Origin of the sequence: Paenibacillus woosongensis, assembly GCF_009725165.1 — a bacterium.
Taxonomy (GTDB): domain Bacteria; phylum Bacillota; class Bacilli; order Paenibacillales; family Paenibacillaceae; genus Fontibacillus; species Fontibacillus woosongensis.
The window spans coordinates 56,367-517,739 of the sequence record NZ_WNZW01000001.1 but is presented as its reverse complement, the minus strand read 5'-3'; the positions used below and the strand labels follow the sequence as shown (position 1 = coordinate 517,739).

The window sequence follows — 461,373 nt, the reverse complement described above, 5'->3', positions numbered from 1 at the left end:
GGCCGCGCTGGAGTGGCGGGAGCGCTGGGACAAACCGATCGTTATCGACGAGTGCGCCTATGAGGGCGATATCGACCAGGGCTGGGGGAACATTACCGGCGAGGAAATGGTGAGGAGGTTCTGGGAAGGAACGATCCGCGGTGGATATGTCGGCCATGGGGAAACTTATTTGAACGACGAGGAAGTGTTGTGGTGGTCCAAAGGCGGCAAACTGGTTGGGGGTAGCCCCGCGCGGATCGGTTTCTTGCGCAGCCTGGTCGAGGAAGCTCCGGGACAATGCTGGGAGCCGCTGCGCTCGGACTGGGATCTTCCTTGCGCGGGCATCCGCGATGAATATTATGTCTATTATTTCGGCTTCAACCAGCCCAAATTTCGGATATTCCATATGAGGCCGGGCATCAGGTATAAAGTCGATATCATAGACACATGGGGCATGACGATCGATGAGAGCGCTGGCGTTCACGAAGGCTCGTTCCGCATTGAGCTCCCCGGCAGGCCGTATATGGCCGTACGCCTCACAAGAGCAGAATAGGCTGCTAACTAAGGCGAGGATAAGCTGCAAACCAGTTAGATGAGGTTTGCGGCTTTTGCCGTTTTGCTGGATGTAATACTTGACGACGTGAGCGGATTCGGTTATAGTTACTTTAGTGGTTAAAAGCTTCAAAGCGAACAAGCGTTTAAGCGACAAACTAAGGTTGAATAAGTATAGATAGGGCCACCGGGCCGAAACGATGAAAGGATGATGAACCGTGATCGTAATTACTTCTAACCAAACGCCGGAAGAGCGTATTCAGGAAATTATCGCCGTCATTGAGAAGGAAGGCTTGCAGGCGCATGTCTCGCGGGGCAGCGACCGTACGGTAATCGGGCTGATCGGCGCGATCGAGCCGCAGCTCGCCGAGCATTTGCGTCAGATGAAGGGCGTAGAAAATGTCATTAAAATTTCTAAATCCTACAAGCTGGCCAGCCGCGATTTCCATCCGGAGAATACGGTGATCGAGATCGGCGACGTGAAGATTGGCGGCGGGGATCTCGTCGTAATGGGCGGCCCATGCGCCGTGGAATCCCCGGAGCAGATCGATGAAATCGCCCGGTTGGTTAAAGCGGCAGGCGGCCAGGTGCTGCGCGGCGGAGCGTTCAAGCCGCGGACGGGCCCATACAGCTTCCAGGGTGTTGGGGTAGAGGGGCTGGTCATGATGGCCGAGGCTGGGAAAAAGCATGGCCTGCTTACGATTACGGAAGTGATGACGCCGGAATACGTTGATGTATGCGCAGAGTATGCGGATATTCTGCAGGTTGGTACGCGCAACATGCAGAACTTCGATCTGCTGCGCAAGCTAGGAGCCTGCGGCAAACCAGTGCTGCTGAAACGCGGCTTCAGCGCGACCTACGACGAGTTTCTGAATGCGGCGGAGTACATTTTGGCAGGCGGAAATCCGAATGTGATGCTATGCGAACGCGGTATCCGCACTTTTGAAACCTACACGAGAAATACGCTGGACCTGTCGGCGATTCCGGTGTTGCAGGGCTTGAGCCATCTGCCGGTCATCTCCGACCCGAGCCATGGCACGGGCCGCCGCGAGCTGGTAGAACCGATGACGAAAGCGTCGGTTGCCGCAGGCGCAGACGGACTCATTATCGAAATGCATACTGATCCGGACAATTCGATGACAGGCGACGGTGTACAATCCTTGTTCCCTGATCAATTCGCCGCATTGCTCCGCGATCTGGAGAAGCTCGCCCCATTGGTCGGCAAACGTTTCGATACACCGAAAGCGGCTGTTCAAGTATAAGAGAAGCTTCTATCGACGAATTGAATTTTCTATATAAATACCAACAACACCCCTCTAGCCTTCATGAGAACGGCTAGAGGGGTGTTGTTGGTATGGACGCTGTATTTTGTGGGAGCCCTTTGTCTATTTCAGCTCCAGATCGGTTTATTTAAAATTATCGAATCTGCTGCCGCAGGATTCGCGGATAACGAGCTCGGGCTCTACAACGATGCTGCTTGTCTCGGACTGGCTATTCATCAGGTCGTACAGCATTAAGCCGGCCAGCCTGCCGATCTTCTCCTTATTTTGCCGGATTGTTGTAAGCGCCGGATTCGTATATTTGCAGGCTTCAATATCGTCGCAGCCGATAATCGCCACATCCTGCGGCACCCGCAGCTTGTGCTCCTTCAGGGCGCGCATGGCGCCGATCGCAATCAGGTCGGAGGCGGCAAAGATTGCGCGCGGCAGGGAGCCGGATCGAATCATCCGATTCATTGCTTCATATCCGCTCGTCTCAAAAAAATGCTCTCCGTTTACGAACCAATCCTCGTTCAGAGGCAGGCCGAAGCTGTCAATCGCGTCCTTGTAGCCGGCCTCGCGCATATTGGAGATATCTGATTCCTGCGTACTTCCGATATAGCCAAGCTCCCGATAGCCTTGCAGGTAAAAGTGCTCTACCACTTTGTATGACATTTTGTAATTATCAGACATAATATACCCGGAGTTTTTGCCCTTGAGCTCGATATCGACGCCAATGCAAGGAATGTCGCTCAAATCCAGCTCGTTGATGGAGGGTTCCAGCTGCTGGCCTGTGACAATGATGCAGCCATCTACTTGGAAGTGCTTACAACGAGCGAGATACTCACCATCGACGGCATAGAACTTTTCGTTGGAGAAGAAAAGAAGATCGTAGCCGAGCAGGCCAACCTGCTTCTTGAAGGAGTTTAGCACCTCAACAAAAAAGGGATGGGTGAAATCGATATTGAGTTTACCAGCAAAAATAACGCCGATCAGGTTCGACTTTTTTGTTGCCAAGGTTTTAGCCGAGTTGGAAGGAACGTAACCCGTCTGCTTCATAATTTCCAGAACTTTATTTTTCGTATCTTCAGAAATATCGCTATAATTGTTAATGATCTTGGATACGGTCGATACCGAAACCCCGGCCATTTCCGCGATCGTTCTAATGTTGATGGACAAGAGACATAACCCCCTTCTTGATAAAGCAAGCACATGGACTTCGGATGGCAAGCCGTTAGTCCTTGGCACATAGAAGCAAGCTTCGCTGCGAATCATGGAGCTTTAGACATAGCTTGATATGCTTTATTTACGAAAATTTCATTACAGAAAAGCGTTAAAACTCATGTTTCGCGAAAATCACGAAAGCACTTTCGTAAAATATCTTACCTCTTTTTTTTGCCTCGGTCAATGCGGAAAAAGTCAGAAGGACATAATTAACCCTTGATTTATAAGGGATCTCTCAGCAATATGAGAAGAAATCCCAGGATACGACAAGAAAAACGAATTTATTTAAAATAGGACTTTACAAAAAAAATAAATGATGTAATAATGATTTTGACGAAACCGCTTTCGGAAATTCTGTCGTTAGAGCATTGGAACTACGAAAATACGAAACGGCGAAATGCTTGAATTAGCTAGGGCTATTTTCATAGTTTAAATGTTTCAATGGGGAAAGCAGCCGATGAGGTTTCGAATAATCAATGACTATAAATAGGGGGAAATATCATGGTCAAGAAAATTTCTGCGATCGTTCTTGCGGGCGCATTGACGCTAAGCCTGGCGGCATGCGGCAGCGGAAACAAAGAAGCTACCGGAACTAACGGCGATGCCAGCAAGGCTTCCGGACAGAAACAAGTGATCAAGATTCTTCACTGGAAGCAAGAGAACATTAATAAGGCAATGAAAGAAATCAATGAAGCGTTCGAAGCGAAATATCCGGAGTATAAAATCGAGTACACGACGACAGGACCGGATGATGAGTATAAGCAAGCGCAAAGAGCAAGACTCACAGCGAACGACGTTGACATTCTTGCCGATTTGTCCGGCATGAGACTGTCTCCGCAGGAGTGGACGCCTGGCGCAAAGGTGCCTGACTGGGAGCAGTGGATCAACTCCGGTCTGATCGCGGATCTGTCAGATCAAGCTTTCGTGAGCAAATGGAACGCCAACGATATTGAAAAAGCCGGTACATATAAAGGCAAAGTATACGCCATTCCTACTGGCAAAGTAGCGATGTCCGGCTTGTTCTACAATAAAGAGATCTTCGAAGAGCATGGACTTGAAGTACCGAAGACGTGGAGCGAGTTCATCCAATTGAACGAAACACTGAAGTCCAAAGGCATTACGCCAATCGGCGTAGCGGGCAAAGACGTATGGCCGTTGAAGCTGCCAGTGTTCGCGCTGCAAGCGAAAATTCTGGGTGGCGGCAATCAGCAAAAATGGATCGAAGGCGTATGGAAAGGCGAAACGGCGTTCAATGATGCCGAAGCGGTTGAAGTGCTTGAGAAAATGAAGACTCTTCAAGACAATTACATGATCGAAGGCTTCATGGGTATCGACTATGCATCCGCTCCTGCAATTTTTGCAACGGGCAAAGTAGCTATGCTGGCTGACGGTTCTTGGGATGCTCCGACGATCGCTACGGCGAATCCAGACCTGAAGTTCGGTTACTTCCCAGTGCCGGCTACCGAGGATGCTGCGAAAAACGCTTCTTTCGTAGGTAAATACGATGTAACCTGGTATGTTGCCGAGAAAGGCCCGAACAAAGAAGGCGCCCTGAAATGGCTGGAGTTCTTCTCCGAGCCTGAGAACTACACGACATTTGTTAAAGCTGCCGGATTCATCCCTACAATGGATGGAATCTCGACGGACAGCGACTTCATCGATAATGAGTTGACGCCTTATCTTGGCGATTTCGAACTGGCTTATGAAATCATGATGATCAACCGCGAAAATGTAGGTGAGCATCTTGCTGCTGAAGGCGTGCATACGGAATACCTTGCACCAGGCGGAGAGTTCAAGACAGCGAAAGAGCTTGCTGACGTACAACAGAAAGAATGGGAAGCTGCGGCTCCTAAATAAGTTTCAAAGCGATAACCATACTGTACTGTCTCGGGGTCTGATTGTTCAGGCCCCGATCATTTATTGATTCGTAACCCGCGAGGTGAGAGAGATGTACCCATTTGGAAAAGGCATGGCCCGCTACGTACCCCTGTTGCTTTTATTAATACCTTTTGCATTGTACGTAGTTTTTTATTTTGGACCTTCTGTGATGACTGTGATTTATTCCTTTACAGATGTTAAAAATCTTCCCGGCAGTACGATGAAATTCGTCGGGCTGGAAAATTATCATGATTTATTTTACTCCGGAAACTCTGGAGAACGTTGGCGCTCCATTACGAATACACTGATTTTCATGTTTATAGTAACGATTGTGCAGAACGGGGTCGCCCTGTTCGTAGCGGTTCTGCTGAATCAGCGGCTGCGCGGCGATTATTTCTATCGCGCCGTATTTTTCCTCCCGGTTGTGCTTGGGGTTGCTGTTGTTGCCTTGATCTGGGGGATGATGTTCGATCCGATGAGCGGTCCGGTAAACATGCTGTATGACTGGCTGTTCGGTTATAAGGACATGTTCTTTGCTAGCTTCACGCATGCTTTTGGCTACATTATATTCGTGCAAATATGGATGTACATGGGTTATTCCATGCTCATCTTTCTCGCTGGCCTGCAATCCGTTCCCAAGGATTTGTATGAGGCTGGCTATATCGACGGAACGAGCAAATGGCAGTCCTTCCGTCATATTACATTCCCGCTTATCGCTCCATCCTTTACAGTAAACATGCTGCTATCGATCATCGGCGCTATGTCGACCTTCGATATTATTCTGGCAACTACGGATGGCCGCTTTAATACGAGAACAATGGCATATGACGTCTATAAGGAGACCTTCCGCGGCAGCCTTGACATGGGACTTCCGTCCGCGCTGTCCGTCGTGCAGTTCCTGATCATTTTGGTCTTTGTTGTTGTGGCCGTAAGACAGACGCGCAAGAGAGAGGTGGAATATTAATTATGAAAAATTCCAGATCATTTGCAATCCTTTCTTACGCCGTTGTTGCCGTGCTGCTAGTTCTGTATCTAGTACCGCTAATTCTAGTACTGAACGTATCTTTGAAGTCGTATCCTGAATATTTGATCAACCCGATTGGTTTCGTTAAGGAAATCCAGTGGAGCAACTATATCACCGCATGGACGGAAGGGAACTTCGCCAACTACTTCATCAACAGTTTGATTTATACCGGCGTCGCTACTGTGCTGACGATTATTGTGTCGGTTATGGGCGCGTTTCCGGTTGCGCGCAAATACGTGAAGTGGAGCGGGTTCATCTACATGTTCTTCCTGCTGTCGCAGTTCCTGCCGAACCCGATGGTTGCCCAGTACAAGCTGATGCTTGGCTTCAAGGAATCCCTTGGCATCTTCGGATATGACACGAAACTTGGTTATATCGTTCTGAAAACGACGGGCACCGGCGTAGTATTCATGATGTTCGTCGGCTATATCAAATCGATCAGCCGCGAGCTGGATGAAGCCGCAGGGATCGATGGATCCGGATACATCCGTTATTTGTTCCAAATGGTAACTCCGCTGATGAAGCCGGTTATCGCGACCGGGGTTATTTTGACGGCAATCGGCATCTGGAATGACTTTGTCGGACCGATTATGTACTTGCCGAGTCAGGCAAACTATCCGATAACATTCGGATTGAAAGAGTTTAAAGGCCAGTACGGCAATAACTGGCCGCTGCTTGCCTGCGGAATTACCATCGTGGCGGCTCCGCTCATCATACTGTATACATTTATCCAGAAATATCTTGTAGACGGAGCTCTTGCAGGCGCCGTTAAATCGTAACCTGGTGAATCCCGCGCCTGCCTCACATGGAGCGGGATTCGTTATGAATAAAGCAATTTAGGAGAGGGAGAAGAGACGATATGACAAAGTCCGGTTGGCAGTTTCAAGGAGAACAGGGCGTATTTAAACTCAAGCATCCAGAGAAAAACAGCTATTTGTATTTTCCCTTAGTCAATGAAGCGGGAATGATGTCGGCCATTACGCCAAATTTACATGGGGGGATTACGTCAGGACATAATACATTTCTGATGGAGCCGGTATCGGTGGATGATTTACATAATTCCAAGGCTTCACGGAATTTCTGGCTTTATATTGCGGGCTACGGCGCTTGGTCCGTCAGCGGCAATTCGGCGAAGCAGAATGCGGCTCAGTTCGTGTCTGATCAAGAGGAAAGCGAAATGGAAGCGGGTTTCTTGTGGCACAAGCTTACCCGTCATTATGCTAAGCTTGGCGTAAAGGCGGAAACGACCAGCTTTGTACCTGCTAAGGATGATAAGATCGAGCTGATGAAGGTGAAAATAACCAACACCGGAACCGCTCCGCTGGAATTCACTCCCACGGCGGCGATTCCATTGTATGGGCGTTCTGCGGATGACCTCCGGGATCACCGTCATGTCACTTCTTTGCTGCATCGCATTTACGTGGCTGAATATGGCATGGAAGTCCAGCCTGCGTTGTCCTTTGACGAACGGGGACATCGTGTAAATAAAGTGACTTACAGCGTACTCGGGGCGGAAGGCAGCGGCAAGGCGCCTATCGGCATGTTCCCGATCAACGAGGAATTCATAGGGGAAGGCGGGGCGCTCGATTGGCCGGAGGCCGTCGTTCGCAACCGCGAACCGCTGGCGACTGCTGGCACTGAGCTTGAAGGTTATGAGGCGGTCGGCGCACTGCGATTCGCCCCTGTACAATTATTGCCCGGGCAATCGGTGAGTTATGTTGTAGCCATGGTTATTTCGGACGACCGGCTCGAGCAAGGGAAATATGCGGCCCAATACTTGTCCGAAGCGCAGTTCGACGCTTTGCTGCAGGAGAATGAAGCGTACTGGCGGGATAAGCTGGATACGATCAAATTCAAGTCCGGCGATGCTGAGCAGGATCTTTGGATGAAGTGGGTTACCCTGCAGCCGATATTGCGCCGCCTGTACGGCAACTCATTCCTGCCATACCATGACTACGGCCGCGGCGGCAGAGGCTGGCGCGATCTGTGGCAGGACTGCCTGGCGCTGATGGTGATGGAGCCGAACGAAGTAAGACATTTGCTGGTGAACAACTATGCAGGGGTCCGCATCGACGGCAGCAATGCCACGATTATCGGTTCCAAGCCGGGCGAGTTCATCGCAGACCGTAACAACATTCCGAGAGTATGGATGGATCACGGTGCTTGGCCTCTTCTGACGACACTGCTGTATGTACATCAAAGCGGCGACCTGGATATTCTCCTGCAGCCGCAGACGTATTTCCGGGATATCTTTGTGAAGCGCTGCGGCGAACGGGATTTAAGCTGGAGCGCGGACAACGGAAACAAGCTGACCACTGTGGATGGCAGCATCTATGAAGGCACCATTCTGGAGCATATTTTGCTGCAAAATATCGTTCCGTTCTTCCATGTCGGCGAGCATAACAATATCAAGCTGGAGGGCGCGGATTGGAACGACGGGCTTGACCTTGCACCAAATCGCGGCGAGAGCGTGGCGTTTACGGCATTCTATGCCAGCAACTTGCTGGAACTGGCCGAGCTTTTAACCCATCTCAAGGACAATGCGGGCATCGAAACGATCGAGCTGGCCGAGGAAATGGGCATTCTGCTGGATTCGCTCACAGGGCCTGTGGATTACGAGAGCGTGGATGCGAAGCTTGCATTGCTGAATCGCTACTATGACGCCGTTACTCCTGCCGTAAGCGGCAAGAAGCTCAAGCTGGATATCGCGAAGGTGGCAAGCGATTTAAGAAGCAAGGCAGAATGGGCCATCAGTCATCTGCGCAGCAATGAGTGGATCTCCAGCAAGGAAGGCTACGAATGGTTTAACGGTTACTACAATGACGATGCCCAGCGGGTTGAGGGAGATTTCCCGCAAGGTGTACGCATGACGCTGACCGGCCAGGTGTTCAGCATTATGGGAGGCGTGGCTACGGATGAGCAGGTCGGCAAAATTTCCGAGGCTGTAGACCGCTATCTGAAGGATGCGAAAATCGGCTACCGCCTGAACTCGAACTTTGGGGGCATCCAGCAGAACCTGGGCCGTGCCTTTGGGTTTGCGTTCGGTCATAAAGAAAACGGCGCGATGTTCAGCCATATGACGGTTATGTACGCCAACGCTCTCTATAAGCGCGGTTTCGTCAAGGAAGGCTACGAGGTGCTGAACTCCATTTATAACCTTTCTACCGATTTTGAGCTGAGCCGAATGTACCCGGGCGTGCCTGAATATATCAATGAAAAGGGCCGCGGCATGTATACTTTCCTGACAGGTTCGGCCAGCTGGCTGCTGCTGACAGAACTGACGGAGGTTTATGGGGTGAAGGGAAGCTACGGTCATCTGCATCTTGAGCCTAAGCTGGTCAAAGAGCAGTTCGACGGTCAGGGCGAGGCTGCGGTGGAGACGTTGTTTGCGGATCGCATGCTGCAAATCGTATACCGCAACGCCGCCCTTCTCGATTACGGACAATACCGGATCGGTTCGATTGCCGTAAACGGCCAAAGCGTGCAATTCGACGTTTCGGGCTCTGGCGCTCTGATCCAGCGTTCCTTGCTCGATGCGCTGCCGAAAGAGGGCGCGCAGCGGATCGAAATCGTACTGGAACAAAAATAATTATAGAAAACCCTGTTGCTCCGAAGGTGTGAGCCGGGGTTTTCTGGCTTAACGGAGTTATTCAGCTAGAGAGAAAAAGCGATAGATCGCTTGAATACTAGAGGGGACAAGTATGGGATTTCAATTAAGCAATGAACATTTAATCGTAGACATCGCGGCAGTGGGCGATTACAAGGGCACACGCTTCGACTGGAGCGGCTTCATTACGGGCATTACTATGCGCGAAGGAAATCATTCCTTTTGCGTGCCAGAGAGCTTGAAGAGCGGAGAGGGCACTGGCGGATCGGGGCTATGCAACGAGTTTTCCTTAAAGGAAGCCATCGGGTATGAGGATGCCACGGTCGGGGGGCAGTTTCCGAAGCTCGGCGTAGGGCTGCTCACGCGAACGGATGCCGCGCCTTATCAATTTTACCGGAATTATCCGCTGCAGCCTTACCGGATCGATGCTGAAATAAGAAATGAGCAGAACATCGTATTTACGGTTCATCCTATGAGTTGTGGCGGGTACGCTGCGCAGCTGGAGAAGTCCATCTCCCTTGACCGGAACAGGCTGCGAATCGAATATCAACTAACCAATACGGGCACACGCGAAATCCGTACGGAGGAATACAACCATAATTTCTTGGGTATTGATGGGCAGCCAATCGGGCCTGATTATGATTTGCAATTTCCTTTTGCGATTGAAGCATGGACCGATGAACCTGGAACGATGGATGGTTTAAGGATTGATGGAGGAGCGGTTGCCTGGGAGCGCGTGCCGGATAAGCCTTTTTATTTTCATATCGGCGGTTATTCAACCTGTGCGTCCCCTTGGCTGTGGAATTTAAAGCATCGGCCAAGCGGGGCCGGTGTTCGGGAAATAAGCTCCTTCCCGGTCTATTCCGCCGCGGTATGGGGAATGGGGCATGTCGTATCCCCGGAGATGTTTATCCGTATCGAGCTTCAGCCTGGAGAAAGCCAAAAATGGTCGCGAATATATGAATTTTACCGTGAGCCTTGATCATTTCTTCGCCCGGATGAAGCGTTAATGTGTCAATTCTGCAAAATATCAAAATCCAATGAAATATCAGCTTGCTGGAAAAAAGAATAGTTGCTATGATAAACCTTATCAAAACTTCGAAAGCCTATAAACAAGTGTTAAGAGAGGACGGGGGAGAAATGAGTAAGAGAGCTTATAATTTTAACGCAGGACCTGCAGCGCTTCCGTTGGAAGTACTGGAACGGGCTCAGGCGGAATTTGTAGATTATCGCGGCACGGGAATGTCAATTATGGAAATGTCGCACCGCGGAGCGGTTTATGAGGAGACTCACAATGAAGCGGCAAGCCGTCTCCTGAAGCTGTTCGGCAATCCTGAGGGATACAAGGTGTTGTTCCTGCAGGGCGGCGCTTCTACACAATTTTCGATGATTCCGATGAACTTCCTCACGGAGGGCAAGACAGCTGGCTATGTCATGACGGGTAGCTGGGCCGGCAAGGCAATTAAAGAAGCGAAGCTGATCGGCGAAGTGTTCGAGGCCGCTTCCTCCAAAGAGAGCAAGTTCATGAACCTGCCGGATCTAAGCAATCTGAAATTGCCGGACAATGCCGCATATCTGCATGTGACTTCCAATGAGACGATTGAAGGAACCCAGTTCAAGAGCTTCCCGGACACAGGCAGCGTTCCGCTGATCGCGGATATGTCCAGCGACATTCTGTCCCGTCCATTCGATCTTACGCAATTCGGCATGGTATATGCCGGCGCGCAGAAGAATTTGGGGCCATCCGGCGTAACTGTAGTCATCGCCCGCGAGGAGCTGCTTCAGGATTCGCCGAAGCACCTGCCGACGATGCTGCGTTACGACACACATGCAGGCAACAACTCCCTGTACAACACACCGCCTTCTTTCTCGATTTACATGGTAAACCAAGTGTTGAAATGGATTGAAGAGCAAGGCTCGCTTGAAGGCATCGAGAAGAAGAACCAGGAGAAAGCAGCGCTTCTGTATAACGCGATCGATAATAGCGGCGGATTCTATCGCGGATGTGCAGACACAGGCAGCCGCTCGTTGATGAACGTGACCTTCCGCCTGGCTTCGGAGGAACTGGAGAAGCAGTTCGTGAAGGAATCCGAGAAAGAAGGCTTCGTCGGCCTGAAGGGACACCGCAGCGTCGGCGGGCTGCGCGCATCAATCTACAATGCGGTGCCTTACGACAGCATCAAAGCACTGGTTGATTTTATGGCAGAATTCCAGAAGTCGAACGGATAAGCAGCCAAAGACGTTTAGCCGCTATTTACAATAAGGGATCGTGAGGTCCCGGAGCGGGTTCAGCGGAGCGGGCTTCCCGGCTGAAGATAGATAAAGCCTCTCGCCATGGTCGATGGCGGGAGGCTTTTTTATTTTTAGGAAGCTGTATTCATTGTTATAATAAAGAAATGAGAGAAATTCAAAACTGAAACAAGTGAGGAAATGGATGTATGACTTTGCATATTGTACTTGTTGAACCGGAAATACCAGCAAACACGGGAAATATCGCGCGCACCTGTGCGGCAACGGGAATTCATCTGCATTTGGTGCGCCCGCTTGGCTTCCGCACGGATGATGCCACATTAAAGCGTGCCGGGCTTGATTACTGGTATGCGGTAAATATCGAATATCACGATTCATTTCGAGAGGTCGAAGAGAAATACAGCGGCAGCCGCTTCTTCTTTGCGACGACGAAGGCGCAGAAGCGCTATACTGATTTCGAATACCAAGACGGCGATTTCTTTGTGTTCGGTAAAGAAACGAAGGGCCTTCCGGATGAAATTCTGCAGGCTCATCCAGATCAGCTGATCCGGATGCCGATGACGGATAAGGTACGTTCCTTGAATTTATCCAATTCAGCGGCGATCATTGTGTTTGAAGCGCTGCGGCAGTTGGATTTTCCGGGGATGCAATAAGAGCGGTGGACATCAAGAACGAGGAGAGGAATTGACCATGTCTAGAACAGAACGAGAGAAAATGTTGGCCGGAGAAATGTATGATGCTTCGGACTCGCAGCTGGTAGAGGACAGGCTGCGGGCCAGAAGATTAACCCGATTGTTTAATAATACGCAGGAGGATGAACTGCCTCGCAGAACAGAGCTGCTGGGAGAACTGCTGGGATCGGCAGGGGAAAATGCTTATATCGAGCCGACTTTTCGCTGTGATTACGGCTACAACATTCACGTAGGTCGTCAATTTTATGCAAATTTCGACTGCGTTATTTTGGATATTTGCGAAGTGAGAATCGGGGATTATTGCTTCATGGCTCCTGGCGTGCATATCTACACGGCAACCCATCCGCTTGACCCGCAAGAGCGGAATTCCGGATTGGAATACGGCAAGCCGGTAACCATCGGCAACAATGTATGGATTGGAGGCCGTGCTGTCATCGTTCCCGGGGTAACAATCGGTGACAACGTAGTCATTGCAGCCGGGGCCGTTGTGACTAGAGACGTTCCTCCCGGTGCTGTCGTAGGAGGAAATCCAGCAAAAATATTAAAATATGTCGAATTAAAGCAGGAATTCTCGGGAAAATAGCGAAAGATATAGAGAGGGAAGTAGTATTTTCGTTCAACAATGTACATACCATTTTTAGGAGAGGTGTAAGTAAATATGAAACCTGCTGGTGTGGTCCGTAAAGTGGATCAGTTGGGAAGAATCGTTTTGCCCAAGTCGCTGCGTAAGAGGTATCAAATGAATGAGGGAGATCCTGTTGAAATTTTAGTGCAGGGAGACCATATCATTTTGGAGCGCTATCGTCCAAAATGCGTGTTCTGCGGCTCTATGGAGAGCGTCAGCGACTTCAAGGAACGCTGCATCTGCAATCAATGCCTCGTTGAGATGAACCGCCTCACATAAGTCACATAGTCAAGGAATATAGGCGTCTGCGTAATGCAGATGTCTATTTTTCGTTGTTCTCTCCGTTTAAATAAGCTTCCCTTGCGGGAAGCTCATTTAAGGTCTTGCTTACAATCCTTTTGTTTTATCGTTATTATACGACGAGGTCAAAATACCGCAAAGATACAAAGCAAACACCAAAGTCACGATCCAAAATGTCATCGAAAATGAAAACAAAGGTGACACCTCCACATTTAACTGCCTCTTATTATACCCGCCTCTGCCTAAAAAATAAATGCTTATATGATATATTTCATAGATAATGGCTGGAATGGCCTTTTATTTAAAGAACAGGAAATGGGTAGGCACGGGACGCAGCTGGCCATCCGAAGGATTGTTGATCACTTTGCCATTCCATACGAGTGATGAGGATCCCCCGCCGTCCAGATTATAAGCGTTCACTACCCCCATATTATACAGCTTGTCCTGTAATTCCTGCAGCGTGGCTCCCGAGTTGCCATTCTCGTTGTACCCGTCAATAACTAGTATGATCAACTGGTCGTCCTTATAGTTGCCTATGACGGTTCGCGGTGCTCGCAGGGGAGAGGTTTGCCATTTTAATGGTATTGCCGTTTTTTGTCCGTCCTTCAGCAGAATCGGCACGAAGGATGCTCCAAAGGAGGGCTCGAGCCTGTCCAGCTGCGCCTTGTCCTTGAATTTCCCGCCGATCAGTTTGCCGTTCTTATCCATTCCGACGAAGAACAAATCCTTATAGGAGGGCTCAAAGCCGTTCAGATATTTCCCGTTGAGCATAGTCGTGCTCAGCGGGTAGCGCTTGCCCTTGGAATCCGCAAAACCGCCGGCATTGATTCCCGCCACGGCTCCGTACCGTGAAACGGCTTGCTTTGTCGTCTCCGAGCCGCCGAGCTTGTCGCCGCCGAGCGTCATCTTCATAGCTTCCGGAGACTTCAGCTTCACCTTCACTGCATATCCTTTATAGTTGCCGGGGTTCACTTTATATAGCTCAAGGATGATCCGCTCGCTCTTGATCGTTTCCTTCGGGCTGCCGAGCTTTGCGGTAATGCGCTTGTTATAAATGATTTCCGGTTTTGCTGCTGTATTCTGGGCCGTTTGCACGATCGTTGTCATCGTATTTGTCGTTTTGTGATAAAGCTCAGCCGTCTCGCGAATGGTGGAGATGGTATATTTGGCTGTCTCATCGGCTTGTTCGAGACCGGACGAAATGGAGCCGAAGGCCTGATCCATTTGCTGAGCATCGGCAGTAATTAATTCTGGCTCGGTCGTCCAGCTGATCTTGGGCCCGCTCAGAATCAACGCGATAAGCAGACCGAACAGAGGGGCGGTCGCAAGCAGAAAGAACCGGTTTATTCCTTTGATCTCGGCCATTATTTCAACAATTCCATCTGTTTCTGCAGCTTGGCCAGCTGGTTCTTCACTTCGCTGAGCTGAGAATACAATTTATTGCTGTTATCGGTCTTATCGCTTGCGTTGTCCTTGGTGAAGGTAAGCAGTTCATTGAATGTCTCCACTTTGCTGTTCAACTGCTCCACTTGCTCGGATAAAGCCGTCAGCTGGGTCGTATAATCGGCTTTCATGATTTTCGTGTGAGCCTGTATGCGGGCATCAAGCTGATCCAGCATCGATTGCTTCAAATGATTGCTATACATATAAGCGGCGGTGACACCTGCGCCAATGAGTAGAATCCAAATAAGCAGAACGGTTTTTACGGAAGGCCTTCGCGTTCTCCTGCTGGGGAGTGGTTCGGAAGTGGTCATAGGCTCCGTAGAATAAGACAATTTCATCACCTCAACTTAGTAGTTCAAGTTTACATTCTATCACGAGCACTTTTTAATGGCAAAAAACGATAGATTGCTGTATTTGCTTCCTGTTGAATGGGAAATTTGTCCTGCTGTACAATGGCTGAAACGACGAGTCATGGAGGCGGATACATTGGAACGCTGGTTGGATTTGGGGCAAAGAAAGCAGCTATTGCCTTTTGGACAGCAGTTCGGCAGATGGAGCGACGGGACGGAGATGATATCCCTTGCGCTTTGTGGAGGCGACGGAGGGGAAGGCATCGAGGAGCTGGATGCAGTGCTGCGAAGGGCAAGGATGAAGCCGGAGCTTCCCGATGCCGAAAGCGGAGGCGATCCCCAAGGCTGCCAGCCGCTGCGGGATTGGCTGTCGGCCGCCTACACAGAGGAAGAGGGCTGCCGTACGGATTCAAGCCAGCTGCTGCTGACTGGCGGCAGCGCTGAAGCGATGGATATTATCCTGCGCTGGTGCCTGAACATCGGCGGCACAGTGCTGCTGGAGACGCCGGCGTCGCCGGAGATGCTGGAAGCGGTTCGCCAGCAGGGGGGGCAGGCTATTCTCATACCGTGCGATAAGGAAGGGATGCTGCTAGAAGCACTGGCGCGTGAAATTGAGAGAGAGCGGCCGTCGCTTATTTATGTCGCGCCCCGGTACTCCAATCCTTCGGGCCGGGTGTGGAGCGAGCACAGGCTAGAGGAACTGCTGCGATTGGCAGCACGTCATGCCCTGCTGGTGGTTGAAGATGACTGTGCGGGAGCCATTCCGTTTAGAAGCAAGTCTGCCGGGGATAAAGCCGCAGAGGAAAGGGCAGGGGATATAGCTGAACCACAAACGCTGTATCGGCTGCGACAGAAGGAGGCTCCCTTATACTTCGGGGCTGAAGTGGTGGGCATGGGATCATTCCAGGCTACGGCGTTCCCGTCTTTGCCTGTTGCCTGGATCCGGGGCAGCGAGCGCTCGATCCAGGCATTAGCCCATATCCGGACCGCTATGCGAAAACGCTTGAAGGCTCCGGCTCTGGAGAAGGCGGCCTATGAGCAGCGTCTCTATGCGCTGCTCAGTGCTCCGGCGTTCTCTTGGCCGGAGCATGCTGCGCGGCTGGCGGCGGAGTATGCCGCCCGGCGCGCAGCTATGCTGGAGCAGCTTCGGGAGCAGCCCGCGTGGCATGGCGCCAGCTTTGAAGAGCCGCGGGGCGGGCTCTTCCTCTGGCTGCGCCTGCCGCCGGGCCTATGCTCCGAAGCGCTGCTCCGCGCGGCGCTGCCGAAGGGCGCCGCGTTCATGCCCGGCGCGCGCTGTTACGCCGCCGGGGCCGTGGCGCCGCCGGATGGGGACGCCATCCGGCTGACGTACGCCGCGCACAGCGCGGTGCGGCTGCGCCGGGGCCTGGCGCGGATCGCGGAGGCGATCGCGGAGTTCACGGCGCGCGGCCTGGGCTGAGTGCAGGCGAAGCTCCGGCGCTGCTTGGCCGTGCTCGGCTGCGGTGCAGGCAAGGCTTAGGCAGCGGCCCGGGTAGTGCACGGGCAAGGCGCAGTCAAATCATGCGCTCGTCTCATGTGCGCATGAATCGCTGCTTAATCGTCCGCCGGCTCCAAGGCTTCCGCCGCTGCCGCTGCCGCCGCTGCGCCCGCTGGCATGCCCTCAATGACGGCGGCATACTCGTGCAGCGCCTTAACGCCCGCCGGTGTCAACGTGTAGCGTCCCCGCGCTACACGGTCGAACCAGCCGTAGTAATTGCGCTGCAGGATGTCCGCCGCCGTGCCAACGCCGCTGCTGGCGCGAACCTCGCGCGGGGCCATGATGCCGCCGTCCCGCAGCGCGCTGGCGACCCGCAGGGCCCTTTCACGGTAAGCTGTCACCAGCTTCTTCCCATGGCTTCCGCCGACATTGTAGTCCCCGCTTCGCTCATGGAACTCATGCAGCAGGCGCGCTGCACGTGTCTTGACAACTTTTGGGGCGGGGACAAATACTTTATCGCCAGGCGAACATAACACCTCGATAAACGGGCTTTTTGTTTTATAGCGGGTCACCGTGATCAGGCCGAGCCCAAGCTTGCGGCACAGAAGGGTGATCTCGTTCCACTTCTGATTATGCGCTCCCTTTTTAGGGCGATTCCGCTCTACGGCCAAATATACCTCGCTGCTAAGCTTCTGTCTCTCCAGACCTTGAAGCAGCAGCGAAAGATTGAACGTCTTCTTCAATTCGACGATTAGCGGCTCCTCCTGGTCCGGATGGATGCCGACGAGATCGCAGTGGCGAACCTCGCTGCGAATGACGTAACCCCGCGCCTCGAAAAAGGCTTTCAGCGGGGCGTACAATTCGGTCTCATGCTGAACGGCCATGATCCGATCTTCCTTTCTGCAGATTGCTGGGTGCTAGGATTAAATTATATCATAACCCAGCTTTTGCTATAGAAGGTAATCCGGCGCGTATTTTAACAATTCCAATTTTTCCGATAAGAATATTTTTTGGCGCTGAAAATGGTCAACTTCTTCCTTCGATCCGCATAGGTATGTAATACGCTTTTTCTAAAAACATAGATTGATCCATCTCCAGTCTGATCTGCTGCTTTACGCAAGCAAAAGCAGTTGAACGCGGTCTGTCCACGGAGTAAACGCGTTGAGATAGACATTTCATTTTACATGGAGGCTCCAGTTAGTTCAGCAAGGATCACCGGTCGGGAAGGCATTTTGCCCCAAGCGGAAGTACAGGAGGTACCGAACATGGACATTTTCAAACGTATTGCAGCTTACCGTGCGGAAAGCGATTCTCTGGCATGGAGCGGCACTTTTAAGGATTATATCGAGCTGTTGGCCAAGGATCCCTCCCCTGCTATGACTGCCCATGCCCGAGTATATGAAATGATTGAGTCATACGGGATTGAGGAGGTAAACGGGCGCAAGCGGTATAAATTTTTTGAACAGGAAATCTTTGGCCTCGATCAGGCGATCGAAAAGCTGGTGGAGGAGTATTTTCATTCGGCGGCCCGGCGTCTTGATGTGCGCAAGCGGATTCTATTGCTGATGGGACCGGTAAGCGGCGGGAAATCTACACTGGTGACCTTGTTAAAAAGAGGGCTGGAGAAGTTCTCCCGAACCGACAAAGGTGCGGTTTACGCGATTTCGGGCTGCCCTATGCATGAGGACCCGCTGCATCTTGTCCCGCATGAGCTGCGCCCCGAGGTGGAGCAGGCGCTGAACGTTCGGATTGAAGGCAATTTATGCCCCGTCTGCCAGATGAAGCTGAAGACGGAGTACGGCGGAGATATCGAGCGGGTTGCCGTAGAGAGGGTGCTGCTTACGGAAGAAGGGCGTGTCGGCATAGGCACCTTCAGCCCCTCCGATCCGAAGTCGCAGGACATCGCCGACCTGACGGGGAGCATTGATTTTTCTACCATTACGGAATACGGCTCAGAATCCGACCCGCGGGCCTATCGCTTTGATGGGGAGCTAAACAAGGCTAATCGCGGCATTATGGAGTTTCAGGAGATGCTGAAATGCGACGAGAAGTTTCTCTGGAATCTGCTGTCCCTGACACAGGAAGGGAATTTCAAGGCTGGCCGGTTTGCGCTGATTAGCGCTGATGAAATGATTATTGCTCACACGAACGAATCGGAATACAGGGCCTTTATCGCGAATAAGAAAAATGAAGCGCTGCAGTCGCGGATGATTGTCATGCCGATCCCTTACAATCTCAAGGTGTCGCAGGAGGAGAAGATTTACGCGAAGCTTATCGGCCAAAGCGATATGAGGCACGTGCATATTGCTCCCCATGCGCTCCGTTCGGCGGCCATATTCTCGGTCTTGACCCGGCTGAAGGAGACGAAAAAACAGGGCGTCGATCTCGTGAAGAAGATGCGCCTGTACGACGGGGAAGAGGTCGAGGGCTATAAGGATGCCGATTTGAAGGAGCTGCAGAATGAATATTTGGAGGAAGGCATGTCCGGAGTCGATCCGCGGTACGTCATCAATCGCATATCCAGCGCGCTTATCAAGCAGGATTTACACTGCATGGGAGCGTTGGATATCCTCAGAGCGATTAAGGATGGACTTGATCAGCATGCTTCAATTACGAAGGAGGAGCGCGAGCGTTACCTCAATTTTATCAGCATCGCCCGCAAGGAATTCGACGAACTGGCCAAGAAGGAAGTGCAGAAGGCGTTTGTCTACTCCTTTGAAGAGTCGGCAAAAACACTGTTCGAGAACTATCTTGATAATATAGAGGCATTCTGCAACTGGAGCAAAATCCGCGACCCGCTGACCGATGAGGAGCTGGATCCCGACGAGCGGCTGATGCGGTCCATCGAGGAGCAGATCGGCATCTCCGAAAATGCGAAAAAAGCATTTCGCGAGGAAATCCTGATCCGGATTTCGGCCTATTCACGGAAAGGGCGTAAATTTCAATACAATCACCATGACCGGCTGAGGGAAGCGATCGAGAAGAAGCTATTCGCTGACCTGAAGGATATCGTCAAAATTACGACGTCCACAAAAACCCCGGACGAAAATCAGCTCAAACGGATCAACGAGGTCAGTAAGCGGCTGATCGATGAGCACGGCTATTGCCCGGTTTGCGCGAATGAACTGCTGCGTTATGTAGGCAGCCTGCTGAACCGTTGATTTCAGCAAATAGACTGATGAATTCGCAACGCTCTGCTAGAATTGGATGGGGCTCAATTCTAGCAGAGTTTTTTGTGCTGGGCATTTCATTGTTAAATTATTTAATATTGGTCTTTCATTATCAGGGAGTAGAGGGTTATACTAGTAAAAAAGTCGCTGTTAGAAATGTCACAAATAAAAAACATTTACTAGAAGGAGTATATTTTAACATGATTGATCTTTCTCCAGCAAGAGCTAAACAGGTTGCATTCATTGGCATAACCGAAAGTGATCTCGACTTATTAAGGGACTACAGACCTATATTTGAAAAAGTAGTCGAAGAAATAGTGACTCGTTTCTATGAGCATTTGCAGCGGGATCCGGATTTGCTAGACCTGATTAATCGCCACAGCACGATTGAGCGGTTAAAGCAGACACAGCGCCAATACTGGCTGTCCCTTGCTGAAGGAATATTGACGGAGCCGTTTATCGACCAGCGTATCCGCATCGGTAAGATCCATTCCCATATCGGCTTGTCCACGGATTATTACCTGGGAAGCTATATGGTCTATCTTGATTTGGCCATCGAGCTTTTGAAGCCGCTTGCAGGAGAGCGCTGGACAGCTGTAACGCACGCATTGTCCAAAATGTTCAATCTGGACTCTCAGCTCGTGCTGGAAGCTTATGAGAAGCAGGAGAAGAACAAGCTGGAGGTCGTCGCAGCCGAGAAGGACAACCTGCTTAAGGCGGTAACGGAAGTAACGCAGGAGCTTACGGGAATGATCGCCGAGCTTAGCGAAAATTCGCGAATCATCGCTGCGGCAGCAGAGGCTACGGCAGCTTCGCAAGAGACAGCACATGGGCTGGTGGAGCAGCTTCACCAAGAAATCGGAGAAATCGATGAAATGAGCTCTTCGATCCGCGAAATATCCGATCGCACGCATTTGCTGGGGCTTAACGCTGCGATCGAAGCAGCTCATGCCGGAGAGAACGGCCGGGGGTTTGAAGTTGTGGCCGGAGAGGTCCGCAAGCTGGCTCAAAGCTCGAAGCAGACGCTGACGCACATTCAAGGCCTGGTAGAAGGCATCAAGAGCAAGCTTGACCACATCCAGCAGGAATCCGAGGGAATGGCAGTCAGCGCCAAGCAGCAGGCGATGAACTCGGGCGAGCTCTCCATGTTCGTGCAAATGATCGAGAAGGTGGCAGATGATTTAACCCGGCTTCAGAAGGGGGAACAGGCCGAGGCTTGAATTCCCGCTTATGGCCATGAGATGACCCGTCCCTTGAAAGGGACGGGTCATTTGGTTATATCAGCTTGCGGTAATGCTTCTCGCCATCGTAGCTGAATATCGCCTTTTTGCCTTCGACAACTGTTTCCAGATGTACCGTGCGGCCCCAGAGCCGCTGGACGTACGGCAGCGTCCGCTCCAAGTATTTTAGGTCCAGCTCGATGCCCTCATATTGATGCTTGAGCACGAGCTCGCCGGCCCGGTTGAAATTACCGTCCTGGACGACGATGTAAGGCGCTCCCCCGTTGATTCTGGACTCCACCAGCTGGTCCCGGACGTTCTCCCAGGACTTATCGGTAATCTTCCATTCCGGTCCCTGCTTCTCAAAAATATACAAGTCGAGGTCCTGAACGAGTTGTTTGGTCAAATAGCTGCGAAGAAAGGAGGAATCAGAATCCAGCTCGCGAACCTCGAAAATTTTCTCGCGGCCTTTGCCGCCCTCGCGGCCAAACCGCCGCCGCTCCTCCTCGGTCGGCTGGTCCCAGCGCCGTTCGATATCTTCGAATATTTTCAGACCCAAATAATAGGGGTTCAGGCTGTGCCTCGACGGCTGTACGACCGAGGCGTTAAGCTTCGCGTATTCCACCGTCTCCTCGCTGGTCAGGTTCAGCTCGCGCAGAATGCGTTGATGCCAATAGGAGGCCCAGCCTTCATTCATGATTTTCGTTTCCATTTGCGGCCAGAAGTACAGCATTTCTTCCCTAAGCATGCTCATGATGTCCCGCTGCCAATCCTCCAATGATTCAGCATATTCCTGGATGAACCACACAACGTCCTTCTCCGGCTCTGGCGGAAAGTTGGCCTGGCAGCCTTCAGCTTTCCCGGCATTGCCGCCCTCCTCCAGACCCCAGAGATCCTCGTAAGGGCCTTGAGGCTCCATCTGCTGGCCAGCTTCTCTGGCTCTGCGGATTTTCTCCTCCGTCTGCTGCCGTTTATCGTAGCGGAAAGGGCGGATGAGCTGCGGATCGACATGCTCCTGAATGGCGAGCACGGCGTCAATGAACGATTCTACTGTCTGGGCGCCATGTATGAGCTCATATTTGCTGATGCGTTCTGCAGTCGCCGACATGCTCTCCACCATATCCCGGTTCGTCGCCGAGAAACGCATATTGTTCTTAAAGAAATCGCAATGAGCGAGCACGTGAGCCACGATCAGCTTGTTCTGGATCAGGGAATTTCCCTCCAACAGGAATGCGTAGCAGGGGTTCGAGTTGATGACCAGCTCGTAGATTTTGCTCAGGCCGAAGTCATATTGCATCTTCATTTTGTTGAAAATCTTGCCGAAGCTCCAATGACTGAATCGCGTCGGCATGCCGTACGCGCCGAAGGTGTAAATGATATCCGCCGGGCAGATTTCGTAGCGCATCGGGTAGTAGTCCAGTCCGAATCCGTCCGCGATCTCCATGATTTCGGCAATAGCATGCTCCAGTTGCTTCATATCCTCACTCAACTGGCTTTGCCTCCTTCCCGGCGATGGAAAAACCGCTTCAACGCGCTGTAGACCTCGCCCTTATCTTTGATGACGTAATGCATGAACTTCTCCTGCTTAATGTGGCGATAGGCCGACATCAAAGTGCTTCCACGGTTATACTGATTGACCTCACCATAGCCGAACATGTTGCAGCGCTCCAGCAACTCGCCGATGAGCTTGAGGCAGCGGTCGTTGTCCGAGGTAAGGTTGTCGCCGTCGGAGAAGTGGAAGGGATAAATATTGTAGCTGGAATTAGGGTAGCGGGAATCGATGATCTCCAGCGCCTTCTGGTATACAGATGAGCATATGGTGCCCCCGCTTTCGCCCCGGGTGAAAAATTCTTCTTCGGTAACTTCCTTTGCTTCGGTATGATGGGCTAGAAAAACGATTTCGACCTTCTCATACTGCCGTCTGAGAAACCGGGTCATCCAGAAGAAAAAGCTGCGGGCGCAGTATTTCTCAAACGTTCCCATCGATCCCGAGGTATCCATCATCGCGATGATGACGGCGCTTGATCTTGGCACGATGACGTCCTCCCAGGTTTTGTAACGCAAATCGTCCGGAGAAATGCCATGAATTCCGGGTGTCCCTGAGGTAGCGTTGCGCTTAAGGTTCTCGAGAATGGTGCGTTTTTTATCAATATTGGACATGAGCCCTTTTTTACGGATATCGTTGAAGCGGACGGCGACACTATCCAGCTCCTCCTTGTCTTTCTCCTCCATAAACGGCAGCTCCAGCTCGTCGAACAGCAGTTCCTCCAAATCCTCGATGCTGATTTCGGCTTCGACAACGTCTTGCCCGGCCTTATCGCCCGCTTTGCCTCCCTTGCCGCCATCCTTCGGACTGTCCTCAGCGAGTATGTCTCCTACTTGGCTATCACCGTTACCCTGTCCAACGTGCTTATGTTTTTGATAGTTATGGATAAATCGGTATTCCTCCAAGTTGCGGAGCGGGATTTTGACGATCCCTTTACCGTCGGACATAATTATGCTCTCCTCGGTGACTAGATCGGGGAGATTCTGTCTGATGACTTCCCGTACCTTTTCCTGATGGCGCTGCTGATCCTGGTAGCCTTTGCGGTGAAGCGACCAGTCTTCTTTGGAGACAATGAATGAGTACGGGCCAGGTGCATGTGACATGATGAACACCTCCCAATAAAATGGTTGGAAACAGTGAGAGTGGATGTAACTAAAGTATATTCAGGAGAGGGAACGATATGTGAGGGAGAAAGTTTAGTTTGCGTGAATCGACAGGTGGATCATACCTGCGGGCGGGATAGGTGCTGGGACCCTGTTCATCCTCTAATACAATGGGTTAAAATTGGTATATCGACAAAATGTGAGAAAAGGAGCCCTCACTGTGATCAACGATAAAAATGGACTACTTCGTCAATTGCTATCAGAAGGGGGGACGTACAAATCCTTGTATGTCAATCACCCGGATGCCATTTGTGTCATTGATGTGGAAGGGAATTACGTGGATGCCAATCCAGCAACAGAACAGGCTACAGGTTATCCGTCTGAGCAATTTCTGCGGCAGCCGATCGGATGGCTGCTTTGCGGGCAAGAAAGGCAGAAAAAGGATGAATACTTTAAGCAGGCACTTGAAGGCAAGTCCGGGAGTTTTCAGGCCTCCTTCAAGCACAAGGACGGTCATATTTGCGATGCCTACATCACTTATGTTCCGATCGTTCATGAAGACGAGGTGGTCGGGGTATTTTTGATTTCGAAGGATATAACGGAAGTCAAAGCTGTTCAGGAAAGCCTGGAGCAGTCGCGGCAGCTGTATGAGCTGGTATCAAACTATGCGGAGGATGTCATAGCCTCTACCGATCTGGAGGGCAATTGCCTGTCGATCTCCCCGGCGATCCGGAATTTGCTAGGCTACGAGCCTCATGAGCTGATAGGAAAGAATCTACGGCATCTTATTATACAGAATGAAAGCAAATCAGCAGAAGAGAATGGGGGCTGGGATAATGACCGCTCTGTAATAATTGATTTGGTCCAACATAAGAATGGCGGGGAAGTATGGGTCGAAACAAGAATAAGAATCATTTACGATGAACATGGGGTCCCTACGAAGGCGCTTGCAATAGCGCGGGATGTCACGGCCCGGCAAGAGGCTGAAATCAAGCTCCGTAAAAGCGAAGAGACTTTGGCGCAAGCTCAAAGGCTTGCCGTGATAGGTTCGTGGGATTTAGATATGCTGACCGGGCGATTCTCAACCTCTAATGAATTCAACCGAATCTTCCGGCAGAAATTCCGCACCATGCCTGAAATGAATGAGGCGCTGCGCAAACGGCTTCATCCCGTAGATGTTCCACTCTATGAACAAGCGATGAGCGATATATTGCAGGGTGTTCCATACGAAATTACGTACCGTGTCGTGCTTGAATCGGATGAGCTGCAGATAATTCGTTCCCAAGCGACGATAGAATGCGATTCAAGCGGCGCACCTGCCCGAATAATCGGGGTAGTGCAGGACATTACCGACCGCCAAAAGATCGAGGCGGCGCTCAGGGAGAGCGAGCGCCAGTTCAGGCTCATATCCGAATATTCCATGGACTTGATTTCCCGTCATACGGCGGATGAAGAAGCCGTATACTTATTCGCTTCGCAGTCCTCGGTAAGCCTGCTGGGCTACGAGCCGGAGGAAATGACAGGCCGCAGCGCTTATGAATTCTACCATCCGGAGGACGTGCCGATGGTGAAGGAATACCTGGAGACACAGATGAAGTCCCGCAAAGTATACACAGTCACCTACCGGATACGCTGCAAAGACGGCTGCTATATCTGGTTTGAAAGCACGGGGAGGTACAGGTATGACCAGCTTACCGGCGAAATCGACGAGATGATTGTCATCTCCCGCGACGTAACGGAGCGTAAAGAAAGCGAGCGGCGTCTGCAGGAAAGTCAACAGCGTTACAAATCGCTGTTTGAATACAGTCCGGCCAGCGTATATTCCATGGATCTGCACGGGCGGTACCTCACGCTGAATTTCAATTTTGAGCTGCTTACAGGCTACAGCCAGGAAGAGCTTACTACCATGTGTTTCCATGATCTCATCGATCCGGCCGATCTGGTCAAGACTGTTCACCATTTCGAGCTGGCGAAGGAAGGGAAGCCGCAAACCTATGAGACCGCAGTCATTCACAAGGACGGAACCCATATAGCGATCGCTGTCACAAACGTGCCGATCATGGTCGATAAGCGCGTTGTCGGAGTGTACGGTTTAGCCAGTGACATTACGGAAAGAAAGCGTTATGTGGAACAGATCGAGAAGCTCAGCTATCTGCATTCGCTGATTTTGGCATCAGTATCCGAAGGGATATACGGTCTCGATGAGAGCGGCAGGACGGTCTTTATCAACAAAGCAGCAGCCGATATGCTTGGATATGAACAGAAGGATTTTATCGGAAAGTCCAACCATTCCTTGATTCATCATACGACCAGCGATGGGTCGGATTATCCGGCAGAGCTATGTCCGATCTTTCAGACCATGCAGGACGGTGTGTCGCGGGCGGTTAAAGAGGATGTGTTCTGGCGAAGAGACGGCTCCAGCTTCCTGGTGGAGTATACGGTAAATCCGATGATTGAAAGAGGACAGATCGTGGGTTCTGTCGTGGTCTTTCAAGACATTACGGGGGAGAGGGAGATTCTGCGGGCCAAAGAGTCCGCTGAGCGAACAGCGCTCGCGAAATCAGAATTTCTTGCCACGATGAGCCATGAAATCCGCACTCCGATGAACGGTGTTATCGGCATGACGGACCTGCTTCTGGAAACGGAGCTTAACGATGAGCAGCGTTATTACGCCGACATTATCTCCAGCAGCAGCCATGCGTTATTGACTATTCTGGACGATGTGCTCGATTTCAGCAAAATCGAAGCCGGAAAGATGGCGCTTGACTATGAGCCGTTTGATCTAAACGCCTGCGTATTGAATGTTGTCGAGCTGTTTCTGCCCAGTGCGGATAAGAAGGGAATTCAGCTTGCCTATCATATCGCTCCGGATGTGCCCGAACATATCGTAAGCGATCCCGTAAGACTTCGGCAAATTCTCGTGAATTTGATTGGGAATGCTTTGAAATTTACGGAGCAGGGCGAAATAAACATCAGTATTGTCAGGAAAGAGACATTGACGCCCCCTGCGGTGTTACTGGAAGTCAGCGTGAGCGATACGGGGATCGGCATACCGGAGGATCAGCGGCATAAACTGTTTCAATCCTTCTCCCAAGTCCACCCCACCATTAACCGTAAATATGGAGGAACTGGGCTGGGATTGGCTATTTGCAAAAAAATGGTCGAGTTGATGGGCGGATCTATAACTGTGGAGAGCAAGGAAGGGCATGGTTCGACGTTTCGCTTTACACTCATCAGCGGAGAGCGGGAAGAAGAGCGGGAATGCGAGGGGCTTGCGCTGGGACAGGGAATCTCCGCGACCGTGGCTGTGGACGAAACGGCTGCTGCCGCTGCAGCGCATGAAGCGGGCATGGAGCGAGCGGCCTTTCCCTTGAAGCAGGAAGATCTTCTCTCGGTGCTCGTTGTCGAAGATCACCCGGTGAACTGCCAAATTTTCGTCCACATGCTTGAGAAGCTTGGGCTTGCGCCTGATGTGGCCCATAACGGGGTTGAAGCCATGGAGGCTTTATCCTTAAGGCCTTATGATCTCATATTTATGGACATCGAAATGCCGGTGATGGACGGGATCAAGGCGGCCCGTCTGATCAGGCAGTGGCTGCCGGTGGATCAAATGCCGGTCATCGTGGGCATGAGCAGCAGTGAAATCTTTGAGCAGCAGCGCGAGCGTTGTCTGGCCAGCGGTATGGCGACTCTCTTGCAGAAGCCGCTCTGCGATCATGAAGTTGCCCTTCTGCTCCTGGAATGGAGCAGAAGGCTTGGTAAAGCAAGCCCTGAAATAAAGTAATAAAGGAACAAGCCGGCGGATCGGATAATGGATCGCCGGCTTGTTTGCTGTTGGTTATTGTAACGATTTCGTATATAAAATGCCAATCGTCTTGGCGCCACAGTGGCTGGAAATAACACAGCCTGCATCCGAAATAGCCACTTCCCGGGCCTTCGTCTTCGTCTTTAATATTTGCTGCAGGTGAATGGCGTCATCCTCGGCCAAAGAATGAGTAATGAAAATAAGGTCGTTATCCATGTCATCGACTTGTGCCAGCGCATTGTTCAGCAACTGATCGAGCACCTTCTCCCGGCTGCCGCGGATTTTGGAGACAGGAGTCATCTTACCATCGATGACCTTGATAACCGGCCGGATTTTCAACAGGCTTCCCACAAGGTTCTGCATGCCCGAGCATCGCCCGCCCTTATATAAGTAGTCCAGCGAGTCGATGACGAATTCCGTTTCCACCAGGGGTCTTGTTTTCTCCAGCAGGTCTATGATTTCAGCTACGCTGCGCCCTTCGGCAGCGGCTTTCACCGCCTTCATGACAAGCAGACCGATTCCGGTCGACAGGTTGCGCGAGTCGAATACAGTGACCTGATCCTCTGCGAATTCTGCGGCAGCAATTAAGGCGTTCTGGTAAGTGGAAGATAATTCGGACGACAGGCTTATGTATATAATTTGCTGGCCCTCCTGAACCGCAGGAGTGAAAGCCTGAATAAAGTCGGCTGGAGATGGAGCCGCCGTCTTCGGCAAGCGCCCGCTTTTGGCAACTTTGTTATATAGCTCAGGGGTCGTCAGGTCAAGCCCGTCCTTGTACATCTCGTCGTCAAACGTAACATATAGCGGGACGATCCCGATCCCGTACTCTTGGACCCATGCTGCAGGCAGATCGCAGGTGCTGTCCGCAAATATTCTAATGGTTCGCAAAGTGATCCCTCCAAATGAATTTCGGATTATCCGATCCGGTCTTCGGAGCCCTTGTGCATATACATGATCGCCACAGTATGAGGACCGCAGTGGCTGGAAATGACGCAGCCTGCTTCGGCAATCGCTACTTCCCGCACCGGGGTCTGTTCCCTGAGAATGGCGGCGAGCCGGCGAGCCTCTTCCTCGGCAAGGGTATGGGCCACGATAATTAAATCATCGTCCATCTGCTCCTTTTTGGCAAGGGCGTTATCGAGCATTTGCTGAACAGCCTTCTCTTTTCTGCCGCGGACTTTGTAAGCTGGAATAATGCTCCCGTCGACGACTCTCAGCACGGGACGAATCTGGAGCAGGCTGCCGATAAAGTTCTGCATGCCCGAGCACCGGCCGCCTTTGTACAGGTACTCCAGCGTATCGATGACGAACTCCGTGTTGACCAACGTTCTGGATCTTTCAAGCAAAGCTACAATTTCTGGACCGCTCTGGCCCTGCTGGGCAGCCCTGACCGCTTTCATCACGAGCAGGCCAATCCCGCTGCACAAATTAAGCGAGTCAACGACATGGATCCGTCCTTCAGGAAGTTCGCCTGCGGCAATAAGCGCGTTCTGATACGTTGATGACAGGCTGGAGGAAATGCTGATATAGACAATATCCTGCCCTTGCTCGACATATGGAGCAAACGCATCCATAAAGTCTTTGGGAGAGGGAGCCGTCGTCTTCGGCAGATTCCCTGCGGCTGCGACTCTTTCGTAAATGCCGACCGGTGTAATGTCGATGCCGTCGCGGTACGTCTTGTCATTAAAAACGACATATAGCGGAATAATGCCGATGCCGTATTCATCGATCCAAGACGCCGGCAGGTCGGACGTGCTGTCCGCAAAAATTTTAACTTGTGCCATAAGTATCCCCTTATTTCAGATAGTCCAGCTTTATTTTAACAAAAAGCTTGCACGTTTAACATCTCCAATAAATTGCCCCCGCGATAACTTGGATAGATTACCGTGGGGGCAAGCTGTGTTATAACTTAAACCTGCTGCATAGTACCGACGATATAAAAGTAGATGATCATCACCACGGATAGTGAGGATAGCACTGTTCCGATGATGGCGAATACTTTTTTGCGGTTTTTGAGGACGAGTCCTACGATACCAAGAATGAGGGCGATTAAATTAATGATTCCTGCCCCGAAAATGGCAATGACGCCAAGAATCGCTGCCGAGCTATGCTTCAAGGCCTCCTCGATGTTAGCCGGATTATCAATAGCCTGGCCAATGGCCGCAATAATTAGAAAGAAAGCTGCGAAATAACCGATCAGTGCAAGAATGCTCATAATGAATGAGGCGATGCCGAGCCCGGAATGCTTCAGAGGGGCCAGGGGCTGAGCCGCCGCCGCATGCTCATAATTAGGGCCAGGTTGTGCCCCAGGTTGATAGTTCATTAATAATCAAGCTCCTTTGTAGAATTTTGGTTATGTTAACGTATAATCTTCCATAGATTCGGCCAAAAATCAAGAAAAAAATTCATGATCGTCCCAGTTCTGGCAATCGGGCAGCGGACTGGGTTATGATAGGTAAGCGAGTACTGAATCGCTTATTTTTATGTGGGGAGGGGTGAGGATATGCAGCGAAGAATGGCTGGAACCGGGGCGATCATCATGTTACTTGCAGTAGCCCTCGGTGCCTTTGGCGCTCATGTGCTGGAGCCGATCATTGCAGATTCGATGGATACGTACAAGACAGGGGTCCAATATCATATGATTCATGGATTGGGAATGATCCTCGCTGCTCTGGCGGCCGGTTTGTGGGGCGACAGCCGCAAGCTGCGCTGGTCTGCGCGATTATTTCTGATCGGGATTATCTTATTTTCAGGCAGTCTCTATTTGCTGGCGGTGACGGGATGGAAATGGCTTGGTCCGATTACTCCGCTTGGAGGGGTATCTTTTATTGCAGGGTGGCTTATGCTTGCGTTGTCCGCCTGGGAACAATCCAGTGCTCAAATCAGCAGATAGGCATGAATGCAAAATGCTGCGCCGTCGTTAGGACGGCGCAGCATTCATTATGCCTGTGCATATTATTTAGAAATGGCCTATATTCTATGTTTCCATGAAATCAATGACTTCGCTGAGCATAAACGTATACACTTGCTTCTCGTCCACATGATATACGTTGATGGCATAGTTCTCTGACTGGAAATTCAGTATGCGGCAGGGGATGCTCATCCGTTCCCCATTGCGATTGACCAATATGCGCACCAGCCGATTCTCGGAAATATATTTCTGGATCCAATCCCCAAAATCCCCGCTCAAAGCCACGGCTGCGAAGCTGTCTTTGACGGTCGGTGCTATTTTTGGTTTATCTGCAGTTTTTGATTTCTCGGCAGGCTTCGCCTTATCAGGTTGTTGACCGGATGATTTGTTGCCGGCCGCATCTTGCTTGTCTGGCGTATTCGTTCCAAGCCGTTTGTATGTTTTGGAGATGAAGGACTGCTTCTTGGCAGCGAGCAGGGACTCGATGATTTCCCCAAGCTCTATCCCCGAATTGATCCGATAATCGATAATTTCTTCCCCGCTGTTAAGGATCTGCAGCAGCGATTGGAGTGCAACGGCATTGGATTTACTTTTCACTAGGATTTCCACATTGAATAAATATCCCAATTGTTCATGATCATTGTTATTATTGTCCATAGTTCCCCCAGATAGACATGTTAAGTCTCGTTCACTCCTAGTTACAAGATAATAAAAATTACCCATTAATCATAGCATCGCTCGCAGGACAATAATAGTCCTAAAGAATCAAAATGAAACTTTTTTTATGAAAATATCAGAAAGATAAAAAAACAGAAGTGAGTTCTGCTTACGGATAAGGCAAGAAAAACCACTATGAATAGTGGTTTTCCCCGCTAGAGAACATGTGTTTTCTGAAAAACTATGAAAATCCTTAATCCGCTTTTTTGAAAAGGGCGGCTAAATTGTCTTTAAAAGGCGGTTTGACGATTCCCTTTTCCGTTATGATCGCTGTGATCAAATGATGCGGAGTAACGTCAAATGAAGGATTAAACACTTTGACGCCAGATGGAGCTGTGCGTTTGCCGAATCCTTCCGTCACCTCGCGCTCAGGCCGTTCCTCAATCGGAATCAGTTGGCCGCTTTCCGTTTCAAGGTCAATCGTTGACAACGGTGATGCGACATAGAAAGGAATATTGTGTGCTTTGGCCAGGACGGCAAGGCTGTATGTTCCGATTTTGTTGGCAACGTCTCCGTTGGCGGCGATTCTGTCGGTTCCGACGATGACGGCATCAATCCAGCCTTTGGACATCACGAGTCCAGCCATGTTGTCGCAGAGCAGGGTAACATCGATTCCCGCCTGCTGCAGCTCGAATGCGGTCAGTCTAGCGCCTTGAAGAACAGGTCTAGTCTCGTCGGCATAGATTTTCAGATCAATCCCCTGCTCCTGGGCGAGGTAGAACGGGGCAAGAGCCGTACCGTATTTGGCTGTCGCCAGTCCTCCGGCATTGCAGTGGGTGAGGACGCCCATTCCTGATGCAAAAAGCGGCAGCGCATGCTCTCCGATTTTCCGGCATACTTCCTCATCTTCCTGGTGGATCGCTATCGCCTCGGCCAGCAACCCTTCATTGCGCTTGGCCTGATCGGCATATTCGGCTGCGAGCTGCGCTGCCCGCGCCTTCATCCGGTCAAGCGCCCAGAACAGGTTGACTGCGGTTGGCCGCGAGGTGGCCAAATGTTCAGCTACTGCCGTTACATGCCCGAGCCAATTGTCGCTGTCTCCCTGGCAGGCATTTGCTCCTAAGACTACGCCATAAGCCGCTGCAATGCCGATCGCCGGTGCTCCACGCACCTTCATGGCATGGATGCCGTCCCATACCTCTTCTGGCGTCGTCAGCTCCAGGAATACGATTTCTTCAGGAAGCAGCCGCTGGTCAAGCATCAGGAGCTTGCCGTCTGTCCAGCGGAGACTAAGCAGCGGCTCTCGGCTTTGCCGGGCTGCCGGGCTGGAGTTCAATATTCCGCTATGTTGTCCGGTGGTCATACGTTAGCGCCCTCCTTGGCTGCGGCTGCTTTAGCCCATTCGATCACTTCGGCGATGGATGCTGCTGATCTGCCGCCTTTGATTAGCCGTTTGCCGATTTCCAAGGCTGTTATTTTGGCCTGGCGGCGGGAGAGTTCGTCTTCGATCGTGTCAATGTCCGCCACATGGGATAATCCAACGATTCTGCGGATTACCTTGCAGCCCGCAAATCCGATAGCGTCCTTGCGGATTTGGTCGATGTAGAGATCCTGATAGCCAGGTGTCTTGGACATGATATCTATGCCGTCCGTATCCCAAAACTTGCGGAAGTTAAGTTCGAAATGATTCCACACGCCGACAATCGTCGTGAGAAGCCAAGAACGGCGCTCCTGCAGTACCTCGTCACTGCTGCTCCAGCCGGGCTGTGCTGCATAATTCAGCAATAGGTTGGCGATGACTGCGCCGATATCGAAGCCAATTGGACCGTAATAGGCGAATTCAGGATCAATGACCTTGGTTGATTCGGGCGTTATGAAGATGCTGCCGGTATGGAGATCGCCATGCAGCAGCGCTTGACCCTGCGTAAGAAACTTCTCTCTAAGCAGGGCAACTTCAAGGTGCAGAGCATGATCCTGCCACAGCATCTCGGCTTCTGCCCGAATATCCTCGGTAAAGCTGTTATTTGCGGCGTCTCTGTATGGATCCTCGAAGATCAAGTCCTCGGTAATTTTGCATAAATCCGGATTGATGAACTTTGCGGATTGAAGCTTCTTCTCCTGTTGGTTCATACCGAGGTCGGAGGTATAAAACAGGGTTGTGGCGATAAATCGGCCGATATGCTCCGCAAAATGGTCATAGGTGTTTCCGGCGATCAGACCTTGACGCATAATCGTATAACCGGACAAGTCTTCCATAACCGTGATGGCCAGCTCGTCATCGCCTCCATATATTGCCGGAACGAGATCCGGGCACAGCCGGTGCTGAATTTCCAGCGCATTGCGTTCGATGCGGGCTCGATCAAGACTGAGCGGCCATGATTCGCCAACCACCTTGGCATAAGGCAGGGCTTGTTTTATAATCAGGCTCTTATTTTGCTGCGGGTCGGCAACTCTGAATACCAGATTCAAGTTGCCGTCACCGATTTCCTCGCAGGACAGCGCGGCATCAGCTGCGAAAAAGTCAGGAATCGACTTGGCATAGGCAGTGGCATCCTCTAGGGAAAAGGGACGGTATGAGGACATGGTAAAGCACCTCCAGATGATAAAAATATGTTTTTAAATTGTTTCTAGCTTAATTATAGAAAACATCATTAAAAATAGTTTAAAGTTAGTATATCGGAAAAGTGTGATATTATCATTCTTTTTTTCAAAGAGGTGTGATTTAAATTGTTTCGCCTAAGCCAGGGTCGGGTATGATACTTATATGGTACCTGGAAGCCTGGTATGTAACTTTCATTCGCTTCAGGCATGATTTGCATGCTCTAGGGTGAATATATAAACAATCACGAAAGAAATGAGGGACTGTATTATGGCTAAAGCTGATTCCAAGTCTGCAAGCAAGGCGAGCAAAACAAGTTTGGAGCAGGTTTTAAACGAGCAGGTTGCTAACCTGAACGTGCTGTATGTTAAGATACACAACTACCATTGGTATGTGAAGGGGGAAAACTTCTTCACGCTGCATGTCAAATTCGAGGAGCTCTACAATGACGTTACGGAAAAAATGGACGCCATAGCCGAGCGCCTGCTAACGATTAAAGGGAGCCCGGCTGCAACAATGAAGGAGTATTTGGAAATTGCCACGATTCAAGAGGCTACCGGCAAGGAAGACGAACGCGCCATGGTTCAGGCACTGGTTGAGGATTTCGCTACCTTGTCCGAGTCGTTCCAGGAAGGCATTGAACTGGCGGACAAAGAAGGCGATGAAGCGACTGCTGATTTGCTGACCGGCTTCAAGGGCGATTTAGAGAAGCATATGTGGATGCTTCGCACGTATTTAGGATAATTGCACATTAGGGTACAAAGCAGGGCTGGATCGTTAATCGATCCAGCCCTGTTTGTTTTGATCGTCCAGCGACATTTACCTGCGAATACATAGCCCATAATGATCTAAAAATTGAAAAATAAGGTTGACAGATTATGAAGAGAAGGTAGTATTGAACTACGATTGTTTGTTAGGTCAAAGGAGAGGGCGGATTGATATGGCGCAGGATATCCATACATACAAGGTATTTACTGATGATACCAGCCAGGGAAATGCGGCTGCCGTTATCGAGTACGGCGGCTGGTCGGATGCACAACTGCTTGAATTAGCGAGGCGTTCCGGTGCGCCTGTTACGGTGTTCGTGCAGTTTGGCAGCGCTCAGGAGCGGGATGCTGTCTTGCGATATTTCTCCACTGAGAAGGAAATGACGTTTTGCGGACACGGGACACTGGCAGCCGGCGCCTATATGATACAGCAATGCCAACTTGATCGTTTGCAAGTCATTGCCGGGTCGGGGACGCCTATTGTCATAACAAAATCCCCCCAGGGCCATTATTATTTTAAGACTGAACGGGCCCGCCGTCTGGATATGATACCGGACCGGATCGAAATAGCTCATATGCTTGGAGTGGAACCTGGCGATATTTCTGAGCATGCGCCTTTTGGTGCCGCCAGCATCGGCTCTCCCAAATTGCTGGTTCCTCTTTGTCATTTAACGCATCTGGATGCAATGGCTCCTAAGTTCGAGGATATCGAGGAATGGAGCCGGAAGCACCGTGTAAACGGAGTATATGCATATGCCATTCAGCAAACGAAAGAGGAGGCGAAGGACGCGGGGGCTCTGTATGTCCACGCCCGCGGTTTTAATCCGTTGTTTGGCATTCTGGAGGATGCTGCCACTGGCGTAGCGGCCGGGGCGCTTGGCGATCTTTTGTTTCAGGAGGGAGGGCCGGCAAAATATGTTTTCGTACAGGGCAAGCATGTTGGCGCCGAAAGCGAAATCCGCGTCATGGTCACGGCCGAAGGTGTGGAAATTGGCGGCTCTGTGCTGCATTTATAGTATAACGGCTTACTAGGCGATAGTTAGGCGATATATGAAAACAGTGCTTTTGAGAGAATAATCTTTATTCTTCCAAAAGCACTGTTTTTCTTTGTTCAATCCTATTTTTACCAATAAAATATATAAAATAGATTTTAAATAATTCAAAAAATAACAACATTTTACATTAAAATATGATATATTAATAACAAGTAATAGATAATATGGCTAAAAATGGATCGGAGGAAACTGATGAATACGATTCTTCCAACTTCAAATGAAGTAGACGATATGTTTAGCCAAGCAGGACAAGTTCTACCCGCCAAGTCAAGAATTATCGTTTCGCCGCAAGTCCGGAGCGCAGCAAAGATGAAGCAGGACGCCGCTGCGACGGAGAAGCTGCTGGATCTGATTGAGTTAACGATCGAGCGATTGTTCGGCGGGGATATGGTGCGGGTAGCCCGTTGGCTGGGCTATTCAGACACAGTACTGCGCTGGATTCAAGCCAGCCCGCGCCTGGATAGACAGCATGTGCTTGTCCGCAGTGACATTTATGACGATCAGGGTCAGCCCAAAATGCTGGAATTAAACTTGGGAAGCAGCGTAGGCGGGTTGCTGGAAGCTTCCTTTCATTCAATCCTGCTTAAGCTGCCATCGGTCCGTGAGGCCGTTCGCAAGCAGGAGGCTGAATGGTTGGAGCCGCTAAGCGAATGGGCTTGGCTTGTGGTCAGCTCGTTTCTCTCGCATTACACAAATCCGCTGATGGCTTTTGTCGAAAGCGACTTTTCGATGCCCGCCATGCAGGCGACGCTGAACGACATCGCCGACCGGTTTCATGAAATCACCAAGACACGGGTAACGGTATGCACGCCGAAGGAGCTTGAGCGCCGGAAGGATGGACTTTATGTCAGGGGCGAGAAGGTAGATGTGATTTACCGCCTATTTGATCTGGAGGATTTGCAGCGGTCCCCCTCTGAGTTTGAACATATACTTGACGCGCTGGAGGATCGCCTCGTAGAAATGCCGATGGGTTTCTCCAGCCGGATTGCCGGCAGCAAGGTGTTGTTTGCCCTTCTATCTGATCCTGCATATCAGACAGGCCTTTCAGCGGAAGACACCGAATGGGTCAGACGGCATATACCCGAAACCAGACTGCTAACCACTAGGAATAGAGCTTACGCTCTGCGCGAGAGGGAACGATTGCTCATCAAACCTGCGGACGGATACGGCGGGGCAGGCATCATCTGCGGCTGGGAGGCGTCTGAAGCCGAGTGGGGCACCCGTATTGATTCCTATTTGTCTTCGGCATCCCAGGTAGCGAGGGCTGTCGTCCAGGAAAGAATTGCGCCTTCTACCGGGCCCGTTGTTATAGCGAAGCCGGGAGGTGCCGTTTATCAGGAACAGGCTAGTTTTTTATGGGGATGCTATCTGTTTGGAAACCGGCATATCGGGCATGTTTTACGGACAAAAGAGATCACGGAGAGTTCCGTAATCAATTATGCGAACGGAGCGGCGATAGGTCCAGTCTTTTACAGTGAAGAGAGAGAAAGGACGGATACCCGTGCAATCGATACTGATTTTATGCCGTGAAGAAACGCCGGATGTCACTGAACTGGCCGCCGCCTTGAATGGAAGGGGACTTGATACAATTTGCGCAAGGCCCTATGAAATTACGATAGACATGGATATGTCAGGTACCCGCTTTAAATTCAATGACCGAACGCTGAACCTGGCTTGCGTGCTAGGCTGGGTATCGCTGTCTCAGCGCGAGTACGGGCTGTGGCTGCTCAAAGCTTTTGAAATATGCGGGATCCCGGTAATTAACGGCTCAGATGTTCTCGGCAGCGGCCAAAATAAGTTCCTGAACTCGGTTTTGCTTACAGTGCATCAAATTCCGCATATCCCCACCCGGTTTATCGGCTCTTGTGAGCAGTTGGAGGAAACAGCGGAAATATTAGGATTTCCCCTCGTACTGAAACCTGTAATTGGTGCAAAAGGCGAGCAGGTGGTGCGAGTTGATGATATAAACAGTCTGAGAAACCTTGCCCCTTATTACTTGCGGGATCATAAGGCACTATACGTTCAGGCGTGCCTGGACAAGCCGGGCAGGGATATCCGTGTCAGAGTTGTGGACTATAGAGCAGAATTTGCTTTTTTTCGATATGCAGTCGATGGGGGCTTTTTGACGAATTTGTCCAGCGGGGGAACCTGGGAAGCTTGTCCTCTTGCACCTAGGATGATCGAACTGGCCGAACTGTGCTCCCGCATATTTCAGGCACCCGTGGCAGGTGTCGATTTACTGGAAGTGGACGATGACGATTATGTTGTCATTGAAGTGAACACCACGCCCGCGATTACTTGGCCGCACATGGAAACCGTCAGACATGTGGCTGATTTAATCGAACAGAGGGTGCACTTATCATTCGGGCGCTAGGCCCGGGATGGTAGTTCATCATAAATTTCAAAATTTCGTGATGAGGAGTGATTGAAGTGGTACTAAGTCCAGATCAGTTTGTGGAGAAGCTCAAAACTATTGTCGAGGAAAACAAGAAAATTACCCACCCGCTTTATCAGATTATTATGAAAGGGGAAGCAACACCGGAGCTTTTGAAAAACTTTGTGTTGCACCGCTATCATATCAAAAGCTTCTGGACTCGCAATATTTCGGCGATTCATTCAAAAACTCCGGATGTCGAAGTGCGCAAGGAGCTCGCCGAGAACATTTATGAGGAGGAGACCGGCCAGCTTACTGGAACGATGCGGCATCTTGAACTGTTCTTCAAAATCGGCGAGCAATTTGGCCTGACATGGGAGGACATTGAAAACTGCGATATTCTCCCCGAATCCGAGGCAGTCATTGAATGGAACAATAAGGTTTGCGGGCCGGATCATCATCTGGTAGAGGCTGTAGCTGCGTTGATCGTTTATATGGAAGGGCAGCCGCCAGTTACTTGGGATGGACGGACGATGAATGAAGCGATGAAGCATTTTTATAATCTGAACCAGGAAGGCGTGCAGTATTTTACGATCCATAGCTCCAATGATATGGAAGTGGAGGAGGATCATGCGGAAGCCGGATACAATATTCTCCGCAAATATGCAATAACCGAGGAGCTGCAGGAGAAGGCAATCGCCGCCCTGTATAAGTCGATTGAAGTACGTATGAAGCATTTTAGTGCGATCCTTCGCGTAACCGGAATTGAAGCGGAAGCAGAGCCCGTTCTTGGATAGACCGTTCCAGACAGTTAATAGGAAGTCCTTGCGATAAGGGTTTCCTATTAACTGATTTATCTAAGAAATCCCTCATATACGAAGGAGGATTTTATGGCCCAGCTGATAGATGTAACCTTGCGAGACGGCGGATACGTTAACGGTTTTGATTTTTCGTTAGAGGCTGCAAAACACATTGTAAGCGGGCTGCAAAAGGCGGGTGTGGACTGGATCGAGATCGGCTACAGGAACGGCCCGGCCAAGGGAACGGCGGGACTGGGCATGACGGCAGCTACGAATGATGATTATATAGCGGCATTAAAGGAGTTTGCGCCGCTCGCCAACCTGGTCGTCATGCTTCATCCGCACAACATTCAAGCTGAAGATCTTCAGTCCCTGAAATCGCTGGGCGTGTCGCTCGTGCGCGTATGCATCAGGCAAGACCTCTTAGAGGAGGGGCTGGATACAATTCGGGAATGCACAAGAATAGGGCTGTTTACCTCGGCGAATTTTGTGCGGATCACTTATTTTACGAGCCAAGAAATAAAGCAACTGACGCTGAAAGCGGAGGCAGCCGGAGCAGACATCGTCTATTTTGCCGATTCCAACGGGCACTTGGTCCCAGATCAGGTGAAATCGATTGCCAGTGTCCTGAAGTCGACGTTGACCATTCCGGTTGGCTTCCATGCGCACAACAACCTGTCCATGGGTCTGGCCAATACGGTAGCAGCGCTGGAGTGTGGCGTGGATTGGGTAGACAGCTCCTTGCGCGGCATGGGGCGAAGCGGCGGGAACCTGGCTACAGAAGTGTTTGCCGCCTATATGGAGCGCTGCTTCGGAGCCGCCCGCTATAAGCTGATTGAACTGATGGACACCGCGGAATATGTACAGGAAGAAATCCTTCTGTCTGAACAATATATGACACCGATGACCAAAGATATTTTGTTTGGCATGATGAACTTCTCGACAGATTTGAAACAGTTGATTATGGATGCATCTCTACAGCACAACGTGTACTGGAAGGAGCTTGCATATGGGCTCGGCACATACCCCCCGGATAAAATCACCGGTGAGGATATTGCTTTTATTGCTTCCCGAATCAAAAGAAACAATCGGGAGCTGCAGCATCTGTGAGGTGACTTCCCGGTGAATAGCCTCTTGAAGCATATAGTTATCAGCGGCCAGCCGTTCGAGCGGGGAGCGCAATACGGGGAGGAGTTCCGGCGAGAAATCAAAGATTTTTTGAATGATAATATCGCACGGATCAATAGCGTCAGACGCCAGCCATTAACTCTGAACGAAGCGTTAAGTATGACCGACAGCTACATTCCGCATATTGAAGTTTTCACCCCCGAACTCGCCGATGAGATCAAAGGATTGGCGCAAGGTGCTGGAATCAGCTACCGGGAGGGCATGCTGCTTCAGCTTCGGCGTGAGATTATCGCTGCTGGGCTTGAATGCACCGCATTTGCCTGCTTTAACCAAGAAGGCCGTGCCGTCATTGCGCAAAATATCGATTTGGCGGGCCAGTTAACGGACTTGGGAATTATACTGGAAGTCCGCACGCCTGAGAATGCTCCTGATTTACTGATGTATACGCATGTAGGACTAATCGGATATTTGGGCATCAACAGCTATGGACTTGGCGTTGGGCTGAATATGGTGCTTAGTTCAGGATGGCGTGCTGGTGTCCCCCCGTACTTGCTAATCCGCCACCTGCTGCATCAGCGAACACTGGAGCGATGCTTGCTTGAAATTGGGCGAATTCGGCGAGCATCCTCCAGAAATTTGCTGATGACGGACGGCATTCGGCTGATCAATGTAGAAATGACCGTGGATAAAACGCGTTTAATCGAAAATGACCTTCTGGTGCATACCAACCATTATTTGCATAAGGATTTCATAAACTGTGATCTGGTTGAGCCTGGCACCTCAACGTATCCCCGTCTTGAGCGGGCTCATGAAAGGCTGTGTCACTACGGCAAAAGCCCTTCGGTGAAGCAGATGGAGGAACTGCTCGGCTACCACGAAAATGGTGCGGGAAGCCTCTGTGTTCATCAAGACGGCAACCCGCGCAAAGTTGCCACCGTCGCTTCTGTAATTATGGAGCCGTCTGAAGGGAGACTGAGGGCCTGCAAAGGCTATCCTTGCACAGAGCCATTCCATGACTACCGGATGGAAAGGAGTTGTATGGCATGAAGGAATGTTTCATTCAATTAAATGATAGGGTCGTCCCCTATGAAGAGGCGACGATCCATGTAGGATCGGCAGCGATGAAATACGGAGCGTCCGTATTTGAAGGGATCCGCGGCTATTGGGATGCTGACCGGCATCGAATGCACTTATTCTCCTTGTCCGAGCATGTAGACCGTCTTTTGGATTCCATGAAAATTATGGGGATGGAGCATTCCTGGAATAAAAAGCGGGTGATCGGAAATATCCGCAATATTATCCTCGTCAATCATTTGCAGGAGGACTGTTATGTCCGCGTCGCCGCTTCCGTGGAAGCTGACGGTTCATTGGAGGCTAAAGGGCCCGTTTTGCTCAGCGTGGCTGTTTTCCCGCAGCAGCGCAAGCCGCATTCTGACCGGGGCATTCATATATCGGTCTCTTCCTGGCAGCGTATTTCCGACCAGATGATGCCTCCAAGGATCAAGTGCATTGCCAACTACCAGAATGGCCGCTTGGCGATGCTGCAGGCCAAATCGGACGGCTATGACAATACTCTTCTGCTGAATCAGCACGGCAAAATCGCGGAAGCTCCGACAGCGGCTTTTTTTATCGTAAAAAACGGCAGGCTGATCACCCCTTCCGTCACTTCCGGCATACTGGAGAGCATCACTCGCAGGCATATTCTGAACTGGGCCAAGGAAATGGGCCTGACTGCCGAAGAGCGAGAGCTCGATCGCACGGAGTGTTATTTGGCCGATGAAGCATTCCTCTGCGGTACGGGGGCGGAGATACTCCCTGTAATTAGTGTTGACCGCTACGAGCTTGGCGGCGGGAGTATCGGGCCGGTCACGGCGCTGCTGATGAATAAATACTTCAATACGGCATATGTCAAAGAGGAAGGCCTGGAACCCAATTTGGAGGATATTGTCACTTATCCGAAGGAGGAGATCGAAAATGCAGCGCTTTCTATATGAACAGGATTATAGCCGGATGGTTGCCAGCTCAGGGAATCGACTGGACGAGGAGATCAAGGAGCTGGAAGGCCGGCTGGAGAACGATGGTTATGTGTACCGGAACAAGCCGTTTCAGCTTTACCCGAGAGTCGTCATTCTTTCCTCCTCCGACCGCGAATGGATCCGAAGAGAAGCCGAGCAGCTGATCGACATACTGGAGAAGGTGATCCGCCTTTATGAAGAAGATCAGGCTACCAGGCAGTATTTTATGCTGGATGAAGCCGCTTCCCGCCTGGTACGGATAGATCCTGGATATCAGCGCAAAATCCGTATTTCCCGGTTCGATACCTATCTTGTGCCGGGTAATGAGAGCTTTAAGGTTTTGGAAAACAATACGGATTGCCCGGCGGGTGTCATTTTTACTGGGCGCGTCAATAAAGTGCTCAGGCAAATTCCGTCACTCTCCACTTATTTGCAGAATATCCCTCCGCTATACGAAGAAGGTATCCACAAGCCCGATGCGTTTATCAATGAATTGGTCTCCGTCTTCGCTGAGTTCTCTCCCGGTTCAAGGCTTCGCAGCATGGCGATCCTTCAATTGGAAAACCGTATCAGCTTAGAGGTGAAGGAGATGGTTGAACTTCTCCGCAAAGCAGGAGTCGAAGCCGTCGTCACGGATCCCCGGCAGCTTTCTTATCGGGAAGGCAAGCTTTATGCCGGAAATCAGCGCATAGAGCTCATCTGGAATAAAATAAACACCGCCGATTTTATTCCTCTTCTTGACGATTCCGCAGCGCTGTCCGACCTGATATGGGCATGCGACGACCTGGCTGTCTGCCATGTCAATTCTTTTCAAGCCCGCTTCATTACAGAGAGCAAGCTATGCTTGGCCTATCTTTCGGATCCAGCCTTTCGCAAGCATTTCACGGATGAAGAATGCAAAATACTCGATAAGCATATTCCCTGGGCACGCAAGCTATCGGCCGTGTCCCCAGAAGATCATGAAGGGCAGGGTATGCGCAAGCTGTTCAAGCTTCGCCGGGAAAAGCTGGTGTTGAAGACCGCCTATGACATTAGAGGTGAAGGGGTCGTCATTGGTCTGTCCACTTCACAGGAGCAATGGGAAGAACTGATCGATCAATGCTGGAACAAACCTTTTATCGTACAGGAACTGGTAGCCGCCCCGGAAATCCCGGTTCCTGCCGGCCCGGATCACTCCCTGGTCCACAAAAAGTTCAGCGCGGACCTGTTTATGTTTGGCGGATCATTTCAAGGCTTTGGCTCGAAATTGAGCGATGAGCTGAAGGTGAACGTCTTTCAGGGAGGGAGCAAGCAGGCGATCTTCTCCGTGGATAACAGCGCTGCTGAATTGCGAGGAAGCGAGCAGACAGCCTGCACTTCCTGCGGCAACTGCACAAATACCGGCGAACGGTGCTCTTGATGGTTATAAATTTAGTCTTTGGGCTGCAAAAAATCATTAGGAGGGATTGTTGATGAGTGCATTCTATTATCCGGGATCTGAAGCCTTCAAAGGAATACCCACGGCATGTATTTCCGATGCCCTGGATACCTTCGGGATCAACGGGGGGCTGGAAGGACTGAGAGCTTTGGGCTCCGGCATGGCTCTTGCGGGACCTGCGTATACGCTGCAGTATGAACCGGTCCCGGAAGGAGAGACGGCTTCGGCGGGCGAGTTTATTGACGAGGTGCCGGAGGGGCACGTCGTTGTGATTGCCAATGGCGGCAGGCAGTACTGTACTGTCTGGGGAGATCTGCTGACACATGCTGCGAAGATCAGGGGGCTAAGAGGAACTGTCATCGACGGCTGCTGCCGGGATGCAACAGCGATACTGCAAACGGGCTATCCTTTATTTTCGCTCGGAAGCTATATGAAATCAGGGAAAAACAGGGTCAGACTTGCAGCCAGGCAGGTACCGGTAACAATTGGAAGTACTGTCGTCCGCCCTGGTGATATTGTAGCTGCGGATGACTCTGGCGTGATTGTGATTCCTAAGGATGTGTCGGAGCAGGCATACCGCCGGGTCAAGGAAATTGAAGTGATGGAGGAGCGGATTCTTCTTGATTTGCAAAACGGCATGCCGATGAAAGAGGCGAGAATTAAGCATCGCTATAATCAGTACGCGCTGCGGGTCAACGTTTAACTTTAGGTCGGGGGGGAACTGCGCCATGGGACAAATCGTATTTCTGAACCGGAGCAAATCATTTCCGTTCAAAAGCTGGATTCCTGAAATCACTGAGAAACTGACGCTGTTTACACAGCTTGATATACCCGGAGCGGACGGATATGATTTTGTATTCAAAAAAGAAGCTTTGGACAAGGATGCGCTCATGGAATGGGAATTGATCGAGCTAAGCGAACGGCACCCTGTAAAAGCTGTCGTATGTCACTCGGAATATGACCTCCTCCGTGCCGCCAAATTGCGCGAGTACTTCTGTTTGCCCGGACAAAATGCAGAAAGCGCCCTCGCTTACCGCAATAAGGTGATCATGAAGGACTGGGCCAGGAAGGCGGGCATCGAAGTTGCCCATTACCAGGAGATTACGACCCCTGCCGACATTGCCGCGTTTATTCGCCAATATGGATATCCGGTGGTTATCAAGCCGGTCGACGGGGGCGGCTCCCGCCATACCGCCGTACTGCGGGACAGCGGGGAATGCCGGTCATTTCTGGAAAAGGGCGTACCTCAAGGAATGATGATCGAATCGTTTGTTGAAGGCGAAATGTATCATGTCGACGGATTAATGCACCAGGGGGAAATGCTGTTCTCCAGTGTCTCCCGTTATATGAACGGATGTCTTTCCTTTCATTCGGGCACGAGCCTTGGCAGCGTCATATTGAACTCGGATTCCTCCCGCATCCAAAGGCTGCGGCGTGAAGCGGAACGTACGCTGCATGCGCTGCCTGCCTCTCCGGTGATCGCTTTTCATGCGGAGTACTTCTTAACGGAGGACAATCGCATTCTGCTATGCGAGATTGCGAGCCGGACAGGCGGCGCTCGCGTAGTTGACGCCAACGAAGCGGCTTTCGGCATCCATTTGAACCGGGAATGGATACGTATGCAATGCGGTTTGGACGCCAATATAGGAATTGCTAGCAGAAATACCGGACGCACGGCAGGTTGGCTGATCGTTCCGCCGGGACAGGGGATCCTTCGCTCGATTCCGGAAACTACGCCGTTTGAATGGGTGGTCAGTTATGTACCTGCTTTGCAGAAGGGCGAGCAAATGAGAGGAGCAGTTTCGAGTGTAGACCATATGGCAAGCTTCGTCGTGGAAGGCGCTGACGAACGGGAAGTTGAGGCGCGCATCACGGAACTGGATCAATGGTTCAGAGATCGAATTCAGGTTGAAGCATGAAGGGTGTGCACGTATGAGTCAGAATAAGCCATTATTCTCCGCACCGTTTGTTATTTACTTGGCAGTGAATACCATGTTTTTCATGGGGATAGGAATTCAGGGAATTGCTATTCCTTGGCTGCTCCTCGAACAGTCCGGAGGACCCCTCTCGGTGGGAATCATGCTCTGTATCCGGGCGCTGCCCGGTATTTTTCTTGTAGGGCTGGCCGGAAACTGGGCGGACCGTTACGACCGGCGCAGGATCTGTTTTTATATGAATCTGCTGCAAGCTGTGCCGATGCTGATTATATCCTATTTGATCGGACAAGCTGCTGTGGGATATGCGTTCGTATATGCCATTACATTGTTCCTATCGGTCGGAAACACGTTTTTTGTACCTGCCGTCCGGGCGCATATGCAGGGAATGATTGAAGCCCCTTATTTAATGAAGGCAAATTCCCTTCATGAAACTACATCCCAGGCGGGGAATATAATTGGCACAGGACTGGGCGGCATCCTGGTTGCTCTTGTGAACGCGGCCAATACGCTGGCTATCGGGGCAGGCGCCTTCTTGTTGTCCGCTGTGTTAGTTATTTGCATGAAAGGGCAGCGGCATGCTGACCAGCATGCTTCGCATGAACGCCCGGGCCAAAGGAATCTGTCCATGACAGCTAAGTATATCCGGGAGCGCAGAGCCCTGCTAACAGCTATTTTGTTTATTTTGATTCCTTCACTCGTGGTACAGGTCAATAATATTCTTATTGGGGCATATGTTAAAGATATCCTTCATCTTGGCGCGGATAGCTTCAGCCTGGTCAGCATCATGTATTCAGCAGGAGCGATGCTGTCCGGGGTACTCCTGGTATCGGCAAAAAAGACCGGTACGGGACGCAAAACAATTTTTGCCGCCTTGCTGCTGCTGTCCGCCGCGCAAGGATGGTTTGGGAATACATATCATATTTCGGCTTCGGCTTCGGCCATATTTTTAGTAGGTTTCTTTGTGGTGATGTCGCGAAGCTGGATCAACACCAAGATTATGGAGGAAACGGAGGACGTGTTCGGCGGGCGAATTCAGAGCGTTGTAAATATGATGAATTCCCTCATGATTTTATTGGCTGGCCTCCTCATAGGCGTATCCGCAAGTGTATTAAGCTACCAGGCTATATATCTTACGATTGCGGGAATCGGCGCAGCGGCCGCGCTGTTGTCCTGGCATAGTTTCAAGGATGCGAATCAAGCCAAGGCACAAAGTCAATCAGGGTTTCACTGAATTTATATACCCGAATGATAAATAAGAACCTCTTACTTGCGGGCAGGCTATAGTTAAGGCGCCTTGGTAAGAGGTTTTTTAGTCTTCATTTTTGTCGAAAATGAATCACAGTGTTGGGGTTATGTCGAATTATGAATGTTCCATTGGATTTGGCAGGCTGAGGATTTGGGCAGGAGATTAGCCTTCTATCCAGCCGTGGCACGTTGCTTAAGCATCCGAAGTAGGTTAGAATAAAATGAGAATCAGTGAGAATCACTTAGAATAATTCTAAAGTGAGAATTATTGTGCTATAATGCAGGGGAGCAAAGGGAGACGTCCCTTTATAATACACGTTATGATTCTAACGACTTAATGGAGGGAGCAGTAAACATGGCTACACATTTCGTTATTGAAGGACTTAAAGCGACAATCGAGGACAAAGAGATTCTCAAGGGAATCGACATTGAAATAAAGGGTGGGGAAGTCCACGCCATCATGGGACCGAACGGTACGGGGAAAAGTACGCTCGCTTCCGCGCTGATGGGTCATCCCAAGTATGAAGTTACCGACGGCAAAGTGCTGCTTGACGGAGAAGATGTGCTGGAAATGGAAGTGGATGAGCGCGCTCGCGCAGGCCTGTTCCTTGCCATGCAATATCCGAGTGAGATCAGCGGTGTGACCAACTCGGACTTCTTGCGGAGCGCGATCAACGCCCGCCGTGGTGAAGGCAATGAGGTATCCCTTATTAAGTTTATTCGTCAAATGGAGAGCAAAATGAAGGAGCTTGAAATGAATCCTGAATTTGCGCACCGTTACTTGAATGAAGGCTTCTCCGGCGGTGAGAAGAAGCGGAACGAAATTTTGCAAATGATGCTGCTTGACCCGAAAATCGTTATTCTTGACGAGGTCGACTCCGGACTTGACATTGACGCATTGCGCATTGTTGCCGAGGGCGTAAACTCCATGCGCAGCGAAGATCGCGGATTCTTGATCATCACTCACTACCAGCGTCTTCTGGATTACATCAAGCCAGATTTCGTCCATGTCATGATGCAAGGGCGCATCGTGAAATCCGGCGGCCCTGAGCTGGCAGAGCGTCTGGAGAAGGACGGATACGATTGGATTAAAGAAGAGCTTGGCATCGTTGACGAGACAGTGGGAGAGCAAGTTTAACGGAAGGAGGAAGGAGGAGCTAAGATGACTACACAAACCGTTCTACCGGTAGAACCGGATGTATTGAAGACCGCTTCCGTGAGCAACGGAGAACCGGCTTGGTTGACGGAAAGTCGCATGAATGCATTGAAGCTTGCGGCAGAGCTTGAACTGCCGAAGCTGGAGAAGACGAGAATCGACCGTTGGAATTTGCAAAACTATGGAACGCTGCGCCAAGGGCAAGCCAGTGCAGCCCAGGAAATTCCTGAGACTGTGTCCGGTCTGGTCGATTTGAATGATCAGAGCAATTTGATCGTTCAGCGGAACTCGGCGAGCGTATTTACGAAACTCTCCGCGGATTTGGCTGCGAAGGGCGTTATTTTTACGGATCTGGAAACGGCAGCCCGCGAGCATGGCGACCTGGTGCAGAAATATCTGCATAATGCCGTGAAAAGTGATGAGAACCTGCTTACATCGCTTCATTCCGCACTGTGGAGCGGCGGCATTTTCCTCTATGTTCCGAAGAACGTAGAAATCGAGGTTCCGCTGCAAAGCATCTATCTTGTGGATGACAGCAAGACGGTATTTGCGCCGCACGTGCTGATCGTTGCTGAAGCCAACAGCCGCGTTACCTACGTGGATAATTATATCTCCGGCGACCTCGCTGACCCTATCGTGCATAACGGGGTGGCTGAAGTGTTCGTTCAAGCGGGGGCAAAGGTTCAATTTGCGTCCGTGCATAATTTGGGCGAGAAGACGACGGACTTGACGTACCGGCGCGCTGTGATCGAAAATGACGGGCGGATCGAGTGGATCGTCGGCGAGATGAGCTCTGGCGATACGATGAGCGATACCTTATCCGTGCTGAAAGGCAACGGGTCTACATCGGATGCCAAAGTCATCGCCATCGGTTCCGGCTCCCAGAAAATGAACTATACGACGAAAGCCGTTCATTTCGGAAAGAACTCGGACAGCCAAATGATTACGCGTGCGGTTATGCGTGAGCAGGCTACGGCGATCATTAACGGCGTAACCAAGATCGAGCATGGCGCTACGAAGGCGAACGGCGAGCAAACTGAGAAGGTGCTTATGCTCAGCCCGAAAGCTCGTGGAGACGCAAACCCTATCCTTCTCATCGATGAGGACGATGTTACAGCGGGTCACGCGGCTTCTGTAGGCCAAGTGAATCCTGAGCATATTTACTACCTGACTTCACGCGGCATTCGTAAAGAGGATGCAGAACGCCTTATTATTTACGGCTTCCTTGCTCCTGTCGTTGCGGATATTCCACTGGAGCAGCTGCAGCAGCAACTGCAGGCACTGGTTGAAAGGAAGCTAGGACAATGAACCCGGCGCTGATCAAAGAGCAGTTCCCGATTCTGAATCAGGAGATCAACGGGCATCCGCTCGTCTATCTTGATAGTGCCGCCAGCTCCCAGAAGCCCCGTAAGGTGCTGGATGCGCTGAGGCATTATTACGAATGGGATAATGCCAACGTGCATCGCGGCGTTCATACGCTGGGCAGCCGTGCAACGGATGATTATGAATCCGCACGCGAAAGGGTAGCCCGTTTTATCAATGCGCAGCATACGGAAGAAATTATTTTTACCCGGGGGACGACGACGGCATTGAATCTCGTCGCCTCCTCCTACGGGCATTCCGTGCTAGGCGAAGGCGATGAAATCGTCATTACGCCGATGGAGCATCACAGCAATCTCATACCCTGGCAGCAGCTGGCCTTGAAGACCGGGGCTGTCTTGAAATATATCCCGCTACAGCCCGACGGCAGCGTGTTGTTGGATGATGTGGAGAAGACTGTAACTCCTAAGACCAAGATTGTTGCTATGGCGTACGTTTCGAATGTGTTGGGCGTGGTGAATCCCGTAAAACAGATCGCCGAAATCGCTCATCGCCATGGAGCCGTCATGGTCGTTGACGGAGCTCAGAGCACGCCGCATATGAAGATCGATGTCCAGGACCTGGACTGCGATTTCTACGCTTTCTCCGGTCATAAAATGTGCGCTCCGACGGGGATTGGGGTACTATATGGTAAGAAGCGTTTGCTTGAAGCCATGGAACCGGTCGAATACGGCGGAGAAATGATCGATGATGTAGGGATGTTCGAGTCCACCTGGAAGGAGCTTCCTTATAAATTCGAAGGCGGCACACCGATTATTGCCGGGGCGGTAGGATTGGCGGCAGCTATTGATTTCCTTGAGGAGATCGGCTTGGATGAAATCCATCGCCATGAGACGAAGCTCGCGGCATACTCGATTCAGCGCCTGTCGGAAATTGATGGGATAACGATCTACGGACCGCGGGAAAGAGAAGTCGGATTGATCACGTTCAATCTGGATGATGTGCATCCTCATGACGTAGCCACGGTGCTTGATGCATCGGGGATTGCAATCCGAGCGGGACATCATTGCTGCCAACCGCTCATGCGCTGGCTTGAAGCGAGTGCAACGGCGAGAGCTAGCTTCTACTTGTACAATACGGAAGAAGACATCGACCGTTTGGCCGACGCTTTAATCCAAGCAAAGGAGTATTTCAAGTAATGCAACTTGACGACTTATATCGGCGCGTTATTATGGATCATTATAAAAACCCGCGCAACCGCGGGAAGTTTGACAATGACGTCTTGACAGTGGATCTGAACAATCCGACATGCGGGGATCGCATATCTCTTCAGCTTATCGTCGAGGACGGGATCGTGAAGGATGCGCGGTTTACGGGGGAAGGCTGCTCGATCAGCATGTCATCGGCATCGATGATGACGGAGGCCGTTAAAGGCCTTACCTTCGAGCATGCCCTCCAGCTGGCCGACCGTTTTTCTTCACTGATGAAGGGCGAGGACGTCCAATTTGACGAACTGGAAGATATCGAAGCTCTATCCGGGGTCAATAAATTCCCTGCCCGGATCAAATGCGCGACACTGGCTTGGAACGCATTGAAGAAAGGGATTCAAGAGTCATAAATTACAAGGAGGTAATCCACCATGGCTAAGAAGGCTCCCGATATAGGGGAATACAAATATGGTTTCCGCGACGAGCATAAATCTATTTTCCAGTCAGGTAAAGGCTTGACTCGCGAAATCGTAGAGGAAATTTCGAAAATTAAGAACGAACCGCAGTGGATGCTTGATTTCCGCCTGAAATCGCTCGAGCAGTTTGAGAAAATGCCGATGCCGCGTTGGGGCGGCGACCTGGATGAGCTTGATTTCGACGATATCCAGTACTACGTAAGACCGTCGGAGAAGCAAGGAAAGACATGGGAAGAGGTTCCGGCAGAAATCAAAGAAACCTTCGATAAGCTCGGCATTCCGGAAGCGGAACAGAAGTTCCTGGCCGGCGTATCCGCCCAGTACGAATCTGAGGTTGTATACCACAGCATGCAGAAGGAATTGGAAGAGCAGGGCGTTATTTTTAGCGATACGGATACGGCTCTGCGCGAGCATCCGGAGATTTTCCGCGAGTATTTCGGTACGATCGTTCCGCCGACGGATAACAAGTTTGCAGCATTGAACAGTGCGGTGTGGTCGGGAGGAAGCTTCATTTACGTACCTAAGGGCGTTAAATGTGAAATTCCTCTGCAGGCATACTTCCGGATCAACTCCGAAAACATGGGGCAGTTCGAAAGAACGCTGATCATAGCGGATGAAGACAGCTTCGTGCACTATGTAGAGGGCTGTACCGCTCCGGTTTACAGCACGAACTCCCTGCACAGCGCGGTTGTTGAAATCATTTGTAAGAAGAATGCACGCGTTCGCTATACGACGATTCAGAACTGGGCACCAAACATCTACAACCTGGTAACTAAGCGGGCTGTAGCTGAAGAGAATGCGAACATGGAGTGGGTTGACGGCAATATCGGTTCGAAACTGACGATGAAATATCCTGCCGTTGTACTGAAAGGCCGCGGAGCGAAAGGCAGCGTGCTGTCAATCGCTGTAGCCGGCAAGAATCAGCACCAGGACTCCGGCGCGAAGATGATCCATTTGGCTCCAGACACAACGTCTACGATCGTTTCCAAGTCGATCAGTAAGCACGGCGGAAAAGTAACCTACCGCGGTCTGGCATCCTTTGGCCGTCAGGCAGAGGGCGCTAAATCGAACGTCAAATGCGATACGCTTATTTTGGATAACGAGTCGACCTCCGATACGATTCCTTATAACGAAATTATGAACGATAACATCGTTCTGGAGCATGAGGCAACAGTATCGAAGGTATCCGAGGATCAGCTCTTCTATCTGATGAGCCGCGGCTTGACCGAGGATGAAGCGACGCAAATGATCGTTATGGGCTTCATCGAGCCGTTCACGAAGGAGCTGCCGATGGAATATGCAGTTGAGATGAATAGATTGATCAAATTCGAGATGGAAGGCTCGATCGGTTAATCGTAGAATTTGGTCCACATGGAATAACCTTTACAAACATCGCGGGTGATAAGCCCGCGGTGTTTTTTTGTCTAGAGATTGCTCCTGTGTTGGCGTCACTCTTTGGGCGGCTGCTGAATAGGCTATAGCATACCGCCTAGGAGGGATTTCGAATTGTCTAAAAATAACCAAATGTATCAACACCCGCATTTAGCGTGGCATGAGACTATGGAGCTGCATGAATTAACGGCGTTTCAAACCAACCAGCTCGAGAATTTCAAGATGGTGGTGAACGATGTTTCCAACCCCCAGCTTAGAGCCCTATACCTAGAAGCCATCAAGAGCCTTGAGCACAATTTGAAGGAGCTGCTGCAATTTTACCCGAAAGCGCCGCAATGGCCGCAGGGAACGAGACAGAGTAAAAATCCGGGCATGGATTTAACGCCATTTTATGCGGGGCAGCTGCTCGGGTTCGCCAAAATAGCGGTGCGTACTTATGCGGCTGCGATTACGGAAACAGCAACACCTCAGCTGAGAGAGACCTTTACGAAGCAGTTGAATGCCGCAATCCAACTGCATGCGAAGACATTCAACTTCATGTATGAAAAAGGGTATTATCCAGCCTATGATTTGCCGAAGCTGCTGGCGAACGATGTTGCCAATGCCAACCGGGTGTTAGCTCTGTAAAGGGATTCGTTTCATGCAAATGAGATATGTCTTTATAAAACAAATGTGCATGCCTGAGAGGTATTCATCTACCTGCTTAGGCATGTTTTATTTATATTTTCCTTGTACGGGCGCTTAACTAAGCTGATCCTATGCCGGAGTCATATAGTGGATATCAAAACTGCAAAAACTCCTTACGAAAAACCCTCCCGCAGCACAGGCGCGGAAGGGTTTTGGTTATGTATGATCCAAATATAAGTTCAGTCCTAAATATAAACCTCAGTAATCGACAGCTCCCGTTCTTTGGACAAGTCTACGAACCTGTCGTCTGTCTGAACGAGCGGGCGGAAGAAATCTGTCTGGTTCGTCATTACGATTGAACCAACTTCCCCGGAATTCAGCAGCACCTTCTTGCCGATAAAGTTCGGCAGCAGGTGACTGATAAGGGCTTGGGTCGGCTCAGGACTCAATTTGCCAAAGCTAAGGGAATTCAATTCCCGCAAAACAGTAAGCAGCTCCTGCTTGGATTGGTAGACGCGGTTGGAGGTCATGGCGGTATAGACATCCGCTACTGCTGCTATTTTGGCATAAGGATGAATCTCATCCTTGCGCAGCCCCTTAGGGTATCCGCTTCCATCTTCCCGTTCATGATGCTGCAGGGCAACCATTGCAGAGATTTCGTCTCCCGTAGAATTCAGAATGATTTCGGAGCCGTACAATGTATGACGTTTGACCTCATCAAATTCCTCCGGCGTCAGCTTGCCGGGCTTGCCGAGAATGTCTTGGGAAATCATGCATTTGCCGATATCGATCAAATAGCCGGCCTTGCCGACTTGATAAGCCTTTTCTTTAGGATAACCAAGCCAAGTTGCGATATAATAAGATAGCATTCCGACTTGCATGGAATGATTATATGTATAATTATCACCGTTATTCAGCAGCAGTAAGAGGGATACGACATCCTTCTGGCCGACTAGTTCATCTACCAGGGGCTGCAGCAGCTCATCGACTTTGGATTCATCAAAGGTACCGCTGGATAGCGCTTCCAGAAAAATGTCTTCGTAACCGTCAACAGCTTCGTTGAATAGCGGTGCAACTTTCATGACGGGATCTTGGTGGGCGTTGTTTGCAGCACGTTCGATGTCTATGGTGCGAGGTTCAATGTCGATGTAGTCGATTCCGTGCTGCATTAGCTTCACGATCGCATCATTGGTCAGTTCTGTTCCTTTATGCAGAATTAATACGCCGAATTGATTGAAAATATCATGCTTAAGACGGTCGCCGGGGCTGATTTCGATCACATGTAATTTCAAGAACGATGACACCTCATAATCCGCAGTTTTTCTTAATGATAGCAGGGAATAACTGGATTGGCAATGAAATTATAGGTCTTTGGATGCTATTGCTGTGATATTTGTCCTGGCGCAGCTGGATTCCATGGTCCCTGTCCATGCCCCTTCCATTCCGTGCCGTCCTCCCAGACTTCCTTCTTCCAAATAGGAACGATTTGTTTCAGTCTTTCGATGGCATAACGGCTTGCAGCATAGCTATCACTGCGGTGAGGTGTGGAAACGGCGATGATGACGCTGATTTCGGCGATATCGACTTTCCCGACCCGATGGCTGATGGCGCAAAGGGTGCCTGGCCATTTTGCAGCGATTTCTTCGCCGATCTGCTTCATTTTGGACAGGGCCATAGGAATATAAGCTTCGTATTCCAGATGGATCGTTCGCTGATCGCCGGTCATTTCCCGCGTCGTTCCGACAAAGACTAGCGATGCGCCATGGTTGGCCGTGTTAACTTTTTGGGTCACTGCGCTAACCGAGAGGGGCTGCGAACTGATCTCGTACATCTGGTCTTCGGGATCGAGCAAGTCCTGCTCCTGATCCTCTAGGCCTCCGGACACGGGAGGGATGAGAGCAATTTCGTCCTGCTCGGTAATGAGGAGCCCGCCAGCCGCATATTCTTGATTGACGGCTAGAAAAGACAGGCTCACCAAAGACGCTGCCTCCGGATATTGATTGGCGATTTCCTGTTTTAACCGGTCAGCGGTTATGGCGTTCTGAGGATATGTGATTTCGATTTGCGAAGCGCCGATACGGTCAGCCAGCCCCGCGAATAGAAAAATTGTCAGCATCATTTCTAACTCACCCCGTAATACTTAATAAACCCCTATAATATATCATATTTAGGGAGACAATGATTAAATTTGAGGTATATAATATTTTACATCTAAACGTTTTACCAGAACGGCTGAACAGGTAGAAACCGAGGGGGGACAATCATGCTGCCGGATACGAACCAGGATATGTTAACGATACTGTATACCAACGATTTGCACAGCCATTTCGGCGCCATGAAGCGGATTGCCTCGATGGTGAACGGCTTTCGCGAGCAGGAGAATGGGGCCTTGCTGCTGCTGGATATCGGCGATCATATGGACCGGGCCGCTCCCGAGACAGAAGGCACGATGGGACAAGCCAACGTGGATGTTCTGAACCTGATGAGGTATGACGCCATCACGATAGGCAATAACGAGGGACTGACCTTTACACCGGATCAACTGGGGCAGGCTTATGCAGGATTAGCGTGCGAGGTTGTCTGTGCGAACATGCTGGATGCCGTGACCGGCAAACCGCCTGTATGGATGAAGAAGCAAACTGTGCTTGAGCGGGGAGGCTTCAAAATCGGTTTGGTCGGCGCAACGGCAGCCTATGCCGAGTTTTACAAGCTGCTCGGCTTGACTGTGCTCGATCCGCTAGATTCGATAGCGAAATCGGTTAATGAATTGCGCAGCGAAGCTGATCTCGTCGTAGTGATGTCCCATCTAGGCCTGTCCTTCGATCGCCAGCTTGCAGAGCAGGTTCCCGGGATCGACCTGATTCTTGGCGGCCATACCCATCATCTGCTGGAGGAGCCGTTGTGGATCAGACAGACGGCCATTGCGGCTGCCGGGAAATTTGGACGGCATCTCGGGCAAATTACAATTGGACGGGACGAACTTACCGGGGCAGCGAAGGTCATCTCTGGCATCTGCCTGCCTGCCGAGAGCGGACCGGAAGATCCTATGGTAGCTAAAGCGCTGGAAATACATAAGCACCGGGCTGTAGAGCGGATGGCTCGAACGGTAGCGGTAATCGAAGAGGAATTGCCAATCCGCTACGATGCCGAATCTCCGTTTGGCAATTTGCTGGCGCAGGCGGTAAGGCGATTTACGGGAAGCGACTTGTCGATCATCAATAGCGGCCAACTGCTCACAGGACTGCCTGCCGGAGAAATTAGCGAAGGCATGCTTCATGAGCGCTGTCCCTCGCCTATCAATCCTTGCCGCATGAATTTGCTGGGCAAGCATATATTGTACAGCCTGGAGGAATCGCTGCTAGCTGATTTTACGGACAAGGCGATCTTCGGGTTTGGCTTTCGCGGCAAGCAGCTCGGCGGCATCTGTGTTGATGGCATGGAAATCATTTATGACCCGGAAGGCGCGCCATTTCATAAAGTCATCGAAGCGAGCGTAAAGGGCGTTCCGATTGTTCCAGAGGGCATTTATTCGGTGGGCACGCTTGACATGTTTACGTTTGGCATCGGCTATGAATGCCTGAAGCAGGGCAGCGAGCAGGAATTTCTGCTGCCGGAGTTCTTAAGGGATCTGCTGCGGATGGAGCTTCAGACGGCAGGCGCCGTTGAGAGCTGCTTCTATCGCCGCTGGAAAAGCCGAACCGTGGGCTGAATTGAAAAGCGGCCTGGCCGCTTAATGAAGAGGAGGGGGCCATGAATTTTATTGTCGCGGTTATTTTGGGGATTGTAGAGGGTTTGACCGAATTTATCCCGGTATCTTCGACAGGCCACATGATATTGACAGCCAAGTTGTTGGGTTATGACGACTCTACTCCCGAGATGAAAACTTTCATGATTGTGATTCAGCTAGGGGCAATTTTGGCTATTTCATGGGTATACAGGGAACGGATTATTCGTTTACTAGGGTTAAGCAAGGAACCTGTGCCTGTATTTCGGAACCAAATACCAGCAAGACGTCTTGATCTCCTGCATGTCATTTTGGGCATTGCACCGGCTCTTGCAGTCGGTTTCTTCTTCAGGGATTTCATCAAAAGTCTGTTCAGTCCCCAGACCGTCCTCTGGGCGCTGCTCGCCGGCGGTATATTTATGATCGCAGCCGAATGGTTCTCCAAGAACAAGGCCCAGGTAACTGCCAAAGATATGGATCAGCTTACCCATAAGCAGGCGCTAATGATCGGACTGTATCAATGCATATCCGTCTTGTGGCCAGGCTTCTCCCGTTCCGGCTCAACCATCGCGGGCGGCATGTTTAGCGGGGCAAGCTATAAGGCTTCCGCTGACTTCTCTTTCCTGATCGCAATACCGATCATGTTTGCTGTATCGGGTTATGAAATGCTGGATTCCTACCGATATTTTACTATAGATACTATAGGATTATTTGCAGTCGGTTTTATCATTTCGTTTATTGTGGCTTATATCGTGGTCATGGCCTTCTTAAAATCCATTCAGAAAATTCAGCTCAGGCATTTCGCTTATTATCGTTTCCTTCTTGCTGCTTTATTTTGGACTTTCATCATGCGATAGTTTCGGGCGACAAGCCAGTCATATCACATTATAAAGCCGCTTTTCGCAATGACATACATTACTAACCTAACCATAGAGACGGAAGTGGATTTATCATGCGATTAATACCAATCAACTCACTCCAGCCCGGGATGAAATTGGGAAAGAAAATATATAACGAGGACGGCATCATCCTTTTATCCGAAAATGCAGAGCTTACCGAGGCCGTCATCCGGCGTCTGCGCCGTCATGGCCTGAATTTCGTGTATGTGGCCGATCCGCGAACAGAGGACGTCGTTCCCGTCGATATGATCGAGGAGGAGACACGGCGCAGGGCGCTGAAGGAGATTCGAACGAACTTCCGGAAAATGACTGGCCCAGCGGTTAAAGGTCTGGTCTATCCTTATCTGGGCAAGACGTTCTCCGGCCTCGTTGAGGAAATTATGGATGATCTTAGCGCCAGGGAAGACGCCATGATTATGATGATGAATGTCAACAGCATGGATCATTATTTGTACAGGCATTCCCTCAATGTTTGCATTTATACGATTCTGTTAGGGCAAATCCACGGATATTCCAAGAGCGATCTGACTCTCCTTGGCCTTGGCGCCCTGCTGCATGATATTGGAAAAACGAAGCTCCCGCTACCGCTGCTGACCAAGGCAGGCAAGCTGACGGATGCGGAGTACGAGCAGGTCAAGCAGCATGCCGAGCTCGGGTTTAAGATGCTTAAGGATGAGCCTGGCATTCCGTTAGTTTCCGCGCACTGTGCTTACCAGCATCATGAGCGTTTGAACGGCAGCGGCTACCCACGGGGACTCAAGGGAGAGGAAATCAGTGAGTTTGCCCGCTGGATCGCCATTACGGACTCATACGATGCTATGACGACACACCGGGTATATCGCTCTGCGATGCTGCCTCATCAGGCGCTTGAGGTATTATATACAGGCTGCGGCCATTTATACGAGAAGTCCAAGCTGGAGGTATTTCGCGACCGGGTCGCCATCTATCCGCTAGGCATGGCGGTCAGGCTCAGCACGGGAGAAAAAGGCATCGTCGCCAAAATTCACGGCATCTTCCCGCAGCGCCCCGTCGTTCGCGTATTGACCGACCCGGACGGGGAGGATCTGAAGGTGCCTTACGATGTGGACTTATCGCAGCAATTATCCGTGGTGATTACAGAAGTAGACGGAATGAACCAAATTGGTTAACATTATTGAGGTAGAATCTTTAGGCGTAATAAGGTTTTTTGAGGGAAGATGTGCCGGAATAGAGCACTCTTTTCTTTTTTAGGTTAATAAAAGAAATAAGGTGGGCCAATAATGAAAATACTTAAGCATAACTCTGCGATGACAGCAACGGTGAATCCAAAGGATGATCCCTGGGATCCGATCGTTTCCCTGCGTGAGTTCGGACGCCATGTGCTGACCAGCGTGGAAATGACGGTTACGAACTTGTGCAACATGCGCTGCGAGCACTGTGCCGTCGGGGACAGCCTGGTGCTGAAGGAACCAGAGCAAATACCGCTGGATTTGATGCTGCGTCGCCTGGATGAAGTGGAGCATTTGCGGACGATCAGCATTACCGGAGGTGAGCCGACCTTCCGCAAGCAGATGGTGGACGAGAAGATTCTGCCGATTTTGAAATACGCGAAGGAGCGCGGGATCCGCTCGCAGATCAATTCTAACCTGACCCTCGATTATGAGCGGTACGAGAAACTGATCCCCTATCTGGATGTGATGCATATCTCGTTCAACTATACGAATGAACAGGATTTCTATGAGATAGGCTTTGCGAATAGCGGGCATCCTGTGAAGAAGGAAATCGCCTACAAGCTGTATCACACGATGATGGAGAATTCGCGGAAATTGAGCGAGGCGGGGATGTACATATCGGCCGAATCGATGATCAATTACCGCACTCACGATAAGCTGCCGGCAATTCATAAGCTGATTACGGAAATGGGCTGCCGCCGGCATGAGGTTCATCCGATGTATGCATCCAATTTCGCCAAAGGGCTGCCGGTGTTATCGCTCGATGAAATGCGCCAGGCGATTCATTCTTTGCTCGATGAGCGTAATAAAGAGATATGGATGTTGTTTGGGACCCTCCCATTTTATGCTTGCAATAACAGCGAGGCCGATGCCGCTTTGCTGAAGCGGCTGCGCGAGGAACCGATGGTCACGGTACGGAATGATCCGGACGGCAGAAACCGGGTAAACGTGAATATGTTTACGGGGGAAGTGTTCGTAACGGATTTTGCAGACATACCTTCTTTCGGCAGCGTGCATGAGGAACGGTTGGATGTTATTTTTGCCAAATGGCTGAACGAACATCCGCTCAATCAGAAAGTAAATTGTTATTGCGAGGCGGCCAGCTGCTGCGGTCCAAACCTGCTCGTTGCAGACATGTATTATAAGGACACCGACTTCAAATCCCGCAAAGCAATCACATTTTAGAAAAGAGGCGCTGTACCTATGCCCGATGGACATACGGAGTTTGAGATTGGCAAGCTGATATTCAATTTGTTTCTAGTCATTATTTTAGTGCTTTTGAATGGGTTTTTCGTTGCAGCGGAGTTTTCACTCGTTAAGGTGCGTCAGTCCAGGCTGACCCAACTCGTCAGCGAAGGCAACAAGCGTGCAACCTATGCGCTCAAAGTAAATAAAAAACTGGATGCCTATCTATCAGCTACACAATTGGGAATTACGTTGGCCTCACTTGGGCTGGGCTGGGTCGGTGAGCCGGCCATATCTGAATTGCTGATCGAACCTTTGATGCATAAAATCGGCGTAACGGATTCGACGCTGATTGCTACCGTTTCGGTTGCGGTAGGGTTTGCGATCATTACATTTTTGCATATCGTTATCGGGGAGCTCGCTCCGAAATCGCTTGCGATCCAGAAATCGGAGTCGACTTCGTTATGGCTTTCTGCTCCGCTCCTATTCTTTTATCGAGTATTCCTGCCAGTCATCTGGCTGTTGAATTCGGCGGCGAATGGTTTGCTCAGGCTGATCGGCATCGAGCCGGCAGGCGAGGGAGAGGCTGCCCATTCGGAGGAGGAAATCCGCATTTTGATGGATCAGAGCGCGAAGAGCGGTGTCATCGACCAAGACGAGATGAAGCTGATGGACAATCTGTTTGATTTCTCTGACTTGCTGGCACGGGAGGTCATGCTGCCGAGAACTGATATGGACTGCCTGTACACGAATCTCACTTGGGAAGAAAATATGAGGATTGTGGAGGAAACGAAACATTCCCGATATCCGGTTGCCGTAGATGACAAGGATCAGATCATCGGATTTGTTCATCTGGCCGATCTGTTCCTGCCAGACGGAGGCAGCTCTAAGAATATTGCTGCCATCGTGCGGCCGATCCTGAATGTGCCTGAATCCATGGAAGTCAGCCATGTCCTGCGTCTTATGCAGAAGAAACATTCCCAACTGACCGTTGTGGTAGATGAATATGGGGGCACGGCTGGATTGCTCACAGCTGAGCGAATTATGGAGGAAATCGTCGGCGATCTTTATGATGAGTTCGACATAGATCGCCCTGAAGTTGAGAAGCTCAGCGACGGCACCTTTTCAGTTGACGGGCGGATGCTCATCGAAGACGTAAATGATTTGACAGGGGTCACGATCGAACACGATAAAGTGGACTCCATCGGGGGATGGCTGTTTAAAGAACTGGACGGGGCCCCTGCCGTAGGGAGAAGCGTTCAGGTCGAGAATATGCTTATTGAAGTGGCCGAAGCCGAACCGCTTCGCATCATGCGGGTGAATATCAAGCAGCTCGTAGATCAGGACGGAACGCAAGAATCAGCTGACGATACGACGGATGCGGAATCGAATGAGAAATCCCAAGAATACGAGCCCGGTGTTTAAAGAAGAAAACTCCTATATCAAGGCGAGGGAATCGCTTTGATAGGAGTTTTTTTTTGTTTTTTGCTGTATTGCTGCGATTGGTGGTTCATATTCTGGGCGAACGTCATATGTTAATGGTGAGGATCGGGAGTGGTGTCTTGTCTCCCTATATAGCCGAACAATTAATGACAGAAGGAGGAACGATCATTGAATCATTCGTTAAGTCATCCCCAAGAGGTAGCCTGGGCCCCCTTTGTCGGCCCTTTTGACCCCTGTCCGCCGATATTATGCAAGACGTACAGTACGCCGCCGCAGCTGTTTATGCACTTTCAACCGCTGAATCTTCCCCAGTTCAGTCCGGAGGAAGCGTTAAGGCATGGAACGTTGTGGCCTGCACTCTACAGTCCCTATGAATCCAAGTGGGGAAAAGGAAGGTGAGATAATGTCACACAAAGGCAATTTGGACCCGCAATTTTATGAGATGCTCGAAAAGCTGCAGGCGCTCGATTTCGTGCTTGTCGAATTAAACCTCTTCCTCGATACACACCCCGATGATTTAGCCTCGATTCAGCAATACAATCAGCTTGTCCAGGAACGCACTCAGCTTGCCAACCATTTTCAGCAGCTCTATGGTCCCCTGATGAACTTCGGCCATTCTTATTCGAAATTTCCATGGGAATGGTCGAAGGTACCGTGGCCTTGGCAGGTATAATGCCTGCCCCACGGCCGTCTGTTGAAAATGATTAAGGAGGGAAATGCAGAATATGTGGGTCTATGAGAAAAAGCTCCAGTATCCCGTACGGGTAGGAAAATGTGATATTCGAATGGCGAAGCTGCTGATCGAGCAGTACGGGGGAGCGGATGGGGAACTGGCCGCAGCCCTGAGATACTTGAATCAGCGGTATACGATACCCGATAAGGTTATCGGTCTTCTCAATGATATCGGGACCGAAGAATTCGCGCATCTCGAGATGATTGCTACCATGGTATATAAGCTGACCAAGGATGCCACGGTAGAGGAGCTGAAGGCTGCGGGAATGGATCCTTACTATGTCAATCATGATAAGGCCTTGTTCTATGAGAATGCTGCCGGCGTGCCGTGGACGGCAACCTATATTCAAGCCAAGGGCGACCCCATCGCCGATCTGTACGAGGACATCGCGGCAGAGGAGAAGGCTCGGGCTACATATCAGTGGCTCATCGACATGACCGATGACGTCGACTTGCAGGACGGTCTTAAGTTCCTGAGGGAGCGGGAGATCGTGCATTCGCTGCGATTCCGCGAAGCGGTGGAGATATTGAAGGATGACCGGGATAAGAAGAAGTTTTTTTGAGTGACGCTCTAATATTGATATAAAAGGTGGTAACCGATGTCCAAGTCAAAACGCGGAAAAGCGTTGTGGACGCTTCCTTCCAGAGGCCGCGGCACCTGCCCGGTATGCAGAAGCACGCGCATCAAATTGCTGTATGCGAGAAAAAGCGGCTCTGAGCAGGTCTTGAAAGTGTGCAAACGCTGCTTTCATGCTTCTCAGGAAAAAATCGACGCTGCCGCTGGGGCGCTTAGCGTGTAGTAGGGGAGCGCAAAATTTATTCTAACGAGCAAATTGGCATTGTTTTTACCCTCAAGAAACGATTTAAAGACAGTCTTTTGGCTGTCTTTTTATCATTATACGCCTAGCATGGGTGTTATCTCTTAGGTGAGAGTCATCAAAAGGGGCATGAGGTGTAGCGATATGAGAAAGCTTCGCCTGCCGTAGCAATTTGTGCTGAAATTAAGAAAAACTTAAGCATTTGCGTTCAACCTTCTTAAGATCTGACGATTATAATAAGGTCACCCGCAGGAGATACCGGGCAGGGATCTCTAGAGATATGGTATATTTACAACAGGGTTAGTTGTAACAATGACACAGAACAAAGCAGGGGTGCCGATCATGTCCAGAGAGTCGATTCTACTCGTTGATGATGAGAAGGAAATTATTGAATTGATGGAGATCTATCTGAAGAATGAAGGATATAATCTTTACAAAGCTTCCAACGGCTTGGAGGCTCTTCGTATTGTGCAAATTCACGATATAGATCTTATCATTCTAGATATTATGATGCCTGAGATGGACGGCATAGAGGCCTGCATGAAGATCAGAGAGCAAAGGAACACGCCGATTATTATGCTGTCTGCAAAAAGCCAGGATATTGATAAGATCACAGGGCTCAGCATCGGAGCGGACGATTACGTGACCAAGCCGTTCAATCCGTTGGTGCTGATTGCCCGCGTCAAATCTCAGCTCCGCAGATATAAGCATTTGAACCGCCAGGATTCAAAAAAGAGTGAACACGAAATCGTCATTGATGAGCTGGTGATCAATACCGCGACCCATACCGTAACCGTGGACGATCAGGAAGTGAAGCTGACGCCCCGTGAATTTGCCATTCTGGAAATGCTCGCTCTGAATCAGGGGATCGTGCTCAGCATGGACAAGATCTATCAGGAGGTATGGAACGAACCGTTCATGGATTCTAAAAACACAATTATGGTTCATATTCGGAAAATTCGTGAAAAAATCGAAAAGGATAAGCAAAATCCACAATTTATAAAGACCGTGTGGGGCATCGGTTATAAAATGAAGTCGTCAAAGGAGTTGTAACATGACCCGCATGAAGCTGTTCAATTCCATCCGATGGAGATTCTTGCTGATCCACATTGTAAGCAGTCTGCTAACCGCCCTAGTTTTGCTTCTAGGCAACTTGCTTGCGAATTATATTTTGCAATTCAATAAGATCAATGCGGCGCTCGTATGGGTGATTAACCATATTGGCTCCATGCCTGTCATGGTCGTGTCTGGAGCTGCTCTTTACTTATTTTTCTATTACATGTTAAGCAGACCCCTGGTTCGATACGCCAGCGAAATCGCAGATACCCTGCAGCTCATGGAGAATGGCAAGTTCCATGCACCCGTGCCGGTGCAATCTCCCCACGAGCTTGGCCTGATTGCTTCCCGGGCAAATCGCGTCGCCGAAGAGCTGAACGAGTATTTGCGGGAAATCAACCATGGGCTTCAGGAAATTGCCAAAGGACATTTTCAGTACGATATCCCGGTCAAGCCTGATCATGATTTGGGTGAGATTGCAAAGAGCATAAATGAAATGAGCGCGCAATTGCACCATTCCATACAGGAGGAGCGGAAAGCGGAGAAGACAAAAAATGACCTGATCACCGGGGTGTCGCACGACCTGAGAACACCGCTCACTTCAATTCTGGGATTTCTGGAGCTGATCGAAAAAGACCGCTATTTCGATGAGGTCGAGCTTCGCTACTATATTGGCATTGCCTATGAAAAGTCCGTGACGTTAAAAAAACTCATCGATGATCTATTTGAATATACGCGGATTAATAACGATATGCCGCTAGATCTGAAGCAGATCGACATGAATGATTTTTTCCGGCAGCTTGCCGAGGAATTTGTGCCTAACCTGGAGAGCGCGGGCGTATCCTGCCGTGTCCATGCGCCTGATCATCCTGTCATCATTAAAGCCGATGGAGATCATCTCGTTCGAGCTTATGAGAATTTAATCTCCAACGCGATTCGATATGGCAGTGCCGGCAAACGTATCGATATTTACATTCAGGAACGAGAAGACAAGGCCATCATTCAGGTCGTGAACTATGGCGATCCGATCCCTGAACGTGATTTGCCGTTTATATTTGACCGATTTTATCGGGCCGATAAATCCAGATCCAAGCAGACAGGGGGAGGCACGGGACTTGGGCTTGCCATTACCAAAAGCATCATCGAGGTTCATGGCGGCACCATATCCGCGAGCAGCAGCGAACGGCAAACCTGTTTTGAAACGATCCTCCCTGCAACCGAATAAATGCGTCGACTTCAGCCTTTCACGATTGTGAAAGGTTTTTTGTTGTCTGTTCCTCTGAAACATAAGCAGTTGCACTGTTTTATTTAAGAATTTGTTAAGCAATCCGAAGCCATTTATTAAGAAGTCTATTATACGGTTATAGATGTGTAATTGACGCATCAAGACCGCCTGACATGAAAGGAGTAACCACCATGCTGAATAGAGCAATTCGTTGTCATCCGCCTAAACCGAGGCTCGCCATTGTACTCGTGATACTTATTTTCGCCTTGGCTGCCTTTCTGAGAATAGACTTTCTCACCTCTGTCCATCACAAGGTATCCCATGACTCCATTTATTACGACGAAATGGTAAGGCAGCTGCTGGAGACGGGGGTTTATGCCTATAAAGATACGGAGCCGAACGCGCAGGTTACGCCGGGATACCCTTTATTCATGGCTGCAGTCTACAAGCTGGCCGATTATGAGCGCCAGGATCCTTTTCCGGCAATCCGGTACACCCAGGTGGCGATGAGTCTCCTGACGTTATGGCTGATCTATGCTATTGCCAAAAGGCTTGGAGGACGTACCGCCGGTATCGTGGCCTTATTGATTGGAGCCGTATATCCGCCGTTTGTCTGGAGCAATGCGAGCATTCTCACCGAGACCTTGGCGACATTGTTCTTCGCGGCCTACGTCTATCTGCAGCTCCTTGTATTCGAAAGGAAGACGCCTGCCTCTGCTTTACTGGGCGGGGCCGCTATGGGACTCCTTGTCCTGACCCGGCCTGAATTTTTGATCCTCCTGTTTCCGATCTATATTTTTCATTATTTTTGGAAAAAGGAGGCACGTAAGACCTTAAAGCTGTTTTTGTTTACCGTGATCGGGACGGCCGCGGTGCTGTCTCCATGGGTAGTACGGAATATGATTACGCTGAATGAAGTCGTGGTGGCGTCCACCCAGGTGAATCCTTTTCAAGCAGGAACCTACCCGGACAAAAACTATGATGACGGATTGGTCGACCGCCGGGGGAAGACGCAAATGGAAATTGCCAAGGAGCGCTTGAAGATCGGCTTTACGGAGCATACCTGGGAATTCGCCAAATGGTATACGTACGGCAAGCTAAAACATACGTACTCCAAAATGTACTTTGGCAGCGGTCATGAGCCGCTATATCCGGTGATACCGATTGTCCCGTGGAGCTGGCTGAACTGGCTGCATCGCGGGCTGGTCTTCTCCGCTCTCGCCTCGCTTTTCGTATTTGCGAGAAAGTGGAGACAGCCTGCTGCAATACTTGTGATTATCCTTGTGACGATGTCGCTGGTCAGGCTCGTTTTCGTGCCGGAATACCGGTACAACTATACGGTCATGCCGTTCATAATCATCACAGTCAGCATCGTTGGCGTCGCCCTGATTCGCAAATGGCTGCCTGCCAAGCAAACGGTCTTAACTGCTGAAAGGAGTGTAAACGATGTTTCACCATCGCCATCATCATCTCAATCATGACAAGGTTCTCGCCATCGTACCTGCCTACAACGAGGAGGAAGGCATTGAACAAGTGATCGCTTCACTGCAGAAATATGCACCCTATGCAGACATTCTGGTGGTCAATGACGGTTCAACGGATGATACGGGACTGCTCGCAGAGAATGCGGGAGCTGCGGTACTCCATCTCTGCAGCAACCTGGGCATCGGCGGCGCCGTACAGACCGGTTATCGGTATGCTGCAGAGAACGGTTACGATTATGCCGTCCAGATTGACGGCGATGGCCAGCATGATCCCGCTGATCTTGCCAAGCTGCTCTGCTGTATGCGCAAGACAGGTGCAGATATGGTCGTAGGCTCCCGTTTTATCGAAAAAGAGGGCTTCCAATCCACGTTTGCTAGAAAGCTAGGCATTGATCTGCTTGGGGGTCTGGTTACACGATTGACCGGAAAACGAATCACCGACCCTACCTCGGGCTACCGTTTATGCAACCGCAGGGCAATTACTTTGTTTGCACAGCAGTATCCTACAGATTATCCAGAGGTCGAAGCTCTCGTGATGCTCGATAACTGCCAGCTGTCCTTTCAAGAAATTCCTGTAGTGATGAAAGAGCGGCAAGGCGGCGTGTCCAGCATCTCGCCTCTCCAATCCATTTATTATATGTGCAAGGTGATCTTAGCTATTCTCATGATGAAGACAAGGAAAAAGAAAGTGTGGGAGATGAGTCATGAAACCTGATATCTATTTGTTCAGCTTCTTCATCAGCCTCAGCTTCGCCGCGACGATTCTTTATCTTATCCGCAATCAAAAACTGAAGGAGCAGTACGCATTGCTCTGGCTGACACTCAGCGTCATGATGATGGTTCTGACCTTATTTCCATCCGTCTTGGACGATGTGGCCAGACGGATCCGCATTGAGTATGCCCCATCGCTGCTTTATCTGCTTAGTGTGGTAGGGATTTTATTTATTCTGCTTCACCTTACGATGGCCGTATCCTCACTTGCCCAGCGCAATGTGGAATTGATCCAGACCCTTGCCCTGCATGAGCGTAAAATCCATGCCTTGATGAAGCAGAACGGGCAGTCCGGGAAGGAGGAGGGAACCTGAGGTCAGCATGGAATGATTGATTGAACATTGAAAAGGAGTTTTAGGATTATGATGAAGATTAAGAAAGTAATTCTAGCTGTATGCATTGCCGCCTCGCAAGCGGCAATTGTTATGCCTGCGTATGCGGAGTCCGCGAATGAGGTGCAGGACAAGCAAGTGCAGCTGGATGGATTCACAAATCGACTGGTCCTATATCTAAATAGCCGCAAAATGGAGCAAAACGGCTTAGAATATACTGCCATTCGCGAAGCAACAGTGAAGCAAGGCATAACTTACGTCAGTTTGCGTTCGATAACGGATCGCTTGGGCTACAAAGTTGAGTATGACGCAAATACGAATGAAGCGCTGGTTAGCGGCGGCGAAGTATTTGGAGCAAGATTCAAAGCAAATCGAAATACGTATATTCTAAACGGCGCATCATATCCGATGAATGGCACGCCATATATGGATGATGGGGTTCTCATGCTTCCGCTGCGATCCTTATCCGCTGCTTACGGCCTCAAAATTACATTGGAGGGAAGCCAAGCCGTCCTGGAGTTCCCCGCCGGTACTACAACTGATCCGGAACCTGAGCCACAGCGCAATGAACCTCCGGTTGCCTTATTTGCAACGGATAAACATAAATATCGCATAGGGGAATTCATTCGCTATGACGATCAGAGCACAGATGATGAGGATGCTATCGTGGAGCGTAAATGGGACAATAATGAGCCTGCCTTCTTCCAGCCTGGCATTGTCGAGGTGACTCTGCAAGTGACCGACAAGCATGGCTTGTCCTCTACCTACAAGCAGCAGATTGAGATTACTTCAGAGCTGCTCTATACGAAAGAAGAGTTTGATCGTTTATTCACGCCTGTGGGCAGTAATTTTGAAATTGCGGGAGGCTCCGTGCTGTCCTTTGATGCCTTACCCTATACCTATCGGACAGAGCCGTATACCTTATTTCGGGCTAGCGGCCCCGAGACTGTAAATTATGAGGGCATCCTATATCAAGACACGATCGAAGGGACTACGCTATTTATGATTCACCATAAAAACGACCTGGGTGAAAAGGCGAAATTTTATGTCGTTGCCGAGAACCAAGGCGAAGCTCCTGCGAGTGTCAAAATAGGCGGTCTGGGCTTCGCCGGCCCAAGCATTCATCCCGAAGTGGCGGGAAGGTTGGCTGCGGCAAGATATTTCGAATCGATGATTAGCGGCAGTGCCGGCAGGAGCATGACATTGGTGCCGGGAGAGAAGAAATTGATATTTACCGAACTCAGCGCAGCCGCCGTGCCAAACGGCGATGTCGTTACCCTGAATGGCGATCTTGTGAGCGATGGCCCTATTCAATATACCGTGCTGATCGTCAAGGCAAACCACGATCCCTTGGAGATGATTGCTGCGCTGCCTTACCTTGATCCGAAGGAATCGATCATTCGAGGTACTTTCCAGGATTCGGCCCGCGTATTTGAGTATAACGGGCTGGTAGGTACGAAGCCGGAGCGGCTGCCGCTAACCGACAATACCACCGATCCTTTTCAAAAAGGCATCGATGGTATCAAGCTCACCGAAGCCACGAACTCCGGCAATTACGGAGTCCTCTATTATATCGTTCTCAATCGTGTCGCGCCTAATACGCTGATCACCTTCAACCCGCGCGGCGGTCTTTATTCCGGTGCGGCGAGAGTGAATAACGATGTCATTCATATTAAGCATATTGGATCTACCAAGGACAGCACCAGTGTCCTCTATCGAACGGGTGACCAAGAAGAAAAAGTAGAGCTGTGGATTACCCCGGCCGCAGGCAGCAACTTGCCGTTTACGTTTCTGTTCTTGCCGCTGCCTGAGGCGAGGAATTGATAGAGTAGGATGGATTTCTGAAGAACAACGAACCTTCGTAAATTTGCGGAGAGCTGCTTTGTTTTTTTGAAGCGGGTATTGAAAATGTAAAGAGATTTTAGTTCATGTTCGAATGAGCTAAAATCTCTTATTTTAACCAATAACCATCTTATGGGATGATTTGCGCATGACTCCATTCGGAATAAAGCTCTGGATGATGGTGACTAACGTACGCGAGGAAAGGCTGCAGGCGGCCGATGTTGAGTAGGCTTTTCAGCATACGTTGAGGATACGGTTGCACTGTTCGATATGAATTCACATGATCGATGACCTTTAGTATATTTTCAGGAGTCACATAGACGTGCCGCAATGCGGTATCGACACGAGTGAACCCTACCCGTTTCATCTCCTTGATTACCAATACTAACTGTTCGGCGATAAAGTCTGGAAAGTCAACTCTGCTGGAGAGAAATGCTTTTAACCCAGGCCCGCTGATATATTCCATCACGATGTAATTCCTGCCGACCTCATAGACCAGCGGAATAAAAGAAGCGGAAGCAGCCGCAAGAAGAGCCTTGGCTTCGGTCTCCGCATCTGATTCATTCACAAAAATTTTAACGCATTGGTGGGCAGAAATTCGAAATACTGCTCCTTGAGCACCTGCACCAATATAAGGAAACTCAGTCGGGTTATGATAGCCAATTTGATATGGGACACCTGGCATATGAGTACCTGGAAAAACAGTAATCCTATCATAGTTATTCATATTGTCCCCCCATGATATTTGTAATGTTTATACCAGATAGGGAAATTATATATTATGGATCGAATTAAGGAATTCATAGCATTTCGCCGCTGCTCCATATAATTTACCAAGGTAATTACATCCTGTTCGGATACGCCCCACTCCACTGGGATATTGCTGGCCGCATGAAACAAATCGTTCCTTGTTAAGGAATGCAGCTTGGCTAGCGATTCGCGAAAAGGGTGGGTACCATCAATAAAAGGGACGAAGCGTTGATAAAGCGTTCCCCAAAAAGCCTTGTAATTGTTCATTTTATTTAGTAGAGTTTCAGCGCTCCAATGGGGTCCGTTAAACACATTGGCCTGATCGATCATCCATAACTTCGGCTCAGGCCCTCCTGCGATGATTAAATTTTGCTTATCCTGCGTCCAAATATGCCGATCATTATTATCCCAGTAATCAAACAAAATCATATCAGCGGCCTGACTGATATTTGTGCATCTAGCAAGGTCAAGGTCGCTCGGATGGAGTATGCCATGGGGGATGAACAGGCTACCGAAATGCGGACCTGATTGTGAGGAAGGACAGCCAGTTACTCCTTCAGGTATGAAAATGACCTTGCCGTCAGGAATAGGGAGGTTCATCCTTTTTGCTAATTGACTGCAGATTAATTCGTTGACTAGAACCCTGACTCCCTGAGGATTGGATAACAATTTAATCACATAATAGTTTCCGTCACTGCAAAGCACTAGGTGGGGCATGCTCCAGCCTGGTAATGGTTGAATATACCGGGTGACTTGTAGCATAATTATCACCCCTCTCTTTTATTACATTTAGCTTATTCTGAAATACGATAAAAGATTGTTCCAATGAACTAGTAGGTTCGTTGATTTTAAGATTTTTTGAGGAGTGCATCGGGTTAATTTCATGAGTCACTCGCAATTCAAGCGGAATCAGCTCCAAACGAGGATGAACGAGATGAAATGACGCTGGACCGTCTCGATATCAAAATTGTAAGATACGGGTAGACCGTATTTAAAAAGTAGAATGCTGAGAGTACCGGCTGAATAGTTTTTACTAGGGAGGGATGAAGCGTGGAGCGCCTTTGGACAAAGTCGTTTATTCTTATGACGGCAGGAACGCTGCTGCTGTTCACTGGATTTTATTTGCTGCTTCCAACACTGCCGCTGTTCATCAAAAAATTGGGCGGCAATGAAGCGCAGGTTGGCATGGTGACAGGGGCGTTTATGTTGTCTGCCGTCATTTTCCGCCCGGTTGTCGGCGTGCTGCTTGATCGGTTCGGCAGGCGTCCTTTTATCGTTTGGGGATTGATTCTCTTTGCCTTGGCGATATATATGTACGACTGGGCCGGCGGCATTGCCGTTTTGATATGGATCCGCATCGCGCATGGGATGAGTTGGGCCGTGTCTACAACGGCCCTCTTTACGGCTGCTACGGATATGATTCCCTCTACACGCCGCGGGGAAGGCATGGGATGGTTTGGAACGGCTACGACCCTGGCAATGGCGGTCGGTCCAATTTTCGGCATCTGGATTATACAACATCTCTCATACAGCGCTTTGTTTCTATCCGCCGCGGTTTTCTCCGTCGTAGCGCTGCTCCTTACATTTGGCGCGAAAATCCCGTATCAGCCGCTTAAGAGAACTGCAAGGATCGAGCTTTTCGAGAAATCCGTTTTCCCTGTCACGGCTGCCGTCTTTTTCCTGACGATTGCTTATGGGGGCATCACGACCTTTGTTCCGCTGCTTGCCAGCTCAGTCAACGTTAACTCTGGCACATTCTTTCTGGTGTATGCGGCAACGCTGTTTTTATTTCGTCCTATCGCGGGAAAACTATCGGACCGATATGGCGAAGCGTTTGTCATTATCCCGTCTCTTATAATTACGATGCTGGCATTGATCGTCCTCAGCTTCTCAACCGGGCTATTCGGCATGCTTGCCTCCGCTGTTCTGTACGGTATCGGTTTTGGCTCTGCGCAGCCCACACTTCAAGCCGCAACGATTCGTCTGGCCCATCCCGAACGGAGAGGGGGGGCCAATGCGTCGTTATTGACGGCTACTGACCTGGGCATCGGGCTGGGCGCAATCGTGCTAGGCTGGGTCTCCCAGCATACCAGCTACCAGGTATTGTTTACGGTTAGCGCGGCTTCGGTCGCATTCTCTCTGCTGCTGTTCATTTTCTTTGTAAAACATTTGTTGAAAAATAAGGGGCTGCATTCGCAGAAAGACACCGCTCTTCCGTCTGAACCGAATTGACCCAGCGTTGTTGTACGTGTACCGCTGCATGCGTGCAAGCTCAGTCAACTGGAGGCTTTGGATCGCCAAAGCCTCCGGTTCTTTTGCTTTCCAGAACATGTCATTATTTTTCGAAAAACTATTGACCAATACGATATATCGCTATAATATAACGATATATCGTATTGAGGGGTGAATATTGGATGAGGATTCACGAGTACGGTGCTTGGCGGGCTAAACAGCCCGAGCGTAGAGGACATTCCAAGGAAGGGGTTTACCAGGATATATTTGTAAGGCATCGCCACGGTGGCGGACGAGGAGGCTTTGGTGGGCGGGGAGAAGGCAAACGTTTTTTTGAGCGGGGGAAGTTCAAGTTTGCTCTCCTTGAGCTGCTGGCGTTGGAACCGATGCACGGATACCAGTTGATTAAGACGATGGAAGAGAAAACGGGCGGCCTGTATTCGCCAAGCCCGGGCTCCGTATATCCGAATTTGCAGTGGCTTGAAGATATGCAGCTTATAGGCTCGACCGAAAAGGACGGCAAGAAACTGTACCATATCACGGATGAAGGACTAGCCTATCTTCGCGAACAAAGAGAGGGACAGGCGGAACGGCCGGAGAACCCTTGGGAGCATGCTGGATGGCATCGGCCCCATGGCGGAGGGCATGGCAAGCATCTACTGCGCGGTCTGATGAAGGACTGGTCCGAGGTTGTTCATTTGATGGCCAGGGCGTCGGAAGCAGCAAAGGTGGATCCCGGCTCCAAGCAAGCGCAGGAGTTTCAAGAAATCATGTCCAAGCTGAGGGTCAGCTTGTCAGAAAACCTGGCGGCTTTTCAGGGCGCTAACAAGGGCGGAAATGTGCCGCCTCCACCCCCAAATGGCCCGTTTACGGCCGATGACCGGGACGGTGAATAAGCCTGATCCTGTGTCCAGACAAACTAAAGAAGAGCAGTTGGCTCTGGAAATACAGGGCGTGATATTCATTGAGTGCTAACAGCGTATTGAGGCCGTTTTTTAAGCAATCCTGGTGCATTTATCTTGCATCGTTTACGCATGCGGTCGCTAGTACCGTTCTTCGCCCGTTTCCGTCCGCAAATTTTGATTCTGGACGAGGCGACCGCCAACCTGGACTCCCAGACCGAGCTGCTTATCCAGCAGGCGCTGCAAGTCGTATCCGAGGGATGGACGACGCTTGTTATTGCACATCGCTGACCGGATTATCGTCATGCGTCATGGTATGATCGTCGAGGAAGGGACGCATACTGAACTGCTCTCGGCCCGGGGTTATTAGGAAGAGTTGTATTGTCATTCGCAAGGCCTTCATTTTTTAAAATAGAATCATAAAGGAGGAAATGTCATGTTAATTCAAACAAGAACGATCGTTGTGCAAAAAGATAAGGTGGATCTCGTCATTGAACGGTTTACCAAAGATAGCCCGGTAGATACGATGGAGGGCTTTATCGACAAAACCGTTATGGTTAACCGAAAGAAACAAGAACACGAAGAGGTCGTTATTATGATCCGCTGGAGATCGGTTGAGGACTGGAAAAACTGGGAGAAAAGCGATGTTCACATTCAAGGGCATCGGCAGAATAAAGGGAAACCGGCGCCGGACTACATTATAAGCACGACCGTCAATATGTATGAAGTGAAAGCCGTGAAGGAAGGCTTGAAACAAGAATAGGCTGATTCGGTAAAAAAGGCATTCATATCTCTTGATCTACAGGGATTTGAATGCCTGGTTTGCTGTTTTCACCTTTAATGGTCATATTTTGAATGATAAATTTCCGTTTACGCTGGGGATACTGAGGGATGAGCCATTTCCAGTCTCCCGTTATGGAACATACATATTTACTATCGCGTTTCTAATGAGCGCTCGTTATTCAAGAAGATTCATTGTGTCGGTAACAAGAAAAAACCTTGATGCCTAGTCTGGCACCAAGGTTTAGGGATGAATACAAGTAAATATCTCTTATTTTCCGATGAACTCTTGAACCCAGTAGCCGTTGTCATAAGCTACGCCGATGGCCGTAAAGTTAGGGTTCATAATATTTTGGCGATGGCCTTCGCTGTTCATCCAGGCATTCATGACTTCAGCAGGCGTGCGCTGGCCTTTGGCGATATTTTCACCGGCATAACTATAGGAAACTCCAAACTGCTTCATCATATCGAACGGAGAACCATAGGTTGGCGACTGGTGGTCAAAATATCCATTTTGGCGCATATCGGCTGCTTTTGCGGCAGCTACTTTAGTCAAATCGGCTTGCGTCGTCAGCGGCTTTAGGCCTGCTTTGGCGCGTTCCTGGTTAACCAGATCAACGACTTGTGCGGCAAAAGAAGAGGCGTCTGATTGACCAGCGTTCGCATTGTTGTCCTTGCTAGGCGCTGTTGGCGCCGTAGGTTTAGTTGTCGTTCCATTGCCGGCATTAGCATCAGAACCGGTTGAAGGCTTCTGGCTAGGCGCCGTCGGTTTTGTGCTTGGTGCTGTTGGTTTTTGAACAGGCGCGGATGGCGTGGCCGGTTTCTGATCAGGTACAGACGGTGTTGGTATAGCTGGTGTTTCCTTCTGCGGCTGCTCTGTTCCTACAGTCGGCCAATTAGGAATCACCCATTTCAGATCGTCCAAAGAGCCATTCCAGTTCCATTTTGACAAGATTTGTTGAATTTGTTGATATTGTTGATTGCAATCTACGCTAGGAGTTGAAGCGGCTTCTGCCTTTGCTCCTTGCGGCAGAACAAGTCCTGCAGCGAGTACGGCCGTGGCCATGCTTGTTGTTACCAATGTTTTAAAGTGCTTATTTTTCATAACGTTATTCCTCCAAATCATTCTATTAGTCTTGAAAACATGATAGATAGACTGATCCGACAATAGTTACAATTTTGTAATTTTGTGCAACCCCATTCTAGCATGCATTCAGGCAAAAAGGGGGAGGTAAGTTATGGATAGAAGCATGAGCATATTAGTAGGTTAGCTGATGGAAGAATTGCAGATAGAGGTTGAATAGATCTGTAGACAATAGCTGACTCTAGTAGGAGCTTTGGGAAGTGTACTGTTAAGCGAACGGACCGTGGTTCCGTTATTTTCGGCAAAAGAGGCGAAATGCAGTGCCAAAGGACTCACGTTCCGCTAATTTAGCTAATTTGCTTAATTGGAGTTAGATTTTGGGTAATAGCTGCTTCTGTGTCCGTAATTTTTTGGGACATATCGTAGTTTAGCAGCAGATAATGATTTGTCGGGCCCGGTGCTGACGAATCTGTTGAAATAAACATTATAACGTTATATTTACTTTCTGGCATAAGCATGTTAACTTAAACATTATAATGTTTTAAATGGAATGGGTGATAGTTTTGAGCGATCGAATAGCTGTTCGCGGTAGAGCACAACCTTCAAGTGGCAGATTCGTGCTCCGCGAGGTAAAAAGGGTGAACGGCGAGAAAATCGACATTGTTATCGAGGATGGTAAAATCGCTGAGATTACCGCCGCCGGAAAAGGAAGCGGACAGCCGCTGAATGACGTCTCGGGCACATACGTGTCGAGCGGTTGGATCGATATGCATGTCCATGCCTTTCCCGAACTCGACCCCTATGGGGATGAAATCGATGAGATCGGCGTAAAGCAGGGAGTGACAACGATTGTCGATGCCGGCAGCTGCGGCGCGGACCGGATTGCCGACCTGATCGCCGACAGCAAGCGGGCCAAGACGAGGATGTATGCTTTTTTGAACATTTCACGGATCGGGCTGTCTAGAATTGACGAATTGTCCCGGCTGGAGTGGATCGATAAGGAGCAGGTCAAGCTGGCAATCGTGGCATACGAAGATTTCATTGTCGGACTCAAAGCGCGGATCAGCAGGAGCGTGGTCGGTGATAGCGGCCTGGAGCCGCTTCGCCTCGCCCGGGAACTATCCGGCGACACGGGCCTGCCGCTTATGGTGCATATCGGTTCAGGACCTCCGGATATTCAAGAGGTAATTCCTCTTTTGCAGCGAAAAGATATCATTACGCACTATCTTAATGGGAAGACGAACAATTTATTTGATGCGGGAGGCCATCCGCTGCAAGTATTGACCGATGCGTTAGCGAGGGGCGTTCATTTGGATGTTGGCCATGGGACGGCAAGCTTTTCCTTTCGAGTGGCTGAAGCGGCCAAGCGGTACGGTGTTGGGCTGCATACGATCAGCACTGACATTTACCGGGGCAATCGGCTGAACGGTCCGGTCTACAGCATGGCTAACGTGCTGACCAAGTTTCTCAGCTTGGGATATTCGCTGGGAGAGACGATCGATGCGGTTACAAGCCATGCTGCTGACTGGCTGGGCAAGCCGGAGCTGGGCCGGATTCAGGTAGGAGATGCCGCCAACTTGACGCTGTTTACATTAGATGACGAACGGGTGGAGCTGGTAGATTCCGAAGGAGAGCGAAGAATGGCGAACCGACTTATTAAAGCAAAAGGAGTGGTTACAGGTGGGGAATACATTAAATGTGAAGTACGGGCTTAAGCGGGTCATTAATGCCAGCGGAAGGATGAGCATCCTGGGCGTATCCGCGCCAAGCGATACGGTCATGGAGGCGATGAAGCAGGGCGGGCAAAGTTACGTCGAGATCGCCGATCTTGTCGATAAAGCAGGGGATCATATCGCCCGGATTCTCGGGTCGGAAGCGGCAGTGATCGTCAACTCGGCATCCAGCGGGATCGCTCTCTCGGTAGCGGCTATAGTGACCCAAGGCAACCGCCGGCGCAGCGAGCGTCTGCATCAGGAGATCAACCCCAAGAATGAAATCATTATTTTGAAAGGTCATAATGTGCAGTACGGAGCTCCCGTGGAGACGATGGTATATTTAGGCGGCGGCAGGCTGCTGGAGGTAGGCTACGCTAATGAAGGGCGGGCCGAGCATATCGAGGATGCGATCTCTGATAAGACCGCAGCTATTCTTTATGTCAAATCGCATCATGCCGTACAAAAAAATATGATTTCCGTGGAAGAAGCCTGGGATGTTGCTCAGCGCCGCGGAGTTCCGCTTATCGTGGATGCGGCAGCAGAGGAGGATCTTCAAAAATATGTGAAGTATTCCGACCTGGCGATTTACAGCGGCTCCAAAGCCATTGAGGGCCCAACATCAGGCATCGTCGCCGGAAAAAGAACCTTCATCGAGTGGGTCAAAGTTCAATTGCATGGGATTGGCCGCAGCATGAAAGTAGGCAAGGAGACGTCTTTCGGATTGCTGCAGGCCCTAGATGAATACATGAACAAGGAAGATAAGAGCGAGCAGGAGAAGGCGCTGCTGGAAGTATTAATGCCATTAAATGATATCGCCGGGGTTCAGGTGTCGGTTGTGCAGGATGAAGCAGGGCGGGCGATTTACCGCGGCCGTATTCAGATCGATGCTCAGCAGACAGGCATTACCGCCAAAGAAGTCGCGGAACGGCTGCAGAACGGCGAGATTGCTATATATACACGGGACTACGGTGTTCGCCAAGGGTATTTCGATATCGACCCGCGGCCGCTGCTTGGCGATGACATTACCGTTATCGAGGCTAAAATACGCGAATTAACAGGGGGGCGTTAATATGTCACAGATCGCCAAACGCTTTTATAAAGGCAGAGTCGCATTAAATGTGCTGGCCAAGGACGTGGAGAATGCCAAGGAAATATTCGAGGCTGCGGAAGGATACGTGCTGGTCGGTGTTCTATCCAAGGACTACGCAACGGTCAATGAGGCTGTAGCGGCCATGAAGCAATACGGCCGGGAAATCGATGAAGCGGTATCGATCGGACTCGGCGCTGGCGATAATCGTCAAGCGGCAGTGGTGGCGGAAATCGCCAGGCATTATCCCGGCAGTCATATCAATCAGGTATTTCCTGCCGTCGGGGCTACCCGGGCCAATCTCAGAGAGAAGGATAGCTGGATCAACAGTCTGGTATCGCCAGCGGGCCAGGCGGGATACGTGAATATTTCTACTGGGCCGATCAGTGCGGCAGGCAGCGAGCCGGCTATCGTCCCGGTTTGCTCAGCGATTTCCCTCGTCCGCGATATGGGCGGCAATGCCCTGAAATATTTCCCGATGGCGGGGCTGAGCCGTGAAGATGAATTTCGTGCCGTCGCCAGAGGCTGTGCTGCGGAAGGCTTCGCCCTCGAACCGACGGGGGGCATCGATATGGATAACTTCGAGGCTATTCTGCGGATCGCGTTGGAAGCAGGGGTTCAGCAGGTGATCCCTCACGTATATACCTCGATCATTGACCAGGCATCGGGAAAAACCAATGTCCAGGATGTACGCGATTTACTCAAGATTATGAAAAGGCTGGCTGATCAGTATGCCTAAACGGATCGCCGCCTTTGGCGAGGTCATGATGCGTCTGCAGGTGCCGGGGTATGATCTGCTGTCGCAGGGCAACACGCTGCACTATACATTTTCCGGTACCGGCGTAAATGTCGTTTCGGCGCTGGCGAGATTCGGACACGCGGGGAGCCTGATCTCCCGCTTACCTGCCAATCCGCTGGGCGATGCGGCGAGAGCCTATTTGCGCAAGCTGGGAGTTGCCACGTCTTACATTCTAGAAGGCGGAAATTATATCGGCATGTATTTCCTCGAGAATGGCTTTGGCGCCAGGCCCAGCCGCGTTACCTACAGCAATCGCTTGGACAGCAGCTTTAATACGGCCCCTGAGGATGTTTATGATTATGACAGTATTGCCCGGGGAATTGACGCAATTCACTTTTGCGGCATTACTCTCGCGATGAATGATAGCGTCAGACGGCATATGAAAGCATTGGCTTGTGCGGTGAAACAGCAGGGAGGCCTCGTTATTTTCGATTGCAATTACCGGCCGTCCCTGTGGGGCGGAGGCGGATATGCCAAAGCGAAGCCGCATTATGAGGAAATGCTGCGTTTGGCGGACATCGTAATGATGAATGAGCAAGACGTAATGAACACGCTGGGCATGGGCACGCTGCAGGAGCAGCGTGAAGATCAGCTTAAGGAGTTGATCCCGCTAGTTGCTGCGCAATATCATATCCCGGTTATCGCTGGAACTCATCGCTCCATCCATGGCGACAATTCACACTCCTTACGGGGGTTTTTGTACAAAAATCAGCGCTTCGCTTTTTCAGATATGCTGACGTTTTCCGTCTATGATAGAATAGGAGCTGGGGATGCCTTTGCGAGCGGGATTATTCATGGCGAACTGGCGGAATTCATGCCAGAGAAGACGGTCGCGTTCGCGGCGGCGGCAGGCATGCTGGCGCACACGGTATCGGGCGATACCCCTATGTCGACGGAAGAGGAAATACTGCGGGCGATGGCACGGTCCGCTGGCGATATAGAAAGGTAGTGGAGATAAGTGAGCTTGTCCAGAAAGGATAAACCGCTATATTTGCAAATCAGGGATATTTTGAAAGACCGGATCCTGCACGGCGTTTATCCCTTGGGGCAGAACATCCCCTCGGAGCCGCAATTGGAGCAGGAATTTTCCGTGAGTAAAATTACCGTCCGGGGTGCGATTCAGGAGCTTGTCCAGGAGGGCTACCTAGAAAGAGGCAGCGGAAAAGGAACCAAAGTGATTCGCAACAAAGCGGCCTCCAAACTGTCCAAATGGAAGCACTTTACCGAAATTTTGGTGGAGGAGGGGCATCGCATTCAAAAGCAGTGGCTTCGGGCCGGGACGATTCAGACAGAGGCGGATGCCGAGCTGAGCCGTTTATTCGGTGAACACTGCTTAAGGCTCGAGCGGGTGTACTTTCTTGATGACAGGCCTTATATATACTATACCCATTATTTGACCATGACTGTAGGCGAGCTGGAGCTTGCCGATTTAAATGCCCGGTCCTTGTACGAGCTGCTGGAGGAGCACAGTATTTCGTTGGACCGGCTGCGCGACGAGTTCTCGGTTGCCGTTCCGCCGCCGGAGGCGGAAGCGATTCTGCAGCTCGGGGGCAATGGAAAGCCGCTGCTCAAGAGATCCCGTTATTCTTATGACGAGCACGGCAAGATCAGAGAATACAGTATCGGATACTACAATACAGAGCTGCAAAATTATATCGTCAATTACGATGTGTAATTTGATGCGATACCAATCAGGAAGGCAGCTGTCCAATCATGATGAATGTCTCCGCATATGATGTTAGTGGATATTATTTGAAAGGAGAAGACATTATGGGATTGTATGCGCACCATCACAAGGGAGGACATTGCTGTCCTCCGGGAGAGGCGATTATCGATCCTCCGCAGTATGTAGTGAACGATTATTTCCATCCCCAAATCGTCCCGGTGATTCATCCGATTCAAATCATCAATAAACATCATTGCGTCCCGGTTCCTCATCATCAGTATACGGTTCAAACCAAGGATGTTTTTTGTCCCACAGATTATCGTGCGAAAAAGGGCAAAAGATAGCTTGATACTTCCGAAGCAGGAGCAGCTCTCAAGCAGAGCTGCTTTTTTCTGTGTCTGCTGAATATGGAGAAATATTAGATTGTCATAGAAATGACATAAAAAGAAGCTGTATTCGGCTAAAAGCGACTCTAATGGGCTATATTAGTGAGAAATGTAATAGATTATCATTTTAATCAAATAGTTTTATGCGTTATCCAAGAAAAAGGGGGCAATAGAAGTTAAGCTTATGAGGAGTAAAGGAGTTGGGCTATTTCTTGTTCTTGCGGGGCTGCTCCTGTTGAATCTAGCATTTGCCGGCACAGCTTCTCCTATAATGGCGGAGTCTTCGGCGAAGGATGAAGCCTCCGGGCAACCGCTGCCATCCCTTCAGCAACTGGTGGATGAAGCAAGGCCCGGAGATACCGTCATGCTGAACGAAGAGAAATATGCAGGCCCTGTCGTCATATCCAAGAGACTGACTATCGAAGGCGGCAAGACGGCGATCCTCTACAACAGCACTTCAGAGGCGGCGATTCGCATTGAGGCGCCCGGAGTTATCGTACGGGGAGTCAATATTCTGCAGGAGAACGCCGGCGAAGAAACTGCGGCCGTATTAGTTCATGCCGATCGGGCTGTTCTTGAGGAGCTCAGAATCAAAACCGCCGGCTTCGGCATCATGCTCCGTGACGCGAACCAAGTTCTGCTTCAGAGCAACGAAATCTCCTGGCTGCGCACAGAGAATGAAGCCGATGCGAAAATGGGCCAGAAGGGAAACGGCATCGATCTGTACAATTCGCATGACAACCGGATCGAGCAGAATACGATTGCCGGCATGAGGGACGGTATCTACCTGGAGAACAGCAATAGGCAAAAAATCGAAAACAATCGGCTGTATGGCTCGCGTTACGGCATCCATTGCATGTATGTGAAGGATACGCAGATCGTTAACAACCTGGGGGAATTCAACGTAACGGGCGCTATGATCATGGGTGTTAGAGAGGCTCGCGTAGCGGATAATTCCTTCGCGAAGCAAAGCCAGAACGTGAATTCGCAAGGCATTTTATTGTTTGATGTGCAGAACTCGGTCATTGAGCGGAATCTCGTCGAAGGCAACCGGGTCGGATTATACATCGAATTGTCCAAGGATAATCAAGTGATCGAAAATTCGATCGTCCGAAACTTCATCGGGATTCAATTCAAGCAGGCAGAGGGCAACAAAATACAGGACAACGATTTCGTGGCCAATGTCATCGAAGCGGAAGCGACCGACAGCAGAGACAATGAATTGGCAGGGAATTATTGGGATTCAGCGACCGGCCTGGATATGGATAATGACGGTATTAGTGATATCCCGTATAAAATAAATCCTTTTTATCAAGAGCTGATCGCTAAGACGCCCGCTTTTCAGCTGTTCTTCCAATCGCCGGGCATGACGTTTCTGAACGGCATGTACACCGATCACCAGGAACGCTGGACGACGGACAGTGCGCCGAAAATGAAGCTGACTTCGGCTATGCTGCCGGTGCAAGCGGAAGATATTCAGGCTGTTTCGGATCCGGTCATTTCCGATCAAACATTAATTTTGATTATCGCTTCGATGCTGCTGGCGACAGCGGTTATAACCATACTATATTCGGGGGTATCCAAATCATGAAAAAATGGTCATTAGCCATAGTAATTATGGTTGCATTTACTTTGCTTGTCGGTTGCGGCCAGAACAAATATGCCGCACAGGCAATCAATGAAGATGTCGATGTGTGCGTGGTTTGCAATATGCAAGTAAAAGACGACGCTTTTGCCACGCAAATCGTAACGAAGGACGGCAAAAGCTTGAAATTCGACGATTTGGGCTGCATGAATACTTGGAAGCAGGAGAACGGAACGGACAATATCGGCATGGACTATGTTCGCGACTATAATGACAAGGAATGGGTCGAGTTCAGCAAAGCGACCTATGTGTATGATGCCTCCATCCGCACGCCGATGGCCTATGGAATCGTCAGCTTCAAGGATAAATCCGCTGCGGAAGCCTTTATCAAAGAGCAAGGCGTGGGACAAGTTCTGAGCGCTAATGAGCTGGCAAACCATACATGGCAGCAGAGTCAAGACATGATGCATGATCATGACCACGACGAGGCACACGGGCAGGATGAAAGCCATAGCGATGAGCATACTGACGACCATAGCGCCGGGCATGGACCAGAGCACAGCGACAGCCATGACGACAGCAGTCATCAGTAGAAGACGAGGATAGAACGATGACTGATATGCTTCAAGTGGCAAAAAGAGAAATCAAAATTGGGCTCCGCAATCCGTGGGCCTATTCTTTTCTCATTTTATTTTCCGTATTCAGCGTAAGTCTATTGCTCGTCAATTCTCAGAACACTGTCAGCGGCTATTCCGCAATTACCGGCTCGATGCTCAGTCTGATTCTGTATTTGCTTCCGCTTATGACTCTGTTTCTCGGCTCCTTCTCCCTAACGGGGGAGAAGGAGGAGGGAAGCTGGCAGCTGCTGTCGACATATCCACTGGGTACCATGCCTTTCATTATCGGCAAATATGTAGGGTTGTCCGTCGTTCTGCTGACGATCGTCTCATTCGGCTATGGCTTGATGGGCATCATTTCGGTTGCAGCGGGAAAATCGTTCGAGCTTACTACCTACTTGTTGTTTCTAGCGTTCTCCTGCGGTTTGGTGCTGCTTTTCTTGGCGGTTGCCTTATTGATCGGTTCCCTATCTAAAAACCGCTGGCAGGCGTTGACCTTTTCCGTCATGATCTGGTTTTTTACCGTCATCGGCTGGACAACAATACTGATTTCCGTGCTGGGCCTGCTGCCATACCTCTGGATCAAGCCAGTGCTGATCGCCTTAACGTTTCTCAATCCTGCTGAACTGGTGCGCCTGTTTGTCGTCATCAAGCTGGGCGGCGGTTCCGTACTCGGCCCGGAGTACTATGAGTGGGTAACCTGGATTCATCAGCCCGGCGGCAGCCTCCTGTTTTTAACAGTATGTCTGGCGTGGATTGGTATCTCCATTGCGGGGATATATTGGATTTGGGAAAGGGGAAGATCTCGTGGCTGATTCATTTGTACAGGTTGTCGGCGTCGACAAAGTGATCAAGAAGCAGAAACTTGTAGAGAATATCAACCTTCGTATCGAGGCGGGCAGCATCGTTGGGCTGTGCGGCGGAAACGGCGCGGGCAAGAGTACGGTTCTGCGGATGATTGCCGGAATTATGCAGCCGTCGGCTGGTGAAATTACCGTAAATAAGCATCAGTGGAAAAAAGACAGGAAGCAATTTTCGCAGCAGATTGGCTATATGCCGGATGATTTTCAGTTTTCTCCTGGCCTGACGGCGGCGGAGGCGCTGTCCTTCTGGGCCGCCCTTCGTAAAGTTCCGGCGAGCCGGGTTGATGAAGTGCTGGAGATCGTGGGACTGCAGGACAAGCGCGGCAAGCAGGTGCATACCTTCTCCAAAGGCATGAGGCAGCGCGTCCTGTTTGCCCAGGCGATGCTGGGCAAGCCGCCGCTGCTAATTATGGATGAGCCGACGAACGGGCTTGATCCGTACTGGATGAGTGAATTCGTCCGGTTGTTGCAAATGATCCGAAGTGAAGGCCATACCGTGCTGTTTTCCACGCATCAGCTGGAAATTGCCGAGGAGGTTGCGGATTATGTGGTCTTCTTGAACAGCGGCCGAAATTACGGTGAGGGCACGGTGGAGCATTTTCGCCAGCAATACGGCGCTTACCCGCTGCATGCAGCGTTTCAACAGAGCCTGGGAATAACCTCTACGGCAGGTGAGTCGAAATGAGCATAAAGGAAAGCAAAGGATTGCGTCTAAGTTCCGTAATTACCCTATTGTTAGGTTTGTTTGCTATAGGAGCGATTATATGGATTATCGTATCGCCAACGAAGGACGACGCCAAGCCGCAGAAGGCAAGACTGGCTATCGGTGAAAGCGCCCCGGACTTTGAAGTAACGAATACGCACGGAGACAAGGTATCATTGGCTGATTATAAAGGCAAAGTGGTTGTGCTCAACTTCTGGGCCTCCTGGTGCGAGCCCTGCGTTAAAGAGATGCCGCTGATCAATGAGGTATATCAATCGAACCGCTCCGATGTGGCAACCTTATTCGTCAATGCCGGCGAATCCAAAGGCACGGTTAATGAGTTTTTGGCTGCGCACCATTTTGAGTTTCCGGTTATGATTGACGTTACGGGCAAAGTGTCCGGTTTATACGGGATCATTGGTTTGCCGGTCACCTACATTATTGACAAGAACGGTAATCTTCACCAGTCCATCGTTGGCGAAATTTCAAGTCGTGAACAACTTCAAACCTATATTCAGTCCGCAGCAAGTGATTAAAGGAGTGGGTATTTTCCGTGACTTATAAACAAATCAAATGGATGATTTTGTTCATTCCGACGATCACTGTGGGAATTTGGGAGTATGTCCGTCATCAATTTCTGCTTCCATATATCTCGATGGATTTGGGCAACTGGCTGACTCCGGTTCTGGTATACCTTGTGAGCGTGACATTTCTGAACAGGCTGTTTCATATGCTGGAGAAAATCCAACAGGAGCTTCAGGCGGAACGGGCCGTCAAGGCGGCGCTGGAAGCGAGAGAGCACCTGGCCAAGGAACTGCATGACGGCATTGCCCAGTCCGTTTTCTTGTTGTCTGTAAAGGTCGATCGCCTGGAAATTGCCTCGGAACAGGCCAAATACGACAAGGAAATCTTCCAAATCCGCAAGACGGTGCATGAGGTGAACCGGTACGTGCGCCAGGCGATTGCCAATCTTAGGTATGCGGCTACGCCGGAGACTCTGAATCTCCAAAGGGAAACTTTAAGCGAGAAGGTCAAGCAAGTTGCCGAGGAAGTGCTGGTTCCGATCGAGGTCGAGTGGAGCATTCCAGATGAGCTGCTGAGTCCCAAAGAAAAGGTAGAGCTTCTGGCCAGCATCCGAGAAGCGGTTGTGAATATCCAGAAGCACGCCCAGGCCTCAAAGGGCTGGATCAAGGGAAAACCTGCCGCCAACCGGCCCGGATGGAGCGTGGTGATCCAGGATAACGGCATAGGCTTTAAGAGAGATCCAAATCAATTTGGGGACAGCTACGGCCTGCTCATCATGCAGGAAAGAGCAAAAGAAATGAACTGGAGCTTCCGAATTTCATCAGAGAAAGGCTATACGGTCGTAGAGCTTCAGAATCCATAATCTACAGTTCATATAAATCGCTGTCTGTCCGATAATGTACATTGGTGTAGGTAAAATATCATCAAGACTGCTAAACTAGAAACATCTCCATAGATATATACTAGGAGGAAACCAATGCCCAGGGTTGGAGTATTTGCAAAATTTAAAACGGGAAAACCGGTTTAAGCAGACGGATTATTCGTCCATCGAGGCGTTTCGGGAGAGCATACTGGGAATGCTGAACAATGCTGCAGTAGGTACAGGAGATTTTTATGTTAGTAATATGCAGTATTTTGCTTCACTATTGGCTGACTAACCATTGTGGTTAAAGGAGACCATCGGGCATTTCAAATATTTAAAAGCAGCGAGGATCATACTGGCATGCCGGCTGTGATCCTTGCTTTATTTTTCAGATGCCTGCCGCTACAATGATATTTGTTACATATCGTGGGCTCGCGGTTCGTATATTCGGATAGTTCACAAATTGTTAACAAATCGAAGAGCATAAATTGCCCCAAATGATCATTTCAGCCTCATAATTATGAGATATACTGCCTGTAAGGGAGGGAATAGCCATAAAAAAGACAAGCATTGCCTTGACGCTAATTGCGCTGATCTTGTTAAGCCTGTTCTTTATCCCGATCAACGTCAAGCCATCGGGGCAGACGCGAGTGATTCTGGATCATACTCTGCATGTGTACGTATCGCCGCCTTGCTTCGACGTTGCCCAAGTGACGAATAATATAGCAGAGTCTACGCTTAACAAGGCCAGAGAGCTGCAATATGATGCGGATGCTCAATGCACGACGGATTCGCTAATGAGCAAGAAGATGAGTGTGATGGATGCTTTACTAAGCAGTCTCGGCATCATAAAAGGACCATGGAATTGGTAATAATTATGTTAAGAAGGGGTTCAGAACAATATGAAAAGATGGACGACCGGATGTCTCGTGCTTATGTTCGTTATTATCGCTGGATGCTCCTCTGCGGGCAGCCAGACAGGAATGACGGACGGGATTCCCGAAATTATTGAAGTGCAAATCCAAAGTGAGCCTGAGAAGCTGAATCCGGGGGAGCCGGCTAGAATTCAAGCCAAGGTTACTCAGGGCGGCGAAGAAGTGACCGATGCCAAATCCGTAATTTTCGAAGTGTGGCTTAGCGGAAGCGATGCTCACGAAATGCTGGAGGGCACGCACGCTGGAAATGGAGTTTACAGTATTGATAAAACTTTTGAGCAGGATGGAGTTTACAATGTCATCGCGCACGTGACGGCTCGGGATATGCATAATATGCCGCGGAAGCAGTTCATTGTCGGCGAGGTGACGGAAGATGAAATCGAACAAGCGAAGGATTCGCTCTACGATAAGAGCTCTCATATGGACTAATTATCGATAAGGAGAAAACGCGAATGAGAACGGGAAAAGGACCGTTACTGCTGCTTGTAATGGCATTTTTTTTACTGGCTGTAACCGCTTGCGGTCAATCTGCTTCGAAGGATAGCGGTTCGGCCTCCTCGCCAGCCGGAAGTAAGGCCGATGCCAAGCCGACGCTAATCTACAAGCAGAGCTGTGCCAGCTGCCACGCCGTTGACCTTAGCGGAAAAGTAGGGCCAAGCCTGCAGGAAATCGGCTCCCAACTGAGCGAGGGAGAGATTTACGAGGCGATCAGTTCGGGAAGGCCGGGGATGCCGCCTTTCGAGAAGAGGCTGAAGACTGAGGAAATCCAGGCATTGGCTGCTTGGCTCGCCACTTATACGGCTGCAGATGAAGGGGCGGACCAATGAAGCGTACGAAGCGGATCATTGATATTGGAATTATTGCCTTGCTCGTTGTTGCTGCAATCGGATTGCTTGCTTTCTCCTGGGGAGGAGGCAAGCCGAATGATTTCAGCATACCGGTGGAGGCGTTCGAGTTCACCAACCAGGACGGCGGCCAGGTAGGTCTGGACGATTTAAAGGGCAAGGTCTGGGTCGCCCATTTCATGTTTACGAATTGCTCTACTGTATGTCCGGCCCTTACTGCGAACATGGCAAAGCTGCAAAGCGAGATTAAGTCGGCCGGTCTTAAAGCGGATCTTGTATCCTTTTCCGTCGATCCCGAGAAGGACACACCGGAAGCCTTGAAGACGTACATCGGCAAGTTTACGGATGATCTGAGCAACTGGCATGCCTTGACGGGCTATTCGTTTGAGGACATTCAGGCTTTTGGCCAACAGAGCTTTAAGACCGCCATCCAGAAGGATGCCATTGGGGATCAGGTCATTCACGGCATTTCGTTTTATCTTGTGAACGCTTCGGGAACCATTGTAACGAAATACGACGGTCAGGACCCGCCTTACAGCCAAATTATTAAAGATATCAAAGCGTTATCCCGTTGATAATTTTCCTTTAAACCGAATGAATAAGAAGACGCCGGCAACCGAAAAGAACAGCACAGTATGCAGCATGAAGCCAGATAAGCTGTCAGAGCCGCTCCCCCAGTGCTTTGAGATCAATTGAACCAGGAGCATGCAACCGATTAATATCAAAGCGTCTGTGAAGAGGGCTGGGAGCAGCCGGACTATGCGGGCCAGCTTGAACTTTAAGGCGTATAAATTAAAGAGTGCGGAAATCATCTCCATGGCTAGAATGCCGATCGCTGCCCCGATATAACCCCAGCCAGGGATCGCTATAAGCACATATTGAATGACGATGGAGCAGCTTATTCCGGCAAACAAACCAAAGAAGGTTATTTTCTTGATGTCCTGCGACCATAAAATGCTCGTGGATAGTTCGCGAAAGCCGACGATGACGGGAAGAAGGGCTAAATAACGAATGGGCTCTGCCGCCTCGGAAGTATTGAAAATAAACGTCGCCAGCTCAGGAGCGTATACATATATGTATATGGCCGCGGTTAATCCCCATAGCCAGGCAGCCTCCAGGGATAAGGAGAGCAGCCTGCGGAAGTTGGTCCAGAGTTTCTGTTGGGAGTAGCTGGCCAAGCGCATGGTGACGGTATGGCTTAGAGCCTGGGTGACTAGCGTAGGCGTGTAGGCCATGATGGCAGCCATCCCGGTAATTACACCGTACATAGCGGTTGCCCGGGAGGTGTCGTAGCCGGCAACCATCAGACGGCCTGGGATCAGTATCGCGTCGATAAAATCGGAGGCTGGAATGAGAAGGCGCGTCAGCGAAATAATGAAGGAAGCTTTAAATAGCCAGACGAACGGCAGCTGGCGGACAGATACCGATGCTGCCGGGTTCTTTCGCTGATCAGTGGACACATACAACGTCAGCAGCGTGTAAGAGACGAGGACGCCGATGAATGCAGCCAGCACCCCTCCGCCAACTGCAATATGTATGCCTTGGGGCAATAGGCAGCCGACGATGATCAGCATGAAGAGAATTCGGCTTCCTTGCTCTGTCAATTCGGACAAGGCAATGATGTTAAACCGTTCCAGCCCCTGCAAATATCCTCTTAGCAAACCCAATAATGGAGCCGCGAAAATAGCCGGCGCCAGGTTCCGCAAAGCATATTGCAGATCCGGATTCCCCAGCATGCCAGAAAGCGCGGGGGAATTCCAGAAGACGATCATGCTCAAAATCCCCCCGAATAGAACAAGAAAGAGAGAAACCCACTTAAAAAAATGCCAACCGAACCATGGCTTTTTTGCGGTAATAATAGCCAGGGCAGTTGGCAATCCTCCGGAAATCATAAGCAGCAGCCCGTATAAGGAATAAGCGATTTGGTACAATCCGATACCTTCAGCACCTACGAGTCTCGTCAAGACGACACGCCCGATAAGGCCGATTAATTTTACGACGGCCATTGCCCCGGCTCTTATCGCCGATTGCTTTAACAGGCGGGATAGTTTCATAAGTCCTCCAGTTTAGCGTCGATATCTTCAATTTCCATTGTATGACGTTAAACTGCAGTTATGCTGACAAGCCCGCATGTACATTAGTCTCTAATGTGTACCAGTAAGTATTTGGTATACTGATCCCACCCCAGGTCAAAGGGAACGCGGTAACGGTCGGCCGAATGCGAATTGACGAGGGGATACCCGTAATCGTCGAATCCTACCACGATCGAGAAGTGATCCACATCGCTGCCGCTAATGATATATCCGATCAAATCGCCTGGCTGAATATGTGAAATTGCTCCATCCGGATATTTGGCCGAAGGAGCGATAATATCCCGGAATTGTCCCCTGGCAAGCAGTTTTCCGTATCCGGAATATATCAGGAAATTATAGAAGGAATCCGTCCGGATCCACGCTTCGCTTCCGCCCTTGTTGGCAAAATATCGCCATGATCCGGTCATCGGCAGCCCTCCACCTTCTTTTTCGTCGCCAACAGCCTGGGAAGCGAAATTGGTACAATCGCCGCCCTTGCCGGAGTAATCGGCATATTTGCGGTTATACCTGTGATTATTGCCGGCGCCCCAAGCTGTTCCCGCATATTTATTCGCATACTCCACGGCACGGGCCCGGCGGTATTTTTTGCCGTCCACGGGTTGCTGCCGATAATTGACAGAAGGGGAGGTTCCGTCATCCGTCACCGCAATTTTGTTCGGATTCTCGTCCAGAGGGTCCAGATACCATTCCTTATGGACCTTCCAGTCGTCATCCAGCTTCTTTAATGTAAGATAATGTTCAGTTCCGATTCCGAACGACTGAACGGGCACATTTTTGTTGGTATAGGTGTAATCCACCTTCAAGGAATGAACCAGGGATATTTTTGCTGTATCCTTTGAGGTTCTCAGACGCACGATTCGTATTTCGCTATTGGCCTTAACGAGCTTGATTGCCCTCTTGATCGCCCACTCGTTAAGATAATTCGTTCGGTTAACTTCATTGCGGAGAGCGTGCTTGCTCACTTTGTTGTCATGAAGATAAAGTTCTTTTAATCTATCCGTCTCCCGGCTGACAAGAATGTCAGCTCTCTGCTTGTACAGCTTATCCAAAAAGGCGCGCACCTCTTGCTCCTCTTGATCGCCCGAAGCCGCATAAACCTCCGCTTTGCAGGAAAGTAAAGTCAGGCAGAGGATAAGGATGGCTGCTACAAATTTATTGGTCAAGTTCATCATCACCGTCCAGCTTGGCAAAAACGATCAGTCTTTGCTCATGCTCCTTTTTTTTTCTGCTGTATTTACCACTGCATGTCACCAGATTCAATCTGTGCTCTGCCGTATCCCCGAAAACCCGCTCGACGGGTGCTTCCGATGTAGGGTAGGATTCAACGGCCTCCACAATATAGGTCAATTTCTGTTTGGCATGATCCCGTACAATGATGGAATCGCCGGGTTGTAACTTTTTCAAATTAAAAAAAATAGCCGGGCCGGTATAGCTATCGACATGGCCGTCCATCACCATATTTCCAGGTTCCCCTGCAAGTACGCCCGGATGCAGGACGCCGACGATATCCGTATGTTTCGGAACATCCATTTGCCCGTCCTCAAGCACCCCCACCGGCTCAACACTAGCCTTTACCTTAATGGCAGGAATTATGAGCTCTGTTGGCATAAACGGTTTGGGTAGCGGCCTGCGGATGTTCTCCGCCGGCTGCATTTCTGTGTCATTCACCATTGGGGGGGACGGCGGGGAGGGCAGGAATTGGGAATGCGGCTGCGGCTGTGGCTTGACGTTCTCCTTCGCCTCCTTGGCAGGACCGCAACCTGCGCAACTGACGGCTAAAACAATGGTAAACAGAATAACTAATCGTTTCATCATGATTGTATAAGAGAGAAAGAGGGAGTAAGCCCTCTTTCATCCTCCTTCTTATTCTGTTTGCTCGCTAGCTCCGCCAAAACCAGTCTTCGGCATTTTGGTAGCCTTTGTTTTAATGCTCTTGGTTTTGATGCTTTTCGCTTTAATGCCTTTGTGTTGAGTTGACTTCGCTTTCATTTTGTGAGTTTTATGAGTCTTCTGCGTCGACTTCGTGTGCATTCCTTTCTGCCCCTGCTGATTAGCCGGAGCTGCACTTACAGCTGAAGCTAAAGAGAATAGCAAACACGCCGATAGTAGGGCTGCAGACAATTTTTTCACAAGTATTTCCTCCTTGAGTATTATTTTTCCCCAGAGATAGGATATCCGCTGTACGTTTTTTCTAAGCAGGAAACTTATAGATAAACGGGGTTTACAAGGTTTGCTCTTTCGAATATCATGGGGCTAACACAATGACAGGAAGGAACGCTGACATGGAAACCACTCGACTTACGAAACCCGAAGCCATGATCTTTGATATGGATGGTACGCTGTTCAAAACGGAAACGCTTCTGATCCCTGTATATCATCGCTTGTTTGATCAGCTTCGCGCAGAGAACTTGTATGAAGGGGAGACGCCCCCCGAGGAAAGAATACTTGGCGGATTAGGCATGCTGCTGGATGACATTTGGAAAAGGGTGCTGCCAGACCATGATGAAATCGTGCACCGGCGTGCGGACGAATTGCTGCTGGAGCTGGAGCTAATCGGACTGAAGGAATATGTTACAGAGCTGTATCCGCAGGTGGCCGAAACGCTGAAGCAGCTTCACGAGCGCGGAATCAGGCTCTTCGTAGCCAGCAACGGGCTGGAGCATTATGTAAAAGAGGTAGCGGATGCACATGGCATCTTCTCGCTGTTCGAGGGAATCTACAGCGCAGGCGAGCATCAGACGGCGACCAAAGTCGATTTGGTCAGGCTTCTGCTCGATAATCATGGCGTAAGCAGCGCCTGGATGATCGGGGACCGATCCTCTGATGTGGAGGCGGGCAAGGAGAACGGCCAGACCGTCATTGGCTGTGCTTATGCGGGCTTTGGCCAAGGACAGGAATTAATCGGCGCCGATCGGCTGATCTCCTCCTTCTCCGAACTGATCGCCCTATACGATCAAGCCGAGGAAGCGCACGAAGCGAAGTGATCCGCCCAATCCTAGAAGCAAGCCGCTCTTCCGGTTAGGAAGAAGCGGCTTTTTGTTTGTGCAGCCACATGGCGTACTCAAGCGGTCTTGCAATGGCTGCCCGGTATGCCTCGGGATCGCCGGACTGATTGAACACCTCTCGTGCGGGCTTGGGATTGACCTCCAGCAAATAGACTTTTCCGCTGGGATCGATCGCAAGATCAAGAGCCAGCTCGCAGAGCGCGCCATAATTCGCCTCCAGCGTTGCTGCGACATCAATGCTCAGCTTCTCGGCTGTACGGCGTATTTCCACGCGCTTCTCCTCGCTATGGGAGGCATGCTTCAGCAGCGTGTTCATAGGCACGGCATGCCCGCCGCCGTGCAGATTGGAGGTCACGCTTCTCGGAGGGCCGACCCTTCCGGCACATCCGGTCACCGCCCATTTTCCGGCGCCGTTCTTCTGAACGAGCATGCGGAAATCATGTACCCGGCCGTTTGGCAGCTTTATTTCAATTCCCTGCTGAATGAGATAGTTTTTTTTCGCTTTCCAGCGGATTAAATATGGAGCCAGCCTCGCCTTATGCATCTTTTGTGCCGGGATAATTTTCCTGGTCAACGCTCTGCCCTGAATCAGGTAAAGCTCCTTCCCCAATCGGTCGACCCGCAAGATTCCCCTCCCGCCGGTTCCCTGCATGGGCTTAATATAAACGCACGAATAATTCCGCATGAATCGATATACATCGCTCATATTCTGAAATATGGCCGTTTCCGGTAAATGGGGCCTGAATCTTGGCTTGCTGGATAGAAGTTGATAAATCGCCCATTTATCGCGAATCGGCCGGTTCAGGAATGTGAAGCTGTTGTTATAGCGATTGCGAAATTTGACCAGCTGCTCGAATCGCTTGTTTTTCTGAATGCGTCCCCTGTCGAAGATGAGATTCGGGAAGCTGCGCCACTTGCGTGACCATTTCTTTGATTTTGGATCAAATTGCAGGGAATGAACTAGTTTCTTCTCATGATGGACATCCATCGGAGTGAATACGAAGACATCCAGACCCATCTTTTGGCCTTCGACGATCATCTTCTGATAGATATGACGTTCCTCCAGCTGCTTCTTATCATTCATATACAGCGTCAATATGCCAAGAACAGGTTGCGACAATACGTTCACCTTCTTTATACGGTAGTCGGTTCACAATATTCCGGCTTAAGCGGATGGGTTCTTGGGTTGACTGGCCAAATGCTGACTGTATTGAAAAATTCGTTCGAGCGATTTTTTGCGGATTTGCGGTTCATCGAATTTCATCGGTTTGCTGTTCGCCTCAAAGAACCACATGTTTCCTCCTGTATCAATGCCGAGATCCATGGACATTTCACCAAGCATATGCCCGCATGCTTTTTCAATTTGCTTGGCGATGAGCACGGCGTTGGATCTAAGGCGATTAATGATTGCGTTGGTCATCTCGCTGCCGAAAGTAGGAGTTAACAGCTTTTCGGGCGATTCGATGCTGCCGCCTTGAGGCACATGGGTGGTAATTCTCTTAATGCCAGCGAGCCGCGCGCCAACGCCAGTGACCATCCATGCCCCTTTACCCGTTTTTTGCACGAGTATGCGCAGGTCAAAATTGCGGTCCCGGTACGTGGTGAGTTTGATGGCTTCCTGCATGATATAGGGAGCCTTTCTCATTTCTTTTTTTATTCGTTTCCAGAGCAGGTCTAGCTTGTCGGTCCGGTAAACGATATTTCTGTATCTTTGGCCCTGGATCGTTAAACGAAAAGGTTTTTCATGCTCCTCCTCATATTGCAGGAGCATGATTCCTTTGCCGGCCTTGCCGGATTCCGGCTTTAAATAGAGGCGCCCGTAGATTAGGAGCATGGCCTCAAGCGTTCTGGGACCAAGAAGCCTCCTGGTATTTGGAACAAACGCTTTAGTAGAACGGTTCCTCTTCAGCCATTCGAACAGCTTGCGTTTATTGAAAAAATAGGGGTTGTAGATATGAATCGTTCGATGCTGGATGCATTCATCGATTTTTTTGCGGACATTACGTTTTTGCTCGTCTTCCCGGTGCGGAATCCGATTATACACGACATCGGGAAGAGGAAACCATTGCTTCGACCAGGTTTTACTCTCGGAGTTGTAGTGGTACCCCCGGATCCGTTTGGCTGACAGCTTCAAATCCTTTGCAGTCACGACGTAGACGGGAAAGTCTAGATCCTTGCCGGTATTGATAATATCTCTGAAGTTGGCTTTATTACCGCGGAACAGGGATTCCGGGTCTTCTACGGTTAGAACGGCAACCACGGGTTTTTTTTCAGCGATGTGCTGGATCATCAGCCTTCCCTCCTACGGAATTTACTAAGATAGAGGCAGTGCTCCAAAATATGTTCAACGGATGCTTTACCCTCGGCTCTTAGAGACGGATGCTGGAATATAGATCTTCCCGGCTTGGCATTGGCCTCGAACATCCATATTTTTTCGTCCTTGTCTATTCCAATATCGAAGCCGATCTCACCAATCAAATGCTGGTGGTGATACTCTATGGCTTGGGCCAGCGTAATGGCGACATTCTTGGCATGACGCAGCACCTCATCGGCTCTTGAGCCGAAGGCGCGGCCAAGCGCCTGTTCGGGAGTCAACAGCGAACCTCCGTTCTTAAGATGGGTTGTTACGCTGCCTTTTCCTGCTTTCTTGGCTCCGATGCCGACAACAACCCAGTTGTTCCTGCCGTTCTTATGCATATGAAACCGGAAGTCGATGGGGCAGCCGTCAATTTCGATAAGGCGGATACCCTGCTGTGCTACGTAGCTGCGGAGCGAACGGCCATGCCTTGCTTGGAGGGTGCGCATCAGGCTGCCGAAGGAGCTAAAGCGCAGCAGCGCATTTTTCCCCCGCAGACGGTAACGGGCATAATAACCGTTTTTTGGAACGTGAGAAAGTCTGTAAATGCCATTTCCCAGGCTTCCGTTATTCGGTTTGTAATAAATGAGCGAGTGGCGGTCGAGCAAATCTTTAATTTGCTCGGGTGTAGGGTTCATAACCGATTCCGGCACGTAACGGTTGACTGTGGGATCTCGTTCCAGCAGCTTATATATATCCGATTTGTTAAAGAAGCTCCAGTTGAAGAACGGAATTTTCTTGCGAATGAACCGCTCCCGAAGCAGACCGATGGATGAGGTCGTCTCCGCCCGGCGGCTGGGCAGGCGGTTATAGACGACATCTGGCAGCGGAACTATTTTGCGGTAGAAATGCCCGGATTCGTTCAGAAAATAGCCGTTGACGGTTTCCTGTTCCCAGTTGATATCGCGCGGGGTAAAGGCAAATATATAGGACTGTTTGCTTCCCAGCTTCAGAAGCTGCTTGATGAAGGTTGTTCTGGAACCGAACCGATTTTGGGTGGAGCCTGCGGGGCCGTCTGATAACACGCCGATTAGCGGGCCCAGATGTACCTCGCCCTCTTGATTACTGCGAAGGTATATGGCTCCTGATTTCGGAACTTTGATTCCTTTACGAACGCTCGATGCAAGGTAGATATGGTTGCCTGGTTTGTTAATCGGTTTGACTGTTGCAGGAATGCGGTCTTGGCCCAGTCTGAGATGAACGGACTTCTTGCCTGATAATTTCAGGTTCTTCATTAATGATCCCGACACGTAGACGACCCTTTGGGGCTGCTGCGTGAAATGGACATTGCAGTAAGTCAAACTCATGAATTTATCCTCCTAATCGTTTTGCGAAGCAAAACAGCTTCCAATGCCAGACTCAAAGCATAATACTGCATCAGGCTAAGCTAGAGTTTTGCGAAGCAACAAGTAACGTGCATACTGTATCGGGTTTTCCACGGATTTTCGGGCGCCTTGCATATCGCCGATACGGAAGAAGGATGATCTGCCCGGCTTGGAATTGACCTCGAGAATCCATACATGCCCGCCCGGTTCTACGCCAAAGTCGATTCCGAGCTCTGCGAGCCGGCCGAAATGGGATTCCAAATGTTCAGGAATGGCTTCTGCGAGACGCTGAATAATTCTTACGGTCTGAATGCCGCGGTGTTCGCCGAACTCTTTGGTCAGATAAGGAACGGCTTTATGCGCAGTTCCGCCGCCATGCAGATTAGAGGTGAGGGAGTGCTTGCGTCCGGCTCGTACTGCCATACCTGTCATGCTCCACATGCCATTTTCGTTTTTTTGCATTAGTACTCTGACATCGAAAGGTTCATCTTTGCTATTGTTCAGCCGCAAGTAAGGTTGCATCAGGTATGCCCTGTTCGCGATGAACCGGTGTATCCAATCCAGTCCATCTTCCTTGGAGCGGAATTTTTTGCGGAACAATTGATTGCTGCCGCTTCTGCCTGTAATCATTAGCCCGTCACCTAAACTCCCTTTGATATTTTGGACATGCAACGTCCGCTTTCCGTGCGTACCGTTTTGCGGCTTCAGGAAGGCTCCCCCTTCCTGTGCGAGCAGCCACTGGTTCAATTGTTCAGGGCTTTCGTATCGAAGCGTATCGGGAAGGTAGGGGGCTATGAAGCGATTTTTTTTGAGTGCCTGATAGACGGACCATTTGCCGGTAAGAGCCCGTGCTAGATAAAGAAAGGGCTGCAGCTCGGAAAGGGACGCCAAACATCGCTGCTTGCGCCGCTGCTGTCTTTTGTCGTGGGAAATGCAGCGATCGTAAATGATTTCCGGGGCCGGAAACGGCTTTCGTATCCATTTGCCGTTCTCAAACGTATATCCAGGGATGCTCCTGCTGCCTGGGGTAACCCACCCCGGACAAAAAACATATATCGTCATTTTCTGCCGGCGGCCGATATGACATAATTGACGGCAAAATGCCGCTTCCGCAAAAGGAAGGGGGCCTGCGCATTCGCTTACCATGATGCCTACAATGCCTTGTGAAGAGGGATTCATCGGATTCCTCCTTGCTTAGAAGCCGGACAAAAAGCGCGAATATTCGATTACTTGCTTGACGGAAGGGCGTATTTTGCTCCCGCCAAGCGGCGTATTATCGTTCTTTGAAGGTTTGGAATTCACTTCAAGCAGCCAAATACGGCCATGCTGGTCGACTGCTAGATCAATGCCGAGTTCCCCGAAATGAGCCGGAATTTGTTGGTCAATGCCAAGCGCGATATCGAGAGCCGCCTTCTTGAGCCTGACATTTAACTTCTTCTTGGCTGCCGGCGGAAGTGAGCTGCGCGATATCGCATTCCTCAGCGTGCAGAGCGAGCCGCCTCGTGCCAGATTGGATACGAAATGCTGATCATTTGCAATCCGGGCGACAACGGAAGTAACGCTCCATTTGCCGAACCTGTTCTTCTGTACCAATGCTCTGAAATCTACTGGCCGCCGGTCCATAAGTATCAGGTGGAGTCCTTGCTGGATCTGGTACCGCGTCGATTTCATTTTCCCGGAAAGGGCAGTGAACAATTTGGAAAGACTGGCGTAATTGTGCTTCTGGGTGCCGCCAACTTGAGCGGTCAGCGTCTGATATCCGCCGCCGTCCAGCCGGGATATGCGGATAATCCCTTTGCCGAGGCTTCCTTTGATTGGCTTGAGGAACACGGTAGGGTGCCTGCTGCACATTGACTTCAGCATGGCGTAATTGCGGAACAAGTGCGATTCTGGCATATATCCCGCCACCGAAGGAGCCTTGCCAAGCGCGTCGAAAACTTCGGTTTTATCCAGGAACTTTTCATTGAAGTAATGGCTGCCGTAGAGGGATTTTACTTCTTTCATGAAATGCTGTACGCTAGGTTTATTCTCCAATTTGCGCGATGTCAGGCGATTATAGAACACGTTTGCGGCCGGAAGCTCGGTTTTCTTCCAGCCATCTGCATAAAGCCATCCCGTCACCTTCGAGCTGCTGCTTCCGATATGGGACGGGGTAAAGAAATAAACAAAGACACCTTGTCGTTGACAAGCATTAGCGAGTTCCCGGCAGAATTGGGTGATGGGGCCAAAAGGCCTTTCCGTTACATTAGGGTAATCCTGGCTGATTAGGACACCGATAATCGGACCAAGCTGAATGGTGGAGGATTGGGGGCGATAAAAGATCCGAAGCGTCGACCTCGCTGGAAGAGCCATGCTTTTGGCAAGTCCTTGGCTGATCCGGATCCCGTCTAACCGGGATAAGGGAATGACTTTGACATTGTGCCGGAATGAACCGAAGGATAGCTGAAGCGGCTGATTGGTCGGAATTTTCAGCTGCTTAATCAGCAGCTCTCCGAGCACGAGACAGTCATCCTCCAGCAAACCCGGTTTCATGATCTGTACCTTAATTTTTTTGGAGTGCATGAAGCGGATCTCCTTCCAAGCTTAGGCTTGATGTCTTGGATGCGTCTTCGTAAATACATGTAATGCATCATATGAGGACATAGAATCCTTGGTGATTAACCTATCCTTGAAATAACTTTGCACAGTTCAAGATGCATATCGGACATATTTTTAAGGGACATACAGGGAGGATTTGAAGGTTGGCAGACTGGTTATACATTGTAGTTAGCGTCGCCATAGCTGCGTTTGTTGGCGGAGTCACGAATCATTTTGCAATAAAAATGCTTTTTCATCCGAGAAGCCCGGTTATGATCGGCAAATGGCGCGTCCCGTTTACACCGGGGCTAATTCCAAAGCGAAGGGAAGACATTGCAGAGTCTTTAGGCAATGTGGTCTCCGATTATCTCGTTACGGCGGAAGGGCTGCAGGATATGGTAATGCGGCCGGAGTTTCGTCTTCAGGCAGAGGAGAAAATGGGCCAATTATTAAACCGCTGGGTTAGCAGCAGTCTGACGGTAAAGGAAGCAGCCTTGCGAATCTGGTCGGAAGAGGAGTGGGAAGCCGTTAAAGGCAGATCAGCCTCAGCCCTCACGGCAATTCTTCAGTACGGTTTCCGGCATGCATGGCATAAATACGGCTGGGAACAGAAGCCGCTAAAAAGCTTGGTCCCAGGCTGGTCAGAGGATAATCGTCAAGTGTGGAGCGAAGCGGCAGCCGATGTGATTCTAGATGCCGTAGCGGAGGAGCTGCTCTCCTCGCAAGGGCAGCGGCTGCTCGCCAAAATGGCCGCCGGACTTGCGGACAATGCAGGCGGATTTCTCGGTACGATGGCCGCGATCTTTTTGGATGAGGAGAAGCTGGTCCAGAAGCTTACGCCTACCCTTGTCCGCGCTTTGCAGGGCGAAGAAGCCCGCGCAAAGGTCGCTTCCGCGATCCGAGCGCGCATGGAAATTTACGGCGAGAAGCCGGTCGGCGAGGTGCTGCGCTCTTTGGCGGGGAGCGAGCCAGAAGCCTGGATCGGGGAGAAGCTGGACGAGCTTCCGCTGGAGGCATGGATGGCCAAGGCTGAGGGCGTAAAGCTAGCTTCACTGCTTGAGCCGTGGTACGGTCAAGCTGCAGCCGCGGTACCCAGCCTTGCGAACCGCATGCTGCGCCTGATCGCTCGCGTCATACCGCCAGCGATGAAGGCGGTCCGGCTGCCGCAGCTCGTGAAGGAACAGGTTCAGAAGTTTCCTGTTGAACGGCTGGAGGAGGTAATACTCAGCGTCTCCGGCAAGGAATTTAGAGCCATTACCTGGCTCGGTGTACTGCTAGGCGGCATGATTGGGCTGATCCAGTCCTTGTTGCTGCTGTGGGTTGGGCGTTAATGATTTATTACATTTTAGGAGGATATAACAATGAACATTTATGACAAAGCACATGATCTGGCAAAGGCGCTTAAAGAAAGCCAGGAGGTGTCCGATATCACTTCGGCGATGAAGCTGGTGGACGCTGACCCGGAAAGCAAACGGATGCTGGATGATTTTCGCCAGAAGCAAAATGAAGTACAACAGCGGATGATGAGCGGGGATATGCCATCTCCCGAGGAAATGGAGCAAATGGAAAAACTGTTCGAGGTGTTGAGCTTGAATTTGAACATTCGCCGCCTGTTCGATGCCGAGCGCCGTCTTAGCGTCATCATTCAGGATGTAAACAAAATCATTACGGACAGTCTGCAGCACCTGTACGGTTCGGAGCTTTCTTAATCTGGCAACGCAATACTATTTTTTGGCCAAGTCTCATATTAGCCGCATCTCCTTCATAGACTAGAAATATAGATTTGTTTATAGATTCGGATGAAGGAGCTGCGGATGATGAAAACAATGAGAACACTGCAACTAATCAAGAAGGAAAAAAAGCGGACCAAATGGAAGCACGCCATCTATTTGATTTTAGCCCTAGGGATGCTTGTATATGCTCTTCCGCTGATCTCATTTGGTCCAGGCGCAGGCTGGATATCGATTTTTGGCATCGCTTGGGCGGCCTTTGCCTTTATGGTTGTTGGCGCGCACCTGCATTTTCTGCTGGGCGTGAACGAGGAGAAGCAGCGGTCCCTCGAAGCCGTTCGCCGCGCCAAACTGCGCGAATGGCAAAACAAGCTGCAGAAAAAGGAATGGCCGGCGGAGAGCAAGCAGGGATAGAGCAGCAAGCAGCAAGTTTGAAAATGACGTAAGAACCGCACTTCATTGCCGCAAATGCCGGCAGCGGGGTGTGGTTTTTTTGTGGTACAATTGTGTATAATAGATACAGATTGGTACAGATTTGAACGGGAGGTGTAACAGTTGCAAGGGCATGAAGAGAGCATTACAAAGCACGAACAACTGCTACAGTATATCGAAGGGCTGAAGATCGGTACGAAAATTTCAGTCCGCAAGTTGGCGCGAAGCATGGGCGTCAGCGAGGGAACGGCATACCGCGCGGTTAAGGAAGCGGAGAATCTCGGCATCGTCATTACGAAAGAGCGGATTGGCACGGTTCGGGTCGAGAAGAAGCCGCGCAACATTTCCGATCAGCTGACCTTCGGGGATGTCGTAGACATCGTCGAAGGGCATGTGCTAGGGGGCGGGGAAGGCCTGGATAAGACGCTGCACAAATACGTGATCGGCGCGATGAAGATCGACGCCATGGCCCGGTACATCGACGCCGGGAGCCTCCTGATCGTCGGGAACCGGGAAGATGCGCATTCCTTGGCGCTGGAGCAGGGCTCAGGCGTGCTCATTACCGGGGGATTCGGGACGAGCCGTGAAGTGAAGGCGCTCGCTGACAGGCTGAGCCTGCCGATCATTTCATCAAGGCATGATACGTTTACCGTCGCTTCAATGATCAACCGGGCGTTGTTCGACCGGCTGATCAAGAAGAAGATTATGCTGGTCGAGGACATCGTTGCAGCTAAGCCAAGGCCTAATATGCTGAAGGTGAACAGCAATATTTCGGATTTTGACCAGCTGTCCCTCGAAACGGGCATGCAGCATTTTCCGGTCGTCGATGAGTGGAACCGGGTCATCGGCATCGTCAGCCGCAAAAATGTCGAGGACATTGGGGGCGGAGACCACTATATCGAGAAATGCATGGTCCGCCATCCGATTACAGTGGGGCTGCAAACCTCGCTGGCTTCGGCGGCGCAGATCATGGTATGGGAGGGGATCGATTTCCTGCCCGTCATCGACCGCAACCGGAAGCTCGTGTCCTCCGTTACCCGCAAGGAGGTGCTGCAGGCGATGCGGGATGCCCGCAATGAGCCGCAGCTCGGCGAGACGTTTGAGCATTTGATGTGGAATGGCTTCGTCGAGGAGCGGGACGAGGAGGGGCGGCTGTTCTTTCACGGCATCATCACACCGCAAATGTCGACGGATATCGGGACGATCTCCCATGGCGTGCTGACCTCGATCATGACTCAGGCCGGCCTGATTGCCGCCAAGGATGCGGGCGGCGGGGATTATGTCGTGGATCATCTGACGACCTATTTTGTCCGGCCTGTGCAGATTGAGAATGCGGTCGTCATTACGCCGGTCGTTCTGGAGACAAGCCGCCGGGCCTGCAAGCTGGAAATCGTTATCACCCACCAGGACTTGCTGGTCTCCAAGGCAGTCATGGCTTTGCAGTCGATCGACCATGCCTGATTTGCATATGGTCCGGCGGCGAATTTAACGACAGCCTGCTTGAAAACTGAAGAGTTTCTGGATAACGGCAAAGGACAATGCCTGACATGCTTGGTTAAGCGCAGGATTGTCCTTTTTTTTGGTACGGAAAAAGCATAGGTCTGTTAGGATTGGTTGGATTCAGCGTTATAACGCGACCAGAGCCCGTGATTGCGGATGCCGGCGAATATATTAAAAGCGCCCAATACCATGAAAATGGCTCCGATCACGACGCGGATAGATGAACCGCTGAAAATAAACATTTGGATCAACGCAAGAATGATAAGCATGAAGCCCATGCTGATATTCATTTTAGCGGCTGACAGGCCGCGAATCTTGCCATCTATGGAACGTCGGGACTTGATGCTGAAGAAGACGGAGAACACGCATGAAATCAATAGTCCGGCATACAGCACGTATTGAATACTTTCGATCATGGAACGGAAACAGCTCCTTTTTATTTGCAAGTGGCTTTGAAATGATTGCGCAAACTACGCAATATTATTGTAATCGCATACGGACAAAAAGTCAGCCCCTGATATACGGCCGCATGTCTATCCACACCTGCAGCACACCTTCGCTGACAAGCATCGTTTTGATCTGAATGCTGTACTCTTTGTCGCGAACAGCGTATATTTTGCGGTCAAGCAGGGTCCGCGCCATCTTACCGTCCGAGTCGATTTCGAAAATGCTTCGGCCGCGCAGGACGTCAAGCTCTTCATGCAGCTGCTGTACGACCTCCTTGACAGCAAGCGAATCAAGCGGAGGGTCGCGATCTTCGACACGGATTTTGACTTCTTTAATGACCGTCGCCCGCTTGTTGTATTTTTTCAGCGTCTTGTTATCTTCTTCCGCTTGGTACAGCTGGATTTGCAGGTCTTTGTTCTGGATCCAGAGCGTGTTGTAGCTCGTCTGGTAAATGACATTATACACGACGCTTCCCGTAACCATGCCTAGGATGAAAACCGCCGTCAATTGCATAAACCTTCGGAAATCCTCCATCGTCGGCCGACGAAACGGACTCATCCCCGACTGCCTCCGCATACCCACCGGACAAGCTCCGATCCCATATGCGCGCCAAGGAATGCAAATAACAGGTATAGTATTTGCTTGATCGCCGGCGATAAGTTCCCGTCAAAGAAATTGCTTTCGATGACACGCATCGGATCGATCGTCCCTCCTACCGCGGCAGCCAGTGCCCAGATTTTGATCCGATCCGCCACATCCAGCATCGTCTGGGTTGGCGGCTGCAGGGATATGACGGCACCAATCCCCCCAACCAACGCCCCTCCCAGCACGATACCGAAGGCGATAAAGAAGTCCATTACCGCTTTGGTCAGAAACGTGCTCATGCTTCAAACTCTCCTTTCTATCGGCGAACTCATTCCGAAGGGCCACACGGCCTTGCTTCGCTTGTCCTCTTTACCATTGTATGGGCGCTTTTCAGCCCGATATGATAAAATATTTTGAGAGGTTGTTTAAACTTGATCTGAATCAGGATGTTTAACTTGATTTGTTAATCATAGGGATTGACTTGGAAAGGAAGGAGACGCATGAACGAATTTGTTCATTTGCACGTGCATAGCGAGTACAGTCTGCTGGATGGCGCCGCCAGACTTCAGGATTTGGTAGCGAAAGCGGCAAGCTTCGGGATGAAGGCGCTGGCGCTGACCGATCACGGAGTCATGTACGGGGCGGTTCCTTTTTATAAATATTGCAAGGCAAACGGCATTAAGCCAATCATAGGCTGCGAGGTGTATTTTACGGCCGGATCGCGCAAGGAACGGGGCACGCGGAAGGAACAGCCGATCCACCATTTAATTCTGCTGGCCAAAAATGAGACGGGCTACCGGAATCTGATGAAATTGTCCTCAATTGGTCATCTGGAGGGCTTTCATTACAAGCCGCGGATCGATTGGGAGGCGCTGGAGCGGCACAGCGAGGGACTTGTCTGCCTAAGCGCCTGTCTTGGCGGGGAGGTGCCGCACCATCTGCTGCACGGCAGGTACAATGAGGCGCGAAAGGCCGCACAGCGCTATCAGGCGGTATTTGGCGAGGATTTCTATATCGAGCTTCAGGATCACGGGATTCCGGAGCAGAAGAAAGTGCTCCCTGAGCTGATTAAGCTCGCCGAGGAGCTGAATGTGCAATTGGTGGCAACCAACGATGTGCACTACTTGAATCAGGAGGATGCCGAGGTACAGGATGTGCTGATCTGCATCGGTACGGGCAAGACGATACAGGATGAAGAGCGGCTGCAAATCCCGACAGATCAGCTGTATCTCAAAAGCGGCGCCGAGATGGCGGCGCTGTTCCCGTATGTCGCCGAGGCGGTCGCCAATACGAAAGCCATTGCCGACAAGTGCAATCTGGAGCTCCAGTTCGGGCGGCATATTCTGCCGGCCTACCAGCCGATACCGGACGGGATGACCTCTGAAGCTTATTTGGCCTCCCTATGCGGGCAAGGGCTTGAGGAGAGATACGGCCATCTTGACATGTGGCGGCAGGAGCATACGAGAGAACAGCTTCATCAGCGGCTGCATTATGAATTAAGCGTTATCGGCAGCATGGGCTTCTCGGACTACTTCCTGATCGTCTGGGACTTTATCGCCTATGCCCACAGGCAGGGCATCGCCACCGGTCCAGGGCGCGGGTCCTCGGCGGGCAGTCTTGTGGCATACGTACTGAAAATTACCGATGTCGATCCAATCAAATACAATCTTCTGTTCGAGCGGTTTCTTAATCCTGAAAGGGTGACGATGCCGGATATCGATATCGATTTCAGCGATGAGCGGAGGGACGAAGTTATCGCTTATGTGGCAGACAAATACGGCGCCGAGCATGTGGCGCAGATTATTACGTTCGGCACGATGGCCGCGCGGGCTGCGGTGCGGGACGTCGGCCGCGCGCTGAACATCCCATTCGGCGAAGTAGATAAAGTTGCGAAGCTGATTCCCGGCAGCCTTGGCATGACGATCGAGCGTGCGATCCGGGAGAGCTCTGAGCTGAAGGGACTCTATGAGTCGCAGCAGCGCATTCAGGGCCTGCTGGACATGGCTCGGAAGGTGGAGGGAATGCCGCGCCACGCTTCCACTCATGCTGCCGGCGTCGTCATCTCTCGGGATCCGCTGACGGATACGGTGCCGCTGCAGGCTGGAGGCGAAGGAACGCCGCTTACCCAGTACTCCATGGAGCATCTGGAAGCGATCGGGCTGCTCAAGATGGATTTCCTGGGATTACGGACGCTGTCGATTATCGAGCGCTGTATGAACTGGATCCGCGAGCAGGAAGGAGAGGTGCCCGATTTTCGCCGGGTTTCCGATGACGACCCGCAGACGTATGAAATGCTCGGCCGGGGAGAGACGACGGGCGTGTTCCAGCTGGAGTCTGCGGGGATGAGGCGGGTGCTCAAGGATTTGAAGCCCTCCACATTCGAGGATATCATTTCTGTTCTCGCCTTGTATCGGCCGGGTCCGATGGAGTTCATTCCGAAATTTATCGCAGGCAAGCACGGGCAGACCGCCGTGGAATATCCGCATTCCGACCTGGTCCCGATTTTGAAGGACACGTATGGCATTATCGTTTATCAGGAGCAAATTATGCAGATCGCTTCGAAGATGGCCGGTTTTTCACTCGGCGAAGCTGATTTGCTGCGCCGGGCCGTCTCGAAGAAGAAACGCGAGGTGCTGGATGAAGAGCGGGGCCATTTTGTGTCGGGAAGCCTGTCCCAGGGATACCAGGCAGAGGATGCGAATGCGGTCTACGACATGATCGTACGTTTCGCTGACTATGGATTTCCTCGCGCGCATGCTGCAGCCTACGGGGTTCTGGCCTTCCAGACGGCATATTTGAAGGCGCATTATCCGGTTTATTTCATGGCATCGATGCTGACAGCAGTCATGGGCAGCCACCGCAAGGTGGCCGAGTACATTATCGAATGCCGCCGGATGGGAATCACGGTGCTTCCTCCAGACGTAAATGAGAGCGGTATTTTATTTACGCCGCGGTTAGCCGCCGCAGCCGCTGACGGGGAGGCCGTACGGCGGCAAACGGCTCTGGCGGGTGCGCCGGCAGACAAGCCTTTGAAGGCCGCGGAAACGGCCGCTGCTTATGATCTGGAGGAATCTGGGGCTGCAGAAACGTCCGCTCCTGCTGCCGAAGAAGGTGTGCAGGGAGTGATCCGCTTTGGCCTGGCGGCGATCAAAAATGTCGGGACTCAGGCGATGGAGAGTATTTTGCGGGAGCGCCAGGTGCGGCCTTTCGACAGCCTGCTCGATTTTTGCCGGCGGGTCGATCTTCGCACCTGCAACAAGCGCGTGATTGAGTCCTTGATCCAGGGCGGCGCTTTCGATTCGCTGCCGGGTCACCGGGCCCAACTGCTCGCCATGCTGGACGAGACGGTGGAAGCGGCGCTGAAATGGCGGAAGGAGCGGGAGGATTTACAAATTCAGCTGTTTGATTTTGTGGAGACGCCAAATTGGAACATTGAATACCCCGACATTCCTCCGTTTAGCGCGGGACAGCAGCTGGACCTGGAGCGGGAGCTGTTAGGCTTGTATTTGTCCGGCCATCCGCTTGACGATTATGACGAGCTGCTTGACGGCGAAGGAATCGACCGGCTGATGGATCTTGCGGAGAGTCCTGACGGCAGCAGGATAATTGTCGCCGGCATGGTCGTATCAGTGAAGGCGATCACGACCAAGCAGGGCAAGGCGATGGCCTTCATGGAGCTGGAGGATCAGGTCGAGCGCTGCGAGGTCGTGCTCTTTCCCGAGGTGTGGCGGCGCAGCGGGGAATTGGTCGCCAAAGGCGCCCTGCTGGCGCTGCGTGCCACCGTCCAGCAGCAGGACGAAGGCTTCAAGCTGCTAGCCGACGAGCTCGCGCCGCTTAGCGCCGCGAGCCTGGCGCAGCTTCGGCGCAGCCGCGGGGGGGCACCCCGCGGCGCGGGCGGGGCCAACGCGCAGCCGCAGCCTGCAGCCCGGCGCGGGTCTGACGCCGCATTGGCGGCGTCGTCCCGCACGGCTGCAGCGCAGCGCAGCGAGGCCCCGGGGGCTGCGGCCGGAGGCGCCCGCGATGCGAAGACGCCGGGGCAGCGCGTCTTCATCAAGATTTCGGCGGCGGCGGAGAACGCCCGCCTGCTGGAGAAGCTGAAGGCGCTGCTTCAGCTTCATTCAGGGCCCGTGGCCACGGTGCTCTATTATGAGAGCACCGGGAAGCTGCTTGCGCTGAGCGAGCGCTACAGCATCAAGCCATCGCCTGAGCTGTTTCAGGAGATGGAGCACATGCTCGGCCCCGGAACGGTCAGAATCAAGTAGCAGCGCTTGCCGTACGGGGCCTTCCGTCGATCGGAATCTATTATCTTCTGATAGGATGCTTGACCTGCAACCGTCTGTTAGCCAGTGCCTGTCAGAACCGCACAGACGCTTCAAACGTCCAGCCTCTTCATAAGGAGTAGTTTTATGCCCGAGTCCTGACTGAAGCTGCCAGAAGCACCTTCTGGAGCCTTATAGGCCGCAGTGGACAGGGAAGTGGGGAGAATCGTTTTGAATTAAAGTTGGAAGAGCATTATGTTGGAAGAGCCTTATTCTGTATTTCAGGATAAGGCTCTTTTTAATTTTTATTTACGGATGACCCGCTTTAACTCAGCCAGACATTAAATTACGGCGGTGCATGGCGGGCTGCAATTCTCCTGCCTGCGCTCTATTAACATATTTTTACGACAGTTTTTACGAACATTCTGAGCAGTCCCTGCATACACTTATGAACACAGCATCTGTGTTGTCCCCTATCATCTTTGGCTGAACTCCATCCGCTATTTATCAATCTCAGGTCATCTTCTAGCAATGATAGATGCGGAGCCGGCGGGAGGTTCGAAAGTTGTTGGGAAGATGGCGAAAGACAGACGGAGACATAAGTACGCGAACATTGGGAAATGCGGGAGGAATGACGGATGTCGTATGAAATTGCCAAGGCCCAGCTGCACCGCAGAGGGGTTGCTTTGGAGGATATTGCTGAAATCGTATATTCGCTGCAGGCGGTTTATCATGCCGATCTGACGATGGATAAATGCCTGGACAGCGTGAAGGCCGTCTTGCAGAAACGGGAAGTTCAATATACCTTATATACAGGGATTGCGCTGGATGAACTGGCGGAGAAAAAGCTTTTGCCGGAGCCGCTGCAGGCGATCATGGAGGCCGATGAGCCGCTCTATGGCGTCGATGAGACGATGGCGCTGGGCATTACCAGCGTGTTCGGCATGATCGGGCTGACGAGCTTTGGCTACCTGGACAAGGTTAAGCCCAAAATTATAGGCCAGCTGAATAACAAAAAAGGGGAAAGGATTCACGTTTTTCTTGATGACTTGGTTGCAGGGCTGGCGGCTGCGGCGTCGGCGCGGATCGCCCATAAGAGCGATTCGGCGAATGATTATTCCGCGCCTTGAAGCTCCTTTTAGCATAGTCCACTTGTTCATTGTAAATTAGCTTTTGCCCCTTTGTTGCGGGATTTTTGAAAATTATGTTATCATTACTCTATTATACGGGCTCAAAACGAAAGGTTAGGGGGCTTTGGTAAGGACATGTGGACTGTAATGTATATTGCGCCTACCGCCAAAATTGCGGATATGATTAAATCGAGGCTTACGGAAGAAGGCTTTCTCGTCCAAACACGTCCTGTCAATTTATCGAAACAGCAGTTTGAAATTTTGGTTCCTTCGGGTGAGCTCGAAGAGGTTCAAGAAGTGCTGAATTCCATTTTGCATCCTTGAGTACAAGGTGAGGGCAAATCAGTAAAGCGATGTATCCTTGACTGTAGGTGCGGCCTAATAAATTAACGGCTGAAGAGGTGTAGTTGTGTTTAAAGATTTGTTCCATAAAAAAAGAAAATACGCGACCATTCCTTCAGGAAGTTTAGGGAATGAAGACAGTGTACAGCCGGAGGAAAGGCCCAAGCGCGAAATTCCGGAAGGCCTGATGAATAAATGCGGCAAGTGCGGGAGTATTCAGTACAGCAAAGAGCTGGAAAAGAACTTGAAGGTGTGTCCTTCATGCGGTTACCACATGCGGCTGAATGCGCTTGACCGGATTCGCATTACACTGGATGAGGGCAGCTTCGTTGAATATGATGCTGACCTGATTTCCGTGGATCCTTTGGAGTTCCCGGGCTATGCCACGAAGCTGGAGCAGCAGACGCTGAAATCGGGCCTCCGCGAGGCGGTGGTCACCGGACAAGGAACGATCGGAGGCTTGCCTGCGGTCGTAGCCGTCATGAGCTTCGATTTCTTTACGGGGAGCATGGGCTCCGTCGTCGGGGAGAAGATTACCCGGGCGATTGAGGCTGCTATAGAGAAACGGCTTCCGCTTATTATTTTCTCCACATCGGGCGGCGCCCGCATGCAGGAGAGTATTCTGAGCCTGATGCAAATGGCCAAGACCAGCGCGGCTCTGGCGCGGCTGAATGAACAAGGCGGACTTTACATTTCGGTCATTACGGACCCGACCACAGGGGGCGTATCGGCTAGTTTTGCCATGCTTGGAGATATTATTATCGCTGAGCCGGGAGCGGTCTTTGGCTTTGCAGGCCGGATCGTCATTGAGCAGACGATTCGCCAGAAGCTGCCGGACGATTTCCAAACTGCGGAATTTAATTTGCAGCATGGGCAGCTGGACATGGTCGTCCATCGCAAAGAGATCAAAGCGACGCTATGCAAACTGCTTGACCTGCACGGCGTGAAGGGAGGAGTTTAAGTGGCTGGAGAATTGCCTTTTGAAACGTCCCTGGTGAAGCTTCGCGAGAAGATTCAGGAGCTTGAGCAGTTTGGAAATGAGAAGGGAATTGATTTCACAGAAGAAATCGCCAGACTGGAGGAACGCTACAAGCAGCTTGAGGACGAGATTTACAGCAATATTTCACCTTCCCAGAAGATGCATTTGGCGCGTCATCATCAGCGCCCTACGTCGCTTGATTTGATAAATCTCATCTTTACCGATTTCATCGAATTGCATGGTGACCGCGTATTTGGCGATGATCTGGCCATTGTTGGCGGACTGGCCAAATTGAACGGTATGCCGGTAACGGTCATCGGGCAGCAGCGGGGCAAGGACACGAAGGATAACATAGCCCGTTTCTTCGGGAGTCCGCATCCGGAAGGGTTCCGCAAGGCGCTGCGATTAATGCAGCAGGCGGACAAGTTCAAACGCCCGATCATTACGTTCATCGATACGAAGGGAGCTTACCCTGGCATTACTGCTGAGGAGCGTGGCCAATCCGAAGCGATTGCCCGCAATCTTCGCGATATGGCGATGCTGCGCGTGCCCGTTGTATGCGTAGTCATTGGCGAAGGCGGCAGCGGAGGCGCTCTGGCGTTGGGCGTTGGAAACCGGGTCGTCATGCTGGAGAACGCGATCTACTCCGTTATTTCTCCGAACGGAGCAGCCTCCATCTTGTGGAAAGACGCCTCCAAAGCGGATCAGGCCGCAGAAGCGATGAAAATTACGGCACAGGACCTGCTGTCGATGGAGGTCATTGAAGAAATCGTGCCGGAGCCCCGCGGGGGAGCCCATCGGGATTACGAGTCTACGGCGGAATCGATCAAGAATGCTCTCGTGCGCCAGCTTGAGGAATTGTCTGTGTTGAATGCGGACGAGCTTCTGGAGGACCGGTACCGTAAATTCCGGAAGATCGGCCGTTTTGCCGAGGCGCGCAAATCCGGCAAGCCTATGGAAGATTCTGCAGCGGATGACCTGCCAAACACAGGCGACACCGCCCCCGAATCTGCAGCTGAAAGCGAAAAAGACGCAGAAAAGAGCGCCGTAGCAGACGCTGCAACAGTGGGTAAGGAGTAGTATAAAATGCTTCAGATCTTGACGATATGACAAACTTCCTATACAAAATGGGAAAACTGTAGTAAATTTAGATGTTGGAAAAGACGATATAGAGAGAACAAAACAAAACGGAGGAAACCCAAATGCGCAAAACAAAAATCGTATGTACTATCGGTCCTTCAAGCGAATCGTTAGAGAACACCAAGAAATTGATCATGGCCGGAATGAATGTCGCTCGCCTGAACTTCTCCCATGGAGATTTTGAGGAGCATGGCAATCGGATTAAAGTGATTCGCCAAGCGAGCGAAGAGCTGGGGAAATCAGTCGCCATACTGCTAGATACGAAAGGTCCGGAAATCCGCACCGGCAAACTGAAGGAAGAACCGATTGAGCTTGTTCAGGATGAGTTCATTACCTTGACGACAGAGGAGATCCTCGGTGACAAGGACCGCATCTCGATCACTTATCAAAATCTTCCGCATGACGTGGAAGTTGGTTCGACCATTCTAATCGATGACGGATTGATTGGCCTAACCGTAGTTGATATCCAAGGTACGGAAATCAAGTGCCGCGTAATCAACGGCGGTCCGATCAAGAGCAAGAAAGGCGTTAACGTTCCTGGAGTTGACATTTCCCTTCCGGGCATCACAGAGAAAGACGCTAACGATATTCTATTCGGGATTGAACAGGGCATCGATTTCATTGCCGCATCCTTCGTACGTAAAGCTAGCGACGTTCTTGAGATCCGTCAATTGCTTGAGCGTCACAATGCATCCCACATTCAAATCATCTCCAAAATTGAGAACCAGCAAGGGATCGACAATTTGGATGAAATTTTGGAGGTTTCGGACGGCTTGATGGTTGCCCGCGGAGACCTTGGGGTTGAAATTCCAGCGGAGGACGTACCTCTTGCTCAGAAGAAAATGATCGAGAAATGTAACCGGGTAGGCAAGCCGGTTATTACAGCCACGCAAATGCTGGATTCCATGCAGCGCAACCCAAGACCGACACGCGCGGAAGCTAGTGACGTTGCGAATGCTATTTTCGACGGTACCGATGCAATCATGCTGTCTGGCGAGACTGCGGCAGGTAAATACCCGGTTGAGTCTGTCTTGACGATGTCCCGCATCGCGGAGAAAGCGGAATCTGCGCTGGAGTATCGCGAAATTTTCATTAAACAGAGCAATGCGCAGCAAACCACGGTTACAGAAGCGATCAGCCAGGCTGTTGCCAACTCTGCGCTTGAGTTGAACGCCAAGGCGATCATCACTTCGACGGAAACCGGTTATACGGCCCGTATGGTGTCCAAATATCGTCCGAAAGCTCCGATCATCGCGGTGACGACACAGGACAACACCATGCGCCGTCTCGCTTTGAACTGGGGAGTGACGCCTGTTAAAGGCGACGTGGCTTCTTCCACGGATGAGATGTTCGATAATGCAATGAAGGGCGGACTGGACAGCGGAGTAGTCAAAGAAGGCGATCTTGTCGTAATTACGGCAGGAGTACCGCTAGGACGTTCCGGTTCCACGAACCTGGTTAAAATCGGCCAAGTTCGCAAATAGTTTGCGATAGCTTATATACGATTAAGGATAAATGGACAAAGGCAATGGGCATCCGGAGTTACACCGGATACCATTGCTTTTTGTTTCCTGACCAGAAGGAGGAGAAGGCATATGTATGTCAGCGAGCAGGTGATTGTTCCGAAATATTTTGAATTCGATATGATGGGCATTATTTATCACGCCCATTATTTGGGATGGTTTGAGCTTGGGCGAACCAAGCTGTGCGAGGATCTGGGATTCAAATATATCGATATGGAGCGGGCAGGCTATATTTCTCCGGTTCACGAGATGAATGTGAAATATCATAAGGGCATTACGTATGGAGATGAGGTCATCCTTCAGACCCGGATTTTGGATAACGGGGGCGTCAAGACGGTTTACGGCTACGAGCTCTTCAACGGGGAAGGGACGCTGTGCGTTGAAGGAAAGTCTTCGCATTATGTCGTGAGACGTGAGGATTTCAAGCCGGTAGCCTTTAAAAAGGTATTTCCAGAATGGTATGCGGCATTTGACCGGGCAAGCAAACTTTGAAAAAGCGGGCATGAAGCGGTAAAATACTCTTATTGACTATTCTCATCCCACCGGATGTTTTATTGTAAAGGAGTTTTTACATGCGCAAATGGATCGCTGTCATTATTGCTCTGGCGTTTGTCGCTGAGTTTTGGGCTTACGTCGAAGTGGGTGAGCGGCTCGGAGTTGGTAAAACGATATTTCTTACCCTAGCTACCTCGATCATCGGGGGATTGATGATGCAGTTCGAAGGACGTAAGGTCATGGCTGACGCAAAGGCGCAAATGACCGGAGGACAGGTTCCCGGCCGAATGATGCTGGATGGCATTTGCGTGTTCGCCGGAGGCATCATGCTGCTTGCCCCGGGCTTTATTACGGATCTCATCGGTTTTACCATGGTATTTCCGTTGACCAGACCGCTTTATCGCCTGCTGCTCATGAAATGGATCGGAAAGAAGATCAAGGAAGGAAAAATTACATTTTTTCGCCGTTAAACCGTACGCAGCCGGACTCCCGAGAGTCCGGCTCTTTCTGTTAATGAAGAGATATTTAAATTTTAGCGGAGCCGCCCGCTGACGATATAATTTCGGAGGTCACGAACCACTCCTGCACGAATGATTGCTCCGATGATGACCAGAGATACAGGGCCGATAATCAAGCCAAGCACGCCGAATAATTTCAATCCGGCAAACGTGGCGATTAATACGGGCAATGGTTCAAGCCCTACGCTAGTGGCTAGCACCTTGGGCTCGATAAGCTGGCGCGAGACGAGAAGCAGGCCGTACAGAATTGACAATCCAATGCCAAGCGACAGGTCGCCGCTTACGTAAGCATAAACGAGCCAGGGGATCATGATTGTCCCGACGCCAAGATAGGGCAGAAGGTCTACGAAACCGATTAAAAGGGCGTAGGTAAAGGCCGACTCGACCCCTAGAATCAATAGTCCGATCAATACGATGACAGCTGTAATTGAAATCATAATAAACTGAGTCTGCAGGTAACCGAATAAGGCTTTTTGCAGGTCGTTCCAAATCTCCCGGGCTGTTTGCTGAAAAGGCTCCGGGATGAAACGGGTGAGCAGCTGCAAATTTTGATTCCAGTTTTTGCTCATAAAGAACGCGGCAAGCAAAATAACGAGCACGATAATGCCAAGGCTGGGAAGGGAGGTCAGTAAATTGACGACACCGTTTAATAGGCTTGCTACCGCACGGGAAATGGCGCTGCTGATGTTCACGGCTGTGGAATCAAAGTTCTTATGCAGGGTGTTGGAATAACCGGGATGGCTTGCGATAAAGCGGTTGATCTCGTTAAGAATGTTTTGAAGCTTTTCGTTCTGGCTCCACTCCAAGAAGGCGTTTTTCCATTTCTCGATGCTTAGGTCCAGAGACTCTGTAACATGGATTAATTCTTTGACGAGCCGGGTTACTGCGGCAGAGAAGACGATGATTGCGCTCCCGAAATAGACCAGCAGCGCCAGGATGACGGATAACCAGCGAGGAAGGCGGAAATGCCGGTCAAGCCATGAAACAAATGGATTCATCATATAGGCAACAAACCAGGCGATCAGGAAGGGGTACAGCAGAGGAATCAGCCAGTAAGCAAGCAGCAGCAGGGCCACAAGCAATGAGCACACCCAGGCGCCCCGCAGCACGCGTTTGACAAATACGTTGTTCACACGTTCTCCTCCTTCCTAAGATAAATCTATTAATGCGTATGGACGAGTATGAGTATGTCTGTAAAATTTCACTCCTTGTGATCAATGTCATTGCAATCTGCAATCGTTTACAAAAAAACTTTTATCACTGTAATAAAACATTTTGATAAACGTGTTTCTCTCAGATTGTTCCCTTGCTTCCGTAAATCCAGTATGATGATTTAGGAGGCATTTTAGAGTAGTGCTGTATCATAAATGGCGTCCTCCGGCCATATTTTGAAAATTTTAATCTTTTAAAATGTAAATGTTTTCATCCGCTAGTTTTATCATAATTCGTTACAAAGGAGAGATACACTATGACAGCTACTAAAGGCCTCGAAGGTATTGTCGCAGCTACATCCTCGATTAGCTCCATTCATGACGGCGTCCTCGCTTACCGCGGGATCAATATCGACGAACTGGCAGAACGTGCAAGTTACGAAGAGACCGCTTATTTACTTTGGTACGGCAAATTGCCTACGAAATCCCAATTGTTGACCCTGCAGCAGCAGCTCAGCGAATACGCAGCAGTACCTCAAGCGGTACTGGAGCAAATGAAGCTTTATCCAAAGGATGCCAATACGATGGCCGTGCTGCGGACCGGCGTGTCGGCTCTTGCTTTGTATGATGAGAATGCAAATGATATCTCCCGGGAGAGCAATCAGCTGAAGGCGATCAAGCTGCAAGCCCAGCTGCCGACGCTGATCGCCGCTTATGCGCGCATCCGCGACGGCAAGGAGCCGATTGCGCCATTAAAGGATGTATCTCTTGCTTACAATTTCCTTTATATGCTGTCCGGCGAGAAACCGGATGAGGTTGCGGTTCGCGCCTTGGACCAGGCTCTTGTCCTGCATGCCGATCATGAGCTGAATGCTTCGACGTTCTCGGCACGCGTAACCATTGCTACGCTGTCTGATATTTATTCCGGGATTACCTCGGCTATTGGGACGTTGAAAGGGCCTTTGCATGGAGGCGCTAACGAAGCCGTAATGAACATGCTTAGCGAAATCGGAACGCTGGATAAGGCGGAAGGATATATTCAGAATAAGCTGAACAACCGGGAGAAAATTATGGGCTTCGGCCACCGCGTTTATAAAAACGGGGATCCGCGCGCCAAGCATCTGCAGAAGATGTCCCGCGAGCTTAGCGTTCTGAAGGGCGATTCTACGCTGTATGATATTTCCGTGAAGGTCGAAGAGCTTGTTACCGGACAAAAGGGATTGAAGCCGAACGTAGACTTCTATTCGGCGTCCGTATACACGCTGCTTGGCATCCCTAGCGACCTCTTTACGCCGATCTTTGCAATCAGCCGCCTCTCGGGCTGGACGGCTCATATTTTGGAGCAGCTCGATGACAATCGGATCATTCGTCCGCGCGCTGATTATGTTGGCCCGACGAATCAACGTTATATTCCGATCGATATGAGGTAAATTGAATGAAGCATCCGGTCTTCAATCTATGATAGAATGGAGACCGGACAAGTATTACTAATTCACTTGAGGAGGAAACCATCAACATGTTGAAATTAGAAAAGTTTGCTCTGCCTACAGAAGGGCAAAAAATTGAAATTCAGGACGGCAAACTGCAGGTTCCTAACAATCCGATCATTCCGTTCATCGAGGGCGATGGCACAGGCCGCGATATCTGGAGAGCTTCCAAGCGTGTGCTGGACTCCGCAGTTGAGAAAGCATACGGCGGCGAGAAGAAAATTGCCTGGTATGAAGTTTTTGCTGGCGAGAAAGCCTACAATACATACGGAGAGTGGCTGCCAGCCGATACGCTGACGGCGATCCGCGAGTATATTGTAGCCATCAAAGGCCCGCTTACGACGCCAATCGGCGGCGGAATCCGTTCCCTGAACGTAGCATTGCGCCAGGAGCTTGACTTGTATGTATGTCTGCGTCCTGTACGTTACTTCGACGGTGTGCCGTCTCCGGTCAAGCATCCTGAACTGGTAGATATGGTTATCTTCCGTGAGAACACAGAAGACATCTACGCGGGCATCGAATATAAAGAAGGTTCTGAAGAAGTGAAGAAGGTGCTTGCGTTCCTGCAAAAGGAAATGGGCGTTAACAAAATCCGCTTCCCGGAAACGTCCGGTATCGGGATCAAGCCGGTATCGGCTGAAGGCTCCAAGCGCCTCGTTCGCGCTGCGGTTGAATATGCGATCAAGCATGGCCGCAAGAGCGTAACCCTAGTTCATAAAGGCAACATCATGAAATTTACGGAAGGCGCCTTCAAGAACTGGGGCTATGAAGTAGCGGAAGAGGAATTCGGCGATAAGGTGTTCACTTGGGCTCAATATGACCGGATTAAAGAAGAGTCCGGCACGGAAGCTGCCAACAAGGCGCAGAAGGATGCTCAGGACAGCGGCAAGATCATTATCAAGGACGCCATCGCGGACATCGCTTTGCAGCAGGTCTTGACTCGTCCGACAGATTTCGACGTCATTGCGACGCTGAACCTGAACGGCGACTATCTGTCCGATGCACTCGCAGCTCAAGTAGGCGGCATTGGTATTGCGCCAGGCGCGAACATCAACTATGTGACAGGACACGCGATTTTTGAAGCTACCCATGGTACGGCTCCAAAATATGCGGATCTGGACGTGGTTAACCCTGGTTCTGTTATCTTGTCTGGCGTCATGCTCCTCGAGCATTTGGGCTGGCAGGAAGCAGCTGACCTCATCTACAAAGGGCTTGAAGCATCGATTAATAATAAGACCGTTACCTATGATTTTGCACGTTTGATGGAAGGCGCAACAGAAGTGAAATGCTCTGAGTTTGCAGATCAAGTCATCAAAAACATGTAATGTAGGAGGTCTTGACTATCGTGGCCATTCATCGTAAGAAAATCACAGTCGTCGGCGCCGGATTTACCGGCGCAACGACTGCGCTGATGCTGGCACAGAAAGAACTCGGCGATATCGTTCTGCTGGATATTCCTCAATTGGAGAATCCAACAAAGGGGAAGGCGCTCGATATGCTGGAAGCAAGCCCGGTGCAGGGCTTCGACAGCAGCATCACAGGCACTTCTTCCTATGAGGATGCCGCGAATTCCGACATCGTGATCATTACGGCGGGAATCGCCCGCAAGCCGGGAATGAGCAGGGATGACCTTGTAAGCACAAATGCAGGTATCGTTCGCACGGTGTGCGAGAACGTGAAGAAGTATTGCCCGGACTCGACTGTCATCATTTTGAGCAACCCGGTCGATGCTATGACTTATGCCGCTTATCAAGCACTAGGATTCCCTAAGAACCGCGTCATCGGCCAATCCGGCGTACTTGACACGGCCCGCTATTGCACGTTTATCGCGCAGGAGCTTAACGTATCCGTCGAGGATGTCCGCGGCTTCGTGCTTGGCGGCCATGGCGACGACATGGTGCCGCTTGTGCGGTATTCCAGTGTTGGAGGCATTCCAATCGATACGCTGCTTTCCAAAGAGCGCATCGAGGCGATTGTTCAGCGGACCCGCGTAGGCGGCGGGGAAATCGTTAACCTGCTCGGCAGCGGCAGTGCTTATTATGCACCCGCAGCTTCGCTTGTCCAAATGACGGAAGCGATCCTGAAGGACAAGAAACGTGTCCTTCCGGTTATCGCTTTGCTGGAAGGCGAATATGGCTACGATCAATTGTTCATGGGCGTCCCCGTCATCCTAGGCGGCAATGGCATCGAGAGAATTTTCGAGCTGGAGCTGACGGCCGATGAGAAGGCTGCGCTGGATAAATCCGCAGACTCGGTACGCAATGTCATCAAGATCGTTCAAGGCTGAAGTATATTACCCGCTGACGGGTATCAAAAAGCAAACCTCTCTTCGGAGCAGGTTTGTTTTTCTGTAAATGAAGAGAAGGAGACTATAAACGTTGTTCTTCTTTTTATAGACGGCTATAATAGGTTTTATATAGTAATCAATCTAATTGACGAATGGAAGGCGGTTTAAGTATGTTTCAAGTTATGCTGTTTCTTCACATTATCGGGGCACTGGCGCTAGGCTTTTATTTGGTTTTGCCGTTTGTATTCGGAGCTATCGGCAAGCTTTCGCTGGCGGCCCAAGAGGGAACCCTCTCGGCGGTTAATTCTTTAAATCGCTTTGCTCAGTTCGGACTTGTGATTCAGTTGTTGACCGGGGGATATTTGGTCGGTCAAGGCGGCTATTCCGTACCATGGATGATTGTGGTGGTCCTCCTGTTTCTTGCAATCGGCGCGCTTGGCGGAGTTATGGCCAAACCACTGAAGCTGGCGATTGGAAGCATTCGCGAAAATAAGAATATTACGGCCCAAGCCGGCAAGCTTCGCACACTAAGCGTACTGCTGTCGGTCAGCGTTATCCTCATTTCCTTCCTGATGGTATTTTCGACGATTATTTGAATGAACTATAAAAACCTCCGCTTTCGAATTTCGAAAAGCGGAGGTTTTTTTCATGCAGTGGCGAAATAATTAGTATTGGGGAATTTTAGAGGTTGCTGTCATTTTGCATATCGTCCAAGTGAGTAAAAATCATCTTGATGGTGTCCAAAGCTAACTGTTTCTCCTTCGGCGAGCGGTGAATCATAATCTGATTGATTTGGTTCAGGAAATGGTCGTCATTGATTTCGATGGAATCGTGAAGCAAGTAGTCGACGGTTACACCTAATTGATTCGCTAGTTTGACCAGAGTTTCTAACGATAAGCTCCTTTCGCCTCGTTCAATTTGACCTATGTACGCATCGGAAACTTCTATCTTCTCGGCAAGCTTTTCCTGGGTCAAATGCATCTTATGACGTTCTTGGCGCAGCCTTTTGCCCAATGATCTATAATCCATAACACCCCTCCTGTAATTAACCATAGTGAGTATGAGAGGTAAAGATAATATACTATTAGTTTTGTTTGTATTTACTCCAAGCATTAAATGGGTTAATATGTAATCAATGATTAATTTTTTCTATATTTCCATTCAATATTCTATTATTGCCATTTATAAGGAGAGAAACCATGTCTGCTCAACCTATTCTTGTATCCGTCATTATTTCGGTGCAGAACGAAGGAATTGATTTACAGACAACACTGGAGTCCATGAAGGTATCCCGTGTCGCTCCCCGTTACGAAATTATTATCGTGGACGAGGGTTCCGTGGACGGTTGTTGTGATTTCCTGATGCACTTCAAATTCGATATGCCGCTTCGCAAATTGAAGGCGCAGCGCGGAATTTCTTCCCGGCAGCTGGGCGCTTCCCACGCTCTGGGGGAATATTTGATTTTTTGCAGTCCGAGGCTTTATTTCGAGGATGGATGGATGGAGGCTCTGCTGGAGCCGATTCAGCAAGGCAGGGCGGATTGTTCAACGCCTTCGTTTACATCACAGGGTCGTCCGGTAAATATCCCGCAATGCAGCAGTCCACCGGGGGGATTATGCGCTTCGATTTACAGTTATCCGGCCGTTACAGAGGAAGGCGACATTCCTTGGCTGTCTTGGGATTGCTTTGCCATAAGACGCCAGACACTAGAGGAATTGGGGGGGCTTGCGGACGGATTCTATACGAAGGAAATTGAGACTGCTGAGTTTTCCCTGAGGACCTGGTTATCTGGACGGGTATGTTATTACGTTCCTCATATAACCCTGACGATTGTTTTTAGGCATAATTATCCGCCGGATCATCGGCTTGCTTACTGGGGCAGCGATCTCATTGCCTTTACACGAATCCATTTCGAGAAGGAGACCGTTGCCAAGATACGGGAGCTTGTTATAGCCTGTGATGGGGAGCAGCCTGGAGCTCCTGACCGGGAAGGACTTGAAGAAGCAAGGGAGAAGTATTTAGGGCTTCGCCAGCATGATCCGCTTTGGTTCGCGAACCGCTTTGACATTACGCTGTAAATGCAGCCAACTTGTTTAAGCCTTTGCTCGTTGTGGTAATTTCCAATTGACCCGACCTTGAGCTGCACGTATTTGCAGATACCGGCATAAGCCGTCTGCCAAAGGTTATTCTAACAAGGGAAGGGAATGAAATACACAAGCGAGGAAGGAGAATGCAGCATGTCAGGAAGCGGACAAACCAAGCAAACCATGCCTCCGCAGCATCAGAACCAGCGGCCCGGAATCGAAGAAGAAATGAATCCGCGCCCGAAATACGAAGGGAACTATAAAGCAGCGGGCAAGCTCCAGGGCAAAGTTGCGCTAATTACGGGGGGAGACAGCGGAATCGGAAGAGCCGTAGCTTTAGCATATGCCAAAGAGGGCGCCGACGTAGCTATCGTATATTTGAACGAAAATGAGGATGCGAAGCTGACGAAGCAGGAGGTCGAGCAGGAGGGCAGGAAATGCCTGCTTATTTCCGGGGATTTAGGAGACGAATCGTTCGCCAAACAGGCAGTAGAGCAAACGGTCAACGAACTGGGCGGTCTCGATATCCTGATCAACAATGCTGCCGAGCAGCATCCGCAGGAGGACATTACGGACATAACGGCCGAGCAGCTCGAGAGAACATTCCGGACGAATATTTTTGCGATGTTCTTTGTGACGAAGGCAGCGATGGCTCATCTAAAGAAAGGCAGTGCGATCATCAATACGGCCTCCGTAACAGCCTATCGCGGGAATCCGCAGCTGATTGATTATTCCGCAACTAAAGGGGCGATCGTCAGCTTCACGCGGGCCCTGTCCATGAACATCGTCGGCAAGAAAGGAATCCGTGTTAACGCGGTTGCACCCGGTCCGATCTGGACGCCTCTCATACCATCCACATTTGATAAGGAACAAGTGGCCCAATTCGGAGCGAATACACCGATGCAGCGCCCTGGCCAGCCGGAAGAACTGGCTCCAGCCTACGTGTTCTTAGGCTCGGATGATTCATCCTACATTAGCGGGCAGGTATTGCATATCAACGGCGGAGAGATCGTGAACGGATAATTGGCCTTATACAGCGGCACGGGTTCGTCTTATAAGCAACCCATGGATAATCGCTCTTAAGGAGAGGGGTAGCCCGATCCTTAGAGCGATTTATTTTTTTACAGATAACTCAGCTTTGCTCGGACAGTTCGTCAAGCGTCATGTCAAAGCTTGGCGCCAAATGCTCAAGGAAATAATCGATCTCCTGCAGGCCCAGCCGCTGCAGCTTATCCAGCAGCTGCTCCTTGGCTACAGCAAATTCTCGATTGCCCGATGTAAGCTCCCAGGCACATTTCAAGTACGCATCCAGGCTGTCGGCAGCTTTGACATATTTGAGAAGCTCGTCATCCCCGGTTTTCCGGTTAGCATGGTGATTCGGAGATAACAATGCTCCGTACGTCGGCTTCAGCTCTGGAGGGACCATGGAGAGAAGACGTTCTGCGGCTATTTCTTCCATCTCGCGAAAGCTTGAGAGCAAGCGAGGGTTATGATGCTTTACGGGGGTCGGGATGTCGCCGGTGAATACCTCTGTTGCATCATGGAATAGGGCGAGCGTCGCCGCGCGATCCGAATTCAGACTGCGCCCGTACAAGCTGTTGCCTATTTCGCAGAGGAGGTGGGTCAGTAAGGCGACATGGAAGGAATGCTCGGCAACATTCTCGGTGGCCGTGCTGCGCATAAGGCTCCAGCGTTTGATGGAGCGCAGGCGGTACATGTAGGCAGAAAAATGAAAATGATAGTTCATCAGTGAGATACCTCTCTTCTTGACCGGCAAATTTGAACAGAATATGTCAACGAGTCACTTTGTTTATGTTATTATAAGACTAAAGAACAGGTTAATCCAACAGTAAGATTCACGGCAATTTTATGTCCATTAGTCACACGAAGACAAGAGAGGGGATCTTGGATTATGCTGCAGTTTGAACAGAGCGTTTATGAACTCATTGTGGAGACTTCAACGAATTTGCCAGGAGATGTGCGCCGGGCTGTAAAACGTGGGGCACTGGCGGAAAATCGGGAGACGAGAGCAGGGCTGGCTCTTTCCACGATCACCACAAATATCAAAATGGCGGAGGATCAAATATCACCAATTTGCCAGGATACGGGGATGCCTACCTTTATCATTCATACTCCTGTAGGCGTGAATCAAATTGAGTTGAAGAAGGGAATCCTCGCCGCAATCAAGCGTGCGACCAAGGAAGGCAAGCTGCGGCCTAACTCGGTTGATTCGTTAACCGGGGAGAACAGCGGGGACAATCTCGGTGCGGGAACGCCTGTGATCCATTTTGAGCAGTGGGAAGAGGATTTCATAGATATTCGCCTAATACTCAAAGGCGGCGGCTGCGAGAACAAGAATATCCAGTACAGCCTTCCAGCCGAGCTTGAAGGACTCGGGCGTGCTGGACGGGATTTGGACGGTATTCGAAAGTGTATCCTGCATGCGGTGTATCAAGCCCAGGGCCAAGGCTGCAGCGCCGGGTTTATAGGCGTAGGCATCGGCGGTGACCGGACGACAGGGTATGAGCTGGCAAAGCAGCAGCTGTTCCGTTCCGCGGATGATGTGAATCCGGTAAATGAGCTTAGACAGCTGGAAGAATATATTATGGACAATGCGAACAAGCTGGGGATTGGAACAATGGGCTTCGGTGGTGAAGTGACGCTGCTTGGCTGCAAAGTCGGAGCCGCAAACCGCCTGCCGGCAAGCTTCTTCGTATCGGTAGCGTATAACTGCTGGGCTTTCCGCCGGCAAGGGATTGCCATAGATCCCGCTAACGGCGAAATCAAGAGCTGGCTCTACGAGCGGGGATCCGAGGTGGCGATGGATAACGAGCCCGACGCTTCGGTGAAAGCGGATGCAGCTCCGCAGGCTAGCCGCGAAGTCGTTCTGCAAACCCCGATTACGGAGGAGCAGATTCGCAGCCTGCGGGTTGGAGATGTTGTTGTTATCAAAGGCGAAATCCACACGGGCCGCGACGCCCTTCATAAATATTTGATGGATCATGATGCTCCGGTCGATTTGAACGGCGCCGTCATTTATCACTGCGGACCGGTTATGTTGAAGGACGAGGAAGGCTGGCATGTAAAGGCTGCTGGGCCAACCACAAGTATCCGCGAGGAGCCTTATCAAGGCGACATTATTAAGAAATTCGGCATTCGCGCCGTAATCGGCAAGGGCGGCATGGGCCAGAAGACGCTTGCGGCGCTGAAAGAGCATGGCGGCGTTTATCTGAATGCTATTGGCGGCGCGGCGCAGTATTACGCCGAGTGCATTAAGAAGGTCAACGGGGTGGATTACATGGAGTTTGGCATCCCTGAGGCGATGTGGCATCTGGAGGTCGATGGCTTTGCGGCGATCGTTACGATGGATTCGCATGGAGAGAGCCTGCATGCGGATGTCGAGAAGTCTTCGCTAGAGAAGCTGGCGGCTTTCAAAGAGCCAGTATTCAAATAAGGCATGAAGACGTTTCGAACACGACTGACGCTCATTTTGATGAGCTTGATCGGTATTTCCATGCTTGCCGCCGGGCTATCTATGGTTCGGGTATTCAAAGATTCGCATATTCGTGCCCTGGAGGAGAATCTGGTCCGGGAAATCAGTTTGCTCGAGTATACCTTCTCATTTCGGCCGCTTGATAATAGTCCGCTGATGGTGGAATATTATACCCGGGAAGCGAAGGAACTGGAGCAGCGCATTAATTCCCGGGTTACCTTTATCGCCTTGGATGGCCAAGTTGTTGGAGATTCGGAGAAAAATGCCGCTGACATGGACAATCACTTGAACCGTGAGGAAATCGTCTCCGCTTCCCAAGGGGAATTCGGAAGCGTAATCCGGCATAGTGAGACGCTTCATGAAGATATGCTCTATGTCGCTCATAAGGTATACTCGGAAGAAGGCTTCGATGGATATATTCGTCTGTCGATGAGCCTGAATGCCATTGACGAAGGATTGAATCGGGGCTGGGCCTGGATGGCCGGGGGCCTCGTCATCCTGTTCCTGGCGGCTGGGCTGCTCAGCTACCGGATCGCCGGTGGGCTGACGAAGCCGCTGGAGCATATTACGCGCGTAGCCAACCGAATTTCCCGCCTGGACTATGACGCCCGAGTCAAATTGCATCGCAAGGATGAGATCGGACAGTTGGGTTTTGCGATTAACGGCATGGCGGATAGCCTGCAGCAGCAGCTCAAGTGGATCAGGGACAACGAGGATTTGATGCAGAGCGTGCTTGCGAACATGACCGGGGGAATCGTGATGGTGGACGCTGCAAGCCAGATCGCCTTGGTAAACCGAGAGGCAGAGCGGATTCTGCATATGAGAGCGGATCAGCTCTTAGGCAAGCCATTCACCGTCCTGAAGCGGAATTACGAATTCATGAAATTCATGGAGGAGGGCATACAGCGCAAGGAGTATTTGCAGGAGGAGCGCAACGTGTATGATCCGGAGGAGAGAATGCTTCATTTCGATGGCGTACCGATGAGTGAAGATGACGGAAGCTATCGGGGCATGCTGTTCCTGCTTCAAGATGTGACCGATATTCGCAGGTTGGAAAGAATGCGCAGTGAATTCGTTGCCAATGTATCCCACGAGCTCAAAACACCGATTGCAGCCGTTAAAGGCTTCGCCGAGACCCTGCTCGCCGGTGGAGTCAAGGATACGGAGACGATGCGCTCCTTCCTGCAAATCATTTACGATGAAGCAGACCGATTGAATCGCCTGATTGGAGACATCCTGGAACTGTCGAAGATCGAATCCAAGCGCGCTCCTCTAGAATATGCTCCGATTCATCTGAAGGAATTACTCGACAGCGTCGTCGAAGTGCTGCTTCCAGCGGCGAACAAAAAATCGATCGTACTGTTGCAGGATGTTCCGGAACATCTATTTATCGAGGCGGACGAGGATCGGCTGCGGCAAATATTCCTCAATCTCATTTCTAACGCAATTAGCTATACCCTTGAAGGCGGAAGAGTGAGAATTGCTGCTGAAGTGTTGAACGAGGGCGGGGAGCATGAGGCAATTCGCTTTACGGTCAGCGATACAGGGATCGGCATTCCGAAGAAGGATTTGCCGCGCATTTTTGAGCGTTTCTATAGAGTGGACAAGGCCCGTTCCCGCGGGTCGGGCGGTACGGGGCTCGGACTGTCGATCGTCAAGCACTTGGTGGATTTGCATCGGGGGACGATTCGGGTAGAAAGCAAAGTGGGTGAAGGCACATCGTTCATTCTGGAACTGCCGTTGATGCATCCCATAGAATAATGGTTTGATATACAGAAGGAATGAAGTATGCAGAGAATGAAAAGCGGCTATTAATTATTTAAAACCAATGTGAAATTTCCTGAAAATTTTACACTACGTTAACAATGCCATGATATGCTGGGCTTGTCATGATTTCGTCGACATCCATTATGCCGGACAAGAAAATGGGGGGTACTATGACGCAACGGCTGTTAGTAATTGAGGATGAGCCAACGCTCTCGCGGCTTCTGTCTTATAACTTGTCACGCGAAGGCTATGAAGTTGTGGTTGAAGAGCATGGACAGTCTGGGTTGGACACGGCATTGAAGAACGATTTTAATTTAATATTGCTGGATTTAATGCTGCCGGGCATGAATGGGTTTGAGATCATGTCCCGGCTTCGAAATGAGGGCGTGAAGACACCTGTTATTATGCTAACGGCAAAAAATGCGGAGGAAGATGTAGTTCAAGGCTTGAAATCGGGTGCAGACGATTATATTACCAAGCCGTTCGGCGTAGCCGAGCTGCTTGCCCGAGTAACGGCCGTGCTAAGAAGATCCTCGGGTGTTGAAGAGCCGGAGAATAGACCGCAGCCCCAAGAGACAAGTTCGCAAATTACGCTAGGCGATCTCGTCATTTACCCGGAGAAATATGAGGTAACTTTAGGGAGCGAGCCGATTACGCTGCGGCCGAAGGAATTCGAAGTGCTGCTATATTTGGCACGAAAGCCCGGGGTAGTCATGACGCGGGACGACTTGATGAATGCAGTATGGGGATTTGATTATATCGGCGGGCAAAGAACCGTGGATGTGCACGTCAGCTCTCTTCGCAAGAAACTAGAGCTGGATCCCGGATCGGTGTATATTGATTCTATTCGCGGGGTTGGTTATAAGCTCGTCGTGAACAAGAAAAAGGCTTCAATCATTTCGGAGTGAATAACAGGCAAAAAATAAAGCTAGAGTGACTTCTGATCAATCAGGGGTCTTTTTTTTATGGAAAGCACCGAATACGGTGCTTTTTTTGATCTTGGTCAAAGCGTTGATGGTGCGCCTAAATTATAATGAAGCCAATCAGATTAATCCATCCAAGTTGGAGGTTATAGGAATGACGACGAAACTATATCAACTGAAGACGTTCTCCTGTCCAAGCTGTATTGCTAAAATTGAAAAAATGCTCATGAAAACAAAAGGGATTCGATCGGCGGAGGTACTGTTCAATAGCTCGCGGGTACGCGTATCTTTCGAGGAAAAGGAAGTAGGATCACAAGAGATCAAGAACCTGATCGAAAAGCTAGGATATCAGGTCATCGGGGAAAAGTAGATAGGACATTAATTCATAAAAGGGGGGTTAGTCATGCAACCGCACAAATTGAAACAGAACCACCGCATAATTGGGGCAAGTATCCTTGTAACGGTATCTTTTATATTGAATAAAACATTAGGATATACTTGGTTAACCATAATGGTGATGGCAGCCTCAACGCTCATTGCCGGGATTCCCATTTTCGTGAATGCAGTCAGGGCTATAAGGTACTGGATTGTCGGCATCGACGCCCTGGTGACTATAGCCGTCATTGGGGCATGGTTCATCGGGGAATATTGGGAAGCAGCAGCCGTAACCTATTTGTTTATGATCGGCAACTATTTAGAATCGAGAACTATCGAAAGAACAAAATCCGCGATCCAGGCTCTGCTTAAATTGGCTCCTGATACAGCAACCGTCCGCAGGTCCGGTAAGGAAGTTACTATAAACCCGGAGGAGGTGCTCCCGGGAGAATTGGTCATCGTGAAGCCTGGCGAGAAAATTTCCATAGATGGTACGATTGTAGAGGGCTCGGCTTACATTAATCAGTCAGCAATCACGGGAGAATCGCTTTCGGTCAACAAAGCCGCCAGTGATACCGTGTACTCGGGGACGATCATCGAGTCTGGCTATCTTCTGATTCGAGCCGATAAAGTAGGTGAAGACACGACATTTGCCAAAATATTGGAGTTAGTTGAGGAAGCCCAGGATAAAAAAGCCCGTACGCAAAAGTTCCTGGAGAAGTTTTCCCGATATTATACTCCGCTCGTCATCTTGCTAGCGGTTGTATTATTTGCGATGACCCGTGATATCGTCATGGCTTTAACGCTGCTTGTGATCGCCTGCCCCGGTGCACTGGTTATATCAGCACCCGTATCCATCGTAGCGGGTATCGGCAATGGGGCCAGGCAGGGCGTGCTTTTTAAGGGCGGGGAAATGTTAGAGATATTAAGCTCGGTTAAAGTCGTTGCCTTCGATAAGACTGGGACATTGACCAGAGGCCAGCCTGAGGTTACGCGGATTCAAACTTACGGAATGCCAAAGGAGGAACTTTTGAAAATAGTGGCTGTGGGAGAAGCCTACTCCGAGCATCCGCTTGCCAGGGCAATTCTCAGTTATGCCGATAAGGAACTTGGCAAGCTCGATGATATGCCGACAGAAGTTAACTATATTCCTGGACAAGGCATATCGTTTATTTTTGATGATAAATTGTTTCTTGTAGGGAACCGAAAGCTACTTGCATCCCGGAATATTCAGCTCGATGTCTGTGAATCTGATTTGGCCGAGGAGGAAATATTGGGACAAACTACGGTAATTATCGGAAATGAACAAAGGGTGTTAGGGATGATCTCCATCGCAGATCCGGTTCGAAAGGAGGCTAAGCAAGTTATCCAACGCTTAAAATCGTCAGGAATTCAACGCGTAGTCATGCTGACCGGAGATAATCCAAGAGCAGCCAAGGCGATTTCAGGCCAATTGGACATCGACGAAGCCTATAGTGAATTATTGCCTCAGGATAAAGTCCGAATCCTGAAGGAACTGCAGAACAAATATGGAAGCGTAGCTATGGTGGGAGACGGGGTTAATGATGCACCGGCATTGGCTGCTGCTGATATAGGCATTGCCATTGGAGGGACGGGCAGTGACATAGCTATGGAAACTGGGGACGTGGTACTTATGTCGGGGAATGTCAGCGGGTTAGTTTATGGGCTGAACCTAAGCCGGGTTACGGTAAGGAATATGAAGCAGAATATCTATTTCGCTATTCTAGTAGCTATTCTCTTGCTGGGGGGAGTGCTTGTTAAATCGGTGAATTTGTCATATGGCATGCTTATTCATGAAGTGTCCGTACTGCTGGTCGTTCTCAATGCTATTAGATTAAGAGGTTATAATACAAGCTTGGAGGGGATTAAGTGAGTTGTCATTGCCAGCTGTCGGATGTCGGTTATTGTGTAGAGAAGGTCCCTATATTCAACGGCTTGTCTGGGGAAGAACTCAGGGAAATTGCCGCTATCACGACGGCGAAGTTTTATGATAAAGGCGAAATGATCTATTCAGCCGGGGATCCGGGGAATAGACTGTTCGTCATCCATAGCGGGCAGGTCAAAATCGTTCGGTTTAGCCCCGCTGGAAGAGAACAGGTTATTCGCATATTGGAGCCCGGGCAATTTATGGGAGAGTTGTCCTTATTTAATGCTGTGCCCAGGTCGGATTATGCGGAAGCGGTTAAGGCTTCCACTCTGTGTATGATTCAAGGCGATAAACTGAAGGAACTGGTAACTGCTTATCCGTCCGTTGCTATTAAAATTATGGAAGAGCTGAGCAGGCGGCTGCAGCAGGCCGAGCAATTAATTGAAGAAATTAATCTGCATTCTGTGGAACAGCGTCTGGCTCAGGCTTTACTGGAAATGGCTGATGATAAGCATGAAGTGCTGCTAAAAATGACCAAGGGCGATTTCGCTTCACAGTTGGGCATGAGTCAGGAAACATTAAGCCGGAAGCTCTCATCCTTTCAGGAGGAGCAGTTGATTCAGCTGAAGGGGCATCGGAAGATCATCATAGCAGACCTGGAACGGCTAGCCGCGCTAATGCGGTGAGAGCTTCTATATGGCTTGAATTAAATTTGCTGTTTTGTAAGACATTTAACATAGGTCCAAAGTACCGTTAACACTCCCTTAACAAAATTCTTCTATGATGCAGTCAGAGAGAGACATGAGAGACATAAGCAAAAGAAGAGAAAGTATGGGTCAGGAGTGGTGTGAGTGGTTAATCAGGCCGTCGTTGAGCGGGATGTCCCTTTGTCTTCCCGTAGTGCTGTTAAAGTCTTTGCAAAGCAAGACAAAATAGGCAAGAAAGAAATGCCGTCTGAGGACTTGGGTGAACAGGGCAGTACGGTGAGGACGGAAGCTTACTGTCGGTTTGTTCCGACGACAGGCCCTGAAGAGTCGTGCCTGAGCGTTCTCAAGCGGTTCCAGGCCGATGTGAAACTTCCATGCGTCATTGTTTGCGATCATGCGAATAGGCCGCTGGGACTGCTCATGAGGGACACTTTCTATCGTAGATTGGCAGGGCGATTTGCTGCTGATTTGTTCTACGAAAGGCCGGCTTTGATGTTTGCGGAGAAATCGCCCCTGATCACGGAGATCACCACTTCGCCCCGGCAGTTGATCGATGCCGCGTTGAATCGGGAGGCGGCAGTATTCTATGACAGCTTGATCTTAACGGAGCAAGGTGAGTTCAAAGGTGTGATGACCGTCCAGGATCTGATGCTGATGTCGAGGGAGCTGCAGCGGGAAGCGGATCAAATCCGCGAGAAAATCGTCAGGGAAAGTCATGCGAAAGTGCTGGAAATCGACCAGTCTGTTAAAGAAGTGTCTGCCACCTCAGAGCGCAGTCTAAGGCAAACCGAGGAGATGAGCGGATTGGCGACGGCTGGGCGGGCCGAACTTGAGGCGGTACAGGCTTCGTTCAACCGCGTTCTGAAGATGACAAAGTCCCAGGAAGAGCAAGTTGCGGCTTTACTGGGGCATGCTAGTAGTATCTCGTCGATCGCGGCTTCGATTCGGGAGCTTGCGGATCAGAGCGGCCTGCTTGCGATGAATGCCTCAATTGAAGCAGCCCACGCCGGAGAGCATGGCAGAGGTTTTGCGGTCGTGGCGAGCGAAATCAGAAAGCTTGCGCTGCAAACGAAAATGTTCTCGGATGATATCGGCACCACCCTGGATATCGTTAGCGGGCTGGTCAAACAAACGGCGGACGCATCCTCTCTGACTACGATAGAAATGCAGCATAGTCACGACAGGGTGAACAGCGCAGACCATACTTTCCAAATGCTCGTCGAATCAGTGCGGACCGTAGAAGCCAGGGGAAGGGACATGTTCCAGACCGCCGGAAATGCAGCAAAGCAGACAGAGATCGTGATGCAGGAGCTTGAGCAACTTTCATCAAAGAAATAAAGCTGGCGCAAATTAGGGAACTAAATGTTAATGTCCGGAAAACATTTTACACTGCGTTAACATTCCTGCGTAATATCTTTTACATAGGGAAGGTAAAATGGTTTTATGTCTAAAGTTCGACACACACTAACACTGACCTACAGGTTATGTCAGGATGCTGCTGAGATATGAAGGAGAAATGACATGGAACCGATCATCCATATTGATAAATTGAATTTATATTACGACCAGTTTCAAGCGCTGAAGAACATGTCCCTCGATATTCCCGAGAAGGCGATCACCGCATTCATCGGTCCTTCGGGCTGCGGCAAATCCACATTGCTGCGAACCCTGAACCGGATGAACGATATGATCCCTGGCACACGGATCGAAGGCTCCGTGCGAATCGGAGGAAAGGATATATACAGCGACGGCGTCGAGGTAGAAACGCTACGCAAGCAGGTGGGGATGGTGTTCCAACAGCCGAACCCTTTTCCGAAATCAATTTATGATAATGTTGCATACGGGCCGAGGCTCCACGGCATAAAAGATAAAGCCACGCTGGATCAAATCGTGGAGCAGAGCCTGCGCCAGGCTGTATTGTGGGATGAGGTCAAGGATTTCCTGAGGCGTTCGGCGCTCAGCCTATCCGGCGGCCAGCAGCAGCGGCTTTGCATCGCCCGGGCGATTGCTGTCCAGCCAGACATCCTGCTCATGGATGAAGCGACGTCTGCACTGGACCCGATATCGACGTTAAAGATCGAGGAACTGGCCCAGGAATTAAAAGATAGGTATACCATCGTGATGGTTACTCATAACATGCATCAAGCGGCTCGTATTTCGGACCGCACTGTATTTTTCCTGAATGGTGAAATTGTAGAAGCAGACGATACTAACAAACTGTTCTCAACACCGCAGGATTCGCGTACCGAAGATTATATTTCAGGACGTTTTGGTTAACAGAAGGGAGCAGTGAGGTATGATCCAAAGAAGAGAGTTCGATCAAAATTTGGAGGAGCTGCGGCAGTTGCTGAGGGAAATGGGCGAGCATGTGGAGCGTGCCCTCAAAGAATCCATTGTATCGCTGCAGAACTTGGACGTCAGCAGAGCCAAAGGGGTTATTGCCCAGGATTTGAAGCTGAACGAAATGGAAGAAGAAGTAATGGATATCGGCTCCAGATTGATCGTTACGCAGCAGCCTGTTGCCAAGGATCTTCGCCGGATTATCGTCGCCTTTAAAATCTCCAGTGATTTGGAGCGCATGGGCGACCTTGCGGTCGACATCGCCAAGGTGACGCTTCGTTTGGAGGGGCAGACGCTGCTAAAGCCGCTTATTGACATTCCAAAAATGGCGGAGCTGGTCGAGGTCATGGTGGAGGAATCTCTCCAATCCTATTTGGATGAAAATACAGATCTGGCCTATAAGATGGCAAAGGATGACGATGAGGTCGACCATCTTTACAGTCAAACGATCAGCGAGCTGTATTCAATCGTCATTAATCACCCCGACTCCCTACAGCAGGTGATGCTGCTTACGCTGGTGGGAAGATACATTGAGCGTATCGCCGACCATGCTACGAATATCGGGGAAAGCGCCGTTTATCTTGTTACCGGACATCGGCCGGATCTTAATCAATAATTAATAAAATATCGTTATTTAGAACAGTCAAAGCGCCGGAATGCTCCGGCGCTTTGCTGTTTGTGCGGCTGCCTGTTTTGAATATCGTCAAATCGCGATTGTTTTTTATATATCGGTGGAGCATGTGTTAGAATAATAATCAGGAGTATGTTCAGGGAACGAGGTGCTGTATGGAAAAATTAATTCTTATTGACGGAAACAGTATTATTTACCGGGCGTTCTTCGCCATGCCGCCGCTGAACAATTCAAGCGGCCTGCATACGAACGCTGTGTACGGATTCACGAATATGCTGCTAAGACTCATTCAGGATGAGAAGCCGACTCATATTATGGTAGCGTTTGATGCGGGCAAGGTGACGTTCCGCCACGAAGGTTACGAAGATTATAAAGGGGGACGGGAGAAGACGCCCCCCGAATTGAGCGAGCAGTTTCCGCTTACCCGCGAATTGCTGGAGAGCTTCGGAATATGCTGGTTCGAATTGCCTGGCTACGAGGCTGACGATATTATCGGAACGATCAGCAAACAGGCCGAAGCTGCCGGCAAGGACGTGCTTGTCGTCACCGGGGACAAGGACATGCTGCAGGTGGTCAGCGATAAGGTCAAGGTGGCCTTGACGCGGAAGGGAATCAGCGAAGTGGAGCCTTACGGGCCGAAGGAGATCCAAGAGAGATATGGGCTTACCCCGGATCAGATCATTGACCTGAAGGGTCTGATGGGCGATGCTTCGGATAATATTCCCGGCGTCCCGGGGATCGGCGAGAAGACGGCGTTAAAGCTGCTGCACCAGTTCGGCTCCGTGGAGGAAGTGCTTGCCCGGACGGACGAGCTGAAGGGCAAGATGAAGGAGAATCTCATTCAGCATGCTGAGGATGCAAGGCTGAGTAAAAAGCTTGCAACGATTCACCGCGAGGTGCCGGTCGACCGCTCTTTTGACGATATGGTTTTTCGGGGACTGCAAGAAGAGAAGGCAGGGCCCGTGCTTCGCAAGCTAGAGTTCAAATCTATGCTTGAACGCTTGTCATTCGGTGAAGGGGCTGGAACGGCCGAAGCAGGGGAAGAGACCGCCAGGGCGCAGGATGAAGTTGAGGTAACAATCGTGGATGAAACCTCTCTGCAAGAACTTGTGCACGAGCTTCCGGGGATCGAGGTAATGTATGTGGAATCTCGCGGCGATAATCCGCATCAGTCCGAGGTTATGGGGCTGATCTTCTCTTCGAAGGAGCGTCATTTCTTTGTGTCCTGCGAATTTTTGCTAAGCGCGGCGGCGAAGCCCGTCAAGGATTGGCTTGCGGACCCGCAAATACCAAAATGCGGTTATGATCTTCATCGGGCTGATTTGGCGTTGTACTGGCAAGGAATTACGTTTGCGGGAGCTGAATTTGACATCGAGTTAGCTGCGTATTTGCTGGATCCAACGGATAATAACCAGACGATCAGCGGGCTTGCTGCCAAATATCATTTGCCGCAATTGCCTTCGGATGATGAGGTATACGGGAAAGGGGCCAAATTTAAGGCGCCTGATCCGGAAACGCTCAGCCGTCATCTGGCCCGCAAGGCGCTGGCGATGCTGCGCCTGATTCCGCTGCAGAGGGAAGAGCTTGAGAAAAATGAAATGAATCGGTTGTTCTATGAGCTGGAAATGCCGCTGTCCCGCATTTTGGCGGATATGGAGAAGCAGGGGATCTCGGTCAACCGCGACGCGCTGACGGAGCTAGGCAAAGAGTTCGAGGCGCAGATCAGCAAACTGGAGAAGCGGATTTATGAAATTGCCGGTCTGGAATTCAATTTGAATTCGCCAAAGCAGCTCGGTGAGGTTCTGTTCGATAAATTGGAGCTGCCAGTGGTCAAGAAAACGAAGACGGGGTATTCCACCGATGCAGAGGTACTGGAAAAGCTGGCGCCGTATAATGAAATTGTCCAGTTCATTCTGGAATACCGCCAGCTGGCGAAGCTGCAATCGACTTATGTGGAAGGTTTGCTGAAGGAGATTCGCCAGGATACTGGCAAGGTTCATACGTTTTACCGGCAGACGATTGCCGCAACGGGCAGACTTAGCAGCCAATATCCGAATTTGCAGAACATTCCAATCCGTTTGGAGGAAGGGCGCAAAATCCGCCAAGTGTTCGTGCCTTCTGAAGAAGGCTGGTCCATTCTTGCCGCGGACTATTCACAGATTGAACTGCGGGTGCTTGCGCATATTTCAGATGATAAGGGGTTGCAGGAAGCCTTCCTGCATGATATGGATATTCATACGAAAACGGCTATGGATGTCTTCGGTGTATCCCAAGATCAGGTGGACGCCAATATGCGCCGTTCAGCCAAGGCTGTGAACTTCGGAATCGTCTATGGAATTAGCGATTATGGATTATCACAGAACCTGCACATTACCCGAAAGGAAGCCGCGCAGTTCATTGAGCAGTATTTCGAGGCCTTTAAGGGCGTACGCCGGTATATGGATGAGATCGTTCAGGAGGCAAAGCGTAACGGCTACGTTACCACGCTGCTTGAGCGAAGACGATATCTTCCGGAAATCAACGCATCCAACTTCAACCTGCGCTCCTTCGCCGAGCGAACGGCGATGAATACGCCGATCCAAGGCACCGCTGCGGATATCATTAAGCTGGCGATGGTGATGATGGACGAGACGCTGCGCAAGCATGGGCTGAAGAGCCGGATGCTGCTTCAGGTCCATGATGAGCTGGTGTTTGAGGTGCCGCCGGAGGAATTGGAGACGATGAGCAAGCTTGTGCCTGAGACGATGGAAAAGGCCTTGCAGCTGTCGGTTCCATTGAAGGCGGAGGTAAGCAGCGGCTCCAACTGGTACGAAGCCAAATAATTTAGAGGTAGTTCAAAAAGATCGCTTTTGATCACGAAGTATTTCGGGTAGTGATTTCAGCGTCGAATCTTGCACTCACCCTTGAAGTCCGGTGCTCATGTAGGCTTCTCCTACACTCCGCTCCTCCTTCTTCGGGTTCGTGCAACCTTCTCGGTGCTAAAAAGCGACTTTTTGAACCTTTATTGAAGAGGTAGTTCAAAAAGATCGCTTTTGAAGATATAAAATTGATTAGACGACCGGGGATGACTACTTTATATCGCAGAAAAACATCAGCTTAAGCGGTCTATCTACTGTGAGGTTACATCGATTGAAGTTTTTCTTATCACGAAGTATTTCGGGTAGGGAATTCGGCGTCGAATCTTGCACTCACCCACGAAAGCTTATGCTTACGATGCATGTTTCTTGCAGAAACATTGCAGGTGCTCATGTAGGCTTCTCCAAATTATGCTATCGAAGAACGTTTGCTTTGAAAACGTGGAACTCCGCTCCTCCTGAAAGTTTTGCAGGGCAAAACTCGCATCGGAAGCATATGCAGAGGGTTCGTGCAACCTGAAGCGTTTCGAAGAAACGCACATCGGAAGGATATGTTTTGGTGCTGAAAAGCGACTTTTTGAACCCTAATTGAAGAGGAAGCTCAAAAAGGTCGTTAATCACGAAATGAAGCAGGGATAAATTTAAAGTTTGAGGTGAAAGAACATGCCGGAGCTACCGGAAGTGGAGACCGTTCGGCGGACATTGTCGGCGCTAATCGTCGGGAAGACGATCGAGTCGGTGAAGGTGCTGCTGCCGCGAATTATTCAGCGTCCCGACGATATTAAGCGGTTTGAGACGGAGCTGGCGGGTCATACTATTGTTGATGTTGGCCGGCGCGGCAAATTTTTGAGGATAATTATGGATCAGCTTGTTCTGGTCTCCCATCTGCGAATGGAAGGCCGGTATGGCGTGTACGATCAAAATGAGGAAGTAGAGAAGCACACCCATGTCATTTTCCGGTTTACTGATGGCACGGAGCTTAGATATAAGGATGTACGGCAATTCGGCACGATGCACCTATTTCTTCCTGGCGAGGAATTCAAAGAGAAGCCGCTCATGAAGCTTGGGCTTGAACCGCTGGAAGATACTTTTACAGCAGAAGTTCTTCGGGAGCTACTGTTCAAGCGATCGACAAAGATCAAGGTTGCTCTGTTAAATCAGGAATATGTAGTGGGGCTCGGCAATATTTATGTGGATGAAGCACTATTCCGGGCCGGGATTCATCCGGAGCGTGCGGCGAACACCTTGTCTGCCCAAGAGTGGACAACACTTCATGAAGCGATCGTCTTTACCTTAACCGATGCAGTAGAAGCTGGGGGTTCCTCCATTAAATCGTATGTTAACGGCCAAGGCGAGATGGGGATGTTCCAGCACTCGCTGCAAATTTACGGGCGCAAAGGCGAATTGTGTGTAAAATGCGGACACCCGATCGAGAAGAGCGTCGTTGGCGGCCGGGGGACGCATTATTGCCCGATATGCCAGGTTCGCGTTTTGGACAAGCAGTCCCTGGAGAGAATCGGATCGTAATTTCCTCCGTGGTTGACCCAGAGCAGGAATTTGGTTCCGAAGCTGAAGCCCGAAGCGCAAAGTTAATAAAGATAGCGAGGTGAATCCATGAATATCGGGCTGACGGGCGGAATCGCCACGGGCAAAAGCACGGTCTCCCAAATGCTGGTTAAGCGGGGGGCCCTATTAATTGATGCCGATGTCATCGCCAGAGAGGTGATGGAGCCGGGGCATCCGGTGCTGCAGGCGGTACGGGAGCGGTTCGGTCCAGACGTTATCTATGATGACGGTACATTAAACCGCAAAAGGCTGGGCGAAATCGTCTTTTCCGATCCAGAGAAGCTTAAAGCGCTGAATGGCCTTACCCATCCCGCTATTCGCGCCGAAATGAGGAAACGGATGGCGGCTTATGAGGCTGCGGACCCTGGACGGCTTGTCGTCGTGGATATACCGCTGCTGTATGAATCCGGTTTGGAAACGATGTTTGAACAAGTGATGGTGGTCTATGTGCCTCGTGAATTGCAGCTTAAGAGGCTGATGCAGAGAGACGAACTGACCTTAGAGCAGGCAGAGGCGAGAATACGAGCCCAAATGGATATCGAGAAAAAGAAGGAGAGGGCGGATATTTTGATTGATAACAGCCTCGGAATGGACAAGACGGAATTGCAGATCGCGGAATTTTGGCGGAACAAGGTTTTGCTATGAAATGGCTGCGTAAAAAAAGAGTGCTGCTTTTGTTGTTTCTCGGTTTTACTGTTATTTTATTTTTTAACTCCAAATGGTTAGCCTTATTTTATCCGATTCATTTCAAAGAGGAAATTAAAGTTCATGCCCAGAAATACGATCTCGATCCTTTGATGGTGGCAGCGATCATTCGGGTGGAGAGCAATTACAAGACAGGGTCCGAATCCAAGAAGGGCGCGCTTGGCATCATGCAGATCATGCCGGATACCGCGAAATGGGTTATCGAACAGTCGAAACTGCCGGACGTGTCTTTAGATAAGGTAAAGGAAGAGAGCGATACGAATATCGCGATCGGAACCTGGTATTTGAAATCGCTGCACGAACAATTCGACGGTAATGAGATCGCTATGATCGCGGCATATAACGCAGGGCCGACGAATGTCCGAAATTGGTTGCGCAGCGGCAGGTGGGATGGAAGGCTCGAATCGGTCAAAAATATCCCTTTTGGCGAAACGAGGCATTATGTACAAAGAGTTACTCATTACTACGATCAATACTCTGACATTTACGAGCATTTGTAAATTACCGGGCCCATTCCCGTATGATAGAGAAGCATTGGACAGGCTGGGGCCTGCGCCAATGCTTCCTGAGCTTGGTTGGTCAAATTATTGGAATTGACCTGCCAGCTGCTGCTCGGCAATTGTTACCAGACGTTTGGTGATGAAACCACCAATCGAACCGTTTTCGTAAGAAGTCAGGTTACCAGCATATCCGTCTTGTGGGAAAGAGATGCCAAGCTCCTGAGCTACTTCATATTTCATTTGCTCCAGAGCGCCGGAAGCTTGTCTAACCACCAGGTCGTTCGAAGAATTATTATTTTGAGCCATGATATGTTCACCTCCTTGTGGTAAAAGTATTATGTGCTGAAATAGACGACTTCATTACGAATATTTTAGTTATTTATTGGCATTCGTTGATGCATCCGACAAGAGCGATAATAGTTCAATCAAAATTCATAATAAAAAGGGGGTAAAAGCACTTTGAAATGTCCATATTGTGACTATTCCGGAACGAAGGTGCTGGACTCCAGACCGGCAAACGAGAATCGTTCTATCCGCCGCAGGCGGGAGTGCGAGAAATGCAGCCGCCGGTTCACTACCTTTGAGATGGTGGAGGAAATGCCGCTGATCGTCATCAAGAAGGACGGCAGCCGAGAGGAATTCAACCGGGAGAAGTTGCTCCGGGGTTTGATTCGCGCTTGCGAGAAACGGCCGGTGTCCGTTGAACAGCTGGAATCGATCGTATCGGCAGCGGAAAGATCGCTGCGTCATACCGCTAACGCGGAAGTCGAGAGCCGGGAAATCGGAGAGCTTATTATGGAACAATTGTATCCTGTAGATGAGGTCGCATACGTAAGGTTTGCTTCGGTCTATCGCCAATTCAAGGACATCAATATGTTCATGAAGGAGTTAAAGGGACTGCTCTCGAAGAGCAGCGGCCCGTCGGATTCGATGTAATCCGCAGGTATACTTTGAATACGCTGGAGGCTTGCATTTATGAAATGGAACAGCCAGGCCGGGATGGCGCTTGGATTTCTAGCCGGCACGACATTTGGCAGCGGTATTGGCTTTCTGCTTCATTGGCATTCTTATGATCTGGTTGCGATCGTGAGCGCCTGCGGCGTTATCGGCACAACCGCAGGGGCGTGGACGGTGCGTAGAGTTGTTCGAGGCACCCCAAATGCTAACAAGTTGTGAAGAGCGAAAGAAAAATTTAAGGAAATTGGAATAATAAATACCCGTTTCATTCACGTTAAGTGATAGAAACGGGTATTTATTATTATTTTTTACACAGAGTTTACAAAACTCATACATGGGTTTGATATTCGGTTTCTATAATCAGACTATACAAACAAATGAGGGGGAAACCTTAACAATGAAAAAGAGTTTGATGTTAATTCTAACTTTGGTACTGACTTTCACGTTGGCCGCATGCGGACCAAATAACGCGGCAAAGTCCAATAATTCAGCAGAAGCTCCAGGCGCTTCTAACGAAACTCCGGCAAATGAAACGCCAGCATCCGAGCTGTCCGGTTCGATCCTTGCTGTTGGCTCTTCTGCACTTCAACCTCTCGTGGATCAAGCATCCAAAAAATTCATGGATCAGCATCCGAAGGTTTCTATCCAAGTACAAGGCGGCGGCAGCGGCACGGGCTTAACTCAAGTCTCCGGCGGACAAGCTGACATCGGTAACTCCGACGTATTCGCTGAAGAGAAGCTGGATGCAGCTCAAGCTGGCGAACTGGTCGACCATCAAGTGGCGGTCGTAGCTATGGCAGCAGTTATTAACCCTGAGATCACAGTTGATAACCTGACGAAAGATCAATTGGTAGGCATTTTTACAGGTAAAATCACCAACTGGAACGAAGTTGGCGGACAGGATCAAAAAATTCAAATCGTAAACAGACCGTCCAGCTCGGGTACGCGCGCGACGTTCGAGAAATATGCACTAGGCACGAAAACGGATGATCTTCAAGGCTCCATTCAAGAGGATTCCTCAGGTACAGTTAAGAAGCTGGTAAAAGAAACGCCTGGCGCGATCGGCTACCTGGCTCTGTCCTACCTGGATGATTCCATCAAAGTTGTGAAATACGACGGTGTTGAAGCAAACGAAGAGAATGTTGCTAACGGCAGCTACCCTGTATGGGCGTATGAGCACATGTACACAAAAGGCGAACCAAACGAAGTTGTGAAAGCATTCCTCGAATATATGGTTTCCGATGATGTGCAAAATAACGATGTCGTTGAGCTTGGCTACATTCCAGCCGGAAAAATGCAAGTGAAACGCGACGCTGACGGCAATATTACGAAATAATATACGACATCAATTCGGCAAGACGAGAGGCGGATTCTTCTGCCTCTCTCTGTGCTGTGTAAAGGGAGAGGTCTTATGGCTCATGCCGGCAGAAGACAAAAACCAAAACAACACGTAATCGAAGAATGGACCGGTAAAATATTTACATCGCTATGTATCGTCCTTCTGGTCGTCACTATTTTCTCTATGGTGTATTTTGTGGCGACCAAAGGATTGAGCTCGTTTTTTAGGGACGGAATCAGCGTAGCCGAAATATTTGGCAGCACACAGTGGAAGCCGGAAGGGGAGCCCCCGTTCTTCGGCGCTTTGCCATTTATTATCGGATCATTCAGCACATCCCTGCTCGCTGCTCTGATTTCCGCACCATTAGGTATTTGCGCGGCTCTCTTCATGATTGAAATCATGCCGAAAATCGGCAGAAAGTATTTGCAGCCCGTCATCGAGCTTCTGGCGGGAATTCCCTCCGTTGTCTACGGATTTGTGGGCCTAAGTGTCATCGTGCCCTTTTATCGCGACGTCTTTCCGGGTCAGGGGCTTGGGATCGCGGCCGGTGCTACCGTGCTGTCGATCATGATTCTCCCGACGATCACGTCTATTGCTACCGATGCGCTGGCTGCACTTCCTTCAGGCCTGAAGGAAGGATCTTATGCGCTTGGGGCTACGAGATGGCAAACGCTGTACCGTACGGTGCTGCCTACGACGCTGCCTGCTTTGATGACAGGCGTTGTACTTGGCATGGCACGGGCCTTCGGGGAAGCGCTGGCCGTTCAGATGGTCATCGGGAATGCTCCGCATATCCCCGGTTCGCTGTTCGAATCTACATCGACTTTGACAAGCGTCATTACACTGAGCATGGGCAATACCGTTATGGGCACGATGCAGAACAATGTTCTGTGGACACTGGCTCTCATCCTGATGATGATGACCTTTGTTTTCGTCTTCGTAGTACGGTGGCTGGAAAGGAGAGCTAATCGATGAGCGCAAAAACAGCAGATAAAATCGCAACCGCGGTCATTGTAACCTTGGCTGGCTTTATCGTCCTCATCTTGGCAGGACTGCTAGGCTTCATTCTTGTCAGAGGACTTGGACATATCAGCTTCGACTTCCTGACTTCCCCTCCGGAAACGATTAAGGAAGGCGGCGGGATTGGGCCGCAGCTGTTCAATTCCCTGTTTCTGCTCGTCCTGACCCTGCTGATCACAGTTCCGCTGGGACTTGGCGCAGGAATCTATATGAGCGAGTACGCCAAGCCGGGAAAAGTGACGGATTTTATACGCTTGATCGTTGAGGTGCTGTCCTCCTTTCCTTCCATTGTGGTCGGTTTGTTCGGCTTGCTGGTTATCGTTAACGTCTTCGGCTTCGGCTTCTCACTGTTCTCCGGCGCCCTCGCATTGACCGTGTTCAACCTTCCGCTAATGGTGCGGATTACGGAGCAGGGTATGAAAAGTGTTCCGGTAGCACAGAAGGAGGCGAGTCTGGCTCTAGGTCTGTCAAAATGGAAGACGATTCGTTCAATTATGCTGCCGATCGCGATGCCGATTATTTTGACGGGGACGATTCTTGCTGCGGGCCGCGTGTTTGGCGAAGCGGCGGCCCTATTGTTTACCGCGGGGATGAGCAGTCCGAGACTTGACTTCACGGATTGGAATCCGTTCAGCCCGATGTCTCCCTTGAATCCGTTCCGCCCTGCCGAGACGCTGGCCGTTCATATCTGGAAGATCAATTCGGAAGGATTGGCTCCGGATGCTCCGGAAATTGCTGCTGGAGCCTCAGCCGTACTCATACTAACCGTGCTGGCGTTTAATCTTCTGGCCCGCTGGCTGGGGCGTGTCATGCACAAGAAATTTACAGCAACGAAATAGGGAGGAGCCTCTATGAGCAATATCGAACTGTCCGTCAAGGATTTGAGCGTATACTATGGGGAGAAGCAAGCGGTAAAAAGTGTCTCTCTAGACTTTGAAGCTAAACAAGTAACGGCGTTAATCGGCCCGTCCGGCTGCGGTAAATCGACATTTCTCCGCAGTTTGAACCGGATGAACGACCTCATCAGCGGTGCGAGAATTACCGGGGAAATATGGATTGGCGACGAGAATATCAATGATCCCAAAACCGACGTGGTGCTGCTGCGCCAAAGAATTGGGATGGTCTGGCAAAAACCGAACCCATTCCATAAATCGATCTACGAGAATATTGCTTTTGGTCCGCGCTATCATGGGATCAAGGATAAGAAGAAGCTGGATCAGATCGTCGAGGAATCATTGACAAAAGCTGCTCTATGGGACGAGACGAAGGACAGGCTGCACCGTTCTGCCCTTTCGTTGTCCGGTGGGCAGCAGCAGCGGCTGTGTATCGCCAGATCGATTGCGGTCAGCCCGAGCATCATTCTGATGGATGAGCCGGCCTCCGCGCTTGACCCGGTATCCAGCTCCAAGATTGAAGAGCTAATCGCCGATTTGAAGCAGGAGTATTGCATTATTATCGTAACCCATAACATGCACCAAGCGGCACGGGTCTCGGAGAAGACGGCATTTTTCCTCATGGGGGAAGTCGTCGAGTTTGATGATACGGATAAAATTTTTACAAATCCGAAGGAAAAGAGAACAGACGACTACATTTCCGGAAGATTCGGATAATGACCGAAAAAACAGATATAACATAAAGGCAGGCGGGAAAAGTATTCCGGCCTGCCTTTTTTGAAGCAAACGATTCATGTTTAATTTCCTTGCCTGCCCGGTGTTCATTAACATAAATTGGCGGATCCCGAGTTGTTTGAGTACAATAGATATAAGGTCTAATATTCATCAATTTGTAGGATAGACTAAATAACGGAGATATTCTTATGAGCGAGAACCGGACAGGCCGTCTCATTTCTGTCCGGTTCTTTTCTGGATCGTTATTTCGGTGCTATGCGAGCAGGCTAATCACGAGCAGTTCATACAGTACTAATGGAAGTATGACATTGTTGTAGTAAGAGGAGCCGAACAATCCGCGGCTATATGGTGTATAGCCGTATTCTCCAGATCCATAAGGAGTTGGGGGCGGATATCCAGGTGAACCATAAGGGGTTGGGACAGGAGGACCTGGATAGCCTGGTTGCTGGCCATAATTCCAATATTGTTCTGGATACCCCTGCTGGGAGTAGCCTCCGTACTGGCCTTGGCCGTAGTTATACGGTCCGTATGGCGGCGGATCCGGGTCTTTTCCGGTCTGCTGGCCAGGAATGACGAGGAATAACAGGCCGCCGTCCGTGTGGGACAATACGCCTTCGTATGTGATCCCTTCAACCGTTTGGACGCGAACGGGTCGATTTGCATGCTGCTTGCAGATTTTATGCAGATGATCCTTCATGCTTTTAATCGTTTGGACGGCACCCGGATTGGCTTGATAGACCACTTGCTTCGTTTCACTTGATGACATCGCTTTAACCTCCACTAATCATGCAAAGTGTTTTCTGCTGACATCCTATGCTATAGCCCAAAGGGAGGTGCCTGATATTTTTCTTGAAACGGATGCAATGGCTTGGTAACATATTTATCGTTCGATATTGATTGGAAGCATTGGTTTGAATTGAGGAGACTTTCTAATGAATGTGTTAGAGTGGATTGAGTTCATGTTCAAGCAGTACGGATATTTGGTATTGCTGATTGGACTTCCTATAGATTTTATCGCCTTGCCGCTGCCGCCGGGTCAGACGACGCTAACCTTTACGGGGTATTTAGCCTATAAAGGTGTGTTCGGTTGGATTCCAGCGATGGCGGTGGCTTTTACCGGAGCGGCTATCGGAATCACGATTACATATTGGATTGGATACAAGGTAGGGGCACCGCTGGTAGAGCGCTACGGAAAATGGATATTTCTTAAGCCCTCTCAAATTGAGAAAACGAGACGTACTTACGACCGGTATGGCAATAAAATGCTGCTGATTAGCTTTTTTGTCCCTGGGGTCCGGCAATTTTTCGGTTATTTCGTGGGAATTATCCGGGTTCCCTTTCCGACATTCGCGATATACGCTTACACTGGGGCAGCGATCTGGGTATTTGTCTTCGTAAGCATCGGTTATGTATTCGGCGAGCAGTGGCAGCATATATTTACTCTGGTGGAAAATTACTTGAAGTACATATGCACGGGCGCTGGGGCTTTGCTCATTTTTTGGTTCATTTGGAAGTGGCGGAGGCTGCGTTTAAGGGAGACCAAGCCCGAGAAAGAAACAGGGTAAGTTCCGTCTGCCGGAATTCGGGGAACGGATATAAGCAGGCTAATGTCATCTGGCCTAGTCAATAAAGGTGCAAGGTAAATTTACTTTGGCACCTTTTTTTACTTGTGGACAAGTTTCTTTGATTCCAAGCCTGGCACTCTGTTATCATATATAGATATTCGTAGTTGGCCGGAATGAAATCTAACTTGATTTAATAGGAAGGAACAGGGGAATGAGCTTTCAGTTGACGACTAGGGTCATCAAATTGCTTTGCGGCAAGGCTGGTTTTGAGCAAGGGAATATCTACGTTCAAGCTGGACGGGTGTATTTAAACCATACCGATCCTGAAGCTGCAGCGTATACAGCGACGGTACGGGGCAACGAGAGCTATAGCGTCAGTATCGCCATCGATAGCGACGGTGATGTGAAGGCTGACTGTTCATGTCCTATGTACGGGAATAGCGATCATTATTGCGGCCATGTTGCCGCGGTATTAATTGCAGTTCACGATCTTAAGCATGATGGGGCAAAGCCCGTCCGTACCTACAGCTTAACCACGGAAATGGACGAGGCCGGCGGACGCGGACTGCGAGCAGGAAAACCTGCTGGCGCGAGAATTTCAGGGATGGCAAATATGACGCCAAGATTCCGACGTGATTCGATGGCTGCGCGCGATACGGGTATGACCAAGGGCATATTGAAGATATTTGATGACAGGCAGCAGGGACGATTTGTCCGTACTAATCATTTGGCGGATCTGAAGACACCGCTTGAGGTTGAAATTATCTGTAAACTGCATCCTTACCGCTCTCAGAAGCATTTATTCGGCATAGAGCTCAAGGTTGGTACGAAACGGTTATATATCGTGCAAAAAATCCGCGAGTTCCTCGATTGCGTCGAACGCGGAGAGCCCTATGAATTTTCCAAGCATTTCACTTATGTGCCGGAGCTTCATTACTTTCAGCCACAGGACGATGTCGTCATCCGCCAGCTGCAGCAAATCTGCCGCAACGAGCGGATGTATCAGGAGACGAATTCCAAGCTGGGCTCCTATTCGGCGTATGACAGGCTGATCAGCGATGATCGGCTGCTGCTTGTTCCGCCATTCGCCTGGGATGCGCTGCAGCCCTTGCTGTCGGGGAATTCCGCGGTATACATTATGCGAGAGCAGCAAAGGACGCATCCGTTCGAAATTTCAAGTGACAGGATTCCGCTTCATTTCGAGTTCGATGCTTATGAACCGGGAGGATACCAGCTGCGGATCGAAGGGCTGGATGAGCTAGTCGTCTTGGAGGCGTATGGGCTTGTGCTGGCCGGCGATAAGCTGATCCCGCTGCCTGCCGAGCAATGCAGCCGTTTGTCCGAGCTGAAGCATATGCTGTATTACTCGCGAAGCCAGGAAATATATATTGCGGCAGAGCAGATGGAGCCATTTATCGAGAAGGTCGTTCCCGGCCTCAGGAAGCTGGGCACCGTTCAGATGAGCGATGCGATTTCGGGACAAATCGTCCATGCAGCGCTGACGGCCCGGCTTTATTTGGACCGGGTGAGAGATCGGCTGCTGGCTGGACTCGAGTTCCAATACGGAGACATCGTCTTTAATCCGTTAGCGCCCCATGATGAGCGGCGCGGCGAGAGCCGCATCATTATGCGCGATGGCGACAAGGAAGCGCAGATTTTAAGTCTGATGGAGACCGGCTTGTTTGCGCAAACGGAGAGCGGCTATTTTCTGGACGATGAGGATGACGAATACGAATTCCTGTACCGTGTCCTGCCGGAGCTGGAGAAGCTGGTCCATGTGTATGCGACCTCGGCGGTTAAGGCCAGGCTGTATACGGAGCATGAGCCGCCGCAAATTCGCATCGATGTGGATGAGCGAACAGACTGGCTCGAATTCAAGTTCGAGATGCAGGGCATTCCTGAGGCGGAAATCAAAAATATTCTCAGTGCTCTCGAGGAGAAACGCAAATATTACCGGATGCCGGACGGCGCCCTGCTGCCGTTAGAGAGCAGTGAGTTCCAGGAAATGGTTAAGCTCATGAACGAGGTAGGTATCCGCCGATTCGATTTAAATGGTACAGAAATCCAGTTGCCAGCTGTCCGGGGACTGCATTTCATGAATTATGCGGGGACGGGCAGTAACGTGAAGCTGGGCAAGTCGCTCCGGCGCCTGCTGGATCATATGCGGAATCCTGATCATTTGGATTTCCCCGTGCCAGAACAGCTCGATGCCGTCTTGCGGGATTATCAGAAATACGGCTACCAATGGATGAAGACGCTGGCGCATTACCGGTTCGGCGGGATATTGGCCGATGATATGGGGCTGGGCAAAACGCTGCAAAGTATCGCTTTCATCGTCTCGGTGCTCCCGGAAATCCGCCAGCAGGATATCCCGGCTCTGATCGTTGCGCCGGCTTCCCTAATGTACAATTGGGAGAATGAGCTCAGAAAATTCGCTCCGGACATCAAGTCAGTCATCGTGGACGGCAGCCGGACGGAACGGGGACGGGCGATGCGAAATTCCTCTGATATCGACGTTATCATTACGTCCTATCCGCTATTGCGGAGAGACGTTGATCTGTACGAGGGAAGGTCGTTCCATACACTTATACTGGATGAGGCGCAGGCCTTTAAAAACCACACAACCCAGACGGCGCAGGCCGTAAAGTCGATTTACGCCAAATACCGGTTTGCGCTGACCGGAACCCCAATTGAGAATTCGCTGGAGGAGCTATGGTCGATTTTTGAGGCGGTGTTTCCGGATCTATTCCCAGGGCGGAAGGAGTTTAATGAATTGTCCCGGGAGACGATTGCCCGCCGGATTCGTCCGTTTCTGCTCCGCCGGTTAAAAAGCGATGTGTTGAAAGAGCTGCCGGAGAAAATCGAGACGCTGCAGGCCTCCGAGCTGCTTCCCGAGCAGAAGAAGCTGTACCTGGCCTATTTGGCCAAGCTGCAGCAGGAGACACTGAAGCATCTGGATCAGGATGATTTTAAGCGGAACCGGATTAAAATTCTGGCCGGCCTGACCCGGCTGCGCCAACTCTGCTGCCATCCCGGGTTGTTCGTAGAGGACTATAACGGGAGCTCAGCGAAATTTGAGCAGCTGTTGGAAATCGTAGAGGAGTGCCGGAGCGCAGGTAAACGGATGCTGATTTTCTCGCAGTTCACGGAAATGCTGGGCATGATCGGCCGGGAGCTGGGATATGAAGGCGTGCCGTTCTTCTACCTGGATGGCAGTACGCCGGCAGCAGAACGCGTGGAGCTCTGCAACCGGTTCAACGACGGGGAGAAGGACGTGTTCCTGATTTCCCTAAAGGCCGGCGGGACAGGGCTTAATCTGACCGGGGCGGACACTGTTATTTTGTACGATCTGTGGTGGAATCCGGCGGTAGAGGAGCAGGCTGCCGACCGGGCGCACCGGATGGGGCAGAAGAAAGTGGTTCACGTCATTCGCCTGGTCACGCAGGGGACCGTTGAGGATAAAATGTACGAGCTGCAGCAGAAGAAGAAAAATCTGATCGACGAGGTCATTCAGCCGGGGCAGGAGACGCTGTCCTCGTTGACGGAGGAAGAAATTCGCGAGATTCTGATGATCTAGCAAAAATCAAACAACCATGCACCCGCGAGGGAGCATGGTTGTTTGATTAGTTCACGTTATTTCTTGGATATGGCTTCACTGGCAGCGACCAGCTCGCTTTGCTCCTGGGTCATATTGTTCACGGCGCTGAATAGCGCTTTGACCGAGGAAGTCATAATATCGACATCGATGCCGCAGCCCCAATGGACTTTACCGTCCGGCGCCGTAATGCCAACATAGGATACCGCTTGGGAGCTGGAGCCTACTTCAAGCGCATGCTCCTTGTAGACCAGATTGCTGTAGCTGACGCCAAGCTTCGATTGCAGGGCGTTGCTGATCGCGTCGAGCCGCCCGTTGCCGGCACCGTTGATTTCCTGGACTTCACCATTTTGCTTGACTGTAACCGTCGTTTCGTAATCATCGTGCTGCGAGAAGCGGTAATTCAGGAATTCGACAGGCGACTGGATGTTGACGTAGACCTCTTTAAAAATATCGTAAATTTCGTTCGCCACCAGTTCCTTCGCCAGCCGGTCGGAGACGTTCTTGACCCGGTAGCCGAAATCCTCGCGCATTTTCGGCGGGAGATCCAGGCCGTAATGCTGCTCCAGCAGATAACCGATGCCGCCCTTGCCGGACTGGCTGTTGATGCGGATGACGTCTCCTTCGTATTCGCGACCGATATCCTTCGGATCGATCGGCAGATAAGGAACCGTCCAATGCTCGCAGTCATGCTCCTCGCGCCATTTCATGCCTTTGGCGATCGCGTCCTGGTGGGATCCGGAGAAAGCGGCGAACACGAGCTTGCCCGCATACGGCTGTCTTTCGTTCACTTTCATTTTGGTCATGCGCTCGTAAACTTCGATGATTTCCGGGATATTCTCGAAATTCAGCTTCGGATCAACTCCGTGGGAATACATGTTCAAAGCCAGGGTTACAATATCCACGTTCCCTGTCCGCTCCCCGTTGCCGAACAGCGTTCCTTCAACGCGCTGGCCGCCAGCGAGCAGGGCCAGCTCCGTATCGGCAATTCCGGTTCCACGGTCGTTATGGGGATGTAAGGACAGGATGACGTTATCCCGGTATTTCAAATGATCGCTCATGTATTCAATTTGGCTGGCATAGACGTGCGACATCGACATGGAGACCGTCGCCGGCAGGTTGATGATGACTTTATTGTCCGCGGTCGGCTGCCATACGTCTAGCACGGCATTACAGATCTCAAGCGCAAAATCGATCTCGGTGCCGGTGAAGCTCTCCGGCGAGTACTGGAATTTGAAATTGCCTTCGGTTTCTGACGCATATTTTTTCAGAAGCTCGGCTCCGGTCACCGCGATATCGATGATTTCCTGCTTGGATTTCCGGAATACCTGCTCGCGCTGGGCTACGGAGGTGGAATTGTACAGATGTACGACCGCTTGTTTTGCGCCTTTCAGTGACTCGAACGTTTTCTGAATGATATGCTCTCTGGACTGGGTCAGCACTTGAATTGTTACGTCGTCGGGAATGAGATCCTGCTCGATCAGCGTACGCAGGAAGGTGTATTCCGTCTCGGAGGCTGCAGGGAAGCCAACCTCGATTTCTTTAAAGCCCAGCTTGACGAGCACTTGGAAAAACTCCAGCTTCTCCTCCAGATTCATCGGTACGACCAGAGCTTGGTTTCCGTCGCGCAGGTCGACGCTGCACCAGGTAGGGGCTTCAGTAATGTACTCTTTTTGTGTCCATTTCAGGCTCGTTTGCGGAGGCATAAAATAACCTCTGGTGTATTTTTTGAAATTTTTCATAGCAATGACCACCTTTCCCTCGTATTGGATCTTCATTAATTTACAACTTATTTGTATTTGGAATATAAAAAAGCCTTCCATCTCCATAAATACTTAGAGACGAAAGGCTGTTGTCAGCTTACGCGGTACCACTCTGATTCATACCTTGCGGTATGCACTCTGCCGGATACGGGCTGCGTACTCGAATGAGACACTGCCTTATATCCTCCTACTGTAACGGTTAGGCTCCGGCTCCACCTACTTTAATACAATTTCAGCGAGCTACTTCAAGGTGAGTTCGGATTTGGCTTGCGACTGTTTTGCACCGGCCAACAGCTCTCTGGGCGCCTGCGTCAATCCTACTATTCCTCTTCAACGTATTTGAATATTGACGTTAGTTTACTACAACGCTGCGAGGGAATCAAGATATTTTTTTACATGGCTTGGCAATTTTTTTAGTATAGGCTGTTTGGCCCTTCTAACTTATGGAACGAAGGAGCGTACGACTTGAACGGTTGCGGATCTATAGCTCCCTTTGTAATAAGCGTAAATTTTGGTCGTTCCGGCTTTGAGTCCAACGAGATCGCCATTCTCGTCGTAGTCGGCAATTTCCGGGTTATCGCTTCTGAACGTGGTCAGATGGGTGATGTCTGTTCTCTTGGAGGTCGAATAGTCGTAAATATACGTCCTTGTGTCCAGTTTGTCTCCGATAGACAGCGAATATTCGGTGGAATCCAGATTGAAGCCAGCCGGTTCGAGTTCATCTGAATCCTCGGGCAGTACGATCACCGAGAGGGTCGCTTGAAGGCCTTGATAGCTTGCAACAAGACGCGTACTGCCCGGCTCGATTCCCGTAACCCGGCCCAGGCCGTCAACCGACGCAATCGACGGATCTTCGATTTGATATTGCGCAGCAGCCGAGAGAGTGTTCGAATATCCATCCGAATAGACCGCCTGAATGACGGTAGGGGCGGTATGGCCTTTGAGCACTTTTTTCTCGAATTCCACAAAAGAGATCTTTGTCAGCGTCCGCTCTTCGGGCGAAGCGGTTTCTTGCGGCTTAGGCAGCTTGCTCAACTGGGCTTTGTAAATGTCGCCGCGTTTGATCGTGCCTGTTACGATAAACCCGCCGTCCAGAGCTGCTGCTCCTTCGCCATGACTAGAGAGCGTTGCTCCCTCGTATAAATAATCGCCCAGCACCTGGCCTTCATGGTCAACGGTTAGTATGGCATATTGCCTCCTAACGTTGGGGTAGTCCCCTTTTGTATTAGCTCCGAGCAGGGCGTAGCCGTACTCGGCGGGAACCAGCTTGCTGTACGTCCTGATCCCCGAGGAATATTCTGAGGGATAAGCTTTCTCCCATAACATGCTGCCATTAGCGTCGATTTTGGCCAGCATATTTGCGGCCTTACCGAATGAGGTTTTGCGATACCCGATCAGATAACCGCCGTCTTTGGCGGGGATAAGGGTATGGGCGAGAAAGGTTGCCGTCTTATCCTGGTACTGCTTGTTCCATTCCATATTTCCTTTGGGATCCAGCTTGATGATGAGCAGCGCATTTTGGACATCCCCGGTTTCATAGCTCTGTCTTGTTAAGCTGCCTACCGCAAGAAAGCCCCCGTCCGAAGTCTGAACGAGATCATATAAATCCTGGTCGTCCCCGAACCAATATTTCTTATACCACAGCTGCTCGCCCTCGGCAGTGGTTCTAAGGACAAAGGCGGAATAAATGCCGGCACTGGTCGCGCCAAACCCGGTAACTGCATACCCGTCGTCCGCTGTCTCTATGAGCGAGAGCGGGTTGTTATAGTAGTAAGAGTCGTCATAGGTGTTCTCCCATTGAATGGTGCCATGGGCATCCAGCTTTACTAAGTAAATTACGCTGTAAGGCTTGCCGCTGTAATCCGTGATCGTTCCTGCTACCAAGTAACCGCCGTCCTGTGTTTCTATGGCATTTCTTGCTTGATCATTCGAGGAGTAGTTAATTTTCGTCTCCCATTCCGTGCTGCCTTCCGAATCGGTCTTCACAATGTAAGCCATAGTTTCCAGATACCCCCATGAGCCAGGCTCCGAAATATCGCCCAACAACAAATATCCCCCGTCTGATGTGGCGATGACCCCTTTGCCGGAAGACTGGGCTCCGTAGTCCATGGACCACTCCATAACGGTCTGTTCCTTATCGGATGCTGCATAACTATGCTGTGTGAAGCCGGGGAGCCCGCATACGACGGACATTAACATGACCAGGACAGTAAAACATAAGCTTGAGCTGCGGATCAGAGATTTCAACAATTCTTCCACTCCTCTCATTTTAAAAAACAAGGTATGTACATTATGATGATAAAACAGAATACAATTAATCCCACAAAGAGCATATATTCCTATGAATATGTGATTATTTTTCTTTTATGGTAGATCGTTAGGTTATGAAACTTTGGGAGGAGAATGAAATGGGACGGAGGAAGAGGGATTACTTCAGGCATGAGCATAAGGTCATGTTTAAAATTATTTTTTTATCGTTTTATGTCGAAAGGAGTAATCTAATAAAAAGAGCTTGACTTCTAACTAGTAATTTAATATACTGAAATAGTCGTTTGCGGGGTCTTAGCTCAGCTGGGAGAGCGCTTCGCTGGCAGCGAAGAGGTCAGGGGTTCGATCCCCCTAGACTCCATACGGAGAAGAAGGTTAGCCATTTTGGCTAGCCTTTTTTGTTTGTATGGAGTTCTTTCGATTCGGCCGAACCCATGGGTTCAGACTGCGCGCAGGGAGTGGATGAGTTGCTCCGAATGAAAACCCCGAACGGACGAGCACGGCATTGCAATCTACCGCTAAGGTTGTCTTCATCGAATGGTCATCGTGAGCAAGTTGAATCAAGATTGGAAGATCCCATGATGGATCATCGTATCAAAAACCTCCACCGTATCGGAACAGAGCGACCTTATCTCTATGAACAAGAGCCAAATTACAAAGTAACGGAACTCAGCGCCGCTATACGAGCAATTTTAGGTGAGAAACAAGTAGTTTGCATTAATAACGCAATTGAGTTCCGTTAGAATTTATTCTCGTCCATTTTGCTCCGCATAACGCCTTCTAGTTCCGTTAGCCTCAATCCAAGTTCCGCAGACTCTCACCAACATTCAACTGATATGTCCGATATCTTATATTTCCGCCCACAACTACTAAATGATTTGCATCTACCAGACTACGTAATACGCTTCGAGCGTATCTATCTGTAACTCGAAGATGTGCAGCAAGTTCATTCGGCGTAAAAGGCTTGAGTAGTCTGCGTGCATATCGAACCGCTTCTGCTTCCATCCAATTCAATCGGGCATCCACATCGAACGACAGAAACTTTCCCATGAACGATAAGATCAGTTGCTTGCAAAATTCCGGTTCTTCACGAATCGACAAGTACGCTATGGCAAAAATACCCAATCATCAAGAGACAATAAACTTTGTCTGCGGCACAGATCCTTAAACCTGCGTGTGTCCAAATCTCGGGCATGCGACCGGTAATCATGAATTTCAATATCTCCCTTCATATTTCCGGTAAAAAAGCCAAGTCAAGATACCTGTACCCGTTATTAAAATCACGGACCTCCCATTCGGGATATAAATAATCGAAGTTACCGACGACTGGATACCAGATGGAACGTAACATTTCCACGGTCCCGTGGCTCAACCCTTTTTGCAACAATTCGCGTCTTCGATGATTCTTTTCCTGCTCGATTTGCTTGTGCATCCACAACTCATATTTATTCTTAAATATGTACAATCCCCTCCTTGTAACCTAAAAAATGAAAAAGCCGCTTCGATACATCTAAGTATCAAAGCGGCAAGTGCTTCATGTCCGTTGGTTCGAGTATAGCATTGAAGTATCTTCTATTTCAAGGTGAATGGAATAAGGCGTTACGTCTAGGCAAGAACCCAGACAAGTGCATCCACATATATTGATCATCAAGTAATAAATAACAGGTGGATATAACTTTAAGAATGAGGTGTACTATGCCCTATACAGATAATTACGAGAGAGATGTTTACGGGATCCTTGCCTTTTGGTTGCGCAACGATTATGACCATGGCCGATTTTTGGATCGTGAAATTAGTCATTATGAGTTAGAATTGGCCCGCGCAAACCAGCATATGATTCAGCGCTTAGGGGAAGTTTGGAAGAAAGCCGAATTAAAAAATACCGAAATCGGCAGTTTATTGCATGAGGCACAGCATGTTACCCACGAATTCCATAGTTTATTAACTCACACAATGGATCGGTCTTTGAATTGTAGTGTAATCATTTCAACTCCTGTATCTTTGCTTGATCATATGGTGCGCGAGGCGGAGGAGTCGCAAAGAGTATTTCAATTAATCGAGAGCGGCGCCCAAGTATCACCCGCTGACGCAACCATTCATGAAAATGTCTTTTGGTTGAGGCAAATGGCGGATCATCTTGGCTATATAAGACATTATTTAGATATATCTAATTACGACCTGAATTTCAAAGTGACGAATATGATGCAAAAATTTGAACGTTTACTCATGCAAGCAACTGCTCATCAAACCATGTTTCGCCGCCCTCGCCACGAAAATTCACCCATATTAAATGCCTTCAACCAAACCATCATTAAAGAAGCTAAGGAACTAGAAGCATTTAAATTGGAATTGGATGCTTTAATTAAAGAATGTGCGGCTGCGACGACTTCCCCGCCCGACTTGTTGGAACATATCGCTAGGGAAGCGCATCATCTATGGAGAAATTTAGAAGACGCTGTTGTGCGTTAAGGCTGATCCACTTGAAAAATATGAGACGCAATATAAAGTTCACGTTATCGTCGTGGACTTTTTTATTTCTGGTTCAATATAAATGGACGATTGACTGAACTTGGGTTTTTGGAACAGTGAAACTATCTATCTTGGGAGAGTGCAACAATTAAAGAATCGGACATCGTCCCCACGTTGGGGCACATAGATTGAGAAAAAAGTCAAAAGCGACTTGACATTGGAGTCAACTCCAATGCTATTCTGTATTCATGGGAAAAATTTATTCTATACAAGAGGTTTCACAGATGCTTCGATTGCGATCATAATCTATGTCGCCCTGATCATACTGGGCGGTTTCATCTAACTTTGTAGACTTGCTCAAAGCAAGTAAGTATAATTTTCGACTATTCTTGATCTAGCATAAAAATCAAACATAGGAGAATATCATGTCCTGGAGCAAATTAAAGCAGCAATTAGAGAGTTTTCTCAGTCCTTCGTTACAGGGGAAAGTGGAATACCGTGCAACTGGTTATCGTTATTTGCCCGATAAAGCAGGGATTTGTTATATCGCGGTTAATAAGAAAAATATACTGAATATGAACGATGCGACTACCTTAATCAAATGGTATCAATCGGAGCAGGACATTAAAAATGATGCGAGTATCGATATTCCGATCAGCCATGAACAAATAGAAGCTGTCAGAAATGATAGTCATGGCAAGATTCCGGAAGATCGTTTAGTCGTCATTGCGCGAGGCAGAAAAATATCCGAATTGGCAAAAGAGCTTATGGCAGCACAATCCTCACTTAGTAAGTCTAATTTTATAGCTGTAGCTAATCAATTTTTGTCCACGTCTATTGAGGAGAGCATCGAAAGCAAGGATATATTATTAAATATCTTGGCATTGGTGGACAGGCGAGTCGGGAAAAAGCGAATTATAAACATGTCCGAAAAAATCAAGCTGAAGCATCCGGTTGTGCAATATTTTTATAATTTAAGGCTCAGTACGTTCTAATGGGAAGATGAGGAAAACCGCCCCACAAGGGGACGGTTAGATTACGGATAGAATCTGGTTCTTATGATGAATGTCATGTTCTATAAATTCGTGGATGATATAAAGCAATGAGTAGGGAGTGCCTGTATGTGGACAATTTTCTACGCCGTTTGCGGTCACATTTTTAGAGGCGACATCCGGCTCAGTTAGCATGATCTCAATCAATTGAAGACGGGTTTGCTTGAATTCGCCAAGTAACCTATTTTTGGGAATGCCTGAACGGGCATATTCATAAGCTTGTTGATTGAACGAATCGAAATTTGGAAAGATCATTCCTTCACCATTTTTAATCGCAGGGATAATCGTATTAATGAGGTAATTATCCCAATTCATAAGGTGCGAAACAATTTCCGCGACTGTTGCCTTCCCTTCAGCGATTGGAGCTAACCAAATGTTATCGTCCAATTCATGTAATGTATCCGTCCATTCTATAAAATCTTTATACCGATGAATCGTTTCTTTGCCTAAACTAATCATATCAGGAACCTCCAGGTTATAAAGCGTGGTAGGAACTTATGTTCTCATCTTATTCCATAACATCCCAGAAAGCAACAATATTTTACGATAATAGATGTTATGGGATGCTGGCCTGAGCTACCGTTATTTCCCCTTTACCTGTGCATGATCATAATTGAATCCGAGCTCGTATGCTTGCATGAGCAACTGTTTGTGTACTTCCGTGTTTGTATCCAAGGTGTTGTACAAAATTTCAACCCTGCTGTTTTTAATCCCGCAGTAACCAGCTATGGCGACGTTCAATTGATGGTTCATCATTGTATCATATTGTCTCCTTGCCATGCTTTCTTTCGAATCGGCTGCGAGACCAATCCACAACACCTGTCGATGGTGCAGCTTATTGGAGCCATACGCAAAACCATTATTCCATACCCGATCAATATACCCTTTGAGCATAGCGGGCAAATTGTACCACCATACGGGAAAGATATAGGCAAGAGCATCATGTTTTCGCATGCGTTCCATTTCTGCCTCTACTTCAAGTGAATAGCTCTTTTGATCCGATGACCAATCAGGTTCATCTGTTTCCCATAGCACAGGATTAAATCCAATGCGGTGCAAGTCCAGAAGCTCTGTCTGATGACCTGCATCAATAAGGCCTTGAGTAAATCTGTCTGCAACAGCAAACGTAAGAGATTGCAACCTCGGGTGTGATACAACAGTTAAAACGTTCACATTTTGTCACCTTCCTTTTTCGATATGTTACAATTGCATTATGCATGCTATTGTTAAATTTAGGAAGAACGCACTTTTTTGTTCTTATAGAACCGAAAAGTGCCTTAGATACGGGAAAGTAACTAAAACACGATTAAGAAGGTGAATATATGGGAAATCAGCCGATTCAGTTCTATAATATCCCTGCAGAAGCGACTTTGGATGTAATAGGGGGAAAATGGAAGCTATTGATCCTGTGCTATCTAAATTGCGGGCCTATGAGATCGAGCCAGTTCAGAAAAGTGATTCCTAATCTATCCCAAAAAATGCTGACGCAGCAGCTTCGGGAATTGGAGGAAGCCGGAATCATTAACCGAACAATTTATAATGAGGTGCCGCCGAAAGTTTTTTACGAAATCAGTGAATTAGGGAAGTCGCTGAAGCCGATATTAGACCAATTGGGCGAATGGGGAGTGCAATATATTAATGTTAGTAAAAGCAACAATCCGCACGCTAAAATTCAGTTGGGGGAGTGTAACTGACAACGGTCATTCAGATTCTTCTATTATGATATAATCGCCTCAGACGTTGAAGTATTCTAGTTATCTCCCAGGAATAGGTGAGCATGATGGTACCACCCCTAATTACAACGAAGCTCTATATCCCGAAACCTCGACCTGGCGCAGTAGTACGTCAGCGGTTGAAGGAGCGGCTCGACCAAGGTATGCATCGGAAATTATCCTTGATCTTAGGTTCTGCCGGTTATGGGAAAACTACACTAGTAAGTGAATGGCTCTCCAGTAGTGATCGTCCCGTGGCATGGCTGTCGCTGGATGAAGGGGATAATGACATAAGTCGCTTCCTAGCTTATTTTATCGCAGCATTGCGAACAATTGCAGCGCATCAGGAATTGAATGTTTCTGACCTGCTCCAATCTCCACAGTCACCTTCAATCTCTTCCATAATAACTGTTCTGATCAATGATCTTACGAGGCTAGCTGAACCCATTATATTTGTATTCGACGATTATCATGTGATCCACTCCAAGTCTGTGCATGACGCAGTTTCCATGCTGCTCGAGCATATGCCTCCGAATTTACATATGGTTATTCTGACGCGGCAAGAGCCGGAATTGTATTTAACCGAATTACGGGTAAGGGATGAAATCACCGAAGTGGGCGTCAAGGACTTGCGATTCAGCGATGAGGAGTCAGCATTATTTTTGAACCAAACGATGAATTTAGGGCTGTCACTGGAGGTAGCGTCCATGCTTGCGGAACGTACAGAAGGATGGATTGCCGGTCTGCAGATAGCTGCCTTATCTATGCAAGGACAACAAGCTGATGCACTATTCCCCTCAATATTCTCAGGCAATCAACGCGTATTGTTTGATTATTTAGTTCATGAAGTTTTACTTAAACTTCCAGAATCTGTTCAGAAATTCTTATGCTATACTTCGATCCTTGATCGACTATGCGGCTCGCTTTGCAATGCCGTCCTATTTGACGATCCCTCCATTCCTGGAGATCAAGTTCTTCAAACTCTCGAGCGCGCCAATCTATTTATCGTCTCCTTGGACCATGAACAACGCTGGTATCGCTATCACCATTTATTTGCAGAATTTCTGCGACATCAATTACAGCAACGGATCATCCATACTGGCGAGATAGAGGACATGACTGTATTACATCATCGTGCAAGCGTGTGGTATGAGAAACAGGGCTTAAGTTTAGAGGCTTTTCGTCATGCCGTTGCTGCTAATGATATTGAGATCGCCTCCCGGCAGGTCGAAGGCAACGACATCCCTCTGCATCTTCAAGGCGAAGTTGCTCCTGTGTTGAACTGGTTGGAGTCCCTGCCGAGAGCCGAATTGGATGAACGACCCTCGTTATGGGTGATGTATGCTTCGGCATTGTTGATGTCTGGCAGACCAACGGATGTTGAATCCAAGCTGCTGGCTGCAGAGGCTGCTCTACCGGAGACCGCATGGGAAGCCACACCGAATAACCTGCTCGGTATGATCGCGACTACACGTGCTGCAGTAGCTGCATTTACAGTTTCAGGTCCATCAGAATCCGCTGAATTGAGGCTGCAAGCCATAGAAGACGCACTGCAAACGACGAATACAATGGATAAAACGAATGAACTAGTTGGCCAGATTGCTCCAGCGCATGCGCGGAGTGAACTGGACACACATCAAGCAGACATCGTGATTGCGCAGTGCAGCCTTGCACTTAAGTACCTTGATCCTGAGCTTCTCCCTGTACGCATTACTGCTCTATGGATGCTGGGAGTGGCGTATCAGCTCCGCGACAAACGTTCAAAGGCACACAGGGCTTACATCGAGGTTTTGACGCTTAGTCGGAAGATGGGCGGGAATATCATTGAAGTCATGGCGAATGTTGGGCTAGGCAGCCTTAAGGAAAAAGAAAATCGGTTATACGAAGCAGAGGAGTTTTATCGGAGAGCGGTGTTGTCAAACGGTGATTTACCTTTGCCTGCTATATGTGAAGCGTATTTGGGCTTGGCTCGTATATACTATATGTGGAATGATCTTGAGAATTCAATGCAGCATGTGCAGAAGAGTGTACAATTAGCGAAGCTAGTTGATAGCAAAGATACCATTTTGTCATGTAATATCATGATTGCCCGCATTAAGCTATCTCAGCATCATTGGAAAGAGGCGTCTGCAATGCTTGCTGATGCAAAGAAGTATGCTCGTGACCTTCGACTCTTGAATCGATTGCCTGAAATTGAAGAAGTGCAAGCGATGGGGAAGCAGTTTCAGGTAGTATCAACTGCGCATGTAGAGCCTCTGACACAGCGTGAGTTGGAGGTTTTACAATTAATCGCTCATGGGTACTCGAATCAAGAGATTGGGAAAAAGCTTTTTCTAGCTGTGGATACAGTGAAAGGGCATAACCGACGTATATTTGCTAAGCTTCAGGTAGGAAGACGTACAGAGGCGGTTGCTATCGCACGCAAGCTGGGCTGGATTGAATCATGATCAACTCATGATCAACTCATGATCAACTCAACACTTAAGTGTCTATTCATCCATCTCCACTCCGGATATGCTTAGAGCAAATCCATAGTAGAGAAGGAGATTAGCATCATGATAACTAGAACTAATGAAAAAATAATCGGTACATTATTTCTGCTGGCAACAGCAGTCTTCATGATCGGCAGTGCGCTTATCGAATCTAATCTAGCTCAAACGAATTATCTTGCGCATATTTTTCCGAATCGCATGCAAGTAGTAACTGGCCTATTTCTAGAGCTCGCCAATTCTGCTGCGGTAGTTGGTATTTCCGTGCTGTTATTCCCGCTTTTGAAGCATCACAGTGAATTTACCGCTCTTGGATACTTCAGCTCGAGGATCATCGAATCCGTACTGCTTGTCTTGGGCACGATTAGCCCGCTTGTTCTAATCACATTAAGCGAAGCCTATATCGCCGGAGGCGGCATTAGCCATGCCTCTCACACCGAGTTAGGAAATCTGATCATTAAAGGACAAGAGATGACCTTTGAACTGGCGATGCTCATGCTCGGTATTGGCAGTGTGATGTTCTGCTGCTTGTTGTATCGCAAGAAGCTGATTCCAAAATCGCTTTCCTTGCTGGGGATTGCCGGTTATATTGCGCTCATGGCGAGCAGTTGCTTAACGATAATAGGATTCGAGCCGGGGTTCGTTCTGTTTATTCCTGGGGGGATATTTGAAATTATTTTTCCTGTATGGCTGATCATTAAAGGGTTTTATAGAACGGAGTGATGGTAGTTATATCTCATCATGTCCTCGTCCGAATGGCCATCGTGAACTTGATTCATCTAGGCAAATGAACATCAAATTCTGCCCCTCCATGCATATGGTTCCGTACCTCAATCCTTCCGCCGTGCGCGACAACGATTTGCCGTGCGATCGCCAGCCCAAGACCTGATCCTCCGCTGCGCTCTGACTTATCGACCTTGTAAAAGCGATCGAACAAATACGGCATCGTGTCTGCCGGAATCCCCCGTCCCGTATCCTGCACGGTCACGACAACAAATGCCGGATCTTCCGCTAGAGAAACACGAATCGAAATATCACCTCCCGAAGGAGTATGCCGCAGCGCGTTGGCCAACAGGTTCAGGATCACTTGTTTGACCCGCTTAGCGTCGATATCCGCTTCGATGGGGACGGGGCGGTTTGGATTGATTAACCGAATGCCTCGAGCTTCGGCTTCAGGACGGACAAGTTCCGCCAAGTCAGCCAGCAGTCCAGACAGATCGGTCACTTTCCGCTGTAAATGCAGCTCGCCAGCCCCCCGTGACGGGGAATCCGTCACACTTACACCAACGGAATTTCAACTTCTACTGACGTTAGCAACCCGGCCAGGCGTTGTCTACAGCAGATTGCAACTGATGAGAGCAGCGATGGGTGAAGAGCTGATGAACTACGAAAGGACGCTGGATTCGCACATCAGCAAGCTTAGAAAGAAACTGGAACCGGACTCGAGCAATCCAAGATACATCCAGACCGTCTACGGGTTCGGCTATCGGTTTGGTGATCCGTCATGACGCTTCGTTCCAAAATATTCGACGGGATGGCCTTGTTGGTGTTGCTGGTAGGCGCCGCTTACGTCGGGACGACGCAAGGATATCTGGGCAGTCTGTTCGCACAATACTTTACAGAAAATGTGCCGAGTGATATTGAACCGGATCAATTAGAGGGAATTCGGGACTATATCATGAGTCGAATGGGAATGAAAGCAGTCACAGTCACCTTGTTCACAGCCGGAATTGCGCTGCTGATTGGCTATTGGTTGTCGGGCATAATGACCCGCCCTTTGAGAAGATTGATTACCGAAATGGATAAAGTAGCCGATCGGCAACTGGATACGGCAATCCCCGTTCAAGGGCCGGATGAATACGGACAGGTAAGCAGGGCTTTTAACAAAATGACACATCAGCTGCGCGACTCTGAAAACAGGCGTAAACGATTGGTTGAGGATGTAGCGCATGAGCTTCGGACTCCGCTATCGATCGTACTGACCAAATTGGAGTTGGTGCAGCAATCTGCCGTGGATGTTAAACCAGAGACACTGCTTCCGCTTCACGATGAGGTGCTTCGTGTCATTCACTTGGTGGATGAGCTGCAATTTTTAACTTCGGCAACAGCTCGCGTAAGCTGAACGGTTTCGTGATATAATCGTCGGCTCCGAGCTCCAGTCCGATGATTTTATCGGTTTCTTCCGTTTTGGCTGTAACCATGATGATCCCGCAGGAGGAGTTCTGTCTCAATTCACGGCATACGTCGATACCGCTTTTGCCTGGCAGCATCCAGTCGAGCAAGACAATGGCCGGTTTCGCCGTCTGAGCGAGGCGAATTGCTTCAAGTCCGTCCATTGCGGTAAGGACATGATAGCCTTCCTGTTCCAAATACTGCGTCATTGATGCCAGCAATTGATGTTCGTCTTCCACGATCAGCAATGTGTTTCCATACAATGTGTCCTTTCGTATGTTTATTGGCTTCATTATACCATCCTGATTTGCGTATCGGACAAATCCACAGCATATACGGAAGTCCTCCACAAGTTCTACACATTGTTTCTATACAATGATGAAGAACAAAAAATGTATGACGGAGGTCAGACAATATGAGAAAAACACATTTGCTCGGCTATGCAGGTTTTTCGGGTATCTTCATTTTTGCGATTTCCATTTTACTGCTGCACGGATGGCAACCAGAAATTTCAATTCGTTATGATGCCATGAGTTATTATGTATACGGACAACTGGGGTGGCTGCTCTGGGCGGGTCTTCTCGGTCTTGGACTCGGATCGTTGGCGCTGGCTGCGGGTTTTTGGCGTATACAGCAAGGAGCATATGCGAGAGTTGGCATACTATGTGCGGGTATATGGGGCACGGGTTTATTGATTGCGGCTATTTTTCCGACGGATCCCAAAGGAAGCTGGAATCAGCCACCATCGACGAGGGGTATGATCCATTTTGCAGCAGCCATCCTTGCTTTTATCGGCTATCACGTTGGCCGCCCTGTTTATTGCCCATGCCTTCATAAAAGACGGGCGCTGGAAGCCGGTTCAAAAATGGATTGTCCCGGTTACGGCCCTGACGGCTATTTCCTTTATCCTAATCATGATCTCCATTGTGTCCATTTTTGTCTCCCACGGGTCGCCGCTCTATTTTGGACTGACGGAAAGATTGTTTTTCTTCATGAGCCTCTGCTGGATCGGCATCGCTTCAGTCGGGCTGTTGCGCTCGGAACGATGAAGTCCAGATTGACAAAATGATTGGCGTCTAGTAGTGTATCAGCAAATATGGAATTTATGCCCAACAAGTCTGGTCAGATGAAAATGCTGATCCTGATAGCACTACCTATAGACTTCTGGAGGAGGATTCTATGAATATTGTAAAAATCGAGGCGGGTGGAACAACTATCGCCGTAGTAAACGGCGTCGCGCCAGTTATCAACGATGTACAATCCGCATTGGATTTTATGGCAACCGTAAGATATGAAACGGACTGTGATCGTATTGTTATCGAAAAGTCGCTAATCAGCGAGAGTTTTTTTGACCTTAAAACGCGTCTTGCGGGCGAAATTTTGCAAAAATTCATTAATTATCAAGTGCAGATGGCGATTGTAGGAGACTTTTCGATGTATTCGAGTCAGAGTCTGAAGGATTTTATATATGAATGCAACAATGGAAACGATATTTTCTTCGTTTCTACGGAGCAGCAAGCGATCGAAAAGCTAAGCAATATAAAACCGGGTCATTTCAGGTGAAGATGTCAGGCTATGGTGATATGTTTGCAGATTATCGCATGAACACTATTCCTGCGGGCGTTGTTGCTTTAAGGGATGATCGAATAAAGGAGACTTGGACGGCATCGGTAGAGTCATTTTTGCTCGCGCCCGTGCCAGTAACACAATCGCTATATGCTGCGATCATGCAAGGGACATTGGAACCGAAGGCATTGCCTGAAATACCTAAGGTCAATGTCTCATGGTTTGATGGGATTGCCTGGTATCGTGACAATTCGGATGGACGATTGCACGGAGTCGCACAAAAATTGCCGAACGATTGGAAACTCTATGATATGTTGGGCAATGTCTGGGAATGGTGCTGGGATCTGTATGATATCGAGGTATACGGATCTTACCGGGTATTTCGCGGTGGCAGTTGGGCTGAAGAAGCACCGGGATGTGGAGCAACTTGCCGTCGGAGTCATCCCTCTTTTCGTATCGATGATCTTGGTTTCCGTCTTGCCAAAACACTGTAACTGGAGAGGTTAGAGATGAAGAAAAGCGAAAACGTCAAAATAGTTGGTCAAACCGCATCTGCCGGCTTTCAAGTTGGGGTTCGGAGGACGCTGCCGATTTCACCGGAACAGTCATGGGCGTTTCTTACCTCCTCTGAAGGATTGAAGCTATGGCTTGGAACTACTCCGACCCTTTCATTGAAAGAAGGGGAGACCTTTAAATCCGATGAGGGAATTACAGGGCAATTCAGGGTGGTTAAACCTTTGAAACAGATCCGCTTAAAGTGGGGAAAGACGGGGTGGGACAAACCATCCACACTGCAAATCCGGCTGATATCCGATAAACCAGACAGAACAACGATTAGCTTTCATCAAGAGAACTTGGATCATGCAAATACACGCGAACAAATGAAGATTTATTGGGAAGAGGTGCTAGCCGCGATAAAGGAAAAGACAAGTCATTAATCATGATAAAAGAGATGAGGTCAGGGGATTGATCCCTTAGGTAACATACGAAAAAAAGGTTAGCCCTATTGGCTAACCTTTTTTTGTTCTGTTGTAAAAATGGGGCCGGTCGAACCCCTGGGTTCAGACTTTGCATAGGGAACGAAGGCGGGCGAGTACACCACCCACGCCTTAGGAGACATCCGTCTGTTAGCCCGAGTCTAACGAATCTCATCCACGTTATTTGTACATATTAGCTATGATTTTAAATCTAACGAATCTCAGACACTCTATTTGCCGTTTATGTTCTGTCTGGAGCAGAAAAGAAGGAAATAACGTTACCCAGCTTCGTTACATTTTGCCCGAGGTTGTTTTTGTACAAATAGCGATTGTGAGATTCGTTAAAAAAAATTTTGAAAAATTTTGATCACGTTCTCGGTCACATTTTCGCTCCTAAGTCGTAGTCTTGGTCACGTTATCGTTCCTTCTCGCTCCAGGTCCCGTCTCGGTCAAAGCCTCGCTCTAAACCTCGGTCTCGGGGAGCCGGTAGGTTCGGTACCGTAGTTTGCCGCTTGCGATCAACAGCAATTGTTTGCTAGCGAGTTGACGGAGGATTTTGCGCGAATGTTGCTCCGAAAGCTGTAGATGAGCAGAAATTTCACCGGGTGTAAAAGGGCGCAGCAGTCTACGAGCAAACCGTAAGGTTTCTGCCTCCGCCCAATGGAGCCCGGAAGGTACCGAACTTGAGAGAAACTTTCCTATAAAGGAAAGGGTAAGCTGCTTGCAGACGCCCGGATCGTCGCGGATAGATAAGTAGGCGATCGGGAGGAACAGCCAATCATCAAGAGCCAGTAAAGACTGCTTCATGCACAAATCCTTAAATCGATTGACTTCAATGTCCCTGGTGTGGCTCCGATAATCTTGAATTTCAATACAGCCCTTGGCATTTCCCGGTAAATAAGCGAGGTCGAGATAACGATAGCCGTTATTATAGTCCCTAATCTCATATTCAGGGTATAAGTAATCAAAGTTGCCTATGGCGGGATACCAAATCCTGCGCAAAAAATCGACCGTTCCCCAGCTTAGTCCCTTTCGAAGCAGCTCTCTTCTTCGCGGACTTATCTCCTCAGCCATTTGCTGATCCAGCCATTTCGCATAAACATCTTCAAACATGCTCATTTTAGTTCACTTCCATCCCCAATAAAACAAAAACCGCCCCAACACTCCATGTTCGAGAACATGAGCATCAAAGCGGTATATGCTTTACACCGATTAATTAATATTCACTATAACAAAATATGGTAATTTGTTCAAGTCAGTCGCTTATGTCAAATCTATACGAAGGTGATAATGGGAAATAGCTATCTACATCATAAAGTGGATGAAGCGGACAAATAACATTCATATATTCGAATTTTTGGAAGTGTGTAGGATAAATATGGGACCCCCATGTGGATGATTCTGGCAAACGTATACACGAGAAGCTTTTGTCTATAGAATAGAGTAGTTGATCTTAGATTAGGAGCGGATGGTATTATGTTCAAGGCTTATTCATGGCTCATTTTTTGTGTCATCGTATGGGGGAGCAATTTTGTGTTTGGAAAGATGCTAATTCAACATTTCTCGCCAACGGTGCTGACCGAATTGAGACTATTGTTTATTGTGATGTTATTAGTTGGACTAGCTGCTTTTAAAAAAGCTTTTGTGCGTATCAATAAGGCAGATTTTATATTGCTGTTTGTTCTTGGTGTGATCGGCGTGTTTATTAATCAATGGTCCTTTTTTGCAGGCCTGCAAACCGCCGACCCTACAACGTCGGCATTAATTTTAGCAATGACGCCTATTTTGGCAGGGGTATTGGCAGCGGTATTTTTAAAGGAGAAACTAACGGTTCGCATGCTGCTGGGATCCATAATTGCAATATTAGGGATTTTTTTTGTAGTGACGAAAGGGAACTTTTCAACAATACATGTGGATCAAGGGCTGTTATGGATCGTGGTCACCATGGTGACATTTGCCATAATGATTATAATGACGAGAGTACTTTCTCAAAGAATCAATCCTCTGACAATCACTCTCTATTCAAATATCGTCGGCTTTATCGTTGGGCTGCCTTTCATATCTGCATTAGATCATCCCATTCGGATAAGTCTCCAAATCCATGATTGGGCTTTTTTAATTGGGACAGCCGTGGTTGTGCATGGGATAGCCACGCTGATTTGGAATCAAAACATCCGGCATGTGGATGCGTCAAAAGCGTCGATTTTGTCTAATTTAGAGCCATTTGTTGCTATGGTGATGGGATTTGTTCTGCTGTACAAGCCAATCACGGAAGTTGAGATATTAGGATCTCTCCTGATTGTCGGGGGAGTAGTGTTATCCACTCTTCAACGAAAGAAAAAGGTTAGCCATTCTGGCTAGCCTTTTTTAATGGATGTTGGGATTGGCTGGCTTCTATATATGAAAAAGTTAGGAAGGATCAGCAGCAGCACCAGAGAGGCATAGACGCCAATGGAGTAGCTGGCAGCGTAATCGAAACCGAAGCCCTGTTGAACAAGGGAGGTCGTAAGATGAATCAGCATATTCGTAAAACAAAAAGCGTAGCTTCGCATCATCCAGCTCCGGTGCTGGGCGATCCGTTTCCTTTTGATTTGGACAAGCGCGGTGATGGTGAAAGCCATCCATATCATATTCATCGCATTGAATCCCATGCTGCTGATTTTTCCGCCGGTAGCGTAGGGGGCCATATAGCCGGAAGTCAGCACGACAATTAATACCGACACGACATAAACGTAGCCGTTAATGCGGTGGAATTTGCGGTTTTTGGCCAGGATCCGTTTCGAAAAATTGAGCAGCCCCCCAGCCGTGGCGATACAGGCAAAGGCAACATGCACGTACATTACGTTTAACCAGGTTCGAAGTTTTAACTCGCGGCGCAATCCGGTTTTGTGGCTCAAAAATTGCGTCGCTTCCGGATCAATCATATAATTTTTCACCAAGGCATACAGGATGACAATCATGCTTATCACGGTCAAAACGGCAAAAAGCGTATTACGTTTCTTCATATTCTTTATATCTCTCCCATCGGGTCAGGAAACCCGGATTCCCGTTAATTTAGACCCTGGCAGTACGCCAGCTTTGGCGAATCCGGTCATTAGATTTCCTTCGGCAGCCACTTCAAATCTCAGGTTCAATCTCATCGGTTTGGAGATTTGGAGTGACCAGGCAAGCTTGTCGCCCTGAAGCAAGGGATTCATAAACGCTACCGTTTCATCTCCCTGTGTGGCAGTCCCCTGAATGATCCCATTCTGTGTTGAAATCGAAAGCCTGACCTGCATTTTCCCGACAGGCGTTGCGATTGTTGTATCCCAATCTCCGTCAAAAGCAGATGCCTGGGTAGTATTTTGCCGGTTCTCCAATGCCGCTGTCTCTGTAGGTGTCCCCGGCGTTGTCAGCGTGGCCGAAGCATCTGGATCGTTGCTGCTTAATTCCTTTTCAGTCCTTAGCGCAATGCCTTTCTTTCGCCAAACGGTTCCTCTCCGTTCGAATTCAAACAGCTCCTCTACTGCATGGGCGATACGCGGTCCAAGCTCGCGTTCTACCAGATGCAGAGCAACATCGAGACCGGATGTTACGCCTCCGCCTGTAACCAGATTGCCGTCATCGACAACGCGTGCCTGGATGGGAATAGCGCCGGTCGATCCGAGCAGATCCATGCCCAAACGATGGGTAACAGCCGATCTGCCTTCCAGCAAGCCTCCCATGGCTAACAGCAGGGAGCCGCCGCATACGGTAGCAACTATGACATCTTGCTGCAAAAACGCCTCCCGGATCAGTCCGGTTAATGCCGTATTCATTGCCCGGACCAAAATAGCCGGCACGGAATCGGGCCTATCTTCGTCCACATCTCCAGATGCGCCAGGGACGAGAAGGATTCCCGCCCTATCCGGCTTCAGCCGGCCGCTTGCCTCAATAATTAACCCGTTCGTGCCGCTAGGCACGGGCCTTGGCCCTTCGGCCGTGACGAACTCCACGCTTAGTGCTCCGCCTGCAAACATTTCGGCAGCGCAAAACACCTCGTAAGGCGCAATGGCATCTAAAAGGTCGAAGCCATCAAATAATACAATTTGAACGGATAGCATGAACATTTCTCCTTTTACCGCATCAGTTTAGTTTGTATCGGCCGTAACATAACAGGATCATACCAAACAGATATCTCGGACCCGGCTATGAAAAAGTCACAAAACAATAAACAATTCATCACAAAACGTAAGGTTTGGTTTTTTGAACAGAAAAAATGATAAACTTATTTCGAATTCCATGGGAACGATCTCTATTTTTATCTTCAATAGCTAGATCACAAGCTTAAAGGTGGAATATTGAATGAATGAAATGAAAACGATTTTAGTCGTGGATGACGATGAGAGCATTGTCGAGCTTTTGAAGGATTTTTTGGAGCATGATAACTTTCGAGTAGAAACCGCCTGCGATGCGGTACAAGCGCTTGCTGAATTCCGGCGGAGTACGATTGATTGCATGATTGTTGACATCATGATGCCGGGACTGGATGGTTTTGAATTATGCAGGCGAATACGTGCGGAAAGCAGCGTTCCTATCCTGTTCTTGAGCGCGCGCAGTGATGATGTGGACAAGATCCGGGGATTGACGCTGGGCGGCGACGATTATATTGTCAAAACGGCCTCCGTTGGGGAGATTGTTGCCAGGGTGAAAGCCGTATTGCGGCGTACCGGCCCTCAGCAGGAGGTCAGCAGAGCGATTCTGGACTATGGACGCCTTGCAGTAAATCTATCCACGCGGGAAGTATCAGTAGAGGGGCAGAGCATCTCGCTGACCCCTAAGGAATTTGAGCTGTTGAGACTGTTTGTAGAGCATCCGCGGCATGTTTTCTCGTATGATCAATTGCTTCAGAAATTCTGGGACGGAGTGGGCGATAAGCACACCATTCGCGTTCATCTTAGCCGGCTCCGGGAGAAGATCGAGGCTGATCCGAATCACCCTAAATACTTGATTAATGTGTGGGGCGTGGGCTACCGGTTCGAGGGAGGATGATATGAGGACTGTTCACATTCGTACATTCACAATGCTTGGCTTGTTATTTATACTTTTACTGCCCTGGATCTTTTTCTTAACGGCACATTTCTTGCAAACAAACACTTTGAGTTTGGGCGACAATCAGCTTCAAAAACAGAGGATTCAAAAAAGAGTGTCTGAGATAATCCATCTGATCGGAACTAATGCGGACAACTGGACGGATCCTATATGGCAAAACGAGCTGCAAACTCTTTTACGGGAAGCGAAATTAGATGCGGTCATTCTGAATGCCTCTGATCAGGAAATTTACCGATCCAAGCCGGGACGAGAAAGGGCATGGCAATCGTCCGAACAGTTCTCCATGATCGGAGATGGTCAAGTGATTGGCCGAGCCGTCATTTATCTGCCCAGTTCAAAAGCGGTTTCGATGATTGCGGTTGTTTCGGGGCTGTTGCTGGCTGTTATTATAGTCGCTGTCGCAATGCGGAGGCTGATTCTCAAACCCCTCGACAGAATGAGCAGTGCTGCCCGGCAACTGGCCTCCGGAGATTGGGATGTTCAGCAGCTGCCCTCATTCAGAATTACGGAAATTGCCGAAGTACGCAATGGTTTCGAAGTGATGGTCGAGGGACTGCAGCAATCTTTTCAGAAACAACTGGATATGGAAGAAGAACGCCGATTCGTAATTGCTGCCGTCGCACATGATTTAAGGACACCGTTGTTTGCTTTGCGGGGTTATTTAGACGGCATAGAACAAGGCATTGCAGATTCCCCGGATAAATTGGCTAAGTACTTGGCGGCTTGCAAGGAAAAATCAGCACAATTGGACAGGCTGGTAGAGGACTTGTTCACATTTACGAAGGTTGAGTATTTGGAAGCGGAGCTGAACAGAAGCACGCTTGATATTGAATTTATATTGGAAAAAGCGGTTAATAACCTAAGGCCGCTAACCGTGCAAAAGGATATCTCTGTAATCATGAACTTTTCTGGGGCTGATTGCCGTGTTATAGGCGATGCGCATTTATTGGAGAGAGCCATGAACAATATTATGGATAATGCGGTTAGGCATACACCATCCCATGGTAAGATTCTCGTCCAATGCGGGAAGGATGAGCATAAAGTAATCTTTACGATTCAGGATACAGGTCCAGGTTTTCCTTCAGATGAATTGGGGCATGTATTTGAACCGCTATATCGTGGAGAAGCTTCAAGAAATCGTTCAACAGGAGGAGCCGGATTAGGGTTATCCATCTCGCAGAGAATTATTAGGCAGCACGGAGGCGAGCTTACCGCAGGCAACCATCCCGATCAGGGAGCCCTTCTGTCAGGCTGGATCCCTTCAGCGACCGCTTAATAGGATAAAGCCTATTAAGCGGTTTACAATAGGGGACGCCCTTGCGGGCGGCAAGACGTTAATCCGGGTCGTCAAATCTTCATCCGTGCTGCTTCCAAGCTTCCAGATTCAGCTCATTGTTCATGGCTGCAGCGGCAAATGCGCCCATAGAAGCGGCAGCAATGGCCTGATGAAGCCGAGATGCGGCATCTCCGACGCTATAGATGCCCGGAATATTCGTTTTTCCGAACTCATCGACGACAATCATTCCTGTTTCCGTGAGATGGCAGCCTATGGCTCGTGGCAGATCCGAACCTGTGACGAGCTCCGGTTTGAAAAAAATCCCCGCACATGGAATGGCCGTCCCGTCTTCGAGAACAACCTGCCTAACCGCCCCATCGATAGAGTCGATGGATCGAATCGGCGAATCGAATAGGGGAACCCGGTGCCGCCGGAGTTCCTCGCGCTGATCATCACTCAGTTCATCGGGGCCGTTCGTACAGATGGTAAATTGGCTCGTCCATCCGGATATCAATGGCGCGAAGTGCATGAGCTCAGCCCCTTTGTTAATGATGACAAGCGGCTGATCCCGTAATTCCCAGCCATCGCAGTACGGGCAGACGAAGGCGCTTTTCCCATAGACTTCGGCTAGTCCTGGGATGTCCAGCGGCCGATCTTTCATGCCGACAGCAAACAGAATTTTTTTGCTTGCAAAGATGGTTCCTTGCGCTGTCGTAATTTGAAACTGAGCGTCCGTTCCCGCAATCGATACCGCTGTATCATTTATAAAAGATACGGAAGGATAGGCGCTGATCTCTTCCCGTGCAATTTTCCGGAATTCGCCCGGTTGTATCCCGTCGCGGGTAAGAAACCCGTGAGATTCGCGAGTTACTGCATTCCGAGGACGACCCTCATCGATCAATACTACATTTTTCCTTGCTCTTCCTAATACGAGGGCAGCATTCAAACCCGCCGGACCTCCGCCGATAATCGCTACATCGAGCATGTATTTCGACACCTCCATAGATCTATAATATCCATAATTGGAATGCAAGAAGTGCATCACTTCTTGTCTTTAGCATAGCTGCAGTCCTTATTTGCCGCGTTCAGCACGGACTGGATCGTATGCTCCCGCAAGTATTGATAGAGATGCTGTTCCGCACCATCCATCACCCTTTTTACCAAGCATTCGCTATGTTTCTGCTCATCATGATCGTGCCGGACAGTGCTCTCTTCCGTTAACAACCGATGCTGCTGCGAATTCAAATTCGAGCATTCAAACAGCTGCTGCCTGCCTTCGATCACGTGGATGACATCAAGAAACGTAATTTCTCCCGCCGGTCTTGCGAGCTCGTAACCGCCATTGACTCCCGGTACGGCGCGTACAATGCCATCCTGCCGCAGCTTGGACATGATTTTGGATAAATAGCTCTCTGAAACACCGAGCATGGCGGATAATTCCTTGATCCCCACATGGTTCTGACGTTCCGAGTGAGCTAAATGAATTAGAGCATGCAGGGCGTAATCGGTGCTTTTGGAAAACTGCATGTTGATTCCCCTCCTTTCTTAACAATTATCAATTGTGGATCTATGATATCCATAATAATTGATTCTGCTTCATTTTGCAATTATCGAAATAGTCGAATAAAAAACTCAAAAATTGAATTAAATGTAATTAATTAGTAATATTTGAATATATCAAAATGGTACGAATTTTTCCTTGATTCATCATCTAAGGGGAAAATTCTGAAACATTCTATTATTAAGGAGGAGAAAGAATGTTTAAACGGATCAAAATAGGTATTTCAGTTATTCTATGTCTCTCTATTGTAGTGTGTTTATCGATAGGCACTCATATTTCAGAGGGAGTCAGCGCTGCAGCAGCTATAACGATACCTCCTTTTTCATCTCTCCAGGAAAATCCGAAGCTTCCCGATCCTTTTATGTTTTTGGATGGTACACGTATGACCCATAAAGATCAATGGTCGTCCCGCCGTGATGAAATCAAAGCTTTGGCCGAGAACTTCCAGTACGGCGTCAAACCTCCGAAACCAGATTCTGTTACAGGATCGTACGGTAATAACAACATTACAGTAACCAGCAGGCTTGGCTCCAAATCCGTCTCCTTCACGGCTACCATACAGTATCCGAGCACAGGGAGCGCGCCTTATCCTGCGGTCATCGGAATAGGCATGTCTAATCTGAATAATGCGGAATTATCCAGGCTAGGCGTTGCTGTCATTAATTTGCCTAATGATGATATCGCTAATCAGGCCAATGCAAGCTCCCGCGGAAAAGGAAAGTTCTATGATCTATATGGCAGTAATCATTCTGCTGGCTCGATTATGGCATGGGCTTGGGGCGTCAGCCGCCTGATTGATGCCCTTGAGACCACTTCAGCAACCCGTATTGACGCTCAAAGGCTAGGTGTAACAGGTTGTTCGCGTAATGGAAAAGGCGCTCTCGCAGCAGGTGCGTGGGATGAGCGAATTGCTTTGACTATCCCCCAAGAACCTGGCGCAGGGGGATCATCTAGCTGGCGGATAAACGACAGCCTGCTAGCTTCAGGCCAAAACGTACAGACATTGTCACAGATTGTGACGGAAAATACCTGGTTCACTTCTTCATTTTCCCAATTTGGCAATGCTGTCAATAAACTTCCTTTCGATATGCATTCGATTGCAGCATTAGTTGCACCTCGTGCACTAATGATCATTGAGAATCCCGACTACGATTGGCTAGGTCCATCCAGTGCTTATCAGTCGGCAATGACTTCGCGAATGGTATGGGATGCGCTCGGTGTATCTGATCGAATGGGTTTTTCGCAAGTAGGCGGTCATGCACACTGTTCATTTCCAGCATCTCAGCAACCAGAGGTAACCGCTTACATTCAGAAGTTCCTAATTGGCGGGGGCACTGGCAACACCAACATTACAAAGACGGATCGAGGATATACCTTCGATAAAGCAAGGTGGGTAGACTGGTCAATTCCCTCGCTAACGCCGACACCGACGCCAACACCAACACCGACACCAACACCGACACCAACACCGACACCAACACCGACACCAACACCAACACCAACACCAACACCAACACCGACACCGACACCGACACCGACACCGACACCGACACCAAGCGGAAGCCTGGTTGTACAGTATAAAGCTGGTGATACGAATGCAAGCGACAATCAGATCAAACCGCATTTCAATATTAAGAATAACGGCACCAGTGCCGTCAATTTGAGCGATCTCAAGCTCCGCTACTATTTTAGCAAGGATGGCAGCGCGGAGGTGAATGCCTGGATCGACTGGGCACAGATCGGCAGTGCCAATATTACTACTGCCTTTGCGGATGCTTATGTTGAATTAGGTTTTGGCCCGGGGGCTGAAGCCATTCCAGCAGGAGGGCAGACGGGGGATATTCAACTGCGAATGTCGAAATCGGATTGGTCTAAATTCGATGAGACAAATGATTACTCGTATGATGCAGCTAAAACCTCTTATACGGATTGGGATCACGTTACCCTCTATCAGAATGGAACGCTTGTATGGGGAATAGAACCCTAGAATTTAACCGCTGTTATTTTCGTATTCATATGGTTAACCATGATCTGGTTAGCCTTTTTTCGTTTAATATTGAATTTTTGCCGCGACGACTGGTGACGTAGTCATAGAAAAAAAGGCGGCGACATATCTTGAAGTAATTTTGTCGTTCGGGAAAGCAATCATGTCGGTTTTTTTTAAATGCTGCAAATTCAAAAAATCTACGGAAGGAGGTTCTGCTGAATGCCTCTTCAGGAAGAAGATACGCTCGCGGTTGGGTTCGGTCCCATGCTCCTCGCATTTGCCGAATCATGGTACGAATCCGGTTTATCTAAGCTCTCCGTATTCATAAGCGACATAGAGGCCACAGACACGGCAAAATTGACACAACTCCGGGACAGCGCGCGTCGCGTTAACCTGGAGGTTTCACTAAAAATCCTTGCAGCTGCGGAAAACGAGGAACCCGACTGGAAGAGGATCGTAGAGCCGTTTCAATTTATTATTTATGCTGCGGAGACGGATGATTGGGGGGAGCTTCGGCAGCTTCAGGAGGCTTGTATAGCAGAGAGGAGGCCGATGCTTCCCGCCGTTGCCGCTCATGGATTGGGATGGATAGGACCTCTGGCTGAACCCGGCGGGGGCGGAGGATGGGAATCAGCTTGGCGGCGTATCCATGCCACGGTTGTTCCCAAGAGCCGTGATCAGGAGCGGATTTCATCAACGGCTGCCGCCGTATTAACGAATGTTGTCGTGCATCAATGGCAAAAAGCAGGAAGAGAAGATGAGGAGCTCGATTGCAGGAAGCAATGCTTTATTCTGGAGCCGGAGACGCTAACCGGATGCTGGCATGAGATAGTTCCACATCCTCTTGTAACCGGGTATGAATTCGCACGGCAGATCCAAGCTCCGGAGCTTGGCCGAATCCTTGAAATTAGCGCAGAGCCTGTGGCTCCGGACGATTGGTTCGCCTATTTCAATAATTTGACTTCAGAGGTGACAGGCATATTCCATAACTGGGGGGAAGGCGACTTAATTCAAATTCCGCTGGCGCAATGCCTTGTTCAACCTGTCGATCCGTTAACGGCAGGTCCCGCGCAGCTTCTCCCTGCGATCGTCCGCAGCGGGCTGACGCATGATGAAGCGCGGCGAGCGTCGGCACTGGCGGGCTTGGAAGCTCACGCTGCCCGGCTGCTGCCCCTTCAGCTCGCAGGCTTGCCCCAGTATTTGCAGGAGAGCGTGTCCGTCGGAGCGGGGAGCACGGCTGCGGAAGCGGTAGGGCGTGCCCTTAGGTTGTGCCTGGAGCAGAAGCTGGCCGAACGGCTGCAATCTCGGAGACAATATGTAAGGCGTATAGCATGGACGGAAGCGGAAGATGTCCGCTGCCGTTATTACTTGGAAGCTTTAAATATTACGGGAGGAGAGGTGTTTATTGCTGCGGGCGAACCGCTGCTTGGTTTTTCTGTAGTCTGGGTTTGCTCGGGCACTTCATGGTACGTTAGCGCAGACCTTAGCTTTACGCTGGCACTTCGCAGTTCCCTCCAGAAAGCATTGGATAAGGCGGAGTCTGCGAAGATAGCGCCTGTGATTGAGGAGGATCAGGGGGCCCGGGCGGCCATGATTCCTAACGGCGAACCTATGGATTATCCGTCATTGACGCAGGAGGCGGTTCAAAATTTGAAGCAGTCCTCTGCTGCTTTAGCTGTATTCGATCTGCGAAGCGAGTCATTCCTTGGAGAAGGACCCTTTGTATTATATGGAGTTATCCTCAAAGAGGAGGAGGAGGTTCTGTGAGTTCCGTGTTCATCGTTGGGGAGGGAAGGCTTGCGGACACGGTGTGTCAGTATTTACCCGGTTATTCGATCATTCGGAGGCCGGATTTTAGCGAAGGCGTACCGGAAGCAAAGCTCGTTTTGGTGCTGCAGGAAGAGGAGCAGGCGGATTCCTCCCTGTCACGCCAAGCGGAGGGAATTCTACAGTCACTGGGAATCCCTTGGTTATGTGCGTTTATATCTTTGGGAGAAGGCGTAATTGGCCCGCTGGTTCGTCCGGGGGAAACCGGCTGTTTTCAATGTGCGGAGGCAAGGTTGTCTTTAGCAGGAAGCCATCGGGAAGAAGTAGAGGAAATGCTGATGAAGCTGGTCGATCCCGATTATATTCCTTCCTTCCAGGGCAGGCCGCTAGCGGCCGGATTGACATACATGGCACACATCGTTGCGGCGGAAGCAGTAAAGATTATGCGGGGTGACAGGACAAATTGCGAGGACCACGTCTATCTTGTTCATCTCGGCACGCTGGAATGCACCACTCATTATATTCTCCCTCGCGGAGCATGTCCGGCCTGCGGCCATATGCCGGATGACACGCCGGAATCGGCCGAAATACTGCTGAAGCCCTGCCGCAAGCTGGGGCAAAGCTACCGCTGCCGATCGATGGATGATTTGCAGGAAATTTTAGCTAAGAATTATTGGGATCGCCGTACCGGTTTTTTTAATGACAAGTACTGGGATATGGCGTCTCCATTTGCCAGCGTCGCCTTTAACCTGCCGGTTGGCTACTATGATGAAGTGACGGGGGGGCGTTCTGAATCCTATAAGAGCAGCGAGCTTGCAGCCCTGCTGGAGGGGCTGGAACGGTATTGCGGCATCGAACCCCGGGGTAAACGAACGGTCGTGTTCGACAGCTATGCTCGCTTGCAGGATGTCGCAATCGACCCTGCCAGGGTGGGCTTACATGCCGAGGAGCAATATGAGCAGGCGGATTTTTCCTTCAAACGGTTTGATCCGGAATCTCCCATGGAATGGGTTTGGGGCTACTCGTTCCTGGAGCAGCGACCCATTCTGGTTCCTAGGCTGCTCGCTTATTACAGCATGGGCGACGGAGGGGGATTCGTTTACGAAACCTCAAACGGTTGCGCCGTGGGGGGGAGTCTGGAGGAAGCGATTTTGTACGGGATTCTCGAGGTCGTTGAGCGTGACTCCTTCCTGATGACTTGGTATGCGAGGCTTCCGGTGCCGCGGCTGCAGCATAGCTCGTCGGGTGACGCCGAGCTCTCTCTAATGATCAGCCGTGTACAGGCGGTCATGGGATACGAAGTACATTTGTACAATACGACGATGGATAACGGAATCCCGAGCATATGGGCTCTGGCCAAAGGAAGCAGCGAACAGGGCGTACACCTGCTATGTGCCGCGGGTGCTCATCTGGACCCGGTCAGGGCAGCCAAGAGCGCTGTCCACGAGCTCGCCAGCCTGCTTCCGTTTGCTGAGAAGAGGCGGCGAGAGCGCGAGGAAGAGGCAGGGGCAATGCTGGATGATTCGTACCTTGTCGAGCATATGGAAGATCATTCTCTGCTGTACAGCTTGCCGCAAGCAGAGGAAAGGCTGTGGTTTCTGCTGGATGAGCAGCGCCCTCTACGGACCTTTGCTGAAGAATTCCGCCCCTTCCCGGCTAACGAAGATTTAACGGAGGACTTAAAATTAGTTCTTCAAGTGTTCCGTGATTTACAATTGGATGTTATTGTTGTCGATCAATCGTCGAAGGAGACGCTTCGTCATGGACTGCACTGTGTGAAAGTACTGATTCCAGGAATGCTGCCGATGACCTTCGGCCATCATCTTACCCGGCTGAACGGTCTGGATCGGGTTCTGGATCTTCCCATGAAGCTAGGATACGCAAGCCGCAGGCTTGCTCCCCAAGATCTCAATCCTTTTCCCCATCCATTCCCGTAGTGTTTATAACGGAAGCCTTCTTTTAGGCAAATTGCAAGTTTTTTTTAATCTTAGATACCAGTCCAATCCCTGAACGGTACTTCATCATAAAATTAAGAAGAAACCTGGAAGGGAGGATGAACTATGGGAGAACTGGGTGGAATCGGCAGCTGTGGCGGCGGCCTGTTTACTAGCACAGGCGTAATCCTTGTGCTCTTCATTCTGTTGGTTATTGTTTCCCGTGCGTTTGTTATCTAATGATTGCGCTGTGTTCATCTTCATAGTTAATGCCCAAGCCGAACCGGCTTGGGCATTTTTCTTGCCTGGTCATCCCTTGTTTATAAATTGACCATATATGAACGTACATACAAAGTTATTTCCGAGTTAGATAAATAACCTCTTCTTGCGCGCTAACACCACCGATGGCAAAATAAGCAGCAGCGTGATTGAGCCGTACACCCCGAGGATGTAGCTAATCTTATAAGCGAGGCCAAATGCATGATGGCACAGCAAGGAAATCAGATGGATGAACAGATTTGTAAAACAGAAGGCATAGCTGCGGAACATCCAGTTACGATGGCGAATCATGTCCCGTTTTTTGATATGATACAGCGCGATCACCGTCATGCCGGGCCAGATGATATTCAGCAGATTGAAGGGAATGCTGGTCAGCTTTCCGCCCGTGGCGTATGGAGCCATATAGCCGGACGTCAAAGAGACGATAAATACGGATACGAAATAGAGGTAACCGTTGATCTTATGAAATTTGCGGGAGCGCTCGAATATGCTCCTTGAAAAATTGACGATGCCCGAACCCATGGCTAGACAGGCAAAAATGACATGAATATACATGACATTAAGCCAAACGGGAATTTGGAGAGGCCGTTTAAGATTTGATTTGTGGCCTAGAAAGCCCGCCGCTTGCGGGTCGTAAACAAAGTTATGATAGACGACATAAATGATAAAGGCTAGTGAAACGACCGAGAGAAGATAGAGCGCTTTCTTGTTCAGCATTGTGATGTAACCCCATAAAATTGTGATGGAGCCCCGCCGCCAAGAACGCGACTCGGGACGGCTACATGATAACCCACCCAGCAGAATTTAACAATAACAAAATGCGGGACCGTGCTCCCCAATGACAGCTTGGCCGCACGATCCCGTCACATTGTCTTATTTATATGGATCGATCGTCTGGATTGTCCCGTCTTCGTTGTATTTCAGTTCCGTGAACTTCACACTGCGCTTGTTGTCGGCTCCTCCGGACAAGGAGCTGTCGTGGTAGAACAAATACCATTTGTCCTTGAATTGCACGATAGAATGGTGGGTGGTCCAGCCGAGCACAGGCGTTAGAATCGTCCCTTTGTAAACGTAAGGACCCATTGGATTTTTGCTCATCGCATAGACGATTTTGTGTGTAGAACCAGTTGAATAGGACAGGTAGTAGTACCCGTTATGTTTATGAACCCATGGTCCTTCGAAAAATCTGCGATCCTCATCGCCGGCAAGCAGCGGATTGCCGTCCTCGTCCACGATGGATATTTCTACAGGCGTGTCTTTGAAGGTCAGCATATCCTCGCTGAGCTCGGCCACTCTTGGCCCAAGCGCAGGCGCGTCTGCAGCAGGCCCCTCTGCGTCAGGCTTGAAGGTGCCGGTTTGCCATTTCTCCAGCTGTCCGCCCCACAGGCCGCCGAAATAAATATATGCTTTGTCGTCCTCATCGACGAGAACGGCAGGATCAATGCTGAAGCTTCCCGGAATATAGTCCGGCTGCGGGGTAAACGGTCCGGCTGGGGAAGAACTGGTTGCTACGCCGAGTCTGAAGATGCCGTCATGATCCCGGGCTGGGAAGAACAAGTAATATGTATTGTTCTTGTAGGCGGCATCGGGAGCCCACAGCTGCTGCTTGGCCCATGGAATGTCGCGAAGATGCAGAACCTCGCCGTGGTCGACGCAAGGGGACTCAGTATCTTCCATGGATAGGACGTGGTAATCCTCCATATCGTATTGGTCGCCGTTGTCATTGGATTCCATTTCATGATCAAGGTCATGCGAAGGGTAGATGTACAGCTTGCCCTCAAATACGTGGGCAGAAGGGTCTGCGGTATAAATATGAGTAACTAAAGGCTCGTTTTGCTTTACTGGTTTGCTCATTGGAATTCCTCCTTGGTAGCGTCCTAGAAAAATAGGCTGACTATTTTTATTTTAGCAAAAATACAGCGAAGATAGACCCAAAGAATGTTTTGTTTTTCACCAAAAAACTATATTTAATTCCGAAGATGACTGTAGTCCGCCTGAGGTTAAGGCGTCGAATTCAAGTTTGCTTGGAATACGAGGTGCATAGCTGCTCAAAGCATTCTCGATTAACCGTCTGCTGAAGCTGTACAAAGCTGTTTTAAGCTTCAAATGATGCAAAAGCGGCCCAACCCCTCTATATCTGGAGTCTGTCCCAGAAAAAATGCGGTTTTTGTATCGCAGGGCACCATTCATTGATCATTTAAAAGTGAAATGTATTTTATACAGCTAGTTAAGCTCTTTTATCAAAAAACCATGCGCTAAATGGAAAACATGCAGTTAGTTTACGTGAATGGAGCGAATTCGTCGAAATAGCTTAAAACTAAATGCAGGTTCTGCAGTTAGTTCCCGCGAATACGGTATAAACCGATGAACTAACTGCATGAAATACATTTAGTTACCTTATTAGTACCTGATCCTGACATGTTCATTCCCGCTGTAATTCTGTAACATCCTCATAAAATGCGTGTACAAATTGCCAAAATCTACTTAAATGAGAGTCGTTCCAACAATTTCAACATAGCAGAGGAGCGTAACTCGGTGCCCCGAAGGACATTGGTTGTAGCGTTGATCAGCTTTTATCCTCGTTATTCTTATTCCGTTGTCGATCATGAACGATCATGATCAAACACAAAATCCCAACTTTCATTCCCGTTGAAGTTGGGATTTTGTATTTCAGCCGAAATGCCGTTTTATTCATCAATTGTTCATAATTCCCTGCTATCCTCCCTTACATATCGAAAGGGGAGATTTCAATTGAAGTGGTTGGAGATGGGGATGGCTCTGGTCATCATGTTGATTATTTTAGGATATGTGTCAGGCGTTCTAGTGAAGGGAAAAAGAATGTTTGCCGTGGCTGGCACCGGCATCTTGATCTTTGGAGGACATATGCTGCTGGAAGGTTATAGGGTGCAAATGATATTGTTCTATGCTCTCTTTGCTGTGATATTGTTATGCTTCATATTTGGCGCGTTGTTCAGAAAGACGATTGAAATGAATGAAAGACCGAAGTTATGGAAAAGGATTACCGCACTGAGTGTGGGAACCGTGACGGTGGCAGCTGCGTTTGCTGTCCCTCTATATGCATTGCCGCTCATTGTTTTGCCAAGTCCAACGGGACCCCATCATGTGGGTACGGTCAGCTACCATTGGATCGATGACAGTCGTGCGGAGGTGTGGACTGCTGCGGAAGACGACAACCGGGAGGTTATGGTCCGGGTCTGGTACCCGGCAAAATTAGTGGATAACATGCGGCCCGCTCCCTATGCTCATCCTGCCAGGCAGCTGAAATTATTAGGCAAAGGTCAACCACTGTATGTAAATGCAATCATAGATTCTCTTACAAACGTCAAGACACATTCCTATCTGCATTTGCCGGTCTCATCAGCCCTGTCCGGGTACCCTGTTCTTCTCTTCTCTCCGGGTTTTGGAGCCTCTAATTTCATGTACACAAGTATGACTGAAAATTTGGCGAGCCATGGTTACATCGTAGTAGCGGTAGAGCATCCGTATTATACGGAAATCCCGACTTTGTTTCCAGATGGACGAGTAACGAAAGAAAAAGTAGTTATAGCGGAAGATTCGCTGGTCTGGGATAATATGGATGAACATATGCAGCTATGGGTGGATGATATCAAGTTTGTTCTCCATAGATTGCATGAATTAGATAAAAAAGATCCGCAAAATATTTTAGCCGGAAGGCTGGACCTCCATCGGATCGGCATGCTCGGCCACTCTTTTGGCGGGGCAGCTGCAGCCCAGGTTATGCACCAGGATTCCCGGGTATTGTCTGGTGTAAATATGGATGGCTTCCCATTTGGCGCAAAGATTGAAGACGGACTGCCCCATCCGTTCTTATACATTCAAACAAGCTATAGTGATGACTTTGCCAATTTAGAGCTGTCTGAGGAGGAGTGGTCAGGTTCTAACGAATACTCAGGACTCGACCTTAATAATGAATATGCCAGAGAGGCGGCCGAGCTGGTCCAACGAAAGGAAGGAATATTAAAAAATGGCGGGATGGAGTGGGTGGTTCCCGGGGCTGATCATATGAGCTTTTCCGATATCGTGCTGTACTCGCCTTTGTTTGGCAACCGCGACCTATCTTTGCTTGAAGAGGTTAATGAAAAGCTGGTGCGGTTTTTCGATGATCATGTGAAAGCTGAACATGTTCATTCAGCGGAATAACGATGAAGTGGCAGAGGAGAACCTGGATGATAAGAATATTGGTAGTGGATGACGATCCTTTTATTCGCGAACTGGTCAGACTTGCATTGCGGTCAGATCATTACGGCATTCTGGAAGCGGCTAATGGTGCAGAGGCGATTGCCATGATCCATGATGAAAGACTGGAGCTGGTGATCGTGGACATCATGATGCCTGGCCCGGACGGACTCGAAGTGTGCCGCGAAATCAAACGGTATCTGGATATCCCGGTGCTCATGCTGACGGCCAAGGGGACGAACCTCGATAAGGTAACCGGCTTTCAGGCAGGTACGGATGACTATGTGGTGAAGCCGTTTGATCCGAAGGAACTGAGCTACAGGGTAAAAGCACTTTTGCGGAGATACCGGCTGGACCGGGGATACTCTCTACAAGTGGGTCAGTTATACATGAATGCCGAGAGACAGGTTTCTATTGGCCAGCAAGTCATATCCTTGCCTCCTAAAGAGTTTGAGTTGTTGTATCGTCTAGCCTCGCAGCCCAATCGGACTTTAACCCGTGAGCAAATTATTGAACGTGTTTGGGGGGATGATTTTGAAGGGGGCGAACGAACTGTAGATGTACACGTGAAGCGGCTAAGAGAAAGGTTCTCCGGACTGACGGACAGCTTTGAAATCGTAACTGTCAGGGGGCTTGGATACAGGCTGGAGGTTAAGCATGTTTAAGACGCTCTATGTACGCATCGTTGTCTATTATCTTGCTGCCGTGCTCCTCGGTGTGGTAACCGCTTGGGCTGCGTCTATCTTTTTGTTTCAGGATTCCACCGAAGGCTACACAGAACAGGAGCTTGCTCTAAAAGGCCAGCAGCTTATTCAATTGTACAGTCAAACGCAGCCGGAGGATCAGCGGACATTCCTTGAAAGCGCGGCTCAGCTCTCATCCGTCAAAATGAAGATAACTGCTCCGAACTCGCAGGAGATTCAATTTTATAACTGGGCTGCTGCCGACCATTTCTGCGACTGCGATATATCAGTCGCACTGCCGTGGCCATTAGACGGGGGGACGTACCAGATGGAGCTTGCGCAAGCGGCTTCCAGTGAATCCTCGGGCTTCACGGAAATCGGACTCATCTTATTGATTGTCCTGCTCGTGGGCGGGTTCATTATTTTATTTTTTGCGAGGCGTTTAGTTACTCCCATTCAGACGGTAACGGCTGCGGCTAAGCAGCTGGCAACCGGTGATTTCGATGTGAGGCTGCCTGCGAATCAGCGCGATGAGATGGGGACGCTCTCCCAAGCTATAAATCATATGGCTGCGGAGCTGGGGCAGTTGGACCGGGAACGGCAGGAGTTTGTCGCTAACGTGTCCCATGAATTCCAGTCCCCGCTCACCTTAATGAAAGGCTTCTCCGCCATGCTTCTTGAAGGGTCGCTTCAAGACTCGGAGCGCTCGCGGGCCCTCCAAATTATCATACAGGAGAGTGAACGCTTATCGCGGTTAAGCGATAATTTACTCCGCTTGGCTGCGTTGGACTCGGAAAGGTATGCGATTAATCCGGCATACTTCGACTTAGCTGAGCAGATCCGGAGAACGGTGCTCACCTTTGAGCCGCTTTGGTCGGATAAACAGCTGGAGGTGGAGATGATAGGGGCTCGAACGATGGTTTATGCAGATGAGGAGCTTCTGAACCAGGTATGGATCAATCTTATGTCAAATGCAATTAAGTTCGCTCCTGCCGGTGGAAGGATTATTATCGAGCTGCTGGCGGACAAGGAACAGGCGGAAATCCGTTTTTATGATAATGGCCCTCCCGTGCCGCCTGAAGACAGAGAGCGAATATTTAAGCGATTTTTCAAAGCGGATCGGGCTAGAGACCGAAATATAGATGGCAATGGCTTAGGTTTGTCCATCGTCAAGAAAATCGTGGATTTTCATGAAGGGATCATTTCTATAGATTCAGAATACGTGAGCGGCAAAGCGTTTGTCGTTCAAATTCCTGTCATGCCAAGCTATGCAGCGTAGCGAATTACATAGAAGGCCCTGCCGTTCTATCCGGATGTTTTCTTGCTGTCCGCTGGAGCTGAGCTGGATTCGCCAGACTAAGTTATAGGAGTACGAACGAGCATAGATTACACACGAATAAGTACGCGTGAGCACATAGCGCCCAAGCCAATCTGGCTTGAGCGTTATGACTGTGCGCCACTGTGTGAAGGGCCATTAGCTCACCAGCTTCAAACCGATAATGGTGAAGATAATGCCTAGAATACACATGATTCTTAACGTATTTCGCGGCTCCTTAAAAAACAATATTCCGATCAAAGTAGAGCCAAGCGTGCCAATTCCGGTCCAAACTGCATATGCCGTCGAAAGAGGGATATCCTTCATGGCATAGGTTAGAAAAGTAAAGCTGATGATAAATCCGGCGATTAGTATCAAGTTATTTAGGAAATTGCTCCGTTCAGCAACCCTCTTCACGCCGATGACACCGATAACTTCAAATAGCCCCGCGATAATCAAGTAGCCCCACGCCATTTATGCCCCCTCCTTTTTCACGCCGCCATCGGAAATTTTCAAACCAATGATAAATGCCGCCAATAGAAGAATCAACAGAATTTTGACCCATCTAAAGGGCTCTTGAAAATAGAACATGTCAACGACTATCGTCCCGATCGTACCGATTCCGGTAAAAATGGCATATCCCGTTCCGATCGGAATCATCTTCGTGGCTCTTATCAATAACTCGAAGCTAAGAAGAATGGCGATTAAGGTAAGAATCCCTAGCGAATTGCTTTTAAGAGCTGAAGCCCAATAAATTTCTATGACTCCCGCAGCGATCAAAAAAAGCCACGCCATCCGCCCTGTTAATGGCTTGCCTTTGTTTAGAATGTTGGTTTCTTTATTTTGATCTGAAATCACAGTTTTCTCCCCCTCTTTTTAATACATTTGTATTATTTAGAACCATACTACCACAATAAGTTTATTTAATACAAGTGTATTGTTTAATTGCTTATGTTCTCTATTTTGATTACACTGGATTTATGCCAAAAATCGTAGATCATGAAGAACGACGGGAGCGCATTGCTAAGGCGATGTGGCAGGTCATTCTGGATAAAGGGATGGAAGGGGCGACGGTGCGTAATATTGCACAAGAGGCGGGGCTCTCGCTTGGAGCGTTACGCCATTATTTTCAAAACCAGGATGATTTGCTTGTCTATGCGATGACGCTGGTCAAAGATAGAGCTACTGCGCGCGTTAAGGCCATTATAAGGCGGGGTTTGCCGCCGAAGGAAATGGTCATGGCGATGCTTCTTGAAATCGTGCCGATTAATGAGGAAACACGAATTGAAATGGACGTCTGGTTTGCCTTTGTTGCCCATGTGAAGCATCGGAAGGATACGGTCGGACTTATTGATGACGGGCTATATGAAGCGTTCCAGAAAATGGTCGGCTACTTGCATTCCACAGGGTGGTTGAAGGAAGGTTTGAACCTTGAGTTCGAAATTGAAAGGCTGTACGCTTTGATAGATGGATTAGCCATGCATGCACTTCTCGACCCTGAGCGGGTGGACCGAAGTCGTATCATCAATGTGCTTCAGTATCATCTCGATTCGATTTGCAGGGAATGAGGAAGGTAGTACAGGAGGAGATTCAATTTGCTGTTAAATGAAAAAGTAATCGTAACAGGCGCGGCTTCGGGGATCGGAAAAGAAATTGTACAGCTTTGCCTGCGTGAAGGGGCTTCGATTATTGCCTGTGACATCAACGAGCATAAGCTCCATGAACTGGAGTCTTCCATAGATGCACAAGGAACTCTCACAACCTATCAGCTGGATGTCAGCAATTACAGCCAGGTTGCTGCTTTTTTTGCGTATGTTGCAGAGAAGCATTGTGATGTAAACGGCTTAGTCAATAATGCGGGCATTTATTTGGCCAAAAGCATTATGGATTACCAGGAGCATGAGATCAGCACGGTGATGGACGTGAATATTAAGGGGGCGGTTTATTTCTCTCAGATGTTCGGCAAGCTGCTGATCGGAAATGAGTCCAACAGGCGAAAGGGAACGATTGTGAATATTTCTTCCGTATCTGGGATCGAAGGTAGCTCAGATGCTGTCTATGGGCTATCTAAAGCGGCTTTGCTCGGATTAACGAAAAGCTGTGCAATGAATTTTTCGCCATACATACGTGTTAATGCCGTTGCACCGACGATGGTTAACACGTCCATGATGGACGTCATCCCCGACTGGAGAAAGCAGGAATATCTCAGCCACCAATTAATCGATTCCCCCGTACTTCCTGAGGATGTAGCTGAAACGGTAATATTCCTATTATCGGAAAAATCCAGACACTATACAGGAGCTACCTTTGATTTAAATAATGGCTCCTATTTGAGGTGACGGGAAATTTTGATCGGAGAACAATCCAAGTCTGGATTATTGGTATGCCATGGATATGGTGCAGGCGCTGGGTGGCTGGCAGGAATGCGTTCCAGTTAAAGAATACAACCGTAAGGAACCATGTTTTCTCCACGGATACCTAGCGGAGGATGAATTTTCCGGTGAAACACCGTCCATGATGCCTGCATGCCGGCGTTTTGCCAATCTATATTGTTATGTCGCATCTTAGAATCCATGGAAGAGTAGCGGCCACGAGCCCGACTTGCTCATCCAAATACGCGCAAACTTAACCAATCACCTGCAGGAACGCTCGTCTGGTTTTGGGCGGGAGCTGCAGCGAGTAGAGAAGAGGTGTACCTGATGCATAGAGAGATACCTGATGCAAGGACATGGACGAGAATAAAACAGATTCATGCAGGATGGTCGGATGATAAGAAGTATTATATTCAGACGAACGACGGCAGGGAATTACTGCTTAGATTGGCGGACATGTCTCAGTATGAACGTAAGAAATGGGAATATGAATCTGTTCGTCGGCTAATACATATGGATATCTCTATGTCTCGACCGGTGGATTTTGGCATTTGCAATGAAGGCAGGTCAGTCTATACCCTGTTTACTTGGGTTGAAGGTGAGGATGCAAGAGAAGTTATTCATAGGCTTGGTCCCTCAGAACAATATCGGCTTGGCATGAAGTCGGGAGAAATATTAAGATCTCTGCATGAAATTCCGGCGCAGATTCAGTCTTTATCTTGGGCTGAGCGCTATAATCTGAAAATAGATAAATATATCGCCAATTACCGGACGTGCGGGACTCATCTTAAGGGAGCGGAGCAAGTTCTAAAATATATAGAAGCCCATCGTTATTTATTGGGGAGCAGGCCGGTGACCTTTCAGCATGGCGATTATCATCTCGGAAATATGGTTGTTTCAGGCTCCGGGGAGCTGGGTATCATTGACTTTAATCGCCTAGATGATGGAGACCCTTGGGAGGAGTTCAATCGTATTACTTGGTGCGCCAAGGAGAGCGCAGAATTCGCCTCAGGCCGGATTCATGGGTATTTTCATGATCAGGTGCCTGAACTGTTTTTTAAGTTAATGGCGTTATATATAGCGTGCAATCAGATAGCGTCTGTTCCGTGGGCGGTTTCCTATGGTGAAGCAGAAGTGAAAAACATGCTGGAACAGGCGGAACAGGTGCTAGAGTGGTATAATGGCTTCGAAACTTCGGTCCCAAGCTGGTATTTGCCAAGTTAGGACATTGAAAAAGTGCCCGTTCAATAGTACAGTTAACAGAAGCGCATTTTGAGGTGATTTATTAAATAGAGATAGCATGGTACGAGTGAGGAGGAAATGTACGCAATGGTTAAAGTGTTATTTGTATGTCTGGGTAATATTTGCAGATCTCCGATGGCAGAAGCGGTATTTCGCAGCCAGGTGAATGAGGCCGGTTTAGCGGATCGCATCGTCGTTGACTCTGCGGGAACGGGGGACTGGCATATCGGCAAGCCGCCGCATGAAGGGACCCGCAAAATTTTAAAGCAATACGGTATCGACGATGCCGGAATGTTCGCCAGACAGGTCAGCAAAAGTGACTTCCATGACTTCCAATATATCATTGCTATGGATGATATGAACGTTAAGGATTTGGCGCAGTGGTTTCCGGATGACCGCAAGGTGGAAGTCAAGAAGATGCTTGATTTCGTGCCGAAGCATGCTGGAGGGAATGTTCCCGATCCTTACTATACAGGCAATTTCCAAGAGGTATACGAGATGATAGACGAAGGCTGCCAGCGTCTGCTGCAGGTTATTCGGGAAGAGCAGGGATTGAATTAATATCCGCTATAACATAAAACGGCATGTCTTTCTGTGAGGAAGGACATGCCGTTTATTGATGCTGCTGATTGGGTTTAGTCTTTTGTAGGGGGAGGGAAACATACAATTTATTATAAGGTTATTAAGGCATTCATAAATAAGGTTAAACCATATCAAAGTTACTGTCATTCCGTAAGGGCAGTTGAATACTTAAGCACTTAACTTTCGCAGCGTGTAATCTGTAAATAAGCCTTGGTGTAACTGGGCAGAGTTGAGATATGATGATGGAGCTGACGATGTAAGCATGTCGTGGGCTGAACACCTACTTTTGTTGTGAGGATTTCGTTCATCCGATCGAGCAGTTACTGTTAAGTACTTGTTGTGCACCAGGTAGCAATCCGATGCTGCGATAGCAGTCCGATGCTGCGATTGTATATGAAAAATCATACAGAAGCATACGTGCAGCGATCGGACGCTGTGATTGTGTATGAAATATCATACAGAGGCCCTCGTGCAGCGGCCTGCTGCTGCGATTGTGTATGAAATATCATACAGAAGCATACGTGCAGCGATCGGACGCTGTGATTGTGTATGAAATATCATACAGAGGCCCTCGTGCAGCGGCCTGCTGCTGCGATTGTGTATGAAATATCATACAGAAGCATACGTGCAGCGATCCGATGCTGTGATTGTGTATGAAATATCATACAGAGACCCTCGTGCAGCGGTCGGACGCTGTGATTGTTTATGAAAAATCATACAGAGGCCCTCGTGCAGCGGCTTGCTGCTGCGATTGTATATGAAATATCATACAGAAGCATACGTGCAGCGATCGGACGCTGTGATTGTGTATGAAATATCATACAGAGGCCCTCGTGCAGCGGCCTGCTGCTGCGATTGTGTATGAAATATCATACAGAAGCATACGTGCAGCGATCCGATGCTGTGATTGTGTATGAAATATCATACAGAGACCCTCGTGCAGCGATCGGACGCTGTGATTGTGTATGAAATATCATACAGAGGCCCTCGTGCAGCGGTCCGATGCTATGATTGTATCTGAAAAATCATACACAAGCATACGTGCAGCGGTCGGACGCTGTGATTGTGTATGAAAAATCAAACACAATCCCTCGTGCATCAGCCTAATCCAAGCTTGAACTGAACTGTTGCCCGTTGGTCTACGTGCGTCCGTATTAACGAGGACAGTTCTTTGTCTGGCCAACTTCGTAGTCAAGCCGTTCACCTTCCCACCTTGAAACTAATGATACACTTAGGTTCAGGGTATATTTTATCTGCGAAAGTAAAAATAAAATGACCCCGGATCGAACATCATCCAGAGGTCATTTGTTGTTACCGCATAAAGATTAGTCTCAGCTAAACCCAATATAGCTATCCTAACCCCGGTTCCACTCAAACCCGACTTCCTTCAAAAATGCCCGGGCCAGTACCATATGCCCTGTATAGGAAGGATGGACGCGATCCCAGGCCAGCGTTGCCGGGTACAGCTCCTCAAGCACTACATTAAACGCCGCTTGGGTATCGACGAATACCGCACCAGTATCAGCAGCGACCTTCTTCACGATCGCCCCGTATTCATCCATCGTCTTGCGCATTTTATCCTCGGGATTGGGCTCCAAATAAAATGGAGTCATTAATACAAGCCCTTCCAATTGCGGCTTCGTCTTGGCTACGAGATCACGCAGTGTCTTTTCATATTCCTCGGCATAGACATGCCACTCGGTAATTAGCGGCGTATCATATTGGCGCCATACATCGTTAATTCCGATCATGATGGACAACCAGTCCGGCTTTTGATCGAGCACATCCTCCTGCCATCTCTCCTGCAAGTCGCGTACGGTGTTGCCACTGTTCCCTTTGTTCACTACACGTATACCCAGCTCCGGATAGACCGACTGCAGCAGGGCGTCAACCAGAGCGACATATCCTTTGCCTAAAGCGGAAAACAATCCTTCTCCATCTGGCCGTTGACGCTCGCAATCCGTAATCGAGTCTCCAATGAACAGCAGTTTTTGTCCTTTTTCCAACAGCATTCCTGTCTCAATCTCCCTTCGGGTGTTTTACTTAACATCACATTTCTACCTGGGCTTCTTTATTTCCTGCTTAACCTTTATGTTATCATTTAGATTAGGCAGCATGACTTCATAACAAGAAAGGTCGGAGACGATGAACAATTCACCAAATAATATCGTGGCAAAATTAAATCTGAATAAATACGAATCGAAGCTGATCCTGAATCAGCCGGAGGATATAGCGTACTTTAACGAGCTGCAATTCGATACCGAAATGACGAAGGAGAAGTATGATCTTATTTTTGTATTCATATTTAATATGGATCAGTTTAAGGAGTATTTGGATCTCATTATTCGTAAGCAAGCCATTCAAGAGAATGGATATTTGTTTTTTGCCTACCCAAAGAAAAGCAACCGCAAATACAAGGAGTATATCGACCGGGACAGCTTCTTTGAACAAAACGTAGTGAATGAGGAAGGCTATGTATCCGGCAGCACATTGAAGTTTTCGCGGATGGTCAGCATGGATGATGTCTTTACTGTTATAGGCTTGAAATCGCAAGCTCAAAGGAAGAGTAAACGGACTAACACAAAGAGCAGCCAGCGGGTTGACGATTACGTGGATTATATCTCCAGCATTCGCGAGTATTTGAGCAGCGATAAGGAACTGCTGGAACAATACGATCATTTAGCGGCTGGTTATCAGAAAGACTGGGCACGTTATGTATACAGCGCAAAAAGAAGCGAGACACAGGAGAAGCGACTGTTGCAGATGAAAGATATTTTGGCTCAGGGCTATAAGTCACTGGATTTATACAGAAGAAGAGAGCAGTAGGAAATACTATCTTTATAAAAAAGGTTGACAGGCGGGGAAAAACAAGATATATTTAATTCAAGATATTTGAACACAAGATAAATGGGGGTGACCGATATGCCGGATCAAGAACATACTGCTTCGCTGAAATTGTTTGTTGTGCTCTCCAAAGCTTACAAGACGATCATGGATCAAGCGATCAAGGATATGAAGCAGCGGGGCTTATCCCCTTCGGAATTTACAATTCTGGAGGTGCTGTATAACAAAGGGCGGATTCCTTTGCAGCAGATCGGGGATAAAATTCTGATCACCAGCGGTAGCGTGACCTACAATATCGATAAGCTCGTTCAGAAAGGACTTATTCGGCGGGTACCCTGCGAGCAGGACCGAAGAGTGATCTACGCCGAAATTACGGCGGAAGGAAACGAGTTGTTCGAGCGGATTTTCCCGGATCATTCCGAATTTGTTCATTCGAAGCTGGGCGGACTTAACTACGAAGAGAAGCTGCAGGCGATCGAACTCCTCAAACGTCTGGGCAAAGGAGCGGAGAGCTCCTAGCAAACGGGTTTGCAGCCGCTTCTTCTTTTTTTCACAAATATCTTGAATTAAAGATAATGAAGTTCAAAATAAATTTGGAGGATGAGAAACCATGTTGGATGTAGGACTATTGTTGATTCGTTTAGTTGTAGGGCTATTGTTTATTGGTCATGGGGCACAGAAACTGTTCGGGATGTTCGGAGGCTACGGGCCCAAGGGCACCGGCGGTTGGATGGAATCGATCGGCATCAAACCGGGGGTACTGATGGCGGTGCTGGCAGGGCTCATGGAATTTGTCGGAGGACTGCTCTTCACGTTAGGATTTCTTATGCCGCTGGCAGCCGCCCTCATTGCGCTGGCTATGCTGGGAGCGATCGTCAAGGTGCACTTCAAGAACGGTTTGTGGTCGACGGCAAACGGCTATGAATACCCGCTGGTTCTGCTCGTTGTTGCGATTGCCATGGCATTGACGGGCGCAGGTCATATTTCGCTGGATGCTCTGTTGTAATAGAACATAATACGTTAAATGGACGGAGGTTTTTACCATGAGCGAACTTATGAATGTGTTAAAAGAGAGAAGGTCTGCAACGAAGTTTCACCCGGAGGCAAAAATCTCCGAGCAAGAGCTGGAGGAAATATTCAGTCTTGTGAAGTATGCGCCGTCTGCATTTAATTTGCAGCATGCCCACTACGTTGTCGTGCATGATCCGGAGAAGAAAAACAAAGTGTACGAGGCCGCGAACAAGCAATACAAGATTAAGACCGCCTCGGCTGCCATTCTCGTTCTTGGCGATTTGAATGCTTACCAAAATGTGAGACAGCTTAACGAGGGAATGCTGCATTTGGGTATTATAAATAAGCAGGAGCTCGATATGACGGTGGAATCGGTAACTCGGTTCTATGAGGAGCGGGGCGATTCATTTAAACGGGATGAGGCCATTCGCAATGCGAGCCTGTCGGCAATGCTATTTATGCTGATTGCGAAGGACAAAGGCTGGGATACTTGCCCGATGATCGGCTTTGATCCTGAGCAAATGCGGAAGGAACTGAACATTCCGGATCAATACGTCCCTGTCATGCTGATCGCGCTGGGCAAAGAGGATTTATCTGGACAGCGGCTGCGCGGGTATCGCAAGCCAGTCGGCGAGTTCGTTACGTATAACGGCTTCTAATTTTGAATTCATACAAAGGAGTGTATAACTATGAAATTACAAACAGCAGGCATTCATCATATTACAGCATTCGCGCGGAGTCCGCAGGAGAACGTCGATTTCTACGCCGGTATTCTCGGATTAAGATTAGTAAAAAGAACGATCAATTTTGATGCTCCGGAAGTATACCATTTGTATTTTGGTGATGAGAACGGCAGTCCGGGGACGATCATTACTTTCTTTCCTTGGCCGGATTCCCGGCGCGGGAAGGTCGGAGGCGGCCAGGTAGGAATCACGACATACATCGTACCGCCAGGAGCGCTAGGGTTCTGGGAAAATCGGCTGAAAGGCTTCGGCATTTCGCTAACGAGAACATCGCGATTTGGTGAAGATTACCTGCATTTCCGGGATAACGAAGGGTTGTGGATTGAACTCGTAGAACGGGGGTCAGGTGCCAACAGCACTTGGTCATTCGGAGGAATTCCTGCAGACAAGGCGATCAAAGGTTTTGGCGGGGCTGTTTTATTTAGCGTGCATGCTAAGCAAACGATGCGGGTTCTCGAGGAAGTTCTCGGATTTAGCAAAGTGGCGGAGAACGATTCCTACGCCCGGTTCCAAGCCTCGGGAGAGATCGGCAACATCATCGATGTGCCATTGAAGGATATGGAATGGGGCAGCGGCGGAGCCGGCACCGTTCACCATATCGCCTGGCGGGCAAAGGACTTCGACGAACACGAGGAGTGGCAGCAAAAGGTCGGCCAAAGCGGCTTTAACCCGACGCAAATCATCGACCGCCAGTACTTCAATGCCATCTACTTCCGGGAAGAAGGCGGAATACTCTTTGAAATAGCTACCGATCCTCCGGGTTTTGCCCATGATGAGGAGCCGGAGGCGCTGGGCGAGAAACTGATGCTTCCATCATGGTTCGAACCAGTGCGGGCGCAGATCGAGGCTAATCTTGAGCCAATTGAAGTTAGGGTGTTAAAGGAGGGGCAAAAGTGATGAGACATCTTTTTGAAAAAGGGATCGATACGAAAGCGCCAACGCTGGTGCTGTTCCACGGGACGGGCGGAACGGAGCGGGATTTGCTGCCGCTGGCCAAGCTGGTATCGCCGAACTCCTCTGTTCTTGCAGTAAGAGGGAACGTACTAGAGAACGGAATGCCGCGGTTCTTCAGACGGCTCGCGGAAGGGGTCTTTGACGAAGAGGATTTGATCTTCCGCACAAAGGAACTGCATGATTTTCTGGATCAATCTGCCAAGGAATACGAATTCGACCGGGGGAACCTGGTGGCGATTGGTTACTCGAATGGAGCGAACATTGCCGGCAGTCTGCTGTTCCATTATGAACATGCCTTCAAAGGGGCGATTCTCCATCATCCGATGGTTCCTCTGCGAGGCATCCAGCTTCCGAATCTAGCCGGGGTTCCCGTCTTTATCGGGGCGGGGACCAATGATCCGATTTGTTCTCCTGGCGAGACGGAAGAGCTTGAGAAGCTGTTAAGCGGAGCGGGGGCCGACGTAACCGTGCATTGGGAGAATTTCGGGCACCAGCTCACAAGCAGCGAAGTCAATGCCGCGGCAGCCTGGTTTCGTGAAAAGACGGGGAATGCCTGATGATATCGATTGATCCGTCATTGCAGAGCGAGCGGGACAATTACAAGCTGCTCATCGGCAGCATCATTCCAAGACCTATTGCTTTCGTAACGACCTTGTCCGAGAGCGGAGTGCTCAACGCGGCGCCCTTCAGTTATTTCTCGATCGTCTCGAGCTCGCCTCCGATGCTGTCCATAGCTGTCCAGCGCAAAAACGGAGTGGCGAAGGATACGGCCAGAAATGCGGCCGCACGCGGGGAACTTGTCGTTCACATCGTCGATGAAAGCATGGCCGCAGCCGTCAATGAGACCGCGGCGAATCTGGCGCCGGAGGAAAGCGAGATTGCCTTGACAAGTCTGACGACGGTTGCAAGCGAGGTCATTGCTGTACCGGGCATCCGGGAAGCGAAGGTTCGGATGGAATGCGTGCTTGAAAAGCTTGTGGCGCTGGGCGGAACGGAGGATGCGCCGCCGACTACGGATCTGCTCATTGCCCGCGTCGTGCGATTTATCGTGGAGGAGGAAATTTATGAAGAGGGCCGTATTGACCCCGTGAAGCTGAATCCGGTCAGCCGGCTCGCCGGCAGTTCCTACGCTGGCCTCGGCAAGATGTTTGAAATTGAGCGGCCGCAATAATAAATTTATGACGTAATTAACCCCTGGCATTTGATGCTAGGGGTCTTTGTATTATTAAAGATGGATATGGAGGGATATTCCTTTAAAATGTAGAAATAGATTATTTAAATCAAATTAAGAAGGGGGATAATCAGCATGAATAAAACTAGAATGTTGTTTCTCTGCCTTATTACTGTACTCAGTGTGGTGATTACAGCTAGTGGATGCAGTTTTCATAAGAAATCAGCTCAAAGCGAGATATATACATATTCAGATGAAACCTTGGGGCAGTTACTGGCCGCAACCTATCAGGAGGGTACTTTTATTTTCGAAGGACTACCTTGGCTGATCTCCAAGCAGGAGGTCATTGACAAGCAAAAGCTGATTCAGTCGGATGATGATGACTGGCTCATTGTAGAAGGAACATTCCCTCTAAATGCTTCCATAAAGCAGACGGTTATTTACAATTTCCAAGATGATCAATTGGTCTCTGGAGAATACCGGTTTGCCACTTCAGATAACAATCATTTTGCACAATGGGGAAAAGAGCTTGGAGTTCTCTTGTCCAAGTGGCTTCCCAAACCGCGAACAGAAAATATAGAAATATTGGATCAAGCGGATATCTCGGCACAGCAAGGAAATAATCTATTATGGCAAGGTGTGGATCGCAGCAGTATGAAGGTAAGCTTGTCTGTAACTGGGCAAGAAGACTATTTACTGCTAATGCACGTAGCATCTCCTCTACCTGAGCGGGAGGGGTTGAAAAAATAAGCTGCGCAATGAGCCCAGGAGCCGACCGGTTACGGTGTACGTACCGTTATTTCAGATCCTCGGAGTCCGCAGGGTATTTTACGACAGGCCACTTCTCTGCGCGCAGGGCATCCAACAGCTCAGGTCCGACCTGCAGGTTGCTGGCGACAAGGCTTCGGGGTGTCAGAGCCATCCACTGGTTTAAGGAAATATCGGCGAAGCGGTCGCTTTTGAATATTTCCAGAAACCATAGTGATTCCGTTCCGGTATTTTGAATATAGTGGCCATATGCAAACGGAACGTAGCCGACATCGCCCGCCCTGTAATTGAAGGTGCGGGCAATTCCGCTTCCGGCAAACACAGTCATGCGTCCTTGACCCGTGAGGTAATATTGCCACTCGTCAATATTGGGATGCCAGTGAAGCTCCCGCATGGCTCCGGGTTTGATCTCAACCAAGGCGGCAGCGACGGTCTTCGAGATAGGAAAGTTCGAGGAGTCCACAATTCTCACGCTTCCGCCTGGAGTTATGACTGGCTGCTGGGCCAGAAGACGGTGCTTGAAGCTGAGCGGTACGGAGCCGTAAGGGGACTCGGCCTTCTGGTTTTCTAGGGAACCCGGGACTTCGTCCTGATAAATATATACCTGTCCGGAAGGAATCGAGGCAAAGACGTTTTCCGAAACGCCGAAGTTGGCGGCCAGTACATCCCTGGGCGTGTGGGCAAAACAGTCTGAAAGGGACAGCGTGTTCAGGTCAGAGAATTTACCATCATCGAACACGAGCAAAAATTCGCAGCCTGTCTCCAGGCCCTGGATCGAATGCGGAATTCCGGCAGGAAAATACCATAAATCGCCTTCGCCGACGTCAGCGATGAAATTGTGTCCGTTCTGATCCACTGCGGTAATCCGTGCTTTTCCCCATATCATATACGCCCACTCCGCCTGCTGATGCTAGTGCAGTTCCCTTACTCCGCCCGGAATCAGGCTCATGTTTACACCAGCCAGCGTTGTGGCGACCGGTAAATCGCGGACGGTAATTTCACGAGACCAGCCTCCGTGGTTTAACTGCATATGGGTATCGGAAAATGACATTTTCAGATTAGGCACCAAGCCGGCGTCTGTAGGAGGGGGAACGAGGAGATCCGGGTTTTCAAGATCTCTCCATACATCCCGCGGGCCATAGTCCGGCCCTCCCGCGCCGTCGCTTCGGATTGGCTGAGGCACGATAAGAGGCTTGGCATGCCCAGAATTAGTCTCTTTCATGCAGTTGTCCCTCCATTACATCGGATTACAAGTCCTCCAATTATTTATATGGGAGAATACTTGGTTATTATGAAACCAAAAAATAGCTGCCAGGTTTATTAGTGGAGACTCTCTATGATATAATTTCGCTAAAAGGGGACAAGGCGGTGATCGAACATGGTTTATATTGCTCTGCTGCGAGGGATCAACGTAGGAGGCAGAAATATCTTAAAAATGGCGGAGCTCAGGCGCGTATTGAAAGAGGATGCAGGCCTCGCCCGAGTACAAACGTATATCCAGAGCGGAAATGTCCTGTTCGAATCGAGCGAAGAGAAATCCGTACTGTGCATACGGATCGAGCAGGTGATCGAGTCTGCCTTCGGAATGTCAGTTAGCGTCATAGTGAGAACGGCTTCGGAACTGCGCAGCATTGCAGAGCGATGCCCCTTCACTGAAGAGGAGCTTGCCAAAGCAGCCGAATCATCAGTTGGGGAGAGCCTGTACGTCTCTATTTTGCAGAAGGAACTGCCTATTGAGCAGGTAGAGAAGCTGCACTCTGCTGATTTTGGTGAAGATAAATACGTCATACTAGGCAAGGAAATCTATCTGCTGTACGGCAATAGTTCGCGCAATTCAAAGCTGTCCGGCAGACTTGATAAATTAGGTGTTCCTGCAACGGTCCGCAACTTCAAAACGTTGAACAAACTCATTGATCTAGCTGCAGAAATGGAGCAGAATATACCATGAATACGGTTAAGTTAATGAAGAGCAGGCCAACAAAGCCTGTTTTTATTTGGAAAAATACTATAATTTTGAATATATTTCCTTTAATTTTAAGTATATCATTTGTTTTAAAATTCCAATAATATGGAAAATGTAAGCGCTTAATAAACCTGCCTTTCTGCAGCTGGAGGTGATGCAGTTTCTAGAATTAAGGAACCGCGCAAAAGAAAGCTGAAAAGGAGGTAAATCAATGTTAAAGTCAAAATCGAAGTTAACTGTCTGGCTGACATCAATTGTAATCATGGCTTCCTTGTTCTCTCCAGCATTGGTGAATGATGCCCACGCCGGCATAGCTAACGGCAGCAAGTTTTTGGGCAATATCATTGCGAACAGCGTTCCTTCCAATTTTGCTACGTATTGGGATCAGGTTACGCCTGAGAATTCAACGAAATGGGGTGCGGTAGAGGGGACGCGCAACAGTATGAACTGGAGTGCGGCGGATACAGCGTACAACTATGCGAAAAGCCGAGGAATGCCTTTCAAATTCCATACTCTGGTCTGGGGCAGCCAAGAGCCCTCCTGGATTAGCGGCCTCTCCGCCTCCGAGCAAAAGGCAGAGGTGACCCAGTGGATTCAAGCCGCCGGCCAGAGATATGGAAATTCAGAATTTGTCGATGTCGTAAACGAACCGCTGCATGCGAAGCCCTCATATAGAAACGCCATCGGCGGGGATGGAGCTACAGGCTGGGATTGGGTTATCTGGTCTTTTCAGCAGGCAAGACAAGCCTTCCCTAACTCTAAATTGCTGATCAATGATTACGGAATTATCAGCGACCCTAACGCGGCGGCTCAATATGTGCAGATCATCAATCTGCTCAAGGCCAGAGGGCTGGTTGACGGCATTGGGATCCAGTGTCACTATTTTAATATGGATAATGTATCGGTAAGTACGATGAACAGCGTTCTGAATACGCTGGCGGCGACAGGGCTTCCGATTTATGTATCCGAGCTGGATATAACGGGCGATGACAATACCCAATTGCAGCGGTACCAACAGAAGTTTCCTGTACTTTGGGAGCACCCATCCGTTAAAGGCATCACTTTGTGGGGATATATCCAAGGACAGACCTGGGCGTCGAATACGCATCTGGTAACCAGCTCCGGTGCCGAGCGGCCAGCCATGCAATGGCTGAAGCAATATTTAGGCGGAGGAGGAGGCCAGCCGGGAACAGGCACGGGTTCGGGCGCCTATGCAAACTTTGAATCGGGTACGGATGGATGGTCCGCCAGCAACGTCGTATCCGGACCATCATCCTCGGCCGATTGGAGCTCGAAGGATACAAGATCGCTGAAGTCGACGATTAACATGTCCAGCGGCAGCGGGCATTACATGTTCAAGAGCGGAAACGCAGACTTCACCGGCTACAACCAGCTTAGAGCAACAGTAAAAGGCGCTAATTCCGGTAATTACGGCTCCGGATTAGGCGTGAAGCTGTATGTGAAATATGGCAACAACTATGCCTGGGCAGACAGCGGCTGGAAGACAATCAGCGCCGGCGGCCAAACCGATCTGACCTTGAATTTATCCGGCGTAGACAAGGCCAATATTAAGGAATATGGCGTTCAATTCATCGGCGCAAGCAATGCGTCCGGCCAAACCTCCGTATATGTGGATAACGTATATTTGTGGAATTAATGGTTCGAGTTACTCCGAGCGATTGGTGAAGCAAGTTTTTCACGTTCGGGCTGGTTGACAATGAGAAAGTCCGGGCATATAATATCCAATAACTTCAAACTTAAATGTGATGAATAGAAATAGTAGAAGTGAAATGACCTTGCAGAGAGCCGTTGGGTGGTGGGAAACGGCAGTGTCTTTCAATTCGAACTCGTCTATGAACAGCTGCCTGACAAGTAGGGCCAGCCGGAATTCCACCGTTACAGGGATAGATGGTGTTAGCCATCGAATGAGCTCATTTCACGGGAAATGAATTAGAGTGGTACCGCGGGTTAAACCTCGTCTCTATACGTAGAGACGGGGTTTTTTTGTTGGTTAAATTCCGGGTTTAACCAACCCCGCTTCACATATATATTTTTATTATGGTCTGGGAGGTAACGTGCATGAATCGAAAAATCATCGTGCTGGATACGACTCTGCGGGACGGGGAGCAGGTTCCAGGCGCAAAGCTCAATATGCAGCAAAAAATAGAGACGGCGCAGCAGCTAAGGCGGCTGAATGTCGATATTATCGAAGCCGGTTTTCCAGCATCGTCAGAGGGAGATTTTCGCGCTGTACAGGAAATTGTCAAAAGCGTCGGCGATAGCGTATCAATCACAGCACTGGCTCGGGCGGTTAAGAGCGATATAGACGCCGTATATGAAAGTATAAAATTGGCGCAGGACCCGCTGATCCACATTGTGCTGGGTACGTCGAACATTCATGTGGAGAAGAAATTCAGCCGTTCGAAGGAAGCGGTTCTGCAAATGGGAGTTGATGCGGTGAAATATGCCAAAACCCTGCTTCCCCACGTACAGTATTCCACCGAGGATGCGTCGAGATCGGATTTCGAGTACTTATGGAAGACGATCGAAGCGGTTGTAAAGGCAGGCGCCACCATGATCAATGTGCCTGATACGGTTGGCTACGCCGTACCCGAGGAATTTGGCGAACTTATTCGCCGAATCCATGAGCGGCTTAAAAATCTGGATGACCGAGTCATCTTAAGTGTACACTGTCATAACGATCTCGGACTGGCCACGGCCAATACCCTCAGCGCCATTAAAAATGGAGCCGAAAAAATCGAATGTACGATCAATGGGCTTGGAGAACGCGCGGGAAATGCTTCGCTGGAGGAAGTGGTTATGGCACTTAAGGTCAGAGAGAACTACTATCAGTGTCATACCCATGTCCAAACGAAGGAGCTGCTTCGCACCTCCAGGCTGGTCAGCCATTTGACAGGACTGGATGTACAGGTGAATAAGGCCATTACGGGTGAAAATGCATTTGCCCATTCCTCCGGAATTCATCAGGACGGCTTGCTGAAGGATAAGCAGGTCTACGAGATTATGTCGCCGGAGGAGGTCGGAGCGGATAGTATGGAGCTGATTCTGACGGCCCGTTCCGGCAGGCATGCCTTTAAGAATACGGTAGAGAAGCTGGGTTTCGACACGGGAGAAGAGATGGATTTCGAACAGCTTTTCGAGGAGTTTTTACAGTTGGCCGATGCCAAAAAGGAGGTATATGATCACGACGTATTTTACCTGGTCACAAATCACCGGGCAGTTGACGGTCATAGCAAGCAGCTTTATGAGCTCGTCTCATTTCAGGTGATCACGAATGATGTGTATCCCACGGCTATCGTAGAGCTGAAGAAAGGCTCGGAAACGCTAAAAGGCAGCGCTGTTGGAGACGGTCCGATCGACGCGCTGTATAGTGTTATCCGATCTCTGGCCGGCCTGGATGTCCAGCTTGAGGATTACAAGATCAACAGCTTGTCTCGCGGCAAGGAAGCCGTCGGCCGGGTGAATATTCGAATTCAGTATGAAGGCAAAGTATACTCGGGCCGTGCGATGGATACCGATATCATTAAAGCCAGTGCACTTGCTTTCCTGAATGGCATCAACGCCGTTCTGCTCGAGCAGGCAATTCCGTGAAACTAAATCGCTAAAATGAATAGAGGTGGAAGCTCATGATGGCTTCCGCCTCTTTGTTATTCGCGTCGTGCCTCCGAAATCAGCATCGTGGCCGAAGCGGAATATGCGCGGTCCAAACTACTGGAATTACAGCGAATATTAGGATAAAGTAGGATTAGTTGTGGGTTTAATACATAAGGGTTTACTCTGCAATACAGCTCTTGCATGCAAAGTGAAAAGGGTTGGAAATTTGATGGAATGAGCGTGTAGAATCAGAAATGAAGTATATAGTATTAATGTATCTGGTATCAAGTGATCTGGTATCAAGCGATCTGGTACCAAGTGATCGATGGATCTATCTAAGCATAGAAACATCAAGATACCGTGGTATCCAGCTATTCGGGCATTGGTACTAAGGTGATACATTTTGAGGGGTGTAAGCTATGGCAGCAAGCAAAATTTTAGTAATAGGCAGCATTAACATGGATTTGGTGTTACGAGTGCCATATATTCCGCAGGTGGGCGAAACCTTGCTTGGCAGCTCTGTCGAACGGGTGCCAGGCGGCAAGGGGGCCAACCAGGCGGTAACCGCAGCAAAATTAGGGGCTGACGTCTCCATGTTGGGCAAGGTTGGTGGGGATGAATTCGGCGGCCCGCTTATGGATAATCTGAGACAGGCAGGCGTAAACACAGATTATATCGATCTTGTATCTGCGGCATCCTCGGGGCTCGCTGTCATTCAAGTCAATGATGAGGGAGATAACAGCATCGTTGTAATGCCGGGCGCCAATGACCTTTGTCATCGAGATTACGTGGCGGCGCATGAGAGCTTAATCAAGGAAGCCGACATCGTTATTTTACAAATGGAAATTCCCTATGAGGCGGTTTACGAGGCTGTAGATCTGGCAAGCAAGCATAGTAAAACGATCATATTAAATCCGGCCCCTGCACCGGACTCCATTCCTGATGAGGTGCTTGGCAAACTGGATTATTTGATTCCCAACGAGACCGAACTGGAGAAGCTTAGCGGACAGACCGTCAATTCTATCGCTTCCGCAGAGAACGCGGCTAAAGTGCTGCTAGCCAAAGGAGTGAGCAGCCTCATCGTTACGCTCGGCATCAACGGATCCCTGTACGTGGATGTGAATGAGACGTTTCATGTCCCGGCAAGAGTGGTGAAAGCCGTGGATACAACGGCGGCCGGCGACTCGTTTGTGGCAGCCTTTGCCGTCAGCTTGTCCGAGGGGAAGAGCGTGCAGGAGGCCATTTCCTTCGCTACGAAAGTATCGTCGATCGTCGTAACCAAGGCCGGCGCGCAGACATCGATTCCAGAGCGGAGCGAGGTTGACCATTTACTGTAGGTGAAGCAGGTAAGCTGCTTATTTAGAGCCATATATATGTTGTTGTTGTTGTTGTTTTGCAGCCCTGCTCGTAGGAGCGGGGTTTAGGTTTTCTATATGTGGAGATTGTAGTGAGCGTGTAACTTAATGAGCCGTGTTTGGACTTTTATGCGGGTAAAGACTCTGAAATGCAGTGAGCATGGGATGTTAAGCATTGTAGGCGTTGTGATGAAGCGATGTGAAGTGAAGTGAAGCTCAACTTTACCGGACCCTAGTTCCTCTATTTCGGCAAAAAGCCGTAAAATCTGATGCTATCGGACCGTAGTTCTGCTATTAAGCGTGTTTCGGCGAGAATTACCTCACAATTAAGCCAATAGCTGATCCTGTGTCCGTTAATCTCTAAAAAACGGTTAAAAATGTGAAATAGAGGATCTGTTGTCCGTTGGCCTTAACTAGAATCACTTCAACATTGCGCAAGTTCCCCACACTCGTCAGTTCCCCGGGCTACCACCACATCATGCACTTCTTCACTAAACGCTCTACGTATAGCTTTCTCACCCAACCCATCACATATATCCTCACCCACCGAACCCGGCACACTCTATCTGCTATGCACTTCATCAAACGCCCTATGCACATAGCTTAGGCATACACCCCACACCCCACACCCCAGATGCACCAACCCTACTTTCTTTAATCCTTATAATTCCCTACATCTATCCTAGAGCAGCATCTCAAACTCACAGTTACTTGATGACTTCTCACCAAACCCCATCAAACCTCATCAACCTTATCAACATCAAACCTCGCCAAAATTTAACCAAAGCTCATTTTTACTTCATCCTCCCTAGCTTCCTAGTTCCCAACTAACACCTATAACCTCAGTTTATAGCTCCGTCCCCGCTGCTTTCCACTAGCAATGCACAGGATACTCATGTCAAGTAGACGATGCAGAATCCGTCTGGCGTGCCGGTCGCTAATTCGCAAATGATGGGCAAGTTCGGAAGGAGTAAAAGGGCGCAGCGCACGGCGGGCAAAACGTATCGTTTCAGCTTCAAGCCAGGACAATTGGGAAGGTGTATCCATGGAAATAAACCTGCCTATGAAGGATAGAACTAGCTGCTGGCATTCCTCGGGTTCGTCTTGAATGGACAAATAGGCGATCGGCAGAAAAACCCATCCGTCCAGAGCAAGCAAACAATGCCTCCGGCATAAATCCTTGAATCTTCTAACATCCAAATCCCTCGCGTGAGGCCCGTATCCCTGAATTTCAATTCCGCCTTTCGCATCCCCAGGCATGTAGGCCAAATCCAAATAACGATATCCGCTATGGAAATCGCGTACCTCCCACTCGGGATACAGGTTGTTAAAATTACCGACCGCAGGAAACCAAACTGACCGCAAAAACGCCACTGTCCCATGTCCGAGTCCCTTTTCAAGCAGCTCCAGTCGCCGATGGTTCTTTTCCTCCGATATATGTTTCTGCATCCAGTTGTCATATTCTTCTTTAAAACGCTGCATTGGCTGCACACCCTCTCATTATTATGAATCGGCAGCAACTGGAACCAAAAATGCCGCTCCGATTCAGCATCGCCTTCCTTTAATTAAGAAAGGGATGCTTGTATCAAAGCGGCATGTGCTCCATGACCGATTCCATGTTGAAATGAATGACATATAAGGTAAGTATAGAATGAAACTGTCTTAGTCAGCAAGCTTTCAAGTGTCCTCATCTGGATTTGAAAAATTAACTTTTTATCCGATAAAAGGAATATACGATTTCTCGACGTGAATTTCAAAAAGTCTATTTGAGAGGCGGATCTACTTCATCATGACAATCTGGGAGAGACTGGACATTGAGCCGACCCATGACCTGAAAACCATAAAACGCGCCTATGCGAAAATGCTGCAAGTGTACCATCCGGAAGAGGATGCCGAAGGCTATCAAGCTCTACGCGAGGCTTATGACAGAGCGCTGAAATTCGTCAAGGAGCAGCAGGTAAGGAGAGACGCTGAGGCGGAAGCGTCAGTGTCAGCGTCAGCATCAGTGTTAGGGGCAGAAGTGTCTATAGATGTTTCGTTAGCTTCAACAGGGCCAGCAGCGGTACCATATGAAGACAGCTCCGATCATGCCGATAACTGGGGCAACCCGGAAGTCGATACATATGATGATGAGCTAATAATCAGCACCGTTCAGCAGTTTATAGAGAAAGCGGCAGAGCTATATCAACATTTTCCCTCACGAATTAACCCCGAGCTATGGATGCAGCTGTTGAACTCGGATGTTGCCTGGGACACCACGTACAGACGGAGTCTAAACACGGCAATGCTCGATTTTGTACAAAGCCATAGGTTTTTTCCTTCAGCGATATGGAGACTGCTGGAAGACTTTTTCCATTGGAAAGAGGAGATGAGGGAATCTCTGGAGCCTCATATCGTGAAGATTCCGGTTTCTTTTAAAAAATATTATCTGGAACAGCTCAACGAAGACGGATTAAATTATGAATACCTGCTTCGAGCGGAAAATATCAATATAGATGAATTTCTGCAGTATCGAGAGCAAGCTAATCAATCGCTTAAAGAGAGCAAGCTGGAGGAAGCTGGACAAGCCCTGAAGCTTGCTCTTCAATTATTTAACGATGATCCTGATTTGCTTCGTCTGCTTGGTGAGTATTACTCTAGAACATCGCAATATGGTCTTGCGGTGGATGTGCTGAGAAGGACATTGCAGCTACAGCCGGATGATATCGCCAGCTATTACAATCTGGCCCAGAGTTACTACTACAGCAAACAATTTGAACTAGCCATACTGGAATGTGAATCCATCCTAGAGAAGTGGCCTGAATATCTGGAGGTAAGAATTTTACTGGGTCAGTGCTATGATGCCCGCGGACAACTCGGGCAAGCTCTAACCATCTTTAGATCTGTCCTCAAAATGACCGATCGAAGTGACAAAGCATATTTTAAAATCCGCAAACAAGCATTGCGTGGTATTTTTGAAATTGAATTTCCAGCAAAACGTAACGAAGCTGAGAAGCACACATTCGAAGATGGTCAAAATAATGACAAAGATCCGGAAGGAAGCCGCGATCAGAGAAGTTCAGTCAACTATGGGCTTCTTATATTTGCTATCTTGTTGATATTGAAATTCATCCTCACAAGATAAGTTTGCTTAGCTACATAAATAAAATTTGTTCTCACCCGTATAGTATGCTGTACTAGTTAATGGGAATAAATGGACATGACGCATGAATTTCACGTATACGGGGGGCACCGCATGCATATTGATTGGTCACAAACCCAGGTCTACAACACCATCATGTCCGTTGCAACAGGGATCGCGCTGCTGATGCTGGTCCGCTTCAGCCAGCATGTTACCCGCGGAGATAAAATCAGCCTCGAAGGCTGGTCTATTGGCTTTGCCATTCCCGGTTTTATTTTAACCTTGACGGGCGGAGCGATGACGCTTACCTGGCCTTTGTCAAAAATCGGGTTTCCGTTCGATGACATCATATTTGGCGAACCTACACTGGCTTTTGGCGTCATGCTGCTGGGCGGAGCTATCCTGATTTGGCGCAGATCGAACCTCCATCATAAGGCGGAGCTAAGCGACAAGGAAGCCAAGCAGCAATCTGGAGTGATGACTTCACAGCTAATCGACATGATTCGGCCCCTGTCCTATTTTGCTGCCGCCATGGGGCTGGCGCTGATATCTATTGCTATCGCCGGCGTATATTATCAGTTATTCGCCGCGCCGCCCGAAGAGCCGATATCCGGACGGTTTGCGGATTATCCGCTGCTGGAGGCTTCTTTTATATCTGGTCTTTACGCCGTTACCGGCATCGGGGCGATTCTCCTGCCATTTTCCCTGGCCACAAGAAATCCAATAGTCACCCGCATTATGGGGTTATGCTGGAGAGTCACGGGGATCCTCTTCGTCCTGTTCGGGGCGATGAATTACTTTACGCATATCGGGCTCATCATTAACACGATGTGAGCCGAACTAAGCGAATACGGAGAGGCTGCAACCGACTAAGGCTGCAGCCTTAGTTATGTACCTCGGGCCTAACGCCATAACATGCCGGATGGTATAATTGCAGAGTCAGGAGGGTTGTACAGATGAATACTCAACAATTTCTGCAGCTGGCGATCGATTTAGCCCGCACCAACGTGAAGGAGAAGGGCGGCCGGCCGTTCGGAGCCGTCATTGTGAGGAACGGCGAGGTTGTGGCGACAGGCGTCAATACCGTGCTGGAAACGAAGGATCCGACGGATCACGCCGAGATGAGAGCTATTCGGGAGGCCAGCCGCGTATTGGGAAGCGAGCTGCTGTCCGACTGCGAAATTTACGCTAGCGGGGAGCCGTGTCCCATGTGCCAGGGCGCGATCCAGCGGGCTGATCTGAAGGCTGTCTATTACGCATCCCTCAAGGAGCTTGCCATGGAGGCGAAGGTCGTCCCGGCGGGGAGCAATCCGAATATTCCTTTTCAATACATTGAGATGGTGAATGGATCTGAGCCTTTTGAATTATGGACCAAGCGCAAGGAAAATATGGAGTAGGGCAAAACGGAACGCCATGCGTTTCGTCATAACGCTGCGGGGGCAGCAAGAACAGGCCATTCCCAGCAGTTGGGGTGGCCTTTACTTTTATTTTGGAGAAATTAAAGTAAATTGTGCATTGTTCTTATACAAATCAGCTATTGGAGTTGCTAATATATAAGGAGAATTTTCGAAGCGCTCGCCAGTAATTACTTGGAAGCGCTATCTTATTGTCATCGGAGAGTGAACCGTCATAATACGCGTAGCTATTATCGGTACAGGGTCTATTGCACATTCTCATGCGGCTGCTTATGCCTCTTTTTCAGAGCGCTGTAAGGTGGTTGCTTTAGTTAATCGTCATGAAGACAAAGCCATTTTGCTTCGGGACAAATTTCAATTCGACTGCAAAGTCGTGCAGGATTATAAAGAGCTGCTTCATGAGGAGGAGATCGACTTGGTGTCGATTTGTACTCCGCCTCAAACGCATGCCGAGATTGCTAGTGATTTACTGCGTGCAGGGAAGCATGTGCTCGTCGAGAAGCCGATGGCGATGTCGCTTGAGGAATGCGATCAAATGCTGGCGGCTGCCGCTGAATCTGGATGCATTCTGTCCGTCGTGGGCCAGAACCGCTTTCATGGACCCAATTGGAATTTGAAGCATATCCTAGATTCCGGCTTACCGGGGAAAATCGTCCATGCCCAGGTCGATTCGTATCATTGGCGCGGTGAGAGTTATTACGATCTATGGTGGCGCGGAACCTGGGAGCAGGAGGGGGGCGGCTGCACGCTCAACCATGGCGTTCACCACATGGACATGCTGTTGTGGATGATGGGGATGCCGCAAAGCGTGCAGGCTGTCATGAGCAACACGTCGCACCGGAATTCGGAGGTCGAAGATATCTCGATTGCGATCCTTTCTTATGCGGATGGGGGCTTGGCGCAAATTACAAGTTCCGTCATCCATCATGGGGAGGAGCGGCAGATGGTATTTCAGGGTGAGCACGCCCGTATTTCTTCTCCCTGGAAAGTGTACGCCTCGACGGCGAAAGACAATGGGTTTCCTGAGCGGAATCTTGCTTTGGAGACGGAAATCGAAGCTTACAGGGGTGGGATTGAACCGCTGCTGTATAGCGGGTTTGAAGGGCAGGTTGATAATATTTTGACAGCCATCGAGAATGGATCGCATCAGGTACTTATCGACGGACAGGACGGAAGAAATGTGCTGGAGTTGATAACGGCCGTTTACGAGGCATCCATAACGAAGCAGCCCGTCAGCCTTCCATTGGCCAAAGACAATCCCTTTTATACGCGGGAAGGCTTATTGGCCCGTGCTCCCCGTTATAACGCCAAAACGACAGAATTAAATGCGAGTGAAAAGCAATAAGTCGGGAGGAAGACGAGATGAAGCCAGTAAAATTCAGCATTATCGGCGGGGCAGGCTTTCGGGCCCAATATTTTTTGCGTATTGCGGAGGCTCTGCCGGAGTCTTTCCAGGTCAGCGGTATAGTCGTCAGGAATGAGTCCAAAGCAAGAGAAATGGAGAAGCGGTGGGGTGTGACCACATATCGTTCGCTTGAGCAGCTTCTGAAGAGCGAAAGTCCTAATTTTATCGTCGTTTCGGTCAGCGGAGCAGCAGGGATGGAATATTTGTTCCAGCTGGCTGAGGCGGGCATACCGGCATTGATGGAGACGCCGCCGGCACCGGATCTGGAGGGCCTGGAGCTGCTGCATGATCGGCTAACGGCAATAGGCGCTCGCGTTCAAGTCGCGGAGCAATATCATTTTCACCCTATCCAAGAAGCGCGTCTCGCTCTCATTCGCTCGGGAAGACTCGGAAGAATTACGGAAACGACCGTTTCTATCTCCCATCTTTACCATGGTGTAAGCTTGATCCGCAAAATGCTGGGCATCACTTTCGAGGAAGTTAAAATCAGAGGCATGCGTTTCCAGTCCGAATGGGTGCAAGGCCCGACGCGCCAAGGCCCGCCAGCCGAAGATGCGATGATTCCTTTGCAGCGGGATTTAGCTTGGCTAGATTTTGGAGACCGGCTCGGGATCTATGATTTTACGAAGGATCAGCATCGTTCCTGGGTGCGCTCGAACCATCTTTCCGTTCGCGGGGAACGCGGAGAAATATTCGACAGCCGGGTTTTAATCCAGCAAGAATCGACGATACCGCTGCAAATGGAGCTAAAACGGATAAACAAAGGGGAGCTCGAAAATCAGGAGGGTTACTTCCTGCAGGGCATTTTGTGCGGCGACCAATGGCTCTATGACAATCCGTTTGCTCCGGCGAGGCTGTACGATGATGAAATCGCCATTGCCCGCTGCCTGCAGCGCATGGCTGAGTATGTCCAAGGCGGACCCGAGTTCTATAGTCTTGCGGAAGCGTCGCAGGATCATTATTTGGGGATGCTGATCGAGAAGGCGATCCTGACCGGGGAGACCGTTGCATCAACAAGACAGCGCTGGGCGCTGGATCGGCCATAACAAAATACAGCCCGACGCCATGGATTGAAGGCGTTTGGGCTGTTTTTTTCTTAGAACTCGAGCATCCCGAACTCCCTGCCCTCCGGGTCGCTGAAAGCAAAGGCTTTCAAGCCGTCTTCCTGTTCTGTTAGAGCGGTAACGCTCACGCCTTTGCTTTGCAGGTAGCGATGATCCTCCGCCGCGCTGCTCGTGCGAAATTCGCATACTCTGTACTGAATGACGCTGACAGGCGACTCCACCACATTTACCGGGATATCCTTGAAGCAGCGGAAGCGGGCGTTCTCCAGCGAGTCGGTAGGGTGATTAAACGAATATTCGATTTCTGCGTCAAATATGTCCTGATACCACTCAAAGGAGCGGTCAAAATCGGTCAGACTGATAAAAATGCCATCGATCCGAAAATAATTGTTTGGCGTATCAGGCCAGGAAGGATCGCTGATGATGTTAAACGGATTGCCGTCCGGATCATGCACGTCAAAGTCGACATAGTGGAGCCAGTTCTCCGGCCGATTGGCCCGTACCTGCGACTTGTCCAGCATGTCGTAAGCTTTTCGCGCATCATGCGCTTTGAAGTTAATAGGTACCGTATCGTATTTGTTCAGTTTGCCGCACTCCACGAGCGTTAAAGTGGTTCCTTCGGCCAGGCGCAGTTTTGCCCGATCTGAATTTAGCTCCTGAAGCTGCAAACCGAAGTGCTGCTGGTACCAGCGGGAAGAAGCTGAAGCGTTGGTGACGGGAAAATAAAATTCATGCAATCCGGTAATATGCAGGGCAGAGATGCGGTTAGGCTTGGACATTCAGAATCATCCTTTCTAAATATCTTGATAAACAAGGCTTCCAGTTACCGGAAGGTCAATCTTTTTTTAGAATAACATAAAACTTGCAGCTTCATATTCGAACAATTAGGCCAAATTGGACAAAGAGACATAATTCGACAAAATAAATTTAAATAATTCATAATTCGACAATATCTCGTTCCGTTTTTATACTCAGCATGATAAAATACCTAATAACAAAGGCCTAAATACCCATTATTCCATACATATGAGATAGAAGGTGATCGTTCCGCATGACAGACTATTCGTCAATCGATACGCTTCTGGAGATGTTCATCTTCGAAACATCGACTTTGCTGGAGCAGCTTGAGCAGACCATTCTCGATTGCGAGCAAACAAAGGATTACGGCTTGGGCGTAGTTAATGAGATTTTCCGGATCATGCACACGATTAAAGGCTCATCCACCATGATGGAGTTTCACAACATTTCCACCTTGGCGCATGTAACGGAGGATCTTTTTTCGTTTATTCGGGAAAGGCAGCTTCAGCTTGCCGATGATTCGGCCGTCTCTGAGCTGATGCTGGGCAGCATCGATTTCATGAAGGTGGAGATGCTGAAAATCAAAAACGGCGATCCGGCGGACGGTGATGCTTCATTTTTAATTGAACAGTTAAGGTCGCTGCTGGCGGAAATGAAGAAGTCGCACGGGACAGGCAATGCAGCAAGCGGTACGACAATAAGTGTTCCTGACCGGCAGTCCCCCATGGAGCCAAAGGAATCAGGGACATCGCTTGAAAGCGGGCATTTCAGATATATGGCCGTTCTCCGCTACGATGAAGGGTGCGAGATGGAGAACCTTCGCGCCTATCAAGCTGTCATGAACTTGCAGAGTGAGCTGCAATCGATCGCCCATGTTCCAGAGGATTTGCTGGAAGATGAGAAGGCAGTGGCGGATATCCGCCGCGAAGGTCTGCGTTTGTCGTTCCAGACGGACAAGACGTATGACCAAATTTACCAGCTTCTGCAGCAGATCAGCTATGTACGGAGCATCGTGCTTGAGAAACAACCGGATACGGGTGCTCCGTCCGTAGGCGAATTCACGCCCGAACTGGTCAAGGAGCAGCATAAGCTCGATTCTCCTGTGATTCCGCTGAGAGAAGCAACGCCGAGGGCGCAGGAGGAAACAAAGCGGGGCGCCTCATCCCAGCAGTCCAACTTTATAAGCGTACATATAGCAAAGCTCGATGAGCTTATGGATTTAGTTGGCGAGCTTGTCATCGCCGAAGCGATGGTCACGCAAAATCCCGATTTGCAGGGACTCGGCCTGGAGCTGGAGCAATTTCAGAAGGCTTCGCGCCATCTTCGTAAAATAACGACAGAAATGCAGGATATGGTGATGTCGATTCGCATGATCCCTTTATCCGGCACGTTTCAGCGCATGCACCGCATCGTCCGTGACATGGGCAAGAAGCTGGGGAAGGATGTGCGGCTGCAGCTGGTAGGAGAGGACACCGAGGTAGACAAGAACATTATTGACCATATTGCCGACCCGATTATGCACATGGTGCGGAATGCCATCGATCATGGGTTAGAGAGCGGTGAAGAACGGATACTGAGAGGGAAGCCGGCGTATGGAACGCTTACGCTGGAAGCGAGCCACGCCGGCGGCGAGGTGCTGATCCGGATCAGGGATGACGGGCGGGGCTTGGATAAAGAGAAGCTGCTGCAGCGGGCCAGGCAGAATGATTTACTCGTGAAGAACGAAAGCGAAATGACGGATAAAGAAATATACAGCCTCATTTTTTTGCCCGGATTCTCGACGAAAGACCAAATTACGGAGTTTAGCGGCCGCGGAGTCGGGATGGACGTGGTCACCAAGAATATCGAATCCGTTGGCGGTGTCGTGACCGTTGACAGCGCCCTGCATGAAGGTACCGTGATTACGATCAGAATACCTCTGACTATGGCGATTATCGATGGTATGAACGTTAGGGTAGGAGAGTCTCGTTATACACTGCCGACAACAGCGATCAAGGAGTCCTTCCGTCCAGAGGCCGGCGATATTATCACCGATCCGGATGGTGGCGAAATGATTATGGTGCGCGGACAATGCTATTCTATCGAAAGGCTGCATAGGCGGTTTGGGGTTCAGACCGATGTTACCAGATTGACGCAGGGGATACTCATCATGGTCGAGCAGAATGACCGGCAGATTTGCATATTTGCGGACGAGCTGATTGGCCAGCAGCAGGTGGTAGTAAAGGCGCTGCCTCCATATATCCATAATTTGACCAGCATTGCAGGCGTCTCCGGATGTACGCTGCTGGGCGATGGGAGCATCAGCCTGATCCTGGACGTCCAGGGCTTGCTGAACGGCAAGTAGTCCAGGCGGCGAAGCATGTTGTTTTTTTTGCTGCTGCTGAATAAGGAAGTGATCCAAGAAAGGAGGAAGGCATAACATGTCGAGTCAGATGCAGCAAGAGGATATCGAAATCGAGGACACGCAAACAGGTAAATTTCTGACCTTTCAACTGGAGGAGGAATTCTACGGTATTGAAATCAGGTATGTCACGGAAATTATCGGCATTCAGAAGATTACCGAAGTTCCGGAAATGCCTGACTATTTACGGGGAATTATTAATTTGCGCGGGAAGATCATTCCGGTGATGGACGTGAGGCTTCGCTTCAAGAAAAGCTTTCGCGACTACACGGACCGTACCTGCGTCATTGTGGTCGACATTAAGGATATCTCTATCGGACTTATTGTGGACAGCGTGTCTGAGGTGCTGTTCATTCCGGAGGAGGAGATGATACCGCCGCCAGAATTTCATAAATCGACGTCTAAATTCATTAAGGCCATCGGCAAGGTCGGGCAGGATGTCAAGCTGATTCTAGACTGCGAGAAGCTGCTTCACGAGCAAGAGGTTGAGGATTTGGGCGAGATCGTCCGGCCATAAACTGGCAGGGTTCTGGATATATTCCGGAAAATAATACTGGCAACGAAGGTTCAAATCATAAGACAACGGAGAGGAAGTGGTTCCCCTGGCTAGAGCATTTCGCAATTTAAGCATTGGCAAAAAGTTGAATATCGGATTCATGGCTGTCCTGGTCATTTTGGTGACATTATCCGTGATCAGCTACCAGAACTTCAGCAGAACCAGCAAAGCAATGGATTGGAACGAACATACATATGAAGTGCTGATGGGATTGCAAACCGTCCTGGACAGTATGGTCAATATGGAGACCGGGCAGCGCGGATTTGCGCTAACAGGGAATGAAAGTTCTCTTGAACCTTATGTAAGCGGCAAAGCCAGCTTTGAGCAGAGCTTTAATCATGTAAAGGAGCTGACCGCGGACAATCCATATCAGCAGGAATTGATGAATAAAATTCTATCCTTGCATCAGGAATGGGTGCAAGTCGCCGAGAATAGCATTCAGCAAAGACGGAATGTTGCTAACGGCATAGGTTCCATGGACGATATCGTTAAAGATGAGCAGGCAGCAAAGGGCAAAGCTACCTTTGACGAATTCAGGGCTATTATTGCGGAGAGCTCGGGCATAGAGTCAAAACTCTTGCTAGAGCGCAGCCAGGAAGTCGATAGAATAGAGTCGATGACCAAAACGTCGATCATCGCGGGTTCTGCTGCAGCCGTTGTGCTGTCGCTGTTGATTGCTCTCATCATTACAAGATTGATCACGCGCCCGATTTTTGAAGTGAAGCAGGCAGCTGAACAGGTTGCGGACGGAAACCTGGATGTTATGGTACAGGTACATTCGAAGGATGAGCTCGGAGCCCTGTCCGAAGCGTTCAGAATTATGGTGCATAACATGAACGACGTCCTGGCGAATATTAATACGGCAGCAGAGCAAGTCTCCTCCGGCTCGCGCCAGGTATCTGAGACGAGCATGTCTCTGTCTCAAGGGGCTACGGAACAGGCGAGCTCTGTGGAACAACTGACCGCCTCGTTAGAGGAAATTGCCGCGCAGACGAAGCAGAATGCCGATAATGCGACAGAGGCCAATGTATTAGTTGAGACAGCTAGAGAGAATGCTGTCCAGGGCAATACGCAGATGAAGGAAATGCTGGGCGCCATGGACGATATCAACAAAGCTTCGGAGAGCATTTCCAAAATCATTAAGGTCATCGATGAGATTGCCTTCCAAACGAACATTCTGGCGCTAAATGCCGCGGTTGAGGCAGCAAGAGCAGGACAGCACGGCAAAGGTTTTGCCGTGGTTGCTGAGGAGGTACGGAACTTGGCGGCCCGCTCGGCAAACGCAGCGAAGGAGACGACGGAAATGATCGAGGGCTCCATCCGCAAAGTGCAGGACGGCACGAAAATCGCCAACGAAACGGCATCTGCCCTCCAGCATATCGTGGAGGACGTGGCAAAGGTGGCCGAGCTGGTGAACGAGATTGCTATAGCCTCTAACGAGCAGGCCTCCGGCGTAAACCAGATCAATTTAGGGTTGATGCAGGTATCGCAGGTGGTGCAGGCGAACTCGGCGACCTCGGAAGAGAGCGCGGCAGCGAGCGAAGAGCTGTCGGATCAGGCAGAGCTGTTGAGAGAGCAGGTTGGCAGATTCAAGATCAAAAGCCAATCTCCGCCAGCTTACCGGGAGCATGGGCAGTTGAATCCGGAAGTGATGAGGCTGCTCGATTCGATGTCGGAGAAGAAAAGAATGCAGGCATTTGCAGAAGACGGCGACCCTGCAGCGGCCGGAACCGCGCCGCGTAAAATTATGCTGTCGGATCACGACTTTGGCAAATATTGAGGATCATGACAACCGATGTTTACGATAACGGATAGAGAATTTGCGCAGCTCGCCTCTTATATTCATTCGAACAGCGGCATTTATCTGAAGCCGGAGAAAAAAATGCTAGTGCTCGGCAGGCTGCATCAGGTTCTCCTGCAGCTCGGCCTTGATAATTTTACCGATTATTACGAGTATCTGGTCTCGGATCAAAGCGGAGCCGCGATGGGTACGCTGATCAATAAAATTACGACCAACCACACGTTTTTCATGCGGGAAGCGAATCATTTTCATTATTTTAAAAACCATGTATTGCCGTATTTAAAGCAGACTGTGGCGAGCAGGGATTTGCGCATATGGAGCGCCGGATGCTCAACGGGAGAGGAGCCATACTGCCTCGCTATGCTGATGGACGAATATTTCGGCATAAGTAAGAAGGAGTGGGATACAAAGCTGTTGGCCACAGATATATCGGACAAGGTGCTTAGTCTGGCGAGACAGGGAATATACGAGAAGGGAACGATCGGGAATCTCCCCAAGCATTGGAGGAACACATATTTTACAAAGCTGGACGAGGACCGGGTCCAAATTGCCGAGGGCATCCGCAGGGAGATTATTTTCAGGCGGTTTAATCTGATGTCGCTGAGGTTTCCTTTCCGCAGGAAGTTTCACGTTATCTTTTGTAGAAATGTCATGATCTATTTCGATAACCGCACAAAAGCGGAGCTTATTCAGCGTTTCTATGATTGGCTCGAGCCGGGCGGGTACCTGTTTATCGGGCATTCGGAGACGATTGACAAGACGCAGAGCCGATTCCATTATGTTATGCCTGCGGTGTTCCGCAAGAATTGAGGGAAGGCAGTAGGAGGCGTATGAAAAGCAGGATAAAAGTACTGGTCGTCGATGATTCTTTGTTGTTTCGGACTTTTATAAGCAAAGGAATATCCACTGACCCCGCGCTGGAAGTGGTGGCGACCGCAAACGATCCCTTTGACGCTAGGGATAAAATCATCAGGTACAATCCGGATGTGATGGTCTGTGATGTGGAAATGCCGAGGATGAACGGCATTGAATTTCTGCGCCGCCTCCTGCCTCAGCATCCGCTGCCCGTCGTTATTGTCAGCGCGGTGAGCCAAGCAGTGTTTGAGGCCATGAGCGTGGGGGCGGTGGATTTCATGACCAAGCCCGATATGAGCGCTCTCGGCAGGATTGAGCCGTTCGTGGAGGAATTGATTCAGAAAATCCATATCGCTGCCAAGGCAACGGTTGTCAGTCCTGCCATGACGGTCATCGAACCTGTTCCTCATGCAGAGAGGATGAGCACGGACAAGAAGCTGATTGCCATAGGCGCCTCAACAGGAGGCACGGAAGCCATTTATAATCTGTTGAAGCTGATGCATCCACAGCGTTACCCAGGGCTTGTCATTGTCCAGCATATCCCGCCGGTGTTCTCCACGATGTTTGCGGAGCGGTTGAACCGGTTCACCGCATGGATGGTCAAGGAGGCGGAAACAGGCGATATCATCGAGCCCGGCAAGGTATTGATGGCACCTGGCGACCGCCATATCAGGATCAGGAAATTTGGCAGCGGTTATAAAGTCGTTTGTTCTCAGGGGGAAAAGGTAAGCGGGCATTGTCCCTCAGTTGACGTATTGTTCGAATCTGTCGCCAAGGAAGCCGGCAAAGAGGCGCTTGGTGTGATTCTGACTGGCATGGGTTATGACGGAGCGAGAGGCATGCTCGCCATGCGCAGAAGAGGAGCAAGGACGATCGGGCAGAACGAGGAATCGTCAGTTGTTTACGGAATGCCCAGGGCTGCCTATGAACTGGGCGCCGTGGAGAAGCAGGCTGCGCTGCAGAACATTCCCCGCCTGATCAACGCCATGCTATAATCGGTTGGAGTGAAGGATCGAGCGATGTAATGAAGGAGGACTCCATTTGGCGATTACGATACAGCAGGTTTTGGATCAATTGACGGCGCCTGCACCCGCTCTAGAGAATACGGTGGACAGGCTTCTAACGGGAGATCCGGGCGACTCCGTAACTGGAATTGGCATTACATTTATGCCGACGCAGCAGGTGATTCAGCATGCCGCTGACTTGGGCGTCAATTTATTGATTACTCATGAAGGCCCTTATTACAGCCATCATAGCCAGACGGATTGGCTGCAGGGGGATTCGGTCTACGCACAGAAGCAGGGATTGATCGAGGCTTCGGGGCTCGCGATGTTCAGGCTCCATGACTACATTCACAAATACGAGCCGGACGGAATTACGGCTGGCTTAGTGCAGGCATTGGACTGGGAGGATTATATTGATCGCATTCACCCGGCCTCGACGATCCTTGATCTGCCGGATATGACTGTAGCCGAGATTGCGGATCATTTGAAGCTGAAGCTTAATGTCCCATACGTCCGTGTTGCCGGGGATATGACGATGCGCTGCAGACGGACAGGATTGCTGGTCGGGTATCGCGGCGGCGGCGCAAATGCGATTCCTTTATTTGCCCAAGAGAATCTGGATTTGATTATTGCCGGAGAGGGGCCGGAGTGGGAGACGCCCGAGTATGTGCGAGACAGCTGGCAGCAAGGACGGTCTCGTGCCTTAATCATGCTCGGCCATGCCGAGAGCGAGGCGCCTGGCATGAGAGCTTTAGCGAAGCGGCTGGAAACGTGGTTCCCGGCAGTTCCGGTTCATTTCCTGGAGGAACAGCCGCTATATCAAATTGTGTGATCATCAATACGCCTTAATAGCAAAGACGGTGCCCGAGGTTCCTCGCGGCAGCCGTCTTTGCTTTTGTTTGCTGCAAAAATAAATCCGCATGAGTTGACTTACTTGGATTCTACGTATGATTCTCCGACAATTTGTGAAAGTGAATACTTGTCCACAGGGAGGGACTTTTCTAGAAATGTTGCCACTTCTTGCTGCTCAAGATCGTACATGATTTCAATTTCTTTGGAGAATAAGCGCTTCTCTCTCATTAGAAGGGCTGCCATTTCCGGAACGGCGCGTACCTGCAGGGATTCTGCTTCCAATACTTGGGACAGTGCCTTCACATAGTCTGCTAATGATCTGGCCCCGACGATTTTCACGCCTTTATTGTCACTATTGACCATAATGATCGTCGGGAAGCCCCGTACTCCAAGCGACCGGGACAGCTCGAAATCCTCCTCCAGCAAACTCTGTGCAGCAGGCATGGCGGCTTGGTCAACGATATCGGCTCCATTCAGGCCCACTTGGCTGACGATATCGGCGAGCACTTCGTCGGTACCGATGTTTCGATTGAAGGCAAAAACCGCTTCCCTCGCCCGCCGCAAAAACGTATCTGCCAGCTGCACATTCTGCTGCTGAATGATTTTATATACTCGAGAGGGAATGTATGAGGATTGCACGGGATTATCCAGCCACAGTGAGCCGTCGATCGGCATGCGGGAATGTTCGCCGACTTCGCGCCAGTGGCCGGCTACATCTGCCGGACTTTGAATGCCGTTGCTGACATCGGCAAAGCCGTTCCAGCTCTCCAGCAAACCGCCCATTACCGTATGGAACTGGAAATAATGTCCGTATTGCTCCTGAAAGCGTCTTAGTACGGGCTCAAGCGCCCAGCAGTGGGAGCAGATGGGATCGGTGACATAATAAAGCTTCACTTTCTTCTCAGGCTCGTTCAGATCGATAAGCTCCACCGTATCGTCGCCCGCTTCACCGCATACTCCTGTTTGTAAATCACACATCATATTCTGGGTTGTCATATGTTTTCTTCCTCTTTTCCGTGTAGATTCTCATATTGCTGAGCCCATTTCTGGATAGGCGTTAACGCTGCCGTTAAAGACCGGCCCTTCTCCGTCAATTCATATGAAATGGTAACCGCGGGGTTTGCCGTAATCTTCTTCTCGATTAAACCGTATTCGATCAGCTCGGCCAGCTTCAAGGACAAGGCCCTTGATGTGATGTCCGCTAAATCCCGCTTGATATCCGAGAAATGAGCGGAACCATTTGCGCATAGGGACAGATAATGAAGGATCAATCCATTCCACTTCTTCCCAAGGATGCTGAAGGAATACTCTAGGTACGGGCAAACTTGAATAATTATCGCCTCCCTATGTAACATGAGATATATTAATTATATCCGCTATAAAAAATAAAGCAAGTATAAAAATTATACATAAAATTAATGCAGAATTGTGCTCGCTCCGATAAAATAAGGGGGATGTCCGAAAAATTTACATATTCATAGGGAGAGCGTTATGACGGGATTTTTTATGACGATTTGGCAGCGGCTTGGCATTGAGCCTACAAATGATATCAAGGAAATTAAGCGGGCATATGCCAAGCAGCTTCAGGTTTATCATCCAGAGGAAGACGCCGAGGGGTATCAGGAGCTCCGCGAGGCATATGACCGGGCAATAAAGCTAGTTAAGCAGCGGATAGATCGTTCAGATGATCACATCCCTGTTCAAACCATAGAGCGACACGAGCCAGAAGACCAAGAAGACCAAGAAGACCAGGAAGGCGAAGAGAACGCGGCCGTTTTCATTTCTAGGCTCCCGCGTGATGCCGGGGTTGTTTTTTCGGAAACAGAGCTTCATGAACTTGGGGATTCCTCCGAAAGTGTCGATGAGTTCATAGCGCAAGCAATCGCCATATATGACCATTTCCCAACCCGGATTTCAAGAGACGCATGGATTGAGCTGCTCAATTCCAAGATAGCTTGGGACATCTATAGTAAAGATGAAATTAACTGGCGGATGTTCGAGGTACTAAAAAGCCGCCGCTATTTGCCTCAAGAAGTGTGGCAGCTGCTGGAGGGCTTCTTTGGATGGAGACACGAGTTTACGGCGCAATGGAGAGAGCAAGAATTTGCCGGAGCCGATCCCTTCCTAGAGTACTATGATAAGCAGTTGGCCGAACCTGGGCTAAATTATGAGTTTCTGTTAAGTGCGGGCAATATCGACTATGACCGATTTTTAAGCTGCCGGTATAAGGGCTTTCAAGCCCTGTTCGTCAATGATTTGAAGGAAGCAGGGAGATTTCTTGAAGAAGCCTATGGTCTCTTTGCCGAAGATCCCGATCTGCTCCGTCTGCTGGGTGAATATTACTTGCGAAAGGGGAACGAGGAACAAGCCCTGCAGGCTTATGGAAGGCAGATCAGAGTCGTGCCGGATGAGATGGAGGGCTACCTTGCTCGGGCTCGCATCTTCTTCCGGCAAGGACAGTATGCTCAAGCTGTAGAGGACTATCAATGGGTGCTGTCTCGGATACCGCATCTGATGGAGGCCAAGCTGTCGCTGGGCCATTGCTGGCTGAAGCTAGGCCAAGAAGACAGGGCCAGAACATGTTATCTGGAGGTAGGAGAGCAGGCAGATCCCGCTTCTCTGGAAGCGGTACAGGCGCTGCAAGGATTGGCTCATGCTCACCCTGAGCATGTAAGGAAGTTGTACAACGAACGGAGAGCAGCCCGACGACAGAAGTTCGAACTGAAATCATCTTGGCTGCAGATCTGTGTGTTTGTACTCACGCTGCTCAGCTTAGGCTGGTATGTGCATTCTGTGATGATGGAGACAAACATCAAGAAGACCGCTACGGTTACAAGCCTTGATCAACTGGAGAATGCCCCAAAAAACAGCTATGTGACCATAACTCTTACGGACGTATTGGACGTTGGTTTAGGCCTGTATGAACTGCAAATGGGCGAAATGAAAGGAACTACAATGATTCAGGGGAGATCCGCATCTGAGAAGAATTTGCAGTATTACGGCTTTGCCAAGCACTATATTTACATTGGAAGCTTGGAAGGGCAGCACATCGTATTTCTATCGGAAAAATGGCTTGGGGACAGCGCTTCGCTGCTGATGCGCCCCGTGACCATCACCGGGTATGCACGTATGCTGGAATCCACGGATGTTGAGTCTGCAGTCTCTTTTTCACTTCGCGGTCTGCCCGCCGAAACCCAGAAGACGTCTAAGCTTTATCCGAAATATATCGAAGAAGGTCCGCAGCTTCAGAACAAGTCTATGGTCGGCCGGGGAAATTCGTTGGCTTTTTATTTATTCCTATGTTGTGTAACCTGGGGTCTTCGTTTGCATATGAAGAAGAAAAAAGCGTGGAAAGCTGCTTATTCGGAAAGGACAAGCCTATGATTAGAGCATTGAGAAGTCGGATTTTTTATTGTGCGATGACTGAAGCACTGTTTTTGAATGACCCGCTGAACGATCACAGTGTCGCGGGGTTGAATCGGCTCAGCGTGCTGTCCAGTCAATTGCTCGACAATTGGATGTATCATCACTATGGAATAAAAAGTTCAATAACTTGCGACAGAAAACTGAAATGGCTGCTGTATGAGGGATACAGATCAGAGTTCAAACAGTTGAGGGATAGTCTGGCTGCCTTGCCAATGACGGAGCGCGACCTGTACATTGCCAGTCTTCCAGACTCCGATGAGCGGAAGAGCAAATTGAGGCGGGTTAACCAGCTCATGCCTAATTTGGGCCGGCCGGGGATTGCGGCTTATGATTATGCGTTATATCTGGCCGTCGCTCAATCTGGCGTCAGATTGGGTTATTTGGCTTTCAATGAAGCGCGGTTCTTTTCACGAGAAATTGCCAAGCTGGCTCAGAGCCAGTATGAGAGCTGGGACGAATATCATTTGGCCTGCATCGCCGGTATGCATTATCTTAGCGGCAACGATAAATCTCAAAAAGAGGATTACAGCACGTATATGCACGCGCGAATGCTGTCCCGAAGGCTCAGTCCCAGCAAGCGGATCAGTTGGCGAGCCAAATTGTAGGGCTCAGCATGAACAAAAGGCCATTAGAGAAGGCTTGATCCAGTGATCAAGCCTTCTTACAAATTATGCTTCCCCCTAATTCCACTTGCTTAATGGAACAGTTTGCGGATGTCTTTCATATGCTCCATCGCCAGATCATAGCCATGCTGGCATGTATCGCGCAGCTTGCCGACATTCTTCTCAAAGCTGTCCAGCGGCACCTTCGGACGGATAATGACCGCTTGGCCCTCTTGCTCCAATCGCTCGCAATAGGCGACAGTCTCATTATAACGTTCATGCCTCGTCAGCAATATTTCCTCCAGCAGCGGGTATTTTCGTCTTAATAATCTGGCTACCGCTGCATTTTGCTTGCTGAATGTTTTAACGTACCCCTCCGGCTGGGTCAAAATAATTAAATGCTTCTCATTGCCGTCCTCAACGGCCTTGCGGATCGGAATCGGGTCGGTTAACCCGCCGTCATAGTATTTGGCGCCGTCCATTTCGATTGCCGGAAAAAACATGGGAATGGCACAGGTAGCCCTGAGCATGGTCATTGCTTCGTCAATTTGCAGACCATCCATATATTCCGGCCGGCCGGTCAACGCGTTGGTAACGCCGACAAGCAGCTTGCCTTCATAGCTGTTGAACGTTTCCATATCGAAAGGGATCAGTTGGCCTGGAATTTCACCAAAGATGAAATCCAGCCCGAACAGGCTGCGATGGCGCAGAAAATTCCGGTATCCAATGTAGCGGGGATCGTTGCGGTACTGCTCCACGATATCCAGGTTCCTTCGTTTCTGCTTGGATATATAAGAAAATCCATTACTGATTCCCGCGGATACTCCAATGCAATAAGGGAACATAATTTCCTCGTCCAGCAGCGCATCCATGACGCCCGCGCTGAAAATCGGGCGCAGAGTTCCCCCTTCCAATATTAAGCTTGGCACTTCAACTCACCTCATTAGGTACATATAGGATGAAATAACAGGAATAAACACTTCTATATTATAGTTTAATGTCGGAGCTATTTATTATCAAACGTAACAGATATGATTTTTGCGGCGGGAATAAAGACAAGCCTTCTGTTTGTATCGCGGATTTCAAAATTATCACTATGAACAGCGACCAGTGTTCCAGGAATGGTTAAGCTCATTGTCTGAATGGCAAGAGACTCGCCGGCGAATTTGCTGAGCCGTTCCACCGTCTCGGAATCGGGGAATGTAGCTGCGGCGAGCAGGCTTTCCAAATGCTCAACCCGCTGCTTCAGCAGCTCTAGCCCAGCATGCAGCAGGCGGAGCTCCAGCTTGCGCCGTTTGAACAAGCGGCTGAAGATGCCCATCATAGATTCCTCCTTTCTGAATATGATGTGAATCGCAATATATCGTATGCTCGATAGATTCATAGAGTTTGGACAAGTGTGCTGCCAGCAGCGTAAAGTTATTTTAAGATATTAGTACGTGTAAAAATGCGGTATGATAGGTATATTGATAGTTATTAATTTTTAAGGAGAGAGCAGGCTATGATTAAACATATTGTATTGTTCAAGCTAAAGGATTCTTCGCCGGAGAGCATTGAGAGAACGGCTGGCGTTCTTCGCGATATGGAAGGAAAGATCGAGCAGCTTCGCAGCATCGAGGTAGGGATCGACGTCGTCAAGTCTTCGCGTTCTTACGATATAGCGCTGGTTACCACATTTGATTCCCTTGAGGATCTGCAGGGCTATCAAGTGCACCCTGTGCATAAGAAAGTGATCGAGCATATGGCGGAAGCCAGAGAGAGCCAGGTTGCTGTTGATTTTGAATTCTAATACGGCACGTGGAAGGAGGAGACTTTCGTGTATTACGTTAATCGGGAACAAATCGAGCGCAGATTACATATGCTGCCGGAAATTGTACAGGTTCTGAATTCACCGGATACGTTAGAGGCTCAGAATTCAAGGCTCTTGGAACGTTACGCCATAGAGAGAGCGCTTCATCTGGCGCTGGAAATCGTTACGGATGTAGGGAGCTATTTAATCGATGGCTTTATTATGCGGGATGCAAGCAGTTATGAGGACATCATCGATATTATGCTGGACGAGAAAGTGGTGGACGCGGGCCTGCATGCTGTTTTGATCGAGCTGGTACGTCTGCGCAAGCCGCTGGTGCAGGAGTATTTTGCCGTCGACCGCGGGGCAGTTGCAGCTCTCTTGAAGCAATTGAAGGAAGCAGGGGCGCTTACTGTCTTTGCTGAGCGCGTTCGTGCATATTTGGATCAGGAAGGAATCGAGAGCTGACCGGCTTGCAGGAAATTATCCCAAAATGTCCTCTTCACGTTGTGTCGAAACAAGCATCTGCTGCTTATAATGAATTAACTATATAGGCATTAGCCCTGATGTACGGGCGTGCCGCATAAGGAGAGATGTATCGTGAGCAAAGGAAACAAAGGGTGGATATGGGGCGCAGCCATCGGTACGATTGTCGGTTCGGTTACGGCGCTGCTGTTTGCTCCTAAACCGGGAAAAGAGCTCCGCAAGGATATTGCTGACGGGGCGCGTCAGGTCGGAGAGAAAACAGGCGAGATTGCCGGCAAGGTTACTGAACAGAGCGTTCATTTGGCCGAGATTGTAAAGGAAACCGCTGGAAATATCATTCATGACATTCAGGCCTGGCGTGAGAGCAAGGGCGAGGAAGAAAACCCGGATGAAGGCAAGGAAGTGCAGATCTCCGCATTCCCTGGGGAGAACGAAACCGAAGAAGCGGAAGCGTTCGCAGCTGCAGCCATCGAAGCCGACGCTGACGAAGCTGCTGAAATAGCCGAAGCTACCGAGCAGACGGCCCTGGCTGAGAATGAGGATAAGGATACAATCCAAGCATAATCGAATCGCCGAATATGATGAAGAAAAGGACCCTGCAGGGTCTTTTTTCTCGCATTTAGCAGGACAGGCTCCCGTGTTCGTTCCTTGTCACGTTCTCGTGGCATGGGGTAATATTAATTAGTACACTTTAGGATGAACGGTCATAAAGTAACGTAAAGCATCTAAACTATAATAAAAGGAAGCGGTATGTTCGTGCAGCAAGCCATCGCAATATTAGACTCGGGAGTGGGCGGTCTTACCGTGGCCAAAGAAGTCATGAGACAGCTCCCCAGAGAGAAAATCATCTATTTCGGGGATACCGCCCGATCTCCATACGGGCCCCGGTCTCCGGAAGAGGTCACTTTGTTTACCGAGCAAATCGTGGACTATTTGATTCAATTCAATCCGAAAATGATTGTCATCGCGTGCAACACTGCAACAGCAGCTGCACTCGAGCACATTAAGAAGAAGGTAAGCATCCCGGTCATCGGGGTAATACATCCTGGGGCAAGGGCTGCGATCAGCGCCACAAAGACGGGCCGGGTCGGGGTGATCGGTACGGTCGGCACGATTAATAGCGGAGCGTATATTACGGCTTTGAAGGAGCTCAATCCCGCGATCGACGTGGAGAGCGAAGCGTGCCCGGATTTTGCTCCCCTGGTGGAGAAGGGGCAGTTCGAGACACCGGAGGCACAACTGGTCGTGGAGCATTCGCTGCAGGAAATGAAGCAGCATCCGATCGATTGCCTGATCCTCGGGTGCACGCACTATCCATTCCTGAAGCGTTCGATTCAGGCAGTCATGGGGCCGAAGGTGAAGCTGATCAGTTCCGCAGACGAGACCGCGCGCGAGATCAGCACCGTGCTGTATCAGAAAGGGCAGCTGGCCCGGGGCAATGAAAGTCCGATTCATCAGTTTTTTTGCAGCGGGGATTCGGAAATGTTCAACAAAATCGCCCGCCAGTGGCTGGGGGAGCAGATCGAGCTTACCCCCATCGTATGGCAGGTTTCCACGCCTTCCTAAGCTGGAAAATGCGAACAACCTTTGCCGGCAGGAGTTATCCGGCAAAGGTTGTTTTTGTGTCAGCTCGCTAATAAGCCAAGCGTAGTGTAAGCAATATTACAATAAAAAATAACGCTAAAATGGATGAAGGAGGATAATGATGCAGCTGCTCGCCATGTTGACGATGCTGATCGATCATGTAGGATTGCTCTTTTTTCCCGATCAGCCCCTCTGGAGAATCATAGGCCGAATCGCATTTCCCCTATATGCTTACGCTTTGGCGCTAGGGCATCGGCATACATCCTCGCGCGGCAAATACGTGCTCCGGCTGCTCGGTATCGCGGCGTTGTCGCAAATTCCGTATCAACTGGCTTTTGATACGAATGAATTGAATGTCGTCTTCTCGCTTTGCGCAGCGGCGATCCTGCTTCGTGTGCTCGATGGGCTATCTCCAAGCTGGATCTCCTACGCGCTGATTGCCCTGGTTTGTGCGCTGTTCGAGGTGTTTCCCTTCGAATATGGAGCATATGGACTGCTTCTCATGCTTATATTCAATTATATGAAGCCCGGTCCGATGCTCGTCGGAATGCATTTATTATTGAACTTGGCTGCGCTGTTTGCTTACGGCTGGGTCATCCAGCTCTTTAGCATCATTCCGACGATGATCATTGCGTACGGGCCGAATTTATGGAGAAGGCTGGAGTCGTGGCGGATGCCTCGCTGGCTCTGGAGAACGTTCTACCCGGCGCATTTGGCCGTGCTTGCCGTGATCGTTCACCTTATTGGCGAGTAGCTGCTGGCCGACCCGGCGCTCAATAAAGGAGGAATAGAGGTGTTGGCGTCAGTAAGCAATGGCCTGGAGCCTATCGTGCGCATCCATAAAGGATACCGCTATGAGGACGGGATAGCCGATATTAGACAGCTGCAAGGACGTTACGGCTGTCTAAGGCGCGTGGAGGTTGGCAAAAGCGTGCTCGGCAAATCCATCGATGCACTCGTGCTAGGAAGCGGGGAGGAGTGCGTTCATGTGAACGCCTCGGTTCATGCCAATGAGTGGATTACGACGCCGCTGCTGCTTCGCTTCATCGAAGAGCTGGCGGCTGAGCTGGAATCCTCGTCCGGCAGGGGAGAGGCCGGCAGGCTGACCGAGGGTCTGCTGGACCGGATAACGCTATGGGCGGTGCCGATGGCCAATCCAGACGGTATAAATTTGTCGCAGGATGGCTTATGGCCGGAATGTCCCTATAGGGAGCACCTCTTATCGTGGAACAGCGGTGTGGAAGATTTCAGCCGCTGGAAGGCAAATATCCGCGGCGTCGATCTTAACGATCAATTTCCCGCGGGCTGGGAGGAGGAGCGAGCCCGGCGCAGTACGGGCGGCCCAGCCCCTCAGGACTACGGGGGAAGCGCGCCGCTAAGCGAGCCGGAAGCCGCCGCGCTCGCCAGCCTGACGCGAAGGTTGGGGTTCAGCAGAGTAGCGTCGCTGCATACCCAGGGGCGTGAAATTTATTGGAATTACCGGGACCTGGAGCCGGATGGCTCCGAAGCTTTAGCCGATAGGCTAGCCCAGGCCAGCGGATATAGGGCGGTGAAGCTTACAGGCAGCGATGCAGGTTACAAGGACTGGTTCATTAGCGAATTTCGCCGTCCCGGCTTTACGATCGAAGCGGGGGTTGGCGTCAACCCGCTGCCGGCAGGGCAATTTGAGGCAATTTATGGAGAAATCAAGCCGCTGTTGACCGAGTTTATCCGGGGGTAACCCCCGGATTTGCTTTTTTAAATGGCCTAAATTAGGGTATTGTAATGAATAAGCCATACCGGCCATAATGAATGATAAGGCGATGGCGCAAAGAGGAGGGGGAAGCAGTTGTGAAATGGAGAAGATTGTGGTCGCTCCGGCATTGGTCGCATATATTCCGCCGCGTTCCAAGGCTGCTTGCCTCATCGCGGGTTCCTGTATGGGACAAGCTGCTGCTGATCGTTCCAGCCCTGGCCTATTGGGTGCTGCCGGACGTATTGCCGTTTATTCCGATAGACGATATGGCCGTGACAATGCTGCTGATGGACTGGTTCGTGGGGAGAGCCGAGCGCAAGCATCCGTTAACCTAATCAGGCAGAGGGGAGACATGCTTGCGTGAACCGTTGACATTCTTTACAATAGGAATGTTAGGTAGTCATAAGAAGATAGGAGCGATCATATGAGCGTAAAAATTACCCGCAATGCGGCGAAGGTGATAAAGAGGGAATTGGATAAAGAAGAGAACAAGGGTCTTGTGCTGAAAGTGTTCATCACTCATGCTCATGGGGATCACGCCCATTACGGACTCGATTTGGTCAAGCCTGCCGAGACGGACCAAATCGTAGCTACGGATAAGGACATCGACGTCGTTATTGATCTGAACGAACCGCTTCTTGAAGGCGTGAAGATCGACTATCTATATTTTCCGGAGGAAGGCTTCGTTATTACGAATCCATCCAAAGGAAATCACGGTGATCACTAGCACTTTGAAAGAAGAAGGGATTCAGCATGGCTAATGACATTCGCATATGCGATAAATGCAATCATATACGGATGAAGACGTTCGTGCCCAAGCTGCAGAAGCTGGCGCCGGACGCGGAGATTAAGGTTGGCTGCAAATCTTATTGCGGCCCATGCGGGAAGCGGGCGTTCGTATACATTAACGGACGCTACATCAGCGCTCCGACCGAAGACGAGGTACTGACCAAGGCGGCTCCTTTCGTGAAGAAGCCCAAATAAAGCGTTGAAAGAAGCATCCGAACCAAGAAGAGCTGCTTATTTCTCTTGCGAGATAAGCAGCTCTTCTTTGCGTTGCGGGCAGGGAGCAGGATGTAAGGATCAACAAAGATCAATTTAGCGATACTCCCGGAGCAGATTGTACTGGATGACCCGGTCCGATATGGACAGGCGCAGTTTCGCTTCTTCATAACCTCGACGGCACTGCTCTATATCTGTCAGCTCTCTTGTGTCGAGGCTGTAGCAATCCCCGTGCTCGAAGAGGCCATCGGCGGAAGGAGTGTAGTACACGCGCCCATCGGTAAATGCCCCCGAGCGCAGCGCGACGAAGCGGTCTCCGCTTCCAAATAAATCGTTGCCCATCATGTAATAGGAATCGGTCTTAATTCCGAGCAGATGAAGAATAGAGGGCGCCATGTCCAGCTGTCCCGCTGGCTCCTGGTACACGCCGGCTTGTCCGTTGTCCGGCAGATGAATTATAAGGGGCACCTGATTCATAATTTGATGCATGTCGAGCTCTGACAATGATCTGCCCAGGAACTGCTCATAAGGCCCTTTATCCTTAAGCGAATTATCATGATCCCCGTATACATACAGAATCGTATGATCCCATATCCCTTTCTGCTTCATTCCTTCGATGAGCTGTCCTAAGGCTTCATCGGCATAGTGAACGGATTCTAGATAGCTGCCGAAGAGGGTTCCCTGGAATTCGCCGACATCTAGCTTGCGTTCTGAGGCCGGCAGCTGATAGGGGTGATGGCTTGTCAGAGTTACTAGAAAGGCATAGAAGGGCTGCCCGCTGTCCCGCGTCATGAAGTCGAGCGACTGGCGGAAGAAGGATTTGTCCCCAAGCGACCAGCCGAGCGGTTCATCCATCATGTAGTGCTTTTTGTGATAAAAATGATCATAGCCCATCGCCTTGTACATGGCATTGCGGTTCCAGAAGCTGCCTTCGTACGCATGGTAAGCCCCTGTCTCATAGCCGTGTTCGCCTAGTATTTGCGGGAGCATATCGTAATTGTGATTCGGAAAGCGGACGAAGACTGAGCCCGTAGGCAGCGGGTGCAGGGAGCTGTTCGAGGAAAAATCAGCATCTGAGGTACGCCCTTGCCCTGTCTGATGATAATAGCCCGCAAAGTACATGCTGTCCTTCATGAGCTGGTTGAGATGAGGTGTGATTTCCTCTCCGCCGATCTGTTTCCCAATTACAAAATTCATCAGGGCTTCCACCTGAACGACGATGACATTGCTATCCTTATAAGCGGCAAAAGTATCGTTATGTGCCTTGCGCTTCTCTGCGGCTTCGCGGAACCAGCGCTTGATTTCCTCGTGTTCTTCTGCGGTTAGTGCTGGCTTGCTGCTCAAATGCTCCTTGGCGTAGCGGTAAGCATCGTAATAATGGAACCCGAACAGCCCGGTGATATTATATAGGGACAAATTCCACCAGTTGCCCGTAAATAACTCGCCGGCCCAGGTGTTCTTGTAATGCTGGATCGGCCCGATCGTCAGGACATATCCAAGCACAAAGGCCAGCAGTCCCATAAGCAGGCGGGCCATCGGCCGTTTTCCGCCTTTTGCATAGGAGGCGCCAGTATTGCCGTTGCTGTCCTGCTGTAGACGCTGAGAATTGAGCCGCCGGCGAAGAAGCCAGGCGCCAAGAATGACAGCCGCGATCAACCAGTCGGCGGCAAGCCATATGTCGCTAGGCATGATCAGGGAGGAGATGCTCTCGCCAAGTTCTCCGACCTGGCCCGCTTGAAGGAGGACAGGCACCGTAATAAAATCCCTGAAATACCGGTAGTACACAAGGTCGGCGAAAATAACGCCCGTAAGCAGGACATTCAGCAGCGCGAGGGCTGTCGAACGGGCGCGGGTGCTCAGCCATAGCGTCCAGAAGGAGGCAAGGATCAGCGATCCGATCGCGATGAGGTTATCCAGCCGGTTCATATCTATATTGTTCGCATTTAAGTTGTGATGCAGATAGCGGAGCTTCCAGAACAAGGCGAAGACGAATAAAGGATACTCGAGATGGCGATAGCGCAAAATGCCCGGAATCAGCCGCCATAGACGCATGCAGCCGAATTTCGATGAACGGCCTGGATGCTTCGGCACAGGTCCTCAACTCCTTTCAAAGGGAAACCCCTTCCCGGGCATTAATGCCGCGGAGGAAGGGGACCCAGAAATTGCAGATATTGGCACTCGATTCGGCCGTTGAACAGCTTGCGGCGTTTGTCTGCCTTGCGCTGAAAATCATGCTCGAATTGCTTGGTAGGCGTGAGTGCAAAGAACGACCAGGTCGGAAGCCCGGCTGCCACCCGGCCAAGCTGGGAAATCAGCTTGCGGACTTCCTTCTCCTCACCGATCCGCTCGCCGTACGGCGGGTTCGTGATCAGGCAGCCGTAGTCGCCCTGGGGCTGTATTCTGGCTGCTGGCAGAACCTCAAAAGCGATCTCCTTGCCGAGCCCGGCGCTCTTGGCGGAAGCCGTGGCTATCTCGATCGCATTCGGATCAATGTCGCTGCCGGCGATGTTCAGCGGGATATCATCCTGTACCGCGTCGAACGCTTCTTCGCGCGCTTGCTGCCACAGTTCCTCAGGAAGGACTGGCCACCCCTCGGCGTTGAAGGAACGGCGCAGCCCAGGGGCGATATTCCAGCCGATCATCGCGGCTTCAATCGGCAGTGTCCCTGATCCGCAGCAAGGGTCATAGAAAGGGCGCGACGGATTCTGATTCCAGCGGCTGAGCAAAATCATGGCGGCAGCCATGGTCTCCTTCAGAGGAGCTTCAGTCGCCAGCTTGCGGTAGCCGCGTTTATGCAATGCCGGTCCGGTCGTATCGAGCGTCAGCAGCGCTATGTCATTCAGCAGATTGATTTCAATGACGTAGCGCGGTCCGGTTTCCTCGAACCATTCGGTGCGGTAGGATTCCTTGAGCTTCTCGACAATCGCTTTTTTGACAATTCCCTGGCATGCGGGAACGCTGCTTAACTGGGATTTGTGGGAACGGCCTTCGACGGGGAACTCGCCATGGGCCGGAATCCAGTCCTGCCAAGGGAGCGCCTTTGTTCCTTCGAACAGCTCATCGAACGTGACCGCAGAGAATTCACCCATTTTGATTAGCACGCGATCTGACGTGCGCAGCCATAAGTTGCAGCGGCAAATGTCAATGAAATCTCCGGTGAAATTCACCCGCCCGTTCTCAACCTTCGTATCTTCGTACCCCAGTTCTTTAAGTTCCCTAGCCACGACGGCTTCAAGTCCCATAGGGGAGGTCGCGATTAATTGCAGTGGACCTGGCATATGAATATATCAACTCCGTTTTGTCAGTTGTAGTCATCGTCTAAAAACCATACAATTCAGTATAGGACAATGTCAATGAAGATACAAACGAATTCGGCAAGAATTCAGGCTGAGAGGAGCATCCGATTTTATGTTAACCCCTGAACAATACAGCGAGGAATTATACGCTGAGGATGAACAGTTGAATAAAGTGAAGCAATCGATTGAAGACAGCGGAATCAGGGACGTATCGGTCGTCCCGGGCTACGGCAGGCTGCTGACTTTGCTGGTCAAGTCCTCCGGGGCCAAGTCGGCTCTGGAAATCGGCGCGCTGGGCGGATACAGCGGAATTTGCCTGGCGAGAGGACTTTCCGAGGGCGGGAAGCTCGTCTCATTGGAGCTGAAGGAAGAGAATGCAGCTTTGGCCCGCAGCAATATGGCGGCAGCCGGTTACGGAGAGATTGTGGACTATCGGGTCGGTCCGGCCCTGGACAGCCTGATCGAGCTGGAGCGGCAGGAGCGGCGGTTCGACTTCTTCTTTATCGATGCAGACAAAGAGAATTACCCGGTATATTTGGAATATGCGATCAAATTGGCACTACCCGGGGCGATCATCGCCGGGGACAACACGCTGCTGCGCGGCCGAACCCTGAACCCGGACAAAAACGGCCCTGCCGTACTTGCCATGCGCAAGTTCAATGAAATGATTGCCCGGGACGAACGTCTCCTAAGCACCTTTTTACCGGCCTTTGACGGTCTAGCTCTAGCGCTCGTTAAATAATGTTTATTTTGCATACTGCATACATGTGAGTTTGCAATGTAAAAGAAATAACCTCGCCGCTTTGGCGAGGTTATTTTGCAGGTAAAGACGAACATCAAGCGGCTGAAAGAATGCGAATGTTGTTGTGCTTCCACACAGGTGAAACACCGCCTTCAGCCTTGCTTCAAAGAGCCCAGCTTCGGCTTCGAATACAGCTTCAAGCGGACCCAGACGGTGTTGCATAAGAGAAGCACGCCGGAAATGATGAAGATGCCCTCAATGCCAATATAGCCGGACAAAAAGCCTCCGATCAAAGCGCCAAGCATGTTCCCCAGCGCGAGCGTGCTGCTGTTGAAGCCGAAAGCCCGGCTCTCCATGCCGTCGGGCGTATAATGCCGGATAAGTGCGTTAACGCTGGGCAGAAGGCCGCCCATGAATATACCCAACAGGAAGCGGACGATGATCAGCTGCCAGACGCTCTGCACGAAGGCCTGAGGAATCAGCGTTGCGGCGGCTCCGATCAGGCAGTACGTCAAAATGCGGTGCGCCCCGATTTTGTCGCTGACTCTCCCCAGCACGGGCGAGGTAATCATATTCGATATGCCGGTAGCGGCGGTGACCATGCCCGCCCAGAACGGCACGTTAGCGGCGATGCCGTGTAAATGCTCCACATATATCGGCAGGAGCGACATCGGGCTTAACATGGCGAATTGCAGCAGAAAGGTTACTGCGAACAGCGATGTGAGCTGAGGCGTTTTATTCAGCTCCATGAACCCCTGCAAAATGGAGATTTGCGGGACATGAGCCGCTTCCTCGCGATCGAAGCTCTCGCGAACAAACAGCATGGCGAGGACCGAGGCAACGAACAGCAGGATGCCCGTAATATAGAATATTGGCCGGAATCCGACCCATTCGGCCAGCAGTCCGCCGATCAGCGGACCGAGAATCGTCCCGGCGACGATGCCGGATTGCACCACGCCCATGGCAAAGCCCATCCGCTCCTTGGGCGCGGTTCCTGAGACGAGTGCGACCGCGGCGGGATTGAATCCCGAAATCGTTCCGTTCAGCATGCGCAGAGCCAGTAAATGCCAGGGCTGTGTCGCGAAGCCCATCAATGTGATGACGATCGCCATCCCGAAGCCGGAGCGCAGCAGCATGATTTTGCGGCCGTAGCGATCGGCGAGCTTGCCCCAAATCGGCTGGAAAATAAATGCCGTGGCAAAATTCGCAGCAAAAATCGATCCTGCCCAGAAACCGATGGCTTGCTCGCCCTGCACATTCAAATCCCTTGCGAGGTATAGAGACAGAAACGGAGTGATCATGGTCATGCCTGCGTTGACGAGGAACTGACCGAACCAAAGCACAAGGACGTTCACTTTCCAGGTATTGTCCTTCACTTGTTCTCACATCCTTTCTCTTTCCGTACGGTCTAGTTGCACCTCATTTGCACCTCATTATTGTGTTCAAACTTATCCAATTATATCATAATGACGGCATCGGCCTGATTAAGGATGTCATAGTATTGTCATCGGATGCTGAAGTGTGACAGTTGTTACTTACTTTTAAAAAGGGCATAATGTAATTTAGGGAAATTTTAAATATTGGGGGCTTGCTTACATGAGTTACAATGACCGGTTTATTCGTGCCTGTTACAGGCAGGAAGTTGATCGTGCTCCTGTTTGGTATATGCGACAGGCGGGAAGATACGATCCGGAGTACCGCAAGATCAAGGAAAAGTACAGCTTGCTTGAAATTTGCCTTCAGCCTGAGCTAGCCGCTGAAGTAACGCTTATGCCTGTCAAAAAGCTAGGCGTTGACGCCGCCATTTTATATTCAGATATTATGAATCCAGTTGCTTCTATTGGTATTGATTTTGATATCGTCAAGGATGTCGGTCCGGTTATCCATAATCCGATTCGGACGAAAGCCGATATTGACCGGCTGAAGCCGATTGATGTCGAGAACGATTTGTCCCACATTTTGAAGACGATTTCGATCCTGGACAAAGAGCTGGACGTTCCGCTGATTACGTTTGCCGGAGCGCCGTTTACGCTCGCCAGCTACTTGATCGAAGGCCGTCCATCCAAAAATTACATCCGTACAAAAAGCCTGATGTACGGTGAGCCGCAGCTTTGGCATAATCTGATGGAGAAGCTCGGCGATATGGTGATCACCTATTTGCGCGCCCATATCAAGAACGGAGGCAAGGCATTCCAGGTGTTCGACAGCTGGGTTGGCGCATTATCGGCCAAGGATTTTGAAATCTATGTCCTGCCGACGGTTAAACGTATTTTTGCCGAGCTTCGGGATCTGGATGTTCCGAAAATTTATTTTCCAGGCGTAAGCTCCGGAGAACTGCTGCCGACATTACCGGGCCTTGAGGCTGATGTCATCGGCGTGGACTGGCGTGTTCCGCTTCGCGAAGGCCGCCTTCGGACGGGTGGGAAGTATGCCATCCAAGGCAATTTAGATCCTTTAGTATTAACCGCGCCTATGGAAGTTATTAAGGATTATGCCCGGGAAATCATCGATCAGGGCGTCGAGTCGCCAGGGTTCATTTTCAATCTGGGTCATGGGCTGTTCCCCGAAGCATCGCTGGACAAGCTCCGCGAGCTGACAGAGTACGTTCATGAATACTCTGCCGAAGCAATCGCCCGTCAGAAACAGCAGACGGTATAATTCCAATTTAGAACATTAAGTCAGAGGTGAAGAGAGTCATGAACAAAATTGGTGTATTGGTAATGTCCTACGGAACGCCGGAGAGCCTGGATCAGGTAGAAGCCTATTATACGCATATCCGACGCGGTAATCCGCCTACGGAGGAACAGCTGAAAGAGCTTAAAGACCGCTACGAAGCGATCGTGGGAGGCGTGTTCCCTCTTCGGGCCAACACGGACAGCCAGGTTGCAGCCCTGCAGGAGACGCTGGATCGGCTCAATCCGGACAAAGAGCAACAATTCGTATGCTATCAGGGCTTGAAGCATGCGCGCCCATTTATCGAGGATGGTGTAGCCAAAATGGCTGAAGACGGAATTACGGAAGCGGTCGGCATCGTCCTGGCGCCCCATTATTCCGTGATGAGCGTTGGCGGCTATATCAAGCGCGCCCAGGCCAAGGCCGAGGAATGCGGCCTGAAAATGAAGTTCATCGAGAGCTATCACCTTCATCCGAAGCTGATTCAGGCCTTCGCCGAACGCGTATCCGCCAAGCTGGATTTGTTCGAAGAGGCGGGAGCCGAGCGCGGCAAGGTCAAAGTATTGTTCAGCGCGCACAGCCTGCCGGAGAAAATCCTGGCTATGGGCGATCCTTACCAGGATCAGCTTTTGGCCACCTCCGCCGCTGTTGCGGAGAAGGCAGGAGCAGGCTCCTGGCAGTTTACTTGGCAAAGCGCGGGTCGTACCGCTGTGCCTTGGCTGGGTCCGGATATTCTCGATACACTCCGCACCCTTAGCCAGGAGCAGGTTGAGGATGTGCTCGTAGCGCCGGTCGGCTTCGTATCCGACCACCTCGAGATATTGTACGATCTGGATATCGAAGCGAAGGCCATCGCCAAGGAGCTCGACATCCGGCTGGAACGGATCGATTCTTTAAACACTGATCCGTTATACATGGAGACATTAAGTGAGGTCATCCTTAACACTCAGGCAAAGGAATGAGGAGTATATGAGCGATGCGTCCCGCAAGGTAGTCATTGTCGGCGGGGGCTTGACCGGACTTAGCGCGGCTTTCTATATCCGCAAATATTATAAGGAAAAGGGATGCAAGCCGGAAATAACGATCATCGAAAAGGATAAAGTCCTTGGCGGCAAGATCGAAACTTTGCATCGCGACGGCTTCGTCATCGAGAAAGGGCCGGACTCGTTCCTGGCCCGCAAGACGGCGATGGTCGAACTGGCCAAGGAGCTTGAAATCGATCACGAGCTGGTCACGACAAATCCCGAAGCAAAGAAGACGTATATCGTCAATCAGGGCCGGCTGCACCCGATGCCGCCCGGTCTAGTGCTCGGAGTTCCGACAGAAATCGGCCCCTTTCTGAGATCCGGGCTCGTCAGCTGGAGCGGAAAGCTTCGGGCGCTGATGGATCTCGTGCGAGCGCCACGAAAGAGCACGGAAGACGAGTCGCTAGGGAACTTTATTGAACGCCGCCTTGGAGCTGAAGTGTTAAGCAATATGACGGAGCCGCTGCTTGCGGGCATTTATGCAGGGGATACATATCGTCTTAGCCTGCAATCGACGTTCCCGCAGTTCGGTGAAATGGAGCGTAAGTACGGCAGCCTGATCAAGGGAATGATGACGGGCAAAAAGCCTGTAGAGACGCATACCGGAACGAAGAAAAGCGCCTTCCTGACCTTCCGTCAAGGACTGCAAAGCCTGGTGCATGCTCTTGTCCATGACTTGGACGATGTGGAGCAGCGGCTGGACTCTGCGGTTAGCGCGATTGAGCAACACAGCGGCGAGCAGCCAGGCTATGAGGTCGTTCTCGCTTCTGGCGAAAGGATTGCTGCCGACGACGTGGTTGTGACGACGCCGGCGTTTGCTGCCGCCGATTTGCTGCGGCCGCTCGTTGACGTCACCGAGCTGGACGCCATTAACTATGTTTCTGTAGCAAACGTAGTGCTTGCTTTCGAGCGGGAGGACGTCAGCGGATCGTTTGACGGTTCGGGCTTCCTGGTTCCCCGCAAGGAGGGACGCAATATTACGGCCTGTACGTGGACGGGCGTGAAGTGGCTGCACACCAGCCCCGAGGACAAGATGCTCCTCCGCTGCTATGTCGGACGCTTCGGCGATGAGGAGAAAGTGTCTTATCCGGACGAGGAGCTGATCGCGCTGGTCAGGAAAGACTTGCGGGAGCTGATGAATATTACGGCAGAGCCGCTGTTCGCAGAAATTACCCGCCTGCCGAAGTCCATGCCGCAGTATCCTGTGAATCATTTGCGGCATATTGCCGAGTTCAGGTCCCGGCTGAACAGGATGTTGCCCGGCATTTACGCTACGGGCGCTGCTTTTGAAGGCGTCGGCCTGCCGGATTGCATCCGCCAAGCTAAAGAATTGGCCGGACAAATGGCCGACCGGCTTGCCCGCTAGAAACCACTGAGTAGGAATAACCGCTGAAACAAGAACCCCTCCGCTTGAAAATAGGCGAGGGGTTCTATTTATTTAAGGTTACCTGATATAATAAAATCAATGGTGCAATGAATTTGCTCCTCATTTTTTTTGGCAAGATAAGAATGAGCATTCAGGCCACCCGGGCTCTGAGCGAGAAATAAAGGAGTTTGCGATGTACCCACCAAGATCAGATAAATACCGCAAGCGAAAACAGGAGAGGCAGCGCAGGTACAGCCGGTTCTGGCTTACAATCAATGTGTCGCTGATCATTGCGATCATTGCTCTGGGCGCCTATTACTACGTCGGAGAGATCATTGCTCCGAACAAGGAGGGCAGCCAGGATCCGGCTTCGGTTCAGCATCCTGCCGATCACACAGCGGATCCGCCGAACGAGGGCGGTGGCCTGTCCAGGACGGACGAAACCAATTCTGGCCATGATACGGATCCTGCGCAAAGCGTCGATCCGACTAGCGGCAAGGCTGGAGAGGGGATGGATTCAGGCCAGTCTCCACCGCCTTCAGATGAGGATGACGGCGGGTTACTTGTGCCAGGCGAACAGGAGCCTGAGGAGATGCTGCACCTACATTTCGCCGGAGACACGATTTTCTCGGGAAGCATTGCATCGAAGCTGGAGAAGGAAGGCTATCATTATCCTTATGAATATATTCGTGACTTGTTCGAAAGCGACGACTTAAGCGTGCTGAACCTGGAGACTCCGGTTACGGATCGCGGAACGCCGGCGGAGGATAAATCCTTCGTGTTCAAGGCGCCGCCCAAAGTGCTGTCCCCGATGCGTGATGCGGGGGTGGATGCCGTCAACCTGGCCAATAACCATACGCTGGACCAAGGCGTCGAAGGATTGCTCGATACGACAAAGCATTTGCATGATCATAACATCCATTACTTCGGAGCAGGGAAAAATAAACAGGAAGCCTATGCCCCTTTGTATCTAGAACGAAAAGGAATTACAATTGCGCTTTGCGGGTTTAGCCGCGTCATCCCCCATTCAGATTGGGCGGCAGGGAAGAACAAGCCGGGCCTGGCCGTTGCCTATGATTCGGCGGAGGCCGTTAAGGCGGTGCAGAGCGCCAGGCAAAATGCTGACCTAGTTATCGTTGTGGCCCACTGGGGGAAGGAACGGACGACGAAACTGGAGAAGCATCAGAGCTCGCTGGCTCACGCATTTATCGATGCCGGGGCGGATCTGATTATCGGCGGCCATCCTCACGTGCTTCAAGGCATGGAGCGTTATAAAGGCAAATGGATCGTTTACAGCACCGGTAATTTTATTTTCACCAAAAAATCATCGGCTCCCGATACTTGGGATACTGCCATATTTGAAGCCAAATGTTCGAAGAAGGGCGATTGCCAGATGAAGCTGCTGCCTTTCCGTACGGAAGTCGGCCAGCCGGTTCCGCTGCAGGGCGAGGAAGGGGCGGAGGTTCTCAGAAAGGTGGAGAGCCTGTCTAAAAATATCGCTATTGACGCCAGCGGCGCCGTGCACAGTTTGATTGACGGTTAACGAATGGCTGAAGGAGGCCTCAGGAATGAACAACTTATGCGTGGCACACCGGGGCTTCTCGGGCAAAGCACCGGAGAATACGATGGCTGCAATGCAAATGGCAATGCAGTTTCCTTTTGTGCAATGGGTTGAAGTTGACGTGCAGCTAAGCAAGGATGGCATTCCGGTACTCATTCATGATTTCACGTTGAATCGGACAACTAACGGACGCGGCCCCGTCAGAGAGAAGACGCTAGCAGAGCTGAAGCAGCTGGACGCCGGCAGCTGGAAATCCAGGGTGTTCAGGGAGGAGCGTCTGATAACGCTCGAAGAGTTCTTGAAAGCGGCATGCGGGAGGCTGCGGGCGAATATCGAAATCAAGACCCAGGGGAATATGTACCCGGGGATTGAAGAGAAGGTGGTTGCGGAGATCAAGCGCCACCAAATGGAGCATGATGTGGTGCTCACTTCTTTCGAACCGCGGATTTTGGCCAGGATCAAAGAAACTGCGCGCGGCATCCGCACCGGACTCATCATCGAAGGAAGGCCTAAGGATTTGCTGCTGAGGCTGCAATTGCTGCGCTGCTCCTTTCTATCGATCAGCCACCGCCACTTAACCGCCGAGCTTGCTTCCCGTGCGGCAAAGCTGGGAATCACGGTCATGGCTTGGACGATCGATGATGCGCGGACAATGCAGCGGGTTGCCGCGCTGCATAAGGACATTCTTATATGTACGAACCGGCCTGACATCTGGCAAGAGGCCATGCTCTAGTTTAATCAGAAATGAACAATTAGGAGGCGCTTCTTTAGATGAAACAACTAATCGGAAACATATACTGCGTTGGACGCAATTACAGGCTGCATATCGAGGAGCTGGGGAATGACGTTCCGTCCGAACCGATGATTTTCATGAAGCCGTCGCACGCGGCAGTTCCGATGGATGGCAGTGCGATTGAGCTGCCGGAGGGACGAGGTGAGGTTCATTATGAGGCAGAGCTCGTCCTGCGCATCGGCCGGGATTACACGCCGGGCGTTACCGTTGATGAACTGGTTGACGTCATCGCATTTGGCATCGACTTTACGCTGCGCGACGTTCAGAACAAGCTGAAGGACAAAGGGCATCCTTGGACAGCGGCCAAAGCATTCCTGAATTCGGCGCCAATGACGCCTTACATGGCTTTTCCTGGAGTCGAGGACACCGCGGGGCAGGATTTCGTACTTCGGAAGAACGGAGAGGTCGTTCAGCGAGGAAATATTAGCAACATGATTTTTCCGCTGCAGCAAATCGTTGATTATATCGCGAACCATTATGGGCTCGGCGAAGGCGATCTGATCTTCACAGGCACCCCCGAGGGAGTCGGACCTGTCGCGAGCGGGGACAAGCTGGAGCTGGCTTACGGCGGCCAGATTCTTGGCAGTTGCACTGTTCTGCTTGGCTCAGGCTCGAATTCATAAAATGAACTGGATCATTGGAGCGGTATGCGCGCTGGCTGTGTCAGCGGCGGCTTATTGGAAACGGTCTCTCAGCCTGTCAGGGATGGCTGCTGCGGCCGTCATGGGCACGGTGTACTTCGGGGCCGGGAATGTGTTCTGGTTCGGAATATTGCTATTGTTCTTTATTTCGTCAAGCGCATTCTCCAAGCTGAAGGCGAGCCGGAAGTCGGAGGCGGAGAAGAGCTACGCCAAAACGGGCACAAGAGACGCTGGACAAGTGATGGCCAACGGGGGGCTGGGAATGGCTGCCTGTATAGGCCATGCGCTCTGGCCTAACCCCGGATGGGCCTTGTTTTTTGTCGGGACGATGGCTTCGGTAACAGCGGATACCTGGGCTACGGAATGGGGCAGTCTCAGCAAGAAGCCTCCAAGATCGATTATGGACGGCCAGCCGATAGCCCCGGGCACGTCGGGAGGAGTATCGCTGCTTGGCAGCTCGGCGGCGCTGGCAGGCGCGCTGTTTATCGGCGGGGCGGCCGGCCTGCTTGGACTATGGAGCGGTCAGACGGCTTACGTCCATCCGCCGCTGCTTGGTTTTATCGTCATCGGCGGCTTGTCGGGTTTTGCCGGAGCCATGCTTGATTCATATTTAGGGGCAACGCTGCAGAGCATGTACCGCTGCCGGGTATGCGGCCGCAGCGTCGAAACGGCCAGGCACTGCGGGGAGGATACAGTGCCCCAGCGTGGCTGGGGCTGGATGAATAATGATATGGTGAACATGATTAGCTCGCTTGCGGCGGGCGGTCTTGCTGTAGTTATGGGAAGCTGGCTGTACTGAAGGTTTAGAAGCTACGTATTTCATGCAAAGTAGGGAACGAAATGAATATTTTAACGGTTGAACAAATTTCAAAGAGCTACGGGGAAAAGGTGCTTTTTCAGGACGCGTCATTTGGAATGGAGGAGCATGACAAAATTGGCGTCATTGGCGTCAATGGGACAGGGAAGTCCACCTTCCTGCGCATTGTGGCCGGACTGGAGCAGCCGGATACTGGCCGGGTGGCGGTAAACAACGATATACGGATTGCCTGTCTACCCCAGAATCCTGATTTTGACCCGGAGACGACGGTTCTGCGGCAGGTATTCCAGGGCGGCGACCCGATGCTGCAGATTGTATCCGCATATATCGAAGCGGTGGAGCGGCTGGAGCTGCACCCGGCGGATGAACGGCTGCAGGCCGAGGTAACAAGGCTAAGTCAGGAAATGGACAGGCTGCAGGCCTGGAGCCTGGAAAGTGAAGCAAAGAGTGTGCTGTCCAAGCTCGGAATCACGGACTTCGGCGCGAAGGTTGGGGAACTATCGGGCGGGCAGCGTAAGCGGATCGCCTTGGCTTCGGCGCTGATCGTGCCCTCTGAGCTGCTGATTCTTGACGAGCCGACGAACCATATCGATAATGATTCGGTGGCCTGGCTGGAGTCTTACCTGCAAAGACGGCGCGGCGCACTGCTTCTCATTACGCATGACCGGTATTTCCTCGATCGGGTATGCAATGTCATGCTAGAGCTGGATCACGGGCGATTGTTCCGCTATGAAGCGAACTACAGCCGCTTCCTGGAGCTAAAGAGCGAGAGGGAGGAACGGGAGGCATCGGCGGAGCAGAAGCGGCAGAATCTGCTGCGCACGGAGCTGGCCTGGATTCGCCGAGGTGCTAAGGCAAGGACGACAAAGCAGAAGGCGAGAATTGAACGGTTTGAGAAACTGCAGCAGGAGAGAACCGAATATAAGAGCGAACAGCTCGATATTTCGGTGGCCTCGACGCGGCTGGGGCGCAAAATCGTGGAAATCTTCGAACTAAGCAAGTCGGCCGGGGAACGCGCTCTGATCCGGGAGCTGACCTATACGGCGGTACCCGGCGACCGCGTCGGTATTGTTGGCCCGAACGGCAGCGGCAAATCGACGCTGCTCAACATGATCGCAGGGTTAATTGAGCCGGATCAGGGCTATGTCGAGCTGGGGCAGACGGTGAAGCTGGGCTTCTTCACACAGGAGCATCAGGAGATGGATAACAAGCAGAGGGTCATCGAATACATTAAGGAGGAAGCCGAGGTCGTCACGACGGCAGACGGATCGCGGATTACCGCGGCGCAGATGCTGGAGAGGTTTCTGTTCCCGCCGGCGATGCAGTGGACGCCGATCGGGAAGCTGTCGGGCGGCGAGAAGCGCCGGCTGTATTTGCTTCGCGTCTTGATGGGCGCGCCAAATGTGCTGCTGCTGGACGAGCCGACGAACGATCTTGACATTCAGACGCTGACCGTCCTGGAAGCTTATTTAGACGAGTTTCCGGGCGCTGTGTTCGTCGTATCCCATGACCGCTATTTCCTCGACCGTACCGTGGATAAAATTATGGCGTTTGAGGGTGAGGGCGTTGTAGCGGTTCATGTCGGCGATTACAGCGATTATGCCGAGCGGGTACAGCAGCTTGGCAAGTCCTCTGATACGGGAATCGATTCTGCTGGCGGGAAAGGCAAAGGGGCCTCTACGGCGGCTCCAGGAGCAGGAAGCTCCGAAGGCGGGACGACGGGAGGTTCGGGCAGTCAAAGAGATCAATCCCGCATCGAGCGAGTGAAGTTCAGTTATAATGAGCAGCGGGAGTATGAAGCGATCGATGGTCTCGTTGAAGCGGCGGAGCAGCGGCTTGCCGGCATCGCCTCGGCTATGGAGCAGGCGGTCAGCGATGCCTCTAGGCTGCAGGAGCTGATGAAGGAGCAGCAGGAAGCGGAGGCCGAGCTGGAGCGGCTGATGGACCGCTGGACCTATTTGAACGAGCTGGCGGAGAAAATTGAGCAGCAGAAAAGTTAAGACCAGAAGAGCTAAGCAAAATTTAAGAGCACCCGTTTAGGAGATATCAGTTCCTGATCGGGTGCTCTTTTTAAGTTGTTTAGCGGATGTTTCAGCGTCGTCAGCTCATCACATAAGCGGCCAGCAGCCGGGCCGTGTTCAAGACCGCTTGCTTATGTGTCCGTTCCATGGCATGCGAAGCATGGACTCCCGGACCAATCAAAGCGGCGCGAATGTTGCTGCCCCCCCGCAGTGCCGCAGACGCGTCGGAGCCGTAGTGCGGATAGATGTCGACCGCAAAAGGAATGTTAAGGTTCTGGGCGAGCTGGATCAGTTTGCCCGTCATATCGTAGTCATAGGGCCCGGTCGAATCTTTGGCGCAGATCGACACATCCGTTTCCTTGCAGCTTAGGTCATCGCCGATCGTCCCCATGTCCACGGCAATCATTTCATGGATGCCGCCAGGAATCCAGGAGGCGCCGTGACCGACTTCCTCGTAGTTGGAGATCAGCAGCACCACATCGTGCGCCGGCTGCCATCCTTCGCGCCGGCTTGATTCCAGCAGTCCGAACAGAGCCGCAACGCTAGCCTTATCGTCAAGATGGCGGGATTTCACGTAGCCGCTTGGCGTAATGACTGGACGGGCATCAAACGCTATAAAGTCGCCGGGCATGATGCCCAGCTTCATTACGTCTTCTTTGCTGTTTACCAGTTCATCGATGCGAATTTCCATATGCTTCTCCTCGCGCATGAAATCACGGGCATCACTATAGACATGGACAGAGGGGCGTGATGTCAGGATTGTTCCTGTGTAGGTCTTGCCGCTCCGTGTATAGATCGTGCAGTATTCGTTCTCAATGCTCTGCATCATGAACCCGCCGACGGAGGTGATCGCCAGCGATCCCTGGGAGGTAATAGAACGAACCATAGCTCCCAGTGTGTCGACATGCGCGCTGAGGGCAATGCGCCGCGAGGAATCTTTCCCTTTCATCGTGATGATGGCCCCGCCTTTTTCGTTCTGTGTAACGGCAAAGCCAAGCGCTTTAGCTTCGGCTTCAATCACTTTCATGATGCGATGGGTGAAGCCGCTGGGGCTTGGTGTGTTAAGAAGCTTAGTCAGCAATTCCAGCATATATGTTTCATTGGGTTGGATGTTCATGATCAGCCTCCTCTGGTGCGGATTTTTCGTTGTCAAGAAATTCGTAGCCGGTAGCTTCTTGGATTTGCGCTAGTTTGGCGCTGAGTATTTTGACTTCCTTCTGCAGCCGGTATCCTCGGTAGATCCCGAAGGAGCCTACGATAATTCCGCCGAGCAGGGTCGAGCCTAGAATAAGTAGAATGAGCGGAATATGTACGGAATTGAACAGCAGGTTGACTTGAACCGGCTCCACGTTGATGACGGCAAATAATGCCGTGATGAGTGCGAAGACGAGAGCAAGAATGAGAGACCATTGTAGCTTCATGTTTGTGCACCTTCCTTCTTGTATACAGTGTAAAATCCCTTACCCCAAAAGGGCAAGGGATTTCTCAATGATCTAGTTATTTCGTCAAGTTCTCCATCTGCTCGACCAACTCACCAAATACGCTCATCGCTTCGCGAATCGGCTCCGGCGAAGACATATCGACGCCGGCCTTTTTCAGGATGTTGATCGAATAGTCGCTGCCCCCGCTCTTGAGGAAGCCAAGATAGCGGTCAACGGCAGGCTGGCCTTCCTCCAGAATCTGTTTGGAGAAGCTCGTCGCCGCGCTGAAGCCGGTCGCGTATTTGTACACGTAGAAGCTGGTGTAGAAATGCGGAATCCGCGCCCACTCCATCTCGATGTCCTGATCGACGGCCATCTCCTTGCCATGATACTTCACATTGAGGTCATAGTAGATCTTGGACAATTCCTGCGGCGTCAAGGACTCGCCGGATTCCGCACGTTCATGAATCAGCTTCTCAAATTCTGCAAACATCGTTTGACGGAACACCGTGGTCCGGAATTGATCGGCATAGTAGGTGAGCAGGTACAGCTTTTGCTTTGGATCGGTCGATTTATTCAATAAATAATCCATGAGCAGCGCTTCATTTGTCGTTGAGGCTACTTCAGCCAGGAAGATTGTATATTGGGCATCCCGGTATTTCAGATTCTCATCCGAGAAATAGGAGTGCAGGGCATGACCCATTTCATGCGCCAGCGTGAACATGCTGTTCAAATTATTCTTATGGTTCAGGAGAACGTATGGATGCGTGCCGTAGGCCCCCCAGCTGTAAGCTCCCGTACGTTTGCCTTCATTCTCGTACACGTCAATCCAACGATTGTCGAGGCCCTCGCGCAGCACATTTAGATAATTCTCGCCAAGCGGCTTCAAGCCGTCGAGCAGCATATCCTTGGCTTCCTCATACGAGATATCCCATTTGTATTCCTCTACAAGCGGCGCGAATAGGTCGTACATATGCAGCTCATCGACGCCGAGCAGCTTCTTCCGCAGCTGCAAATAACGGTGAAGCAGCGGGAGGCTCTCGTGAATCGTATCGATCAGATTCGTGTAAACCTCTTTTGGAATGTTATCGCCGTATAGGGACATCTCCAAAACGGAAGGATATTTGCGAACCCGGGAGTAGAACATGTTCTTGTTAATGTTGGCGCTAAGCGTAGCGGCAATTGTATTCTTCTGTTTGCCGTAGGTTTCGTATATGGCCTTAAAAGCCCGCTCCCGGACCTCCCGATTCGGATTTTCAAGAAATTGAATATAGCTGCCATGGGTCAGCTCCACTTCTTTGCCGTGCTCGTCTTTAATTTTTGGGAACTTCATGTCGGCATTGTTGATCATTCCGAAAATTTGCTGCGGCGCCTGCGACAGATTGCCGACCTGGGCCAGCAGAGCCTCCTCGGTTTTGCTGAGGACGTGCGCCTTCTCGCGCTTGATTTCCTGCAAAGTAAATTTGTAGTCGGCAAGCTGCGGATCGCTAATATAGCTGTCCAACTGCTCCTCAGGCAGAGCCAGAATTTCCGGCGTAATGAACGACAGGGCTTCGCTGACTTCGACGCTAAGCTTTTTGGCTTTCTGGACAAGAGCTTGGTATGTAGGGTTTGTCGTGTCCTGATCATGGCTCAAATGGGCGTATACGTACAGGCGTTCAATGCGCAGGGAGAGATCGTCCTCCAAAGCGAATACCGCTTTGACGTTATCAGGCGTACTCAGCTTGCCTTCGAATTCGGCCGCCTTATTCTTCAACTGCTTCAATTCTTCAAAAGCGGCGTCCCAGTCTTTCTGGCTCGGGAACAAATCTTCTAATTGCCAGCTGTTCTCTGGCTGAACTTCAGAACGTTTCGGTAATGTGGTCATGGGTATCCTCCTTTGAATTGGATAAGCCTTCGGCCGGGTATTTGCGCCGGCCATATCGCCGGGTATAGCCGCTATCAGCAGAGAGGAGGACAGCAGGAGGGGGAGCAGGGAAATGCTTTTTATTTTCATAGGAACCTCCCTCGGAATCACTTATGGAGATTGCTCTAGTATGTCCTTCTGTCCCGGAATCTACTCCGCAAAGAGCGAATAAGGAATAGATGGTCCCGTCACATCCTCCTCCAGAGTAGGCGCGCTATACCAGAAAACTGTAAATGATAAGACCGAATGCAAAGGCAATCATCAGGCTGGCAAAAATGGCAAGCCAGCGCCGGATTTTGGGCTGGACTTGATTCTTGCTCAGAATTAGCACGATACCAAGAGCGAACGCGGAAATGATAAAGATCAAATGGTTTGAACTGTCCATATCTTGATAGGTTCTCCTTTATATAAGGTAATCAGGCGGTCTAAACTTGCTTGAAGGCGTTCATGATGTCGTTCCATTCCTCTTCCCTGCCAGCGAACTCCTCTTTGGGGAAGCGGCTTTCGGCCCAGTTCATCAGTGCAGGCCGGCTAAGAAACGTATGGCATTCCTCGCCCCATTGATCGGAAATTTCCCGAAGGACGATATACTTGCCTTGAACTTCTACCGTCATCATATTCCATTTGTCTCTTTTGTATATTTCGTGTTTTTTGATCATCTTTGTCGTTCTCCGATCATCGTTTATTGGCGGTTGTATTTTTTATGTAAAATGATAACTCACGCCCGGTACGAAAGCAAATAAAAACACCGGAAGCGATTCATTAAAAAAATGCTTGTCTGCGTGGCAAATGATACGTTGCATTGTATCAAACCATGGAGTATAATATGGATATTCGTCAATGATGGCGATTATTTTTAGGAGGTTGTTCATTTGAAAGGTACAGTTAAATGGTTTAACGCAGAAAAAGGCTATGGCTTCATCCAAGTTGAAGGCGGCGAAGACGTATTCGTGCATTTCTCCGCGATTCAAGGCGAAGGATTCAAAACACTAGAAGAAGGCCAAGCCGTTGAGTTCGAAATCACCGACGGTAACCGTGGTCCTCAAGCCGCTAACGTAATCAAATTATAAGATCTCTTCCGCACTAGCGGATCACTTATAAGGTTTGGTTTCAAGAAGGCTTAAATATGAAAGACACAGCTCTTAACGGGCTGTGTTTTTTTGTTGTCTTTATTAATTCTTATTTCAAGGGAGGATAAAATGGCTGAAATGAACATCAACTCCGAACAAGGGACTTTGAGAGGTATTGTGCCCTATAGATGAACAAGAATATTGACAAGCTTCCCGAACGGATCTCTTACAAAAAAACGCCGGACCTGCCACGGTTCATCAACTGGTCCATATTCAATTGGAATCCCTGCCTTTGTTATGCGAGTATAAGCATCTTCAAGGTCGTCAACTTCAATCGACAAATCAGGCACAGGCGTCCCCGAACCTCCCTCTGAAAGAAAACTGATTTGAGTATCCATTTTTTCGTGTGAACCGTAGGTCGCAATAAATCCCATATCCATCAATTGATCAAGTTCAAGTATTTCCCCATAAAATTGCTTAGCTTTAGCAGTATCCTGTGTCTCAATGTTGGCAATAATTCTCTTGACTTTCATTTTCACATCCTCCTAAAATTTTATCCAGGTGACCAGGCATTCTTTCAATTTGTGTTAACTCTTCCTAAATATATTATATAACGAATCCGGTGGGCTGCCGAATCTGTTTTCTAATAAATACAACAAAGGAATAAATTTATTTAAAATTATAGTGGAATGGACTTCCCGGCGGTTATCATGACGGAGAGCAGTGGAGCATGTTTTTGGCTAACGCACCGGATGCTGATCGGGCAGCCAGGTATTATGGCGTGCTTGATGAATGGCTGGACTCTTCTCGTGTTATTGAGCGCGATCCGTTGGCCGAGGGGGTTGTCCAGAAGGAGCTTGAATATGCTCCTACACCAGCAAGTTATGCCCATCGTTTTGTTACGACGGACGAGGTAAACCGGTATTTGGATGAGCTTCGGCGCCAGCAGCAGTCTGACGGCGGGTGGCCGATTTCCTGGCAGGCCGTAAGTACTGCTTCAGAGCATAAGTGGCGGGGATACGTGACGATAAACCATCTCATGACGCTTCGCACATATGGGCGATTGTAGAAAAGACGGGTTGGGGAATAAAAACGGACTGGTCAAAGGATGCATCCCTGATCAGTCCGTCGTTATTTCTCTTATTCCACAATGCGCAGGATTTCCGCGACTTCCTTGCGCGGCGTCGCTTTCGGCGAGATAGCGGGATGGCCTAGCGCAATGACCATGTTCACTCCGCGGTCTTCCGGAATTTCGAGGTATTCACGAAGCTTGTCCTCTGCCAGCAGAACAGGCCCTGTCATCGGGCAGGTTGCCAGTCCCTTCGCGTGGGCTGCGAGCATTAAGTTCTGGGTAGCCAGGCAGCTGCTTTTCAAGCCTTCCTCCGTCCAAACCTCCGGTTCTACGAATGCGATAGGATCAAAGATCCGCTCCCTGAACTTAGACGTATACGGGGTAGATAGGCAGACGATCAGCACAGGGGCTCCCGCGAAAGCGGTGGCGTACGGTCCAAAGGATTTAACGAGCAGCTTGGCTTCCCTTGCCAATCCATTTCCTTCGGCACGCGCGGCAATTTCATGCAGCTTCTCCCAAGTGAAGTCCTCAATATGCTTGATTTTTTCCTTATTGACTACGGCGATAAATTCCCAAGTCTGCGAGTTCGTATCGCTAGGGGCATAGCGGGCACAATCGATGATTTCTTCGATATCCGAAATGGCAACAGGCTCCTCCGTAAAGTCCCGTATGCTTCGGCGGGTCGTGATGATGTCCCGGAATTGATAAAAATCCATAATATCCCACCTTCGTTTCATTTAACACTAGGTACTATAATCTGCTCTTAATTATAACGCATGAGGCAGGCTTTGAACAGAAGACGGTTTTATGGCGTATTCATTATAGGTCATGATGAGCCGCCGAGTGACTGCTGTGCACCTTTGCCTTGGGTCTGTAAAAATAACGGCTGGCAAAGCCGATAAAAGCCAGTAAAGAGGTGCCCATGGCCGCAAAATAGAAATTCTCCCTGCCAAAATGCTCAAATACCATGCCGCCGAATGCCCCGCTGCATAGTCCGGACAAGCTTGACCACATGACCGTAAACAGGGCAAGTCCGGTAGCCTGAAATTGGGCCGGAATGAGGCGGGAGAGCATGCGTATGGCCGTAACATAGAAAATGCCGAAGGAGACTCCATGCATTAATTGAATAAGCAGTATGCTGGTTGCCGAATCTGAGATTCCTACCAGCATAAATCTTAAGGCGAACATCAGGCTTGCCAAAAGTAACAGAGGAAGCTCCTTGAATTTCGCGCCATATTTGGTGAGCAGCAAAAAAATCGGAATTTCCGAGAAGGCCGACAGGAGCATGGCCCAGCCGACTAGTTCCTGTCCGGCACCGAGGTCATGCAGCGAGATGGACAGGAAAGCATCGTTCATTCGCATGCCTAGTGCTAGGCAAAATACGCAGCCCAGGAACCAGAGCAGCTCTTTCTGCTTAAGGATCGATAAGACGCCGGAGAAATTAACCCTCGCTACGCTGGTTGCCTGATCTTTGACGAATAGCGTCAGGAACAACGCCGTACCTGCTATAATCATCGATACCCCCATAGTTGTGACAGAAGGTATGGTTGACAGTACATAACCGATCAGCAGTGCAAAAATCGCAAAGCCGATCGAACCGAAAATGCGGATCGACACAAAGTTCTTCTTGTGGCGGTTTGCTGTCGAGATCGCGATCGAGTCGGATAGCGGAAGCACGGGGTAGAAGAAGGAATAGTACAATGTAATAATGATCATAATGACCGCAAATTTCGTCGTCATAGAAAGGAAAAAGGACATTAGCAATTGGCCCGTCAGCAGGATGAGGAGTATTTTCTTAATGGTGCGGAAGCGATCGCTTGCATAGCTCCACAGCAGATTGGATATTAACGAGATCATCGGGCCGACGGCGTAGATGTAGCCGATCTGTGTTCTGGAAAACCCCAGGTCTGCATAAAACAAAGGGAAATAAGAAGCTACCAGCGCACTGGTTCCATAAATCGTAAAAATAAGGGCTCTGAGCCAGGATACTTCCGAGCGGGCCAAGTGTTGTGATTTCATCTTTAGATCCGTACTCCGTTCCGGTAATTTAAGTCATACATCTCTTGGGTTGACATGCAACATGGTTAGTATATCATAACCGTAACTAAATAAGTTTTGTAAACCTATTAAATTCGTTATAATATAGTTTAGCAATATACAACACTCGGGTAGGGGAGGATCAGCGTGTATCAATCCTGCTTTGTGTACGACGAAAGATTGGATATTCATGTACCGTCTCTTGATCGGCCTTTTGAAGATTACGGCGTTGAGGAAAGGCTGGCGATGATCGAAAGCTGGGAGAACATTCGGGGACGGATACCGACCAAGGTCATGGCGCTGGAGCGTCTGATCGAACGGAAACTGTCTGAGATGGGGAATGAGAACGATTTTGAGAAGAGCTGTCAAATCAATGGAGAAATCGCGGAATTAGCCAGCCAGATTCACGATCTCCAGATATGGTACCGGGTCTCTCAGGATGAGCCGACGGCCAGAACTCATCTGTGATTTAGTTAATTTGTACAAAGAGAGGGATCATATTATAATATAGACTGGTTTAAAACTCGCTATATCTAAACAACCTAGTGGAGGCAGGCCATTGATTGAACTTAAGCAAAGTCGAAACCAGTTTCCTAGAGAGCCGATCAGGCTGATGAGCCGGGTATACAAGTTCATTTTGCCCGATGTTCGCAAGGAGCTTAACGGCTGGAGGAAGGAAGCGGGAATGATCCCCGACCCTGAGCTAAGAAGACAAGCGCTTGCTAGTATTGAGACGAAGGAGTTCCACTGCCAGGGGGGCGCGGTTTATGCGGCTGCCAATTTGCCGAAGCGCCATATACTGATCCCCTTAATCGTAGCCTTTCAGACGATCAGTGATTATTTGGATAATCTTTGTGACCGCAGTACATCGATGGATGAGGGGGACTTTCGCCTGCTCCATCAAAGCATGCTGGACGCCATTGACCCGCAGGCAGAGCTAACCGATTATTACGCACTTCGGGAGGAACGCGAGGACGGGGGGTATTTGCGCCGTCTTGTCTTAACCTGCCAAGACCGGATTAGGGAACTGCCCGGATATCATGCAGCCCAGCCATTCGTTGCCGAGCTGGTACAGCTGTACACGGACTTACAGGTGTACAAGCATATTGATCCCAACCTCCGCGAGGCTGCACTCCTTTCATGGTGGGAGCTTCACCAATCGCGGGCGCCCCAGTTGAAATGGAACGAGTTTGCGGCGGCAACGGGCTCAACCCTAGGCGTATTTATGCTGTTTCTGTCGGCAAGCGACGAGCAACTCAGCGAGACGAGCGCACAGAAGATCCAGGATGCTTATTTTCCTTATGTATGCGGAGTACATATAATGCTTGACTATTTGATAGACCAGGCAGAGGATGAAATTGGCGGAGATTTGAATTTCTGCAGCTATTACGATAATAAAGAAACTATGCTTCAACGCATTGTATTTATGGTCGATGAGGCCCGGAGGGATGTCGCCGTTCTGCCGGCTTCGTCGTTTCACGTGATGATTATCGAAGGACTGCTGGCTTTGTATCTATCCGACCCCAAAGTCAGTGAGCAGCAAGAAATTCGAGGGGTTTCCAGGCAATTGATGAGACGAAGCTCGCTCATGCGATTGTTCTTCTTCGTGAACAGCCGCTGGATCCGCAAACGTTTGAAATAGCTTGTTTTTACATTGCAGAACTAAGCAGATGCTTACGAGGCAAAGTTTTGCTTCACAATAACTTAGCGGATGCTTACGAGGCAGTTTTGCTTCACAAAACTTTTAGGAGGAATCATTATGTCAGCAGTAAAAAAAATCGCAGTTCTCACCAGTGGCGGTGACTCCCAAGGCATGAACGCCGCCGTACGCGCAGTCGTACGCAGCGGATTATACTACGGGCTTGAGGTATTCGGAGTGCAACGGGGGTATCAGGGGCTGCTCAATAATGACATCTTCTCCATGGATCTAAGAAGCGTAGGCGATATTATCCAGCGCGGAGGTACGATTCTTCAATCGGCGCGCTGCGTGGAATTCAAAACGCCCGAAGGCCAGCAGAAGGGTGCTCAAATTTTGCGGGATCGCGGCATTGACGGCCTGGTCGTCATTGGCGGTGACGGCTCTTACCATGGCGCTGCGAAGCTTAGCCAACTGGGAATCAAAACGATGGGCCTTCCAGGCACGATAGACAACGATATTTCCTTTACCGATTACACCATTGGTTTCGATACTGCGGTAGGCATCGTAGTTGACGCCGTTAATAAGCTGCGGGATACGATGTCTTCCCATGAACGGGCATCGGTCGTTGAAGTGATGGGACGCCACTCCGGAGACATTGCCCTGCATGCGGGATTGGCCGCTGGCGCGGAGACGATTCTTGTTCCAGAGGTACCGTTTGATTTGAACGAGGTTGCGGACCGGATGAGATCGAATTTTGATAACGGCAAGAGACATAGCATCGTTATCGTAGCAGAAGGCGTAGGAACGGGAGAGGAAGTCGTCAAGGCTATCAAGGAGCGCCAGCCGTCCCTGGAGCCTCGCGCTACGGTTCTCGGCCATATTCAGCGCGGCGGGTCTCCGACTCCGTTCGACCGTAATCTGGCGAGCCGCCTTGGAGACTTTGCTGTTCGCAAGCTGATTGAAGGCGAATCGAACAAGGCCTGCGGCATGATCGGCGGCGAAATGATTCTGACCGATATTGAGAAGGTCGTATCGACCAAGAAATCGTTTGATATGAGCCTGTATGAGCTGGCATCCCGTCTGTCCCAGTAATGGGCTGGCGGTTGCGTGCTGATTGCATAACCGAGAAATGCAAAAGGGAAATCCATGTGAGTCAAGTCACTCACTGGATTTCCCTTTTTGTATTTCTCACCATGCGATTCATGCAAAAGCCTGGCGACTGTTCCCAGCCGGTCAGGATCAGGTGATAACTAGATGTATTTCATACAGTTAGTTCATCGGCTTTGGCCGTGTTAATGAGAACTAACTGCAAACCCTACATTTAGTTTTAAGCTATTTCGACGAACTAGCTCCATTCAGGAAAACTAACTGCATGTTTTACATTTAGCGCAAGTATTTTTTAAAAAAGAGCTTAACTAGATGTATAACATACATTTCGAACTAAAATACGTTACGAATATAAACTTTCATGGCCTAGAAAGCTGCATTATTGGGGTCTGTCAAGATTTTTGTGTAAACTCATTTCAAGTAATTCCCCGAGGGGGATTTAGCCTGCTTAACGTAAATGGTTACCGATGCGTTCCGGGAAAAAGATGGAGAACTCCAGCCCAGCGCATCTGTCCCCAGTTTTGGACTCGACCTAGTAATTGTCATACGATGAGAAACTAGTATTCAAGCAGTCAGTAATACGACCGATGATCTGCCCTTCGGTCCGGGGAACATCCTAACATCGCACGGCCACTCCGAATATAGATGGTATGGAACACTTAGTGACCAGCGTGTTAGCCTCGTACGAGCGACCTGTTTGGAAGAGGCTGAAGAGGCTACGCTAACGGTTGTCATCGCGCTTAATCGTCCCTAAAAGAGGGGGGGCTTTTCTAACGGTTGTCTGAGCGCTTATTTGGACGAAATAGCCCCTCTGCCTACGAAAAACCGTAAATAGGCTCGATGGCAACCGTTACATTTTGTTAAACCCCACTTTTACCCAAATAACGTCACTCACAACCGTTAGAATTTGCAGCTCACGACCATCAGGATTTCCGATCACTTCCAACCACAACCTCCCGGGCAGTAACCAGCTGATTTACCTTAATGAAAGCCCGCAGTTGTTCTTTGACCAAAGTCCCACGTGTTCTCCCTATCTTTCTGTTACTTCCACTTTAATGGGCTTAGGAGTTTACACAAACTATTTTACAGACTACATTATTTCAGTATTCTGTATGAATGACCTAACCTACCTAATCGCAACCTAACCTAATCCACTCCACTCTAATCTATTCTAATCTCTTAAGCCTGTTACTCTGTTAGGCTCATTCATCACTTCGACTCTGACAGAAGCGCTCGCCTCGCGAATTTGCGCTGGACGGCCAGAAGGCGGCCGGTGAGCAGTACAGCGGCTACGGCCAGCCCGGATATGAGCCCAACCCAGTAACCATAGGCGCCTTGATTCGCATAATTAGCCAACACGTGGCCCAGCGGCAAGCCGATAATCCAGAAGGCGAGCAGGGTGATCCAGAATGCAGGATTCACATCCTTGTAACCGCGCAGCGCGCCTTGAATTGGCGTGGCAATTGCATCGGACAGCTGGAAGAAAATCGCGTAGATTAGGAAGTGCATGATCAGCTGGACGACCTCCGGCTCGCTGGCATAAATCTGCGCTACATTTTGACGGAACAGCATAATGATCAAGGCGGTGGCCACCGATAAAGCGGCTGCTGATCCTATGCCAATGTATGAATACTGCTTCGCATCCTTTAAACGTGAAGCGCCGGTTTCGTAGCCGACTAGAATCGTCAGGGCCATGCAGATGCTCAGCGGAATCATGTACAACGTGCTGGCAAAGTTAAGGGCAGCCTGGTGCGCGGCGATGGTGAGCGTATCGAAACGGCTCATCAGCAGCGTTACCGCAGCAAAGACGGCGGTTTCGAAGAAAATCGCGAATCCGATCGGCACGCCCAGCTTCATAAGCTCCTTCCACTTCGCAAGCGATACGCCGTACCATTTGCGGAACACGCCATAGGAGGCAAATGGCTCTGCCTTATGGACGATCAGAACCGATATCAAAAAGATGCACCAGTAAGCAAAAGCAGTGGCAATCCCCGAGCCTATTCCTCCTAGTCTTGGGAAACCCAGTTTTCCGAATACAAGCACATACCCGGCTCCGACGTTTAGCGGCAGGGAAATCAGCGTAATGATCATCGATATTTTGGTCTGGCCGAGCGCGTCAATAAACGAACGCATAACGATGTAGCCAAACAGAGGGAAGATGCCGGTTGATATCGCCACGAGGAAATATTGGGCGATATGATGCACTTTAGGTTCCAACTCCATCCCATTAAGCACCGGTGTTACGGTGAACATGCCAATGAGCGCAACGGCCGCGGCGATGGCGATCGAGAGCCAAAGCGCCTGAATGACATGATACGCTACTTTGTCTTTATGTCCTGCGCCGATCAATTGCGATACGATCGGAATCAGCCCCATCAAAATTCCGCTGAGACCGGTTTGGACAGGGACCCACAGGCTGGAGCCGATCGCAACGCCAGCCAAATCGGCAGGACTGGCATGTCCCGACATCATCGTGTCAAAGAAGGTCATAAGGGACATCGTAATTTGCGTTACTAGAATAGGAATAAGTATGATGATAAACTGAGCATATTTTTGCCGAAGATTGATGGTTTCTTTCAAGCCTAATTTCTCCTTAGCCCGCCCAAACCAAAACCCGGGCGGGTCGCCCGGGCCATGTCGGATGGCATTTATTTATAGGTTACGCCGGATGTATACCGGTTGGATGCATTCCATAGCAGATATTCATCGACGTTCAATTCCTTGAGCGCGCGGATTTGTTCTTCCACTTCATGCTTGCCGTACTTGGTGTAATGGCCTTTGCCGAGCCAGCTTGCCGTAAAGTCCTGAATCCATGGCCGAATCACAGGCTGTTTGTCGCCTAGCGGCTCCAGCTTCTTCTGCGTATCGATTGTTGCTCCCCGTATCGTTTGATATGGGGCCTTGTCGGGATCCTTAGCATTAAACCAGCCGGTCGTATAATGGCTAGGATATATCATTGGGCAGATGATGTCTACATTTTCCGATATTTTCACGAAATCCTGGCCGATCCCCTCGGCAGCAGGCACGGAAGCCGCATAACCGAAAATATCGACGGATACCTTGACGCCAAGCGGTTGGAGTTCTTCTTTTGCATATTTTACGAAGGAGGTTACCGCGTCCACGCGGCTGCGCTCATCCTTGTGATATTTTAAAGTGTCCGCTCTTTTCTCGAACCCTTCGGGGAACCGCACGTAGTCAAACTGTATCTCCTTAAAGCCCAGCTTGGCAGCTTCTTTGGCTATTTCCACATTATATTCCCATACTTCCTTGCTGTACGGATTGACGAAGGCTTCCCCATTACCATTGGCCCAGACGGAGCCGTCACTATGTACAAACGATAATTCTGGATGTTTCTTTGCAAGCACGCTGTCCTTAAACACGACAACGCGAGCTATAGGGTAGATTTCATGTTTATCGAGACGTTCCATCAGCGCGTCCATGTTACGAATGAAGGGCTGGGGCTGACCCAGCTCTTGAAGCTTGGTATTATCCGTCTTATAAGTAATGTAGCCATGATCATCCTTAACGTCGATAACCATGGAATTCAATTCGGTGCTGTCCAGCAAGTCGATCAGCTGGTCCATACGGGAACCGCCGGCACTGTAAGCCGTTACGTAGATCCCCTTTACGACTGGAGCGGCTGTTTGAGGCTGCACAGCCAGCATTGAAGGTGAAAGCGGAGCGTCCAGCCGTCCCTCGGCGGCATTGGCCAGGAAGGTATGATAGGCTGATTGCATAATGCCCGGCATTTTGCTGTTTGAAGCGTCTGTGTGAGCCGGGGAAACATCCCCACCTGTACCCGCGCTCAGAGCCAGCAGTAAAATCGTCCAAAAGATGTTCATCGTCTTCTCTCCCCATAAGATACACGTTCTAAGATGATTATAATGGATGTTTGTTGCTCATAATAAACAGTTTTGTTATTGTTTGCGAAAAAATAACCGCGGCTTTACTCATTAACACGGCAATGCCTGGTTGAAACCGATATCCAGAAATGCAGCCATGGAGATCATCATAAGTACAAGCTCAAAATTCCAAAAAAAGGCCGCTTCTTCTGCCAAGACAAAAGAAAGCGGCCTGTGGGTGTTGCTATAAGGCTGAAGCTCGCCGAAACTAATATTTAATGAAGCAAATTAGTATCTTGAAGCTCGCAAATGCTGAATTGAATAATCTCCATCGCATCATTCGGTTCCAATAACTTCATACCGTCCCGAAGGATGATCATGGAGTCAAGCTCCTTCTCGTTAAAGAAAGGAAGCATATCGGGGAACCACTTCATGACGATTTGTGCCAGTTTTACCGTTTCCATTTCCACATCATTCACCCTTTCCTTCTAGAATCATTCGTGTAGAGAATCATTCTTAAATGGAAAAGCACAAAGCCTGTGAAATCGGGTAAAGCTGAAATCTTATGAAATTGACGAAGGAACCGCGCATAATTCATTATATCATATCAAATATATTTTGACATCGAGTACAGGCCTGTGGGAAAATTTACTTTTTTCTGAACGAACCCATAACGCCCACGGTTTCTACAATGTTCACGAACGCTGCGGGGTCGGTCTGTTTAATGATATTTCTAAGCTCAGTCAGTTCGTAGCGGGTCGTTACGGTCATCAGCATATCCTTTTCTTTGTGGGAGAATGCGCCTTGTGTCTTAATGAGAGTCACCCCGCGCGGAAGCTTCAAAAGTCTGCTTAGCAGTTCGTCGGTTTTGTCCGTTATAATGAACAGGGTAACCTTAATATGGCTGACATGAAGGAGATCGACCACTTTGCCGCTGAGGTAAATCGATACCATGGAAGCAAGGGCCAGATTCCAGTCCCCTTCAATATAACCCATGGCCAAAATGACGATAGCGTTCATCGAAACGAGCACGCTGCCGACCGGGAAGTCGCGGTATCTCGTAATGATCGAGCCTATGATATCAAAGCCGCCGGAGGATCCTCCCGCCCGAAACGATATTCCGCTGCCGATCCCGACGAGCACGCCCCCGACGACCGCGGACAGGAATGCATCGGTCGTAACCGGGATTTCGTGAACAGGGATCAATGCGATGAACCAGGTTACGGCGGCGACGGAAAGAATGCTCAGCAGGATGAAGCGTCTTCCAAGCAGAAACAGTCCTGCAATGAGAATAGGAATATTGTATACGAGATACATGGTCCCGATGCTTAAGGGCGTAAAGTAACCGGTCAGCATGGATAATCCGGAGACCCCGCCGCTAAGCAGGTGGTGCGGGACGAGGAATAGATTGAAGCCGGCTGCGATCAACGCCGCTCCGAACACGATGACTAGGCTGTTCCAGATTGTTTTGAGCATCGTAAAATCACCTCTTATGGTTGTGAAAATAAGCCAGGCAGCTTGCTGGTGTTCTTTTCATGTTTTGTGCTATAATGTTTGAGATATTCTTGAGTAGGTATCCTTTTCCATGTTAAATGGGAAAGAATGTATTAGTGATCTGAACCGAATCTTCCGAAGATCCGTATGCTATGTAAAATTTATGGGCTGATGGGACAGCCTATAAACGTCCAATGCTACTTAAGAATACAGTCAAGATGGTGGGAAGTCCACTATATAGAAGGAGTATGAATATTTTGAGCACATTTGCAGATTTCGGCCTAGAGCCTAAAGTTCTACAGGCTATAACAGAACTCGGATTTGAAGAGGCGACCCCGATTCAAACCAAATCAATTCCTATTGCTATGACAGGTCGCGACCTCATCGGACAAGCACAAACGGGAACAGGCAAGACGGCGGCGTTCGGTCTTCCGCTGATCAACAAAATTCCAGCTAATGAAGATCGGATCGTAGCGCTGGTCATGGCCCCTACCCGGGAGCTTGCTATTCAGGTAGCCGAAGAAATCGGGAAGCTGTCCCGTTTCAAAGGCATCCGTTCCCTGCCGATTTACGGGGGACAAGACATCGTCCGCCAAATTCGCGCATTGAAGAAGAAGCCTCAAATCATTATCGGCACCCCTGGCCGCTTGCTCGACCATATTAATCGCAAGACGATTAAGCTTGACGATGTACAGACTGTCGTACTGGATGAAGCCGATGAAATGCTGGATATGGGCTTCATGGAGGATATTCAGTCGATTCTGAAGCTTGTCCCCGAAGAGCGCCAAACAATGCTATTTTCCGCTACAATGCCAGCAAATATCCAAAAGCTTGCCCAGCAATTTCTTAAAAACCCGGAGCATGTTTCCGTTATTCCAAAGCAAGTTAGCGCACCGTTAATCGATCAGGCGTACATTGAAGTACATGAGCGCCAGAAATTCGACGCGATTACGCGTTTGCTGGATATGGAATCACCTGAACTGGCTATCGTGTTCGGACGGACGAAGCGGCGCGTGGATGAACTGGCTGAAGCTTTGCAGAAACGCGGCTATTCTGCGGACGGCCTTCATGGCGACTTGTCTCAGAACCAGCGCGATAACGTAATGCGCAAGTTCCGGGATGGCAGCATCGATGTGCTTGTGGCTACCGACGTGGCAGCACGTGGATTGGACGTATCTGGCGTAACTCATGTCGTTAACTTCGACCTGCCGCAAGATCCGGAGAGTTATGTACACCGTATCGGCCGTACAGGACGGGCTGGCAAGGAGGGCGTAGCCTGGTCTTTCGTTACGCCTCGCGAGATCGACCATCTTCACTTCATCGAGCGGATCACCCGCCAGAAGATCGCCCGTAAGCCGCTGCCATCCATTGCCGAGGCGATTGAAGGGAAACAGCGCATTACAGCAGAACGCCTGATCGAGCTTGTGGAAGCAGCCGAACTGAACGAATACAAAGGAATCGCCATTTCGCTGCTGGAGCAATACGATTCGGTTAACCTGCTGGCAGCCGCGTTTAAGCTCATTACCGGAGACAAAGGAGATAAAACGAATATCGAGCTGACTCCAGAGGAGCCGATTCGCGTTAAACGCCGCAAGCCGGACATCCGTTCCAGCGGACGCAAGCCGTATGGATACGGCGGCAACCGCAGCGGAGGCGGCGGATACCGGAGAGATAATCGCGACGGCGGCGGCCGTGGAGGTTATGGCAGCAAAGGCGGTTATAACAGAGACGGGGGAAGGGATTACCAGTCTTCCTCGGATCGTAAGCCGCGTCCTGCAAGCAGCGGCGGGGACCGTAGACCGCCAAGACGCAACGACAATCCTTCGTACGACGCTTAATGAACAATTAGCATGATATAGCAAAGAAGACGGAGACGCTTGCTGGCGCTCCGTCTTCTTGCTTATAGGAGATTAGATCAGAATGGAACGGCTCACAATAACGAGCAGAATGAACAACACCAGAATAGTACCTGTGGAAGTCCAGAAACCGCCACAAGATGGACCTACACCCGACATGAGATAACCTCCTTTAAAGATGTTTGTTAAGAAGTTACGGTATATACTATGGCGTATTCGTTCATCTAGTTTAGACGCTTACCTAGAACATGTTAAAATAGGCGCTGGATAGTGCTCATTTAATCATGTATAGTATTATTAATAGACATAAACCTTACTGGAGGGAGATTTTTTTTTGGAATACAAAGGACTAATGAGCGGTTTCTACAAAGTAACCGAGTGGATCATGAGAATATCGGGAAGCAATTTGCTCTGGCTTCTCTGTTCGTCGCCTTTTTGGTTTTTCGTGCTAACGGGATTGTTAACCCCGGACATCGAAATGTGGATTCAAATCGCTTGGATTTTAGCCGTGTTGGCACCGTTTACATTGTTCCCGGCTACAGCGGCGCTATTCTCAGTGACGCGTAAATGGGTAATGGGTGACACGGATGTGAGCGTTATTAAAGTGTACTTCAAAGGGTACAAAGAGAACTACAAGCAGAGCATGATCGGTGGAATCTTCTATACTTTGTTGATCATCGTCATGATCGTCGACTATAACGTATATATGAAGCAATTCGCCAACATGCAGATTATCGGCATCATCATGTTGATTTTCTTGATCTTGCTGTCGGTTTCCTTATTCAATTTCTTTTCATTGGTGGCCCATTATCACTTGAAAACTTCGCTTCTTATTAAGAATGCGATCCTGCTGACCATCCTCCGTCCGTTCCGCGTGTTATCGACGGTGCTTTGCGTCATTGCGCTGGGATTCATTACGATGCAGTTCACATGGCTGATCTTGTTCGGCTTCGGTACGCTCGCCGCATTCGTTGCCTTCTACAATTTCAATGTCAGTTATAACAAGCTTCAGGAGAAGGTGGAGAAGATGCGCGTAGCGGAGGAAGGCTCGAAAGACGGCGAAGAAGACAGCACCGACGCTGAAGGAAACGAAAGAACCGGGAATGACCGCGAAGATCGCGACCATGCCGGAAATGCAGAAGAGCCAACGGCTGAACTGCCGGATGACAGCAGTAAGGATCAGACAAAATCCTAGGCCGAGTTTACAAATTTTACAAACCGCCTATATTAGGTTTACAATTAGAAATAGAAGGATTATAATAGGTTTACGTCCTGCGATGTGCGTTTCGGTTCCAAGTTGTTTTGAACCAATGACAATGTCCAGGGAGACTTAAATTGCATCGCTGCTGAAAGGCCCTATCTATTAGATCAGGGGACTTCAAAGGCGCTGCTGCGGTCACCCACCTGCTGATGCAGGTTCGAGACAGTGTAACCGGACGGCATAGGCGGGTCTACATATTCAATGATGACAGCACCCTGTCCCTTTATGGAGTAAAGGTACCAGGGTGCTTTTGTTTGTTACGTAACAATGTTAAACTAGATACAAATGTAGTACATACACCCTATGTCTCGTGACGAGTAACGAAGGAGGAAGTAGAGTGTCAATCAAAAGAACTCTCATCGGCATATTCCGCAGCCAGGAAGGTACGAGCGACCGTGCGAAAGTGCCCGAGATGAAAACAAGGTATTATCAGCTATCCAAGGATAGAATTTGGGAGGAAGTCTCCTCGACGTTAAAGAAAATTCCAGGGTATAAAGTGCTGCACGAAGTGCAGTCTGTCGGCGAAATTACGCTGGAGAAGAAAACCGCGTTGGGCCGCACGATGGATATTACCGTATCGATCGTGTCGACAGGGCCGCTTCGCAGTGCGGTGGACATTTACTCGGCGACGAGGGGGTCGCTGGGGGATTTGGGCAGCAACTATCGCAATATCCTCAATCTTTATGCGGCGCTGGACAAGAAGCTCGGGGCTTATAAAGTAACTTCATAATTAAACAAAAGCGAGCAGGGAGGCATCCTCCTACTCGCTTTTCTTGTTCAAAAGGGTTATTGCAACTGCAACTTATTACAGAAGGGCTTTAACTGCAGCAATCGCATTTTCATAGTTCGGATGTTCGGTCATTTCACTCAGGTACTCGACATAAGTGATTTTATTGTCTTTGTCGATAACGAACACCGAGCGGTGATCCAATTTGAATTCATTAATCAACACGCCATATGCCTGGCCGAAGGAATTGTCCTTATAGTCGGACAGTGTAACGACCCGGTCAACGCCTGCGGCACCGCACCAGCGGGCTTGGGCGAATGGGAGATCCGCGCTGACAGTAAGGATAACGACGTCGTCGCCAAGGCTGGCAGCTTCTTCGTTAAAGCGGCGGGTTTGCGCATCGCAAACACCGGTGTCCAGGGAGGGGACAACACTGATCAGCTTGATTTTACCTGCAAAATCCTGAAGAGTTGCTTCTTCGAGCAAGTTTTTACTTAAACGGAAGTCTGGAGCCGTATCGCCAACCTTCAGCTCAGGACCTACCAGAGTAATTGGATTGCCTTTGAATGTTGCCACATTTGTACGTTGTTGTGCCAAAATGTATCTCCTCCTAAAACAATTTTGTGAAAGCACCTAATTTTAATTATAATCTTTTTATGAAGAGATTGTCCAACATTAGGAAGAAAGGTTCGATCGTATGATATTTATTCGCTATGAAAATTGGAGAACCTATTTGAAATCGTACCCGGTGACCTGTCTTATTCTCGCAATCAATATTGTGATGTTTGTTCTAACTGCCGCCGGGCCGGAGGAAGCCATCCTTGAATACGGGGCAATGATAAATAGAGAACCTTTTGCCAGCGAATGGTGGCGCTTTGTCGCCTCGGTATTCCTGCATTTCAATTTCGGGCATCTGTTTTCCAACAGCTTCGGGATACTGATCTTTACACCCCCGATGGAACGGCTGCTCGGCTCCTGGCGGTATGTCCTGCTCTATTTAGGTAGCGGCATTGTCGGCAATTTGATCACGATGGGAATCTATCAGCATTCGTCCATTGTGCATATTTCTGCAGGAGCATCAGGCGCCATTTACGGAATTTACGGGGCTTTCCTTTATGTCGCATTGTTTCAGCGGCAATTCATGGACGAAGCATCCCGTAAGACGCTGTACAGCCTGCTTATCGTCGGGATTATCTTCTCGTTCCTCGTGCCTCAGGTGAACTGGATCGCCCACTTAGGCGGATTTATCGGCGGCTTCTTCATCTATGGATTGATCATACGCCTGTTAAAACGACGTTGAACCCCTTGAAGGTAAATGGTAAAGTTATGTTAGAGCAAGAATGATGGCAAGTTACCCATATGGGTTATGACAGGAATCGAAATGGAGCGATCAGATTCGTGGAATTAAGACAACTGCAATACTTTGTGAAGGTGGCGAAGAAGGAGCATGTTACACAGGCAGCCGAAGAACTTCATGTGGCTCAGTCTGCGGTAAGCAGGCAAATCCACCAACTGGAGCAGGAGCTTGGTGTTGACTTGTTCATGCAAAAGGGAAGAAATCTGCATTTGACTGCGGTAGGACAGCTATTTTGCAGCCGGGTGGAGACGATCCTTAAAGATTTGGATCGCGCCGTAAATGAAGTTCACGAGTTTATTGATCCTGAGCAAGGCGAAATTCGTCTCGGATTTCCACATAGCCTCGGTGTTCATGTTATTCCTAGTGTAGTTGCCGAATTCCGTAAGTTGTATCCGAATGTAAAGTTCAGATTCAAGCAGGGAATGTATCCGACACTCATTCGTGATGTCGTATCAGCCGAAGTAGATTTGGCCTTTATCTCTCCTTTTCCGGAGAACCATAATCAGGTTGCGGGCAACGTCGTACTGACGGAGGATTTGGTGGCGATTCTGCCGCCGGGCCATCCGCTCGCCAACGAGCAGAGCATCAAGCTCAACCAATTGAAAGACGATAAGTTCATCCTGTTCAGCAAAGGTTATTCTTTAAGACCTATCGTCTGGCATGCTTGTCTGGAAGCCGGATTTACGCCGAAAATCGCCTTTGAAGGCGAGGAGACGGATACGATCCGCGGCTTAGTCGCTGCCGGGATGGGCGTCAGTCTCCTGCCTGAAGTGGCGTTATTCCAGAGCTTCACGCTGCAGCCGGCCCGGGTTCGCATTTCTACGCCGAAAGTAACGAGAACGATTGGGCTGATTCACCGAGCCGACGATAAACTTCCGCTGGTCGCGCAATCCTTCCGCATATTTCTGCTAGAATATTTCGGACTACAACCGGACACGCCGCCAAGTTAATGACTGGCGGCGTTTGTTCTTGTAATATCGAAAACAAAAGGTAGATGGACATGCTGTCCAGCCGGTTTAAATCGTCTAGTGTTTCTTTCGGGCATTGCAGCCCGGAAGGGATGATCCCAAATAATTAACCATAATAAAGCCCAGCCTATACGGAAATAGCCGTATGGCTGGGCTTTTCCGCAGCTTAAGGGGTAAATTGTTGACGCCGTGCATTTTAAGTTAGATTTGCTCTTATTTTACTATACTTTTATTTTCGCACAGTATACTAGGGTTCAAGGTTTGAAAATAATGATTGTGCAAATAACAAATGAGGTGTGGTGAAGAGTAGCGATGGAGTTAAAGATTGAGCATGTAACCAAATCCTATGGCTCAAAACAAGTGCTAAACCAGGTCACCCTGGATCTAAAGCCGGGGATTCTGGGACTGTTGGGACCGAATGGGGCTGGTAAATCAACCTTGATGAGAATGCTGTCGACGTTAGAAAAGCCTACTTCCGGCGTGATTACTTGGAACAGTGTGGATATTGCACAGCATCCGGATGAATTGCGCGCCGAACTCGGCTATTTGCCGCAGGACTTCGGTGTGTATCCGAATATGAACCCCGTGGAATTTCTGGAGTATATAGCTGCGATGAAGGGATTAACGCTAAAATCGGCAAGGAAGAGGATCGATGAACTGCTCGAAATTTTAAATTTATCCAATGACCGCAAGAAGCTATTGGGGGGATTTTCCGGTGGGATGAAGCAGCGCGTAGGTATCGCCCAGGCATTGTTAAATGATCCTTCGCTGCTCATCGTCGATGAGCCGACCGTGGGTCTTGATCCTGAGGAACGCATCCGCTTCAGAAATCTTCTATCGACGATGTCCTCCAACCGGATCGTCATCCTCTCTACGCATATCGTTACGGATATCGAGTCGATTGCTCCGAATATCGCAATCCTTTTCAAAGGCAGGCTCGTGAATTTTACGACGCCGGAAGGTTTGATCCAGAGGGCGGATAACAAGGTATGGCTGAGCATTTTCCCTTCTTCCGAGCTGCAGGATATGCAGGAGAAGTATATTATTAGCAGCGCCATACACCGTAGCGACGGGGTACATGCCCGGATCGTTTCTGATTTCCGCCCTTCTCAGAATGCTGTTCTGCTCCCTTCTACGCTGGAGGATGCTTACCTGTACGCCGTCTCTCCATTAGGTGGGGCGTCATGAGCAATGCATGGAGCATCTACTGCTGTCTGATCAAGAACAACCTGATCAAGCAAATGAGAAGCTACTCCTTCCTCATAGTGGTCCTGCTAACGCTGTTCCTGGGATATGCCTGCGTGCCATCCCCCTCCAGCGGGTATCAAGTGTTCTATATTGGCGGGGTACGAGGCATTTACAATTCCGCATGGTTAGGCGGGATGGTCACGATGATGTCCACACTGCTGTTGTGGCTGTTTGCCTTCTTTATGCTGCGCAGCCAGGTTTCCGAGGATCAGAGGCTAAAGGTAGGGCAAATCATTGCTTCGACGCCGGTTTCTAATTTCCGCTACATATTTAGCAAATCGATCTCCAACTATGTTGTATTGCTTGTGATCGAGCTGATGTTGTTTCTGGCGTTTATGGGAATGCAGTTGATCCGCGGGGAAGACTATTATATTCATATCGCCGATTATTTGCAGCCATTTGCCTTCATTGTCATGCCCTCGCTGCTCGTTCTGGCGGCATTGACTGTATTGTTCGACGTGATGCCCGGTTTAAAGGGTGTCGTGGGGAATATCATCTTTTTTACCCTATGGGTATGCTGTAGTATCGTGTCGATCGCTACGCCGAATAGCCTGCTGGATGTATTCGGTCTTGATAGCATTCGTTCGGATATGGTACGGGAAGCTGTGATAAAATATGCGTTCCTGTCTGCGAGCGAGGAGGGAGGAAGCTTCGGATATTATCCGGTGGAAGGCACCAGCCCTACGTTTGTCTGGCATGGCGTAGAATGGAGCTCGAGCCTGCTTATTTACCGATTGGCCTGGGTAGGCATCGCAGTGCTGCTTATTCTTGTTTCTTCCCTCATATTCAACCGTTTCAGAACAAAAGAGAATGCCAAACGCAGTCACATCCCGGTTATCTATGAACCGAAGAAGGGGGTTGCCACCAAGCTGGATCATAGCCATGAGTATAGGCTGTCTCCTGTCAAGAAAGAGCAGAGAGTCCGCATGATAAGACTAGTTCGAGCGGAGATATGCATCATGCTGAAAGATTGTTCAATTTGGTGGTATCTGCTTGTGCTGGGCAGTATGGCCGCGAGCCTTCTCATCCCGCTGGAAAACATACAGAGCTGGCTGCCCGTACTAGCGTTATGGCCGATTGCCATCTGGTCGCAAATGGGCACACGTGAGAAATATTATTTTACCCGGGAAATATTGATGTCCAGCTGTTCACCGCTCAAAAGATTTTTTGCGGTTTGGGTTTCAGGAATTCTTATCACCCTGCTCGTATTCTTGGGAGCGATAGTCCACTTCATTCTGGATGGACAATGGGTGCACTTGACGGCTTGGCTGGTGAGCGTTCTATTCGTTCCGGCGCTAGCCATAGCTTTGGGAACGCTCAGCGGGACGAGGAAAATGTTTGAAGTCGTCTATATTTTGTGGTGGTATATGGGAGCGGTTAACAACCTTCCTAATCTTAACTTCCTGGGCGCCGCGACAAGCCAGGCCCTACTATACGGCATATTGACATGCCTCCTGCTGATCGTGGCTCTTGTTGGCCAGCAGATCAAAGCAGGAGTGCTGGGAGGTAGCCCTGCGAAAGGAAATAAATCGAAGCACTACGATAAAGGAGGGGTATCATGAATTTGATGATTAACCGTAAGATAAAAATGATCACTACGGCGTTGGCTGCGGTCCTGACCCTGTCTCTTTCGGGCTGCGATTCCAAACCAAGCGTAAATAGTGCGGGCCAGACTTTCGATGGGAAGCAAGTGGAGGAAATCATCCTAAATACAGACGGCCAAAATATTGAAATACGGCCTGCAGGCAGCTCTGAAATTAAGGTCAGCACAAAAGGCGGAAAAGAAATCAGCGCCGAGTTGAACGGCGGTGTGCTGGATGTTAAATATGGCAGCTCCTCGAGTCTGGTTAACTTTAAGACAGACACCCTGCAGGTTGAGCTGCCGGATAAGCAGTTCCGCAAAATCAGTCTGACGGCGTTTGCTGGGCAAATTACAGGCGAAGGTTTGAAAGCCGATGAGCTTGTTTTTACAGGAGATTCGGGAAGCCTTGAAATTAACGGCTTTGAGGGAAATCATATTCGAGGGAAAGTTGCTTCGGGAGACATTGAGCTTAACGGGATTACCGGTGACTTCCACATTGAGAATGATGCAGGGAATGTGAAGGTATCCCATAACGGGCAGCTGGCTCAAGGATGCAGTATTAGAACTGGAACGGGAAAAGTCGAGATAGCTTTCGAGAATGCACCTGGCGCCCTGGAGATTGACGCTTCGACAGAATCCGGCAAGATTGAGTCGTCCCTGACTTCGGCGTCCGCAGTGAACGCTGCAGGAGCAGGGCAGGAATTAAAGGCTATGATCGGCTCTGCTTCCGGCGCGCCGATTCTAACCATCAAATCATCTTCAGGAAGTATTTATATTAAATAAAACGTCCCGCCCTAACCCATCGTTGACTGTTGACGGAGTAGGGCGGGTATTGTTATTTGGGAAAGGGGATGGTGATGTCGAAGGTAGTCCCCTTCGCTGGGATGCTGTTTACGGAAATATGTCCCCGATGGGCGAGTATCAAATCTTTAACGATCGACAGGCCAAGGCCCATCGAATGATGGGCGGAAGACGAGTCCAGCGTTCCTCCGCGATAGTATTTCTTGAATAAATTCCCGATAGTAGCGCGGTCCATTCCAACCCCGTTATCTTCAATTGTCACTTTAATGAATTGGTTCTGTACATTGGTTAGCTGCACCGAAATTGCCGTGCCTGGGGGATTGTGCATGACTGCGTTAATAAGCAGGTTCTGGATCGCCCGGTACAGCAAGCGCCGGTCAAATGAGAACGGGATCGAATCCTCTTCGCAGTGGAAGCTTAAATCGTACTCCTGTAAATCTGGGTCGTTCCAGGTATCAGCTAGCAGGCTCTTCAGGAACTCCACCAGGTTGGCCTCTTCCAGCCGCAGAGGGATTTGCGCCTTTGTTTCCTGGAGCTGGAGAGACAGGTTAAAATCCTGAATCAGGGCTTCCATATGCTTGCTCTTTTTTAGAATTTCCTGCATGAAGGACTGCTTCTCTTCCTCGCTCCAGGAATATTCCTCGTTCAGGAGCAGGGCAGAATAGCCGGATATGTAGGTAAGCGGTGTTTTTAAATCATGGGAGATGCCGGCGATCCAGTCCTTCTTTAATTGCTCCAGCTTCTCTCTCTCCTGCTGGGATTTTCGGAGTTGGTCGGATAATTCATAAATGTTGGTTATGATTTCGCGGAATAGCCGGTAGGGTCTTTTGAGCTTATTCCGCTTCGTATACATTTTATCGCTGTCGGCAGGCTCTTGATAAGTACCCTGCGATAAGCGGGATATCCAGGAGATAATCAGCCAGATCGGGCGGCTGAAATACCAGCTGAAGATCAGGCTCGAAACAATGATGCTAACCGCGAAAAGAACAAGCAGGATCAAGTCGTAGCCGGGCATCTCTTCATAAAGCCCCAGCATGGGCAGAATGCCGTCGATGATCAGCATGACGACGATTCCCATGCTTAATATCCAGGCAAATAATCCGGCGATAAAATGAATGCTGAAACGCAGCTTAATATTCATGATACATTACCTTTCTTTAGGGGGCACGAATTTGTATCCAATTCCTTTTAGATTAATGATGAATTCAGGAGACTTCGGCTTGCTTTCTATCTTCTTTCTGATTTTGGAAATATGCATGGCCACGGTTTTCTCCTCGCCATAGTTTGGCTCCTCTCCCCATACGAGCTGATAAATTTGCGTAGCGGTATAGAGGCGATTCGGATTTTTGAAGAAAAATTGCAGTAATTCCAGCTCCTTAGCCGTACATTCAATAACTCGTTCATCGACAATTAACCGTGCCTCGGCAGGTTTTAAAGCAAGGCTGCCATAACGGTATTCTTTAGACTGCTCATGGTTCTCACGCAGCATGGCTCGGGTAAGGTTCTGTCTTCGCAGCAGGCTATGTATTCTTGCAACTACCTCAAGGGGATTGAAAGGCTTCGTAATGTAATCGTCACCGCCGATTCCGAGGCCTGTTAATTTGTCAAAATCGCTGGAGCACGAGCTGATGAAAATAATAGGGGTGTTTGTAATACTCCTGATTTTATGGCATAAGTCGAATCCATGAATATCGGGGAGCATGATATCCAGCAAAATGACATCGAACGTATGCTGACCTAGCAAATTCAATACCTCATCCCCCGTGGTACAGGAATATATCTCATGGAATCTCTCTTTTTTGAGGATAATCTCCAGCAGGTTCAAAATACCTTCCTCATCATCGACCATCAGTATTTTCTCATTTCTGAGCAAAATCGAATTCCTCCTAAGCAATGAAGTTTCAACGTAAAAATACCATTCTATTTTACCCCGTTCATTCTAAAGGTTTCAATATATGGAGGATTATACTATAGAGCATGGACACAAAAAAGGAGAGACTACGACCAGTAATCTCTCCGTGGATTGAATAATTATTCCCGGCTTTGGAAGAACATCATGATAAAACGAAGAAGCTCAAAAAGGGAAATAAGGGCTGCCGCTACATAAGTCAATGCGGCTGCGTTAAGAACTTTGCCTACGCCGCGTTCGTCATTCTGTGAAACTAAGCCCATGCTTAGCATGCCTCTGCGGGCCCGGTTGGATGCGTCGAATTCTACCGGCAAGGTGACAAGCTGGAACAGCACGGCCAGTGAGAAGAACACGATGCCTACACCCAGAAGGTTCAGTGAACCGAACAGAAAGCCTGCAAGAATTAAAAACGGCGATACTTGGGACGTTAGATTGACGATTGGGAACATCTTGTGGCGCAGAACCAGCATGGAGTAAGATTCCTTATGCTGAATAGCGTGCCCGACTTCATGGCAGGCCACCGCTACGGCCGATACCGAATTCTCGTAATAGACCGGCTCGGAGAGGCGGACGACGCGTTTGGTCGGGTCGTAATGATCCGTCAGGCTGCCGCGTACAGGTTCGATCGGTACGTCGTACAGACCGTTTGCATCCAGCATGCGGCGCGCCGCGTCATGGCCGGTTAGGCCGTACATATTATGGACCTTGGCGTATTTGTTAAAGGTTCCCTTTACTTTGAACTGGGCCCATATCGATAGGCCGATGGCAAATAATAATGGAATAAACATAATATTTGAGCTCATTTTTCTTCTCCATCCCCCTGTTGTTAATGATTGTTCAGAACTTTACGTAAATGGCCCTTGATTAATTAGAAGATATAGCGCATCGATGCAGGCGAGGCTTTGGGGCATGAGACTGGAGAACACTTTTCTAGCTTGGCCAGGCTTCATATTAGAAATAAGCGGCTCCAGCTCCTTGACCTCCCGTTCCAATCTTTGCATATGGATTTCGAGGGAGGTCAGCTTCTCTGTAACCTGTTCCTCGTGGCTTACATTATTCCACAGCTCCAGCTTCGAGCGAATTTCCTCTAATGTATACTTCTCCTGTTTTAATTCATTAATACGTTTCAAGCGGTTTAAGGTTTCAGCACTGTATAGGCGGTAATTTTTCTGTGTGCGTGCCTCCGGCGCAATGAGCTTCAGCTTGGTATAATAGTCGATCGTTCTCTCACTTACGCTGGCAGCCTTGGCTAGCTCGCCGATTCTGTATAGTTTCATCCTGCTAGGCTCACCTCACTCCTAAGGATATTTTTAGTATATATTTATTTTTCTAAAATAATGATACCTGATCGGCAACTATACAGTCAAACGTTATGCTTTCCAATCTATAGTTACTATCGCTGCTAATAATTTCATACCCTTGCAGCGAAAAGCTAGGCCGATTGTTCTCGGAAATTTGTCCGGCTGTCGGCTCGGTATCGCAGCAAGAACCGATGACATACAATTTGAGCAGGCTAGCAAATAGGGGCAGTTCCCGGATATCCGTCGCTGATGGGAGCGGGGGAGCAGTAGGATGGCTGTGAAACAGACCCAATAGCTTCGGATGATAGCAGTGCTTGACCCATTCCTGCGGTTCCAGCGAGAAGTGCCGGTCCGGTTGGGCAGAAGCATTGGTTACCGGAACGTAGCCGTCTATGACGACAGCTCCAGCGGCTATTTCACCTAGCAGGATTCCGCAAGCCTCATGTGGATAACGGGTCAGGCTGTCTTGCTCAAGCTGCTTATATACAGATGGAAGGATGATCCGTCTCGGCTCGGAAACAAGCTTCCGGAAGCAATCGTTCATAGATGATGCCTACCTCATTCCTCAGTTTGTAACAAAACGGGTAAACAGGGTACAATAACATATACAAATAGCAAAGGAAGAATACACATGAGAAAAAACATACCGATTCTTGCGCTCCTGATCGTGCTGCTCGGCATCGCCCTGTACCAAAATTACGGAAACGAGGTGCGCTCTTTCCTAGGCGTAGGGAGTGATAAAAAAACCTTGGGCGCCGCGCTCGCAGAAGGTGCCCCAAAGCCGGGTTCTTCATCTCCGGCCTTTGCCTTGCAAGGACTGGATGGAAATACCTATAAGGTGGAGGGAGAACGCGACAAGCCAGTACTGGTTAATTTCTGGGCATCCTGGTGTGATCCCTGCAAGGACGAAGCCCCCGATCTCGTTAAGCTGTACGAGAAATACGGCGATCGGCTGGACATTTACGGAGTCAATGTCACGGCTTATGACACGGTCGAGAAAGCGGAAGCCTTCGTCAAAGAATATGGGATTGAATTCCCGGTACTGCTGGACAAGAAGGAAGAGGCCTACAAGAAATTCAACGGCATAGCCTTTCCAACGAATGTGTTAATTGACAAGGATGGCGTAATCCAGGATTTAATCGTGGGCATACTCCCGCCGAAGGATTTGGAGGCCAAAATCAAGAAGCTGCTGCAATCCTCGTAAAGATTCACCGTAAAAATGGGCGGAAGGCCCGGAGTCCTTAAATTAAAGGAACTCCGGGCCTTCCGGCGCCATACATCGAAATTGCCCATGAAGATTATCATGGATTAATGGTTTACTAGCCCTTGGCTTGCCGATACCACCTCTTCATGCTCCATCTTGGTTTGGCCAAGCAGAGCATAACGCAAGCTGTCGACAAGCGCCTCCCAGCTCGCTTCAATAACGTTGCCGGATACGCCGACTGTACTCCATGAATTGGTAGCGTCTTTCGATTCAATTAGAACTCTGACTTTGGAGGCCGTCGCATCTTTATCGTCGAGAACTCTGACCTTATAGTCCGACAAGTGAATGTTCTTTAATGCAGGATAATAAGATATCAGCGCTTTGCGCAGGGCATTGTCGAGCGCGTTCACCGGGCCATTGCCTTCCGCAGCCGTGTACAGGCTGTTTCCGTCGATGTTCAGCTTGATGAAGGCTTCCGAAACAACCGGCTTGCCTGCGGACTTCTCTACGAGCATTTTGAAGGATTCAAAGACGAACAGCTCTTTCATTTCGCCGTTGGCCTGACGGAGCAGCAGCTCCAGGGAAGCGTCTGCGCCCTCGAACTGGTAGCCTTGGTGCTCCAAATCCTTGATTTTGGAGATGACTTGGCGTGTTTCTTCGTTTTCCGGGTCAAATTTGATGCCCATTTCCTGCGCCTTGGACAGAATATTGCTCTGTCCGGCAAGCTCGGATACGAGAACACGCTGTCGGTTGCCGACGGTTTCCGGAGCAATATGCTCATAGGTCCGGGAGTCGCGCAGAATGGCCGAGACGTGGATGCCGCCTTTATGGGCAAATGCGGCTGTGCCGACGAACGGCTGTCCCACAGGCATATGGACGTTTGCAATTTCGCCGACATAACGGGCCGTATTGGTCAACTGCTGGAGCTGCTCTGGCTCGATAACATCATAACCCAGCTTCAGCTGCAGGTTCGGGATGATGGAGCACAGGTTGGCATTGCCGCAGCGCTCTCCGTAACCGTTCATTGTACCCTGGACTTGCTCCGCACCAGCTCGTACAGCATTTAATGCATTGGCTACGGCCAATTCGCAGTCGTTATGGGTATGGATGCCAAGCCGGGCTGTCGTTACGCGTCCAGCAAGGACAGAGACGATGTCATGCACTTCATGCGGCATCGTACCGCCGTTCGTATCGCACATGACGAGCCAGTCGGCCCCGGCTTCCTCCGCTTTGCGCATGACGGCGAGAGCATACTCTGGATTGTTCTTGTAACCGTCAAAGAAATGCTCGGCATCGAACAGCACTTCCATGCCTTCCCGCTTCAAATAGGCGATGGAATCGTAAATCATGGCCAAGTTCTCTTCCAATGTTGTCTGGAGCGCAGTATGCACGTGGAAATCCCATGATTTCCCAACGAGCGATGTGGCTTTGGCACCGGATTCAAGGATGCGTTTCAAGTTGGGATCATGCTCGGCGATGCTGTCTTTGCGCCGGGTGCTGCCGAAAGCGGTGACTGTCGCGGATAATCCGAGTTCCTGTACTCGCTTGAAGAATTCAATATCTTTGCTGTTGCTGCCAGGAATGCCGCCTTCGATATAATGAACACCCAGTTGATCCAGCTTCTTGGCTATCTTCAACTTATCGTCCGCAGACAGGCTAATGCCTTCTCCCTGAGTGCCGTCACGTAATGTTGTGTCGAAGATGGTTACAGCCTTTGACATGATGAAAATGTCCCCCTTTGGATATCGTCTGAGTGTGAGCTCTGATTAGTATAATTTCTAATTATAGCATCTGCAATTTAAATGTAACACCGTTTTTAAGAAATTGCACAAGGGTTGTTGACCCGATTTGGCTCAAAAGGTATGCTTTTTTTAGATCATGATCATCGAGTGCAAGGCGAAAAATTCATGTTGTAGTATAAATCAAATGAGGGAACGCTAGTGAGGAGTATCGACGAATATTATCCTGTGAACGGCAGGGTTGTGCTGCACATCGATATGAACGCATTTTATTGCTCTGTTCATGAGGCCGAGGAACCGGAGAAATACCGGAACAAACCGACAGCTGTGGCAGGAAGCGTGGAATTGCGCAAAGGCGTGATCGTGACTTGCTCGTATGCGGCGAGGGCGATGGGAATCCGAACAGGAATGACGGTGAGGGAGGGGTTAAAGAAATATCCCAAACTTATTCTGATCGCCCCGGATTTCCACCTGTACCGCCGTTACTCCCGGGCATTCATGGACATTGCTTACCGGTATACCCCGCTGCTGCAGGCGACCTCGATTGATGAGTGCTATCTGGATATCACCGGCTCGAAGCAGTTTGGTACTCCGCTCGAAATCGCGGCGGAAATCCAGTCCCGCATTGCCAAGGAGCTGGGATTACCCTGCTCTATCGGAATTGCTCCGAACAAGCTGCTGGCTAAGATGGCCTCGGATATGAAGAAGCCAAACGGCATTACGGTGCTTCGGCTGCGCGATGTTCCCGAGCTGCTATGGGACAAGCCGTGCAGCGATCTGTTTGGCATCGGCCGCAAGACGGGGGAGAAGCTGAAGAAGATGGGGATATTTACGCTTGGCCAGCTTGCCGCGGCCGACGAGCGGCTGTTGTCGGAGCGCTTCGGCGTTCTCGGCTTATGGATGAAGCAGGCTGCGCACGGCATTGACCATTCGCCGGTGCAGGAGGAACGGGAGAAGAATAAATCCATCGGGCATACGACGACGCTCCCGAAAGACCTGACGGAGCTGGAGGACGTGAAGCGGGTCATGCTAAATTTGGCCGACCAGGTGACAAGGCGCCTGCGCCGCCAGAAGCTGATGGCGCAAACGGTGCAAATCACGATCAGGACGCCGGATATGAAGACAATAACCCGGTCCCAGACACTAGGGAACGTGACGGAGCAGGCCGATGAAATATATAAGGAGGCCTGTGAGCTGTATCTTCGTCACTGGGGCTACGGCAAGCCGGTTCGGCTGCTCGGCATTACACTGCAAAATTTGGTTCCCAGGGAGAACTCGGCCCTGCAGCTAGATTTGTTTGATTACGAGCAGCAGCCGAAGAAAGAATCGCTGACCAGGACGATGGATTTGCTCCGGGACAAGTTTGGTGAAGATGCCATACTGACGGCCGGTATGCTCAGCGACGATCCTTCCGCGCTGATCCGGAATCATAAAATCCGCGGCACTTCGCTGCAAACGGATTTTCTCCGGGAAAATCGGGAGGAATGATAATAATTATCAATGGAAATTGGTAACAAATGATTTGAAATTGCTTTCTTTTTATATTATATTGGTCATGGTGGTAGCAATTCACCGCACTTGTACCGTTTATCAGGAGGCAGATAAAGATGGCGAAATATACTTGGGTAGAGAAAGATACTTGTATCGCTTGCGGCGCTTGCGGCGCTACGGCACCGGATATCTACGATTATGACGATGAGGGCTTGGCCGAAGTTATCTACAATAATGATGGTAACCGCGGTGTAACAGAAATTCCGGAAGACTTGCATGACGACCTTCAGGATGCGTCTGACGGATGCCCAACCGATTCCATCAAGATTGCAGATACTCCGTTCAATATGGAAGGTTAAACAGAACAGAAAGACCGATCTACATCACGCTTTTGGAGAAGCATCCCGCCGCTTCCGGCACGGGATGCTTTTTGCTGTTTTTTTGCCCATCCCATCCTGGTTATCCTGGCTGAGCTATATTTAGGTATTAGGTCATAAAATTGACAATTTCAAAAGAATGGTTTGAAACAAGCGCTCCGCAGCCGATATATTAAGTAAAGAAGTTGTTCATGTAATCCATACACAAGTTGATTCCAATGGAGGTTTACGATGAAAAATTCGGCCTACCTCAAAAAATACGTAGAAAACCACCCAAACAATAAAATGGCCTGGTATTTGCTTGGCAAAGAATATGAACAAAGCGGCCAAGAGGGCAAAGCCCATTATTGTTACATTCAGGCAGGAAGCGTGTACGAAGCGTTCGAGGCCAGCAAAATACCCGAGGATTTATGGATGGGGTATGAGGCTGGCATCCTTCAGGAGTCGCGCAGGCAGGAGCAGCGCAGCCGTCTGGTTCGAAAGGCAGGCTTTATTTTGCTGCTTTTGCTGTTTCTGTGGCTTCCTTCCGCACAGGCTCCCGGCAAAATAGCAGCAACAGTTCCGGAGATTCCTGCTCCCGGGCATGCGGAGACCGTTTCTGAGGAGAGCAAGCCAGACCAGCTTATAACGGAAGCGGATACATCGCCAGCCCCTACGGAGCCGGTGAAGGTTAGCCCGAAATTTACGGCGATCGGCTATGTTCCCGGAGGCAGGGGAGTGACGGGCGATATCGGCAGGCTGCTGCAGGGAAGCGAAACGGATGGCGGCTATGAGGTCGTGCTGGGAATGGGCAAACAAGGAAAATGGCTGAACTGGTCTCATAAAATGCCGGTCGTTTATGGCATCCAATCGCTTGGCCACGGCCAAACCAGCGTACAGTCCTACGACCCGGCGGCGTGTCTCTGTAAGCCGCCCGATTCGAAACATCTGAAGGCGGAGGCGGGGGAGTGGATCAAACGTCAGGAATCCTTGGCCGTACTCTCTTCTGCGATGCTGAGATATAAGGAGAAGAACGGAAAATGGCCAGTCAGTCTGGACGAGCTCACACGGCCGTTTCCGGACAACTGGCTGGCAGGAACCAATGATCATATGAAGGAAGCGTTCGGGCCGCTGAAGCGGGAGTTTGCACTGCGGGATCAGCAGGCAGGCGGCAGCGAGGCGGGCTCAGGCGAATCCCGCGGTCCGAAGGGGAAAAAAGCCAATGATGGCGACCGGTTTTTTACACAGCCGCTGGAGGTGATCGTCGATACGAGCAATTATCGTTTGGCAGTAGTAAGCGGCTCGGTTATTCTCAGAAGCTACCGGGTTGGGCTGGGCGGCGATAAGACGCCGGAAGGGACGTTTCATATTTCTGACAAGGTCATAAATCCGAACGGCAAGTCGGATGGGGAGTTCGGCAGCAGAGGAATGCAACTGTCCGATACCAATTACGCGATCCACGGCACGAACGAGCCGGACAGTATCGGCGCTGATGAATCGCTGGGCTGTGTCCGGATGGGGAAAAAGGACGTGGAGGAGCTGTTCGACCTTCTTCCGGTCGGAACGAAGGTGACGATAGGCAAGGGAGGACTGCCCGATCAGAACCTTGTCCCGGCAGAGCGGTTCACGCTTGGGGACAGGCAGGATCAGAGCAATCCTCACCGGACGTACCGCTGGCTGCATTAGCCATTATTTGAATACGAGTGCTAGCGTGAACAGAATAATGAGCCCAGCAACGATAGAAATGGCCCAGATGAGCCCTTTTTTGTTGACTTCCTCTTTCTTTTGCTGGAGCGTCGGCGGTTTGCGTTTGGCAGCCATGACAACAATCATTCCCTTCTAAATTGTTCAAAGAGCTACATATTTATTGTAATAGCTTTCATTTTAAAATGCTATCACCTCTGGGAGACGAAATCGTTACGTTTGCGAGAAGGTTAAACTTTTCTTTTGAGCGAGAAAACGATAAACTAAAAAGTGAGGCATTGTATGGCATAAGTGATGAACGGAGTGAAGATAGACGTGTTGTATCGCAATATTGGCAAGCATTTATTCTTCCGGTTGGATGCTGAGAAGGCTCACCATCTCATGATTGGAGGATTACATAAGGCAGCGAGAGTACCGGGGTTCATACCTCTACTGCACGGAATGTACGGTGTTAAAGAGGTTCCGGAGCTGGCTGTCGATTTATTTGATATTCATTTTCCTACTCCGGTAGGTCTGGCAGCAGGGCTGGATAAAAATGCGGAAGCGGTAGAGGCGTTTTCGGCTGTCGGCTTCGGATTCATGGAGGTCGGGACGGTCACGCCGAAGGCCCAGCCGGGAAATGATCAGCCGAGGCTGTTTCGCCTGAAACCGCAGGAAGCGCTGATCAACCGCATGGGGTTCAACAACCAGGGCACCGATTATATGGCCCGGCAGCTGACAGAACTGCGGAGCAGACGGATTCCGGTCGCTGTCAATATCGGCAAGAACAAGGTCACTCCTAATGAAGAGGCTCATCTTGACTATGAGAAATGCATTGCGGCGCTTTATCCGCATGCGGACTTCTTTGTCGTGAACATCAGTTCGCCGAATACGCCCGACCTGCGCAATTTGCAGCATGGCAGCGAGCTGGCATCTCTGCTGGAGGCCGTGCAAAGCGAGATGGCGAAGCAGGCGGAGAAGCATGGCAAGAAGAAGCATGTTCTCGTGAAAATCGCCCCGGACGTCAGCATGACGGAGCTGGAATTCATGGTGAAGACAATCATGAATAGCGGCGTATCGGGAATTATAGCTACCAATACGACGATATCGCGTGAAGGCATTACGCATCAGCACGCGCAGGAGACCGGCGGTCTCAGCGGAAAGCCGCTGAAGGACAGATCAACGGAGGTTATTTCCCATGTCTATCGACTGACGGAAGGGAAGCTTCCGATCATCGGTTCCGGCGGAATTTTTAACGCTGAGGATGCCTATGAGAAAATTCGTGCCGGCGCCAGTCTGGTAGAAATATATACCGCTCTAATTTATGAAGGTCCCGAGCTGAATCGGGAAGTGCATCGCGGTTTGCTGGACCTGCTGCACCGCGACGGATTTAGCCACATTTCCGAAGCAGTAGGAGCAGATCATCGCTAACCGGGCCACAGAAGACAGGAGGCACAGTGGAATGGATAGTAGAGACTGGGGAGCATTTTTGCTGCCGTACGAGCAAACGGTGGAAGAGTTGAAGGTCAAGTTCAAAACGATGCGCTCCGAGCTCAAGAAGCTGGAGGAATATGCCCCGATTGAATTCGTTACCGGAAGAGTCAAGAAAATATCAAGCATTCTCGATAAAGCCAAGCGACTGAGCGTGCCGATGGATCAACTGGAGCAGGGGATCGAGGATATTGCCGGCATTCGAATCATGTGCCAGTTCGTTGAGGACATTCGCAGAGTAGCCGAGTATATCCGGGCCCGCAAGGATCTCAGAGTAATTTATGAGAAGGATTACATTACGAATTATAAAGAAAGCGGCTATCGCAGCTTCCATATGATTATCGAATATCCGGTTCAGACTGCCTTGGGACTCAAAAACGTGCTGGCTGAAATTCAGATTCGCACGCTAGCCATGAATTTCTGGGCAACGATCGAGCACTCCCTGAATTACAAATACCGGGAGAGCCTGCCCGATGAAATGCGCGGCAGGCTGAAGAAGGCCGCAGAGGCCGCTTTTGTCCTCGATAATGAAATGTCCAGCATCCGCGAGGAGATTCTGCTGGCACAAAAGAGCTTCGAGGATGAATCCAGCATCGTGAACCATTTGTTGACGGCGATTCATCAGCTATATTTTTACCATATGGTTTCAGAGGCCATCGAGGCTCAGCAGCGCTTCAACGAGCTGTGGGAAACCAGAGATATGGAAGGGCTGAAGGAGATGCATACCGAAGTCACGCAAAAGATCAAGGCAGCCAAAAAAGCGTTGGAGTCCGGCGATGACAATGTATGATCCACTGTACGTAGCCTTCCTGATCTATTTCAATCGCGACCAGGATTACTTCGAATGCCATGAAGTGATGGAGGAGCTGTGGCTGAAGCAGGATAAGGACCCGTTATACAAGGGGCTGCTCCAGGTTGCGGTCGGTTTGTACCACTTTCGCAACGGGAATGTAACTGGCGGGAGGAAAATGATGGAGTCCGCTGCACAGAGGCTCACTCCCTATCCGCCGGATTCCCTAGGCATCAATCTTGCCAAGCTGCTCGACGAGACCAGAGCATATGCTGCTCAGTTGGCGGAATATGAGCAATCCCCCTTTTCTTATTATGACTTGACCATCGAAATACAGGATGAGCACTTATCAGAGCTTGTGAAGCAGGCGTCATCGGAGGTAACCCCCAACATTCCGCAGCGCAGAGGGCCTCAGCGAGGCGCCAAGCATGACCTGCGGATACAGAACAAGTCCAAATGAATAATATAGCCCTTTCATGCGAAGTATGGTGGAAGGGCTTTTTGGTATGTGCGGAATGCGATTAATTCGGCTAAGGCTGGACGGGGATGACGGATTGTTTTACAATCTGATGATACTGGTATGTTACAATAGACATATTCTCGGATAAGGATGGATGGTTCAATATATGGCAGTACATGTACCGATGGCTTTTCTGGAAAAGATGCAGCAGCTGCTGGGCAGCGATTACGGCGCTTTTCTATCATCTTATGACAACCCCCGTTATGCCGGTATCCGGGTTAATACGCTTAAAATAAGCGTCGAGTCGTTCTTGCGCCTCTCTCCGTTTGAACTGAAGCCCGTACCTTGGTGCTCCGCAGGATTCTATGTTCAGGAAGGACAGAAGCCGGGAAAGCACCCGTATTATCATGCGGGGCTGTATTATATTCAAGAGCCCAGCGCGATGGCGCCTGTGGAAATGCTTGATGTGTCACCTGGCCAGAGAGTGCTGGATTTATGTGCTGCGCCCGGAGGCAAAACGACGCAAATCGCGGCCAAGCTGCAAGGAGAAGGCGTACTTGTAGCCAACGACATTCACGCAGATCGGACGAAGGCACTGGCCAAAAACGTCGAGCTGTACGGCGTCCGCAATGCCGTGGTGCTGAATGAGTCGCCGGAGCGTATCGCTGAAGCTTTTCCGGCTTACTTCGATAAAATTCTGATCGATGCCCCCTGCTCTGGAGAAGGCATGTTCCGCAAGGACGAGGACATGGCGCGGCAGTGGGAGGTTCATTCGACCTCCAAGTGCACCGTAATGCAGAAGGACATCCTGAAATCCGCTGCGGCCACGCTGGCGCCGGGCGGCAGAATCGTGTATTCAACCTGTACATTTGCTCCTGAAGAGAATGAGGCAATGATCGCCTGGTTCCTGGATCGGCACCCGGATTTTGAGCTTGTTCCGCTGCCGAAGGAACCCGGCTTCTCGCCAGGTCGTCCGGAGTGGCTGTACCGGTTGAATGCGGAAGGCGGTGATGCTGCCTTCTCTTCGGAAGCCGCTAGCCTGACCGCACAGTGCGGCAGGCTGTGGCCGCACCAGGTTGAAGGCGAGGGGCATTTCCTGGCCGTGCTGCAGCACAAGGGCCCGGCAGCAAGCCGGGACAAGTGGGCCGAGGGTCAGGGAGCGCGTGACGGACAGATGTCCGTGAGCGGCAGAGAGCCGCAACAGACAAGCCCCGGCAGTAAGCCGGGCAAAACGAACCGGAGGCCTGCAGGCCATCCTCATACGGGGAAGGCCGCCAAAGGGCGGGAGAGTGCTGGGAAAGTGCCCGGCGAACGGGAGCTTCTGGATTGCTGGCAGCAGTTTGCAAGCGAGCATGTAACCGCGAAGCTCCCCGGACAGCCGTTGTTGTTCGGCGGCCATATCTACCAGTCCCCGCTGTCGAAGGAACAGCTCGCCGGACTAAAGACCGTTCGTCCCGGATGGTATGCTGGCACCGTAAAGAATGGCCGGTTTGCCCCAGGTCATCCGCTTGCGACCGCCTTATCCGCAGGGGAAGCAAACCGGGTATTGAATTTATCCCAGGAGAATGGCGAAGCGGTCAGGTATCTTAAAGGGGAAACCCTGAATGTCCCGGCATCGAGAATCGAATGCCGGGGTATCCAGGGTTTCCCTAAAGGATACGTACTGGTTTGCGTTGACGGCGTATCGCTAGGCTGGGGGAAATGGATAGACGGGATGCTCAAGAACGAATATCCCGCAGGGTGGAGGTGGACATAGCATACGTGGGCAAAGGCAAAAAAACGCAAAGGCTGGATAAAATACTCGGCCATCTTGGTTATGGCTCGAGATCGGATATCAAAAAAATGGTGAAACAGGGGAGAGTTATGCTGAATGGCTCTGTTCCCAAGGATAGCGGGATTCAGGCCGATCCTTACGAGGACAGCATCACCGTGGATGGAAAGGGCATCGATTACCGCGAGTTCGTATATTTGATGCTGAACAAGCCGCAAGACGTCATTTCCGCGACGGAGGACTCCCGGGAGCGGACGGTGCTGGATTTAATTCCGGCGGAGCTGCGTGTGTTCTCTCCCTTTCCAGTGGGACGCCTGGATAAGGATACGGAAGGTTTTCTGCTGCTGACGAATGACGGGCAGCTGGCCCATGATCTGTTATCGCCGCGCAAGCATGTGCCGAAGACGTACGAGGCTCATGTGCTGGGCGAGATCGGGGAGCGGGAAATCGCGCTGTTCCGCGAAGGGGTTACTCTGGATGACGGCTACGTCACCTTGCCGGCTGAGCTGGAGGTGCTTGGGCACGAGCGCCTGGAGGAAGGCGTGATGTCACGCATCCGGCTGACCATTTCCGAAGGCAAGTTTCATCAGGTAAAGCGGATGTTCATGGCCGCCGGATCAAAGGTTATATATTTGAAGCGCATTAGCATGGGACCGCTCACGCTGGATGACTCCCTGGCGCTCGGTTCATACCGCGAGCTGACGGAGGCCGAGGTGGAGCTGCTTAAGACGTACAAGAAATAGTTATAGATAAACAAAGGAGACATGGAGATGAGATACAAACTGATCGCTTTGGACGTAGACGGTACATTGCTGAACGATGATCACGAGCTGACGCCGGGAACGGCGGAGACGATCAAGAAAATTGCGGAACAGGGCACGGAATTCGTTCTCTGCACCGGCCGTGCTCCGGGAAACTCTATACCGTTCATGAAGCAAATGGGTCTGAGTGGTTACGTCATTACGCATAACGGGGCGGCAACGGTTAACATTGAGACTTTGGAAATCGTCCATGAATTCGAAATCAGCCCGCTGACCCTGGCTCCTTATTTGGACTACTGCCGGGATAACGGCGTTCACTTTGACGTGAATACGACATTCGCGCTCTATGTTCAGGGGGCTGCCGGCCTAAGCCAGGAAGCGCTGGATATGTACAAACAGTTCATGATGGTGCCTAAGGAGCTGCCGCGCTGGGCAGACCTGAGCGAGCCCATCGTGAAAGTGACTGTGTCCGGCCATAAGGACGAGTTGGATAAAGTGTACGCCGACTGGAGCAAATGGGATAACTCGGAATTTAATGTTCTGCGCAGCGGCGACTTCTTCATCGACATCACCCACAAGGATTCCTCCAAAGGCGCAGCCTTGCGGAAGCTGGCGGAGAAGCGGGGGATTCCTGCGGAGAACGTCATGGCCGTCGGCAATTACTACAACGACATATCGATGCTAACTTATGCCGGGCTCAGCATCGCGATGGACAACTCGCCGCTAGAGGTTAAAGCGGCCGCTAAAGCGGTTACTGCTTCGAACAACGAGGAGGGCGTGAAGCTGGCGCTTGAGAAATACTGCTTGGAAGAATCAGTGCGTTAATTTTATCAAAACGGCAGTCGGCTGACGACGGTTACGAAAGAAGGGGCTGTCCCAAGTCATCAAAGATGACGGAGGGTCGCCCCTTTTTTTCTTAAGCTAAGTTGTCGCCCTCTAAACCACGCACCAGATCATTTCGGATTCAAGGACTCCATACACCTGCTGTGTGGTACACTAAATGGAATTCATGTATCTAATTATGCTCTAAACGAATGTTACAGGAGATTAGATGGACTTCATGTGCTTAAAATCAAGATTCCAGTCCATAATGGCTATCTCCCTTCTTTTAACGACATGAAATTCATTTAATTCTACCTTTCTTATTTTGTTGAAGAATCTAACTACTATAAATCCATTTAAATTAGTTGACCTATTATAGTGGGTGTAAAGTAAGTAGGCATAGTATTTCTGCAGGCGCTGTTGTTCCTGGGTTTCTTGATGATATAGGTTCAGTCTGGACAATGTACATGCGGAGTTTGGATTACAGTGTTATTTCAGTCGTACAGTGGTATTTCGGTAGTATTAGTGTGGCATTAGCCCACAATTACTAAGAATAGCAGGCAGTAGCAGGCATACGGTTTCCAATTTCCTTCATAAACAAATGTGTAAAAAGGCCGGACGGAAAGCATCGCGTTTTTCCATCCGGCTTATATTTGGAAGACTCCCTATCTGGTTGGAACGAATTTTTGCCATTGACTGGTAAATCATCTGCCGGCTACACGGGCAGCTGCTGGCGCAGCCCTTTAGGCAGATGATTCTTAAGCTGGCCGCCGCTAGCTTTGCCCCAGCCGAGGGGGAAGCTGTCGCCGCCGCATTCCACCCTAACGAGACACCAGCCGCGGTAATCGGCGGGAACCGCCAAAGTGTCTCCGTGCAAATAAGCCGCCAGTTCAGACGAGTCTGGCTTAAGCGTCCAGGTTAGAGCGGCATCCGCAGGGCGGATGGCCATAGCCAGCGCGTGGGCCGGCTGGAAGCGCCCTTTTTTATAGTCGCCCAGTTGGAGGCCGGCACGGGGGATTTTCAACCCGGCAAGGATGTCAGGTGTAAGATGCAATTCTGTGCTGAACGGCAGCAAATACAATGATTCCCCAAATAAAATAGGGATTCCTTCTCCTGCACGATCCCCAAGCCATCCTCCGAAGCCGGGAATCTCGCTTTCCGCCCAGTCGGTGAAAGCCTCAAAGGCGGCCGTTGTATTTCTTTCGCTGTTCTTTCCATTGCTGCGTTTTTTACCGTGCGGTTTGCTCTTGGGACGGGCTTTATCCGGTTCAGCGCGGAATGCTGGAGAGGAAGCCGCTAACGCTCCCGGCTTCTCATCAACCCTGCTCTTGCGCTGCAGCAAGGCGACGTAATGCCCTTCACCTTTGTGCCGATGCGGCCAAATCCGCTTCTCCGCCACCAGCGTCAAATCGGGATAATGCGCCAGCAGCCGGGCAATGGTCTCCTCGTTCTCCTCCCGGTTGAAGGTGCAGGTCGAGTAGGCAAGCTGGCCTCCCGGCTTCAGCATCGCAACGGCATCCTGCAGAATGTCCCATTGCCTTGCCGCGCAAAACTCCACCGATTGCTCCGACCATTCGGCTATCGCGTCCGGGTCCTTGCGGAACATGCCTTCGCCGGAACAAGGCGCATCGAGCATGATCCGGTCAAAGGCGAGCGGGAATCGCGAGGACAGCTCGCCCGGAGCAGCCTGCGTAACGACCGCGTTGCGCACGCCGAAGCGCTCGACGTTCTCCGCTAGTATTTTTGCGCGCTGGGGGTGGATCTCGTTGCTGATCAGCAGGCCTTTGCCGTTCATTTTCATCGCGATCTGCGTTGTTTTGCCTCCCGGCGCCGCGGCCAGATCCAGCACGGTCTCTCCGGGCTGAGGGTTCAGCAGCTCAACAGCAGACATAGCAGACGGTTCTTGAATATAATATAATCCCGCGGCATGGTAAGCATGTTTGCCCGGGCGCTTGTCTTCATCGTAATAAAAGCCATCCTCGCACCAAGGGATGCCCTCCAGTCCGAAGCGCTGTATGATGTCGCGTTCTGCTGGTGATCCGGGCTTAATTTTCAGCGTGTTGATTCGCAGTCCGTACGTTCGCGGCATCGCATAGCTGTTAAGGAACGTTTGCCCTTCTCTCTCCCCGAGCATCGTAATCATGCGTTCACGGAAGGAATCCGGCAATGCTGTCATGGACATATGCTTCTGAAAACTCCTTTTTTCATAGTATAAAAATGTACATCGGAAATTTTACCATAACCCGATTTAATCTCAAAAGGGGAATGGATGTTCCTTCTTTGTTGTGTCATAATTGAAGAGGATTGACTTTTCTTTAGATACCGGAAAGTTTAGATAAGTACGTCTAGGGACGTTTTTCTTAAGCGTTATGATGAGGAACAAATACAGAGAATACAGCATGTAAAGGAGAACAAGTATGAAATTGCTGCAGGCCTTATTTTTCCCTCCAGAGCAGCCTGGGGGCGTATCTTCGATGATTCCCTACCTGCAAGACAAGTTCGAGCCTCCCGAGTGGGAGATAGAGCTGTTCTCCCTGCCGAAGCGGATCCGGGGGAAGGGCACGGATGAAATTAAGTTCGATACTTTTGACTGGCGCCAGTACGGGCACAGCGCAATCGTTCAGAAATATATGCAAACCTATCGCGATTATCTATGGTGGACCAAGCTGCGGCTGCAGCAGTCCTACGATTTGATTCATGCGCATCATCCGATCGCAGGGCTGGCTATGAAGGAGGTCTACCCGGATACGCCCGTCATCCAGAGCATTCACTCGAGTTACGAGCGGGAGCTGATTCTTAATAGAAAAATTAAAGAGGGCGGGCCGGAGCACCGCTTCCTCTGTTCGCTATACAAGGAGCTGGAGCGCCGCGCTGACCGGATGTTTACGGTATCCGAATCTTTTCGCGGATATTTGTCTCCCCATGTGGATCATCCCGAACAAATCGGGGTCATTCGCAACGGCTTCGATAACAAGAGATTCAAGCCCATCCCGCACCATAACGAAGTCGTCCAATTGGTGACGGTCTGCCGGCTCGTGCCTGCGAAAGGGCTGGATGTGCTGCTGCGGGCCTGCGCTGAATTGAAAAAGCGGGGAATCAGCTATGTGCTGCATATTATCGGCGACGGACCGATCCGCGAGGAACTGGAGCAACTGGCTATGGAGCTGGGTATTTACGATGAAACGATTTTTTACGGCTATACCCTCCATCCCGAGGAATTCATGCCGTTTTTCGATATTTTTGTGCTGCCGTCGCGGGCAGAGGCGTTTGGCTCGGTGTTTGCCGAGGCGGCCTTGTGCAATTTGGCGCTGGTGGGCACGAAGATCGGCGGAATTGCCGAGCAAATCGAGGACGGCGTGAACGGCCTGCTCGTCCATCCCGAGGATCATTTGGCTCTCGCCGGGGCTTTGGAGAAACTGATTGCCGACGAGGAATATCGTTCCCGGCTCGCCGGATCCGGGCTGGATAAAGCGAAGAACTGCTATTCGCTGGACAGGGTTGTGCATGAGCTGAAAAATATTTATTTGCAATTCAAGCAATCAAGCGAGTGAGGGCTTATGATTCCATTTCGATTTATTCATGCGGCGGACCTGCATCTGGATAGCCCCTTTGCCGGCATGACCGGCATCCCGGACGTGCTGCGCCGCCATTTGCAAGAGTCCACGTTTGCCGCTTTAGATCATTTGGTCGAGCTAGCGATAACAGAGCAGGCGGATTTCCTCGTCGTGAGCGGGGACGTATACGACGCTTCCGATTCTTCGCTGCGGGCGCAGCTCCGGCTGAGGGAAGCCTGGGACCGGCTTGGACATCATGGCATCCCGGTCTATGTTATTCACGGCAACCATGACCCGCTGAATGCGGGCAGGCTCCGTCTGGCGCATCCCGAGCATGTTACGGTATTTGGGCCTGTGGCGGAGAGTGTCACAGCGAGGCGGCGCAGCGACGGCCAGCCTGTAGCGGTCGTCAGCGGCATATCGTATCCGACCGCTGCTGTGATAGAGAATATGGCATTGCAATTTCGCAGAGACCCTGCGTCCGACCTGTTTCATATCGGGCTGCTGCATGCCAATGTGGACGGGCAGGAGGGTCATGATGCCTATTCTCCTTGCTCGCTTCGCGATCTGCAGCAAAGTGGATACGATTATTGGGCGCTGGGCCATATTCATAAGCGCCAGATTCTGCACGAATCTCCTTGGATTGTCTACCCGGGCAATCTGCAGGGGCGCAGTATGAAGGAGACTGGCCCGAAGGGCTGTTACGTCGTTAACGTCGATGAGCATGGAGGCGCGAAGCTCACGTTCCGGGCGCTCGATCATGTCCGCTGGCTGGAGGCGGAGCTATCTATCGACGGCTTAAGCAGCGAGGAGCAATTGCGGGATCTGGCCGAAGAGCTGCTGGAGGAGCTGAGGGAGCAATCCGAGGGGAAGCTTCAGGTTGCGCGTCTTGTCTTAACCGGCAGGGGGCCGCTGCATAGCCTGCTGCAAACGGGAACCGAGGGCGAGGAGCTGCTCCAGGAATTGCGGCGCAGGGAAAGCCAGCGGCTTCAGGGTGAAGGAATCGGCCTTGACCTTGATCCGGCAGCTTCCGTCGTTTGGCCGGCAGGCTTGAAGATAAGGACGGGGGCAGATGCAGACCTCGCGGAGCTGAAGCAGCAGGACAGCTTTCTTGGCGAACTGCTGCGCATGGCGGATTTGGCTGAGCAGGAGGAAGAACTGCTGGAGCAGATCGTCAGCTCCGCTCTTGCTGCGGTTGCCGAGAATCGCCGGCTTCGCCGGCTCGTACAGGAGCTCGGGGCTGAAGAAAAGGCTGCTCTCGTTCGTCAAGCAGCGGAGATGGCAGTGAGCCTGCTGACCGAACAAGAGGCGAAGGGAGGTGCCCTGCGATGAGGCTGGACAAGCTGCAGGTAAGCGGGTTTGGACATTTGAGCGGCCTGGAGCTGGATTTGCAAGGGCCGGTTACCGTCCTTTACGGACCAAATGAGGCCGGCAAGAGTACATTGCTGGGCTTCGTGCGAGCCATGCTGTTTGGCATACCCTCGCGAACGTATGGGCCCTTGCGGTATGAGCCGACCCGGGGCGGCGCCCATGGCGGTCAGCTGATTCTTTCTGGCGAGGAAGGCGACCGCTGGGTCATTGAGCGTTACGCGCAGCAAGGCGACGGCAGGACGGCGGGCTCGCGGGGCGAGCGGCTGCGGATTACGCGGACCGATTCCGAAGGCAGGCTGTTTGAAGCAGCTCAGGAGGAGATGCATCGCGAACTGCTGGGGGGTCTCTCCAGCGATATGTTCAAGCAGCTGTTTGCCATCTCGCTGACCGAGCTGCAGGAAATAGCCGCGCTTCAGTCGGAAGAGCTGAGCCGCTTCCTGTTCCACGCCGGAATCGGCGGCGGGGCCGCTGTGCTGCGCGGAGAGAAGAAGCTTGGCCAGGAGATGGACAAGCTCTACAGGCCCCGCGGGCGCACGCAGGAGCTGGCTCAGCTGCTGCAGGGGTATGAGCGGCTGGCGCAGGAGGCTGAGGCTGCAAGAAAGCTGCTGCCGCGCTACAATGAGGCGCTCGCCGAGCTGGAGCGGGTCGTGAGCGAGCTGGCCGTCTGCGAGGAGGAGCGCGAGATTTGCAGCCGGGAGCTGGCGAAGCTGAGCAAAGCGTCACTGATCCGCGAGGACTGGCTCGCCCGCGAGAGGCTAAGGGCTGAGCTGCAGGCACTGCCCGAATACGAGGGTTTTCCCGAGGAAGGCTTCTCGCGCTGGAATGCCCTGCAGGAGGAGAAGGAGCGGCTGCTGCTCGATCAAGCCGAGATGAGGCGCAAGATGGAGGCAATGACAGCGGAAATCAGCAAGCTTGCTCCGAACCTGGCACTGCTGGCCAAAGCGGAGGCCGTGCGGGCTCTGCATGGGCAATTGACAGGATATGAGGCGCGCAAGGCAGAAATCGCGGAGCTGCAGGCGGAGATCCGCATGCTGCGCCAGCGTCTTGAGGGCGAATGTCTTCGCAGCATCGATGCGCATTGGACCGAGGCGGAGCTCGCTTCGTTCGCCGGGACGGTTGGCGAGCGGGAAGCCGTCCGTCAATTTGGCGCGCGCTTTGCCGCTTACGAGAAAGAGATGGAGCTCATGTACAGCGAGCAGCATAAGCTGGCGCAGGAGGCTGCGGCAGCGAAGGAGGCCTATTCGGCGGCGATGTCCCGCCTAGAGGAGAGCGCGGAAGCCGGCCGGAGGGAGTTCGCCATGCTCGTGCCGAAGCGCCCCGCCGAAATTCGCCAGGCTTGGAGCGAGTTAAGCCGGGAACTGGAGCGCTGGCATGAAGATGCCTCATCCCGGCTGCGGGAGACGCAGGCCAAGGAAGCCGAGGTTTTGGCCGGGCAGCGGATTCAGGGACTGTACCGCAAGCTGCTGATAGGCAGTGCTGCCTTAACGGTAATAGTGCCCGGGGCGATCTGGCTGTCCTCCCGCTCGGTTTGGGGGCTGATTGCGGCTTTTGGGCTCTTTGCTGGGCTCGATATATATTTATGGCTTGGTATGGGCCAGACAGCTCACACGAACCGCCGCAGCGGAACCCGCCGCTATCCTGGAGAGAATGACTCTTCCCGGGCTGAAGCCAGGCTCCGCACCCTGCTGGACAGGCTTGTCTCCGATCCGCTGACAGCGGCTGGGCGCACGGATGGAGCCGCCGCGCCGCTGCATGCCGAGGAGTGGAATCGGCGGGAGCGGGAGCTGCGTCAGCTGATGGAAAGCTGGCAGCTATGGGAACAGCGGCATGCCGCGCTCGGGGAGGAAATCGCCCTGCTCCGCCAGCGGGCAGCCGCCGGGGTGGAGCGCTGCGAGCATGCAGAACGGGCTCTGTCCAAGCGGGAAGCCGAATTCGGGGAGCTGTCCCAGGAATGGGAGCTGTGGCTGCGTGAGCGCAAACTTTCGGCCGAGCTGTCCCCTGAGGCGGCGCTTGACGTGTTCCGCCTTGCTCAGCAAGGCAGGGAGTGGCAGAACCGGCTTGAGCAGCTGGCGGTAAGGTCGGCCATGTTATCGGCAGCCAATGAGGCCTATGAACATGAAGTGAAGGTGATTGGCAGCAATTTGGACGGGGAGATGGAGGCGCAGGCAGGACTAGGTGTTGCCGACAATGGGGCAGACGCTTCCCTTAACAGTCAGGTGTCTGAACCAGGAGCAGGAGTCTGGCCGGAACTCGCGGATTTGCCTAAGGCTTCGTTAGGGCGGGTCGTCATCGAAGCGATTACTCAGCTCTCCGCCACGGAGAAAATTTACGCCCAGCGCGAGCTGCTTGCCTCCAAGCTCGAGACGTTCAACGAAGAGCTGGAGCGGCTGAATGACCGCCTGGGCCGGATCGAAATTCGAGAGCAGGCGATGCTGAAGGAAGGAAACGCCGCGAGCGGGGAGGACTTTCTGCGCCGCAGTGCGGAGGCTAGCCGCCGCGCGGAGCTGGAGAGGGAAATCCGACAGCTGGAAACGGTCATGTTCTCCGGGCTTGCCGCCGATCAGCAGAGCAGGCTTGAAGCGCTGCTTGGCAGCTGTTCCAAGGAAGAATTGCAGGAACGGCTGCTGGCGGCGGAAGAGGCCGCTGAAGCGAAGGAGAAAACCTGGAGGGAGCTGCAGGAGCGCAGGGGACGGCTTTTGCAGGAGCAGGAAGCGTTAGAGCGGAGAGGCAGGCAGGAGGATATCAGCCAGAAGCTTGCGGATCAGCAAACGGCGCTTCGCGATGCGTTGGACCAATATGCGGTGAGGGCTGTATGCCAGGAGTTGATATCCCGGGCGCGGCGCGTTTATGAAGAGGAGCGTCAGCCTGAGGTACTGCGGCTGGCTTCGGCTTACCTGCGGAAGATGACGAACGGTCGGTATGAGCGAATCGTTCTCAAGATGGGCAGTCAGGAGCTGCAGGCGGAGCATCGCGATCATGGAGCGATTGGCAGCGCAGCGCTAAGCCGGGGGACGGCGGAGCAGCTGTATTTGTCCATGCGTCTGGCGCTTGCCGAAGCGGTCTCGCATCAGCGCAGCATTCCGATTCTGCTGGATGATCTCTTCGTTAATTTCGATGCGGAGCGCCTGCAAGGAGTCATTGCGGTACTTAAGGAAATTGTCTCCAAACGCCAGATGATTATGATGACCTGCCACGCTCACGTCGTTCAAGGCATTCAGGCGCAAATCCCGGAAGTGCAAATCGTGAATTTGAGTTAATTCGGCTTTCGTTTGTAGACGGCAAGCGCGTAGATCCAGAGCAGGGAGAACAAGCCGAATGCCGGGTAAAGAACCGATACAAGCGAGCTGAATCCAAATTGGCTCGTTACATAGCAAATCATAAGCACGGCGATGAAAATGAGGTAGGGGCGAACTTGAAAATGCTGCCTGAGCTGAAGGGTTACGCCGTAAACGTCGGCCACGAAGGTGCTGAATATTTCCATGAAAATCAACAGGATGTAGATGAGCTGGACGGAGCTGCCTAATTGCGCGGCAATGCTGCCCATCGGAACCTCGTACTGGTTGATCCCCGGCATGTGGGCCGATAATGCAAAATGGGCCGCCATCAGCATGAAGCCGATACCCACGCCGCCTAAGATTCCGCCCCAAATGATCGTGCGCCGATCCGAGGTGTGTCCTCCGATTGGAACGAGCACGGCTTGGGCCATAGAGAGGTTGAAGGCGGTATATAACAAGGGAGAGGCCCAGGCCATGAACCAGCCTTTATCGGTAGTCAGGGTGACGAAGCGCATGGCGGTTGGCGAGCTTGCCGTCGAGGCGATAATGGCCAAGGAGAGGATCAGCATCATGGGTACGACGATCGTGTTGAGCTGCATGACGCCTTCGATCCCTTTTCTGAGCAGGATAAAGGTTCCAATCAGGGTAAACCAGAGGCCGATTTGGTAGTTCAGTCCGAGGTACTCCACGAATACGGAGCCCGCTCCGGCCAGCATAACGCTGTTGACACCGATCAGAACGATCATGGTAAAAAAACTAAGCCACCGGCCGAAGCCGTCCCCGAACAGGTGGCGGTTTAAATCTTCATAGGAAGCCGCTTTGATGGATTGGGCCAGCAGCATCATTTTCGCGCCCAGCCATATGAATAATGACGTCGCCAGCAGGATCGTCAGCACTCCCCATTTGCCATATTGGGTAAAGAACTGCAATATTTCGCGGCCGGTGGCGAAACCGGCGCCCACGACGGTACCGACATAAGTGAAGGCGATTTTAAGTGCATTCAAGGCATTTTTCATAGTTTTCCCCCTGGGTGATGTGCTATATATAGTACAAGGTATGTTGCAGGGGAATGGGACATGACTATTCTTGTCCGGCCGCTCCAGCAAATCCGTGCTTGAAGCGAAGAATTGAATGTGTTAATTTGTTACAAACGAGATGACCCGGGAGGAAATAGTATGGAGAAACTAAAACAACGGATTGCCGAGGAAGGCGTTATCGTCTCGGAGCAGGTACTCAAGCTGGACGCACTGCTCAATCACCAGGTTGATCCCCAACTGACGATGGAAATGGGCAAGGAATTCGCCAGACGTTTCAAGGAGGATAATGTTACCCGCATAGTCACGGTCGAATCCTCCGGGATCGCCGTGGCGTTCGCTACCGCCTATGAGCTTGGGGTTCCTCTGGTGTTCGCGCGGCGGAAGAAGACGCTGCTCGCCGAGAACAATATGCTCTGTGAACGGGTTCCTTCGTTTACGAAAGGAATTGTGACGGACATTCTGATCTCGCGTGATTTTATTTCGGAAAATGACCGGATTCTGTTCATTGATGACATCATTGCAAACGGCGATGCCGCACGTGGGCTGATTAAAATTGTACAGCGAGCCGGCGCCGAGCTGGTCGGGGCGGGGATCGTTGTCGAGAAGACGTTCCAGGCCGGCGGCAAAGCGATTCGCGAGCAGGGAATCCGGCTGGAATCGCTCGTGCAGATCGGCTCGCTTGCGGACGGAAAAATCACTTTTGCCGAATAAAAATTGTACCAATTTTGCAACACTCCTTTGCAGGTCTTCTTTTTTTCGATATAATGGGAGCACTAGGGAGAGGAGGCAAAACGATGGGGGATCAAAATCAATCTGTTGTAGACGCGAATTTCTTTATTTCCAAATTGTCCGATGCCAAGGTTATTTTTGAACGTGCCCTGGATTGCAAACATACGGAATTTGACGACCTTTATCCCTATATGCTTGAGCATCCCCAGTTCTTCTGGTACAAACGCTATGTAGCCTGGTCCCAGCTTCTGACGATCGCGGGTCTGTGCGAGGAGCTGTCCATACCTTGGAAGGATCAGTTCAGCCCGCAGCAGGTGGCTTATCTGGAGCAGCGGGTAATGTCGGCGAAAGTACTTGATTTCTGGTTTGAGAAGAACGACAGCCGGGAGCATGCGCAGCGTTAAATCAGGGATAAATTGCTGGTTTTGTTCGTAGCTTGGTCATAAGGTGAACGATATAATGAGACTCCGCCATGCGGCGGGGTCTTTTTCTGCGCTGTTAGCGATGTGCGTTCTTGCTGTGGGCAGATATTTATATTTAAACCGTGACTTCTTATAGGGCTTGTAAGGATGTGATAAGATAAGAAGAAGGAGGTGATTGTCCCGTGATTTCGGATGAACAATTGGATGCTTACCGATTATCCGGCGAGAAAGTGCGAGTTGTGCGGGATGCCATTCCGGAGAATGACATTCGGGGCATCGTCGTCGCTTGGGACGATACGCATGTGCTGATTCGCAGGCCAAACCGCAATGTCGTCAAGCTGGATCGGAGCTATATCATTCAACCTTCCCGTGAACCGCGAATTTCCCCGGAAGGATAGCATATTTTTGGCTGGACAGGACAACGTAGTAAGTGAAAACTTCACTTTACAGAGGAAAGGATGTCCGTCCATGTCGCTGGTGAGCGATAAAATAAGCGCATACAAACAGGAAATCCACCGTTACGGCGAGATTATGCCCGGGGTGACGGAGGCATACCACGCTTTTACGGGAGAGAGCTTCGCGGATGGGGCGCTGGATGCCAAAACAAAGCAGTTAATCGCCATAGGCATCGCGTTGTCCATGAATCAGGAAGTCTGCACATTCTATCATGTCAACGAGGCGCGGGCCAAGGGAGCGTCCGACGAGGAGATATTGGAGACCGTTGCCGTGGCCTCCGCCGCGCTCGCAGGCAATGCTCTGTCGCAGGGAGTCACCCGTGTACAGCAGGCTTTGGCGGCAAAATCGGCGCTGCAATAGTGTTGATGATAGCGTATGTAGCGCGTATTGCAATTCAATTAGCTGTCCTTGAGGCTTTGAAGGCCCCAAGGACAGCTTTTTTTGCAGGGCAAAGCTTAGTGGAGGTCAACCTGGATTAAGAGGCGACGTCCCTATTTCCGGCCCTCTGCCAATATGCCGGGGATAAGATGTGTTTGGCCTGGTATAGTACGATTGCTCCAATAAAGATCGTGATGATAAAGCAGCCGCAGGCCAGCAAAGGAAGCCAGGACCATTCCCAAATCGATTTCCCAAGCGCAGTCTGCCAACCAATAAATATTACTCCAAGAAAGTAAAGAATGCCGGAAAGATGAATGACCTTTCGTCGTATTGCTATAGTAATCGTGGAATGTTCAGTTAACCAAGCGATAAGCGGAAGTACCTGAAGGCCATGGAAGCCGAGACCGTGCAGCCAAATGAGATTTCCCTCAAGGCCCGTAAACCGGCTTTGATTCACGGAAATCCAGATGCCCGCTGCAAAAGAAAGCATCGTGGCCAGCAGCGCGTAACGGATCGCCAGTACGATTTCTGGACGGGTTTGCGAGGCTTTTGGGCGAAAGAAGGGGATGGAGAAGAAGATATAGATGATTACGAGCAGGATTGCAACCAAGCCAAAGCCGTTGGCGACGAAATGATCAAAGAAGGAACCTGCATTTACAAAACGCGGGTTGACACCGCGAAAATTTTGGATGGTCTCTGCTCCATAACAATATAGTGCCAGGATAACGAAGACCCAGCGGAAGAACGCTCGCCTTTTGGAGCTCATGCCGGAAAGAGGGCTAATCGCTGCGGTAGAAATCAGAAATATACCTAACGCGGCATCAAAGGAAATGGCTCTGGACACATCGCCGTCCGGTGATGTTGCGCCTCCATACAGCAACACCCAAATACCGCAAGCTGCTGCCAGCACAAAGCCCAATAGGCCAATGCAGACAAGTACCCGCTCTCCTTCAAATAATTTTACGGTAGTACTTTTGTTGTAGCCGGTAAATTTTTGATTCATGATTCAACCTCCAGACCATAGTTACTCCCACTGTATAGGAAGACAAGATCAGGCTGCATCGGTCTGAGGTATTATTTGCCAATTGGTCCGGGGGATGAGGGGCAAGCTGTTAGCAGCCTGGAGATTGCGGCAGATCTGAACGTTGCAGCCTGGTCAAAAAAACAAAAAAAGGTTGTTGACTCTCTTAGCCCAGCATGATATTATATATCTTGTCGCTGCGGAAAACACTCTGCAAGACAAGACAACATGCGGTCGTGGCGGAATTGGCAGACGCGCACGGTTCAGGTCCGTGTGGGCTTACCCCCGTGGAGGTTCGAGTCCTCTCGACCGCATCAAGTTATACAGGGAAGGTTCCTGATTTGCTTATATTAGCAGATTGGGAACCTTTTTTTGTTATCCGAGACAGCACTACTTTGTACCGTCTGCGGAAAGTCTTTTGCCATATGACAAATAAGCCCTTTTCAGGTTGCTAGCAATCATTAAACACATGATAAGAGGTGTTCCTTGGCCCATACTTTAATTTCTCCCAAAACGTTTGAAAATGCGATATAAATGAGAGAATTTTTACAGAAAATTCTTATTTGATATGATATATGGTACAAAAGCGTGCTGTGCACCATGATTATGTTCAGAAAAACAAAAGAAAAGGAGAGATCGTGATGAAAAAATCAATTGTTTGTCTGATGGTAGCGGGAATGACTTTATCGGGTGCCGCTGGTGTGTATGCTGGAAGCAAGCTGGAGAAGATTAGCGCTTATCTGAATCATAACATTAGCTTTAAAGTAAACGGAGCCGTACAATCTTTAACAGACAGTAATGGCAAGAAGCTGGTGCCCATCACCTATCAAAATACGACGTATCTGCCTGTGAGGGCCATTTCCAACATGGCTGGAATCAATGTGGAGTTCGATGCCGCCAGCCAGCAAATTCGGCTGGAAACGAAGCCGGGCGGAGATAATCAGCCAGCAAGTAAATTGACAACTATCAATTATAATGAAGCACAGATTAAGGCGATTAAAAAGGCTTACGCCACTTTCGAATCCTTCGAGACAGCATATGTTCCTAAGCAAATGACCGCATACGACAGCTACGTTAAAACGGCAGCTACGGACGATGGAGTCCATTTGATCTTTGAGCATATGACTGTTGTTGTCTCGCCACGGGATTATTCAACCGGCTATGAATCCAAGGAGGTCAAGTTGTCCAATGGCGTCATTGCGAAGTGGTATACACCTTCCGATACGCCGATGTTGGGTTTCCAACTGGATGACCGGACGGTGACGATTAGCTCCCCAGACGGTTCCCTGAGCAGCAGCCAAATCGAGCAGGTTGCTGTGAGTGTGGGTAAACTGAAGTAGGAATGAACGAATTAACAAGATGCCCCCTGATGAATTTGTGATCAGAGGGCATTCTGACGATTATGTGAGAAGATACATTCAATAAATCTCAATACAATTTTTTTACTTGTTCGGGATCAAAAGGAACCCACTCGTCAATTCTGCCTTCGCGGAGCTTACTGGCCCAAGCGGGGTCGGCTATTAACGACCTGCCTACGGCCACCAGGTCGAATTCTTCGCGTTCAAACCTTTCGATGAGTTGGTCGATTCGGCTAAGACGGGCTCCCTTTCCTTCAGCAAAGAAACTTGTCACATCACGATCCAGACCAACTGAGCCTACGGTGATTGTCGGCTTCCCCGTCAGTTTTTTGGTCCAGCCGGCAAGGTTCAGCTGGGAGTTTTCAAATTCAGCTTCCCAGAATCGGCGAGTTGAGCAGTGGAATATGTCAACGCCTGCGTCAACCAAGGGGGCTAAGAACCTTTCCAGCTCATTTGGCGTCTTCACTAGTTTGGCAGTGTAATCCGTTCCTTTCCACTGCGAGAACCGCAGCACGATCGGGAAATCGGGGCCCACAGCAAGACGGCACGCTGAGATGACCTCTGCCCCAAACCGGGTACGTTCTACAAAGTCCCCTCCGTACTGATCCGTACGCCGATTTGTTTCCTCCCAGAAAAATTGGTCTATTAAATATCCGTGTGCGCCGTGAAGTTCGATACCGTCAAACCCCAGACGCTTGGCTTCAAATGCTGCCTCAGAGAAGGCCTGGATGATGGCCTTTATCTCCGATTCGGAGTAATCATTGACGTGGCCCCGGGCCCCCATATGCCAGATTTGAGGTATAATCTTCCCGCCTGCGTTATGTACCTCAGTCACTACGTTTGCCCAGCCGTTCAAGGCATCTGCGCCAAAAAAATGCGGCACGTTGCTCTGATTGGATGAGTCGGAATGATGAATCACTGTCCCTTCGGTAATGATAAGTCCAACGCCGTTTTCTGCTCTCCGGCGATAATAAGCAGCTACATCCGGACCCGGAACCCCACCGGGGGAAAATTGTCTTGTCATCGGTGCCATCACGATGCGATTCGATAGTGTCGTACCCCCAAAGTGAAATGGCTCAAATAACGATTGAACGGACTGCATATCATTCATACGATTACCTCCAACAGTAATTATTAATGAGAAACTTTATGACTTAACCATCCGGTTCATTATTGACTATACGGTCAATAACTAAACAAAAAATTATTGCTCCAGTAAAGCAAATGCAGTGCGGAAATTCATTTTGATTTGCTTGCAGGGTATACCATATCCTTCCAATATTTTAGCGCCGATAAATAAATTTTTCAAATATGCAGCTAGTTCTCTACTGGTACGGCAGCTGGTAATCACTTTTTGTTCCTGACCGCACCAGATGATTTCTTCAAGTATTTGTTCAACCTTGAACAACATCATCTCGACTTCTCTAGCTGCCTCCTGGTCTTTGGTTCCGAATTCTAAAATGGAATTAACCATGGGCATCCTTGTTGAATAATTTCGCTCTCTTCAGGAAGTGAAAAGCAGGCACAGGCTTTGTTTCTATAATCGATTCCACTATCCGTGTCTCAATGAAAGGCATACATGAGCCTGGCCGTCCGCATTGGCATTCGCAATCCGCTGCACAACCCAAGTCTCCAAACGTTATTCAGTATAAATGTCCCTTTTCCTGCTGCTTAAGTGTTATACAGTAGATAGAGAGGAGGACCGGTTATGGAGTTTGTGGAAAAATGCGTCATGGAAGTCAAATCGGGCGAAATTAATCAATATGTACATATCGTTGAAGCGTTCCAGGCACCGATTTTTCGCTATTGCAGCCGGATGCTGGGGAATCGGCAAGAAGCGGAGGATACGGTGCAGGACATTCTGGTCAAAGGGTTCGAAAAAATTGGAATGTATGAGCCCAGCGGCAGTTTTTCCTCCTGGTTGTATAAGATCGCCCATAACCATTGTCTAAATCTGCTTCGCAAGCGCAGCGTTCAGCAAAAATTTCAGAGCTGGTTCCGGCAGAATACGGTTGCTGAAAGCGCGGAACAAACGATAACCAGCCGATTGTTCGGAGAACCGCTCGCGTCCGCCATAACATCCTTAAGCGCGGAGGAGCGCAGTTTGCTAATATTACGGGCGCTTGAAGAGAAGTCATTTGCCGAGATTGGAGAAATTTCAGGAAAAAGCACGGAAGCGGTCAAGAAAAAATACGGCCGTTTGAAGCTGAAGCTGCAGAAGCTGATGGAGCAGAAGGGGGGAGCGGAGTATGCGAAAGGCCAAAGTCACACTTCATGATGAAACGATAAAGGAATTTGTCATTCAGGAAGAGCCGGATACCCTCGATGTACGCCTGAGCGTTATGAACCGGGTTCGGGAAATCCATGAACGGAGCAGCGGCAAAAAAACAGTTCGGCGTAAGACGGGAGCCGTAGTTTTGATCGCCAGCCTCATTATTGTGCTGGCCTCTTTAACAGGCCTCGCGGCTTCCCGGTATGTGCAAATATTGAACCCCAATGGCGAAGTAATTGTTGAAACCAAAGAAATCAGGGAGGATGCGTTTACTTCCCATGCCAAGACTTATCATGAAATGAGTTCTGCCTATAAAGAGCATGTCTTAGGGATGCTTAAGCCAGGTGAACTCGTGGCTTACTATGTCCATGACGACACGCTGAACGCTTACGACACCGGAAATAAGGTTCAAACCGTATATAAGCCGTTAGAGCACAGCAGTTATGAGGCATTTGAGAAGCAGCTTGAAATGACAAACGGCCCGCTATTTTTGAAGCCCCAATACTTGCCAGAAGGGTACTCTTTCGAATCGGGGAATGTATTTCCCAGTGTGATGGAAGGGGAGGGCAGTCTAGAGAATCTGAAAAGGCTGGAGCCGGAATTTATCCATATGGCTGAGACCTCCACCAGTGAATCCAAATTGTTCATCAAACCGCTGTCCTGGAATACAGCGGGCAGTGCAAATGTGAGGTATGCCCATGGGGAGGATACGATCAATATCAATGCTTATGTGCGGAAAAGGCATCCATCCTCGGTAGTATCCATGCATCCTGAGGGAGTGCTGGTCGAGAAGCTGACGGTAAGCGGGCAGGAGATGGTTTATATGGAGGCGGAGGCAGCAGAAACTCACTATAAGCACAAACTGGATTGGCTGGATGAGGAGGCCGAAGTCTTTTATTCCATTTACGATAACCAAAGCAGTACTCTGTCCAAGTCTGAATTTGTCCGCATTGTAGAGAGCATGTTGAAATGACTTTGCTCCGGAGTGTCCCTTTCCAGAAGGCTCGGGCGTTATACAAGTAAACAAACCATGTGCCTGTCTGGCCGAAAGGAGATTTACTCATGAACCTTACGACAAAAACGATGATCGCCACTGCAAGCATCCTGCTTGCGCTAAGCTCTGCAAGTGGAATCCCTGCGGAAGCTGCCGCAGCGAAGCCGCAATCAAAGACAAAGGCGACACCGGTCAAAAGCAATCTCGAATTGCAGAAAAAAGAGGCTCTGGCCATCCATAGCAGTCCGAAGAAGCCGGGTGATTTAACAGTCATGTACGATGGGACAGACAATACGCTTTCTTATAATTTTCTAACCATATACAGCGCGAATTACGAGGCGTATTTGAATCTACTGTCCGTTCACAAAGCGCCGGAGCTCAAGCAGCCGGGATGGCTCCCGGAGGGGTATGATTTTCTATCTGGCGAAATCTCGCCTCCATATTCCCATTTTCTAACTCAATCATATCTTGATTTGTTAGAAGAGTTGAAAGCGGAGGCGAAAGGGAAAAAATATTACGCTAAAAAATTAAATTGGAGTGAAGCCGGGGTAGCGGCGCTTAATTATTTAAAAGGTAAGAATGTAATCCGAATCCAGGCGAAAAAAATAGAGCCGTTAATTTCAGAAAGCACGCGGGTACCAGAGAAGGGCGAGAAATTTGAAAAGCTAAGCTTGAACGGGATCGAAGCAATCTATTCTACGGGTTCCAATGCTGTCTATTCGAACAAGTTAATCTGGGAGGACACTGAAAACCAGTTGGAGTACGAGATTGCTACCTTTAAGAAAAGTCCTCTAACGAAAGAAGAATACGTAGCGATTGCGGAAAGTATTATGCAGGAGTAAAGAGTGAAGGGATCGGATTCACTACTTTGTCCCAGCCTGATTCAAGAGTTTGCCCAGGGCAGACTCTTTTTTCATTTCCGCTTAATCCCCTGCAGTATTGCTTCGCGTACGAACGAACGGCTTACTGCATTATTCCTTAATGCTGATATTTCCTGAACGCGTCTCAATATTCACGTCAAAGGAGCCATTCCCCGTAAGTCCCTCTGTCGATTTCTGCTTGTCCTGGCGTTCGTCCCAAGGAATAGCCACGGAGCGTCGTCCACTTCCTGATTTAAGCCACCATTTTACGTTGGAATCCTTATCCTTCAGATTTAAAATTACGTTCCCGCTGTAGACAGAAACATGGATATCCTGGTTTATTTGCTGATAATCCATTGAGACATTTCCGCTTTTGCTATCAATATTTAGTTTACTTGCCTGTAAATCATTGATTTTTACGTTTCCTGAAGAGCCTGTTAGCAATACCTCCCCTTCAAAGTTCATGGGAACACGGATCGTTAACCATGGTTTTCTTCCAATGTTGATGATCTGTCTGATATCGCTTTTCAATTGAATTTTCAGCTCATTGTCCTTTTGGGCCATTACCACTCCGGAATTACCGCGACCCATCGATAAGGAAGCCTCGAGAGCCTCTACCTCAGCCGATTCGATATGCACAGGGGTGCTGCCATGATCAATATACAGGCGATCTACCCCTTCTAGCTTCTTGCTCTGTAGATTCATGGTTCCTTCATTTCCACAGGCCACTAGAAAAAACATACAAAACAACAGCATACAAATACAGAAATTTCTCATGTTATTTTACTCCTCACTTTGCTTCTTTCTATGAGAGTGATTATATAAGCTTACGTAACGTCAGCTTCAAGTGGTTTTTGAAAAGGGCTTGAAACTGACGTTACGTCATTTTGTATAATGTCCCTAACCACTGGGACGAAGGAGAGTGTGATGTGAACAAAGGAGATATGATGATTTATGCGTGCGTCATTATAGGAGCAGGAATCGGACTGATTCTTAATCAAGCGTTCCCTGGCGCCTTGGTAGGTTTAGGCGTAGGCTATCTGATCAAGCAGGCCATGTATAAGGATAAAGAGGAATAAAGAGAGTTGTCGGGAGGTGAACGGGATTGATTCCGATTCAAAAGGTAGCCAAACAGACCGGGGTTACGGTGAGGACGCTGCGTTATTATGACCAGATCGGATTATTGGCGGCTGCATCCAAAACAGAAGGAGGGCATCGGCTGTATACGGAAGAAGATTTGCGCAAGCTGCAACAGATCCAGTTTTTTAAAGGGATTGGGTACAGTCTGAAGGATATAAAAGAAATGCTTGCCGACCCTAAATGGAATTGGTCGATCAGCCTGAAGGCCCAGCTCGCTTATATCCTGGAGGAGCAAGCCAGGCTTAGATTAATCGAACAGGGCTTGCGTGAACTCATTGGCGGGCTCGTCGTAGAGGGAGGGGAGGATGCCCTTGCGATCCAAAAGTTCATTCAATTAGCGAGCCAGGACAGGAAAAGAAGGCACTCGTATAAAAAAAGCCTGTTTGACGATAAAGAATTGGAGCTGCTGCAGAAGGTGCCGCATATGAGGGGAGATGATCCTGACTCTTTGGAATGGATAGCGCTTGTAGGTCAACTCAAGCGGCATATGAAAGAAGGCGTATCGTCGCCGAAGGTGCTGAGCATCATCAGACGCATGCTTGAAAAACAAGAGGAGAATTTCTCTGGCGAGGAGGAGTTTATTCAAAAATTATGGGATGCCAGGATGTCATCTTCTCAATCGCAAGAGCTTGGGTTTTATCCGATCGATCGGGAAGTACTTGAGTTTATGGAGCAAGCCTATGAATACTATATGTCATTGCTGAAAGAAAGTTTGACTTCTCACCAAGAGCAGAGGAAGGAAAAAGTGTGAGTATAGAGCTGCTGCTTTCGATAGGCGGTCTGGCTTTGCTGGATACATTAAGTCCAGCCACTATAGGAGTTACTGTGTATTTGCTGTTAACGGAAACCAAGAGCCTTGCTTCAAGGCTGCTGATTTATTTGCTGACGGTCGCCGGCTTTTATTTTTCGGTAGGAGTTATGCTGATGCTGGGCATGGGGGTGCTGCTGGATTCGGTGGCTTCTCTTTTCCAGAGCAGGGCGGTAAGCTGGGTGATCTTCATCATTGGGGCAGGCTTGTTTATAGCCAGTTTCTATACTCCGCAAAAAGGTAACACGGAATTGCCCCGTCCGAAGTCCAAAAACCGATTCTCGATGGTTGCGTTGGGATTTACAACAGCATTGATTGAGGTGGGAACGGCATTTCCTTATTTTGCCGCGATTGGTCTGATGACGACGGCTGATCTGACCCCTTATCAGTGGCTGCCGGTGATGTTCGTTTATAATTTGATTATGGTTCTGCCTTCGTTGATCCTATTCATGTTGTATTTGCTATTCGGGCGGATGATGCAGAGGCCGCTGGAACGGCTTCAGATGAGCTTCGCCAAACAATCCGGCTCGGTCCTGTCCTGGGTGCTGTGTATCGTGGGTCTAATTCTCATTGCAAATAGCTTGGATTATTTATAGTGGATGCTATTTTTATATTATTTTTAGTACGAAACAGCCTAATTTTCATAAATGGGTTTACGTTCGGTCAGTTATTTGGTAATATAATCGCAATATTTAAATGCGATGATGAGAAGAGTAGGTAAATGAAATCTTTTACAGAGAGCTCCGTTCGCTGAAAAGGAGCAAAGCATTTCTTTATTGAAAAAAGACTCTGAGCAGCACATCGGAACGACGATCGTCAGGATGGTGTGCCAGGAGCTCCTGTTATAGAGCTAGAGTATAAGCGCGCAAAGGCATGCTGTACTTGAAAAGGTTAATATGGCGACATATTAACAAAACTGGGGTGGTACCGCGGGTATACAAATCTCGCCCCCAAGACGGATCGAGAAGTCTTGGGGGTGGGATTTTTTTAATTCATGGAAGTAATGGGGCAGGATCGCTCGAGGTACAGACAAAACAGACTAAACAAACTTGGAAAGGAAAGATATCACATGGGAGAAAAATTAAAGGTAGGTATTGTTGGCGGTACGGGGATGGTAGGTCAGCGGTTTGTTCAGCTGCTGGATGGGCATCCTTGGTTTACAGTGACGGCTATCGCAGCCAGCGCAAATTCCGCAGGCAAAACTTATGAAGAATCCGTGCAGGGCAGATGGAAGCTGTCCACGCCAATTCCGGGAGGCGTAAAAAATATCGTCGTTCAGGATGCAGCGAAAGTAGAAGAGGTTACTTCCGGGGTCGATTTTGTATTTTGCGCGGTGGATATGAAGAAGGAAGAGATTCAAGCTTTGGAAGAAGCTTATGCAAAGACGGGAACCCCTGTCATTTCCAATAACTCGGCTCATCGCTGGACACCTGACGTCCCGATGGTCATTCCAGAGGTGAACCCGCAGCACCTTGAAGTCATTGCTGCACAGCGCAAACGGCTTGGAACGGAAACCGGGTTTATCGCCGTTAAGCCGAATTGTTCCATCCAGAGTTATGTGCCTGCTCTGCATGCCCTGCTGGATTTTGAACCGACTACTGTGGTCGCTTCGACATATCAGGCGATTTCTGGAGCCGGCAAGAATTTCAACGATTGGCCAGAAATGCTGGATAACGTCATTCCTTACATCGGCGGAGAAGAAGAAAAGAGCGAGCAGGAGCCGCTGCGCATCTGGGGCCGCGTTGACGATGGACAGATCGTTAAAGCGAGCGCTCCCCTGATTACGACGCAATGTATCCGCGTGCCCGTAACGGACGGACATTTGGCGACGGTGTTTGTATCGTTCAAAAACAAGCCTTCCAAAGAAGAGATCATTGCGCGCTGGCAGCAATACCAAGGTAGAGCGCAGGAGCTTGCTCTGCCAAGCGCACCGAAGCAGTTCATCACGTATTTTGAAGAAGAAAACAGACCGCAAACCGGACTCGACCGCGACATCGAGCAGGGCATGGGCGTTTCAACGGGCAGATTGCGCGAGGATTCGCTGTACGATTATAAATTCGTAGGCCTATCGCACAATACCTTGCGCGGAGCGGCCGGTGGCGCCGTACTGATAGCTGAGCTGCTGAAAGCGGAAGGTTATATTCAACCGAAGTAATTCATTTGCCGGTCCTTTTGGAAAAATGAGCCCATTGAGCTTCGGTAAAGCGTAGAGGTACCACAAAGCGTAGTGGTTAAGGGGAAAATAGGAGGTTACCACGAATTGTAGTGGTTAAAGTAGGATTGCCCCCTAAATGGATTGGTTGTATTTAGAACCAAATTCGACGATATACAATTAGCTGGATTTCATGTCATTAAACTGAGGCTTCTAGGCTAACAAAGCTGAAAAACCAAGTTTTTAGATACATGAAATCCAGCTTTTTTCGTGATTTTCCATAATTAAGCTAGAATAGATACTAGAAATACATCTAAATTACACAATTACCTCAAACAGAAGGAAGTTGTTGCATGCAAAAGTTTATCGTGATCGGCGGGGGGATTTTAGGCGCATCTACAGCATATCAATTGGCTAAAAGCGGAGCGGAAGTGATCATTGTCGACCGGAAAGACCTGGGGCAGGCAACGGACGCCGCTGCCGGCATCATTTGCCCGTGGATTTCCCAGCGGCGCAACCAGGCCTGGTATAAATTGGCCAGGGAAGGGGCCCGTTTCTATCCGGCCCTGATTGAGGAGCTGAAGAGAGACGGGGAGACCGAAACCGGCTATGCGCGTGTCGGGGCGCTTCGCATCCATAAGGAACAGGACAAGCTGGTTGAGTTGCAAAAACGAGCTGAGCTGCGCAAGCATGATGCCCCGGAGATGGGCGACATTACGCTGCTCACCCCTAGTGAGGCGAAGCGTTTATTTCCGCTGCTCGCCGATGACTATGCCGCGCTGCATATCAGCGGGGCCGCCCGCGTCGATGGACGAGCGCTCCGGGATGCGCTGCTCCGTGCTGCGGTCAGAAAGGGCGCCGTACTGATGAACGGGGAAGCGGAGCTTTGCTTTGCCGGCGGCTTGGTTACAGGAGTACGAATCCGGGATGAGTTGATCCATGCCGACGCTGTCATCGTATGTGCCGGCGCGTGGATCAATCCGCTGCTGGAACCGTTAGGCGTAGAATTTAAAGCGACCTTCCAAAAAGCGCAGATCGTCCACTTGGCATATCCAGATATGGATACGGGCAGCTGGCCGGTTGTCATGCCGCCCGGAGATCAGTATATTCTGGCCTTTGACAATAACCGGATGGTAATCGGTGCAACTCATGAAAACGACCCGCAAGGCTTCGACACCCGCATTACGGCAGGTGGTCTGCAAGAGGTGTTCAGTAAAGCGCTGGCGTATGCGCCGGGGTTAGCAGACAGCGCTTATATGGAGGCGAGAGTCGGTTTTCGTCCGTTCACTCCAGGGTTTCTGCCCGTGATCGGTCCTCTGCCCGGCTGGCGTGGCATTTTCGTGGCAAACGGCTTGGGGGCATCGGGCTTAACGATGGGGCCCTTTATCGGATACCAGCTGGCCAGACTGGTTCTCGGGCTGGACATCGATATTTCCCTAGAGGATTACAAGGTAGAAGGGGCCATTGGCCAATAACCCGCTATGGTATATATGAACGATATCGCACAATTGTTTCCATGCGTTCACAGACAGCCATAGGCGTGGTACACTAGCGCTAACGCTATGCCTCGTTAAAGCGCCGGGGCGGCGTTTATTATATTCTCACTATGCATACCCGGAGGAATAACAATGAAGACACTTATGCTCAGATGGAATAGACTGAGTCTCGTAAAACGAATCTTTTTGGGAATTATACTCGGGGTTATATTGGCCTTATCCGTTCCTAAGGCTGCAGGTATTGCTATTTTTGGTTCCTTGTTTATTTCCGCGCTAAAGGCGGTTGCGCCCATATTGGTGCTGCTTCTGGTCATGTCCGCGATAGCCAATCATCAAAAAGGGCGCCAGACGAACATGAAGAAGATTATCGCTCTTTATGGTTTAAGTACTGTTTTGGCAGGGGTTACCGCCGTTGGGGCAAGTTTTATTTTTCCGGTAAAGCTGTCTCTAGTAACGGATGCGGTAGAGCTGACTCCCCCTGGAGGTATTGTTGAAGTGCTGAATAACTTGCTCTTTCAGATTGTAGACAACCCGGTCAATGCTCTGATGAAGGCCAACTATATCGGTATTCTGGCTTGGGCGATCCTGCTTGGGGCTGCTTTAAAAGGGGCCAATGATCACACGAAAAGCATGCTCACACATTTATCGGATGCCGTATCGCAGATTGTCAAATGGGTTATACAATTTGCGCCCATTGGGATCATGGGGCTGGTGTATGAATCCATTACAACCAACGGACTCTCATCCTTGCTTAATTACGGGAAATTACTGCTTGTACTTATTGGATGTATGTTATTTGTAGCACTTGTCGTTAATCCATTGATCGTATATGTGAATACCCGTGAAAATCCTTACCCACTTGTGTTGAGCTGTCTGAAGGAAAGCGGGATAACGGCATTTTTCACCCGAAGTTCTGCGGCCAACATTCCGATTAATATGCGATTATGCGAAAAATTAAAGCTGAATCCGGACACATATTCGGTGTCCATCCCATTAGGGGCTACGATTAATATGGCAGGGGCGGCAGTTACAATTTCCGTGTTAACGCTAGCGGCCGTTCATACGCTTGGCATTCATGTGGACTTTAGCACAGCCCTGATTCTCAGCGTTCTGGCCGCTGTATCCGCTGCGGGGGCTTCTGGTGTTGCCGGTGGGTCGCTGCTGCTAATCCCTCTGGCGTGCAGCCTGTTCGGCATATCCAATGACATCGCTATGCAGGTCGTGGGCGTAGGCTTCATCATCGGTGTTTTGCAGGATTCCTTTGAGACGGCGTTGAACTCGTCCTCCGACGTATTATTTACAGCTACGGCCGAATATGCCAAAAAGCGCAAAGAAGCCAATAGTGCTAGTGTTAGTGCTTAGAGTAAAAGCAGGGGCGTTGTGCCCCTGCTTTTTGCTGCAAAAATTAGGGATGCCAAAATAATAATTGACTCGAGTTAAGTAACATGGTAACATTTATTTTGTTGCTCGGGAGACTGGCTCCCGCAGTGGCTATCTTAAGCGGTCGTGGCGGAATTGGCAGACGCGCACGGTTCAGGTCCGTGTGGGCTTACCCCCGTGGAGGTTCGAGTCCTCTCGACCGCACCAACCTAACAATGAACAAGCTCTTGAGTTTCCTCTGTGGACATTCAGGAGCTTTTTTATATTTTCGGGTATTTGCAAAGTCCATTCGCAGTTCACTGTTTTGGCCGATTGCATTTGAGCCGCTAGCTGCTGAATATTAGCTCCATCATGGTTGCAACGATTTGCCAGCAGAGAAACAATAGCATGCGGCGAATAATCGGGACAAGGACAGTCATAATAGGAAAGACGTTTAGGAAACGGAGCGACCACGGGCAAGTGAATAGGCTAAGGAGGGTGAACATGGATCAAAATAAGGTAATTTGGCGGGTTTTCGGGAAGTTATGTTGTTTACTGCTAAGCATAAGTACTCTCTGTATGTTGCCGGGGCTAGCTGCGGCGGGGCAGACTGCATCAATTTCCAAGCCTGCGGCTCAGCTTATAAAGGATGAGGACAGGCAATCGGGAAAAGGTAAAAAGCTTGCGATCATTATCGACGATCTGGGCAACGGAATGCAGGGTACCGAGGAAATTATGACATTACCGGTTAAGGTAACCGTGGCAATTATGCCTTTTCTGCCGACGACGAAAGTGGATGCGCGCAAGGCTCACGAAGCCGGGCATGATGTGTTGATTCATCTTCCATTGGAGCCGAAGCAGGGACCAACGAGTTGGCTGGGACCTGGAGCGATCCTCACTAAAATGAGCGACGACGAAATACGGAAGAAGGTGGAAGCTGCAATCGACAACGTCCCTTATGCCATCGGAATCAATAATCATATGGGATCCAAAGTAACCGGGGATGAACGCGTGATGTCCATTATTCTGGATGTATGCCGCGAACGGGGGTTATTTTTTGTGGATAGCCGTACGAATTATCGATCCGTCATCTTTAAGTTATGCGAGAAAAAGGGCATGCCACAAATCAAGAACGATATTTTCCTCGATGATGTGCATACGGAGGCTCATATTTCTAAGCAAATGGACAAGGTCGCAGAACAAGTGCGTACCGAAGGTAAATGCATCACGATCGGCCATGTAGGCACAAAGGGCAAGAGAACGGCTGCGGTGCTTAGAAAGTATATTCCTAAACTTCAGGAGCAGGGCATTGAATTCGTTGGTATTTCGGAAATGGTCCGCGATGCAAAAACTCCCGGACAATGGCCGGGAGGCGGGATCATATTGCCGTAAAATATTGGACGATTCCGCCATAAATGGCCTCGGCAATTTTCTGTTGACCGCGTGTGCTGATAAGCATGGCGCGGTCTTCGGCGTTGCTGAGAAAGCCAGTTTCCACGATGACGGCGGGGCAATCCACATGATTCAGCAGATAAAAGGGCTTGCCGACTTGAGGTGAGGATGAAGCGGTATACAGGCTGTCCAGGGAGTTCTGGATTGAGAATGCTAGTATGGCACTGCGGCCTTCGTTCTGGTGAAGTACAATTGGCCCGCGTTTTGCTCTGTTCCTGCCCCAGTTTACGTGAAGGCTGACGACGATTTCCGACGGAAGCTCTTCGCTTAACTGCTTGCGCTGAGCCAAATCACGGATGTGACGCGAACGATTTCGCAGCCAGCGGTTATCGTCGCTTAGTGCATAATCGCCAGTCCTGTTCAGAATCGCCCGATATCCATGGCTGCGAAGTATGACATAAAGGCGGCGGCCAATTTCTAGATTGATGTCCTTCTCCAAGATGTCGCCATATGAAGTGCCGCCGTCGATTCCGCCATGTCCTGCATCGATGAGAATGACGGGCTGGGGAAAAGCGTACCGGAAGGTATGATCCCCGGCGATTACGCCTGTGCCGTACATACTGCTGAAAGCAAAAATTATAGCAAGCAGGGAAAGGCATTTGCGTCTCATGGATTCACCTCCACCGGGATGTTTGAAATTAGAATGAGCCATTATATGAAAAAACATGCATTCCGTGGTGGAGAAGCTTTCAAATCGTTGTTTTTGTAAGGTTAAGTGCAATTCAATCGTGCTTCCAGTGTGGGTTTATGGTGCAGACAAACGGTGCAAACTAACTGTAAACAGAAATATTGCTGACCATTCCCATAAAAAAGGAGAACTGCAAGATGGCTAAGGGCGATGAACTGGTCAAATACATTACTGAACGAGTCGTAAATTATATGGAGACGCCGAAGGATGTCCGCCGCAGTCAGGCCAAGGGGAAGGAGCATTGGAGCCGCAGGTGGTTCGGGATGATTCCGTTCAGTCTTGGCATGTGGTGGGGACAGACGGCGTATATCAGCAGAAAAGGAAAAGGCGAGACTGCCCGTAATAAAAAATGAAAAAGCCTGGAGCTTAAGCGAATGAAGCTAAGTTCCAGGCTTTATTGTACTGAGCTCCTGTTTAGCGGTTCTCCAGTTTTTACTGGCCAGTGCTGTTGTAGAATTGCCCTGCCTTCGCCAGTTCATTGAAAGCGATGAAGCGGGGAGAGGCGGCCGAGCCGGTCATAACATATACGTGTTCAATAGCGGCGGTATCGTCTCCTTGTTCCCAGGTCTGGTAGCCATAAACCGGCAATGGCAGGGTATAATTGCGGTCTTCGCTGCGGGCTGCGAAGATGAGAGCTTTATGCTGGCGGAGCTCCTGGGTCAAGGAGGAAGCTGTGAGCTCAAGCTGGTCGCTTGCCAGCCATATCAGATTGTCGTTCGGATCGAAGCTATCAGCCGTTATTGTCGGAGGGTCAGGAATGGCTGCCGGAGATCCGCTGGCAACGATTGCCGAGGATAGCTCGGGCGGCGAGGCCAGCAGCCTTCGCCATATGGATTCATTATCCGGCAGCGGATCGGCGTTGCGGGCATCCCGGTACTGCAGGGGCAGCGACTCGCCGCGGGCCGCTTGTGCTTGCAGGCCCGCGGCCTGGCCCGCCTTGTCGACGATGCGCCATTCAGCGAGCGTCGGCCCGGCGTAGAGCTGTTCGACCTGGAGCGCTGATGAATGTGACGGGAGCGAGGCGGAGTGAGCGGACGCGCTGCTCTCTGCTGCCAGCGCCCGCTGCAGCGCTACCGTGTCGAACAGCGGCTCCGACCCGGCGCCGTATTCGATCAGGGCGTAGCCGCCCGACGGCTTGGCGCCGAGGATGAGATAGCCTATGGGCTTGCCATCCTGGGTTAGCGTCACGAGCCAGGCGTGCATGCCAGGTCCCAGAGGCTGGAATTCCGGGCGGGCATCCTTCCAAGCCGTGAATGGCTTGCTCGCGGAGAGCTTGCCGATCAATTGCTCAGCGAATCGGACGGCCTCCTCTGGAGCCGGTGCTGCCTGAGCGATGACAAACGAGTCCGGCTGAATATACAAGCCGTCCTGAGCGTGGGCTTGTACATTTTGCAGGCTTGGCAAGGGAGCAGCAAGGATAGTCAGGCCCAGCAGCAAAATCAGGCTTATTTTATAAGGAAAGCGGAACGTGGACAAGCGATCACCAGCTTTCATAAAATTTATCGCTTTTGACTTGCTTCTATCTTAGAAGAGCGCAGCCAAGAAGGCTGTCTCAACCTGTCGCGGGGGCTTGGCCGAGACGGCTTCTATTTTTGCGGTCTTTTAGCGAGAAGGGTCAATTATTCGTCATCGCCGCAGGCGCAAATGGAAGATGCCGCAGTTTATTGCGGATACGACAATCCTCGGCTCGTACTGCCAGCGGATTTCACCACGGCGCGATTCGTATTGCTCCTGAACCAGCTTCTTCTTCTCCTCATCCGGATCGCGAAGCAGGTCCGTATAGTAGCTGTCGATGAGCAGCAGCTCCTCCTGGAGCCGCTCGTTGGCTTCTTCAGCCCAGGTCTGGTCGTACGCCTCGAGTTCTGTCCGGATGATTTGCTCGAGCATATCACGGCCCTCCGCTGAAGATAGCCTAGTTGGCTCGATATGGACGTTCTCTGGTACCCGGGGTACAAGGGAGAGGGACTGCAGCCTGGAGCTGAAGGAGGTGTCGATGTGCCCGGTCAACAGGGAAATGCCCAGCGTGCGGATTTCTTCTCTTTTCATATCACAGCAAAACTCGATTTTGAAATTGACACCAAGCCACGGCTCGTAAGCCGCAGGCAGCAGGGTCATTCGCTGCTTTGGCGAGGCGCTCTCGAACAGGTAGACGCAGCGGCCCCGCCGAAGCGCGGCGTCGAATATTTGCTTCAGGCGCGGGCTGCCGAAGGCCAGATCCTCGCGCTGAATCCGTGCCGGGCCAAGCACAGGCAAAGGGCGGATGGCTCCGTAATGGCGTCCGAGGAGTTGGTCTTCCTGCGGCTTGGGCGCATCCTGCTCTGCTGCGGCTAGTTCGGCATCATGACGCTCGGCATCAAAGACGAATTTGAAGGACATCGTCTGCGGTTCGGCTCCCGTACGTTCGATGAAGCTCCAGTAGTAAGGGCGGTTGGTCAAGTCCTTGTCCGCTTGAAGAGACAGTTTGACGGTTACGTGGTGCGGCGACTTCTCCATGATCTGGCACTCGGTAATGTCGAGGTAGGCCAGCACATACTGCTGGATTTGCTCCATGGTCATGGTCATTGTTCATCAGCCTCCCATGAGTTCTGTGAGATTGGCGCCTGAAGAATCGTCCCCAGGGTTCTTGCCCAGTTCATCCTTGATTTGATGCAGGGAATTGCCAAGGGAAGCAACACGGCTGGCAATTTCCTCATCGTTTTGCGATTCCAGCAGAATTTTGTAAATGCTCTTCTCCAAGGAATGCTCCTTCTCGAAACGCTCCAAAATGACATCAAGACTGCCGATGACCATTTCGAACATATTGATTTTCTCGTGCAGCAGGTTAAGAATATGCTCTTCAATTGTGCCTTTGGTCGATAGATTGTATATTTTTACATCGTTTTTCTGGCCCAGACGATGCACCCTGCCGATCCGCTGCTCGACCCGCATCGGATTCCAAGGCAAATCAAAATTAATCATCTGGTGGCAGAACTGCAGATTGATTCCCTCGCCGCCGGCTTCGGTAGCGATCATCACCTGGGCCCGGCCGCGGAACAGGTCCATCATCCAGTCCTTCTTGCCGCGGTTCATGCCGCCCCGGTAGGGCACGGCCGTCATGTTGCGCTCGCGGAAATATTTCAGCAGATATTCCTGGGTTGCCCGGTATTCGGTAAACAGGATGACTTTGTCATTCATTTCCCGGATGAGCTCCATCGCCTTCTCAGCCTTGCTATTCGCCTGGATCGTCTTGATGATGCCGACTAAATCCCAGATGCGATCGCGAAGCGGGGAATCGGGGGCAAGTTTCTTCGATAAATTGACAAGCGTAACGAATACGGCGTCCCGGCTGCTGCACACCTCCCTCTGCAATGTGACGAGCGAGAGCATGCTGCTCAGGTCTCCACCCGCTGCATGATATTGGTCTTTGACAAAGGAAGTAACGCCATCGTATAATTGCTTCTCCTCGGGCGAAAGCTCGACGTGAATGTTGCGGACGATCCGCTTTGTGAACTCTAGGTCGCCGTCTCCGCGACGGTTGCGGATCATGACCTTGGAGAGCTCTTCCTTGAGCTTCTCCTCATTTTTGGGGATCCGCTTATCGACGACGAAGTTGGCGGCAAAATCGCCTTGCCCGCCGAGCTGGCCCGGCTTGAGCAGATTGATCAGATTGAACAGCTCACTGAGGTCATTCTGAACCGGCGTTGCGGTGAGCAGAAGACAGTATTTTTTGCGCAGCTGGATCATGAATTGGTAGTTGGTCGTTTTTTTATTTTTCAGCTTATGCGCTTCATCGACGATGACCATATCGTATTCGTTATTCAGCAGAATTTCCTTGTGCGGGTCGCGCTTGGCCGTATCCATGGAGGCAACGACGATATCGTTATCCCAGGAATGCTGTTTTTTCTGGGCTATGGCGGGGATGGCGAATTTCTGGTTAAGCTCGCGCACCCATTGCAGCACCAAAGAAGCTGGGACGAGGATCAGCGCTTTGCGGACCAGTCCGCGAATCATGTACTCTTTGAGTATCAGTCCGGCTTCGATCGTCTTGCCAAGTCCCACTTCATCGGCCAAGATCGCCCGGCCGCGCATTTCGAACAGTACCTTGCGGGCGGTCTCTGTCTGATGCGGGAGCGGCTTTACTCCGTGGATGTGAGAGAGGCAGAGAATCTCTTCAAAGCTCGATACGAGGGAGGCGTTCTCTGCCTCCATGGCGAGGTTAAACAGCTTCCAGTCGTCCCAAGGCCCGCCCTTATCCAGGCGGCTGTTCAGATCCTCGTACCAGGAGCGGTCGAATTCGATGGGGGGACCGGCCTGCAAGGAAGAATGCAGTGAATTTGGAGGGTGCGGATTCATGATGTAAACCTCCCTTTTCTGTCATCTTCTAAATTTCGTGTAGATGTAGTATGGACGAATAAGTAGAAATTCATAACTGCGAGAAAGGTTGTGTATCTTGGTATTCTGTCGGAGTATGTCACAATCTGGCTCTGGAGCAATTCTGATTTTGAAAGAACGGGCTGCTGAAGTGGTATAAATCTGGCGTCAGGTCTGGCTTGGGGTAAGGATGATATGTCAGGAAACAGGCAACGCTAAAGCCATAGCGGCTGGCGGGAGGATGCAGGTCTGGCATGGAATGGTTTTCAGTCCTTTTTCAAAGGAAGAAACGAAATATAACGGGATTCAAAGGAAAGAGGAGATCATGGGGGATAAACGCCATTAATCTGCCTTAATTTTCAGGGAAGCCAAGCTGTAATATCGAGATGTTGTATAGTATAATGGTACTCGCCCACTACATATTGTGATTTATACATACAAAGATCGTTTATGTGATGTGGATGAGGGTAATGAATAAATAAGAAAAAGGTTAGAGAACAGACAGGAATCGGCGGTATTTGTGCAGGAGGGACATCTGCGCAGCTACCGACATTTTTTTGCGTCCAGCAGAGGAAAGATGCAGTGATAAACACCGCGACAAGAAACGACAATTAGTCTGCGGTGATGTAGAGTTAGGGCGCGAATCATCATTTATGAGGAGGGTGTTTTCTTTGAAAACAGAGCAGAAGCAACGTCTGGAGGGACTTAGTGAAAAAATCTTTTTGGATCGGTACGCCTGGAAAAATCCTGATCCGAGTCATGCGAAGGTCGGCGACGTAGTCCTTGTACTGACAAAAGATGATCCGAAGTTCCCTACGAAAGAAGTAGGCGAGGTCGTAGCGCGAGAGGGGCGGACGGTTACGGTGAAAACCCGGTCCGGCGAGCTCGTGCAGTCCGATGTTGAGAAGCTGACGCTGAATATCGAGAAAACACCGGAAGAAATGTGGGATCGCTTGGCTTCTGCCATGGCCTCGGTGGAGGCTACGCCAGAGCTGCAGCAGCAATGGGAAGAGAAATTCCGTTACGTGCTCGACGATTGGAAGCTGGTGCCGGGCGGACGTATTGCTGCTGGAGCCGGAGCCAGCGATGAGTTGACGCTGTTCAACTGTTACGTGATTCCATCGCCGAAGGACAGCCGCGGCGGCATTATGGAGACGTTGTCCGAAATGACCGAAATTATGGCGCGCGGGGGCGGCGTCGGAATTAACCTGAGCTCGCTGCGTCCGAGAAGAGCTGTCGTCAAAGGCGTAAATGGCTCATCCAGCGGTGCTGTATCCTGGGGCGGGCTGTTCAGCTATACGACAGGTTTAATCGAGCAGGGCGGCAGCCGGCGTGGTGCGCTGATGCTAATGATTAACGACTGGCATCCGGATTTGCTGGATTTCATTACGGTTAAGCAAACGATGGGCCAAGTGACGAACGCGAATTTGTCGGTATGCGTCAGCAATGACTTCATGAAGGCCGTGAAGGAAGATTTGGATTGGGAGCTTGTCTTCCCGGATACGACTTATGAAGATTACAATGAGGTGTGGGACGGCGACCTGGACAAATGGAAAGCTGCCGGACGAAGAGTGAATCACTTCCGTACTCTGAAGGCGCGGGAGATCTGGCATACGATCATTGAATCGGCCTGGAAATCGGCCGAGCCGGGCGTCGTATTTATGGAATACTACAATCAAATGTCGAACAGCTGGTATTTCAATCCGATCATTTGTACGAATCCGTGCGGGGAGCAAGGGCTGCCTGCTTGGGGAGTGTGCAATTTGTCGGCGATAAATCTGTCCAAATTCTATGATGAGGACAAGCATGACGTCGCTTGGGACGATCTGGCGCTGACAACGCGTTATTCGGTGCGATTTCTGGACAATGTCATCAATAAAACACCTTATCATTTCGAAGAGAACGAGAAAAACCAGAAGAATGAGCGCCGCGTAGGTCTGGGCACGATGGGGCTGGCCGAGCTGATGATCAAGTTGAACGTCCGTTACGGCAGTCCGGAATCGCTGGAATTTCTTGATAAACTATATGGCTTCATTGCGAAGGAGGCTTACCTCGCTTCGGCGGATATCGCAGGGGAGAAGGGCTCATTCCCGGCATTCGAGGCCGACAAATATCTGCAAAGCGGATTCATGAAAGTGATGACTGAGGTATATCCTGAGGTCGGTGAAGCGGTTCGCGAGAAAGGCATCCGCAACGTTACGATCATTACCCAGGCTCCTACGGGCAGTACGGGTACAATGGTTGGCACGTCCACAGGGATCGAACCTTACTTCGCGTTCAAATATTACCGTCAGAGCCGGCTGGGTTTTGACGAGCAGTTTGTTCCAATTGCGCAGGAATGGATGGATGCGCATCCGGGCGAGCAACTGCCAGATTATTTCGTAACGGCAATGGACCTGTCCGCCGAGGATCATATTCGCACGCAAGCGGCCATCCAGCGCTGGGTAGACAGCTCGATCTCGAAGACAGCGAACTGTCCGGCCGACTTTACAGTAGAAGAGACGAAGCGCCTGTATGAGCTTGCTTTCGATCTCGGCTGCAAGGGCGTAACGATTTACCGTGACGGCAGCCGCGATGTGCAGGTTCTGCAGACGGAGAAGAAAGATGATAAAGCGGAAGCAAATGCAAACTCTTCGGAAAGCGGCGCTACTGCGGGTGCTTCGGCTGGCGTTGAAGGTTCGGCAACGGGCGCGGAGCACAATGCGTTAAGCGGACTGGATCAAACGCTGTCCGCCGGGGTGGACCCAAGCGAGAAGACGGTGTTCGATAAGCAGTACAAGAAACGTCCGCAGGTCCTGCATGGGGCAACGTATAAAATCAATACGCCATTTGGCATGGCATATATTACGATTAACGATTTGAACGGCATTCCGAGCGAAATCTTCCTCAATGTCGGCAAAGCGGGCTCAGACGTGTTTGCGATGGCCGAGGCTCTGGGCCGGGTATGCTCCCTGTTCCTGCGCTATGGCGATCATGGCCAGAAGGTGGAGCTGCTGATCAAGCATCTGAAGGGTATTGGCGGTTCCGGCGCCATCGGCTTTGGTCCGAACCGCGTCGAGTCGATCGCCGATGCCGTTGCCAAAGCACTGGAAATCCACGTGCAGCATGGCCCGTATGACGATCATGATCCGGCTCCAGTAGCTGCGACTGTGGCCCACCATGAAGAGCAAGCAGATGTGGGCTCTGCGAGGAGCATAACGGCCGATGGCCAGTCTGCCGGCAGCGCGCCAGCGTCCTCGCGTGACCTGTGCCCGTCCTGCGGCTCGGCCTCGCTGCTCAATGTGGAAGGCTGCAAAACCTGCGCCAACTGCGGGTATAGCAAGTGTTCGTAAGCTAGAAGAAAAAAACGGTCAGGCAGCAATCCATGCGCCTGACCGTTTTTTTGATGGATCATTCTCTATTTCTGTTAAATCCCTTTATCCATTTACTATTAGTCCAAAACTGCAGTTATATGCGCCTTTGTGACCGACCAGTGGGAGGTGGTCCAGTATTTGGACTTATCCTTGATAAATATAATTTGCGGCGATTCGTGTTTGACATTCAAATCCTCGGCAATTTGGTTGGACACCGGACGGGATTCGATTACTTTTACTAGCGTATAATCCAAATCCTGATTAGGAGCATCCTGCAAATATTGTTCATATTCTTGAAGCGCGTTGGAGCTTACAGGACATGTCGTACTATGTTTTAGAATAACCTGGCCGCGCTCTGTTGATTTCGCCAACATTTCATTCCACTCTTCAAGTGTCGTAATTTCTCTCCAGTTCATACAGCACACTCTCCTCATTAGTTGTAGTTTAACTTAAGTATTCATCGAATGATTGAATTTTAACATGATCCTGCCCGTAGTCAAGTTGGTGAAGAAACGAGTAGAATAAAAGGAAGGCACTGCTGAAAGCCAGCACAATACATAGGAGGCACAAATGATGGGTGAGGAAGCAAAACCATCCGGTTGGGATGCGATTGATCAGGAGTTATCCAAAATATACGGGGAGCAGGAACCCAAGCATTATGGAACCCTTATATCCTATTCGCTTGGAGGCCAGGATCCGCTTGATGGGATTAGCGCTTACAAGAGCGAGACGCCGGTTCCACACTGGCATTTTGTAACCTATGGATTCTCTGAATTGTATGAGAAGGAATCGGAGGATGACGAGTGCAGCGGGTTCGGGTTTGAATTGACATTGCGGCTGACGAGGAATGATGACGAGGAGGAACCGCCGGCTTGGGCACTGAATTTGCTGCAAAACATGGGAAGATACGTGTTTAATAGCGGTAATGTGTTCAAACCCGGCGATTATTTAGATGCGAATGGCCCGATCTGCCTGGGCGAAGACACGCTATTAACAGCTCTTGCTTTCACATTGGATCCTGAGCTGCCGCCGTTGGATACGCCCAATGGCCAGGTGGAGTTTATTCAAATGGTAGGGATCACGAGAGATGAGCTTGAGGCGATGCAGACTTGGAATACATTAGGGTTGCTAAGGGAAGGTGTGGCACAAATTCCGGGTTATGTTACCGATTTATCCCGGGATTCTCTTTTGCAGGTTCCAGCGATCATGGAGGCAGTTGAACAAGGGATGGAGCAGGAAGGCTCTAATACCGGCTTTTTATATGTCGATCAATTGGCCTGGGAGCCGGGCAAAAAAGGGTGGTTCAGCAAACGTCCGGATACGGTGAAATTAGGTGCGAAGCAAGCTGAAATTGTCGGGAAGCTGCTGCGCGGACGGATACTCAAAGGCAAAAGCCTTGTCCTTGCTGGCCAAGAGATCCGCATTGTGTTCGAGCCTGGGGAACAGCCCGGTTGCAGTGCCGAGGATGACGAAATCAGTATCGCATTGAACGAGGCAGCGGTCGCTGAGCTCAGTCAAAGCCTGGTACCGAAGGCTGGCGCAATTGAATTAACTGCTTTGCCAGGACTTGCGATCCAAATCGTACAAACTCACATTAAAGACCAGGAAGGAAATGTCGTCGAAACGATTGGCTGATATTGCAAACTTTTGCCATTATTATGCTTTGTATGAGTCGGTAGTCAGATGTATAATCGTGGAAGAAGCCCAGATAACAAACGACCCAGCCTAAGATAAAAGATCTCTAGGGTTGGGTCGTTTCGTGATTACGGGAGGAACTTTTCCCTATAGGAGATTAAAATAAGTTAAAAGGAGGGTGATCATATGTTACCGGAAGGTCCCAGCATAATTTTGATTACCGGAATAATGGCAAGCGGAAAATCGACAGTAGCACAGTTGCTTTCCGAACAATTCGAGAAATCGGTGCATTTACGTGGAGATATTTTTCGAAAAATGATCGTAAATAACCGCAAAGAGATTCATCCTGACTCGGGAAATGATGAGTTGGATCAGTTGCGGCTGCGATATCGGCTGGCTGCACAATCAGCGGAGGCATATCATCAAGCAGGATTTACAGTTGTAGTTCAAGATGTAATCGTTGGACCTATGCTGAATGATTTTATCTCGTATATCAGTAACCGCCCTTTTTATGTAGTGGTACTTTGTCCAAACACAGCGGTTGTTGCAGCAAGGGAGGCTGCTCGCACAAAGAAAGGTTACGGTGTTTGGAGCGTTGAGGAGCTCGATGGTGTTTTGCGAAGAGAAACGCCTCGCATTGGAATGTGGCTGGATTCATCAGAATGGTCCCCTGAAGAGACCGTTAATGAAATTATCGCGAGGCTGCACAATGAGGCATTAATTTTACCCCCCAACTATAAAATCATAATTAAAAAGGAGACTTAAATTTCATGTCGACTCCATATTTCTGGGAATTAATAGACCAATCAAAAAAACAGGGTGCAGAACAAGTCGAATGGTTAGCTCGAGAATTGTCAAAAAAAGAGCTTAAAGAAATTATAGATTTTGAAATTGAATTTCAGAAAAAGATGGCCCTGTCCTATACAAGCTCGCTATGGGGCGCTGCATTTGTGATCATGGGGGGCTGCTCGGATGACGGATTTGATTATTTCAGAGGATGGCTGATTTCACGAGGGGAAGAAGTATACAATGAAGCAATCAACAACCCAGAATTTTTAGCAGAGTATTTAACAGAAGAAAACTTGATGGAGGATGAATATGCTCCTCAAATGGAAGAACTATTATCGGTAGGATTAGATGCGTACATATATAAAAAAACAGATAATTTTGAATATAATGATGAAATTCATACCGAATTTTTGCATGAATTAGAAAATAGGGGTTATGAAATTGAGCCCGCAGAATTGGATTTAGACTGGGAGGAAGAGGATTTAGAAGTACGATATCCTTTATTATGGAGTAGATTCGGAGAGAGTCCACTAACTTAACTTGAAAATAGCTTCGAAGGCGGGAACATCCTATAAAATTGAATGAAAGGAATATATAATATGTCATTACAAATTATCAATGAGAACAATCATGAGTTAAAGAATTATATCAGGGATAAGCGAGATTTGCTGGAATTGGCTAGAAATACAATATTTATTTATAGAATCCGAACGTAGAGGATATGGGTATGGGAAAAAACTCATGCAAGAGGTTGAAAATATTGCTAAAGAAAAGCTATGTGATTTTATAAAGGTGTATACGTTAAGCTTCCAAGCTTTAGATTTTTATAAGAAAGAAGGATTTGAGATTTACGGCGTTATCAAGAACGCCGGAAGACATAAACATTATTACCATGAAAAAAGTTTTGCTGCCGTAAATAAATGCAACTATTAAGAAGTTTGGATTTGAGGAGCGGCGACAAGATGTGCCTGGAATGAGGTGGATTCACAGGGAAATGGTGTGAAGGTAAATGGAGGGTTATTCATGGATATAGATAAATTATTCAGGGAATCGCCTGAATTTTTAACAAATCGGATATATCTAAGGCGTTTTATCTTGAAAGACATTTCTGATTACTATGATCTTGCCTCTGATCCGGATGTAACAGCATACACGATGTGGAATACTCATCGCGTTCTTGACGAAAGTCAAGCATACGTTGATTCCGTGCTGAGAAAGTATAACAACAAGGAAGCATATCATTGGGGTATTATTGCACGCGAAAGTGGAAAACTCATTGGAAGAACAGGATTTATTAGTTTTGATGTAGCTCATGATAGAACTGAGATTGGTTTTGTAATCTCTAAAAAATATTGGGGTCAAGGGATTGTTGTTGAAGCAACTCGAGAAATCCTGTGCTACGCATTCGATACGATTGGGATAAACCGAGTTGAGGGAAGATGTAATCATGATAACGTAGGCTCAAGACGAGTCATGGAGAAATTAGGGATGAAATTTGAAGGTATACTTCGGAAACAATTGAAGATCAAGGGGAATTATACGGATCAGAAATTATATTCATTAGTTAGAGACGATTTGCAGGCAGTTTAAGGTGATGACGGTTATTGATCAAAACATGATTAAACCAGCCTAATTACAAGAATATTCACATGTTCAAGGCTTCCATTGAATATATATAACAGAGCTTTTCTTGTACAAGGAGGTTTAATGATATGGATCACTTTCATTCGGTTTGCGAACAATTTGCTAATATTCTTAAAGGAAAAAGCAGCATTAACCAAGATGTTTGTTCTGTATCGCTGCATCGCAATTTTAAAGTAAATGTGCAAGGGCGCATGAGCGGGTCTGTGGTGCCAGCAGACGTTTTATTTGAATCCCTAGATCAAAGCGGCAATGCGTTATGTTTGGCTGAAATTGCAATTTTAGAAGAAGAGATACCTCGCTTTATGCATTCAGTTATCCAGCAAGGAATGATTGTTAGCGCCTTACATAATCACTGGTTATATACCAGGCCCCAAATCATGTATATTCACATCCAGTCTGTTGAGCCTCCGTTACATTTTGCAAAGAAAATGGCGTATGCTTTTTCAACCTTAAGCAGTGATCCAGTTGCTTGATTTTTACTAGCTAAAGCGAGGGACATATCAAGTGCCAAATCATGACTTTATTGTTGGACGAGTAGATAATCCAGATATTACTTGGACTGAACACGGCATAGTCCTTAATGGGAATCCAGTTAGTTTTCATGTTTCAATCGATGATGAGTTAATTAATTATCTTAGTGATTCATTGAACTGGATAGAAGCATGGTATCCCAATGGTTCGCATGAAAGAGGATTAAATCGATATGGGTACACAATCATCAAAGAGAAGGAACACCTAAGGAAATTTAGAAATATTATCATATCTTGGAGAAACCTTTTTATTCATGGGCCGGAAAACATTATTTTAACTGGAGGTTATGGCTGGGATTTAGGATCTAATAAGGGTTATTATGAGAAGAGTAAATTCAAAAGGGTAGATATTATCGACCAAATGGATGAGCTAGAAGAATTAATTGAGCAGGCATTAATTACAAGTAATTATGTAATTCATTGCGGAATATAGCATACGATAAATAAGGTTAGAACACCGTATTCATGCATCGGGGCTATCGCCCTTTGATCGTTAGATGTATAATCATGGAAGAAGCTCAGACACAAAACGACCCAGCCTAGGATAAGAGCTATCTAGGGCTGGGTCGTTTCGTGTATATAAGAAACGTGATCTGAAATTAGGACAAAAAAACAGAGTAGGTGGGTTCATGAAGTCTTTTTTTGACTTTGATACGGAAGAAACACGAAAAAGTTTACTTTCGAGAGCAAGGAATGTTGCATTGAGTGCGATTCAACAATATGAAGTGGAATGGAACTGTATTCGTTTTATTCAATTGTCAGATACCGTTACATACAAAATAGAAACCGATACGATGGGAAATTACCTGCTTCGTATTCATTCGGAAAGAGTCAGCAAGGAAGAAATTTTGTCTGAACTTGTTTTTCTAAATGAATTAAGGAAAGTAAAGGATTTGGTAGTGCCAGAAGGGATTCAAAGCCGCTGTGGCTCTTATATTTTAGAGTGTGAAACAGAAGAAGGGTATCGGAAACCATACGTCACGTTAATGAGGTGGGTTGAGGGAGAGCACTGGAGTAGTGAGTTCACAGACAGCCATGTATATAACATAGGTGCCATGATAGGTAGACTTCATAAAGCTTCTGCTAGTCTGGATACAACCGTTGATTTTGTCCGACCTCATTGGGGGAGTGCTAGTTTCAGGCAAGAAGTAGCTAAACTGGAACGTTATTATTCACGATTTCTAGCGGACGAGTCATGGAAACGTTATCAAGAAGCTATAGATAAGATCATTCATCAATTTGACCGTATGCAGCGAGATGCCCGAAACTATGGGGTAATCCATGCAGATTTACACTCTGGAAACGTTGTGTTTCACAACGAACTTCCATGCCCCATTGATTTTGGCAGATGCGGTTATGGATACTATTTGTATGATTTAGCAGGAGCACTATTGGAGCTTAACCCTCAACATCGAAGGTTACTAATTCAAGCATATGAGAGTGTGGTTGAACTCAATACGAACGACTATGTCCGTGACCTGGAGTGTTTTTTCGTCATGGTTATGATTGAAAATTATTGTCATCACTCGTCTAATCTGAAAGAAATTCCTAGTTTAATTGATGAGCAAAAATACGCTTTGGCTTATATTAATGAATACATCAATGACAGGTCATTCTTGTTTGAAATGATAGCACCTGTAGATACTGAATTAATATAGATGGACGTCGTGAATACATTAACGTTATCCGATAGAACGGAGTGTAATATTGCAGGTCACTATTCATCTAACAGACCCAAAAAGTAAATTCATCATAAATAATTTATACCCCTTCTATTTGCATGATTTATCGGAAATATGGGGATGGCAACCCAATAAATATGGCGTTTTTGAAGATGATGATGCAATAATGACTTTAAATGAGCAAAACAGAGTGTTTGATATATGGTGGTCTAAACCAACTATATTGTTTCCATATCTGATAGAAGTAAACGGGGTTCCGGCTGGGTTCGCTCTAGTAGCCACCCCACCATATACTCCACATGAGAGTGATTTTTACATAAACGAGTTTTTTATTTTGAGGTCATTCCGTGGTGGAGGGGCGGCAGAAGCAGCAGCCATTCAGGTGCTTAATAGTCACGAAGGCACTTGGGAGTTACAGACAAATCCCGGGGAAAGCAATAGAAGAGCACAATCTTTTTGGAGAAGAACGTTAAATAATTATACTGGGGGAGACTACCAAGAGGAAGTGGCTGAAACCAAAAATGATGGAACTAAGTTAATTTTTAGATTTAAGAACAGTGATAATCAAAATAAATAAAAAGCATATCAAGTTCCGTCGAAATCAGAAATCAATGCAATGTCATAAACCATACGAAAGGAAGATACTTATCATGCAGAGACAAAAACTTGAGAAATTTAAATGTGAATTAACAACACGGGAGTATTCGTTGATTGGTCAGAGCATTACAGCTAATTTTCCGAGCGGGTTTCCTGATGCTGCCCTGAAAGTACAGTTGGAGTTCGTTGAAAGAAGAAGTGAAATTATGAATTCCAAGGACAAGGAAGTATTGTTCTCGCCCTATATGTGTAATGGAATCATTGCAACCTATTTTGCTTGTTTGGAAGTCAGTGATTTGTCTAATGTCCCGGAAGGCATGATTGGATTCACTTTGCCATCCCAAACCTATGCAAAGATTAATTGTACAAACAAATCGATTGGTGAGGGGTACGATAGGATTTTCAAATGGATGAATGAAAATGGGTATGTTCAGAGATTTCTGGAAAACACCTGCCCAATAGAGATTTATTACTTTGAAGATAATGTGGAAGAAGAAGATGTTGAAATTCTAATACCGATCAGAACATAAATCCTAAAAGTGCACACTAATGTCAAATTATGAAGGCATTCTATTCCTGTTAAAAGATGTGTGTAAAGATTTAAAAGATGCCGATTTAGAAAAAATTGTCACATTCGGGCATGTGTTCTTAACTCCCGATCAAGGACATGGTAACGTTATTAAGCTTCATGATAAGTTATATTCAGAATTTCTTCTAGATATTTTATTTCTGGAATATGAGTAGAATTTTTATAATCAGTGATATCCAATGGATGTATTGAACAATTTAATAATTTGTTGGATGCAAAGATTGGTTGACTTAAAAGGACGAAAAGTGAGACGGTTCAAGGTAAATTCTTGGAACATGGTGGTATGCAAACCCTCCAAAGCTATTGCCATTTTGTTACTGACAATATGAATGAGGAATTGTTTAAACAAGCTAGAGAGTATATACGAGTAAATTTTAGTAGCCATATAGATTTTCTAGAATCATTGCCTCTTTATTATGAAGATATACACCATATTTATGTTCATGCTGGACTTAATCCAAAGTATATAAATTGGCGAGAACAACCTGAATATGACTTTATGTATATTAAAGGAGAGTTTCATCAGTCGGAACCAAAACCGATAAACTAGTCATATTCGGTCATACAAGTTAGATGGTGGATGCGCATATGGAATGCAGTTATATTGTTTAATATTCGACGAAGGCATTTATACTACGACGAGTATAAAGAATTTATGAATTGGAGATTGATCAGTTGAGATTATATACAGACCCTAGAGGGGAAGCATACGAGCGGGTTATCGATTTGGCTATACAGAATTCGGAGTTTTTTGTGCTAGGAGAGAAAATTCCGGTTGATCCGGCCCAGACTCAGTATACAAGTGTCCTTGAAGCGTTGGAACCTTACCTGATGAAGACTATCGTAATTCAAGGCGATCCTATTGATGAAGTAATACAAATAAGAAATATGTATCACAGTAGCGCTTTTTATACTGCAGGAACCTACTATTTGTATAGATGCTGCGAAGAAAGCGGAAACCTACTGAAACAAATGGCAAACCGTTTATCAGATTGGATTTATCCGAAGCTGCCGGAAGACTTGTGCTTTTTGAAAGAAGGCGGGGGAGATTTCCTTTACTCCGTTGTGCATGAGCAAATGTATGGTATAGATGTAGCTGAGGAAGAAGCTGTTGAACTGATGGATCGTATTTCGGGGCTTTTTATAAAATTAAAGGCTCACCGCAACCTGGACCGATTGCTCAATGATGCCATTAAGCATAAGACTGATCTGCTGTATATTAGTGGTCATAGGCTGACAGAGCTGCCAGAGAAAATCCGATACCTTACAGAGCTGCGTGAGCTAGAAATTTTTGAACAGGATCTTTACCGTCTGCCCGAAGAGCTGTTCGAGTTAAGCAAGCTTGAGCGCTTGAAAATCCTGACGGCTGATTTGGAGAGTATTCCCGCATCCATATCTAAACTTAAGAGTTTGAGAGAGCTCTGCATTCAATGTGGGAGCTCAGATCGGCCTACCCCCGGGTATCGGGTTAAGTCCAAGGAAGAAATCAGTCTTAGTCGCATCCCACCGGAGATGGGAGACCTTGAGCAACTAGAGCGGCTTACAATTCAGTACACCTCCATTCATGAACTACCTCTCGAGCTAGAGAAGCTGAAGCATTTGCGATTCTTGGACTTGGGAATGTGTATGATCAAACAGAAGCCTGATTTCCTGTATGGAATGAAGCAACTGGAGTACATTAACATTTCGCGGGATTCGTTATGGGAAGCAGATGAATCACAACAATAGCATCGAGATAAGGTAACAATATGGGTGGAGGTTTTCTAGGTGGAATTATTAAAAAAATAAATACCTACCGCCCTTTATTTGCTCATTGTATAATCGTGAAAGAACGCTCCGACAACAAATGATGACCCAGCCTAGGATATGAGCTATCTTAAGCTGGGTCGTTTTATATTGTTATGAGCACTAACAAACTTCTGAGAAGTTGGTTTGGCAACAATCCAGTTACTTCAACCACGGTGTTAAAAATAATAACCATCCAGGGGGGCTTACGTGAAGCGTATATACTTCATCAGACATTGTAAAGCTGAAGGTCAAGAACCAGATGCGCAATTAACTAGCGAGGGTCAGCTACAGGCTGATCAATTAGCCGAGTATTTCATTGGAAAACAGATTGACTATATCATATCTAGTCCATACGAAAGAGCTATCTCGACCATACGTCCGTTAGCTGAAACTTTAAATTTGACAATTCATAAGGATAATCGGCTGTGCGAGAGGGTTCTGTCTGCAGAAGAAATCGACAATTGGATGGAGAAGTTAAAAGAAACATTTGAAGATTTGGATATGAAACTAGCAGGCGGAGAATCATCACGGGAGGCCATGATGCGCGGCATTTCCTTAATCGAGGAGTTACTCGATCGTCGCGAGATGAATATTGCAGTAGTCACGCACGGAAATCTTTTGTCATTACTATTGAAATATTATGATCATGAAATTGGATTCAATGATTGGAGAAAACTTAGCAATCCGGATGTATTTGAGCTTGCTCTAAATCGTAAAGGGGAAAGACGTATCACCCGAATTTGGAAGTAATAACAAACTAAAGGAGTCATGTGCGATGGGATATATTATGGATTTAAGAGCAATTGTAGGCTCTAGACCTTTAATTATGGCGGGGACCTGCGTGTTAATTTTCAATGAGAATAGAGAGCTGCTTCTTCAAAGGAGAACAGACACAAATGATTGGGGGACCATAGGGGGTTCACTAGAGCTGGGAGAATCTTTAGAAGAAGCGGCAGCTCGGGAGCTTTTTGAAGAAGCTGGTCTAACAGCAAAATCGTTCAAATTTATAACGGTTTTATCTGGTAAAGATATGTACTATAAATACCCTCATGGTGATGAAATCTATAATGTCATGGCGATTTATGAAGCTCAAGAGATTGAAGGGAGCCCGAGAGTAAATGACAATGAGAGTCATCAACTGAAATTTTTTCCTTTGGGCGAGCCGATTGTGAATTTAAATCCATTTACCGAACATTATCTTAGAAAAGTAGGATACATCACGGAATGGTAAGGTAATGTTTGGATATTTTTAAAGAAAGGAAGTGCCGTAATATGAAGATCTTTCAATCAATTGAAAATGTAGTACAGCAACATCATGAGATACTACCATTCTCGGGGGCGGTTTTAGTCCAACAAGAAGGCACAATCATTGAACAAGGGTATGGATATGCCAATCGTTCTGAGCGGATACCCAATAGTTCCTCTACCAGGTTTGGAATAGCATCTGGCTGTAAAATATTCACTTCTATTGCGATATGTCAGCTTGTGCAAGATGGGGGATTGCTTGGATATTTCTTTTCCTAATTTTGATCCTACAATTACACTACATCATTTATTAACCCATAGTTCCGGAATACCAGATTATTTTGATGAGGAGTTCATGCATGACTTTGAAGAACTTTGGAAGGAATTGCCCATGTACTCTATAAAATCGCCCAAGGATTTTCTCCCATTGTTTCAGAATCAACAAATGAAATTTTCTCCAGGGGAGAGATTCTCGTACAATAATGCTGGTTTTATTGTATTAGGTTTAGTAGTGGAGCAGAGTACGGGGTTGGATTTTATAGAATATGTGGAGAAGAATATATTTGAGCGTTGTGGGATGCTGGATTCTGGTTATTTTAGCATGGATCAATTACCTGAACGAACAGCTGTCGGGTATAGAGATCATGATGATGGCACTTGGAAGAGTAATATTTACTCGGTTCCCATTAAGGGTGGCCCAGATGGGGGAGCATTTACGACAGTTCATGATTTAGGCAGGTTCTGGGATGCATTGTTGAATCATCAATTGCTGTCCCAAGAATACACGAATATATTATTGACTCCACATGTAATGGTCAACGATCGCACGAATTATGGGTATGGTGTGTGGATATCCATGCAGGGCAACACCATTTTTAAATATTATGTAATGGGAAGTGATCCGGGAGTTAGCATGCAATCATCAATATATCCGGAAAACAATATGCATGTACATATTATCGGTAATATGAACAATGGTGCCGAAATGATAGCGAGCAAAATTGACGAAATCATCCAAGAACGCTATTTTAATTCTGATCATGATGAGTACTGGCTGTGGAAAAGAAAAATTCATTGAAGTAAAGTACAGCATTGAGAAACTTCCAGGCGGTAACTTTACAGAAACTGTTAATGGTTACTTTCGAAATTTTGATGATATTAGGCGTTGGAGGAAATATGCCACGGATTCATATGTGAAGAGTGTTTATTCATGGTGTACAGGAGATTATTCAGAGGAAGCAACCATGGATGAGATGGTGAAAGTTTATTATGAATTGAATAAGTACTCGTTACAGCTAAAGTCCATTGACATAAAGAATATAGAATTTAGTGCAAATAACGAAGTGACAATTTCAGTGACTAGAACATGGGAAAATGATATAACAGATGAAACTAACTACTTAATTTTGCTTGAAAATAATGAGTGGAAAATTGATGACAGATTGGATTGATCGTATGGGTAACGTGGATAAACGAAATAGACTTAGTGAAGAAGTCTTCACCTATAAAAAGACTAAGGATAATAAAGTTTTTATTTACTGGATGGGGAAGCAAGTTACTATACTTGCTGGTAAGGCGAGTGATAAATTTTTAAAATCGATAGAAGGTAAGGATCATCTGGAGACCCAGTTAATCATGGCTAAATTGACAGGAAACTTTAAACGTGGAAATGAGAAAGATGGTAAATAACACGGGAACTATCATCATCCTGATCGGTGGAGTAAAAATGCAGGAACCTAGGCCTGTGTGGCCAAACAGCATCAACTGGTTTTCAAGTTGGTGTAAGGAGGACCTTTCCAAGAGAACATTATGGACTAAGATTATTAAATGATGAGGATTTAGAAACAGTAAAGATTAAGTATAGGTACTGGGATTCCATTGAAAGAGGTACTTGGGCAGACATGAATTAGTGGGCGGAGAGGGGATAAGGTCAATGGGTAAAGGATGGCGATCAACGCTTCTTATTGCCGTACTCATATTGATAGCATCCGGATGTACGGGAAAACACAAACCAGACGAACAATCGCTGGGGAATGGATCTCCAACGAATCAGTATGTATCCCAGGAAGTGCCTGAAGAAAGTAACGAAGCAGAAGAGAAAAATACACTTGAGCCGGACACAGCAACCGACGCGCCGAGGATATCGGTTGTTGTCGGTAGCGATGTCAAGCTGGAAACCTCATTGGAGCTTGAAACGGCGATATTCGATGGAACGGAGTATACGATCGAACCCTATGCAGTGACCTTCGCGGTGCGAACGAGTATGGGCGATCCTGTTATAGAGGGCCAGAGAATCGTTTTTTCGAGTGATTTATCTGGAGCAGCAACGATTTCGTATGAAGTGATGGAGAATACATCATTAGATGAAGCGGTGGCCAAGGAACTGCAAGATCACGATGGTTCCTTCTCCGGTGAGTTTATCGAGACTACTTCAAATGACGGACTGAAGGGCAAGCATAATCAATATAAAGAGGATTCGTTCTTTTCCGGTGTTCTTTTCTACGAGTTCGATCGACATGTGCTCCGGATGGAGTATCACTGTCCAATCGCTGGCGTCGACGCCATGGTTCGAATTGTAAATGAAACCATGGACTCGGTAAGATGGGAGAGTAACTAGTATAGGCAAAACTCCACTTTCTTGGGGGGGAACATGGAACTAAATCATAAATATAAACGTAATAAATCTAATAAACCATCGGGCTATGAGCAGGTATTAGAGTTTCTGGAGAAGCTTGAACATCCATTAAAACCGGAAATTGAGGAAGTCCGACGAATCATCTTGAACTCAAATGACCAAATATCAGAACATATTAAATGGAACGCCCCTAGTTTCTGTGTGAATAACCAAGATAGAATTACTTTCAATTTTCATGGGAAAGAAGGATTTCGATTAGTTTTTCACTGTGGATCAAAGAAAACAGATTATGCGGATAAAGCTCCGCTTATACAAGATGATTCAGGACTATTAGAGTGGTCGGCCGGCGATAGAGCTATTTTAACTTTCACATCGACAAGTGATGTGGAGGATAAGAAAGGCAAACTCAATGAAGTGGTATTGAAATGGATCGCAGTGACGAAGGATATTTAACAAGCATTTCGTTGAAAGCAAAGCGGCAAAACTTTGTGAAATAGACACTAGACATAGAGGGAGGTGCTTATGCAATGATCAATCAAAGTGGGGTGCGCATTTTCGACCGACAGGCCAAATCGTATGAAAGACGGCGAAGGAAACTACAAATGGCAGGCGAACGAAGCCGACTATTGAGACACGCCAGAGGAAGGGTCTTGGAAGTATCCGTGGGGGCTGGTAACAATTTTCCGTTCTACCCCAAAGGTGTTCATGTGACGGCGGTCGACTTCAGTCCTAAGATGATTGAAAAGGCGAAAGAGGCTGCGGTTGAATACGGCATGGACTGCGAGTTGCTGGTGTCCGATGTGGAGAGGCTGGAATTCCCAGAGAACTCTTTTGATACCGTCGTATCCACCTTGTCATTATGCGCGTATCAGAATCCAGAAGTGGTTTTAGGCAAAATGAAAGCGTGGGTAAAAGATAGAGGGAAGATCCTGTTGTTTGAACATGGTATCAGTACGAATCCGACTTACGCATGGTTCCAGAATCGGTTGGACGGACTATCTGTAAAATTAGTAGGCTGCCATCAAAATAGGGACATTCTGCAAATGGTACATGATAAAGGAATTGAAATCGAGAACTTGGAGCGAATGATGATAAATTCAGTGTTTCTGATTCGCGGAACAGTTCGAAAAGGTTTGTAAAAGAATCCTATATTGGAGCCCAAAGGGAGGAGTGAATATTAAAATTAACTGGAAACTAATGATTTTAGTAGTTTTTATTTTTAGCTTGGTTATTTTTGGTTATAAAGAATATCAGAAAAATATTAAATATGAAAAATATCTCTCTCAAGAGCTGTTCAATAGTTATAGTGAATTAAAGGTAATTATCTTCACTATTAAAGAAGTTTTAACCTCTCTATTAACTAGTCAAGCAGATTCCAATACAAAAACAGTTCTAGCGGATCATTTGCAACGTACATCAATGTTAACACAGGAATTGGATTATTATATTAGCATCTTTAAAACAAAAGATGATGAGGAATTAAAAAATAAAAGTTCATTAGTAACCAGTAACTTTGCATATTTCTTTCAACAAAATGATGCTAATACGCCCTTAGATGAAGATATAGACAAAATGAACAGTCTCAATGAAATGATTGAAACATGGATGGACGTTATTATTAATGAATATCCTGGGATAACAAATGAAAATAAATATGAGATCCTTTATGAGGAAAATAAAGGGGGCGATATTTTCATCAGGAATCATAAATGGAAGAGCATAATAACCAGTCTAGATAGAGTTTCAAGAAACTATGAGGGTGTATCTCAAAACTAGGTAAATGGCAGGTGTAGAATGATGATCTATCGGAGAAAGACATATATCGTGGATTCTTCATTCGTGGAGGAGTTTAATGCATTATTTAACGATATTCTCTTACCATCTCAGTTGAAGTATGGAGCTAGACTGATCGGCAGATGGCATCTTGAAATGGATGAGAACACGAGTGAGATTTTTGCTCTCTGGGAATATGATTCTTTTGAACAGTACGAAGAGATTGAAACAAAGATTAAAGCGGATGAAGAACATGCACAAAGGGTTCAGGAACGATTTGATCAGATTGGCAGAGAGCGCTTTAAAGAAGTACTCAAACAAGAAATCAAACAGGAATTTATAACATCAACTGTAGATCGAGACAAAACGATATTAAAGCCGATAGTCTAGCCAATTTAAGAGAGCGGGTGATGGAAGATTGGTTTTAATCCGTAAATATAATTCAAGCGACCTAGAAGCCGTAACTGATTTGATGGCTGATTTAGGTTATCCAACCGATGTGGATAGCATGAAGCAGAGAATGAAACTGATCGAGAATAATCCGGGGTATTTTACATTCGTGGCAACAATTCAGGATCATGAAGTCGTTGGTATGATAGGTACTCGCTTAGTACACTACTACGAAGGGGATGGAGTTACAGTACAAATCTCAATTGTAGTTGTTAGGGAGGATCTTCAAGGGAAAGAAATAGGAAAGGAACTACTTGCATTTATAGAGAATTGGGCTAAGGAGAAGGGGGCAAATAGCCTTTATTTGTCCAGCGGTATCAAACCAGAACGGATTAAAGCACACGAATTTTATAAGAAAAATGGTTTTGATATAAATGGATATCGATTTGTTAAGAGGTTTGAAATGGTTCAATAATTAGGAGGCAAACTATGATACTCAAATTTCATCATGCACAGATTACAATTCCAAAGGGCCAAGAAGAAAAGGCGCGGAAGTTCTATTGTGGAGTTTTACTGCTGAAGGAAATACAAAAACCAGAAAGTTTGCTTGACAGAGGCGGATTTTGGGTTGAAGTTGGCGACCAGCAGTTGCATATTGGTACTGAAGCAGGAGTGGATCGTTTATTAACAAAAGCTCATCTCGCCTACGAAGTAGAAGATATCAAGCTAATGGAAACCCGGCTAAAAGAAAATGGAATTGAAACACTAAAGTCAATACCTATTCCAGGGTTTGAAAGATTTGAGTTTAGAGATCCATTTGGAAACAGAGTAGAATGTATAAAGCCAGTAAAATAGAAATTTCAGCTGGAGCACAAATATCCCTAAGATAATTGGGGTAAAATGGTTTAATTGTAAGATATTATTTGCCATTCTGATCATTTATACTAGAGACACCTGGCAAAAAGCGGCTTTCATGATGAAAAGGTAGCAGCAGCAATCTTTTTATTTGAAAGCGCTTTTTTGTTGGGATACTGAAATCACAAGGAGATGAGGCCAAATCTCTAATTTCATAGAGAGAGTTGCAGCGATCAGGAGTGAAGGGAGTGACTATACTCGTATTTAATGATGAGGAGGTACTACTATGTTCAAAGCAAAACTAGTTAAAGGGGCGCTAGCACTTGCGCTCTTCGGTTCATTGTTCTCTCTTCCGATGATGCCCGCTGCCAATGCTGCCGATGCCAACTGCCCGAATGGCTACGTTGGCCTAACGTTCGACGATGGCCCTAATCCCGGTAATACGACAAACCTGCTTAATGCACTGAAGCAGTCTGGTCTGCGTGCAACGATGTTCAATACGGGACAAAACGCACAGAACTACCCGTCTTTGGTGCGGGACCAAGTGAGCGCAGGCATGTGGGTTGGCAACCACTCTTATACACATCCGCATATGACTACTCTAAGCAGTTCGCAGATGTCTTCGGAAATTACGCGGACACAGCAGGCGATCCAGTCGGCTACCGGGTCTGCGCCGAAGCTGTTCCGTCCGCCGTACGGCGAGACCAATGCCACTTTGAAGTCTATCTTGTCCCAGAACGGTCTTACCGAAGTGCTCTGGAATGTTGACTCCCAGGATTGGAATGGCGCCAGCACCGCCCAAATCGTAGCCGCAGCAGGCAGACTGCAAAACGGTGATGTGATCCTGATGCATGACCAGTACCAAGCAACGCTCCAAGCGATCCCGCAGATTGCGCAAAATCTCAAGAACCGTGGCCTTTGCTCCGGGATGATCTCCCCGAGCACCGGCCGGGCAGTTGCCCCTGACGGCGGGGGCACGACTCCTCCTGTCACAGGTACAAAAATAGAAGCCGAGAGTATGACCAAAAGCGGACAGTATACCGGAAATATCAGCTCGCCATTCAATGGAGTCGCTCTATACGCCAACAACGATTCGGTGAAGTTCACACACAATTTCACGACCGGCACTCATAATTTTTCACTCCGCGGGGCTTCGAACAATTCCAACATGGCCAGAGTCGATTTGAAAATCGGCGGGCAAACGAAAGGGACCTTCTATTTCGGCGGGAGCAGTCCTGCGGTCTATACCTTAAACAATGTTAGCCATGGAATAGGTAACCAAGTGGTTGAGCTCGTGGTTACAGCCGATAACGGAACCTGGGATGCATACCTGGATTATCTGGAGATCCAATAACACTCTGAAGCACACAATCATTATTTTAAATTGAATAGGAGGTTTCGCTTGGTACATCCCGGTTGGATCCTTCCAACCGGGATGTCATGTGTATATGAATGAGATTTGTGGGTAAAAACTAAAGTTTTGACGATAGAAGCTTTATTTTATTACAAGAAAAAGGAAGGAGTCCTCTGTTAAAATAATAAATGCAAACGCTTTCAAACCCATTATTGGAAGGAAGTGATAAAAAAGATTTGCTAGGGTCTGCACAGCATCATAGGATGACGAGATGCAGTTTAAACCAAAAGGGAGGAATTACGATGAAACAAAGAAAAATGAAGTTGATTGCCGCTTTGTTGCTCTGCTTCACGTTAACATTACCCGGAGCAGTAAGTGCGCAAACAGTTACCAGCAATTCGATGGGCACCCATGGCGGTTACGACTATGAATACTGGAAGGATAGCGGAAACGGAACGATGGTCCTCGGCAATGGAGGCACGTTCAGTGCGGAGTGGAGCAACATCAATAATATTTTATTCCGAAAAGGCAAGAGGTTTAATGAAACGCAAACGCATCAGCAGATTGGAAATATCTCGATAACCTATGGGGCAACTTATCAGCCAAACGGCAACTCATATTTAACGGTCTATGGCTGGACGGTTGATCCGCTCGTAGAATATTATATCGTTGATAGCTGGGGCAGCTGGCGTCCGCCTGGAGCTTCGCCAAAGGGCACCGTTACTGTTGACGGGGGAACTTATGACATATATGAGACGACTCGAGTAAACCAGCCATCCATTAAAGGCACGGCTACTTTCAAGCAGTATTGGAGTGTGCGGACATCTAAGCGCACAAGCGGGACCATCTCGGTAAGCGAGCACTTTAAAGCTTGGGAAAGATTAGGCATGACCATGGGTAAGATGTATGAAGTTGCTCTTACCGTAGAGGGCTATCAAAGTAGTGGAAGCGCTAATGTGTACAGCCACACATTGACCATTGGCGGCGGGGGAACAACGCCTCAGCCAGGTACAGGTTCGAAGGTCGAGGCCGAGAGTATGACCAAAAGCGGACAGTACACCGGGAATATCAACTCGCCATTTAACGGAGTGGCTCTATACGCCAACGGTGATTCGGTGAAATTTAATCACAATTTCACGACTGGCACGAATAATTTCTCACTTCGCGGTGCTTCGAACAATTCCAATATGGCTAGAGTTGATTTGAAAATCGGCGGACAAACGAAGGGAACCTTCTACTTCGGCGGAAGCAGTCCTGCGGTGTATACTCTAAATAATGTCAGCCATGGAACCGGAAATCAAGAGGTTGAGCTTGTAGTTACAGCCGATAACGGAACATGGGATGCTTTCCTCGATTATTTGGAAATCAATTAAATATCGGAAGCTGTAAATGACCGTCTCTCAACAAAGTCCCGGTGGGTTTTTCCTGCCGGGATTTTTGGGGTTTCCTTGTTTCTTTTTACATAGAAAAACATCAAATCGTCTGGTAAAGTGAGAATATAGTGAAGATAATGCCAGCGCTGCTAAAACTATCAATTTAAAGTTGACAGAGTTCTAGTGCTGTGAATGGCGGCGACTTTTGGCTTTTAATGGATTGGTTAAGATTATTATTATTGTTTCCCTTATGCATTATTTCTGGTGTGAATTTATTTAATAATGATAAAAAGTAAGTGAGGATGGGAACTATGAGTTCAAAGTACGATGTTTATCAAGCAACGATCAAAGATTTAGATGAATTATCAAATCTGTTTAATGAATATCGCATATTTTACGGACAGCAGTCAAATTTGGAGTGCGCACATAAATTTTTATTCGAACGTTTTGATTTTCGGGAATCTATCATTTTTGTAGTAAAAGATATAAGCAAAGATATGATAAGTGGATTTGCACAATTATATCCTGTTTTTTCGTCTATTTCATTGGAAAGATCTCTAATATTAAACGACTTATTTGTGCTCAGAGAATATAGGAAGCAGGGATTAGGGCAACTACTGTTAGAAGAAGCAAGAAGGTACGCCGTACAAATAAAAGCTAAAGGAATAGAACTGTCGACAGCGGTTAATAACTTACAAGCTCAGCGACTATATGAACGAAACGGATATATGAAAGACCAGGATTTTTATCATTATTTTTTATGCACTAAAGAATAATTAACAAGAAGGGGGAACTATATTTGAACCTAATCATTGTCGAAGGGATACCCGGATCAGGCAAGTCAACAACGGCAAGATTCATATCTTTACAGGCCGAAAGAAATGGAAGGAAAACGAAGCTTTTTCATGAATCTGCTTTTCAGCATCCGATCTTTCTAGATTGTGAAGTTACTGATCCTGAAGAATGGGGAAAGATATATCTTGCCAACTTGGACCGCTTTCTGGCTGCTCTACCGGAGGATCATTCCGTCATTGTCATGGAGTCGGTCTTGTTTCAGAATCCAATCATTGAACAACTTCATTTGGATGCAGATAGAGACGATATCATCCGTTTTATAGAAGAAATAGACTTCCGATTGGCTGCAATAAATTGCACCTTAATTTATCTCTATCAAGAAGATCCCACTGTTGGAATTCATAGAATGATGGCAGAACGGGGCGGGGAAAGTTGGCTTAAGCATACTTATGAGAAATATAAACATATGCCTTATTACGTGAATCGCGGCCAAGTAGATGAGAATTTGCACCTGAATTTTTTGCATGAATATGCTGTTTTAGCTCGCGATGCTTATGCAAAATGCAGGCTGAATACGCTAGCGATTGATAATACGGCGTGGAAATGGCCTCGGTATTACAATAGCATATTGGATTTTCTAAACCTGACTTATATGCCTGATCCAATTCTGAGTCCGCAAGAATTAGGGCAATATGTGGGGAGCTTCCAAAATGTTGAGTTAGGGGTCAGCATCCATATTGAGATACAAGATGAACAGTTAATTATTTTTGGCAATCAGCGATTAAAACCGAGGGACGTTCATACATTTTATTTGGATCATATAAGCATGTCATTGGAATTCATACCGAATGATGCTGGAGGCTTCTCTTCATTAATTATTACTGAGAAAGATCTAATTGGGAATCAGAAAGATGAAGGAACCATATTTAAAAGAATTTCCTAAGGCATGAAGTGACTTCAAGAGGAAGGTGGGAGGCGAAGTATGGCTGCGAGCTTTTGGGCTAGATTTGGAGCGTTACTATTAGATGCGATCATTGTCGGTATTTCATTAGGAATCATTACTTTCATCATTAGTGGCAGCGAACTAAATAAGGAATACGTGACAAATTTACTGTCCTTTCTGTATTCGCTATTACTGCCAGTGTTTTGGGACGGATATACCTGTGGGAAGCGTATTTGCGGGATCAAAATTAGAAAAATAAATGATCATTCACCACCGGGGATTGGAACGATGTTATTGCGTAACTTAGTTGCGGGTATAGTTTATGGTCTGACCGCAGGGATCGGTGTTTTAATCAGTGCACTCATGGTTGGGCTTAGAGAGGATAAAAGAGCGATTCATGATTTTATCGCCGGAACGGAAGTCGTATATAATGATTAGTTCGTTGCACGTGGAGATAAGAAGACCAAGCAGAAGAGAAACTAGAGAGCTATGTGAGTTTTTCTGTACACCAGGGGGGAATAATCGGTTCAATTGAAATCGGGCCAGCTAATGAGATTATACGCAATGCGTCAAAAAGGGATCAAGGAATTTGTTCTAGATAGCGATATAAGACTGCGCAACAAATCTGGACAAATAATTTCGGAGAACCTCAATATTTATTAAAAGATTATTGGGGCAAGGCAATTGACCACATGATTTGGAAAGTTAACATCGATGATGTCGCTGACTGTAACAATAAAATTTGAAACTTGAGGAGGAGAATCACTTGGAACGATTAATCCAAAACGTAGATCATGTTCAACTGCCCGTGAATGATATGAACAAAGCAATAAGCTGGTACAGTGAAGTATTAGGACTTGAGCCATTTACCGTATATCCTCATGCAGCGTGGTTAAAGTTTGGTTCTGGTCCTGTTTTAATGCTTCACTACAGTACAAAAAACGAAAAGACATCATGGTTTGCAGAAGACGGCCTCCCTATGCCGTCTTTTATGTTTATTACCAGAAAGATTAGCTTGCTGCATTCAATCCTCCAAAATCACAATGTACATATAAGACAATATGAAGATCATGGATTTGGCTGGGTAATCAAATTTGTTGACCCGTTCGGCAATGAATTAGGAGCATACGAGCCGAAAGAAGCTTAAGGGAGGGGGTACAAAGAGTATCACGATATCAAATCAGGTTGGTCTTTGGTATCGCCCTTTGATCACAAGGTGTATAATTATGGAAGAAGCGAGGGGTGATTCCAATAAAAGTTGAACTAAAAGAGCTTACTGTTAATGACTCTTATGATGTCTACAACATGCTTAAGGAAATCGGCCTTGGAGAAAATGGCTTCACAAATTCCTTTCCGTTAGAAAATTACAAGACATTTTCTAAGAGTTTATTGCATTATGTTGAGGAAGCAAAAGGGATTGGAATAGAGGAAGGCCGTGTGCCTCAAACGATATTCTGGCTTTATATCGATGAATATCCAGTTGCATTAGGCAAGCTCAGGCATCGTCTTAATGAAGAGCTGCTTCAATATGGAGGACATATAGGCTACATGGTTAGACCGAGCGAAAGAGGAAAAGGATACGGTAAATTAATGCTGAAGGAACTGCTAAAAGCAGCACGGGATAAAAAAATCGAAAAGGTATTGATTACTTGTGATGAGACTAACCGTCGCTCTAGAAGGGTAATTGAATCGAACCAAGGGAAACTTAAGGGAATTACTAATGGCGTATGTAAATATTGGAGGACTATATCATGAATTTAAAGTGAAGCTTTTATACTCACTTTTACGACATGAATGGAAATCGGTTTAAACTCTAATTGGCGTAATTGATCCATCACCTATGGTTGGACCTATAGTATATGATTTTCTGTATGCATTTTGTTCTTCGCCGGATGATATGAACATGGATACGTTATTTACGGCCTACAATTTTCTTGAGCAAGGACGAATAGAAAAATCAAGGTTGATAGAGGAAGCGCTAATACAACTATATTGTCGGGTAGGGTTAAGCATCAAGCACCATCCAAATGATTTGCCTGAATACAAAGAAGCATGGGCCTACTGGAAACAGATATGTGAATCTAATTGATCTAATTTGTATATGTTTAAATCAGGAGGAGGTATTTTCTTCATGCAACATACACTTACCCAAGACAAAGTTGAATTAATCGAAAAGTCCGAATCAGATTACATGTTAGATAGAATGAAAGCGATTCAAGAAAGCCCTGGTAATCCTGAAGGTGTAGAGATCAAACATTTTGGCAGCGCAATTGCACTGTATAGCGGGACTATGCCCTGGCCAGCATTTAATACGGTTAAAGGCATAAGTACTGATGATTTTGAGCTGCTCGATGATATTATTGATTTCTATAGATTAAGAAAGCGAAAGGTGCAGTTTGAAATTGTTCCATCACGGGTCAATCAAGGTCTGCTGCAAGGACTTGCCCAAAGAGGATTGTATCAGTCCGGGTTTCATACTTCACTATATTGCCCAATAGAGGATAATTCCAAGATTGAGTTAAGTGACATTTACATTAAGGAAATTACAGAAGAAGAATTTCAAATATATGCGGCTATTCATTGCCGAAGTACTGGCCTTTCAGATGATGGTATTCCTCATGTTGCTCGAAATAATCAAATATTACATGGCAGGCCAGGCTGGAAGTTTTTCTTAGCCATGAAGGATAACATCCCGTCTGCCGCAGGTGTCATGCATATTAATCATAAAGTTGCGTCATTAACTTTTGCTGGAACACTGCCCGAATTTCGTAATTCTGGACTTCACCATGCGTTAATACGAAGACGTATCTATGAAGCAAGTATGAGTAATTGCAGCATAGTAGTAGGTCAGGCTGGCTACTTGACCCAAAGCCATAGAAATATGGAGAGTATTGGCATGAAAATTGGGTATGTAAGAACAACTTGGACAGAGCAGCTATAAATAAAGGGAGGCAGGCATGAACCCAAGCATTCCCGGAATGCTTTAGCTATAAATGCATACTTGACGTAAATAGATAAAATAAATATAATAACTTACATAAAGTAATTAACTATTATCCGGTTAATTAAATTTATTCGTTTGAAGCTATGATAGGCAAATGAACTGATTTATGTTCATCACATGTTCGAAGGGAGGCGGATCCGTCAGGAGAGCTTGACATCGAAACTGGCCATCATAATAACATTAATTTTGGCGGTGGAAAAATGGGTTTTTTGGGCAAAATATTCGGAAGTACAAATAAGGAGGAAAAAACAATGTCAAAACTAAACATCGGAATTATTTTAGGAAGCACGCGTGATGGGCGCGTTAGCCCGCAAGTTGGAGAATGGGTGAAAGGAATCGCTGACAAACGCGGGGATGCGAATTACGAAATCGTAGATATTGCTGATTTCAAATTGCCGTTTTTGGGCACAACCGACGGTACGGAGCCAGGCATTGCAGCTTGGAATGAAAAGCTTGCGAACCTAGATGGATTCGTGTTCATCGTTCAAGAATACAATCACAGCATCACAGGTGCATTGAAAAACGCCATTGATTTCGCGCGCGAAGCATGGAACAACAAGGCGGCAGGTATCGTAAGCTACGGTTCAACAGGTGGTGCTCGTGCAGCAGAACATCTGCGGGGAATCATGGGCGAATTATTGATTGCAGATGTTCGCGTACATCCGACATTGTCATTGTTTACAGATTTCGAAAACTTCTCTGTTTTCAAACCACAGGATTTGCATCTTGATAACGTGAATGCCATGCTGGATCAAGTAGTAGCATGGAGCGGTGCGTTAAAAGTATTGAGATAAAAACTTGAAATTATTTAGCCTGAGGGGACCCGAATTATGAAGATATTGGTTACAGGTGCGACAGGAAAATTAGGGACAAAAATTGTTGAAACCTTATTGAAATCAGTGCCTGCGGATCAATTGGCTGTAAGTGTCCGCAATCCGGAAAAAGCAGAAGGATTCCGGGCTCGCGGTGTGGAGGTTCGCCAAGGGGATTTTGACCACCCGGAAACATTGGATACTGCCTTGACAGGAATCGGTCGCTTATTAATCATTTCTGCGGACGGGGACAATGAAACACGAATTCGGCAGCATACAAATGCAGTTACAGCAGCTGAACGCGCTGGTGTTAAATTTATTGCATACACTAGCCTAGTTAACGCGAAAGAAAGCAAGATGTTCCTGTCTCCACCGCATAAGGCAACAGAAGAGGCGATATTGAGAACAGGAATTCCATACTCCTTCTTGCGTAACAACTGGTACTTGGAAAATGAAATTTCAAGCATTCAAGGCGTCATGGCTGGCGCACCTTGGGTAACATCTGCCGGATCTGGCAAAGTCGGCTGGGCCCTTCAGCAGGAATATGCGGAGGCTGCTGCTGCTGTACTAGCTGGAGATGGTCACGAAAATACCGTCTACGAACTTTCAGGCAAGCTCTTGACGCAGGAGCAATTTGCCTCCGCTCTTGGTGAAGTGTTAGGTAAAGACATACCTCTACAACAGGTTGAAGACGAAGCCTACGCTGACATCATGAAAGGTGCAGGTGTTCCGGATTTCCTTGTTCCGTTTCTCGTAGGAATTCAACAAGGCATTCGAGAAGGCGGGCTAGAGGTCGAAAGCAATGATTTTGAGAAATTGCTCGGTCGGCCAGCTACACCAGTCCGTGAAGCGTTGACTCAAATCGTTAGCGGCATGCCGAGCCCTAAGTAACATAGAACCCGAATTTATACACCGGCCATTCCATCAAGAATGGCCGGTGTTTTTTGACTTCGTATAACGCTAGGCTTGGTTACCCTTGTCTCAGCAGCGATCCGGCCCATATTTCAATTGGAAAGTGGAGTTATTACCATCGAATATCAATTGCCGCGCAGTTGGATGCCGCTCCAGCCGCTTACATCACACTGGCCGTATTTATTATCACCCACAGCCACCACTGTACCGTCCGATTTAAGCCCGACAGTATGGGCAGCCCCTGCCGCAATCGCCACCATATCGTGCCAATCGCTTACATTACATTGGCCATACTCATTCCAACCGACAGCCACCACCGTACCATCCGATTTAAGGCCGATGGTATGACTACTACCAACCGCAATCGCCACAATACCGCGCCAGCTGCTTACATCACATTGGCCATGCTTATTCCAGCCTACAGCCGTGACTGTGCCGTCTGATTTAAGCCCGGTGGTGTGAAGGTAACCCGCCGAAATCGCTACGATGTCGCGCCAGCCGCTTACATCACATTGGCCATGCCGATTATTACCGACAGCCGTGACTGTGCCGTCCAATTGAAGACCAATGGTATGCCAGTCACCCGCCGCGACCGCAACAATATTCTGCCAACTGCTTACATTGCATTCACCTTCATGATTTCGACCCGCAGCCACCAGCGTGCCATCCGATTTAAGCCCAATCGTATGCCGCCAGCCTGCTGCAACCGCTACAATATCACGCCAATCGTTTACATTGCATTGATCATGCTTATTCCAACCCACAGCCGTCACCGTACCGTCTGATTTAAGCCCGATGGTATGAGCATTACCCGTATTCGTCGCTATATGAACATTACCCGCCGCAATTGCCACCATATCGTACCAGCCACCTACATCACATTGGCCGCATTTATTATCACCCACAGCCGCCACTGTACCGTCCGATTTAAGCCCAACGCTATGACGACGACCCGCCGCTATGGCATCTTTAGGCCACCGTTTCACCATTAACGCTGCTTCTGTTGGCGATATGTAATCCATGTTTAACCTCCTTGAAAACAAGACTTTTCATGACATGTACATACGTGAGTGAGCATTCTTTTGTTCAAAAATCATGCTGAATTAGTGATGTATAATTGTAATTAATTACTATTAATAGAATTATAATCTTGAAATACACAATTGTGTATGTTAAAATTAAACACAAATAAATTATAGTATTCTACTATATTTTAATGAAAGACTACTCACCTCATAATTTACCCCATAAACATCATGATTTTAGCTCAAAACCATTTTTTCTAACCTTCCTCTTATAAACAAGACAGTGATGACCAATAAGAACTATTTATTACAAAATAAAATACCCACAGCTTCCATTACCTCTATCTTTTTCTTTCTAATAGCTAAATTATATTCATTGATCATTGCATGAATAGTAGGTTTATTGATCCAATAAACAATAGAAAAGGTGAAAAGATGGCTAAAGAAGCAAGAAGTCAATATTCGTGGGGTAATTTTTTCGAGCTTATTCATAAATCGAAACCTCATGTGGGACTCTTTATTGTGGCTTGTACCATAAGCTCTGCTAGCGCCATACTTTCAACATTTATCCCTAATGTTTTAAAGAATATCATCGATTCCTACTCCCTCTCAGGCAGTTTGAATCGAGGCGTTTTAATTGGTTTAGTAGCCATTTTTATTTGTGTGACAATCACAGGTGTTCTATCAAGTTATTTATTAAGCAAGGTTGGCTTAACAGTTGTTGCTAATCTAAGGGGAATGACTTGGACGAAAATTGTAAAATTACCTACAGCGTTTTTTGATAAAAACCAATCAGGCGATATAGCCAGTAGATTAGTTAGTGATACTACCGTGATATACAACTTGGTTACTCATTCATTTTCTACATTTATCAATGCTGTATTAACCATATTATTTTGTGGATTTTGGCTGTTTTATTATAGTTGGGAATTATCCTTGATTATTGTAGCTGCGATTCCAATATTTCTGTTATTTTTTATTCCTTTAGGCAGGGCGTTATCGGATCTTTCTAAAAAAACGCAAAAATCAACTGGAAAATTGAATATTAGTGCGATTGAAATGATATCCGAAAATAAGTTGGTTAAGTCTTTTACAGCTGAAAACTATCAAATCGATAAAGGACTAAAAAATATTAATGATCTAATGCAACTAGGTTTGAAGCAAGCCAAATGGTCAGCTACGGTAAATCCATTCCTGAATATGATTATGTTAATTATTATTATGATCATTATTGGCTATGGCGGTGTCCAGCTAGCGAATGGCCGTTTAACGGTAGGAACTTTTATTGCATTTCTAACCTTGATTTTTTATATTATCAATCCTATTTCTAACTTTGGTTTTTTCTTCTCTCAGCTGCAGAAAACCAAGGGGGCAACAGAACGAATTTTACAGCTGCTATCCGAGGAAGAAGAGAATATAAATGAAGGCAAGGATCTAGATCTAAGCTGCAAAGACATTGAAATTAGCAATTTGAGCTTTAAGTATAACACTCAGGAAAATTTATCATTTTCTTTAGAGGGCATTACTTTAAATATTAGGAGCGGTAATACTTATGCGTTAGTTGGCCCAAGCGGCAGCGGAAAAACGACGTTTGTTTCCTTGCTGGAGCGATTTTACAAACCAACCAGCGGGAGTATTTATATAGATGGTGAAAGTATAGAAAATTATTCATTGCATTCCTGGCGTTCTCAAATCGGTTATGTATCTCAGGAGCACAGTCTAATTACCGGGACTATAAGGGAGAATCTAATCTTTGGATTAGAACCGCAAGATGAGGCGAAAATTATTCAAGCCTGCGAAATGGCGTATGCATGGGAATTCATAAGTCAGCTGCCTAATGGATTGGACACGCATATTGGCGAGCGAGGACTCCATTTATCCGGCGGACAAAGACAAAGAATTGCTATCGCAAGAATGTTCCTTAAAGATCCTAAAATCATTTTATTAGATGAGGCAACATCAAATTTGGACAGTCAGTCTGAGGAAAAAGTGCAGTCTGCGATGAAGAAAATTATTGAGGGTAGAACCGCGATTGTAATAGCTCATAGATTATCTACGATTATGGACTCCGAATATATTATTTTTGTGGAAGATGGCAAGGTAACAGGCCAAGGAACCCACTATGAATTACAAAGAACTCATAAATTGTATCAGCAATTCTGTGAATTGCAATTTAGCGCACAATTACAATGAGGGAGGAGCAGCCATAATGGATAAAAACCATCTTTATTTTAAGTACGTAAATAATGATTCAAAATATTTTGAGAAACTGCAGGCTGGCAACAAAACAGCTGAATTCACGGTAAACCATTTGTCTGAAGATTGTTTGATTAGAACAGAGGAGAATTCTCCTTGGATCATTTATAGTTTTGCAAATAAGAAAATCAAGGATCAGGGCTGGAAGATTCATGTTAGTGCAACGATGGAAAATGCACAGCAAATTCTAGCGGACATAAGCCAAGTTTTAATCGAACGTAAAATTACCTTTAAGCATCTTCTAAATAAAACCTGCTTACATAGTATTAACTCCAAAAATGGGAATAGAATAAGCTCCGGAAAATTCATAACGATATATCCTCCAACCGATGAAGAATTTTATCAATTACTTCATATTTTATATGACAAGGTTAAAGATCAAGAAAATGGGCCTTATATTCTAAGTGATAAGTGCTGGAAGAATAGCAATATATACTATAGATATGGGGGTTTTGTGAAAATTTCCAACGAAAAAGGCGAATTTTGCATTAAGGATCCCACAGGACAACTGATTCCCGATAATCGTACCCCTTATTATCAGGCGCCTGAATTTGTCAAAGATTTTGATCAATTTTTAGAGTTGAACAACCATTTTTCTGATGCTGATGAAAATAATTCTAAGTTTAAACAATATAAATTCCAAAATGCGCTGCGATTTACAAATGGCGGCGGGATTTATATCGCAGAAAGAAATGAGGATAAACGGAAGGTAGTTATTAAAGAAGCAAGGCCAAAGGTAGGGCTGGACGGACAAAATAAAGATGCGATCGACAGGCTGCAAAAGGAATACGAAGCATTATCAAAGCTTACGGATGTGAAAGGTGTAGTGAAGGTAGTTGATTATTTTAAATCGTGGAAGCATTTATTTCTAGTAGAAGAATATGTGGAAGGGATTGATATGAAAACGTGGATAGCTGCGAAATACCCCTTTCATCGCGATAAAGATAAAGAAATATATATGAATGAATTGAGACAAATAATCCTCCGTTTAATAGATATTGTTACCGAGATGCATGGTCAAAATGTGGGCATGGGCGATTTACAGCCAGCCAATATTATGATCACGAAGGATTTGGAAGTGACACTTATTGATTTTGAGTCTGCTGATCACAAGGATCGTGAAGATAAGGCGGCAATTCATACGATGGGATTTTCAGATCATCAAAATATAAACCGCAAGGAACGAGACTGGTATGCAGTTAAAAAAATACTAAGATATTGTGTGCTGCCCATTGGTCCGATAAGCAATATTGAAGATAGTATAACCTCTTATCACAATGAGTGGATTAAACAAGAATTTGGGAGTGAGTTCTTCTTATTTCTCCGAGAAGTCGAAAACAGATGTGACACCCATTTATCAGCCACAAAAGAGAAACAATATAACCCCATAGACTATACTCAAAAAAGGTTGTCAGATGAAATAAATTGGTTAATAGAAGGTCTAAGAGCAGGTATATTGGCAAATCTAGTGCCAGATCAAGGTTTGATTCATGGTGATATTAGACAATTTGAAATCGCTGGTGGAGCAACGAATGTACTTACTGGGGGCACTGGTGCGGCGCTAGCTTTGTTTAGAACAGGAAATGTGGATAAACAAGTGATCCATTGGATTGAACAACAATTCATTCATAACATTCATTCTGAACAATTAGAATTGCAGGGACAGGGATTGTTTACTGGTAAAGCTGGTATTGCTGCAACACTGTATGAATTAGGTTATAAAGACAGAGCTTTAAACTTATTTAACAATTTAACTGGCAATAGCGGCGATATTTCATTAAGGTCAGGCTTGGCCGGTATTGGACTTGCCTTAATCAGTTTATATTTTGAAGAAAATAATGATCAATATTTAAAGCAAGCTGAATCGATTGCAAGTCATATTATCCAATTCTTAAGAGATAATAGAAGTTTAACCGTTTCCGACTGGGCTGCTGATCCTGTTGGGCTTATCGATGGATGGTCAGGTGTATCGTTATTTTTTACAGCCATGTATGCGATTACGAGAAATACAACTTTTTATGTGGTGGCACAAGAGTTAGTAGAGCTTGATTTAAAAAACATCCATATTGACGAGGAATTGCAGGTTCTGCAAACGATGAATGATCGAAAATTGTTGATTCCTTATTTAGCAGGGGGATCTATAGGAATTGGAGTAGCGATTTGGTATCTGAATCATGTAAGTGGGCAGAAGCATTATCAGGACGAATTCAAATTAATAGTTAATCTGAATCATATAAGATGTACTTTCACTGGGGGATTATTTGATGGGGCGGGCGGTTTTTTACTGATACCCCCTCTGCTGGACGATACTTATGAAATGATTGAAACTCACAAAAAGCGAGCCGTTGACCGGTTAAATTTGTTCCTTATTTTCAAAGAAGACCATTGCTTATTTCCAGGAAACTTCTGTTATCGCTTATCCGATGATTTATATTCTGGAAGCGCAGGGATCATACTAGGGTTACAAGGAATTTTAGAATCCAACCCATTATATTGGCTGCCGGTTATAAATATCAATCAATTTGTAACGAAGACAAGGTATATGAATACTCCATTAGTTACGTAGACAGTATACTTACTTCATGAAAGGAGGTGAAAACAATGAATGAAGTGCTGGAGCTGCAACAATTAGCTGCAATACCAGAAGAGCAAGAGGCATTTCCGATTACAATCACATGGACTGTAACGACTACAGCAGCAACTTGGTCGACAGTAAGCAATCATTGTTAATAACTAAACAACATTCATAAGCCCGCATAAATAGGGAAAAGGATAAGCAATCTGCTTATTCTTTTCCTTATTTATTTTATTTCATATATAATGAAGGAAGAAGCTCAGACAACAAACGCCCCAGCTTAAGATAGGAGCTATCTTTGGCTGGGGCTTTTTTGTCAGAATAAGTACAACGCGTTGTTATATCATGGGATGGAATATCATAGCTATTGAATAGCTATCCTGCGTCAATCCAGTTCTATAATGAATTTAGGGGAGAAATCGAAAACTATGGAAATAAAAGCGGCGGCAGATTCAGACTATAAATATATCGTGGAAAGAGACAGACATATTGCTGAGGCTTTGGTTAAGAACAAAATAAATGAACATGAGATTTTCATATTGTGGGAGTCGAATCAAAAAATAGGCTGGATGAGATTCGGGTATTTCTGGGATAACACGCCGTTTATGAACATGCTATGGATTGATGAAGAATATCGAGGCCAAGGGTTCGGGAAGAAAGTCGTACTCTACTGGGAAGAGCAGATGAGAAAGAAAGGCTTTAGCTCTGTCATGACATCGACGCAATCCGATGAAGAGGCACAGCACTTTTATAGAAAGCTTGGGTATAAGGATGCCGGATGTTTAATGCAAGAAAATGCTCCGCTCGAATTGATTTTTACTAAAAATATAGTGTAAGCGGACTCGGGCATCTAACCTTTCATCCCTAGTTATTCAGATGTATAATCATGGAAGCAGCAGGAGGGAATTACGATTAAAAAACTGATGACCGGAATCATTGTCAGTGTTGTATTGTCATTGTTTATAGGCTTCTTATGGGAATGGCAACAGGCCATAAACATTACGGGCGGAGTCGGAGTTATCATGCTGCTGCTAGCGGGCGTTCTCAACGGGACTTTTGTTAGCGGGGTTCAAATGAGAGCCAATAGAGAGATAGAAACGGCGGAGGATAAAGAATCTAGAAACAAGTTTTCTTCGATGTTTTTTCTATGGGGATTCCCATTTTTCCTAACGGCAATAGCCCTTTTTATGATCGTAAATTGAAATTAATTACCTAGAAAGCGGTGTGCAAAAATTAAGGAGAAAATAATTGCAGTGAAAAAATTAATCACGCTCTTCCTGATTATTGTATTGGGCACAACAGCATTAATAATCACTATACACGGTTTGTCAGTTCCAATGAAAACGGCAATGACCAGTTCTGTTGAGGCGGAATCATCGGAGGAAGCTATACCTGATATGCTGACTATAAAAGATGAGAATGGTCATCATTTGGATTTAGTGATTAAAGATATTCCAGTATACAGGGCTTACCTAGAATCTCAAGCAGACATCAAGACAGAAATGGAACGAACACAATTTGAAGTACTTCATATTCCAACTGAAGGTCATTTTATTTTGTTAAAGTACAATTGCGGAAATAAGCAATGTTCAACTATTTTGGTGAAGAAAACCGATTCAAAGATCACAAGTGTTGCTTTAGCCACAGGTATTTTTCAAGACTACAAAATTTCACCGGAAGAAAAAGAAGTATTATTAAAGTATGGTTTTAATGAAGGTGGCGAAATTGTCCGTCATATATTAATAACAGTTGATTTGTTGAAAATGAAAGTAGTTCCTTTTGAATCAAGCGAGTTAGCTAAAGAGTATATGGATAAACCAACCTGGCCTATAGTGAATTACCAATGGATTGATCACAATCGGTTTATGATCGAATTGCCTGATTTAGAATCATCTGAATTTGAAACAGTTAAAAGTTGGTATGCTTCAAGCGAGAAAAAAACAAAAAAGGTTGAGGTTACAATCGACAAAGAGAAAATACTAGACTCATATAACGCCATCGAAAAAGAAAAGTAAATGTATCATGCTAAGTAATCGTATAGCATTAGAGCGAGGTTTGTGGATAACATTCAGCACAACAGTCGCTCTTTTTTCTTAGATAGATACTCGACGTTATTTTGGATTTGGCTAGCCTTCAATATGAAATAGCATCATTATACAGATAAATCACGATGCATGCAGATGCGGAGGAATAGAAAATGTCTATCATTGGGACGCTGCTTGCCATAATAATTGCCATACTGGTTTCCATATTTATGGGTCCGGTCGGAGTGCTGCTTCTGGTTTCTGTTATTTTTGGGATGGTTCTTAGCATGTATATCCGAAATCGTGAAATGTATAACGACATCCAACGTATTAAAGAAAAGCTAGGAATCGTGGAGCAGGACGATTTCAATATGAGCAATGAAGCGATTGAAGAGGAACTGCTAGAGGAGATAAAGCATGAAGCCCGTAATAAGGAAAATAGCCCCTAAGCCGCCTAAAAAATGCGAACAAGCTTTCGCTTTGATGATATAATAGTGTCGTGATGGAGGTCTATGGACGATGAACGAAAGAACGGTCAGGCACGACGGTATGGTGAACATCCAGGGAAGAATTAGGGAGCAGCTTACCTTTGCAGAGATTGAGCTTGAGCAGCCGGAGCAGAAGCGGGCAGAGCCCTTTGTGGTAATACCAGAGCGTGGCGGGCGGGAAGTGGACTGGGGACAAAATTTCCGCTATGTCTCCCGGGAACGGCAGTTTGTGGAGCAGGCGCGCGAGCTCGAATGGAAGGGCGGAGAAGCGGCAGAGTTTATCCCTTTTCATGCTTACTGGCCCACTTACGAGCAAATGCAGCCGGGGCAGCTGCGCTGGTATTTGTATTGGCGAGGAGAGGTACGCTCTGGGCGGTATCCGGATACGGATCTGTCTTATCTTTTTGTGTACCTGTACGAGCTGATTCATGGCATCGGCATACATGAACCGGCAGAAGGGCATGAGCAGATGCAGCGGGTCTGGCTCGCTTACCGGGAGCGATATCCGAAGCTGGACACGTACGTGCGCGAATGGCTTTACGATTACGGGCTGGTATTCGAGCTGCATGTCCAGCCATTGGCTCCGCTGCAGAAGCTCCCCCGGAATTTATCCGCGGAGTTGAAAGAGCTGGAGTGGAAACGCAGATTTACCGCAGAGCCGCTTGTGCTGACCTGGGATATGCTGAGGACGATGATCGACTATGATGTGGAGAAGAGCCGTTTTTACACCGGGCAGGGGCGCAAGGATTTGCAGGCCTATGCGCCGAAAGTGGTGGCGATGGTCGATGGTTATTTGTCTAAGTCCGAGGGCGTAAGGCTGCTGGAACGGTTCATGCCCCGCGAGAAAAAAGTCAGCAGGCCCTTGTTCCGCACTGCTGTATATGATCACGAGCTGTATGGGCGCGACGTTATGGTAAGCGTTCTGCCGATTAGCACATACCTCCCGCTGCGCTTGTATGTAACCCAGCTTGTCAGGCTCACGGAGAACAAACTTCGCGAGTTATCGGGATTTCGAGGCAAGCTGCGGGGAATTACAGTGGAGTCCAGCGTGGAACAGCTGGTTGCACGATTCCTGCATAAAGAATTCGAGCAGCGTAAGGCGGAGGAGGCTAGAGCCTTCGTCCCTAAAGTGAAAATCAACACGTCGAAGCTGCAAAGGATTCAGTGGGAGTCGGATGAGGTGCGGGATATGCTGACGACTGAGGAGCAGACACCTGTGTCAGATGAGAGCAGGGAAGAAGCAGCGCTGCCGGCTAAGCTGTCCAAAGCGGGCAAGGTGCCGGATCCTGAGCAATCAGCGAGGCTGCAGCAGGCGGAGCTCGATTTTGAGCGGGGCTGGATGGAGCCCGGGGAAGTGGCGCTTAGCGAAGCTGCGGCAGAAGGGATTGGGACGGAGCTGCCGGAGGAGTGGCGTGAATTATTCGCCCGGTTATCCGCCGCGCATCTCAACATGCTGTCCGCTCTGCTTGATGGAGAGGACGCCGCGGTACGGCACGGCATTGCCGAACAGGCCGGCTCCATGCCCGAGCTGCTGCTGGACGAAATCAACGAAATTGCGATGGAGTGCATCGGCGACTTGCTCGTCGACGGTGATGAGATCGCCCAGGAATACAAGGAAGAACTGGGAGTCTGCTTAGTTCAACATGTTTATAAATGAGGTGACACCGATGAAACAGATACAAATACCAAAACGCCTGACCACGGCATTGGTGAACTCCCTGACAGCAGGGGTAGTTCCACGGGTCGGGCTGGAGCATATCGCCGTCGGGCGAAGGGCCGAGGTGGCTTCAATTCTGCAGGATATGGACAATATCGCGGAAGGCGGGGCAGCTTTTCGCCTGATTACAGGACGGTATGGAAGCGGCAAAAGCTTCTTGCTGCAAATGATCCGCAATTATGCGATGGACCGGGAGTTTGTAGTGGCTGACGGTGATTTATCGCCAGAGCGGCGGCTTGTCGGCACCAAAGGACAAGGGCTTGCTACCTACCGTGAGCTAATGATGAACATGTCCACTCGAACGAGACCGGATGGCGGCGCCTTGGAGCCGATGCTGCAAAAATGGATCGCTTCACTACAGCAGGAGCAAATGCAGGCTGCCGGTCTGCGGCCCGGCGATCCGGCGCTGCATGAAGCGGTAGAGCTTCGGATTTATGCGGTATGCAATGAGATGCAGAATCTGGTGCACGGCTTTGATTTCGCCAAAGTGCTGGCTGCCTATTGGAGCGGCTGCAAGCTGGGGGATGACGACCGGAAAGCGTCGGCGCTGCGCTGGCTGCGCGGGGAGTACCCGACCCGGACGGAGGCGCGCAAAGAGCTCGGCGTCGGCGTCATCATCGACGATGACAATTGGTACGATTACATGAAGCTGTGGGCGGAATTTGCAGTGCGCATCGGGTATAAAGGGCTGCTGCTGTTTATGGATGAAGGCGTCAATTTGTACAAAATCACCAATAGCATATCCCGCCAGAGCAACTACGAGAAGCTGCTGACGATGTTCAACGACACGATGCAGGGGAAAGCCCAGCACCTGGGAATTTACCTTGGCGGGACACCTCAGTTCGTCGAGGACGAACGCAGAGGGCTGTTCAGCTATGATGCCCTGCGTTCCCGTTTGATGGATGGCCGTTACAGCAGCAGCTCGCGCCGGACATACACCTCGCCGATTCTGAAGCTGGACATGCTGTCCCACGAGGAAATCCTCGTTTTGCTGCAGAAGCTGCGGGATATCCATGCTATGCATTTCGGCTACGAGTCTCAGCTTGCGGATGAACAGCTGATCGCCTTCATGCAGGCGGCGGTGAACCGGCTTGGCGCCGAAGAACTGCTGACGACCCGCGAGGTGGTCCGGGATTTCATGGATGTGCTGCATATGCTGTACCAGCATAAGGAGCTTTCGTTCGCGGAGCTGCTGGGCGAACGGGAACGGGAGCATGCAGCTGGCACGGGTGACCGCAAGGACGGAGCGCAGGATGAACTGGATGATTTCCTGGCGGAGTTTGAGTTATGAGCGGAGCTAGTTCTTTTTCCCGGCTGGCGCCGTTTATCCAGGAATATATTTACCGGAAGCAATGGGACAGCCTGCGAGAGGCCCAGGTCGAGGCCTGCCGTGTGCTGCTCGATACGAGCCATCATTTGCTGATCGCCTCCGGCACAGCGTCGGGTAAGACGGAGGCGGCTTTTTTTCCGGCGTTGACAGAGCTGTATCATCGGCCCTCCGGGTCCGTCGGCATACTTTATATCGGGCCGCTCAAGGCGCTGATCAACGATCAATTCGAGCGCATAACCGAGCTGCTGCGGGAGGGGGAGGTACCGGTATGGCACTGGCACGGCGATGTCTCCCAGGCGGAGAAAACCAAGCTGGTGCAGCGGCCTTCCGGTGTCCTGCAAATTACGCCCGAGTCCCTGGAGGGGCTGCTCATGAACAGGCCGAATGCGATTCCGGCTTTGTTCCATGATTTGCGGTACATTATGATTGATGAGGTTCATGCGTTCATGGGGGCGGACCGGGGCATCCAGGTGCTGAGCCAGCTAACCCGGCTGGAGCGCATGGCTTCCTGTTCGCCGCGACGAATCGGCCTGTCTGCCACGCTGAGTGATTACGAGGCCGCGGCCCGCTGGCTTGGAGCCGGAACCTCGCAGCCCGTGGAGGTCGTATCTCCCCAAGGCGGACGGAAACTGAAGCTGTCGGTGGAGCACTTCTCGTTCCCGGACGCCCGGGATGAGCGGGAGGCCGAGCATTTGGAGCTGGCAAAGCAAAACTATTACAGCTTCATCTATGACCATACGCACCGGAAAAAAGCGCTCGTCTTCACCAACAGCCGCTCCGACGCCGAGCTGACTACGCTGGAACTGCGGCGAATCGCCGCGAAGCGGGAGGATCATGACGTATTCCACGTACACCACGGGAGCATATCGGCGATGCTGCGCGAGGAGACCGAAGCAGCGCTCCGGTCCGGCCCCGGGCCGGCGGTGGCGGCAGCGACGGTGACGCTGGAGCTCGGCATCGACCTTGGCGAGCTGGAGCGAGTCATTCAGCTCGGCGCACCATACAGCTGCTCCAGCTTCGTGCAGCGGCTGGGACGTTCCGGCCGGCGGGGGGATCAGGCGTCGGAAATGATGTTCCTCTGTGCGGAGGAAGAGGATGAAGAGGCACAGCTGCCTGCCCGAATGCCGTGGACGCTCCTGCGGGCGATCGCTGTCATTGAGCTGTACGTCCGCGAGCGCTGGGTAGAGCCGCTGGATTTGCGGCGCAAGCCCGTTGGCGTGCTCTATCATCAAACGATGAGCACGCTCAAAAGCATCGGCGAGGCAATGCCCGCCGAGCTGGCGCAGGCCGTGCTGACCCTGCCTGCTTTTCGCGGCGTAGAGCCGGAGGAATTCAAGCAGCTTCTGCGGTATTTACTACAGACAGATCATATTCAGCAGACAGAGGAAGGCGCCTTAATCATCGGGCTTGGCGGTGAGAAGATCGTAAACAACTTCCGCTTCTATGCGGTGTTCAAGGATGACGAAGAGCATGCGGTTTATAACGGCTCTGAGGAGATCGGCAGCATCACAACCGTGCCGCCGCCGGGCTATTGCTTCTCATTGGCCGGCAAGCTGTGGAAGGTGGAGGAAGTCGACAGCAAGCACAGGGCTGTCTATGTCAAATCCTCCAAGGGCAAGGTGGATACGCTTTGGCTTGGTGCCGGCGGCGACGTTCATACGCGGGTGCTGCACAAAATGCGCCAGGTTCTGCTGGAACAGACGCTGTACCCATACCTGGCTCCCGGTGCGGTCAACCGACTGGAGCGGGCCCGGAGACTGGCCCGGGAGAGCGGGCTGCTGCGCAGTCCGGTTATACCGGCGGGCGGCGATTCGCTGTTTATTTTGCCGTGGGCTGGAAGCAAGCAATTTCGTACCCTGGAGCGCCTTCTGAAGCATAATCTTGCCGAGCCGATGGGATTACGTCAAGTTGTCCCGATGGAGCCGTATTACATGGTCGTTTCAGGAAGAGCGTCTGCCGATGAGCTGCTGGCAGGCATACAATCTGAACTATCCGCGGTCACGGATGCGGAAGCTTTACTGGATGCCGCCGAAGCACCATACCTGGGTAAGTACGACGAATTCGTGCCTCCTGAGCTGGTGCGGCGTGCTTTTGCCGTAGACGGACTGGATGTGCAAGGACTGGCCGCGGTGCTGGCTGCTCATGAATAGAACTAAACAACAATAGCCATGGGGCCATTAAAGTATACGAGCGCGCTGGATTTACGAGAGGACAGTCGTTCATGAGCATAGCCGCCGGTCAGGAAACCGAGTTTTTGGTGATGAGGCTAAGCCAAGATTCCTTTTAAAGTCAGGCGGGGACATCGCTAGGATCACGCGCGAGTGCAGTTTGGTTTGGCGCAGCCTGCCCTAATATTATTGCGCTCAGTAGCTTACGCCAATCGATTTGAGGATGTATAATTGTGGAAGTAAGCTCCGGTAACCATCGCTCCAGCTTAAGATAAGGGCTATCTAATGCTGGGGCTTTTTATTTTTTATACGGGGAGGCATCTTTGATGAAGAAAGTGCTTGTATTGGGATGTGCAGGCTCCGGCAAATCTACCTTTTCAACACGTTTAGGACATCTCACCGGACTGTCGGTGATTCATCTTGACTCGTTCTATTGGAAGGCAGGCTGGATCGCTGCAACCGAAGAAGAGTGGGATCAGACGATCGAAGAATTGCTGAATCATGATGGTTACATTATGGATGGTAATTACTCCAGAACTTTAGATAAGAGGCTTATCGATGCGGACGTTGTATTTTTTTTCGATTTTCCGCGTTTATTGTGCATCTATCGGGCAATTAAACGCAGAATCCTCAATCATGGGCGAACGAGAGAGGATATGGCAGCAGGCTGTACCGAGAAGATCGATTTAGAATTTTTGCGGTGGATTTGGAACTTCAGGGCAAGAAGCAGGGGCAAAATATTAGAAACGCTTGATCAAGTTAAAGAACAAAAACAGGTCATTATTTTTAGAACAACTAAGGAAGTAAAGAAGTATCTGGCCGGGATGGAATCGAAAAGGGGGAATGCATATGCTAGAGGATGATCTTAGGACACAGCTGCTTATTAGACCTGCGCTGCGCGAAGAGGCGCCAATTATATTGGGCTTATGGCAGAATTCGGCTAGATGGCTCAATTCCAAAGGGATCTACCAATGGAGGCCGGAATATTTTATTTGGAGCAAGTTTTGGAATTTATGAATGATGGATCGGACGTATATCTGGCCGAATGGAACAATGAAATTGTCGGAACTTATACTTTGACCTGGTCAGACCCGCTCATTTGGCAGGAGCTTGACAATTTAGAATCCGGGTACATACATAGATTCGCAGTTAATAGAAAATATCGAGGATTAGATATTGGAAAATATCTCTTGAAAAGCGCTGAACAGCAGATCAGGATTAAAGGAAAAAAATGGATCAGGCTTGATTGCATGGCAGAAAATCCAAGGCTTAATCAATACTACGGAGATTATGGATTTCAATATATTCGCAGAATCGATGGAGAGGGTTGGAGTGCCAATTTATATGAAAAGCAATGATACATGCGTGCTTCCAAACAATAATTTTGAATAAGGATGGGTGCAATGAGAAAAATACGGGTCGTTGCAATGGCCGCCGGTTTGATCGCGGTCACGGTGTTACTCCTCGGTCTTTCGTTGTTCCTAGGCAGCAGGTCAAACGGAGTTTCCAGCCTGGATTTGCATGAGATCAGGAAAATCGCCTGGAAGAGTGTGGAGAACAATCGATACGATACTATTACGACAAATTGGGAACAAGCTAGAGTGGAGCTCATCGAATCTAAAGATAAATGGATCATTCCCACAACCGATGAACAGAAGAAGAAGCTGGAGCAGATCGAGAAAACGGAATCCATATTAATCGCAGTAACATTTAATACAGAACAAGATGGGCTTTTAGGTCCCATTGTGCCTATCATCGACCCCAAATCGATGAAGGTTATCGGTTTTTATCCAAGGTATTAATAAGGGAGGAATCTCCAAATACCTGCGCAATGAGGCTGTGATGAGGACCTATACCAAGTCGCATTACGTAAAGAAAGACGAAGTTGTTTTTCAGAAGAATATTTAACTTTATAGGGGGAACATCGCATATGAAGAATGCAGCACTATTAGTTGTGGATGTCCAAAACGCATTAGTGCAAGCTAAACCTTTTGAAATTGAGACCGTTATAAAAAATATACAGAGACTAATTTCCGCATGCCGCGAAAACAGCATAGAGGTCATTTATGTCCAGCACGATGATCCTGTCGGTGAGGAATTGGAACCGAATACGGAGGGCTGGCAAATTTATAGTGGGATTAGTCCGCTCGCAAATGAAAAGGTGATCAACAAAAAATTCAACTCCGCCTTTAAAGGGACAAGTTTAAAAGAGTATTTGGAGCGTAAAGGAATCGAGCAATTAATAATCACAGGGATGCAAACTGAGTATTGTATAGATACGACTCTAAAGGCTGCATTTGAGTACGGGTATCAAGTGATTATCCCAGAGAAGACAAACACAACCTTCGATAATGGGGGGGTTATTAGCCGGCGATTTATATCGCTTCTATAATAATAATATTTTTAAAGGCCGTTTTGGGATCGTAGAAAACATTGAAGATACAATTGGCAGAATCAAAGATCAAGGATGTTAATCAAAAGTGAGGGAATATAATGACTCGGGACAACAAAAAACGGCACAGAGTGCCGTGAGTCTGAGCATGGTTGTGGTACGGAACAGTTATGAATCTTAGGGGTTAAGTTGGAATATTCATAGCGGTTTGTATATTCTGCAAATCCAACTGAATTTGCTCATTTACATTGTAGGGATGGTACAGACCCCGCTCTATCATATAAGCGAGGATCATTTCATGAGTATCGATCGCTTCCTCCAGTTGTTTTGTCAACACTGTTTTGATTTCAGGGGTTATACATTCTGTAACGGCCATCGCATAATTTCTAACCCCGCTTTTAGCATTAATAAGCAAGTCCATCGCAATGACTTCATCCGTTAGCTTATTCATTCCTGTAATATATTCTAAAATTGGATGCATCTTGTTTATCCCCCTTGTTGAGATTTCGACAACAGTCCGTTCAGCTCTTCAAGCTGCCGCGTAGATAATTGAACATCATGTTCCAGTATTTGCTTCAGCCCAGGATCCGAGACAAGAGCTTGCATCAGCTTGGATTTAGTCATGCAGACTGTTTTAAAGGCTGCTATTTCATGTACTTCCAGCGTTTCGTGTAAGGCGAATGATCCGTTCATTTGATGTCCTCCTGTTTCAAAAAGAGCTCACGGCTTCAATATCACTTTGATGCAATTGTCCGTCTTCGTGTCGAATATTTCGTATCCGCGCTTTGCTTCACTTAGCGGGATCACATGGGTTACGATATCGCCTGGATTTACTTTGCCTGAAGTGATCAGCTCATACATATATGGCATGTAGTGAATGACTGGGGCCTGTCCGGAACGGATGTTGATATTGCGCTGCATGATATCACCAAGAGGAAATCCGTTATAGCGCCCGCCGTACACGCCTGTAATTTGGATCGTTCCACCTTTGCGGACTGCTTGCGAGGCCATGACCACGGGGCTCATCGTCCCGCCCTGCAGTTTCAAGCCGCTGGCCAGGAATTCGAGATCGTTCATTTTTCCATCCATCCCGACCGCATCAATCACGACATCGGCTCCGCCTTGGGTAATTTCTTTGAGATGGCTGCCGACATTTTGCTCATGCTCAAAATTGATCGTTTCCACGTTGTTCGTCCGTTTTGCATGCTGCAGGCGGTAATCAACGTAATCGATGGCGATTACCCGCTTTGCTCCTTTCAGCCAGGCAAACTTCTGAGCCAGCAGACCGATCGGTCCACAGCCCAGCACGACCACCGTGTCCCCATTTTTTACTCCAGCGTTATCGACGCTCCAGTATGCCGTTGTCATTGCGTCGGAAATTAAACAAAGCTTCTCATCGGATTCTTCACAGTTCTCAGGAATTTTGAAATGGGTGAAGTTAGCATAGGGAACGCGCAGATATTCAGCTTGACCGCCAGGATAGCCGCCAGCCGAATCGGAATAGCCGAAGTAAGCTCCTATTTCCCCGTTCTCGTTGGAATTGTCACATTGGCTCTCCAGCTGGTTTTGACAGTAATAACAATCACCGCAGGCGATATTAAACGGGATGATGACCCGGTCGCCTTTTTTTAACTTAGTAACGCCAGGGCCGACTTCTTCCACGATTCCCATAGGCTCGTGCCCGATGATGTAATTCTCCTTCAGGTTGGGAATCATCCCGTGAATAAGGTGAAGATCCGATCCGCAAATGGCAGTACTGGTCATTCTTATGATCATATCGTCCGGTTTTTCGATTTTGGGATCCGGTACATCTTTGACGGCGATATTTTTAATGCCCTGATAAGTTACGGCCTTCATGCTTGATCCCCCTCCATGTGCTGATCTGGCGTCCGATCAAACATCCCAATCCGCCGCGTATCTTCAGGAAATAAATTCATTTGTCCAATCATGACCGAAGTATTTACCGAAAGCTGATCCAACTGGTATTGCTCTTTTAATTCATAAGGATGAAACCACTTTTTGCGTACCATGAGATCAGTAATTTCTTGATGCATCGCGATGCATTGCCTCAGTTGATTGCGCAGCAGTGTTCTTGCATCCAAGGATACTGCTTCTGTAAGGGCAATTGCGGTATTCCTTACTCCTTCTTTGGCGCGCATAAGGAAATCCATTGCAAAGGTCGAATCCGCTGTTTCCGGCATATTTAAAGCGTTGATTGGATCTAAGTAATCGTTATTCATAGGAGTTCTCCTTTAATTTAATATAGGAGTGGGGCGGTTTTTAGGAACAGGCGCTTGGAATGGAGCCTTTGCATAGATCGCTTGCAAATCAGCAATGGCTTGTGTGGATTGCTCAACGTCTTTTTGCATTAAGTCTTTAAGCTCCTGGTCAAAAACGAGGCCTTGCATCAACTTAGACTTGGCTAAGCAGAGTGTTTTGAAATTAAGCATCTCGTGAAGCTCCATTGCTTCATGAGCTGCCAAGGTTTGCATATTCATACGCCATCATGACCTCCGTGTTATTCATTAGGGGTAGCTTCTCCCTAACCTATTACTGTTATGCAGAAGTTAGCCCTAGTGCGCATATCCTGCCCGCTGAGGTGCACAACCAAGATGTGATTAGATTATTGAAACATAATAGATATAGATTTTGGAAGTTACCCGATGATTGCTTGTGAAAGACTCCAACATTTAACGAACCTAGCGCAACAGTAACAGGGAGCCTCTTGCACATTTCTAACGGTTACCTATGCCGTTAATCCGCTGATTTTTCACTTTTTGAGATTCTAACGGTTGTATATGCGGCTAATTTAACGTGTTCCATATGTTACGATGAAATTTTTGCAAATAACGTGGATTACAACCGTTAGAACATCGAAGTGTTCATTTGCGACTAATTTAACGGCTTAAGCAACCGTTAGAAATTTGGAAAGGCCTTCAGGCTTTCCGATCGTCTTTTTAGTAAAAGCGAAACTGGATGCAGGTGATATTCGTATTTGAGGTGTGGTTGTTATAGGTTCGGTACAAGGTTTTCAACAATTAGGCGAGCCGTCTTATGTCAGAGGAGTCACTTTAGGATCTGTGGTTGAAAAATACTAAGTATTACTATTAGTCCTGTCGCTGCGCTACGAACAGATGTATAATCATGGAAGTAGCTCAGTAAACAACAACGATCCAGCCCAAGAACAGAGCGTTATTGATGGGCTGGGTCTATTATTTATGGAGACTAATAATGATTAATTACTTAATAACCAGCTTTTTTCTAACTATGATTATTCATACCGCGGAAACGTTGTCTTATTCTTTAAGGTATGCCGGAGTGAAAATAAACAAAATTGCCGTTGCACTGTCCTTGACGGGTATAATGGTGCTGGTCTCAAGAACCGCAAACTTGATTCAAGCGCCATTAACCGCGAAGTTTATTGATTTTGCCAGGACGGATCCTTCATTTAACGTGCTCCAATATCTAAGAATCATCTTGATCGCCGCTTCGATCGGGACATTTATAGCCATTGTTCTCTTTCCTACGTTTGTGAACATCTGGGCGAGAGTGATCTCGAAGCTGGAGCTTGCGGGTTCGCTGCCGCGGCTCATTTCCAGTGTCACGGTAGCCCAGCTGCGGAATACGAAGCGTTATATCGCCAAACCAACGTTTCGTTTACAGGAGTTTCGCTATTTGGGTGTTTCCAAGCGATTTATATTCTTAAATATTATCGTAACGGCAATTTACACCGTAGGCGTGCTCTCCTCCTTGTATGCGGCCCACCTGGTACCTGAATTAAGCACGATGGCGTCGCAATCCTCCGGTTTGATTAATGGAATCGCGACGATCCTCCTAACCATATTCATAGACCCCCAGGTAGGATTGATTACGGATCGGGCCCTTAACCAGGAAGAGTATAAAGAGCAGCTGGGGAAAATATACATGCTGCTGATGACGTCACGTTTTTTAGGGACGTTGGCTGCGCAAACAATGCTCCTTCCAGCATCCTATTTTATATGCAAGGTCATTCAATTAATTTAGCAAGGGGCTAGTCCGACGAGCCGGGATGAGCGTATCGCGCCCATTTTAGCTGTCTTGAGAAGCTTGCTCTTCTTTGGGTTCCCAGGCTACGACATGCTTGGTATGACTCACTTTTTCATAAAAAAGCTGCGGTTTTCTACGGATGGCAGAAATGACGACATGGATAAAGAAAGCCACATCAAGCGCAAATACCGCCAGTACGACCAATACAATGATAACCGGAGTGGAATACTCGTCTATATTGGAGGAAATTTGGTTCAATCCGAAGATCAGCCAGTAGAGAATGCCATAACGAACGACAAGAGAAGGCAAGGAGATTTTGGGGTTCGGTCCCGTCCGTATCAACCGGATTCGCACCATCCATTTGCCGAGAGTAAATCCGCCTGTTAGATAAGGGATGAGCATAAAGTAGATTCCTGACGAGAGCAGGAATGAAAGCGTCAAATGGAAAGTCTGATCCAGCAAGTGCTGGAAGAAGGACCAAAACCAGAAGTCGAAGAGATACGCTACCCCCCGCCTGATAAAAGTAACGCGCTTGGCGGCAGGATCTACATCGGCGTCCAGGCGGTCGACATTTGGCAGCAGGCTTGCAGTCCAGTCGGCGCACAGTACCCCGAGGATGCCTCCTAGCGTATTCATGAGCAGATCATCAACGTCAAATACACGATAAGGATGTTTATAGATGCCGTATAAGCCTGTTAATTGGGTTAGCTCGAAAAACAGGGAGAGCAGGAAAGTCAGCGCAATGCAGCGAAGCCACCCAAGCCGATAATAATAGCGCAGTACCCATGCAAAGGGAACGGTCAGCAAAATATTGAACAGAACCTGCAGCACAGCCCGCTCCTGAAGCAAATGCAGGTAGGTCGCCGGATTATTTATGACGATGGAAGTTTCCCTCAGAATGTCGCGGATGAAATTCAACGGGATCAGTTGAAGTCCTCCCGAGATCATGGGAGTATTATCCCGGGACACGGGAAGCGGCAGTATAACGAGAAAATAAGCGTTCATTAAATACAGCAGAAATAAATATTTAATGACACCCCTAAATTTATTGATGTAGCCATGCTTGCGATATTGCACAATGAGAAACGGCAGCGTAAATAAGAACGCGGCAAAAGGGAAGGTGAAAAAAGCGTACTTGATCGGAAACAGATAGGATTGAAGCATAGAACACCTGCCAATGATGTAATTTAGAATTACGATTTGTACGAATATCATCTCCTGCCAACCTGTATAATATTTAGCTTTTTAGCTATAATTTCAACGATAAAAAACGAGGCTGTCCGAAATTGAATTCATTCGGAACAGCCCCATCTCTATGGAGTAACAAGGACGATGTATTAGTGCCGCATGGCTTTCGCTAAAGAGTACGCCTGCCGGCTTTATTTTACAGTAACTGTTAAAATATCGCTTTTTGTTATACCGCTGCTGTTTTCCAGTTCTACCTGGTACTTATATTCACCGGCGGCTTTGCCTTCGATCAGGGTCACCGCATATTGTGCGTGCGGAGTAGAAGCGGTGAGATCCTGGGTATCAATAAGAACGCCGTTCTCGTATAGGCGATAGACGGTGGCGTTCGTGCCCCACCATAAATTCATCGTCAGCTCATAGCTGCCGTCGCCGTCCCAATTATCATCGGACAGTACCGCTTTGGCCGGGGCAGCATGTTTAACGGTGACGGTTCGGGCTTCACAGGCGGTCGTGCCAAATTTATTGATAAGTTCGCAGGTGTAGGTGTAGGTGCCGTTCGGCCGCCCCGTAATTTCCGTAGAAGCTATCTGTGCGGAGGGAGAATCGTCCGTCAGTTTCTGCGTATCGATCAGCCGCCCGTTCTCGTAGAGCTTATACTCGCTGCCGTTATTACCCCACCACATGTTCATGGTAATGGTATAGTCACCGTCTAGCAGGCCAGTGTCGTACCCGTTATTATCGGTTAATGCCGGCTTGCCAGGTGTCCCAGAAGCTTTAATCGGCTCCTCCGGTTCATTAGGCGCTCCTACATAAGTGATCAGCGGGGCTTTAGGCTGCTTCATGCCTTCACCCAGGAAGAAGCCCGGATGCGGCGGCTGATTGTAGCCGACATTCTGCCATGCGACCGCGAGGCGGTATACTGGATCGTGCATCAATGTGTGAAGCTTGTATTCCGTCGGATCTACGGTGGTGTAGACGCGAAGCTCCGTACTGTCTTCGGAACGCCAGATGACCTCTTCCCGCCAGTCGCCGAACAGATCGGCCTGCAGCGCCGGATTTCCTTTCGTGTAGTTGTTGGATAAGGTGCCTTCAGCCGTCAGCAGGTTCATGGTCGTTTTATTTTTGTAATCCCATTTATCGATCGTACCTGTACCCGTCTTCGTTTCAGTATTCCATTTGTGGTCGAGCAGCTCGCGCAGCAGGTCGCCGTCCCACCAAATTGCAAAGTTGGCGGAGGACGGGATTTTCTCGCTAATTAACTCGCCTCGTGCGCTATAGAGCCCCGTAATCGGAATATGCTCCTCATTCGTAATTGTCGACGCCCATGCTTCTTCTCCTGGATAATTTGGATCGATATCGGCGGTCATGCCTCTACCGGTATCCTTGCCCGTAAATGCGCCCCAGAGAATTTCACCGGTGGCTGCATCATGCATCTCCAGCCCGAACTTGGCGCCCGTGCTCTCATGAACCCCGAATACCTCAAGTCCAGGGCGGGTCGGGTCAAGATCTCCGAAGTGCAGGGCATCGCCATGGCCAAGCTCCGTGCTGTACAGAATCTGGCCATCATCATCAATCGTGATTGCGCCAAAAATGATTTCATCCTTGCCGTCATTGTCCACATCGCCGACCGACAGATTGTGGTTGCCTTGGCCGACATAGCTTCCGTTGCCTTCATCATTTGTATCAAAACGCCATTGCTTCGTGAACTGGCCGTCCTTGAAGCTGTATGCAGCCAGAACGGTACGAGTATAGTAGCCCCGGCTGAAAATAACGCTCGGATGCTCTCCGTCCAAATAGGCCACAGCAGCGAGGAAGCGGTCGACCCGGTTGCCGTATGTGTCGCCCCATGCCCCCACATCCCCGCGCGGCGGGTCATAGGGGACGGTAGACAATTCAGCGCCGGTCTCGCCGTCAAATACGGTGAGGAATTCGTCGCCGAGAAGTACGTAGCCTGTGCTGTTCCGGTGATCCTTAGAGGCGTCGCCGATGACCTTGCCTTGGCCGTCGACCGTTCCGTCAGCCGTCTTCAATACGACTTCAGCTTTGCCGTCTCCGTCCAGGTCGTATACTAGGAACGGGGAATAATGAGCTCCGGCCCGAATGTTATGACCAAGATTAATGCGCCACAACTGCGTTCCATCCAGCTTGTATGCATCCAAATAGACGATCCCGGTATAGCCGCTCTGCGAGTTATCCTTGGCATTGGAAGGCGACCACATCAGGACGATTTCGTAAGCGCCGTCCCCATCCAGATCGCCGATGCTGGCATCGTTAGCAATGTACGTATAAGGCTGGCCGTCCTTCGTATAAGCATCAGCCGGCTTTTGCAGCGGAATCGAAAGATATTGCTGCTGCCATACGCCGAACTCATCGCTGGCATCCTTTTCTTTACCACCGATGACCGTCGTTATTATATATTTGGATTGTTCCTTTCCCTGCGTATCGACGAAATTCGTGCTGCTTGCGATCGGCTCTTTGTTTACTTTGATGCCGTCGCGATAAATGTTGAATGCGATATTGTCCGGATCCAGCCCAAGCAATCTCCACCCGATGTAGTTGCCGTCCTTCGTCTTTACCGCCACAGGAGCCCGGTCCAAATACTCCATCTCGCGGTACAAAGTCGTTACCGCCTCGGTCACAAGCATTTCCGACATCCCGGAGATACCTCCAGCATTAACTGATGCGACTTTATAGTAATAAGGGATGGTCGTAAGCACGGCCGGGTCCGTGTAAGAGTTTGTTTTAGTTTTCCCAATAAGCGTGTATTCGCCGTCCGGTCTGGTTGAGCGATAGACATTATAGAACCGGGCCTCTTTCACGGTATCCCAGGCGATGGTCACATCATTTTTATGGATCGCCTGAACGGTAAGTGCAGCAGGCACCGGAGCCAGCGGCTGGCTGGGATCGATCATGGTTACAGTTATTCCGTTCGAGGGCACGGATTCAAATCCGCCATGGTCCATTGAAGTTACGCTATAAACATAGGTCAAGCCTACATCCGCCGTTGTATCGGTAAATGAGGTGTCGGTCGTTTCCCCGATCAGCTCGGGACGGGCAGATCCTTCGGTTTGGCGGTAAACCTGGTATTTAGCCGTATCTGTTGCACTTGCCAGCCAGGTTAGCTTGGCGGTGACCGGATCGTTCAGCTGCAGCTCATCCAACTGGAGCGAATCCGGCGCAAGCAGTATAGGCGTGATCTCCAGACCGTTGAGATGAGCCGTTTGTCCGCTGAAGACGAGATTCATTTGCCCGTCGGTCACTGCAATCTGATGGAAGACCTTCTCGGCGATATTTTCTTTGCCGGAGGAGACGGTGCCATAATCTTTTCCTTCGATATTGACATTGGTTCTTGTCGAGCCGATCCAATCTCCGGTATATGTTTTGACGGAGTAGGAGCCGTTCGGCACATCGACCTTGAATTCATAGCTTCCGCCAAAATAAATGACGAAATCCCGGCGCAGGGCATCGGTTGCACTTCCGCGATCCCGATCGTCCATGCCTGCACTTGAAGTTAGCCCGTAACCAAGCTCTGGCGTATACAGCGTTTGGCGAATTACCTCTGTATAACCTTCGGCTACCGGGGCACCAACTGGACCGAAATCGTACTTATATTGGGCAGATTTCGTTCCAATGCGGATTTCATCTGAGGGCTCGGATTCTCCTCGCCCATTAACAGCGGTAACGCGAACGGTATAGCCAGTCCCCTCTGTCATGCCGCTGATCGTAATAGAGGGAATGGTGGAGGTACCGATCATCTTGTAGGCTGATTCCGGCTCCGTGGCCAGCTTGCGGTAAACCTTGTAGATTTCTGCAGTTTCAACCGCGTTCCATTTCAGGACCGCACCTGCATTGCTAATGCTGCCCGCTGTCAGCCCCTGCGGTTTGGCCGGCACATGATCAGGCTGCGCGATCTCTTTTACATATTCCGAAAGCGGCATAAATCCAAGCTGCTGTATTCCGCTAGCAACAAGTCTGGCGATTTGGATTGCGCCGTATTCCTGGAAGTGGGTGTCGTCTGCTGAACCGTTAGGGAAGGCCTGGTAGACGCCTGGATCAACGTGCAGGAAAACGGAACGCGCGGCTTCCGGACCAATGGAGTCGTAGTATGCAACGCTTGACGCGCTTAAGTCGACGAGCTCCACATCAAGCTCATGTGCAACTTCCTTCATCGATTTCACGTATTCCGGGAAGCTGACATTGAACTTGCCTGTAGCTGCTTTGAAATCCCTCCGGCCGACAGGGGTAATTAGGATAGGCGTAGCCCCGCGCTGTCTCGCGCCAATAACATAGGATTTCAGATAGATTTTGAAATCCTCGGGCGAGGTATAACGCTCCGGTCGGCTAATCGTTGCGTCGTTATGGCCAAATTGGACAAGCAAATAATCGCCGGGTTTGATGACCCGCAATATTTCATCCAGCCTGCCCTCATATACAAAAGACCTTGAGCTGCGGCCGCCGATCGCGCGATTATCGATGAGGACATCGTCTGTAAAATACCGGCCGATCATTTGCCCCCAGCCTGCCTGCGGCTGCCAATAAGGGTCATAGGTCTGAACCGTGGAATCGCTGGCGAGAAAAACGACCGGCCGGTCGCCCGGCTCGCGCTCCGGCTGCTTACGGATGACAAGTGCATTGATATTCGGGGCCGAACCGGTAAAGTCCAAGTTCAACTGTCCATCAATCAAGGCGATATCAAAATCCATCTCCAAAAATTGCCCAGCCAGCTTGGCTGTTGGCTGCACCTTCTGAATCGTCTCCGCTGTGATGGCGATATCCGTCGGTCCGCTCTCGTCGCCCGCGATTAGTGAGACCGTGTAGTCGCCACTCGGGAGATCAACTATAAACGCTGTATCTCTAGGAATCGCGAAATCGGATTTCAGCGGGTGGGATGTGCCCCGATCCTGCTCGGAAACCTGGGATGGGTCGGCGAAGCCGTAACCCCGTTCTTGAGAGTAGGGGGTAGCAGCAGTGACTTTCATATAACCGCTTGCAATCTCGCCGGGACCAAAATCAAAGCGAACCTCATCGTTAGCCAGCATGGGAACTGGATCGTCATAGACAGCGCTTGTGACTGTCTCCGGTAAGGGGTTGAGGGCTTCAGGCTCCATTGCCTGCGCAATAGACCCGAAGGGGAGTATAGTGCTGAAGAGCATAACCATCATTAAAAAAACAAGGAAAGATTGTTTATGAACATTGCTTTGCATAATTGCCATACCCTCTTTCTAATTAATATAGTAAGTCTCCAGAAAGGTGTAAGCGATTACAAATAAATTAGAAATAACGACAGTTATTTCTTGTCAATAATAATTATCCCCCTTTCATTTTGATATTTTTGAAATATTTGCTAATTACATTTAAGATCATAGCATTTTTAATTGACAATAAAGGTTCACGAAACAGTTATTTTTCCTTAAAAATCAGACTTTTTGACACAGGTGCTGCATTTAGCCGATGCATAAAATGGCTTGTTCATCCGTATCCTACAGTTGGACTATATAAGCAAAGAAGGGGGGCGGAATGCGAAATGAGCAAAGAGAAACAAGGCCTTAGCAAATATGAAGTGCAGCGGAATTCGCTGAATAAGATGCCGGTTCCAGACAAGGATAGAGAAGAGTTTGCCAAAGAAATGGTCGAAGACGCCAAAGCGGCGTTTGGGCAGGAAGATGCCGGCAATAAGGAATAATATGTCTCGAATTGGGGATATGAAGGGTGCCTTGACGGTTATTTAACCGCGGGCGCCCTTGTTGGCGTAGCCATTTTTTTATGATCAAAGGAAGGAGTTGGACATCGGAGCTCCGAATAATAGGATAAACAGAAGCATGCATATAAGGAGAAATTGGTTGTGGAGTTTACAGTTCAGCTGCTCAAAATTATGGAGGATGCCCCGTTCGAATTATTACTGCTTGCCGATCCCTCTAAGCGGAATGTGCAGGAATATTTGCAGAGAGGCCTATGCTACATTGCTGCAAATAGATCAGAAACAATCGGCGTATTCGTATTGTTATGGACGCGTCCAGGGACAATGGAAATCGTGAATATTGCCGTACGCGAGGAGTATCAGGGCCAGGGTATCGGCAAGCAGCTCGTCTTGCGTGCGATTGGCGAAGCGATAAAACAACATGCGAGAACGGTTGAAATCGGCACGGGAAATTCGAGCCTGAGCCAACTGGGGTTATATCAGAAATGCGGATTCAGAATTACGGGAGTGGATCGTGATTTCTTTATCCGGCATTATGATGAGGCGATCTTTGAGAACGGAATACAGTGCAGGGACATGATCAGGTTAAGTTACGATTTACCAGAAACGGAATGCAGATAACAAGACGGTTGCTATTTCATAGAATGACCTTGAGCATGAAGCTTGGGGCACGGTTCAAGTAAATGTTCCGATGAATGAAAGAAAGAGAAACCCTTTGGTCGGATGACCCAAGGGTTTCTGGTGTATGCAGCGGCCGCTCAGCCGCCGGTTAATTCACTTTCGTAAAAAGCCATTTCTGGGCATCCGTGCCGTTATCAGTCCACTGCTGAACCGCCGCGCCGTCGGCCGCCGATGCGCTGGCCACATCCATGACCAGGCCGCTAGCTTTGGATACCAGCTTATAGTATCCTCCACCGGCATCGACCAGCATCCACCGCTGGGCATTGGTTCCATTGTCGGTCCACTGCTGCAGCTGCACGCCGCTAGCGGTACTGGAGCTTGGCACGTCCAGCACTTTGCCGCTATGCATGGCGGTCAGCTTATAATACCCATCTCCCGTGCTTTCTACTTTGAAGCGCTGATTGCTCGCGCTGTAATTGGTCCATTGCTGCATTTTGGCGCCATCCGCTGTGGAGACGTCCACGACATCCAGCACCTTGCCGCTCGCTTTGGAGGTCAGCGTATATACGCCGCCGCTAACGATGTTTGGCGCACTTGCAGCTTGATATACACGTACATAATCGACCAGCATTTGTGCCGGGAATGGCGTTGAAGCATTAGGGCTTCCCGGCCAGTTGCCGCCGACGGCCATATTCAGCAGAATGAAGAACGGCTTCTGGAATTCCTCCGTATTTCCGGTGCCGTTGGCAATATAGAACTCGTTAAATTGGACACCGTCCACAAACCAGCGAATGTAGTTCGGATCCCATTCAATGCTGTACGTATGGAATTGGGAGAAGTCCAAATTTCCCGACGTGCGCCCGTATTCCGCATGGCCATTCGCATCCCAATGCACAGTCCCGTTCACGAAGGAGTTGTTGTTGACCCGTTCCATGATATCGATTTCACCGGATTTAGGCCAACCGACCGTCGTAATGTTGGAGCCAAGCATCCAGAATGCCGGCCACAGGCCTTGTCCGGAAGGAAGCTTGATTCTGGCTTCGACTTTACCGTAGGTAAAGTTCTTCAGGCCTTGGGTTTTGATCCGGGCAGAGGTATAATTCATGCCGCCGTAGGATTCCCTCTGAGCGGTAATGACAAGATTACCTCCCGTCACCTGAAGGTTCTGCGGGCGGTTCGTATAGTACTGCAGTTCATTGTTGCCCCAGCCCCCGCTGCCGGTGCCGATTTCGGCCGTCCAGTTGGCGGAGTTCAGGGAATTGCCGTCAAATTCGTCACTCCATACTAGATTCCAGTTGGGTGCAGCGCTAGTAGTTCCGGTGGGCACGAAAGAAATCAGAAGAGTAAACAGCAGAAAGAGATACAATAATTTCCCGCGTTTCAACATGATTTTTCGCTCCTTTATAGAAGTTAGTCTTGCAGGATTGCTTACACGCTGCGCTTGCGTGCAATACCACTAAACCGGTTTCGATTTATTAAATGATAACGCTACCATCACTTTCCATTATACTGGTAAATTGGTAGTAAATACAACTAAAATCTCTACATTAAGGACGAATATATATTAATATGAGAAAATAAGGCTCAGTAGAGCCGAGGCTAAATGGTTTGCGCGTTCTTACGGACCCTGGCTCAGCTATTTTGCAAAAAAGTCGCTTTTTCTGAACCTAACGGACACAGCGGGCCCTATTTTCATATAATTGATGGTTCAATGTTGATTTTAACTAAATAGCTTCCAGTGTGTCCGTTAGCGCGCTGATTCCGTTTAAAACAGGTAAATAACCAATCTCCTGTCCGTTAGAAATATGGCATTAGCGCTATGCCTGCCTTAGCCGTCTAGAGTCAATCTTAACTTATTCATAACCCTTTCTGTTTATCTTCAGGATAAAATTAAGATGCGTTACAGGTATGTTTAAGTTTGGAGGATTTATAGGAATGAGTGACACAGGCAAATCTCGGAGAAGAAGATGGGTACGGGTGCTGGGCTTCTCTCTGGCTATTGTATTACTGCTAGGAATAAGCTATTACGGGTATTCTTTCGTTCATTTTGGACAACAAATTCAGAAGAAGAATGAACATACGGGCGGGCATGAACAGCAGCCTGACGAATATGTCCTTCCGGTATGGGAAGGGAAAGAGCGATTGAACATATTGCTCTCGGCGGGGACGGGAGATTGGACGAGGATCCCGGGCGTTCGGATACGATCATGGTCGCTTCGATCGATCCTGTCTCGAAGACAGTTCATTTGTTCTCGATTTTGCGGGATACGTATGTCGAGATTCCCGGCCACGGGAAGAATCGCATCAACACCGCGCTGGCTTTTGGCGGGAAAGAAGGGCCGGAGCTGGCTAGTCAGGCCGTGGGAGGTTTGCTGGGCATTCCGATTCAGTATTACGTCTTTGTGGAGTTTGAAAGCTTCATTCAGCTGATCGATGCGATCGGAGGGGTAGACTTCTATGTTGAAAAAGATATGAAGTATACCGATACGGCGGATAAATCGCATTACCAGATCGATTTGAAGAAGGGGATGCAGCATCTTGACGGGAACAAGGCGCTGCAGTATGTGAGGTTCCGTAAAGACGCTCTTTCAGACTATGCGCGGACAGAGCGCCAGCGTGAGTTCTTGAAGGCCGTCGTCAAGAAAATGCAAAATGTCACGACCCTCGTGAATCTGCCGCAGATTTTAAATCAAATCGCTCCTTATGTGCAGACGAATATGGATTCTAGGACGATGCTGAAGCTGGCCGGATTATGCTATAAGATCAATCAGGACTCCATCCACTCCAGTCAGCTGCCGCCGCTGGACATGCTGCGGGAAGAGAAGATCAAAGGCGCGTCCGTCATAACCGTAGATCAAAACCGTCTGCAGAAATATGTCGAGGAGCTCTTATCCTCCAGTTCGGCAGCGGCTGAACAGCATGACTAATAAAGGACGAGGGGATTTTTCTTTGAGCAGCATCAGCCGAGGCAGACCGGCTTCTTGCTGATCAGCAGCTTTGATATATAATAGAAGAAGCTCAAGCCAGATGTATGCCTCAGCCTTAGATAAGAGCGTCTATGGGCTGGGGCTTTTTTATTACAAGCTATTTTGGCGGGGAATAAAGTAGGCGCAATGAATGACAGCACAATACAGATGGGTGTGAGGATATGCTGAACTCTTATGGAGAATTATGCACAGAGGTGTATGAATTGAGCAAGCCTGTGGGATATTCATTTGGCGACATTGAATATTATGCAGAGCGATTGAAAGGAATTTCGGGGAAAATACTAGAGGTAGCCTGCGGGTCAGGCCGAGTTCTGATTCCATTGCTTGAGTCGGGTCTTAAGGTAGAAGGGATAGATAACTCGCCGTATATGCTGGAATCATGCAGGAAGAAATGCGGTGAGCTGGGGATACTGCCCACTTTGTTTGAAGGCGACATGCGCAAGTTTCATCTGGAAAATGCTTATGAGGCGATTATGATTCCAGGAGGCTCTTTACAATTAATAGAATCGAGAGAGGATCTCGTCGCTGCGTTGAAATGCTGCTATGAGCATCTGGCGGATGGAGGCGTATTTATTGCGGATATTTTCCTGGAGACGGATTTTGAAATGAATACTGTGAAGACGCGTTTATGGGAGACGGAGAAGGAAGAAACCATTACATTAGAAGAAAAGCGAATCGAGCTAAATTTAATTGAGCAGAGAACGTTGTCGCTCTTAAAGTACGAAAAGTGGCAGAATGGGCGTTTGATCCAGTCGGAACTTCAGCGATTTCCTGTGAAATGGTACGGCGTTTATGAGTTTAGTATGATGCTTGAAAAAGCGGGGTTCAGCGACATTGTCATTTCCGGAAATTATGAATATGGCATTGCACCTCAGCATGCGGATCAAATGATTACTTTTGAAGCAAGAAAGAGAATTTAATATCGATGAAATAGGAAGTGAAAAAAGAGCCATGTCAAATCATGATCAAATTTATATATCTCAAGCCAATGCTTATGAAGCGATGATCAGCAGGCAGCCTGATCTATCTGAAATCGTCCGGCAAATCCGGCCCTATAGAAATTTGGACGTGCTTGATTTGGGAGCGGGCTCTGGAAGACTGGCCTCATTTCTCGCCCCCGAAGCCCAAACGCTCATATGCACCGACGTATCCCGGCCTATGCTGGATATTCTGGACCGTAAATTAACTGAGCAGAATTCCGTCCGCAACTGGATTACACTAGAGGCGGATCACAGATCGCTGCCTGTGCCTGACTCCTCCATAGACCTCGTGGTGTCGGGCTGGAGCGTTTGTTACCTTGCGAGCTCGAATCAACCGGAATGGGAGGCGCATTTGGAAAGGATCATTGCAGAGCTGCAGCGCGTTCTAAGACCCGACGGGACAATCATTATATTTGAAACGATGGGCACAGGAACGGAAACGCCCGACCCGCCGGAATTCCTGACTTCCTACTATTCCCTGCTGGAGAAGAAGTACGGCTTCCAGCATCAATGGCTAAGGGCGGACTATAGGTTTGCGTCCGTGGAAGAGGCGATCGAGCATACTGAATTTTTCTTTGGCGAGGAGCTGGCCGCGCGGATAAGGAACAATGGCTGGTCAACCCTGCCGGAATGCGCAGGAGTATGGTGGAAGCAATGGGGAAGCCTAGATAAGGAGATGTAGAGATGGCTGAATTTATCGCTGCCGAAATTAGCAATTCGGTGGGGGAGTTCAATGAGCTGAACTCTCATGTACTGGACACTCAGAAGCAGTTAAAATGCACGGCGGCGGCAGTTTTTGTAATACAAGACGACCGCTTGGTCAACGAGTGGTATTCGGGGAGACATAGCGAATCGGCATCTTCCCGAGCGGTAGATGCCCGGACTCAGTTTAACGTTGCCTCCGTAAGGAAAACTTATCTTGCTTTTGCGATCAGCCTGCTGATTGAGAAGGGATTGATTCGGCGACTCGATGATGACATAAGCAGTTATGCGAATGTGGCTGCGGAGGCTGTTAAGGGAATAACGATCCGCCATTGCTTGACTCATACGCATGGATTAGAGTCTCAAGAAGGGGAACTGACCCGCTCTTTTTTACCCGGTGAGAACTGGGCTTATAATAACAACGGCATTGCTCTTCTAACGGAGATGGTGAGAGATCTAACGGGCAAGCCGCTCGCCGAGTTTTTGCAGAAGGAATTGTTTGCACCAATTGGACTGGCAGAGACCGGATGGCGGACGGAGTGCCACGAACATTTGATTTATAATTACTATCAGGACAAAAATAACTGGGTTGGGCCGAACGATAGCCCTGCCGGGGAACAGAGCAACCTTTTTGTAAGCGCTCGCGAACTCGCAATTTGGGGAAATCTGCATCTTAACCGAGGCAGATTCCGGGGAGAGCAAGTTTTTCCGCAATCGATTTTTGACCGGATCACCAGCATACAGACGCTTGCCGGGTTAGCGCCGCATTTGCCGAGGCAGGGTTTCATTTGGTGGCTGCAGAGCGTCACTCCTTTGAATCAAATAGGCGAGAGAGTACCGGCAGGCTCATTCCAGGTTCTGGGGATCACCGGCTGTACTTGTCTAGTAATACCCAAACATAGAGCTGTAGCTGTACGAATGTATAATGCATTAAGCAATCCAGAGGGATATGATTACCTGCAGGATATCCGGCAATTTGGCGATCTGGTGGCAGAAGCTCTACAAGGAAGCTAAAAACCTGAATTCCTGTATTTGGACCAAACATAGTAGTTAATATCCTTATCCAATTACCTTGAGGTGAGTGGATATTTTTTTCGTAACAATAACATTTATCCGATTTCGCAGGTAAGGAAGATCTTCTATTGCCACCGTTGGCAAGGATTGGTTAAAATAGAATGTATGATATTGAGAATCATTTTCAATTAGAAGATGATTCTTTTATTTTAAGGAGGAGTTTTTTATGGTTTCAGATGATTTATTTTCATATACAGTAGATTCGCTCAGGGATGAATCCAGTGCCAAGAAAGAACTGTCTGAGATAAAGCAATACATGGAAGAACACTTTCACGAGCCATTAACGATTGCTCAATTGGCTGAAATGGCGAACGTCAGCCCGAAGTATTTCGTCGATCTGTTCAAGAAAAGCTTCGGAAAGAGCGCTATGAAATATTTATCCGAGCTGCGCATTAATCAGGCCAAGCGATATTTGCTCTCAGGGGAGGAGCAGCTGAGGCTGCGGGATATTGCGCAAATGGTAGGTTACAGCGATGAATTTTACTTTAGCCGTAAATTTAAAAAAGAGGTGGGCATCTCCCCCTCTGACTATATTAAGCGAGCGAGGCCGCGCATCGCAGCATGTTCTCCTGAGATCGCCGGCTTGCTGCTGGCCCTGGACATTATCCCGGTGGCTGCCCCCCTGGATCCCAAATGGACGGCTTATTATTACAATGATTACCGGATGAAGATTACATCCCATCTACAGCTCTTGGAGCCCTACAATCAGTTGGCATTTGCAGCCAATATGGAGAAGCTGGCCGGACTTCGCCCTGATGCGATTATCGGAACTGACCAGCTCGCAAGGAGTGAGCAGGCTAAGCTAAGCAGCGTCGCGGAGACCTACTTTGTACCTGTAGAGCGCTGCGGATGGCGGGAACAGCTGCGTTTGCTTGCCCGGTTTTTGGAGAGGGAGGAGAAAGCGGAGCAGTGGATCGGGCAGTATGAATTAAAAGTCCAGGCAGCGAGAACCGAGATCGGCCGAACGTTAGGCAATGACAGCATCCTGGTACTGCGAATTTACGGAGATCGCATCCATACGTATTGGAACCGCGGAATACTAGATGTGCTGGTCCAAGATTTGCAAATAAAATTGGCTTGCCCCGCTTCTATGTCAGGCCATCGGCAGCTTACGCTTGAGGAGCTGGCGGCTATCAATCCGAGCTGGATCCTGGCCGTCGTATGTGCGGAGTCCGCTTCCCGTTCCCACTGGCTCTCTCTGCAGCACTCCAGGCAGTGGAGGCAATTGCGCGCCGTACAGAACGGCCAAGTGCATCCGATTCCGTCTGACCCTTGGTTTGAATACTCGGCGATTTCCGTAAACCGCATGCTGGATGAGGCGCTGCTCATGTTTACAGGAAAATGTCCATACCGTTTGCAGGATACTGTCCATGGTACTACCTAAGGAAGATGATCTATAATCATTCTCAATGATAATCATTATCATGCGAGAGGGGAAACCATGTTGAAAGTGAGCACTAGGTTAGGAAAGAGAATTAAACCGCATTATTTAATGCTGCTATGCCTTGCGCTGGCAGGAAGCATGCTTGCCGCCTGCGGGACGGATCCCGCCCAAAATGCGTCCGGGCAGGTGGAGACAAATCAGGGAGCGGCTGAGGTTCCCGGAACCGGGGGGAAGATTCAGGAGACGCCGAAGGGCGAGCAAACGTTCAAGGACGATCTCGGCCACGAAATTCAAATATCCGGACAGCCGGAGCGCGTATTTGCGCCCTATCTGGAAGATTCGCTGCTTAAGCTTGGGATCAAGCCGGTAGCGCAATGGTCGAATGGAAATCTGGGCCATAGCTATTTACAGGAGGAGCTGCAGAATGTGCCGAAGCTTGATTTTTCGGGCGGAGCACCCTCTTCGGAGGTGCTGCTCTCATACAATCCAGACCTGATCATCCTGCATACGGCCAACTATGCCGGCGACGGCGTGTATGAGAATTACTCCAAAATCGCGCCAACCTACGTATTCAACAACGCAGCAGGCGACGTCGAGAAATCCCTCGAGATATTGGGACAGCTCGTAGGGAAGACCGAGGAGGCCAAGCAAGCACTGGAGTCTTATCACCAAAAGGTCGGCGATGCCAAGGCAGCTATTGAGAAGAAAGCGGCCGGCAAAAAAGTAGCGATTATCCGTTTCGCCGCCAAAGGTGTGAGCTTGATGGGCGGTAATTATTTGTGCGGATACGTCTTAAATCAGCAGTTGGGCATCGAAATGACCAAGCTGACCGAGAACGAGAACAGCCTGAATTTATCGCTGGAGATATTGCCGGAACTGGATGCGGACTATATATTCGTCATCAATGCCTATGGACAAGGGACAGACCGCATGAAGGAGATGACGGAAAGCAGCATTTGGAAGGGCATTCCTGCCGTACAGCAAGGCCATGTATATGAAGTGAGCGATGAATATTGGCTCGGAAGCGGCCTCATTGCTTATGAGAAAATTATCGACGATACAGTCAAGCTGATGGCTGAATAACGGAAATAAAGGTGGATCAAGAGGAAATGGCTGACGGCAAACAAATGGTCATTCCCCGTGCAGCACAATGGCTTATGCATTCGCGCGTGGAACGCCGCAAGTATCGAATAATGGTGAGTGCGCCTTCCGAGCCCCCTCCCCCTTCAGGATATCCGGTATTTTACGTGCTGGACGCCAATTCCGTATTCGGCACGATAGCCGAAACCGCGCGCTTGCAGGGCAGTTGTCCCCATAACACGGGGGTATTTCCCGCGGTGATCGTAGGGATCGGCTATGACACGGAGGATTTGTTCCCGGCGGAGCGTTACTACGACTACACGCCGGCAACAAGCCAGGACTACCGGTATCGGCCCGACGGAACTCCCCTGCCGAAGCAGGGGGGAGCGGCAGCCTTTTTGCAATTTATTGAGGAAGAGCTGAAACCGGAAATTGGAGCTAATTACGCTATCGACCAAGGTAAACAGACGTTATTTGGCCATTCGCTCGGGGGGCTGTTCACATTATATACGCTGTTTACGCGACCGGCGGCCTTTGCCTGCTACATTGCCGGCAGCCCTTCATTCCATTGGAACAAATCGCTGATCGGCGAAGCCGAGGAAATGTTCGTCAATCGCCTTCAGCAGGAGGCTTTGAATGTGAAGGTTCTGCTCGGCGCAGGGGAGCTGGAGCTAAACCATATTTCTCAAAACAGCAAAAATGCCCAAAGGCTGGCGGAACGCCTGTCGATGTACGCCAGCTCAGGGATAACGGCCCGCTTTAAGGAATTTGAAGGGGAGGGGCATGTAACTGTACTGCCGGCATTAATCAGCCGGGCGTTACAATTTGCATTCCATCCTTGAGAGAAAGGGGGATGAGCTCAGATAGAAGCATGAGGGAGAGAGGCCGCAAATTGGAGCGGACTGGGTATAGGTATAGGGCATGAGGTCAGCAAATTAAAAGTGCAAGGGAGGGCTGATGAGGTGGAATATACGGGGATTAAAGGAAAGGTCGCTTTGGTGACCGGAGCTGCCCAGGGAATCGGCGAGGCTGTTGTCAGGGAACTGGCGGAGGCTGGAGCGATTGTAGCGGCCCTCGATCTGAACGGGGCTGGTGTCGAGGGTGTAGTGGCCGAGCTGCGAACCCAAGGGTGCCAAGCCCAGGCGTTCGCAGTCGATGTTGCGGACAGTCCGGCTGTGGAAGCGGCTGTTGAACAGATTGAACGGGAGCTTGGCCCCGTTGAAATTCTCGTGAATGTAGCTGGTTTGCTGAGAATGGCTTATATCGAAGAGCTTCGTGATACGGATTGGGAGGCGGTATTTGCGGTGAATGCCAGCGGGGTGTTTCATGTATCCCGTTCCGTCGTGAAACGCATGGCTCCCCGCAAATCCGGCGCAATCGTGACCGTTGGCTCCAATGCAGCCTTAGTGCCGCGCACGCAAATGGCGGCCTACTGCGCCTCCAAGGCAGCAGCGGCCATGTTCACGAAATGCCTGGGCCTGGAGCAGGCCGCCAATCATATCCGCTGCAATATCGTCTCGCCGGGATCCACCGACACGGCGATGCAGCGGATGCTGTGGAACGGGCAGGATGGAGTCCAGGCGGTCATCGTCGGTTCGCCCGAATCGTACCGCCTCGGCATACCGCTCGGAAGGATCGCCGAGCCGGCCGATATTGCCGCTGCGGTGTTGTTTCTGGCGTCTGACCGGTCCCGGCATATTACGATGCTTGATTTGTGTATTGACGGAGGGGCAACATTGGGGGTCTAACGAAGGAAAGGGGATGTTGGAGGAAATGGCAAACCATGGAGCTGTATATGCAAACACGGCGGCACAACTGCTCGAGGAATACGAGTCGGGATTGTGTTTCTTTTTATCCTCACCAAGACGAACCTTGCTTGCTAAGGGCGAGTGGGCGAGATATTGGGCAGAGCCGGGGGAAGGCTCCCCGCAGGCTCTGTCTGATCGGGTTCAAGGGCTGCTAGCCTCAGCCGGACGCGCCGGCGGCGAACCGATCGTCGTTGGCGCGATTCCGTTCGATTTGGCGCAGCCGGCTGAGCTCGTTGTGCCTTTGACCACGCAGTGGGCTGGACCTCTTAGCTTTAGCGGAGAGGATCGATACGAGTCCCGCAGGGACAGTGCAGCAATCGGGAGGAACAGGATTGACGAAATAATCTCATCCGATCCCGAATTCGAGGTCAGCATGTATCCAGATCCTGAGCATTACAAGAAGAATGTCAACGAAGCGCTGGATCGGCTGAACCGGGACATGCTGCAAAAGGTCGTGCTTTCGAGGACGCTGCAGTTGACTTACGCCAAGCCGGTCGATATTTCCCGGCTGCTCCGCAATCTGGCCCGCCACAATCCGCAAGGTTATACCTTTGCGGTTAATTTGGCCGGCGGGGGTAGCACCTCGCCAGAGAAGGCGTCTGGCAGGGCTAAACCGGATTTAAGGGGAGCCGGAGTACGGACGCTGATCGGGGCCAGCCCGGAGCTGCTTATTACCAAAACGGGACTGAGCATCCGGGCGAATCCGCTGGCAGGCTCCGCACCCCGGAGCGATGATCCGGCTGAGGATGAACGCAGAGCAGCCGCGCTGCTTGCCTCGGCGAAGGACCGGTTCGAGCATCGTCTCGTCGTCGAGGCGGTTGAAGCAGCGCTCCGCCCGTATTGCAAGAGCCTGGACGTCCCTGAAGGTCCGTCGCTCGTGCAAACCGAGACGATGTGGCATCTGTCGACGGACATCTACGGAGAGCTTGCGAGCCCCGGGGCTACCGTCCTTGATCTTGCGTTGTCCCTGCATCCGACTCCGGCTATATGCGGAACGCCTACCGAGCTGGCTAGGGAAACAATCCGCGAAGTAGAGCAGTTTGAACGAGGCTTTTTCACCGGCATGGTCGGCTGGTGCGATGCTAAGGGAGATGGCGAATGGATCGTCACGATCCGCTGCGCCGAGGCGGAGGAAAGAAGCCTGCGTCTCTATGCCGGAGCGGGAATCGTGGCGGACTCCAGCGCCGAAGCTGAGCTGGCCGAAACGGCGGCAAAGTTCCGCACTTTGCTTTTGGCCATGGGGCTGCATGATCCGCAGTTCGCTTTCCGGGGCAATACAAAGGAGGGATATTGATGCTTGCTGGATTCCCGACATGGCCTCAAGAATTTGCTGAGCGTTACCGTCAGGAGGGTTGTTGGCGCGGAGAAACATTTGGCAATATGCTGCGGGATCGCGCGAAGGCTTACGGCGAACGGATTGCCATCGTCAGTGGCGAACGCCGTATCAGCTATGCGGAACTGGACGACCGGACGGACCGCCTTGCAGAAGGGTTACTGGGTATCGGGATTGAACCGCAGGATCGGGTCGTTGTTCAATTGCCGAACATTGCGGAATTCTTTGAAGTGATTTTTGCATTATTTCGGATCGGCGCACTGCCTGTATTCGCCTTGCCGCTGCATCGAAGGCATGAGATTTCATATATATCCGAGTTTTCCGGGGCGAAAGCTTATATTATAGCCGGCCAGGATGCGGGATTTGACTACCGCGAGCTGGCAAGGGAAGTCATTCGCGAGGTACCCTCGCTGCGCCATGTTCTGGTCGCCGGTGAAGCGCAGGAGTTTGTAGCACTGGAGGAGCTATACGGAGAGCCGGGAGAGCCGAAGACGGGCGGCGAAGATGAAACTTCTGCGAACAAGCGTGATGAGAACGGGAAGCAGGACGGCAGGCTGTCCCAGCCACACCCGGGAGATGTCGCATTCCTTCAACTTTCGGGCGGAACGACAGGATTGCCGAAGCTGATTCCCCGCACGCATGACGACTATATTTATTCGCTGCGCCTTAGTGCGGAAATCTGCGGGCTGAATGAACATAGCGTCTATCTGGCCGTGCTTCCGGTAGCGCATAATTATCCGCTTAGCTCGCCGGGCGTGCTGGGCACGTTATACGCCGGGGGCCGCGTCGTGCTCGCACGAGGGGCCAGCCCGGACGAGGCCTTCCCATTGCTGGTCCGCGAGCGGGTCACGATTACCGCGCTGGTACCGCCCCTTGCTCTCATATGGCTTGATGCGGCGGATCGGCAGCGTATCGAATTCCCTCATTTGCAGGTGCTCCAGGTCGGCGGCGCGAAATTCAGCGCCGCGGCGGCTGCACGCGTGAAGCCGACCCTGGGCTGCCAGCTGCAGCAGGTATTCGGCATGGCCGAGGGGCTCGTCAATTATACGAGACTGGATGACCCGGACGAGGTCATCGTGAATACCCAAGGCCGGCCGATGTCGCCCTGGGACGAAGTCCGCATCGTTGATGACGAGGATAACGAGGTGCCACCTGGCGAGGCCGGCCATCTGCTTACCCGCGGCCCGTATACGATTCGCGGCTATTACAGAGCGAAGGAGCATAATGCGAAAGCCTTCACGAGCGACGGTTTCTACCGTACGGGGGATATTGTCCGGATCAATTCAGACGGCAACCTCATTGTAGAGGGGCGCGACAAAGACCAAATCAACCGGGGAGGGGAAAAGATCGCAGCCGAGGAGGTCGAGAACCAGCTTCTCGCCCATCCGGGGGTGCATGATGCCGCCGTGGTGGCTATGCCGGACGAATATTTGGGCGAGCGCACCTGTGCTTTCGTCATACCGCACCCAACTGCAGACACGCCTTTGTCGGGCGTGCAGATCAAGGCTTTTTTACGTGGACGCGGTCTGGCCGCCTTTAAAATTCCCGATCGGATCGAATTCATCGATTCTTTTCCGAAGACGAAGGTTGGCAAAGTCAGCAAAAAAGCGCTGCGTGAGCTAATAGCAGAGAAGCAGCGCTGATGAACGGCTATCTTCAAGATGAACATTTTTCTGGATAAATGTCGTTTCGGTCATTGGATAAAATTACAGTCGAAAGGATGATCTACATGGGTATCCCAGCCATTTTTCCTTATTCTATGCCTGCCGAGGCGGAGCTTCCCGCAAACAAAGTCGCTTGGCGGCCTGATCCGCAGCGGGCAGTACTGCTAATCCATGATATGCAAAATTATTTCCTGAAGCCTTACAATACTGCAGAATCTCCCATAGCCGAGCTATTCTCCAATATTCCCCGGATACGCAGTGAATGCGCGAAGCTGGGCATTCCCGTCGTCTATTCTGCGCAGCTTGGGGGTCAGCGTCCGGACGAGCGCGGCCTGCTGCAGGATTTCTGGGGGCCGGGGATCGGAACTGACCCGTTTGAGGCGCAAATTGCTGCCGAAGTCGCTCCTGGCATACAGGATATTCTGATGACCAAATGGCGGTACAGCGCGTTCCAGAGAACAGATCTGCTGGAATGGATGAGGGAACAGGCGCGTGATCAGCTGATCGTCAGCGGCATTTATGCCCATATCGGCTGTCTTCTCACCTCCTGCGAAGCGTTCATGCAGGATATCCAGCCGTTCTTTGTCGCTGATGCGGTTGCGGATTTCTCGCTTGAGAAGCACAAGCTCGCCCTGACCTACGCGGCTGAGCGGTGCGCGGTCACTCTGACGACACAGCGGCTGCTGGCCGAGTTGAACTCGGCAGTGTCTGCAAATGAGCCGGGCGGCTATCAGGAGCATAGCTTTTCCAGCAGTTTTTCAGCCCAATCTGCCCGATCCTCGCTTCAGGCGACGGCCTCTGCAAACCAAGTAATCGCTGCCTCCCGGGCCTTGGCTGTATTGCCATCGTCCTATGAGCAGCTGCGCCAGCAGGTCGCCGAATTGCTGCAGGAGGCGGCCGAAGAAATCGGCGGACAGGACAATTTGGTCGAGCTGTGGGGGTTGGATTCGATCCGGATCATGAGCCTGGCCGAACGATTTAGCCGCGGTGGAGAGGAGATTGCTTTTGCGGAGCTGGCCGAAGGGCCGACGCTGGAGAATTGGTGGCAGCTCCTGTCTGCACGAGTGAGTCCTTCCATTCCTAATGTTGACTATTTTTCACTGGGGAAAGAGGTGTAAGCATGCCAGTGCAAACGGAGGTTCGTTATCCTTTGACAGGGGCGCAATCCGGGATATGGTTCGCTCAGCAGCTTGACCCGGGTAATTCTATTTACAATACGGGCGAATATATCGAAATTCGCGGCTCGCTGAGGCTGGGGCTATTTGAGCAGGCTTTGCGGCGGGTGGTCGCGGAAGCGGAGACGCTGCAGCTTCGTTTCGGAGAAGATGAAGACGGGCCTTGGCAGAGGCTGGCGGACACGGAGGGAGAAGAGTGGAGCCTGCTTTGTTTGGATTTCAGCGGGGAGGATCAACCGCGGGCAGTTGCGGAAGCCTGGATGAAGCAAGATCTGGCCATACCGACGGATTTAATGAAGGGTCCATTGTTCCGTCAGGCCATTCTGCAGATCGCGCCAGACTGCTTCCTTTGGTATCAGAAAATCCATCATATCGCCATTGATGGCTTCGGCTTCTCGCTGCTCACCCGGAGGGTGGCTCAAATCTATACGGCTCTGTCCCGTGACGAGGCCATTGGGCGCAGCTTCGGTTCCTGGCAGGAGGTGCTGCAGGAGGAAGCCGCATACCGCGCATCCCAGCAGGAGCAGAAGGACCGCAAGTTCTGGATGTCGCGTTTTGCCGATCAGCCCGATGCTGTAGGCCTTGGCGGTAGGGTGCAGCGAACGGCGGACCGTTTTCTGCGCCAATCCGGCGAGCTGAACCCAAGCAGCATGAATGCGCTGCGGGCGGCCGCTGAATCGGCAGGGGCGAGCTGGCCGGAAATGATGGTGGCCGCATTGGCCGTATACATGCACCGGGCTACAGGAGCAGAGGACGTCATTCTCGGCATGCCAATGATGTGCCGTCTAGGCTCCGCATCACTGCGGGTGCCGGGTATGGTCATGAATCTGGTCCCTCTGCGCCTGACGATCCGCAAAGACATGAACCCGCTGGAAGTGGTCGCGCAGGTATCGCAAGAGCTGCGGGCTGCCAGACGGCATCAGAAATTCCGCCAGCAGGATCTGCGGCGCGAGCTCAAGCTGCTGGGCGAGCAGCAGCGGCTGTTCGGCCCGATCCTGAACATGATGCCGTTTGACGAAGCTCTGAGCTTCGGCGGCGCACCCGGAATCGTTCATAATTTGTCGGCAGGGCCTGTCGATGACTTGCTCGTTCATGTGCGCCCAAGGTCTGAGGACGGCGGGCTGCGGATCGATTTCGACGGCAATCCGGATATTTACGCCCCGGAGGAGCTGGAGAGGCACCATCAGCGCTTTATCCGTCTGCTGGAACAATTTGCGGCCGCAGATCCCGAACGTCCGGTGACGGATATTGAATGGCTGCTGGCCGATGAACGGTGGCAGGTACTTAAGGGCTGGAACCAAGCTGAGCAACAGGGTGCCTCCTGCGAAAGTCCGGGCCCTGCCGAATTGTTCGAGCAGCAAGCCGCAGCCAGGCCTGAAGCGGCTGCCGTCGCCTGCGAGGAATCAGTCCTCAGCTATGCCGAATTGAACGCGCAGGCGAATCGGCTCGCTCATTTCCTGATAGAACAGGGGGCAGGGCCCGAGCAGATCGTGGCCCTGGCTCTATCCCGTTCTCCCTTGATTGCCGCGGCGATCCTGGCCGTGCATAAAACCGGGGCCGCTTATTTGCCGCTCGATCCGGATTACCCGGCGGATCGCATCGCTTATATGATTGACAACGCCCGGCCGAGCTGCATCCTGACCGACCAGGCGTGCGAATCCAGCCTGTCCGGTTTCAGCGGGTCGTCCCGTCTGGTACTTGATGCTCCTGATACGATGGCCAGTTTACGGAAATATTCCGCTCAGAATCCGGTGGATGCCGAGCGTACTGCCCCCTTATCGCCGCTTCATCCGGCATATATACTTTATACTTCAGGCTCAACCGGTCTGCCGAAAGGAGTCATGGTGACCTATGGAAGCCTGGTTAATCTGATCACGGATATGCGGGAGCGGTTCCCGTTAACCGATCGGGATCGGATGCTGTCCGTAACGACGATCGCCTTCGACATCTCCGTGCTGGAGATCTACCTGCCTCTGACAACGGGGGCTTGCATGGATATCGCCCTGAAGGAGACGATTCTGGATGCTTCCGCGCTGGCCAAGCGGATTCGGGAACAGAAAATTACGCTGCTGCAGGCCACGCCGACCTTATTTCAAGAACTGGTGTCCAGCAGGCCTGAACCGTTAACAGGTTTGTCGGTTATTTCAGGCGGCGAGGCGCTTCCGGCAGGATTAAAGCTCGGCCTGCAAGCGCTGGGCTGTCAGGTGAACAACCAGTACGGACCGACAGAAACGACGATTTATTCCACCGCTGCAAGGCTGGGGGAGGAAGAGGCCAAGCCAGCGATCGGCAGGCCGGTTCGAAATACACAGCTCTATGTGCTGGACGATGCGCTGCAGCCTGTTCCGCCTGGCGTTGCAGGCGAGCTGTACATCGCCGGCGCCGGGCTGGCCCGCGGCTACCTGGACCGGCCGGGGATGACGGCGGAGCGCTTCGTGGCCAATCCGTACGGAGCCCCGGGCAAGCGGATGTATCGTACTGGCGACCTTGTGCGCTGGCAAGCGGACGGTTCGCTGGATTATATCGGCCGAGCCGACCATCAGATCAAAATACGGGGGGTTCGCATCGAACTAGGCGAGATTATTTCCGTATTCTCCCGGCATCCTGCCATTGAGCAGGTGACGGTGATGGCCCGGGAGGATCGTCCTGGGGAGAAGCGGCTGGTCGCTTACATGGTGCCTGCTGCCTCTGTTGCCATGGATCCCGCCGAGCTGCGCCGTTATGCTGCGGAGCATTTGCCCGAGTATATGGTTCCTTCGGCATTCGTGGAACTTAGCGAAATGCCGCTGACGCCGAACCGGAAAATTGACCATAAAGCTCTGCCCGCGCCAGCAGGCATGATCCAGTCGTCAGGACTCGCGCCGCGGTCGCCGCAGGAGGAGCTGTTATGCCAATTGTTCGCGGAGGTATTAGGGCGGGCACGCGTCGGCATTGACGACGACTTCTTTGAGATGGGAGGGCATTCGCTGCTTGCCGGCCGGCTGACTGCACGGATTCGCGACGTGTTCGGCGCAGAAATCGGCATCCGCCATTTATTTGAAACGCCTACCGTGTCTGGGCTAATCCAGTATCTGGACACGGCGAAGCAGACGAGGCCGCCCGTTCGCCCGGCAGAGCGTCCGGAGCAGGTTCCGCTATCTTTTGCCCAGCGGCGCTTGTGGTTTCTGTACCGGATGGAGGGGCCAAACCCGACATATAACATGCCGTGGGCCGCCCGAATATCCGGACCGCTGGATGTGGAGGCCCTGGAGCTAGCGCTTGGCGATGTGGTAGAGCGGCACGAGTCGCTGCGGACTATCTTTCCTGACGAGACGGGCGTGCCGCAGCAGCGGATTCTAAACGCAGATCAAGCAAGACCGAAACTGATCGTTACAAAGACGAGCGAAAAAGACCTGGAGGCGAACATAGCCGAGGGCGCTGGCTACAGCTTTGATTTATGCTCGGAGACGCCTTTCCGCGCGCAGCTGTTCGTGCTTGGTCCAGAGAAGCATGTGCTGCTTCTGCTGATGCATCATATTGCCGGAGACGGCTGGTCGCTGACGCCGTTAGGATGCGACCTGTCCGCCGCTTATTCGGCCCGGTGCCGGAAGGAGCAGCCGTCATGGCCGCCGCTGTCCGTGCAGTACGCCGATTATGTACTGTGGCAGGAGCAACTGCTTGGCGTTGAAGGAGACTCCGGCAGCCTCTATGCACGTCAGCTAGAGTTCTGGAAAAATGAGCTTCATCAGCTGCCGGATCAGCTTGAGCTGCCGACCGATCGTCCGCGACCGGCCGTTTCCAGCTATGAAGGAGGTGTTGTTCCTTTCGAACTTGACGGGGAGCTGCATGCCCGGCTGCTGCAGGTGGCGAAGGATAACAAGGCCAGCTTGTTCATGGTGCTGCACGCCGCGCTGGCTGCACTGCTCACCCGGCTTGGCGGAGGAGACGACATTCCGATCGGCAGCCCGATTGCCGGAAGAAATGATGATGCGCTCGGCGGACTGGTGGGCATGTTCATCAATACGCTCGTGCTGCGGGCGGATACGTCGGGAAATCCGAGCTTCACCGAGCTCATCGCCCGGGTACGGCAAGCGGATCTGGCCGCTTATGAGCACCAGGACTTGCCGTTCGAACGGCTGGTGGAGGTGCTGAATCCGGCACGCTCACGCGCACGGCATCCGTTGTTTCAAATCATGCTGGTGCTGCAAAATGAACTGGAAGCGCCGCTTCAGTTCCCGGATGCGGTCACATCCCTGAAGATGGTTAGCTCCGGCACGGCGAAGTTCGACCTGACGGTGGAGCTGAATGAACGGCGCGGCGCAGATGGCAGCCCAGGCGGACTAAGCGGCTTGCTGGAATACAGCAAAGATTTATACGAGCCGTCTACGGCAGAGGCCTTTACCTATAGATATGTACAGGTGCTCGAGGCGTTAGCACAAAATCCGGAGCAGCCAATTGCAAACGCGGATATTCTGACCCCGGCGGAGCGCCAGGCCTTTCTGATGGATGCACGCGGAACGGTCAGCGAAACGACTAGCCTTGCCGCCGCTCAGGGAACAGCTTCAGAGCACCCCTGCGGCAGTATGGAGGTTTCGCCCGAAGCCAGTCTGTTCGCGCTGTTCGAGGCGCAGGCGGCCAAATTGCCGGATGCGGTTGCAGCGTTTTGCGAGGGCGAGAGCCTAAGCTACGCTCAGCTGAATGCCGCGGCAAACCGCCTGGCCCACGTGCTGATCGGGGGCGGTGTGGCCGCCGGCCAAACGGTGGCGCTTGCCCTGCCGCGCTCCCTGGAGCTGGTCATAAGCTTACTGGCTGTCCTCAAGGCCGGCGCGGCTTACCTCCCCCTCGATCCCGACTACCCGGCTGAGCGGCTGGAGTGGATGGTCGAGGATGCGAAGCCGGTGTATATGATTACGAACGAACAGGCAGCGGGCCAAATGCCGAATACGCTGCTTACACCGAAGATCGTGCTTGACGATTCGGCTGTGGAGCAGCGGCTTCGGGACAGCTCCGAGCGTAACCCGCGCGAGGATGAACGGAGCGGTCTCGTAACCCCGATAAGTCCGGCCTATATGATATATACCTCGGGCTCGACGGGTAAGCCGAAGGGCGTGGTTATTCCACATCACAATGTCATCCGGTTATTTGCGGCTACTGACTCCTGGTTCCATTTCAGTGCGGATGATGTCTGGACGCTATTCCACTCCTACGCTTTCGATTTCTCCGTATGGGAACTGTGGGGAGCACTGCTCTATGGCGGCCGTCTCGTCGTCGTGCCATATGAAATCAGCCGTTCGCCTGCGGAATTTCTGCAGCTGCTGGCCGAGGAGCAGGTAACTGTGCTCAATCAGACGCCGTCGGCCTTCTATGCCTTCATGCAGGCGGATCGGGAGAATGCGGAACTGGGGCAGGAGCTTGCACTGCGGTATGTGATTTTCGGAGGAGAGGCGTTGGAGCTGGGCCGCCTGAAGGATTGGTATGAGCGTCATCCGGACGATGCGCCCAAGCTGATCAACATGTACGGCATCACGGAGACAACCGTGCATGTCAGCTATCTTGAACTGGACAAAAACAGTGCATCCCAGGGAGGGAGCAGCCTGATCGGCCGCCCGATCCCGGATTTGCGGGTCTATGTGCTGGATTCATCCCTTCAGCCGGTGCCGCCTGGCGTCATTGGGGAGATGTACGTAGCTGGCGCTGGACTAGCTCAAGGCTATTGGGGACGGCCGGATCTGACGGCGGAGCGTTTCATCGCCGATCCATACGGACCGCCGGGTACCCGCATGTATCGGACTGGAGATCTGGCCAAGCGGCTGCCGGACGGCTCGCTCGATTATTTGGGCCGCGGAGACCAGCAGGTGAAAATTCGCGGTTTCCGCATCGAATTGGGTGAAATCGAGGCGGTGCTCGCCAGCTATCCCGGCGTGGAGCAAGCGGCGGTCATCGCCCGGGAAGACCAGCCGGGAGACAAGCGGCTCGCAGCCTATATCGTGCCCGGCCCAGGAGCAGAGCTTATGCTGGCTGATCTGCGCCGCTACGCAGCTTCCAGCCTGCCGGAGTATATGGTGCCGTCGGCGATCATCCATTTGGATTCGCTGCCGCTTACGCCGAACGGCAAGCTGGATCGCAAGGCGCTGCCCGCACCGGAGTATACCTTGTCTCCGGAAGGCAGGGGGCCGAGAACTCCGCAGGAAGAAGTGCTGTGCGACTTATTCGCCGAGGTGCTTGGCCTGCCGCGCGTCAGCATCGACGACGGATTCTTCGAGCTTGGCGGACATTCGCTGCTGGCCGTGCGCCTCATGAGCCGAATTCGTGAAACGATGGGCCGGGAGCTTGGCATCGGCCTGCTGTTCGAGGCTCCGACCGTGGCGGGCCTTGGGGAGAAGCTGTACTCGGATCAGGGACAAAGCGCGCTTTCGGTGCTGCTGCCGCTTCGCACGGAGGGCAAGGAAATCCCGTTGTTCTGCGTGCATCCGGCAGGCGGGCTAAGCTGGTGTTATGCGGGTCTGATGAAGCATCTCGGCATGGATTATCCGATTTATGGCTTGCAGGCGCGGGGCATTGCTGAGGCAGATCAGTATCCTGGAACGCTGGAGGAAATGACGGCCGATTATATCGCTCAGATCCGTACCGTTCAGCCGCACGGGCCGTATCGTCTGTTGGGCTGGTCGTTTGGCGGAAATGTCGCACAGGCGATGGCGGTACAGCTGCAGCACGAGGGGGAGGAAGTAGCGTTCCTGGCCATGCTCGATGCTTTTCCAAGCCATTATTTGCCGCTGCGCGGCGAGGCCAGCGAGGACGAGGCGTTGATTGCGCTGCTTGCTTTAGGCGGCTATGATCCCGACTCGATCAAGGACGGTCCGCTGGATATTGCGCGGGCGATCGAGATTTTGCGCAGCGACGGCAGTGCTCTGGCCAGCCTGGACGAGGAAATTATTTTAAATTTGAAAAATACGTACGAAAATTCGGTGCGCCTACTAAGCGCCTTCGTTCCCGAAAAATACGAGGGAGACCTGCTGTTCTTCCACTCGACCATCATCCCGGAATGGTTCGACCCGATTGAACCGGAAATGTGGGCTCCATATATCGGAGGACAGATTGAAAGGCATGACATCGCTTGCCGCCATAAGGACTTGTGCCAGCCGGGACCGCTGGCGGAGATCGGCCAGGTATTGCTGGCGAAGCTGCAGGTCAGATAAGGGCGGAAGCAAGCATACAGGAACAAGGAGGGATATAAAGATGGCAAATCCATTTGAACATACAGACGGCGTATTTATGGTGCTCGTGAACGATGAGGGGCAATATTCGCTTTGGCCGGCGTTCATTCAGGTGCCCGGAGGCTGGAAGGTGGCTCTTGGCGAAAGCTCGCGCGGTGTTTGCCTCGATTATATCGAAGCAAGGTGGAAGGATATGCGCCCCCTTTCACTGCAAAACGCGGTACCGCAGATGTATTATAATGAGACCGGCCGATAACGAAAAATTCTAAGGAGATCTCCTGCGCACATCTTTAAGACTGCGTAATAACGGATCGCTCCGTGCTATAGCCTCCAGAATCACGAAGAGTGACTTCTGGAGGTTTTGTTTTCTGTCACTTCTGGAAATGATTTGGGTTTTGATGGTACAGTGGAGGCAGAAGGCGTTTCCCGCTTTACAATAAAATGTGGAGAGAGAAGATGAAAAGAACCGTATGGCTTTTGGTGGGTATTATCGTCATTACTAATGTTCTGTGGCTGTATTTGTTTCGGAATGCGGAGCAGTCTGCCGTCACGGCTAATTCGGGTGCAAGCTTGTATTTGCTTCACGGAACGGGCGAAACATGGGATGTAACCGATTATAAGATTATGATAGCGGCAGATAAAATTTTAAGGGGGCGTGCCTCTTTAAATTACAAGGGAGATCCTGAGGAGCTCAGTCAGAGTAAATTTTTCGGAATAAAATTTTATGAAGTGAATAGCCGGGGCGAGAAGGAAGTCGTGTACTCGAGTGAGTTTCACTCTAATAACGGAGAAGTGTCCATCCTGGATAATGTCAGAGAAATTGGCTCATTAACGGGCCCCTATTCCTATGGGGAGCTGGAGAAGGACAGGTCAAATTATGAGAGCACTTCGCTGGAGCTCACTTGGCAGGATAACGAAGGACAACGGCATACTGAGATCATAGAGCTTGAAATCGACCAAGAGATTCGTATCACAGCCGATAAATAGGCTGGAATAAAGGACTTGGGGTGAAATGATGTTATCGCTAAAACAAACGAATGATTATTTGCGCCGGTTAGGCATGGAGAGGCAGCAGCCGACGATGGAATTTTTATTTGCACTGCACCGTGCCCATGTCGAGAGAATTGCGTGGCAGACGATCGACCTGTTTGCCGGCAAGCCTGTCCCGATCGATTCCGGTAGTTTGATTCATCATATCATTTATCGTGGAGGAGGATATTGCTTTCACCTCAACGGGGCATTCCATCTTTTATTGCGTTCTTTAGGATATCATGTGTCTTTACACCGGGCTGGGGTGCAGTCTCATGGCCAAGAAGCCAGGATCGATTCCTTTCATTTAGGTCTGTCCGTTCGTCTGCCTATTAAGAATAAAAATATTAGAGATGCCGAGGCGCAAACATGGCTTGTTGACGTTGGATTGGGCGATATGCTGTATGAGCCGGTTCCGCTTGATTTTGGGGAGCATAAGCAAGGCTTTCATACTTATAAGCTTACCGAGTCCAGTGTCGTTACGCCGGGTTGGCGATTGGCGCATGATCCTCTAGGAGCTTTTATCGGAGTTGATATCGACCCTGAGGCCGTCCCCAATATGGCTGAATTTATTCCGAAGCATGAGCATCTGAGCTCGTCTCCAGAATCTACGTGGATTCATTTGCTGCTGGTACGAAACAGGCATAAGACAGGCAGCAATGAGCTTCGAGGATGTGTATTCAGCAAACGCGATGAGCGGGGGCTGGCCAAAAGCGAAATTACAATTCGTTCCGAATGGTTTGAACTATTGAGCGATGTATTTGGCGAACCGTTAAATCACTTCAGCCAGCTTGAAAAAGATGAATTATGGACGAAAGTTCTAAAAGTCCATGAGGAGTGGAAAAGGAAGCAGTAAACCGCCCTCCTGCAAAATTCATTTCACGCAGACCCTGACTCTCCTGTTAGGGGAGGCCGTAAAGTGAAATTGAAAGGAGGAAGCCAGATGCTCTGCACGGTCAAAGAGATATCCTCACTGTCCAATGTGACGGTCAAGACGCTTCATCATTATCACAAACAGCAGCTCGGAAGTCGAGCATCTAATCCGCAGGCACTTGGAATTTATGAACCGTTACGGCCATGCTGTATCGGCTCAGGACTTTGCGGCACAGACACGCTATTTCCTCACCGACTCGTTCCATCTGCAGATGCTGGAGGGGCAGCAGACAGGGCTGGCGTACTATCTATCGGCAGCGGCCGAGTCTTATGTGGCTATGAAATAAAAACAAGATCCGGCCTTAGCAGACAAATTGCTATAAGCCGGATCCTGTTTATTTCGTCGTCATGTTCTCTCTTCAATGATAATATCCAGCCTAATTTCCTTCGTTTCCGGGTCAAAGGCAATGTTCTTCAGCGATATACCGGATGGCTGCCCCGGAAAAGAGGTGGATATTCTCCCATGATCCAGAAGCTCGGTCTTGCTGCTGCTTCCAGGGAAAGGATCTCCCCGGTCCCCGCTATTGCGGTCATTCGGATCATTCAAGTCTTCATTCCCGTCGGCCTGGATCAAATACATGCCGGGGGCAGCGCTTTTGGTTTGATCATAATCCTCATCGATTCGCCATACTAACAGGCCTTCGCCCGGCAGTTCACCATCAAATTTCTCCCGGATTCTGTTCTCAAGCAGAAGGTACTGTTTGCCGGTATAGCCCGGCCCTTTAATTTTAACCACTTTGCCATCGGCCGATGTCACCGGGAGCAGCGTCAGCCCGCTCCGGCTTTGATGAATCTTCTCGCCTTCAATCCATCCATGCTGCAGTTTATGCAGTCCTGCCGGATGAACCGGACGCATCTCCCTGCCGGCATAGGAACCGCTGGCCATCACGTCCCACATCCCATTTCCGTCCCAATGGTCACCGTCGGCATCATAGTTTGGATCATAGAAATCATCCCATTGGAATGCCAGATGTCCAAGCTCATGCGCACATACCCCGAGCAGAGCTTCCTGGGGCACCATTAAGTAAGTAGCAGCTGTAAGTCCAGGAGCAACTTCTTTGGGTTTAACCATTTGCCACTTATGGGACCAGATATGGTTGCCGCTCAGCGGCGGGAGGATTTTCTCGGCTCCGCGTCCGGCATGTACGATGAATAACGCCGTAATCGTCCCATTGTCAAGGGCATCCAGCTGGGATGGAAAAGAAACACCGTGGGCCAGTGCGGCATCGACGGCATCCTCAGCGAGCTTTCTGGCATCCCGCGGATAGTATTCCCGGTTGAGCTTATCGGTAAGGCCTGAGTTGCCATTCGTGTAGTAGGAATAGGTCTGCGGCATTCTAAGCCAGCCGTGGACTTCACCCTGGATTTGCACCAGCCCCCGGCTAACTTCGTCATAATAATCCGCCATACTGCCGGTTGTATGGGTATTGCGGGAGAAGAGCAGATCTTCATAGTGCTCTTTGGAGAGAACCCCCGGCATATCGGAAAAATCGACGAGAAGCACTTTGACATGAAGCTCACCCGTTACTGGTTTGCGCGGGGTGTGAATCAACTCCGCCCCTGCAGGAGGCATGCCTGTTACATGGTCATCCATTCCCGGATGGTTGTGGGCAGGGTTCTGATATCCCCGGGCAATGAGAAACTGGCTGTAAGTAAACCCGGCAGATTTCCAGTTTCTTTGATATTCATTTACCAGATAAGCAGTGACCTCCGGAGAGGGCGGGACTTGCCGTAATTGGTTCATGATGATTCTCCTTTCTATGGTTTAGAATGGACCAATCAACATTAAATTAATTACCTGTCAGATAAATATTCGGCTTGGGTGGTGCGCCCATCCCGTCTCCGAGATAGAATCCCGTATGCGGAGGCTGGTTGTAGCCGACATTCTGCCAGGCCACGCTCAGGCGGTAAACAGGATCATGCATTAAAGTATAGATGCGGTGGGAAGTCACGTCAGTGGTCGTATAAATGCGCAGCGCGGTGTTGTCAGAGGTACGCCAGATCGCTTCCTCCCGCCAGTCGCCTAGAATGTCCGCCTGAAGGCTCGGGTTGCCTTTGGTCGAGTTGTTCGAGGCGGTTCCTGTAGCTGTAAGTAGACGATTAGTTGTGCTCAGGCTGTAATTCCATTTGTCGATTTTGCCTGTGCCGCCGGTATGATCGAGCAGCTCGCGCAGCAAATCGCCGTCCCACCAGATGGCGAAGTTCGTAGAGTTCGGCGTGGCGTCGCTGATTTTCACGCCTTTCACGGAGTAGAGGCCGATGCCGGAAGCCCACAGCTCCGTCCCTTTCGTCCGGGGGTCAATGTCAGCAGCAAGTCCCCGGCCTGTATCCGTTCCGGTGCGGATGCCCCAATAGATTTGGCCTGTGGCCGCATTATGGATTTCCGCCCCGTATGCTGCGCTGGTTGACTCGTGAACGCCGAATACTTCAAGCCCGGCGCGGTCGGGGTCCAAATCGCTTACATGCAGCGCGTCGCCATGACCGAGTCCTGTCGTATACAACCCCTTGCCGTTGTCGTCAATGACGGCTGAGCCATAAATGATCTCGTCTTTGCCGTCGTTATCGACATCCGCGACGCTGAGGCTGTGATTGCCTTGCCCAGCATATGCGCTGTTGCCGGAAGTGTTGGAATCGAATGTCCATAGCTTAGTCAGCTTCCCGTCCCGCCAATTGTAGGCAACGAGCACGGATCTCGTATAGTAGCCGCGAGCCATCACAAAGCTAGGACGCTGCCCGTCCAAATATGCGACCCCGGCAAGAAAACGGTCCACACGGTTGCCATAGCTATCTCCCCAGTCGGAGACGTTGCCTCTCGCGGGCTCATAATTGACGGTTGTTAGGGCCTCGCCGTTGCTTCCTCTAAATACCGTCAAATATTCAGGGCCGGAGAGCACATACCCGCTTGAGTTGCGGTAATCGGCACTGGCGCTGCCTATCGTTCTGCCTACGCCGTCCACGGTTCCGTCGGCCGTCTTGAAGACGACCTCTGATTTGCCGTCCCCGTCGAGGTCATAGACGAGAAACTGCGTATAGTGCGCGCCTGCCCGAATGTTCTTGCCTAGATTAATACGCCACATCCGGGTGCCGTTCAGGCGGTAGGCATCGATGATTACCGGGCCGGTATAGCCGGATTGGGAATTGTCCTTGGAGTTGGAAGGATCCCATTTAAGTACGATTTCATAGTTCCCGTCCCCGTCCAGATCGCCTACGCTCGCATCATTGGCACTGTAGGTATAGGCAACCCCGTCTGGCGTCGTACCGCCGGGAGGCTGCTGAATCGGAACAGATAGATAGTTCTGTCCCCAGACCGCCGCCGTCTCGGATGCCGCCTGCTCCTGCCCGTTAAGCACCGCTCTTACTGTATAGGTCGAACTTGTTGTCCCTTGCGGGTCGATGTAATTGGTGCTGTTTGTAATGGGGCTGGGATTGACCCTAGTGCTTCCCCGGTACAGATTGAACGCGATATTGTCCGGCTCGGTGCCGAACAAGCGCCAGCTTACGAATACTCCATTGCTCACTTTGACAGCGACAACGCCGCGATTGAGCGACTCCATTTGCCTGGCCGATGCGGCATAAGCGGTGGAGCTTTCTCCAAAGATGAACAAAGGCAGCGATAACAGAAGGACAAGAAAGCATTGCATTGCTTTTCTCACGTAGGTTCTCGTAGAATAGTTCATGTTGCATACCTCCCTCGTTTTAATTAAAAAGATTTTTATTACTCAAAAAGAAAGGGCTTACATAATGCAATAATAAACAAAATTTACAATATTTACAATAGATTTGATAGTAAAAGTATGAAAAATCCAGAGTATAAATACTTTTTGTGGAAAATGTGAAATAAAGCGTCTGCTAGACAGGAGAGATTAGGCGATAAAAGAGGTGTATAGAATTGAGTTTATTTTACATAGAGTCGGGAGACACGAAGGCTCCACTGCTCGTATTTTTACATGGCGGCGGGGTAAGCGGTTGGATGTGGGATAAGCAAATAGAGCATTTTCAGGATTACCATTGCTTGGTTCCGGATTTGCCCGGGCATGGGCAAAGCTCCAGCATTCCTTTTTCGATATCAGGCAGTGCAGAATTCATCGCGAAACTGATTGAACCTATGGCCCAAGGCAAGACTGTTGTATTGATCGGATTTTCTTTAGGAGCGCAGGTAGCACTTCAATTGTTAAGCATGCGGCCGCAAGCGTTTGATTACGCGATCATCAACAGTGCGCTGGTAAGGCCTATTCCATTAGCGAAGCAAATCATCGGGCCTTCGATCAAGCTGACGCATTGGCTTATGAAGAATAGAAGTTTTTCCAAGCTTCAGGCTAAACAGCTGTATATCGGAAAGGATAGGCTCGAAAACTATTATCAAGAGACTTACCGGATGAAAGCGGAAACTCTGATTGCTATTTTGCAGGAAAATATGACCTTCCGAATCCCTGAGCAGTTTCATCAGTCTAGTGCGAAAATCCTCGTTACGGTTGGTGAGAAAGAGAAGAAGATGATGAGAAAATCCGCGGCAGAAATTGCGGGCAGCAATTCAAATTGTAAAAGCATGGTCATACCTCACATCGGCCATGGGGTGACTTTGGCTCAGCCGGAGTTATTTAATAAGATCGTGGAATCGTGGATACGAAAACCGTAAGTAATCAATACATATAAAGATCATGGACTCGTACGATGCTCTATGATCTTTTTTTGTTGCTAAATAACCTATGTGCACTATTCAATTCCATAAAATATCAATCTGGTTGGATGTTTTGTTCATTTCCTTGTTCAATTTATCAATGCTAACAGAGCTTTTGCTTATACTCAAAAGAATTATGGATGTTCCATAATATGGATAGTCATTGAAATCGCAAACATACTATAAAGGAGGACGTCTAGATGAGTAAAAAAATAGTCGCATTGCTGACGGCATGTTGTTTGATTTTCGGTACATGGCTTCATGGGCTAGGGGGAGGACAAGCATCAGCTGCCGATGAAACGGCAGACAACATGCTTGCAGCACCCCGGAGCCTATCGCTTGGGACAGACGGCAGAAGCCGGCTGTATCCAGACGATTGGTATCCAGGATTTAAAGATGAAGAGGGCAGGTTTCTACATGATTTCTCGTATGCCGGTTATCATCGCGGGGAGGCGCCAATTCCTCAAATCGATCCTTCCACCGGTATGGATGTGACGAAAGCGCCTTACCATGCTGACCGGACAGGAAGCCGCGATGCGACGGCAGCGATTCAGCAAGCCATTCATGATGCCGCCGCGAAGGGCGGAGGGGTAGTCTACCTTCCAGAGGGCACTTATCAGGTCAACCCGCCTGCCGGCAAAGATTACGCGTTAAATATCCCTGCCAGCCACATCGTGTTAAAAGGTGCGGGAATGAACAAAACCTTCATCTATAATGCGGCCGAAAATATGAAAGGAAAAGATATTATCCGCGTTGGAAATGGCGACTGGAAAAAAACGAATGTAACGACGCAGCTGCGAAAATCGGTATCCGAACCGACGGTATTGCTTCCGGTAGAGGATGCGGGCGGCTTTGCGGTGGGTGACTATGTGCTGATCACGTTTGATACGACACCGGAATTCCTGGCTGAACTCGGTATGCACAATAAATGGGCATCACGATTGGGGCGAGTAGAGCCGTTGTTCTACAGACAAATCGTGGCGGTTGATGCGGAGAACCGGACGATTACGGTCGACATTCCGACCCGTTACCCGCTGAAGGTAAGAGATCATATTACGATTACGAAGACGGAATCGCCAATCTCGGAAGTAGGGATCGAGGACTTCTCCATTTCGAACATTCAAAACTCGAAAAGCGGGTTAGGCGAAGATGATTTTAAAGTAGAAGGCACCGCGGGCTACGAGAGCGATAACTCGAAGGTGATTAACGTGATCGCCGCGGCTGACAGCTGGATCCGCAATATTAGCACATACAAGCCTGCGGGGAATTCAACCTATCATATTTTATCGAAGGGAATTATCCTTGACCGCACGAAGAACGTAACCGTTGACCAGGTGACGATGGAGCATCCGCAGTATCGCGGTGCAAACGGCAATGGATACTTGTATCAATTTATCGGCAACGATAATTTAATTGCCAACAGCCATGCTGTAGGGGCGCGGCACAGCTTTACATTTGCCAATTTCTCCGCGAACGGGAACGTGATGCATAACGTATATTCAGAAAATTCGTCGCTATTAACCGATTTTCATATGTACTTAAGCATGGCTAATCTGATCGATAATATGACATTGAACGGTGATGGCATTTCTGCCATAACGCGAGACTACGGTTCATCCGAGACGAATCGGCACGGTGTTGTCACGACGGAGAGCGTGTTCTGGAATACGACAGGCCAGGCGGCGCATCCAAGCAAAAGTGCAAACGGCATCATCGTGGAGTCCGAGCAGTTCGGCCACGGCTACGTTATCGGAACAAAAGGCGCTGTAACCGGAGTGAATGTACAAATCACCGGATCGATCGCCGATACGGATACGAGACCGTTTGATATGGCCGAAGGGATCGGGCAGGGTGAGCGCTTGACGCCGCAAAGTCTGTTCTCGGATCAATTCGAGCGAAGGGATAGAAGGTTCGATTGGGGGCTCTCATCTCTGCTTGTGAATGGAGAGGCGATCGACGGGATGCAGTTTTTGAGAACAAGTTACACGTACACTCTGCCTTACGGATCGACGCTGACACCAACAATTCAAGCGGCAGCCCTGGCTTCCGATGCGGAGATATCAATTACGCAGCCTTCGGGTACGAGCGGAACCGGCATCATTCGTGTGACAAAGGACGGCATTTCGCAGGAGTATCAGGTCAATCTTCGCGTAGCGGAAAATCCTGCGCTGCCCAAGAGCCTCGCGTTTGAACCCGATCGCTCCGCTTCTGGCTGGAGAGCAGTCGGTAATGCCATCAACGCAGGCAGCAGCGGACAACTGAAAGCTTATATTACGATGAATAGCGGCGAAGTTGTCCATGCCGGGCAGGAGGGCATTCCAGTTCAATACACGGTGGATCATAAGCAGCTTGGAACGTTACGAGGGAACATATTCACGGCAAAGAAGCCGGGCATCGTGAATATTACTGCAGAAAGCAAGCTAGGAGGCGTGACGGTAAAGAAAACGGAAGCCTTTGAGATCAAGGAAGCGATGCAGGGGCCGGAAGGAAAGCTCGCCGAAATTGCAGCAGTAACGGCAAGCGCGGATGACGGCAACGTTCCGGCAAACGCAGTGGATCGCGACCCGGACTCCAGATGGTCGGCAGAAGGCAGCGGACAATATTTGCTGCTTGAGCTGGATCGGGAGCAGTGGGTGGATCAAGTCAGTATTCTGTTCTATAACGGGAATCAGCGAGTGAACTATTTCGATCTCGAAGTGTCGGGGGACGGTATCCATTACGAGAAGGTGCTGGAGCGGGCGGCCAGCCATAAATATCATCCGAATCGTATCGAAACCTTTGAATTTGCGCCGGTAAAGGCAAAGTTCATTAAATACGCTGGAGAAGGCAACGAGCTTAACGGCTGGAATAGCATTCTGGAGATTTGGGTGCATAAGGCTGACGACGAAAACTAAAGGTGCTTTACTGGACAATAAAGACGTTACAGCAGAGAGAGGAGGGATGCCCCTCCTCTTTTTACTGCGCAAATTTACGATTGAATTGTAGAAATCGTCAGTGCGCAGGTACGAAATCGGCACGTGATTTGATGTTTTGCACATATCGGTGGGAGTGGTCCTTAGCTAGACTGAGAGCGTAATGCATTTCAATATATTCCTAAGCGGAGGTTTGAAGCAATGAGAAAAGTATGGACTTCCAGCCTAATCATTATGATGTTAGGCACGCTGCTCGGATGTTCGTCCGGAAGCGGTGACAAGGCAGGCGCCAGCGCGAACGGCAATGGCGGTGCAGCAGCGCCTAAAACAGAAGAAGCTGTGGAAGCGACGGTTTACCCGATCCAGACCGATAAGACGCTGTCTTATTGGGGAGAAATCAACGGTAACCTGATCGGCGTCAAGGCTTCGCATGACGAAATTCCGTTCTTTCAGGATTGGCAGAAGAAAACCGGGGTTACTTTAAAATTTACGGCCCCGCCGACAGGACAGGTGAAGGAAGCGATGAACGTGCTGCTGGCATCGGGCGATTTGCCGGATTTGCTCGAGTATAACTTCCTGGGCGATTTCCCGGGCGGGCCGGAGAAGGCGATCAGCGACGGGTATATTGTCAGGCTCAATGATCTCATCGATCAATATGCGCCTAATTTAAAGAAATATTTGGCGGAGAATCCCGACGTTGACAAAATGATCAAGACTGATAGCGGCAGCTACTACGCGTTTCCGTTCGTGAGGGGCGATGAATACTTACGGGTGTTCCAGGGACCGATCATCCGCAAGGACTGGCTGGATGAGCTAGGCTTGCCGGTGCCGGAAACAATCGACGAATGGACAGAGACGCTGCGGGCGTTTAAAGAGAAAAAAGGAGCCGCAGCCCCGCTTTCCTTCGTCAGCAAGCCGCGATTTTTCAATGAATCCGGAAATGGTGCTTTTATCGGAGCCTTCGGTATAAACCGCGGATTTTACCAGGAGGGCGGAGTAATCAAATATGGTCCGGCCGAGCCCGGGTTCAAAGAATATTTACGCCTATTCCATGACTGGTATAAGGAGGGCTTAATCGACAAAAACGCAGCTACGGCTGATACTAAGTCGCTGGACGGTAATATCGCATCCGGGGCGACAGGCGCAACGATCGGCAACGCTGGCGGCGGGATCGGCAAATGGCAGCCGCTCGTGGAAGCGAATGATCCGAAAGCCGTACTTGTGGGGGCGCCTTATCCGGTGCTGAACAAGGGCGATAAGCCGAAATTTGGACAGCGCAACCAGGCCTATGCTTCCGAAGGCACTGTGGCGATTACAACCGCGGCCAAGGATCCCGAGCTGGCGGTACGCATGCTGGACTATGGCTATAGTGAGGAAGGCCGCTTGTTCTTCAACTTCGGAACCGAAGGTGTCAGCTACAACATGGAGAACGGTTATCCGACATATACCGATTTGGTGCTGAAGAATCCGGATAAGCTGGCGCCAGCCCAAGGCATTTCATTGTATGCCCGGGGCAGCTACAACGGCCCGTTCATTCAGGACAAACGCTATGCCGAGCAATTCTTCGCGCTGCAAACCCAGCGCGATGCGGTGACCACCTGGCAGAATACGGATTCGGCGAAATACAATTTGCCGCCGATTACGCCAACGCCGGAGGAGAGCTCGGAGTATGCGGCGATCATGAACGATATTAATACGCTAGTGGACGAGATGACGCTTAAGATTATTTTGGGCGCTGAGCCGATCGACCAATACGAAAGCTACGTCGCCAAGATGAAATCGCTGAAACTGGATCGCGCGATTGAGATTCAAAACGCTGCCTTGGAGCGCTACAACAGTCGCTAAGAAAATGCAAGGAAGAGGGCCGATGCGGCCCTCTCCAATTGAAATGAGGTGAATGACAACGCCATGGCGAATCCGCAATCCTTCAAGCGCCGGTTTATCCGGGATTTCATCCTCAATAAATATCTGTATCTGATGATACTTCCGGTCATAGCCTACTATATTATTTTTCATTACGGGCCGATGTACGGAGCGCTGATCGCTTTCAAGAATTATTCGCCGATGAAGGGCATTCTCGGCAGTGATTGGGTGGGGTTTCAGCATTTTCAGGACTTTTTCAACAGCTACTATTTCCTGCGAATTTTGAAAAATACGCTGCTCATTAGTCTCTACTCGCTGCTGTTTGAGTTTCCGGCGCCCATTCTGCTTGCTCTGCTCATTAATGAAGTGCGGCATCGCTTATTTAAGCGGGTCGTTCAAACGATTACGTACATGCCCTACTTCATCTCGCTCGTCGTCATTTGCGGGATTATTACCGACTTTACGAATGCTGACGGCTTGATTAACCGATTGTTCGTCTGGCTTGGCTACGATGGGCAGGCGATGCTGCAGAAGCCGGAGCTGTTCCGCCCGGTCTATATTTTGTCGGAGATCTGGCAGCGGATCGGCTGGGAGTCGATTATTTATATCGCCGCTTTGATGGGCATTGATCAGGAACAGTATGAGGCGGCGCGGATGGACGGAGCGAACCGTTTTAAACAGATGCTCTACATTACACTGCCCGGGATTTTGCCAACGATCGCTATTATGCTTATTTTGCGAATGGGAAATTTGCTTAATGTCGGCTTTGAGAAAATCATACTTCTGTACAATCCGGTCACCTACGAGACGGCTGACGTAATCTCTTCCTTCGTCTACCGCAAAGGGCTGCTCGAATTCGGCTGGAGCTACAGCGCAGCGGTCGGCCTGTTTAACTCGGTGATCAATCTCATTCTGCTAATAACGGCCAACTATATCAGCCGCAGAGTGAGCAAAAGCAGCTTATGGTGAGGTGAAAATGGATGAACAAAACGAAGGTTGGCTTATTCGACCGCGCCTTTGATATCGGTATATATATCATTTTGATTTTGCTGGTTGTCGTTACGCTGTATCCGCTGCTCTACGTGCTGTTCGCCTCGTTCAGCGATGCCGGTAAGCTAATTGTCAATAAGGGGATCCTTTGGAGGCCGCTAGGGTTCAGCCTGGACGCATACAAGAGTGTTATGGCCAATCCAGGCATCGGCATCGGATACCGGAACACGATTTTTATCGTCATTATGGGCGTTGCGGTGAATTTGTTTATGACTGCGCTAGGCGCGTATGTTTTGTCCCGCAAAAATGTCATGTGGAACAATGTGCTGATGTTCATCATCGTGTTTACGATGTTTTTCGGTGGCGGCCTTATTCCGCTCTATTTAATCGTAAAAGGGGTGGGCCTGCTTGATACGCTCTGGTCGACGATTATTCCGTTTGCGGTCAGTACGTTCAATCTGATTATTATGCGGACCTCCTTTATGGGAATCCCCGACAGCCTGGAGGAATCGGCGAAGATTGATGGCGCGAACCACTTTACGATTCTGTTCCGCATCATTATACCGTTATCGATGCCGGTCATCGCCGTGATGATTTTGTATTATGCGGTAGATAAGTGGAATGGCTGGTTCTATGCATCGGTGTTTATCAAGAGCCGCGAGCTTTTTCCACTGCAGCTTGTGCTCAGGGAAATTCTGATTGCCAATTCGACCGACAGCATGTCGGCGGGGGCATCGGCGGGCGACCGCCATCAGATCGGCGAGACGATCAAGTATGCGACGATTATGGTCGCCACGGTTCCGATTTTATGCGTCTACCCTTTTGTACAGCGGTTTTTCGTTAAGGGCGTCATGATCGGTTCATTAAAAGGATAAACAAGGATCGCAATTTTGGATGAGGAGGCATGGATATGAGCGGGTTGAAGGGTTTGAACGCGGCAGCCGTTTGGGAGCAAATCGGCTTGAAGCTTGATGTGATGATCGCGGCGATGGGGGAGAAATCCCCACATGTCGCCGGAGCTACAGGGAAATATGATGATATGCGGCTTGATTGGTGGACATCCGGTTTTTGGCCGGGGATGCTGTGGATAGCCTATGATATAACGGGGGCAGAACGGTACAAGAAGGCAGCCTGGAACTGGGATGAGCGGCTGGAGAAGTTAATGCTGCAGGCTAATAACTTCGATCATGACGTGGGCTTTCAGTTCCTGCCTACAGCAGCTATCAAGTATAAGCTGACCGGGGATGCAGAGGCGAGAAGGCGCGCGCTTTACGCGGCCAATTTTCTGGCAGGGCGATTCAATTTGCGAGGCAAGTTCATTCGAGCCTGGAACGGGGATAAGCATGGCTGGTCCATCGTGGACACAGGCATGAATTTATCTTTACTATTTTGGGCGGCCAGCGAGAGTGGCGATCCGCGATTTTCGCATATTGCGCAGGAGCATGCGAATACGATGCTGAATTATTTCATCAGAGAGGACGGATCTGTGCATCATATTATCGATTTCGACCCGGTGACCGGTGAAATCGCAGAAGCGATCGGCGGGCAGGGAGCCGGGCCGGATTCGGCCTGGAGCAGAGGGGCGGCGTGGGCGCTGTACGGCATGGCCAACACCTTCCGTTACACGGGAGAACCTAAGTATCTTCAAGCTGCACAGCGTGTAGCGAACTTCTTTATCGCCCATTTGCCGGAGGATCAAGTTCCGCATTGGGATTTTCGGGTAGAGACCGGTCTTGAGGGAGAGCCGCGGGACAGCTCGGCCGGAGCATGCGCGGCCTCAGGATTACTTGAGCTGGCTGATTTGCTGCGTGAACCGGAAGGACGGTGCTACCGCATGGCGGCCGAACGGATTCTCGGTTCCTTGTATGAGAACTATGGAACATGGGATCTCCCCACGCATGAAGCCATTTTGCTGCAGGGAACCGGGCATAAGCCCGCCGGACAGAATGTCAACGTTTCGCTCATTTACGGCGACTACTTTTTTGTTGAAGCGATTGCGAAGCTGAACGGCTGGAGCCATCGCATATTCTAATCAGGTACTTACGGATATAAATAAATTTTTAGCGCAGGTAACCCGGGGACTTCGCGTCCCATTGGGCTATTTGCGTTTTATATGGGGAGATACGCCTTTGGTTAGAGGTTTTGTCAATCGAATTGCAGCTTTTAGGCATTCCGAAATCCGGCATTTTATCGGTATAATGAAATTGTAAACGTTTTAATTTTAATCAATTTAATCGAATATACGGGTGATGATAGCTTGATAAATATTCACTATTTATGGCAGAGACGCAAGAGCATTATTGTCACTTGGCTGCTGTCTTACAGCGCGGTTCTTTTCGTGCCGATTATGATCAGCCTGGTCATTTATTCTCAGGCGAGTCATGCGCTAAAGAGCGAGATTCACCGTGCCAACGATTCTTTGCTGAAGCAGATGCGCTACACGATCGATAATCAGATCGATCTGATGAAACGTCTTAACATGGAGATAACCTGGAACGGCAAACTCCAAAATTTAATGTATTCCAACAGGCCGGCAAACGAGGCGCCCTTCGCAGCCTATCAGCTTGTAAAGGAATTTCGGCTGTACAAAACATCTTATGCTTCAATCGATGAATTCTACGTCGTTTGGGATCAAGGGGATTCCGTACTGCGTTCCGGAAATATCAGAGATATGAGAACGGCATTTTATACGATTCACAATACGGGGACTCTCTCCTTTGACCAATGGCTGGAGACGATTCACAAGGCGGGAACGAAACGATTCACGGTGCTTCCCCGTCTGGACGCTGCTCCGGTACAGACCTCCATCGCGTACATTACACAGCTGCCCTATGATTTGAACGGCAGGGAGACCGGGACCGTCGTAGTGATGGCGGATGCGGAAAAATTCCATGCGGCGATCGAGAACATTTCTGGCTTTAGCGGCGGTTTGCTGCTGATTTTGAATCAGGACAATGAGATTCTTCTATCAAATCGGCCGGGGGCGCCGGAGTTGAAGCCTTTTATGGAGGGTGAGCGAGTCCGGCTATCCTCACCCCAGACCGGTGACTCCGAGCTGTTCTATATTCCTTCGGAAGTATCAGAACTGAAGTATGCCTTGATCATTCCAAGCAGCATCTATTGGCAGAAGGCGGAATATGTCCGCAGCTTTACTTATATCAGCATCCTGATCAGTGTCATTGGCGCTGGGGTGTTGACCTGGTTTTTCATGCGCCGTAATTATTCGCCGATTCAGGAGCTCGTGCAATCCATCAACGATAAGAATAGGGCAGAAGAGCTTGGGGACGGGAACGAACTGCGGATCATTCTAAGGGCGATATTAAACGCCAGAAGCGAGAAGGACCAGATCGCCATGCAGCTGAAAAAACATCAGCAGGTGCTCAGGTCCAACATGATTCATCGGCTGCTTAAGGGGAGGCTGGACACCCCTGTGCCGTATGAGGAGGCGTTCCGTTCTTTTCATATGACGCTGTATTCCAATAAGTTCGCAGTGATTTTATTAGTTCTCGAAAATGAAGAAAGCCTCTATGAGAAGCTGCCGGGTATTGATCTTAATGAGAGAAGGAAGCTGATCCCGTTTATTATCGCCAACGTCGTGGAGGAATTGGCTGGTCAGCGCCATCATGCCGGATATGTGACAGAGATTGATGATATGCTGGTGTGCCTGGTTAACCTGAAGCTGGATGTCCCGAATGTGCTGCAAGAACTGCGGGATATCGCAGCAGAGGCGCAAAGCTTCCTGGGACAATATGATATGGAGCTTACGATTTCCATTAGCGGCAGCCATTCCGATTGGTCAGGTATTGCTGGAGCGTATCAGGAAGCGGTCGATGCCATGGAGTATAAGATGGTGCTGGGGAAAAAGGGAATCATCGCGCTGGAAGATATACGAATGGATTCGGCGGATAACGCACAGTCCGGCTACTACTATCCGCTTCAGGTGGAGCAGCAGCTCATTAATTTAATCAAGGCTGGCGATATTGAGCAGGCTTCTGCCTACATGAACGAAATTACCGAGCGCAATTTCAGCAAGCCGGTCATGTCATTGGGGCTCGCCCGCTGTTTCATTTTCAATTTGGTGGCCACGGTCATTAAAGCGATCAACGAGCTAGGCGGCGGAGATAGCGATATTCTAAGAAAAAATCCGCTTTGGATGGATTCCATTATGGCCTGCGATACGATTCAGGAGATGCGGAAGGAGCTGCAAATCCTGCTTGGGGAAGTGTGCGCCTTCGCCGCAGCCAAGCGGACATCGAACGTGTCGCAGGAACGGGAAGGATCATTGCGCGATCTGACCGCGAAGGTAACTTGTTATATTGAAGAAAATTACCAGGACGCGAACCTGAATGTGAATGCGATCGGAGATCATTTTGCTCTGAAGGGCAGCTATTTGTCACGGCTGTTTAAGAGTCAGACGGGAGAAGGATTGCTTGACTATATTCATAAGACGCGTATCGCGCAAGCCAAGCAAATGATCCAGGCCAAGCGGGAATCGATAAACGAAATTTCCAGGCTTGTCGGTTATAACGACGTGGCTACTTTCATTCGCGTGTTTAAGAAATATGAAGGCATTACACCAGGCAAGTATAAAGAAATTTATTAACAGGATGAGGAGGGCCTTTGCTGATGAGAGGGGAGAGTGCTTTCGCCCGGGCTCGGATTGTAACGGTTGTACTGGGAATTGTACTGACGCTTACGATGGCGATGCTAAGCGCTTGCGATAAGAATACAGCTGCTTCTCAATTGGATGGAAATGCCGCTGATACTCTGCTGGGGGCTATAGAAGCAGGCGTGGACGGCGAAGCGCTGACGTATTGGGCCGAGCTGAACGGTAATGCCGCGGGCATTAAGCCGACTTTTCAGGAGGTGCCTTTTTTCCAAGAATGGCAAAAGAAGACGAGGGTAAAGCTGGACTTCATTCAGCCTCCTCAGAACCAGGCGAAGGACGCCATTAACGTGCTGCTTGCCTCGGGCGAGCTGCCGGATATGATGGAGTACGAATGGAACAGTTTTCCTGGAGGACCGGAGAAGGCGATCAAGGACGGATACATTTTAAGGCTGAATGAAGCGATCGATGCTTACGCCCCGAATTTGAAAAAATATTTAAGCGAACATCCCGAGATTGATAAGCAGATTCGGACGGCTGATGGGAGCTATTATATGTTTCCGTTCATCCAGGGGGATGAACGCTTGCGGACATATCAGGGGTTGATTTTGCGTAAAGACTGGCTGGATGAGCTCGGGCTCGGCGTTCCGGTGACGATCCATGAATGGCATACGGTGCTCAAGGCCTTCAAGGAGAGGAAGGGCATAGAGGCGCCCCTAACCTTTCTGGGGGTTCCCAGTCCGTTATTTGGCATAGATGGCGGCGGATTCATCGGGGCATATGGCATTAAGAAGGACTTCTATGTGGAGGACGGACAGGTGAAATTTGGCCCGCAGGAGGCTGGCTATAGGGATTTCTTGGCCTTATTCCGGGACTGGTATGCCGAGGGGCTTATAGACAGAAATTTTGCCGCGGTCGATTCCATGACGCAGGATGTAAGCATGCTCACAGGGCGGAGCGGGGCCAGTATCTGGAATGCAGGAGCCGGAATCGGCACCTGGCTGCCGGTACTGCGGGAGAATGATCCGGGCGCAAAATTAATCGCGGCCCCGTATCCCGTCCTGCACAAGGGGGAGCGCTCCAAATTCGGGCAAAGGGCTTCTGCGGTCGGCTTTAGCGGTGTTGCGATATCAAGCAAAAGCAAACATGTCGAGCAGGCCGTCCGTATGCTGGACTATGGTTATGGCCCCGAAGGCCATATGCTATTCAACTTCGGCATTGAAGGCCTCAGCTACGAGATGAAGGACGGGTATCCGCGGTATACGGATTTGATTCTGAACAATCCAGACAAATTGGCCCCTTCCCAGGCGCTTGCAATGTATACGCGGGCGAGCTATTTCGGGCCGTTCGTGCAAGATATCCGCTATATGGAACAATATTATATGCTGCCGGAGCAAAAAGAGGCGATACGGCTTTGGTCCGATACCGATGCGGCGATATACGCGCTGCCCTCTACCCCGAAAACGGAGAAGGAAAGCGCGGAGCTGTCGGCGATTATGCAGGATGTAACGACGCTGGTAGATGAAATGTCGCTGAAAATCATTCTGGGCATTGAGCCGCTTAGCGCTTTTGACGCTTATGTGGAGCAATTGAAGTCGCTAAACATCGACCGGGCCATTGGGCTTCAGCAGACGGCGCTAGAACGATACAATCAATCGCTTATGAATGAGAGGGGGAAAGAATAGTTGGCGGTGTCTTGCCGGAGAATGATAAAAAAATTGGTGCAGGATCAGGCAGGCGTGCTATATTGTAATTAAAATCTTTTAACGAGAAAGGATCTGCACGAATGAAACTGATCTACACAGGCAAGACCAAAGACGTATATGCTCTCGAAGATGGCAACTATTTGCTGAAATTCAAAGATGACGTGACCGGGGAGAACGGTGTATTTGATCCAGGCGCCAACACGGTTGGGCTAACGATGGAGGGGGCAGGCAAAGCCGGACTCCGTTTGACGAAGTATTTCTTTGAAATATTAAAGGAAAAAGAGATTCCTACGCACTATATAGATGCTGATATCGACAACGCGACGATGACGGTAAAACCAGCCACCGTTTTCGGTAAAGGCCTGGAGGTCATTTGCCGTTACAGAGCGGTGGGAAGCTTCCTGCGCCGTTATGGCATGTATGCCGAGGAAGGCCAAGCCTTGAACGCTTTCGTGGAAGTGACTATTAAAGACGACGAGCGCCAAGACCCGCCGATTTCGGAGGATGCGCTGGACATGCTGGGGATTTTGACCTCCGCCGAGTACAAAGTGCTTAAAGAGCTGACGCAAACGATAGGCAATGTCGTTAAAGACGAGCTTGCAAAGAAGGGCGTTGATCTGTACGACATCAAATTTGAATTCGGCCGAGTAGACGATGGCGCACAAATCGTTCTCATCGACGAAATTTCCGGCGGCAATATGCGCGCTTACAAGGACGGCCAATATGTAGAACCGCTAGAATTGGACAAGCTGATCGTCGGCTAAGCGATTTGCCGTCAAGCCTTTCAGATTAAAGCGGTTTTGATGTATAATTATGGAAGAAGCTTGCATAGCACAGAGACCCAGCCCCAAAATGACGATTTTGGCCTGGGTCATTTTTTTATATGGAGACGTGAGGTATGAAGGTTTACTATTACAAGCTCCCGGTGCTGAAAATGTCGGCAGCTTGCGTAGAGCTGGTAGACGACAACGGCAATCCTTGCGGCCGCATGACAAGGACGTTCAAACATCTTCCCAGCAAGGCCATATGCTGGATCATAGATAGCTGGGAATTAAGCTTCAGGGCTGAAGCTGAGCAGTACACTATTGAGCTGATAGATAGGAGCAGATGGTTTGAAAGGAACAAATGGAGCATTTCCTTCAAAGAAGGAGATGAAGAGCAGCGTTTTACGCTCAAGGACAGAACTATGATAAGAACGAACCCGCGGTTTGAATTTACGTATAATGGTCAGCCGTATGAAGTAGTCCAAGCTTTTTTGGACAAGAGAACCAGAATTATAAATCTAGCTCAGAACAAGGTAAGCGCTGAAATGGAAAGACATTCTATCGGCAGGGTATTTCAAAGAAAGATTAGGATGTACGAAGAGGAGTTAAGTCCTCTACTGGCAGCATGCATTGACCGTTTGATAAGAACATTAACTGATTGCTGCAACATAAATTTTTCGGGGAAGGAGTGATGATAGTGAGTTCTTCAGACAATAGAAGTACGATCCGGCATCTCAGCCCTGTGTTGTTTGTAGCAGATCGCCAGAAGACGCTTGAGTACTATAGCTCGATTGGCTTCTACTGCGATTTTGGCCTGGGTTTCGTCGAACGGGACGGGGTGGTAATTATTTTTCATGAAACAGAAAATAAAGATCGGATCACCCCGAATTACCCTCATCACCGGGAAGATGCGTTGGATATTTTCGCCTTGGTTTACGGTGTGGAAGAGCTCTATCATGAGCTAGCCGAAAAAGGAGCCAAACTGCATAAACCGCTGGAGGTCAATGAGTTTGGCATGAAGGAGTTTTCCATTATTGACCCGGACGGCTATACGATCGGATTCGGGAGTCGATCCAGGATTAGGGTGTCGTAATTGTTATCGTGCTCGATTGCGAATCCCACTCCACAACAGCGTCGAAGGATTCGGCGGCAAAGCGGGCAGGCACCATCGTATACCCGTTTATGACAATCGGCTTGGCCTGTAAAGTAAGCGCCTTGTCCTGCTTTCGGGCGGCCGTGCTGTCCACGGTCAATTCAACAGTTGTATCGCCCTTGTAGGCTGTGATTTTCTTCGTAGATTGATCCCATTCCAAGGTAGCGCCGAGGGCATCGAACATGTTTTTCAGCGGAATCAATACCGTTTCGTTGACGATGACGGCTTTTTGATCCAGAGGCACAATGCTGCCATTTACGATCAATGTAATGTCTACCGTGGCATATCCCTTTTTAGAGGTGGTTTTTTTACTATTTGCGCTGCTTTTGGTTGAAGCGTTCTTCGTGGTTGAGGTGCTTGATGATTTGGTGGATGTTGATTTCGAGCCTGAATTCGTCGTGCCGGAATTGTGATAGTGGTAGCCGGTGCAAAGGCCCTTCTGCTTCGATTTTTCAGAACAGTTATGTCCGCCGTTGGCGTCTGTTCTGCCAGAATGGGCGAGAGCCGCCGTCTGAACCGATAACAATAAAGCTAGACTGACAACAAGAGCGACAATTTTTTTCATCGTACAGCCTCCTTGCAAAATTATAATTGATCCTAGTAGATACATACTTAAGTACTATATCGGTTCAAAGCCTAGGAATGATTAAAAAATGACAGGGAATGGAACGACCATAACGACTACACCAGCGAAAGCGGGGAATGTTTGTGATGAACTCTATTGAGCAAAGGTTGGAAGCATTGAATATTACGTTGCCAGCCGCCAGTGATCCAGCAGCGAAGTATGCGAATTACGTCATTGTCAATGGATTGATGTTTGTTTCCGGCAAAGGGCCGAGAGGCAACCCGAAAGGCAAGCTGGGAGTCGATTATACGACGGAGGAAGGGTACGGGTTCGCCAGGCAAACTGGTATCGAAGTGCTGGCTGTCTTGAAATCAGCCTTGGGCACATTGGACAAGGTGAAAAGAGCGGTCAAGGTGCAGGGCTTCGTAAATGCGGGTCCCGAGTTTGAAGAGCATCACAAAGTATTAAACGGATTCTCGGATTTGTTAATGGAAGTATTCGAGGATAGGGGGAGCCACGCAAGGTCGGTATTCGGCGCGGTTTCGGTAAGAGACAATTTGCCGATTATCGTGGACTCCATCTTTGAAGTAGAGGAATAGAAGCGTCAGAGGATATAATAACTCAAAGGTTCTGACAGAACCGTTTGGGTTATTTTTTTGGTTTGTTCGGAAAGGATTTCAGGGGATTTTGCATGACAATGACATAAGTGTTTTAATAGGAGGGATAATGGTTTGAACAAGCTTTAGGGAGGATCAAATGGATTTGGACAACCGCAATCATGTGCTTATTGTGGAAGATGATGACCATATACGGCGATTTATCGCCATCAATTTGGAGGGCAGCGGGTTTGAAGTTTACGAAGCGGCGGAAGGTGAGACGGCGCTCAAGAGCTTCGCGGTTCATCGGCCTGATGTTGTTGTGCTTGATATTATGCTCCCGGATTTCGACGGGTTTGAAGTTTGCGAGAGGTTGAGAGAAATAGATTCTGAAGTCGTGATCGTATTTTTGACCGCCCGTGGGCAGGATTTGGATAAAATTAAGGGACTTGAACTTGGAGCCGACGATTACATCGTCAAGCCGTTTAATCCGCTGGAGCTGACGGCCAGAATTCGCACGGTGCTGCGGCGTACCCGTAAGCAGCGCGAGTCACACCATGCTGTTCTTAGCGCCGGGGGGATCCGCCTTGATTTGACCTCGAACAAGCTCTATAAGCAGGACGAAGCTATTGATGTGACCCCCAAGGAATTTCTGATGGTAAAGGCGTTTATGGAGAACCCGGACATGGCTCTTTCGAGAAATGAGCTGCTGAATTTAGTATGGGGAGAAGATTTTATCGGCGATACGAAGACGGTGGATGTTCACGTACGGAAGCTGCGGGAGAAGCTGGAGAAGGACAGTTCCAAGCCCGAGCTGATTGAGACCGTCTGGGGCGTCGGTTATCGCTGGAGGAAGGAAGATTGATTTGGGTATTCGCAGAAGGCTGGTCGGAAGCTATTTTCTCGTCATTCTGACTACGGTGATCACCCTTGAGGCCATATTGATTGCCGCCGTGAACTATTATTATTATCACAATATCGAGCGCACCCTGGTCACTCAGGCCGAACTGTCGGCTTCTTTTTATGAGCAATACTTTGCAGAAGAAGACTTGGAACAGCAGGCAGAACGATTGTTGGGAGGGTTTTCGCATCATTTCGCGGGGCAGGTGCAAATTATCGGCTCCTCTGGGCAGCTGATTCAAGACACTTCGGGATTTCGGCCTGGGCAAAATATGGCCGGATTCCCAGATGTGCGAAGCGCGATTGCCGGCTTTGCCGATACTTGGCGCGGCCAGGATTCGGCTTGGCAGGAGGAGGTGCTTGCGGTCTCCTATCCGCTGGTGGCCAAAGGCCAGACCGCTGGAGCCGTACGGTTCATAACCTCGTTAAAGCAAACGGAGGAGACGGTGAGGCAGATTGCCCTCATCTTCGTAGCGGTAGGCCTCGTTGTGATTGCACTTGTTGCCGCTGTTGGCATCGTGCTGTCCGGGACGATTACGAAGTCGATTACCAGTCTAAAGCGGGCCGCTGAAAAAATGACGGATGGAGATTTCAGCGTTAGAGCAGAGAAGCCTTATAAGGACGAATTGGGCGCTCTGGCGGATACTCTGAATACGATGGCTGGAACAATACAGCGGCAAGAGCAGCTCAAAAATGATTTCATTTCTTCGGTTTCGCATGAGCTGCGTACTCCGCTAACATCGATCAAAGGCTGGGTCGTTACGCTAAGGGCAAATCTATGGAAAGGCAAGGTCACGCTGGAGGAAGGGCTTGACATTATTGAGTCGGAAACGGACCGTTTGACGGAGCTTGTCGATGAGCTGCTTGATTTCTCGAAATTTGGAGACGGCCGAATGGAGCTTAGCCGGTCATCACTTCATTTAACGGAATTCTTAACGAATATCGGACAACAGCTGCGGCCGAGAGCCGCAAGGCAAGACATTGAACTGGAGGTTAGTATAACGAAGCCGCTTCCTGTAATTTCGGCTGACCCAAACCGCTTGAAGCAAGTCATGATTAATCTGCTTGATAACGCGCTGAAGTTTACGGGGTCTGGCGGGTCAATCGTTATTTCGGCTAGCCCGGCCGCTGGACAAGTCATCATTACCGTCGAGGACACGGGGGCCGGCATCCCGGAACAGGATCTCCGGAAATTGCCTCAGAAGTTTTACAAGGGAAATCACAAGATGAGCGGCAGCGGATTGGGGTTGTCCATCTCCGAGCAGATCATTCAGCTGCATCATGGACAGCTCCAGATTGACAGCGAGCTTGGCAAAGGCACAAAAGTGACAGTTTATCTTCCGGGCGGGGATACAAAGTGAATTTTAACTATTTCATAACCTTTTAGATTCTTAAACCATTTAGAATAGGACAAAGAATAAGTAAGGAGCAGGAAGCCATATGCCGAACAAGCTCATGAACATATTTCTGGCGGCCGCAGTTATGCTTAAGCTGGGCGGATGCGGAATCCCTGCGCTGCCAAGCGACCTCATTACGGCTCCAAATGCTGTTGATGACGGAGATGAAATGCTTACGAGCCTTCTAGCTCAGCTCCCTGATGGAGCACGGCTGCTTACTATGCCTGACGGCAAGCCGAATAACGGCATTTCCTACGGTGATTTGGACGGCGATGGACAGAATGAGGCTATCGTTGTATATGAAGAGGAAACTGGCCGCGAACGTACGCTGAAAGCGGCTCTGCTTATGCGCCGGCAGGAAGCATGGCAGATTGTTTGGCATGGGGAGGGCAGCGGTCATAGTTTGGATTACGCTGGGATCCGTGATATCGACAGGGATGGGGCCGCAGAAATCCTCTTGGGCTGGTCGCTGGGCACAGATGTGAACGGGCTTGACATTTATGAATGGGACAAGGGCACATTGAAGCTGCAGGACAGGAAAGGATATTACGAAAGCACCGAATTCAAGGAGATGATGAACTAGTCTGCTGCAGATGGTGCTTCTGCATGATGAATTGAGGTAAGTATGATTTTTCTCGAAAAGCTAAAAAAGCTGGACAAAGCAACAGTATTCATTGTTTTATGTCTAAATGCCATCGGCACGGTAGCCGTATATGGAGCAACAGTAGGGACGAAGCTGGAGGGGCTGCATAAGAACAGTATGCTGCTCATCGCTTTATCCATGATCCTGATGCTGCTTGCGGCTTCTTTTGATTACAGGGTCATTTTCGGCAAGCTGGTATATATTCTCTATGCATTTGGGATAGGGATGCTGGCCTTTGTTCAATTTAAAGGAGAGAACATCAACGGTGCGGTGCGGTGGTTAAGCATCGGATCGTTTCAGCTGCAGCCTTCGGAACTTGCCAAAATATTTACGATACTGCTTGTCGCCCATATGCTGAGCCGGAAGCAGGGGAGGAAGCTTCGTCTGATTCAGGACGTGATGCCGATCTGCCTGGTCTTTATGATCCCGGTGCTGTTTATTATCAAGCAGCCTGATCTGGGTACGGCGCTCGTCTTTGTTGGCGTGCTGCTAAGCATGCTTTGGATGGGCAATATCCGCTTAAGATACATGCTCATTTTCTTAGGCGGTGTCATCTTGATTATCGGAGCAATCGTCTGGTTGTATTATGCCGATAACGCATTGCTGTCCAAGATGATCAAGCCGCACCAAATGGCCAGAATACAGACGTTCCTGGATCCTGCCAGCGATCCTGATAAATCATGGCATGTCAAAAATGCGATGCTGGCAATCGGCTCCGGCAGCTTGGCCGGAGACGAAGGATTTTTCCTGGAGCAGGGATATATTCCTTACGCCTATTCCGATTCTATTTTCGTAGTGATTGGGGAGAAATATGGCTTCTTGGGCTCTGCCGTGCTGCTATTGCTTTATTTTTGCTTGGTGACCCGGTTGATCAACATCGTTATCGATAGTAAAGATAGGGCAGGTGCATATCTCGTTATCGGAATTACGGCCATGCTGGTGTTCCAAATCTTTGTCAATATCGGAATGCATATCGGGCTCGTTCCTTTAACGGGGATTTCACTGCCTTTTATTAGCTATGGGGGCAGTTCGCTGATGACAAATATGCTGGCGGTCGGACTTGTTCTGAACGTAAAGCTGCATAAAGAAGAAAACATACCATTACCGTGACTTTAATGGAAGTGAAGCAGGAAGAGAGGAATTGCAATGAGATATTCGCGCAGACAGCGGATTGTAAGTCCGTATGTCATTGTTTGGGCCTTGCTGGCACTAGCCGGATTTGGCATGATCGCTTTTTTTGCGGTTCGGCAACCGCTCAATCCCTTTGATTTCAACGTGGCCGCATGGGTACAGGGTTTTGAGGCGGCGTCTTTGACCAATATAATGGTTTTTTTCTCCACACTAGGAGCAACCAAGTTTACGATACTGATCGCTATTGCGGCGATGCTTATATTGTTTTTCGTGCTGGAACACCGGATGGAACTAGTATTTCTCGCTGCTTCCCTAGGGGGTGCGGCATTGCTGAATAAGCTGCTGAAAACGATCTTTCAGCGGGAGCGGCCTTTCGTTCATCGTTTAGTAGAAGAGACGGGCTTCAGCTTCCCCAGCGGTCATGCCATGGCAGCCTTTGCATTGTACGGGGCGCTTACTTTTCTCTTGTGGCGGCATATACGTCCTCAGTGGGCGCGTGTTCTCTTGATTGTCCTCAGCTGTTTGATGGTAGTCATGATTTGCATCAGCAGGGTCTATCTGGGCGTTCACTATCCAAGTGATATTGCAGGGGCGCTGCTGGCCAGCGGATTCTGGCTGAGCGTCATGATCGGGATTGCCCAGTGGTATCAAGGGCGGCATGGCACGGTGTCCGGATATCGCTTGCGGCAATAGCCGCTGGGAGTTCTTCGCTTTCGTGCATCGAGTATGCGAATTCGTTATAATAATAGAAAAGTGAATGAGCAGGAAGGGAAAGCCATATGAGCGAACGACAAATTGAGCAATTGAAGATGATGCGCAACGAGATTACCCGTTTTTTATTGACTTACAAATTTGCATTGGACGAGATGGAGACGAAAATTGAAATTTTGAAGGAAGAGTTCGAATCTCTTCATGACTATAGTCCGATTGAGCACACGAAGACCAGGTTGAAATCGCCGGAGAGCATCATGAGCAAGCTGTATCGCAAAGGTGCGGATTTCTCCTTCGAATCGATTCGGGAAACGGTGAAGGATATTGCCGGAATGCGGATCACCTGCTCCTTTGTATCGGATATATATCGGGTAAGCGACATGCTGCAGAAGCAGAATGATCTGAAGGTGCTGGAAATCAAGGATTATATCAAAAATCCGAAGCCCAACGGCTATAAAAGCTTGCATCTGCTGATCGAAGTTCCGGTATTTATGTCTGACCGCGTCGAGATGGTATGTGTCGAGGTGCAAATTCGCACGATCGCCATGGATTTCTGGGCCAGCCTGGAGCATAAAATCTTCTATAAATACAATCAGTCCGTACCCGAACGTCTGCTGCAGGAGCTCAAGGACGCGGCAGACACCGCGGACGAGCTGGATCATCAGATGGAGCGCTTGATGAATGAAGTTCAGACGATCAAGCATCTGAACGACGACCATTCAAGTGAGGATCTCACCAGCATCATTATCAATAATCAGAAATTCAATCTTCCGCGCGCGTTGATAGATGTGCTAGGAAAGCAGGAATAGTGAGTATTTTCCCAATGATGACGCATTAAATCATCCGGTGTATACTAGGGGATACAATAAAGCTCAACAATTACATGACCCAGCCTAAGATAAGAGCGAATCTTAGAGCTGGGTCATTTTTGTAGTATTAGGACGAGAAGCAATGATTGGTTTAAAAAAAATGCAGAGTTAAAAAAATGCAGAGTTATTGAGAGGAGTGGATTTTATGGATTATTTAGTCGTTATTATATTATTGTTCATCTTTTTTGGAATACTCAGTATTGACACCCGATTAAGGAGGATAGAAGAAAAGGATAAGCTGCTGATCGAGAAACTGGATCAACTATTTAATAGAAGGTAATATGTTATTATCGTTAAGGACTATTCGGGTCAAGTTGACAAGATGAAAATAATGGAATAAAATGAAATATAATACATTTATTGTGTGGAGGTTTTATTTTGATAAAGTCAGTTCCACTAATAGTAGTTACTATATTAATAGCAATGATTACAACCAGTTGCTCTATGAGATCAACTGAACCATTTCCAAAGGATGCTAAGCTTGTAATTGATATAGCATATACGAGTGAACAACATTTTAAGCAAAGATATTCGAATTTGCTTGAAGTAGAGTACCCTAATATGCGGTTGAATATTGTATCTACGAAAGGGCTAATCCAGTCAGATGATTCTTCATCATGGGTAAAACAAAATCCCGTTGACATTATCTATATCCCATCATTTCAAATAAAGAATTTCATAGAATCTGGATTGATTGCCGATATTGAACCTCTTATTAAAAGAGACCAAGTAGATTTAGAACAATTTGTACCAAGCGTTATTGAACTAACAAGAGAATATGGGAACGGAAAGTTATATGGTTTACCCCCGACCTTTTATAGTAGAGCTATTATATTTAATAAAGAACTCTTTGATCAATTCAATATCGATTATCCTAATGATCAGATGAGCTGGGAGGAGATACTGACACTTTCAGCCAAGTTTTCAACGATTAATCCCGAATTGAAGGGTATATCCATTGGATATTCAACCCCTCTTGAATTAATACAGCATATCGGAAGGGTAGAAGGGCTTCAATTCCTTAGTCATCCCAATCAAGCAACCTTGAATAGCAGCTCTTGGGTAACAGTGTGGGAGAATGTTCTTCGAGTTCACGAATCTGGTTCTCTTGATTTAAATGCTGATCTTAATAATTATTTATCTCCTTTTCTATCCGGCAAACGAGCGATGGCCGTCATTTCATACGAGGAATATAAGAAAATTGAGCAAGAAAAGCCTTTTTTTAAATGGTCTATTGTAACCATGCCTGTCGACCCAGAGAAGCCAGATCAATCAAATGAGATCAGGATTCCAGGAATATATGCGATAGTTAACTCATCTGGCAATAAGGAAGCGGCTTGGGAACTGCTAAAACTTTTTGTTTCCAACGAAGCAGCACGCTGGGACTTTCAATCAAATGATGGATTTTCAACACGTTTGGAACAATTAAGCACATCGAATCAGGATCAGCTTCTGCCATTTTATCAATTATCCCCCAAATTAGACGATGACAGTAAAGAACTGACTTTAGAAGATACCGAACTATTCAGTCAAATCATAGATAAGATATTAAGTCGATCAATTTCATTACAGGAAGGTTTGGACGCATTACAGCAAGAAGCTGAACGACAACTAGAACGGAAATGATGTAGGAGGATTATAATGATAGGCAGAGGACGAGTTATCTTCATTATTTTTTTATTGTCACTAAGTGGCTGTTCATTTGGGAAGCAGGATGAACCTGTTACTCTCACAATCAATTACCCTTCTGAACAACTATTTTACCAAATGTATGCTCATGATTTTGAGAAAAAATATCCGCATATTACAATAAAAGTTGTCAATCAAGATATGAATGAGCAGTCCGTTGAACCTCCTACAGATGTTATATTTATAGATCAACTACATGTCTATAACCGATTGATTGAGGAAGGGAAATTAATCAATTTAGAGAACAATATACATAAAACTGCGTTTCCAATATCAGAGATTTCTCCTATAGTTGTTAATTCGTTGCGTTCAAAGATTGATGGAGGAATATATGGACTAAGCCCGTCGTTTATCAGTCACGCTCTTTATTATAATCGAGACCTTTTTGAGAAAAATGGGATTCCATTTCCTAAAAACCAAATGACATGGAAGGAAATATTCGATCTAGCAAAAAGGTTTCCAAATCAAGGATCTGATGGAGAGCGAATATATGGATTTAAATCAAATTATTATACAGCGATTGCTTTTTCTATGATTTTAAGGGTGGGTCAGACAGAAGGTCTTCAATTTATTAACCCCAAAACTTTGAAAGTTAATTTTCAATCGGATGAGTGGAAGACAATTTTTTCAGACGTTATTCAACTATTTCAATATAATGTTGTTTATGATCAAGAGGACACAATGACTGGCGAGATTGTGCCTTCACCGATGTTAACTGGCAAAGCTGCTATGGAAATTCAATCTTATTCGACTGCATATAACTTTGATGCTCATAGTCAGTTTGTTGGAGCACCGACGATTAAATGGGATCTGGTAACCGTGCCTGTTGCGTCTAGGATGTCTGACCAAAGCGACTACTATGATATCCAGGAGATTTACGGGATATCCTCAACGGCAGATCATGCTGAAGAAGCTTGGAAGTTAATCGAATTCATTACAGGGGATACTCATAAAATGAAGGCTAATGTTGATAATCAACTATTCAATGGTCTACCTGCGAGAACTGAACTTATTAAGGCAGTGGGTCACCATGACTTAAGCCCGCTATACACATTAAATCCTGTAATTAACAGTAATAATCCTTATGATTATATAGATTATGAAATTTTAAATGCATTTAAAGTTGTCGGACAGAGTATTGTTGAGGAGGCTATACAAAATTCACTTTCCGTGGACGAAACCATATATAAAATTGAAGTAGAGGGGCAGAGAGTAATTAATGAAACGAATTTAGCCATTAGTAACCAATTAAAATAACCCAAGAAAATAAAAGGTCTCATTCGAACGTAAAAATTTCAGAGTGACAGCTTTCATTTATGTATGTATAATTATGGAAAACAAGTGGTTGAAAGCGTTGTTATGACGCGGGAAATGATGAAATGGAGGCTGTACTTATGAGTTCCAGTCCAATTTTAAGTCAAATTGGCGGGATTTTTATCCCGGTAAGCAGTATTGAACAGGCACGCGATTGGTATTGCGATATCTTGGGGGTTCCTGCGGATGGCGATATATTGTTTGGACATCTGTATATCTTGCCTGTGAATGAAGGGATTGATCTCATATTGGACAGCGAAATATTTACCGGAGAAAATGTCTTCCAAGCGCCGGCATTTCAATTCAAGACACATGATATCAAGGAAGCCTACGACTACATGAAATCCAAGCAGGTTGAGCTGACAACGGAAATCATGTATGAACAATGGTTTAATTTCAAGGATCCAGATGGCAATCAACTTATGATTTGTAAATGTTAGTACTATGTCTGCTGTTATGCAAAGTAGATGATACAGAGCCGCTCGTTTTCGGGCGGCTCTGTTGTTGCGCTTATTCATATGATGGCCGTTTCTTCCATTTCAAATATTAGATAAAATACAGAGAAGTAATGGAAGGATTCGAGGGAGGAAGAACTGATGTCATTACAAATTGAGGAACTTGCTTTAAATGCCTGGCCGTCTTTGCAAACGATCGTACATCATGGCTGGCTGCTGCGTTTTGCCGAAGGATACACCAAGAGATCGAATTCGATTCAATCCATTTATTCGAACGGCAATAGCAATATAGAACAGCAAATTGATTATTGTGAAAAGATATATGAGTCAGCCGGCCTGACAACGATATTCAAGATGACGCCATTTGGACCCGAATCGATGGATCAGCGGCTTGAGCAGCGTGGTTATACAATCGCCGAACCATCAAGTGTTAAAATATTAGACGATATTAGCAGTATAAGAGAACCGCAAATGAAGGGGATTCTTATTGAGGAGAAATGGAGTGAAACCTGGCTGGAAGCACTGTCCACCATGAATCAATTATCACAAAAGAAGCAGGAGATCACGAGAATCCTATTGAGAAATTCCCGTTTGAAACAAGGTTTCTTCACTTTGATGAACGATTCCGGTCCGGTCGCGTGTGGTTTTGCCGTCATGGAGCAGGGGTATGTCGGCTTATATGACATTGTGACGGACAAAGCCTATCGCAACATGGGTTACGGTGAACAATTGCTGCTGCATATTTTGAAATGGGCGAGAGAAGCCGGTGCTGAAAAAAGTTACCTGCTCGTTGTGCAGAGCAATGCCTCCGCGAATCGCCTGTATGATAAATTAAACTATCGGCATTTGTATACCTATTGGTATAGATGCAAGCCGTAGGCGAAATAGCTGGGACTATAGTTGAATAACTCTCACACTTATGTGAATAAACGCTTCTTACACCATTAAGGGCAAACGGCGTCTTTCCGGGGAAATCGCTAAGAGGGTATTTACAACTAGGAAACATCTCTGGTAAGATGTTCTCGTTTAATTTAATTGTCAACCTAATTATTTAATGTGGGTTGACAATTGTTTCGAGGATATTTGTAGTCAATCGATACATATTTAGAGAGGATGGTAGAGTATACATGCACAAGATGGAAGAGAAACTGCAGACAGACTGGGATCGGCTTGCGGATATAGCCTTGCGGGGGGAAAGGTTAACGATGGAAGAAGGGCTGTCCGTACTGCAGGGGGAAGATGGGCAAATTCTGTCTATCATGCAGGCTGCATATAAGGTTCGCCGTCATTATTACGGCAATAAGGTGAAACTGAACATGATCATGAACGCCAAAAGCGGCCTTTGCCCCGAGGACTGCGGCTATTGCTCGCAATCGATTGTTTCCAGCGCTCCTGTGACTAAATACTCCCTGCTTGATAAAGAATCGCTGCTGGCGGGAGCGCGAGAAGCGATGGCTCGCCAGGCTGGTACGTATTGTATCGTAGCCTCAGGGAGGGGACCGACACCGCGGGAGCTGGAACAAGTGATTGAGGCGGTTACAGAAATCCACAGCACGATGCCCCTCAAAATATGCGCTTGCCTCGGGCTCCTCCGCGATGACCAGGCCAAGCGCCTCGCGGAGGCAGGTGTCCATCGCTATAACCATAACTTAAATACGAGCAGCGCCAATTACTCCGCCATTACGACGACGCATTCTTACGAGCAGCGTGTGGAGACAGTCGGAAAAGTAAAAGCCTCAGGGATGTCGCCCTGCTCCGGTGTAATCATTGGCATGGGGGAAAGCCAGGCCGAAATTGTAGAAATGGCTTATGCGCTGCGGGAGATTGACGCTGACTCGATACCGGTCAACTTTCTTGTTCCTATTCCGGGAACTCCGCTGGAAGCCAAGGAGAAAGTTGCGCCTCTGCAGGCGCTCAAAGTGCTGGCATTATTCCGTTTTATTTGCCCGTCCAAGGAAATTCGCGTGTCTGGAGGCCGGGAATCCAGCCTTAGGCATTTGCAGCCGCTGTCTCTCTATGCCGCGAATTCATGGTTTGTCGGTGATTATTTAACAACTGGAGGGCAAGCGGTAAATGCGGATCATCAGATGATCGAAGATCTTGGCTTTGAAATCGAGCAGTGCGCCCTTTAAACGCCGGGAACCATAATTTGTTATAGGCGCAGGCGATTCGTTATAATAGGATGTGGAATGACCAATAATCATTTCTGGGTTAGGAATTGAAAAGGAGAGATAAACCATGAGCTTGAACAACCAGGTAGCCATCATTACAGGCGCAGGCAAAGGCATCGGCAAGGCGATCGCACAGGCGCTTGCAAAGGAGGGCGTTCATTTAGGACTGATCGCGCGTACGACTTCCGACTTGGAGGCGCTGCAAGCCGAATTGAGAGAGCAGCACGGCATTAAGGTTGCCATCGCTTCCGCCGATATTTCCGATCAGTCGGCCGCAGAGAAAGCCGTAGAGGCGCTTGTATCCGAGTTAGGCGGCATAGATATCCTGATCAACAACGCCGGCATTGCCAAATTCGGCAAACTGGTGGAGATGGACACGAAGGATTGGGAGCGAATTATCCAGGTTAATTTGATGGGCACCTATTACATGACAAGAGCCGTGCTTCCTAAACTGATTGCTCAAAATCAAGGGAATATTATTAACATTGCATCGACAGCCGGTGAAAGAGGCTTTGCTACCGGCTCCGCATACAATGCTTCGAAATTTGCCATTATGGGGCTGACGGAGGCCGTTATGCAGGAGGTGCGCAAGAACAATATCCGTGTTGTCGCTCTGACGCCAAGTACGGTTAATACCGAGCTTGCCGTAAATACCGGCCTGAGTATCGGGGATGAAGACCGGATGATGCAGCCGGAAGACGTTGCTGAGCTAGCGCTTGCGACATTGAAGCTCCCGCAGCGTGTATTTGTCAAAACCGCCGGCATCTGGACGACGAATCCACAGTAACTTATCATTATGGATAGGCAAGGCCCTGACCCGCATACAGCGGGTTAGGGCCTTTTTTGTGTTATTTGAGGCCTATTTCACATGGAAATATTCAATTTTCAAGACCTAATACGCATATAGTTAGTGAATATGCAGTATGCTGAGGCAATCTCAGGACATGACAGTGAGGTTTTAACAAGAGGGAGGTACAGCGTGAAGAAGAGGCTAAATAAGAAACAGACGAGGCTTGCGGGAATGGCCGTGCTCGTCTTGACTTTATTATTATCTGCGGATGGCGCAAAATAAAAGAAGCAATATGGCAATGATTCGTAATACAGGAATGGGGGAGCGTACATTGGGAGTTCAGCTTGAAGAATGGATCATCGAGGCCAGTATCGAGATGATGCAGCGGGCGATGGAGGAAGGGGAGATCAGTTCCGAGGATTTGGTCGCGGTATATTTGGACCGGATCGATCGTTATGATCATCGTCTGAAGTCGGTTATCGAGATCAATCCGGAAGCCGTGGAGATAGCTAGAGCTTTGGATCAGGAACGCAAGGAGCAGGGCAGCCGAGGAGCCCTGCACGGCGTTCCTATTTTGCTGAAAGACAATATCGGGACGCATGATAAGACCCGCACCAGCGCGGGTTCATTAGCGTTAGCGAATGCCACACCGAAGGAGGATTCTGCCGTCGCTTCGCAATTGCGTGCTGCTGGCGCTGTCCTTCTCGGCAAAGCCAATATGACGGAATGGGCTAATTTCATGTCGAGCACGATGCGGGCAGGATACAGCTCAAGAGGCGGACAAACGTTAAATCCTTATGGTCCAGGGGAGATTTTTGTAGGCGGCTCAAGTTCAGGTTCGGCTGCGGCAGTTGCCGCTAGTCTGACTGCCGCAGCGATTGGCACGGAAACGACAGGTTCGATTATCAGCCCGGCCAGCCACAATTGCATTGTTGGGATTAAACCGACGGTGGGCCTGATTAGCCGTCGCGGCATCATTCCTCTGACAGAAACGCAGGATACGCCAGGACCGATGGCGCGTACGGTAGCCGATGCTGCTCTGGTTTTGGGTGCGCTCACTGCCCAGGATCCGAGGGATGCAGCGACTTTGTCGAAAAACCGGCTGGCGTTATCGGATTATACGCCGTTTCTCAACCGCGCTTCACTCGCAAAATCACGTATCGGCATTCCGCGAAATTACTATCGGCAGCTTGATGAAGGAAGATTGGCGCTGATCGAGCAAGCCATCCATGTACTTGAGGCTGAGGGAGCAACGATCATCGATCCTGTGGAGCTGCCATGCGAGGGGCAAAACTGGGACTTCAATGTGCTTAACTTCGAATTCAAAAAATCTTTAAACGACTATTTAGAGACATTGCCGGAAATGGTTAAGGTTCGTTCGTTGGATGACGTGATCCGTTTTAATGAGCAGCATAAGGAAGCAGCGTTGAAATATGGACAGGATTTGCTGCTTTTATCGAATCGGACAAGCGGTACCCTGACCGAGCAGGCGTACCTGCACAGCAAGCGCAGAAATCACGAACTGGCAGGGAGACAGGGGATCGATGCTGTGTTAAAGCAGCACCATTTAGATGCATTACTCATTTTGGGAGATGACGATATCAATGATCTTGCTGCCCGGGCAGGATATCCCTCCATAACTGTGCCTGCCGGCTTTATTTCGGAAGGGGTCATTACCCCGGAGGGATACACGACGAAAGGGCCGCACGGAATAACTTTTGTGGGAACGGCCTATAGCGAGCCGCTTTTGATTGGGCTGGCTTATAGTTATGAACAAGCCTCGCTGCATCGCGTTCCTCCCAATCTTGATGTAATTAGGAATTGACATATAACCTATGCGATGGAAGCGGTTGTTGACGACAATTCTCTAGGTATTCCGATCGCAGGATTTGGGCTGTTAGCCCCATGGATTGCAGAACCGCTATGGCTTTAAGCTCTGTTTCTGTCATTTTGAATGCTTTGAGACTACTGCGGACGAAAACATAAGGCTCAATTTTGTTAAAATTGGAGGTATTCATAGGAAGATAGCTGGATTTTCTCCGCTGTCTTCCTCTTTTTTTGGTGAAAAACAAGGATGAATAGTGTGAACTAAGTCCCTTGTATAATGTCAGTAACTACTTGTAAAATTGTGACATGAGGACAGAGGCATACATCGTTTGGTCCCGAAGGAGGTTGTGATAAAGCGTATCCTTCGAGTATGAATGGATATGTGAAAACTCAGCTTGAAAGATCGAAGCAGTAGAATCGATGGCTAAATACATACATATGCTGAGGTGATAAATGATGCATAGAAGGACTACTGGAATGCTCTTGATTATGATCGCGGCATTCCTGTACGGCATACGATACTTGGCTGCAGCAATTTACGGGTCTGCTTCCTCTGCATGGAACGCAGATCACTTTAATGAGATGCTGAGCTTTGTCGGTGATGGGCCAGCCATACTTAGTACGATTGCATTGATTCTCGGAATTACATATTTACTTGTCGCGGAATTGGAAGGCACGAGCATGCGGAAGCAGATCGAGCAGATTAAGAGCAACTGGAATGATTTCGATTGGTATGAATCGGAGGGAAGCAGCAGAAAAGGCAAAGGGAAAAGCAAATAGGCAACTGTCAAAAAAAGATACGGCTCGGGCCCAAGGCTCGAGCCGTTATTCGCATTATATGGCTAACGATTGTTTTTGCGTATCGCGTGGCGGCATGCCATAGGCCTGGCGGAATATCCGGTGGCTGTGCCTGCGGCTGATGCCAAGCTTGCGAGAGATGTCCTCCAGCCAGTCGCTTGGAGCGGCAGACCTCCCGAGCATTGCAGGTTCACTCCCGCCCAGGACGAGACTCTGGATTTCAAGGGCCATTAAGGAAGGGAGCTCGGGACCGTACGCCTGCTCCATTTGCCGGACCCCGATCGAGAGATGGTTCTGCAACTGTTTGAGAATCGCATATAATTTGCTGAGCAAAGAGAGCTTCGCTTCCGGCTGCTCGCTCGTAATCATAGAATCTATGCTCCTTCATGTCCGGTTTGGTTAAAACTTGCGTTTTAAATCAGACCGAAGATGTTATAGAGATTACATAGGGAGATGAACAACATGGCTAAATCAGAGATTTCGCTTGATTATTCCAAAGTGTTCGAAAACGAGCAGGAAGCCAAGATCAAGCCGCTAAGACTGCTGGGCCGATTGTACCGCGAACATATCAGCAAGGTCGCTCTTTCCGCATTTTGCTATGCGATCAAATCGTCCCCTCAATGGGTGCTGTCGATCGTTACTGCAAATATCATCAATATTGTCAGTTATCCCGACCGTCACTCCATGCGTGAGTTTTGGATCAATCTGGCGGTCATCATTGTTGTGATCCTGCAGAATATTCCGATGCATACACTCCATGTCAGCTACATTAGCAAAGCTGTCCGGCATGTAGAGGCCGGCCTCCGCAGTACCTTGGTGCGGAAAATGCAGCAATTATCCTTAAGCTATCACGGAGATATGAGCGCCGGCCGGCTCCAGTCCAAAGTGCTGCGGGACGTAGAAGCCATCGACTTTTTGTCGCGGCAAATGATGACCAGCCTTATTCCGGCAGCCATTAATCTCGTTATTGTCATCGGCCTTACGCTGTATCATAGCTGGGTCGTTGCGCTATTTTTCATGTTTATGGCCCCGACGGCGGTCACGCTCGTACGTTTTTTTCGCTCCAAAATGTCGAAACAAAACCGCGAAGTACGCAAAAAGATTGAAGAAATGTCAGGCAAGGTGTCCGAAACCGTTGAGATGATTCCAGTCACCCGGGCTCATGGCCTGGAGGAAGTGGAGATACGCAAGGTGGACGATGCATTGCAGAAAATCCGGGAGCGCGGGTACCGCTTGGACATATTAGAAGCTTACTTCGGCTCGACCAACTGGGCCGTATTTCAATTGTTCCAGGTCGGCTGCCTGTTCTTTACTGCATACTTATCTTATCAGGGATATATGGAAATCGGGGACATCGTCATGTATCAGAGCTTTTTTGCCATGATTATCAACTCGGTCAGCTCGATTCTGAACGTGTACCCTAATCTTGTGAAAGGCTTCGAGTCACTGCATTCCGTTACAGAAGTGATCATGTCGGATGAGACTGAGGAATACAAAGGGCGGCAGAAACCTGAGCGTATTACGGGCGAATATCGTTTTAAAGGCGTAGGATTCAAGTACAAAGGCTCAGAGCGCCATGTCCTTCAGGATTTCTCTTTAACTGTCAAGCCGGGTGAGACCGTCGCGTTTGTCGGGGAATCCGGGTCGGGTAAATCGACCATTCTCAATTTGATTATCGGCTTCTACAAGCCGCAGTCAGGTAAAATATGGGTCGATGGAATCCCGATGAACGAGCTTAGCATGAGGCGATACCGCCGGTCGCTGGCCATCGTGCTGCAGAACAATATATTATTCTCCGGGACCATTCGGGAAAATATCACGTATGGACTCCCCCATATTTCTGAGGAAAAGCTGCAGCAGGCTATCTGGATGGCAAATCTGCAGGATGTCATCGACAGCCTGCCGGATGGGCTGGATACCTCGGTGGGCGAGCATGGAGGCAGGCTGTCCGGCGGTCAGCGCCAGCGGATCGCCATTGCCCGGGCGCTGGTCCGTGATCCGAAAATCATCATCCTTGACGAAGCGACCTCGGCGCTCGATAATGCGTCAGAGCGGCATGTTCAGCAAGCGATGGAGCAGCTGATGGAGGGCAGGACAACGTTTATCGTCGCTCACCGTCTATCCACGGTGAAGAACGCGGACCGCATCGTTGTCATGAAGAAAGGGAAAATCGTCGAGAGCGGGACTTATGACGAGCTGTTGAACATAAAGGGTGAATTTTACAAGTTAAAAAATATGTGAGCCAGGGCTAACGCAGGTCTGGTAAGACATCGCGAGATCACCGGAAATATGGCTTCTGGTGGTCTCGTGTGCTAGTTAAGTTGAAAATGAAAGAATGACAAAAAATAAAAACATATTGACTTCTTTCGAAATGGGGAGTATATTTTGTGTGTAACCGGTTACCTATGAGTGGAGTGAAAATATGATCTCAATCAAAGACGTTGCCAAGCATGCAGGCGTATCTGTAGCAACAGTATCCAGGGTCTTGAACAATAGCGGATATGTTGGCCAGGATACGAGGGTCAAAGTTGAAAAAGCGATCAAAGAGCTCAATTACAAGCCGAACGAGGTGGCAAGAAGCCTGTTCAAGAAGCAGTCCAGCACCATCGGCCTGATCGTGCCCGACATTATGAACCCCTTCTTTCCTGAGCTCGCGAGAGCGGTTGAAGATACGGCAATTCAGTTAGGATACAATGTAATTCTTTGCAATTCGGATGGAGATGAAAAGAAGGAGCAAAACTACCTTGATGTCCTGCAACAGCAGTATGTAAACGGTATTATTGTTTCTTCCAACACGCTCACCGCGGCGCAAATCGAACGGCTTAACATTCCGGTCGTCAGTATCGACCGTGTAATTAGTAAAGGCCTGCCGACGATTGTTGTAGAGAATAAGAAAGGGGCCATGATGGCAACGCGCTTCTTGCAAAGCAAGGGCTGCCGCAGGATTGGCCATATCAAAGGGAACAGCCGTGTCCTCAATGCGGAAGAACGCTGTGAAGGCTACATGGAAATCGTAGGGCAAGATCCATGGTTCAATGAGACATACATTGCGGAGGGCCAATATGACATGCAGTCGTCTATTCAGGCGACGCTGGAACTGCTGCAAAGGCATCCTGATATCGATGGAATCTTTGCAGCGAATGACATTATGGCGATTGGTGCGATTAAGGCGGCGTATCAGCTTGGCAAAAAAGTGCCTGAAGACATAGCCATCATCGGCTTTGACGGCATCAGCCTGTCCAAGGCGACAACACCGGAACTTACTACAATAGAACAGCCCATCTACGAAATGGGAGAGAAAGCGACCAAACTGCTGGTCAGCTTAATGGAGCAGCAGCAGACTGCGGATCCGGAGAGCTATAAAGTACTGGATGTAACCCTTATAGAGAGAGAATCAACCTAAGAAGGAGAGACAGAAATGGAGCGGAAACCTAAAATTACTGTTGTTGGCAGCATCAATATGGATCTAGTCACCATAACAACTCAAGTGCCTAAAATCGGTGAGACGCTCCTTGGCAAGCAATTTCAGATGAACCCCGGCGGAAAAGGAGCCAATCAAGCAGTAGCAGCAGCACGGCTTGGAGCAGATGTTCGTTTGATTGGCTGCGTCGGGAATGACCGCTTCGGTCAGGACATCTTGCAGCACCTCAGAAATGAAGGTGTTGATGTAAGTGATGTGGAACCGGTTACAGATCATACAGCTACAGCTACGATTACTGTTTACAACGAGGACAACAGCATTATTGTCGTACCGGCAGCCAACCATCATGTAACCGCATCTTTTGTAGAATCCAAGCGGGAAGTTATTGCAGACAGTGATATTCTTCTCGTCCAGCTGGAAATACTATTGGAAGGTGTCCAAAAGGCGGTTGAGATTGCCAAAGAGAACGGGGTTACCGTTATTTTGAACCCGGCTCCGATTCAGGAGCTGCCGGCAGAGCTGCTACGTCAGGTGGACTACCTTACACCTAATGAGCATGAGCAGGCTGTTCTGATGCAACAGCTTCATGACGAGGATATTAGCGGCAAGCTGGTCGTTACGAAAGGTAGCCAGGGCGTGTCGATCATGAACGAGGGCCTGGAGGTGAACGTTCCGGCCTATAACATTAGCGTCGTAGACACGACTGGAGCAGGAGATTCTTTTAACGGTGGACTGGCCGTTGCCTTAAGCCAAGGAATGACTTTACGAGATGCTTGTGAATATGGCAATGCCGTTGCTGCCCTTTCAACAACGAAGCTCGGGGCGCAAAGCGGAATGCCAACGAAAGACGAGGTTGCCCACTTTATTCAAGGAGGACGAAATCAATGAACAAAAGACCGATTATTATTGACACCGATCCAGGAATCGACGATGCAGTTGCATTAGCCATAGCCTTGTACAGCGAGAAGCTGGATGTGCGTTTAATTACTACCGTAGCCGGAAATGTAGGCTTGGATAAGGTAACCTTGAACGCCTTGAAATTGTTGAAGTTCTTCAAGAAGGACATCCCTGTAGCGATGGGAGCGGACAGACCGCTGATCAAAGCGCCGATCGATGCGAGCAATGTTCACGGCTCCACTGGAATGGACGGTTATGATTTCGAAGAGCCCTCGAAAGAGCTGCTTTTACAAGAAAATGCGGTCAATGCGATGCATCGGGTCATTATGGAGAGCGAACAGCCGATAACCTTAGTTCCGATCGGACCTTTGACGAATGTTGCGCTTCTCCTGCGTATGTACCCCGAAGTAATAGAGAAGATTGCCGAGGTGGTCATTATGGGCGGATCGACAGCCCGCGGCAATGCCGGAGTCATGGCCGAATTCAACATATTTGCCGATCCGGAAGCGGCGAAAATCGTGTTCCATAGCAATCTGCCCGTCGTCATGGTTGGTCTTGACGTTGGATTGAAAGCGCTCGTATATCCTGAAGACAGTGAGCGGCTGAAGGACATGAACGAAACAGGGCAAATGATCTACCAGCTGTTCCAAAAATATCGCGGCGGCAGCATGAAGACGGGATTGAAAATGTACGACAGCTGTGCTATTGCCTATCTCCTGCAGCCAGAGATGTTCACTGTTGCCGATACTTTTGTAGATATAGAGTTAAGCGGCTCCTTGACATCCGGATGTACTGTTGTCGATCTGAAAGGATACCTTGGTCAGGAGAACAACGCTAAAGTTTGTGTCGATATCGATCCGCAAATGTTTAAAACGTGGTTTTTGGACGGCTTGAGCAAATGCAACTAAGTTATGCCTGATCAACTGGGCTCTGCATTATGAATCTTTGCTTGATCTTAGGATACTCTGGTCTGCATCTGATTTGAGTTTTATCAGCACCCAATCTGCATCTTTAGGAGGAACGTCTTTATGGGGTCTAATTTAGCCATGTACGGCTCGGCGATTCTTGCTGTACTTATCGTTATTTACATGTTAATCAAGAAAATGGACATCAAAATCACTCTTTTTCTCATGGGGATCATTTTGATTTTGGTCGCAACGGCAATGGGTAACGGTATCGCCGTTAAGGATTTCGAATCGACAGGTTCGCTATGGCTGGATCCGCTTCAGGTGATTGTGCTCCAGTTCAAGCAGACGTTTACGGCGGCGGGCTTCATCATCCTCCTGCTCGGGGGCTATACCGCTTATATGTCCGCCATTGGGGCGAACGAAGTGACGGTCAATGCTTTAACGAAGCCTATTTCCAAAATTAAGTCGGCTTATATTCTAGTTCCTATCGTATTTTTGCTCGGCAATCTGCTGTCTCTCGTCATTCCTAGTGCGTCGAACCTGGCGATCATTTTGCTGGCAACCTTGTTCCCGATTCTTAGAAAAGCGGGCATGTCGGCGCTTTCCGCGGCGGCGGTCATCGCTACATCCGCTACGATTGTTCCTACGCCGCTAGGTAGCGATAACGTCGCCATCGCCCAGGAGTTGGCCAAGCACGCGATGTTCGCCAACTTGACGGTAACGGACTATGTGTTCAGATATCATGCTATTGTATCCATTCCAACCTTGCTCTTTATCGCGCTGGTTCATTATTACTGGCAGAAGCGCATGGACAAGAAAGCAAGCCATTTGCAGGCTGAAGCCGAAGTGAATCATGATTCCAAGGAGGATATGGAAGTCAAAGGCGGCAAGCTATTCAAAACCGTGTACGCACTTCTGCCGATCTTCCCGATTATTCTGCTGCTGGGTACTTACGCGATTCAGATTACGACAGGCAATGCCATTGAACTCAGCGTAGAGGTCGCAACCTTGGTTTCGTTCGTGCTCGCGATCATCTGCGAAGTCATTCGCCATAAAGGCGACAGAAGTGTACTGGAAAAAACGGAATCCTTCTTTAAAGGAATGGGCGGAGCAGTACCGATCGTCGCCCTGCTCGTTGCCGCTTCCGTCTTTGTTACGGGGCTGAAGTCCATCGGTTTGGTGGATGCCCTGCAGCAATCCATGCAAAATATTCAAGGGAACGGACTAGACTTCATTCTGCCGCTGATCCTTGTAGCCATTACGGCGCTGATTGTTATTCTTAGCGGCAGCGGTACGGCTTTGATCTTCGCCATGGTGCCGTTGATGGTTCCATTAGCGGATGCAGCAGGAATCAGCCCGATTGCAATTTCGGTGCCGATGGGACTTTCAGGCAACCTGTTCCGCGCGGTATCGCCGGTGGCAGCCGTTGTGCTGATCGTTGCTGGTACGGTGAAGACGGATCCAATCGCGATCGTAAAAAGAACATCGGTTCCAATGATCGCGGGTGTGATCTTTATGTTCATCCTGTCCATGGTCATCTTTCTGTAACATTAAATTCATCATCAAACAAAAGAAGAACAGGCCTAGATCCTGTTCTTCTTTGATTTGGAAACCATTTATTTAGAATATTACCTCTCATTAAGCAAAGTGGATTAGTTAAATAAAAATGCATCGCTAGATAATTAATTATCGCTTTGCTGCAACCTTCCAAACAATGGAAACGTCGAGGGTGCAAAGGGGGTAATAGAATGATTAAGAAATGGAAATTGGTACTATGTATAGGAACAATGACATTGTCTTTGCTGTTAGGCGGGTGCGGAAGCGCGAGCAACAATAAAGCAGCCGACAGCAAGGCGGACAGCGGTTTTTCCGGGGAGTCAGAACTTATGAGCATGAGCGCGGATGTTAGCATGAGCACAGCAACAACCGAGCAAAGCATGCCAGCTGCCGGCAGCAATGAGGCGCCTGTAGGAAAGCAGTCGTCCACTACGCAGGCTGGCGATTTCCAGGTGCCAGGAGGAAGCCCTGGCATGCAGGCGATTGACGCCCCGGCTGGGCTGAATAAGAAGCTGATTTACCGGGCAAATGTTGTACTGGAAGTGAAGGATTACGGCAAAGCCCAGTCCGATGTACGGAATTTGGTGGCCATGTCGGGCGGTTACATTGTGGAATTTACCGAGAACCAGTCTCAGCATGAGCAGGGCGGTACGATCATGCTGAAGGTGCCATCGTCCGGATTTTCCTCATTCTTGGACCGTCTGGAGAAAATGGAGCACGAATCGCTGCAGCGCAGTATGCAGGGACAGGATGTTTCGGAGGAGTACGTCGATTTAGAGTCGCGGCTCAAAGTGAAGCAGGCGATGGAGTCTAGATATTTGCAATTTCTGAAAGAAGCAACAAAGAGCAGTCAAATGGTGGAGTTCGCTAATGAACTAGAACGCATTCAGACGGAAATCGAACAAATTCGGGGACGGATGCGCTACATTGACCAGAACGTGGCTTATTCTACGGTGGAGATCCGGCTATATCAGCCGGAGGTGAACCAGGCCAGTTCTTCCGCTAAGGGGAAGGAACCACTCGGCCACCGGGCGTGGAGCGCTTTGGACAGCAGTCTGAAAGCATTATCGGCTGTTATAGAATGGATCATCGTTATTTTGTCTGGCGCCCTGCCCATTTTGCTGCTTCTTGGCATTATTGCCGCTCCGATCTGGATTGTGCACCGCAAGCGGCTGCTTAAAGCTAGGGAATATCGTCTTCAGCGCAAAAATACAGTCAATCCGCCAGCCGGAACAAAACAGGCAGGACAGGCAGAAGCGGCGGACAATCAAGACATTCCACGTCATGAAGATGACACAGACTGAAAGGTAAACTGAAATTAGGACACAAAATTCCATATAGAATATCACTTTACTGTCGTTACGTAACTTGGAGAACATAGTAGAATACAGGGTATCAGCTATTGATTAGGAGGATATGGAATGCCTATTTACTATGACGAAGCATCCGGTATTTTTCATTTGCAATCGCATCAAACCAGTTACGTAATTCAACTCGTGCGGGGCTTGCCTGCACATGTATATTTCGGTCCGCAGCTCCGGCAAGGAAGCAATTTAAATGATCTGCTTTACAGAGTGGAGCGCTCCTCGTTCTGTCCAAATCCATTTCCGGACGACAAGACGATATCGCTGGATACTTTGCCGCAGGAGTACCCGCAGTATGGTACGAGCGATTTCCGGAGCCCGGCTTACCAGATCAAGCTGTCTGACGGAACCCGTATTTCCGAGCTGGTCTACCGATCACACCGTATCACAGCTGGGAAGCCAGCTTTAGAAGGGCTTCCAGCGGTTTATACCGAGCAGGATAACGAGGCGGAGACGTTAGAGCTCGTGCTGCATGATGTCAAGGCAGGGTTAAGTGTAACGCTGTATTATACGGTATTCGAGCAATTCAGCGCCATAGCAAGATCGGCTAGGCTGGAGAACGAAGCAGGAGAGGCGCTGCAGCTCGAGAGTGCCTTAAGCGCATCCATTGACTTGCCTGATGCCCGTTATGATGCGCTGTATTTATCAGGCGCATGGGCCAGGGAACGCCACATTCAGCGAAGAGCGCTTGCGCCGGGCGTAACCGGAATCAGCAGCCGCAGAGGGTCGAGTTCGCATCAGTTTAATCCTTTTCTAGCGCTGCTCCGTCCTGAGACGAATGAGCGCCAGGGCGAGGTGTACGGCTTCAGCTTGATTTATAGCGGGAATTTTACCGCCGAGGCCGAAGTGGACCAATTCGGAACAACGCGCGTATCGCTAGGCGTCAATCCCTTTGACTTTTCTTGGAGGCTTGAGCCGGGGGAAGCTTTTCAGACGCCGGAAGCGGTGCTCGTCTATTCCGCTGAAGGGCTTGGGGGCATGTCGCGTACATTCCACAGATTATACCGTACGAGACTGTGCCGGGGCGTGCACCGGGATCTGGAACGTCCGATTCTCGTTAACAACTGGGAGGCTACGTACTTCGATTTCAATGCCGACAAGATCGAAGCAATCGCTAAGAAAGGCGGCGAGCTAGGCATCGAGCTGTTCGTGCTGGACGATGGCTGGTTCGGCAAACGGGACTCTGACAACAGCTCGCTTGGCGATTGGTTTGAGGATCGCCGCAAGCTGCCAAACGGCTTGCAGGATCTTGCCGAACGGGTGAAACGGCAAGGGCTGCAGTTCGGACTGTGGTTCGAGCCAGAGATGATTTCCCCAGACAGCGATTTGTATCGCAGCCATCCGGACTGGTGCCTGCACGTGCCGAATCACCGCAGAACCGAAGCACGCGACCAGTTGATCCTCGACATGTCGCGCGCGGATGTAAGGGAATATCTATACGGCCGGCTCAGTGAAATTTTTACGAATGTGCCGATTTCATATATTAAATGGGATATGAACCGCAACATGACAGAGATCGGCTCTGCGCTCAGCTCCCCTGAGCGGCAGAGCGAGACGGCTCATCGTTATATTCTCGGGCTGTATGAATTGATGGAGCGCTTGACTAGTGAATTCCCGCATATTCTGTTCGAGAGCTGCTCCGGAGGAGGAGGGCGCTTTGATCCGGGCATGCTCTATTACATGCCGCAAACGTGGACTAGCGACGATACCGACGGCGTGGAGCGTTTGAAAATCCAATATGGCACTAGTATCGTCTACCCGGTCTCGACGATGGGCGCTCACGTGTCGGCGGTGCCGAACCATCAGGTCGGCCGCAAGACATCCTTGGAATTCCGCGGGGACGTAGCCATGTCTGGTAATTTCGGCTATGAGCTTGATTTGACGACATTTACGCCGGAGGAAGTGGAAGTTGCCAAAGCCCAAATTGCAAGCTACAAGGAAATTCGCGGGCTGGTACAGCAGGGCGATCTATATCGTTTGTTAAGTCCCTTCGAAGGCAACGAGACATCATGGATGTTCGTCAGCGAAGATCGGAGGGAAGCGCTGCTGTTCTACTTCCACGTGCTCGCCGAGCCGAACGCGCCGCTGAAGCGCGTGAAGCTGGAAGGCCTTGATCCATTGCTGGACTATCAGCTAGGGGATACGGATACCATCTACGGCGGCGACCGTTTGATGGCGGCCGGCTTGCCGATAACCTCCATTCGGGGCGATTTTGAGAGCAGGGTTGTGCACCTAAGAGCGATTTCGCAATAAGAACACAGAACAAGAAAGCCATGGCCTTGGGCCATGGCTTTTTTGTTGCATTCACGTCTAGAATTTGAAAATATGTATCGTTTTTTGCAGCTGAAAAACCGCATTTTTCATGGCTTCCGTTTCTTCCGCCATCTTCTGGATGGATTGGATTTGCTCATTCATCGAAGCCGATACCTGCTCCGTACCTGCAGCTGACTGTTGGGTAATCGCTGATATGTTCTGAATGGACTGGGAAATATGCTGCGCGCTGTCCAGCATGCTCTCGCTTTCTCTGGAGAAGGCTTCGATTTGTTCGGAAATATACTGCACGCTTTGCACGATTTGCGCAAAAATTTGCTCAGCTTCCCGGATCATCAGGTTTTGCTGCTGTACGACCTCTTCGTTAATTTTAATGTTGTGTCCGGCCAGCTTCACATCATTTTCAATGCTCCGAACGAGGTTGAACACCTCTTTCGTTGAAGCGGTGGATTCTTCCGCCAGCTTGCGGACCTCATGGGCGACGACAGCGAAACCTGCGCCATGCTCTCCTGCTCTAGCCGCTTCGATCGAGGCGTTGAGCGATAGCAGGTTGGTCTGCTCGGCGATTTCCGAAATCGTAGCTGTAATGCGTGTAATGCCCTGGGCGTTGATGGAGAGCGCGTTGATCGACTCCGCGACCTTCTGTGTCGCATCAATATTGCGGCGCATCCCTTCGGCCTGCCTGGAGACGGATTCCCGCCCCTTCTCGACGAGCTCCAGCGTATCGCGGGAACGTTCATTCATTTCTTTGGTAGAGTCGGTATAATTGCTGACCTTATCTTCGATCTGACGGATGGACTCCGTCATGTCGCTGACATCCTCGGAAATCTCGTTGGCTCCAATCGCCAATTCGTTGGAGGATTGGGCCACCTGGCCCATAACGTGAATGAGCTCTTCGTTCCTGTCCGAAATAGCCCGGCTGGAATCCATGACTTTACGGGTAATTTCGGAGGTCTCCTGCAAAATTTTGCGAAGCCTGTCTATCATGCTGTTAAAAGTTCGGCTTAAATTATCCATGCCTCCCGATTCATTGATCCGGCTAGTGAAGTCGCCCTTGGCAATCTTAGCCGAGGCGTTGGAGATGTCATCGAACGATTCCGTAAGCGCTTTCTGAACATAGCGAGTTAGAGGGATGGTAAGCGCCCCCAGAATGGCAACCAAGACGATCCCCGTCAATAAGTGGCCCTGTAGAATGAACAAAATCAGCGTCGGTATTCCGAAAAGGGCGGCGATGCAGTAGCAGGCTGCTGAAATCTTTCCGCCAAGGGGAAGTCTGTTGAACCATGACATAAGAATGATGCCCTCCTTAATAAAAATAGGATGTTTATCCCATTATATCATCCGAAAGGCCAAGGGGATATATCGATTTTCGAGATATTGGCAGAATAGATGGCGGATATTGGCAGGTATTTCAATTAAAAAATACTTGAAAACGCTTAAGGTATATTTTATGATGAAATTAGATAATAAATTATTATCAAGATAAGAAAATTATTATCAATCGAATTAAGAAAAAAGTGAGAGTAGGGGATACGCATGGAAGCAACGCGGCTGCTGCTGGAGTCCTATTTTCCGATAGCTTCTTTTATCGCGGCCATTGTCGGTCCAAAATGCGAAGTGGTCGTTCATGATATCAGCGATCCGGAGCGTTCGATCATTTTCATTGAAAATGGACATATCAGCGGCCGTAAAATTGGAGACGGTTCTACGGATCTGGTGCTCAAAATATTAAAGGGGGAGGCATATCGGGATAGACATTATATCGTTAATTACAAGGCCACCGGCCCTCGGGGACAGCAGTTCAGATCCTCAACATATTTCATTAAGAATACCGAGGGGACGCTGGTAGGCTTGATGTGCCTGAACATCGATATTACACATATGGAGGTTGCAGCCGAGTGGATCAATCATGTGCTGCAGGGCGGTTCGCTTACGCTTCCGGTGCCTATGGACGTGGCTTCCGAGGACAAACCTCAGGAATCGGAATTTCTGCAAGGCAATGTGGATGATTTGCTGCAGCATATTATTAACAATGCCCTGAGCAAAATGAATCTGCCGATCGACCGTCTGTCCTCGAATGAGAAAATCGAAATCGTGAAAGAATTGAATGAGCAGGGAGTATTCTTGCTTAAAGGGGGCGTCTCCCAGGTTGCGAGCGCGCTATCGATCTCTGAGCCTACAGTGTATCGTTACCTGCAAAAGCTGAGATAGACGGGGAGGACACTTGCCCAGTAATGGACATCAAGGAGGAAGCAGGATGGAATACAACTTTGATGAAGTCGTTTCACGCATAGGGACGAACAGTGCAAAATGGGATGGTCTTGTTGAGTCGTTTGGCGAGGACATGCTTTCCCTATCGGTGGCCGATATGGACCTGAAAGCCCCGCCTGCAGTCGTGGATAAGCTTGAAACATTCGCAAAACATGGAATTTACGGTTATACGGATGCGTTTGCTTCCTATTACCATGCAGTGCAGGGTTGGCTGGACCGTTCCTATCATTGGCAGGTGCCGCAGGAGTGGATCGTGTTCTGTCCACGAATCATACAGGCTGTATCCTTGGTCATTCAGCAGTTCACAAACGAAGGAGACGCCATTCTTATTCATACGCCTGTTTATCAGCCTGTCGCTAAAGCGGTTACTTTAAACCATCGCGTGCTGGTAGAAAGTCCGCTGAAGCTCGCTGCCGGGCGTTATGAAATTGATTTCGAAGATATGGAACTGCGCATGCAGCAAGGGGTAAAAATCGTGCTGCTAATTTCGCCCCACAACCCGGTTGGACGCGTATGGACGAGAGCGGAACTGGAGCGGATCGCTGCTTTGTGCATCAAGTATGACGCGCTGATCGTCTCCGACGATATTCACGCCGATTTTATCCACGAAGGGCATGAACATACTGTCATTGCCAAGCTGTCGGAGGAAATCGCCCAGCGCAGCATCATCTGTACATCCCCAGGTAAGACCTTTAACCTGGCAAGCCTGGAGATTTCCAATATCATCATCCCTAACGAGACAATCAGGGAGCGATTCAAGCAGGCCTTGCAGCAGGCCGGCATTCATAACCCGACCTTTTTCGCGGTACCGGCTTTGGAAGTGTCTTATACCGCATGTGATGATTGGCTTGAGGAGCTGCGAAAATATTTAAGAGGCAATATGGCTTATGCCAAGGCGTTCATCCAAGATCATATGCCGGAACTAACGGTGATTGAACCGGAAGGTACTTACCTGTTATGGATCGATTGCCGAGCTGTCGATCGGGCGGAAAGCGGTTTAAAGCGCTGGATTGAACAAGCAGCACGGGTGAGCGTAAGCTTCGGGTGCTCCTTTGGGCCAGAGGGCGAAGGCTTTATTCGCATTAATATAGCTGCGCCGCGCAGCGTGCTTAAAGAAGCTCTGAAGCGGATGGCTGCAGCCTATCCATTGAAGAAGACCTAATATTAGGAGGAAAATACATCATGAGCAAGCAGAGCATAAACCCTAATGTAAAACAACCGACATTATTTTTGGCCCTACTTCCGATATTGACGATGGTGCTGCTCCTCAGCTTGGGCTATGTCATGTTTGAACTGCCGCCTGAGCCGTTAATCATTGCATCTACGGTCGTAGCCGGCTTGATCGCCATTAAGCTGGGGTACAGGTACGATGATATTCTGGAATCGATCGCTCAAAAAATAGCCAAGACGATGCCAGCGATCCTGATCTTGATTACAGTTGGTTTTATGATCGGGGCATGGATGGCCGGCGGAACGATTCCGATGATGATCTATTATGGCCTCAAAATTATTAACCCGCAATTTCTATTGATTACAGCGTTTCTCGTAACATCCGTAGTTTCAGTTTGTACGGGTACTTCCTGGGGCTCCGCCGGAACGATCGGGGTAGCCTTTATGGGCGTTGGCGCCGGGATGGATGTCAACTTGGCGGCTGTGGCAGGTGCAGTAGTCGCAGGCGCGTATTTCGGCGACAAACTGTCTCCGCTTTCCGACACGACAAATATTGCTGCATTATCCACAGGCGTTAATTTGTACGAGCATATCGGCCATTTGCTGTATACGACGCTGCCCTCGTTTGTCGTTGCCAGCATCGTCTACGTCATTACCGGGCTTAACGCGAACGCTGCAGGTGCTGTAGTGCCAGAGAAGGTTGGTACGATCATGTCGACCTTGGATACGATTTTTGACTGGAATCTGCTGCTTCTGGTTCCTGTACTCATTGTTTTATACGGATCGATCACGAAGAAGCCTACGATTCCGGTCATGCTGTTTTCATCCTTTTTCGCGATGGCCAATGCGATGATCTTCCAGGGCTTTACCCTGCATGATGTTGTATCTTCAGTGATCAACGGCTTTGATGTTGCGATGGTGCATGCTGCCGGATTTAATGCTGACACCGTTATTGCCGATATTCCGCGTCTTCTGAACCGCGGCGGAATGAACTCCATGATGGGGACGCTTCTCATCTGCTTTAGCGCGATTACGTTCGCCGGGACGATTAGCTTGACGAAATCCCTGGAGCTCATCGTCAACAAGCTGCTCAAATTCGTGCATAAGACAGGTTCGCTGATCGTTACGACCATCATCACCGGTTTGACGATGATCGGTGTGACCAGCAACGGTCAAGTATCCATCCTGATGCCGGGCGAAATGCTGCGGGAAGCTTATATCCGCCGCGGCCTGCATCCGAAGAACCTGGGACGGACGATTGAAGACTCTGCGACCATCATCGAACCAATCCTGCCGTGGACGGCTGCAGGTGCCTATATGGCAGGAACACTGGGTGTCGCGACACTAGACTATTTGCCTTGGGCGGTCCTGTGCTGGACGGGGATTTTCTTCGCTACGATTCTAGGTTTTACGGGCATCGGCATTGCCAAGCTGACGCCTGAACAGCAGCAAGAAATGCTGCAGGAGTATGACGCAGAGACAGCTAAATAAACAAATAGAGAAGAGGAGAGAGAAGATCAATGGAACAACAACAAGATAAGCAGGTAGTAGCGACAACAGAGGCGCCAGGAGCGATCGGACCGTATTCACAAGCAGTTCGTTTCGGGCATCTGCTTATCACGTCGGGACAACTCGGCATGGATGCGTCTGGCGTATTTCCGGCAACGGTGGAAGAGCAGACGAAGCGCTCTTTGCTTAATGTGAAGGCGATTCTGGAAGCGGCAGGATACGGGATGAAGGATGTTGTGAAGACAACTGTATTCTTGAAGGACATGAACGATTTCGGCGCCGTTAACGCAGTCTACGCGGAGTTCTTTGCCGAGCCATATCCGGCGCGCAGCGCCGTCGAGGTGGCACGGCTGCCGAAGGACGGTCTGGTTGAAATTGAAGTGGTTGCGGCCAAGTCCTAAATTTTAATAGCAGCAGACAGTCTAACAAGCAACAGCCCTCTATCCTTTGACAGGATGGAGGGCTGTTTATTATTTATCAATGATACAACGATAAGAGCTGCAAGCTTAGCCAAGCACAACCTCAACCTGATGCGTGCGGCCATCGCCGATTGGAGCGATAATATTGCCTTCAATAGCTTTACCGTCGACCGTGATGCTCTTCACGCCTTTGGACACATGGCTTGGGTTTTTGATGGAGATTTCAAACGTATCTCCGCGGAATACGCGGGTGACCTGCAAGCCATTCCAAGAAGAAGGAATGCACGGATCAAGCTTCAGGCCGTCAAACTCTGGCTGAATGCCTAGGATGGCCTGCGTAATCGCTACATAGTTCCATGCTGCTGTTCCGGTCAGCCAAGAGTTCTTCGCTTCCCCGTGATTCACCGCGTCTTTTCCTGCGATCATTTGCGAATATACGTAAGGCTCCGTCCGGTGAATATCGCTGATCTCCTCGAGGTAAGCCGGAGCAATTTTGGAGTAAACTTCAAATGCGCGGTCTCCGTTGCCCAGTACTGTTTCCGCAATCATGATCCAAGGATTGTTGTGACAGAAAATACCGGCATTTTCTTTATATCCAGGCGGATAGGATGAAATCTCGCCCAGGTTCAGGTAGTACTTGGAATACGGCGGCTGCTGCAGAACGATGCCGTATTTTGTATCCAAGCGCTCCTCAACGGAAGTCATCGCCTTCTGAGCCAGACCTTCCTCGACGCCAATGCCGGCCATGACGCAAATGCCTTGCGGCTCAATGAAGATTTGGCCTTCCTCGTTCTCCTTGCTGCCGATTTTCTGGCCGTAGTGGTCATATGCCCGCAGGAACCAGTCGCCGTCGAAACCATGCTCCAGCGTAGTTTTACGCATCGCCTCCATGTGGGCTGCAGCTGTGGCAGCTTCTTCTTCCAAGCCGCGTAGACGGCACAGCTTCACGAAATCGGGAGCGACAAAGACGAACAGTCCGGCAATAAAGACGGATTCCGCCACACGTCCTTCAATATTGGCCGTCGTCTGGAACGATTCACCGGGCTCCTTGGAGAAGCAGTTCAGGTTGAGGCAGTCGTTCCAGTCGGCGCGGCCGATCAGCGGCAGGCCGTGAGGACCTAGGTTGTTGATGACATGGTAATAAGAGCGCTTCAAATGCTCGAACAAGGTGGCCGTATTGTCCGGATTGCTGTCGAACGGAACCTGCTCGTCAAGAATGCTCATGTCCCCGGTTTCTTTAATATAGGCGGACGTGCCAAGGATCAGCCATAGCGGATCGTCGTTGAAGCCGCTGCCGATTTCGTTGTTGCCCTTTTTCGTAAGCGGCTGGTACTGGTGATAAGCGCTGCCGTCCTCGAATTGGGTGGCCGCGATATCGAGAATCCGTTCCCGGGCTCTTTCCGGAATTTGATGAACAAAGCCGAGCAAATCCTGGTTTGAATCCCGGAAGCCCATGCCGCGTCCGATGCCGGATTCAAAATAGGAGGCGGAACGGGACATGTTGAACGTAACCATGCACTGATACGGATTCCAGATGTTCACCATCCGGTTCAGCTTATCGTCGTCGCTTTGAATTTGATATTTGGACAGCAGGCCGTCCCAATAGGAAGCAAGCTCCTGCATAGCACGATCGACATCCTCGTCAGTCGCAAACCGTTCGATCATCGCTAGCGCCGGCTTCTTGTTGATGATGCCCGGAGCTTCCCATTTCTCATCCTCTTCGTTTTCAACGTAACCAAGAATGAAGATGAGGCTCTGTTCTTCGCCTGGAGCGAGGGACAGCTTAACTTCATGGGAGCCGATCGGCGACCAGCCGCTAGCGATCGAATTCGTTGCCTTGCCTGCAGTGACGGCCTGCGGTTCATGAAGGCCGTTGTACAGGCCTACGAACGATTCGCGGTCCGTATCGAAGCCGTCGATGCGGCGGTTGACAGAGTAGAAGGCATAATGGTTTCTGCGCTCGCGATATTCGGTTTTATGATAAATGACGGAATCCTGCACTTCGACTTCCCCGGTGCTTAAGTTACGCTGGAAGTTCGTCATGTCGTCCTGGGCGTTCCAGAGACAGAATTCGGCGAAGGAGAAAAGGGATACGTCTTTGGCTTCGGTCCCCGTGTTCCTGACGGTAAGGCGGTGCACCTCGCCCTGGTAGCCAAGCGGAACGAAAGCCAGCTGTGTCACCGAGATGCCTCCCCGCTCCCCGGTAATGCAGGTATAGCCAAGTCCATGGCGGCATTCATAGAAGTCAAGCTCGCGCTTGACCGGCATCCAGCCTGGCGTCCAGAAATCGCCGTTATCGTACAGATAGTAGTAGCGTCCGCCCGTATCTAGTGGAATGTTGTTGTAGCGGTAGCGGGTAATCCGGCGCAGCCGGGCGTCGCGGTAGAACGTGTACCCTCCGGCCGTATTGGAGATCAGGCCGAAAAATTCCTCGTTGCCAAGGTAGTTGATCCAGGGATAAGGAGTTTGCGGGGTGTTAATGACATATTCCTTGCGTTGATCGTCAAATGTTCCGAATTTCATAGATAATCGCTCCTTTCATTTGTGAACGCGCGTTTATTTTATTGCAAAAGACATCCTCTCTCAGGATGGAGAGGAGTCTGTGTTACTTTACTAAGGCTACTAGGGCGCCAGCGGTTTGCAAGAATCCCTCGTTACCAGCCGTGTTGGAAAGCTCAGTGTGCTGAAGCCCGTCTGCTCGCCGCTGCAAATACGGATTATCAAATCCACCGCGGCTTTGGACATTTCCTCGATCGGCAGGCTGACTGAAGTCAGCTTGGGATGGACGCGAGAGGCCAGCTGCACATCGTCGAAGCCGATGATGGACAGATCGTCAGGAACCGAGATGCCCCGCTCTGCAAAGGCCTCCATCGCTGAAATCGCCATGTCGTCGTTCGAACTGAGCAGGGCGGTGGGCAGCTCTTCCCCGGAATCCAGTAGATCCATTACAGCTGCATACGCTTGCTCCTTCAGGAAATCACCTTGCAGGATGCTGCTCTTCACGATTGGCAGACCATGCTTAAGCAGCGTATCCTCGTAGGCCATGTAGCGCTCGCGGCCGGAGTAAGTGTTCATCCGTCCCTGAATGATGCCGATATGTCGGTGGCCGAGTCCTATGAGATATTCCATCGCCTCCACGGTGCCCTCGTAGTCGTTGGAATTGATAATGGCTAAATGATGCTTGTCGAGACGTTCAGCCGTAATTTCCGCAATGTCGTAATCGATGAGGACGAGCGGGGCGCCTTGCCCGACCATTTCCCGTACGAGCTCGATGTCCTTCTGAGTGCCGACGAGAATGCCGCCGTCGATTCGTTTCTGCTGGAAGGCCTGCTTTACTTTTTGAAAGTCGTTCCGTGAATAGACCGTATGAATCAGCACGTAGAACCCCCGGGCGTTGGCCGTATCGACCACTAAATCGACGATAGGGGCAAAGTAGCTGTTCTGGTATATTCGACGGGCATTTTCCTTCTCGTTCATGCTGATTGCAAACAGGCCGATTGTATCGGTACGTTTGCCGGCGAGGGCGCGGGCAAAGCTATTCGGCTCATAATGATGCCGTTCAATGACCTCAAGCACCTTGGCCCGGGTAGCCTCCGGGACGTTTGGGTAATTGTTGATGACGCGGGATACGGTGCTGCGCGATACCCCGGCCAACTTAGCGATATCTTCGCTGCGCATATTCATCACTCTTTCTGTAAACGCGCGTTTATGACACTATCATAAATGAAGCTCAAAGATAAATCAATCGTAAAAAAACATGACAAAAAAGCACGAAGCGTGAAGCCGCCCCGTGCCGATGATACCTGCTATTTCATATGTTCCAGATAACGCTCGATGAATAATATTACATTGTCATACCGTTCCTCATTCCAGCCTACCGCCGCGATCATTTCTTTTTTGAGTAGCGGAAGCTGTTCTGACAGCTCGCTGGATGTCAGGTCAATGGCATATACTTGGGGCTCCGGATCCTCTTCTGCTTGCGCGCGAAGCGCAGCATGATCGGGAAGCACGGGGCTTAATATACCTTCGCTCTCCGCTTGGAGGTTCTTGAAACCGCCGCCGCCGGAAATCCAATCAAAGGTCGGCTTATCGATAACATATAAGTCAGGTTTTTCAGTAGCGATGACGGCCATTGCCTTTTGCCGGTAGACCATTTCGCCCTGCTCAGGGACGTAAGTGATTTGCAAATCTACACGGTTCCATTCGGGAAACTGCTTGAGTATCGCCTGCTCCAGCGCTTCTTCTCCGTTATTCGCTTCATCTACCGCGAAATTGCCAATCAACAAAATGGATAGATCAAGAGGGGGCAGTGCCGCGATTCGTTTCTGCTCCGCGCGGTAATCCGCGAAGGCGTTAATACCAAAAATCAGCACGACAACCGCAATGATCCCAACGATGACATGCGTTCTATAAACACGGAAGAAGTCGTCGATTTTCTCTGCCGTTCCTGCGAATTTTCCCCATTTGGCGAATCTGTCCCGGCTCATTTGCTCAATTTTGCGCTGATCCTCATGCTCGGTAATCAGCTTGTAGGCCCGCAGCGAATGCTCGTATTCGCTGTTCGCTTCATCGCCTCCTTTACGGGAACGAGATTTGCGCAGCACCATGTCGAAAGCTTGTTCTACTTCTTCTCTGGAAGCGTTCTCGGACAGGCCGAGCTGTTCGTATGCCTTTTTCAAATCGTCCATGCCAAAATCTCCTCTGTTTCCTCTCATTATGTATAGAAAGTGTATGGAAAGAAACCCATGTATTTATTATACTGTTAATTTGGAACGAATGGAAATTTGGCTGCTAACACGGTAAAAGGGAGTGATTTGCCGAATATTTGGTTGGGTCCGCGGTTGGGGAATAGGAATTAGAAGGAGTGTCATCATTGAGGGAGAGCTTGAAACTGAAGTTTTATACGCGACGCAAAACGTCTCTCCAGCGTAGAAACCTAGCTATTGCGACCTGGGAAGGTTTTCCCGCTGTCATATTTCAAACCCTGCTGGGCGGTCAATTTTTGACGGGTTATTTGCTCTATTTAGGAGCCACGTCCGGACAGCTGGGGTTCGTGTTGGCTATTACGACCTTTGTGAATATTGCTCAAATCGCTGTGGCGTTTCTAATTCAGCGGCTGACGAGCCGGAAATGGGCTTTGGTATTATTCATTGCCATACACCGGATTTTATGGGCGTTTACGGGGCTTGTCCCGTTTCTGTTCCCTAAATCGTACTGGGTTAGCGCATTTATCGTATTTTATGTCACGGCATGCCTTTTTAACACAGTCGGAGGGATGCTGTGGAATTCGCTGATCAGCGACATTGTGCCGGCACGTGTGCGGGGCCGGTATTTCGGCATCAGGAACACGCTCCTGAATGCAGTTGGAACCCTTACGATGTTCACTGGCGGCATGATTCTGGACCGGTTTCCGGAAAGCCAGGGCTTTCTGTATTTGTATATCATCGTTTGGGTATGCATTATCGCCAATATCATTATGTTCATGTTCTATCCGGATGTGACGTTCGAGCGCTCTGTAGAGAGCAAATTTCTGCCGATGCTGCGCAAGCCGCTGCAGGACAAATCTTTTATTAAAGCAACCCTGTTTCTAGCCGGCTTCCTGTTCTTGCAGAACCTGGTGGTGCCGCTATACTCCTACGTGATGCTCGAGCTGCTGAAAATTAACTATCAGACAATATCCCTGCTTAACGTCTCGCAAACACTGATGATGATGTCGAGCTTCTATATTTGGGGAAATCTGAATGCAAGATACAGCAACAAGCGCTTGCTGTATTGGACGCTGCCGATTATTGCAGTCTCGATCATGAGCTGGGGCATGCTGTCGGTATTGCCGCAGCTGCCGGTGCTGTTCGCGGCCCATATGCTGTTCGGCGTTGGTGTCGGCGGTTTTAACCAGCTGGCGTTCAATTTCATGATCGGGGATACGCCCAAAAGCGAACGGCCGATGTATATGGCGATGTATTCGGCGATTACGGGAGTTGCCGCTTTCTTCGGACCGCTGCTTGGAGGCAAGGTTTATGAATGGATCGCGAACTGGCCGCGATGGATTCAGGTATTCGGGATGCAGCTAGGTGTCGCTGCGGCGATGATCGTCCTGGCACTCGTGCTTGGCCGGCGAATTCTTCGCGATGCTTGATGTGAACCCCGGTTTGATAGATACTGTTATTACCTGCTTAATTATTGAAGGGAGAGTAATTAAATGACGCAACTCAAAGCTTATGAAGGCATGTATCAAGGCGAAAAGGCCATATGGCTGCAGGCTGGAAAATACGAAGCGGTGCTTGTTCCGAATGTTGGCGGGAACCTGATCGCTTTTCGTGATAACGAAAGCGGTTTCCGCTTTCTGCGTGAGCCGGCTGAATCGGAGATGGATGAATTCCGCGGCAATCCGGGAGTATACGGGATTCCTGTTCTTTTCCCGCCAAACCGTTATGAAGACGGCAAGTTTCCCTGGAAAGGCAAGACCTACCAATTCCCAGTCAACGAGGAGGCTACGGGCAACCATCTGCACGGGTTCCTACATACAATTCCCTGGGAGGTAGAAGAGTTCGGCAGCACCCAGCAGGAAAGCTACGTTGTCGCCAAGGTTAGCGTAGATGAAGCGCACGAGATCTATCGTTACTTGCCGTTCAAATTTACCGTTCGCCTGAAATATACGCTGGGTGAGGATGGGTTGGCGCAGCATGTGTTCGTACGCAATGACGGCGGGAACGAGATGCCTTGTCTCCTGGCCTTCCATACTGCTGTTAACGCTCCGTTCGCAGCGGAAAGCAAGGCCAGTGATTACAAGATGAAATTTACGATTGGCGAGCGGTGGGAGCTGAACGAACGGATGCTGCCGACAGGGAAGCATATGCCGCTGAGCGCTGAGGAAGAAGCGATGAAGAAGGAAGGGGTGTATCCTTTCTTTACTTCGCTGGACAATCATTATACCGCAGTGCCGCAAAACGGCAGAAACCGCATGGAGCTGACGGATTCCAAGCTGAGTCTGACGCTCGTGTACGACGTAGGAACATCCTATAAGCAGTGGATGATCTGGAACAACGGGGGCCAGGAAGGCTTCTTCTGCCCTGAACCGCAGATCAATTTGGTGAATGCGCCTCATGTTGGCCTGCCGGCCGATGAGATCGGGCTGTTCAGCCTGGCGCCAGGCGAAATTTGGGAGGAGTCCGCAAGATTGTATGTGAAGAAGGCGGCGAAATAATCATCTAGCAGCAGGCCGCAAGGCTTATATAAACTATATAACACAGCAAAAAAGCAGCGCTGTTCCCACGTCAAAGCGGGAAATCAGGCTGCTTCTTTGTTTGGTCTGATGGAACGGCGGCAGTTTACCCGACTTCAGCTACACTTTCGTTCCGCTCGGGAAGAAGGCGCTTGATCTGCTCCAAATTTCTTCTTGGCACATTGATCGTCTTGATGCCATGAATATGATCCCTGAATAGCAGTACGTTGTCCTGGATGTCCGTCACCTTGTGCAGGTTGACGTAACAGTTGGTGCTTACGCGGTAGAAAGAGGGGTCTGAGATTAGTTTTGAGGTTTGGTCAGCAGATAGTCTCTTTTTTATACTGTAGTTTCTGCCGTGGAAACAAACTAAGCCATGACCTCCTACTTTGAAGAAATAAGCGTCATGTGGATCAAGGGCCTCGTAGACGTTCTTCTCCTCTAGTCCGACATTCATCATTCCAAAATCCCCCTTTAGATGATGTTGTGGAAGCGCTTGCAGTATAACATATTTTTCGCGGTTTGTGTAGTACTTAGGCTTAAATTTTAAATATTCCCAGCAATTGCGGGACTGGACATTTACCTGAAAGTACGGAAGAATAGGAAGACAAGATGTTATAGAGAAGGAGTGTGACCATCGTGTCAGAACAACAACGACTATTGTTATACATAGGATCCTATGCCGAAGCTGCTGATCCGGGGCTTTACGTGGTGGAGATGAACCCTGCAACGGGCGAGCTGACTCGTCTTGGCGAGGCTGCCGGGCTGAAGAACCCGACCTTTCTAAAAGTGGATGCTGCCGGCAGGAAGCTGTACGCCATTTCGGAGACGAAGACCTCTAGTGATGAGCGGATCGGCGAAGTCGCGAGCTTTGCGGTTGATCCGGCTGCGGGCACTCTGACGGAATTGAACCGGATACTTACGCTGCAGCCGTCTACATCGCATATCGAGCTTGAACCGCAGAGACGCTATGTCGTCGTCTCCGGTTATCATGGAGGCAATGTGGGCCTCGTTCGCCTGCTAAGTGACGGGCTAGCCGGCGAGCAAACGGACGAGCGGCAGCATGAAGGAAAAGGCGCAGACCCGGTGCGGCAGGATCGGCCGCATCCGCATTCCGCGCTGTTCACCCCGGACAGCCGTTATGTTCTCGTCGCCGACCTGGGGCTCGACAAAGTATTCGTGTATCGGCTTGATGAACAAGACGACAAGCTGGTGCTTCACAGCGAAGCGAAAACGGCGCCGGGCGCGGGACCACGCCATCTTGCATTCCACCCGAACGGCAAGTGGCTGTATTCGATCAATGAAGTCAATTCCTCGCTTACGCTGTTCGCCTTTGATGCGGACGCAGGAACGCTTGAGGCGATAGACGCGGTGCCGACTTTACCGGAAAGCTACGCCGGGGAGAACACAACGGCGGAGGTGGCCATTTCCCCAGACGGGAAATTCCTGTACGGCTCCAACCGGGGCCATGACAGCCTCGTCGTCTTTGCCATCGATCAGGGCAGCGGCAAGCTGAGCCTGGTTCAGCATATTTCCAGCGAAGGCGGGCATCCGCGGCACTTCGCTTTGACTCCTGCAGGTGATTATCTCGTAGCGGCTAACCGCGATTCGGATAATTTGGCCGTATTCCGTATAGACAAGAGTACGGGAGAATTGGAATTTACGGGACAAACCGCGAATGTATCGAAGCCGGTCTGCGTGCAGCCCGTTTTGTTCAAGTAATGATCTGCTTCAGTCCTGTCCAGCTTCATGTGGACAGGACTGTTTGCATTGTTAACAGTAATTTTACGAAAAAACAGTTCTCGCTTACTTGCTTTCACTGGTATGCTGACTTAAGATAAATTCAAGGAAGTTCGTTCGGAAGATGCCGTAATTCCTGATACGTCGTTAGATAGTCTATTATCAAAGGAGCAGGTCGCTTATAATGACTTTTTTTAGAGAGCTATTTCAAATTGCGGGTTTCCGCAGGTTTCTTGCTTTGCTTTTCGTCATTCTAGTCCTCTACTTTTCGCGAAGCATGCTGAACATGCTGCTGATCACCTTCATCCTAACCTATCTGATCAACCGTCTTCATAATTTCATTACGCGCAATGTTGATAAAGTCGTCAAAATTAACCGGAGCATTACGATTTTATTTATATATGCCGTAATTTTAACCTTGCTTGTCACGACCGTGTATTACTATCTGCCTGTATTTTTGGAGGAGTTCAATGATCTCGTCAATCAGGTCATTTCGTTCTATGATAATCCCCCAACGAATTTGCCTGACAACGTCCTGCTGAATTTCCTAGTGGATTCGTTAAAAGAAATTGATCTGTCCAAGTATGTTGGCAACGGCTTTAACTTCCTGCTTAAGACCGTATCTGATATCGGGAAGTGGAGCCTGAATCTGTTTATTGCGATCATACTCAGCTTGTTCTTCCTGCTCGAGAAGGAGAAGGTCACGAACTTTACGGCCAGATTCAAAGAGAGCCGTGCGGGGTTCCTATTTAATGAGCTGGAGTATTTCGGCAAAAAATTCGTCGCTTCCTTTGGTAAAGTGATCGAGGTTCAGTTCTTGATTGCTACTGTGAATGCCATCCTGTCCACGATCTTTCTGTGGATTTTCGGATTTCCGAATCTGGTGGCCATCGGCATCATGATTTTCATCCTCGGGCTGATTCCGGTGATGGGCGTTATTATTTCCTTGATTCCGCTTTGTGCGATTGCCTTCAAAATCGGCGGGCTGATCAAAATCGTCTATGTTCTTGTTATGATCGCGGTTGTCCATGCTTTCGAGGCTTACTTCCTCAACCCGAAATTTATGTCGAACAAGACGCATTTGCCGATATTCTACACGTTCATGATTTTGCTCGTATCGGAGCATTTCTTTGGCGTATGGGGGCTAATCGTCGGCGTGCCGGTATTCATCTTCCTCCTGGATATATTAGAGGTTCCGGTGGGAAATGGAGCCGCCAAACCGAAAAAGCGGAAGAAAGCCGCCGTCAAAGGAGCGGGGCGCTGATCCAGGACGGCTCTATTGCCATCAGAACTGGAGTGCCATTTGCAAAACGAGGACGGCATAATGAAGTGCCTCTCATACTAATAGCTGAGCAGGGAAAAGCAGCTTGGTTCGGTTGCGGTATTAGGTAACTGAACGTTGAAGAGCTAGGCAACACTGTTGCTGCGAAGCTTGATGTGCCAAAAGGCTGGGTAACAGCGTGAAAGCACTTATTGGGAGTCAGTCAAACTCAAACTCACTCACTCCACTTTAGCGATATAGCGGAACCCAGGTCCATTAGACATTACAAATAATAAAGTTAATGAAGCGGCCTTTGTCCTGATTTCCATCGGACTAAAGGCCGTTTAGCTATGTTCTTTTTTAGATAAGCTAAATGCTCCCCTTTTAGTAACAGCTTTAAATTATTACCTGTTTACTAGTTGGGGAGCATATCACTTTAAGCTAATCCGCTTTGTGTCATAGAATCGTGTTATTGCTGCGATACTCTGTAACGGGGTGTTCTTTGCTTGAGCTTTTCCAAGTACGGTTAACGATTTTTTTCAGCTTGACTGGGAGCTCCATTTTCATTGCTGCCGCCTTTTCCGGGCTGAGCCTGCCATCGGCAGCGGCTTTATCGATATGACCCGTAACGACTGCCGCCAGCTTTTGTACGTATTCAGCCTCGCTCCAGCCCTTGCGGGCTTGGACGACTTGGAGCAGGGATTTGCCTTGCTTCAGATCTTCGATAAGCACCTTTGGCTCAACGTCCAGCAGTTCAGCCGTATCCTTGACGACATGCCCGCCCCGGAAATGGCCTTTGTGATGATGGCGGGGCTGATGCTGCTCCTTTCCGCCGCCCGGTAAAGCTTGGGGAATCGGCGTTGGTTCCTGATAGGCCACCGTGGTTTCAGCGGCAGCGGCATAGCCGCCAATCGCTATGATGGCCGCCAGGAAACCTTTCTCCAGTAGTTTGCGTATGTGTCTCATAGACAATTTTCACCTCATCGTATAGAATGATTGGGTCTTTCTCTCATGTAGTTTTGACCAAAAAACGAAAGCTTATCTTAAAATTACTTAAAAATTGAATCCAACGAGGAATTGGGTAAAATGAATTAAGGAACGGAAAGGGAACAGGAGGAGTTTGTGTGACGTTTGGACCCAGAATGCTCAAAACCGGACTTGCTGTAACATTAGCGCTTTATGTAGTTTTCTGGTTTGGCCTGTCGTCGCCCGTTATCGCTGCGGTTGCTGCTATTTTTGCGATGCAGCCGACGATATACCGCTCATGGCGGTATTTGCTCGATCAATTGCAGACGAATACGCTTGGCGCGGTGCTCGCTATGGCAGGAGGAGCAATGTTCTCGAATGAACCGATTGCGGTCGGACTTGTATGCATCCTTGTCATTATGATCTGTATTCGCCTGAAGATGAACGAGACGATCGGGGTTACGCTCGTAACGGTCGTTGCGGTTATGGAGGCATCAGGTCAATGGGAATTCGCGATTACCCGGTTTACGCTCATATTGATTGGCATCGTCTCCGCATTCCTCATTAATATTCTCGTCTTTCCGCCAAAACCAAGGGTGCAGTACGATAGCCAGACCAAGAAGACGTTTGAGCAATTATCCATTCTGCTTCGCACGGCGATATCCAGCGAAATGAAGGAAAGCGTGTTCCGCAATCAGAAGCGCGAGCTTGAAGACACGATAAATTCGATGGGTGATACGTATAAAATGATGGAGGAAGATCAGAAGAAATTGAAAGCCCCCAAATTCAGCAACAGCCGACAGCTCGTCGTTTATAAACAAATATTACGGACGCTTCGCAAAGGCTATGAGGTGCTGGACGCCATCGAACAGCATTACTTTCAGGCGGAACGTTCGCCGGAGGACAACGAAGCCTTCGATATGCATCTAGAGAGGCTTATCAAATTCCACGAGCATATTATGCTGAAGTTTGAGGGGAAGCTGAAACCGAATACCCGAGAAGCGGAGCTATTCGAACAGGAGAATGACAAGTTCCAGCGGAGTATGCTGGATCGTTATGCCGAGCAGCGGGAGGGCATTCTTCGATTATCCATCGTTTCGGCGGAAATATATGAATACGGGCACCAATTGCAGCGCCTGAACCGCCTGGCGGATCATTCCGATATGCCGAAGCCGGCATCGTAGGCAGAGCCGCAATTATTAAGTTAATGTAGAGGAGCGATCATCTTTGGATAGAACGGATAAGGCTTGGCAGGAAGAGCAGGAGCGAGTAGAATACGTTGCCGATCAAATTGAGAAGCGCATTCGCAGGCTGGAGTCGGAAGTGACGGTCGTCCGGGAGGATGTCGTCGGCATGCGCCGGGACTTCTGGGACGAAGTTACCGTCAACTTCAGTGAAGCGGATGATGTTGGCGAGACTTCGACGAGCTTGCGTCAGCAATCGCAGGTTCTATCCGACCGGGAGAGAAGTCATCTTCACGCTTCGGCAGCATTGGGAAAAATGAAGCGTCTCAAGCAGTCTCCATATTTCGGCCGCATCGATTTTGCTGAGAAAGGCGGCGAGGAAGAAGCGATTTACTTAGGAATTGCCTCCCTGCTGAAGGAGGGGGACGAAGAGTTTCTCGTATATGATTGGCGCGCGCCGATCTCCAATTTGTATTATGACGGTGTGCCGGGTCCAGCTTCTTACATGACTCCCTCCGGGCAAATCGAAGGCACGATGTCGCTGAAACGCCAATTCGTCATTCATGGGCGAGTCATTAAGCTTATGTTCGATACGGGAGTAACGATTGGCGACGAAATGCTGCAACAGGTGCTGAGCCGAAGCTCGGACGCGCAGATGAAGAGCATTGTGGCGACGATACAGAAGGAGCAGAACCGGATTATCCGTAACGATCACAGCCGAATGCTGATCGTTCAGGGAGCGGCGGGGAGCGGAAAGACTTCGGCCGCGCTGCAGCGGGTTGCTTATTTGCTGTATAAGCATCGCGAGCGTCTGAACGCCGACCAGATGATTCTTTTCTCTCCCAATCCGATGTTTAACAGCTATGTCTCTACCGTGCTCCCGGAGCTCGGCGAAGAGAATATGCAGCAGACAACGTTTCAGGAGTATCTGGAGCATCGTTTGGGCCGGGAGTTTCAGCTGGAGGACCCGTTTGTGCAAATCGAATACGTGCTGACCGGAACGGAGGATGAGGATTACAGGCACAGAATCAGCGGCATACGTTATAAATCGTCCTCGCTGTATCTGGATGCGGTGAACCGCTACAAACAATGGCTTGAGAAGAAGGGGATGAAATTCCGCCCGATCCGCTTCCAAGGCCAGACCGTCGTAGATGCCGAGGAGATCGCCCGGCAATTCTATGATTACGATCCGGCGATTACTTTGGCGAACCGTTGTGAACTGTTGAAGGAATGGCTGCTGAAGGAGCTTGCCGCATTCGGAAAAAGCCAGCTGGACGCCCCGTGGGTCGAGGAGCAGATCCAGCTTCTTGATGCGGAGGACTATCAGCGGGCCTATCAGAGAATGCGCCGGAAACAGAGGGGAGCCGGTACTTCGTTTAACGACTATGAAGACGAGAAGGAAATTCTCGGGCGGATGGTCGTTAGCGATCGATTGAAGCCGCTGCGCAGATGGGTGAAGACATTGCGTTTCGTCGACGTTACGACGCTGTATACACAGTTGTTCGATCATCCGGAAATTACAGCTGAGCTGGGGCTGGAACAATTGCCGGAGGATTGGCGCGAGATCGGACGGCAGACCGTGGACAGAATCCGGGCGGGTGAAATGTTCTACGAGGATATTACGCCATTTCTTTATTTAAAGGAACTTGTACTTGGCTTTCACTCCAATACGGACATTCGTCACGTCATCATTGATGAAGCCCAGGATTATTCGCCGTTTCAGCTGTTCTTCCTCAAAAGGCTGTTCCCGCGGGCGCGCATGACGGCGCTCGGCGACCTGAATCAGGCGATTTACGCCCATGCCTCGGTGCTGCAGCAGTCGGCGACGCTGACCGATCTGTACGGCACGGCGGAAAGCGAGCTTAT

The 461,373-nt window shown here is 49.5% G+C and carries 437 protein-coding genes, 3 tRNA genes, 1 other RNA gene, 9 pseudogenes and 3 other annotated features (2 of these 453 running past the window's edge); of the genes and pseudogenes, 338 read left to right on the top strand and 112 right to left on the bottom strand.

The annotated features are described in order from the left end of the window. Nucleotides 1-532, top strand: the final stretch of a protein-coding gene (locus GNP95_RS02545; protein ID WP_196427045.1) for a DUF5605 domain-containing protein. 1,244 nt of this gene lie to the left of the window's left edge; 532 of the gene's 1,776 nt are visible here — the last part of the coding sequence; its start codon lies beyond the left edge, outside the window; it ends in the stop codon at nucleotides 530-532. A 217-nt stretch (nucleotides 533-749) separates the two neighbouring features. Beyond that, entirely contained in the window at nucleotides 750-1,793 is a 1,044-nt protein-coding gene (aroF, locus tag GNP95_RS02540; RefSeq protein ID WP_330163234.1) for a 3-deoxy-7-phosphoheptulonate synthase, read from the top strand. Nucleotides 1,794-1,937: 144 nt separating this feature from the next. Here aroF and GNP95_RS02535 read toward each other — a convergent pair whose 3' ends face one another. Next, nucleotides 1,938-2,963 (bottom strand): LacI family DNA-binding transcriptional regulator, encoded by a 1,026-nt coding sequence (locus tag GNP95_RS02535; protein ID WP_330163284.1) that lies wholly within the window; start codon nucleotides 2,961-2,963, stop codon nucleotides 1,938-1,940. 552 nt (nucleotides 2,964-3,515) lie between these two features. Between GNP95_RS02535 and GNP95_RS02530 the strand changes: the two genes are divergently transcribed. The 9 genes from GNP95_RS02530 to GNP95_RS02490 all read left to right on the top strand — a co-directional run bounded on the left by GNP95_RS02530 (nucleotide 3,516) and on the right by GNP95_RS02490 (nucleotide 13,369). Further along, on the top strand, nucleotides 3,516-4,871 hold the full coding sequence (locus tag GNP95_RS02530) for an ABC transporter substrate-binding protein (RefSeq protein WP_155609323.1): 1,356 nt from the start codon (nucleotides 3,516-3,518) through the stop codon (nucleotides 4,869-4,871). Nucleotides 4,872-4,962: 91 nt separating this feature from the next. After that, entirely contained in the window at nucleotides 4,963-5,856 is an 894-nt protein-coding gene (locus GNP95_RS02525) for a carbohydrate ABC transporter permease (protein WP_155609322.1), read from the top strand. Between the two features lie 2 nt (nucleotides 5,857-5,858). After that, nucleotides 5,859-6,695, top strand: a complete 837-nt coding sequence (locus tag GNP95_RS02520; protein ID WP_155609321.1) for a carbohydrate ABC transporter permease — start codon at nucleotides 5,859-5,861, stop codon at nucleotides 6,693-6,695. An 80-nt stretch (nucleotides 6,696-6,775) separates the two neighbouring features. Beyond that, a complete protein-coding gene (locus tag GNP95_RS02515; protein WP_155609320.1) occupies nucleotides 6,776-9,505 on the top strand; it encodes a GH36-type glycosyl hydrolase domain-containing protein in 2,730 nt (909 codons plus the stop codon). Between the two features lie 112 nt (nucleotides 9,506-9,617). Next, nucleotides 9,618-10,505: a hypothetical protein gene (locus GNP95_RS02510; RefSeq protein WP_155609319.1), complete on the top strand. Its 888-nt coding sequence runs from the start codon at nucleotides 9,618-9,620 to the stop codon at nucleotides 10,503-10,505. A gap of 158 nt (nucleotides 10,506-10,663) precedes the next feature. Next, nucleotides 10,664-11,752, top strand: coding sequence for a 3-phosphoserine/phosphohydroxythreonine transaminase (serC, locus tag GNP95_RS02505; RefSeq protein WP_155609318.1), 1,089 nt, complete (start codon nucleotides 10,664-10,666; stop codon nucleotides 11,750-11,752). A 209-nt stretch (nucleotides 11,753-11,961) separates the two neighbouring features. After that, nucleotides 11,962-12,426, top strand: coding sequence for a tRNA (uridine(34)/cytosine(34)/5-carboxymethylaminomethyluridine(34)-2'-O)-methyltransferase TrmL (gene trmL, locus GNP95_RS02500; RefSeq protein WP_155609317.1), 465 nt, complete (start codon nucleotides 11,962-11,964; stop codon nucleotides 12,424-12,426). A 37-nt stretch (nucleotides 12,427-12,463) separates the two neighbouring features. Next, on the top strand, nucleotides 12,464-13,048 hold the full coding sequence (locus tag GNP95_RS02495; RefSeq protein ID WP_155609316.1) for a maltose acetyltransferase domain-containing protein: 585 nt from the start codon (nucleotides 12,464-12,466) through the stop codon (nucleotides 13,046-13,048). A 75-nt stretch (nucleotides 13,049-13,123) separates the two neighbouring features. After that, complete coding sequence (locus GNP95_RS02490; RefSeq protein WP_055108985.1) at nucleotides 13,124-13,369, top strand: AbrB/MazE/SpoVT family DNA-binding domain-containing protein; 246 nt, start codon at nucleotides 13,124-13,126, stop codon at nucleotides 13,367-13,369. Nucleotides 13,370-13,687: 318 nt separating this feature from the next. Here GNP95_RS02490 and GNP95_RS02485 read toward each other — a convergent pair whose 3' ends face one another. Together GNP95_RS02485 and GNP95_RS02480 are read right to left on the bottom strand one after the other, a co-directional pair. Continuing rightward, nucleotides 13,688-14,755, bottom strand: a complete 1,068-nt coding sequence (locus GNP95_RS02485; protein WP_155609315.1) for a phosphodiester glycosidase family protein — start codon at nucleotides 14,753-14,755, stop codon at nucleotides 13,688-13,690. After that, nucleotides 14,755-15,144, bottom strand: a complete 390-nt coding sequence (locus GNP95_RS02480; protein ID WP_230873693.1) for a hypothetical protein — start codon at nucleotides 15,142-15,144, stop codon at nucleotides 14,755-14,757. Before GNP95_RS02480 ends, GNP95_RS02485 begins: the two co-directional genes overlap by 1 nt. 76 nt (nucleotides 15,145-15,220) lie before the next feature. Between GNP95_RS02480 and GNP95_RS02475 the strand changes: the two genes are divergently transcribed. Next, entirely contained in the window at nucleotides 15,221-16,621 is a 1,401-nt protein-coding gene (locus GNP95_RS02475; RefSeq protein ID WP_155609314.1) for an aminotransferase class I/II-fold pyridoxal phosphate-dependent enzyme, read from the top strand. Nucleotides 16,622-16,755: 134 nt separating this feature from the next. Here the strand turns inward: GNP95_RS02475 and GNP95_RS02470 are convergent, their stop codons facing one another. Then, complete coding sequence (locus tag GNP95_RS02470; protein WP_155609313.1) at nucleotides 16,756-17,523, bottom strand: DUF2161 domain-containing phosphodiesterase; 768 nt, start codon at nucleotides 17,521-17,523, stop codon at nucleotides 16,756-16,758. A gap of 381 nt (nucleotides 17,524-17,904) precedes the next feature. Here GNP95_RS02470 and GNP95_RS02465 point away from each other — a divergent pair, with 381 nt between their 5' ends. Together GNP95_RS02465 and GNP95_RS02460 are read left to right on the top strand one after the other, a co-directional pair. Continuing rightward, entirely contained in the window at nucleotides 17,905-19,800 is a 1,896-nt protein-coding gene (locus GNP95_RS02465) for a PrkA family serine protein kinase (protein WP_155609312.1), read from the top strand. A 209-nt stretch (nucleotides 19,801-20,009) separates the two neighbouring features. Beyond that, nucleotides 20,010-21,029, top strand: coding sequence for a globin-coupled sensor protein (locus GNP95_RS02460; RefSeq protein ID WP_155609311.1), 1,020 nt, complete (start codon nucleotides 20,010-20,012; stop codon nucleotides 21,027-21,029). A gap of 55 nt (nucleotides 21,030-21,084) precedes the next feature. Here the strand turns inward: GNP95_RS02460 and GNP95_RS02455 are convergent, their stop codons facing one another. Together GNP95_RS02455 and yhbH are read right to left on the bottom strand one after the other, a co-directional pair. Next, nucleotides 21,085-22,518: a SpoVR family protein gene (locus tag GNP95_RS02455; RefSeq protein WP_155609310.1), complete on the bottom strand. Its 1,434-nt coding sequence runs from the start codon at nucleotides 22,516-22,518 to the stop codon at nucleotides 21,085-21,087. After that, entirely contained in the window at nucleotides 22,515-23,678 is a 1,164-nt protein-coding gene (yhbH, locus tag GNP95_RS02450; RefSeq protein WP_155609309.1) for a sporulation protein YhbH, read from the bottom strand. Before yhbH ends, GNP95_RS02455 begins: the two co-directional genes overlap by 4 nt. 220 nt (nucleotides 23,679-23,898) lie before the next feature. On the opposite strand from yhbH, the gene GNP95_RS02445 reads away from it, so the two are divergent. After that, on the top strand, nucleotides 23,899-27,462 hold the full coding sequence (locus tag GNP95_RS02445; RefSeq protein WP_196427044.1) for a PAS domain S-box protein: 3,564 nt from the start codon (nucleotides 23,899-23,901) through the stop codon (nucleotides 27,460-27,462). 54 nt (nucleotides 27,463-27,516) lie between these two features. Here GNP95_RS02445 and GNP95_RS02440 read toward each other — a convergent pair whose 3' ends face one another. The 3 genes from GNP95_RS02440 to GNP95_RS02430 all read right to left on the bottom strand — a co-directional run bounded on the left by GNP95_RS02440 (nucleotide 27,517) and on the right by GNP95_RS02430 (nucleotide 29,806). Next, nucleotides 27,517-28,371, bottom strand: coding sequence for a DegV family protein (locus GNP95_RS02440; RefSeq protein ID WP_155609307.1), 855 nt, complete (start codon nucleotides 28,369-28,371; stop codon nucleotides 27,517-27,519). 26 nt (nucleotides 28,372-28,397) lie between these two features. Further along, complete coding sequence (locus GNP95_RS02435; RefSeq protein ID WP_155609306.1) at nucleotides 28,398-29,267, bottom strand: DegV family protein; 870 nt, start codon at nucleotides 29,265-29,267, stop codon at nucleotides 28,398-28,400. Between the two features lie 125 nt (nucleotides 29,268-29,392). Continuing rightward, nucleotides 29,393-29,806, bottom strand: coding sequence for a hypothetical protein (locus GNP95_RS02430; protein WP_155609305.1), 414 nt, complete (start codon nucleotides 29,804-29,806; stop codon nucleotides 29,393-29,395). A gap of 180 nt (nucleotides 29,807-29,986) precedes the next feature. Between GNP95_RS02430 and GNP95_RS02425 the strand changes: the two genes are divergently transcribed. Further along, nucleotides 29,987-30,376, top strand: coding sequence for a DUF423 domain-containing protein (locus GNP95_RS02425; protein ID WP_155609304.1), 390 nt, complete (start codon nucleotides 29,987-29,989; stop codon nucleotides 30,374-30,376). An 84-nt stretch (nucleotides 30,377-30,460) separates the two neighbouring features. Here the strand turns inward: GNP95_RS02425 and GNP95_RS02420 are convergent, their stop codons facing one another. The 3 genes from GNP95_RS02420 to mtnK all read right to left on the bottom strand — a co-directional run bounded on the left by GNP95_RS02420 (nucleotide 30,461) and on the right by mtnK (nucleotide 33,634). Beyond that, nucleotides 30,461-31,051 (bottom strand): hypothetical protein, encoded by a 591-nt coding sequence (locus GNP95_RS02420; protein ID WP_155609303.1) that lies wholly within the window; start codon nucleotides 31,049-31,051, stop codon nucleotides 30,461-30,463. Nucleotides 31,052-31,304: 253 nt separating this feature from the next. Then, nucleotides 31,305-32,414, bottom strand: coding sequence for an S-methyl-5-thioribose-1-phosphate isomerase (gene mtnA, locus GNP95_RS02415; RefSeq protein ID WP_155609302.1), 1,110 nt, complete (start codon nucleotides 32,412-32,414; stop codon nucleotides 31,305-31,307). Then, nucleotides 32,411-33,634 carry an S-methyl-5-thioribose kinase gene (gene mtnK, locus GNP95_RS02410; RefSeq protein WP_155609301.1) on the bottom strand — a complete coding sequence of 408 codons (1,224 nt, stop codon included), beginning with the start codon at nucleotides 33,632-33,634 and terminating at the stop codon, nucleotides 32,411-32,413. Before mtnK ends, mtnA begins: the two co-directional genes overlap by 4 nt. A 286-nt stretch (nucleotides 33,635-33,920) precedes the next feature. Between mtnK and GNP95_RS02405 the strand changes: the two genes are divergently transcribed. From GNP95_RS02405 to GNP95_RS02320, 18 genes are all read left to right on the top strand, one after another. Continuing rightward, a complete protein-coding gene (locus GNP95_RS02405) occupies nucleotides 33,921-34,394 on the top strand; it encodes a Dps family protein (RefSeq protein ID WP_155609300.1) in 474 nt (157 codons plus the stop codon). Between the two features lie 196 nt (nucleotides 34,395-34,590). Then, on the top strand, nucleotides 34,591-35,433 hold the full coding sequence (locus GNP95_RS02400) for a PhzF family phenazine biosynthesis protein (protein WP_155609299.1): 843 nt from the start codon (nucleotides 34,591-34,593) through the stop codon (nucleotides 35,431-35,433). A 231-nt stretch (nucleotides 35,434-35,664) separates the two neighbouring features. Beyond that, entirely contained in the window at nucleotides 35,665-37,002 is a 1,338-nt protein-coding gene (locus tag GNP95_RS02395; protein WP_155609298.1) for a hypothetical protein, read from the top strand. Continuing rightward, nucleotides 36,974-37,846 (top strand): ATP-grasp domain-containing protein, encoded by an 873-nt coding sequence (locus tag GNP95_RS02390; protein WP_155609297.1) that lies wholly within the window; start codon nucleotides 36,974-36,976, stop codon nucleotides 37,844-37,846. The genes GNP95_RS02395 and GNP95_RS02390 overlap by 29 nt, the downstream gene beginning before the upstream one ends. A 56-nt stretch (nucleotides 37,847-37,902) precedes the next feature. Then, a complete protein-coding gene (locus tag GNP95_RS02385; RefSeq protein WP_155609296.1) occupies nucleotides 37,903-38,643 on the top strand; it encodes a TenA family transcriptional regulator in 741 nt (246 codons plus the stop codon). Between the two features lie 93 nt (nucleotides 38,644-38,736). After that, nucleotides 38,737-39,756, top strand: a complete 1,020-nt coding sequence (locus tag GNP95_RS02380) for a beta/alpha barrel domain-containing protein (protein ID WP_155609295.1) — start codon at nucleotides 38,737-38,739, stop codon at nucleotides 39,754-39,756. Between the two features lie 24 nt (nucleotides 39,757-39,780). Next, nucleotides 39,781-40,821: a C45 family autoproteolytic acyltransferase/hydolase gene (locus GNP95_RS02375; protein ID WP_155609294.1), complete on the top strand. Its 1,041-nt coding sequence runs from the start codon at nucleotides 39,781-39,783 to the stop codon at nucleotides 40,819-40,821. Then, nucleotides 40,818-41,768 (top strand): aminotransferase class IV, encoded by a 951-nt coding sequence (locus tag GNP95_RS02370; RefSeq protein WP_155609293.1) that lies wholly within the window; start codon nucleotides 40,818-40,820, stop codon nucleotides 41,766-41,768. The genes GNP95_RS02375 and GNP95_RS02370 overlap by 4 nt, the downstream gene beginning before the upstream one ends. After that, nucleotides 41,749-43,188, top strand: coding sequence for a circularly permuted type 2 ATP-grasp protein (locus tag GNP95_RS02365; RefSeq protein WP_196427043.1), 1,440 nt, complete (start codon nucleotides 41,749-41,751; stop codon nucleotides 43,186-43,188). The genes GNP95_RS02370 and GNP95_RS02365 overlap by 20 nt, the downstream gene beginning before the upstream one ends. 52 nt (nucleotides 43,189-43,240) lie before the next feature. Then, nucleotides 43,241-43,909 carry an RraA family protein gene (locus GNP95_RS02360; RefSeq protein WP_155609291.1) on the top strand — a complete coding sequence of 223 codons (669 nt, stop codon included), beginning with the start codon at nucleotides 43,241-43,243 and terminating at the stop codon, nucleotides 43,907-43,909. Between the two features lie 25 nt (nucleotides 43,910-43,934). Next, nucleotides 43,935-45,125 (top strand): ATP-grasp domain-containing protein, encoded by a 1,191-nt coding sequence (locus GNP95_RS02355; protein WP_155609290.1) that lies wholly within the window; start codon nucleotides 43,935-43,937, stop codon nucleotides 45,123-45,125. A gap of 13 nt (nucleotides 45,126-45,138) precedes the next feature. Next, a complete protein-coding gene (locus GNP95_RS02350; protein WP_155609289.1) occupies nucleotides 45,139-46,374 on the top strand; it encodes an MFS transporter in 1,236 nt (411 codons plus the stop codon). 369 nt (nucleotides 46,375-46,743) lie between these two features. After that, the gene (sufC, locus tag GNP95_RS02345; protein WP_155609288.1) at nucleotides 46,744-47,526 is read left to right on the top strand and encodes a Fe-S cluster assembly ATPase SufC; all 783 of its coding nucleotides are present in this window, start codon (nucleotides 46,744-46,746) and stop codon (nucleotides 47,524-47,526) included. 24 nt (nucleotides 47,527-47,550) lie between these two features. Then, a complete protein-coding gene (sufD, locus tag GNP95_RS02340; RefSeq protein WP_155609287.1) occupies nucleotides 47,551-48,852 on the top strand; it encodes a Fe-S cluster assembly protein SufD in 1,302 nt (433 codons plus the stop codon). After that, nucleotides 48,849-50,063: a cysteine desulfurase gene (locus GNP95_RS02335; RefSeq protein ID WP_155609286.1), complete on the top strand. Its 1,215-nt coding sequence runs from the start codon at nucleotides 48,849-48,851 to the stop codon at nucleotides 50,061-50,063. Before sufD ends, GNP95_RS02335 begins: the two co-directional genes overlap by 4 nt. Next, nucleotides 50,063-50,482, top strand: coding sequence for a Fe-S cluster assembly sulfur transfer protein SufU (sufU, locus tag GNP95_RS02330; protein WP_055108886.1), 420 nt, complete (start codon nucleotides 50,063-50,065; stop codon nucleotides 50,480-50,482). The genes GNP95_RS02335 and sufU overlap by 1 nt, the downstream gene beginning before the upstream one ends. A 21-nt stretch (nucleotides 50,483-50,503) precedes the next feature. Further along, on the top strand, nucleotides 50,504-51,901 hold the full coding sequence (gene sufB, locus GNP95_RS02325; protein WP_055108885.1) for a Fe-S cluster assembly protein SufB: 1,398 nt from the start codon (nucleotides 50,504-50,506) through the stop codon (nucleotides 51,899-51,901). 171 nt (nucleotides 51,902-52,072) lie between these two features. Next, a complete protein-coding gene (locus GNP95_RS02320; RefSeq protein WP_155609996.1) occupies nucleotides 52,073-52,567 on the top strand; it encodes a spore coat protein in 495 nt (164 codons plus the stop codon). Between the two features lie 245 nt (nucleotides 52,568-52,812). Here GNP95_RS02320 and GNP95_RS02315 read toward each other — a convergent pair whose 3' ends face one another. Continuing rightward, nucleotides 52,813-53,859, bottom strand: coding sequence for an HD-GYP domain-containing protein (locus GNP95_RS02315; RefSeq protein WP_155609285.1), 1,047 nt, complete (start codon nucleotides 53,857-53,859; stop codon nucleotides 52,813-52,815). Between the two features lie 86 nt (nucleotides 53,860-53,945). Further along, nucleotides 53,946-54,686, bottom strand: a complete 741-nt coding sequence (locus GNP95_RS02310; protein WP_155609284.1) for a molybdenum cofactor biosynthesis protein MoaE — start codon at nucleotides 54,684-54,686, stop codon at nucleotides 53,946-53,948. 147 nt (nucleotides 54,687-54,833) lie between these two features. On the opposite strand from GNP95_RS02310, the gene GNP95_RS02305 reads away from it, so the two are divergent. The 15 genes from GNP95_RS02305 to GNP95_RS02235 all read left to right on the top strand — a co-directional run bounded on the left by GNP95_RS02305 (nucleotide 54,834) and on the right by GNP95_RS02235 (nucleotide 69,271). Next, on the top strand, nucleotides 54,834-56,276 hold the full coding sequence (locus GNP95_RS02305) for a bifunctional metallophosphatase/5'-nucleotidase (RefSeq protein ID WP_413773727.1): 1,443 nt from the start codon (nucleotides 54,834-54,836) through the stop codon (nucleotides 56,274-56,276). Nucleotides 56,277-56,317: 41 nt separating this feature from the next. After that, nucleotides 56,318-57,148, top strand: a complete 831-nt coding sequence (locus GNP95_RS02300) for an undecaprenyl-diphosphate phosphatase (RefSeq protein WP_155609282.1) — start codon at nucleotides 56,318-56,320, stop codon at nucleotides 57,146-57,148. 95 nt (nucleotides 57,149-57,243) lie between these two features. Next, the gene (locus GNP95_RS02295; protein WP_155609281.1) at nucleotides 57,244-58,338 is read left to right on the top strand and encodes an HD-GYP domain-containing protein; all 1,095 of its coding nucleotides are present in this window, start codon (nucleotides 57,244-57,246) and stop codon (nucleotides 58,336-58,338) included. Between the two features lie 111 nt (nucleotides 58,339-58,449). Then, nucleotides 58,450-59,586, top strand: coding sequence for a radical SAM/CxCxxxxC motif protein YfkAB (yfkAB, locus tag GNP95_RS02290; RefSeq protein WP_155609280.1), 1,137 nt, complete (start codon nucleotides 58,450-58,452; stop codon nucleotides 59,584-59,586). An 18-nt stretch (nucleotides 59,587-59,604) separates the two neighbouring features. Beyond that, nucleotides 59,605-61,011 carry a hemolysin family protein gene (locus GNP95_RS02285; protein WP_155609279.1) on the top strand — a complete coding sequence of 469 codons (1,407 nt, stop codon included), beginning with the start codon at nucleotides 59,605-59,607 and terminating at the stop codon, nucleotides 61,009-61,011. Between the two features lie 186 nt (nucleotides 61,012-61,197). Continuing rightward, entirely contained in the window at nucleotides 61,198-61,428 is a 231-nt protein-coding gene (locus GNP95_RS02280) for a spore coat associated protein CotJA (RefSeq protein WP_155609278.1), read from the top strand. A 4-nt stretch (nucleotides 61,429-61,432) separates the two neighbouring features. Continuing rightward, nucleotides 61,433-61,702, top strand: a complete 270-nt coding sequence (locus GNP95_RS02275; protein ID WP_155609277.1) for a spore coat protein CotJB — start codon at nucleotides 61,433-61,435, stop codon at nucleotides 61,700-61,702. Between the two features lie 52 nt (nucleotides 61,703-61,754). Next, nucleotides 61,755-62,324 (top strand): manganese catalase family protein, encoded by a 570-nt coding sequence (locus GNP95_RS02270; RefSeq protein WP_155609995.1) that lies wholly within the window; start codon nucleotides 61,755-61,757, stop codon nucleotides 62,322-62,324. Nucleotides 62,325-62,360: 36 nt separating this feature from the next. Continuing rightward, a complete protein-coding gene (locus tag GNP95_RS02265) occupies nucleotides 62,361-62,561 on the top strand; it encodes a hypothetical protein (protein WP_155609276.1) in 201 nt (66 codons plus the stop codon). 360 nt (nucleotides 62,562-62,921) lie between these two features. Then, nucleotides 62,922-63,632, top strand: a complete 711-nt coding sequence (locus GNP95_RS02260) for a response regulator transcription factor (protein WP_155609994.1) — start codon at nucleotides 62,922-62,924, stop codon at nucleotides 63,630-63,632. A 1-nt stretch (nucleotide 63,633) separates the two neighbouring features. Continuing rightward, on the top strand, nucleotides 63,634-64,860 hold the full coding sequence (locus tag GNP95_RS02255; RefSeq protein ID WP_155609275.1) for a sensor histidine kinase: 1,227 nt from the start codon (nucleotides 63,634-63,636) through the stop codon (nucleotides 64,858-64,860). Between the two features lie 191 nt (nucleotides 64,861-65,051). Further along, nucleotides 65,052-66,341: an ArnT family glycosyltransferase gene (locus GNP95_RS02250; RefSeq protein WP_155609274.1), complete on the top strand. Its 1,290-nt coding sequence runs from the start codon at nucleotides 65,052-65,054 to the stop codon at nucleotides 66,339-66,341. After that, the gene (locus GNP95_RS02245; RefSeq protein ID WP_155609273.1) at nucleotides 66,307-67,059 is read left to right on the top strand and encodes a glycosyltransferase family 2 protein; all 753 of its coding nucleotides are present in this window, start codon (nucleotides 66,307-66,309) and stop codon (nucleotides 67,057-67,059) included. Before GNP95_RS02250 ends, GNP95_RS02245 begins: the two co-directional genes overlap by 35 nt. Then, nucleotides 67,049-67,429: a DUF2304 domain-containing protein gene (locus tag GNP95_RS02240; protein WP_155609272.1), complete on the top strand. Its 381-nt coding sequence runs from the start codon at nucleotides 67,049-67,051 to the stop codon at nucleotides 67,427-67,429. The genes GNP95_RS02245 and GNP95_RS02240 overlap by 11 nt, the downstream gene beginning before the upstream one ends. Before the next feature lie 48 nt (nucleotides 67,430-67,477). Next, on the top strand, nucleotides 67,478-69,271 hold the full coding sequence (locus GNP95_RS02235) for a copper amine oxidase N-terminal domain-containing protein (protein WP_155609271.1): 1,794 nt from the start codon (nucleotides 67,478-67,480) through the stop codon (nucleotides 69,269-69,271). 148 nt (nucleotides 69,272-69,419) lie between these two features. Here the strand turns inward: GNP95_RS02235 and GNP95_RS02230 are convergent, their stop codons facing one another. Together GNP95_RS02230 and GNP95_RS02225 are read right to left on the bottom strand one after the other, a co-directional pair. After that, on the bottom strand, nucleotides 69,420-70,016 hold the full coding sequence (locus tag GNP95_RS02230; protein ID WP_155609270.1) for a BUD32 family EKC/KEOPS complex subunit: 597 nt from the start codon (nucleotides 70,014-70,016) through the stop codon (nucleotides 69,420-69,422). Further along, entirely contained in the window at nucleotides 70,013-70,801 is a 789-nt protein-coding gene (locus GNP95_RS02225) for a HipA family kinase (protein WP_155609269.1), read from the bottom strand. The genes GNP95_RS02230 and GNP95_RS02225 overlap by 4 nt, the downstream gene beginning before the upstream one ends. A 288-nt stretch (nucleotides 70,802-71,089) precedes the next feature. Between GNP95_RS02225 and GNP95_RS02220 the strand changes: the two genes are divergently transcribed. From GNP95_RS02220 to GNP95_RS02205, 4 genes and pseudogenes are all read left to right on the top strand, one after another. Beyond that, on the top strand, nucleotides 71,090-72,271 hold the full coding sequence (locus GNP95_RS02220; protein ID WP_330163233.1) for an MFS transporter: 1,182 nt from the start codon (nucleotides 71,090-71,092) through the stop codon (nucleotides 72,269-72,271). A gap of 182 nt (nucleotides 72,272-72,453) precedes the next feature. Beyond that, nucleotides 72,454-73,167, top strand: a complete 714-nt coding sequence (locus tag GNP95_RS02215) for a PadR family transcriptional regulator (RefSeq protein ID WP_155609268.1) — start codon at nucleotides 72,454-72,456, stop codon at nucleotides 73,165-73,167. Nucleotides 73,168-73,326: 159 nt separating this feature from the next. Further along, a pseudogene (locus GNP95_RS02210) lies at nucleotides 73,327-73,543 on the top strand (ABC transporter ATP-binding protein); the annotation flags it as partial. Nucleotides 73,544-73,609: 66 nt separating this feature from the next. Then, nucleotides 73,610-73,936 carry an antibiotic biosynthesis monooxygenase gene (locus tag GNP95_RS02205; protein WP_155609267.1) on the top strand — a complete coding sequence of 109 codons (327 nt, stop codon included), beginning with the start codon at nucleotides 73,610-73,612 and terminating at the stop codon, nucleotides 73,934-73,936. A gap of 288 nt (nucleotides 73,937-74,224) precedes the next feature. Here the strand turns inward: GNP95_RS02205 and GNP95_RS02200 are convergent, their stop codons facing one another. Continuing rightward, nucleotides 74,225-75,058 carry a CAP domain-containing protein gene (locus tag GNP95_RS02200; RefSeq protein WP_155609266.1) on the bottom strand — a complete coding sequence of 278 codons (834 nt, stop codon included), beginning with the start codon at nucleotides 75,056-75,058 and terminating at the stop codon, nucleotides 74,225-74,227. A 617-nt stretch (nucleotides 75,059-75,675) separates the two neighbouring features. Here GNP95_RS02200 and GNP95_RS02195 point away from each other — a divergent pair. The 17 genes from GNP95_RS02195 to GNP95_RS02115 all read left to right on the top strand — a co-directional run bounded on the left by GNP95_RS02195 (nucleotide 75,676) and on the right by GNP95_RS02115 (nucleotide 88,200). Continuing rightward, nucleotides 75,676-76,752 (top strand): amidohydrolase/deacetylase family metallohydrolase, encoded by a 1,077-nt coding sequence (locus GNP95_RS02195; RefSeq protein WP_413773726.1) that lies wholly within the window; start codon nucleotides 75,676-75,678, stop codon nucleotides 76,750-76,752. Continuing rightward, a complete protein-coding gene (locus GNP95_RS02190; RefSeq protein ID WP_330163232.1) occupies nucleotides 76,718-77,821 on the top strand; it encodes a DgaE family pyridoxal phosphate-dependent ammonia lyase in 1,104 nt (367 codons plus the stop codon). Before GNP95_RS02195 ends, GNP95_RS02190 begins: the two co-directional genes overlap by 35 nt. A 1-nt stretch (nucleotide 77,822) precedes the next feature. After that, nucleotides 77,823-78,578, top strand: coding sequence for a 2-dehydro-3-deoxy-phosphogluconate aldolase (gene dagF / locus GNP95_RS02185; protein WP_155609264.1), 756 nt, complete (start codon nucleotides 77,823-77,825; stop codon nucleotides 78,576-78,578). After that, on the top strand, nucleotides 78,571-79,587 hold the full coding sequence (locus GNP95_RS02180) for a sugar kinase (RefSeq protein ID WP_155609263.1): 1,017 nt from the start codon (nucleotides 78,571-78,573) through the stop codon (nucleotides 79,585-79,587). The genes dagF and GNP95_RS02180 overlap by 8 nt, the downstream gene beginning before the upstream one ends. Nucleotides 79,588-79,596: 9 nt before the next feature. Beyond that, on the top strand, nucleotides 79,597-80,313 hold the full coding sequence (locus GNP95_RS02175) for a GntR family transcriptional regulator (RefSeq protein WP_330163231.1): 717 nt from the start codon (nucleotides 79,597-79,599) through the stop codon (nucleotides 80,311-80,313). A gap of 95 nt (nucleotides 80,314-80,408) precedes the next feature. Then, the gene (locus GNP95_RS02170) at nucleotides 80,409-80,648 is read left to right on the top strand and encodes a hypothetical protein (protein ID WP_155609261.1); all 240 of its coding nucleotides are present in this window, start codon (nucleotides 80,409-80,411) and stop codon (nucleotides 80,646-80,648) included. A 226-nt stretch (nucleotides 80,649-80,874) separates the two neighbouring features. Then, complete coding sequence (locus GNP95_RS02165; protein WP_155609260.1) at nucleotides 80,875-82,281, top strand: right-handed parallel beta-helix repeat-containing protein; 1,407 nt, start codon at nucleotides 80,875-80,877, stop codon at nucleotides 82,279-82,281. Continuing rightward, the gene (locus tag GNP95_RS02160; protein WP_155609259.1) at nucleotides 82,278-82,868 is read left to right on the top strand and encodes a nitrous oxide reductase accessory protein NosL; all 591 of its coding nucleotides are present in this window, start codon (nucleotides 82,278-82,280) and stop codon (nucleotides 82,866-82,868) included. Before GNP95_RS02165 ends, GNP95_RS02160 begins: the two co-directional genes overlap by 4 nt. Before the next feature lie 17 nt (nucleotides 82,869-82,885). Then, nucleotides 82,886-83,707, top strand: a complete 822-nt coding sequence (locus GNP95_RS02155) for an ABC transporter permease (protein WP_155609258.1) — start codon at nucleotides 82,886-82,888, stop codon at nucleotides 83,705-83,707. After that, nucleotides 83,700-84,440 (top strand): ABC transporter ATP-binding protein, encoded by a 741-nt coding sequence (locus GNP95_RS02150; RefSeq protein WP_330163230.1) that lies wholly within the window; start codon nucleotides 83,700-83,702, stop codon nucleotides 84,438-84,440. The genes GNP95_RS02155 and GNP95_RS02150 overlap by 8 nt, the downstream gene beginning before the upstream one ends. After that, complete coding sequence (locus tag GNP95_RS02145) at nucleotides 84,437-84,994, top strand: TlpA family protein disulfide reductase (protein WP_155609256.1); 558 nt, start codon at nucleotides 84,437-84,439, stop codon at nucleotides 84,992-84,994. The genes GNP95_RS02150 and GNP95_RS02145 overlap by 4 nt, the downstream gene beginning before the upstream one ends. A 17-nt stretch (nucleotides 84,995-85,011) precedes the next feature. After that, on the top strand, nucleotides 85,012-85,845 hold the full coding sequence (locus tag GNP95_RS02140) for a sensor histidine kinase (RefSeq protein ID WP_330163229.1): 834 nt from the start codon (nucleotides 85,012-85,014) through the stop codon (nucleotides 85,843-85,845). A 133-nt stretch (nucleotides 85,846-85,978) separates the two neighbouring features. Beyond that, on the top strand, nucleotides 85,979-86,140 hold the full coding sequence (locus GNP95_RS02135) for a hypothetical protein (RefSeq protein WP_155609255.1): 162 nt from the start codon (nucleotides 85,979-85,981) through the stop codon (nucleotides 86,138-86,140). Nucleotides 86,141-86,420: 280 nt separating this feature from the next. Beyond that, entirely contained in the window at nucleotides 86,421-86,717 is a 297-nt protein-coding gene (locus tag GNP95_RS02130) for a hypothetical protein (RefSeq protein ID WP_155609254.1), read from the top strand. A 30-nt stretch (nucleotides 86,718-86,747) separates the two neighbouring features. After that, complete coding sequence (locus GNP95_RS02125) at nucleotides 86,748-87,209, top strand: FixH family protein (protein WP_155609253.1); 462 nt, start codon at nucleotides 86,748-86,750, stop codon at nucleotides 87,207-87,209. Between the two features lie 23 nt (nucleotides 87,210-87,232). Next, on the top strand, nucleotides 87,233-87,607 hold the full coding sequence (locus GNP95_RS02120; RefSeq protein ID WP_230873632.1) for a c-type cytochrome: 375 nt from the start codon (nucleotides 87,233-87,235) through the stop codon (nucleotides 87,605-87,607). After that, nucleotides 87,604-88,200 (top strand): SCO family protein, encoded by a 597-nt coding sequence (locus tag GNP95_RS02115; RefSeq protein WP_155609252.1) that lies wholly within the window; start codon nucleotides 87,604-87,606, stop codon nucleotides 88,198-88,200. Before GNP95_RS02120 ends, GNP95_RS02115 begins: the two co-directional genes overlap by 4 nt. Here the strand turns inward: GNP95_RS02115 and GNP95_RS02110 are convergent. The 4 genes from GNP95_RS02110 to GNP95_RS02095 all read right to left on the bottom strand — a co-directional run bounded on the left by GNP95_RS02110 (nucleotide 88,189) and on the right by GNP95_RS02095 (nucleotide 91,848). Then, complete coding sequence (locus GNP95_RS02110) at nucleotides 88,189-89,679, bottom strand: oligosaccharide flippase family protein (RefSeq protein WP_155609251.1); 1,491 nt, start codon at nucleotides 89,677-89,679, stop codon at nucleotides 88,189-88,191. The genes GNP95_RS02115 and GNP95_RS02110 overlap by 12 nt on opposite strands. 83 nt (nucleotides 89,680-89,762) lie before the next feature. Further along, nucleotides 89,763-90,908 carry an amidase domain-containing protein gene (locus GNP95_RS02105; RefSeq protein ID WP_330163228.1) on the bottom strand — a complete coding sequence of 382 codons (1,146 nt, stop codon included), beginning with the start codon at nucleotides 90,906-90,908 and terminating at the stop codon, nucleotides 89,763-89,765. Further along, entirely contained in the window at nucleotides 90,871-91,533 is a 663-nt protein-coding gene (locus GNP95_RS02100) for a class F sortase (RefSeq protein WP_155609250.1), read from the bottom strand. The genes GNP95_RS02105 and GNP95_RS02100 overlap by 38 nt, the downstream gene beginning before the upstream one ends. Before the next feature lie 48 nt (nucleotides 91,534-91,581). After that, nucleotides 91,582-91,848, bottom strand: coding sequence for a hypothetical protein (locus tag GNP95_RS02095; protein ID WP_330163227.1), 267 nt, complete (start codon nucleotides 91,846-91,848; stop codon nucleotides 91,582-91,584). 152 nt (nucleotides 91,849-92,000) lie between these two features. On the opposite strand from GNP95_RS02095, the gene GNP95_RS02090 reads away from it, so the two are divergent. After that, the gene (locus tag GNP95_RS02090) at nucleotides 92,001-92,702 is read left to right on the top strand and encodes an HAD family hydrolase (protein WP_155609249.1); all 702 of its coding nucleotides are present in this window, start codon (nucleotides 92,001-92,003) and stop codon (nucleotides 92,700-92,702) included. Between the two features lie 34 nt (nucleotides 92,703-92,736). Here the strand turns inward: GNP95_RS02090 and GNP95_RS02085 are convergent, their stop codons facing one another. From GNP95_RS02085 to GNP95_RS02065, 5 genes are all read right to left on the bottom strand, one after another. After that, nucleotides 92,737-93,852 (bottom strand): YheC/YheD family endospore coat-associated protein, encoded by a 1,116-nt coding sequence (locus GNP95_RS02085; protein WP_330163226.1) that lies wholly within the window; start codon nucleotides 93,850-93,852, stop codon nucleotides 92,737-92,739. A 36-nt stretch (nucleotides 93,853-93,888) separates the two neighbouring features. Further along, nucleotides 93,889-95,013, bottom strand: coding sequence for a YheC/YheD family endospore coat-associated protein (locus GNP95_RS02080; protein WP_155609247.1), 1,125 nt, complete (start codon nucleotides 95,011-95,013; stop codon nucleotides 93,889-93,891). Beyond that, nucleotides 95,013-96,386 carry a YheC/YheD family endospore coat-associated protein gene (locus GNP95_RS02075; RefSeq protein ID WP_155609246.1) on the bottom strand — a complete coding sequence of 458 codons (1,374 nt, stop codon included), beginning with the start codon at nucleotides 96,384-96,386 and terminating at the stop codon, nucleotides 95,013-95,015. The genes GNP95_RS02080 and GNP95_RS02075 overlap by 1 nt, the downstream gene beginning before the upstream one ends. 75 nt (nucleotides 96,387-96,461) lie before the next feature. Beyond that, the gene (locus GNP95_RS02070; RefSeq protein WP_155609245.1) at nucleotides 96,462-97,583 is read right to left on the bottom strand and encodes a YheC/YheD family endospore coat-associated protein; all 1,122 of its coding nucleotides are present in this window, start codon (nucleotides 97,581-97,583) and stop codon (nucleotides 96,462-96,464) included. A 15-nt stretch (nucleotides 97,584-97,598) separates the two neighbouring features. Continuing rightward, nucleotides 97,599-98,966 (bottom strand): YheC/YheD family endospore coat-associated protein, encoded by a 1,368-nt coding sequence (locus GNP95_RS02065; RefSeq protein ID WP_155609244.1) that lies wholly within the window; start codon nucleotides 98,964-98,966, stop codon nucleotides 97,599-97,601. Between the two features lie 179 nt (nucleotides 98,967-99,145). Between GNP95_RS02065 and GNP95_RS02060 the strand changes: the two genes are divergently transcribed. The 4 genes from GNP95_RS02060 to GNP95_RS02045 all read left to right on the top strand — a co-directional run bounded on the left by GNP95_RS02060 (nucleotide 99,146) and on the right by GNP95_RS02045 (nucleotide 102,604). Then, complete coding sequence (locus GNP95_RS02060; RefSeq protein WP_155609243.1) at nucleotides 99,146-100,312, top strand: DUF445 domain-containing protein; 1,167 nt, start codon at nucleotides 99,146-99,148, stop codon at nucleotides 100,310-100,312. 30 nt (nucleotides 100,313-100,342) lie between these two features. Further along, entirely contained in the window at nucleotides 100,343-100,690 is a 348-nt protein-coding gene (locus GNP95_RS02055; protein WP_155609242.1) for a YlbF/YmcA family competence regulator, read from the top strand. A gap of 105 nt (nucleotides 100,691-100,795) precedes the next feature. Next, on the top strand, nucleotides 100,796-101,125 hold the full coding sequence (locus GNP95_RS02050) for a hypothetical protein (RefSeq protein ID WP_230873631.1): 330 nt from the start codon (nucleotides 100,796-100,798) through the stop codon (nucleotides 101,123-101,125). 141 nt (nucleotides 101,126-101,266) lie between these two features. After that, nucleotides 101,267-102,604: a DRTGG domain-containing protein gene (locus GNP95_RS02045; RefSeq protein WP_155609240.1), complete on the top strand. Its 1,338-nt coding sequence runs from the start codon at nucleotides 101,267-101,269 to the stop codon at nucleotides 102,602-102,604. Nucleotides 102,605-102,747: 143 nt separating this feature from the next. Here the strand turns inward: GNP95_RS02045 and GNP95_RS02040 are convergent, their stop codons facing one another. From GNP95_RS02040 to GNP95_RS02030, 3 genes are all read right to left on the bottom strand, one after another. Then, nucleotides 102,748-103,059: a YtpI family protein gene (locus GNP95_RS02040; RefSeq protein ID WP_155609239.1), complete on the bottom strand. Its 312-nt coding sequence runs from the start codon at nucleotides 103,057-103,059 to the stop codon at nucleotides 102,748-102,750. A gap of 91 nt (nucleotides 103,060-103,150) precedes the next feature. Further along, nucleotides 103,151-103,648 carry a hypothetical protein gene (locus GNP95_RS02035; RefSeq protein ID WP_155609238.1) on the bottom strand — a complete coding sequence of 166 codons (498 nt, stop codon included), beginning with the start codon at nucleotides 103,646-103,648 and terminating at the stop codon, nucleotides 103,151-103,153. After that, nucleotides 103,645-103,974, bottom strand: coding sequence for a YtrH family sporulation protein (locus GNP95_RS02030; protein ID WP_155609237.1), 330 nt, complete (start codon nucleotides 103,972-103,974; stop codon nucleotides 103,645-103,647). The genes GNP95_RS02035 and GNP95_RS02030 overlap by 4 nt, the downstream gene beginning before the upstream one ends. A gap of 201 nt (nucleotides 103,975-104,175) precedes the next feature. Here GNP95_RS02030 and GNP95_RS02025 point away from each other — a divergent pair, with 201 nt between their 5' ends. The 8 genes from GNP95_RS02025 to GNP95_RS01990 all read left to right on the top strand — a co-directional run bounded on the left by GNP95_RS02025 (nucleotide 104,176) and on the right by GNP95_RS01990 (nucleotide 114,013). Continuing rightward, nucleotides 104,176-107,937, top strand: a complete 3,762-nt coding sequence (locus tag GNP95_RS02025; protein WP_155609236.1) for a DNA polymerase III subunit alpha — start codon at nucleotides 104,176-104,178, stop codon at nucleotides 107,935-107,937. A gap of 635 nt (nucleotides 107,938-108,572) precedes the next feature. Next, nucleotides 108,573-109,064, top strand: a complete 492-nt coding sequence (locus GNP95_RS02020; protein WP_155609235.1) for a phosphatidylglycerophosphatase A family protein — start codon at nucleotides 108,573-108,575, stop codon at nucleotides 109,062-109,064. Nucleotides 109,065-109,199: 135 nt separating this feature from the next. Then, nucleotides 109,200-109,388 (top strand): glutamate decarboxylase, encoded by a 189-nt coding sequence (locus tag GNP95_RS02015; protein ID WP_110933485.1) that lies wholly within the window; start codon nucleotides 109,200-109,202, stop codon nucleotides 109,386-109,388. 85 nt (nucleotides 109,389-109,473) lie between these two features. Beyond that, nucleotides 109,474-110,367, top strand: coding sequence for an acetyl-CoA carboxylase, carboxyltransferase subunit beta (gene accD / locus GNP95_RS02010; protein ID WP_213588970.1), 894 nt, complete (start codon nucleotides 109,474-109,476; stop codon nucleotides 110,365-110,367). Beyond that, nucleotides 110,368-111,465, top strand: coding sequence for an acetyl-CoA carboxylase carboxyltransferase subunit alpha (locus GNP95_RS02005; RefSeq protein WP_330163225.1), 1,098 nt, complete (start codon nucleotides 110,368-110,370; stop codon nucleotides 111,463-111,465). A gap of 122 nt (nucleotides 111,466-111,587) precedes the next feature. Further along, complete coding sequence (gene pyk / locus GNP95_RS02000; protein ID WP_155609234.1) at nucleotides 111,588-113,009, top strand: pyruvate kinase; 1,422 nt, start codon at nucleotides 111,588-111,590, stop codon at nucleotides 113,007-113,009. 111 nt (nucleotides 113,010-113,120) lie between these two features. After that, a complete protein-coding gene (locus GNP95_RS01995) occupies nucleotides 113,121-113,540 on the top strand; it encodes an acyl-CoA thioesterase (protein ID WP_155609233.1) in 420 nt (139 codons plus the stop codon). A gap of 80 nt (nucleotides 113,541-113,620) precedes the next feature. Continuing rightward, nucleotides 113,621-114,013 carry an FxsA family protein gene (locus GNP95_RS01990; protein ID WP_155609232.1) on the top strand — a complete coding sequence of 131 codons (393 nt, stop codon included), beginning with the start codon at nucleotides 113,621-113,623 and terminating at the stop codon, nucleotides 114,011-114,013. 62 nt (nucleotides 114,014-114,075) lie between these two features. Here the strand turns inward: GNP95_RS01990 and ytvI are convergent, their stop codons facing one another. Beyond that, complete coding sequence (gene ytvI, locus GNP95_RS01985; protein ID WP_213588968.1) at nucleotides 114,076-115,194, bottom strand: sporulation integral membrane protein YtvI; 1,119 nt, start codon at nucleotides 115,192-115,194, stop codon at nucleotides 114,076-114,078. 335 nt (nucleotides 115,195-115,529) lie between these two features. Here ytvI and citZ point away from each other — a divergent pair, with 335 nt between their 5' ends. The 4 genes from citZ to GNP95_RS01965 all read left to right on the top strand — a co-directional run bounded on the left by citZ (nucleotide 115,530) and on the right by GNP95_RS01965 (nucleotide 119,582). After that, nucleotides 115,530-116,642: a citrate synthase gene (gene citZ, locus GNP95_RS01980; protein WP_155609231.1), complete on the top strand. Its 1,113-nt coding sequence runs from the start codon at nucleotides 115,530-115,532 to the stop codon at nucleotides 116,640-116,642. An 86-nt stretch (nucleotides 116,643-116,728) separates the two neighbouring features. After that, nucleotides 116,729-118,024 carry an NADP-dependent isocitrate dehydrogenase gene (gene icd / locus GNP95_RS01975; protein ID WP_155609230.1) on the top strand — a complete coding sequence of 432 codons (1,296 nt, stop codon included), beginning with the start codon at nucleotides 116,729-116,731 and terminating at the stop codon, nucleotides 118,022-118,024. Nucleotides 118,025-118,044: 20 nt separating this feature from the next. Next, nucleotides 118,045-118,986 (top strand): malate dehydrogenase, encoded by a 942-nt coding sequence (gene mdh, locus GNP95_RS01970; RefSeq protein WP_213588967.1) that lies wholly within the window; start codon nucleotides 118,045-118,047, stop codon nucleotides 118,984-118,986. A 170-nt stretch (nucleotides 118,987-119,156) separates the two neighbouring features. Then, nucleotides 119,157-119,582 carry a hypothetical protein gene (locus GNP95_RS01965; RefSeq protein WP_155609228.1) on the top strand — a complete coding sequence of 142 codons (426 nt, stop codon included), beginning with the start codon at nucleotides 119,157-119,159 and terminating at the stop codon, nucleotides 119,580-119,582. A gap of 85 nt (nucleotides 119,583-119,667) precedes the next feature. Here the strand turns inward: GNP95_RS01965 and GNP95_RS01960 are convergent, their stop codons facing one another. Then, complete coding sequence (locus GNP95_RS01960; RefSeq protein ID WP_155609227.1) at nucleotides 119,668-120,015, bottom strand: helix-turn-helix domain-containing protein; 348 nt, start codon at nucleotides 120,013-120,015, stop codon at nucleotides 119,668-119,670. A 170-nt stretch (nucleotides 120,016-120,185) separates the two neighbouring features. On the opposite strand from GNP95_RS01960, the gene GNP95_RS01955 reads away from it, so the two are divergent. Then, the gene (locus GNP95_RS01955; RefSeq protein WP_155609226.1) at nucleotides 120,186-121,064 is read left to right on the top strand and encodes a glycosyltransferase family 2 protein; all 879 of its coding nucleotides are present in this window, start codon (nucleotides 120,186-120,188) and stop codon (nucleotides 121,062-121,064) included. Nucleotides 121,065-121,223: 159 nt separating this feature from the next. After that, on the top strand, nucleotides 121,224-122,093 hold the full coding sequence (locus tag GNP95_RS01950) for an SDR family oxidoreductase (protein ID WP_155609225.1): 870 nt from the start codon (nucleotides 121,224-121,226) through the stop codon (nucleotides 122,091-122,093). A 109-nt stretch (nucleotides 122,094-122,202) separates the two neighbouring features. Here the strand turns inward: GNP95_RS01950 and yfbR are convergent, their stop codons facing one another. Next, on the bottom strand, nucleotides 122,203-122,817 hold the full coding sequence (gene yfbR / locus GNP95_RS01945; protein WP_155609224.1) for a 5'-deoxynucleotidase: 615 nt from the start codon (nucleotides 122,815-122,817) through the stop codon (nucleotides 122,203-122,205). A gap of 165 nt (nucleotides 122,818-122,982) precedes the next feature. Between yfbR and GNP95_RS01940 the strand changes: the two genes are divergently transcribed. From GNP95_RS01940 to GNP95_RS01880, 13 genes are all read left to right on the top strand, one after another. Next, nucleotides 122,983-124,524: a fumarate hydratase gene (locus GNP95_RS01940; protein WP_155609223.1), complete on the top strand. Its 1,542-nt coding sequence runs from the start codon at nucleotides 122,983-122,985 to the stop codon at nucleotides 124,522-124,524. 3 nt (nucleotides 124,525-124,527) lie between these two features. Beyond that, nucleotides 124,528-126,324 carry a two-component system histidine kinase PnpS gene (gene pnpS / locus GNP95_RS01935; protein ID WP_155609222.1) on the top strand — a complete coding sequence of 599 codons (1,797 nt, stop codon included), beginning with the start codon at nucleotides 124,528-124,530 and terminating at the stop codon, nucleotides 126,322-126,324. A 176-nt stretch (nucleotides 126,325-126,500) separates the two neighbouring features. After that, the gene (locus GNP95_RS01930) at nucleotides 126,501-127,238 is read left to right on the top strand and encodes a response regulator transcription factor (RefSeq protein ID WP_155609221.1); all 738 of its coding nucleotides are present in this window, start codon (nucleotides 126,501-126,503) and stop codon (nucleotides 127,236-127,238) included. A 169-nt stretch (nucleotides 127,239-127,407) separates the two neighbouring features. After that, nucleotides 127,408-127,623, top strand: coding sequence for a heavy-metal-associated domain-containing protein (locus GNP95_RS01925; RefSeq protein ID WP_155609220.1), 216 nt, complete (start codon nucleotides 127,408-127,410; stop codon nucleotides 127,621-127,623). A gap of 33 nt (nucleotides 127,624-127,656) precedes the next feature. Next, the gene (locus GNP95_RS01920) at nucleotides 127,657-129,522 is read left to right on the top strand and encodes a heavy metal translocating P-type ATPase (protein WP_155609219.1); all 1,866 of its coding nucleotides are present in this window, start codon (nucleotides 127,657-127,659) and stop codon (nucleotides 129,520-129,522) included. Then, nucleotides 129,519-130,202, top strand: a complete 684-nt coding sequence (locus GNP95_RS01915; protein ID WP_330163224.1) for a Crp/Fnr family transcriptional regulator — start codon at nucleotides 129,519-129,521, stop codon at nucleotides 130,200-130,202. The genes GNP95_RS01920 and GNP95_RS01915 overlap by 4 nt, the downstream gene beginning before the upstream one ends. Nucleotides 130,203-130,367: 165 nt before the next feature. Next, nucleotides 130,368-131,561, top strand: coding sequence for a methyl-accepting chemotaxis protein (locus GNP95_RS26520; RefSeq protein WP_155609218.1), 1,194 nt, complete (start codon nucleotides 130,368-130,370; stop codon nucleotides 131,559-131,561). Nucleotides 131,562-131,744: 183 nt separating this feature from the next. Next, nucleotides 131,745-132,500 carry a phosphate ABC transporter ATP-binding protein PstB gene (pstB, locus tag GNP95_RS01905; RefSeq protein WP_155609217.1) on the top strand — a complete coding sequence of 252 codons (756 nt, stop codon included), beginning with the start codon at nucleotides 131,745-131,747 and terminating at the stop codon, nucleotides 132,498-132,500. A 19-nt stretch (nucleotides 132,501-132,519) separates the two neighbouring features. Beyond that, a complete protein-coding gene (gene phoU / locus GNP95_RS01900) occupies nucleotides 132,520-133,179 on the top strand; it encodes a phosphate signaling complex protein PhoU (protein WP_155609216.1) in 660 nt (219 codons plus the stop codon). Nucleotides 133,180-133,349: 170 nt separating this feature from the next. Then, entirely contained in the window at nucleotides 133,350-136,016 is a 2,667-nt protein-coding gene (gene polA / locus GNP95_RS01895; RefSeq protein WP_155609215.1) for a DNA polymerase I, read from the top strand. 696 nt (nucleotides 136,017-136,712) lie between these two features. Further along, the gene (gene mutM / locus GNP95_RS01890; protein ID WP_155609214.1) at nucleotides 136,713-137,576 is read left to right on the top strand and encodes a DNA-formamidopyrimidine glycosylase; all 864 of its coding nucleotides are present in this window, start codon (nucleotides 136,713-136,715) and stop codon (nucleotides 137,574-137,576) included. An 87-nt stretch (nucleotides 137,577-137,663) separates the two neighbouring features. Next, nucleotides 137,664-138,260, top strand: a complete 597-nt coding sequence (gene coaE / locus GNP95_RS01885; RefSeq protein WP_155609213.1) for a dephospho-CoA kinase — start codon at nucleotides 137,664-137,666, stop codon at nucleotides 138,258-138,260. Continuing rightward, a complete protein-coding gene (locus GNP95_RS01880) occupies nucleotides 138,257-138,820 on the top strand; it encodes a lytic transglycosylase domain-containing protein (RefSeq protein ID WP_155609983.1) in 564 nt (187 codons plus the stop codon). Before coaE ends, GNP95_RS01880 begins: the two co-directional genes overlap by 4 nt. A gap of 84 nt (nucleotides 138,821-138,904) precedes the next feature. Here GNP95_RS01880 and GNP95_RS01875 read toward each other — a convergent pair whose 3' ends face one another. Beyond that, nucleotides 138,905-139,126 carry an alpha/beta-type small acid-soluble spore protein gene (locus GNP95_RS01875; RefSeq protein ID WP_055108788.1) on the bottom strand — a complete coding sequence of 74 codons (222 nt, stop codon included), beginning with the start codon at nucleotides 139,124-139,126 and terminating at the stop codon, nucleotides 138,905-138,907. A 153-nt stretch (nucleotides 139,127-139,279) separates the two neighbouring features. Between GNP95_RS01875 and nrdR the strand changes: the two genes are divergently transcribed. The 6 genes from nrdR (at nucleotide 139,280) to pstB (GNP95_RS01845) (ending at nucleotide 143,746) form a co-directional block, all read left to right on the top strand. After that, the gene (nrdR, locus tag GNP95_RS01870) at nucleotides 139,280-139,756 is read left to right on the top strand and encodes a transcriptional regulator NrdR (RefSeq protein ID WP_155609212.1); all 477 of its coding nucleotides are present in this window, start codon (nucleotides 139,280-139,282) and stop codon (nucleotides 139,754-139,756) included. A gap of 39 nt (nucleotides 139,757-139,795) precedes the next feature. Further along, nucleotides 139,796-139,996, top strand: coding sequence for a hypothetical protein (locus GNP95_RS01865; protein ID WP_155609211.1), 201 nt, complete (start codon nucleotides 139,796-139,798; stop codon nucleotides 139,994-139,996). Between the two features lie 178 nt (nucleotides 139,997-140,174). Continuing rightward, entirely contained in the window at nucleotides 140,175-141,113 is a 939-nt protein-coding gene (locus tag GNP95_RS01860) for a phosphate ABC transporter substrate-binding protein PstS family protein (protein ID WP_155609210.1), read from the top strand. Between the two features lie 75 nt (nucleotides 141,114-141,188). Then, a complete protein-coding gene (pstC, locus tag GNP95_RS01855) occupies nucleotides 141,189-142,091 on the top strand; it encodes a phosphate ABC transporter permease subunit PstC (protein WP_155609209.1) in 903 nt (300 codons plus the stop codon). Next, the gene (gene pstA, locus GNP95_RS01850) at nucleotides 142,088-142,975 is read left to right on the top strand and encodes a phosphate ABC transporter permease PstA (RefSeq protein WP_155609208.1); all 888 of its coding nucleotides are present in this window, start codon (nucleotides 142,088-142,090) and stop codon (nucleotides 142,973-142,975) included. The genes pstC and pstA overlap by 4 nt, the downstream gene beginning before the upstream one ends. A gap of 12 nt (nucleotides 142,976-142,987) precedes the next feature. After that, nucleotides 142,988-143,746, top strand: coding sequence for a phosphate ABC transporter ATP-binding protein PstB (gene pstB / locus GNP95_RS01845; protein WP_155609207.1), 759 nt, complete (start codon nucleotides 142,988-142,990; stop codon nucleotides 143,744-143,746). A gap of 271 nt (nucleotides 143,747-144,017) precedes the next feature. On the opposite strand, the pseudogene GNP95_RS26670 reads toward pstB (GNP95_RS01845), so the two are convergent. Continuing rightward, nucleotides 144,018-144,104, bottom strand: a pseudogene (locus GNP95_RS26670) (acetyl-CoA acetyltransferase); the annotation flags it as partial. A 592-nt stretch (nucleotides 144,105-144,696) separates the two neighbouring features. Here GNP95_RS26670 and GNP95_RS01835 point away from each other — a divergent pair. Continuing rightward, on the top strand, nucleotides 144,697-145,329 hold the full coding sequence (locus GNP95_RS01835) for a DedA family protein (RefSeq protein WP_155609206.1): 633 nt from the start codon (nucleotides 144,697-144,699) through the stop codon (nucleotides 145,327-145,329). 211 nt (nucleotides 145,330-145,540) lie between these two features. Further along, on the top strand, nucleotides 145,541-148,906 hold the full coding sequence (locus tag GNP95_RS01830) for a DEAD/DEAH box helicase (RefSeq protein ID WP_155609205.1): 3,366 nt from the start codon (nucleotides 145,541-145,543) through the stop codon (nucleotides 148,904-148,906). A 56-nt stretch (nucleotides 148,907-148,962) separates the two neighbouring features. On the opposite strand, the gene GNP95_RS01825 is transcribed toward GNP95_RS01830, so the two are convergent. Then, the gene (locus GNP95_RS01825) at nucleotides 148,963-150,666 is read right to left on the bottom strand and encodes a 2-isopropylmalate synthase (RefSeq protein WP_155609204.1); all 1,704 of its coding nucleotides are present in this window, start codon (nucleotides 150,664-150,666) and stop codon (nucleotides 148,963-148,965) included. Between the two features lie 92 nt (nucleotides 150,667-150,758). Further along, nucleotides 150,759-151,030: a binding site (T-box leader), on the bottom strand. Between the two features lie 98 nt (nucleotides 151,031-151,128). Further along, nucleotides 151,129-152,937, bottom strand: a complete 1,809-nt coding sequence (locus tag GNP95_RS01820; protein ID WP_155609203.1) for a hypothetical protein — start codon at nucleotides 152,935-152,937, stop codon at nucleotides 151,129-151,131. A gap of 306 nt (nucleotides 152,938-153,243) precedes the next feature. Between GNP95_RS01820 and GNP95_RS01815 the strand changes: the two genes are divergently transcribed. Then, nucleotides 153,244-153,316: transfer RNA gene (locus tag GNP95_RS01815), tRNA-Ala, on the top strand. 217 nt (nucleotides 153,317-153,533) lie between these two features. Further along, the gene (locus tag GNP95_RS01810; RefSeq protein WP_196427042.1) at nucleotides 153,534-153,698 is read left to right on the top strand and encodes a hypothetical protein; all 165 of its coding nucleotides are present in this window, start codon (nucleotides 153,534-153,536) and stop codon (nucleotides 153,696-153,698) included. Nucleotides 153,699-153,750: 52 nt separating this feature from the next. Here GNP95_RS01810 and GNP95_RS25995 read toward each other — a convergent pair. After that, nucleotides 153,751-154,387: pseudogene (locus tag GNP95_RS25995) on the bottom strand (transcriptional regulator). 263 nt (nucleotides 154,388-154,650) lie between these two features. Here GNP95_RS25995 and GNP95_RS01805 point away from each other — a divergent pair. Together GNP95_RS01805 and GNP95_RS01800 are read left to right on the top strand one after the other, a co-directional pair. Further along, nucleotides 154,651-155,424 carry a DUF2935 domain-containing protein gene (locus GNP95_RS01805; protein ID WP_155609201.1) on the top strand — a complete coding sequence of 258 codons (774 nt, stop codon included), beginning with the start codon at nucleotides 154,651-154,653 and terminating at the stop codon, nucleotides 155,422-155,424. A 425-nt stretch (nucleotides 155,425-155,849) separates the two neighbouring features. Beyond that, entirely contained in the window at nucleotides 155,850-156,419 is a 570-nt protein-coding gene (locus GNP95_RS01800) for an SF0329 family protein (RefSeq protein ID WP_155609200.1), read from the top strand. A 36-nt stretch (nucleotides 156,420-156,455) separates the two neighbouring features. Here the strand turns inward: GNP95_RS01800 and GNP95_RS01795 are convergent, their stop codons facing one another. Together GNP95_RS01795 and GNP95_RS01790 are read right to left on the bottom strand one after the other, a co-directional pair. Next, nucleotides 156,456-156,935, bottom strand: a complete 480-nt coding sequence (locus GNP95_RS01795; RefSeq protein WP_155609199.1) for a DinB family protein — start codon at nucleotides 156,933-156,935, stop codon at nucleotides 156,456-156,458. 123 nt (nucleotides 156,936-157,058) lie between these two features. Beyond that, entirely contained in the window at nucleotides 157,059-157,649 is a 591-nt protein-coding gene (locus GNP95_RS01790) for an NAD(P)H oxidoreductase (protein ID WP_330163223.1), read from the bottom strand. A gap of 149 nt (nucleotides 157,650-157,798) precedes the next feature. Between GNP95_RS01790 and GNP95_RS01785 the strand changes: the two genes are divergently transcribed. The 3 genes from GNP95_RS01785 (at nucleotide 157,799) to GNP95_RS01775 (ending at nucleotide 161,400) form a co-directional block, all read left to right on the top strand. After that, a complete protein-coding gene (locus GNP95_RS01785) occupies nucleotides 157,799-158,170 on the top strand; it encodes a winged helix-turn-helix transcriptional regulator (RefSeq protein WP_155609198.1) in 372 nt (123 codons plus the stop codon). 83 nt (nucleotides 158,171-158,253) lie between these two features. Then, nucleotides 158,254-160,635 carry a LuxR C-terminal-related transcriptional regulator gene (locus GNP95_RS01780; protein WP_196427041.1) on the top strand — a complete coding sequence of 794 codons (2,382 nt, stop codon included), beginning with the start codon at nucleotides 158,254-158,256 and terminating at the stop codon, nucleotides 160,633-160,635. 108 nt (nucleotides 160,636-160,743) lie between these two features. Beyond that, nucleotides 160,744-161,400 carry a DUF4386 domain-containing protein gene (locus GNP95_RS01775; RefSeq protein ID WP_155609197.1) on the top strand — a complete coding sequence of 219 codons (657 nt, stop codon included), beginning with the start codon at nucleotides 160,744-160,746 and terminating at the stop codon, nucleotides 161,398-161,400. 52 nt (nucleotides 161,401-161,452) lie between these two features. Here GNP95_RS01775 and GNP95_RS25985 read toward each other — a convergent pair whose 3' ends face one another. Then, nucleotides 161,453-161,902 carry a sensor histidine kinase gene (locus GNP95_RS25985; RefSeq protein ID WP_330163222.1) on the bottom strand — a complete coding sequence of 150 codons (450 nt, stop codon included), beginning with the start codon at nucleotides 161,900-161,902 and terminating at the stop codon, nucleotides 161,453-161,455. Between the two features lie 43 nt (nucleotides 161,903-161,945). Between GNP95_RS25985 and GNP95_RS01765 the strand changes: the two are divergent. Together GNP95_RS01765 and GNP95_RS25980 are read left to right on the top strand one after the other, a co-directional pair. After that, nucleotides 161,946-162,185: pseudogene (locus GNP95_RS01765) on the top strand (winged helix-turn-helix domain-containing protein); the annotation flags it as partial. Further along, nucleotides 162,182-162,799 (top strand): HAMP domain-containing protein, encoded by a 618-nt coding sequence (locus tag GNP95_RS25980; RefSeq protein ID WP_330163221.1) that lies wholly within the window; start codon nucleotides 162,182-162,184, stop codon nucleotides 162,797-162,799. The pseudogene GNP95_RS01765 and the gene GNP95_RS25980, both read left to right, overlap by 4 nt. Here GNP95_RS25980 and GNP95_RS01755 read toward each other — a convergent pair. After that, nucleotides 162,768-163,142: pseudogene (locus tag GNP95_RS01755) on the bottom strand (response regulator transcription factor); the annotation flags it as partial. The gene GNP95_RS25980 and the pseudogene GNP95_RS01755 sit on opposite strands and share 32 nt — an antisense overlap. 122 nt (nucleotides 163,143-163,264) lie before the next feature. Here GNP95_RS01755 and GNP95_RS01750 point away from each other — a divergent pair. The 4 genes from GNP95_RS01750 to GNP95_RS01735 all read left to right on the top strand — a co-directional run bounded on the left by GNP95_RS01750 (nucleotide 163,265) and on the right by GNP95_RS01735 (nucleotide 165,353). Next, complete coding sequence (locus GNP95_RS01750; protein ID WP_155609196.1) at nucleotides 163,265-163,918, top strand: DUF998 domain-containing protein; 654 nt, start codon at nucleotides 163,265-163,267, stop codon at nucleotides 163,916-163,918. 110 nt (nucleotides 163,919-164,028) lie between these two features. Next, nucleotides 164,029-164,412: a DUF4180 domain-containing protein gene (locus tag GNP95_RS01745; RefSeq protein ID WP_155609195.1), complete on the top strand. Its 384-nt coding sequence runs from the start codon at nucleotides 164,029-164,031 to the stop codon at nucleotides 164,410-164,412. A gap of 2 nt (nucleotides 164,413-164,414) precedes the next feature. Further along, on the top strand, nucleotides 164,415-164,909 hold the full coding sequence (locus GNP95_RS01740; RefSeq protein ID WP_230873629.1) for a formylglycine-generating enzyme family protein: 495 nt from the start codon (nucleotides 164,415-164,417) through the stop codon (nucleotides 164,907-164,909). Nucleotides 164,910-164,924: 15 nt separating this feature from the next. Then, nucleotides 164,925-165,353 (top strand): SRPBCC family protein, encoded by a 429-nt coding sequence (locus GNP95_RS01735; RefSeq protein ID WP_155609194.1) that lies wholly within the window; start codon nucleotides 164,925-164,927, stop codon nucleotides 165,351-165,353. Nucleotides 165,354-165,854: 501 nt separating this feature from the next. On the opposite strand, the gene GNP95_RS01730 is transcribed toward GNP95_RS01735, so the two are convergent. Next, entirely contained in the window at nucleotides 165,855-166,511 is a 657-nt protein-coding gene (locus tag GNP95_RS01730; protein ID WP_155609193.1) for a transcriptional regulator, read from the bottom strand. Between the two features lie 357 nt (nucleotides 166,512-166,868). On the opposite strand from GNP95_RS01730, the gene GNP95_RS01725 reads away from it, so the two are divergent. After that, a complete protein-coding gene (locus tag GNP95_RS01725) occupies nucleotides 166,869-167,753 on the top strand; it encodes a DMT family transporter (protein ID WP_155609192.1) in 885 nt (294 codons plus the stop codon). On the opposite strand, the gene GNP95_RS01720 is transcribed toward GNP95_RS01725, so the two are convergent. Together GNP95_RS01720 and GNP95_RS01715 are read right to left on the bottom strand one after the other, a co-directional pair. Then, nucleotides 167,750-168,397, bottom strand: a complete 648-nt coding sequence (locus GNP95_RS01720) for a DUF2306 domain-containing protein (protein WP_155609191.1) — start codon at nucleotides 168,395-168,397, stop codon at nucleotides 167,750-167,752. The two genes, GNP95_RS01725 and GNP95_RS01720, sit on opposite strands and share 4 nt — an antisense overlap. Before the next feature lie 24 nt (nucleotides 168,398-168,421). Next, the gene (locus tag GNP95_RS01715) at nucleotides 168,422-169,474 is read right to left on the bottom strand and encodes a DJ-1/PfpI family protein (RefSeq protein WP_155609190.1); all 1,053 of its coding nucleotides are present in this window, start codon (nucleotides 169,472-169,474) and stop codon (nucleotides 168,422-168,424) included. A gap of 241 nt (nucleotides 169,475-169,715) precedes the next feature. Between GNP95_RS01715 and GNP95_RS01710 the strand changes: the two genes are divergently transcribed. Together GNP95_RS01710 and GNP95_RS01705 are read left to right on the top strand one after the other, a co-directional pair. Beyond that, nucleotides 169,716-170,402, top strand: a complete 687-nt coding sequence (locus GNP95_RS01710) for a response regulator transcription factor (protein WP_155609189.1) — start codon at nucleotides 169,716-169,718, stop codon at nucleotides 170,400-170,402. A 1-nt stretch (nucleotide 170,403) separates the two neighbouring features. Further along, entirely contained in the window at nucleotides 170,404-171,738 is a 1,335-nt protein-coding gene (locus tag GNP95_RS01705; protein WP_155609188.1) for a sensor histidine kinase, read from the top strand. Nucleotides 171,739-171,817: 79 nt separating this feature from the next. Here the strand turns inward: GNP95_RS01705 and GNP95_RS01700 are convergent, their stop codons facing one another. After that, nucleotides 171,818-172,735, bottom strand: coding sequence for an NAD(P)/FAD-dependent oxidoreductase (locus GNP95_RS01700; protein ID WP_330163282.1), 918 nt, complete (start codon nucleotides 172,733-172,735; stop codon nucleotides 171,818-171,820). 44 nt (nucleotides 172,736-172,779) lie between these two features. Further along, a complete protein-coding gene (locus GNP95_RS01695; RefSeq protein WP_155609186.1) occupies nucleotides 172,780-173,265 on the bottom strand; it encodes an RrF2 family transcriptional regulator in 486 nt (161 codons plus the stop codon). A gap of 230 nt (nucleotides 173,266-173,495) precedes the next feature. Here GNP95_RS01695 and GNP95_RS26515 point away from each other — a divergent pair, with 230 nt between their 5' ends. The 4 genes from GNP95_RS26515 (at nucleotide 173,496) to GNP95_RS25970 (ending at nucleotide 179,227) form a co-directional block, all read left to right on the top strand. Then, nucleotides 173,496-175,286, top strand: a complete 1,791-nt coding sequence (locus GNP95_RS26515; protein ID WP_155609185.1) for a glucuronyl esterase domain-containing protein — start codon at nucleotides 173,496-173,498, stop codon at nucleotides 175,284-175,286. A 219-nt stretch (nucleotides 175,287-175,505) separates the two neighbouring features. After that, nucleotides 175,506-177,053 (top strand): hypothetical protein, encoded by a 1,548-nt coding sequence (locus GNP95_RS01685; protein ID WP_155609184.1) that lies wholly within the window; start codon nucleotides 175,506-175,508, stop codon nucleotides 177,051-177,053. Further along, nucleotides 177,050-178,990 carry a TOMM precursor leader peptide-binding protein gene (locus GNP95_RS01680; RefSeq protein WP_330163220.1) on the top strand — a complete coding sequence of 647 codons (1,941 nt, stop codon included), beginning with the start codon at nucleotides 177,050-177,052 and terminating at the stop codon, nucleotides 178,988-178,990. The genes GNP95_RS01685 and GNP95_RS01680 overlap by 4 nt, the downstream gene beginning before the upstream one ends. A gap of 123 nt (nucleotides 178,991-179,113) precedes the next feature. After that, nucleotides 179,114-179,227 (top strand): YjcZ family sporulation protein, encoded by a 114-nt coding sequence (locus GNP95_RS25970; RefSeq protein WP_230873627.1) that lies wholly within the window; start codon nucleotides 179,114-179,116, stop codon nucleotides 179,225-179,227. 126 nt (nucleotides 179,228-179,353) lie between these two features. Here GNP95_RS25970 and GNP95_RS01675 read toward each other — a convergent pair whose 3' ends face one another. Then, complete coding sequence (locus GNP95_RS01675) at nucleotides 179,354-179,983, bottom strand: DUF2306 domain-containing protein (RefSeq protein WP_155609183.1); 630 nt, start codon at nucleotides 179,981-179,983, stop codon at nucleotides 179,354-179,356. A 156-nt stretch (nucleotides 179,984-180,139) separates the two neighbouring features. Next, entirely contained in the window at nucleotides 180,140-181,120 is a 981-nt protein-coding gene (locus tag GNP95_RS01670; protein WP_155609182.1) for a glycoside hydrolase family 43 protein, read from the bottom strand. Nucleotides 181,121-182,017: 897 nt separating this feature from the next. Here GNP95_RS01670 and GNP95_RS01665 point away from each other — a divergent pair. Genes GNP95_RS01665 through GNP95_RS01655 form a run of 3 tightly spaced genes read left to right on the top strand, consistent with a single transcriptional unit; the run spans nucleotide 182,018 to nucleotide 185,446 of the window. Beyond that, nucleotides 182,018-183,448 (top strand): alpha/beta hydrolase family protein, encoded by a 1,431-nt coding sequence (locus GNP95_RS01665; protein ID WP_196427040.1) that lies wholly within the window; start codon nucleotides 182,018-182,020, stop codon nucleotides 183,446-183,448. A 26-nt stretch (nucleotides 183,449-183,474) separates the two neighbouring features. Further along, nucleotides 183,475-184,149 carry a response regulator transcription factor gene (locus GNP95_RS01660; RefSeq protein WP_155609180.1) on the top strand — a complete coding sequence of 225 codons (675 nt, stop codon included), beginning with the start codon at nucleotides 183,475-183,477 and terminating at the stop codon, nucleotides 184,147-184,149. Continuing rightward, complete coding sequence (locus GNP95_RS01655; protein ID WP_155609179.1) at nucleotides 184,142-185,446, top strand: sensor histidine kinase; 1,305 nt, start codon at nucleotides 184,142-184,144, stop codon at nucleotides 185,444-185,446. Before GNP95_RS01660 ends, GNP95_RS01655 begins: the two co-directional genes overlap by 8 nt. A 195-nt stretch (nucleotides 185,447-185,641) precedes the next feature. Here GNP95_RS01655 and GNP95_RS01650 read toward each other — a convergent pair whose 3' ends face one another. Together GNP95_RS01650 and GNP95_RS01645 are read right to left on the bottom strand one after the other, a co-directional pair. Then, nucleotides 185,642-185,956 carry a DMT family transporter gene (locus tag GNP95_RS01650; RefSeq protein WP_155609178.1) on the bottom strand — a complete coding sequence of 105 codons (315 nt, stop codon included), beginning with the start codon at nucleotides 185,954-185,956 and terminating at the stop codon, nucleotides 185,642-185,644. Further along, complete coding sequence (locus GNP95_RS01645) at nucleotides 185,957-186,340, bottom strand: DMT family transporter (protein ID WP_330163219.1); 384 nt, start codon at nucleotides 186,338-186,340, stop codon at nucleotides 185,957-185,959. Nucleotides 186,341-186,462: 122 nt separating this feature from the next. On the opposite strand from GNP95_RS01645, the gene GNP95_RS01640 reads away from it, so the two are divergent. The 4 genes from GNP95_RS01640 to GNP95_RS01625 all read left to right on the top strand — a co-directional run bounded on the left by GNP95_RS01640 (nucleotide 186,463) and on the right by GNP95_RS01625 (nucleotide 189,657). Next, nucleotides 186,463-187,050 (top strand): TetR/AcrR family transcriptional regulator, encoded by a 588-nt coding sequence (locus tag GNP95_RS01640; protein ID WP_155609177.1) that lies wholly within the window; start codon nucleotides 186,463-186,465, stop codon nucleotides 187,048-187,050. A gap of 27 nt (nucleotides 187,051-187,077) precedes the next feature. Next, nucleotides 187,078-187,821, top strand: a complete 744-nt coding sequence (locus GNP95_RS01635; RefSeq protein WP_155609176.1) for an SDR family NAD(P)-dependent oxidoreductase — start codon at nucleotides 187,078-187,080, stop codon at nucleotides 187,819-187,821. Nucleotides 187,822-188,181: 360 nt separating this feature from the next. Beyond that, nucleotides 188,182-189,078: an aminoglycoside phosphotransferase family protein gene (locus GNP95_RS01630; RefSeq protein ID WP_155609175.1), complete on the top strand. Its 897-nt coding sequence runs from the start codon at nucleotides 188,182-188,184 to the stop codon at nucleotides 189,076-189,078. A 105-nt stretch (nucleotides 189,079-189,183) separates the two neighbouring features. Then, nucleotides 189,184-189,657: a low molecular weight protein-tyrosine-phosphatase gene (locus GNP95_RS01625; RefSeq protein ID WP_155609174.1), complete on the top strand. Its 474-nt coding sequence runs from the start codon at nucleotides 189,184-189,186 to the stop codon at nucleotides 189,655-189,657. Nucleotides 189,658-191,033: 1,376 nt separating this feature from the next. Here the strand turns inward: GNP95_RS01625 and GNP95_RS01620 are convergent. Continuing rightward, the gene (locus GNP95_RS01620) at nucleotides 191,034-191,690 is read right to left on the bottom strand and encodes an SGNH/GDSL hydrolase family protein (protein WP_155609173.1); all 657 of its coding nucleotides are present in this window, start codon (nucleotides 191,688-191,690) and stop codon (nucleotides 191,034-191,036) included. 157 nt (nucleotides 191,691-191,847) lie between these two features. Between GNP95_RS01620 and GNP95_RS01615 the strand changes: the two genes are divergently transcribed. The 8 genes from GNP95_RS01615 (at nucleotide 191,848) to GNP95_RS01580 (ending at nucleotide 197,151) form a co-directional block, all read left to right on the top strand. Further along, the gene (locus tag GNP95_RS01615) at nucleotides 191,848-192,504 is read left to right on the top strand and encodes a YdeI/OmpD-associated family protein (RefSeq protein ID WP_330163218.1); all 657 of its coding nucleotides are present in this window, start codon (nucleotides 191,848-191,850) and stop codon (nucleotides 192,502-192,504) included. A 96-nt stretch (nucleotides 192,505-192,600) separates the two neighbouring features. Further along, on the top strand, nucleotides 192,601-193,041 hold the full coding sequence (locus GNP95_RS01610; protein WP_155609171.1) for a MarR family winged helix-turn-helix transcriptional regulator: 441 nt from the start codon (nucleotides 192,601-192,603) through the stop codon (nucleotides 193,039-193,041). 91 nt (nucleotides 193,042-193,132) lie between these two features. Then, nucleotides 193,133-193,528 carry a DoxX family protein gene (locus GNP95_RS01605; RefSeq protein WP_155609170.1) on the top strand — a complete coding sequence of 132 codons (396 nt, stop codon included), beginning with the start codon at nucleotides 193,133-193,135 and terminating at the stop codon, nucleotides 193,526-193,528. Nucleotides 193,529-193,565: 37 nt separating this feature from the next. Then, entirely contained in the window at nucleotides 193,566-194,192 is a 627-nt protein-coding gene (locus GNP95_RS01600; protein ID WP_155609169.1) for a nitroreductase family protein, read from the top strand. A 30-nt stretch (nucleotides 194,193-194,222) separates the two neighbouring features. Continuing rightward, nucleotides 194,223-195,173 (top strand): ring-cleaving dioxygenase, encoded by a 951-nt coding sequence (locus tag GNP95_RS01595; protein WP_155609168.1) that lies wholly within the window; start codon nucleotides 194,223-194,225, stop codon nucleotides 195,171-195,173. Beyond that, nucleotides 195,173-195,787 (top strand): alpha/beta hydrolase, encoded by a 615-nt coding sequence (locus GNP95_RS01590; protein ID WP_155609167.1) that lies wholly within the window; start codon nucleotides 195,173-195,175, stop codon nucleotides 195,785-195,787. Before GNP95_RS01595 ends, GNP95_RS01590 begins: the two co-directional genes overlap by 1 nt. Then, entirely contained in the window at nucleotides 195,787-196,401 is a 615-nt protein-coding gene (locus GNP95_RS01585) for a flavin reductase family protein (protein WP_155609166.1), read from the top strand. The genes GNP95_RS01590 and GNP95_RS01585 overlap by 1 nt, the downstream gene beginning before the upstream one ends. Before the next feature lie 135 nt (nucleotides 196,402-196,536). Then, nucleotides 196,537-197,151: a hypothetical protein gene (locus GNP95_RS01580; protein ID WP_155609165.1), complete on the top strand. Its 615-nt coding sequence runs from the start codon at nucleotides 196,537-196,539 to the stop codon at nucleotides 197,149-197,151. Nucleotides 197,152-197,197: 46 nt separating this feature from the next. Here GNP95_RS01580 and GNP95_RS01575 read toward each other — a convergent pair. Then, nucleotides 197,198-198,391 (bottom strand): annotated as a pseudogene (locus tag GNP95_RS01575) (oxalate decarboxylase family bicupin). A gap of 156 nt (nucleotides 198,392-198,547) precedes the next feature. On the opposite strand from GNP95_RS01575, the gene GNP95_RS01570 reads away from it, so the two are divergent. The 5 genes and pseudogenes from GNP95_RS01570 to rbsK (GNP95_RS01555) all read left to right on the top strand — a co-directional run bounded on the left by GNP95_RS01570 (nucleotide 198,548) and on the right by rbsK (GNP95_RS01555) (nucleotide 204,084). Further along, a complete protein-coding gene (locus GNP95_RS01570) occupies nucleotides 198,548-199,117 on the top strand; it encodes a DUF1697 domain-containing protein (protein WP_155609164.1) in 570 nt (189 codons plus the stop codon). Between the two features lie 277 nt (nucleotides 199,118-199,394). After that, nucleotides 199,395-200,297: pseudogene (locus GNP95_RS01565) on the top strand (endo-1,4-beta-xylanase); the annotation flags it as partial. After that, complete coding sequence (locus tag GNP95_RS26510) at nucleotides 200,274-200,789, top strand: hypothetical protein (protein WP_330163281.1); 516 nt, start codon at nucleotides 200,274-200,276, stop codon at nucleotides 200,787-200,789. The pseudogene GNP95_RS01565 and the gene GNP95_RS26510, both read left to right, overlap by 24 nt. A gap of 100 nt (nucleotides 200,790-200,889) precedes the next feature. Beyond that, nucleotides 200,890-201,118 (top strand) — a binding site (T-box leader). Nucleotides 201,119-201,211: 93 nt separating this feature from the next. Then, entirely contained in the window at nucleotides 201,212-202,744 is a 1,533-nt protein-coding gene (locus tag GNP95_RS01560) for a 2-isopropylmalate synthase (RefSeq protein WP_155609163.1), read from the top strand. A 422-nt stretch (nucleotides 202,745-203,166) separates the two neighbouring features. Then, nucleotides 203,167-204,084: a ribokinase gene (gene rbsK, locus GNP95_RS01555; RefSeq protein WP_155609162.1), complete on the top strand. Its 918-nt coding sequence runs from the start codon at nucleotides 203,167-203,169 to the stop codon at nucleotides 204,082-204,084. Between the two features lie 852 nt (nucleotides 204,085-204,936). On the opposite strand, the gene GNP95_RS01550 is transcribed toward rbsK (GNP95_RS01555), so the two are convergent. Continuing rightward, nucleotides 204,937-205,584 (bottom strand): transcriptional regulator, encoded by a 648-nt coding sequence (locus tag GNP95_RS01550; protein WP_155609161.1) that lies wholly within the window; start codon nucleotides 205,582-205,584, stop codon nucleotides 204,937-204,939. A gap of 307 nt (nucleotides 205,585-205,891) precedes the next feature. Here GNP95_RS01550 and GNP95_RS01545 point away from each other — a divergent pair, with 307 nt between their 5' ends. The 5 genes from GNP95_RS01545 to GNP95_RS01525 all read left to right on the top strand — a co-directional run bounded on the left by GNP95_RS01545 (nucleotide 205,892) and on the right by GNP95_RS01525 (nucleotide 211,089). Beyond that, on the top strand, nucleotides 205,892-207,226 hold the full coding sequence (locus GNP95_RS01545) for a J domain-containing protein (RefSeq protein WP_155609160.1): 1,335 nt from the start codon (nucleotides 205,892-205,894) through the stop codon (nucleotides 207,224-207,226). Between the two features lie 111 nt (nucleotides 207,227-207,337). Next, a complete protein-coding gene (locus tag GNP95_RS01540; RefSeq protein WP_155609159.1) occupies nucleotides 207,338-208,057 on the top strand; it encodes a DUF981 family protein in 720 nt (239 codons plus the stop codon). A gap of 122 nt (nucleotides 208,058-208,179) precedes the next feature. Beyond that, nucleotides 208,180-208,620 (top strand): nucleoside deaminase, encoded by a 441-nt coding sequence (locus tag GNP95_RS01535; protein WP_155609158.1) that lies wholly within the window; start codon nucleotides 208,180-208,182, stop codon nucleotides 208,618-208,620. Nucleotides 208,621-208,852: 232 nt separating this feature from the next. Continuing rightward, the gene (locus tag GNP95_RS26505; RefSeq protein WP_330163280.1) at nucleotides 208,853-209,983 is read left to right on the top strand and encodes a Gfo/Idh/MocA family protein; all 1,131 of its coding nucleotides are present in this window, start codon (nucleotides 208,853-208,855) and stop codon (nucleotides 209,981-209,983) included. 17 nt (nucleotides 209,984-210,000) lie between these two features. Next, nucleotides 210,001-211,089, top strand: coding sequence for a Gfo/Idh/MocA family protein (locus tag GNP95_RS01525; protein ID WP_155609157.1), 1,089 nt, complete (start codon nucleotides 210,001-210,003; stop codon nucleotides 211,087-211,089). 50 nt (nucleotides 211,090-211,139) lie between these two features. Here the strand turns inward: GNP95_RS01525 and GNP95_RS01520 are convergent, their stop codons facing one another. Beyond that, a complete protein-coding gene (locus GNP95_RS01520) occupies nucleotides 211,140-211,886 on the bottom strand; it encodes a VOC family protein (protein ID WP_155609156.1) in 747 nt (248 codons plus the stop codon). Between the two features lie 272 nt (nucleotides 211,887-212,158). Between GNP95_RS01520 and GNP95_RS01515 the strand changes: the two genes are divergently transcribed. The 6 genes from GNP95_RS01515 (at nucleotide 212,159) to GNP95_RS01490 (ending at nucleotide 219,354) form a co-directional block, all read left to right on the top strand. Next, a complete protein-coding gene (locus GNP95_RS01515; RefSeq protein ID WP_155609155.1) occupies nucleotides 212,159-214,249 on the top strand; it encodes a chemotaxis protein CheA in 2,091 nt (696 codons plus the stop codon). A 76-nt stretch (nucleotides 214,250-214,325) separates the two neighbouring features. After that, nucleotides 214,326-214,823, top strand: a complete 498-nt coding sequence (locus tag GNP95_RS01510; protein ID WP_155609154.1) for a chemotaxis protein CheW — start codon at nucleotides 214,326-214,328, stop codon at nucleotides 214,821-214,823. A gap of 124 nt (nucleotides 214,824-214,947) precedes the next feature. Beyond that, nucleotides 214,948-216,642 carry a methyl-accepting chemotaxis protein gene (locus GNP95_RS01505; protein WP_196427039.1) on the top strand — a complete coding sequence of 565 codons (1,695 nt, stop codon included), beginning with the start codon at nucleotides 214,948-214,950 and terminating at the stop codon, nucleotides 216,640-216,642. Nucleotides 216,643-216,657: 15 nt separating this feature from the next. Then, on the top strand, nucleotides 216,658-217,473 hold the full coding sequence (locus GNP95_RS01500) for a CheR family methyltransferase (RefSeq protein WP_155609153.1): 816 nt from the start codon (nucleotides 216,658-216,660) through the stop codon (nucleotides 217,471-217,473). 20 nt (nucleotides 217,474-217,493) lie between these two features. Then, on the top strand, nucleotides 217,494-218,513 hold the full coding sequence (locus GNP95_RS01495; RefSeq protein ID WP_155609152.1) for a protein-glutamate methylesterase/protein-glutamine glutaminase: 1,020 nt from the start codon (nucleotides 217,494-217,496) through the stop codon (nucleotides 218,511-218,513). 46 nt (nucleotides 218,514-218,559) lie between these two features. Further along, nucleotides 218,560-219,354: a Nif3-like dinuclear metal center hexameric protein gene (locus tag GNP95_RS01490; RefSeq protein ID WP_155609151.1), complete on the top strand. Its 795-nt coding sequence runs from the start codon at nucleotides 218,560-218,562 to the stop codon at nucleotides 219,352-219,354. 98 nt (nucleotides 219,355-219,452) lie between these two features. Here the strand turns inward: GNP95_RS01490 and GNP95_RS01485 are convergent, their stop codons facing one another. Continuing rightward, nucleotides 219,453-220,370, bottom strand: coding sequence for a DsbA family oxidoreductase (locus GNP95_RS01485; RefSeq protein ID WP_155609150.1), 918 nt, complete (start codon nucleotides 220,368-220,370; stop codon nucleotides 219,453-219,455). After that, nucleotides 220,367-220,705, bottom strand: coding sequence for a winged helix-turn-helix transcriptional regulator (locus GNP95_RS01480; RefSeq protein ID WP_330163279.1), 339 nt, complete (start codon nucleotides 220,703-220,705; stop codon nucleotides 220,367-220,369). Before GNP95_RS01480 ends, GNP95_RS01485 begins: the two co-directional genes overlap by 4 nt. A gap of 160 nt (nucleotides 220,706-220,865) precedes the next feature. Between GNP95_RS01480 and GNP95_RS01475 the strand changes: the two genes are divergently transcribed. Continuing rightward, a complete protein-coding gene (locus tag GNP95_RS01475) occupies nucleotides 220,866-222,758 on the top strand; it encodes a J domain-containing protein (protein WP_155609148.1) in 1,893 nt (630 codons plus the stop codon). A 35-nt stretch (nucleotides 222,759-222,793) separates the two neighbouring features. After that, nucleotides 222,794-223,405: a DUF1266 domain-containing protein gene (locus GNP95_RS01470; protein ID WP_196427038.1), complete on the top strand. Its 612-nt coding sequence runs from the start codon at nucleotides 222,794-222,796 to the stop codon at nucleotides 223,403-223,405. Nucleotides 223,406-223,494: 89 nt separating this feature from the next. Here GNP95_RS01470 and GNP95_RS01465 read toward each other — a convergent pair whose 3' ends face one another. Both GNP95_RS01465 and GNP95_RS01460 read right to left on the bottom strand, forming a co-directional pair. Beyond that, nucleotides 223,495-224,331: a patatin-like phospholipase family protein gene (locus GNP95_RS01465; protein WP_330163217.1), complete on the bottom strand. Its 837-nt coding sequence runs from the start codon at nucleotides 224,329-224,331 to the stop codon at nucleotides 223,495-223,497. 77 nt (nucleotides 224,332-224,408) lie between these two features. Next, nucleotides 224,409-224,726 (bottom strand): DUF2642 domain-containing protein, encoded by a 318-nt coding sequence (locus tag GNP95_RS01460; RefSeq protein ID WP_155609146.1) that lies wholly within the window; start codon nucleotides 224,724-224,726, stop codon nucleotides 224,409-224,411. Nucleotides 224,727-224,903: 177 nt separating this feature from the next. Between GNP95_RS01460 and GNP95_RS01455 the strand changes: the two genes are divergently transcribed. From GNP95_RS01455 to GNP95_RS01415, 9 genes are all read left to right on the top strand, one after another. Further along, complete coding sequence (locus tag GNP95_RS01455; protein WP_155609145.1) at nucleotides 224,904-225,191, top strand: Dabb family protein; 288 nt, start codon at nucleotides 224,904-224,906, stop codon at nucleotides 225,189-225,191. A gap of 27 nt (nucleotides 225,192-225,218) precedes the next feature. Next, on the top strand, nucleotides 225,219-225,659 hold the full coding sequence (locus GNP95_RS01450) for a DUF86 domain-containing protein (RefSeq protein WP_330163216.1): 441 nt from the start codon (nucleotides 225,219-225,221) through the stop codon (nucleotides 225,657-225,659). A 132-nt stretch (nucleotides 225,660-225,791) separates the two neighbouring features. Then, a complete protein-coding gene (locus GNP95_RS01445; protein WP_330163215.1) occupies nucleotides 225,792-226,241 on the top strand; it encodes a YtxH domain-containing protein in 450 nt (149 codons plus the stop codon). 186 nt (nucleotides 226,242-226,427) lie between these two features. Beyond that, nucleotides 226,428-227,243 carry a glutamate racemase gene (racE, locus tag GNP95_RS01440; RefSeq protein ID WP_155609144.1) on the top strand — a complete coding sequence of 272 codons (816 nt, stop codon included), beginning with the start codon at nucleotides 226,428-226,430 and terminating at the stop codon, nucleotides 227,241-227,243. A 136-nt stretch (nucleotides 227,244-227,379) separates the two neighbouring features. Next, complete coding sequence (locus GNP95_RS01435) at nucleotides 227,380-228,015, top strand: TraX family protein (RefSeq protein WP_330163214.1); 636 nt, start codon at nucleotides 227,380-227,382, stop codon at nucleotides 228,013-228,015. Between the two features lie 42 nt (nucleotides 228,016-228,057). Then, complete coding sequence (locus GNP95_RS01430) at nucleotides 228,058-228,981, top strand: M14 family metallopeptidase (RefSeq protein WP_230873626.1); 924 nt, start codon at nucleotides 228,058-228,060, stop codon at nucleotides 228,979-228,981. A gap of 110 nt (nucleotides 228,982-229,091) precedes the next feature. After that, the gene (locus tag GNP95_RS01425; protein WP_330163213.1) at nucleotides 229,092-229,331 is read left to right on the top strand and encodes a YkvA family protein; all 240 of its coding nucleotides are present in this window, start codon (nucleotides 229,092-229,094) and stop codon (nucleotides 229,329-229,331) included. Between the two features lie 89 nt (nucleotides 229,332-229,420). Next, on the top strand, nucleotides 229,421-229,723 hold the full coding sequence (locus GNP95_RS01420) for a HesB/IscA family protein (RefSeq protein WP_155609140.1): 303 nt from the start codon (nucleotides 229,421-229,423) through the stop codon (nucleotides 229,721-229,723). Nucleotides 229,724-229,749: 26 nt separating this feature from the next. Further along, complete coding sequence (locus GNP95_RS01415) at nucleotides 229,750-229,980, top strand: YuzB family protein (protein WP_155609139.1); 231 nt, start codon at nucleotides 229,750-229,752, stop codon at nucleotides 229,978-229,980. Nucleotides 229,981-230,094: 114 nt separating this feature from the next. On the opposite strand, the gene GNP95_RS01410 is transcribed toward GNP95_RS01415, so the two are convergent. Continuing rightward, on the bottom strand, nucleotides 230,095-232,050 hold the full coding sequence (locus GNP95_RS01410; RefSeq protein WP_155609974.1) for an LTA synthase family protein: 1,956 nt from the start codon (nucleotides 232,048-232,050) through the stop codon (nucleotides 230,095-230,097). 80 nt (nucleotides 232,051-232,130) lie between these two features. Then, nucleotides 232,131-233,276 (bottom strand): THUMP domain-containing class I SAM-dependent RNA methyltransferase, encoded by a 1,146-nt coding sequence (locus tag GNP95_RS01405; protein ID WP_155609138.1) that lies wholly within the window; start codon nucleotides 233,274-233,276, stop codon nucleotides 232,131-232,133. Nucleotides 233,277-233,406: 130 nt separating this feature from the next. Between GNP95_RS01405 and GNP95_RS01400 the strand changes: the two genes are divergently transcribed. After that, nucleotides 233,407-234,036 (top strand): class I SAM-dependent methyltransferase, encoded by a 630-nt coding sequence (locus GNP95_RS01400; protein ID WP_155609137.1) that lies wholly within the window; start codon nucleotides 233,407-233,409, stop codon nucleotides 234,034-234,036. A gap of 152 nt (nucleotides 234,037-234,188) precedes the next feature. Here GNP95_RS01400 and GNP95_RS01395 read toward each other — a convergent pair whose 3' ends face one another. Beyond that, nucleotides 234,189-235,412: an MFS transporter gene (locus tag GNP95_RS01395; RefSeq protein WP_330163211.1), complete on the bottom strand. Its 1,224-nt coding sequence runs from the start codon at nucleotides 235,410-235,412 to the stop codon at nucleotides 234,189-234,191. A 220-nt stretch (nucleotides 235,413-235,632) separates the two neighbouring features. Between GNP95_RS01395 and hemE the strand changes: the two genes are divergently transcribed. The 8 genes from hemE (at nucleotide 235,633) to GNP95_RS01355 (ending at nucleotide 244,912) form a co-directional block, all read left to right on the top strand. Further along, nucleotides 235,633-236,694, top strand: coding sequence for a uroporphyrinogen decarboxylase (hemE, locus tag GNP95_RS01390; RefSeq protein WP_155609136.1), 1,062 nt, complete (start codon nucleotides 235,633-235,635; stop codon nucleotides 236,692-236,694). 38 nt (nucleotides 236,695-236,732) lie between these two features. After that, nucleotides 236,733-237,671, top strand: coding sequence for a ferrochelatase (gene hemH / locus GNP95_RS01385; RefSeq protein WP_155609135.1), 939 nt, complete (start codon nucleotides 236,733-236,735; stop codon nucleotides 237,669-237,671). Between the two features lie 7 nt (nucleotides 237,672-237,678). Then, nucleotides 237,679-239,100, top strand: coding sequence for a protoporphyrinogen oxidase (gene hemG / locus GNP95_RS01380; protein ID WP_155609134.1), 1,422 nt, complete (start codon nucleotides 237,679-237,681; stop codon nucleotides 239,098-239,100). Nucleotides 239,101-239,293: 193 nt separating this feature from the next. Beyond that, entirely contained in the window at nucleotides 239,294-240,643 is a 1,350-nt protein-coding gene (locus GNP95_RS01375) for a CapA family protein (protein WP_155609133.1), read from the top strand. 25 nt (nucleotides 240,644-240,668) lie between these two features. After that, complete coding sequence (locus GNP95_RS01370; protein ID WP_155609132.1) at nucleotides 240,669-241,394, top strand: glycerophosphodiester phosphodiesterase; 726 nt, start codon at nucleotides 240,669-240,671, stop codon at nucleotides 241,392-241,394. Nucleotides 241,395-241,432: 38 nt separating this feature from the next. Further along, the gene (locus tag GNP95_RS01365) at nucleotides 241,433-242,077 is read left to right on the top strand and encodes a fumarylacetoacetate hydrolase family protein (RefSeq protein WP_155609131.1); all 645 of its coding nucleotides are present in this window, start codon (nucleotides 241,433-241,435) and stop codon (nucleotides 242,075-242,077) included. Nucleotide 242,078: 1 nt separating this feature from the next. Then, a complete protein-coding gene (locus GNP95_RS01360) occupies nucleotides 242,079-242,894 on the top strand; it encodes a DUF92 domain-containing protein (RefSeq protein WP_155609130.1) in 816 nt (271 codons plus the stop codon). Between the two features lie 41 nt (nucleotides 242,895-242,935). Beyond that, nucleotides 242,936-244,912: an ABC-F family ATP-binding cassette domain-containing protein gene (locus tag GNP95_RS01355; RefSeq protein WP_155609129.1), complete on the top strand. Its 1,977-nt coding sequence runs from the start codon at nucleotides 242,936-242,938 to the stop codon at nucleotides 244,910-244,912. Between the two features lie 100 nt (nucleotides 244,913-245,012). On the opposite strand, the gene GNP95_RS01350 is transcribed toward GNP95_RS01355, so the two are convergent. The 5 genes from GNP95_RS01350 to GNP95_RS01335 form a co-directional block, all read right to left on the bottom strand. Next, a complete protein-coding gene (locus GNP95_RS01350) occupies nucleotides 245,013-246,050 on the bottom strand; it encodes a M42 family metallopeptidase (protein ID WP_155609128.1) in 1,038 nt (345 codons plus the stop codon). After that, on the bottom strand, nucleotides 246,031-246,354 hold the full coding sequence (locus GNP95_RS01345; protein WP_155609127.1) for a LapA family protein: 324 nt from the start codon (nucleotides 246,352-246,354) through the stop codon (nucleotides 246,031-246,033). Before GNP95_RS01345 ends, GNP95_RS01350 begins: the two co-directional genes overlap by 20 nt. A gap of 76 nt (nucleotides 246,355-246,430) precedes the next feature. Next, nucleotides 246,431-248,221: an oligoendopeptidase F gene (gene pepF, locus GNP95_RS01340; protein ID WP_155609972.1), complete on the bottom strand. Its 1,791-nt coding sequence runs from the start codon at nucleotides 248,219-248,221 to the stop codon at nucleotides 246,431-246,433. Between the two features lie 253 nt (nucleotides 248,222-248,474). Beyond that, a complete protein-coding gene (locus GNP95_RS25660; RefSeq protein ID WP_196427037.1) occupies nucleotides 248,475-248,645 on the bottom strand; it encodes a hypothetical protein in 171 nt (56 codons plus the stop codon). 40 nt (nucleotides 248,646-248,685) lie between these two features. Next, nucleotides 248,686-248,919, bottom strand: a complete 234-nt coding sequence (locus tag GNP95_RS01335) for a hypothetical protein (RefSeq protein WP_155609126.1) — start codon at nucleotides 248,917-248,919, stop codon at nucleotides 248,686-248,688. A 213-nt stretch (nucleotides 248,920-249,132) separates the two neighbouring features. Here GNP95_RS01335 and GNP95_RS01330 point away from each other — a divergent pair, with 213 nt between their 5' ends. Next, nucleotides 249,133-249,330, top strand: a complete 198-nt coding sequence (locus tag GNP95_RS01330) for a cold shock domain-containing protein (protein ID WP_009222768.1) — start codon at nucleotides 249,133-249,135, stop codon at nucleotides 249,328-249,330. Nucleotides 249,331-249,512: 182 nt separating this feature from the next. Here the strand turns inward: GNP95_RS01330 and GNP95_RS01325 are convergent, their stop codons facing one another. After that, the gene (locus GNP95_RS01325; RefSeq protein WP_155609125.1) at nucleotides 249,513-249,863 is read right to left on the bottom strand and encodes a VOC family protein; all 351 of its coding nucleotides are present in this window, start codon (nucleotides 249,861-249,863) and stop codon (nucleotides 249,513-249,515) included. Between the two features lie 197 nt (nucleotides 249,864-250,060). Between GNP95_RS01325 and GNP95_RS01320 the strand changes: the two genes are divergently transcribed. Then, nucleotides 250,061-250,399 (top strand): hypothetical protein, encoded by a 339-nt coding sequence (locus GNP95_RS01320; protein WP_196427036.1) that lies wholly within the window; start codon nucleotides 250,061-250,063, stop codon nucleotides 250,397-250,399. A gap of 71 nt (nucleotides 250,400-250,470) precedes the next feature. Here the strand turns inward: GNP95_RS01320 and GNP95_RS01315 are convergent, their stop codons facing one another. Both GNP95_RS01315 and GNP95_RS01310 read right to left on the bottom strand, forming a co-directional pair. Then, nucleotides 250,471-251,118 carry a nitroreductase family protein gene (locus GNP95_RS01315; protein WP_155609124.1) on the bottom strand — a complete coding sequence of 216 codons (648 nt, stop codon included), beginning with the start codon at nucleotides 251,116-251,118 and terminating at the stop codon, nucleotides 250,471-250,473. Between the two features lie 103 nt (nucleotides 251,119-251,221). Beyond that, entirely contained in the window at nucleotides 251,222-252,421 is a 1,200-nt protein-coding gene (locus GNP95_RS01310) for an MFS transporter (RefSeq protein ID WP_155609123.1), read from the bottom strand. 165 nt (nucleotides 252,422-252,586) lie between these two features. Here GNP95_RS01310 and GNP95_RS01305 point away from each other — a divergent pair, with 165 nt between their 5' ends. From GNP95_RS01305 to pfkA, 3 genes are all read left to right on the top strand, one after another. Then, nucleotides 252,587-252,907 (top strand): hypothetical protein, encoded by a 321-nt coding sequence (locus GNP95_RS01305; RefSeq protein WP_213588866.1) that lies wholly within the window; start codon nucleotides 252,587-252,589, stop codon nucleotides 252,905-252,907. 91 nt (nucleotides 252,908-252,998) lie between these two features. After that, on the top strand, nucleotides 252,999-254,081 hold the full coding sequence (locus GNP95_RS01300; RefSeq protein WP_155609122.1) for a tetraprenyl-beta-curcumene synthase family protein: 1,083 nt from the start codon (nucleotides 252,999-253,001) through the stop codon (nucleotides 254,079-254,081). Nucleotides 254,082-254,198: 117 nt separating this feature from the next. After that, on the top strand, nucleotides 254,199-255,170 hold the full coding sequence (pfkA, locus tag GNP95_RS01295) for a 6-phosphofructokinase (protein ID WP_155609121.1): 972 nt from the start codon (nucleotides 254,199-254,201) through the stop codon (nucleotides 255,168-255,170). Nucleotides 255,171-256,394: 1,224 nt separating this feature from the next. On the opposite strand, the gene GNP95_RS01290 is transcribed toward pfkA, so the two are convergent. The 4 genes from GNP95_RS01290 to GNP95_RS01275 form a co-directional block, all read right to left on the bottom strand. Next, nucleotides 256,395-257,765, bottom strand: coding sequence for an MATE family efflux transporter (locus GNP95_RS01290; protein WP_155609120.1), 1,371 nt, complete (start codon nucleotides 257,763-257,765; stop codon nucleotides 256,395-256,397). 68 nt (nucleotides 257,766-257,833) lie between these two features. Further along, the gene (locus GNP95_RS01285) at nucleotides 257,834-259,027 is read right to left on the bottom strand and encodes a putative glycoside hydrolase (RefSeq protein WP_155609119.1); all 1,194 of its coding nucleotides are present in this window, start codon (nucleotides 259,025-259,027) and stop codon (nucleotides 257,834-257,836) included. 275 nt (nucleotides 259,028-259,302) lie between these two features. After that, nucleotides 259,303-259,491, bottom strand: coding sequence for a hypothetical protein (locus GNP95_RS01280; protein ID WP_155609118.1), 189 nt, complete (start codon nucleotides 259,489-259,491; stop codon nucleotides 259,303-259,305). 184 nt (nucleotides 259,492-259,675) lie between these two features. After that, entirely contained in the window at nucleotides 259,676-260,503 is an 828-nt protein-coding gene (locus GNP95_RS01275; RefSeq protein ID WP_155609117.1) for a YitT family protein, read from the bottom strand. A 275-nt stretch (nucleotides 260,504-260,778) separates the two neighbouring features. Here GNP95_RS01275 and GNP95_RS01270 point away from each other — a divergent pair, with 275 nt between their 5' ends. Continuing rightward, nucleotides 260,779-262,359 carry a DEAD/DEAH box helicase gene (locus GNP95_RS01270; protein WP_155609116.1) on the top strand — a complete coding sequence of 527 codons (1,581 nt, stop codon included), beginning with the start codon at nucleotides 260,779-260,781 and terminating at the stop codon, nucleotides 262,357-262,359. Between the two features lie 72 nt (nucleotides 262,360-262,431). Here the strand turns inward: GNP95_RS01270 and GNP95_RS01265 are convergent, their stop codons facing one another. Then, on the bottom strand, nucleotides 262,432-262,536 hold the full coding sequence (locus GNP95_RS01265; protein ID WP_155609115.1) for a sporulation protein YjcZ: 105 nt from the start codon (nucleotides 262,534-262,536) through the stop codon (nucleotides 262,432-262,434). Nucleotides 262,537-262,711: 175 nt separating this feature from the next. Between GNP95_RS01265 and GNP95_RS01260 the strand changes: the two genes are divergently transcribed. The 3 genes from GNP95_RS01260 (at nucleotide 262,712) to GNP95_RS01250 (ending at nucleotide 264,368) form a co-directional block, all read left to right on the top strand. Further along, nucleotides 262,712-263,572 carry a YesL family protein gene (locus tag GNP95_RS01260; RefSeq protein ID WP_155609114.1) on the top strand — a complete coding sequence of 287 codons (861 nt, stop codon included), beginning with the start codon at nucleotides 262,712-262,714 and terminating at the stop codon, nucleotides 263,570-263,572. Nucleotides 263,573-263,643: 71 nt separating this feature from the next. Further along, nucleotides 263,644-263,833: non-coding RNA, 6S RNA (ssrS, locus tag GNP95_RS01255), on the top strand. A 142-nt stretch (nucleotides 263,834-263,975) separates the two neighbouring features. Continuing rightward, nucleotides 263,976-264,368 carry a DUF1499 domain-containing protein gene (locus tag GNP95_RS01250; protein ID WP_213588856.1) on the top strand — a complete coding sequence of 131 codons (393 nt, stop codon included), beginning with the start codon at nucleotides 263,976-263,978 and terminating at the stop codon, nucleotides 264,366-264,368. 75 nt (nucleotides 264,369-264,443) lie between these two features. On the opposite strand, the gene tpx is transcribed toward GNP95_RS01250, so the two are convergent. Further along, nucleotides 264,444-264,962, bottom strand: a complete 519-nt coding sequence (gene tpx / locus GNP95_RS01245) for a thiol peroxidase (RefSeq protein WP_155609113.1) — start codon at nucleotides 264,960-264,962, stop codon at nucleotides 264,444-264,446. 100 nt (nucleotides 264,963-265,062) lie between these two features. On the opposite strand from tpx, the gene GNP95_RS01240 reads away from it, so the two are divergent. From GNP95_RS01240 to GNP95_RS01220, 5 genes are all read left to right on the top strand, one after another. Beyond that, nucleotides 265,063-265,665: a rhomboid family intramembrane serine protease gene (locus GNP95_RS01240; protein ID WP_155609112.1), complete on the top strand. Its 603-nt coding sequence runs from the start codon at nucleotides 265,063-265,065 to the stop codon at nucleotides 265,663-265,665. 98 nt (nucleotides 265,666-265,763) lie between these two features. Further along, nucleotides 265,764-266,672: a LysR family transcriptional regulator gene (locus GNP95_RS01235; protein WP_213588854.1), complete on the top strand. Its 909-nt coding sequence runs from the start codon at nucleotides 265,764-265,766 to the stop codon at nucleotides 266,670-266,672. Between the two features lie 330 nt (nucleotides 266,673-267,002). Then, a complete protein-coding gene (locus GNP95_RS01230; protein ID WP_155609110.1) occupies nucleotides 267,003-267,878 on the top strand; it encodes an ABC transporter ATP-binding protein in 876 nt (291 codons plus the stop codon). After that, entirely contained in the window at nucleotides 267,875-269,500 is a 1,626-nt protein-coding gene (locus GNP95_RS01225; protein ID WP_155609109.1) for a hypothetical protein, read from the top strand. The genes GNP95_RS01230 and GNP95_RS01225 overlap by 4 nt, the downstream gene beginning before the upstream one ends. Then, nucleotides 269,497-270,303: a DUF4097 family beta strand repeat-containing protein gene (locus GNP95_RS01220; protein WP_155609108.1), complete on the top strand. Its 807-nt coding sequence runs from the start codon at nucleotides 269,497-269,499 to the stop codon at nucleotides 270,301-270,303. Before GNP95_RS01225 ends, GNP95_RS01220 begins: the two co-directional genes overlap by 4 nt. A 52-nt stretch (nucleotides 270,304-270,355) precedes the next feature. On the opposite strand, the gene GNP95_RS01215 is transcribed toward GNP95_RS01220, so the two are convergent. From GNP95_RS01215 to GNP95_RS01195, 5 genes are all read right to left on the bottom strand, one after another. Continuing rightward, on the bottom strand, nucleotides 270,356-271,462 hold the full coding sequence (locus tag GNP95_RS01215; protein ID WP_155609107.1) for a sensor histidine kinase: 1,107 nt from the start codon (nucleotides 271,460-271,462) through the stop codon (nucleotides 270,356-270,358). Nucleotides 271,463-271,468: 6 nt separating this feature from the next. Further along, nucleotides 271,469-272,194 carry a response regulator transcription factor gene (locus tag GNP95_RS01210; RefSeq protein WP_230873625.1) on the bottom strand — a complete coding sequence of 242 codons (726 nt, stop codon included), beginning with the start codon at nucleotides 272,192-272,194 and terminating at the stop codon, nucleotides 271,469-271,471. 158 nt (nucleotides 272,195-272,352) lie between these two features. Beyond that, the gene (locus tag GNP95_RS01205; RefSeq protein WP_155609106.1) at nucleotides 272,353-273,033 is read right to left on the bottom strand and encodes a zinc metallopeptidase; all 681 of its coding nucleotides are present in this window, start codon (nucleotides 273,031-273,033) and stop codon (nucleotides 272,353-272,355) included. Between the two features lie 42 nt (nucleotides 273,034-273,075). Next, complete coding sequence (locus GNP95_RS01200) at nucleotides 273,076-273,507, bottom strand: MerR family transcriptional regulator (protein WP_155609105.1); 432 nt, start codon at nucleotides 273,505-273,507, stop codon at nucleotides 273,076-273,078. A gap of 52 nt (nucleotides 273,508-273,559) precedes the next feature. Then, nucleotides 273,560-274,075, bottom strand: a complete 516-nt coding sequence (locus GNP95_RS01195) for a M67 family metallopeptidase (RefSeq protein ID WP_155609104.1) — start codon at nucleotides 274,073-274,075, stop codon at nucleotides 273,560-273,562. Nucleotides 274,076-274,162: 87 nt separating this feature from the next. On the opposite strand from GNP95_RS01195, the gene GNP95_RS01190 reads away from it, so the two are divergent. Next, nucleotides 274,163-274,735: a TlpA family protein disulfide reductase gene (locus GNP95_RS01190; protein ID WP_155609103.1), complete on the top strand. Its 573-nt coding sequence runs from the start codon at nucleotides 274,163-274,165 to the stop codon at nucleotides 274,733-274,735. A 104-nt stretch (nucleotides 274,736-274,839) separates the two neighbouring features. Here GNP95_RS01190 and cimA read toward each other — a convergent pair whose 3' ends face one another. After that, nucleotides 274,840-276,456 (bottom strand): citramalate synthase, encoded by a 1,617-nt coding sequence (gene cimA, locus GNP95_RS01185; RefSeq protein WP_155609102.1) that lies wholly within the window; start codon nucleotides 276,454-276,456, stop codon nucleotides 274,840-274,842. Between the two features lie 219 nt (nucleotides 276,457-276,675). On the opposite strand from cimA, the gene GNP95_RS01180 reads away from it, so the two are divergent. The 3 genes from GNP95_RS01180 (at nucleotide 276,676) to GNP95_RS01170 (ending at nucleotide 280,007) form a co-directional block, all read left to right on the top strand. Next, entirely contained in the window at nucleotides 276,676-277,962 is a 1,287-nt protein-coding gene (locus tag GNP95_RS01180) for a DNA polymerase IV (protein WP_330163210.1), read from the top strand. A gap of 119 nt (nucleotides 277,963-278,081) precedes the next feature. Then, on the top strand, nucleotides 278,082-278,324 hold the full coding sequence (locus tag GNP95_RS01175) for a ferredoxin (RefSeq protein WP_155609101.1): 243 nt from the start codon (nucleotides 278,082-278,084) through the stop codon (nucleotides 278,322-278,324). Nucleotides 278,325-278,573: 249 nt separating this feature from the next. After that, nucleotides 278,574-280,007, top strand: coding sequence for a L,D-transpeptidase family protein (locus tag GNP95_RS01170; RefSeq protein ID WP_155609100.1), 1,434 nt, complete (start codon nucleotides 278,574-278,576; stop codon nucleotides 280,005-280,007). A 3-nt stretch (nucleotides 280,008-280,010) separates the two neighbouring features. Here the strand turns inward: GNP95_RS01170 and GNP95_RS26360 are convergent, their stop codons facing one another. Further along, nucleotides 280,011-280,142 carry a hypothetical protein gene (locus GNP95_RS26360; protein ID WP_269058915.1) on the bottom strand — a complete coding sequence of 44 codons (132 nt, stop codon included), beginning with the start codon at nucleotides 280,140-280,142 and terminating at the stop codon, nucleotides 280,011-280,013. Between the two features lie 198 nt (nucleotides 280,143-280,340). Here GNP95_RS26360 and GNP95_RS01165 point away from each other — a divergent pair, with 198 nt between their 5' ends. The 6 genes from GNP95_RS01165 to GNP95_RS01140 all read left to right on the top strand — a co-directional run bounded on the left by GNP95_RS01165 (nucleotide 280,341) and on the right by GNP95_RS01140 (nucleotide 286,102). Continuing rightward, nucleotides 280,341-281,435: a quinone-dependent dihydroorotate dehydrogenase gene (locus GNP95_RS01165; RefSeq protein WP_330163278.1), complete on the top strand. Its 1,095-nt coding sequence runs from the start codon at nucleotides 280,341-280,343 to the stop codon at nucleotides 281,433-281,435. Nucleotides 281,436-281,466: 31 nt separating this feature from the next. Beyond that, nucleotides 281,467-282,285: a GTP pyrophosphokinase gene (locus GNP95_RS01160; RefSeq protein ID WP_155609098.1), complete on the top strand. Its 819-nt coding sequence runs from the start codon at nucleotides 281,467-281,469 to the stop codon at nucleotides 282,283-282,285. Further along, nucleotides 282,272-282,745 (top strand): DUF309 domain-containing protein, encoded by a 474-nt coding sequence (locus GNP95_RS01155; protein ID WP_155609097.1) that lies wholly within the window; start codon nucleotides 282,272-282,274, stop codon nucleotides 282,743-282,745. The genes GNP95_RS01160 and GNP95_RS01155 overlap by 14 nt, the downstream gene beginning before the upstream one ends. Nucleotides 282,746-282,911: 166 nt before the next feature. Beyond that, on the top strand, nucleotides 282,912-284,501 hold the full coding sequence (locus GNP95_RS01150; RefSeq protein ID WP_155609096.1) for an RsmB/NOP family class I SAM-dependent RNA methyltransferase: 1,590 nt from the start codon (nucleotides 282,912-282,914) through the stop codon (nucleotides 284,499-284,501). Between the two features lie 5 nt (nucleotides 284,502-284,506). Next, on the top strand, nucleotides 284,507-285,259 hold the full coding sequence (locus GNP95_RS01145; protein WP_330163209.1) for a pseudouridine synthase: 753 nt from the start codon (nucleotides 284,507-284,509) through the stop codon (nucleotides 285,257-285,259). 27 nt (nucleotides 285,260-285,286) lie between these two features. Beyond that, nucleotides 285,287-286,102, top strand: coding sequence for a Cof-type HAD-IIB family hydrolase (locus GNP95_RS01140; protein WP_155609094.1), 816 nt, complete (start codon nucleotides 285,287-285,289; stop codon nucleotides 286,100-286,102). Between the two features lie 712 nt (nucleotides 286,103-286,814). On the opposite strand, the gene GNP95_RS01135 is transcribed toward GNP95_RS01140, so the two are convergent. After that, complete coding sequence (locus GNP95_RS01135) at nucleotides 286,815-288,281, bottom strand: RsmB/NOP family class I SAM-dependent RNA methyltransferase (protein WP_155609093.1); 1,467 nt, start codon at nucleotides 288,279-288,281, stop codon at nucleotides 286,815-286,817. A gap of 235 nt (nucleotides 288,282-288,516) precedes the next feature. Between GNP95_RS01135 and GNP95_RS01130 the strand changes: the two genes are divergently transcribed. Genes GNP95_RS01130 through GNP95_RS01120 form a run of 3 tightly spaced genes read left to right on the top strand, consistent with a single transcriptional unit; the run spans nucleotide 288,517 to nucleotide 294,281 of the window. Next, nucleotides 288,517-289,650: a glycosyltransferase family 4 protein gene (locus GNP95_RS01130; RefSeq protein WP_155609092.1), complete on the top strand. Its 1,134-nt coding sequence runs from the start codon at nucleotides 288,517-288,519 to the stop codon at nucleotides 289,648-289,650. A 6-nt stretch (nucleotides 289,651-289,656) separates the two neighbouring features. Further along, a complete protein-coding gene (locus tag GNP95_RS01125) occupies nucleotides 289,657-290,985 on the top strand; it encodes a metallophosphoesterase family protein (protein WP_155609091.1) in 1,329 nt (442 codons plus the stop codon). Then, nucleotides 290,982-294,281: an AAA family ATPase gene (locus tag GNP95_RS01120; RefSeq protein WP_155609090.1), complete on the top strand. Its 3,300-nt coding sequence runs from the start codon at nucleotides 290,982-290,984 to the stop codon at nucleotides 294,279-294,281. The genes GNP95_RS01125 and GNP95_RS01120 overlap by 4 nt, the downstream gene beginning before the upstream one ends. Here GNP95_RS01120 and GNP95_RS01115 read toward each other — a convergent pair. Then, nucleotides 294,278-295,315, bottom strand: coding sequence for a YkvI family membrane protein (locus GNP95_RS01115; RefSeq protein ID WP_155609089.1), 1,038 nt, complete (start codon nucleotides 295,313-295,315; stop codon nucleotides 294,278-294,280). The genes GNP95_RS01120 and GNP95_RS01115 overlap by 4 nt on opposite strands. Before the next feature lie 159 nt (nucleotides 295,316-295,474). On the opposite strand from GNP95_RS01115, the gene GNP95_RS01110 reads away from it, so the two are divergent. The 4 genes from GNP95_RS01110 to GNP95_RS01095 all read left to right on the top strand — a co-directional run bounded on the left by GNP95_RS01110 (nucleotide 295,475) and on the right by GNP95_RS01095 (nucleotide 297,303). After that, nucleotides 295,475-296,047, top strand: coding sequence for a xanthine phosphoribosyltransferase (locus tag GNP95_RS01110; RefSeq protein ID WP_155609088.1), 573 nt, complete (start codon nucleotides 295,475-295,477; stop codon nucleotides 296,045-296,047). Between the two features lie 83 nt (nucleotides 296,048-296,130). Further along, the gene (locus GNP95_RS01105) at nucleotides 296,131-296,469 is read left to right on the top strand and encodes a hypothetical protein (protein ID WP_155609087.1); all 339 of its coding nucleotides are present in this window, start codon (nucleotides 296,131-296,133) and stop codon (nucleotides 296,467-296,469) included. 200 nt (nucleotides 296,470-296,669) lie between these two features. Next, nucleotides 296,670-296,885, top strand: coding sequence for a hypothetical protein (locus GNP95_RS01100; RefSeq protein WP_213588832.1), 216 nt, complete (start codon nucleotides 296,670-296,672; stop codon nucleotides 296,883-296,885). Nucleotides 296,886-296,955: 70 nt separating this feature from the next. Then, complete coding sequence (locus tag GNP95_RS01095; RefSeq protein ID WP_155609086.1) at nucleotides 296,956-297,303, top strand: carboxymuconolactone decarboxylase family protein; 348 nt, start codon at nucleotides 296,956-296,958, stop codon at nucleotides 297,301-297,303. A gap of 115 nt (nucleotides 297,304-297,418) precedes the next feature. Here GNP95_RS01095 and GNP95_RS01090 read toward each other — a convergent pair whose 3' ends face one another. Beyond that, on the bottom strand, nucleotides 297,419-298,324 hold the full coding sequence (locus GNP95_RS01090; protein ID WP_155609085.1) for a hypothetical protein: 906 nt from the start codon (nucleotides 298,322-298,324) through the stop codon (nucleotides 297,419-297,421). A 248-nt stretch (nucleotides 298,325-298,572) separates the two neighbouring features. On the opposite strand from GNP95_RS01090, the gene GNP95_RS01085 reads away from it, so the two are divergent. Together GNP95_RS01085 and GNP95_RS01080 are read left to right on the top strand one after the other, a co-directional pair. Continuing rightward, nucleotides 298,573-298,656 (top strand) — tRNA-Leu (locus tag GNP95_RS01085). A 327-nt stretch (nucleotides 298,657-298,983) separates the two neighbouring features. Next, entirely contained in the window at nucleotides 298,984-299,682 is a 699-nt protein-coding gene (locus GNP95_RS01080) for a stalk domain-containing protein (protein WP_155609084.1), read from the top strand. Nucleotides 299,683-299,770: 88 nt separating this feature from the next. Here the strand turns inward: GNP95_RS01080 and GNP95_RS01075 are convergent, their stop codons facing one another. Together GNP95_RS01075 and GNP95_RS01070 are read right to left on the bottom strand one after the other, a co-directional pair. Then, nucleotides 299,771-300,811: an NADH:flavin oxidoreductase gene (locus GNP95_RS01075; RefSeq protein ID WP_155609083.1), complete on the bottom strand. Its 1,041-nt coding sequence runs from the start codon at nucleotides 300,809-300,811 to the stop codon at nucleotides 299,771-299,773. Between the two features lie 93 nt (nucleotides 300,812-300,904). Continuing rightward, nucleotides 300,905-301,174 (bottom strand): hypothetical protein, encoded by a 270-nt coding sequence (locus GNP95_RS01070; RefSeq protein ID WP_155609082.1) that lies wholly within the window; start codon nucleotides 301,172-301,174, stop codon nucleotides 300,905-300,907. Nucleotides 301,175-301,408: 234 nt separating this feature from the next. Between GNP95_RS01070 and GNP95_RS01065 the strand changes: the two genes are divergently transcribed. From GNP95_RS01065 to GNP95_RS01055, 3 genes are all read left to right on the top strand, one after another. Further along, complete coding sequence (locus GNP95_RS01065; RefSeq protein ID WP_155609081.1) at nucleotides 301,409-301,978, top strand: RNA polymerase sigma factor; 570 nt, start codon at nucleotides 301,409-301,411, stop codon at nucleotides 301,976-301,978. Further along, nucleotides 301,950-302,945: a DUF4367 domain-containing protein gene (locus GNP95_RS01060; RefSeq protein ID WP_155609080.1), complete on the top strand. Its 996-nt coding sequence runs from the start codon at nucleotides 301,950-301,952 to the stop codon at nucleotides 302,943-302,945. Before GNP95_RS01065 ends, GNP95_RS01060 begins: the two co-directional genes overlap by 29 nt. Before the next feature lie 89 nt (nucleotides 302,946-303,034). Then, complete coding sequence (locus tag GNP95_RS01055; protein ID WP_155609079.1) at nucleotides 303,035-303,808, top strand: hypothetical protein; 774 nt, start codon at nucleotides 303,035-303,037, stop codon at nucleotides 303,806-303,808. A 129-nt stretch (nucleotides 303,809-303,937) separates the two neighbouring features. Here GNP95_RS01055 and GNP95_RS01050 read toward each other — a convergent pair whose 3' ends face one another. Next, nucleotides 303,938-304,531, bottom strand: coding sequence for a DUF4097 family beta strand repeat-containing protein (locus GNP95_RS01050; RefSeq protein WP_196427035.1), 594 nt, complete (start codon nucleotides 304,529-304,531; stop codon nucleotides 303,938-303,940). A 224-nt stretch (nucleotides 304,532-304,755) separates the two neighbouring features. Here GNP95_RS01050 and GNP95_RS01045 point away from each other — a divergent pair, with 224 nt between their 5' ends. The 8 genes from GNP95_RS01045 (at nucleotide 304,756) to GNP95_RS01010 (ending at nucleotide 312,173) form a co-directional block, all read left to right on the top strand. Beyond that, nucleotides 304,756-304,905, top strand: a complete 150-nt coding sequence (locus GNP95_RS01045) for a hypothetical protein (RefSeq protein WP_155609077.1) — start codon at nucleotides 304,756-304,758, stop codon at nucleotides 304,903-304,905. Between the two features lie 26 nt (nucleotides 304,906-304,931). Then, nucleotides 304,932-305,717, top strand: a complete 786-nt coding sequence (locus tag GNP95_RS01040) for a MerR family transcriptional regulator (protein ID WP_155609076.1) — start codon at nucleotides 304,932-304,934, stop codon at nucleotides 305,715-305,717. Further along, nucleotides 305,714-306,370, top strand: a complete 657-nt coding sequence (locus GNP95_RS01035; RefSeq protein ID WP_330163208.1) for a GAP family protein — start codon at nucleotides 305,714-305,716, stop codon at nucleotides 306,368-306,370. The genes GNP95_RS01040 and GNP95_RS01035 overlap by 4 nt, the downstream gene beginning before the upstream one ends. A 96-nt stretch (nucleotides 306,371-306,466) precedes the next feature. Then, nucleotides 306,467-306,729 (top strand) — a binding site (T-box leader). 114 nt (nucleotides 306,730-306,843) lie between these two features. Continuing rightward, the gene (gene asd, locus GNP95_RS01030) at nucleotides 306,844-307,929 is read left to right on the top strand and encodes an aspartate-semialdehyde dehydrogenase (protein ID WP_155609075.1); all 1,086 of its coding nucleotides are present in this window, start codon (nucleotides 306,844-306,846) and stop codon (nucleotides 307,927-307,929) included. Between the two features lie 350 nt (nucleotides 307,930-308,279). Continuing rightward, nucleotides 308,280-309,401 carry an NAD(P)/FAD-dependent oxidoreductase gene (locus GNP95_RS01025; protein WP_155609074.1) on the top strand — a complete coding sequence of 374 codons (1,122 nt, stop codon included), beginning with the start codon at nucleotides 308,280-308,282 and terminating at the stop codon, nucleotides 309,399-309,401. 153 nt (nucleotides 309,402-309,554) lie between these two features. Beyond that, complete coding sequence (gene sstT, locus GNP95_RS01020) at nucleotides 309,555-310,784, top strand: serine/threonine transporter SstT (RefSeq protein WP_155609073.1); 1,230 nt, start codon at nucleotides 309,555-309,557, stop codon at nucleotides 310,782-310,784. 138 nt (nucleotides 310,785-310,922) lie between these two features. Next, nucleotides 310,923-311,009: transfer RNA gene (locus GNP95_RS01015), tRNA-Leu, on the top strand. 351 nt (nucleotides 311,010-311,360) lie between these two features. After that, entirely contained in the window at nucleotides 311,361-312,173 is an 813-nt protein-coding gene (locus GNP95_RS01010) for a divergent polysaccharide deacetylase family protein (protein ID WP_230873624.1), read from the top strand. Here GNP95_RS01010 and GNP95_RS01005 read toward each other — a convergent pair. Next, nucleotides 312,160-312,843 (bottom strand): N-acetylmuramoyl-L-alanine amidase family protein, encoded by a 684-nt coding sequence (locus tag GNP95_RS01005; RefSeq protein ID WP_155609071.1) that lies wholly within the window; start codon nucleotides 312,841-312,843, stop codon nucleotides 312,160-312,162. The two genes, GNP95_RS01010 and GNP95_RS01005, sit on opposite strands and share 14 nt — an antisense overlap. A 215-nt stretch (nucleotides 312,844-313,058) precedes the next feature. Here GNP95_RS01005 and GNP95_RS01000 point away from each other — a divergent pair, with 215 nt between their 5' ends. Further along, on the top strand, nucleotides 313,059-313,274 hold the full coding sequence (locus GNP95_RS01000; RefSeq protein WP_155609070.1) for a YqzE family protein: 216 nt from the start codon (nucleotides 313,059-313,061) through the stop codon (nucleotides 313,272-313,274). 79 nt (nucleotides 313,275-313,353) lie between these two features. Here GNP95_RS01000 and GNP95_RS00995 read toward each other — a convergent pair whose 3' ends face one another. The 3 genes from GNP95_RS00995 to GNP95_RS00985 all read right to left on the bottom strand — a co-directional run bounded on the left by GNP95_RS00995 (nucleotide 313,354) and on the right by GNP95_RS00985 (nucleotide 317,253). Further along, the gene (locus GNP95_RS00995) at nucleotides 313,354-314,415 is read right to left on the bottom strand and encodes a hypothetical protein (RefSeq protein ID WP_155609069.1); all 1,062 of its coding nucleotides are present in this window, start codon (nucleotides 314,413-314,415) and stop codon (nucleotides 313,354-313,356) included. A 132-nt stretch (nucleotides 314,416-314,547) separates the two neighbouring features. Then, the gene (locus GNP95_RS00990; RefSeq protein ID WP_155609068.1) at nucleotides 314,548-315,483 is read right to left on the bottom strand and encodes a YqhG family protein; all 936 of its coding nucleotides are present in this window, start codon (nucleotides 315,481-315,483) and stop codon (nucleotides 314,548-314,550) included. A 6-nt stretch (nucleotides 315,484-315,489) separates the two neighbouring features. Continuing rightward, on the bottom strand, nucleotides 315,490-317,253 hold the full coding sequence (locus GNP95_RS00985) for a DEAD/DEAH box helicase (protein WP_155609067.1): 1,764 nt from the start codon (nucleotides 317,251-317,253) through the stop codon (nucleotides 315,490-315,492). Between the two features lie 689 nt (nucleotides 317,254-317,942). Between GNP95_RS00985 and GNP95_RS00980 the strand changes: the two genes are divergently transcribed. Then, a complete protein-coding gene (locus GNP95_RS00980; RefSeq protein WP_155609066.1) occupies nucleotides 317,943-320,603 on the top strand; it encodes an adenosylcobalamin-dependent ribonucleoside-diphosphate reductase in 2,661 nt (886 codons plus the stop codon). Nucleotides 320,604-320,701: 98 nt separating this feature from the next. On the opposite strand, the gene ytxJ is transcribed toward GNP95_RS00980, so the two are convergent. Then, the gene (ytxJ, locus tag GNP95_RS00975; protein ID WP_155609065.1) at nucleotides 320,702-321,040 is read right to left on the bottom strand and encodes a bacillithiol system redox-active protein YtxJ; all 339 of its coding nucleotides are present in this window, start codon (nucleotides 321,038-321,040) and stop codon (nucleotides 320,702-320,704) included. A 157-nt stretch (nucleotides 321,041-321,197) separates the two neighbouring features. On the opposite strand from ytxJ, the gene GNP95_RS00970 reads away from it, so the two are divergent. The 34 genes and pseudogenes from GNP95_RS00970 to GNP95_RS00800 all read left to right on the top strand — a co-directional run bounded on the left by GNP95_RS00970 (nucleotide 321,198) and on the right by GNP95_RS00800 (nucleotide 345,948). Continuing rightward, nucleotides 321,198-322,259, top strand: a complete 1,062-nt coding sequence (locus GNP95_RS00970) for a suppressor of fused domain protein (RefSeq protein WP_155609064.1) — start codon at nucleotides 321,198-321,200, stop codon at nucleotides 322,257-322,259. 186 nt (nucleotides 322,260-322,445) lie between these two features. Then, nucleotides 322,446-323,024 carry a phosphotransferase-like protein gene (locus tag GNP95_RS00965; protein ID WP_155609063.1) on the top strand — a complete coding sequence of 193 codons (579 nt, stop codon included), beginning with the start codon at nucleotides 322,446-322,448 and terminating at the stop codon, nucleotides 323,022-323,024. A 5-nt stretch (nucleotides 323,025-323,029) separates the two neighbouring features. Continuing rightward, nucleotides 323,030-323,587 carry a DUF4240 domain-containing protein gene (locus GNP95_RS00960; RefSeq protein ID WP_155609062.1) on the top strand — a complete coding sequence of 186 codons (558 nt, stop codon included), beginning with the start codon at nucleotides 323,030-323,032 and terminating at the stop codon, nucleotides 323,585-323,587. Between the two features lie 115 nt (nucleotides 323,588-323,702). Then, nucleotides 323,703-323,981 (top strand): annotated as a pseudogene (locus tag GNP95_RS25960) (GNAT family N-acetyltransferase); the annotation flags it as partial. Nucleotides 323,982-324,071: 90 nt separating this feature from the next. Continuing rightward, nucleotides 324,072-324,638: a GNAT family N-acetyltransferase gene (locus GNP95_RS00950; protein ID WP_155609061.1), complete on the top strand. Its 567-nt coding sequence runs from the start codon at nucleotides 324,072-324,074 to the stop codon at nucleotides 324,636-324,638. Nucleotides 324,639-324,760: 122 nt separating this feature from the next. Further along, the gene (locus GNP95_RS00945; protein WP_155609060.1) at nucleotides 324,761-325,165 is read left to right on the top strand and encodes a DUF1259 domain-containing protein; all 405 of its coding nucleotides are present in this window, start codon (nucleotides 324,761-324,763) and stop codon (nucleotides 325,163-325,165) included. Nucleotides 325,166-325,196: 31 nt separating this feature from the next. Further along, nucleotides 325,197-325,655 carry a hypothetical protein gene (locus tag GNP95_RS00940; RefSeq protein WP_155609059.1) on the top strand — a complete coding sequence of 153 codons (459 nt, stop codon included), beginning with the start codon at nucleotides 325,197-325,199 and terminating at the stop codon, nucleotides 325,653-325,655. Between the two features lie 196 nt (nucleotides 325,656-325,851). Then, nucleotides 325,852-326,880: a phosphotransferase enzyme family protein gene (locus GNP95_RS00935; protein ID WP_155609058.1), complete on the top strand. Its 1,029-nt coding sequence runs from the start codon at nucleotides 325,852-325,854 to the stop codon at nucleotides 326,878-326,880. Between the two features lie 49 nt (nucleotides 326,881-326,929). Further along, the gene (locus GNP95_RS00930; RefSeq protein WP_155609057.1) at nucleotides 326,930-327,481 is read left to right on the top strand and encodes a GNAT family N-acetyltransferase; all 552 of its coding nucleotides are present in this window, start codon (nucleotides 326,930-326,932) and stop codon (nucleotides 327,479-327,481) included. A 73-nt stretch (nucleotides 327,482-327,554) separates the two neighbouring features. After that, nucleotides 327,555-328,031, top strand: a complete 477-nt coding sequence (locus tag GNP95_RS00925; RefSeq protein WP_155609056.1) for a GyrI-like domain-containing protein — start codon at nucleotides 327,555-327,557, stop codon at nucleotides 328,029-328,031. Nucleotides 328,032-328,050: 19 nt separating this feature from the next. Next, nucleotides 328,051-328,245, top strand: a complete 195-nt coding sequence (locus GNP95_RS00920; protein ID WP_155609055.1) for a hypothetical protein — start codon at nucleotides 328,051-328,053, stop codon at nucleotides 328,243-328,245. A 505-nt stretch (nucleotides 328,246-328,750) separates the two neighbouring features. Further along, nucleotides 328,751-329,818, top strand: coding sequence for a leucine-rich repeat domain-containing protein (locus GNP95_RS00910; RefSeq protein WP_196427034.1), 1,068 nt, complete (start codon nucleotides 328,751-328,753; stop codon nucleotides 329,816-329,818). A gap of 267 nt (nucleotides 329,819-330,085) precedes the next feature. Next, nucleotides 330,086-330,628, top strand: coding sequence for a histidine phosphatase family protein (locus GNP95_RS00905; RefSeq protein WP_330163207.1), 543 nt, complete (start codon nucleotides 330,086-330,088; stop codon nucleotides 330,626-330,628). A gap of 25 nt (nucleotides 330,629-330,653) precedes the next feature. Next, on the top strand, nucleotides 330,654-331,109 hold the full coding sequence (locus GNP95_RS00900; protein WP_155609052.1) for an NUDIX hydrolase: 456 nt from the start codon (nucleotides 330,654-330,656) through the stop codon (nucleotides 331,107-331,109). A gap of 41 nt (nucleotides 331,110-331,150) precedes the next feature. Next, nucleotides 331,151-332,201: pseudogene (locus GNP95_RS00895) on the top strand (serine hydrolase domain-containing protein). Beyond that, entirely contained in the window at nucleotides 332,164-332,574 is a 411-nt protein-coding gene (locus GNP95_RS00890) for a hypothetical protein (RefSeq protein WP_196427033.1), read from the top strand. The pseudogene GNP95_RS00895 and the gene GNP95_RS00890 overlap by 38 nt, the downstream one beginning before the upstream one ends. Before the next feature lie 4 nt (nucleotides 332,575-332,578). Beyond that, nucleotides 332,579-332,812, top strand: coding sequence for a hypothetical protein (locus tag GNP95_RS00885; protein ID WP_155609966.1), 234 nt, complete (start codon nucleotides 332,579-332,581; stop codon nucleotides 332,810-332,812). Nucleotides 332,813-333,056: 244 nt separating this feature from the next. Further along, a complete protein-coding gene (locus GNP95_RS00880) occupies nucleotides 333,057-333,740 on the top strand; it encodes a hypothetical protein (protein ID WP_155609050.1) in 684 nt (227 codons plus the stop codon). Between the two features lie 33 nt (nucleotides 333,741-333,773). Beyond that, a complete protein-coding gene (locus GNP95_RS00875) occupies nucleotides 333,774-334,211 on the top strand; it encodes a DUF1801 domain-containing protein (protein WP_155609049.1) in 438 nt (145 codons plus the stop codon). 74 nt (nucleotides 334,212-334,285) lie between these two features. Further along, nucleotides 334,286-334,897 carry a class I SAM-dependent methyltransferase gene (locus GNP95_RS00870; protein ID WP_155609048.1) on the top strand — a complete coding sequence of 204 codons (612 nt, stop codon included), beginning with the start codon at nucleotides 334,286-334,288 and terminating at the stop codon, nucleotides 334,895-334,897. Between the two features lie 31 nt (nucleotides 334,898-334,928). Then, nucleotides 334,929-335,534, top strand: coding sequence for a hypothetical protein (locus GNP95_RS00865; RefSeq protein ID WP_155609047.1), 606 nt, complete (start codon nucleotides 334,929-334,931; stop codon nucleotides 335,532-335,534). An 18-nt stretch (nucleotides 335,535-335,552) separates the two neighbouring features. After that, nucleotides 335,553-335,921, top strand: coding sequence for an NIPSNAP family protein (locus GNP95_RS00860; protein WP_330163206.1), 369 nt, complete (start codon nucleotides 335,553-335,555; stop codon nucleotides 335,919-335,921). A gap of 28 nt (nucleotides 335,922-335,949) precedes the next feature. Beyond that, on the top strand, nucleotides 335,950-336,396 hold the full coding sequence (locus GNP95_RS00855) for a GNAT family N-acetyltransferase (RefSeq protein ID WP_155609045.1): 447 nt from the start codon (nucleotides 335,950-335,952) through the stop codon (nucleotides 336,394-336,396). Between the two features lie 14 nt (nucleotides 336,397-336,410). Next, nucleotides 336,411-336,776: a VOC family protein gene (locus tag GNP95_RS00850; protein WP_155609044.1), complete on the top strand. Its 366-nt coding sequence runs from the start codon at nucleotides 336,411-336,413 to the stop codon at nucleotides 336,774-336,776. Nucleotides 336,777-337,062: 286 nt separating this feature from the next. After that, complete coding sequence (locus tag GNP95_RS00845; RefSeq protein WP_155609043.1) at nucleotides 337,063-338,130, top strand: polysaccharide deacetylase family protein; 1,068 nt, start codon at nucleotides 337,063-337,065, stop codon at nucleotides 338,128-338,130. Nucleotides 338,131-338,432: 302 nt separating this feature from the next. Further along, nucleotides 338,433-339,503, top strand: a complete 1,071-nt coding sequence (locus GNP95_RS00840) for a glycoside hydrolase family 11 protein (protein ID WP_155609042.1) — start codon at nucleotides 338,433-338,435, stop codon at nucleotides 339,501-339,503. 311 nt (nucleotides 339,504-339,814) lie between these two features. Next, the gene (locus GNP95_RS00835) at nucleotides 339,815-340,279 is read left to right on the top strand and encodes a GNAT family N-acetyltransferase (RefSeq protein WP_155609041.1); all 465 of its coding nucleotides are present in this window, start codon (nucleotides 339,815-339,817) and stop codon (nucleotides 340,277-340,279) included. Nucleotides 340,280-340,302: 23 nt separating this feature from the next. Further along, nucleotides 340,303-341,241: a P-loop NTPase family protein gene (locus GNP95_RS00830; RefSeq protein WP_155609040.1), complete on the top strand. Its 939-nt coding sequence runs from the start codon at nucleotides 340,303-340,305 to the stop codon at nucleotides 341,239-341,241. Between the two features lie 39 nt (nucleotides 341,242-341,280). After that, nucleotides 341,281-341,679, top strand: coding sequence for an RDD family protein (locus GNP95_RS00825; protein ID WP_155609039.1), 399 nt, complete (start codon nucleotides 341,281-341,283; stop codon nucleotides 341,677-341,679). Nucleotides 341,680-342,007: 328 nt separating this feature from the next. Further along, nucleotides 342,008-342,388 carry a VOC family protein gene (locus GNP95_RS00820; protein ID WP_155609038.1) on the top strand — a complete coding sequence of 127 codons (381 nt, stop codon included), beginning with the start codon at nucleotides 342,008-342,010 and terminating at the stop codon, nucleotides 342,386-342,388. 95 nt (nucleotides 342,389-342,483) lie between these two features. Next, nucleotides 342,484-342,996, top strand: coding sequence for a GNAT family N-acetyltransferase (locus GNP95_RS00815; RefSeq protein WP_330163205.1), 513 nt, complete (start codon nucleotides 342,484-342,486; stop codon nucleotides 342,994-342,996). A gap of 376 nt (nucleotides 342,997-343,372) precedes the next feature. After that, nucleotides 343,373-344,182, top strand: a complete 810-nt coding sequence (locus tag GNP95_RS00810) for a GNAT family N-acetyltransferase (RefSeq protein WP_155609037.1) — start codon at nucleotides 343,373-343,375, stop codon at nucleotides 344,180-344,182. Nucleotides 344,183-344,445: 263 nt separating this feature from the next. Further along, nucleotides 344,446-345,039, top strand: coding sequence for an NADPH-dependent FMN reductase (locus GNP95_RS00805; protein ID WP_155609036.1), 594 nt, complete (start codon nucleotides 344,446-344,448; stop codon nucleotides 345,037-345,039). A gap of 36 nt (nucleotides 345,040-345,075) precedes the next feature. Beyond that, the gene (locus GNP95_RS00800) at nucleotides 345,076-345,948 is read left to right on the top strand and encodes an SDR family oxidoreductase (RefSeq protein ID WP_155609035.1); all 873 of its coding nucleotides are present in this window, start codon (nucleotides 345,076-345,078) and stop codon (nucleotides 345,946-345,948) included. Nucleotides 345,949-346,094: 146 nt separating this feature from the next. Here the strand turns inward: GNP95_RS00800 and GNP95_RS00795 are convergent, their stop codons facing one another. Next, nucleotides 346,095-346,991 carry an RCC1 domain-containing protein gene (locus tag GNP95_RS00795; RefSeq protein ID WP_155609034.1) on the bottom strand — a complete coding sequence of 299 codons (897 nt, stop codon included), beginning with the start codon at nucleotides 346,989-346,991 and terminating at the stop codon, nucleotides 346,095-346,097. A 438-nt stretch (nucleotides 346,992-347,429) separates the two neighbouring features. Here GNP95_RS00795 and GNP95_RS00790 point away from each other — a divergent pair, with 438 nt between their 5' ends. The 15 genes from GNP95_RS00790 (at nucleotide 347,430) to GNP95_RS00730 (ending at nucleotide 361,944) form a co-directional block, all read left to right on the top strand. Next, nucleotides 347,430-349,187, top strand: coding sequence for an ABC transporter ATP-binding protein (locus tag GNP95_RS00790; protein ID WP_155609033.1), 1,758 nt, complete (start codon nucleotides 347,430-347,432; stop codon nucleotides 349,185-349,187). Between the two features lie 16 nt (nucleotides 349,188-349,203). Further along, a complete protein-coding gene (lanKC, locus tag GNP95_RS00785) occupies nucleotides 349,204-351,816 on the top strand; it encodes a class III lanthionine synthetase LanKC (protein ID WP_155609032.1) in 2,613 nt (870 codons plus the stop codon). A 35-nt stretch (nucleotides 351,817-351,851) separates the two neighbouring features. After that, nucleotides 351,852-351,980 (top strand): class III lanthipeptide, encoded by a 129-nt coding sequence (locus GNP95_RS25655; RefSeq protein WP_196427031.1) that lies wholly within the window; start codon nucleotides 351,852-351,854, stop codon nucleotides 351,978-351,980. A gap of 273 nt (nucleotides 351,981-352,253) precedes the next feature. Next, the gene (locus GNP95_RS00780; protein ID WP_155609031.1) at nucleotides 352,254-352,661 is read left to right on the top strand and encodes a GNAT family N-acetyltransferase; all 408 of its coding nucleotides are present in this window, start codon (nucleotides 352,254-352,256) and stop codon (nucleotides 352,659-352,661) included. Between the two features lie 87 nt (nucleotides 352,662-352,748). Further along, on the top strand, nucleotides 352,749-353,027 hold the full coding sequence (locus tag GNP95_RS00775; protein WP_155609030.1) for a DUF5316 domain-containing protein: 279 nt from the start codon (nucleotides 352,749-352,751) through the stop codon (nucleotides 353,025-353,027). Nucleotides 353,028-353,078: 51 nt separating this feature from the next. Then, nucleotides 353,079-353,840, top strand: a complete 762-nt coding sequence (locus GNP95_RS00770; protein WP_155609029.1) for a hypothetical protein — start codon at nucleotides 353,079-353,081, stop codon at nucleotides 353,838-353,840. 182 nt (nucleotides 353,841-354,022) lie between these two features. Then, on the top strand, nucleotides 354,023-354,298 hold the full coding sequence (locus GNP95_RS00765) for a hypothetical protein (protein ID WP_155609028.1): 276 nt from the start codon (nucleotides 354,023-354,025) through the stop codon (nucleotides 354,296-354,298). 70 nt (nucleotides 354,299-354,368) lie between these two features. Then, nucleotides 354,369-355,994 carry a TerB N-terminal domain-containing protein gene (locus GNP95_RS00760; RefSeq protein ID WP_155609027.1) on the top strand — a complete coding sequence of 542 codons (1,626 nt, stop codon included), beginning with the start codon at nucleotides 354,369-354,371 and terminating at the stop codon, nucleotides 355,992-355,994. 10 nt (nucleotides 355,995-356,004) lie between these two features. Further along, nucleotides 356,005-357,345 carry an ATP-binding protein gene (locus GNP95_RS00755; protein ID WP_155609026.1) on the top strand — a complete coding sequence of 447 codons (1,341 nt, stop codon included), beginning with the start codon at nucleotides 356,005-356,007 and terminating at the stop codon, nucleotides 357,343-357,345. After that, nucleotides 357,342-359,534, top strand: a complete 2,193-nt coding sequence (locus tag GNP95_RS00750) for a DEAD/DEAH box helicase (protein ID WP_155609025.1) — start codon at nucleotides 357,342-357,344, stop codon at nucleotides 359,532-359,534. The genes GNP95_RS00755 and GNP95_RS00750 overlap by 4 nt, the downstream gene beginning before the upstream one ends. 344 nt (nucleotides 359,535-359,878) lie before the next feature. Then, entirely contained in the window at nucleotides 359,879-360,415 is a 537-nt protein-coding gene (locus tag GNP95_RS00745; RefSeq protein WP_155609024.1) for a DNA topology modulation protein, read from the top strand. Continuing rightward, nucleotides 360,402-360,569 (top strand): hypothetical protein, encoded by a 168-nt coding sequence (locus GNP95_RS25955; protein ID WP_230873623.1) that lies wholly within the window; start codon nucleotides 360,402-360,404, stop codon nucleotides 360,567-360,569. The genes GNP95_RS00745 and GNP95_RS25955 overlap by 14 nt, the downstream gene beginning before the upstream one ends. Continuing rightward, nucleotides 360,566-360,910, top strand: a complete 345-nt coding sequence (locus GNP95_RS00740) for a GNAT family N-acetyltransferase (protein ID WP_230873622.1) — start codon at nucleotides 360,566-360,568, stop codon at nucleotides 360,908-360,910. Before GNP95_RS25955 ends, GNP95_RS00740 begins: the two co-directional genes overlap by 4 nt. Before the next feature lie 45 nt (nucleotides 360,911-360,955). Further along, the gene (locus tag GNP95_RS00735) at nucleotides 360,956-361,354 is read left to right on the top strand and encodes a hypothetical protein (RefSeq protein ID WP_155609023.1); all 399 of its coding nucleotides are present in this window, start codon (nucleotides 360,956-360,958) and stop codon (nucleotides 361,352-361,354) included. Nucleotides 361,355-361,482: 128 nt separating this feature from the next. After that, on the top strand, nucleotides 361,483-361,944 hold the full coding sequence (locus GNP95_RS00730) for a cysteine hydrolase family protein (RefSeq protein WP_196427030.1): 462 nt from the start codon (nucleotides 361,483-361,485) through the stop codon (nucleotides 361,942-361,944). Between the two features lie 184 nt (nucleotides 361,945-362,128). Here GNP95_RS00730 and GNP95_RS00725 read toward each other — a convergent pair whose 3' ends face one another. From GNP95_RS00725 to GNP95_RS00705, 5 genes are read right to left on the bottom strand one after another with little or no spacing between them, the layout of a single operon-like run. Next, nucleotides 362,129-362,425: a spore coat protein gene (locus tag GNP95_RS00725; protein ID WP_155609022.1), complete on the bottom strand. Its 297-nt coding sequence runs from the start codon at nucleotides 362,423-362,425 to the stop codon at nucleotides 362,129-362,131. A 5-nt stretch (nucleotides 362,426-362,430) separates the two neighbouring features. Continuing rightward, complete coding sequence (locus tag GNP95_RS00720; RefSeq protein WP_155609021.1) at nucleotides 362,431-362,637, bottom strand: hypothetical protein; 207 nt, start codon at nucleotides 362,635-362,637, stop codon at nucleotides 362,431-362,433. A 27-nt stretch (nucleotides 362,638-362,664) separates the two neighbouring features. Beyond that, a complete protein-coding gene (locus tag GNP95_RS00715) occupies nucleotides 362,665-363,801 on the bottom strand; it encodes a zinc-dependent alcohol dehydrogenase (RefSeq protein ID WP_155609020.1) in 1,137 nt (378 codons plus the stop codon). Further along, the gene (locus GNP95_RS00710) at nucleotides 363,798-364,184 is read right to left on the bottom strand and encodes a spore coat protein (RefSeq protein ID WP_155609019.1); all 387 of its coding nucleotides are present in this window, start codon (nucleotides 364,182-364,184) and stop codon (nucleotides 363,798-363,800) included. The genes GNP95_RS00715 and GNP95_RS00710 overlap by 4 nt, the downstream gene beginning before the upstream one ends. Nucleotides 364,185-364,196: 12 nt before the next feature. After that, complete coding sequence (locus tag GNP95_RS00705) at nucleotides 364,197-364,442, bottom strand: spore gernimation protein GerQ (protein ID WP_155609018.1); 246 nt, start codon at nucleotides 364,440-364,442, stop codon at nucleotides 364,197-364,199. A 733-nt stretch (nucleotides 364,443-365,175) separates the two neighbouring features. Here GNP95_RS00705 and GNP95_RS00700 point away from each other — a divergent pair. After that, complete coding sequence (locus GNP95_RS00700; RefSeq protein ID WP_155609017.1) at nucleotides 365,176-365,967, top strand: lipid II flippase Amj family protein; 792 nt, start codon at nucleotides 365,176-365,178, stop codon at nucleotides 365,965-365,967. 45 nt (nucleotides 365,968-366,012) lie between these two features. On the opposite strand, the gene GNP95_RS00695 is transcribed toward GNP95_RS00700, so the two are convergent. Together GNP95_RS00695 and GNP95_RS26500 are read right to left on the bottom strand one after the other, a co-directional pair. Further along, nucleotides 366,013-367,134: a VanZ family protein gene (locus GNP95_RS00695; protein ID WP_155609016.1), complete on the bottom strand. Its 1,122-nt coding sequence runs from the start codon at nucleotides 367,132-367,134 to the stop codon at nucleotides 366,013-366,015. Between the two features lie 215 nt (nucleotides 367,135-367,349). Further along, complete coding sequence (locus GNP95_RS26500; RefSeq protein WP_330163204.1) at nucleotides 367,350-372,197, bottom strand: rhamnogalacturonan lyase family protein; 4,848 nt, start codon at nucleotides 372,195-372,197, stop codon at nucleotides 367,350-367,352. Between the two features lie 485 nt (nucleotides 372,198-372,682). Here GNP95_RS26500 and GNP95_RS00685 point away from each other — a divergent pair, with 485 nt between their 5' ends. Together GNP95_RS00685 and GNP95_RS00680 are read left to right on the top strand one after the other, a co-directional pair. Next, nucleotides 372,683-372,841, top strand: coding sequence for a hypothetical protein (locus GNP95_RS00685; RefSeq protein WP_155609014.1), 159 nt, complete (start codon nucleotides 372,683-372,685; stop codon nucleotides 372,839-372,841). 189 nt (nucleotides 372,842-373,030) lie between these two features. After that, nucleotides 373,031-373,477 carry a GNAT family N-acetyltransferase gene (locus GNP95_RS00680; RefSeq protein WP_155609964.1) on the top strand — a complete coding sequence of 149 codons (447 nt, stop codon included), beginning with the start codon at nucleotides 373,031-373,033 and terminating at the stop codon, nucleotides 373,475-373,477. Nucleotides 373,478-373,625: 148 nt separating this feature from the next. Here GNP95_RS00680 and GNP95_RS00675 read toward each other — a convergent pair whose 3' ends face one another. Further along, nucleotides 373,626-374,864 (bottom strand): RICIN domain-containing protein, encoded by a 1,239-nt coding sequence (locus GNP95_RS00675; RefSeq protein ID WP_155609013.1) that lies wholly within the window; start codon nucleotides 374,862-374,864, stop codon nucleotides 373,626-373,628. Nucleotides 374,865-375,600: 736 nt separating this feature from the next. Here GNP95_RS00675 and GNP95_RS00670 point away from each other — a divergent pair. The 16 genes from GNP95_RS00670 to GNP95_RS00595 all read left to right on the top strand — a co-directional run bounded on the left by GNP95_RS00670 (nucleotide 375,601) and on the right by GNP95_RS00595 (nucleotide 397,106). Then, on the top strand, nucleotides 375,601-376,404 hold the full coding sequence (locus tag GNP95_RS00670; RefSeq protein ID WP_230873621.1) for an LCP family protein: 804 nt from the start codon (nucleotides 375,601-375,603) through the stop codon (nucleotides 376,402-376,404). 221 nt (nucleotides 376,405-376,625) lie between these two features. Next, complete coding sequence (locus GNP95_RS00665) at nucleotides 376,626-377,384, top strand: class I SAM-dependent methyltransferase (RefSeq protein ID WP_155609012.1); 759 nt, start codon at nucleotides 376,626-376,628, stop codon at nucleotides 377,382-377,384. Nucleotides 377,385-377,415: 31 nt separating this feature from the next. Then, nucleotides 377,416-378,126, top strand: a complete 711-nt coding sequence (locus GNP95_RS00660) for a class I SAM-dependent methyltransferase (protein ID WP_155609011.1) — start codon at nucleotides 377,416-377,418, stop codon at nucleotides 378,124-378,126. Between the two features lie 2 nt (nucleotides 378,127-378,128). Next, a complete protein-coding gene (locus GNP95_RS00655) occupies nucleotides 378,129-379,160 on the top strand; it encodes a serine hydrolase domain-containing protein (RefSeq protein ID WP_155609010.1) in 1,032 nt (343 codons plus the stop codon). 226 nt (nucleotides 379,161-379,386) lie between these two features. Further along, nucleotides 379,387-380,604 carry an AraC family transcriptional regulator gene (locus GNP95_RS00650; RefSeq protein WP_155609009.1) on the top strand — a complete coding sequence of 406 codons (1,218 nt, stop codon included), beginning with the start codon at nucleotides 379,387-379,389 and terminating at the stop codon, nucleotides 380,602-380,604. 57 nt (nucleotides 380,605-380,661) lie between these two features. Continuing rightward, nucleotides 380,662-381,687, top strand: a complete 1,026-nt coding sequence (locus tag GNP95_RS00645; protein ID WP_155609008.1) for an ABC transporter substrate-binding protein — start codon at nucleotides 380,662-380,664, stop codon at nucleotides 381,685-381,687. Nucleotides 381,688-381,713: 26 nt separating this feature from the next. Next, nucleotides 381,714-382,526 (top strand): alpha/beta hydrolase, encoded by an 813-nt coding sequence (locus GNP95_RS00640; protein ID WP_155609963.1) that lies wholly within the window; start codon nucleotides 381,714-381,716, stop codon nucleotides 382,524-382,526. Nucleotides 382,527-382,646: 120 nt separating this feature from the next. Next, a complete protein-coding gene (locus GNP95_RS00635) occupies nucleotides 382,647-383,432 on the top strand; it encodes a 2,3-dihydro-2,3-dihydroxybenzoate dehydrogenase (protein ID WP_330163203.1) in 786 nt (261 codons plus the stop codon). A 25-nt stretch (nucleotides 383,433-383,457) separates the two neighbouring features. Then, nucleotides 383,458-384,786 (top strand): isochorismate synthase DhbC, encoded by a 1,329-nt coding sequence (dhbC, locus tag GNP95_RS00630; RefSeq protein ID WP_155609006.1) that lies wholly within the window; start codon nucleotides 383,458-383,460, stop codon nucleotides 384,784-384,786. Further along, nucleotides 384,786-386,468, top strand: coding sequence for a (2,3-dihydroxybenzoyl)adenylate synthase (locus GNP95_RS00625; protein WP_155609005.1), 1,683 nt, complete (start codon nucleotides 384,786-384,788; stop codon nucleotides 386,466-386,468). The genes dhbC and GNP95_RS00625 overlap by 1 nt, the downstream gene beginning before the upstream one ends. Before the next feature lie 86 nt (nucleotides 386,469-386,554). After that, nucleotides 386,555-387,607, top strand: a complete 1,053-nt coding sequence (locus GNP95_RS00620) for an isochorismatase family protein (protein ID WP_155609962.1) — start codon at nucleotides 386,555-386,557, stop codon at nucleotides 387,605-387,607. Nucleotides 387,608-387,609: 2 nt separating this feature from the next. Continuing rightward, nucleotides 387,610-394,839 (top strand): amino acid adenylation domain-containing protein, encoded by a 7,230-nt coding sequence (locus GNP95_RS00615; RefSeq protein WP_155609004.1) that lies wholly within the window; start codon nucleotides 387,610-387,612, stop codon nucleotides 394,837-394,839. Nucleotides 394,840-394,879: 40 nt separating this feature from the next. After that, a complete protein-coding gene (locus GNP95_RS00610) occupies nucleotides 394,880-395,113 on the top strand; it encodes an MbtH family protein (RefSeq protein WP_155609003.1) in 234 nt (77 codons plus the stop codon). Between the two features lie 200 nt (nucleotides 395,114-395,313). Beyond that, nucleotides 395,314-395,844 (top strand): hypothetical protein, encoded by a 531-nt coding sequence (locus tag GNP95_RS00605; protein WP_155609002.1) that lies wholly within the window; start codon nucleotides 395,314-395,316, stop codon nucleotides 395,842-395,844. A gap of 28 nt (nucleotides 395,845-395,872) precedes the next feature. Then, the gene (locus GNP95_RS00600) at nucleotides 395,873-396,742 is read left to right on the top strand and encodes an arylamine N-acetyltransferase family protein (RefSeq protein WP_155609001.1); all 870 of its coding nucleotides are present in this window, start codon (nucleotides 395,873-395,875) and stop codon (nucleotides 396,740-396,742) included. 196 nt (nucleotides 396,743-396,938) lie between these two features. Further along, complete coding sequence (locus GNP95_RS00595) at nucleotides 396,939-397,106, top strand: hypothetical protein (RefSeq protein WP_413773710.1); 168 nt, start codon at nucleotides 396,939-396,941, stop codon at nucleotides 397,104-397,106. Nucleotides 397,107-397,165: 59 nt separating this feature from the next. Here the strand turns inward: GNP95_RS00595 and GNP95_RS00590 are convergent, their stop codons facing one another. Together GNP95_RS00590 and GNP95_RS00585 are read right to left on the bottom strand one after the other, a co-directional pair. Further along, nucleotides 397,166-398,563, bottom strand: a complete 1,398-nt coding sequence (locus GNP95_RS00590; protein ID WP_155609000.1) for a M6 family metalloprotease domain-containing protein — start codon at nucleotides 398,561-398,563, stop codon at nucleotides 397,166-397,168. A gap of 46 nt (nucleotides 398,564-398,609) precedes the next feature. Beyond that, on the bottom strand, nucleotides 398,610-400,460 hold the full coding sequence (locus GNP95_RS00585; protein WP_196427089.1) for a rhamnogalacturonan lyase: 1,851 nt from the start codon (nucleotides 400,458-400,460) through the stop codon (nucleotides 398,610-398,612). Nucleotides 400,461-400,708: 248 nt separating this feature from the next. Here GNP95_RS00585 and GNP95_RS00580 point away from each other — a divergent pair, with 248 nt between their 5' ends. From GNP95_RS00580 to GNP95_RS00530, 11 genes are all read left to right on the top strand, one after another. Further along, entirely contained in the window at nucleotides 400,709-401,455 is a 747-nt protein-coding gene (locus GNP95_RS00580; protein ID WP_155608999.1) for an alpha/beta fold hydrolase, read from the top strand. A 242-nt stretch (nucleotides 401,456-401,697) separates the two neighbouring features. Next, nucleotides 401,698-404,391 carry a discoidin domain-containing protein gene (locus GNP95_RS00575; RefSeq protein ID WP_155608998.1) on the top strand — a complete coding sequence of 898 codons (2,694 nt, stop codon included), beginning with the start codon at nucleotides 401,698-401,700 and terminating at the stop codon, nucleotides 404,389-404,391. Between the two features lie 219 nt (nucleotides 404,392-404,610). Further along, a complete protein-coding gene (locus GNP95_RS00570) occupies nucleotides 404,611-406,254 on the top strand; it encodes an extracellular solute-binding protein (protein ID WP_155608997.1) in 1,644 nt (547 codons plus the stop codon). A gap of 63 nt (nucleotides 406,255-406,317) precedes the next feature. Then, nucleotides 406,318-407,241 carry an ABC transporter permease gene (locus tag GNP95_RS00565; RefSeq protein WP_155608996.1) on the top strand — a complete coding sequence of 308 codons (924 nt, stop codon included), beginning with the start codon at nucleotides 406,318-406,320 and terminating at the stop codon, nucleotides 407,239-407,241. A gap of 11 nt (nucleotides 407,242-407,252) precedes the next feature. Beyond that, a complete protein-coding gene (locus GNP95_RS00560; RefSeq protein WP_155608995.1) occupies nucleotides 407,253-408,137 on the top strand; it encodes a carbohydrate ABC transporter permease in 885 nt (294 codons plus the stop codon). A 35-nt stretch (nucleotides 408,138-408,172) separates the two neighbouring features. Continuing rightward, nucleotides 408,173-409,294, top strand: coding sequence for a glycoside hydrolase family 88 protein (locus tag GNP95_RS00555; protein WP_196427029.1), 1,122 nt, complete (start codon nucleotides 408,173-408,175; stop codon nucleotides 409,292-409,294). A gap of 225 nt (nucleotides 409,295-409,519) precedes the next feature. Beyond that, complete coding sequence (locus tag GNP95_RS00550) at nucleotides 409,520-411,865, top strand: helix-turn-helix domain-containing protein (protein ID WP_155608993.1); 2,346 nt, start codon at nucleotides 409,520-409,522, stop codon at nucleotides 411,863-411,865. 23 nt (nucleotides 411,866-411,888) lie between these two features. After that, nucleotides 411,889-413,553, top strand: a complete 1,665-nt coding sequence (locus GNP95_RS00545; RefSeq protein ID WP_155608992.1) for an extracellular solute-binding protein — start codon at nucleotides 411,889-411,891, stop codon at nucleotides 413,551-413,553. A 101-nt stretch (nucleotides 413,554-413,654) separates the two neighbouring features. After that, a complete protein-coding gene (locus GNP95_RS00540) occupies nucleotides 413,655-414,338 on the top strand; it encodes a phosphoribosylaminoimidazolesuccinocarboxamide synthase (RefSeq protein WP_155608991.1) in 684 nt (227 codons plus the stop codon). Between the two features lie 134 nt (nucleotides 414,339-414,472). Then, the gene (locus GNP95_RS00535; RefSeq protein ID WP_155608990.1) at nucleotides 414,473-415,030 is read left to right on the top strand and encodes a tubby C-terminal domain-like protein; all 558 of its coding nucleotides are present in this window, start codon (nucleotides 414,473-414,475) and stop codon (nucleotides 415,028-415,030) included. Nucleotides 415,031-415,035: 5 nt separating this feature from the next. Next, complete coding sequence (locus GNP95_RS00530; RefSeq protein ID WP_196427028.1) at nucleotides 415,036-415,431, top strand: glyoxalase superfamily protein; 396 nt, start codon at nucleotides 415,036-415,038, stop codon at nucleotides 415,429-415,431. Here GNP95_RS00530 and GNP95_RS00525 read toward each other — a convergent pair. Further along, nucleotides 415,418-416,056 (bottom strand): stalk domain-containing protein, encoded by a 639-nt coding sequence (locus tag GNP95_RS00525; RefSeq protein ID WP_196427027.1) that lies wholly within the window; start codon nucleotides 416,054-416,056, stop codon nucleotides 415,418-415,420. The genes GNP95_RS00530 and GNP95_RS00525 overlap by 14 nt on opposite strands. A gap of 146 nt (nucleotides 416,057-416,202) precedes the next feature. On the opposite strand from GNP95_RS00525, the gene GNP95_RS00520 reads away from it, so the two are divergent. The 15 genes from GNP95_RS00520 (at nucleotide 416,203) to GNP95_RS00450 (ending at nucleotide 431,329) form a co-directional block, all read left to right on the top strand. Next, the gene (locus GNP95_RS00520) at nucleotides 416,203-416,655 is read left to right on the top strand and encodes a RidA family protein (protein WP_155608987.1); all 453 of its coding nucleotides are present in this window, start codon (nucleotides 416,203-416,205) and stop codon (nucleotides 416,653-416,655) included. Between the two features lie 157 nt (nucleotides 416,656-416,812). Continuing rightward, complete coding sequence (locus tag GNP95_RS00515; protein ID WP_155608986.1) at nucleotides 416,813-417,517, top strand: response regulator transcription factor; 705 nt, start codon at nucleotides 416,813-416,815, stop codon at nucleotides 417,515-417,517. A 1-nt stretch (nucleotide 417,518) separates the two neighbouring features. Beyond that, entirely contained in the window at nucleotides 417,519-418,913 is a 1,395-nt protein-coding gene (locus tag GNP95_RS00510) for a sensor histidine kinase (RefSeq protein WP_155609959.1), read from the top strand. A 79-nt stretch (nucleotides 418,914-418,992) separates the two neighbouring features. Then, nucleotides 418,993-419,532: a hypothetical protein gene (locus tag GNP95_RS00505; protein ID WP_155608985.1), complete on the top strand. Its 540-nt coding sequence runs from the start codon at nucleotides 418,993-418,995 to the stop codon at nucleotides 419,530-419,532. Between the two features lie 42 nt (nucleotides 419,533-419,574). Further along, nucleotides 419,575-420,702, top strand: coding sequence for an FtsW/RodA/SpoVE family cell cycle protein (locus tag GNP95_RS00500; RefSeq protein WP_155608984.1), 1,128 nt, complete (start codon nucleotides 419,575-419,577; stop codon nucleotides 420,700-420,702). Nucleotides 420,703-420,738: 36 nt separating this feature from the next. Beyond that, entirely contained in the window at nucleotides 420,739-421,416 is a 678-nt protein-coding gene (locus tag GNP95_RS00495; protein WP_155608983.1) for a phosphatase PAP2 family protein, read from the top strand. 86 nt (nucleotides 421,417-421,502) lie between these two features. After that, on the top strand, nucleotides 421,503-422,243 hold the full coding sequence (locus tag GNP95_RS00490) for a GTP pyrophosphokinase (protein ID WP_155608982.1): 741 nt from the start codon (nucleotides 421,503-421,505) through the stop codon (nucleotides 422,241-422,243). Between the two features lie 504 nt (nucleotides 422,244-422,747). Further along, nucleotides 422,748-423,929, top strand: a complete 1,182-nt coding sequence (locus GNP95_RS00485) for an ABC transporter substrate-binding protein (protein ID WP_196427025.1) — start codon at nucleotides 422,748-422,750, stop codon at nucleotides 423,927-423,929. Between the two features lie 15 nt (nucleotides 423,930-423,944). Beyond that, a complete protein-coding gene (locus tag GNP95_RS00480) occupies nucleotides 423,945-425,249 on the top strand; it encodes an ABC transporter substrate-binding protein (protein ID WP_155608980.1) in 1,305 nt (434 codons plus the stop codon). Between the two features lie 137 nt (nucleotides 425,250-425,386). Then, entirely contained in the window at nucleotides 425,387-425,746 is a 360-nt protein-coding gene (locus GNP95_RS00475) for a VOC family protein (RefSeq protein WP_155608979.1), read from the top strand. A 156-nt stretch (nucleotides 425,747-425,902) separates the two neighbouring features. Continuing rightward, nucleotides 425,903-426,640, top strand: a complete 738-nt coding sequence (locus GNP95_RS00470; protein WP_155608978.1) for a GNAT family N-acetyltransferase — start codon at nucleotides 425,903-425,905, stop codon at nucleotides 426,638-426,640. Nucleotides 426,641-426,897: 257 nt separating this feature from the next. Continuing rightward, nucleotides 426,898-427,893 (top strand): biotin synthase BioB, encoded by a 996-nt coding sequence (bioB, locus tag GNP95_RS00465; RefSeq protein WP_413773725.1) that lies wholly within the window; start codon nucleotides 426,898-426,900, stop codon nucleotides 427,891-427,893. A 106-nt stretch (nucleotides 427,894-427,999) separates the two neighbouring features. Beyond that, nucleotides 428,000-428,719, top strand: a complete 720-nt coding sequence (locus GNP95_RS00460) for a 3-ketoacyl-ACP reductase (protein ID WP_155608976.1) — start codon at nucleotides 428,000-428,002, stop codon at nucleotides 428,717-428,719. Nucleotides 428,720-429,020: 301 nt separating this feature from the next. Further along, nucleotides 429,021-430,547 carry an amidase family protein gene (locus GNP95_RS00455; protein ID WP_230873620.1) on the top strand — a complete coding sequence of 509 codons (1,527 nt, stop codon included), beginning with the start codon at nucleotides 429,021-429,023 and terminating at the stop codon, nucleotides 430,545-430,547. Nucleotides 430,548-431,026: 479 nt separating this feature from the next. After that, nucleotides 431,027-431,329, top strand: coding sequence for a hypothetical protein (locus GNP95_RS00450; protein WP_230873619.1), 303 nt, complete (start codon nucleotides 431,027-431,029; stop codon nucleotides 431,327-431,329). A gap of 54 nt (nucleotides 431,330-431,383) precedes the next feature. On the opposite strand, the gene GNP95_RS00445 is transcribed toward GNP95_RS00450, so the two are convergent. Further along, on the bottom strand, nucleotides 431,384-431,716 hold the full coding sequence (locus tag GNP95_RS00445) for a hypothetical protein (protein WP_155608974.1): 333 nt from the start codon (nucleotides 431,714-431,716) through the stop codon (nucleotides 431,384-431,386). 93 nt (nucleotides 431,717-431,809) lie between these two features. On the opposite strand from GNP95_RS00445, the gene GNP95_RS00440 reads away from it, so the two are divergent. The 7 genes from GNP95_RS00440 to GNP95_RS00410 all read left to right on the top strand — a co-directional run bounded on the left by GNP95_RS00440 (nucleotide 431,810) and on the right by GNP95_RS00410 (nucleotide 441,747). Then, entirely contained in the window at nucleotides 431,810-433,588 is a 1,779-nt protein-coding gene (locus GNP95_RS00440; protein WP_155608973.1) for an ABC transporter ATP-binding protein, read from the top strand. 181 nt (nucleotides 433,589-433,769) lie between these two features. Then, complete coding sequence (locus tag GNP95_RS00435) at nucleotides 433,770-434,750, top strand: LacI family DNA-binding transcriptional regulator (RefSeq protein ID WP_155608972.1); 981 nt, start codon at nucleotides 433,770-433,772, stop codon at nucleotides 434,748-434,750. Nucleotides 434,751-434,765: 15 nt separating this feature from the next. Continuing rightward, nucleotides 434,766-435,656, top strand: coding sequence for a ribokinase (rbsK, locus tag GNP95_RS00430; protein ID WP_155608971.1), 891 nt, complete (start codon nucleotides 434,766-434,768; stop codon nucleotides 435,654-435,656). Continuing rightward, nucleotides 435,653-436,573 carry a ribonucleoside hydrolase RihC gene (gene rihC / locus GNP95_RS00425; RefSeq protein WP_155608970.1) on the top strand — a complete coding sequence of 307 codons (921 nt, stop codon included), beginning with the start codon at nucleotides 435,653-435,655 and terminating at the stop codon, nucleotides 436,571-436,573. The genes rbsK (GNP95_RS00430) and rihC overlap by 4 nt, the downstream gene beginning before the upstream one ends. Before the next feature lie 120 nt (nucleotides 436,574-436,693). Continuing rightward, nucleotides 436,694-438,121, top strand: a complete 1,428-nt coding sequence (gene dcuC, locus GNP95_RS00420) for a C4-dicarboxylate transporter DcuC (protein WP_155608969.1) — start codon at nucleotides 436,694-436,696, stop codon at nucleotides 438,119-438,121. Between the two features lie 200 nt (nucleotides 438,122-438,321). Continuing rightward, nucleotides 438,322-439,434 (top strand): DUF4349 domain-containing protein, encoded by a 1,113-nt coding sequence (locus GNP95_RS00415; protein ID WP_155608968.1) that lies wholly within the window; start codon nucleotides 438,322-438,324, stop codon nucleotides 439,432-439,434. 117 nt (nucleotides 439,435-439,551) lie between these two features. Continuing rightward, nucleotides 439,552-441,747, top strand: a complete 2,196-nt coding sequence (locus tag GNP95_RS00410; RefSeq protein WP_155608967.1) for an alpha-galactosidase — start codon at nucleotides 439,552-439,554, stop codon at nucleotides 441,745-441,747. A gap of 57 nt (nucleotides 441,748-441,804) precedes the next feature. Here the strand turns inward: GNP95_RS00410 and GNP95_RS00405 are convergent, their stop codons facing one another. Then, complete coding sequence (locus GNP95_RS00405; RefSeq protein WP_155608966.1) at nucleotides 441,805-443,055, bottom strand: methyl-accepting chemotaxis protein; 1,251 nt, start codon at nucleotides 443,053-443,055, stop codon at nucleotides 441,805-441,807. 246 nt (nucleotides 443,056-443,301) lie between these two features. Between GNP95_RS00405 and GNP95_RS00400 the strand changes: the two genes are divergently transcribed. From GNP95_RS00400 to GNP95_RS00385, 4 genes are read left to right on the top strand one after another with little or no spacing between them, the layout of a single operon-like run. Further along, nucleotides 443,302-443,976 carry a helix-turn-helix transcriptional regulator gene (locus GNP95_RS00400; RefSeq protein WP_155608965.1) on the top strand — a complete coding sequence of 225 codons (675 nt, stop codon included), beginning with the start codon at nucleotides 443,302-443,304 and terminating at the stop codon, nucleotides 443,974-443,976. A gap of 46 nt (nucleotides 443,977-444,022) precedes the next feature. Next, complete coding sequence (locus GNP95_RS00395) at nucleotides 444,023-445,198, top strand: MalY/PatB family protein (protein ID WP_155608964.1); 1,176 nt, start codon at nucleotides 444,023-444,025, stop codon at nucleotides 445,196-445,198. Nucleotides 445,199-445,218: 20 nt separating this feature from the next. Beyond that, a complete protein-coding gene (gene nhaC / locus GNP95_RS00390) occupies nucleotides 445,219-446,697 on the top strand; it encodes a Na+/H+ antiporter NhaC (RefSeq protein WP_155608963.1) in 1,479 nt (492 codons plus the stop codon). 29 nt (nucleotides 446,698-446,726) lie between these two features. After that, nucleotides 446,727-447,116: a RidA family protein gene (locus GNP95_RS00385; RefSeq protein WP_155608962.1), complete on the top strand. Its 390-nt coding sequence runs from the start codon at nucleotides 446,727-446,729 to the stop codon at nucleotides 447,114-447,116. 105 nt (nucleotides 447,117-447,221) lie between these two features. Here the strand turns inward: GNP95_RS00385 and GNP95_RS00380 are convergent, their stop codons facing one another. The 3 genes from GNP95_RS00380 to GNP95_RS00370 form a co-directional block, all read right to left on the bottom strand. Further along, on the bottom strand, nucleotides 447,222-449,657 hold the full coding sequence (locus GNP95_RS00380; RefSeq protein WP_155608961.1) for a GH36-type glycosyl hydrolase domain-containing protein: 2,436 nt from the start codon (nucleotides 449,655-449,657) through the stop codon (nucleotides 447,222-447,224). Between the two features lie 99 nt (nucleotides 449,658-449,756). Next, complete coding sequence (locus GNP95_RS00375; protein WP_155608960.1) at nucleotides 449,757-450,812, bottom strand: LacI family DNA-binding transcriptional regulator; 1,056 nt, start codon at nucleotides 450,810-450,812, stop codon at nucleotides 449,757-449,759. A 128-nt stretch (nucleotides 450,813-450,940) separates the two neighbouring features. After that, complete coding sequence (locus GNP95_RS00370; protein ID WP_155608959.1) at nucleotides 450,941-451,822, bottom strand: molecular chaperone DnaJ; 882 nt, start codon at nucleotides 451,820-451,822, stop codon at nucleotides 450,941-450,943. A gap of 185 nt (nucleotides 451,823-452,007) precedes the next feature. On the opposite strand from GNP95_RS00370, the gene GNP95_RS00365 reads away from it, so the two are divergent. Both GNP95_RS00365 and GNP95_RS00360 read left to right on the top strand, forming a co-directional pair. Beyond that, nucleotides 452,008-453,270, top strand: a complete 1,263-nt coding sequence (locus tag GNP95_RS00365; RefSeq protein ID WP_155608958.1) for an MFS transporter — start codon at nucleotides 452,008-452,010, stop codon at nucleotides 453,268-453,270. Nucleotides 453,271-453,333: 63 nt separating this feature from the next. Continuing rightward, complete coding sequence (locus tag GNP95_RS00360) at nucleotides 453,334-454,338, top strand: aldose 1-epimerase (protein WP_155608957.1); 1,005 nt, start codon at nucleotides 453,334-453,336, stop codon at nucleotides 454,336-454,338. 124 nt (nucleotides 454,339-454,462) lie between these two features. On the opposite strand, the gene GNP95_RS00355 is transcribed toward GNP95_RS00360, so the two are convergent. Then, a complete protein-coding gene (locus GNP95_RS00355) occupies nucleotides 454,463-454,816 on the bottom strand; it encodes a LytTR family transcriptional regulator DNA-binding domain-containing protein (RefSeq protein WP_155608956.1) in 354 nt (117 codons plus the stop codon). Between the two features lie 179 nt (nucleotides 454,817-454,995). On the opposite strand from GNP95_RS00355, the gene GNP95_RS00350 reads away from it, so the two are divergent. After that, complete coding sequence (locus GNP95_RS00350; protein WP_330163202.1) at nucleotides 454,996-456,078, top strand: lactonase family protein; 1,083 nt, start codon at nucleotides 454,996-454,998, stop codon at nucleotides 456,076-456,078. 202 nt (nucleotides 456,079-456,280) lie between these two features. Further along, a complete protein-coding gene (locus GNP95_RS00345) occupies nucleotides 456,281-457,360 on the top strand; it encodes an AI-2E family transporter (RefSeq protein ID WP_155608955.1) in 1,080 nt (359 codons plus the stop codon). Nucleotides 457,361-457,813: 453 nt separating this feature from the next. Here GNP95_RS00345 and GNP95_RS00340 read toward each other — a convergent pair whose 3' ends face one another. After that, the gene (locus GNP95_RS00340) at nucleotides 457,814-458,323 is read right to left on the bottom strand and encodes a hypothetical protein (RefSeq protein WP_155608954.1); all 510 of its coding nucleotides are present in this window, start codon (nucleotides 458,321-458,323) and stop codon (nucleotides 457,814-457,816) included. A gap of 158 nt (nucleotides 458,324-458,481) precedes the next feature. On the opposite strand from GNP95_RS00340, the gene GNP95_RS00335 reads away from it, so the two are divergent. Together GNP95_RS00335 and helD are read left to right on the top strand one after the other, a co-directional pair. Next, complete coding sequence (locus GNP95_RS00335; RefSeq protein WP_330163200.1) at nucleotides 458,482-459,507, top strand: FUSC family protein; 1,026 nt, start codon at nucleotides 458,482-458,484, stop codon at nucleotides 459,505-459,507. A gap of 43 nt (nucleotides 459,508-459,550) precedes the next feature. Beyond that, nucleotides 459,551-461,373, top strand: the 5' portion of a protein-coding gene (helD, locus tag GNP95_RS00330; RefSeq protein WP_155608953.1) for an RNA polymerase recycling motor HelD. The gene runs 520 nt beyond the window's last position; only the first 1,823 of its 2,343 coding nucleotides appear in the window; it begins with the start codon at nucleotides 459,551-459,553; its stop codon lies off the right edge, out of view.

Bases quoted from the DNA above. Each gene is read 5' to 3' on its own strand.
- GNP95_RS02530 (WP_155609323.1), top strand. From the start codon at position 3,516: ATGGTCAAGAAAATTTCTGCGATCGTTCTTGCGGGCGCATTGACGCTA.
- GNP95_RS01780 (WP_196427041.1), top strand. From the start codon at position 158,254: ATGATGGTACCACCCCTAATTACAACGAAGCTCTATATCCCGAAACCT.
- GNP95_RS01795 (WP_155609199.1), bottom strand. From the start codon at position 156,935: ATGATTAGTTTAGGCAAAGAAACGATTCATCGGTATAAAGATTTTATA.
- GNP95_RS00950 (WP_155609061.1), top strand. From the start codon at position 324,072: ATGGATATAGATAAATTATTCAGGGAATCGCCTGAATTTTTAACAAAT.
- GNP95_RS01080 (WP_155609084.1), top strand. From the start codon at position 298,984: ATGAAAAAATCAATTGTTTGTCTGATGGTAGCGGGAATGACTTTATCG.
- GNP95_RS02080 (WP_155609247.1), bottom strand. From the start codon at position 95,013: ATGATCCAGCACATCGCTGAAAAAAAACCCGTGGTTGCCGTTCTAACC.
- rihC (WP_155608970.1), top strand. From the start codon at position 435,653: ATGAACAAAAGACCGATTATTATTGACACCGATCCAGGAATCGACGAT.
- GNP95_RS00845 (WP_155609043.1), top strand. From the start codon at position 337,063: ATGTTCAAAGCAAAACTAGTTAAAGGGGCGCTAGCACTTGCGCTCTTC.
- GNP95_RS01265 (WP_155609115.1), bottom strand. From the start codon at position 262,536: ATGTCGGGTGTAGGTCCATCTTGTGGCGGTTTCTGGACTTCCACAGGT.
- GNP95_RS00485 (WP_196427025.1), top strand. From the start codon at position 422,748: ATGAGATCAACTGAACCATTTCCAAAGGATGCTAAGCTTGTAATTGAT.
- GNP95_RS01685 (WP_155609184.1), top strand. From the start codon at position 175,506: ATGCCTCTTCAGGAAGAAGATACGCTCGCGGTTGGGTTCGGTCCCATG.
- GNP95_RS01610 (WP_155609171.1), top strand. From the start codon at position 192,601: ATGCCGGATCAAGAACATACTGCTTCGCTGAAATTGTTTGTTGTGCTC.
- GNP95_RS00435 (WP_155608972.1), top strand. From the start codon at position 433,770: ATGATCTCAATCAAAGACGTTGCCAAGCATGCAGGCGTATCTGTAGCA.
- citZ (WP_155609231.1), top strand. From the start codon at position 115,530: ATGACAGCTACTAAAGGCCTCGAAGGTATTGTCGCAGCTACATCCTCG.
- GNP95_RS00400 (WP_155608965.1), top strand. From the start codon at position 443,302: ATGGAAGCAACGCGGCTGCTGCTGGAGTCCTATTTTCCGATAGCTTCT.
- GNP95_RS01325 (WP_155609125.1), bottom strand. From the start codon at position 249,863: ATGAAAGTCAAGAGAATTATTGCCAACATTGAGACACAGGATACTGCT.
- GNP95_RS01460 (WP_155609146.1), bottom strand. From the start codon at position 224,726: ATGATGGGCATCTTCAGCCGCTTGTTCAAACGGCGCAAGCTGGAGCTC.
- GNP95_RS00945 (WP_155609060.1), top strand. From the start codon at position 324,761: ATGGATCACTTTCATTCGGTTTGCGAACAATTTGCTAATATTCTTAAA.
- GNP95_RS01955 (WP_155609226.1), top strand. From the start codon at position 120,186: ATGTCTGCTCAACCTATTCTTGTATCCGTCATTATTTCGGTGCAGAAC.
- GNP95_RS00445 (WP_155608974.1), bottom strand. From the start codon at position 431,716: ATGATTACGAGCGAGCAGCCGGAAGCGAAGCTCTCTTTGCTCAGCAAA.
- GNP95_RS00385 (WP_155608962.1), top strand. From the start codon at position 446,727: ATGGAACAACAACAAGATAAGCAGGTAGTAGCGACAACAGAGGCGCCA.
- GNP95_RS01225 (WP_155609109.1), top strand. From the start codon at position 267,875: ATGAGCAATGCATGGAGCATCTACTGCTGTCTGATCAAGAACAACCTG.
- racE (WP_155609144.1), top strand. From the start codon at position 226,428: ATGTTCGTGCAGCAAGCCATCGCAATATTAGACTCGGGAGTGGGCGGT.
- GNP95_RS02405 (WP_155609300.1), top strand. From the start codon at position 33,921: ATGGCTAAAGCTGATTCCAAGTCTGCAAGCAAGGCGAGCAAAACAAGT.
- GNP95_RS01095 (WP_155609086.1), top strand. From the start codon at position 296,956: ATGTCGCTGGTGAGCGATAAAATAAGCGCATACAAACAGGAAATCCAC.
- GNP95_RS00675 (WP_155609013.1), bottom strand. From the start codon at position 374,864: ATGTTGAAACGCGGGAAATTATTGTATCTCTTTCTGCTGTTTACTCTT.
- sufD (WP_155609287.1), top strand. From the start codon at position 47,551: ATGACTACACAAACCGTTCTACCGGTAGAACCGGATGTATTGAAGACC.
- GNP95_RS01240 (WP_155609112.1), top strand. From the start codon at position 265,063: ATGATATTTATTCGCTATGAAAATTGGAGAACCTATTTGAAATCGTAC.
- rbsK (WP_155609162.1), top strand. From the start codon at position 203,167: ATGGCAGCAAGCAAAATTTTAGTAATAGGCAGCATTAACATGGATTTG.
- GNP95_RS02370 (WP_155609293.1), top strand. From the start codon at position 40,818: ATGAAGGAATGTTTCATTCAATTAAATGATAGGGTCGTCCCCTATGAA.
- GNP95_RS01875 (WP_055108788.1), bottom strand. From the start codon at position 139,126: ATGGCTCAAAATAATAATTCTTCGAACGACCTGGTGGTTAGACAAGCT.
- GNP95_RS00765 (WP_155609028.1), top strand. From the start codon at position 354,023: ATGTCTATCATTGGGACGCTGCTTGCCATAATAATTGCCATACTGGTT.
- GNP95_RS00640 (WP_155609963.1), top strand. From the start codon at position 381,714: ATGGCTGACGGCAAACAAATGGTCATTCCCCGTGCAGCACAATGGCTT.
- GNP95_RS02065 (WP_155609244.1), bottom strand. From the start codon at position 98,966: ATGCACTCCAAAAAAATTAAGGTACAGATCATGAAACCGGGTTTGCTG.
- GNP95_RS00480 (WP_155608980.1), top strand. From the start codon at position 423,945: ATGATAGGCAGAGGACGAGTTATCTTCATTATTTTTTTATTGTCACTA.
- GNP95_RS25980 (WP_330163221.1), top strand. From the start codon at position 162,182: ATGACGCTTCGTTCCAAAATATTCGACGGGATGGCCTTGTTGGTGTTG.
- GNP95_RS01545 (WP_155609160.1), top strand. From the start codon at position 205,892: ATGACAATCTGGGAGAGACTGGACATTGAGCCGACCCATGACCTGAAA.
- GNP95_RS01435 (WP_330163214.1), top strand. From the start codon at position 227,380: ATGATGCAGCTGCTCGCCATGTTGACGATGCTGATCGATCATGTAGGA.
- GNP95_RS00870 (WP_155609048.1), top strand. From the start codon at position 334,286: ATGATCAATCAAAGTGGGGTGCGCATTTTCGACCGACAGGCCAAATCG.
- GNP95_RS01740 (WP_230873629.1), top strand. From the start codon at position 164,415: ATGTCAGGCTATGGTGATATGTTTGCAGATTATCGCATGAACACTATT.
- GNP95_RS02480 (WP_230873693.1), bottom strand. From the start codon at position 15,144: ATGACCACTTCCGAACCACTCCCCAGCAGGAGAACGCGAAGGCCTTCC.
- GNP95_RS00720 (WP_155609021.1), bottom strand. From the start codon at position 362,637: ATGAACGGATCATTCGCCTTACACGAAACGCTGGAAGTACATGAAATA.
- GNP95_RS02295 (WP_155609281.1), top strand. From the start codon at position 57,244: ATGCGATTAATACCAATCAACTCACTCCAGCCCGGGATGAAATTGGGA.
- GNP95_RS02255 (WP_155609275.1), top strand. From the start codon at position 63,634: ATGACCCGCATGAAGCTGTTCAATTCCATCCGATGGAGATTCTTGCTG.
- GNP95_RS00505 (WP_155608985.1), top strand. From the start codon at position 418,993: ATGCCGAACAAGCTCATGAACATATTTCTGGCGGCCGCAGTTATGCTT.
- GNP95_RS00985 (WP_155609067.1), bottom strand. From the start codon at position 317,253: ATGAATCCGCACCCTCCAAATTCACTGCATTCTTCCTTGCAGGCCGGT.
- GNP95_RS01320 (WP_196427036.1), top strand. From the start codon at position 250,061: ATGTTTTTGGCTAACGCACCGGATGCTGATCGGGCAGCCAGGTATTAT.
- GNP95_RS02225 (WP_155609269.1), bottom strand. From the start codon at position 70,801: ATGCTACAAGTCACCCGGTATATTCAACCATTACCAGGCTGGAGCATG.
- GNP95_RS00570 (WP_155608997.1), top strand. From the start codon at position 404,611: ATGAGAAAAGTATGGACTTCCAGCCTAATCATTATGATGTTAGGCACG.
- GNP95_RS02485 (WP_155609315.1), bottom strand. From the start codon at position 14,755: ATGGCCGAGATCAAAGGAATAAACCGGTTCTTTCTGCTTGCGACCGCC.
- GNP95_RS01025 (WP_155609074.1), top strand. From the start codon at position 308,280: ATGCAAAAGTTTATCGTGATCGGCGGGGGGATTTTAGGCGCATCTACA.
- GNP95_RS02435 (WP_155609306.1), bottom strand. From the start codon at position 29,267: ATGGCACAAGTTAAAATTTTTGCGGACAGCACGTCCGACCTGCCGGCG.
- GNP95_RS01990 (WP_155609232.1), top strand. From the start codon at position 113,621: ATGCGCAAATGGATCGCTGTCATTATTGCTCTGGCGTTTGTCGCTGAG.
- GNP95_RS00555 (WP_196427029.1), top strand. From the start codon at position 408,173: ATGAGCGGGTTGAAGGGTTTGAACGCGGCAGCCGTTTGGGAGCAAATC.
- GNP95_RS01570 (WP_155609164.1), top strand. From the start codon at position 198,548: ATGGTTTATATTGCTCTGCTGCGAGGGATCAACGTAGGAGGCAGAAAT.
- GNP95_RS02420 (WP_155609303.1), bottom strand. From the start codon at position 31,051: ATGGACAATAATAACAATGATCATGAACAATTGGGATATTTATTCAAT.
- GNP95_RS01090 (WP_155609085.1), bottom strand. From the start codon at position 298,324: ATGAATCAAAAATTTACCGGCTACAACAAAAGTACTACCGTAAAATTA.
- mutM (WP_155609214.1), top strand. From the start codon at position 136,713: ATGCCGGAGCTACCGGAAGTGGAGACCGTTCGGCGGACATTGTCGGCG.
- nhaC (WP_155608963.1), top strand. From the start codon at position 445,219: ATGAGCAAGCAGAGCATAAACCCTAATGTAAAACAACCGACATTATTT.
- GNP95_RS02425 (WP_155609304.1), top strand. From the start codon at position 29,987: ATGCAGCGAAGAATGGCTGGAACCGGGGCGATCATCATGTTACTTGCA.
- GNP95_RS01725 (WP_155609192.1), top strand. From the start codon at position 166,869: ATGTTCAAGGCTTATTCATGGCTCATTTTTTGTGTCATCGTATGGGGG.
- GNP95_RS26510 (WP_330163281.1), top strand. From the start codon at position 200,274: ATGCAATGGCTGAAGCAATATTTAGGCGGAGGAGGAGGCCAGCCGGGA.
- GNP95_RS01810 (WP_196427042.1), top strand. From the start codon at position 153,534: ATGATGGATCATCGTATCAAAAACCTCCACCGTATCGGAACAGAGCGA.
- GNP95_RS01860 (WP_155609210.1), top strand. From the start codon at position 140,175: ATGAAAAAGAGTTTGATGTTAATTCTAACTTTGGTACTGACTTTCACG.
- GNP95_RS02265 (WP_155609276.1), top strand. From the start codon at position 62,361: ATGTCCAAGTCAAAACGCGGAAAAGCGTTGTGGACGCTTCCTTCCAGA.
- GNP95_RS01500 (WP_155609153.1), top strand. From the start codon at position 216,658: ATGTTTACGATAACGGATAGAGAATTTGCGCAGCTCGCCTCTTATATT.
- dcuC (WP_155608969.1), top strand. From the start codon at position 436,694: ATGGGGTCTAATTTAGCCATGTACGGCTCGGCGATTCTTGCTGTACTT.
- GNP95_RS01705 (WP_155609188.1), top strand. From the start codon at position 170,404: ATGAGGACTGTTCACATTCGTACATTCACAATGCTTGGCTTGTTATTT.
- GNP95_RS00540 (WP_155608991.1), top strand. From the start codon at position 413,655: ATGAAACTGATCTACACAGGCAAGACCAAAGACGTATATGCTCTCGAA.
- GNP95_RS00790 (WP_155609033.1), top strand. From the start codon at position 347,430: ATGGCTAAAGAAGCAAGAAGTCAATATTCGTGGGGTAATTTTTTCGAG.
- GNP95_RS01485 (WP_155609150.1), bottom strand. From the start codon at position 220,370: ATGACAACCCAGAATATGATGTGTGATTTACAAACAGGAGTATGCGGT.
- GNP95_RS01995 (WP_155609233.1), top strand. From the start codon at position 113,121: ATGTATGTCAGCGAGCAGGTGATTGTTCCGAAATATTTTGAATTCGAT.
- GNP95_RS02070 (WP_155609245.1), bottom strand. From the start codon at position 97,583: ATGAATCCCTCTTCACAAGGCATTGTAGGCATCATGGTAAGCGAATGC.
- yfbR (WP_155609224.1), bottom strand. From the start codon at position 122,817: ATGAACTATCATTTTCATTTTTCTGCCTACATGTACCGCCTGCGCTCC.
- GNP95_RS01590 (WP_155609167.1), top strand. From the start codon at position 195,173: ATGAGACATCTTTTTGAAAAAGGGATCGATACGAAAGCGCCAACGCTG.
- GNP95_RS02270 (WP_155609995.1), top strand. From the start codon at position 61,755: ATGTGGGTCTATGAGAAAAAGCTCCAGTATCCCGTACGGGTAGGAAAA.
- GNP95_RS02205 (WP_155609267.1), top strand. From the start codon at position 73,610: ATGTTAATTCAAACAAGAACGATCGTTGTGCAAAAAGATAAGGTGGAT.
- GNP95_RS01155 (WP_155609097.1), top strand. From the start codon at position 282,272: ATGACAATGTATGATCCACTGTACGTAGCCTTCCTGATCTATTTCAAT.
- GNP95_RS02365 (WP_196427043.1), top strand. From the start codon at position 41,749: ATGCAGCGCTTTCTATATGAACAGGATTATAGCCGGATGGTTGCCAGC.
- GNP95_RS01625 (WP_155609174.1), top strand. From the start codon at position 189,184: ATGGTTAAAGTGTTATTTGTATGTCTGGGTAATATTTGCAGATCTCCG.
- GNP95_RS01620 (WP_155609173.1), bottom strand. From the start codon at position 191,690: ATGCTGTTGGAAAAAGGACAAAAACTGCTGTTCATTGGAGACTCGATT.
- GNP95_RS00725 (WP_155609022.1), bottom strand. From the start codon at position 362,425: ATGCATCCAATTTTAGAATATATTACAGGAATGAATAAGCTAACGGAT.
- GNP95_RS02300 (WP_155609282.1), top strand. From the start codon at position 56,318: ATGAATTTTATTGTCGCGGTTATTTTGGGGATTGTAGAGGGTTTGACC.
- GNP95_RS02430 (WP_155609305.1), bottom strand. From the start codon at position 29,806: ATGAACTATCAACCTGGGGCACAACCTGGCCCTAATTATGAGCATGCG.
- GNP95_RS00875 (WP_155609049.1), top strand. From the start codon at position 333,774: ATGGAACTAAATCATAAATATAAACGTAATAAATCTAATAAACCATCG.
- GNP95_RS00520 (WP_155608987.1), top strand. From the start codon at position 416,203: ATGAACTCTATTGAGCAAAGGTTGGAAGCATTGAATATTACGTTGCCA.
- bioB (WP_413773725.1), top strand. From the start codon at position 426,898: ATGGAAGAGAAACTGCAGACAGACTGGGATCGGCTTGCGGATATAGCC.
- GNP95_RS01400 (WP_155609137.1), top strand. From the start codon at position 233,407: ATGTTAACCCCTGAACAATACAGCGAGGAATTATACGCTGAGGATGAA.
- GNP95_RS01335 (WP_155609126.1), bottom strand. From the start codon at position 248,919: ATGATCAAAAAACACGAAATATACAAAAGAGACAAATGGAATATGATG.
- GNP95_RS00890 (WP_196427033.1), top strand. From the start codon at position 332,164: ATGATGAGTACTGGCTGTGGAAAAGAAAAATTCATTGAAGTAAAGTAC.
- GNP95_RS02240 (WP_155609272.1), top strand. From the start codon at position 67,049: ATGAAACCTGATATCTATTTGTTCAGCTTCTTCATCAGCCTCAGCTTC.
- GNP95_RS01605 (WP_155609170.1), top strand. From the start codon at position 193,133: ATGTTGGATGTAGGACTATTGTTGATTCGTTTAGTTGTAGGGCTATTG.
- GNP95_RS00840 (WP_155609042.1), top strand. From the start codon at position 338,433: ATGAAACAAAGAAAAATGAAGTTGATTGCCGCTTTGTTGCTCTGCTTC.
- GNP95_RS02075 (WP_155609246.1), bottom strand. From the start codon at position 96,386: ATGAGTTTGACTTACTGCAATGTCCATTTCACGCAGCAGCCCCAAAGG.
- GNP95_RS01065 (WP_155609081.1), top strand. From the start codon at position 301,409: ATGGAGTTTGTGGAAAAATGCGTCATGGAAGTCAAATCGGGCGAAATT.
- GNP95_RS01775 (WP_155609197.1), top strand. From the start codon at position 160,744: ATGATAACTAGAACTAATGAAAAAATAATCGGTACATTATTTCTGCTG.
- GNP95_RS01715 (WP_155609190.1), bottom strand. From the start codon at position 169,474: ATGCTATCCGTTCAAATTGTATTATTTGATGGCTTCGACCTTTTAGAT.
- GNP95_RS00760 (WP_155609027.1), top strand. From the start codon at position 354,369: ATGAACGAAAGAACGGTCAGGCACGACGGTATGGTGAACATCCAGGGA.
- yhbH (WP_155609309.1), bottom strand. From the start codon at position 23,678: ATGTCACATGCACCTGGCCCGTACTCATTCATTGTCTCCAAAGAAGAC.
- GNP95_RS00965 (WP_155609063.1), top strand. From the start codon at position 322,446: ATGTTACCGGAAGGTCCCAGCATAATTTTGATTACCGGAATAATGGCA.
- GNP95_RS01940 (WP_155609223.1), top strand. From the start codon at position 122,983: ATGCTGCAGTTTGAACAGAGCGTTTATGAACTCATTGTGGAGACTTCA.
- icd (WP_155609230.1), top strand. From the start codon at position 116,729: ATGTTGAAATTAGAAAAGTTTGCTCTGCCTACAGAAGGGCAAAAAATT.
- GNP95_RS01075 (WP_155609083.1), bottom strand. From the start codon at position 300,811: ATGAATGATATGCAGTCCGTTCAATCGTTATTTGAGCCATTTCACTTT.
- GNP95_RS00695 (WP_155609016.1), bottom strand. From the start codon at position 367,134: ATGCTTCAATCCTATCTGTTTCCGATCAAGTACGCTTTTTTCACCTTC.
- GNP95_RS02125 (WP_155609253.1), top strand. From the start codon at position 86,748: ATGAAAAGATGGACGACCGGATGTCTCGTGCTTATGTTCGTTATTATC.
- GNP95_RS00960 (WP_155609062.1), top strand. From the start codon at position 323,030: ATGTCGACTCCATATTTCTGGGAATTAATAGACCAATCAAAAAAACAG.
- GNP95_RS01420 (WP_155609140.1), top strand. From the start codon at position 229,421: ATGAGCGTAAAAATTACCCGCAATGCGGCGAAGGTGATAAAGAGGGAA.
- pfkA (WP_155609121.1), top strand. From the start codon at position 254,199: ATGTCAGCAGTAAAAAAAATCGCAGTTCTCACCAGTGGCGGTGACTCC.
- GNP95_RS01355 (WP_155609129.1), top strand. From the start codon at position 242,936: ATGAATATTTTAACGGTTGAACAAATTTCAAAGAGCTACGGGGAAAAG.
- GNP95_RS02145 (WP_155609256.1), top strand. From the start codon at position 84,437: ATGAGCATAAAGGAAAGCAAAGGATTGCGTCTAAGTTCCGTAATTACC.
- GNP95_RS02215 (WP_155609268.1), top strand. From the start codon at position 72,454: ATGAGGATTCACGAGTACGGTGCTTGGCGGGCTAAACAGCCCGAGCGT.
- trmL (WP_155609317.1), top strand. From the start codon at position 11,962: ATGACTTTGCATATTGTACTTGTTGAACCGGAAATACCAGCAAACACG.
- GNP95_RS00850 (WP_155609044.1), top strand. From the start codon at position 336,411: ATGATACTCAAATTTCATCATGCACAGATTACAATTCCAAAGGGCCAA.
- GNP95_RS02380 (WP_155609295.1), top strand. From the start codon at position 38,737: ATGGCCCAGCTGATAGATGTAACCTTGCGAGACGGCGGATACGTTAAC.
- GNP95_RS00715 (WP_155609020.1), bottom strand. From the start codon at position 363,801: ATGAAGGCCGTAACTTATCAGGGCATTAAAAATATCGCCGTCAAAGAT.
- yfkAB (WP_155609280.1), top strand. From the start codon at position 58,450: ATGAAAATACTTAAGCATAACTCTGCGATGACAGCAACGGTGAATCCA.
- GNP95_RS01720 (WP_155609191.1), bottom strand. From the start codon at position 168,397: ATGAAGAAACGTAATACGCTTTTTGCCGTTTTGACCGTGATAAGCATG.
- GNP95_RS00460 (WP_155608976.1), top strand. From the start codon at position 428,000: ATGAGCTTGAACAACCAGGTAGCCATCATTACAGGCGCAGGCAAAGGC.
- pstB (WP_155609217.1), top strand. From the start codon at position 131,745: ATGGAACCGATCATCCATATTGATAAATTGAATTTATATTACGACCAG.
- GNP95_RS00525 (WP_196427027.1), bottom strand. From the start codon at position 416,056: ATGAAAAAAATTGTCGCTCTTGTTGTCAGTCTAGCTTTATTGTTATCG.
- GNP95_RS01880 (WP_155609983.1), top strand. From the start codon at position 138,257: ATGAAATGGCTGCGTAAAAAAAGAGTGCTGCTTTTGTTGTTTCTCGGT.
- GNP95_RS01600 (WP_155609169.1), top strand. From the start codon at position 193,566: ATGAGCGAACTTATGAATGTGTTAAAAGAGAGAAGGTCTGCAACGAAG.
- GNP95_RS01560 (WP_155609163.1), top strand. From the start codon at position 201,212: ATGAATCGAAAAATCATCGTGCTGGATACGACTCTGCGGGACGGGGAG.
- rbsK (WP_155608971.1), top strand. From the start codon at position 434,766: ATGGAGCGGAAACCTAAAATTACTGTTGTTGGCAGCATCAATATGGAT.
- GNP95_RS01640 (WP_155609177.1), top strand. From the start codon at position 186,463: ATGCCAAAAATCGTAGATCATGAAGAACGACGGGAGCGCATTGCTAAG.
- GNP95_RS01750 (WP_155609196.1), top strand. From the start codon at position 163,265: ATGAGAAAAACACATTTGCTCGGCTATGCAGGTTTTTCGGGTATCTTC.
- GNP95_RS00670 (WP_230873621.1), top strand. From the start codon at position 375,601: ATGGGAAGGGAAAGAGCGATTGAACATATTGCTCTCGGCGGGGACGGG.
- asd (WP_155609075.1), top strand. From the start codon at position 306,844: ATGGGAGAAAAATTAAAGGTAGGTATTGTTGGCGGTACGGGGATGGTA.
- GNP95_RS01785 (WP_155609198.1), top strand. From the start codon at position 157,799: ATGGGAAATCAGCCGATTCAGTTCTATAATATCCCTGCAGAAGCGACT.
- GNP95_RS00665 (WP_155609012.1), top strand. From the start codon at position 376,626: ATGCTGAACTCTTATGGAGAATTATGCACAGAGGTGTATGAATTGAGC.
- GNP95_RS01215 (WP_155609107.1), bottom strand. From the start codon at position 271,462: ATGAATATTAAGCTGCGTTTCAGCATTCATTTTATCGCCGGATTATTT.
- GNP95_RS00590 (WP_155609000.1), bottom strand. From the start codon at position 398,563: ATGAACCAATTACGGCAAGTCCCGCCCTCTCCGGAGGTCACTGCTTAT.
- GNP95_RS01195 (WP_155609104.1), bottom strand. From the start codon at position 274,075: ATGAACGATTGCTTCCGGAAGCTTGTTTCCGAGCCGAGACGGATCATC.
- GNP95_RS01540 (WP_155609159.1), top strand. From the start codon at position 207,338: ATGCATATTGATTGGTCACAAACCCAGGTCTACAACACCATCATGTCC.
- GNP95_RS02100 (WP_155609250.1), bottom strand. From the start codon at position 91,533: ATGATGAAACGATTAGTTATTCTGTTTACCATTGTTTTAGCCGTCAGT.
- GNP95_RS01160 (WP_155609098.1), top strand. From the start codon at position 281,467: ATGGATAGTAGAGACTGGGGAGCATTTTTGCTGCCGTACGAGCAAACG.
- GNP95_RS01275 (WP_155609117.1), bottom strand. From the start codon at position 260,503: ATGCTCAAAACAATCTGGAACAGCCTAGTCATCGTGTTCGGAGCGGCG.
- GNP95_RS02115 (WP_155609252.1), top strand. From the start codon at position 87,604: ATGAAGCGTACGAAGCGGATCATTGATATTGGAATTATTGCCTTGCTC.
- GNP95_RS01140 (WP_155609094.1), top strand. From the start codon at position 285,287: ATGAGATACAAACTGATCGCTTTGGACGTAGACGGTACATTGCTGAAC.
- GNP95_RS02165 (WP_155609260.1), top strand. From the start codon at position 80,875: ATGAGGAGTAAAGGAGTTGGGCTATTTCTTGTTCTTGCGGGGCTGCTC.
- GNP95_RS25955 (WP_230873623.1), top strand. From the start codon at position 360,402: ATGCTAGAGGATGATCTTAGGACACAGCTGCTTATTAGACCTGCGCTG.
- GNP95_RS01130 (WP_155609092.1), top strand. From the start codon at position 288,517: ATGAAATTGCTGCAGGCCTTATTTTTCCCTCCAGAGCAGCCTGGGGGC.
- GNP95_RS00920 (WP_155609055.1), top strand. From the start codon at position 328,051: ATGTCAAATTATGAAGGCATTCTATTCCTGTTAAAAGATGTGTGTAAA.
- GNP95_RS25970 (WP_230873627.1), top strand. From the start codon at position 179,114: ATGGGAGAACTGGGTGGAATCGGCAGCTGTGGCGGCGGCCTGTTTACT.
- polA (WP_155609215.1), top strand. From the start codon at position 133,350: ATGGAAAAATTAATTCTTATTGACGGAAACAGTATTATTTACCGGGCG.
- GNP95_RS00735 (WP_155609023.1), top strand. From the start codon at position 360,956: ATGAGAAAAATACGGGTCGTTGCAATGGCCGCCGGTTTGATCGCGGTC.
- GNP95_RS01105 (WP_155609087.1), top strand. From the start codon at position 296,131: ATGGGGGATCAAAATCAATCTGTTGTAGACGCGAATTTCTTTATTTCC.
- GNP95_RS01345 (WP_155609127.1), bottom strand. From the start codon at position 246,354: ATGAAGCTACAATGGTCTCTCATTCTTGCTCTCGTCTTCGCACTCATC.
- GNP95_RS02360 (WP_155609291.1), top strand. From the start codon at position 43,241: ATGAGTGCATTCTATTATCCGGGATCTGAAGCCTTCAAAGGAATACCC.
- GNP95_RS01710 (WP_155609189.1), top strand. From the start codon at position 169,716: ATGAATGAAATGAAAACGATTTTAGTCGTGGATGACGATGAGAGCATT.
- GNP95_RS01170 (WP_155609100.1), top strand. From the start codon at position 278,574: ATGAAAAATTCGGCCTACCTCAAAAAATACGTAGAAAACCACCCAAAC.
- GNP95_RS02400 (WP_155609299.1), top strand. From the start codon at position 34,591: ATGGCGCAGGATATCCATACATACAAGGTATTTACTGATGATACCAGC.
- GNP95_RS00925 (WP_155609056.1), top strand. From the start codon at position 327,555: ATGCAGAGACAAAAACTTGAGAAATTTAAATGTGAATTAACAACACGG.
- GNP95_RS00560 (WP_155608995.1), top strand. From the start codon at position 407,253: ATGAACAAAACGAAGGTTGGCTTATTCGACCGCGCCTTTGATATCGGT.
- GNP95_RS01200 (WP_155609105.1), bottom strand. From the start codon at position 273,507: ATGAAACTATACAGAATCGGCGAGCTAGCCAAGGCTGCCAGCGTAAGT.
- GNP95_RS00585 (WP_196427089.1), bottom strand. From the start codon at position 400,460: ATGCAATGCTTTCTTGTCCTTCTGTTATCGCTGCCTTTGTTCATCTTT.
- GNP95_RS01150 (WP_155609096.1), top strand. From the start codon at position 282,912: ATGGCAGTACATGTACCGATGGCTTTTCTGGAAAAGATGCAGCAGCTG.
- pnpS (WP_155609222.1), top strand. From the start codon at position 124,528: ATGAAGACGTTTCGAACACGACTGACGCTCATTTTGATGAGCTTGATC.
- GNP95_RS01370 (WP_155609132.1), top strand. From the start codon at position 240,669: ATGAACAACTTATGCGTGGCACACCGGGGCTTCTCGGGCAAAGCACCG.
- sufC (WP_155609288.1), top strand. From the start codon at position 46,744: ATGGCTACACATTTCGTTATTGAAGGACTTAAAGCGACAATCGAGGAC.
- GNP95_RS01410 (WP_155609974.1), bottom strand. From the start codon at position 232,050: ATGCGTCTATGGCGGCTGATTCCGGGCATTTTGCGCTATCGCCATCTC.
- GNP95_RS00495 (WP_155608983.1), top strand. From the start codon at position 420,739: ATGAGATATTCGCGCAGACAGCGGATTGTAAGTCCGTATGTCATTGTT.
- GNP95_RS00745 (WP_155609024.1), top strand. From the start codon at position 359,879: ATGAAGAAAGTGCTTGTATTGGGATGTGCAGGCTCCGGCAAATCTACC.
- GNP95_RS00680 (WP_155609964.1), top strand. From the start codon at position 373,031: ATGGAGGATGCCCCGTTCGAATTATTACTGCTTGCCGATCCCTCTAAG.
- GNP95_RS02055 (WP_155609242.1), top strand. From the start codon at position 100,343: ATGAACATTTATGACAAAGCACATGATCTGGCAAAGGCGCTTAAAGAA.
- GNP95_RS00515 (WP_155608986.1), top strand. From the start codon at position 416,813: ATGGATTTGGACAACCGCAATCATGTGCTTATTGTGGAAGATGATGAC.
- GNP95_RS00755 (WP_155609026.1), top strand. From the start codon at position 356,005: ATGAAACAGATACAAATACCAAAACGCCTGACCACGGCATTGGTGAAC.
- GNP95_RS02285 (WP_155609279.1), top strand. From the start codon at position 59,605: ATGCCCGATGGACATACGGAGTTTGAGATTGGCAAGCTGATATTCAAT.
- GNP95_RS02110 (WP_155609251.1), bottom strand. From the start codon at position 89,679: ATGAAACTATCCCGCCTGTTAAAGCAATCGGCGATAAGAGCCGGGGCA.
- GNP95_RS00340 (WP_155608954.1), bottom strand. From the start codon at position 458,323: ATGAGACACATACGCAAACTACTGGAGAAAGGTTTCCTGGCGGCCATC.
- GNP95_RS01525 (WP_155609157.1), top strand. From the start codon at position 210,001: ATGAAGCCAGTAAAATTCAGCATTATCGGCGGGGCAGGCTTTCGGGCC.
- GNP95_RS00625 (WP_155609005.1), top strand. From the start codon at position 384,786: ATGCTTGCTGGATTCCCGACATGGCCTCAAGAATTTGCTGAGCGTTAC.
- GNP95_RS01660 (WP_155609180.1), top strand. From the start codon at position 183,475: ATGATAAGAATATTGGTAGTGGATGACGATCCTTTTATTCGCGAACTG.
- GNP95_RS01120 (WP_155609090.1), top strand. From the start codon at position 290,982: ATGAGGCTGGACAAGCTGCAGGTAAGCGGGTTTGGACATTTGAGCGGC.
- GNP95_RS01495 (WP_155609152.1), top strand. From the start codon at position 217,494: ATGAAAAGCAGGATAAAAGTACTGGTCGTCGATGATTCTTTGTTGTTT.
- GNP95_RS02475 (WP_155609314.1), top strand. From the start codon at position 15,221: ATGGCAAAAAACGATAGATTGCTGTATTTGCTTCCTGTTGAATGGGAA.
- GNP95_RS02120 (WP_230873632.1), top strand. From the start codon at position 87,233: ATGAGAACGGGAAAAGGACCGTTACTGCTGCTTGTAATGGCATTTTTT.
- GNP95_RS01310 (WP_155609123.1), bottom strand. From the start codon at position 252,421: ATGAAATCACAACACTTGGCCCGCTCGGAAGTATCCTGGCTCAGAGCC.
- pyk (WP_155609234.1), top strand. From the start codon at position 111,588: ATGCGCAAAACAAAAATCGTATGTACTATCGGTCCTTCAAGCGAATCG.
- GNP95_RS02460 (WP_155609311.1), top strand. From the start codon at position 20,010: ATGATTGATCTTTCTCCAGCAAGAGCTAAACAGGTTGCATTCATTGGC.
- GNP95_RS01595 (WP_155609168.1), top strand. From the start codon at position 194,223: ATGAAATTACAAACAGCAGGCATTCATCATATTACAGCATTCGCGCGG.
- GNP95_RS00825 (WP_155609039.1), top strand. From the start codon at position 341,281: ATGGCTGCGAGCTTTTGGGCTAGATTTGGAGCGTTACTATTAGATGCG.
- GNP95_RS00685 (WP_155609014.1), top strand. From the start codon at position 372,683: ATGAGCAAAGAGAAACAAGGCCTTAGCAAATATGAAGTGCAGCGGAAT.
- GNP95_RS01825 (WP_155609204.1), bottom strand. From the start codon at position 150,666: ATGAAAAATTTCAAAAAATACACCAGAGGTTATTTTATGCCTCCGCAA.
- GNP95_RS00795 (WP_155609034.1), bottom strand. From the start codon at position 346,991: ATGGATTACATATCGCCAACAGAAGCAGCGTTAATGGTGAAACGGTGG.
- GNP95_RS02235 (WP_155609271.1), top strand. From the start codon at position 67,478: ATGATGAAGATTAAGAAAGTAATTCTAGCTGTATGCATTGCCGCCTCG.
- GNP95_RS01405 (WP_155609138.1), bottom strand. From the start codon at position 233,276: ATGCCAGGTCCACTGCAATTAATCGCGACCTCCCCTATGGGACTTGAA.
- mtnA (WP_155609302.1), bottom strand. From the start codon at position 32,414: ATGACCACCGGACAACATAGCGGAATATTGAACTCCAGCCCGGCAGCC.
- GNP95_RS02275 (WP_155609277.1), top strand. From the start codon at position 61,433: ATGTCACACAAAGGCAATTTGGACCCGCAATTTTATGAGATGCTCGAA.
- GNP95_RS00360 (WP_155608957.1), top strand. From the start codon at position 453,334: ATGACGCAACTCAAAGCTTATGAAGGCATGTATCAAGGCGAAAAGGCC.
- GNP95_RS01675 (WP_155609183.1), bottom strand. From the start codon at position 179,983: ATGCTGAACAAGAAAGCGCTCTATCTTCTCTCGGTCGTTTCACTAGCC.
- GNP95_RS00700 (WP_155609017.1), top strand. From the start codon at position 365,176: ATGATTAATTACTTAATAACCAGCTTTTTTCTAACTATGATTATTCAT.
- GNP95_RS02025 (WP_155609236.1), top strand. From the start codon at position 104,176: ATGAACGAATTTGTTCATTTGCACGTGCATAGCGAGTACAGTCTGCTG.
- GNP95_RS02320 (WP_155609996.1), top strand. From the start codon at position 52,073: ATGTATCAACACCCGCATTTAGCGTGGCATGAGACTATGGAGCTGCAT.
- GNP95_RS00885 (WP_155609966.1), top strand. From the start codon at position 332,579: ATGGGTAACGTGGATAAACGAAATAGACTTAGTGAAGAAGTCTTCACC.
- GNP95_RS02250 (WP_155609274.1), top strand. From the start codon at position 65,052: ATGCTGAATAGAGCAATTCGTTGTCATCCGCCTAAACCGAGGCTCGCC.
- GNP95_RS01205 (WP_155609106.1), bottom strand. From the start codon at position 273,033: ATGAGCTCAAATATTATGTTTATTCCATTATTATTTGCCATCGGCCTA.
- GNP95_RS01005 (WP_155609071.1), bottom strand. From the start codon at position 312,843: ATGAGACGCAAATGCCTTTCCCTGCTTGCTATAATTTTTGCTTTCAGC.
- GNP95_RS02260 (WP_155609994.1), top strand. From the start codon at position 62,922: ATGTCCAGAGAGTCGATTCTACTCGTTGATGATGAGAAGGAAATTATT.
- GNP95_RS02155 (WP_155609258.1), top strand. From the start codon at position 82,886: ATGACTGATATGCTTCAAGTGGCAAAAAGAGAAATCAAAATTGGGCTC.
- lanKC (WP_155609032.1), top strand. From the start codon at position 349,204: ATGGATAAAAACCATCTTTATTTTAAGTACGTAAATAATGATTCAAAA.
- GNP95_RS26360 (WP_269058915.1), bottom strand. From the start codon at position 280,142: ATGGCTGCCAAACGCAAACCGCCGACGCTCCAGCAAAAGAAAGAGGAA.
- sufB (WP_055108885.1), top strand. From the start codon at position 50,504: ATGGCTAAGAAGGCTCCCGATATAGGGGAATACAAATATGGTTTCCGC.
- GNP95_RS00645 (WP_155609008.1), top strand. From the start codon at position 380,662: ATGTTGAAAGTGAGCACTAGGTTAGGAAAGAGAATTAAACCGCATTAT.
- GNP95_RS00780 (WP_155609031.1), top strand. From the start codon at position 352,254: ATGGAAATAAAAGCGGCGGCAGATTCAGACTATAAATATATCGTGGAA.
- coaE (WP_155609213.1), top strand. From the start codon at position 137,664: ATGAATATCGGGCTGACGGGCGGAATCGCCACGGGCAAAAGCACGGTC.
- GNP95_RS01965 (WP_155609228.1), top strand. From the start codon at position 119,157: ATGTTTCAAGTTATGCTGTTTCTTCACATTATCGGGGCACTGGCGCTA.
- GNP95_RS02035 (WP_155609238.1), bottom strand. From the start codon at position 103,648: ATGAGTCCGTTTCGTCGGCCGACGATGGAGGATTTCCGAAGGTTTATG.
- GNP95_RS00880 (WP_155609050.1), top strand. From the start codon at position 333,057: ATGGGTAAAGGATGGCGATCAACGCTTCTTATTGCCGTACTCATATTG.
- GNP95_RS02490 (WP_055108985.1), top strand. From the start codon at position 13,124: ATGAAACCTGCTGGTGTGGTCCGTAAAGTGGATCAGTTGGGAAGAATC.
- GNP95_RS01315 (WP_155609124.1), bottom strand. From the start codon at position 251,118: ATGGATTTTTATCAATTCCGGGACATCATCACGACCCGCCGAAGCATA.
- GNP95_RS01175 (WP_155609101.1), top strand. From the start codon at position 278,082: ATGGCGAAATATACTTGGGTAGAGAAAGATACTTGTATCGCTTGCGGC.
- GNP95_RS01920 (WP_155609219.1), top strand. From the start codon at position 127,657: ATGCAACCGCACAAATTGAAACAGAACCACCGCATAATTGGGGCAAGT.
- phoU (WP_155609216.1), top strand. From the start codon at position 132,520: ATGATCCAAAGAAGAGAGTTCGATCAAAATTTGGAGGAGCTGCGGCAG.
- GNP95_RS00655 (WP_155609010.1), top strand. From the start codon at position 378,129: ATGGCTGAATTTATCGCTGCCGAAATTAGCAATTCGGTGGGGGAGTTC.
- sufU (WP_055108886.1), top strand. From the start codon at position 50,063: ATGCAACTTGACGACTTATATCGGCGCGTTATTATGGATCATTATAAA.
- GNP95_RS00995 (WP_155609069.1), bottom strand. From the start codon at position 314,415: ATGAAAGCTGGTGATCGCTTGTCCACGTTCCGCTTTCCTTATAAAATA.
- GNP95_RS02495 (WP_155609316.1), top strand. From the start codon at position 12,464: ATGTCTAGAACAGAACGAGAGAAAATGTTGGCCGGAGAAATGTATGAT.
- GNP95_RS01535 (WP_155609158.1), top strand. From the start codon at position 208,180: ATGAATACTCAACAATTTCTGCAGCTGGCGATCGATTTAGCCCGCACC.
- GNP95_RS01580 (WP_155609165.1), top strand. From the start codon at position 196,537: ATGAATAAAACTAGAATGTTGTTTCTCTGCCTTATTACTGTACTCAGT.
- GNP95_RS02030 (WP_155609237.1), bottom strand. From the start codon at position 103,974: ATGAGCACGTTTCTGACCAAAGCGGTAATGGACTTCTTTATCGCCTTC.
- GNP95_RS01695 (WP_155609186.1), bottom strand. From the start codon at position 173,265: ATGCAGTTTTCCAAAAGCACCGATTACGCCCTGCATGCTCTAATTCAT.
- GNP95_RS00835 (WP_155609041.1), top strand. From the start codon at position 339,815: ATGAGTTCAAAGTACGATGTTTATCAAGCAACGATCAAAGATTTAGAT.
- GNP95_RS01280 (WP_155609118.1), bottom strand. From the start codon at position 259,491: ATGGAAACGGTAAAACTGGCACAAATCGTCATGAAGTGGTTCCCCGAT.
- GNP95_RS00650 (WP_155609009.1), top strand. From the start codon at position 379,387: ATGGTTTCAGATGATTTATTTTCATATACAGTAGATTCGCTCAGGGAT.
- GNP95_RS01470 (WP_196427038.1), top strand. From the start codon at position 222,794: ATGACTGAAGCACTGTTTTTGAATGACCCGCTGAACGATCACAGTGTC.
- GNP95_RS01520 (WP_155609156.1), bottom strand. From the start codon at position 211,886: ATGTCCAAGCCTAACCGCATCTCTGCCCTGCATATTACCGGATTGCAT.
- GNP95_RS01000 (WP_155609070.1), top strand. From the start codon at position 313,059: ATGGCTAAGGGCGATGAACTGGTCAAATACATTACTGAACGAGTCGTA.
- GNP95_RS01190 (WP_155609103.1), top strand. From the start codon at position 274,163: ATGAGAAAAAACATACCGATTCTTGCGCTCCTGATCGTGCTGCTCGGC.
- GNP95_RS00565 (WP_155608996.1), top strand. From the start codon at position 406,318: ATGGCGAATCCGCAATCCTTCAAGCGCCGGTTTATCCGGGATTTCATC.
- GNP95_RS02465 (WP_155609312.1), top strand. From the start codon at position 17,905: ATGGACATTTTCAAACGTATTGCAGCTTACCGTGCGGAAAGCGATTCT.
- GNP95_RS01630 (WP_155609175.1), top strand. From the start codon at position 188,182: ATGCATAGAGAGATACCTGATGCAAGGACATGGACGAGAATAAAACAG.
- GNP95_RS02470 (WP_155609313.1), bottom strand. From the start codon at position 17,523: ATGGCCGTTCAGCATGAGACCGAATTGTACGCCCCGCTGAAAGCCTTT.
- GNP95_RS00500 (WP_155608984.1), top strand. From the start codon at position 419,575: ATGATTTTTCTCGAAAAGCTAAAAAAGCTGGACAAAGCAACAGTATTC.
- GNP95_RS00475 (WP_155608979.1), top strand. From the start codon at position 425,387: ATGAGTTCCAGTCCAATTTTAAGTCAAATTGGCGGGATTTTTATCCCG.
- GNP95_RS00710 (WP_155609019.1), bottom strand. From the start codon at position 364,184: ATGAATAACGATTACTTAGATCCAATCAACGCTTTAAATATGCCGGAA.
- dhbC (WP_155609006.1), top strand. From the start codon at position 383,458: ATGGCAAACCATGGAGCTGTATATGCAAACACGGCGGCACAACTGCTC.
- GNP95_RS01800 (WP_155609200.1), top strand. From the start codon at position 155,850: ATGTCCTGGAGCAAATTAAAGCAGCAATTAGAGAGTTTTCTCAGTCCT.
- GNP95_RS00805 (WP_155609036.1), top strand. From the start codon at position 344,446: ATGGGTTTTTTGGGCAAAATATTCGGAAGTACAAATAAGGAGGAAAAA.
- GNP95_RS02395 (WP_155609298.1), top strand. From the start codon at position 35,665: ATGAATACGATTCTTCCAACTTCAAATGAAGTAGACGATATGTTTAGC.
- sstT (WP_155609073.1), top strand. From the start codon at position 309,555: ATGAAGACACTTATGCTCAGATGGAATAGACTGAGTCTCGTAAAACGA.
- GNP95_RS00705 (WP_155609018.1), bottom strand. From the start codon at position 364,442: ATGAATATGCAAACCTTGGCAGCTCATGAAGCAATGGAGCTTCACGAG.
- pstB (WP_155609207.1), top strand. From the start codon at position 142,988: ATGAGCAATATCGAACTGTCCGTCAAGGATTTGAGCGTATACTATGGG.
- GNP95_RS01745 (WP_155609195.1), top strand. From the start codon at position 164,029: ATGAATATTGTAAAAATCGAGGCGGGTGGAACAACTATCGCCGTAGTA.
- GNP95_RS00810 (WP_155609037.1), top strand. From the start codon at position 343,373: ATGCAACATACACTTACCCAAGACAAAGTTGAATTAATCGAAAAGTCC.
- GNP95_RS02180 (WP_155609263.1), top strand. From the start codon at position 78,571: ATGCCTAAACGGATCGCCGCCTTTGGCGAGGTCATGATGCGTCTGCAG.
- GNP95_RS01515 (WP_155609155.1), top strand. From the start codon at position 212,159: ATGACAGACTATTCGTCAATCGATACGCTTCTGGAGATGTTCATCTTC.
- GNP95_RS01375 (WP_155609133.1), top strand. From the start codon at position 239,294: ATGTACCCACCAAGATCAGATAAATACCGCAAGCGAAAACAGGAGAGG.
- GNP95_RS01285 (WP_155609119.1), bottom strand. From the start codon at position 259,027: ATGAACATCTTTTGGACGATTTTACTGCTGGCTCTGAGCGCGGGTACA.
- GNP95_RS01960 (WP_155609227.1), bottom strand. From the start codon at position 120,015: ATGGATTATAGATCATTGGGCAAAAGGCTGCGCCAAGAACGTCATAAG.
- GNP95_RS01070 (WP_155609082.1), bottom strand. From the start codon at position 301,174: ATGGTTAATTCCATTTTAGAATTCGGAACCAAAGACCAGGAGGCAGCT.
- GNP95_RS00860 (WP_330163206.1), top strand. From the start codon at position 335,553: ATGATGATCTATCGGAGAAAGACATATATCGTGGATTCTTCATTCGTG.
- GNP95_RS00440 (WP_155608973.1), top strand. From the start codon at position 431,810: ATGGCTAAATCAGAGATTTCGCTTGATTATTCCAAAGTGTTCGAAAAC.
- GNP95_RS01655 (WP_155609179.1), top strand. From the start codon at position 184,142: ATGTTTAAGACGCTCTATGTACGCATCGTTGTCTATTATCTTGCTGCC.
- GNP95_RS00935 (WP_155609058.1), top strand. From the start codon at position 325,852: ATGAAGTCTTTTTTTGACTTTGATACGGAAGAAACACGAAAAAGTTTA.
- GNP95_RS01950 (WP_155609225.1), top strand. From the start codon at position 121,224: ATGTCAGGAAGCGGACAAACCAAGCAAACCATGCCTCCGCAGCATCAG.
- GNP95_RS02015 (WP_110933485.1), top strand. From the start codon at position 109,200: ATGTGGACTGTAATGTATATTGCGCCTACCGCCAAAATTGCGGATATG.
- GNP95_RS02515 (WP_155609320.1), top strand. From the start codon at position 6,776: ATGACAAAGTCCGGTTGGCAGTTTCAAGGAGAACAGGGCGTATTTAAA.
- GNP95_RS01365 (WP_155609131.1), top strand. From the start codon at position 241,433: ATGAAACAACTAATCGGAAACATATACTGCGTTGGACGCAATTACAGG.
- GNP95_RS26515 (WP_155609185.1), top strand. From the start codon at position 173,496: ATGTTTAAACGGATCAAAATAGGTATTTCAGTTATTCTATGTCTCTCT.
- hemE (WP_155609136.1), top strand. From the start codon at position 235,633: ATGAGTTACAATGACCGGTTTATTCGTGCCTGTTACAGGCAGGAAGTT.
- GNP95_RS00470 (WP_155608978.1), top strand. From the start codon at position 425,903: ATGTCATTACAAATTGAGGAACTTGCTTTAAATGCCTGGCCGTCTTTG.
- GNP95_RS01650 (WP_155609178.1), bottom strand. From the start codon at position 185,956: ATGGCGTGGGGCTACTTGATTATCGCGGGGCTATTTGAAGTTATCGGT.
- GNP95_RS01220 (WP_155609108.1), top strand. From the start codon at position 269,497: ATGAATTTGATGATTAACCGTAAGATAAAAATGATCACTACGGCGTTG.
- GNP95_RS01805 (WP_155609201.1), top strand. From the start codon at position 154,651: ATGCCCTATACAGATAATTACGAGAGAGATGTTTACGGGATCCTTGCC.
- pstA (WP_155609208.1), top strand. From the start codon at position 142,088: ATGAGCGCAAAAACAGCAGATAAAATCGCAACCGCGGTCATTGTAACC.
- GNP95_RS01835 (WP_155609206.1), top strand. From the start codon at position 144,697: ATGAATGTGTTAGAGTGGATTGAGTTCATGTTCAAGCAGTACGGATAT.
- mtnK (WP_155609301.1), bottom strand. From the start codon at position 33,634: ATGTCCTCATACCGTCCCTTTTCCCTAGAGGATGCCACTGCCTATGCC.
- GNP95_RS01230 (WP_155609110.1), top strand. From the start codon at position 267,003: ATGGAGTTAAAGATTGAGCATGTAACCAAATCCTATGGCTCAAAACAA.
- GNP95_RS00395 (WP_155608964.1), top strand. From the start codon at position 444,023: ATGGAATACAACTTTGATGAAGTCGTTTCACGCATAGGGACGAACAGT.
- GNP95_RS00415 (WP_155608968.1), top strand. From the start codon at position 438,322: ATGATTAAGAAATGGAAATTGGTACTATGTATAGGAACAATGACATTG.
- GNP95_RS02525 (WP_155609322.1), top strand. From the start codon at position 4,963: ATGTACCCATTTGGAAAAGGCATGGCCCGCTACGTACCCCTGTTGCTT.
- GNP95_RS01670 (WP_155609182.1), bottom strand. From the start codon at position 181,120: ATGAGCAAACCAGTAAAGCAAAACGAGCCTTTAGTTACTCATATTTAT.
- pepF (WP_155609972.1), bottom strand. From the start codon at position 248,221: ATGACCACATTACCGAAACGTTCTGAAGTTCAGCCAGAGAACAGCTGG.
- GNP95_RS00545 (WP_155608992.1), top strand. From the start codon at position 411,889: ATGAGAGGGGAGAGTGCTTTCGCCCGGGCTCGGATTGTAACGGTTGTA.
- GNP95_RS00410 (WP_155608967.1), top strand. From the start codon at position 439,552: ATGCCTATTTACTATGACGAAGCATCCGGTATTTTTCATTTGCAATCG.
- GNP95_RS01550 (WP_155609161.1), bottom strand. From the start codon at position 205,584: ATGCAGCGTTTTAAAGAAGAATATGACAACTGGATGCAGAAACATATA.
- GNP95_RS02230 (WP_155609270.1), bottom strand. From the start codon at position 70,016: ATGAATAACTATGATAGGATTACTGTTTTTCCAGGTACTCATATGCCA.
- GNP95_RS00405 (WP_155608966.1), bottom strand. From the start codon at position 443,055: ATGTCATGGTTCAACAGACTTCCCCTTGGCGGAAAGATTTCAGCAGCC.
- GNP95_RS00970 (WP_155609064.1), top strand. From the start codon at position 321,198: ATGGGTGAGGAAGCAAAACCATCCGGTTGGGATGCGATTGATCAGGAG.
- GNP95_RS02020 (WP_155609235.1), top strand. From the start codon at position 108,573: ATGTCGTATGAAATTGCCAAGGCCCAGCTGCACCGCAGAGGGGTTGCT.
- cimA (WP_155609102.1), bottom strand. From the start codon at position 276,456: ATGTCAAAGGCTGTAACCATCTTCGACACAACATTACGTGACGGCACT.
- ytxJ (WP_155609065.1), bottom strand. From the start codon at position 321,040: ATGAACTGGAGAGAAATTACGACACTTGAAGAGTGGAATGAAATGTTG.
- pstC (WP_155609209.1), top strand. From the start codon at position 141,189: ATGGCTCATGCCGGCAGAAGACAAAAACCAAAACAACACGTAATCGAA.
- GNP95_RS01050 (WP_196427035.1), bottom strand. From the start codon at position 304,531: ATGAATCTACAGAGCAAGAAGCTAGAAGGGGTAGATCGCCTGTATATT.
- GNP95_RS00740 (WP_230873622.1), top strand. From the start codon at position 360,566: ATGAATGATGGATCGGACGTATATCTGGCCGAATGGAACAATGAAATT.
- GNP95_RS02510 (WP_155609319.1), top strand. From the start codon at position 9,618: ATGGGATTTCAATTAAGCAATGAACATTTAATCGTAGACATCGCGGCA.
- GNP95_RS01010 (WP_230873624.1), top strand. From the start codon at position 311,361: ATGTTGCCGGGGCTAGCTGCGGCGGGGCAGACTGCATCAATTTCCAAG.
- GNP95_RS01415 (WP_155609139.1), top strand. From the start codon at position 229,750: ATGGCTAATGACATTCGCATATGCGATAAATGCAATCATATACGGATG.
- GNP95_RS00610 (WP_155609003.1), top strand. From the start codon at position 394,880: ATGGCAAATCCATTTGAACATACAGACGGCGTATTTATGGTGCTCGTG.
- GNP95_RS00490 (WP_155608982.1), top strand. From the start codon at position 421,503: ATGAGCGAACGACAAATTGAGCAATTGAAGATGATGCGCAACGAGATT.
- GNP95_RS25655 (WP_196427031.1), top strand. From the start codon at position 351,852: ATGAATGAAGTGCTGGAGCTGCAACAATTAGCTGCAATACCAGAAGAG.
- GNP95_RS01730 (WP_155609193.1), bottom strand. From the start codon at position 166,511: ATGAGCATGTTTGAAGATGTTTATGCGAAATGGCTGGATCAGCAAATG.
- GNP95_RS01350 (WP_155609128.1), bottom strand. From the start codon at position 246,050: ATGAACATCCAACCCAATGAAACATATATGCTGGAATTGCTGACTAAG.
- GNP95_RS01585 (WP_155609166.1), top strand. From the start codon at position 195,787: ATGATATCGATTGATCCGTCATTGCAGAGCGAGCGGGACAATTACAAG.
- GNP95_RS02335 (WP_155609286.1), top strand. From the start codon at position 48,849: ATGAACCCGGCGCTGATCAAAGAGCAGTTCCCGATTCTGAATCAGGAG.
- GNP95_RS00730 (WP_196427030.1), top strand. From the start codon at position 361,483: ATGAAGAATGCAGCACTATTAGTTGTGGATGTCCAAAACGCATTAGTG.
- GNP95_RS00380 (WP_155608961.1), bottom strand. From the start codon at position 449,657: ATGAAATTCGGAACATTTGACGATCAACGCAAGGAATATGTCATTAAC.
- GNP95_RS01135 (WP_155609093.1), bottom strand. From the start codon at position 288,281: ATGTCCATGACAGCATTGCCGGATTCCTTCCGTGAACGCATGATTACG.
- GNP95_RS01125 (WP_155609091.1), top strand. From the start codon at position 289,657: ATGATTCCATTTCGATTTATTCATGCGGCGGACCTGCATCTGGATAGC.
- GNP95_RS00375 (WP_155608960.1), bottom strand. From the start codon at position 450,812: ATGCGCAGCGAAGATATCGCTAAGTTGGCCGGGGTATCGCGCAGCACC.
- GNP95_RS01830 (WP_155609205.1), top strand. From the start codon at position 145,541: ATGAGCTTTCAGTTGACGACTAGGGTCATCAAATTGCTTTGCGGCAAG.
- GNP95_RS01510 (WP_155609154.1), top strand. From the start codon at position 214,326: ATGTCGAGTCAGATGCAGCAAGAGGATATCGAAATCGAGGACACGCAA.
- GNP95_RS02350 (WP_155609289.1), top strand. From the start codon at position 45,139: ATGAGTCAGAATAAGCCATTATTCTCCGCACCGTTTGTTATTTACTTG.
- GNP95_RS02170 (WP_155609261.1), top strand. From the start codon at position 80,409: ATGGGATTGTATGCGCACCATCACAAGGGAGGACATTGCTGTCCTCCG.
- serC (WP_155609318.1), top strand. From the start codon at position 10,664: ATGAGTAAGAGAGCTTATAATTTTAACGCAGGACCTGCAGCGCTTCCG.
- GNP95_RS00605 (WP_155609002.1), top strand. From the start codon at position 395,314: ATGAAAAGAACCGTATGGCTTTTGGTGGGTATTATCGTCATTACTAAT.
- GNP95_RS00615 (WP_155609004.1), top strand. From the start codon at position 387,610: ATGCCAGTGCAAACGGAGGTTCGTTATCCTTTGACAGGGGCGCAATCC.
- GNP95_RS01865 (WP_155609211.1), top strand. From the start codon at position 139,796: ATGAAATGGAACAGCCAGGCCGGGATGGCGCTTGGATTTCTAGCCGGC.
- GNP95_RS00370 (WP_155608959.1), bottom strand. From the start codon at position 451,822: ATGGACGATTTGAAAAAGGCATACGAACAGCTCGGCCTGTCCGAGAAC.
- GNP95_RS02160 (WP_155609259.1), top strand. From the start codon at position 82,278: ATGAAAAAATGGTCATTAGCCATAGTAATTATGGTTGCATTTACTTTG.
- GNP95_RS26500 (WP_330163204.1), bottom strand. From the start codon at position 372,197: ATGCTGGCTAACGATGAGGTTCGCTTTGATTTTGGTCCCGGCGAGATT.
- GNP95_RS02090 (WP_155609249.1), top strand. From the start codon at position 92,001: ATGGAAACCACTCGACTTACGAAACCCGAAGCCATGATCTTTGATATG.
- GNP95_RS01455 (WP_155609145.1), top strand. From the start codon at position 224,904: ATGATTAAACATATTGTATTGTTCAAGCTAAAGGATTCTTCGCCGGAG.
- GNP95_RS01475 (WP_155609148.1), top strand. From the start codon at position 220,866: ATGACGGGATTTTTTATGACGATTTGGCAGCGGCTTGGCATTGAGCCT.
- GNP95_RS02520 (WP_155609321.1), top strand. From the start codon at position 5,859: ATGAAAAATTCCAGATCATTTGCAATCCTTTCTTACGCCGTTGTTGCC.
- hemH (WP_155609135.1), top strand. From the start codon at position 236,733: ATGAACAAAATTGGTGTATTGGTAATGTCCTACGGAACGCCGGAGAGC.
- GNP95_RS01735 (WP_155609194.1), top strand. From the start codon at position 164,925: ATGAAGAAAAGCGAAAACGTCAAAATAGTTGGTCAAACCGCATCTGCC.
- dagF (WP_155609264.1), top strand. From the start codon at position 77,823: ATGTCACAGATCGCCAAACGCTTTTATAAAGGCAGAGTCGCATTAAAT.
- GNP95_RS01925 (WP_155609220.1), top strand. From the start codon at position 127,408: ATGACGACGAAACTATATCAACTGAAGACGTTCTCCTGTCCAAGCTGT.
- GNP95_RS02200 (WP_155609266.1), bottom strand. From the start codon at position 75,058: ATGAAAAATAAGCACTTTAAAACATTGGTAACAACAAGCATGGCCACG.
- GNP95_RS00600 (WP_155609001.1), top strand. From the start codon at position 395,873: ATGTTATCGCTAAAACAAACGAATGATTATTTGCGCCGGTTAGGCATG.
- GNP95_RS02355 (WP_155609290.1), top strand. From the start codon at position 43,935: ATGGGACAAATCGTATTTCTGAACCGGAGCAAATCATTTCCGTTCAAA.
- GNP95_RS00900 (WP_155609052.1), top strand. From the start codon at position 330,654: ATGGGATATATTATGGATTTAAGAGCAATTGTAGGCTCTAGACCTTTA.
- GNP95_RS00660 (WP_155609011.1), top strand. From the start codon at position 377,416: ATGTCAAATCATGATCAAATTTATATATCTCAAGCCAATGCTTATGAA.
- GNP95_RS00355 (WP_155608956.1), bottom strand. From the start codon at position 454,816: ATGATGAATGTCGGACTAGAGGAGAAGAACGTCTACGAGGCCCTTGAT.
- GNP95_RS01060 (WP_155609080.1), top strand. From the start codon at position 301,950: ATGCGAAAGGCCAAAGTCACACTTCATGATGAAACGATAAAGGAATTT.
- GNP95_RS00575 (WP_155608998.1), top strand. From the start codon at position 401,698: ATGAGTAAAAAAATAGTCGCATTGCTGACGGCATGTTGTTTGATTTTC.
- GNP95_RS02040 (WP_155609239.1), bottom strand. From the start codon at position 103,059: ATGATCGAAAGTATTCAATACGTGCTGTATGCCGGACTATTGATTTCA.
- GNP95_RS00345 (WP_155608955.1), top strand. From the start codon at position 456,281: ATGACTTTTTTTAGAGAGCTATTTCAAATTGCGGGTTTCCGCAGGTTT.
- GNP95_RS01110 (WP_155609088.1), top strand. From the start codon at position 295,475: ATGGAGAAACTAAAACAACGGATTGCCGAGGAAGGCGTTATCGTCTCG.
- GNP95_RS25660 (WP_196427037.1), bottom strand. From the start codon at position 248,645: ATGGACAGTTCAAACCATTTGATCTTTATCATTTCCGCGTTCGCTCTT.
- GNP95_RS02050 (WP_230873631.1), top strand. From the start codon at position 100,796: ATGATGAAAACAATGAGAACACTGCAACTAATCAAGAAGGAAAAAAAG.
- GNP95_RS01360 (WP_155609130.1), top strand. From the start codon at position 242,079: ATGAACTGGATCATTGGAGCGGTATGCGCGCTGGCTGTGTCAGCGGCG.
- GNP95_RS00455 (WP_230873620.1), top strand. From the start codon at position 429,021: ATGATTCGTAATACAGGAATGGGGGAGCGTACATTGGGAGTTCAGCTT.
- GNP95_RS02310 (WP_155609284.1), bottom strand. From the start codon at position 54,686: ATGATGCTGACAATTTTTCTATTCGCGGGGCTGGCTGACCGTATCGGC.
- GNP95_RS00800 (WP_155609035.1), top strand. From the start codon at position 345,076: ATGAAGATATTGGTTACAGGTGCGACAGGAAAATTAGGGACAAAAATT.
- GNP95_RS00750 (WP_155609025.1), top strand. From the start codon at position 357,342: ATGAGCGGAGCTAGTTCTTTTTCCCGGCTGGCGCCGTTTATCCAGGAA.
- GNP95_RS00535 (WP_155608990.1), top strand. From the start codon at position 414,473: ATGAAGGTTTACTATTACAAGCTCCCGGTGCTGAAAATGTCGGCAGCT.
- GNP95_RS02245 (WP_155609273.1), top strand. From the start codon at position 66,307: ATGTTTCACCATCGCCATCATCATCTCAATCATGACAAGGTTCTCGCC.
- GNP95_RS00775 (WP_155609030.1), top strand. From the start codon at position 352,749: ATGACCGGAATCATTGTCAGTGTTGTATTGTCATTGTTTATAGGCTTC.
- GNP95_RS00620 (WP_155609962.1), top strand. From the start codon at position 386,555: ATGGGTATCCCAGCCATTTTTCCTTATTCTATGCCTGCCGAGGCGGAG.
- GNP95_RS00450 (WP_230873619.1), top strand. From the start codon at position 431,027: ATGCTCTTGATTATGATCGCGGCATTCCTGTACGGCATACGATACTTG.
- GNP95_RS00990 (WP_155609068.1), bottom strand. From the start codon at position 315,483: ATGACCATGACCATGGAGCAAATCCAGCAGTATGTGCTGGCCTACCTC.
- GNP95_RS01930 (WP_155609221.1), top strand. From the start codon at position 126,501: ATGACGCAACGGCTGTTAGTAATTGAGGATGAGCCAACGCTCTCGCGG.
- GNP95_RS01055 (WP_155609079.1), top strand. From the start codon at position 303,035: ATGAACCTTACGACAAAAACGATGATCGCCACTGCAAGCATCCTGCTT.
- GNP95_RS01115 (WP_155609089.1), bottom strand. From the start codon at position 295,315: ATGAAAAATGCCTTGAATGCACTTAAAATCGCCTTCACTTATGTCGGT.
- hemG (WP_155609134.1), top strand. From the start codon at position 237,679: ATGAGCGATGCGTCCCGCAAGGTAGTCATTGTCGGCGGGGGCTTGACC.